This window comes from Luteibacter pinisoli, assembly GCF_006385595.1.
GTDB lineage: Bacteria > Pseudomonadota > Gammaproteobacteria > Xanthomonadales > Rhodanobacteraceae > Luteibacter > Luteibacter pinisoli.
The window spans coordinates 455,399-916,771 of record NZ_CP041046.1 but is presented as its reverse complement, the minus strand read 5'-3'; the positions used below and the strand labels follow the sequence as shown (position 1 = coordinate 916,771).

Here is a 461,373-nt window from a genome sequence, read left to right as displayed (position 1 = left end):
AAGAGGTGAAACCCTTGGCGTGCGAGCGACAGGGCTTCGGAAACGTCCGTCATGCGCCCTCCTTTTCACGCTGCGCGGAAAGCACGCGGCCGTAGATGAAAGCCTGAGGGGAGATTTCGGGCCACGTGAGCGGATCCGCGGCCAGGGCGCGGAGGGCATCGGCGCGTGCATTCTCCGTGCGCTCGATTTCGCGTAACGAACGCCGGTACTCGCGCCGTTCCGCGTGCGACGCGTCGGCGCAAATACTCTTCGCTATGTCAGCGATGACGCCAAGGTTCGTTTCCAGCGCGCTCACTGCGCCCAACAGCTGTCCAACAGGCACGCGGACATAGTCCGACCCGGGTTCATAGGCACCGAGGATCACAGAGGCGACCATGGGCTCGGGGTGAGACACGCGCAGCGCGACTTCGAAGTGACGGTGGCCGGGAGAGTGGCCCGGCGCATCGGCTGCTTCGCCCAAGTCATGGCGCGACCGCAAGGTCACGACCTGGCCATGCTCGAGTCCGTTGCGCAGACGACCGCGGATCACCTGGTTGACCAGATCGCGCGTTGCGGCCGCGTCCGGTGGCGACAATGCGTCGCCGAGTTGGTAGCTCGACCCGGCACGCATCAACGCGTCGCCTTCGCGTCACGCGCGGCAACAAATGACGCGACCCACGCGGCCAGTTCGCTGGTCAGCCACGCGGCAGTTCTCCCGCCAAGGTAGATACGCCGCGGGAACTTCCCCTCGCGTTCCAGCCGGAGAAGGTGGGCGTTGCAATAAGGGATGCTCCAGTCGCGCTTCAATGCCTCGCGTGTGACCGGGTAATCGTGGACGGGAGTGGAAGGTTTCACTGTCGACATATCGGGAACCTTGATGGATGACCGACACGCAGAAGGCGCAGATGTGCCTCGACGTATCGGCCAGGATGGCTGATAGATCGAGGCGGCGAGTTGCTTGGTCTTAGCCGGCGGTGTCGCTACAGCCCTAACGTTTTAGGCTCGCACCGGGGACCTTCAATCGCGCGCCACGCTAAACCGTTTGGGGAAGCAGCGACGTGCATAGGATAAGGGCGACCTCACATTTCGTCAAAAGCGCGTTGCCTTTCAAAGCACCTTCGAATCTGAAACGGGTCTAGGTGGTCCCAGAAGCGGGCTAAGCGCCCGGCGACCGCCAGGCTATGGGGCGCAACGGTGGGCTGGGTGGTCTAGGTGGTCCGTGTTTTGCGGCGAATTCAGGGGCGGACGGCGATGCGCATGCGAAGAAAAGGCCACGCGATTTAGCGAGCCGCAGTGCAATGCCGAATCCTATTACTAACTCAAGAAGTAATTAGACCACCTAGACCACCTAGACCATCACCTGGCGGCCAGAGCTTTCAACGGTCTAGGGTCGTCGTTTGTGGTCCAGGCCACCCCAGACCGAACGGTGAGGAAAACTCATCGTGCGCCTCGATGGCGACGTGAAAATGGTGACGTTTTTCGGGCTTGTAGTCATCGCGACCTCATCAGTAGTTTTCTACTCGCAGACCACACTGCGTACTCGGGGATACCGCCGTGCCGAAACTAAGCGTGCAACTCACCACCACTCTCGTCGCCGAATGGAACTTCACGCACAACGGCGACTTTGAACGCGCTTCCACCATGGCCCTGGCCACGATGCGCGAACAAGCGATCGTCGATGTTGACGACCTGCAGCGTCTGTTGGATCAGGTGCTCGAACCGTTCTCGTGCTCACCTATGGCCGGGGATGTTTCGTTCGCGTTCCTTCAGGCGCCCGCACCGGTGACCGCATGAGCCAGGCGATCTTCTACACGACCAAGGAGGTGGCCGCGATGTGGAAGGTTTCACCGCGCACCTTGGAGAACTGGAGGAACCTCCGTCAGGGACCGGCCTTCGTCAAGTTCGGGTCGCGCGTCCTGTACTCGTCCGAGGCGTTGGAGGAATTCGCCGCCCGCAACGCCATCGGGACGCAAGCCGCACCACCCTGATCCGCCCACCTCAGCCAGCTAACTACCGACCCCTCGCGTGCGCGTGCGCGCGAGGGGTTTTTTCATACCCGGCCGACGTAGAACACGCGGCTCGTGAGGCTCCGCCCAACCGCCATATATGCGGTAGGTCCTTCGAGTGGACGATTCTCGTTTTTCCCTTATCATATAGATGGTTACCGACTTCTACCCACCGTGACATTACGTTGCATAAGGCAACATAAGGCGACATTTCGTTACATGCCGAAGGCCCTGACCCCCAAACAGCAGAAGTTCGTAGCTGCTCTCGTCGCCGGCAAGACTGGTGTAGACGCGGCCATCGCTGCGGGGTACCCGGCGAAGTCGGCCAAGAATGCTGCCTACCAGCTCACACACGACAACCAGGCGGTTTGCGCGGAACTGGCACGCATCGCCGCGGCGCTGAGCCAGAAAGCGGACTACAACGCGCACAAGGCCGTTGCGGAGATCGACGGGAAAATCGTCGCAGCCGAAGGCGCAAAGCAGTTCGGCGCTGTGGCCAAATTCCTCGAATTGAAGATGCGCGCCTTTGGCCTCCTGCGCGACAAGCTGGACGTGAACGTCACCAGCCACATCGACATCGGTTCCGCCCTGGACGACGCACGCAGTCGTGCCCTTCAGCGACCCATGCGCGACCTACCCGTCGTGATCGATGCCGAATCTGTTGGCGCACATGCGCCGCAGCTCAACGGACCCATTGATTTGAAATCAACGGTCCGTCCGCGCGGCGACGACGGCGGCAGCTTTTTCGAGGCCGGCATGTATGACTGACCCGACTTGGCCAGGTCATGGGTCCCCTTTTCAGGAGGGTGGGGGTGCCGGCGTGGGGGTGGGGGCAGCCGCAGCCCGCGCGAGTTCCACCCAGGGGCAGCTAGAGACCGAATCTGAAAAATTTTTCTATAGCCATTTTCCAAAGGCGCCACCCCTCTCACAGGACCCATGACCATGCTGCAATCGATTTTCGGCGAAAAAAGCACCCCCGATGCCCTGCGCGCCAAGCTCGCCCAGCTGGAGTCGGAGGAGTCCGGCCTCGTGACGGCGTATCAGGAGGCGGCCCTCGCGGCGGTGGACGACACCACGAAGCAGCCGGCCGCCGACAAGGCGCACGCGGCCATGGTCGGACATCAGATGAACGTGGAACGCGCGCGTGCCGCGCTGAACGCCAGCACGCGTCGCGAGGAAGCCGCGCGGCGAGAATTGGAGGCCAGCACCGCCGCTGTCGCGTGGACCGGGTGCATTGAAGCGTCGAAGGCCCGGGAACCGGTGGCGGCTGCCTACGCCGCTGCACTGAAGAAGGCCGGCGAGTTGCACGCTCAGCTCCGCGCAGCCACGGCGAAGGTGTTTCAGGCCGTACCGCCCGGCTGGCCGACCCACCGGACCGATGGCTTCGGCATCGACGGCGGCTACATCAACACGCTGACCCTCAGCGAATATGAGCTGCATGGGCTCCCGGGCGGCAGCAATCCGTGGGGCCTGCAACTTTCTTCGTTCGCCGGCCGCTTCCCGGAATTTACGGCCCGCATCATGCAGGCCCGCGACGAGGCTCTGTTCGGCGCCTCGCACGCCACGGAGGACGCGGCATGAGCGAATCCACCGGCATGCCCGTCGGCGTCTCCGTGACGCTCAGCGCGGGCGCGGCAAACGCCCTCGGAGTGGAGCTCGCGCAGCAGAGCGGCACCGAGCACGTTCCCTACACCGAATCCGTGACCTTCGATGGCCGGCAGCCCGTCGACACGCCGAGCACCGGCGAGAATTCGACACAGGAGGCACCAGGTCCAGCAGAGGCGATCGACGCGAATCCGTACCGCACCGCGCAGGCAGCGGAGACCTTTGCAATCAGCGCTGGCGTGGACCCCGTTCTGGCCAAGTTCTACGGCGGCCGTATTCAGAAGGCCCTGTCGCAGCCGGCCATGACGCCCGAAGCGCAGCGCCAGTCGATGATGGAAACGCACCAGGCCATGATCGACCAGTTTGGCGATGAGGCCGATGGTTACATGGAGGTCGCCCGTCGCGAGGTGACCCTTCTGTCCCGCGACCACCCGAACCTGCGGGCCATCCTGGAACGTACCAACCTGGGCAACGACATGCACCTGATCAAGTCGCTGATCGGCCGGGCGGCCGAACGCGAAATGAAAGCCCGCGGGTTTCGCACCTGATGGCCTACGACACCCGCCCCAATGGCGAACGCGCCCGGCAGCTCGCTGAAGTGCCCGCCTCCCTCGTGCCGCTGGGTTACCAGCGCCTGGCCGTGAGCACGGTTGCAGCAAGCGGCCTGACGCCGCCCGCGGGAGCCCGCCTCGCGGCCCTCCAGGCCGAGAGCGCGAACATCCGCTTTCGCGATGCAGGCGGCGCGCCGACTGCAGCCTCGGGCATGCGTCTGCTCTCGAACGGGTCGATCTATGACTACGACAGCAACCTCTCCGCGATCCAGTTCATCGCGGAAGGTGCTGGCGCGTTCCTCAACGTCTCGTACTACGGCTAAGGAGCCGCGAATGACCGTCAACAGCACAGTGTCCACCGCTTCGTACACCGGGAACGGGACAACCTCGGCATTCCCTGTACCGTTCTATTTTCTTCTCGACACGGACCTGAAAGTAACGAAGAAATCCGTACTCACGGGCGCGTCGACGGTCCTGAATCTGAACTCCGATTACACGCTCATGGGCGCTGGCAACCAGGCGGGCGGCTCCCTACAGATGCTGGCGCCCCCGGCGGCGAACGATAAGCTCTTCATCGAGCGAAACATCCCCTTCGTCCAGCAGACGGCGTACCCGCCCAACGACCGGTTCCCGTCCGCCGCCCATGAGAAAGCGCTGGACCGCGACACGATGAGCCTGCAACAGCTGCAATCGCAGCTGGCACGCGCCCTCGTGTCCGACCCACTGGGCACAACCTATGACCTGAAGAACAACACGCTGGTCAACAGCGGTGCTGCCGTGAACGACGGCGACATCCCGACCCTCCAGCAGGTTCGCTCCCTGGTCGTCGGCGGCGCTGCTCCGATCCTCGTGGGGCCGTCCGGATCCAGCACCGTGGGCTTCATCCAGTCCGGCGTGAACGCGGTCGCTCGCACCGTGCAGGACAAAGCGCGTGAAACCTACAGCGTGAAAGACTTCGGCGCCAAGGGCGATGGCGCCACCGACGATGCGGCGGCCATCCAGGCTGCCATCAACGCCGCGATTCCTGCCGGCGCCAGCGTGTATTTCCCGAAAGGCCGATATCTCATCAACTCCACGGTGACTATCGACCTCACGGCCCATTCGTCGGAGGTCGACGGCAAGGGCCTGAACCTTTACGGCGCCGGATCGGGCAACACGGTAATCGTCAACGGCACGAATTACGTGGGGCTCGACGTGGTTGGCACCATGGCAACCGCGGCCCTCTATTCGTACTTCAAGGTCGTGGGTATCGCGATTACGAAGACGGGCGCCGGGACGGGCGACATCGGCATGCGCATCGCCAAGAGCTACGGCGTTTACTTCAACGATGTGGTTTTCCTCACCTGTAGCGTCGGGTTCACCTTCACCGACTGCGTGCTGATGACCCTCGTATCCAGTCACTTCCGCTTCTGCACGCGCGGGTTATTCGCCGCCGGACAGGTCGACCCCAGCGGTTCGACGCCAAACGCCATCACGCTGGTGGGTTGCATCTTCTATGGCCAGGTCGAGTATGCCGCCTGGTTCGAGAAGGGTTGCAACGTGGTCTTCGTTGGCGGATCGGTCGAGACGACAGCCGGCGGTGTCGGGGCCCAGCGCTTCGGCGTGAAAATCAACCTTGCCGGCGTGTACGGCCGCGCGGCATGCGCGTTTTACGGCACCTATTTCGAGCGCAATGGCAACACGGCCGATGTCTGGATGGTGAATGGCGACAACCCGTGTACCTACCTCTTTTCTGGTTGCACGTTCAATCGCCTGACGGCAGCAGAAATCTCCACCAACGCGCTGCTGCTTGAAACCAACGGGAACACGGCGGCTCGCGTGTACCTGACGGTGGAGGGGTGCGCATTCAGCCGCTACGGAACCTATACGCCGAACGCCGCCCGCCCGTACATCGCGACGACCGGCGCCACGCCCATCATCTTTCGCGACATCGGGAACATGTACACGGACAACCTCGAGCGTCCGGTGCAGCCGTCGTGCGACCCCCTGGCGCGTGTGCGCTTCGTTGGCTCAACGGGAGCGATCACGCGGCAGCAGAACGTCATTTCCGTATCTCGCGGCACGACGGGTCAGTACACCATCAACTTCCGCGACAGCAATACGTCCATCGGCGGTGGCCGCACGGTAAACATCACGACCGACATTGGTGGCTTCAATTGGGTTCTCAGTGAAACGGCCACGGCAGTGACCATTCAGTGCACGAACTCCGCGGGCACCAACACCGACCCGGGCTCCGTTTCCGTTGTGGTGTACGAGTAAAGGAAGAACATGATTAAGAACGCAGGGTTCGGCACGCGCTACGCCACTCTGGCGACCTCTTTGGAACAAGAGCTTGCCAGCTACGACGAATGGATCGACGAGGTGCGCAGTCAGCTGCGCGCAATCGGCCCTGGAGACGCCCCTAACGTGCGGGAGGTCCGCCAGCGTGGGGCGGATCTTCTCGCTGATCTCATGCGGGCGCGCGAGGCGATCGCCAAGGTGGCTTCTCATACCTTCGAAAAGCGAGCTCGCGCCAGCAACGTCGTTTACCTGCGGGGTCACGCATGAAGCCGCAATGCGAGCAGGTCGTCGAGCAGATCCTCGGCCGCAAGCCCAACAAGGGTGAGCTGGATTCGATCGAGACGCGCATTTTCTCGTCCATGCTGGAACTGCAGGCGAAGGATCCGGGCCGCTGGCGCCAGCTCTCCCGCGACCAGCGACTCCAGGAAGGGGCCAAGCTGGCACGCCAGAAGACCCTGGATGACATCACCCGCGCCCATGCGAACACGATCCGCGACATGGAAATCAAAGCCGGCCAGCACCGCCTGCTGGAGTCGTTTACGCCAGGCACGGCCAAGGGCCAGGGACAGCTCGCAGCCCTCCGACAACGCGCGATTTTCGATGCAGAGAACCGCGGCGGCGATCTCTCTGTCGAAATCAAGCGCAAGGCCATTTTTCGGGACTTCGCACGCCGTCTCGACGATGTGGGCGGCAAAGGAAAGTTCTGGGGGCTGGCGCAGGATCCGCTTGAACAGCGCGAGCTCGTGAAGGCCATTCGTAACGAGCCCACGGGCAAGCCGCAGGTGGATGCCGCTGGCGGCACCATCCGGCAGGTGCTGGACGAGGCATTGCAGAACATGCAGGACGCAGGCATCCATATCAACCGCCTGGACGACTGGCACACCCCTCAGCCGTGGGCGTGGGAAAAGATCGGCGCGGACCGCGAGCAGTTCGTGCGCGATGCATTGGATGCCATCGATCACGACCGGTATATCAAGCAGGACGGTACACCGATGACCGCCCCGGAGATCGAGCAGCTGGTCCGCAAGTCGGCCGAGACGCTGGGGACGAACGGCGCAAACAAGCGGGCTACCGGGGATGGCGGCGGGTTCGGTCATACCGTAGGGTCGTCGCGGAATGCGCCGCGTCAGCTCTTCTTCAAGGACGCCGATAGCTACACATCGATGATGGACAAGTACGGCTCCGCGAACAACGTCCACTCCATGCTGCTGCACCACCTCAACGGTGTGGCACGCGACATCGCAGCCGCGCGCTCGTTCGGTCGGGACGCGGATACGTTCTTCCCCCAGCTGCTGGAAAAGGCGTTCGCGAACGATGCTGCCGCCGCCGAAGGGACCACGCCCGAAAAGCGGGCCAGGGGTCTCGAAAAGCTCGAGCGGCTGAAGCGCCGGACCCTCAAGGAATGGCAGGCCATGCGCCAGCCCGACCACCCGGGCCCCACGCCCGGCTGGGTGAAGGTGTCCCAAGGCATTCGCGGCGTCGCAGGCTCCACCCTGCTCGGGTCTTCTGTCTTCGCCGCCATCCCCGACCTCCAGATGGCCGTGGGCTACGGCCGACTGTTGGGCCTGTCACGGTCGAAGATCCTTGGAAACGTTGCTACGGGTTTGAACCCCGGAAGCCGCAAAGCAGTGTCGCGACTCGGCATCGTGGTCGACGGCCTTGAGTCCGCCGCCAATCGCTTTGGCGGGGAGGAGTTGGGCCCTACGGGCATCAAATTCCTCAACCACGCGGTGCACGTGCTGTCGGGCCTGCGCATGTGGGATCGAGGGATGGCGCACGGTGTGAGCGCCAGCATCATGGACATGCTGGGCGACCACGTGAGCAAAACCGAATACGCGAGCCTCGACCGCGCAACGGCCGATTACCTCGCGAAGCGGGGAGTGACCGATGACGTGTGGAACACGTGGAAGCTGGCCGAGATCGACAAGGGTGAAAGCGGCAACCATACGATGCTGACTCCGGATGCGATCTACGACATCCCGGACGCCAAGTTGCGCCCGTTGGCCGAGCAGCGTACCGCCGGCATCAACAAGCAGTTCGAGGCTGATGCGGCAGCGCGCGATGAGCGCACCCAGCAGGAAATCGACTGGGTGAAAGGCCGGACGGACAAGTTCGACGCTCTTAAACAGAAGACAAAGGACACGCTCGACGCCATGAAGGCGCGCGCATCGGTGAAGGACGGCCATGCGCAGGGCGTGCTCGACGCACGGGCCGAGCAGGTACGTGCACAGGTCGCGCGCGCCGAGGTCCACACCGATATCGCGCGATACCTTTCCACGGCGGATACGCAGATCCGCGCCCGTGACTTCCTCGAAGCGGTGCAGGAAGGTGCAGATATCGAGCGGAGCGCCATCAAGCAGCGGACGCACCCGGACAACCGATCGGATTCCGTGGTCGAGAACTTCGCGGTGACGCCGGGTGTCGGCGAGAAGATGAACCGTCTCGTCCAGCGATACGGCCGTGGGGTCGCCGACAAGGCCGAAGCTCTCGGCCGTAAACAGGCCGCAGCCGAGGCCCGCATCGATGCGGCGCAGAAGTCCATCGACCTGGCTGCCAAAGAGCGGCAGGGCGCAATCGACGATAAATCCAAGGCGTTTGCACGTCGCCTGGACGACCACCTTACGGCGCTCAAGGAATTCAGCGCGCAGATGCAGCAGAACGCCGGAAAGCGGCGTGAGCTCAACGACGCGTTTCAGGATCGCTATGGCCAGGAGGTGGCCCGCGAGACCCGTAATCTCCGGGCGGAGGCGGCCCAGACCCTCATCGGCACGGCGCTGCACGACGTGCAGGTGGGCGCGCGCGGCGGCGCTGGCGGGAGCGTGGCGGACCAAGTCGGCCTTGGACTCGATCCCAGCAGCCGCGGCACGCTGTTCCACGAGCTTATGTCGTGGATCCTGTTCCTTAAGCAGACCCCGCTGGGCATTTTCAAAACCCACATGTTCGACGTGCCCAACGGCCTGGACGACTGGAAGTCCGCTTGGGCATACCGGGCGAAGTTCATGGCCGGCTCCGCGGCGCTGGGCGCCCTCGGGCTGGAGCTGAAGAACATCGCCAACGGGCAGGATGCTGAAGACTTGGCAACGCGCAAAGGCCTTGGCAAGATCCTCGTGGCGTCGGGCGGCCTGGGCATGTACGGCGATTTCTTCTTCGGCGACAAGGGCGACCACCAGAACGGTGCGCTGGCCAAGCTGCTGGGGCCAGGGGCGACGATGGCGGAGGACGCCATCAGCATCTTCCACAACGGCGTGAGCGCGGCGTCTGGCGCCGCTGGCGTCGACCCAGAGGATGGCGAGCCCACCGTGGCGCCCGATCAGTTTGGCGCGCAGGCCCTGCGCTTCGGTCGCAACTATGCGGCGCCGCTCACGCGCCTCTGGTACCTCAAGGCGGCGTTCAACCACATGGTCTACAACAACCTGATGGACAACCTGTCCCCGGGCTACCGTGACCGCGTGGAGCGCCGCATGGCGGAGCGGAATCAAACCACGTGGTGGGCGCCGACGCAGGACCTGCCGTCCCGCACGCCCGACCTTTACCCGGCGTTCGGCGGCCCGTAAAGGCTGCCAAACCCCACGCGCTCCCCTCGCGTGGGCCGGCCCCGTCAGCCTGTCATGGGTGCTGGCGGGGCCGTTTCTTCACCCACTCATCGACGGCGTGCAGCCGCCTTCTCGTCTGCGTATTGCACGACCGCAGCAAGCTGATCCTCGTGGTAGTAGCCTTGCTTCCAAGTCGGGTCGATAACGCCTTCGTCGATCGCGGCCGTGATATGCGGCAGCGCACGATCGAAGTTTGGTACGTGGATGCGCTGGATCATTTCCGACCAGGCGTCACGCATTGATTCCGGGGCATCCGATAGGGTCATCAGCAGATAGGACAGCCCCTCCGGACCAACGAACCGATCCAGGCAGAGGTCGCTGACGGTGAAGCGTCCGAATTTAAACGCTTCATCTTCGTCGTGCTGGCAGCGATGTTTACCTTTCAGCGGCGACGCAGGGAAGGCGTGAACCAGGCGAAGATCTTTCGCTTCTCGCACGGTTTCCCCTTCGCCCTTACGCGCGAACCGCGAAAGCCATTCGACCCATCCTTCTCCGGCCGAGTTGATCGAGTTGCCGCATGTATCGCACACCCACGGTCCCATAAAAGCCATCCTTACTTCTCCTCGGTCGTTATCCGGGCGGAGTGTAGCGCCCCACCGGTCGCACGGCTTAGGATCTGGATGCCCAGCGGTCACGCGCCGGACGACATGGAGAGCGACGGATGAATGGTTCATTTTTGCCGGACGACGACAAAGACACTGACCGAACGGCGTGGGCCATAAGCCTTGGGCTATTTACGGCGCTCGCTTCCGCCCTTTGCGGAGCCTCTTTCCTACTGGCGCGGCTTATCGACGCCGAAACGGCGGACCTGATCGTTGGGATTCCAGGGTTTTTCGCAGTATTCATCCTTATGCCGGTGCAGGCCTGGGCGAAACAACACCTGCTTACGCGGCGGTGCGTTCGCGGCGGCGGTCACTATCTGGTGCCGATCACACCCGGTTCCGCGCACGCGCAGTGCGGCTCATGTGGGCGGGTCGTTGCAGACGCTTTCGATCCAAGCACCCCGCCGCCTGTTGCCTGAGAGTTGACTCACTGGAAGAGAAAAAGGCCCGCATCACTGCAGGCCTTTGGTTTCACTGGTGCCGACACCCGGATTCGAACTGGGGACCTACCGCTTACAAGGCGGTTGCTCTACCAACTGAGCTATGCCGGCGAAGGCGGGGAGTTTATCAGAAGCAGCCGGTGGGGCGAGCCGTGGCGCCGGGGGCGCGGATGCCACGGCGGACCTCGTTGCTGGCGTCGTCGGGGACGACGACATCCAGCCACCAGACCGGCGTGGTTTCGGTGCGTTCGCTCATGCGGGCCGGGAAACCGGCGGCGATGACTTCGTCGCGGCGCTTGCGGGCGTTGGCCGGGTCGTGGAACAGGCCCAAGGCCACGGAGTTCTGCAGCTCGCCCTGGGCGGTGACCACGAAGTAATCCTTGATCCCTTTTGCCTCCAGCCGCTTGGCCTGGGCGAGGGCTTCGTCGCGCGTGGCCTGCGCGGGGAGGAAGACGCGCCAGCCGTGCGATTCGGTAGTCTGTTCCTGGCGCTGGCGGCTGCGCACCGTGCGTGCGGCCAGCGCGGTGCGCGTGGTGCGCAGGTCCACCTGGTTGGCGAACGGGCCGACGGCGAGGCATCGGTAGCTGCGCTTCGGGCTCGTCGGCACCGTGGCCGGCGGCGCGGGGGTTTCCGCGGCGACCTTTTCTGCCTCGCGCGGCGGTGCGGGCGGCGGCGTGGGCACCGGAGCCGGCGCCGTGGCGGCAGGGGCTACCGGGGTGGTCGGCGCAGGGACGACGGGTGCGGCCGTGGTCGCTGCAACGGGCGCCGCCGTGGCAGCCGCGACCGGCAGCTCGGTCAGCAGCTTCAACTCGGGCACGCCCTTGTCAGCCGTCTCCACCGCATGCGTGCCGCTCTCACCCAGCAGCAGCCAGGCGGCCACCGCGATGTTGAGGGCGATCAACAGTACGAACAGCAAACGCAGCAGCATGGTGGCCTTGGTCTTGTCAGTGGGCCTGCGCGCGTTCCCCTGTAAGAACCGGCAGCGAGGGGATTCTAAAAGATATCCGGGGCGTCGGCGTGCGTCCGGGCCCATACGGCGAGGCCACGAAGGACGGCGTCGGGCACGATGTTCACCTCGTGCTCGAGCAGGGGGGCGAGCAGCTCGGCATCACCCCCACCAAGGGTCACCGAGGGGGTGCCACCCAGCTGCGGAGCGGCGCGTCGAACGAAGCGATCGACCAGGGCGGCACTGGCCTGCCAGCAGCCGGAGGCGAGGCCGTCAGCGGTGTTGTCGGCGAGGTCGCGCACGGCACCCGCATGGGTGGGGCGGACCTGCACGGTGGCGCCAAGCACGGACTGCTGCATCAGCAGCGGGCCCGGGGCAATCCAGCCGCCCAGGTGCTGGCCGTCCGCGGCAAGCGCATCCAGCGTCAGCGCGGTGCCGACGCTGGCCAGCACGCATGGCGCCCTGCCCGCGTCGAAGGCATCGACCAGGGCGAGGAAACGATCGACACCGAGACGCTGCGGCTCGGCGTAAGCGTTGCGTACGCCACAGGCTTCGGCCGGCGTTCGCACCCACTGGGGAGTGCGATCGAAGGCGCTGCCGGCGGCGACGGCCACGGCGGTTTCGCGCGCACCGTCAACGACGGACGCACCCACCACGCGCTCAGGCCGCGGCCACGTCGCCCACAGCGTCGCCAGTTCGTGCGCGATGTCCGCATCCCAGCCGAACGCACCGCGATGGGTAAACGTCGCGCCATCGAGCAGCGCAAATTTCAGGCGTGTGTTGCCGAGGTCGAGCAACAGGATCATGGGCCACTCCTGCGCACGGAGACTTCAGCGCTATCGACGGTGACGGCCTCGCCATCGGCGCGGCGCACACGCAGGGCACCACGCTCGTCCACGCCTTCGCCCGTCGCGACGTATTCGCCGCGCGGATCGATGACGCGCAGCGACTCGCCCACCAGCAGGTCGCTCGCGGCGTATTCCTTCGCGAAGGCTGCAAAGCCCTGGCGCTCGAACGCACGCAGGCCGTCGGCCAGCGCACTGACGACGGCCGCGGCGACATGGTTGCGATCGGGCGGCTGCCCGCCGGTCAGTGCGGCAAGGTCGGTAATCGGCTGGCCGGCGCGCTCGTGCAGGCTATCCGGCAGACGGATGTTGAGGCCCACGCCGATCACCGCGGCGCAGGGGCCCGAGTACTCACCCGAAAGCTCCACCAGGATGCCGGCGAGCTTGGCGTTGCCGGCCATCACGTCGTTCGGCCACTTCAGGCCGGCGGTGCGGATGCCCACCTCGTCGAGCGCCCGCAGGATCATCACGCCCACCGCGAGCGACAGGCCGGACAGCGAGGCGAAGCCCCCGTCGAAGCGCTTGAGCACGGAGAGATAGAGATTCATGCCGGGCGGTGAGAGCCAGGTGCGCCCGCGCCGGCCGCGCCCCGCGGACTGGGCTTCGGCCAGCACGAAGGAGAGGTCGTCCAGCACCGGGTTGCGCCGGGCCAGCTCGCTGGAGGTGGAATCGATGTCCCAGTGGACCTCGAGCATGCCGATATGCGGCACGATCGCGGGCGGACACGCCGCGCGGATGGCCTTGGCCTCCAGCAGCTGGGTCGGCCATGGCAGGCGATAGCCGCCGCCCACCTTGGCTTCCACCGGCACGCCCTTCAGGCGCAGGGCTTCCATCTGTTTCCAGACAGCGGCGCGCGTGACGCCCGCCTGGCGGGCCAGGGAGGCGCCGGACACGGCGTCGCCGCCGGCAAGGGCTTCGAGGAGGTCGCGTGCAAGCATGAGTGCCGTCGGGCCGTCAGTCGGCCTGAGCCGGAAGTGGGGGAAACGGGGACATAGCGCGATTCTAGGACAGGCGGACGAATTTCGCCCGGGTCTGGCCCAAGCCGCCCCGGGCCCGACCAAGCGCACTGGCGCCTCCGGTAATTATCTGCGAGGATCGGTCTTCCCCCCGGTTTGTCCGAGGGTTTTGGGGTTTACCGATGAACGCCAGACCGTACATCCTCGGATGTCTGTGCCTCGTCGGTGCCACCGGCACCGCCGCCGCTTATGACATCGACCCGACCTCTGGCCTGCTCTCCATGAGCGGGGCGGTCTCGTCGTCGTCGTTCGAAGGCAGCGCCGGCCGTTCGCAGGGCAGCGCGCCCCACGACAACAGCAGCACCGGGGGCGACGTCATGTCCACCCGCCCGGGCAGCTCGTCCAGCCACGCCAGTGGCAGCTCAGCCTCGTCCGCCTCGCCCACCGTGGATGCCGACGACGCGAACCGGGACAGCTCCGCCCCCATCCGCGTGCCCGCCCCCAGCTGGCAGTCCCTGCTCCCGGGGTCGATGCTCTGATTTTTCGCGGTTGGCCGTCGTTCCTGGCGCGTTTCCGTGCCGCGGTGCCACCGATCGATGACACCCGCTGGAATCAGGCCGTCGCACGCGTGCCGTTGGCGCGCGCCCTTGACGCCCCGCGGCTGCATTACCTCCGCCAGCTCACCGCCCTGTTCCTGCACACCAAGCGCTTCCACGCGCTCGGTGGCGCGGAGCTCGATGATTTCTGGACGCTGGTCATCGCCATGCAGGCCAGCCTGCCCGCCCTCCCCCGCGGCCCGAAAGCCTTCAAGGGCTGGACGAATGTCCTGGTCTACCCCGGCGAGTTCAACGTGCGGCGCAGCCACCACGATGCGCGCAGTGGCGTGGTCACCGAGCGCGACGACACGCTGATCGGCGAGGCATGGGACCGCGGGCCGATGGTGCTCTCCCTGGCGGACGTGAAGCTGGACATTGAAGCGCCGTGGGATGGCTTCAACGTCGTCATCCACGAGATGGCCCACAAGCTGGACATGCTCGCCGCGCCCGCGAATGGCGTGCCGCCCCTGCTTTCCGGCATGAACCGGCGCGAATGGATCGCCACGATGCAGTCGGCGTTCGATCGCATCGTGAAGCAGGTGGAGCGTGGCCGCGAAACGATGATCGATCCGTACGCGGCCGAAGCGCCCGAGGAATATTTCGCCGTGACCAGCGAGCTGCACTTCTCGCAGCCGGCGTTGTTGCGCCAGGCCGAGCCGAAGGTGGCGCAGCTTCTTGCAGCGTTCTACGGGCCGTCGCCCGCCGCGTGACGGCGGTTAACCCGGCGGGATATTCACACGGAAGCGTGCGCCGCCGAGCTCCTCGGACTGGTCCACGTGCAGCGTGCCCTGGTAGGCCTTGATGATGTCCTGCACGATCGACAGGCCGATGCCGTGGCCCTGCACTTTTTCATCGCCACGCACGCCGCGCTGCAGGATCTTTTCGATCTTGTCGTCGGCGATGCCCGGGCCGTCGTCTTCCACGATCAGCTCCAGGCCGTTACGCCCGCTCTTGCCCTGGCGGGTGGCGCGCGCGGTCAGCAGGACGCGGTGCGAGGCCCACTTGAAGGCGTTCTCGACGAGGTTACCCATCAGCTCGAGCAGGTCACCCTGCTCGCCGGGGAAGGTCACGCCGTCTTCGAGCTCGAACTCGCACAGCACGTTCTTTGCGGCGTAGACCTTCTCCAGGCTCTGCACGAGGTCTTCCGCATGGCCGGCGATCGGCTCCTCGGCGGCAATGGTCCGCCGACCCGAGGTGGCGGCGCGCGAGAGCTGGTAGGCGACGATCTCATCCATCTTGCGCACCTGGTCGAGGATGTCGCCACGCAGGCTGCGCGCGTCACTGTCGGTTTCCAGCTGCGAACGGACCACCGCGAGCGGCGTCTTCAGGCTATGCGCCAGGTCGGCCAGCGTGTCGCGGTAACGCGAGCGTTGTTCGCGCTCGCTGTCGATGAAGGCATTGAGGCGCCGGGTAAGCACCGTCAGCTCGACCGGGTACGGCCCGTCGAGATGGTCGCGCGTGCCGCGTTCGATATGGGCCAGATCACTCGACACGCGACGCAGCGGCAACAGGCTCCAGCGCAGCAGGAACAGCTGCAGCAGCATGAGCATCATGCCGAGCATGGCCAGCCACAGAAACTGCGTGCGCCGGTACGTCGCCACCTGGCGCTCGAACTGGTCTTCGGTCTGCGCCACGGCGAAGGTCAGCGGCACGCTGCGCTTCTCGGTGCTGTCCAGCGTCACGCCATAGCTGAAGACGTAAAGCTTGCCGCTACGCGTTTCCACCGGTTCGAACGCGGTTTCGCCCGGCGAGAGCATGCGCACGAAGTCGAAGTCGCGCCCCATGGCGGAGGTCACCGCCGAGGACGATTCCCAGCGAAAGCCGTCGTTGCCGATGATGATCGCGTACAGCCCCGAATTGGGCCGGGAGAAATCCGGGTTCGGCTGGCTGTCAGGCGTGGTGACCTTGCCGCCACGGGTGATGTCCGTGCCGGTGATATAGGCGATGGCGTAGTTGTGCAGCCGGTCGTGCATGGCTGACAGCTCGGAGGCGTAGTTCGCCTTGTTCTGCGCCAGGCCGGTCAGGCCAAGGAAGGCCGCCAGCGCGAAGCCGGTGGCCAGCGCCGCGCGCGCGGCCAGCGACAAGGGTCGCCGTTTGATCGGTGAAGCGGTTTCCATGCTTCTTGCAGTGCCTCGGCGGCGTGGCATCGCGCCACGCCGCCACGGTGGGCTTAGTCTTCGTCCGCTTCGTTACGCGGGATGGCGAAACGATAGCCGCGGCCACGCACGGTTTCGATCGGCTTCAGCGCACTCTCCGGATCGAGCTTGCGGCGCAGGCGGCCGATGAAGACCTCCAGCACGTTGGAGTCGCGGTCGAAGTCCTGCTGGTAGATGTGCTCGGTGAGGTCGGCCTTGGAGACCAGCTCGCCCGCGTGCAGCATCAGGTATTCCAGCACTTTGTATTCGTAGCTGGTGAGGTCCACCTGGCGGCCTTCGACGGTGACCGTCTGGGCGGTGGTATCCAGCTTGATCGGGCCACAGGCCAGCACCGGCTTGGACCAGCCGCTGGCGCGACGCACCAGCGCATTGATGCGGGCCAGCAGTTCCTCGACGTGGAACGGCTTGACCAGGTAATCGTCGGCGCCGTGCTTCAGGCCCTCGACCTTGTCCTGCCAGCTACCGCGGGCAGTGAGGATCAGGATCGGGTAACGCTGGCCGTGCTCGCGCAGCGCCTTGACCAGGTCCATGCCCGACAGCTTGGGCAGGCCCAGGTCGATGATGGCGAGGTCGAACGGCACTTCGCGGCCAAGGTAGAGGCCTTCTTCGCCATCCTGGGCGGCATCGACGGCGAAACCGTCGCGCTTCAGGCGCGCGGCGAGGGTCTCGCGCAGCGGGGCCTCGTCCTCAACGAGCAGGATTCGCATTAATGTTTCTCCTTCGTGTCCCCGGCGCTGGCGTCCAGGGGCTTGGCGGTTTCGGTTCGAATAGGCACGACTTTTACGTGCCCATCAAGGGTGAGGACTTTGACCCGGTATTCGGTGATGCGCCCGCGCTCAACGAGGCGGGTATCCGCTGACAGCACTTTTCCCCCGGTATCTTTCTGCACCTTGGCAACCGCCTGCTCCAGCGTCAGCGACTGCTGAGCCAGGGCGGCGAAGGGCGTGCCAGCACAGAGGGCGGCAAAAATTAGCGGACGGAACGTGATTTTCATGTCTGGCGCGGTGGCATCCGGTCGGCCCGATCATGCCGAGCCGTGCCCCGCCCGAAGCTGAACGAAACTTAGGCCGCCCGGCGCAGGGGGGCCATGGCCGACGCGATGAGGCCCCAATCCGCTCCCGGCAGGTGGGCTCCTTCCGACAGCTGGCGGCGGAACCCGCGGGCCCCGGGCTCGCCCTGGAACAGGCCCAGGATGTGCCGGGTGATGTGCTTCAGCGCCGTGCCACGAGCCAGCTCGGCCTCGATATAGATACGCATCCGCTCCAGCACATCGGCCCGGTCCACCAGCGGGGCCCCGTACAGCGCCGTTTCCAGCTGGGCCAGCACGAAGGGGTCGTGGTAGGCCGCGCGGCCCAGCATCACGCCATCGACGTGGGCCAGGTGTTCCTGGACAGCCTCGACGGTGGTGATGCCACCGTTGATGACGATGGTGAGGTCGGGGAATTCCTGCTTCAGCCGGTAGACCCGACCGTAGTCCAGCGGCGGGATCTCCCGGTTTTCCTTCGGGCTGAGCCCTTCCAGCCAGGCCTTGCGGGCGTGGACCACGAGGATCTTCACCCCGGCCTGCACCATCACCTGGGTGAAATGCTGGAGGTCGGCGTATTCGTCCTGGTTGTCCACGCCAATGCGGCACTTCACCGTCACCGGCACGTCCACCACCTCGGCCATGGCCCGGACGCACTCGCCCACCAGCTCCGGCTCACGCATCAGGCAGGCGCCGAACTTGCCGGACTGGACCCGATCCGACGGGCAGCCGACATTGAGGTTGATCTCGTCATACCCCGCCCGGGCGCCGAGGATGGCCGCCTGGGCCAGCTCGTCCGGGTCGCTGCCGCCCAGCTGCAAGGCCACGGGGTGCTCCTCGTGGCTATGCTCCAGCAGGCGAATCTGCCCGCCACGCACCAGCGCGGCGCTGGTGACCATCTCGGTATAGAGACGGGCGTGCGGCGACAGCAGGCGGTGGAAGAAGCGGCAGTGCCTGTCCGTCCAGTCCATCATGGGGGCGACGGTGAGGCGGAAGGCGGAGGGGTCGGTGGGTTGCATGGGGGGTATTTTACCAATAACCCCTTGAAGGGGCGCGCTTGCGCCTCATGGCCCTCAGGGCGGACGAATAGAGCTGACGCTTCCAACGCTCCGACCAGCCTTCAAACGTGCGCTGCAGTCAGCGACGCGCTCTCGCCATCACCGTGACAAGAAACGCGGTTGACCATCCCAGCATGATGAGCCCGTTTATTCCCTCGATCGCGGCAACGAGGGCCCACTCCGGGCGGATATCGGCGTCACTGTAGCCAATGGCCGCGTAACTGATCGTGGAGAAATAAACCGCCGAGCGAAGGTTATCAACGGCGTCGATACCCAGGAAGGTGATCGCATAGACCCAAATCTCGGCACCATGAATCGCCATCAGTCCCAGCACCAGGACAACGGAAACCTCGATCCGCGCGACGGGAAGCGGCTGTTCGATGGACCCCGCTTTAAAGCCGACCAGGGAAACGGCCTTGCTTAATCCAAGGAGACCGATGGAATGTAGGAAAGTGGTAAATACAACGAGCCCGGTGGCTAGCAGAAGCTCACTAAACACGATTCCTCCAGCGATCGCGAGGCAGGATCAAACCGTACTCAGTGCAGCTCGCAGATGCCATTCGCTCGTCCTTTGCCAGTGTAAGAAACCAACGGCGTTCCGTCCGGATTAACTGACAAGGAAATAACGACGCCCGATGAAGCATCCCGCGCCTCGAAATAGTTGGCGCTGAAACGCTTCAGCTTGCCTTCGCGGCCGTTGACGAATATGGGTCCCCCCTTATCAGCGTGGACCTCAATTTTTCCGGGGCAAGTCGCATTGACCAGAGGAATGCCGCCAGCAGGAGCCGTGTCGTCCGAGACAGGCTGAGAGCGAGCAACACCGAGCTGAAGAGCCAGAGCCAACGCACTCAAAGCCACCATATGCCTCATCACGAAGCCTCCAAGCTAACTGCGTCTAACTACCCCCGGAATCCCGATAGACCCTTCCGCGTGGGCGAACCGTGAATTCCTACGCAAAGGGCATTTCCCGCGATGAATAAGGACCTTCGTCCTTTGGCGGATGCGCCATCCGTCACGAGAGCAGCTCGATCTCCGAGTCCAGTACGTCGGCTGCCCAGCGGACGCTTCGGTCGTCATTGAAGCAAACCACCATGCCCATGGGTTGGCCGTTCGGCCCCGTAAATCCCTGATCGAGCTCAACGATGTCGCCAATGACGGGCCAGGCTGCACCCTCGCCGGACGCGAAATCGACACGCTCCACGGGTATCTCAGCGATCAGCCGGGCCTTGATGGGCGACCCGCTCACCCCTTCGCTTCGTACATCCACCGCAGCGTGGCTTCCAGGCTAAATGCCGGCAGCTCCCCGATCCGCTGCCGCAGGCGGGCGTTATCGCCGCGGAGCGACTTGATCTCGTTGGCCCGGACGAACGCGGGGTTCACCCGCACTTCGATATCGCGACCGGCGATGCGGCGCATCATGTCGACCACCTCGTGAAGCGAGTGCTCCACGCCGGAGCAGACGTTGTAGGCCTGCCCCGTTCCGGGAGCGGCCAGCAGCCGGGCGTAGACGTCCGCCACGCAACGCACGTCGTAGAAGTCACGCGATACATCGGTATTACCGAGCTCGATGACGCTGGCTCCCTTCCGGAAGTGCGCCACGATCTTCGGGATCAGGAATTTTTCGTCCTGGCCGACGCCGGTGTAATTGAACGGGCGGACGAGGGTGAGCGGCAGGCGCTCGCTCCACAGCGAGGCCATCGCTTCCATCGCCATCTTGCTGACGGCGTAGTCGTTTTGCGGAGCGAAGGGCGCCGTCTCGTCGAGCACGCCGCCGACGTTGCCGTACACATTGGCGCTGCTCGCCAGCAGGACGTTTTCAGGCGGAACCGGAAGCGCCGCCAGCGCCTCGAGCAGGTTCCGGGTTCCGACGATGTTGACCTTGTAGATCTCTTCCGCATCGCCGTGCGCCACGAACGAGATGGCGGCAAGGTGCACGACGAAGTGCGGGGCGATGCGCGAGACGGCGTCCTGCAGCGTCGAGCGATCGAGCAGGTTTACTGGCGCGCCATCCGCACCGTTGCCCAGGTCGTGCACGTCGCAGCCGGCTTCGGTGAGCACGCGAATCACATGCTGCCCGGTGAACCCGAGCGCCCCGGTGACGAGGACGCGCTTGCCGGCGAGGTTAGAAGGAGACGCCACGTGCGTTCCTCGTGAGGTCGGCATCCACCATCATCTGGCAAAGCTGCTCCAGCGTGGTCTGCGGCTTCCAGCCAAGGATGCGTTCCGCCTTGGCCGCATTGCCGATCAGCAGATCGACTTCGGCCGGGCGATGGAACCGCGGATTCACACGCATGACGGTCTTGCCGCTGGCGGTATCGACCGCGATCTCTTCGAGATCCTTGTGGCGGAATTCGACGTCGATACCAGCACCCTTGAAGGCCATCCGCACGAAGTCACGGACGGTCTCCGTGCGGTTCGTGGCGAGGACGAAGGTATCCGCCACCTCGGCCTGCAGCATGCGCCACATGCCTTCGACGTATTCCCGTGCAAAACCCCAGTCGCGCTTCGCATCGAGGTTACCCAGTTCGAGCACGTCGAGCTGGCCGAGCTTGATCTTGGCCACGGCGTCGGTGATCTTGCGCGTCACGAACTCACGGCCGCGCAGCGGGCTTTCGTGATTGAACAGGATGCCGCTGGACGCGAACATGTCGTAGCTTTCGCGATAGTTCACCGTCATCCAGTGCGCGTAGAGCTTGGCGACACCGTAGGGGCTGCGCGGATAGAACGGCGTGTCTTCGGTCTGCGGCATCGCCTGCACCTTGCCGAACATCTCCGAGGTCGATGCCTGGTAGAAGCGGATCGAGGTGTCGATCAGGCGAATGGCTTCCAGGAAGTGCAGCGCGCCCACGCCGGTGATCTGGGCCGTGGTGGCGGGCTGTTCGAAGCTCACACCCACGAAGCTCTGCGCTGCGAGGTTGTAGATCTCCTGGGGGCGAACCCGGGCCACTAGCGCAAAGGTCGCGCCCTGGTCGGTGACGTCGTGCTCCACGAGGCGAAGATTGGGGTGCGTCGCGACGCCCAGCTCTTCCATGCGCCAGAAGTTCACCGAACTGGTGCGGCGGAAGGTGCCGTACACCTCATAGCCCTTTTCCAGAAGCAATTGCGCGAGGTATGCCCCGTCCTGGCCGCTGATACCGGTAACAATGGCTTTCTTCATGGGGCTTCCTGGAGTTCATCGGAACGGACGATAACCGCCGATTCTACGGCAATCCGGAAAACGGCACGGCCGAACGGCGCTTACTTGAACGTCGCCAGCCACTGCAGCACGGCCCGCGACAGTTCCGTCCGTTGATCGGAATAGGCGTGGTCGGTGGGCAGGTGCAGCGTGGTCACCTGGGTATCGCCAGCTTTCTTCAGGCCCTCGGCGAACGCGTTGTCCGCGGGGGCCAGTCCGTCATCGGAGGTAATGACGAACACCGGACGCCCCTTGAGTGCGGCGACCTTCGACGGGAACACCCACCCCGCGCCACGGTCGGACAATTCCTGCGCCAGGCTTTCCGGCGTGCAGCCCGCCAGCGGCGCCATGCCTTCCTTGGCGAGGCCGGCGGCCATTTTCTTCACACCCTCCGCATTCGACCCCTGCCCCTGGACCTGCACCAGGGCGCCCGCCATGTCGGCGCCGGAGATCATGGCGATGCCCTTGATGGCGGGGTCCGCCGAGGCGGCCTGCACGGCCATGAAGCCGCCCATGCTGTGGCCGACGAGGACGATCTTCGACGGATCGAGCCGCAGCCGCTTCGCGTTGTCGGGGTTGCGCAGATAGGCCAGGGCCGAGGCGACATCCTCGATGCCGTGCGAGAACGAGAAGTCCCCTGAAGAACCCCACGACCCGCGGTAATTGAAGTACACGACGTTCCACCCGGCGCGGCGCATGTCCTGCGCCAGGTCGAGGTTGCGCTCGTTACCCGGGAATCCGTGGAGCAGGATCACCGTCGGGTGCGGCTGGGCGCCAGCGGCGACATAGACAAGGGCGTTCATCATCGAGCCATGGCTCGGGATCTGCATCGTCTCCATCGACGCCCTGGCCTCAGCAGCCTGGGCGTGGACAACGGGAAATGCCAGGCACAGCGCTACGCACAGTGCGTAGCGCGCGGTTTTCGCACGAACCTTCATATTGCCCCCTTGGATATCACTGGCCCGCAGGCGGTTCCCAGAGTTCGACCTTATTGCCTTCCGGGTCGATGACCCAGCCAAACTTGCCGTATTCGGAGTCGTCGACCTTGTCGAGCACGTTGCAGCCTTCGTCGCGCAGGGCCTTGACCAGCGCGTGCAGGTCGTCGACCCGGTAATTGATCATGAAGGGGGCGCTGCCCGGCTCGAACTGGGCTTCCTTCTCGGACGAGGAAACGGACCAGACCGTGGTGCCGCCGACCGGCTTGCCGTCGCCGTCGGCCCAGGAAAAGGCCGTACCGCCCCAGGCCTGCACATCGATACCCAGGTGCTTTTTGTACCAGGCCTGCAACGCCGCGGCGTCCCTGGCCTTGAAGAAGATGCCGCCAATTCCGGTGACTCGTTTCATGGAACCTCCGACGCTAGGGGCCCAGAAGGCCTGGGGTGAGAGCACGGTACATCGAGATGCCTACGGTAGCATTGCCGCTCGGCCCTCGACGCCTTGGTCGACGGGCATCCTGGGCATGCTGTTCACGCCTCCCCCGTCGAAGGTCGCAAGGCGTTAGCCGCCGTGTCGCGCAGCGCGCGGCCGATGTCTTCCAGGGTGCGCGAGTGCACGCTCACGCATTGCCAGTAAAGCGGGACGTCCATCGTGCGGCCCTCGTCTACGAAGATGACCTCGCCTGCCGCGCGCGCCGCGCGGACCAGCAGGTCGGGTGCGAGGCACCAGCCGAGCCCGAGGCCCGCGGCTTCCACGAAGCCGGTGGAGGTCGGCAAGTAGTGCACGGGAGGCGCCAGTTGCGCGCGGGTAATGCGCCGGACGTAACGCGCCTGCAGGTCGTCCTTGCGGTTGAACACGATCATCGGCGCACGGGCGAGGGAGGCCGCATCCATGCCCTGCGGGAAATACCGGCGGGCAAAACCGGGCGACGCGATGGCGTGGTAACGCATACGCCCCAGTGGGTACACGTTGCAGCCCTGGAGTGCCTTGCGCTCCGAGGTGATGGCACCCAGCACCGCACCCTCGCGCAGGTGCCCGAGCGTGTGATCCTGGTCGTCCACGCGCACGTCGAAGAAATAGCCGTGCCGCTCGTGAAGCGTCGCCAGCGCCGGGAGCACCCAGGTGTGCAGCGAGTCGTCATTGACCGCGATGCCGATGGGACGGGACTGCGACCGCCGCACCTCCTCGGGAAGGAAATCGGCCATGGCCTCCACTTCCAGGGCCTGCATGGGTCGCAGGCGTAGCAACAGCCGCTGGCCGGCGTCGGTCGGTTTGCACGGGGCCTGGCGCAACACCAGCACCTGGCCGAGCCGGTCCTCCAGCGCCTTGATCCGCTGGGAGACGGCGGAGGGCGTCACCGACAGGCGGCGCGCGGCGGCCTCGAAGCTGCCTTCCTCGATGATGGCGGCAAAGGCGGAAAGCTGCGGGTGGAGGAGGTCCATGGATGGAGATTAGCAATTCTTATGGCCGCCAAGATCATTTAGTTTGTCTAAGCCCGCCCGCCCCGTCACCATGGCGCATCCCTCCGCTGGACCCCTCCAATGATTCTCACCACAGCCGCTGCCGGCTTCGCCGCCAGTGCCGGCCTCATCATGGCCATTGGCGCCCAGAACGCGTTCGTCCTCAGGCAAGGCCTGCAGCAGATGCACGTCGGCGTCGTCGTGGCCATTTGCGCGACGAGCGACCTGGCCCTGATCCTCCTCGGCGTCGGCGGCATGGGCGCGCTGGTCGAGCATGCGCCGTGGCTGCTCCAGGCCTTGCGCGTGGGTGGCGCGGCCTTTCTGGGCGCGTATGCGCTCATGGCAGGCTGGCGTGCGTGGCGGGGCACCAGCGGCCTGTCGGTCGGCGATGGCCGCCAGCACGCCTGGTACAAGGCCGCCCTCGCCTGCCTCGCGTTTACCTTCCTCAATCCGCACGTCTACCTGGACACGATGATCCTGCTCGGCAGCCTATCCACGGCGTATGCCGGTTCCCTGCGCTGGGTGTTCGCGGCCGGCGCCTGCGCGGCCAGCATCACGTGGTTCCTGGCGCTGGGCTACGGCGCGCGGTTGCTGACGCCGGTGTTTCGCAACCCCACCGCGTGGCGCGTCATGGATGCATCGATCGCGCTTTTCATGCTGGCGCTGTGCATCACGCTGCTGGTGCGGCCGTTTTCCTAGGCTCGATAGGTTGGTGCAATAGGATGCGCGAGCACCTTGCTGTAATCAGGCTCTCCTGATGCGTTTTTTGTAGGAAGACCGGCCATGAAACACCTGCGACCCTTTGCCCGCGTTGCCATCGCGCTTGCCGCCTTGGCGGCCCTGCCCGCCGCGGCGAGTTCGCTGCCACCGCTGGACGGTGCCACCGGCTGGCTCAATGGCAAGGCGCTTTCGCCGGCGGACCTGCGCGGCAAGGTCGTGGTGGTCAACTTCTGGACGTACTCGTGCATCAACTCCCTCCGCCAGGTGCCCTACGTGCGCGCGTGGGCGCAGAAGTACAAAGGCCAGGGCCTCGTCGTTATCGGCGTCCATTCCCCGGAATTTGGCTTTGAGCGCGATCCGGCCAACGTGAAGTGGGCCATCCGGGATTACGGCGTGGACTACCCGGTCGCCATCGACAGCCATCACGGCGTATGGAACGCGTTCAACAACGAATACTGGCCTGCGCTGTATTTCTTCGACGCCAAGGGCGTGATGCGCCACGCGGAGTTTGGCGAGGGGAACTACGACAAGTCCGAGCTGCTGATCCGGCAGCTGCTGGCCGAAGCGGGCAACGCGCCCGCTGAAGGCCCGCTGGTCGCAGCGACGGGCACCGGCGCCGAAGCTCCCGCCGACGAACGCGACGAGCGATCACCCGAAACGTACACCGGCTACGCGCGGACCGAAAACTTCGCCTCGCCGGGCGACATCGTGCGCGACCGCACCCACGCTTATGAGATTCCCGGCAACCTGACGCTCAACCAGTGGGCTCTAGCAGGCCACTGGACGGTCGGCCGGGAAAGCGCCGTATCGGACATACCCGGCGGCAAGATCGCTTACCGCTTCCACGCCCGCGACCTGCACTTCGTGCTCGGCCCGTCGCTTTCTGGCACGCCCGTGCACTTCCGCATCACCATCGATGGCAAGCCACCCGGCGCCGCCCATGGCACGGACGTGGACAGCGACGGCCGCGGCGTGATCGACGAGCCGCGCATGTACCAGCTGATCCGCCAGCCCCTGCCGATTGCCGACCACGTCTTTGAAATCGAACTCATCGACGCGGGCGCGCAGGCGTATTCCTTCACCTTCGGCTAGCGGGGCGGGTCGGTGGCGTGGTTCCATGGAGCGTCCCCACGGATCCCACCGCCATGTATATGCCGACGCTCTTCACCGAAACCGATACCGCTACCCTCTTCGACCTGATCCGCGAGCATCCGCTGGGCATGCTGGTGACGCGGTCGAACGGTGGCCTCGACGCGAATCACCTGCCCTTCGTGCTGGATGAAACGCGCGGCGAGGCCGGCGTGATGCTGGCGCATGTCGCGCGCGCCAATCCGGTGTGGCAGGCGGTGGCCGACGGCGACGAGGTACTGGTGGTGTTTCGTGGCGCGAATGGCTACGTCTCGCCCAACTGGTATCCCAGCAAGCAGGAAACGCATCGACATGTTCCCACCTGGAATTACGAGGTGGTGCATGTGCACGGGCGCATCCGCGTTATCGACGGTGAGCGGTTCGTGCGCGGCGCGGTGGCACGACTCACCCGCGAGCATGAGGGGCGCCTGCCGGCGCCGTGGAAGATGAGCGATGCGCCGGCGGACTATCTCGCCGAGGAACTCGCCCACATCGTGGGGATGGAAATCGACATCACCCGGATGGAGGGGAAGCGGAAGCTGAGCCAGAACCGGACGGATGAGGATTTCGCGGGGGCTGTGCGGGGTGTTGAGGGGAGCGGGAATGTTGCACTGGCGGTTGCGATGCGGCGTGCGGCGGGTCCCGAGCGATCCGGGGGCGGGTGATCGCGCACAGGGTGCGCTCTTACAGGGGGCGTTTTGGGGCGGCTTTTTTGGCGGTGTTGAGGGCAGCGGCGGCTTTGACCAGGGCCTTGAACTTCGTGGCGTCTATCTTGGCGCCCTCGCCGATGTCGATGGCGCGGCGGGCATTCCCATCGAGGCTGGCGTTGAAGAGCTTGCCCGGGTCGGGAATCGAAGCGCCTTTCGCGAAGGTCAGTTTGATCTTGTCCTTGTAACTCTCACCCGTGCAGAGGATGCCGTTGTGCTCCCACACGGGCGTGCCACGCCATTTCCAGGTTTCGACCACGTCCGGCACCGCGTCGTGGATGAGCTTGCGCATCCGCGCCAGCACATCGCCCCGCCAGTCGCCAAGATCGGCGATGCGCTGATCGATCTCCTCCGATGCCGCTTTCATCGTGCATCCTCCGGCGCCCGGTCGATGTTTGTTCCAATCCGCCACAGGACGCCCGTCGGGTCGGTGATCACGAAATCCCGGATCGCCCACGGGCGGTCTTCAGGAGGCAACGCGCGAACGCCGTACTTCTCGGCCAGCGCCGACGCCTCGACGCGCTGCCACCATGCGTCCACGTCCGTCACCAGCATGTGCATCATGAAGTTCTCGGCGTGCTCCTTCACGTAGAAGGCCTGGAGCAGGAAGCTGCACTCTCCCGCCTTCAGATAGGCCAGGTCATCCGACGAATAGGCCACCTCAAATCCGAGGTCCGTATAGAACGCCTTGGATAGCGCGAAGTCGCGGGCGGGCACGAAGGCCTTGATCTCAACCGTCTCGAAGTTCATCCAGAACGCATCCCTGGGTCGGCGAAGGAAAGGGCGTCTGCCCAAGCCTAGCCAGCCCGTTCGGCGCTGAACAGGCCCGCCGTCGTCCGCCCTGGCGCCCGGTCGCTGCACGTGAGACCCGCAGGCACTAGAATGCCCGCCCCGCTGGCTGCCGACTTGCTCCCTTCATGCACATCGTTATCAACGAAGAACTCAAGGCCTACATCGACCCGCTGACGCCGGACGAGCATGAGGCCCTGGAACGTAGCCTGCTGGCCGAAGGCTGCCGTGATGCGCTGGTGCTGTGGGGCGATACCCTGGTGGACGGGCACAACCGCTACGGCATCTGCCGCAAGCACGATATTCCGTTCAAGACGGTGCAGCACGAGCGCTTCCAGTCGCTGGACGACGTGCACCTGTGGATGATCGAGCACCACCTCGGCCGGCGCAGCGTTTCGGATTTCCAGCGCGGCGTGCTGGCCCTGCGCAAGCGCGAGATCCTGGCCGCGCGCCGCCAGGCCGACGACCCGGCAAAGGCCGACGGCCCCGACCTGCCGTTTGACGCCACGGGTTCGGAGCCCGCCCGGCCCAAGGCGCCGCGCGCCAACCCCGCGGACGACCGCAAGGAAATCGCCCGCGAGGCCCGGATCAGCGCCAACCAGGTGGGCATGATCGAAAAGATCCGCAAGGAAGCCGCCCCCGAGGTGGTCGCCGCGGTGAAATCCGGCGCCCTGTCGATCAGCGCCGGCGCGGCCGTGGCCTCGCTGCCGGAGGACGAACAGCGCGCGGCCGCGTCGGCCGGCGACCGCGAGCTGAAAGACGCCGCCAAGCGGGTCCGCGAATCCAAGCGCAAGCCGCGCGAGAAGCCCTCGGGCGACGTGATGGCCCTGCGCGACCAGGTGGCGGAGCTGGAAGCGGAGAACCGCAACCTGCGCCGTGAGATCGACGCCCTGCGCGCCCGCCTCGGCGAACCGCCCCTTAGCGCGCCCGAAGAGGCATGATGGGGCTGGCCGGGAACTCCCTCCTGTCGGGGCGTTCCAAGCCCCGTACACCAGACGCTCCCTGAAGCGTTTAATGGCAGGTCCCCCGGAGCGCTCCATGAAGTCCATCCTCGCCCTCACCGCCCTCTCCCTGCTCGCCGGCGCCGCCATGGCGCAGGACGCGGGCAAACAGCCGCTCAACCTGAACCTGCCGCCGAACTACGTGCCGGCGCCGGCGTCCACCACGGCCGCGGCAACGGCCCCGGCGTCGTCGGTGGTGGACACCGGCTCGAAGAATGGCAAGGAAAGCGTGGCGGTCACCCCCGCGCACCCGAAGGATCCGCCCGGCACCTACTACGGCGACACCAGCGGCCGCCTTTCCGGTACGGACGTGGCCGACGACGGCCCCCACTGCGACGACGCCACCTACAACCAGCCGCAGATGCACGGCAGCGTGACCACCGGCGTGGTCAGCGCCAGCCACGGCGGCAGCGGCAGCTACCAGGGCGGCGCGGTGAGCCTCTCCCAGGCCTTTGGCAGCTGTGAGCACCCCACCGGCGGAGTCAGCATCTCGGTCGGCGGCGCCACCGGCCACTTCCACCGCTAAGCACGTCCCAGCGCGACACGCCCGGCAGCGGTAGCATCGGCGGCACCCCCGCCGCGCGAGGCTCCCCCCCATGTCCGTTCCCGCGTCGTCCCTGTCCCAGCGCGGCCAGTTCCGCGCCCTGTACAACGGCCTGAAGAGCCAGAAGCGGCTGGATCGGGTCCCGGTCATCCTCTGCGAGGGTGATTCGTGGTTCTCCAACCCGCTGTACATGAACATGCTCGACTGGATCGTCTCGCCGTCGCCGCACGACAACGAGCTTGGCGTGCCGCTGCTCGGCCAGGGCGGCCTGTTCTTCCGCGCCGAACACAGCGGCGACCAGGCCATTCCGCAGACGGAACACCCCAGCCGCTCCATGTTCACGCGGGACAACGTGGACGACCTCGTCGGCTGGTTCGGACGTTTCAACTTCGATGCGGTGCTACTCAGTGCCGGCGGCAACGATTTCGTGGATACCTGGCTGAAGCAAACCATGGCCGGGAAGGCGAACCTCACGCCGCAGCAGGCGTTCGACGTGATCGTCGCCACCGGCCGCTTCGACGACCTGCGCAAGGCGTATGGCCTGTTCCTCGACACCTTCCTCGCGGCAAAGCCGAACGTGCCGATCCTGGCCCACACCTATGACTACCCGCGGCGCATCGGCGTCGACGCGAAGCTGGGCCTGGGTAACCTGGGCGCGGCGGCGTTGCTGAAGAAATCCATTGGCCCATGGATCGGCCCGGCGATCGAGCCGGTGATTCCGGGCGGGCTTCCCGCGTGGCAGGCCTTCGTGAAGCTGCTGATCGATGGCTTCGTGGAGCGCGTGCTGCAGCCGCTGAAAGCCACGGCGGCGTACCACGGCATGTTCGACTACGTGGACCTGCGCGGGCGGCTCACCAGCGATGACCAGTGGAACGACGAAATGCACCCGAATGAAGCCGGCTTCCACGTGCTGGCGACGGTGTTTCGCGCAAAGCTCATCGGCAAGCTCCCTGCGGCGAAGCGCTAGCGACGGCTGTGGAAGATGACGATGCGGTCGGCCGCTTCGGGGTCGGGCGCGTCGGTATGCAACCAGGCCTGACGAGCGAAGGTGCGGGTGCAGGGGCCAAGTGCGACGACGCGTAGCGGGCGCGTGCGGGCTTCGGCTTCGATCCGCGCGATGACGTCGCGTAGCACCGGCCCGATAAACGGGGTGAACAGGTAGAACACGTTGGCGCGGCTGATATCCGCTTCGCGCGCATCCGCGCAGGTAAAGCTCACCTCGGGCAGGCCCAGGGACACGGCCGCCTCACGCGCGCTCGCCACGTAGGCCGGTTCACGCTCGACGCCCGACACCGCGGCGCCGCTCAACACGTGCACCAGCAGAGGCACGTGTCCCAGCCCCGAGCCCAGGTCGAGCACGTGGTCCGCCGGCGACAGCGCGGCGCGCTGCACGGCGTCCACGATGTGCCGCATCGGCGTCGGCTGGTAGAAGACCATGTCGGCCGGCGGCCGCGGATCGTCGGGCACGGGTTCGGCAAGGGCGAAGACGCCCGCGATCAGTGCATCGAGTGCGTCGTAGTGCGCACCGGTCGGTTCACCGACGTCCAGCCACGGCGAGAGCGCCGCCCTCCCCTCGCCAGCACGGATCGCATCGCGCACCTGGGCGAACAACACGTCATCGGCGGCGGCCATCGCATCGAGCAACACTTCGGCACGCTGGCGCTGCGCAGGGTCGTCCAGCGATACCAGCCACAGGTCCAGCTGGTCGGCCGCATCGGCGCGCCAGCGAAACGCGCCCGGCACGCGCCAGGTCGGATCGTCGTCGAGCAGGGCCAGGAAGGCGGCGGGTCCGTCGGTCATGCGCGGCATGGTACACGCGGCCCTTACGTTGACGTGGTTCTCACGCGCGAGGCGTCTTGCTTGAGCGGCCATGCGCGCCTGTGGAATGCTCGGCGGCCTGGCAACCCTGCCCAAGGAGTCCCTGATGACCATGCCGCGCCGTCTCGCCGCCCTCACCGCCCTGGTCGCCATGCCGGCCTTTGCCACGCCGCCGCTGGCCACGCTGGTGTTCCATGACGGCGGCCGGCCCGTGCTGAGCATCACCGACCCGCAGGGCGCGGCCCTGGTCGATGCAACGCTGGGCCTGCGCACCGCCGGCAGCGACCTCACCCACGACCTGCACCTGATCGGCACGACGCAACGTAACCTGGTCGAGCACTACCAGATGACCACGGGCAAGCGCCTCGTGCGCGACGCCAACCTCGCGGAGACGCGCTACGCCCTGCAGAACAACAAGGGCGAGAAGCTCGACGTCGTCGTGCGCGTGGCCAACGACGGCGTCGCCTTCCGCTACGAGCTGCCCGGCACGACGCAGGCCACGGTGACCGGTGAGGCCACCAGCTACATGCTGCCCACCGATGCGCAGGCCTGGCTGCTGCCCTATGAGCCCAGCTACGAGAAGGAACGCATCCAGACCACGGCCGTCGGCGCGCCGACGGGCGACTACGGCAACCCGTCGCTGTTTCGCAGCGGCGAGCGCTACGTCCTGATCACGGAAGCGAACGCGGATGGCCGCTACGACGGCAGCCGCCTCGCCCACGTGGCAAATTCGCCGCGCTACGGCCTCACGCTGGCCGATGCCCGCGTCGACAGCACCGGCGTCACGCCCTGGCGTACCGTTATCACCGGCGATCTCGCCACGGTCACCGAGTCCACGCTCGTCGACGACCTGGCCGATCCCTCGAAGCTCACCGATACCCATTGGATCCGCCCGGGCCGCGTTGCGTGGTCGTGGATCAGCGACCACGTCAGCCCGAAGAACTTTGAACGGCAGAAGGCCTTCGTCGATTTCGCCGCGGCCAATCGCATGCCTTACGTGCTCGTCGACGAAGGCTGGAGCGACACGTGGGTGCCCGAACTGGTGCGCTACGCCAACGCGAAGCACGTGGACGTGCTGCTGTGGTTCCCGTGGACCAAGCTGGATACACCGGCAAAGCGCAACGAATGGCTCACTCGCGTGAAGGGCTGGGGCGTGAAGGGCGTCAAGATCGACTTCATGGAATCCGACAGCCAGGCGCGCTACCGCTGGTATGACCAGACGCTGGCCGACACGGCACGCCTGCAGCTCATGGTGAACTTCCACGGCGCGACCATTCCGCATGGCCTGGCCCGCACCTGGCCGCACCTGATGTCGATGGAAGGCGTGCGTGGCGCCGAGAACGATCCGCCGGCCGTGGGCAACACCATCCAGCCGTTTACCCGCAACGTCGTGGGCTCGATGGATTACACGCCGGTCGCGCTCGATGTCGGCCGCCAGGAGGCGAGCATCGCCCACGAAGTGGCGCTGCCCATCGTCTTCGAATCCGGCTGGACGCACCTGGCGGATAGCCCGGAGGCGTACCAGCGCCGCCCGAACGCGCTCGCATTCCTCGACCAGATTCCCACCACGTGGGACGAGACGAAGCTGATTGCCGGCATACCCGGCCAGGAGGCGATCTTCGCGCGCCGCAGTGGCGACCGCTGGTTCATCGGTGCCATCTCGGCCGGCCCCGCGCGCCGCCTCAGCGTACCGCTGGCCTCGCTGGGCGTGGGCCCGTGGCGGGCGGACATCATCCGCGATGGCAGCGGACGCGGCGATGTCGCGCGTTCGACGCAGAACGTCACCGCGGATGCGACGCTATCGTTCGATGTGCCGACCAATGGCGGGTTCGCCGCGATGCTGTGTCCGGTCGCGAAGGGCCAGTTCACCTACGGCTGCTATCGCTGACGTCCGCTTAGCCAGCGCCACCACCAGGCGCGCGCCGGCATCACCTGGGCGAGCGGCGCGCGCACGACGACGTGCGTGCCTCCGCCTGGCGTGGACGTGATGAAGGCCTTGCCACCGATCGCGGCGGCCCGCTCATGCATGCCACGCAGGCCCCAATGGCCGGGCCGCCCCCCGGCCTCGAGAACGTCGGGGTCGATGCCGCAACCGTCATCGTAGACACCGAGCACCACCTCGCCGCCATCGCGGTGCAGGCTCACGTCGATACGGCTGGCCCCGGCGTGCGCCACGGCGTTATGCACGGCCTCGCGGGCGATGCCATACAGTTCGTCGCGCGCCAGCGGATCCATCCCCTTCCAGACGGACTGCGCATCGACGGTGATGGGCACCGCATGTTCGCCCGCATAGGCGCGCGCAAGCTCTACAAGGCCGACGTCAAGGTCCAGGATGTCGCCCATGTGGTCGCGCAGGTCGCGCACGCGGTCGCGCGCCTCCACCAGCGATTGCTCCGCCCGGTCCAGCGCGGTCTCCATCGACGTGCGCAACGGGTCGTTTTGCGGCACGCGATTGGCCACGGCCTGGAATCGCATCATCAGGCCCTGGATGCTTTGCAGCAGGGTGTCGTGCAGCTCACGTGCGATGCGTTCGCGCTCGGCGTGCCGCTCGTGCAGGCGCTCGCGCAGCTGCGCCTCGATGCGGCGGATACGCATCAGCACCAGCATCCACACCACGGCGGCGCACAGCACGGCCACCAGGATCGCGAACCAGGTGGTCTGGTAGAACGCCGGCGCGACATCGATGGCCAGCGACGCGCCCTGCTCGTTCCACACGCCATCCTCATTGGCGGCGGAGACGCGGAACAGGTAATGCCCCGGCGGCGGATCGGTGTAGACCGCTTCGCGCTCGGTACCGGCATCCCGCCAGTGGGTATCGATGCCGTCCATGCGGTAACGGAACCTGACGCGCTCGGGCACGCTCAGGCTGGTCGCGGTGTAGACGATGCGCAGGCGCGCCGTCTTCGCCGGGAGCACCATGCGGCCGGTGGCCTGGGTGAAACCCGTGTCGGTCATCACGCCACGAATGATCACCGGCGGTGGCCGTGCATTACGCGGGACGTCAGCCGGGTCGATCGACACCACGCCGCTGGTCGTGGCAAACCACAGGCGGCCATCATCGGCGACCACCGCCGTGGGCAGTGGACGGAATTGCGCGGGCGTGCCGGGCAGGCCATCGAGTGAATCGAACAAGGCCACGGGAACGCGGAACGCAGGCTCACGTCGCGCACGCGCCACGTCGTCGCCGTCGAGGCGCACGACGCCTTGTGACGCGTTGGCCCAGTAGTCGCCCTGCTTGTCGCGAACGATGCCCGAGACACCGTGCAATTCGGTCTGTAAAAGCAAGGTGCGCACGCGGCCACCTTCCACGATGTTGATGCCGTGCTCGCCGCCGACCCACATGGCATCGCCATCGATAAGCAGCGCGGTGACGTTGCCGACGTTGAGCCCGTCGCGCGAGCCGAACACCGTGTCGTGGCCCGCCGCGTCACGCACGATGATCGTGTCGCGCGCAAAGCCCATCCACAGGCGGCTCGCCGCATCGCGCACGAGCACCAGCGGCGAGGGATCGTTGGCGACGGCCGGCAGGCGCTCGCGATGCCATGCGCCCTGGCTGTAGTGGTAGACCCCCGGGCGGTTGATCGAGACCCAGACACCGCCCTGGCCATCGCCCACGAGGGCCTGCACGCCGGTGAAGTCTTCCACGGGCAGCGTGGCAAAGGCCTTCGGCGTGTCGCCTTCCAGCGTCCACACCCCGTTGGGGCCGCCTAGCCACGTGGCCTGCCCATCGCGCGTGGCCGCCGTGATCGCCTGGGGAAACGCGACCGCGGTCTCGCCGGAGGTGTCGACGCGTACGAGCGGGCGGTTCTTCGTACCCACCCAGATGCCGTGCGCGGACGCGGGGACGATGGCGAAATCCGTGGCGCCGGACGGTGTCGGCGCGGGCAGGAGGCGGCTGGCGCGAAACCGGTCCAGGCCGCGGCTGCCACCGACCCAGATATTGCCTTCGCGGTCCTGGATGATCGCGCTGATGTAGTCGGAGGTGAGCCCGTCGCGCTCGACGAAACGCTGCGCGGCCTGGCCATCGGCGTTCACCACCTGGCCGGCGAGTGCATCCGCGTGCGGGACGCGACGCAGGCCTTCGCCCAGCGTCGGCACCCAAAGCGCGCCATCGCGGTCGAACAGCAGGCCCGCGGTCGGCAGGCGCAATGTTGGGCCGGCCGCGGCGGGATCGCGCGTGCCGCGCCATGCCGGCATCACGCCGCGGTCGACATCGGCGACCCAGATCGTGCCGTCAGGGGATTCACCAATACGGTTGATCTTGCCGACGTCTTGCGTGGCGACGACGAAGTGGTCGGCTCCCGGCGGTAGCCACGCCAGCGCCACATCCGAAGCGACCCACAACCGGCCTTCGCGATCCACGGACAGGTTGCGCGCACGCTCGCCCGGCAGGCCCATCGCCGGCCCGACCATCCGCCAGTGGCCGTCGTGCAGTTCCACCAGGCCGTTGAACGTGGCACCCCAGATGCGCCCGTCCGGCGTACCGGCGATCGCGTAGATCGTGGCCGTGGGCAGGCCGGCCGCCGCCCCGTAATGCGTGGCCTTGTCGCCCTCGATGAAGCTGGCGAAGCCGTAGCGGAAGCCGACCCACAAGCCACCTTCCGGTGGCGCGTAGAGCGAGGCGACGGTGGACGCGGGGAAGTCACCGCCCGCGCGCGGCCGGTAGCGCTCGAAATGCACGCCATCGAAGCGGTACAGCCCCGTTTGCGTGCCCAGCCACAGGTAGCCGTCCGCGGTCTGGGCCAGCGCCGTGACCTGCCCGGGCGCGCCTTCGCGCACCGTCCAGGCGGTGTGATAGAACTGCTCGATACTGCGGTCGCGCGTGTCCATGGACCACGCCGCACCGACGAACGCCAGCCAGCCGGCCAGGGCCAGCGCTGCCGCCCGCATCGCGGTGATCACCTGGTTGCCGCGCACGCCCCACCCCATCGTCTCCAGGGAGCCACGATAGCGGTAACGTGGGGGCAAGTCCCTGCGACCTATGGCCGATGCGCCTTGAGGAACGCCAGGGCATCCGCGAGCACGCGGGCCGCGGCGGGCGAGCGGTTCGGATTGGCGAGGACGTGGGCTGCGTGCTGGTAGGCGATGAAGCGACGCTGGCCAGGTGGCGTCCCCAGCCATCGGAAGGCCTCGCGCATCGCCACCACCGAGGTCAGTGTGTCGCTGTCGCCCGGCCCGCCATCCCACGCCCCCATCAGCACCGGGCAACGCACGTGGCCCAGGTTGTCGGCCTGCATGCGCTCGGCGAACAGCCGCGCGATGGCGCGGTAGGCATCCGAATGCACCACGGACGACCAGTACTGGCGCTGGTACGCCGTGCGCTCGCCCGGTGGCACCAGCGGGCCCTGCATGGGCAGCACGGCGCGCAGCTGTTGTTCGTCGAACACCCGGATGCCAGGCGACCACAGGATGAGCGCCGCGATCGCATCCGGGTGCGCGGCAGCCAGGTCGAGCGCCAGCGAGCCGCCCATGGACGTCGCCACGACGATGACGCGCTCGCCCAACGCGAGGCCCACATCGAGCGCCGCTTTGGCGTCGTCGCGCCACTGCTGCGCCGTGGCGCCCGCCATGGCCATCGGCTCGTCCGAGCCGTGGTCGTGGAGGCGGTTGAGATACAGGTGCGCGCCGCAGGCGGCGGCGATCGTGCGATGGGCGGGGTCGCCTTCGGCCTGGCTGGCGGAAAAGCCATGCAGGTAAACCACGGACAGCGGCAGGCGCTCGTGCGCCGCGCCGTCAAGGAACACGATGCGTGCCTGGTTATCGGGCTTCAGCCCCGGCATCGCGCGTTCGCGTTCCTCGATGTCGTGCGCCAGCGCGTCGAGCGGGATCACGCGTGGCTGCTCGCCATCGCGCCCGCCTGGCGCCGTTGCAAGGTGACGTAGTGGCCCACGGAACGGCACAACGCATCCAGCTCCAGCACCGCCGAGCGCATGTCGCCGCCCGCGTCGATCAGCACGCCGAGGTCGTCGCAGACGCGGCTCGCACCGGGCACGCCGAGATTGCCCAGCACGTTGCGCAAGGCATGCAGCGATTCCGATGCGGCGGCGATGTCGCCGGCCAGCATGGCGTCACGCAGCGTATCCACGTGGCCGTCGGAGGCCGTGGCGCAGAGATCGAGGAAGCTGGCGAACTCCGTGGGGCTGGCCAACGCACGCATGTCGTCCAGCGGCGCCGTCCCCGCCAGGCGCGGTTCCATGCCCGGCAGCTCCGGCTGCCATGCCTGTGCCGCGGTCGCCAGCGAGCGTTCCGAGGCGATCGTCTCGATGATGTCGAGCAGGCGCTGGGCGGCGATCGGCTTGGTCAGGTACGCGCGTGCGCCAGACTTGAAGGCGATGCGCACGGCATCCTGGCTGGAATCCGCGCTGAGCATGACGATGGGCGGCACGGCCTGCGTGCGCCGCAGGACTTCAATGCGGCCCAGCACATCCCAGCCGGAACTGCCCGGCATGTGCAGGTCCATGAAGATCAGGTCGAAGCGGCCCTGGTTCATCCTTGCCAGCGCTTCGTCGCCGCTGGCACTGAAGGCGCAATAGTGGCCGGCGCGCTCGAGGATCCGGCCGACGATTTCGCGGTTGGCCGCGTTGTCGTCCACCACCAGGCAGCACTGCGGCGCCACGCGCGCGCGGTGCGCGTCGAGCAGGTCCACCAGCGGCACGTCCGCGAGGCTGCGGGCCCCACGCGCGGCACGCGGCAGCGGGAAGCGCCAGGTAAAGACGGAACCGCCCAGCGGATTGTCGGTGACCTCCAGATGGCCCCCCATCTGCGCCGACACATTGCGCACGATATACAGCCCGAGGCCCACGCCTTCCTGGCGGCGGCTCTCGCCCACGCTCACCTGCTGGAACGGATCGAAAATGCGTTGCTTGTCGTCATCGGCGATGCCGATGCCGGTATCGCTGACGGTGCAGGTGATGATCGGATCGCGGCCACCCACGCCTTCGCTCAACTCCACCCGTACGTCCACCGTGCCACCGGGCGGGGTGAACTTCAGCGCGTTGGAGGCAAGGTTGGAGAGGACCTGTTCGATCCGCCCCGGGTCGCCAGTGAACACACCTTCCACGGACGCATCGCGCGAGAGGCTGAAGGCGATGCGGCGGTCGGCGGCGGCCGGGCGGCAGACCGCGCCCACCGTCGCAAGCACTTCGTCGAAGGCGAACGGCTGCTGGCGCAGGTTGAAGTTGCCGCCCGCAAACGAGGCCACGTCGAGCACGGCGTTGACCCGGTGCAGGAGCGCATTGGCACTGGTGGACAGCAGCGCCACGAGCCGGCGCTGGTCGTCGCTCATCATGTCGGTGTCGATAAGCGAGGCGGCGTGGATCACCGTGCTCAGCGGCGTGCGCATCTCGTGGCTCATCATCGAGATGAAACGGTGCTGGGCTTCGCGCGAGGCGATGGCCTCGGCCGAGACTTCGCGCAGCGCGTCGATCATGCGGTAGAGCGTCATTGGCAGCACCACCGTCAGCGCCAGCGCGTAGAGCGCATAAGCCGGGCGATTCAGCCAGTAGCCGTCGGGCGCGGCCACGAGGAGGATGCCCACGGAGGCGACCACGCTGGCCGCGAAGGCACGCCGGCTATAGCGCATGCCCACGGCCACCGACAGGAACGGCAGCACGGCCGTGACGGTGATCACCAGCATGAAGCCGTGATGCAGGAGCATCGCCACCATGGCGAAGTTCGCCACCTGGCCTACCGCATCGAGCCTGGGTGTCACCTTCAGCCAGCCGGCGCGGACGAACAGCATCCAGAAGGTGCTGCTGACGAACAGGGCCAGGACGAGCGGGAAGACGTGATGGGACTCGCGGGCCATGGCCGTGGGGCCATCCAGCCAGGCGGCTGTCCAGACCACGATGAAGCCGAGCAGGACGGTGCGCACGAGCGACACGTGATGCTCGCGGAAGCTCGCCACGATGCGGTCGATGCGCGGATTGCGCAACCGCTCGGCGACCTCGCTGAGCATCACCGGCCCGGCACGCTTGCCGCTACCGCGATCGATCTTCATGCCAGGCTGACTTCCACCGCTCCCCCAATACCGGCCTAGTCTAGTTTCTACAGCGGGGCTGGCAAGTGACTGGTTGCGTTAACTTTCGCATCCCACCCGGGCCCTTCCGCCAGCCTTCCGGAAGTTTCATTTGTATCTATTCTGCCTGTGTTGGGCTTTCGGAGTTACCCCTTTCCGTCGGACAGGCCGAATTGCCAACCCAGTTTTTGCAGTTTTCGGTTGCGGCGCCGACATTTCCACCCGGGTTAAATAATCTGGGTCGCACTTTCATTGAGATTTGCCACGATCCAATGTGGGCGGAAAGATGAATGAAAGGCGTTATTCCATGGCCCGATTCGAAAGTTTTTTTCGGCTTTTCACGGGGTGGTAACCAGGCGCCCCCGGGGGCCATCCCCGCCACCATGAAATCGCACAAATACCCAGACTTACCTTATTTACTGCTGCATAGCAGCAAGGCGTTCAGACGGCTATACGGCCACGGCTCGGCTACCGAAAGGCGCTGGACAATGCCATGCCCCTGTTGTACATCTGCGGACTAGTTCATTTGGATCGAGGCAAATGGACGTTTTGCGACGGAGCGCGGGGAGGGGCTCTTCATAGCTCCAGTAAACGAAAGCGGCGGGCACGTACCCGCTGCTACGGCCCCGTGTTGCCGTTTCTTTGAGGCATTGACCATTCGGGGAAGGCATGAAGACCCATTTTCTGTTTCGCAGGACTGCCATGGCACTCGCGCTGGGCACCTGTCTAGGCGGCGTCGGTAGCGCATACGCGCAGTCCACCACCGGTAACCTCAACGGCTCAGTCCCGGCCGGCGGCAACCAGACCGTCGTTGTCGACAGCACCAACGGCCTGCACCGCGAAGTCGCCGTTGACGAGCGTGGCCACTACTCCATCACCCAGCTTCCGCTCGGCACCTACAACGTCACGCTGATGCGCGACGGCACCGTGGTCGATACGCGCAAGAACATCCAGCTGCGCGTCGGCGCCAGCACCGATGTCTCGTTCGCCGCCCCGGCCGCCGCGACGGCCGCCGATGCCACCTCCCTGAGCGGCGTGACCGTCACCGGTACCTCGATCCCGCCGATCGACGTCACCTCGGTCGATTCGCGCACCGTCATCACCTCCGAGCAGCTGGCCAAGCTCCCGCTCGGCCGCAGCGCCGAAGCCGTGGCTCGCCTGGCGCCGGGCGTCGTGAACAACGGCGGCGGCTTCACCAGCGACACCGGCCGCTCGCTCGCCAGCTTCGGCGGTGCGGCGTCCAACGAAAATGCGTACTACGTCAACGGCTTCAACACCACCGATCCGCTCAACGCGGCCGGCGGCATCCAGCTGCCGTACGGCGCGATCGACCAGCAGGAAATCTACACCGGCGGCTACAGCGCCAAGTACGGCCGTTCCGACGGCGGCGTGATCAACCAGGTCGGTAAGCGCGGTACGAACGAATGGCACTTCGGCGCACAGATCCTGTGGGAGCCGAACTGGGCACGCGCATCGGGCCCGAACATCCATTACGTGAACACGCCTTCGTCGGCACCGGCCGGTGACCTCTACCAGCCGAAGAGCCAGAACGATAAGTGGGCAACCACCGTCAGCGCCTACGCCGGCGGCCCGCTGATCAAGGACAAGCTGTTCTTCTTCGTGGCGGCCGAGTTCGAGAAGGACGGCCAGCGCAACGTCAATGCCGTCGACAGCAGCACGCCCGCGTCGACCAACACGTTCGAGAACCCGCGCTGGTACACCAAGCTCGACTGGAACATCACGGATAACCACATCCTTGAGTTCACCGACGTCGGCGACAAGCGCTCCGGTAGCGGCACGCGCTACGGCTACAACTACGTCGACATGTCGCGCACCAACACCATCGGCCCGGTGAACAACACCAAGGTCGGCGGCGATTTCTGGAACGCGAAGTACACGGGCTACATCACCGACAACCTGACCATCAGTGCCCAGTACGGCAAGATGTCGGTGAAGAACTATGACCAGGCCGGCAACTACGATCCGGACCTGGCGCGCGTCGACAGCTCGGGCAGCCAGAACCCGGCGCTCAACGGCGGCAGCGCGATCAAGAACACCCAGGTCGCGGACATCAGCTCGCCGGGCCGTGGCAACAAGTCGAACAACCTTCGCTTCGACGTGCAGTACGTCGCCGGCGACCACACGCTGTCGGCCGGTATCGACAACGTCAAGTCGCAGGTGCTCGACTTCGGCACGTTCAGCCCGGGCCCGGGTTACAGCTGGGGCTACGGTTTCCAGAAGGATCCGACCGAAGCGATCGACAACACCCCGGGACGTAACTTCGTGCCGGCGCCGGCGCTGTTCCCGAACGGCGAGACCGGTTACTACGTCAGCAAGAACGTCAACTACAACCTGGTCAACGTGCGTTCCGACCAGAAGGCGCAGTACATCGAGGACAAGTGGCAGATCAGCGATCGCTGGCTCGTGACCGCAGGCCTGCGTAACGACCAGTTCACCGACTACAACCAGTTCAGCCAGCCGTTCATCAAGCAGACGCGTCCGCAGTGGGCCCCGCGCCTGGGTGCGTCGTGGGACGTGAACGGTGACGGCAGCTTCAAGGTGTACGCGAACGCCGGCCGTTACTACCTCGGCCTGCCGCTGAACCCGGCCACGGGTGCCGCCGCCGGTTACACCGCCACGCAGCAGTTCTACACCTACTCGGGCATCGCCGCGGACGGTACACCGACCGGCCTGACCCAGATGAGCGGTGTCGTCTCGGGTAACAACTCGTACGGTATCCCGCCTGACCCGCGCACCGTCGCCGGCAAGAACCTGAAGGCCGAGAACCAGGACGAATACATCCTCGGTTTCGACAAGCTGCTGGGTGACAACTGGTCGTACGGCGCCAAGGCGACCTGGCGCAAGCTCAATACCGTCATCGACGATTTCTGCGACATCGACCTCGTCACCTCGAAGGCCGAGGCCGAAGGCCACACCGTCGGTTCGACCAACAGCTGCTACCTGGTCAACGGTGGCCACGGCAACACCTTCACCCTGCTCGACCCGTCCGGCAACCCGTTCACGGTGGACCTGTCGCGCAAGGAAATGGGCATGCCCGCGACCAAGCGTAAGTACTACAGCCTTGAGCTCTACATGGAGCACCAGTTCGACGGCACGTGGTACGGCAAGTTCGATTACGTGTTCTCGCATTCGTTCGGCAACACGGAAGGCCAGTCGCGTACCGACTCGCGCCAGAACGGCGCCGCCGGCAGCATGGACTGGGACAACAGCTATGTGATGGATTACGCCAACGGCCCGCTCGGCAACGACCATCCGCACGTCTTCAAGGCGTTCGGCTACTGGCAGTTCGCTCCGGAATGGCAGCTCTCGAGCAACTTCCAGATCGCCTCTGGCGCCCCGGAAGTCTGCCTGGGCTACTACGGCCCGGACCAGACCGACCCCGCTCACTACGGTTCCGCGTACCACTGGTGCGATGGCCAGCCGTCGCCCCCGGGTGACAAGGGCCGCCTGCCGTGGACCTACCAGTGGGATCTGGGCCTGACCTACCGTCCGACCTGGGGCGACGGTCGCCTGGCGTTCTCGGCCAACGTGTTCAACGTGACCAACCAGCAGCGCGCCGTGTTCCGTTACCCGACGGAATGGCAGTCGCGTGGCACGCCGCACCCGCTGTATCGCGCGCCGCTGATCACGCAGGACCCGCGTTACGGCCGCCTGTCGGTCTCGTACGACTTCTAAACAGCACCACCGATCCAATCCCTGTGTGACGCTTGCGCCCACCTTTCGTCATCGGCTCCTCCCCTGCCGGTGACGAAAGGACCGGGCGCATTTTTTTATCGCGACGTGGTCACCACCGGCTTGCCGTCTTTCAGCTCGAAGCGGAACGCGTAATCGAGACTGAAGGGTGCCGTGCTGCGGGTTTCGCTGATCACGCCGTTCTTGCCTTCGTGCTCCTGCACGAGGGTCATGGGCGTATACGTCCAGCGCAGGGCGGCCTCGCGCGTCGCCGCGAAGTACGCGGCGTGGCTGGCGTCACCGCCCGCATCGAGGTCGCGCACGTCGGTGACCTTGCCGTCACCGTCCACGATGACCTTGGCATGCACGACCGTCGCTGCACGATTTTCCGCGATGAGAGACGCCGGGTACGCCGGCGGATCGTTGGTGACGGGCTGCGCGCCGAACGAGGTCTGGCCGTCCTGCATCTGGTATTCGCCCGCTTTACCGGCGGGCATGATTTCGTAGCTGACCTTGCCGTCGCGTGGTGGGTCGGCGGGCTTCGGCGGTGCAGTGGGCGGTTCGTGCGCACACGCGGTCAGCAGGAGGGGTAGCAGTCCCGCAAGGAGGCGGCGGGTCACCGGGCTTCGCCCGAGGCGGCGACCACCATCTCGATGTAACCCAGGATATCGGCGACGGACAGATCGAAGACGCCGGCGTCGCCGTTGTCGTAGGCCTGGCGCCAGACCGCGTAGCCGTCCTTCCACTGTTCGCCGGCATCGCCGTCGCCGACGTGCTCGAGCAGGCTCTTTTCCAGCGTGGCGCGAAGCACCGCCGCGTGATGCATGGCCGGCTGCAGGCCACCCGGCACCTTATGGTTGCGCAGCTTTACGCCCAGGATGGAGACGTGAAAGACCTCGCCATCCTCCGGCTCGATATCCATTTTCCGGATGACCACCCGCGAGTCTTCTTCACCGGGGCGGGTACGGTAGGTCCAGGCCTGGCCCGGGGTGTATGCCAGTCGCGTCATGCGTGCCTTCACTTGAGGGGGGGACGAACGCCCGATCTTAGACCACGGCGAGACCGGATGGGGCCACCTGCGGCGAGAGGCCCCGGGATGCCGTATCCTTATAGCCATTCGCCCGCACTCACCCCACGGGGTGCGGCGCCACGCGCCAGGCAGCGCGGCCCATGGGCCGCTTCCCCAGCTGATTCCAAGGCTTGCCGCGCGGGGCGCGGCGGCATCGACCCACTTTGTTCAGAGGCAACGCACACCATGGTGGCACTGGCGACCGAGCACGTCATCGACGTACATCACTGGAACGACTCGCTTTTCAGCTTCCGCACCACCCGTGACCCGGGGTTCCGCTTCGAGAGCGGGCACTTCGTGATGATCGGCCTGGAAGTGGACGGGCGGCCGCTGATGCGCGCCTATTCCATCGCCAGCGCGCACTACGAAGAGCACCTGGAGTTCTTCAGCATCAAGGTGCAGGACGGCCCGCTCACCTCGCGCCTGCAGCACCTGAAGCCGGGCGATCCGGTCATCGTCAGCCGCAAGCCCACCGGCACCCTGGTGCTGAATGACCTGAAGCCGGGCAAGCGCCTGTACCTGCTGGGCACCGGCACGGGCCTGGCGCCGTTCCTGTCGATCATCCGCGACCCGGAAACGTACGAGCGCTTCGACACCATCGTGCTCGCCCACGGCGTGCGCCGCGTGGAAGACCTCGCGTATTCGGATTACATCGAGAACGTGCTGCCGAACCACGAATACCTCGGCGACCTCGTGCGCGAAAAGCTCGTCTACTACCCGACGGTCACCCGTGAAGACTTCCGCAACCGCGGGCGCATCACCGATGCCATCGCCGACGGCGAGATGGCCCGTGCCACCGGCCTGCCGCAGATCAACCCGGCGGAAGACCGCGTGATGCTGTGTGGCAGCCCGTCGATGCTCGAAGACATCTGCGTGCTGCTGGACGGTGAAGGCTTCCAGGCCTCGCCGCGCACCCGTGAGCCGGGTGATTACGTGATCGAGCGCGCCTTCGTCGAAAAGTAAGGCCCGGCCGGGCCCGGCTCATTTACGAATCCGGCCCTGCCCTTCGTTGTCCCAGTAGCCGAAAATGCGCCTTGCAATGAGCTTGTAGAGGCGCTTGCCGGTAGCCCGCCACAGCCGCGAATGCGGGGCGGCCTGGGCGAGGATGCCGCGCTGGCGGGCACTCAGCCGTTCCGCCGCATACGTTCGCTTGTGCTTGAGCAGATGGCGCAGGTCTTCCCGCGCCAGCAGGCGGAACAGCGATCCGCGGCGGCCACGCGTCCACGCAATCTGGAAATCGACCAGCCCGGGGCTGCCATCCTCGCGGACCAGCCAGTTCGGCTCTTTCGCCAGGTCGTTGTGCACGATGCCCCGGCGATGCAGCACGGCCAGCAGGCGCAGGGCATCGCGGTAATACGCCGGATCCAGCGGGCGGCCCAGCTGCATGGGCTGGCCGGCCATGTAGCTGCGCTCCAGCACGCGGCCATTCCAGGCCAGCAGGCGCGGCACGCCATCGATGCCATCCAGACGCTTCAGCGCGCGTGCTTCACGCGCGGCGGCCCGGCGGGCAAACCCGCGCGCCCACCAGCGCGCCGCGGCGATATCACGGCGAATGAGTACGACGCCGTCGCGCTCCACGCGTTCAATGCGGCCGAGCTCGTCGGCCTTGAGCAGGGTGACGGATTCCGTCATCGCGTTCTGCACACGGTTCCTTCAGTTCGTTGACATCCTCTCCGCCACACGATGGCTACGCTAAGATGCGAGCCTCGCAGGGAGAGAATGCCGAAATGCTGGTGCGACACATCCTGTCGCTGGTCATCGCCACCGCCGGGCTCGCCGCCTGTCGCGACGGCGCCGACCGGACGAACGGTGGACATACGGCCCCGCCCGCGCAGGCGAGTGCCGACAAGGATACCCGTTCCGGCGAGGACGGCCTCTACACCATGGAATTGACCCTGCCCGACCTGCCGCCGCGGGCGGATGCCCTGCGCCACGCGATTGATCGCTATGTCGACCGGCAGAAGCGCGCCTTCCTGGATAGCCTGGACGCGCCCGGTGCGCGAGATCGCGCCCGTGAAATCCCGTGGGACCTGAACCTGGATATCGCCGTCTCGGCGCGCACGGACCGCTTCATCAACGTGCAGGTGGATGGCCAGGCCTTCACCGGTGGTGCGCACCCGGCGCCCATCGTGGACAGCTTCACCTTCGACAAGGAAGTGGGCCGCGTGGTCGGTATCCGCGAGATGTTTGCCGACCCGGATGGGGCGGAAACCGTCTTTGCCTCGGAAGCCCGGCGCCAGCTGATCACCCAGCTGGACGACCAGGACGAGCCGCTGGCCTCCGACACGCAGCAGATCGAGGAAGGCACGGCACCCGGCAAGGATCACTACCGTGTCTTCAGCCTGCTTACGGGGCCGGACGACAAGGTGCACGGCCTCACCTTCATCTTCCCGCCGTACCAGGTGGCGGCGTACGTGGCCGGGCCCCAGGCCGTGGACGTGCCCAGCCAGGCCTTTCTCTCCTACCTGAAGCCGGAATACCGCGAGGCCTTCCGCTGATGGACCTCGCCCTTTACCTGCTGGCCGCCGCACTGATCGTCGGCGGCGTGGCGGGTGCCGTGTTGCCCGTGCTCCCCGGTATTCCCATGATCTTCGGCGGCATCTGGCTGGCGGCGGCCGTGGACGAGTACCAGCACCTCGGCTGGGGCTGGCTGGTGGCCATCGGCATCATCGGCGCGGTGGGCGTGGCGCTGGATTTCGTCTCGGCGTCACTCGGCGCCAAAAAGATCGGGGCCACGCCACGGGCATTGTGGGGCGCGGGTGTCGGCACCACCGTCGGCATGTTTTTCGGCATCCCAGGGCTCATCATCGGCCCCTTCGCTGGCGCCGTGGCGGGTGAGCTGAGCTCGGGCAAGAGCATCCTGCGCTCCGCCCACGTGGGCGTCAGCACCTGGGTCGGCATGCTGGTGGGCATGCTGGCCAAGGTGGTCATCTCCTTCCTGATGCTCGGCATGGCCGGCGTGGCGCTGCTGCTCGCCTGACCCATCCGGTGGCACATGGCGGCCCCGCGACGTCCCGGCTAGTCTCCGGGTACTTCACTGGGGAGACACACATGTTCCGACGACTCGCTCTCGCTGCCGCGGTCACCTTTGCCGTGGGCAGCCTGCACGCTGAAGCCGCGCAGCCCGCCTGGATCGCCCGCAGCAACACCGATGCGCAGCTTCTGCTCGACCTCACCGCCCGCTTCAGCCCGGAATCGGCCACCGATATCGGCGTGAAGGGATACGACGAGAAAACGGCCGACCTCGGCCCGGATGTCGACAAGCGCCAGCGCGCCGCCCTGGTGGAACTGCGCGGCAAGCTCGACAAGCGCCTGGCGGAAGAGAAGGATCCCAACGTCCACCAGGACCTGCAGATCCTGCTCAAGCAGATCGACGGCAACATCAAGGGCATCGACCTCAACGACAAATACATGCTGCCGTGGTTCGACGCCGGGCAGATGATCTTCAGCGGCGAGTTCTCCCTGCTGAATGCGGAGAGCACGCCCGAGCAGAACGCCTCGGCGCTGGGCCGCCTGAAGTGCTATGTCGGCATGACCGCCGGCTGCACGCCGCTCGTGGACCAGGCGAAGGCGCGCACCACCGAGAAGCTCGGCGACAAGCAGCTGCTGGGCCCGGTGAAAGCCGATGTCGAACAGAAGCTGGGAAATACGCAGCGCTACGTCGATGGCATCCGCAAGCTCTTTGCCGAAAAGAAGATCAGCGGCAGCGACGAGGCGATGGCCAAGCTCGACAAGCAGCTGAAGGACTACAACGCCTGGGTGACGAAGACGGTGCTGCCGCGTTCGCGTTCCGATTTCCGCCTGCCCGAACCGATGTACGCCTACAACCTGGAGCAGGTGGGCCTGGACATCGCGCCGCGTGATCTCATCGCCCGCGCCGAGCTGGAGTTCATGGAAACCTCCTATGCGCTGCAGCAGCTGGCGCCGGTGGTGGCGAAGGCCGAAGGCCTGCCCGACGGCGACTACCGCGACGTGCTGAAGGCGCTGAAGAAGAAGCAGCTCGCGAAGGACCAGGTGGTCCCGACGTATCACGCCGTGATCGGCAAGATCGAAGACACGATCCGCAAGCAGCGCATCGTCGAACTGCCCAAGCGCGAACTGGCCATGCGTCTCGCCTCCGAAGCCGAGAACGCGCGCACGCCCGCGCCGCACATGGATCCGCCCCCGTTCATCAACAACACCGGGCAGCGCGGCACGTTCGTGCTGACCACGGGCAACCCGCCGGCCAACGGCGACAACTCGCAGATGTACGACGACTTCACCTTTGAAGCCGCCGCATGGACGCTTACCGCGCACGAAGGCCGCCCGGGCCACGAGCTGCAGTTTGCCGCGATGGTGGAACAGGGCGTCTCGCTCACGCGCAGCCTGTTCGCCTTCAACAGCGTGAACGTTGAAGGCTGGGCGCTGTACGCCGAAGCAGAGATGGTGCCGTACGAGCCGCCGGCAGGCCAGTTCATCGCCCTGCAGTTCCGCTTGCTGCGCGCCGCGCGTGCCTTCCTCGACCCGATGCTCAACCTCGGCCTGGTATCGCGCGATCGTGCACACGACATCCTCGTCCACGACGTGGGCCTGTCCGAGCCGATGGCGCGCCAGGAACTGGACCGCTACACGCTGAACTCACCGGGCCAGGCCACGGCCTATTTCTACGGCTACACGCGGATCCTGCAGCTGCGTGCGGAAACCCAGGTGAAGCTCGGCGACAAGTTCGACCGCAAGGCCTTCAATGATTTCCTGATCGCGCAGGGCCTGCTCCCGCCCGACCTGCTGGCCGACGCGGTGCGCACGCGCTTCATTCCGGAACAGCTGAAGAAGAAATAATCGCCGGTCAGTGGCCGGCAGCGTCGGGCAGTACGTAAAGCAGGATCGCGAGGTAATGCAGCACGCTGCCCGCCAGCACGAAGAAATGCCAGATAGCGTGCCCGTAGGGCATGCGCCGGGCGACATAGAAGGGAACGCCGGCGGTGTACGCCACACCGCCGGCGAACAGCAGCACCAGGCCCCCGGTCTGCACGTTCTCGCGTAGCGGCTCGATCGCGACGATGGCGGCCCAGCCCATCAGCACGTACATCACCACCGCGGCCTTGCGGTAACGCTTGAGCAGGCCGAGCTCCGCGGCGCTGCCGAGGATGGCCAGGCCCCAGATGGTGCCGAACAGGCCCCAGCCCCACGCGCCCGGCAACGCGAGCAGCGTAAACGGCGTATAGGTGCCGGCAATCAGCAGGAAGATCGCGATGTGGTCGAGGGTGCGCAAGACGCGCTTGGCCGGGCCACCGGTCACCGAGTGATACAGCGTGGACGCCGTGTAGAGCAGGATCAGCGTGCTGCCGAAAACAGAACTGGCCACCACTGAACGCGTGTCGCCATGCATGGCCGAAAACGCGACAAGCACCACCAGCCCGACAATGCTGAGAACGATGCCCAGCCCGTGGATCACGCTGCTCGCGACCTCTTCGCCGAAACCGTAGCGCGGATGCGCGCTGTCGAGGGTCATGGTTTTTCCGCGCTGCACAAAGTAGCTACCGAGGGTACCCGATGGCGGGCCCCGATGCGAAACATTCGCAATAGCGGGGCTTGCCACCGCGCGACGGGCGGTGTTCCATGCGGGTATGACCCTCGAACTCCTCTTGAACGTCCCCCGCCTGCCCCTGCAGGGCGCCGGCCTGCGCGCCGCCCTGGCCATGGCCTCGCGCATCGATGCCCGGCTGGATGCCATCCATGTGGTGGACATGCCGGCGGCCGCCTTCACGGTGCCGGAGGCGGTGCCGATGCAGCTGGATGCGGTGCGCCAGCGCGCCACCGACGCCCGGGCCGTCGCGAGGGACTGGGCCGACCTGCTCGGCGCCAACGGGCTCAAGGGCAAGTGGCGCGTGGGCAATGGCGATACGGTGACCCTGCTCACCCATGCCTCGGCGGGTTACGACCTGGTGGTGATGGAACGCTCGTCGACCATGCGCGGTGACGCACCGGTCGGCTTCGGCGTGGTCTCGCGCACCGTGTTCGGGGCCAGCCGCGGGGTGCTCGTGGTCCCCGACACCGCGCCGGTGGAGACCCTGGGCGAAAACGTGCTGGTGGCCTGGAGCGGCAGCCGCGAATCGGCGCTGGCGGTGCGCTCGTCGTTGCCGCTGTTGCGCAAGGCCGGCAAGGTCACGGTGGTGGACGGCAGCCGCGACGAGGAACTGGGTACCTGCGCCCTGCCCGATACCGACATCTGCGGCTGGCTGGATACCCATGGGGTGAAGGCCGAAGTGCTCAAGCTCGGTGAGGGAGCGCTGTCGGCGCCCGGCCCGGAACTGCTCAAGGTGGCCCACGAGACCGGCGCGGACCTGATCGTGATGGGCGCCTGGGGCCGCTCGCGTCTTTCCGAACTGGTGCTCGGCGGGACGACGCGCTTCCTCTTCATGCAGTCGGATATCCCGATGCTCGTTGCGCACTGATGAAACTATTGCAAGTTCGTTAACGCCCTGCCTAATCTGGCACCGGACCTGAACACGATCCCCGCCGGTCCCCACCGGCCGTGTTCCCGACCATGCAGCACGCAAGCACACGCAACACCTTCACCCACATTGAAGGAGGTGGCTCATGTCGTTCGCCCGTCCGCAGGCCCTGTCCGGACTTCATCCGGATGCCGTTCGCATTGTCGCCATGAGTGCGGCGATCGCCCTCAATGCCGCCGCGCTTATCGCCGTCATGCGGCCGATGGTGGCTGAGATCGTCACGTTCAGACCGACGCCCCCCAGCATCATCCTGATCGACCACCCCACGCCGCCAAAACCGCTACCGGTGCCGGACATCAAGCTGCAGGCGTTGCCGAAGGTGCCACCCACCACCCCGCCGAAACCACGCGTGGTGGCACCTGAACCACCGGTGGTCGCGGCCGTGCCGTCCGACGAAGGCACGATGCAGGCGGCCCCCATGGTGGAAGCGCCCGCCACCCCGGCACCCGCCGTGGAGGCGGCGCCCGTGGAAACCACGCTGGCCTACGTGGCGGCGCCTGCGCCGAAGTACCCGACGCAAGCGGTCCGCGGGCGCATGTCGGGGACGGTCACGCTGAGGGTCCTCGTCGACGAGAGCGGCAAGCCGCTCGAGGTGGTGATCGAGGGCAGCAGTGGCCACAAGGTGCTGGATGACGCGGCTCGCAACCAGGTGCTGTCGGCCTGGCGCTTCCAGCCGGCGGTGCAGAACGGCCAGCACGTCAAGGCCTGGGCACGCATCCCGGTCACGTTTGACCTGCACAACCTCTGAGCGATGGCACGGTGGGCCTGGGGAACCAGGCCCACCGGCAGGTCGGGCTTAACGGGGGGCGGGCATCACCACCACGTCCGGCTTGCGGCTGGCGCGGGCGATGAGCCAGACCAGGCCGACCACGATGGCCACCGGGATGAGTACCGGCAGCAGCGCCAGGGCGACCACGGGGGCGATGGCCAGCATCAGCACGCCGCCGACGAGGGCGCCGACAAGGCTGGCGATCACATGGAACACGCCGCCAATGATGCCGAACACCAGCTTCAGCAGGGCGCCGACAATGGCGAACGCCAGCCAGAAACCGGCAAACAGGACGATAAGCGAGGTCAGGACGATCATGGGTACGTCTCCGTGCATCAGCCGCCTCCATGGGCGGTACGAACGCTAGGATGCCGGGCCGCGGAAAAGCGTTTAAAGCAGTTGGCGAAAGACCGGGGTTACGCCTGTTTAACAGGTGCCATGATCCACTGGCGCCAGTCGATCTACGGGGCCGCCCGATCCATGGGTAAGCGTTCTTCCATCATCAAAACCTTGCGGGATATCGCGTTCGATTACTCGGACGCGCCCGTGCCGGACCTCGCCGCCATGGGGCGGGAGCTCGGCAGTGCGCTGCACGCACGGCACGACGAAGTCACCCAGGCCCTGGGCGCCCTGCGCGAGCGCCGCCGGGGCTTTGAACGCTGGATGCTCGCCGAGCGCGGCAAGCCGGCTGCCAGCGTGCTGGTGATGGCCTGGCCGCCTGGCTACGCCACGCCGGTGCACGATCACGGCGGTTTGTGGGGCCTCGAAGCCACCATCGCCGGCGCGCTCGAGGTTGAGTCGTTCCTCAAGGACGGCACGGCCGAAACCCTGCGCAGCGTGGGCCGCACCTGGCTTGGCCCGGGCGATGCCACCTGGTTCGAAGGCGTGGACGATCACGCGCACCGCTGCCGCAATTTGTCGCGGCACGACACGGCGCTCACGCTTCACGTGTACGGTGGCGATCTGGCACAGTACCTCGCGTATGAGCAGCCCGGTCCTTCGGGACACTGGATCGCACGACCGAGGCAATCACTTATCGCGGGACGCCTGACGGCCTGACGGTCTCACGGCCCTCCACCCCAGCCATCGGGCGAAGGACCAGTACACATGTTTCAGAAAGTCGCCATCATCGGCGGTGGCGCGGCAGCGGCGACGCTGGTGAGCGAACTGCTTGAACGCAGGACGCCCAGGCCCCTCCATCTCACCTGGTTCGCGGGAAGCGCGCAGCCGGGCCGCGGCGTGGCCTATGGCACGCCCTCCGAACGCCACCTGCTCAACGTCCGCGCGGCGTCCATGGGCATGTTCGTCAGCAAGCCCGGCGGGTTCCTCGAGTACGCGCAGGCGCTGGATCCGACCGTGAAGGGGTCGGATTTCCTGCCGCGTCGCCTGTACGGTGATTTCCTCCAGTCGCGCGTCGACGCGGCCATCAAGAACGCGCCCCAGTTCGGCCACGACATCAACGTCATGCCGTTCGCCGCCGAGTCGCTCGTGCCGTCGCCCGAAGGCGTGGCCGTCGGCTATGGCGACGAAGAAGCCCACGTGGAAGCCGCCGTGCTGGCCATCGGTTCGCTGCCGCCGCGCCCGCTCGCGGGCGTGGCCGATGCCGCGCTCGCCAGTGGCCGCTATGTCACCGACCCGTGGCCGTACCTGGCCGGCGTCGAAAGCGACGACCGCCCGCTGCGTGTCCTCGTCATCGGCCTGGGCCTGACGGCCGTCGATGTGATGCTCGACCTCTCGGCACGCTGGCCGAACGCCCACTTCACCGCCCTCTCCCGCCACGGCCATCTGCCTGAACCGCATCTCGCCGCGGCCTCCGCGCCCGGTGACGACGGCACGGACCTGGTCGAGTCGATGCGCGACGATCCCAATGTCCGCGGCTGGCTGCATCGCCTGCGCGAAGCGGCGGAAAGCGCCGACGACTGGCGCACGGTGGTCGACGGCATGCGTCCGTACACCCAGGGCCTGTGGAACGACCTGCCTGCCAGCGAACGTGCGCGCTTCCTTCGCCACGCACGCTGGGCGTGGGAACGCGCACGCCATCGCATGCCGCCGCAGGTGGCGCGTGCCGTCGGCAAGCTGGAAGCCGCGTGCAAGCTCACCCGCATGCGTGGACGCATGCAATCGGTATCGCTGCGCATGGACGGCGACCTCGATGTCGTGCGCCGCGAAACGGGCAAGGACACGACGGTCAGCGAGACCTACGACATCGTCATCCAGACCGTCGGCCTCAATACCGACACGCTGCGCACCGAGCACACGCTGATGCGCCAGCTGGTCATCGACGACCTGGTGACGCCGGACCGCATGGGCCTGGGCCTCGCCGCCCAGCCGGATGGCCACCTGCTCGACGGCAACGGCAAGCCACGCGGCAACCTGTTCGCCATCGGCAGCCTGCTGCGCGGTGCGCTGTGGGAATCCACGGCGATCCCGGAAATCCGCAAGCAGGCCCAGTCCGTGGCCAACATGCTCACCGCCAAATAGCGGTTACGACCAGCCTTCGAGCACCACCTTGCCGATGGTGGTGCCGCTCTCCAGCGCCTTGTGCGCGCGCTGCAGGTTGGCCGCGTTGATCGGCCCCAGGTTCTCTCGCAAGGTGCTGCGGATCACGCCGGCATCCACCAGGTTCGCCACTTCGTCGAGGATGTGGCCCTGCTCGCCCATGTCATCGGTATGGAACGCCGAGCGGGTGAACATCAGTTCCCAGTGCAGCGAGAGGCTCTTGGTCTTGAGCAGGCGCACGTCGATGACGTCGGCCGGGTCGTCGATCAGGCCGATCTTGCCCATCGGCTTGAGTAGCTTCGGGAAGGTCGCGAAATGCTGCTCGGTCGCGGACAGGCTGAGCACGTAGTCCACGCCTTCCGGCGCCACGGCCAGCACTTCCGCATCGAGCGGTTTCGAATGGTCGACCACGTGGTGCGCGCCCATCGCCTTGACCCATTCACGCGTCTCAGGGCGCGATGCAGTGCCGATGACGGTCAGGCCCGTGAGGCGCCGCGCCAACTGCACGGCCATGGAACCCACGCCACCCGCCGCACCCACCACCAGCAGCGTCGCGGCGCGGCCCTGGGTCCCGTGCGGGATGCCCAGGCGCTCGAACATGAGTTCCCACGCCGTGATCGAGGTGAGCGGCATGGCCGCGGCTTCGGCCATGCCGAGGGTGGACGGCTTGCGGCCGACCAGGCGCTCGTCGACCAGGTGCCGTTCGCTGTTGCCGCCGGGGCGGCTGCGGTCACCGGCGTACCACACGGCGTCACCGGGCTTGAACCGCCGCACCTCGGGGCCCACCGCCACCACCGTACCGGCGACGTCCCAGCCCAGCACATGGGCCGCGCCGTTCGGATCGGCGCGCAGGCGCACCTTCGCATCCACCGGATTCACCGAGATGGCGTCGACCTTCACCAGCAGGTCGCGGCCGGACGCTTCCGGTTCGGGCAATTCCACGTCGATCAGGCTCTGCGGATCGTCGATGGGCAGCGACTTGCGATAGGCGACGGCTTTCATGGGCGGCTCCAGGGGACGGATTCAGTGCGAGGGATTCAGATGCACTCGGCGGCGAGTCGCGCGGGGCGACGACGCTCCAGTGCCACGCTGGCCATCGTAGCAACCAGCCCCGCCACGGTGACAGCCGCGCCGGCCAGGCTCACCACCGGCATGCCATAACCCGCCGCGATCACCGCGCCACCCAGCCACGCACCGCCGGCATTGCCCAGGTTGAACGCGGCGATATTCAGGGTGGAGGCGAGGTTCGGCGCATCGCCAGCCACGTGCACCACGCGGGACTGCAACGGCGCCACCGTGGCGAACGACGCGATACCCCAGACGAAGATGGTGACGATGGCGGCGACGGTGTCATGCATGGTCCAGGCGAAGGCAGCCATCAGCAGCGCCAGCACCACCAGGATGCCCATCAGCGACGGCATCAGCTTCCAGTCGGCCAGGCGGCCGCCAAGCATGTTGCCGATGGTGGTGCCCAGGCCGAACAGCACGAGCACGGCACCCGTCCAGTGGGGGCTCACGTGCGACACCTCCTGCAGGATCGGCGCGATGTAGGTGAACACGGTGAACACGCCACCGAAGCCCAGCACCGTCATGCCCAGGGCGATCAGCACCTGCGGCTCGCGGAGCACCCGCAACTCGGTGGCCATGTGCGGCGCCTTCAGGTTCGGCAGGGCCGGGACGAAGCGCGCCAAGGCCATCGCGGCGACCACGCCCAGCGCGGTGACCGCCCAGAAGGTGGAGCGCCAGCCAGCCCACTGGCCGAGGAACGTGCCGAACGGCACGCCCAGCACGTTGGCCAGCGTCAGGCCCGCAAACATCAGGGCGATGGCACGGGCGCGCTGGTTGGCCGGCACGAGGTGGGCGGCCACCACGGCGCCGATGCCAAAGAACGAGCCATGGCAGAACGCCGCGACCACGCGCGCCACCATCAGCACGTCGTAGCTCCAGGCCACCGCACACAAGGCGTTGCCGAGGATGAACAGGCCCATGAGCAGGAGCAGCGCGCGCTTGCGCTCGAGCTTCGCGGTGAGGGCGGCGAGCAGCGGTGCGCCCACGGCCACGCCCAGCGCATAGCCCGACACCAGCATGCCGGCGGCGGGGATGCCCACGTGCAGGTCGGCCGCGACCTCCGGGAGCAGGCCCATGATCACGAATTCGGTAGTGCCGATGGCGAACGCGGCGATGGCCAGCGCAAGCAAGGGCAGACGGGAGGGGGACGAATCCATAGGATAGGCTTCGAAGAAGGAGGGATGGCGCCATTCTCGGGCCTTACCCTTCCGGCAAAAACGCCCCGGCACGACAAAGACTCTTGCCGCAAACTTGAATATCGGAGCGCCCGCGGCATGATCGCCACGTTTATCGCCATCGCGGCCCTGGCCCTGCACGCCGCGGGTGTCCTGGCCGCCATGCATGCCGTGATGAACACCCGGACGGCCCAGGGCGCCTTTGCGTGGGTGCTCGGCCTGGTGCTGGTGCCCTACGTCACCCTCATTCCCTACCTGTTCCTGGGCGCCAGCCACTTCGGCGGCTACGTGGACCTGCACCGCCAGCGCCAGGCGCGTTTCTTCATGTTGCACGCGGAGGCCGAACCGCCGGCCCGCCCAGGCGTGGCGCCCCACCCGCAGCCGGTGCACGACGAGCGCTACAGCCCCATCGGCCACATGCTGAAGACGGCCATGCACGGGGGCAACAACCTTTCCCTGCACATCAATGGCGACGCCGCGTTCGAGGCGATGTTCGCCGCCATCGAACGCGCGGAGCACTACGTGCTCGTGCAGTTTTTCATCATCCACGACGATGGCCTGGGCCGCCGCCTGCGCGATGCGTTGCTGGCCTGTGCCGCGCGCGACGTGCAGGTGTGCCTGCTGTACGACAGCATCGGCAGCCACGCCCTGCCCGACAGCTATGTCGAGACGCTGCGCGCCGGACGCGTCGATGTGCGCCCGTTCGCCACGCGGCGCTTCCGCAACCGCTTCCAGCTGAACTTCCGTAACCATCGCAAGGTGCTCGTGGTCGACGGCGAGCGCGGTTTTGTCGGCGGCCTCAACGCGGGCGACGAATACCTCGGCCTGAAACCGCCGCTGGCGCCGTGGCGCGACACGCACATGCAGATCGAAGGCCCCGCCGTGGCGGACCTGCAGCGCGTGTTCGCCGAAGACTGGTACTGGGTCACCGGCGAACGGCCACCCTCCATGCCGCCGCCGGAACGCTGCGGGCGGGCCACCACGATGATCGTCGCCACCGGCCCGGCCGATCGCCAGGAAAGCTGCTCACTGTTCTTCACCCAGGCCATCCAGGCCGCAAAAAAGCGCGTGTGGATCACCACGCCGTATTTCGTGCCTGACCAGGCGGTGTTCGGCGCGCTGCGCATGGCCGTGTATCGCGGCGTGGACGTACGCATCCTCATCCCAAGCCGGCCGGACCATCGCACGGTGTTCATGGCCACCACGCTGTACGCGCACGAAGCCACGCTCGCGGGTATTCGCATGTTCCGTTACCAGCCCGGCTTCGTGCACCAGAAGGTGATGCTCATCGACGACGACACCGCGGTCGTCGGCAGCATGAACCTCGACAACCGCAGCTTCCGCCTGAACTTCGAGATCACGGCGCTCAACGTGGACGCACCGTTTGCCGGCGAGGTGGAAGCCATGCTCAAGGACGACTTCGCCCAGGCCGACGAAGTAAACCCCAACGATTACCGCCGCCTGCCCTACCTGCGCCAGGTGGCGCTCCACGTCGCCCGCCTGTTCGACCCCGTGCTGTAACGGCCTTGCCGTAACGCGATTACTGGGTTCCACTGGGCCGAACCACCCCATGGAACCCCACGCCATGCTTCGTACCCTCGCCTTTGTCACCGCGGCCATGGTCGCCGGCACCGCCAGCGCCGCGCCCGCACGGTTCGCCGAACGCACCGTCGACGTGCACGGCAAGACCTATCGCTACCAGGTGTTCATCCCGGCCGATGTGAAAAAGCATCCGGCCGTGGTGCTGTTCCTGCACGGCAGTGGCGAGCGTGGCAGCGACAACCAGAAGCAGATGACGCAGGGTCTGCCGCCGTGGCTGAAGGAACACATGGATTTCCCCGCCGTGGTGGTGATCCCGCAGGCACCGGATGACACGGAGTGGACCGACCCTGCCGACGCCGACTACGCCATGGCATCGCTCGAGAAGAGCGTGAAGGAATTCAACGGCGACCGTAAGCGCCTGTATCTCACCGGCCTGTCGATGGGCGGTTACGGTTCGTGGCAGCTGGCGGCGGACCACCCGGACACCTTCGCCGCGGCCGCCATCATCTGCGGCGGCATCACCACCCTGGGCGACGACGAAGACCGCCAGTTGTTCGTCCACGGCGCGCCGGAAGGCACGGACCCGTTCACGTGGGTGGCGCAGAAGATCGGCAAGACGCCCGTGTGGATCTTCCACGGCGGCGACGACCACACGGTGCCCACCGAACAGTCGCGGAAGATGAACGCGGCGCTGGTGAAGCGCGGTGCCGAAGTGAAGTACAGCGAGTACGCGGGCGTGAACCACGGATCGTGGCAGCGCGCCTACGCCGAGCCCACGCTATGGACCTGGATGTTCGCCCACACCCGCTGAGTCAGTCGCCCGAATGGCGGATGTGGTGGACCAGCTCTTTCAGGTTCCCCGAAAACGCCGCCCAGCCGATGCCGGCGCCAATCACGGCGCCGAGCATCTCGAACAGCACGCGCGTGCCCATCGAATCCGGGTCGTGCACCGCGGCCAGCTTCACCCGCAGCAACTGCGGTGACTGGATCGGCACGAAGTTGAAGTAGAACGAATTCCAGATGTCCTCGCCGCCGGCGAGGAAGAACGCGAGCAGCACCGCCACGGTGAGCTGCATGCCCTGGCTCCAGCCATTGGCCTTGCCGAGCAGGCGCACCAGCAGGTACACCACGATGCCCGCCAGCAGGGCGATGCCGCCGACCTGCAGGGCACCTTCCATGCCGTAACCCATCCAGCTGCGATCGTACGGCATGGTGCGGACTCGTGAGGGATCAGGCGGGCATTATGCCCGCGCGTCAGCGGTTTCGGTGCGCGGGCTGCGGCCGTGGCGCACATACAGGGCAAACGACAGCAACGCGCCACCGAGTGCGGCTGCGCTGGCCAGCAGGAAAATGGCCGGGTAATCGTAAAGTCCCGCGATCCAGCCGCCCACGGGGCCGGTGAGGCCCAGGGCGACATCGAGGAACACCGAATACGCGCCCAGCGCCGCGCCACGGTTGTGGTTGCTCACGCGGCTCACCGCTTCCACGCCCAGGGCCGGGAACACGAGCGCAAAGCCCGCACCGGTCAGCGCCGCGCCCGCGAGTGCCTCGTGCGGCGTGCTGCCGAACCACATCAACAGCAGGCCCAGGCATTCCACGGCCAGCGAGATGATCGCGACGCGGTAGCCGCCGAAACGGTCGATGGCGTTGCCGAACACCAGGCGGATGCCGATGAAGCAGCCACCGAACAACGACAGCAGCAGCGCGGCATCGGTCCAGCCGCGGCTGGCGTAGTACAGCGCCACGAAGGTGGAGAGCGAACCGAAGCCGATGGAACCCAGGGCCAGGCCGATGCCGTAGGCCGACACGCGCGAGAGCACGCTCTTGAACGGCAGTCGCTCGCCATGGCTCGGCGCCACGCGTGCTTTCAGCATCGCCAGCGGCAGGGCGATGGCACCCAACAGGAAGCCCACCACGCCCAGCGCGATTAGGCCGAAGTGCTGCGACAGCGCCACGCCCAGCGGGGCCCCCAGCGCGATGCCGCCGTAGGTGGCGATCCCATTCCAGGAAATGACCCGGGCGGTGTGCTCGCCGCCGATGCCGCCGATGCCCCAGGTGATCGCACCGGTGCTCACCCAGCTTTCGGCAAAGCCCAGGCCGAGGCGGCTCATCAGGATCAGCGCCAGCGACAACGCCGGCATGCCCGGTGCCAGCGCGCCCAGGGCAAGAAACAACCCGGACAGGGCCAGCACGATCAGGCCGGCGATCACCGTGCGCTTCGGGCCCATGGCATCGGCCATGCGTCCCGCGTGGGGCCGGCTCATCAGCGTCGCAAGATATTGCACGCTTACCGCCAGGCCAGCCACCACGGTGGAATAGCCCAGGTCGTTGTGCACGTAGCCCGGCAACACCGCCAGCGGAATGCCGATGCTCAGGTAGCACAGGAAGGAAAAGACAACTGCGGAAAGAATCCGCGCGGTGACGGCGAAGCGCCGCCCGCGATGGGGAACGAGGGGAGGAAGAGACATGGCGTCCTCATTATAGAGGGTGATGCTGCAATGCGGCATCACGCCGCATGAAGGCTTTTTCATCCAGCCCTGCCCTTCCCCCCGTTCGTCGCGCTAGGCCAGCAGCACCGGCTGGCCGGACTGCTGGGATTCGCGCAGGGCCACGGCGATGCGGGTGGCTTCCACCGCATCGTCCATGGTCAGGTCGAACGGCGTGTCATCGAGGATGGCGTCGACGAAATGCCTTGCCTGGGTCACGAAGGCCGGGGCGAAGCGCTCGTAGAACGACGGCAGCACGCTGTTGCGCACGCCGTTGGCATCGGCGATCTCCACCCGGTCCGCACGCGGGTTGCGACCGACGCTGACCTTGCCACCGGTACCGGTGACATCGGTCTGCGTATCGTGGCCGTGGGCCTGCGTGCGCGAGGCGTAGAACATCGCCATCTGCCCACCCTCGAACTCGACGATGGCAATGCCGTTGTCCACGTCCTTGATCGCTTCCAGCGGCGGATACATCGCCACCGTGCCGGTGGCGTAGACCTTCTTCGCCTTCGGACGGCCCAGCAGCCAGCGCGCGAGGTCCACGTCGTGCACGCTGCAGTCGAGGAAGATGCCGCCGCTGGTGGGAGCGAACTTCAGGAACGCGCCGGTCGGGTCGGCCAGGTCCGTCGTCTGCGAATAGACGAGGAACGGGCGGCCGATGCCACCGGCTTCGATGTGCATGAACGCGTTGCGATAGCTTTCGTCAAAACGCCGGACGAAGCCGACCATCGCGCGCTTCGACGCCTTGGCCGCGTGTGCGGCGGCGCGGCGGCAGTCCTCGAGTTCCAGCGACAGCGGCTTCTCGCAAAACACGTGCTTGCCCGCATCGAGCGCCTGCTCGATCTGCGAAGCGTGCAGCGACGTGGGCGTCACCAGCACCACGGCGTCGATGCCCGGATCCGCGAGCATGTCCTCGAAGGTGTCGTGGATGGTCGGGATGGCCAGGGTATCCCGCGCCCAGGCGCGCTCGCTCTCCACGGGGCTGCACACCGCCACCAGTTCCGCGCGGGGCACGGCGCGGGCGAGGTTTTCCGCGTAACGCTGGCCCAGCCGGCCGAGGCCGGCAAGGCCGATACGAAGTTTGCTCATGACGTTGCGGTCCTCAGATGCTCACGGCCACGGCCTGGCCTTCACGCCACGAGCGCGCGGCGGCTTCGGCCAGTTCCAGCGCCTTGATGCCGTCGGCAATCGTGGTGCGCACCGGCGAGCCGGAGGCCAGCGCGTCGAAGAAGTGCGCGATTTCCGCGGCGTACGCCTCGCGATAGCGCTCGAGGAAGAAGTGTTCCGGCAGGTCGTGCGCGATATGCGCGGCGGTGTGTGACACCACCTGGGTCGGCGTGACGTTGCCCGCCTGCAGCATGCCCTTGCTGCCGAGCACCTCGAAGCGCTGGTCGTAGCCGTACGCGGCGCGGCGCGAGGTGTTGATCTGGCACAGCTTGCCGCTCTTCGTGCGGATGGTGACCGCCGTGGTGTCGATATCGCCGGCCCCTTCGATCGCCGGATCGGTCAGGCAGCTGCCGGCGGCATGCACGCTCACGGCTTCGTCGCCGAGGATCCAGCGGAAGATGTCGAAATCGTGGATCAGCATGTCCTTGAACACGCCACCGGAGCTCTTGATGTAATTCACCGGCGGCGCGCCCGGATCACGGCTGGTGACGACCAGCACTTCGGGCGTGCCCACCTCACCGTCATCAAGGCGCTTCTTCAGCGACGAGAAGGTCGGATCGAAACGGCGCTGGAACGCGATCATGCAGACCACGCCGGCCTTCTCCACCGCGGCCCGGCAGGAGCGCGCGCGCTCGACGTCCAGGTCCACCGGCTTTTCGCAGAAGATGGCCTTGCCGGCCGCCGCGGCGCGATGGATCAGGTCGGCATGGGTGTCGGTGCTGGAACCGATCACCACGGCGCCCACGGCGGGATCGTTCAGCGCCTCGTCGACGCTGGCCACGGTGGCGCCGTGCTTCTGCGCCAGCTCCTTCGCCGAGGGTTCGTGCACATCCACCACGTAGCGCAGGCGCGCCTGGGGATGCCGGGCGACATTGCCCGCGTGGATCTTGCCGATGCGACCGGCACCAAAGACCGCGACTTCAATCATCGTATTCTCCTCGGGGAAGCGTTGTTTCTTCGACGGTTAGTTCGAGTTTGTAAGCGAGCGCGACGAACAGGGCCTGGCACAGGCACATGGTGCTGGTAAGGCCACGGAAGGCGAACGCGCTGCCCTCCTTCACCTTCAGCAGCACGTCCGAATGGCGTGACAGCGGGCCCAGGTCGCTTTCGGTAATGGCCAGCACCTTCGCGTGGTGTTGCTGCGCGACGCGCATGGCGTAAAGAGTTTCCTTGCCGAACGGCGGGAAGCTGATGGCGATGAGCGCGTCGGACTTGCCGATGCTGCGCAGCTGCTCGCGGAACATGCCGCCCAGCCCGCTCACCAGGTGCACGCGCTTCTGCGTGTGCTGCAGCGCATAGGCGATGTACGTGGCGATGGCGAACGACCGGCGTACGCCCATCACGTAAATATTTTCGGCCGCGGCCAGGGTATCCACCGCTTTCTGGAAGCGGCTTTCATCGAGCTCCGCGGCCAGCTCGTCCAGGCCCATGCGGCTGGCGTCGATAAAGCGCGAAGCGATCTCTCCCGCCTGCATGCCCCCTTCGCGGTTCTCGATCACCGTGCGGATGCGCTGCTGGTAACTGCGCGACGGCGAGGCTTGGGCCGTGAAGGCATCCCGGAACACTGCCTGCATCTCGCTGAAACCGGAATAGCCGAAGCGCTGGGCGAAGCGGACCACGGCCGACGCATGCACCCCGGCGCCTTCGGCAATCTCACCGACCCGCTGGACCATGATCGAACTGCGATGTTCCTCAAGGTACCGGGCCACCCCCTGCAACTGCCGCGGGAGGGCTTCGAATTCCTCGGCGATGCGCTTCATCAGGGCATCGGCTTCACTGCGCTTGGCCATCGTTGGCTCCAGGGAGTACCGAGGGATTGAAACACGGCATGGAACATATTTTCCATTTATTTCTATGTTGCAATGCAAATTGCAACCGTGGAATTGGCGGTCCATGCTCGGAGCGCTTTCAGGCAAAACAGCGGCCCACGGGCCGTTATCGCTTCGCACCTCACCCATCCCGACCGGCCGCGCCGGTCATTCGTGGAGGCAATATGCGATCCAAACTGTTCCATGCCACGCTGGCCGCCGCCCTCGCCCTTGGCCTCGGGCTGGCCGCCCCCGCCTCCCAGGCGGCCCCCGGCGACCGTTACGTCCTCGTGACCCATGCCGCCGATTCCGATTCCTGGTGGAACACCATCAAGAACTCGATCAAGCAGGCCGGTGAAGACTTCGGCGTCGCCGTCGACTACCGCGGCTCCGGCAACGGCGACCTCGCCGAGATGGCCCGCCAGCTCGAGTCCGCCGCCGCCCGCAACTACAAAGGCGTGGCGTTCGACATCGCCAATTACGACCAGCTGAAAGATCCCGCCGCCAAGGTCTCGGCCAAGGGCATCCCCATCGTCACGATCAACTCGGGCACGCCGGCCGAGAGCACGAAGATCGGCGCCATCATGCATATCGGCCAGGGTGAGTACGACGCGGGCAAGGCCGCGGGTGAACGCGCGAAGGCGGCCGGCATCAAGAGCTTCGTCTGCGTGAACCACTACGCCACCAACAACGCCTCGTTCGAGCGTTGCCAGGGCTATGCGGACGCCATCGGCGTGAAGGACTGGCGCTCGACGTCCATGATCGATACCGGCATGGACCCGACCGTGGTCTCCGGCAAGCTCACCGCCTACCTGCGCGCGCATCCGAAGACCCAGGCCATCCTCGCGCTCGGCCCGAATGCCGCCGAACCGGCCATCAAGGTGGTGGAAGACCTGCACCTGAAGGGCAGCATCAACTTTGGCACGTTCGATCTCTCGCCCGCGATCATCGCCGGTATCAAGTCGGGGACGATCCAGTACGCGATTGACCAGCAGCCTTACCTGCAGGGCTACATGGGCATCGCCGCGCTGGTGATCGCGCATGACAAGAACACCAAGGACCCGGCCACGATCATTGCCGCCCTCAAGGCCAACCCGAAATTCCAGGCCCGCCTCAAGGAATACGACCTCAAGCCCATCTATACCGCCAATGGGGTGAGTTCGGGTCCGGCCTTTGTCACGAAGGAAAACGTCGCCACGGTCGAGAAGTACGCCGGCCAGTACCGCTGACCGACGGGAGAACTCCATGAGCGCCATCAACGAGAGCGTTACACACATGATCCAGAAACCCGCGGACGAACGCGTACGGAAGATTTCACCATGGCGCGTATTGCTCGATCGGCCTGAACTGGGCTCCATCGCCGGCACCGTGCTGGTCTTCGTCTTTTTCGCCTTTACCGCGGGCGATTCGGGCATGTTCGCGCTCGATGGCGTCATCAACTGGGCGAAGGTGGCCGCGTACCTGGGCATCCTGTCCGTGGGCGCGTGCCTGCTGATGATCGCGGGCGAGTTCGATCTTTCCATCGGCTCCATGATCGGATTCGCCGGCGTCGTCGTCGCCATCCCGCCGATGTACCTGGGCTGGCCACTCTGGGCCTCGGTGGTCGCGGCCTTCGCGGTATGCATGGCCCTGGGCTGGCTGAACGGCTACCTGGTGATGCGCACCAGGCTGCCGTCGTTCATCGTCACCCTCGCCTTCATGTTCGTGCTGCGCGGCCTCACCCTCGTGCTTTCCACCACGTTCGCCAACAGCACGATCGTCAGCGGTGTCGGCAGCAAGTTCGAGGAATCCCCGGTCGTCTCCGCCCTGTTCTCCGGCACGACCCTGCATGGCCTGTTCACCTTCCTCGGTGCGCACGGGATCATCGAATCTTTCCCCAACGGTGAACCCGTCGTCGGCGGCATCCCCAAGGTGCTGCTGTGGTGGATCGTGCTGGCGGTGGTCGCCGGTTTCGTCCTCGCCCGCACCCGCTTCGGCAACTGGATCTACACCGTCGGTGGCGACGCCAACGCGGCAAAAAACGTTGGCGTGCCGGTCCGCCGGGTGAAGATCTCGCTGTTCGTCCTCACCGCGTTCTGCGCCTGCCTCTTCGGCGTGCTGCAGGTGGCCGAGTTCGGCTCCGCGGCATCGGATCGCGGCCTGCAGAAGGAGTTCGAAGCCATCATCGCCGTGGTCATCGGCGGCACGCTGCTCACCGGCGGCTTCGGCTCGGTGATCGGTGCCTGTTTCGGCGCCCTCATCTTTGGCGTCGTGCAGATCGGCATTTCTTACACCAACATCGATTCCGACTGGTACCGCGTGTTCCTTGGCGGCATGTTGCTGATCGCCGTGCTGTTTAACCACTACATCCGCAGCCGCGCTGCGAGCACGAAGTGAGGGATCCGTCCATGGCTAGCGATTACATCCTCGAACTGGACAACGTCAGCAAGTTCTTCGGCACGGTGATCGCCCTGCAGGGCGTCACGCTGAGGCTGAAGCGCGGTGAGGTCCACTGCCTTCTCGGCGATAACGGCGCCGGCAAGTCCACCCTGATCAAGACCCTGGCCGGCGTGCACCAGCCCAGCCAGGGCGAATACCGGGTGGAGGGCGAATCCGTCCGTTTCAACTCGCCACGCGAAGCGCTGGATCGTGGCATCGCCACCGTCTACCAGGACCTGGCCCTCGTGCCGCTGATGAGCGTGGCGCGCAACTTCTTCGCCGGCCGCGAGCCCCGCCGTCGCGTGCTGGGCGTGCTCAACGTGCTGGACATGAAGTACGCCAACGACACCGCGCGCGAAAAGCTGGCCGAGATGGGCATCCACGTACGCGACGCCAGCCAGCCGGTCGGCACCATGTCCGGCGGTGAGCGGCAGTGCCTGGCCATCGCCCGCGCCATCCATTTCGGCGCCAAGGTGCTCATTCTCGACGAGCCCACCGCGGCGCTCGGCGTGAAGCAGAGCTGCAACGTGCTGAAGCTGATCCACAAGGCCCGCGAGCGCGGCATCTCCGTCATCTTCATCACGCACAACGTGCACCACGCTTACCCGATCGCGGACAGCTTCACGCTGCTCAACCGCGGCCAGTCCATGGGCACCTTCGCCAAAACCGATATCACGAAGGAAGAAGTGCTGGACATGATGGCTGGCGGCACCGAGATCCAGAGCCTGGTCGATGAACTGGAAGGCCGCGCGGCCTGAAGAACACACATACCTATGCGTAGTCCCCTGCCCCGTTCCACCTCCCGCCCCATCGACGTCGCCTGCCTCGGCCGGCTCGCGGTGGATCTCTATGCGCAGCAGATCGGCGCCCGCCTGGAAGACGTCACCAGCTTCGCCAAGTACCTGGGCGGCTCGTCGGCCAACGTGGCCTTCGGCACCGCGCGCCTCGGCCTGCATTCGGCCATGCTCTCCCGCGTCGGCGACGACCAGATGGGCACCTTCCTGCTGGAAACCCTCGCGCGCGAAGGCGCCGACGTCAGCCAGGTCAAGGTCGATCCGGACCGGCTGACCGCGCTGGCCATCCTCGGCATCAAGGACAGCAGCACCTTCCCGCTGTTGTTCTATCGCGAAAACTGCGCCGACATGGCGCTCGATGCCAGCGATATCGACGAGGCCTTCATCGCCCGCTGCCGTGCTTTGGCGATCACCGGCACGCACCTGTCGCAGCCCGGCGTCCTCGCCGCCAGCCAGCGCGCCCTCGCCCTGGCGCGCCAGCATGAGGTGCGCACCGTCCTCGACATCGACTATCGCCCAGTGCTGTGGGGCCTTACCGGCCGCGGCAACGGCGAGCAGCGCTTCGTCGCCGCGGACCGCGTCACCCGCGACCTGCAGGCGATCCTGCCGTCCTTCGACCTGGTGGTCGGCACGGAAGAAGAGTTCCACATTGCCGGCGGTGACGAGGACCTGCTCACCGCGCTACGCGCTGTGCGTGCCGTGACGGCGGCCACGCTGGTGGTTAAGCGCGGGCCGCTGGGCTGCTCGGTCATCGATGGCCCGATCCCGGCGCATATCGACGATGCCCCCACGTATCGCGGCGCCCGTGTCGAAGTCCTCAACGTCCTCGGCGCCGGCGACGCGTTCCTGTCGGGCTTCCTCGCGGGCTGGCTGAGCGGCGAAACCATCGAACGCGCGTGTGCCTGGGCCAACGCCTGCGGCGCCATCGTGGTCTCCCGCCACGCCTGCGCGCCGGCCATGCCGGGCCGCGCCGAACTCAACGCCTTCCTCTCGCGCGAAGGCGGCATCGCCCGTCCGGACCTCGATGCGGAACTCTCCCACCTCCACCGCACGGCGATCCCGCGCAAGGCGTGGAACGAGCTTTACGTCTTCGCGTTCGACCATCGCACGCCGTTCTTCGAACTGGCCCGCGAAGTGGGCGCCGATGAATCACGGCTGCCGCGGCTGAAGACGCTGCTGGTGGAAGCCGTGGCCGCGACCGAACGCGCCAACGGGCTCGAAGGCCACGTGGGCCTGCTGCTCGACGACCGCTACGGCCAGGACGCGCTGAACGCCGCCACCGGCCGCGGCTGGTGGATCGGCCGGCCGGTCGAGGTGCCTGGCTCCAACCCGCTCGAATTCGAACGTGGCCGCTCCATCGGCAGCCAGCTGGTGAGCTGGCCGCGCGAGCATGTGATCAAGTGCCTGGTGCAGTACGACCCGGATGCCGACCCCATGCACCGCATGGAACAGGAAACCCAGCTCCTGGCCCTGTACGACGCGGCAAAGCTCAGCGGCCACGAACTGCTGCTCGAAGTCATCCCGCCGGGTTGTACCGGCCAGGCGCGCGACGAACGGGTGCTGCGCTCGATGAAGCGCATCTACAACCTGGGCATCCGCCCGGACTGGTGGAAGCTGTGCCCACCGGCAAGCGGCGCGTGGGCCGCCATCGATGCACTGATCGAAGAGCGCGACCCGTACTGCCGTGGCGTGTTGCTGCTGGGTCTGAACGCACCGGCCGCTTCACTGGCCGCGGGGTTCGCCGATGCCGCCAGCAGCCGCAGCTGCCGCGGGTTTGCGGTAGGCCGCACCTTGTTCAGCGAGCCGTCGAAAGCCTGGCTGGCCGGACAGATCGACGACGCCGCGCTGGTTGACCAGGCGCGTGCCGCCTTCGAGGCCATGATCCAGGCCTGGCAGCAAGGCGCGGGGCGGAATACCCACAGCCCGGTGAAGGAAGGCGCAGTCGCATGAGCGAGACGATCCGCCTTACCACGGCCCAGGCGCTGGTTCGCTACCTTGCCGCCGTGTACGCCCGCGATGCCGACTCGGACGACGCCGAGCCGCTGTTCGCGGGGGTGTTCGCCATCTTCGGTCACGGCAACGTGGCCGGGCTGGGCGAAGCACTGCACGAGGTGCAGGACAGCTTCCCCACCTACCGCGCGCACAACGAACAGGCGATGGCGCACGCCGCCATCGCCTATGCCAAGGCGAGCATGCGCCGGCAGATGATGGCGGTGACCACCTCCATCGGTCCCGGCGCCACCAACCTCGTCACCGCCGCGGCGCTGGCGCACGTGAACCGCCTGCCGGTGCTGCTTCTGCCCGGCGACGTGTTTGTCTCCCGCGCACCGGACCCGGTGCTGCAACAGCTGGAGGATTTCAGCGACGGCACGGTGTCGGTCAACGATTGCTTCCGCCCGGTATCACGCTATTTCGACCGCATCATGCGGCCGGAGCAGTTGCTCACCGCGCTCCCCCGCGCCATCCGCGTGCTCACGGATCCCGCCTTGTGCGGCCCGGTGACGCTCGCCCTGCCGCAGGATGTACAGACCGAAGCCTACGACTTCCCCCTGTCGTTCTTCGAACCCCGTGAAATCGTTTTTCGCGCCCCGCAACCGACCGATGACGAACTGATGGTGGCCCTCGACGCCATCGAGGCGTCGGAGCGTCCGGTGATCATCGCCGGCGGTGGCGCACTCTATGCCAAAGCCACGCCGGAGCTGCTCGCCTTTGCCGACAAGCACGGCGTGCCGGTGTGCGAGACCCAGGCCGGCAAGGGCGCCGTGCCGTGGAACCACCCGCTGCAGCTCGGCCCGGCCGGCGTCTGCGGTTCCACCGCGGCCAATGCCCTGCTGCGCGAGGCCGATCTGATCATCGCGGTAGGCACGCGCCTGCAGGACTTCACCACCGGCTCCAATGCGCTGTTCCGCCACGTGCCGATCCTCTCGGTGAACGTCAACAGTTTAGATGCGCTCAAGGCCAACGGCCTGGAAGTGATCGGCGACGCGGCGCAGGTGCTCGACGACCTCAGCTTCGCGCTGGAAGACTGGGCGGCGCCGGAGAGCTGGACCGATCGGGCGCGCGATGCGGCCCTCGCCTGGGTGGATACCGTGGCCCACATCACCGGCCAGCGCAGCGCGCCGCCCGGCCGGCTGCCGTACGACGGCGAAGTCATCGGCGCCGTGCAGCGCTCGTCCACCACCTCCGCCATGAGCGACATCGTCGTGTGCGCCGCGGGTACCCTGCCGGCGGAGCTGGAAAAGCTCTGGCGCACGGAAACGGCGGGCGGTTACCACATGGAATACGGCTACTCGTGCATGGGCTACGAGATCGCCGGCGGCCTCGGCGTGAAGATGGCCCAGCCCGACCGCGAGGTCATCGTGATGGTCGGCGATGGCAGCTACCTCATGATGAACTCGGAGATCGCCACCTCGGTGATGCTCGACGCCAAGCTGATCATCGTGCTGCTGGATAACCGTGGCTACGGCTGCATCAACCGCCTGCAGCAGGCCACCGGTGGCGCGCCGTTCAACAACATGCTCGACGACTGCCTGCAGGGCCGGCACGGCGTACCGCACATCGATTTCGCGGCGCATGCGCGTTCCCTTGGCGCCATCGCCGAACACGTCGCCGATATCGCCGGCCTCGAGGCCGCCATGGAACGCGCCCGCGCCGCGGACCGTACTTATCTGATCAGCATCGACACCGACCACACGCGCACCACCGAAGAAGGCGGCGTATGGTGGGAAGTGGCGGTGCCGGAAGTCTCCACGCGGGAAGCCGTGCGCGATGCGCGCGCAGGCTATGAAACCGCCATCGTGGGCCGCAAGGCCGGGAACCCGCCAGCATGAAGAATGATCCCATCCGCATCGGCATCAACCCGATCTCATGGAGCAACGACGACCTGCCCTCGCTGGGCGGGGAAACCCCGTTGTCCACGGCGCTGAGCGAAGGCAAGGCCATCGGCTACGAGGGCTTTGAGCTCGGCAACAAATTCCCGAAGGAACCCGAGGCGCTGCGCGAGCTGATGGCCGGCTATGGCCTGGACGTGGTCAGTGGCTGGTACTCCGGCCGCGCCGCCGTCCGGCCGGCAAAGGAAGAAAACCTTGCCGTCGGCAAGCATCTGCGCCTGCTCGCCGAACACGGCTGCAAGGTGATGGTCTACGGCGAGGTGGCCAACGCCATCCAGGGTGAGCCGCAGCCGCTGTACAAGCGCCCGCGCTTCCGTACGGCGGACGACTGGAAGCGCTACGGCGAAAACCTCACCGAATTCGCCCGCTTCACGCTCTCCCACGGCGTGCGCCTCGCGTATCACCACCACATGGGCGCGTACGTCGAATCCCCCGACGATGTCGACCAGCTCATGGCCAACACCGGCGAGGAAGTCGGCCTGCTCTTCGACAGCGGACACACCTATTTCGGCGGCGGCGATCCCCTCGCCGTGCTCGACAGGCACATCGCGCGCATCTGCCACGTGCATTGCAAGGACGTGCGCCCCGGCGTGGTCCGCATGGCACGCAACCGCCACTGGACCTTCCTCGAATCCGTGCTCAATGGCGCGTTTACCGTGCCCGGCGACGGCGTGATCGACTTCGCCGGGATCATCGCCCGGCTCAAGGCCCACGACTACCGCGGCTGGCTGGTGGTGGAAGCCGAGCAGGATCCCAGCGTGGCGCCAAGCTACGAGTACGCCGAGAAGGGCTATCGGACGCTGCGCACGCTGCTCGACCGCGCACCGGTGGAGGAGGTCGCATGAGCCTCCTGGTGAAATCCGCGCCGCGCGGCGAAGCCATCGTCACGGTGACGCCCGAATCCGCGCACTGGAAACACGTCGGTTTCGAAGCGCGGCGCCTTGCCGCGGGCGAAACCACCACGATCACGCTTCCGACCGATCGCGAGGGCTGCCTGGTCGTGTTGACCGGCACCGTGGACGTCGCCGTGGCCGGGCAGGCATGGAAACAGCTCGGCGGACGCGCCAGCGTCTTCGACGATCGCTCGCCGCACGCCATCTACGCACCACCCGCATCGACGTTCACCATCACCGCGCACGACGACGCCGAGCTCGCCCTCGCCTCGGCCCCGGCGACAGGCCGGTTTGACGTCCGGCTCATCGCGCCGGAGAGCATGAAGCGCTCGGTGCGCGGCACGGGCGCCAACACGCGCTACGTGTGCGACATCCTCCCCGAGACCGAGCCCGCCGAGTCCCTGCTGGTGGTCGAGGTACTCACGCCGGCCGGCCATTCCTCCAGCTACCCGCCGCACAAGCACGACACCGACAACCTGCCGGACGAAAGCGTGCTGGAGGAAACCTACTACCACCGCATCGACCCACCGCAAGGTTTTGCGTTCCAGCGCGTCTATACCGATGAGCGCGACATCGATGAATCCATGGCCGTGGGCGACCACGACGTGGTGATGGTGCCGCGCGGCTACCACCCGGTGGTGATGCCGCATGGCTACCGCGGCTACTACCTCAATGTCATGGCGGGCCCCCGCCGCGCATGGCACTTCCACAACGACCCCGCCCACGAATGGATGATCGCGCGCTGAGCGCGCGTCACCGGAGAAGCAGCCACCATGTCCGCCCAGCCTGACACCACCACGCTCTACCGCATTGGCCACTACATCGCCGGCAAGGCATATGCCGGCGCCCCTGCAGGCACCGCGCCGGTCTACAACCCCGCCAGTGGCCGCGTCGCCGCCGAGGTGGACCTCGCCTCCGTCGCCGACGTGGACGCCGCCGTGCAGAGCGCCCACCACGCCTTCCGCGCCTGGTCGGAGACGCCGCCGCTCAAGCGCGCACGCGTGATGTTCCGCTTGAAGAACCTGATCGAACGCGACCTGGACCGCCTCGCCCGCATCATCGTGGACGAACACGGCAAGGTGCTTTCCGATGCGGTGGGCGAAATCGTCCGCGGCCTCGAAGTGGTGGAGTATGCGTGCGGCATCCCGGAGCTGCTCAAGGGTGAGTACACCGAGCAGATCGCCAACGGCATCGACGCCTGGACGATGCGTCAGGCCATCGGTGTGTGCGTCGGCATCACGCCATTCAATTTCCCGGCGATGGTGCCGCTGTGGATGTTCCCCATGGCCATCGCCTGCGGTAACACCTTCGTATTAAAGCCTTCCGAGCGCGACCCGTCACTGGCGGTTGAACTTGCGATGCTTCTCAAGGAAGCCGGCTTGCCAGATGGCGTGTTCAACGTGGTCCATGGCGACAAGACCGCCGTGGACGCCCTGCTCGATCATTCGCTGGTGCGCGCCGTCAGCTTTGTCGGATCCACGCCGATTGCCGAGTACATCTATGCCCGCGGCACCGCCAAGGGCAAGCGCGTACAAGCCCTGGGTGGGGCGAAGAACCATATGATCGTGATGCCCGATGCGGACCTGGACAAAACGGCGGATGCACTGATGGGCGCGGGCTATGGCGCGGCGGGTGAGCGTTGCATGGCCATCTCGGTCGCCGTCGTCGTGGGTGAAGCGACGGCCGACACCCTTGTAGCGACGCTGAAGCCGCGCGTTGAATCGCTGCGTGTTGGCCACGGCCTGGACGAATCCGTGGAGATGGGCCCGGTGGTGACGGCGGTGCATCGCGATCGCATCACCGGCTACATCGACGACGGCGAAGCCGCTGGCGCAACGCTTGTCGTGGATGGTCGCGGGTACCAGGTGCCGGGTTGCGAACAAGGCTTCTTCGTCGGTGGCACATTGTTCGATCACGTCACGCCGGCGATGCGAATCTACAAGGAAGAGATCTTCGGACCGGTGCTCTGCGTGGTCCGCGTTCCCGATTTTGCAAGCGCCCTGAAGCTCGTTGACGAGCACGAATACGGCAACGGCACGGCCATCTTCACGCGAGATGGACAGGTCGCGCGCGAGTTTGCGCACCGGGTCCAGGTCGGCATGATCGGCATCAATGTCCCTATTCCTGTACCGATGGCCTTCCACAGCTTTGGTGGATGGAAGAAGAGTCTCATGGGTGATCATCACGCGCATGGCCCGGAGTCCGTGCGGTTCTACACGCGGCAGAAGGCGGTAACCCAGCGTTGGCTGAACCACGATGAAAGCGCTGGCGCAGAATTCGCGATGCCCACGCATTAGTACGACAAAACGTATATGCTTCGCCGGTTGTGGACACGGAAAAGATGGTGCGCCGCAACTGATATAAACAAAAACCAAGTACGAAAAAGCGTAATTTTTTCTGTTTTCAGGGAGAAGGGTTCATGATCACGAATCTGACTAAGTGGTACCTCGCAGGAGTGATCCTGGCGGGTGTCGCGTTCGCCGGCACCGCCCATGCCGACGACGCGACCACCAGCAAGTATCTGTTTGGTGACTGGGGCGGCGAGCGTACGCGCCTTGCAGACAAAGGCATCACGTTCGACTTTGGCTACGGCTTCGAAGCGGCGCATAACTACTCCGGCGGTACGCGTAACATCACGCGGTACACCGACCAGTGGAAGTTCGGCACCGCGTTCGATCTGGAGAAACTGTGGGGCTGGGAAGGTGCGAAGTTCACCATGGTCGTCACCGACCGTAACGGCCGCGACATCGGTGCGGATGCGAACATCGGCAACAACCAGCTGATCCAGGAAGTGTATGGCCGTGGCCAGACCTGGCATCTGACGATCTTCGCCCTCGAGCAGAAGTTCTTCGATGACAAGCTCTCGTGGAAGATCGGCCGCCTGCCGGTGGGCGAGGACATCAACCAGTTCTCGTGCGACTTCCAGAACCTTTCGTTCTGCGGCGCTCAGCCCGGCAACATCGTCGGCGACTACTGGATCAACTGGCCGACCAGCCAGTGGGCCACGGTGCTGAAGCTGAACACCAGCAGCGACACCTTCGTGAAGCTGGCGGCGTATCAGATGAACCCGAAGTACGCGGATGATTCGTACGCGGTGCATCACGGCCTCACGCCCGGTTTTCCCAGCGGTACCACCGGTGCGCTGATTCCGCTTGAGTTTGGCTGGACGCCCAAGATCAACGGCCTGCCCGGCTCGTACCGCGCCGGCGTCTGGTACAACACCTCCAACGGCAACGACCTCTACCTCAACGAGCAGCACCAGCCGCTCGCCGAGTTTGGTGGCACGCCGCTGCAGCACGATTCGCGCCGTGGTGCGTGGATCACGTTCCAGCAGCAGGTCACGGGCGAAGCCGGTGGCAAGGGTACGACGGTGTTCCTCAATGTCACCTCGGCGGATCACGCCACGTCGGCGACGAACAACCAGATCTCGCTCGGCATGGAGTACAAGGGCATCTTCGATCGCCCGAACGACTTCATCGGTGCCGCGTTTGGTGCGTCGTACGCCAATGGCTACGCCGCGAAGAACCAGCGCCTGATCAACCAGCTGAACCCGGACAACGCAGCCATCGTCAACGACGGCTACGAGAAAGTGACGGAAGTGTTCTACAGCTGGTCGCCGATCCCGTCGATCGCCATCCGTCCGAACCTTCAGTACATCAAGGATCCGGGCGGCAGCAACAAGCGTGACGATGCATTCGTGCTGGGCCTGAAGACCAGCGTCGCGTTCTAAGCCATCTTCAGCGCTAAAGAATCTGGCCCGGTTCCCCCCGGGCCTTTTTCTTACCCGTCGTTCTCGGCGCTGGCCGTGAGGTCGAAGCTTTCGTCGCCCTCGTCCACCACCAGCCGCATGACGATGGGCCGGCAACACACCTGGCAATCCTCGATATAGGTCTGGCTGCCGCCGGAAATGTCCACGGCCACTTCGATGGTTTCCCCGCAATAGGGACAGGAGATATCAGTGAATTCGTACATGGCGTTATCCTAGCGCGGTGCGCTCCAAGAGATACCCCCATGATCGACCTGATCGGCTTTGACGGCGATGACACCCTCTGGCACAGCCAGGAGTTCTACGACCGCGCCCAGGATGCCTTCGAGGCCATCCTCGGCAAGTACATCGACCTGGACAGCGGCGGCCTGCGCGACAGCCTCCTGGCCACCGAACGCGGCAATATCGCGCTGTTCGGCTACGGCGCGAAGGGCATGGCCCTGTCCATGATCGAGTCGGCCATCGAGCTGACCGATGGCCGGATCGAGGCCCGTGACATCCACCGCATCGTCCGCCTGGGCAAGGATGTCCTCGCCCACCCCGTGGAACTGCTCCCGGGTATCCGCGAGGCCGTGCACCGCGTGGCGGAAACCCACCGGGTGGTGCTGATCACCAAGGGCGACCTCTTCCACCAGGAATACAAGGTGGCCCGCTGCGGCCTGGCCGACGTCTTCCACCGGATTGAGATCGTCTCGGAGAAGGACCCGGCCGCCTACGAGCGCCTGTTCCGCGAGTTCGACGTCACGCCGGACCGCTTCGCCATGGTCGGCAATTCGCTCAAGTCCGATATCGCCCCGGTGGTGGAACTGGGCGGCTGGGGCGTCTACATGCCGTACCACAGCACCTGGGCCCACGAGGTGGTCACCGGCTTCAACATGACCGACCGGGTCATCGAGGTACGCGGCGCGGAGGCCATTCCGGCGGCCATCGAGCGGATGAACGTGGCGGCCTGAGGCCGCCCAGTCCACGTTTTTTTCGCGCGCCAGCACCCACCCTGTCGCTGAGCCAACGAAAGGAACCCCCCGGGTGCATCGCAGGATCAACCTCGGCTGGCAGGTGGTAAAGACCACCGCGAAGGGCTTCAGCGACGACGAGCTGATGACCCGCGCGGCCGCCCTCGCCTTCTATTCCGCCCTCTCCTTCGCCCCGCTGCTGGTGTTGCTGCTCTGGGTGGTGGCTTCGCTGCGCCCCGAATGGCAGAACCAGCTGGTGGACGGCCTGAACGGCCTGGTCGGCGCCCGGGCGTCGGATGCCGTGAAGCTGGTGATCGAGAACGCCAAGCAGCGCCCCAGCGTGGGCAGCATGGCCGGCCTGATCGGCCTTGGCGTCACCCTGATCGGCGCCTCGGCCGTGTTTGCCCAGCTCCAGGGCGCCCTCAACCGCGTGTGGAGCCTGCAGCCACGCCCCGGCCCCACCAGCCACGCCATCCTCGGCTGGCTGCGCGCCCGCCTGCATGCCCTTGGCCTGCTCCTCTCCCTGGCCTTCCTCCTGGTGATTTCGTTCTCGGCCAGCGCCCTGATCGCCGTGTTTGTCCGCGGCGGCACGACGGGCTGGCAGGCGCTGGAGATGATCATTTCGTTCGGGGTCTTCATCCTGATCTTCGGTGCCATCTACAAGGTGCTGCCGGACGCGATCATCGAGTGGCGCGACGCGGTGATCGGCGCCTCGCTCACCGCCCTGCTCTTCGTGGTGGGCAAATACGCCATCGGCATTTACCTGGCGCGCAGCAATGTCGGCGGCCCGTACGGCCCCGCCGGCGGCGTCGTGGTACTGCTGGTGTGGGTGTATTACTCCGCCCTGATCCTGTTGCTGGGCGCGGAACTGACCGAGGCGGTGGCCGAGGCGCGCGGCACGCCAATTAAACCGCGGCCATACGCCATGTCCACCCGACCGGTAAATCCGGCCATTGTTGACCCCTCCATCACGACCCCGGCGGTATCCCTGAAATCCGTTGATAACGAGGACCCGTCATGAACAAGCCCCTCATCGCCCTGGCCGGCTTCGCCCTCGCCTTCGGCGCTGCGACGCCCGCCATGGCCCGTCATCAGGTGTGCCGCGATGTCCAGGTAAAGGAAATCAATTCCAAGGATGACAACCGCCTGATCGGCACCGGCGTCGGCGCCGTGGCCGGTGGCCTGCTGGGCCACCAGGTGGGCGGCGGCAAGGGCAAGACCCTGGCCACCGTCGGTGGCGCCGTGGCCGGCGGCTACGTCGGCAACCAGGTACAGAAGAACCACCAGGACAAGAACGCCTCGTACCACACGGAGCGCCAGTGTCACTGGGTGGATGACTGACCGTGGATGACTGACCCGGTGTAAGGTCCGGGCCCGACACCCGGTCTGTCAGGAAGGGCGCCCCACGGCGCCCTTCCCCGCTTTCGGAGGTCTACCATGCGCCGCACCGATCCAGACCGTCGCCGCTTCCTCGCCGTGTTTGCCGCTACGGCGGCGGCCTCGGTGTCCCTGCCGTTCATCTTCAAGGCAACGCAGCCCGCCATGGCCGCGGATGCGCCCAAGCCGCCCCAGGGCGGCAACGTCACGCTGGATTGCTTCGCCCCGGACAAGAAGCCGCTGGGCAGCTGCGTCGAGGCGCGCGTGGTGCTGACCGACGAGCAGTGGAAGGCGAAGCTCGATGGGCGTTCGTATTACGTCACCCGCCACGAAGGCACCGAGCCGCCCTACACCGGGCCAGGCTGGGACCGCCACGACAACGGGCTCTACCGCTGCATCGGCTGCGATACCGCCCTGTTCGATTCGGCGACGAAGTTTGATTCCGGCACAGGGTGGCCGAGTTTCTGGCAGCCAATTTCCAAGCGGAACATCGTGCAGACCGACGACCGTAGCCTGATGGAAGACCGCACGGCGGTGAGCTGCGCCCGTTGCGGTTCGCACCTGGGCCATGTGTTCGATGACGGCCCGGATCCGACCGGGCTGCGTTACTGCATGAACGCGGTGGCGATGCACTTCGTGCCCGTGCCGGGCGTGCACATCACCCTTTCCTGACGAAAAAACCCGGCGTATCGCTACGCCGGGTTTTTCTGATTACCGCGCGCCGTCGAGCGGTGCGAGCTTGTATTCCTTCGGCGGCGTTTCACCCTTCAGGTAACGCACGAAGTAATCCCAGCGGCGGCGCGTCATGTACTGCGTGGCGGCGCCGTAGCCGTGGTGGGCATTCGGGATCAGCACCAGGTCGAAATCCTTATTGGCCTTGATCAGCGCATCCACCACCAGCAGCGTTTCGTACGGCGGGACGTTATCGTCCGACGTGCCGTGCGCCATCATCAGGTGGCCCTTCAGGCCGTCCACCCACTTCTGGTTCGCCTGGTCGTCGTAGTTGGACTTGCCGTCCTTGTCCTTGACCAGCAGGCCCTGCCACTTCTCGGCCCAGTCGTCTTCGTAGTTGCGGTTGTCGTGGTTGCCCGACTCCGAGATACCGACCTTGAAGGTATCGGCATAGCGGAACATCGCCGTCGCCGTGGCGTTGCCGCCGCCGGAATGGCCCCAGATGCCGACCTTGTCGCCATCGATCCACGCGTTCTGCTTCACCAGCTGCTTCACGGCCGCGACCTGGTCGGGCAGCGTGTTGTCGCCGATGTTCTGGAAGTACGCATCGTGGAACGCCTTCGAGCGCAGCGGCGTGCCCATGCCATCCACGGCCACCACGACGAAGCCGAGCTCGGCCAGCGCCTGGTTGTCACCGTGCGAGGGCACGAAGCTGCGCGTACGCACCGAACCCACCTGCGGGCCCGGGTAGATGTAGACGACCAGCGGGTACTTCTTCGACGGGTCGAACTTCGACGGCTTGAACATCTGGCCATAGAGGTCCGTCTTGCCGTCGCGCGCCTTCACCGTGAACGCGGTGGGGGCAACCCAGCCCGCGGCCTTCAGGCGCGAGATATCGGCACGGGCGATTTCCTTCACCGTGGCGCCCGTGTCCGAGCGGCGGACGACGGCCACCGGCGGCGTGTCGATCGTGGAGTACGAATCGAAGAAGTACGTGCCGTCCTTCGACATCGACACCGTGTGGTCGGCCTTTTCCGGCGTCAGCAGGGTCAGGCCCTTGCCGTCGAAGCCCACCTTGTAGAACTGCTGGTAGTACGGATCCACGCCCTTCTCACGGCCGACGCCGCGGAACCAGATCGTCTTGGTCTTCGCATCGATATGCAGCACCTGGGTGACGTTCCAGTCGCCCTTGGTGATCTGCTCTTCGAGCTTGCCGGTCTTCAGGCTGTACATGTACAGATGGCCCCAGTTGCTCCGCTCGGAGAACCAGATCACCTGGTCGGTCTCTGGCACGTACTGCCAGTTGGCCATTTCATTGCCGCCCTCGAAATAGGTCTTCGCCTTTTCGTCGAACACGGTGCGCACGTCACCGGATTCCGGGTTGGCCACGCGGAACCATTCCTGCGTGTGGTCGCGTGCCGTGGAAACGAAGGCAATGCTCTTGCCATCGGCCGACCAGCGCACGTCGTCCCACAGGCCCGGGCTGCACGATACGTCGTCGCAGATCGTCGAGCGATGCTGGTCCGGCTGCATCTTGAAGCGCACGGTCTTCTTCGTCGGCACGTCGATGACGACGCGCTCGATCATGGTCACGTCCTTGTCGCCCGGCAGCGGGTACTTCCACGTATCCACCTTCGGATGGCCGACGTTGACGCTGACCAGGGTCATCTCACCGGTCTTGCGCTGGTCCTGCTGGAACGTGGCGAACTTCTTCGAGTCCGGCGACCACACGCCGATCGCTTCGTCGGTGTGCTTCCAGCCGGCGTTGTCGGTGGCGTAACCGTAATCCTTGATGCCGTCGGTGGTCAGCTGGGTCTCAGCGCCCGACGCGACGTCACGCACCCACAGGTTCCAGTCGCGCACGAAGGCTTCGGACTTGCCGTCCGGCGACTTCAGGCCCGGCTCGTCGCCGTAGGGCTTGCCGTTGGGGTCTTTCTTCACGGCGGCGAGTTCGCACTTGCCGAGCGCCTTGTCGCACACGTAGTGCTTGCCGCCGGAGGTGATGTCCAGGCCGTCATCCGGGCGGACCACGAAGTCCGTGGCCGGGATTTTTGCCGGATCCACCTTCTTGCCGGTGGCCTCGGACAGGGCCTTGGCCACCTTGTCGCGGTCGAAGGCGCGCGTGGCCTGGCCGGTGGCGGCGTCGACGGTCAGGAACTGGTCGCCGTCCTTGTCGTGGTCGCGATACCAGAAGTGGCCGTCGTCGATCCACTTCACCCGCTGGACCGAGTGGTCCACCAGCGGCATGGTGTTGTTCGCCAGCATCGAGTCGGCACGGCGATAGTCGTCGACGCTGACGGTCTGGGCGGAAACGGCCCCGGCGAGGCCGAGGAGGACGGCACCGGCCAGCGCCGGGTAATGCTTGGACATGGGTAACCCCTTGGCGGAACGTGTCGGCACCGACGGCGCCGCGAACCGGACGAGGCTAGCCCCCGGCACCGCGCCGGGCGTATGCCAGAGGTCATGGATCAGGCGGGCGGTTGCCCCACGCCCTCCCCATGCACCCGGAACCGGCCGCCCTGGCGCTCCACCATCTTCAGGGCCAGGGCGTCCGGCAGCAGCTTGAACAGCCCCTTGATCAGCCGGTTGACCCGGCCGTTCACGTACACGGCCTTGCCCGCCTCCACGGCATCCATCCCCTCCCGGGCCACCGTCGGGGCGTCCATCCACATGAAGCCCGGCATTTTCGAGACCAGGGGGCGCGAGCCGTTCACGTCGTGGAATTCGGAGAGGGTGAAACCGGGACACAGGGCGGTGACGTGGACCCCGGTACCCTTCGTCTCAAGCGCCAGTGATTGCGAGAACTTGATGAGGTACGCCTTGGAGGCGGCATACAGCGTGTGCCCGGCGGAACCGGGCACGTGGCCGGCCAGCGAGGCCACGTTGATGATGCGGCCGTAGCCACGCGCCTTCATCCCGGGAAGCAGGCGCCACGCGAGCTCGGTGGGGGCCGTCATCAGCACCTGGATGAACGCCGCATGCGCCTCCCACGGCTGCTCGTCGAGATAGCCGGTGAGACCGTAACCCGCGTTGTTCACCAGCACGTCGATGTGCAGGCCCTGCGCGTCGAGTGCGGCGACCAGGGCCTCCGCGGCGTCAGCACGCGCGAGATCGAGCGGCGCGACCACGGCTTCGATGGCATGCCGCTCGCGCAACTCCGCGGCAATCGATTCAAGCCGGTCGGTGCGGCGCGCGGTGAGCACGACATCAAAGCCACGTCGGGCCAGTTCACGCGCGAAGGCTTCGCCGATGCCGGCGGATGCGCCCGTGATGAGTGCGCGGCGATTGGATGCCATGGCTGTGTCCTGTGGGCAGATAGCGTGACGAAAGAGTATGCCTGCCGCGAGCATGAACGCACGCACTTCGTGTTTGCGCGGGCCACGCGACATTCACACCGTGCAGCCACACCCGGAAGCGATGCTGGGCACCCACCAACAAGGAGCCAACGCCCATGACAGCCACGACCGAACACGACATCAAGGTGCTTAATAACCTTATTGAAACGACCATCGACAGTGCCGAAGGCTATGGCGAAGCCGCGAAGGATGCGCACAACACCCGTTATGCCGCATCGTTCCAGCAGCGCGCGGCCGAGCGCCGCCAGGTGACGCAGCGCCTGCAGCAGCAGGTGCGTTCGCTGGGTGGCAACCCGGAAGACGATGGCACCGTGCTGGCCAAGGCGCATCGCATGTTCGTTGAACTGCGTGCGAAGGTCGGCTCGAAGGATGACACCGCGGTGGTCGACGAAGTCGAGCGCGGCGAAGATCACATCAAGGCGAAGTACGAAGACGCCCTGAAGGATACGGACGTGACCGCGGGCACGCGTTCGCTGATCAACGAGGCGTATGTGTCGGTCAAGAGCGGCCATGACCAGATGCGTGACCTGAAGCACGCGCTGCACGGTACGAACTAAGGAAAGCAAAAAGGGCGCGCTCCCGCGGGAGCGCGCCCTTTTTTTGTGCATCGATCACCAGGCGATTATTGGGCGCCCGGCTGCGCGTCGTCTTCAGCCATCAGCTGGTTGATCTGCGCCTTGTGCGACTCATAGAACGCCACGTTCTTCTGGTTCACCTTCGACTGGTCCACGTACTGGGCCATCTGCGGGTTCTTCTTCGCTTCCGAGGCAATCGCCGCGTTGGTCAGCGCAAGGTTGGCCAGCATGAAGTCGCGGGGGGTGAAACCATTCTTCTGGATCAGGGGCCCGATGCGCTTATCGGAATCCGTCACCGTCTTGGCCAGGTCGTCAAGCGAGTGGATCTTCGAGAAATCCGTCTGCGCATCCTTCGGCTTGATGCCCTGGGCCTTCGCTTCCTTCGAGACCGCAACGAGACGGTTGAACACGTCGTCATTGAGGTTGTAGTTCTGGATCGCGGCGCGATCCGCCGGCGGAATCTGCGATGCCGGGTTGCCAGCGGCAGGCGGTGCGGCCTCCTGGGCAAACGTGACGGGAGCGATCGAAGCGGTGGCCAGCAGCGCGGCGAGAATGTAACGGGACTTCACAGGCATCTCCTTGGGTGCGGTCCGTGGCTGGACGGTGAGCCAGCATAAAGGGCCAAATGTTAGCTATGTGTCTGCGTGCTCACGTTTTCTTCAGGAATCCGCGGTGCGTTCCAGCCCAGGGCGTTATAGACGTGGTAACGCCACACGCCCACGTATTCATGCAGGGCAAAATCCGCGAAGAAAAGGTTTTCGGTGCCGGGGAGCCAGTCGTAGCGGGCCGTCACGTAATCCCCGCGCACGGGCTCGACGCGCATGCCGAAGTGGGCGAAGTACAGCACCGCGCGTTTGAGGTGGATGGCGGACGACACCAGCACGACCTTGTCCGCGCCGTAGGTCATCAGCAGCGGGCGGCTGTTCTGCGCATTCTGGAACGTGTTCATGCTGCGCGATTCGAGAATCATGTCCGCACGCGGCACACCGAGCCTGTCCAGGGTGATGGCATACGTATCGGCTTCGGCACGGCCGTTATGCGCCGCGTCACCACCGCTGACTTCGACCTTGCAGTCCGCGCCCGTGGCCTTGCACGCCCGGTACAGTTCGGTGGCGCGAAGGATGCGGCCGTCGGCATACAGGTTGGGTTCGACCACGCCCGCCTCGGGGCGCACGGTACCGGCGCCCAGCAGGATGATCGCGTTGCGCTGCCCCCACCCGGACACCTCCGGCGAGAAACCCGACTGCAGGCTGCCGAGCAGCCAGCCGGCCAGTGGCCCGCAGCCGGCGAAGAACAGCCAGGCCACGGCGAGCACGCACATGCCGATAGCGGCCCGGCGGCGGCGACGCCAGCCCAGCAGGGCCGCGATGAGAACCAGGATGAGCAGCAGGATAAGGATCATGGGGCCGGAGCGTATCAGACCCCCATGAAAACAAAACCTATGCCCCAGCGCCCAAGGCGCGCTCCAGGCAGGTCACCAGGGCATCGCCGACGAAGGGCTTGCCGAGGTAGCAGAATGCGCCGGCCGCCATCACGCTGTTACGCACCGAATCGTCCGGGAACCCGGACACAAAGACGATGGGATAGGTGCGACCCCGATCAAGCAGCCGGCGCTGCAGGGCCGTGCCGTCGATGCCTGGCATGTGCACGTCGGTGACGAGGCAGTCGACGCCCTCGTCGCAACCCGGGCGGAGAAAGTCTTCGGCGGAGGCAAAGCCCCGTGCTTCGTGTCCCAGCGACCGGACAAGGCTCACGGTGGCCTGGCGCACCGCGTCATCATCGTCAACGATCGCCACAATCCTGTTCGCGGCCAAACCTGTGATCCTCGTCACGCGCCCACAGCGGTGTCGGGGTACAGTGCGCCCGCCGTCGGCGGATGGGAATCATACGGAAGTGTGCGGTCCGGGCTGGCGTTCAGGCTTGGGAGCCGAGGGCCTCGGCCTGGCGGACGAGATCCGCGAGGGAACGCACGCCCATCTTGCGCATGACGTTACCGCGATGGATTTTCACCGTGATCTCGGAAAGCCCGAGCAGCGCGCCCACCTGCTTGTTCATCAGGCCGGCCGTCACGTGGTGCATGACTTCCCGCTCGCGCGGGGTCAGCGACGCGTAGGCCGTTCGGACGGAGGACAGCGCGTCGGCATCGCGGCGCCCGGCGGCATCGCGCTCGATCGCGGCGGACACGGCATCGAGCATGTCCTGGTCGCGAAAGGGCTTGGCCAGGAAATCGAGCGCACCGGCCTTCATCGCGCGGACGGACATGGTGATGTCGCCGTGGCCGGTCATGAAGACGATGGGCAGCGGGTTCGCCATCGCCGAGAGCTGCGCCTGGAAATCCAGGCCACTCACCCCCGGCAGGCGGACATCGAGCACCAGGCAGCCCGGTGCCGTGGCGTCCTCGCGAGCAAGGAAATCGGCGGCGCTGCCAAAGGTGGCCACGGAGAGGCCGACCGAGCGGAACAGCGATGCCAGGGCCTCCCGCACGGCCAGGTCATCGTCCACGACACAGACGATCGGCGCCTGGACCACGGCGGGCATCGGACGATTCATGCGCGGGCCTCCTCGGCCACCGTTACCGGCAGCGTGAAATGGAAGGTCGCTCCCCCCTCAGGGCGATTGGTCGCCCAAAGGCGCCCGCCATGAGATTCCACGGTCGAGCGGCAGATGGCAAGCCCCATTCCCATGCCACCGCCCCGGGTGGATACGAACGCATCGAACAGGCTGGCGGCGATGTCGTCCGGGATGCCGGTGCCGGTGTCTTCCACTTCGATGAGCAGGCTCTCGCCGCCGGTGGCCCGGGCGCTCAGGGTCAGCTCGCGACGGCCCGGTACCGTGCCCATGGCGCGGATGGCATTGCCCATCAGGTTCAGCACCACCTGCTGCAGCTGCACCCGGTCGCCTCGCGGCATGGGCGCCGCCCGGTCAATGTCGATGGTGAAGCCGACCCGGTGGCGGGCCATGTCGCCATCCAGCAGCAGCGCGCACTCTTCGACCAGGGCACGCAGGTCAAACCGGACGTGCTGGCGGGGTTCCTTGCTGGCCACGCTGCGCACGCGGTTGACCACGTCGCTGGCCCGCCGCGCGTCGCGTACCAGCCGCTCGATGCCATCGCAGGCTTCGCCCAGGTCCGGTTCGCCACGACGCAGCCAGCGCAACGCCGCTTCGCCATGGGTCACGATGGCCGCCAGCGGCTGGTTCACTTCATGCGCGATGGTGGCGCTCATCTCGCCCAGCGCCGTCACGCGCGCCGCCTGGGCCAGCTCGGACTGCATGGCCATCAGCGCATGCTCGGTGCGCTTGCGTTCGGTGATGTCGACGACGCTGGCCAGCACGCGGTCATAGCGCGAAGGGCCCGCGGGCATGCTCACGGCGAACAGCACGTTGAGGCGCTCGCCTTTCAGGTTGATCAGGTGGGTTTCGCCTTCGGCCGTCCCGGAGCCCTCGAACAGGGTCACCAGCACCTGGCCGAACGTGCGGTCGCTGCCCGGCAGGAAGCGGTCCAGCGGGCCGATCAGGTCATCGCGGTGGCGCGCACCCAGCATGCGCACGGTAGCGGCGTTGACGTCCGTCACCATCGTCAGCGCGCACGCATCGCGCACGAACGACGGGTGCTTCTCGATATACGCGGCGAGGTCCACGACACCCTGCGAACGCAGCACGTGGATGCGCTCGACCACCAGCGTGTAGTCCTCTTCCCAGAAGGCGAAACGCGAGCTTTCGAAGATGGCCCGGTAGCGGCGCTCGCTCTCGGCCAGCGCCGCGTCCGCCGCACGGCGGGCGGTGATGTCGGTGCCGGCTTCGAGGATCTGCTGCGCGCGCCCGGCCGCGTCGCGCAGCAGCGCACAGCGCGCCTCGACGAGGACGATCCGGCCGTCACGATGCTGCTGGATCAGTTCACCTTCCCAGCGGCCCTCGGAAAACAGCTCGGCGTCCATGTCCGCGCGGTTGCCGGCGAAGGCGGTGGCGAGCAGCTCACTGGCGCGACGGCCGATGGCCTCGCCTGCCGTCCAGCCGTACAGCGCTTCGGCGCCCCCGTTCCACTCGACGATGACGTCGTCGGTGTCGCGCACGTAGATCGAATCGTGAGTGAGGTCGAGCAGGCTGGCCTGGCGGATGATCGTGGCCATGCGCTTGCGAGCGCGCATCGCCAGCACGCCGGTGACGATGATCGCCGAGAGGCTCACCAGGCAGCGCAGGAAGGCCGCATCGGGCTCGGGCCAGCCGTGGCCGCGCACGTACGAGGCAATCGTCAGCACGCAGCAACTGGCCACGGCACCCAGGATGGAGGTGCGCCCGCCCGCCGCCGCGACCAGCAGCACCACCACGAGATACACCACCGCCACGGCACCCTGGAGCGGGGTGAAGGTATCCACGACGAATACCGCCACGGCAAGTAACGTACCCGCCACGGACAGCCAGGCGGACGCACCACGACGGGGACCGATAAGGGTCCCGCGGTGTGCGTGGGTCAGGGCGTTCGTTCGGGGCATCGTTGGCTCGCGGCGCATGCTTATACAGATTCGGCCAGAATCGTGTCTAAAACCCGTCATGGCAGTCTTGCACGCCGGTGATGGTTTTTGACCGTTACGGCACGACCGTTACAAGAAAGGTGTCAAACCTCCAAATCATCCTTAGGTATGGGCCCCCAGAGCCCAACGTAGAATTCAGTACACCCCCCTCTCGCGCATAGGCTGCAACGATGGGCGACGTGCCCATGCCCCCGCCCCCTTAGTGGAGCCCGCCATGCGCTACGAATCGAACGCCTACGCCTCGCCCAGCCCTGCCGCCGAGACGGTGCACGCCCTGAATACGTTCGCCCTGACCACCCCCCACGACGAGCCCACGGTAGCGCGTCTGCTGGAGCAGGCGCTAACGGCGGTTGAAACCGACCTCGCCACCACCCGCGCCTGCGTCGCCCGGGTTGCCGCGTTGCTCGAGCATGCCGAAGCGCCGGCCCCCTCCGTCCCGGCCACGATCCGCCGCCGTGTAGGTGCGGGCCTGGCACCGTGGCAGGCACGACGCGTGGCCGCCCACGTGGACGAGAACCTCGGCTTCGCCATCACCATCGACCACCTGTCCACCCTGGCCGGGCTGTCGAGCAGCTACTTCTGCCGCGCGTTCAAGGACACCTTCGGCGAGCCGCCGCATGCCTTCATCATGCGCAAGCGCGTGGAGCGGGCCCAGCAGCTGATGCTGCAGACCCGCGAGCCGCTCAGCCAGATTGCCCTCGCCTGCGGCCTTTCCGATCAGGCGCACCTGTGCAACCTGTTCCGTCGCCTGGTGGGCCAGAGCCCGAGCCACTGGCGCCGTTCGCAATGGCAGGAAGCTTGAGTAAGTACTAACCGAACAGCCTGTGGGCGCGGCCCGTGCCGTGTCTTCCGGCACAAGATCGGGCACGCGTTTGATGGCTACGCTTGTACCTGTGTCGCGCGCGCCTGCGGCGACAGGTCACTCGTAGGGAATGAGCCCCTGGCCAGGGAACCGCTCCTGTTCGAAAGGGTCTAGACAGGGAACGCAGGCAGTTTGCCATCGAGGTCTTGTGTGGATGCCGCCCCTGGCGCCACTACGTCGAGGTTTATCCGTATGTCGTACGCCCCGATCGTCGAGTTCCGCCCTGCCTTGCCGGCTCCTGCGAGCAAGGCGCATGCGTGGCATGTGTTGCGCGAGGCTTCGCGTATCGAGCCGGATGAGGCGGCTCGTATTGCGTGGTATCGGGATGAGCCGATTGCGACGCTGGAGCGTTACACGGCTGAAACACTGGTGGCGATGGGTCGGTATGCGGATGTGTTGGATTTCCTGCGACGTGTTCGCGAGGATCTTGCGCTCGAGCCTTCGCATGGGTTTGGAGCATTCTGAGTTAGTGCTGCGATTGGGCTCGGCTTCGCCTTCGCATTGGGTGGGCTCGCCTTCGGCATCGCGTTAGCGCTCTGACTCTGTCGCAGAGGAGCCCTGGGTGCCCACCCTCGCTGCTCAGACAACGCTCTGCGTTCGAAAAGGAGAGCCGCTACGCGGCTGGTTTACCTAATTGGCCTACGGCCGCGAACCGGTGGCTGGGCGGGGGTTTTCGACACGGCTTCCGGCGATCTCAGCTGGTCGATGCAACGGTTTGATTTAGTACCTCTGCCGGGGTCTGGAAGTCCAGAGTTTGCCGCGGTCGCTGGTTCAGCTCCTTGGCCACGGCGTTGAGCTGAGCCTGGGTGTAATGGCTCAGGTCCTGCCCCTTCGGGAAGTACTGGCGAAGCAAGCCGTTGGTGTTCTCGTTGGATCCGCGCTGCCACGGGCTGTGCGGGTCGCAAAAGTAAACCTGCACGTTGGTTGCCAGCTTGAATCGTTGGTGCTGGGACATCTCCGGGCCGCGATCCCAGGTCAGCGAGCGCCTCAGCTGGGCCGGTAGCCGGCGGATGTGCTTCGCGACGGCGTCGACCACGGTCTCGCTGTCACGCGCGGGAATTTTTATCAGCATTACGAAGCGTGATCGCCGCTCGACGAGCGTGACGATATGCGAGCTGAGCGTGCCAGCGAGCAGGTCACCCTCCCAGTGCCCTGGTACCGCCCGATCGTCCGCGTCGGCGGGGCGCTCGCTGATCCTCAGGGCGTCGGGGGTCAGGCTACGGCCACCCTTGCGGGCCCTTCCGTGGCGTCCCTGGGCCAGCGGATAGCGCACCGATCGGCGCGTACGAAGATGCGCCAGAAGCTGCTTTTTAAGCACTCCCCGTGTCTGGATAAACAGGCTGCGGTAGATGGTCTCGTGGGACACCCGCATACTGTCGTCGTCCGGATAGCGCCGGGCAAGCCACCCACTGATCTGTTGTGGTGCCCAACGATGGGCCAGCTTGCTGGCGACCACACGGCGAAGTGCGCCGCGGCGAGCGAGCAGACACTCTTTGGGGCGCAGGGCATGCGTCCAGGCGCGCTGATCGGCCTCCGCCGCGCGATAGCCGTCACGGCCGCCATTGCGCCCCACCTCGCGACAGATGCTGGACGGCGCCCGCCCCAGCGTCTGGGCGATACGGCGCAGGGAATGGCCCTGGCACAAGCCTCGTGAGATCTCCTCACGCTCAGTCAGCTGAAGGGTCCGAGCGGATCGCTTGCGCGGTGGCGGTGCAAAGCCTCCACGCCGACTCAAAACGTAATAGATGAGGGCGCCGTCCCGCTCCAGCAGCCGGGCGATGGCCTTGGGAGACACCCCGGCTTGCCAATCTGTCCAGATACGCTCGCGATCCGCCGTCGACAAATGACGCCATAGCCGAACTGTTCTGCTCATGATGCCCACCTCCGTCCTGACCAGACTACGGTGTTGCATCGACCAGCTGAGATCGCCGGAAGCCGTGTCGAAAACCCCCGCCCAGCCACCGGTTCGCGGCCGTAGGCCAATAAGAAAATCAGCCGCGTAGCGGCTCTCCCTTTCGAACGCAGAGCGTTGTCTGAGCAGCGAGGGTGGGCGCCGAGGGCTCTCGTGCGACCACGTCCGGGCCCCCCCGCGATGCCGAAGGCGAGCCACCCAAGTGAGATATCCTCCGGATACCTCGCAAGGCAACCGCCCGTGTCCATCGAAGAAGCCCTGCTCCCCGACCGCGACGAACCCCTAAGCGCCGAACGCGCCTACGAGCTCTACTGGGCCGAACTCCTCGGCGACGAGCCGCGGTTCACCTGTGTCGGTACCGGCTGCCACGCCCCGCTCACCTGCGCCTGCCTCAAAAAAGCCGAACAGACCCTTCTCATCCGGCCCTACTACCGCTCACACCGGCTCGAAGACCACGCCGCCACATGCGAAGTCGTCCACGGCCGCGGCGGTGAGCCAAAGGAGCGCGGTCCGGATGTATTCGAAGCCGAACGCCCCGCCGGCCATTTCCACCGTGCACCCGCGCGGACGTCGGCCTCCGGTACGGCTTCGCCTGCCCGGGTACGCGCCGCTGCGACAGGCACCGCGCCCTCCCCGCCCCGGCCCAGCCACTACTACCGTCTCTCGTCGCTGGTGCAGAAGTTCCTGGAGCACCGGCGCGACAAAGACCTCGATGTGGCCACGGTCACCATCGGCGGCGAGACGACCACCTACGACGTGCTGTTTCGCAACGTCTACCGGCAGAAGGTGGCGGACCATGGGCAAACGCGTGCCGTGTGGTGGGGGACGGCGTCGCTGCGGGCGACGAAGGATGGCGGCTATTACCTGCGCTTTACCCGTCCCTTCCGGCATGGCGACGAACTACTGAAGCCAACGATGACGCTGGCCGCCAAAGACATCGATGCCTACCCGGTGCGCAAGCTGCTGCGTGCGCGCCTGGACAAGATCATCGCGGAACACGATGGGTATTGCGTCGTTTTCACGTGGGCGAAACCGTGGATGCCGAAAGATGCGGACAAGCCGTTCGTACGCTTCTACATTGATAATCTCGACCATATCGACGTCCGCGGCCCGGATATCCTCGAAGAGCTGAAGAACACGTCGCGCGTCGCCACCTGACACCCCGTAGAGCGCCATGCCCCGAAAACGCCGTTTCCGCCTGCCCTTTATCCGTCATCCGCGCGACGCGTCGCACGACTATGACGACGCGAGCTACGACGGCGGCGTGTCGGGCGGCGCGTACACACGCCACATCATCGTCTTCGCCGTGGTGGTCATCGTTGTCCTGGCGATCGCGCGCTGGGTGATCTGAGCACGCGCGCTTCGTTGGCACGCAGTGTCGTGGCTTGGGCATCGCCTTCGCCATAGGTGGAGAGCACGAGCTCGCCTGCAAGGGATACCGGCATTGCCGCGTCGTTATCCGAGAAATTCAACGCGACGGTGAAGCTCCCGGTGTCATCGAAACGCTCGTAGACAAGCACGGCATCGTTGCAGTCGAGCACCTTGATCGCGCCGCGACTCAGGGCGGTGTGCTCCCTGCGCAGCGCCAGCAACGCGCGATATAGCGTCAGCAACGAATCGGGTTCGTGCTGCTGCGAGTCGACGTTGATGGTCGCGACGGCATCGCCCAGCGGGAGCCACGGGATGCCCCGGGTAAAGCCTGCGCCCTCGCGCGGGAACCAGCGCATCGGCGTGCGCTGCGGGTCGCGACCCAGGCCCTTGCCGGGCTCGTTGCGCTCGAACGGATCGCGGACATCGGCGAACGGAATGGCGACGTCGTGCATGCCGATCTCGTCGCCGTAGTACATCGTTGGCGTGCCGCGCAGCGTGAGCAGCAGCACGGCGGCCACGCGTGCCTGTGCATCGCCCACGCGCGAGGCGATGCGCGGCTTATCGTGGTTGCCCAGCACCCAGTTTGGCCAGCCGCCCTTCGGCAAGGCGGCCTCGTAGCGTTCGATCAGGCCGCCGATGAAGCGCGCTTCCCATGGGGCGCCAATCAGCAGGAAATTGAAGGGCAGGTTGGCGCCTTCGAGGTTCTGCCCGTAGTACGCGACGATGCGGTCCAGCGGCAGGTAGATTTCGCCGATCAGCACCCGGTCGGGGAATTCGTCCACCACCGAGCGCATCGCCGCCACCACGCCCTGCACTTCGGGAAGGTCGGCGGTGTGGACAGGTAGCTGGCGGTGGGCTTCGGCGTCCACGCCGGGCTGGTAGTCCGGGTTGGGTGGGTTGTCGCGGAACCCGGCGTCCTTCATCACGTGGTAGATCACGTCCACGCGGAAGCCATCCACGCCACGGCGCAGCCAGAAGCGCATCGCGTCGTACATGGCCTCGCGGACCACCGGGTTGCGCCAGTTCAGGTCGGGCTGCTTGTCGAGGAACAGGTGCAGGTAGTACTGCCCCGTCGGTGCGTCGAAGGTCCAGGCGCTGCCACCGAAGTTCGACAGCCAGTTGTTCGGCGGCCCGCCATCGGGCGCCGGGTCGCGCCACAGGTACCAGTCGCGAAACGCGCTGTCGCGCGAGCGCCGGCTTTCGCGGAACCACGGATGCTCGTCGGAGCTGTGGTTCGGCACGAAGTCCAGGATCACTTTCAGGCCCATGCCGTGCGCATCGTGGATCAGGGCATCCATGGCCTCGATGTCGCCGAACAGGGGATCGATGCCGCGATAATCGCTGACGTCGTAGCCGAAATCCGCCATGGGCGAGGGATAGACCGGCGAGATCCACAAGGCATCGACGCCCAGGCTCGCCAGGTAGGAAAGCTTGCCGCGGATACCCTCCAGGTCGCCGATGCCGTCGCCGTTGGCATCGGCGAACGAACGCGGATACACCTGGTACACCACGCCATCGCGCCACCACACACGCTCGCTCACGCTGCCTCCTCGCCTGTCCCTGCCATGTCACTCCCCGAGCCTTACCGCTGGCATGTGTAGGAAACGCCTTCACGCGGGCGCGGGTAGGCTGGCCCCAACCCCTGCACCGGCTGCCGTCATGATCAACGACCTCTGGTACAAGAACGCCGTCATCTACTGCCTTTCCGTCGCCACCTTCCAGGATTCCAACGGCGACGGTGTGGGCGACTTCCAGGGCCTCGGCCGCCGGCTGGATTACCTGCAAGGCCTGGGCGTCACCGCCGTTTGGCTGATGCCCTTCCAGACCTCGCCGGGGCGCGACGGCGGTTATGACATTTCCGATTACTACAATGTCGATCCGCGCTTTGGCACGCTGGGTGACTTCGTGGAGTTCACGCATGCCGCGCACCAGCGTGGCATGCGCGTGCTGATCGACCTGGTGGTCAACCATACCTCGGACCAGCACCCCTGGTTTCGTGATGCCTGTCGCGATCCGGCATCGAAGTATCGCGACTGGTACGTGTGGTCGAAGACGCGGCCGGCCAACGCGGATGAAGGCATGGTGTTCCCTGGCGTCCAGAAGAGCACGTGGTCGTACGAGAAGCGTGCGAAGGCCTGGTACTTCCATCGCTTCTACGATTTCCAGCCGGATCTCGATACCTCGAACCCGTACGTGCAGGCGGAAATCCTGAAGATCATGGGCTTCTGGACCCAGCTGGGCGTGTCCGGCTTCCGCATGGATGCCGTGCCCTTCGTCATTGCCACGAAGGGCGCGGACGTCCCCAAGCCGAAGGAGCAGTTCGACATGCTGCGCTCGTTCCGCGAACTGCTGCAGTGGCGGCGCGGCGACGCGATCATCCTGGCCGAGGCCAATGTGTTGCCGAAGGATGACCTGGAATATTTCGGCGAAGACGGCGACCGCCTGCAGATGATGTTCAACTTCCAGGTGAACCAGAACCTGTTTTACGCACTGGCCTCCGGCGACGTGCGCCCGCTGGCGGCCGCGATGCTGAAAACGAAGCCGCGGCCGGCGACGGGCCAGTGGGCCCTGTTCCTGCGCAACCACGACGAGCTGGACCTGGGCCGCCTGACCCCGAAGCAGCGCGAGCGCGTGTTTGCCGAGTTTGGCCCGGACAAGGACATGCAGCTGTACGACCGCGGCATCCGCCGGCGCCTGGCGCCGATGCTGCGTAATGACCGCCGCCGGCTGGAACTGGCCTATAGCCTGATGCTCACGCTGCCCGGCACGCCGGTACTGCGTTACGGCGATGAGATCGGCATGGGCGATAACCTCGCGCTGCCGGAACGCGAGTGCGCTCGCACGCCCATGCAATGGTCCACGGAACCGCACGGCGGCTTTACCGACGCCAGGCGCCCGGTCACGCCGGTGATCAAGGACGGCCCGTTCGGCTACCCCCACGTCAACGTGGCCCAGCAGCGGCGCGACCCGGGTTCCTTCATGAACTGGATGGAGCGCGTGGTGCGCATGCGCAAGGAGATCCTTGAGGTCCCCTGGGGCGATGTGGAAGTGCTACCGCTGGATGACAACGCGGTGCTGATGGTGCGCTACACGTGGCGCGGCAATGCCGTGGTGTTCCTGCACAACCTCGCGGATGCCCCCGTGGAAGTGGCCTTCGTGCTGCCGTCGCCGCTCACCAACGTATTGTCGGACAACCACAGCAAGCCGGATGAGCACGGCCATCACCAGATCATGCTGGAGCCGTACGGCTACCGATGGTTTCGCGAGGGCGGCCTGGGCTACATCCTGCATCGAAAGGAAGTGGACGGTGTCTGAATCTGCGAAATTCGGTCAGGCGCGAAAATGTCCCGGGACAATATGCAAGCGATTGCACATTTCACGAACCCTCTACCCCTTTAGGGGGTAGTCGTAGATCCTTGCGTGCGCAATGCTTCGATCCTCATCCGATACCGTGAGGGTCGGCCATGTACCGCGCCGAGATGTCCTGCCCCGTCAGCGTTCCGCGCACGCCCACGCTTGTCATCGATCTTGCGCAGCGTTCGGCTGCCCTGGAATCCCCTTCCGAGGGGGCTCACGTGCAGGCGTTACGTGACCGGTCCGCCCTGACCGAAATCGTGCTGGGCCCCGACGACGGCGCCGACGACGATCTCCTGCTCGTCTACCGCACGGTCGGCGTGGCGGGCACGTGCGCCGGTGCCATCCTGTTCCGCCGCGCCCCTGGCGCCTCGGATATCGTGCACCCGCCCGCCGTGCGCAGCCTGGCCCAGGTGCTGTTCGACACCCTGCGCAACGACGAACCGAATGCGCCGCTGATGGCCCACGTGGCGATGGCCCTGCGGGTGATCGTCCCTGCGCCGGTCCGCGACGACCCGGGCATGGTCCGGGGCGGGCTGGCCCACTGGCAGGAGCGCCGGGCTCTGGCCTTCATGGAGCAGCGGCTGGACCAGAGCTTCCCCGTCTCTGACGTGGCCGACGCCTGCGGACTCTCGGTCAACCATTTTTCGCGCGCGTTCCGGCGCAGCCTGGGCAAGCCGCCGCACCGCTGGTTGCTGGACCGTCGCATTGCCCGGGCCCGCGAGCTGCTGCAGACCACCAGCCTGTCGCTGGCCGACATCGCCCTGGCCTGCGGCTTCGCCGAACAAAGCCACTTCACCCGCGTGTTCGCCCGGCTGGTCGGCATGCCGCCCGGGGCATGGCGACGGGCGGCCGAGTAAAAAAACATAAAGGCCGTGGGGTTTTTCCAAACCCACCCGCTTTCAGTCAATTCCCTTCTTGCGCTGGCTGCGTATGATGGCCGCCATATTATCCCTGGCAGGAACCACCCATGAGCGCGGAAACCGCACCCCGATGAGCGGCGAGACCACCACACCCGTCGCTCCCCTGCTCCTGGGCCGGGACCTCATGCTCGCCGGTTCACGCCTGCGCGACGCCGTGGGCCGCCGCGCCCAGCGCGAGTTCGGGATTACCGCGCTGCAGGGCGACATGCTCCTGCTGCTGGCCGCACGCGGCAGCATGTTCTCCACCGAGCTGGCCAGCACCTGTGGCGTCAACGCCAGCACGGTGACGCACGCCGTGGATGCCGGCATCGAGCGCGGGCTGATGAAGCGCACGCGCAATGACAACGACCGCCGGCTGGTCGACATCGGCCTCACCCCGGCCGGCAAGCGCATGGCCGAACGCGTGCGCGCACTGATCGCCGATGTGGCCCGGGCGGCCCTGGAAGGGGTGGGGGCCCCGCACCTGATGGTGCTGGCCGAAAGCCTCGCCCAGGTCAGCAAGAACCTCGACCGCGACTAACCTGCGCGGCGGCCCAGGATCAGGTGCAGGCCGAACAGGGTGAAGATCGCCCCGGCCCCGCCATCGATCCAGCGGCTCGCCCGGACGTAGCCACGGCGCATGGCCGGCAGGGCAAAAATGGCAGCGACGACGCCGAACCACAGCGCGGTCTCGGCCGTGACCATGGCCCACAGGCCCCAGCGCGCGGCTGCGTCGACACCCTCGCCGATGAAAGCCGAGAAGATCGACGCGAAGTAGATGGCGGCCTTGGGGTTGGCCAGGTTGGTCAACAACCCGCGCAGCAGGGCCCGGCCGGGGCTGGAATCACGCACGTCCACCACCGGCGGGGCCGCGTCCGGCTTCGCCTTCCACGATGCCCGGAGCATCTGGATGCCCATCCAGCACAGGTAGGCGCCGCCAGCGATGGCGATGCCCCGCTCCAGCCAGGCCAGGCGGTGCAGCAGCAGCTGCAGGCCCAGCAGCGCCAGGGCGGCCCACACGGCCACGCCCAGGGCGATGCCGACCACGCCCGCGGCCGCCTCGCGGCGTGAGCGGCTGGCCGCCAGCTGGCTGACAAAGAAGAAGTCGGGGCCCGGCGTGACCAGGGCCACGAGCTGGACAATCGCGATGGTGAGGAAGGTATTCATGTCGTGAAGGGTATAGGGGCTGGCCCCTTGCCCCACAAGTCCACCTCACGTAACCTCGCGTTTTTTATAGCGGTCACGGGGCTACCCCCGGCCTTCTAAGGGGTACGTCACCATGCTCGGTCTGCTGGGCCACGTTCTGTTTGGCCTGTTTGGTTTGGCGGTGCTCGTGGGCATCGCGTTCTGTTTCTCCAATAACAAGCGCTCGGTGGACTGGAAGCTGGTCGCCACCGGCATCACCCTGCAGATCATCTTCGCCGCCATCGTGCTGAAGGTGCCGCTGGGCCGGGACGTGTTCGACGCGATCGCCACCGGCTTCGTCCGCCTGCTCGACTTCGTCGAGGTGGGCTCGCGCTTCATCTTTGGCAGCCTGCTCGATACCAGCAAGTTCGGCGTCATCTTCGCCGTGAAGGTGCTGCCCACCATCATTTTCTTTGCCGCCCTCACCGGCGTGCTGTACCACCTCGGCGTGATGCAGCAGATCGTCAAGGGCATGGCCTGGGTGATCACCAAGGTCATGCGCGTGTCGGGTGCGGAAACCACCAGCGTGTGCGCCAGCGTGTTCATCGGCCAGACCGAGGCCCCGCTGACGATCAAGCCGTACATCGAGCGCATGACCCAGGCAGAGCTCATGACCGTCATGATCGGCGGCATGGCGCATATCGCCGGCTCCGTGATGGCGGCCTACGTGGCCATGCTGGGCGGTGACGACCCGGCCTCGCGCATGTTCTACGCCAAGCACCTGCTCACCGCGTCGGTGATGGCCGCCCCGGCCACCATGGTGCTGGCCAAGATCCTCGTCCCCGAGACGCAGGAGCCGCTCACCCGCGGCACCGTCAAGATGGAAGTGGAGAAGACCACCGCCAATGTCATCGACGCGGCCGCCACCGGCGCCGGCGATGGCCTGAAGCTGGCACTGAACGTCGGCGCGATGCTGCTGGCGTTCATCGCCCTGATCGCCCTGGTCAACGGCCCGGTGCAGTGGGTCGGCACGCTCGGCGGTGAGCACAGCATCAATGCCTGGCTGTCGGCCAACGCCGGCCATCCGGTGGTCTTCAGCCTCGAAACCATCTTCGGCTGGGTGCTGGCCCCGGTGGCCTGGCTGATCGGCGTGCCCTGGCATGACGCCACCATCGTCGGCAGCTTCATCGGCGAGAAGGTCGTCATCAACGAGTTCGTCGCCTATGCGGACCTCGCCAAGCACCTGCCCGACCTGATGCCGGAAAGCCGCCTCATCGCCACGTATGCGCTGTGCGGTTTCGCCAACTTCTCGTCCATCGCCATCCAGATCGGCGGCATCGGCGGCCTGGCCCCGAACCGTCGCGCGGACCTCGCCCGCCTTGGCCTGCGCGCCGTGCTGGGTGGCTCCATCGCCACCTTCATGACGGCGACCATCGCCGGCGTGCTGGAGCGCATCTGATCCATGGCCACTACCCGCCTGCTGGTGGTAGGCGGGTATAGCGAGGAAGAGCGCTGGCGCGTGCCGCGCCTGCCTCGCGCCGGCGAGCCGGCGTACGCGGAAACCTTCGAACGCCGGCCGGGTGGAAAAGCCTTCCACCAGGCCACCGCCGCCGCCCATGCGGGCACCGGCACCGGCCTGATCGCCGCGATCGGCGACGACATCATCGACCCGGCCGGATTACCGCCCCTCGTCGATGCGCGCTGGCAGGTGGTGCCCGGCGTGCGGACAGGGCGTACCGGCATCTTTGAAGACACGCGCGGCGAGACCCTGGCCGTGCTCTCCGCCGGCGCGAACGATCACCTGAGCGCGGCCTTCGTCGCGGCGCAGGGCGAGTTGTTCGACGAGGCCTCGGTGCTGCTGGCGTCGGCGGAGACGAATATCGACACCGTGGCGGCCGCGCTGGAATTTGCCGGCGCGAAGCGGCTGCTGCGCATCCTGGATCCGGGCCCGCTACCGGCGGGCCTGTCCGTACGCGAATTCGCCAGCACCGACGTGTTGCTGCTCGGGCTGCACGAGTTTGCCCAGGCCTGCGGGCGCTTCCTGTCCATCGAGATCACCGCGCAGGCGGTGACCGGCATGGATGACACCACGATCAACGCCCTCGCCCGCCGGCTATGCGCTGGGACGGTGGTGGTGTCGCTGGACAAGAGCTGCCTGGTCTCGCACGGCGCCGACCGGCATGACGACCACGCGGATGTGTACCGCGTGCCGGCCTGCGGCCATGGCGACGCGTTCAAGGGCACGCTCGCCGCGCGCCTCACCCTGCCCGGCAGCTTCCGCGATGCGCTCGCCGCCGCGTGTGAGCGCTCGGTCTAGGCCACGCTTCAGGGCTTGATCCTGATTTCGTAAAGGTTCGGCCAGCGCTTGCCGGTGACGAACAGGCGGTCGTGTTTTTCGTCGTAGGCGATGCCGTTGAGCACCGCATCGATGTCGTTGCCCACCGGCTGTTTCGCCGCCAGCGCCGAAAGGTCGAGCCAGTCGATGACGTGGCCGGTTTTCGGATCAATGCGGGCGATGCGGTTGGTCTGCCAGACGTTGGCGTAGATCACGCCCTTCACCCACTCCAGTTCATTCACCTGCTGCACCGGCACGCCGCCGTCGGTGACGGTGATGCTGCCCGTGGGCTTGAACGTCTCCGGATCGAGCACGCGGATCACCGGCGTGCCGTCGCTCATGTACAGGTGCGTGGCGTCCCGCGTCAGCGCCCAGCCTTCGCCGGGGTAGCGCAGCGTGCCCTTCAGTTCGAACGTGTTGCGATCGTAGAGGAAGCCGGTGCCCTGCTGCCAGGTGAGCTGCAGCAGGTACGGGCCGGCGAAGATGATGCCCTCGCCAAAATAACCCTGCGGTACCGGGCGCTGCTGGACGATCTCGCCGGTTTCCAGCCGCACCTTGCGCACGCCGGCGCCGTCGTATTCGCCGGTGGCTTCGTAGAGGTACCCGTCGTCGTAGAACAGGCCCTCGGTGAAGGCTTTCGGGTCGTGCGGGTAGCGGTGCACCACGCTGACGGCGCGCACGGGCGCGGCGTCCTTCGCGCAGGCGTGGAGAGGCACGAGCGCGGCAAGCGCGAGGAGAAGGAGGCCGGACGGTTTCAGCATCGGGTTCTTTCGAATGGCGGAAATAAGAAAGGTGGGCCGGTTCGCACCGGCCCACCTTCGTACCTTAGCCACCTTCCCTGTGGCTGTCTGCGCCTTAGCCGTTCTTCTTCAGCCAGGCATCCACCGCCGGCAGGCGCTGGTCGCGGACCATCATGCGGTACTGGATGGTGGTGACGGTGGTTTCGGCGTCGCGGCGCGAGCCTTCGGCGATGTACTTGGCCGAGAACGCCTTCACCTTGTCGATCGTCGCCTTGTCCATCGACATGCCGGCGATGGCGGGGTAGTAGCGCGACGTCGAGGTCGAGTCGATGAACTTGTCCATCTGCGCCTTGTGGGCCACGGCGAAGTCGAATGCCAGCTCCGGGTGCAGGCGCGAGACGCCGCGGATGAGCGAGGCGCTGTTGGTGGCACCTGGCTCGTCGGTGAGGGCGAGGTCGAGCGCGCGCTGCGCCAGGGCGTTGTCACGCGCGGCCGAGAGCATGCCGTACAGGCGGTCCTTCACCAGCGGGGTCTTCTCCGCCTTGGCCTGCTCGTGCAGCTTGTCCCACGTGGCCGCGTCGGCATTGGTGGCGACGACGCCGAGGATCGTCTTGCGCAGCTCCGGCGGCATGCTGTTCTTCTCGAAACGGCTGCGTGCTTCGGCCACGACCTTGGCATCACCCAGGAAGCCGAGCGTGCTGATCAGCGACGAACGCAGGATGGCGACCGGCGCGTCTTCACCCTGCTTCGCTTCCCAGCCCACCTGGTCGAGCTTGGGCGAGAGGCGGCTGATGGCGTACTTGCGGAACACGGCCTGGCGCTTCGCATCGCCCTGGTAGTACGTATCCAGCGTGGCGAGGTTGCCGGCCACTTCTTCCCACAGCTGCGGCGAAGCGTCGAGCGGCGTGGCCTTGATCAGGTCGAGCACGTCGGACGTCGGCTGCTGGCCCACCATGCCCTGCGCCCAGGTGTCGGCCATGACGCCAAGCTGGTCGATCGGCTCGAGCTTGGTGAACGCGCCCTGCAGCTGCTTGAACTGCGCCGGTGCGTACAGCGTGCGGTAGTAACCGGTCTGGCCGGCGTTCACGATGACCGGGCCGCAGCCGGCGACGGTGAGCGTGCCTTTGCCGTCGAGCAGCGTGGTGGCGGTGGTGCCACCCAGCGTCTTCGCGATGACGGGCACGTGCCATGCCAGCGGTTTCTTGTCCGGGCGGTCGCGGGTGAACTCACCCTGCGACAGCTGCAGCGTCGTCGAGCCGCTGGCGCAGGACACCGCGTCCACCTTCACCTGCGGGATACCCGGTTGCAGCGTGAAGTCGTGGGCGATCTGCGTCACCGGCTTGCCGGCGGCCGCGTCGATTTCCTTCCACAGGTCATCGGAAACGGTGTTGCTGTACGCGTGGGCCTTGATGTACGCCTGCACGCCCTTGCGCCATGCATCCGGGCCCACGTAGGCCTCGAGCATGCGGATGACCGATTCACCCTTCGCGTAAGTGATGGCGTCGAAGGCCTGGCTGGCCTGCTCCACCGTCTCCACGTGCTGCACCACCGGGTGGGTGGTGACGACGCCGTCGCGGCTCATCGCGCCTTCGCGCGTGCCGACGGCATCGAGGTTGGTATGCCATTCCGGGTGCAGGCGCTCGGTGGTGCGCGAGGCGAGCCACGAGGCGAAGCCTTCGTTGAGCCACAGGTCGTCCCACCACTGCATGGTGACCAGGTCGCCGAACCACTGGTGCGCCATTTCATGCGCGGCGGTGTTGAACACTTCTTCCTTGTCGCCCTGCGTGGAGATGCTCGGGTCGAGCAGCAGCGCGTATTCGAAGGTGTAGATGGCGCCCCAGTTTTCCATGGCCGAGAAGAACTGGCTCTGGCCCGGGCTGGCGATGTTGTCGAGCTTCGGCAGCGGGTACGGCACGCCGAAGTAATCGTTGTATTCCTTCAGCACGGCGGAGCCGGAGTCGAGCGTGAACTGCGCCTGCGTGGTGAGGCCCTTCTGCGTGATGACGCCGATCTCGACGCCTTCGCTCTTGGTGGTGATGCGGTCGAACTCGCCGGCACCGAAGAACACCAGGTAGGTCGACATCTTCGGCGACTGGCCGAAGGTCCACTTCACCAGGCCGTTGCCGATGTCCTTCTTCGACGCGGCCGGCATGTTGCTCACCGCCATGTCGGCGGAGGGCACGGTGGCGTCGAGGGTGAAGGTGGCCTTGTAGTTCGGCTCATCCCACGACGGGATGAAGCGGCGGGCGTCGGAGTTTTCGAACTGCGTGTACAGCGCGCGCTTCTTGCCCGAGGCCTTGGTGTCGTAATCGATGGCGAACAGGCCGTTGGCCTGGGTGCCGATCTTGCCGGTGTAATCCATCGACAGGCGGTAGCTGCCCGCGGGCACGGCGTGGTCGAAGGTGAAGGTCGCGGTCTGGTTTTCCGCATCCACGGCCACCTTCGGCGCGGCGAATGCCTTGCCCTTCGCCGGGACAAGCTTGACGTTGGCGAAGGTCATGTCGATCGCGTTCAGCGTGATCGTGGTGGTGGGCTCAAGCACATCGATGCTGATGGCGACCTTGCCATCGAAGGCGAGCTTGTCCGCGTGCGGCACCACCGAGACGTCGTAGTGCGACGGGCGCACGGTACGCGGCAGCTGGGTCGGGGCCTGCGTCGCGTCAGCGGCGGCGGCAACGGTGGAAAGGCCGGCGAGCGCAACGGCGATCGCGCTGACGAGTGTTTTACGCATGGGTAAACCCCTGTGGATGGACCGTCGGATGGTCCGTCCACGGCGGGGATTTAGATAGCGCCGGAAGTCATGTTCGCAAGAAACTGCGGCGAGCCACCCTGAGGCCTACCAGAACCGCCACCAGCGCCGCTTCTCCAGCTTCTTCAGGGCCTTGAGATGGCCCCGCGAGGCGGCCTTTCGGTACCAGGCCCGGGCGATGGCGGCGTTGCGCGGCACCCCGTCGCCCTGGTCGTGCAGGCGGCCGAGCTCGTACTGCGCCTCGGGCAGGCCCTGGCCCGCCGCCAGCCGGAGCAGGCGGAGGATCTCTTCGATATTGCGCGGCACGCCGCGGCCGCCGTCGATCATCCGGGCAAGCGCGTGCTGTGCCAGCGAATGGCCCTTCTCGGCGGCCAGCGCCAGCCAGCGCACGGCATCCGGGTCGTTGCGGGCCACGCCGTCGCCCGTGGCCAGGCGCATGCCCAGCTGGTACTGCGCGGCCGCGTCCTGCGGCCCGGCCGAGGCCTGGCGCGAGGGGATGTCCGGACTGGCCGCCTCGATCTCGAGCTCGGCCAGCCGCTGCTTCGCCTCGCTGTCGCCCTGCTCGGCGGCGCGGCCAAACCAGTAGCGGGCCTGCTCGCGGTCGGCGGCCAGGCCACTGGCTTCGAGGTACATCTTGCCGAGGGTGAACTGGGCGATGCTGTTGCCCAGTTCGGCGGCGCGGCGGTAGTGGTGTGCACCCATGGCGGCATCGGCGGTGACGCCCACGCCGTCGACATACATGTGCGCGATGCTGCACAGCGCATCGGCGTAGCCGCGGCTGGTCGGGTCGCCGCGCTCCACGGCCTTGCTGTAGAACGCGAAGGCCAGCTCGGCGTCGCGCGGCACGCCGCGGCCGAAGTAATGCGAGACACCCAGGTTGACGCAGGCCTGCGCGTGGCCCTGGTCGGCGGCCATGCCCCACCAGTGCAGGGCCTGCTGGCGATCGGCGGCCAGGCCATGGCCGCGGGCGTAGAGGGTGCCCAGCGCGCACTGCGCCTCGGCGTGGCCGGCATCGGCGGCACGCCGGTACCACTCGGCGGCCTCGGTGGGATCGCGCATGACGCCCTGGCCTTCCGCGTACTGCGCGGCCAGGCGGAACTGCCCATCGAGATGGCCCTGCTCGGCCGCGCGGCGCAGCCAGTGGGCGGAACGGGAACGGTCCTGGGTGACGTGGTCGCCATCGAAATACATGACGCCGACGCGGAACTGCGCCTGGGCATCACCTAGCTGGGCGTCTTTCTCCAGACGACCGAATTTTTGCAACGCATCCATCTCCGCGACAAACCGATGGTCGCCGAGCGCGCCGCCCCTGCTGCCTTCCGACATCCCGCTCCCCTGCAAACGCCTGTCGTCGTTGTAGGCGCATCATAAGTGCTTGCAGGGCTTTGTGATATCGGCAATTTCGGATAGATCCGGGCCGGATCAGCCGAGGATGTCGCGGACCCGTTCCAGCAGAGTGTCCACCTCGAAGGGCTTGAGCAGCATTTCCATGCCGGGCTCAAGGAAGCGCGCAGGGTCCACCGCATTTTCCGCATAGCCGGTCATGAACAATACCGGCAGGTCGGGGCGCCAGGCACGCGCCGTCCGGGCCAGCTCGCGGCCATCCATGTCGGGCATGCCGACGTCGGTCAGCAGCAGGTCCAGCGACTGGTCGCCGCGCAGCAGCTGCAAGGCCTCTTCGATGTTGCCGGTCGCCGTACAGTGGTAACCGGCGGTCTCCAGCGCCACGCAGGCCAGCTGGCGCAGGGAGTCCGTGTCCTCGACGATGAGCACATGCTCGCCGTGGCCGCCCTCGACAACGGCGCGGCGCGGCTTCACCGGCTCGATCTCGCCCTCGTCCACCGGCAGCCACAACGATACCTGGGTGCCCTTGCCTATTTCGCTGGTAATGCGCACGCGCCCCCGCGACTGGCGGGCGAAGCCGTAGATCATGGACAGGCCAAGGCCGGTGCCCTTGCCGATCGCCTTGGTGGTGAAGAACGGCTCGAACACCTTCTCCAGCAGCGACGGATCGATGCCGGTGCCCGTATCGGCCACGGTGAGCACCACGAACGAACCCGGCATCAGGTCGCTTTCCGTGCCCACGTTTTCCAGCCGCGTGGAGATCGTGATGGTGCCGACGCCCTCGATGGCGTCGCGCGCATTGATCACGAGGTTCAGCATGGCGTTGTCGAGCTGGTTGCCGTCGACGCTGGCGACCATCCGGCCATAGGCCAGCTCCGCGCGCAGGGTGACCGACTCGCCAAGCGTCCGGCGCAGCATCTCTTCCATCCCGCGCACGCGCTCGTTCACGTCGATGGCTTTCGTATCCAGCGGCTGCTGGCGGGCGAAGGCGAGCAGGCGATGGGTCAGTGCCGCGGCCCGGCGCGCGGAGCCCAGCGCCGCGTCGGCAAAACGCTGCACGCCGGCCTGGTGACCGGACTCCACCGCGCGGTTGATCAGGTCGATGCCGGTGATGATGCTGGTGAGCAGGTTGTTGAAGTCGTGCGCGATGCCGCCGGTGAGCTTGCCCAGCGCATCCATCTTCTGCGCCTGGACCAGCTGCGACTCGGTGCGCTCGCGCACTGCGATTTCAGCGGCGAGCTGCATGGTCGCGGTATCGATCTGTTCCAGATGCTCGCGCTCGCGGCGGCGCTGCTCGGTGACGTCGTCCACGAACACCATGCCCGCGCCGTCGCGGTACGGCGTGACGCGCCATTCGGTTTCACGGATGCCCAGCGTGGAGCGCATGCACAGTACGCTGCGCCAGCGCTGCATGCCGCCCAGTGCGCCGCGCATGGCGACGATGATGTCTTCCTGGCCGGGCTCGAACCAGTCTTCCACCGGCTGGCCGCCGAGGCGGCCATCGAGCAGGCGGCCAAACGCCTCGTTGCTTTCCAGCACGCGCAGCTCGCCGTCGATGACGGCCATGGGCGCGGCGATCGTGGTGAAGATCTCGCGCACCCGGGCTTCCGATTCGCGCAGGGCGCGCTCGGTATCGCGCACGCGCAGCAGCGTGCGGATGGTGGCGAGCAGCACGCCGGGATCCACCGGATGCGGAAGGTAGGCATCCGCGCCGTTGTCCAGGCCGGCGATCAGGTCGGTGGTATCGATCGACGCCGCGGAGACGTGCACCACGGGCAGCAGCTGCGTCTCCGGCGACATGCGCAGTTCGCGCACGATATCGAAGCCGCTCATGTCGGGCAGGTTGACGTCGAGGATAAGCGCATCGATGGCCTGCGTGCGCAGCTCGATCAGGCCTTCCGTACCCGTACCGGCTTCGAGCACGATGTAACCACCCCGCTCCAGCGTGCGCCGCAGCGCATAGCGCGTGGGCGCGTTGTCATCCACCACCAGCAAGGTGTCACGCCGCGTCATCATTACCCTCCGTGGACAAGGCAAGCGGCAGGGTAACGAAGAACTCGGAACCCTGCCCGACCACGCTCTTCAGCCCCACCTCGCCACCAAGCAGGTGGGCGAACTGGCGGCACAGCGACAACCCAAGGCCGGTGCCGCGCATGCGCTTCTGCAAGGGCGAATCGACCTGGGTGAAGTCTTCAAACAGGATGTGCTGCAGTTCCTCGGGGATGCCGATGCCGGTGTCACGCACGGTGAAGCGCACGCGGTCATCACCCTCGAGCGTCGCCGACACGCGGACTTCGCCGCGCGGGGTGAACTTCAGCGCGTTGGAAATAAAGTTGCGCAGGATCTGGGCCACCTTCTTGTCGTCCGTGTAAAGCCGCGGCAGGCCCTCCGGATCTTCGAACACAAGGTCCGCGTCCGTGCCATCGACGATGGGCCGGAACATGCCGCGCAGCGCGGCGAACAGGTCCATCAGCTCGAACCAGGCCGGGGAAATGGTGATGCGCCCGGCCTCGATCTTCGCTAGATCGAGCAGGTCGTCCACCATGTCGGTCAGTTCGCGCGCGGCGCCGCTGATGAAATCCACCTGCTTGCGCTGCTCGCCGTTCAAGGGCCCATCGAGTTCGTCGATGAGCAGGCGCGCGATGCTGCGGATGGAGCCCAGCGGCGTGCGGAACTCGTGGCTCATGTAGCTGAGGAAGCGGCTCTTCAGCTCGGAGGCCTGGCGCAGCTGCTCGGCCTGGTTATCCAGCTCCGCATACAGGGCGAGGACGCCGGTATTGGTTTCTTCCAGCTCCGCGCGCAGCCCGTCGTTTTCCGCCTGTAGCCGTTCAAGCTCGGATGCGTTCATCGGGAAGCCTCCAGGCGAATGGCGAACACGGTGACGTCATCGCGGCCGCGTGAGAAGTCACGGTGCAGCAGCGCCGTGATGACCGCCGGATGGCGGCCGGCCAGTCCGGGGTAGTCGTCGAGATGCCAGCGCGATTGCAGGCCATCGGAGTGCAGGACCAGCAGCCGTCCGGCAGCCTCGGGAAAATCGAAGGCCTGCGCGCGCCGGGCCCGTGCCCCCACGATGCCCGGATGCGAGGCGAGCCCGCGCGAGCTCTCCGGGGCCAGCAGGTAGCCGGCGATGTTGCCGATGCCCGCGTAGCGCAGGCTGCCCCGGGTGGTGTCGAACCGGGCAAGCGCGACGGCGCCGCCACGGGTGCCGGTCATCGCCACGTTGAGCGAGGCCATGAGGTCGACCGGATCGGCCGACGGCCCCGCCTGCCATTCGACGATGCCGGCTTCCGCGGCGACATGCGCCGCCGGGCCGTGGCCGAGGCCATCCACCACCACCACGCTCACCGCGCCATCGTGAAACGCCATGGCCCAGCCGTCACCGCATTCGGGTTCGTCGTGCAGGGCGTGCTGGCTAGCGCCGAAGCGAATATCCGCATCGGCAAAGCCCTTGGGGTACATCCGCGCCAGCACCACCGCGCCACGTTCATCGGCATGGATGTCCATCACCTGGGCCTGGCGGCGTACCGCACCCAGGCCTTCGCCACGCGTGCCGCCGGTGGAAAAGCCATCCGGGAGGCAGTCGGCCAGGTTGAATCCGGGGCCACGGTCGATGGCGATGACTTCCACCCCGTAGGTGCCCTTGCCGGGGACACGCGCAATGTGGATGTCGCCGCGCGTCGCGTGCTTGATCAGGTTCGTCGCCAGTTCGGTGACCACCAGGGCCACGCGGCCCGTGTCGGCTTCATCGAAGCCGCACGCCGAGGCAGCCAGCGTCGCGGCGCGGCGCGCCTGGCCAATCTGCGTGGATTCCTCGACATGGATCACGGTGGTTATGTCCCCCGGGAAGATCACGTCCATTTGCAGATGGACACGCGCGTTCCCGCCCCGGGCGCGCTCTCGACGGAGAACTCGTCCACGAGGCGGCGCGCGCCGGTCAGGCCGAGGCCGAGGCCGTTGCCTGAGGTCCATCCATCGGTCATGGCCAGCTTCATGTCGGCGATGCCGGGGCCTTCGTCGCGAAAGACCAGCCGCAGGCCCTTGCGCGAGCCCTCTTCCAGCATCTCCCAATCCATGTCGCCGCCACCGCCGTAGATCACGGCGTTGCGGGCCAGCTCGCTGGCCGCGGTGATCAGCTTGGTCTGGTCGACCAGGCGCAGGCCCGTTTCCACCGCGAGCTTGCGCACGGCCTGGCGAGCGAGCACCACGTCCTGCTCGATGCGGACCGGCTGCGTCCCGGTGCGGATGGCGGTCATTGCGTCAGCACGCGTTGGCGCAGCAGGGCCATGCCGCGCTCCACGTTGAGGGCCGTGAGTACGCCGGGCAGCGTGAGTCCCAGCTCCACCAGCGTAATCGCCACGGCCGGCTGCATGCCCACGAGCACGGTGGCCGCGTCCATGATTTTCGACAGCCCGGAAATGTTGCCGATCATCCGGCCGATGAAGGAGTCGACGATATCGAGCGCGGAGATGTCGATCAGCACGCCCTTGGCGCCGGTCTTGCTGATCATGGTGGAAAGATCGTCCTGCAGGGTCAGCGCGAGCTGGTCATGCATGTCGACCTGGATGGTGACGAGGAGGAACTCGCCCATGCGCAGGATCGGGATCCGCTCCATGGGCTCAGGCCCCCTTCGATACGTGGAACCCGGAGCGCTTGAGCGCCAGCGAGAGCGCGTCGGCCAGGTTGGCCTTGGTCACGATGCCCTGCAGGTCCAGGCCAAGGTGCACGATGGTCTGGGCAATCTGCGGGCGCACGCCGCTGATGATGGCGTCGGCGCCCATCAGGCGGATGGCGGTCACCGTCTTCAGCAGGTGCTGCGCCACCAGCGTATCCACGGTGGGGACGCCGGTGATATCGATGATGGCGATTTCCGAACCGGTATCGACGATGCGCTGCAGCAGCGATTCCATCACCACCTGGGTGCGCTGCGAATCCAGCGTGCCGATCATCGGCAGGGCGAGCACGCCATCCCACAGCTTCACCACCGGTGTGGAGAGTTCAAGCAGTTCTTCCTGCTGGCGGGCAATCACTTCTTCGCGGGACTTCTGGAAGGTCTTGATCGTGTGCAGGCCCAGGCCGTCGAGCAACTCGGACACGGCCCATACCTGGGTGGCGAGTTCCGCCGCGTTGTCGGTGTACTCGGCCTGCAGCTGGTCGAACAGCGGGCGCTTCAGGGAGAAGATGAAATTCGCGGTGCTCGACGCATCGAAGCCCTGGACGGCACGGCTGCGTGAAAGCTTTTCGAGGAAGCCGCGGGTTTCGTTCCACTCGTTGCCGGCCAGGGTCGCGGCATCGCCGGTGGCCGAGCCTGCGACGAGCAGGCGGAGGAAGTCGCGGGTCTGCGCTTCGAACTCGGCGTGGCTGATCCGCGAATCGCGGGAGGCGCCCGTGGCATCCAGGTTGGCCGACCAGTCGGCCAGCAGCTTCCCTTCGTTCTTGCGGATCGTTTCGATGGTGCGCTGGCTGAATGCCGACATGGGGATCCCCTGTGTAAAAACGCTATGATGCTGTGCGGGCAGACGCAATGGAATAGTGCGCACGTCAGGCGTATTCGTTGACACCGCCTTCACGCCCCGCCCGCTATTTGCCTCGTCGATTCCCTGTCAGTTCCGGTGCCATGACCCACGATCCCCTGGTTGTCCTTCTTGTCGAGGATGACGACGCCATCCGCGAAATCTCCGCCATGATCCTCGAAGGCGCGGGCATCACCGTGCACACCGCGGAGAATGGCGATGCGGCGGAGCACTGGCTGGCCACGGGCACGGCCGACATCCTGTTTACCGACGTCCGCATGCCCGGGACGGTGTCCGGGCAGGAGCTGGCGTCCCGACACACGGACATGCGCGTCCTGGTGACCTCGGGCGAGGCGCGCGAACAGCACCACTGGCTGTCGCCGGGGATGGAATACCTGGCCAAGCCGTACGACCGGAAATCCCTGCTGGCGGCCGTGGCGCGCCTGGCCGGCTGAGCCCTCAGGCCGGGTCGAAGGCCCGGTCGATCACCTTGCTGATCTTGTTACCGACGAAGCCGAATTCGGAGGTACCGTCCATCTCGATGATGGTGCCCGCGCGCGGGCCGTCCGGGATGTCTTCGGCGATCTCGCCGCGGAAATGAATGGTGGCGACGACGTCACCGTCGCGCTCTTCGATATTCACGATGGACTGCTCGCGCGCCGCGAACAGTTGCGCACCTACGCGCGCCAGTTTCTCCAGATCCGCCTTGCCGTCCGTCGCGACGCTGAGTTCCCCGCCCTGGTGATGTTCGAAGCGCACGTCGTCGGTCAGCGCCGCAAGCATGTGTTCGATGTCGAAGCGGTTGTACGCATCGAGGTAGATCTCGATCAGTTGCCGGCGTGCGGGGTCGATCATGGCGGTCTCCATCGGCGCTTACGTCACACCGCCCGATAGTACAGGCGGAAACGGCAGGTGGTAGCTGGATAGCCCGTAAGTCGTGGGCCTGGCGTTCCATGCCCGGTCACCGAGGGTGTCCGGCGGGTGTCCGCGGACACCCGCCGGCGCGCTGCGGCCCGCATCACAGCGTGCTGGCCCGTCCCTTGCAATGGCGTCCACCGGATCCCACGGAGACGCCACGCATGGCACACGTTCCACGGAAGTTCGTTCTCGCCACCTTCCTCGCATTGCCCGCGGCACGGGCCGCCGAGCCACCCGTGCTGCACTACACCGTGACGCCGGTGCTGGCCCACGGCGACCTTACCGCCGTCGCGGTGGAACTGCGTACGCACGTGGATGCGAGCGGCGCGCTTGAGGTCGTCATGCGCGGCCAGCCGTTGCACCTGTCCTCCAGTGGCCGCGTCGACGCCGGCAGCGATGGCAAGCTCACCCTGCGCGCCGCACCCAACGCCGAGGTCACCCTGAGCTACGAGCGCCGCGGCGACGCGACACTCGATTCGTGGGACGTGGAGCCGTACATGGCCGCCGGCTGGATGCAGAGCCCCTGTTCCACGTTGCTGGCCATGCCGGACGATGCCGTGCCGCGGCGCGTCGAGCTCGACTGGAAGCTGCCCGCGCACTGGCGCGGCTTCAGCACCGTGCCCGCGGAACGTGCCGTCACCCGCTCGGACCAGGGCAACTCCGCCTGTTTCATGGGCCGCGACGTAGTCGACGTCACCCGTCGGCTCGGTAACAGGGGGACGCTGCACGCGTACACCACCGATGCAAAGGCCGCCTCTGCCCTGATCGACCTTACCGCCCGTTCGCTCACCGTCGTCGCCAACACCAGTGGGCCCGGGAACACGGCGCATGCCGACTACCCGATGTACATCGCACCCACGGGCCTGCCTGGCGACAATAGTGCCGGATGGAGTTCCGGACATTTCATGGCCGTGGTGATGGCGCGCGATGCCATCCTGCCGCGCATCGTCGGCCCCATCATCAGTGACTACGCCGGCATGCTGGCGCCGAAGCCGGTTGACCCGGCCACCGCGTGGTACACGCAGGGCCTGCGCAGTTACCTGGTGGTGAGCGACCTGCTGTCCACCGGCACGGTGAGCCGTAGCGACCTCGCCAGCTACCTGGACAACCTCAGCGGGCAATACGGCAACTCGCCCTTCCGCCGTGCCAGCAATGCGCAGGTGGTATCCGATTGGGATCGCGCCCGCGATATCCAGTCCGTGCCCTTGCAGCGCGGCCTGTTGTTCGGCTGGCTGCTGGACGCCAACCTGCGCCAGGCCACGGGCGGCAAGGCGTGCATGGCCGACGTGCTGCGCCGGATGGATCCCTCGCCGGCGGATCCGGCCACGGCGCTGGCCGCCGCGGTCAAGGCGGCGGGTGGCGGCGACATCGCGCCGCTGGTCGACAGGTACGTCGTCCGCGGTGAATTGCTGCAGCTGCCGCCCGGCGCACTGGGGCCGTGCATGGCCGTGAGCACGCAGGCGGACATGGCCGGCTGGGAGGTACAGCGGGTGTCCGATACCTGTACCGCGTCGCCATAACCCCTTAAGGTGCAGGCTTCCGTCCCGCCACGAGCTGCCTGATGACCCACCCGCTGGAATCGAACCCCGAGCATCTCAGGCGCAGCCTGTCCAACCGCCACCTGCAGCTGATTGCGATCGGTGGCGCCATCGGCACAGGCCTGTTCATGGGCTCGGGCAAGACGATCAGCCTGGCGGGGCCGTCCATCCTGTTCGTCTACCTCATCATCGGCGTGATGCTGTTCTTCGTGATGCGCGCGATGGGCGAACTGCTGCTCTCCAACCTGCAGTACAAGTCCTTCATCGATTTCTCGACCGACCTGCTCGGGCCGTGGGCGGGTTTCTTCTGCGGGTGGACGTACTGGTTCTGCTGGATCATCACCGCCATCGCGGATGTGATCGCCATCGCCAACTACGCGCAGTTCTGGATGCCCACGCTGGCACCGTGGATACCGGCGGTGCTGTGCGTGCTGTTGCTGCTCGCGCTGAACCTGACGACGGTGCGCCTGTTCGGCGAACTCGAATTCTGGTTCGCCCTGATCAAGATCATCGCCATCTGCGCGCTCATCGTCGTCGGCTTCGGCATGGTGGCGTGGGCGTTCCATTCGCCCGATGGCCACGTGGCCTCGCTGTCCAACCTGTGGAATGACGGCGGCATGTTCCCCATGGGCGTGGGCGGTTTCTTCGCCGGCTTCCAGATCGCGGTGTTCGCCTTCGTCGGCATCGAACTGGTGGGTACCACGGCGGCGGAAACCGCCGACCCGGAGCGCAACCTGCCCAAGGCGATCAACTCGATCCCCGTGCGCATCATCATCTTTTACGTGCTGGCCCTGGTGGTCATCATGTCGGTGACACCGTGGCGCCAGGTGTTGCCGGGGAAGAGCCCGTTCGTGGAGCTGTTCGTGCTGGCGGGCATCCCGGCCGCGGCAAGCCTTATCAACTTCGTGGTGCTCACCTCGGCGACGTCGTCGGCCAACAGCGGCATCTTCTCCACCAGCCGCATGCTTTACGGCCTGGCCGAGGAAGACCACGCGCCGTCCACCTTCAAGCGCCTGTCAAAGGCGGCCGTACCCTCGCGTGGCCTGCTGTTCTCCTGCCTGTGCCTGCTCGGCGGCGCCATGCTGGTCTACGTCGTACCGAACCTGGTCACGGCGTTCACCCTGGTCACGACGCTCTCCGCCATCCTCTTCATGTTCGTGTGGTCGCTGATCCTGTGCTCGTACATCGCCTACCGGAAGAAGCGCCCGGAGCTGCATGCGGTGTCCTCGTACAAGATGCCCGGCGGCGTGCTGATGTGCTGGATGTGCATGGCCTTCTTCGCTTTCGTGCTGGTGCTGCTCACGCTGCAGGCGGATACGCGCCAGGCCCTGATCGCCAGCCCGGTGTGGTTCGCCATCCTCGGCATCGCGTACCTGGTGCGCCGCAAGCGCGCCTGACCGGTCACCCGGCTTCACCAAGGTGAAGGCCCGCCACGGGCCTTCACACGCCGTGGCATAGCCATTGCTGCCTTCCCGGGGAGGGACGCCAACGTAGGCGTCCCGTCGCATCAGACCGGGAACCCAGCGCCCTTGACCTCTCCGTGCCCTGCCGCGTCGCGGCCAAAACTGACCCTGGTGGCCGCCTTGGGCGCCGGCGTCGGCCTGTTCCTTCCCCATCTCGCGCATGCCGCGACGGATGACGGCACCCTGCTGGTCTCCAGTCGCACCGCCCTGCTGGACGACAGCCGGCAGATCCGCGCGTCGGTACTCCGTCACTCGCTCGTCCAGGCCGCCGGGGGCGCCCAGGACGATGGCATGTGGACATCCACCTGGGGCCACTGGGGCGACCACGACGGTAACGCCAGCGCCGCCCGCCTGCGCAACAACGGCGGTGGCGTGCTCGGCGGCGTGGACCGTGCCGTGGGCGAGGTGCACATCGGCGCCATGGCCGGCGCGGGCAACCTCACCGCGCGCGCCGCCGGCGGCGACGTGCAGGCGCAGTCGTCGATCCTCGGCGCCTATGTCGCCACGGAAAGCGGCCACTGGCAGTGGCAAGGGGGTGTCAGCTACACCTGGAGCCAGATGGACAGCCACCGGCGTACGCTGCCGGGCGTGGCCTCGGCCCGTTACAGCGGCGGCATCGCCCAGGGCTGGGCCGATGGCGGGTATCGCATCGCCACGGCGCGCGGGTCGGTGACGCCCTTCGTCAATCTCGCCCGTGCGCAGCTGTTCCAGGACGCCATCAACGAAAACAACGCCGCGTCGGCCTTGCACACGGATGCGACGCACGGCCATGTCGACATCGGCACGCTGGGCATCCGCGGCGCGATGCAATTCCAGGACGGCGTCGTTGGCCACGCGGGCATCGGTTACCAGCGCGCATGGGGTGACGACGTGCGCCCGAGCGACATGCAGCGCCTGGTGAACGGGGGCGATCCGTTCCAGGCCATCGGCGTACCGACACCGCGCAACGCCGCCGTTGCCGACCTCGGCATCGCGTTCGCCACCAGCAAGGGCACGTCGGTGGACGCGAGCTATCGCGGCATGTTCGGCGGCGGTGCGAAAGACCAGGCGCTGCGGGTGAGCGTCACCATCAAGTGGTGACGCGGCGTCGTTAGCTCGACAGCAGGGCGCCTTCGCCCACGGCGGCCGCGATAAAGGCCTCCGGGTCATCCGGCGACACGAGGATCTTGCGGCCACTCGGAGGCTGGATCAGCACGCCATGGTCACGGTGGCGGGAGGCGACCTTGACCATGCCGAGGCGGCGCGAATAGAACAGGCCGTCGAAGGCGAAGAAGCCGCCGTTGCCGAACACGCGGACCAGGCCGTTGAAGGCGTCCGTGTCAGCGTGGATGATCGCCCCGCGCAGTTCCACCGTGGTGCGCCCCACCTGCCGGCGGATCACCAGGCGGCCGCCACCCATCTCGTAACGCAACGGCGACAGCGCATACGAGAGCGCCAGGGCCAGGGTGAGGATGCCCGCCAGCGGCACGCCCAGCGTCGCCGGCGCGTCGCGGCTCATCACGACGGCGATGGCCATGATCACGAGCACCACGGTGGTGATGCCGATCCAGCGCACGGTGTTCGACATGGTCGTGGCGAAGGTCTTCATGCGAGCGGGATCTCAGTGGGTCTCGGGCGGAGGCGCGGGAACGGGAGCGGCAAGCAGCAGTTTGTCACGGTTGACCGAGATGTACGCCGCGGCCACCGGTTCCAGCGCACCGTTCTTCAGGCGCCACGCCGCCACCATCCAGTCATTGTTGACGCGCCAGCCCACGTGGCCGTGGTCGATGAGCGCCAGCAGCGTTTCACCGCGGAACACCAGCGGGAAGGCTTCGGCATCGCTGCTGTAGCCGGTCATGTGCCCGCCCGCGTCGTCGAGCAGGGGGAGTTCGGGCGGCTGGCCGTCCTTGTCGAGCGGGCCGTTGGAGGCGTGCGCTGCCTTGAGCAGCGCGGCGTAGGCCGCTTTGTCGAATGGCGCAAACGCGGTATCCAGCGTGCCCTTCTGCGGGCTGCGATCAAAGCGCGTGGCCGCCGTCATCGCGAGCTTCGCGAAGTCGTCGCAGGCGTCCTTGCCGGGAGCGCACGCGCTCGCCTCGGACTTCAGCACATGGTCGAAGCGCATCAGCAGCATCTCGTCCGGGCCGAAGGCCTTGCCGTTCCACACCGAGGTTTCGAAGGTGGCTTCGTCGGCCGAGCCATCGCCGACGGTATAGGCCACGGTATTGCCGCCGATGCGGGCGAGGCCGTGGTCGGTCATACAATCGGCCCCTGTCCACAGCGTGGGCAGGTCGACGGCCGTGGCCTGCTTGCCCTGGATGCGGAAGGTCGTCTCGGTCCAGCAGTGCGCGGTACCACCCATCGACCACAGCGAGCTGATGTCCGAGCCCGGCAACTTGCGGTAACCCGCGTAGCTTTCGAGGTCTTTCAGGGCATCGCGCAGGGTGGCGTCCGCTTGCCAGGGGAAGGCGGACGGCGTTTCCATCTGCACGGCTTCGGCCACGTGGATATCGACGCCGGTCTTTGCGAAGTCGTCGGGGATTTTTACGCCTGAGGCAGGAAGCTTCGCCAGCGCCGGTCGCAAGGCGTCGAACGGCTTGGGCCAGGTCGTCGCGTCGAGTCCCTTGAGAAAATTGATGCGCGCCGTGTAATACGACACCACGCTCGGCTCGGCCTCTTTCAGCGACCGATACGCCGACAGCGTCGCATCACGCGAAGCGAGCCAGTGCCGCTGGTCGAGCTTCAGCGCATCGGCATCACCGGGATGGTTCTTCAACGCCGTCCTGAACGCGTCGCCGAGCTGGCCATCCAGCGCCGACACGCGGGGCGACGTGCATATCGCCTTCTCCACACCCGTGGCGGCCTTGGTGCAATCAAAGCCCGCACCGTGCGCCCAGGGCGCCAGCATCGCGAGCACCACGCCCATCCCTGCCCTGCTCTTCCGCACGCGCTACTCCTTCTCCGCCGACACTGGCGAACGGGCGCATTGTACGAAGGTGTGCACGTCGCGGCGCAATCTTCACAAACCCTTCGCGGAAACCGCCCGATTTCCTGCGCGATGTAGGAATCGGACTACAGCCAGCCTGTGCGAAACCCGTTAGATTCCAACGTCCGGATGAATCCGCCGCGGGGGCGTCGGTGTCCGGTACACAGGGGATCGCCATGAGCACTGCCTTCCGGCCCGTGCGCCATCGCTATGAGGACGCGCTTAGCCGCCTTTCGTGGCGCGACTTCCAGCGGCGCATCGCCGTGCACTTCGAAGGCGCGGGCTACGTGGTTGAGCAACCCGGCGTGGCTAACGATGCCGACCGCGGCATCGACCTGGTCCTTCGCCGGGGCGACGAAACCGTGGTGGTCACCTGCAAGCACTGGTCGGCGTTCCAGGTGCCCCACGAGGACGTGCATCGCCTGCTCGGGCAAATGCCGGTGGTCGGCGCGACCAGCGGACTGCTGATTACCTCGGGCGAGTTCACCCGCACGGCGATCGACGCCGCCGCCCGCTTCCGCCATGTCCGCCTCGTGGATGGCCGGGCCCTGCGCGCCTTGCTCGGTCCGGTCGAGGAGCTGCGTCCCTTCCGCCTGCCACCGCCGGATTCCCCGATCTGGGCGCCGGTGACGAGTACGCCGCAAGCCGGCCGTCGCGAACCCGCCAGCCGGGCCGCCAGCATCGCCGCCGTGGCCGCGATGCTGGTGCTGGCGGTGGCCATGCTCACCCTCTATACCTGGTACATCCGGGATGCCCACGACATCCGTGCCAGCCAGGGCGACGTCGCCGGCACCGACCGCGTTTACCGGCATGCCGGGGCCGCGCCCGCACCGCCTCCGTTCGCACCGCCACCCCGTCCGGCGGGCACTGGCGCCGAGCCCTGAAGGAACCTACGATCCGCAGGGTCCGTCACCACGGACCACAGGGGAAAAATCATGGATAGCCCGCGTCATGCCGCGCAAGAGCCGGAGCGCCCGGCGTCTGGCCGTGCCCGTTTCGGTCATTTCCGCCGCGCCCGCGCGGAGCGGCCTCACGCCGACCATGGCACCCCGCGCCGGCCCCGCCATCTTTCGGACAAAACGCGACGCTATCTCTGGTTCACCGCGGCCGCCGTCGGCATCTACGTGGCCAGCCTGCTTTACGCCCATCTGGAACAGGCGTCCCACGCGGCGGTCCAGGCAACGCACCAGGGGCGCTGACAATCCCGCCCCGGGAGCGGGTTCGTGCGAAAATGGGGGATGAACACCTTCAACCAGCTCGACCTCTCGCCCGCCCTCCTCGCCGCCATCGAGACTATCGGCTACACCGAGATGACCCCGGTGCAGGCCGAAAGCCTGCCGCCGATCCTCGCCGGCCGCGACGTGATGGCCGAGGCCCGGACGGGCAGCGGCAAGACGGCCGCCTTCGGCCTGGGCCTGCTGCAGCGGCTGGATCCCTCCGAAATCCGCCTGCAGGCGCTGGTGCTCTGCCCTACCCGCGAACTGGCCGACCAGGTGGCCAAGGCCATCCGCCGCCTCGCCACGAACATCCCCAACATCAAGCTGCTGACCCTGTGCGGCGGCATGCCGCTCGGCCCGCAGCTGGCCTCGCTCGAGCACGATCCGCACATCGTCGTCGGTACGCCCGGCCGCGTGCAGGAGCACCTCAAGCGCGGCAGCCTGCACGCCGGTGGCGTGAAAACCTTCGTGCTCGACGAAGCCGACCGCATGCTAGACATGGGTTTCGAGGAAGCGATCGACGACATCGTCAAGCGCATCTCGAAGCATCACCAGACGCTGCTGTTCTCGGCAACGTATCCGGATGAAATCCGCGCTGTCAGCGGCCGCGTGCAGAAGGACCCGGTGATCGTCACCATCGACGAGCCGCACACCGAAACCACGATCGAACAGCGGGTGGTGGAAGTGGAGCCGGGCCTGAAGACCGACCTGCTCGCGCGCATCCTGCACCACGAGAAGCCCGAGTCGACGCTGGTGTTCTGCAACATGCGCAAGGATACCGACGAACTCGCTGCCGCGCTCGACCGCCTGGGCTTCAGCGCCATCGCCCTGCATGGTGACCTCGAACAGCGCGACCGCGACGAAGCCCTCGTGCGCTTCGCCAATCGCAGCTGCAATGTCCTCGTCGCCACCGACGTCGCCGCGCGCGGCCTCGATATCGAAGGCCTGCCGCTGGTGGTCAGCTACGACGTCGCCCACGACCCGGACACGCATACCCACCGCAGCGGCCGCACCGGCCGTGCAGGCGCCACCGGCCTGTCGCTCACCCTGGCCAGCTCGCGCGAACTCAACAAGCTGCGCGCCATCGAAGAGCGCATCGGCAAACCCCTCGCCCGCTACCCCGCCAAGCCGGGTGACGGCCGCAAAGTGCTCAACCTCGCGCCGATGAAGACGCTGGTGATCGACGCCGGCCGCAAGGACAAGCTGCGCCCCGGCGACATCCTTGGCGCCCTGACCGGTGACGCCGGCCTCAACGCCAGCGACATCGGCAAGATCGACGTCTACGCCACCCGCGCGTACGTCGCCATCAAGCGCGACCTTGCCAACAAGGCACTCAACCGTTTGCGCGAAGGCAAGATCAAGGGCCGGAACTTCCGCGTTCGTTCGATCTGACCTTACGTGTCACCTGGCTGGCCTACGCGTTAGCCAGGCGCTCGGCCGCTTCAAGCGACGCCTTGTCCCGGTTGATCGTCGCCACCGCGAGTTCGCGGCCGTTCTTTTTGAAGCGCACCTCGGCGTCCTTGTCCGCGATGGAGCCGACGACTTCGACATCATCCCACTCGGTGGCGTGGCCGACATAGCGAATGCTGGTGTCGTAATGCACGCTCCAGAAGAACGGTGCTTCGTTGTAGATCTCGTCGATGTCCAGCATGGCCGCGGCAGCGACCTGGCCCTGGCGTTCGGCGACGACCCAGTGCTCTACCCGCTGGCGCGAGTCGTCGAGGCCCGGGAAACGGGCGATGTCGCCGGCGGCGTAGATGTCTTCGTTGGACGTGCGCATGGTGGCGTCGACGAGGACGCCGTTGTCGAGGTCGAGGCCTGCCGCTTCGGCCAGGCCGATGCGCGGACGAACGCCGATGCCGAGCACCACCTTCGCTGCCTTGATGCAGCTGCCGTCGTCGAGCGTCACGGCGCCGTCGACATAACCGGTGGCCTTGCGGCCGAGGTGGAAGTTCACGCCGTGCGCTTCGTGCAGCGTGCGGATCATCTGGCCGATGGCGTCGCCGAGCACGCGCTTCAGCGGGACCTCGTCGGGGCCGATGAGATGCACGTCGACGCCACGCTCGCGCAGCGAAGCCGCCACTTCCAGGCCGATGAAACTGCTCCCCACCACCGCGATGGGGCCACCACCCTCCGCGGCATCGATGATCGCCTGCGCGTCCGCCATCGTGCGCACGGTGAACACGTCCGGGCCGTCGAAGCCGGGTCCGTCGGGACGGATGGGTTCGGCACCGGTACACAGCAGCAGCGTGTCGTAATCGAGCCGCTCGCCGGTATCCAGCGTCACCGTGCAGTGTTCGGCGTTGACGTGGTCCACCGCGACACCGAGGCGGAGATCAATGTCGTTGTCCTTGTAGAACGCCTCGTCCTTCAGCGGCATCCACTCGGGCTGCGCCGTGCCGGCGAGGAAATCCTTGGAGGCGTTGGGGCGGTCGTACGGTGCATCCGTGTCGTCGCTCAGCAGGATGATGCTGCCGTCGAAGCCGAGGTCGCGCAGCCGCTGGGCGGCCGCGAAGCCTGCGGCACCACCGCCGATGATGACGATCTTGCGCGAGGGCGTGTCGGTGGGCTCGGCGGGGCCGGGGGCGGCGAGCTTCTCCGTCACGAACACCTTGCCGTCGCGCTCATCCACCTTCCAGCGATCCACCGGTGACAAGGCCGGTGCACGCAGCGCGCGGCCGCTGGCGAGGTCGAAGCAGGCGTGGTGCAACGGGCAGTGGATGGTATCGCCGACGCGCAGGCCTTCCGCCAGGTCACCGCCGTAGTGGCTGCAGGTGCCGGTGATCGCCGCCAGGCCATCGGCCGTCCGTGCCACGATCACCGCGTCATCGCCCACGTGGCCCTTCAGCACGCCGTCGGTGGGGATGGACCCGGCCGGCACGCCCTGCGTGAAGTCGGGACCGGACGGCTTATCGGCGGATTCGGACATGACGAAGCTCCTGGGGGCTCAGGAAAAACACGGCGCCGCCGAGTGTGGCCGCGGCGTGGCGCCGGGAGATTGCAGCTTTCCAGCCTGGATGATGGCCGCGTCCCCGTGTGGGAATCGTTAGCGGCTTCGTGGCCCCGTGTTACAGGACCACACAGGTGTTACGCCCCGCCCGCTTGGCGGCGTACAGGGCGCGGTCGGCGCGGTCGAAGGCCGTGGCAGCGCGTTCGCCCGCACCCATGGTGGTGAGGCCGCCGGACATGGTCACCCGCACCGGCTTCTGGCTGGCGTGGAAGGCCAGGCCTTCCACGGTGGCGCACAGCTCGCGCGCCAGCACCAGCGCCGCGTCAGCAGTGAACCCGGCGAAGACCACGGCGAACTCTTCGCCGCCGTAGCGTGCCACGAAGGCGCGGCCTTCCAGCGTGGTGGCGAGCGCGTGGCCGACGATGCGCAGCACGGCGTCGCCGGCGGCGTGGCCGAAGCTGTCGTTGATCGTCTTGAAGTGGTCGATGTCGAAGGCGCCCAGGCAGGCCACGGCCCGGCCTTCGCGCACCTCGGTTTCCAGCTCGGCCATGTGCCGTTCGTAGGCAAGGCGATTGGGCAGGGTGGTGAGCGGGTCGGTCAGGGCGAGCTCGTGTTCGCGGCGCAGGGAATCCTGCAGCGAGGTGGCCTGGGTTTCCAGCTCCTCCACGCGGTCGCGCATGCGCTCGGCGCGCTCGCGGTACGAGGCCAGCTTGGCGTCCTCGCGCTCGCGATAGACATGGAAGTGCTGGTCGATCATCGCCAGTCGGCGGGTGACCTGTTCGCGCAGCGACGCCACGTCGCTGGCCTCCTGCGTGTGTTCGCTGAGCAGGCGCATTTCTTCGCTCACCTGCTCGCCAAGCAGGCGGCCGGGGTCGCTGCCGGACGTCGTGTCTTCGAGTTCGGCGATCAGGTAGCGGGTCATGTCACCGAGGCGCCCGCTCACCTCGGCCAGCAGGCTCTGCAGCTTGGCCACGTCGGCGCGCAAGGACTTCACCGCTTCGCTGTCGGCCGCTTCAACAGGCTCCGCCGGAGCTTCCGGAGCATCGGGTGCGGGCGCTAGGGCCTCGTCCGGCACGCGGGCGTCCAGCGCCGCCACGGCCTCGGCCAGTCCATCCAGCAGGGGTTCGAGCGCATCGGGGGTGATGGCGTGGCGCAGGCCTTCGTTGAGCTGGTCGAGGAGGCGGTCGGCCTTCTCGCTCTGGCCACGGGCAAGCGCCGCCAGCCTGACCACCAGCCGGCGCAGGCTTTCCTCGATGGCGCGGAAATCGCGCTCGTCACGCTCCATCCGCTCCAGGGCGAGGTTGTATTTACGCTCCCAGATGTCGTGCTGCTCCACGCGGTGCCCCAAGGTTTAACGTGACGATAGATGGTGTGTGGTCAGTACAACAACCGGGCCAGCAACTGCACCTGGTTGCCCTGTTCGCGCGGGCCGAGGCCAAAATCGGAGCGGCCGGCGCGGCTGGCATCCACGTGCAGCCACTCGGCGGTGAGCCGCAGCCAGTCCAGCGGCCGCCAGTTCAGCGCCGCGGTGAGCGCATGACCGCGCTCGCCATCCACCCAGGTGCGGAACGTTTCGTAGCGCAGCGTGGGCCGCCATGCCCCGCGGTTCCAGCCGGCGAGGAGGAAGGCGCTCTGGAACCGGTAGCGGAAGCAACGGATTGGCGGGCAGGCCTCGGTGTCCCCGTCCATGCCCTGGGCGATCCAGGTCACCGGGCCGGACTCCAGCTCGGCTCCGGCCGACCAGAAGCGGGTCCGCCACGCGTAGAGATGATCATCGCCGTGGTACATGCGCGACGCCGTGCGGTCGGCGCGGTTATCGAAATGGAGCACGCGCAGCCGCAAGCCCTGCCGGGATGCCCATTCGCCATCGGCATACCAGCCGGTACGGCCGCCGATGGACTGGAACGGTGCATAGCGCTCGTGGCGGTCTTCGTCATCCGGCTCGGGCAGGCGTCCGCCGTAGCCCATGGTGACGTCGCTGAGCGACCAGCCGCGCACGGCGAGCGCCTGGCCGGCGACGTCGTTGTGCCTGACGAGGCCACCGCCGAACGTGGCCGTGCCGCTTTCCCCGCGCCATTCCTCGCGGATGTCGCCACCGATGCCGCGGAGCTCTTCACCCACCCAGCTGTTGATCGCCGATGGGGTGATCGTCCAGGGACTGGTCCAGCCGATGCCGTCGTTTTCCAGCGAGATGGGCAGGAAGTAGATGCCGCCCTTCACCGCGAGGCGCCATGCCGACAGCGACACCGGCCGGTAGCGCACATAGGCCTCCGGCACCTGCCAGTCATTGCGGTAGGTGCGCTGCAGCTGCACATCGGCGAGCGCGAAAATCGACGGCGTCACCTGCGCCGTCGCGACGATGCCCGCCGCGCCGAAACGGGCGCCGTGGGCGTCGTCGCCGTAGCGGGTGCGCCCGGGGCCGCCGTCCATGAAGCTTTCATCCGAAGGCGCGTCGACCAGCCGGGCGTCCGCGAACGCGTGCACCTTCACGTCCTGCGCGGCGGCGAAGGACGTGGCGAGGCTGGCAAGGAGAAAACCGGCGACCAGGCGCGGCGTCACGCCCCACCCGATTCGCGCGTACTCAGGTGCGCCACGAAAGACGCGAAGTCCGTCGGGCGGCCCACGTGGTAGCCCTGGACGTCATCGCAGCCCACGTCGCCGAGGAAGGCCACGGTCTCCGCATCCTCCGCCCCTTCGGCGGTCACCCGGTAACCCAGGCGATGGCCGAGCTCCACCAGCGAACGCACGATGGTCCGGTCGGTGGGGTCATGGGCGAGGTGCTGGACGAACATCTTGTCGATCTTCAGTTCTTTGACGGGAAGGCGGCGAAGGTAAGCGAACGAGGTCTGGCCGACGCCGAAATCATCGATCGCCATCTCAATACCCATATCGGCTAGCCGGCGCAGGACTTGAAGCGCAGCCTCCGGTTCGCCGATCACCGCGCTCTCGGTCACCTCCAGGGCAATCGCTGACGCGGGCACCCCGTGCGCCTGCAGCAGCTCGGCCACCCGGTCGGGCAGGCCGGGATCGCCGATGTCGCGGGCCGAGAGGTTCAACGACACCCGCACGCCATAGCCGGCGTGGGCCAGCTCCGCCGCATGGGCGATGCCGTGGGCGAGCACCCAGCGGGTGAGCCGGCCGATGTTGCCGGTTTCTTCCGCCACCGCGATGAACTGCTCGGGCGGGACCATGCCGCGGCCCGGACGGTGCCAGCGGACCAGCGCCTCGGCGGCGTGGACGCGGCCGTCGGCCAGGTGCAGCTTGGGCTGGAACCACAATTCCAGCGCGTCCGCGTCGATGGCGGCGCGCAGCTCGCTCATCAGGGCCAGGCGCTCGGGACGGTGCGGGTCGGACTGCGGGTCGTAGACGTCGACGCCACGGGTGGACTTGAGCGCGGCGAACTCGGCGACCTCCGCGCGGCGCAGCAGCGGCGCGGCGCGCTCACCATGCGCCGGCGCCAGGGCGATGCCGACCGCCGCCCCCATGTCCATGCTGACGTCAGCCTCCTGATAGGGGTGGCCCAGCGCGTCGACCATGCGGAAGGCGGCGGCGATCGCCTCGGCACGGTCCGCACCGCTCAGCCACACCGCGAACTGGGTGTCCGTCGCGCGGCCGACGAAGTGCTGGCCGGCGACATGGCACAGCCGCTGGCCGGCGTCGCGCATGAGCCGGTCGGCCAGCGCGTGACCCACGGTTTTCACGATGTCGGGAAGGCGCGTGACGCCGACGATGAGCAAGGCACCATGTTCACCCGGCGAACCGGCAAGGTCGCCGTCGATGGCATCTTCCATCGCGGCGCGATTGGGCAGGCCGGTGACCTCGTCGTGCAGGGCCTGATGGCGGATTCGGTGCTCGCGCTCGCGCACCGCGTCGCCCATGGTGCGGAAGGCGTTGGCCAGCTCGCCGATTTCATCGTTGCGGCGCACGTCGGGGGCGTCGTGATAGTCGCCGCCGGCGATGCGTCGCGCCGATTCCGCCAGCGCCTCGACCGGCCGGGAGACACCGCGGGCGACCAGCCACGCGACCAGGAAACCGGCGACGAGGGCGAGCAGGAGCAGCGCCAGCCACGCGTTCCACACCGGCTGGAACGGCTGCAACGCGTCGTCGAGCGAGTAGCCGAGCACCGCATACACCGCGCCGCCACCGCGCGGCTGGGTGAGGGGCTGGGCCAGGACGAGGTATTCGCGCCCGGCGATCTGGGTGAGCCGCGGTTCGGAGGGCAGCGGGTTGCCACCCTGGAACTGCGCCGTGAGCTCGGAATGGGACGTGCCTCGCGCCATCACCGCGTAACCGCCCTTCACCGGCGTCGCCAGCTCGACGTCACGCGGCAGCGCGGAGAGCTGCTGCATGTGCGCGATCAGCGCATCGTCCACGGGAATGCTGGCGACCACGAGGCCGACCGGCTGCGGCGCATAGATCGGCACCACCACGACCCACGAGGCCTTGCCGCCCGCCACCGCGACGGCTGCGGTGCGCTCGTCGTACGCGCGGGCCAGCAGGTCGGGCCATGCGAAGGGCCGGCCTTCATTGGTACCGGCGGTGTCGACCTGCACGCTGCCATCCAGGTGCAGCAACTGCATGCGCGAGGCGCCGACGCGGCGGCCGTGGTTGCGTAGCACGGAGAGGATCGTGTCACGGTCACTGGCGGCGATGGCGGAACGCAGGCCGTAATCGAGTGACATGATCTGCACGCCACTGGCCACGCTGGCCGAGAGGTCGTTCATCTGGGCGACGAAGGCGTGCGCATTGGCGGCGAGCTGGCGTCCGCCCTCCTTGACCAGTTCGCGGCGCGCGACGGTGTAGCCCAGGATGGCGGTGATGCCCTGGACGACAATGAGCGTGGCGACGAAAAACAGCGCCAGCCGCGTGCGGAAGCCGGGCGTGCGCATGGGCAGCTCAGTACCCGATGTGCTCGCGATCCATCGGCCCGCGCGGATTGGGCAACAGCGCGAGGACAAAGCGAAGCGTGCCCGGCGTGCCTTCCACCAGCGTCACGCCCTGGATCGGCAACGTGATGCCGGGCCGCAGCTGCGGATGCCAGGCATGCGCGGTGTATTGCCCCGCCGCGAGGCCATCGAGGGTTGCCCTGCCCTTCGCGTCGGTCACCGCCATCTCCGGATCCTTCGTCACGTAGAGATACGTCAGCATGTAGTCGTGGATGTTGCAGCCCACGGCCGCGTTGCCGGCATGCTTCATTTCCAGCGGCGCCGAGCTTTCGCCCGGGGCCAGCATGTATTCGAATTTTTCCAGCGCCGAGAACGAGTAGACGTGATGGCGCGTGATGTCGCTGTTGCGAAACACCACGCGATCGCCCACGCGCAGGGCGGTGACATATGGGATGAAGGTCTCGTCTTTCTGGTCGACGTAGCGCGTTTCCGGCACCGTCGTCCGCGATGGCGTGCCCGCGTTCGGCGCCAGCGTCACCACGGCATCCGGGATCGGTTTGCCCGCGGGGTCCACCACCTCGATGGCGACACGGCTGGCGAACACGGGGGAAGCGGCAAGCATGGACAGCGTTGCGACGGCAAACAGGCAGCGCATAGGATTCCCCAGGTGGCGGGGCCCTAGCCTAGCCCAGAAGGAGGCTTAACCGCGAACCGGGCGCAGCATGCGGCAGATCCCCGCGATAGGCCGGTACGGGCCACACGGGTCGCTATGCCAGGGGTCCGGGCGATGATGCGCTGCAACGCTTTCGAACGAGGGCTGGCCTGTGCCACCGGCGCTGGCACAGGCCGCCGCGAGCGCAAGCCCGGCAAGGAATGGTCGGATCGTGCGCCTGGCTGGCATATCGGCGGTCCCCCCGCTGTCGTCAGCATCGACGTTAGGCCTGCCAGCGCGAAGGAACAATAGTCCGAATGGGAGGGAACACCTCCACCATCGCCCGATCCCCCTCCACCTTCACGCGGACGTCGGCCAGCGTGGCCACCGCGTCGCGGTGCGAGACCACCACGAGCATCGCGCCCGGCAGGCTGGCCTTCACGGCCTGCAGCACCGCCAGCTCGGCGGCCGCATCCAGCGCACTGGTGGCTTCGTCGAGCACCGCCAGCACCGGGCGGCGCAGGATCACCTGGGCAAGCATCAGCCGTTGCAGCTCGCCGCCGGACAGGCGGCTGTCGGCGCCGTGCACGGCCAGGTCCAGGCCGTGGGGCGAAGCGTCCACGCGCCGGTCCAGGCCGACGCTGCGCAGGGCTTCATGCAACGTCGCTTCGGTGGCGTCCGGGTCGGCCCAGGCAAGCACCTCGCGCACCGTACGCTGCCACGGGCGCACGCCCTGGCTCACGTAGGCACCGCGGGCCACGCGGGCGCGCCACGCCGGGAAATCCATCGGTACACCGCCATCGCTGGCCACGAACGATTCGGGCGTCGACATGCCGGCCAGCACATCGACGAGGCTACTCTTGCCGATGCCCGATTCGCCGCTGATGAGCACCAGTTCGCCGGGACGCAGGTGCAGCCCTTCCAGCGTGATGCCCTCGCGCGGCGGACGGACGCGGAGGTGTTCAATCCGTACGTCACCCTGGGGTGCGGTCGCGACACGCGGACGAGGGCCCGGGGCGAGCGCGACATAGCGCTGCCACAGGGCCAGGGCGGGCTGCGCGGAACGCAGCTGCTGGAAGCCCTGCCGCGTCGATACGAGATACGGCAGCAGCCGGCCGAGCAGCAAGCCCACGGCGATGAGCGCCGTGCCGTCGACGCCACGCCAGCGGTCGGCGAGAAGGAACATCGCCGCGATACCCAACGCGGCGCCTGCTTCCAGCACGAGGCGGCTGGACGCCACGAGTTCGAGCTGGCGGCGATAGCCCTGGCCCAGCCGCTCGGAGACCTCGCCGTAACTTGCGCGCTCCGCGGCTTCGCGCCCAAACGAACGCACGTGGCGAAGCCGGCGCGGAAAGTCCTCGCTGTGCCAGAACAGGCCCGTCATGTCGGCGACGTAACGACGACTGACCTCGGCCTGCTCACGCCCCGTGACGCGCGAGGTGATGACGATCGCGCACAGCAGGAGGGGAATGGCGAGCATCAGCACCGGCGAAATCCAGAACGCGAAGGCGATGCTGACCAGCGAGGTCAGCAAGGCGACCGCCAGTTGCTGCAGGGCGCTGAAGCCCTGCACGAGGATCTCGCCGTTATAGGTGAGCACGTTGGCGATTTCCGCCGAGCTGGCATCGGCCAGCGCCGCCAGCGGCACGTCGAGCAGGTGGCCATGCACGTCACCGCGCACGCGCACCGCGAAGCGCGCCACCTGCGCGGCGCCGAGTCGCGCGGCCTGCCAGCGCAGCACCGCGAAGGCCACGCCGCTAAGGGCAAACCACGCCGCGTTCGTCGTGATGTCATGGCTTGCCAGGGGTACCGCATGCCCCGGCTGCACCAGGGGCACGAGCAACACCGCCGAGACACTGCCACTCACCGCCGCGCCCACGGACAGCAACGCATAGAGCAACAGCGACGCACGCTCCGCGCGCGGCATCAGCGCCAGCAGGTCACGCCATGCCGATGGCAGGCGCACGCCTAGCCCACCGCTTCCTGCAGGGTCAGCCAGGGTGCCAGCGCATCCAGCGTGGCACGCGGATCGGCCCCGCGTCGCAGCACCCACACGCCTCGGTGCAACGCGTTGTCGATGAAGCGCCGCCAGCCGGGCTGGCGTGCCGCGTAGGGTTGGTCGCTGGCGAGGCGGACGATGGCCTCGTCGCGCGTCAGCGGCTCAAGCAAGGGCCCATCGCTGCGCTGGGGTGACAGCAACACCGTGGCCACGATGTCGAAGGGCTCCGGCGCGGGGCGCATGCCGCTGCCCTCCTTGCGCAGGTCAATTTCGAACTTCTCCACGCCACTGCGCCGGCGGATGCGCGGCGATGCCATGACGCTTCGCCGCGCGGCGGGTTCGAGCCAGGGCAGGCTCTGCTCCGTCACATGCAGGTAGTTCGGCACGCCCGTGGCACGCATGCGCTTCGGATCGACGAAGACGCCGTCTTCGGCCATCACGTCGTAGCCGTCCAGCGCCGCCTGCAACGTGAGCGTGGACTTGCCGGCGCCGGACGGCCCCAGCAGCAGCACGCCGCGGCCTTCACCGCCGATGCAGGCCGCGTGCAGTGACACCAGTTCCTGGCCGCGTGCGGCGAGCAGGTACACCGCGAACTCGATCAGCTCGTAACGCACGTGGTAGGGGTACGCCAGGCGGTCTTCGGACACTGTGACCACGGCGCGTCGCTGCGCCGGCGAGACGATGACGTGGTTCGCCGCATCCACCATGCCCATGACCAGGCCGCCACCCGACGAGGTGCGCACCGGTGGCGGTTCACCCGATGGGCCGCCCACGGCGGGGACGAGGCGCAACTCGACCTGGAAGACCGGGGGCACCGCGCCCAGGCGGTGCGCCGGCAGGTTGTCGTACGCGGCCGCCGCCAGGGCGAGCAGCGCGTCGCTGTTGCTGGCGAAGACGAACGAGGCGCCAAGCACCGGCCAGCTGCGCGCGTACGGCAGGCGCATCCGCTCGCCAAAGGGATCGGCGGCGAACTCGTGTGCAGCGGAAAGGTCGGTCATGGCCATCGTCGCGGTCGCCGGGGTAACCGCCGTAGGTGCCCGGCCCAGGGCGGAAGGTTGTGCCTGCCGGGGTCGCAACCTGCCCCCGGCAGGGGGGCACTCACGGCTAACCCGCATGACGCGAAAGGCGTTCCACCCATGCTGAATATCCTGGTCGGCCACTCCTACTTCCTGCGCTACGACCGCAAGCAGTGGGAGCGCGGCAAGCCGTACCCGCCGCTGGCCACCCTGCAGGTTGCGGCATTGCTGCGGCGCATGGACCACGCCGTGGGCCTGTTCGATGCGATGCTGGCCGAGGGCGTGGAGGATTTCGCGCCCCTGCTGCATGCGCAGCGTCCCGAACTGGTCGTCTTCTACGAAGACAACTTCAACTTCCTGACCAAGATGTGCCTGGGCAACATGCGCGAGGCCGCGTGCCGGATGATCAGCGAAGCGAAGGCCACCGGCGCCCGCGTGCTCGTGGCCGGCTCGGATGCCTCCGACCATCCGGAAGCGTTCCTCGCCGCCGGTGCCGATGCCGTCCTCACCGGCGAAGGCATCGCCGCGCTGATGGAACTGGCCAACCGCCTCGACCGCGATCCACACATGGACGTGGAGGCGTGGACGGATGGCCTGCCGGGCATTGCCACCCGTTCACCGGTGGGCACGCGGGTCACCCGCCTCGGCGTCGTGCCGCCCGATCCGCGCATTGCCGGCCTGCCCGCGTGGGACCTCGTCGACATGCCGCGTTATCGCGCGGTGTGGATGGAGCGCCACGGCTATTTCAGCCTGAACATGGCCGCGTCGCGGGGCTGCCCGTTCCGCTGCAACTGGTGCGCGAAGCCCATCTGGGGCAATCACTACAACCAGCGACCACCGCAGGAAGTCGCGGCCGAGATGAGCTTCCTGAAACAGACCTACGCGCCGGACCACATCTGGATGGCCGACGACATCTTCGGCTTCCACGTGGACTGGGTGAGCGCGCTGGCGAGCGAGCTGCAGGCCAACGGCGGCTCGGTGCCTTTCATGATCCAGACCCGCGCGGACCTTTCCAGCGAGCGCATGGCGACGGCTTTGGCCGCGGCGGGCTGCGTCGAAGCGTGGATCGGCGCGGAGAGCGGCAGCCAGCGCGTGCTGGACCGCATGACCAAGGGCACCAAGGTGCCCGACCTGATCACGGCGCGCGAGCGGCTGGGTGCGCGGGGCATTCGCGTTGGGTTCTTCATCCAGCTCGGCTACCTCGGCGAAGAGCTCGACGATGTACTCGCCACGCGGGCGCTGGTGCAGGCCGCCGCGCCCGACGATATCGGCGTCAGCGTGTCGTATCCGCTGCCGGGCACGAAGTTCTTTGAAGAAGTGCGTGCACAGCTTGGCCAGAAGACGCATTGGGATGAAAGCAACGACCTGGCGATGATGTTCCGCGGCGCCTACGACACGGCGTTCTATCGCGAAGTGCGTGACCTGCTGCATCGCGAAGTCACCGCACCCGGCCACGCGCTGGATGCGGACTGGACGGCGCTGGTGGCGCGCGAACACCAGCACCGCAATGCCGAGCCGACGCAGGCTGCGTGGGCGCGGCTCGCCACCGGGGCATGAGCATGCTGCCGCCCCTGCCGGAACTGAAACGCGGCCTGGCACTCACCACCGAGGCGCTGGCCACGGAACTCGCCCATGGCACCTCCGGCACGACGCAGCCGGCATGGAGTGAACTGGAATGGCGGCTGGCCGGTGCGGCCGCCGTGGCCCATGGCGTATCGCCGCTGCTTGCGGGATTCTCCACGTGGGCACCGCCGGGCTGGCAGGATTTCCTGGCCAGCCAGCGCGAACACGTGGAAATCCGCCAGCAACGCATCGCCGGCCTCCTCGCGCAGATGGACGCCCGTGCGCGGCGCATGGCGCTGCCCCTCGTCGCGCTGAAAGGATCCGCCCTGCACGCGCTGGGGCTCTATATCGCGGGTGAGCGGCCGATGGCCGACATCGACCTGCTGGTGCGCCCGCGTGACCTGCCCGTCGTGCAGGCCTTGCTTGAAGAAATGGGCTACGAGGAATCCTTCCGTCAATGGAAGCACCGCGTGTTCAAGCCCCACGGCGGCATGGCCGTGCGCGGGCTGGGGGAACACCGCGATACGCCGGTGAACATCGAAGTGCACACGCGGATCCACGAACGCCTGCCGATCCGTACAGTCGACATCACCGATAGCGTCTGGCCCGAGGACGCCGCACCCGGCATCCAGCCCTACCCTTCCACGGGCGCGCTGATGGCGCACCTGCTGCTGCATGCGGCGGGTAACATCTGCGGCCGCAGCCTGCGCCTGCTCCATCTGCACGATATCGCCCAGCTCGCCCGGCGCATGCCGCGCGAGGCATGGAACACGCTGTGGGAAGGCACGGAGCCACCGTGGTGGGCATGGCCGCCGCTGCGCCTTGTCGCGCGCTATTTCCCCGGCAGCGTACCACGCGCGGTGCTCGAGCGAACCCGGCGCGACTGTCCGCGCCTGCTGCGGCTCGCCGCACGTCGGCAGACGATCACTCGCGTGTCGTGCTCCAACCTGTGGCTGAACCTGCTGCCGGGTGCCGAGTGGGCACGTACGGCTGGCGACATCAGCCGCCTGCTCGTGAATCGCGTACGCCCCACCACGGAAAGCCGCGAGGAGCGCGCGGATATGCTGCGCACGCAGGTCTGGCTGCAAGGGCAGACATGGGTACGCCGTGGTCACGTCGCACGCCTGGTCACTGGCCTGACCCGGCCGGTCCCACGCATGGATACGCTCTACGTGGTTCGCGCTGCGCTAGGCGAGCTGGCCTAGGCGCCGCCCGGCGCCCGTCATGGCCTCGTACTGGGCCATGAACGCGCGTGCCGTCGCATCGGCGTCCTCGGCAAGTGCGCGGCGCTGGGCTTCCGTCGCGATACGCAGGCGCCGTGCTTCATCGTTGGCCAGCGCGATGATCCCGTTGGCGAGTGCGGCGGCATCGCCCACCGGAACCGCCAGCGTCGCCTCGGGCGCCCATTCCGCGAAATGGCCGACAGCGGTACCCACCGCCGGCACCCCCACCACGGCCGCTTCCAGCAACACCAGCGGGCCGGCTTCGTGGCGCGATGACATCACCAGCAGGTCCGCGGCGGCGAGGAAAGGCCGCAAGGCCGCCTGCGTACGGAAGCCCAGGAAGCGCACGCGGTCGTCGATGCCGAGCTCGCGGGAGATGCCTTCGATGCGCCCGTCCAGCGTATCGACGCCCACGATGTCGACGTCAAACGCGATGCCCTGCTTTGCCACGAGCGCCAGGGCCATCAGCAAGGTGCTTTGGTCCTTGACCCGGTTGAGGCTGGCGACGTGGATCAGGCGCAGCGTGGCGCGCGTGCGGCCGCGCGGCGCCAGTGGCGCCCAGCGATCGAGATCCACGCCTAACGGCACGCGGTCGGCGGGAATGCCAAGGTCACGCAAGGCGTCCATGATCGGCGCGCTGGCTGCCGTGACGCTGGCCGCCGCGCGTAGCACCACGGCTTCGCGCAGACGGCTGCGCCAGCGACGGCGGCCACCGTAGTCGATGTCGTCGAGGGCCACGAGTTCGCCGCCGGCGATGTGCACGGCGTAAGGCACGCGGATCAGCACCGCTGCCAGCGCCGCGACCAGGCTACACGAGCCGGAGAACAGGGCCTGCAACGCATCGAAGGGTGCCACGCGATGTTCGCGGCGAATCGCCAGCACCGCCCGCGCCGTCGTCCGGCCGTCGCCGATGTTGTGGATCTGCGCGCCGCGCAGCGTCCAGCGTGCCGCACGCGCTTCCTGGTGGAAGACGAACACGTGCACATCGTGCGCGCGCGCCAGCCGCTCGATCAGGGCGAGAAACACGGGAATCACCCGCTCCTCGCCGCCACGATCCACGCCACCCGGCAGGATGATCCCAAGCTTCATGCGCGCAGCCTCCGCGCATCGAGCAGCTGCGCGTACACGGAAGCCCAGCGCCGCCCCAGCGCCGGGAACGACAGCCGGGCCTGGAAGTGTTCGCGCACCAGTTCACGCGGCGGCCGGTTGCGCGCGGCCCCGAGCAGGGCCTCGGCGCACGCCGCCACGTCCCCCGCCGGATAGAGGCGGCCAACGGCACCGTTGCCGGTGAGCTCGCGAAAGGACGGAATGTCGGTCACGACCGGCGCGATACCGCAGGCCATCGCTTCCAGCAGGGCGAACCCGCAGCTCTCCGCGTGGCTGCCGCTGACATACACATCGGCGGCGCGCATCAGGGTCTCCACCTCGGCGTGCGGCACGTTGCCCAACAGGTGAACGCGATCGGTGAGCCGGCCGTCACCGTCGATGCGCCGACGCACGGCATCCATCAGGGGCGCAGTCCCGTAAGCGAGGTACAGGCGAGCCTCCGGCACCTTCACCGCCATGCGCGCGAAGCCATCCAGCACGGTCAGCGGATCCTTGTTGTCATTGAGGTGGCCTACCCAAAGCACGGCCGGCGCACCGGTGATCCCCGTCGCCAGGCGTGCCGCGTCGCGGCTTCCGGGCGTGAACCGGCTGCTCGATTCGGGAATCGCCACGACGCGCAGCGTGGGCGGGAACACGCCCGCCGTTTCGAAGCGGTGGGCGAGCGACGTAGCCGTGAAGGCCACCGCATCCACGCTGCGCATCCAGCGCCGCCATGCGCTGCGACGCCACCAGTTCGGCACGCGATCCGCGTGGTCCTGCAGCACGATGGGTAGCGACGGAAGCGCCTGGGCGATGGCAAAGGCCTCTTCGGCGCAGGCCAGGCTGTGGACGTGCAGCACGTCGGGCATCCCGACACGCAGCGCTTCCACCACGCGTCGCGCGCGGGCACGCGGCGCGGCGATGCCGCGGACATCCATGAAGCGGTAATCCACCCCATGGCGCGCGAATCGCGTGGCATGGTGCGCCGCCTGCAACACGCTGACGTCGACGCCGCTGGCGGCGACCGCCTCGGGCAGGTCGGCCAGCGTCGGCCAGTGCGCGAACAACGCTTCGGGCGCCATGCCCTGCGGCGCCGGATGCAGGTTGAGCTGGACGACGCGCATGGCTCGCCCCACCTAGATGCCCGAGACCTGCGGCAGGCGCAGCTTCACCAGGCGGTTGGCCAGGTTGAGTTCCCACGGCTTGTCGTAGCGACGGCGCTGGTAGCGCCACGCGGCCAGCGCGCTGAGGCTGCGCTTGGCCCACGGCGGCGAGCGCATGTCCTGCACGGTTGGAAAGCGGCAGCGCAACACGGTGACAAAATCCTGGATATGCCGGCGCAGGTCATCGGTGAGCCACGGTGCGTCCGCGTGGCAGGCGTAGTCCACCCAGCGTTTCTCGGTCCATTCCTCCGGCGACGACGGGAACACCACCGGTTCGCCATTGAGATCATGCAAGGGCATCGAGGCGCGCTTGCCACGGTCCTTCTCGTGCTTGCTGCTCTCCGGCAACGGCGTGTAGATGTACACGATGATTTCCGACGCCGGGTTGATCTTCTTCAGCTCGCGGATGAACTCGAAGGTGTGCAGCGTTTCTTCCTCGGTGTTTTCCGGCGGAGCCACCATGAAGGACAGCTCGGGAATCACGCCGTGGCGACGGCACAGCTCGGCCACTTCCAGGGTCTGGTCCGGGCGGGTGCCCTTGCGGATCTCCTTCAGCATCGCCCCGCTGGGCGACTCCGCGCCGATGTACGCCATGCGCAGGCGGCTCTTGCGGACCAGCTTCCAGGTGCTTTCCGAGAGATTCAGCAGCGCGTCCGATCGCGCATAGCACCACCACGGCAGCTCCATCTTCGCCATCACCTCGAGCAACGGCACCATGTCCTGCTCGCGGTCGAAGAAGTTGTGGTCGAAGTACTGGATGGAATCCGCGCCCAGGTGGTGCTTGAGGTACGAGAGGTCGCGTTCCAGTCGCGCGGCGGCAGGAAGCTGCGTCGTGCCGCCAAACATCGCGGCCACGCCGCAGAACGTGCAGCGGAAGCGGCAGCCGATCGCCGACTGGTGCGCGGCGGTGCGGCGGCCAAGGAAGGTGCGCGCAAGGTACTGGCGCGGGTCGCCGAGCTTGTCGTAAGGCAGCACGATGCCCGGATCGGTCAGGTGGAACTTGCGATTGGGGTTGTGCACGGCGTGGCCGTCGGCGTCTTTCCACGACATGCCGGCGATGCGTGATACGTCGCGATCCGGGCGCGCTAGTGCGGCAATCAGGTCGGGCATGGTTTCCTCGCCCTGCCCGCGCACGGCGTAATCCACGTACGGCGCGGACAGGGCCGTATCGGTATACAGCGTCGGGAAATAGCCGCCCCAGATGATGGGCAGGTGCGGGTGGTGCTCGCGGACGGCTTTCGACACGGCGATGGACGGTTCCATCTGCGGGCCACCCATGACGCTGATGCCCACCGCGTCCACCGGCTTCGCCGCGATGGCGCGCAGCGTCGCGTCGACGATGTCGCGGTCCACGTTGCCGTCGATGATCGTGCTCTCGCCGCGGCGGTCGAGCGCCGCCGACAGGTTGAGCAGCGCCAGCGGAAAGCGCGCGCCCTGGCGGGAGGTGATCGTGGGGTTGACCAGCAAGGTGTGGGACATGGCGTGCCGTCAGGTGGTGGCGTGGCGCAGGCGCATGACCAGCGCCACGGGTACATCAAGGGCGACCGGATCGAACCGCGCACCCGGGGGAATGTCCGCGCGGTCGAGCCGGGGCTCGGCGACGGCGTCGATGACCAGGCCGGCATGCGCGCAGGCGGCATGCCAGTGGCTGTAGTAGTGGATCGCGTGATGCACGGCGTAACGCTTGCCGTCGGCGCGGAAATCACGCTGCCAGCCGAGCGCCGCACCCACGGGATGGAAGTCGCTCACCACCAGCGTGGCGTGCGGGCGCGTCACCCTGGCGAACTCCTGGATCACGGCGGCGAGGTCGTCGACGTGGCCCACGGCGAGGCCACAGAGCAGCACGTCGGCACTGTCGTCGGGGAGCGGCAACGCCGTGAGGTCGCCCTGGGCAAGCGCAATGTGGGCCGTCGCGGGCGCGTCGTCGAACAACGCCGTCGCCCGGGCCAGCATCGGGCCGGAGAGGTCCACGCCCACCAGCGACGTCGCCCCGCGTGCCAGCGCATGGCGAAGGTAGCGCCCGCTGCCGCAGCCGGCGTCGAGCACGCGCCGGCCTTCGAGCTGCGACGGCATCAGCGCGAGCATGGCGCGCTCCTCGGCGTGCATGAGCGGATTGTGGGCGTGCGCCGGATACGACGCGGCCCACAAGGCATACGCGGGCGCGGGATCGAGGACGGGTGCGGCGTGCATGGTCAATGCACCCGGCGGTGATGACGCTCGAAACCGGGCTCCAGCGCGATCAGCGCCGGGTCGGCAAGGCGCGCATCCACCAGCTTCGGCCGGCCGTCGAGGGTCATTGCCGCGGTGTCGACACCCGCCGCGGCGAACCAGGGCGCGAAATCCGGGTCGGCCACGCAGGGGCGGCCGTCACGCACGACAGCGCGCAGATCCGCACGGCGCACGCCGTCAAGCGCCGCGGGGCCCGCGTGGCCACGATCCGCCACCACGATGAAATTGGCCGGCGCGCCGCTATCCAGCGTGCCGTGGCCCGCCAGGCGCAGGATCCGCGCGGCATCCGACGTCGCCAGCGCGAGCAGGGCCGCGGAGGAAAACTCGTCGCGCTCGCGCACGCCACACAGTTCGTCCAGCAGGTCACGCGCGCCGGAGAGCCGCGAGTCGCTGCCGAGCGCGAGCCGGCCGGCTGCGGCCAGCGGGCGCGGATCCAGCGTGGTGCCCAGCAGGTTGCGATTGCTGGCCGGGCACCAGACCACGGCCGCACCGCGCGCCACCACGCGCGCCATGTCGTCTTCGCTGAGGCCGACGCCGTGCACCAGGACGCTGTTCGGCGCCAGGCAGCCCAGCGTATCGAGGGCATCGAGTTCAGCGCGCGCGACGGCGTCGCTGCCTTCCGCGAGGTGGATGATCCAGGGCTTGTCGGCGGGCGTGGCCGCGAAGCTCTCGCGTACCGGTGGCCCATACGCCGGGCCACCCAGCGCGTAGCTCCAGCCATGCCCGCGCAGCAGCGCCACGGGAAAATCGTCGGCGTCCAGCGTTGCGTCCCAGGGATCATGGTGGGCGACGCAGGTGACACCGGCGAGCAGGTTCTTCAGCGCGCCGTGGCGCAGGCGCACCGCCTTCGGCACGGCCAGGGCCGCTTTCACGTCTGGGTGTTCGAAGTGCGCCTGGAACGCATCGATCCACGCGTAACTGTTCGCGAAGTGCTGGCCACCCGGTAGCGGCGGCACGCAATTCACCTGCAGGTGGTCGTGCGCATTGATCAACCCAGGCAGCACGATATGGCCGCGCAGATCCACTTCCACGGCGCCACGCGGCGGGCGCGCCGCGAAATGGACACCCTGCACCGCGGGTGCATGCCGTTCGAGGCCGCGCGAAGTCAGCGCGAGCGCGCCGCGCAGCACCGCCCCGGTGGCATGCCGCCCGCTCATCGGCGGTGCATCACGATCAGGAAGTGGTCGCCCATGTCACGCAGCAGGGGAAGCTTGCCCAGGCGATCGTCCATGCGGCCGAGCCGATCGTAGAAGCCCGGCCGGCGGCGCACGCGGTCCACCATGTACGGCGGCGGCAGGAACAGGCTGAGCGCGCGGTACTGGCTGAGCGCGAAATGCTCGGCGAACGCCGCATAGAACTCGCGCGGCATGTAGTAATAGGTCCAGATGGTGTGGCGGTTCATGCCAACCGGCGTGACACCTCGCGCGCCACGGACCAGGGCGCGACGGAAGCGGCCACGGGCGGCGTAGTGCGCGACCTCCCACGGGCAGATCCGGCCCATCACCGAAAACACCAGCGTGCCACCGGGACGCACCAGGCGTGCGCACTGCGCGGCCACCTCGCGAAGATCCGGCGCGCAGTTGAGTGGCCCGAAGTTCGAATAGATGCCGTCGAACTCACCTTCGATCCGGTCAAGCTCCTGCACGCCGACGTGCACGGCCTGCATGCGCGACGCCACGCCCGCCGCTTCGGCCCGGTCGCGAGCGCGCTCCACCATCCGTGGCGACCAGTCGCTGGCCGTGACCTGGAAGCGGCTGCGGGCAAACTCCACCGCGTCGATGCCCGTGCCGCAGCCCAGGTCGAGCAGGCGCGAGCCCGCCGGCAGTTCCTCGCGCACGGTGGCCCACAACGTGTGCCGCATGCGCTGGATCAGTTCGTTGTTGCCGCGCGGCCCGTCATAGTCGGCCGCCACGCTGTCGAACGCTTCCTGCGTCTCGCGCAGGCGGATATCAAGCGGCGTCGGCGCTGCCAGGTCGTGCCGTGTACTCATCGTGTTCTCCGCCGTGCCGGTTTCCTGCCCAGTGAGTGCCGACTACGGGCGCGCGGGTTGAACGCCGGCGCGCATCCGCCGCGATCGCGGCCAGCACGCCCAGGAACAGGCCGCCCAGCACACCCAGGCCGGCGACGAGCGGCACCATGGGCGCCACCGGGTTCTCCGAGACATGCACCGGCCACGGCATCGTCGTCTCGAAGGTGTAGTTGGCCTCCAGGCGCGTGCTGATCTCGTTGCGCGCCTGCTGCAGGTCGCGGATGCCCTGGTCGGTGCCGGCGAGCGAGAAGCTGGCCAGCGCGCCCTCGGCATGCGCTGCGCCGGCTTCCTCACGGAGGCGGGCCCGGTCGGCCAGGGCCGACGACAGTTCATTGTCGATTTCCGCAAGGCGCTGGTACGCCGCGCGCAGCGGCGCGGCGCCAATGCCGCGGTGGATCGTGTGCAGGCGGTCCACGGTCGCCAGGGCGAGCTGGCGGGCATCGTTGGGGGAATAGGCGCGCACCGTGATGTGCAGCAGGTTGGCGTACGGCTGCGGGTCCAGCTTCAGGCTTCCCCGGTACAGGCTCGCTTCCGGCCCCTTTAGCGGCAGGCCAAGGCCGCTGAGCACCTCATCCTTGAACGCGTCGGTCTTCAACCGCTCCATCACGCGCAGCAGGGACTCCACCTTCGGATCCTGGCCCGTGGGAGTCGGTCCCACCTGGCCAATCTGGATCCACGCATCCACCTCCCACTGGCGCTTCGCCGTGGCCAGGTAGCCGGCGACCAGGGCCAGCACGATGGCGAACGCGCCAACGAACCACCAGCGTTGGCGGCGCACCAGGCGCCACATGTCGATGAGATAGACCTCGTCATGTTCCATGTCAGTACCGCTATCAGTGAGAGGAAAGTATCAGGCGCCGGCGTGGCAGCCACGCCGCCACGAGTTGCAGCACCAGGCACAGGCCGATGAAACCGAAGTTCATCCAGATGAAGGCCTGCGGTGCGAAGGGCGCCATGAGGCAGACGTAGGCCATGCGCAGGAAGATCAGCAGCGCGAACAGCGACGTGGACGCCGCCATCCGCCGCACGCTCCAGCGCATCAGCGCATAGAGCGCCAGCATGGCCAGCAGCGCGCCGGCGGGGCCCCATGCCATCAGGAACGGCAGGAACTCCGTGCCGACATTCACGTTGGAGGCATCCAGCGGAATGTCCGTGCCCGCGGTGACGATGGAGCCGCGCAAAGGCACGAGCTGGTTGAGCAAGAAGTCGGCGTTGCGATAGTCCTTCGCCACCAGCGAGGCGAAGTTGTAGGGGCCGGCACTGACGTACAGCAACAGCCACTGGATACCCGCGGGCATCGCGTTGTAGAACGCGCCGAACGGCAGCGCCACGGTCGCGACCGAGCCGGAACGCAGCATCCCGAGCACCGAAAACGCGGTGGCGCCGACCACGCCAAGCCCCGTCACGGCTCGCCAGGGCAACGCGCGCGCGGGGTCGCGGCGGAAGATCGTGACCAGGGCCAGGGCAACCACGCCGGCAAAAATCCGGTTGCGATCGACTACCAGGACGGGAAACAGCAGGCCTGCCGCGACCAGTGTGTAACGCAACGGACGGTGGTGGGTGCAGAGCATGCCGATCACCGGCAGGATCCAGCACAGGTCCGAGATACGGCGGATATGCTCGTGCCCGCCTTCCATCGTCGCGTACATGGACGGATCGTGGATGAGCGCCACCGGGAACAGGGCGAGATCGAGCACGCAGAACAGCAGCACACCGGCGGCGAACGCCAGGCCAAGGAAGCCATCGCGGGTGTGCGCGTAGTCGCGCGAACGCAACGCGGTCCACGGCGGCAGGCGGTCATGGCCGAGGAAGTCCGCGGCGATGATCAGCAAGGCGCCCATCACCAGCAACAGTAACCCCGGGAGGTAGCCGTCCGGCAGATGGAAGATGGACGCCGTCACCGCACAGGCCAGCAGCAGCGGCCACGCGATGTACGTCGACGGCATGCGCAGGAGGGCTCTCACGCTTCTTCCGGATGCGGATGCGCGGCGCCCGGCCGTACGGCGGCCCATCCACGCAGCAGCGCATAGCACGCCAGGCGCAGGGCAAGCGTGCCCGGCCTGGCCTGGAGGAAGGCCACCTTGGCGCCGATGTAGTGCACCTGCGCCCGCAGCAGCGTCCGGCAGGGTTCGTCGAACAGGCAAAGCCGGCGGATCGCCACTTCGCGTGACTCTTCCAGGTTCACGATGCGCGTCGCCCGGTGCCGCGTCTTGCTGAGGTTGGCGCCGTGCAGGCGATACGCGCACACGGGCGTGTCGATGAAGCCCAGCGCATCGCGCGCGGCCAGCCGCAGGAACAGGTCCCAGTCGTCGATGCGCAGCCCCTCGGTCCAGCGCGCGACGGTTTCCAGCGCGCTGCGCCGAAGCAGGGCCACCGGGCCACCAACGGCCCAGTGCGTGATCACCGCACGGCGAATGCCCTGGTCACTCGCATACAGCCGCTTGTTCGCACCGTGCAGGTCGGCCATGCCGCTGGCATGCAGGCAGCGCCCTTCCCGGTCGACCACGACGGAATCGCCGATGACGGCGCCCTTGCGTGGATGCCGCATCAGGTACTGCACCTGCGCATCGAGGCCGCCGGGCAGCAGGTAATCGTCGCTCGCGCCGAGCCGGTAGAAGTCACCCCGGGCCCGTGCCGCCAGTTCGTTGAGCGTCGCGGCGATGCCTTTGTTGGCACGCTGCGCAAACTCCACCGGCACCTCGTGCCCATGGCGCTCGATCCATGCAAGGATCCGCTCGCTGGTCTTGTCCGTGGAGCCATCGTCGATGATGACGATTTCCTTGGACGGATACGGATCCTCCAGCACGCTGTCGAGGCAACGCTCCACGAAGTCTTCGTGGTTATACGCGGGGATCAGGATGGAGACGAGCGGCGGCGTACTCATGCGGGCAGCCTCCCCAGGTAGCGCCGGACGACGACAAGGTTGAACACGAGGTAGGCGAGGTAATTCAGGGCGAAGGCGAACATGGCGCCGGGCAGCCCGAAGCGCTCGGTGCACAGGTAAACCAGCGCGAGATAGCTGAGCGCGAAGACGCATTCGGAGACGACAAAGAGCCGGGTCATGGCCTTGGCCAGCATCAGGTAGGAAAGAATAAACGCGGCGATCTTCACCACGTCGCCCGCGAGCTGGGCGGCATACAGGTCGTTCGCCGGCGCGAAGTCGGTGCTGAAAAGCAGTCGGGTCACCCAGCCACGCAGCACATAGACCAGCGCGGCACTCACCGCCACGGCGGGAAGCAGCACGCGTGCGGCCGCCTGCAACTCCGCAGCCAGCGCCGCACGGTCACGCGTCGAGGCGAGCTTCGGCAGGTAGTAGATGTTGATGGCCGTCGTAAAGAACAGCAGGTAGGCATCCGATACCCGTGTCACCGCCTGCCAGTAGCCCACCTGCTCCCAGCCGAACGCGCCGGCCAGGTGGTCGCGCACGGCGATGTTCACCAGCGGTGGCAGTAATGCCGAGGACAGGCTCATCAGCGAAAACGCCGCCAGCCGCCGCGTCATCTCCGGATCAAAGCGCATGCTCAGCATGCCGCGCTGGAAGTAGGGGCTACGCCACCACGCCGGCAGGCCGACCAGCAGCCAGAACAACTGGCCGAGCACCACCGCCAGCAGCGCGCCGTACAAGGCGAACCAGCGCGCGAGGCATAGCGCCAGCACCACGCTCAGCAGCGAGCCCAGCACCTGGACCAGCGCCAGCCGGCGCACGTCCATGAAGCCATTGATCACCGCCAGCACGTAATTCACCAGCGCGATACCGAGCTGGGCGATCGCCAGCACGCGGATGAGCCCGGCGTACGAGACATCCCCGAGCAGCCAGCTGGCCAGCGGGCGGGCGAACAGCAGCGCGGCGCAGGCCATGGTGCATGAGGCGGCCATGGCGTAGCCGAGCGCCGACGCCAGCAGCCGCGACAGGCGCTCGGGATCGTCGCGGTACTCGGCGACGTATTTCACCACGCCGGCGCTGATGCCACCGCCGGCCAACACCGCCAGCAAGGACATCAGGCTCATGAACTGGCCCAGCCGGCCCACGCCCACGGGGCCCGCGAGCCACGCAACGAGCTTGACCAGCACGAGCGCGGCGCCCAGCCGCGCGGCGGTACCGATCGCCGACCAGGCGCCTGCGCGCACGATATTCATGCGGCCTCCGCAAAGGAGCGGCATGCCGCGATCACCCGCTGCACCTGGGCGTCCGTGAGCGTCGGGCTCATCGGCAGGCTGAGTACCTCGGCATGCAGCCGGTCCGTGATTGGCAACGCAAGATCCGCCAGCTCCGGGTACGCGGCCTGCTGGTGCGGCGGCACCGGGTAGTGCACCTGGGTCTGCACGCCGAGGGTGCGCAGGTAGCGCTGCAACGCATCGCGCCACGGGGAGCGGATGACGAAGAGATGCCACACGTGCGCTTCTTCGTTGCGCACGTGTGGCAGGACGATCCCTGGGTGCGCGATACCGTCGCGGTACTGCGCGGCGATGGCACGCCGGCGCGCGGTGTCGGCATCCAGATAGCGCAGCTTCACCCGCAGCATCGCGGCCTGGATCTCGTCGAGGCGCGAATTGATGCCGCGCATCGGATGGTGGTACTTCACTTCCGAGCCGTAGTTGCGCAGCGCCGACACACAGGCGGCCAGCCGCTCATCGTCGGTGACCACGGCGCCGCCGTCGCCTAGCGCGCCGAGGTTCTTGGTGGGGAAGAAGCTGAAGGCTGCCGCGTGGCCAAAGCTGCCTGCGCGCTTGCCGTGGCGAATCGCGCCATGGGCTTGCGCGGCGTCTTCCAGCAGGAGCAGGCCACGCCGCCCGGCGATCTCGGCCAACGCGTCCATGTCGGCCAGCTGGCCGTACAGGTGCACGGGCATGATCACCCGCGTCCGTGGACCGATGGCGGCCTCGACGCGCGCCGGATCGATGTTGAACGTCAGCGGATCCGGCTCGACCGGCACGGGTCGCAGGCCGTTCTCCGTAATGGCAAGGAAGCTGGCGATAAAGGTGTTGGCGGGCACGATCACTTCGTCGCCTTCTACCAGCGCACCCATCTCCCGCCACGCGCGCAACACCAGGCAGAGCGCATCCAGGCCGTTGCCGGTGCCCACCGCATGCCGGGTGCCACACCACGCGGCGAACTCGCGTTCGAACCCGGCCAGCTCCTCGCCCAGGATGTACCAGCCCGAGTCGATCACCCGCGCCGCCGCGGCCTTCAGCTCATCGGCAAGGCGGGCGTTGACGTCGTGCAGGCTGAGGAAGGGAACGTCCATCAGAGCACCCACTCGTAGCGATCGTGCACGACGGCGCGCGCGCCGAAGGATTCCTTCTGCGCCACCAGGCCAGGGTTGAGCACCCTGCCCTCGTCCTCGGTCGAAATGCCGAAGCTGAAATGCGGGCGCTGTGCGTAGACACCGCCGACGAGCTCGGCAAGCAGCAGGCTCAGCGCGCCGCAGGCGCGGCCGGCAGCGGACGCGGCCAGGTACTGGGTGTGCACGGTATGGCCGAAGTCGTACACGACGACACCCGCCAGCAGTTCATCGCCGCGGTGCGCCTCGTGCAGGACGATCTGGCCGGGAAAATGCGAGCGCAGCAGTGTCAGCTCCGCGGTGCTGTGCGTGGGCACGGCGCCGTGCCGCTCCAGCACGCTGGCGAGGAGGGCGTGGAACGGCGCCATATCCGTGCCGACGCGCATGGCCACGCCCGCGGCCCGCGCCCGTGCAATGGCACGGCGCCGCATCGTGTTCATGGCCGGCCGTTCACGCGGGGAGAGCACCGACGACAGGTCGCGACGGACCAGTGACGCGCCAAGGCGATGCAGCGCGTACAGGTCTTCCTCCGCGGCGGCCGCGTGGAACACGTGCGGCACCGGCTTGTAGACGAATCGGCGGATGCCCTCGCCGCGGTAATGTTCGCCAATCCGCTCGAACGCCTCCAGCGTGGCTTCGGCACGGAGGCCGCGCGAGGCCACCAGCCCGCCGTAAGTGAGGCCGGCATGGCTGGCCACGCTATCGCCCTCGCGGTTCGCGGGGAGCACGGCCACCGGCTCGCCGTCGTCTTCCACCATCAGCGACGCATCGACATAACGATGCGAGTGGTAGTCCATGTAGGCACGGCGATGCAGGAAGGTGCCGTTGCGCGACTGCGCAACGACAGCATCCCAGCGCGCTTCGTCGGCGGGCACATAGGCCCTGACGCTAAGCATGCAGCGCCTCCGCCATGCCGAAGCCGTCCACGCCCATGTCGTTGCCGTTGTAGAACATCAGCGTGCGCCCGGCCTGCTCGTGCAGTGCCGGGTAGCTGATGGTGCGGGAATCCCAGCCCCGCTCGGAAAGCGCGAGCCCGAACAGCTCGTCGTGCCGTTCCCAATGGATGCCGTCCGTACTGGTCGCGCAGCCGGGGAAATAACCGCCGCGCGTGTCGCCGCGCGTGAAGTACATGACGTAACCCTGGCCATGCCGGTACACGCGTGGCCGGCCGATGCGGTACTCGTTGCCCTGCGGCATCAGGCAGACGTGGTCCCGCGTCGGCACGCCGTGCAGGTGCTCCGTTTCCGTGTAGCGGATGTGGTAGCGCGGATACGGTTGCCCGCCGATGGTTTCCCAGCCATCGCCCGCGGCATACCAGAGGCGCCACCGGCCGTCCTCGTACATCGCCGAGTGGATGGCCGCGATGCTGCTGCGGCCGGGGCCGCGGTCGAGCACCGGGGTTTCCTGCGTACGGGCAAAGGTGTGCCCGCCGTCGGTCGACAAGGCCAGGCCGGAGAAGGCCAGGAACTTCGCGCGCGCCACGCGCTGGAAGCCCACGTAAAACATGTGCAGCCCGCCGGGGCCCTCGACGATGTCGCCAAGGATCATGCCGTTATCGTCGAAGCACCCGCCACGGCCGACGTCCAGCACCGGCTGCGCGCTTACGCCGAGCACTTCATCGGGACGCTCGGCATCAAGGTCCACGAAACCAATGCGGCCGACGCCGTCGTCATCGCGAAAACTCGCGTACACGCGGATGACGCCGTCGCTCATGCGCCACGGCGTGGGCGTCAGGGCGGAGTGGCGCATCCAGCCGCCCACGCCCTGGCGCAGGGTATCGAAGATGAGGCCACGCTTGGTCCATGCCGTCATGCATGCCCTCCTAGAGCGCCACGTCCAGGCTGCGCTTGCCGGGCAAGGGCTTCGCGGGCGAGCCGACGTAGACCAGGCCGGGCTCGGTATCGCGCACCACGAGCGCGCCGGAACCGATGATGTTGTCGGCCGCGATGCGCACCTTGTCGTTGAAGGTGGTGTTCACGCCGATGAAGCTGGATTCACCGATCTCGCAGTACCCCGACACCACCGCGTGCGAGGCCATGAACACGTGGTCGTGGACCACGGTGCGATGGCCGATGTGGTTGCCGCTCCACAGGATGCAGTTGTTGCCGATGGTCACGAACGGCTGGATCACGTTGTTCTCGAAGATGAAGCTGTTTTCGCCCACGGTGGCGTTGCGCCAGACGAAGGCGCGCGAACTGATGTAGCTGGCGAAGGTGTACCCGCGCGCTTTCAGGTCGCGGTAGAAGCGCGTGCGCAGGCGGTTGAGTCCGCTCGCCGGAATGGCGACAAACACATCCACCGCGTCGGGCGGGTAAAGCGCCTCGATGTCCTCGTAGGCGATCACCGGCGTGCCGTCGATGGCGTCGACGCTGAGCCACGCGCGCTCCACGACGAAAGCCGCGATGTCGCGGCCGGCATCGTGGGTGAAGTATTCGCGGGCGATCTGCGCCAGCTCGCCCGCACCGATCAGGATCAGCGGCCGGGCCATGCCGCCACCGCCACGGCCTCCGGGTACGCCGGCGCACGCGCCTCGCGCAGGAACTGGTCGTAGTCCGCGATGTAGTCGCTCGGGTCGTACAGCTGGTCCGCCAGCACCATCACGACGCAGTCCTCGCTAAAGTGATGCAGCTCGCGCCAGACCATCGGGCCGATCAGCACCCCGCTGGCCGGGTCGTCCAGGGTCACCTCGGCCGGGCCGCTGCCGTCATCCAGCAGGAAGGTCACCGAGCCGCGTACCGCGACGGCGAGCTGGGTGAGCGTGCGGTGCGCATGCTGCCCCCGCCGCACCGACTCGCACGTGGCGAAGATGTAATAGACCCGGCGGATGTCGAAGGGCACGTCGCGCATGCCTTCGAGGGCCACGAGCATGCCGCGGCTGTCGCCGTGGATCTGGAAGGGTATGCGTGCGATGTCCATGGCGTATCCCGGGGTGTCGCGGTGGTCTCGAATGAGTGCAGGCCCTTTCACGAAAGGTTGCCGTTGCCGCGCCGCAACCTTTCAAGCCGGTGGGCGGCACTCATGGCCATGCGTTGCCCGGCTGGCGGGCGCCATGGGGATGAAGCGGGATGGCCTGGAACACCCAAGACGAACGCCCGGTACCCTGGCCGCGCCCCCTGCGGGTGCTGCACTGGCTCACGGTCGTCTTCGTCACCTGCGCCGCCGCGGTTATCCTGCTGCGCGAGGAAGTCTCCGGGCGCAGCCTGCGCATGTGGCTGCTCGAGGGCCACCGCCACCTCGGCCTGCTGGTCCTCCTGCTTTTCATCGTCCGCGTCGTGTTGCGCCTGCGCACCGGCCGGCTGCCGCCCATCGCCATGCCGCGGGTGATGCACCTCGCCGCGGGGGCCACGCATGTCGCGCTTTACCTGCTGTTGCTGGGCATGCCCCTTGTCGGCTGGGCGATGAGCAGTGCGGGCGACCACGACGTGCATTTCTTCGGGCTGACCCTGCCGCGGCTGGTGGCCCCCGACGACGACCTCGCCGATCGCCTGCAGGCCCTGCACATCGACGCCGCATGGGTGTTGCTCGCCCTGGTCTGCCTGCACATCGGCGCCGCCCTGTTCCACCACTTCGGCCGACGTGACGGCCTGTTGCACCGGATGTGGCCGCGCAAGGGCGCCTAGGCAGCCCCGCGCCACCCCTACCCACAAGGAGTTCCGTTCCCATGTTGCCCTTACCGTTCCGACGTCGACCGCGCACACCTGGCCACGCCGGCATGTGGGCCGTGCTCGCTCTGCTGCTGTCGCTGGCCAGCCAGAGCGCCCAGGCCATCCCGGCGTACGCACGGCAGACCGGCTCGGCCTGCGCGGACTGCCACGCAGGGGCTTACGGGCCGGCGCTCACGCCTTATGGCATGCGCTTCAAGCTCAACGGCTACACCGATACCGACGGCCAGGGCACGAAGATCCCGGTGGCCGCGCAGCTGACCGAAACGCATAGCAACCCGAAGACCGGCCCCAGCGACACGAGCCTTACCGAGGGCGACCTGTATCTCGCCGGCCGGGTAAGCGACAACGTCGGCGGCTATATCAAGGTGGAAGCTGACCATACGGGCCACAACACGTACAACACACGCCTGAGCAACGTCGACCTGCGCTACGTGGCGAAGGAGCTGAAGATCGCGGGCAAGGACACCACGATCGGCGTCAGCGTGAACAACAGCCCGGGCTTCCAGGATCCGATCGCGGCGCTGCCGAATGCATCGTTCCTCGCCCCTGGCGGCACCACGGCCACGCTGCTCAACCCGGCCGCGCCCAACTCGCCGACCAACCGCGTCATCGGCGCCACGGTGTACGCGCTGTACGACAAGGTCTGGTATGCGGAAGCGGGAAGCTATCGCTCCCTGGCACCGGGCACGCAGGACGAGCTCGGTTACAACCGCAACGGTGATCCGGGCAAGCTCAGCAATACCGGGTACTTCCGCTTCGCCTACATGAAGGACATGCGCACGCAGTTCTTCTCCGCAGGCGTCGTCGCGCTCACGACCAAACGGCAGCTTCCACGCGCCGCCACGCGCGATGACATCGACGACTTCGGCTACGACCTCACGTACCAGTACCTCGGCAACCGCGAGCACATCGTCCAGGCCAGCTACGTCAATATTTACGAGCGCCGCGATTACGGGCAGCCGTTGCCGAATCCCGCCGTGCCCGGCACGTTCGAATCGGACAACGGCTCGGCGCGTGACCAGGTCACCTCGCTGGCTTACACCTTCAGACAGACCTATGGCCTGCAGCTCTCCCGGCTCAAGAGCACGGGCAGCCAGAGCGCCGCGCGCTACCCGCCTTTCGGCAACCCGGACAGCACGATCAACCTGATCACCGTGTTCTGGGCACCGTTCGGCAAGGACGACAGCTGGATCACCAAGGGCAACCTGAAACTGGGTGCCACGTGGTTCCGCGTCAGCCGCTTCAACGGCCGCAGCTCCAACGTGTTCGGCGCGCCACCCGGTGCCGCCAGTACGGACGCGTCCGACCTGAACGCCTTCTCGCTCTCCGCCAGCATCGCTTTCTAGCCCGACAGGACCACCCCGCGTGACACCCACAAACCTCCCCACCCTGCCCGCGCGCCTCGTCGTCGCGGGCCTCCTCACCGGATGGCTGCTGGCTCCCCTGCCCGCCGTCGCCGGCGATGCCAAGGCAGGCCAGGACGTGTTCAAGTCTGAGTGTGCCGAATGCCACAGCGTGGCCCAGGGTCGCAATAAAAAGGGCCCCAGCCTGTTCGGCATCGTCGGCCGGAAATCCGGCAGCCTGCCCGATTACAACTACTCCGATGCCCTGAAGAACATCGGCTGGACCTGGAGCCCGGATCAGTTACACACGTATCTATCGCAGCCGGCGAAGCAGGCGAATCCCGGCACCAAGATGAAATACGATGGCCTCGACAACGCGAAGGACCTGGACGATCTCCTGTCTTATCTCGGCACACTGCACTGAGGCAGGCGTATTGACGAACTGATGGCGAACCACCTGACCACGGGCAGGCCGGGCACCTCCCGCTTCGACGCGTTGGCGCCGCGGCGACGGCTTGCCGTGGGTGCGGCGTTGCTCGCGCTCGGCATCCCGGCGGCGCACGCCGGCGACTGGGGCGGCAGCGTGGCGGTCAGCTCGCAGCTGGTGGACCGGGGCGTGGCGGTGACCCCGCCCGCGCCGATCGTCCAGGGTGCGGTGAACTGGATGTCCCGCGATGGCTGGTCGCTCGGCGTGTCGGCCAGCTACCAGACCCGCTCGCCCGGGCGGGTGGCCGAAACCCTTACCCAGGTGGCCAAGTCCTGGTCGCTGTCCGACGACTGGCAGGTGCAGGCCGGCCTGCTCGACTACCGGTACCCCGGCAGCCCGAAGGCCACGCGCAACTACGACCGGACCGAACTGGGCGCCAGCGTCATCTGGCGCGATGTCCTGACCATGAGCGTCTCCGCCATCCAGATGGCCCACCGTGGCGGCGGCCCGCGCGGCGCGGCCGATGTCGGCTTCCGCTGGCCGCTGGGCTGGCACGTCTCGGCCACCGGCGGCCTCGGCCTCGCGCAATACCTCTGGCCGGCGTACCGTTACCATGCCTACGCCCGGCCGGACCGCTACAGCTATGGCCATGGCGGCCTGGTCTGGCAGAACGGGCCGTGGCGGGTGGAGCTGATCCACGTGTTCACCAACCGCGAGCGCAACTACGGCGAGCGGGGGGTTTCCCCATGGACCGCGACCGTGGCCCGGACGTTCTGATAGCCGTGGCAACCATTGGCGCCCCCGGACGCACTCACGGCCAAGGTAACCCACGCAGAGCCACGCCATGACCCAGGCCGATACCGACGCCAATGACCGCCTGCTCCTGCAGCGCATGTCCGCGGGCGACCGTGCCGCCCTCGCGGTGATGTACCGCGCCTACCACGGCCGCCTGACCCGCTTCCTGTCGCGGCTGACCCGCCGTGCGGACATCATCGAGGAAGTGGTCAACGACTGCTTCTGGATCGTCTGGCAGAAGGCCGCCAGCTTCCAGGGCGAATCGCGCGTTTCGACGTGGATCATGGGCATTGCCTACCGTTGTGGCCTGAAATCCCTTCGCCAGCACGGCAGTGAGCCGGTGGATGAAGACAGCGTCCCGGAGGATCGTATTCCCTCGCACGATCCCGACGAGGACCGCGAACTGCGCGACTGGCTCGGCCGCGGCATGGAGCGCCTCTCGGCCGACCAGCGCGTGGTGGTCGAACTCGTCTACGGCATCGGCCATTCCCTCGACGACGTGGCGGCGATCATGCAGTGCCCCGTCGGCACGGTGAAGGCCCGGCTCTTCCATGCGCGGGTGAAGCTACGCAACGTACTACCGGGCCTGGCCGGCGAAGCGGCCCCGTCCAAGGAGAAACTGACATGACCCGCCCCACCCCAGCCGGCAGGGACTGCGCCCGTGCCTGGGAAGCCATGCCCTGGATCCTCCAGGGCAAGGCCAGCGCCGAGCAGGACACCTGGCTCGACGGCCACCTGGCCACCTGTGACGACTGCCGCGTGGAATTCGAGCAGCAGCGCAAGCTGATGCGCGCCATGCAGCTCCCGGCCGACGTCGCGCTGGATCCGGAACATGGCATGCAGCGCCTGTTCGCCCGCCTCGATGTGGACGACCCGCAGGCCGAGCCGGCGCCGCGTCCCGCGACCAGCGGCTGGCTGTTGCGCTCGCTCGCCGCCGCCGTGGTGCTGCAGGCCGTTGGCCTCGGCGCCCTGGGCCTGAAACTGTGGTCCGCCGATGCCACGGCGCCGGCCGCGTATCGCACCTTGAGCGATGCCGCGCCGGCCACGCCGCAAGGCGCCATCCATGTCGTGCCGAACAAGGCCATGACCATGGACGCGTGGAATGCCTTGCTGCAGGCCCAGCACCTGCGCGTCGTCGACGGCCCGAACGGGGTCGGTGCGTTCACCGTCGTCTCCGAAGATGCCGCGGTGAACGCGAAGCAGGCCTCCGAGCGGCTGCGCAGCACGTCGGGCATTCGCTTCGCGGAGCCGGTCGCCAGCACGCCATGAAAAAAAGCGTGTTCCTGCTGGCCGTGGCACTGGCCGCGCTTGCGGGCTGTGCCAGCACGCGCCCCTCCGGCGCCGCGCTCACCACGCCACCATCGGCGCATGCCGATACGGGCGCGGCGGCGGGCATGGATAGTTCCCGCGATATCGTGCTCGCCGTCGCCAACCCGCTGGAACCCGCGGCGACGCATGCCGGCTCCAGCCTGATCGGATACGCACCCGCGCCGAACTACGGCGCCGGCCAGCGTGCGCGCTCCCTGCTTTCCGACCTGCGTCACCAGTACGGCTGGAACGAAGTGGGTGGCTGGCCGATCCGCGCGCTCGGTGTGTATTGCATCGTCCTGCGCCCGCCGGCAGGCACCGACCGCGACGCGCTGGTCGCCGCGCTGGCGAAGGACCACCGCGTCGAACTCGCGCAGCCGCTGCAGGATTACTCGGTGTATTCCGAACAGGACGGGCAGCAGTACAACGACCCCTACACGGATCTCCAGCGCGGCTTCGTGGAAACCCACGCCGCCGAAGCGCACAAGCTGGCGCAAGGCGATGGCGTGCAGGTCGCCGTCGTCGACACGGGCGTCGATACCTCGCACCCCGACCTCAAGGGCCATATCGCCGATACGCGCGACGAAGTGGCCGACAACGATCCCGCCTTCGCCACCGATCGCCACGGCACCGAAGTGGCCGGGATCATCGCCGCCGTCGGCAACAACCACCAGGGCCTGGTGGGGATGGCGCCGAAGGCGAAGGTCAGCGTGTACAAGGCCTGCTGGTATCCGGATGCCACCAGCGGGGCGCGCTGCAATTCGTTCACGCTCGCCAAGGCACTCGCGGCGGTGAACGACACCCACGCACGCGTGGTGAACCTGAGCCTCGGCGGCCCGGCCGATCCGCTGCTCGGCAAGCTGCTCGAACAACTGCTCTCGCAAGGCCGCATCGTCATCGCCGCCCTGCCACCCGATGGCAAGCCGGGTGGTTTCCCGGACAGCGCGCCCGGCGTGATCGTCGTGCGCACCACGGCCAGCGGCCCGGCACCACCGGGCGTCGTCAGCGCACCCGGCAACGACATCCTCACCACCCAGCCCGGCGGCGGCTACGACTTCACCTCCGGCTCGTCGATGGCCACTGCACACGTGAGCGGCATCGTGGCCCTGCTGCTGTCGATCGCCCCCAACCTGGACGCCGGCACCGTCCGCGACATCCTCCTTCGCACCAGTGCGCCGGAAAACGGCCTCGTCCAGGTGGATGCCGCCGCGGCGGTCAGTTCGCTGCCGAAAAAAGACCTCGTCAGGCGCTGAACACCCGGGCCGGCCGGATCGCGTAAAATGCCCGCCATGCGCATCGGCCCCTACTCCATCGCGCCCGCCGTGGTGCTCGCGCCCATGGCCGGCGTGACCGACAAGCCCTTCCGCCTCCTCTGCAAGCGCATGGGGGCCGGTCTCGCCGTGTCTGAGATGACGACCGCGGATCCGCGGCTGTGGAATACCCGCAAGTCGCTGCGCCGGATGGACCACGAGGGCGAGCCGGAGCCGGTGAGCGTGCAGATCGCGGGTTACGACCCGGGCATGCTGGCCGACGCCGCCCGCTACAACGCCGATAACGGCGCGCAGATCGTCGACATCAACATGGGTTGCCCGGCCAAGAAGGTGTGCAACGTGTGGGCCGGGTCGGCGCTGCTGCAGGACGAGCCGCTGGTCCGGCGCATCCTCGAGGCGGTGGTGAAGTCGGTGGATATCCCGGTGACGCTGAAAATCCGCACCGGCTGGGACCGCGACAACCGCAACGCCCTCACCATCGCCCGCATCGCGCAGGACGCCGGCATCGCCGCGCTCGCCGTGCACGGCCGCACCCGTGCGGACAAGTACGAAGGCGATGCCGAGTACGCGACCATCGCGGCAGTGAAGGCCAGCGTGTCGATTCCCGTGCTGGCCAACGGCGACATCACCACGCCGGACAAGGCCCGCGAGGTGCTCGCCGCCACCGGCGCCGACGCCATCATGGTCGGTCGCGGTGCGCAGGGCCGGCCGTGGATCTTCCGCGAGATCGCCCACCACCTGGCAACGGGTGGCTACCTGCCCGAGCCCGGCCCGGGCGAGGTGCGCGACATCCTCGTCGGCCACCTCGAACACCTCTACGCCTTCTACGGCGAAGTGATGGGCGTGCGCATCGCCCGCAAGCACCTGGGCTGGTACGCCAAGGATCGCCCGGAAAACACCGCGTTCCGCCACGTGGTGAATCGCGCTGAAGATGCCGCCACCCAGCTGCGCCTCACGCGCGAATACTTCGACGCGCTCGAGGCCGGCGTTTCGCTCGCCGCCTAAACCTTCTCGAGGAAGTTGGCGGATGGCGCGAAGAACAGCGTCCCCGTCGCCGGCGTACTGAAATCGAGCAAGCGGTCGTAGTTGCCCGGCGGGTTGCCGATGAACATGTTCACCAGCATGCGTTCGATGCGCGAGGGTGAGCGCGAATACCCGATGAAGTAGGTGCCGAACTCGCCCTTGCCGACTTCGCCGAAGGGCATGTTGTCGCGGACGATCTTCACCTCCTCGCCATCCTCTTCGATGTTGGTCAGCACGTTGTGGGCATACGGTGCCTTGGCGCTGTCCTCGAACTCGACGTCCGACAGCTTGCGCCGCCCGATGATCGTTTCCTGCCGTTCCACGGTCAGCGCGTTCCACGCGGCCATGTCGTGCAGGTACTTCTGCACGATGACATAGCTGCCACCGACGAAGGCCGCATCCTCATCGCCTACGGTCGTGGCGTCGACGGCCGCCGGGCCGACCGGATTCTCGGTGCCATCGACGAAGCCGAGCAGGTCGCGTTCATCGAAGTATTTAAAGCCGTGCACCTCGTCCGCCGTGCCCACATGGGCGCCGATACGCTCCATGACCTGCGCGGCAAGTTCGAAGCACAGATCCATGTGGGTGGCGCGGATATGGAAGAGCAGGTCGCCGGGCGTCGAAGGCGCGTGGTGCACGCCATGCAGTTCACGGAACGGGTGCAGGCCCGCCGGGCGCGGGCCGGGGAAGAGTCGGTCCCACGCGGCGGAGCCAAAACCCATCACGCACGATAGGCGGCGCTCGGGGTGGCGGAAGCCAATCGCCCGCGCGATCCCGGCGATATCGCCGCACAGGGAACGCACCGCATCCTCAGCCTCGCCACCCGGGTTCATCACCACGACCAGGAACAATGCCGCCTGGGTCAGCCGTGCCGTCACCGGCTGGCTCGTCACTACGCTCATCATGTCCCCCACGCCCATCAGGGCTTCCAGTCGACCATCCACGCTTCGAACCGATCTTACCCGCGCGCAGGGATGGGATAACCGGCAAGCCAGAGCGCGACGTTCTCGGCGTACCGCCGGATGGAGCGTTGCGCCTCGGGAGACGCGGCCAGCGCGTGGCCGGGGGCTTCACTGACGAAGCTGGGCGAGCCCGTGCCCGGATCCCAGTTGTAATCGGCGAAATGGTGGAACGTGGACTGGGCGATGGCCGGGCCGATGCGTGGGGAGGGCTCGAAGGCGACCGCCAGGTTGAAGGCCCGCCCGCTCATGGCGCTGCGACCCGTGGCGATGACGCGTGCGGAGTCGTCATCCGCCGGCTTGCCCACGCCACCTTCGTGCGGGTGCGACGGGAGGTACGCCACGTCCTGCAGCACCGGGTGAAGCGGCAGCAGCGCCGCGATGCGCTGGTAGTCGCCATTGGCACCCGAGTGATAGTTCGGCCAGGAGATATCGGTGGTGATCGTGTCGTCGTTCTGGTGGCGCGACGGATCGGGATCCAGGTGCTTCGTATGGAAGTAGTGCGCGGCCCCCACCCCACCGAGCGTACACACCGAGCTGCCCAGGTCCATGTGATCGCGGGCCACCAGCAAGCCGCCGCCACGTTCACGGAACCGGCCGATGGCTTCGCAATCTTCCGACGTGAGCCCATCGCCGACGTCGACAGCAAACAGCCAAAGCTCGTCGTAGGTGGAGGCATCCAGCTGCGAGAGGACGCTGTCCGGTGCATCCACCGGGTCGCGGTCGCGCGCGGTGACGTCGAACAGCACCTCGCCGTCCTCGCCGCGCATCCCCGCCAGGGTGTCGCGGAGCATGCCGAAACGGCCGATGTGCCAGTCGTCCTCGGCATACGGGATGGTGGACTGCATGAGGATGCGTTTCACGATGGATCCCTCGTTACCAGCTGGCGCGAGCGTATTCTGAGCCATGCAGCCAGGTGGTGAAGCCCACCGGGCACAGCCGTGCTTCCTCGCAGGGCACCAGCGAACCTTCGTCCAGCGTGGCGCCAAAGTACAGCGCCGCCGCGTCGGTCACCACTTCGAAGGGTGCCTCCACGTCTTCCAGGAAGCGTTTCACGATCTCCGACATCCGTTCGCGCTCCGGCCCGGCCATCTCGATGGTCGCGTTCAGCGGCGAGCCTTCCGCCAGCAGCGCCATCGCGTCGGCCACGTCCGTGGACGCCACGGGCTGGATATAGGCCGGGGACAGCCGGAGTGCCTGGTTGGCGACGGCGGCTTCGACGATGGCCAGCAGGAACTCGTAGAACTGCGTCGCATGCAGGATGGTGAACGGGATGCCGGAATCCCGGATCATCGCCTCCGCATGCGCCTTGCCGCGAAAGTACGGGCTATCCGCCAGCCGCTCGGTGCCGACCACGGAGATCGAGACATGGTGGCCAACACCGGCGCGCTTCTCCGCCGCCAGCAGGTTGGCCGTGCCGATCGTGAAGAATTCGTACGACGACTCACCGTACGGTGCGACGGCGTTTGTCGCGTCGACGACGACGTCCGCGCCAGCGAGCGCCGCCTCCAGCCCCGCGCCGCTGATGATGTCCACGCCGGTGCGACGCGAGGCCACCCGGACGTCGTGGCCGTCTTCACGGAGCTTGCGGACGATGCTGCGCCCGACCAGGCCGTTGCCGCCTACCACTACGATGTTCATGGGGCACCTCCGCTGACGCCACGACCTGTCCCTGCAAAGGCTACGGCGGGCATGCGGTGCGCGGTAGGGATGGGCCGGTACACATCACGTTGCCCGGCGCGCAACAGTGCGACACCCGCGCGCTACTCTGGCAGCGCGCGGGGGTGGTCGTCTTGAAGGATCCGCCGGTTCGAAGCTGGCGAGCGCGGTGGAATCAGGCCTTCTTCAGCGCCGCGGCGAGCTTGGTGCGGTCCAGCTCCTTTTCCCAGGCGCAGACCACGATGGCGGCCACGCCGTTGCCGACGAGGTTGGTCATCGCCAGGCCGGTGCCGAGGAAACGATGGATGCCGAGGATGAGCACCATGCCGGCCACCGGCACCACGGGGACGACGCTGAGCGTGGAAGCAAGCATCACCAGCGCGGCGCCGGCCACGCCCGAGGCACCCTTCGAGGTGAGCATGCCGACGATGGCGACGGTGATCTGCTGCTCGAGCGTCAGGTCGATGTTCAGCGCCTGGGCGATGAACAGGATCGACATCGTCAGGTAGATGTTGGTGCCGTCCAGGTTGAACGAGTAACCCGTGGGCACGACAAGGCCAACGGTTTCCTTCGGGCAGCCGGCCACTTCCATCTTGCGCATCAGCGGCGCCAGCACCACTTCCGACGAGCTCGTGCCGAGAACGATCAGCAACTCGTCCTTGATGTACGCACAGAAGCGCAGGATGCTGAAACCGCACAGGCGGCCGACGATGCCAAGGATCAGCACCACGAAAATGATGCAGACGACGTAGAAGCTGCCGATCAGTTCCATCAGCGGCACCAGGGCCACCACGCCGTACTTGCCGATGGTGAAGGCGATGGCACCGAAGGCACCTATCGACGAGACCGCCGTGATGTAGTGGACGATCTTGAAGAACACCTGCGCACCGGCCTCGATCACGTCGTACACCGGCTTGCCACGCTCACCGATGGAAGCGAGCGCGCAACCGAAAAGCACCGAGATGAGCAGGATCGACAGCACGTCGCCGTGGGCGAAGGCGTTGACAAAGGTCGTGGGGATGATCGACAGCAGGAAGTCGATCGACTCGATGTTGTGGCCCTGGGCGACGAACGACGCCACCTCGTTGGCCTTCAGCGTGGTGGGGTCGACGTTGAAGCCGGTGCCAGGGTGGAAGATATGCCCCGCGACCAGGCCAAAGAACAGCGCCACCGTGGAAATCACTTCGAAGTAGAGCAGCGCCTTGCCACCGACCCGGCCCACCTTGCGCATGTCGCGCATGCCGGCGATGCCGGTGACCACGGTGCAGAAGATGATCGGCCCGATCACCATCCGGATCAGTGCGATGAACGCATCGCCGAAGGGCTTCATCGCCACGGCGTAGCGCGGCGACAGGTAACCGAGGATGACGCCCAGGATCACCGCCACCAGCACCTGCACGTAAAGCTGGCGGTAGAACGGCTTGCGCGGCTGCGCTGGCGGGAGGGTGGCGGTGTTGGGCATGGTCACGCTCTTCAGGTGAAGTCGTACAGGCGCGCGGGATTAGCCACGAGCAGGCGATGGCGCAGGTCTTCGTCGGGGCAGAAGCGGAACATCAGGTCCACCAGGCCACCATCGTTCGGCATGTCCTTCGAGATATTCGGATGCGGGAAGTCCGTACCCCACAGCACGCGGTCGGGGGCGGCCTCGATCAGGGCCTGCGCGAACGGGATGGCATCGTCGAACGGGCGCTTGCCCACCGAGACGCGCTCCGCACCGCAGACCTTCACCCATGCGAGCGGGTTGTCGCGCATCAGGCCGAGAAGCAGCTGGAACGGCTCCTGCGCCACACCTTTGGCCGCCTGGACGCGGGCCATGTGATCGATGACGAAGGGAACGCGGATGTGTGCCAGGACGTCCTGCAGTTCGACGATGTCCTGCGCATCCAGGTGCAGCACCACGTGCCAGCCCATCTCGGCCACGCGATCCAGCACGCGCCAGAACACCTTCATGTCCGGACGGCCACCCAGGTGCTGCACGAAGTTGAAGCGGACGGCGCGCACGCCGCCTTCATCCAGCGCGCGAAGGCTGGCTTCGTCGATGCCGTCATCGACGATGGCCACGCCACGGTAACGGCCGTTGCCGCGCGCGATGGCGTCGAGCATGGCGGTGTTGTCGGTGCCGTGGCAGCTGGCCTGGACGATCACGCCACGATCGAAACCGAGGAAGTCGTGCAGGGCGACGAGATGTTCATAGGGTGCATCGGGCGGCGTGTAGCTACGGTCCGGTGCATAGGGGAACCGGTCGGCCGGCCCGAAAACGTGGCAGTGCGCGTCGCACGCGTTCGCGGGCATCGCCTGCAGCGGCTTCGTCGGGTTCGGATCGGGGGGCAGGCAGCTCTTCAGGGGATCAGTCATTCGGTACGTCGTCCACATAGCGCAGGCCGGCTTCCGCCAGGCGCGGGCGCATATCGTAAATATCCAGGCCCAGCTCGCCCGCCGCAAGGCGTTCGCGCTTGGCTTCTTCGTTGAGCACGCGCTTGCGCGATGCGGCGATGGCCGACTCCACGCTGGCGTGCGGCACCACGACCACGCCGTCGTCGTCGGCCACGATGGCATCACCCGCCTTCACGAGCTGGCCGCCGATGACCACCGGCACGTTGACCGAGCCGAGCGTGGCCTTGACCGTGCCGCGCGCATGCACGGCCTTCGCCCACACGGGGAAGCCCATGCGGCGCAGTTCCGCGCTATCGCGGACGCCGGCGTCGATCACGAGGCCGACGACGCCGCGGGCGACCAGCGAGGTGGCGAGCAGGTCGCCGAACATGCCGTCGGTGTTTTCCGTGGTGCAGGCCACCACGAGCACATCGCCCGGGCGGCATTGTTCCACCGCGACGTGGAGCATCCAGTTATCGCCCGGCTGCGCCAGCACGGTCACCGCGGATCCGGCGATCGCACGATCCTGCTGGATCGGCTGGATCGGCGGCAGGAACAGGCCGACGCGGCCCTGGGCCTCATGCACGGTGGCCACGCCCATCGAGGCGAGGGTCTCGGCCTGTTCGGGCGTGATGGAGGGACGATTGCGGACCACGACGCCCATCATGCCAGCGTTCCCTGGGTGACGTGCGGGAAGACGCGCTGGAAAGCCTCGGCGTACTTGATCTTGAAATCGGAATTGCGCGAGGCCTGGGCACCTCGCTGCAGGCCCACGCGGGTGTAGTACTCCCACAGGTGTTCCTGCGCGGCCATGGTTTCGAAGGCGGCCTGCTTCTTCTCCCACACCGAGGAGATGTCCAGGAACAGCTCCGGCTTCCACTCGCACTGTTCCGGCTGGTGCGGCTCGAACAGGAACACCGGCGGCGCGCCGATCACCGGCACGGACGGCTCGTGGCCGTGGGCCTGGGCCACCACGCGTGCTTCCTGGGCCACGTGCGTGGCGAGGGGATGGTCGAAGTTGTACGGATCCTTCAGCGAGTGGCTGAGCACGAAGGACGGGCGCAGCTCGCGATAGATCTTCGCCAGGTGGAACACGACGTCGAGGTCGGCGCGCATCGGGTAATCGCCGATGTCGAGGAATTCCACGCTCGCGCCAAGGATGGCGGCGGCTTCCTGCGCCTCGCGGCGGCGGTCGGTCTTCACCTTCTCCATCGTCATGCCGGGCACGCGCCAGAGCTTGGCGGACTCACCGCGCTCGCCGAACGAGAGGCACACGATATGCACTTTCCAGCCCTGCTCAGCGTGCAGGGCGATGGCGCCGCCCGCACGCCACACGAAGTCGGCGGAGTGGGCGCTGACGATCAACGCGGTCTTGGTCTCGGACATGGGTGGGTCTCCGTGGGAAGGGATCAGGAAGAAACGGGCACGCTGCCGCGCATCAGCAGGCGGGCGGTGCGCAGCAGCGCGGCGCGGACGACGCGGCCGTTCTCGAGGCCGAGTTCCACGCTGAATTCGCCGGTGGGGTGTTCAATCGAAAGCTTGCGTGCGTCGCCCTGCCCCGGCTCGGCGAGGTCGGCGGCGACGGTGCCCGGCATGACGGCCGCCGTGGCGACCGTCACGGCACCAAGCACGCCGATGGACGTGTGGCAGTCGTGCGGGATGAAGGTACGGGTCCCGAGCGCGCCGCCGTGGCGCGGCTTCGACACCAGGGTGATCTTCGGCACGGGCTTGCCGGAGACGTCGCCGAGGTTCATCAGCGGGCCGGCTTTCAGGCGCAGCGCTTCGATGCGCGCCTTGAGTTCGCCGTTCGCGTCGAGGTCGTCCGGGCGCTCGTCACCGCTCACGCCGAGGTCGGCGGCGGCGATCAGCATCACCGGCATGCCGTTGTCGATCAGCGTCACTGCCACGCCATCGATGGTGTCGCGCAGGTTGCCCGTGGGCAGCAGTGAGCCGGACAGCGAGCCCTCGGTGTCGAGGAAGCCGCAGGTGACCGGCGCGGCCGGCCGCGGCACGCCATCGATACGCGCGTCGCCGTCGTAAAGCGGTTTGCGTCCGGGCGTCTGGATGGTGATCTCGGCAATGACGCCGGTGTTGATCGTGCGCACGCGGCGGGTCGTGGTGCCTTCGTCCGCCGTCAGCAGGCCCGCTTCGATCGCGGCCGGCAGGGCAGCGGCAAGCATGTTGCCGCAGTTCGGCGTGGTGTCGACCTTGGCTTCGGCGATGCCCACCTGGCCAAACAGGAAATCCAGGTCAGCCACCCCGTCGGTCGGCACCGAAAGGATGCCGAGCTTGCTGGTGAGCGGCTTCGCGCCGCCGAGGCCGTCGATCTGCCGCTCGTCGGGGGAGCCCATGACCGCCAGCAGCACGGCGTCGCGGGTGTCGATGTCGGAAGGAAGGTCGGATGCGCGGAAGAACGGCCCCTTGGAGGTGCCTCCGCGCATATACCAGCAGGGGATTTCGTGCGACATCGGTTTACATCACGGCGCTAGATCGGTTTGGACGATGGTCCTCACCCCGGCCGGGACGAACAACGCGATATGCCGCTTATCTGCTATGCACGCCTTGCATGGGTCGCTTCAACACATGCAGATGTTGCATCGCAACACTCACCGGTCGGCGTCGAGCCGGCCCTCGGCGATGAGCTCGTCGACGATCTCCAGCGCCTTCTCGGTGATCGGGCTGGTCGGCCGCTGGGTGGGCGTGGCCACCACCAGGCGCGTCGTGATCTGCGGCATGACGATGGGCACCGCCCGCAGGTTCTGCTCGCCACGGCGGGCGAGCAACGCGTTGCGCGAAAGCACGCCGTAGCCGACGCCGCGCTCCACCAGGTCCAGCAGCGAGCGCACCGAATCGATTTCCAGGCGGATATCGAGCGCCACGCCGTAGCGCGCGGCATCGGTTTCGATCAGCTGCCGCACCGAATGCAGCGGCGAGGGAATGATCAGCGGGTACTGGCCCAGCGTGGCCAGCGGCACCGCATCCGGCAGCACGCGCTCGTCGCGGGTGTTGCCGATGAGGTTCAGTTCTTCGGAATGCACGTGGCGGAAGCGCATGTTCGCGTTCACCGCCGGGTTGTACAGCAGCGCGCAATCCAGCCGGCCCAGCTGCAGCCATTCGAGCAGGCTGGCACTGAGTGCTTCGACGACGCTGATCTGCGCCTGCGGGTAGCGCTCGCGGAAGCGCATCACCAGTTCCACCGTGAGCGTGGAGCCCACGCTGGGCGGCAGGCCGATGGCGAGCTTGCCTGCGTAGACGCCGCGACTCTGGCCCAGCGACAGGCGGGCGACTTCCACCTGGCGCAGGATGCCGCGCCCGTGCTCGACCAGCTCACGCCCCGCATCGGTGGGCACCACGCCACGGCCATTGCGTTCGAGCAAGTGGCTGCCCAGCTCGATTTCGAGCTGGCGCACCTGGCGGCTGAGCAGCGACTGCGACACATCGAGCGTGGCGGCCGCACGGGTGAGGCTGCCGAATTCGACGATGCGGATGAAGCTCTGCAGGTGTTTCAGGTCCAAGGTCACGACGCGCGGCAGCCGACGATGGCCCGATTATGTGCCCTGCGAGGTCGCTTGCGCGTCATTGGCTGCCCGGGCCGCCCATGTTCACCATGACCCGCAGGCCGATGACGATGGCATTGGCCGGCACCCGGCGCACGCCCACGGTGTTGCCCAGCACGTCCGGATGGACGATGTACTGCAGGTTGGGCACCAGGCTCACCACCGGGAACAGCTTGTAGCTGTAGTTGAGCTCGGTCATCAGCTCGTCGCGCTTGAAGTGGCCATCGCCCTTGTTCTTCGTGATCAGGTCGTCTTCGTAACCCACGGCCTTGCGGCTGAAGCGGAACCAGGTGGCCTGCAGGCCCAGGGAATCGGTGGGCCGATTGCGCGACAGACCCGTCCACAGGAACCCGGCGGTGGATTGCAGCGTGTAGTTTTCCGCGTTATCCAGCGGGCCGGTGAGCGAGCCGAACACGGCAAGGTTGCGCGTATTGGTGTTCGGATCGGGCTTCCACACCACCTTGTCGGCCAGCACATAGAGGCCGTAGCGGCCACCGTCGTAGCTGCGTGCCGTGCCGCCGAGCAGGGCGCGATGCTGGCCCTTGCTGTTGAGTTCGGGGTCGGTGAACGGCGCGGAGTTGTACCAGCCGCCGATCTTCAGGTGCTCCGGATACGGGTTGGTCGCGAAGCTGGTTTCGTAACCGACTTCCACCGGGATCATCACGCCGGTGGCGTTGTTGAGGCCCCAGTTGAGTCCGTTGTTGTTGCGCCGATCGGGGTTCACTTCGAACGCACCGACCGAGATGTAACGCGCATCCGGCTGGTACTTCACGCGCGCACCCCAGTTCACATAGGGGAAGCCGCTGAAGCCGCCGGAGGTATTCGTGAGCTGGTAGGGGCAATCCGGCGCGCTGACGAAACGGCAGCCGTAGGTCGAACGCGCGAACTGCCACGTGGCGTTCAGGCGTCCGGCCAGCAGGTTGACGTGGCTGTCCTTGAACTGCTGTTCCCAGCTCAGCTGGGCGAGTTCCCATTGGCGCTTCGGATACCAGTAGCCCTGGATCTTCTGCAGCACGCCGATATCGTCGGCTGCCACGCTATGGCCGTAGTAGCGCGCAAAGGTCACGTGGATCTTGCCGCCCTCGATGCCGGCGAGCTTGCCCATGTCGAGGTCGGCGCCGCCGACCGCACCACCGCCGTTGGTGGCACCCAGGCGCTCGCCGCCGCGGACGCTGGCAGCCCAGTCGTTCGCCCACACGAAGCGCAACGAGATGCCCATGTCGCGCAGGTGGTCCACCGGGCCGCCGTCATCGTTCGGTTTGGCGGGCGTGGTCTGCGCGCTGGCGGCCGTGGCGGCCAGCGTGGCAAGGAGGGCGAACGTAAAGCGGCGTAGCGTCATCGATGGGTCCCCGGTGCCGTTGAATCGGCGAAAGCGGGGCGATGCTCGCCGCCCGGGGGCCTTGGGAACAACGCGATGGGCAACCTATCAGGTATGCGCGTTATGCATGTCTTGCGTTACGCCATGCGTTTTGTGCATTGCAGCACGGGCGCCGAGGCGTCGGCCACCTGCCGCAAACCCTCGGGTAGCCCCAGCGTGCCGTAGCGCAGCACGTAGGCTTCGAGGGTGCGAAGAAAGGCATCGTCGAACGACCAGCGCTCGTGATCCGCCCCCTGCGCGGCCTGCTCGACCACCTGGGCGAGCAGCGAGACGCACTCGCCGCGGTAGCCCAGGTCGAGGAAAGCGGCTGCGGCACGCGTGGCCTGGATGCACGGCGCGCGGACGAATCCGAGCGAACCGGGCTCGTCGACGACCAGCCCAGCCTCGCTGCACAACAGCTTCAGTTCCAGCGCCTCGCGCAGACGCGCGTCGAAATCCTCGCCCTTGTAGCGGCAACGATCGCTCCACCACGCCCAGTAATGGATGGTGTCACCGAGCGCGTGCAAGGCCCCGGCGGCCAGCGCGGGACCACCCTGGACCGGCGCATCCGCGATGACGAAGGCCACGCTTTCACCGGCGGCGAGATGGACGTGCGTGGCGACCGAATCGGCGCCAGCCTCGGCGCCCAGTGCCCGCGAGCACGCCATGAACCAGCCGTCGTCGGTGGTGGCTTCGTGCTTGTCGGCATGGACAACACGCCCTGCGCAGACGAGGCGGAACGATGCCGAACCTTCCGTGCAGCTGACGATCCGGATAAAGCGCCCGGCCGGCATCGCTTCCGGCTGGCCCGGGCGGCCTTCGGCCACGCTCATGAAGTCGGCCACGCGCAGTTCGACGCCGTCGGCGTGTCCCACGGTTTCGAGCACGTTGGTGCCCGGGACGTAGGCGGCTACCCAGCTGACGTCACCGTCGAGGTCCAGGCCGAGCAGGGGCGACCCGGCGCTTGAGGCGCGCAGCACCCCTGCCGCCCGGTCAAGGGCCAGCGACGCGAGCGACGCATCGGCGGCCACGCGGCCGACACCACGGGTGTCGCCAATGGCAAGGCCGAGCGGTGCCGGGCCGGCGCCATCAACGGCGGCGAGCCTGGTCAGGTGCAGGGTCATAAGGCGGTTCCTGGCGCCGGGGGAGGGACGCCGAGCGGCGCGAAGGTTGGGGGCGCAGGCGACAAATCGACGTGAAACTTTTGTTGTATCCGCATGGGGCGGTTAAGTCGCGGCGCGGGCCACGGCGTAGAATGGCAAGACATCAGAACTTCTTGCGAACCAGGCCCATGAGCGACGAGCGCGTCCCCGGTATCGACGAGTACGACAGCCCGGCCGGTGGCTGGGGCGCGCTTGGCGCCGTCGCACGCGCATTGAGCGGGCAGATGGCGCTCGCCCGCGAATCCATCGCGCTGCACAAGGTGAACCAGCCGGAAGGGTTCGACTGCCCCGGCTGCGCGTGGCCCGATCCCAAGGAGACGTCGTCGTTCGAGTTCTGCGAGAACGGCGCCAAGGCCGTTTCGTGGGAAGCCACGGCCAAGCGTGTGCGCCCGGAGTTCTTCGCGAAGAACACGGTGACCGACCTGTGGAAGCTGAGCGACTACGCGCTGGAGGGCCTCGGCCGCCTGACGCATCCGATGGCCTACGACCCGGGCACCGACACGTTCCAGCCCGTGGCATGGGACGAAGCGTTCCGCCGTATCGGCGAAGGGCTGCGCGCCCTGCCCGATCCGAACATGGCCGAGTTCTACACCTCGGGCCGCGCGTCGAACGAAGCGGCCTTCCTCTACCAGCTGTTCGTCCGTGAGTACGGCACCAACAACTTCCCCGACTGCTCGAACATGTGCCACGAGGCCACCAGCGTCGGCCTGCCGAAGTCGGTGGGCTCGGGCAAGGGGACGGTGACCCTCGAGGACTTCGACCACTGCGACGCCATTTTCTGCATCGGCCACAACCCGGGCACGAACCACCCGCGCATGCTCTCCACGCTGCGCGAGGCGTCGCTGCGCAACGTGCCCATCGTCGTGATCAACCCCATGCCCGAGCGCGGCCTGGAGCGTTTCACCTCACCGCAGCACCCGGTGGAAATGCTCACCGGCAAATCCGTGCGCATTGCCTCCACCTATTACAAGGTGAAGATCGGCGGCGACGTGGCCGTGCTCAAGGGCATGATGCGTTACCTGGTGGAAGAAGATGCCATCGCGCGACAGGCTGGCCTTCCGCCGGTGCTCGACCACGAGTTCATCGCCGCGAACACGCTTGGCTTCGATGCCCTGGTGCAGGACGTACTGAACACCGACTGGGCCGACATCGAACGCTGCAGCGGCCTGACCCGTAGCGAGATTGAATACGCCGCATCGATCTACGCGAAGGCGAAGGCCGTGATCGTCTGCTATGGCATGGGCATCACCCAGCACCAGCACGGCACCGAGAACGTCCAGCAGATCGCCAACCTGTTGCTGATGCGCGGCAACATCGGCCGCGAAGGCGCGGGCATCTGCCCCCTGCGCGGCCACAGCAACGTGCAGGGCGACCGGACGGTGGGCATCACCGAGAAGCCCAACGCCGAGCTCAACGAAGGCATCCGCCGCACCTACGGCTTCGAGCCGCCGGTGGCGCACGGGCACGATGCGGTGGCCTCGATCATCGCCATTCGCGAGGGCCGTTCGAAAGCGATGATCGCACTGGGTGGCAACCTCGCGGTGGCCATGCCGGATACCGAAGAAACCTTCATGGCGATGCGCAAGCTCGACCTGGCCGTGCACATCGCCACCAAGCTCAATCGCTCGCACCTGCTGCTGGCGAAGGAATCGATCATCCTGCCCTGCCTGGGCCGCACGGAGCTCGATGTGCAGGCGACCGGGCCGCAAGCGGTGACGGTGGAAGATTCCATGTCGATGGTGCACGCGTCGGCCGGCACGCTGAAGCCGGCCTCGGAGCACCTGCGCTCGGAACCGTGGATCGTCGCCGGCATCGCGAAGGCCACCCTGCCCCACACCCGGGTGGACTGGGAGCGCCTCGCCGGCGACTACAACCTGATCCGCGACGACATCGAAAAAGTGTTTCCGATCTTCTACGACTTCAACCAGCGGGTGAACGTGCCGGGCGGTTTCCGCCTCCGCGTCGCCGCCAGCGAGCGCGACTGGGCGACGCCGGAGAAGCGCGCACACTTCCTGCTGGCACGCGGGCTCGACGAGGACGACCGGGTCGAGGAAGGCGGCCTGATGCTGACGACGATTCGCTCGCACGACCAGTACAACACCACGATTTACGGCCTCAACGATCGCTACCGCGGCGTGACCGGCCGCCGCGATGTCGTCTTCCTGCACGCCAGCGACCTCGCTGCGCGGGGGCTGAAGCACGGCGATCGCATCGATATCCTTGCCACCGGCCGCAATATCGCCGATGGCCGGCAGCGCGCCGTGCGCGGCTTCACCGCCGTGGCCTACGACATCGCCGAAGGCTCGGTGGCCATGTATTACCCGGAAGGCAACGCGCTCATCTCGCTGGAGAACCACGACAGCCACTCCGGCACGCCCACGTACAAGTCAGTGCCCGTACGCGTCGTCGCCTCCACCGAACCCGCCCCGAAAACCCGCCGCCCGCACACCGCCCATGCGACCTGAACACACCACACCCCTCGGCAGCGCCTCCCGCCCGGTCACCCGCTACGAGCGTGGCCGCATCACGCAGGATGACGACCGCCTGGCGGAAGAGATCCCGGTGGCCCTTCACTTCAACGGCAAGCCGTTCGCCGTGATGATGGCCTCGCCCGTGGACCTGGAAGATTTCGCCCGCGGCTTCGCGTTGACGGAGAACCGCGTCAGCGACGTCCGCGAGATCACTGCCATCGAGATCCATGAAGGCCTCGAAGGCATTTCCATCGACGTCGTGACGGCGCAGGCGGCCGCCAACGATGCCCCGGTGGTGCCGGAACGGAACATCCCCGGGCGCAGCGGCTGTGGCATCTGCGGCACGCGCGAGCTTGAAGACGTGATCCGTCGCCCACGCCCCGTCGCCGCCGGCACCACCGTCACGCCCGACGCGATTGAGCGCGCGCTGGAAGCCCTGCGCGCCGAGCAGCCGATCAATGCGTTCACCGGCTCGGTGCATGCCGCCGCGTGGGCACGCACCGATGGCTCACTCATGGTGGTGCGCGAAGACGTCGGCCGGCATAACGCGCTGGACAAGCTGATCGGCGCGATGACCCGCCGCGGCATCGACCCGCGCGAAGGCTTCGCCGTGATCACCAGCCGCGCCAGCTACGAGATGGTGACCAAGGCGGCCGTCGCGGGGATCACCGTGCTGGTGGCCATTTCGGCGCCAACGGCCCTGGCCGTCGCACTGGCCACCGATTGCGGCATGACCCTGGCGGGGTTCGCCCGCCCGGGCCGCTTCAACGTCTACAGCCGCCCGGAGCGGATCCGCGACGCCGGCCTTTAACGGCGGCGTTTCAGGCTGTCCTTGATGTCCACATCAAGCACCACCGTGGTGGCCACGGTGTCGTTGCCCGGGATGTCGTAGACCAGGCCCTCTTTGGCCGGTAGCCGGGCTTTCAGCTCCGCGAGGTGCGCCAGGGGCACTTCGAGGCGCCATTCGTGCGCATTGCCATCAAGCACGCAGGCCGGGCTATTGGTGGCGTCGATGGCGTAGCGCATGGTGAAGGCCCGGCCAAAGGCCGTGGAACCCATCAGGGCCACGTTGTCGAGCAGTTCGGCCAGCTCGTCCTCGTCGATGCGGACGCGGATCGTGTCGTTTTCCAGCTGCACTCTCATGCGTTCGCCTCGCGCCAGTCGTCGGGGGTGTTGCAGTTCACCAGCGTCCGCGTATCGACGCCGTCGAGCGAAAGTGTGGCCACGCCTACGCGGGCCTGCAAGGCGGAGACGGAGCAGTCGCGTCCCTCCAGCCCCAGCATCTCGGCCAGGGTCGCGCGCGTGATCGCGTCCAGCGTCAGCCGCATCGGCAACGGGTGGCCCGCCCAGCGTGTGGCGCGCATGCGCTGCTCGTCGCGCAGGCGCGCCAGCGTGGCGACTTCGAGCGCGGGCATGTCCACCGGCACGATGAGCAGTTCGCCATCCATCAGCTGCGCCGCCACGCTGGCGATGCCGCCGATGGGGCCTTTGCCCGGCCACCTGTCGGGGATGCCGCCATCGCGTGCGCCGCTGATCACGATGCGCTCCGCCCCGGCCTCGACCAGGACGTCTCGCGTTCGCTCCAGCAAGGTACGGCCGTCGATGCGAAGCAAGGCCTTGTCTTCGCCCATGCGTGAGGAAAGGCCACCTGCGAGAATGACGCCGATCATGGCGCGGCCGCCGGATCCAGCGGCCACGCATCGACGACGTCGCCAAAGGCGCTATCCGCGGCAAGCCATGCATTCGCCTGGGTAAACGGCACGATCCGGTAGGCCGCCTGGTTACGCTGGACGCACGCCACCTGGCGCCCCTCGGCATCCGGCGCGACCCGGCCCAGCGCGAAATGCTGCAGCCCCGGGCGTGCCTCATAGGCTTCGTCGAGGCGTACGCGCTGGGGCTGTTCGGGCGGCAGGCCTGCCATCGCCCGCAACACAGGTGCGACGAAGAAGCGGTGGCCGACGGCAACGGCGATGGGATTGCCCGGCAGGCCAAGCACGAGGGGGCCATCGTCGAAGCGGGCGGCGAGAATCGGTTTGCCCGGACGGATGGCGACCTTATGGAACAGTTCGCGCGCGCCCATCGCTTCAAGGGCCGATGGCACGAAGTCGAAACGGCCCGCCGAGACGGCACCGGTCGTGAGGATCAGGTCAGCACCGGCGGCCCGCGCATCCGCCACGGCATGGTGAAAGGCATCGCCCGTATCGCGAACACGACGGCGCGGGAGTGCCTCGACACCCCATGACGCCATCATCGCCTCGAGGAACGGGCCATTGGAATCGTGGATGCCACCGTCGGGAAGCGGCCCGCTGGCATGCAGCTCGCTACCGGTGTTGATGATCGCCACGCGCGGCCGGCGCACCACGGTGAGCTCGTCGATGCCGAGGGCGGCGAGGAGCATGATGGCCGCGGCGTCGATGCGGCGGCCGGCACGGAGCGCGACGGCGCCCGCGGCGATGTCGCCGCCTGTGCGGCGAATGTTCTGGCCGCGCTTTTCATCCTGCATCAACTGCACGCTGTCGCCGTTGCGCTCGCAACGTTCGACCGGGACCACGGTATCGAACCCGTCCGGCACGCGCGCGCCGGTGGCGATTTCGCAGGCATCGCTGCCGGGCCATGCGGCGGTGTCGTCACCGGCAGCTTGCATGCCCGCGACGGTGAACCGCGTACCAGCGGGTAGATCGCCCTCGCCGGAGCGGATGGCGAACCCGTCCATCGCGGCGTTATCAAACGACGGCAGGGAAAGCGGACTGGTGATGTCCGCGCCAAGAAGGCGTCCCGCGGACACGGAAAGGCCCACCCGCTCGGTACCGAGCGGGTGGGCTTCACGGACTAACGTGGCTAGGGCTTCGGCATACGTGAGCATGCCCGAAGCGTACAGGGATCACGCGACCGGCGGGCTGTCAGGCCTGCTTGCGGGCTTCCTGCACCGTGGCCGGCCGGTAGGCATGGAACGCCACCGTCGCGGACGCACGGCCCTGGCTCAGGCTGCGCAGGGTGGTGCTGTACCCGTCGAGCTGGGCCAGCGGCACGTCGGCTTCGATCTCCGTGCGCTCCTGCTTGTCGGTCAGGTTCACGATCTGGCCACCGCGACGCTGCAGGTCGCCCAGCACGTCACCCACCGCCACGCCCGGCGCGGACACCGAAACACGCATCACCGGCTCAAGCAGCACGGTACCCGTGGCTTCGAGGGCCGACCGCACCGCGATCTGCGCGGCGCGATGGAACGCGGCTTCGTTCGAATCCACGGCATGCGCCTGGCCATCGAGCACCAGCACCTCCGCACCCACCACCGGGTAGCCACGCGGGCCTTCCAGCAGCGCCTGCTCCGCGCCCTTCTGCACCGACGACTGGAACTGCTTCGGGATGACGCCGCCGGTCGTGCGGTCTTCGTAGCGGTTCGCATCGCCTTCCACGGGCGACACGGACAACACGACCCGCGCGAACTGGCCGCTGCCACCGGTCTGCTTGGCGAGCTTGCCTTCCACCGGGCCCGACGGCCTGGCCGGCGTTTCCTGGTAGGCCACCCGCGGCGAACCCGTGCGCACCTGCACGCCCCATTCGCGGCGCAGGCGTTCCACCATGACTTCGAGGTGGAGTTCGCCCATGCCCCAGACCAGGGTTTCGCCGGTTTCCGGGTCCGTGCTGACACGGAAGGACGGATCCTCCTGTGCCAGGCGCGCCAGCCCGTTGCCGAGCTTCAGCAGGTCGGCCGAGCGCTCCGGTGACAACCGCCACGACAGCACCGCCGGCTGCGCCTGGATGGTTTCCAGCCGCACGTGGTGATGCGTATCGGCCAGCGTTTCGCCGGTGGCGACATCCTTCCAGCCCATGATCGCGACGATATCGCCCGCCTCGGCCGACTCCACCGCCTCGGTGTCGTCAGCGCGCACCACGGCGAGACGGCCGACGCGCTGCGTACGCTCGCTGCCACTGCGCCACACGGCATCGCCGACATGCAGGCGGCCCGAGTACACGCGCACGAAGGCCAGCGGACCATGCGACTGGTTCACCACCTTGAAGACCAGGGCGGCCAGCGGCGCCGCGGCATCAGGTGCAACCTGGATGTCGCCGTGGTCGGTATGGCCAACGACGGACGGACGATCCAGCGGCGACGGCAGGTACGCCACGAACGCGTCAAGCAGCGGCTCGATGCCCACGTTACGGAAGGCCGAGCCGGGCAGCACCGGCTGGCCAAGGCCGGCCAGCGTGCCACGACGCAGCGCCGCCGTGAGCGCCTCGGCGTCCACGGGCTTTTCCGCCAGCCACAGTTCGGCCAGGTCATCGTCCTTGTCCGCGATCGCGGCGATCAGCTCGGCGCGCGCATTCGCATGCGCGGCGCGCTCATCGGCGCTCCACGGGGTGATGACGGGCGTGCCCTTTTCGTCGAACAGCCAGGTGCGCTCCGCCACCAAGTCCACGAGGCCCACGATGTGTTCACCGTCGATGACCGGCTGCGCCACGACCCAGGGGTTGGCACCCAGCTTTTCGCGCATCTGCACCAGCGTCGCGTCGAAATCCGCGCCGGGCCGGTCCATCTTGTTCACGAAGGCCATCAGCGGCACGCCATGGCGGCGCGCCTGGTGCCACACGGTTTCCGATTGCGGCTGCACGCCGGCCACGCCGGAGAACACCACGACCGCGCCGTCGAGCACGCGCAGCGAACGCTCCACCTCGATGGCGAAGTCGATGTGCCCGGGCGTGTCGATCAGCGTGAGGCGATGCGGCAGGCCGCCTTCCGGCGTCCAGTTGGCGCGCACGGCTGCGGCGCCGATCGTGATGCCACGCTCGCGCTCGAGTTCCATATGGTCGGTGGTGGTCGCGCCATCGTGCACCTCACCGGTGCGATGGATCGTGCCGGTCTTGTAGAGAAGGCGCTCGGTGAGCGTGGTTTTGCCTGCGTCGACATGGGCGATGATGCCGAGGTTGCGCCAACGGCCGACGGGAATAGTGGTATCGCGGGTACTCATGGTTGAACAGTTCCATTCGGGACGCCAGGGGCTCGGTCCGTGTGACGAGCGAGGCATGCCCCCGAAGCTTTCCCGTCGCCCCTGGCGTGGGTGGGACGGGTCAGGATCAGGGTTCGCGGCAGTTCTTCATGGCACGGTGCTCCGGTAGTGGGCTTGTAGAAATCGGGGATCGGCGGAAATCGAGGCAAAAAAAAACACCCTCGCGGGTGCTTTTTGACAGGCATTCGAGACCGGGCGCCTTACGGCGTAGGGCCTGACATGGCGCGCGCGCACCCGCGACGCGCCCATGGGGCGATCGTTGGCAGGTGGATCAATGCGTGCTTGCAGGCAAACATGGTCAGGTCTCGTGGATGAGGGGCGGATCGTACGCCTGCCCACGGGGGTGGGCAAGCGGCTGGCACATAACGTAGGGGCGGCCGGGTCGGTTTCAAGGGCCACCCTTTAACCAGGACTACGCCTGCCGCTACGGGCCTTTTCGGCCAGGTAGTCGACTCGTACGGACTTCGTCGCGCCCACATTAAGGATGACGTAGTTTCCCGGGACTGGCGTCCAGCCGTTCGAATGCGGTGCTCGTGGACGACGGTTGCGGCCTCGGCGATCTCCAGGTGCGCGATTCGCCAGCGGTCTGCGGGAAACGCCCTCCAGCACCACGCGGTCTAAAGAGCCATCTCGATCGACCGCATAATCGCGCAGCGCGCCTGCGAACAGAAATGCGACTCCGTCCATTTCGACTTCAAGCGTAACCCGGACAAGATTGACCCCACGCGGTGACAACAGTGTCCCCCACAGCGCACCGCCGTCATTGGCCCGGAGTCGAGCGCGGAGCGTACGTCCGGCGAAGCCGCTTGCGCTTCCCACCATCGTTAGCGCGCAGAAATAGGCGCATATGCGCACGGGATATCGCGCAACGCTGGCGAGCGCTTCGGACGCAAGCAAGCCCTTCGAGTCGCCACTCATCATCGAGATGAACGCAACGGCGTCAGGCGACGGAAGGCCCCATGCATCACACAGGAAGACACAGAGCGAGTAGCCAGCAGCGTTTAGTGCGATGGAAGCGGCAATCGCACTGGCCAACGTCTCTGATACTGGACTATCCGGCGGCGACTGCTTAGCGAAGATCACGCCTCTCTGCAGTGAGAAGACAAACGCCAGCCCCGGCAACAGGAAGACCAGGGCAACGAGCACCGATAAGCTCAAGCCCACGGCTTATTTCTTCTTGAACAGCCGAAATGGGTGGGCGTCGCGTTGGGGTGATACCCGCCCATAGGTCGTCCCATTAACCGTAAACGACTCCCTGCCTTCTTCGTCTGCCCGCAAGCTCTCCGCGATAACGGCATACGTGGCCCCCGGGACGTCGAAGAGCTCCCTTGCAACACGCTCCGAGTAAGCAGCCCTGAATGATCGTACCTTGCTCATGGAACCTCCTTTTCGTCCGCAAAGTATAGGTCGATGCGCTAAGAGAGAAGTCCTCGATCGCTGTAGGCTTTCCACGAGGCGGTGTGTAGGGGCAGTGCTGACATCGGGACAGTGCGCGCCGCCCCGAATAATCTGAATCACGGCAGCGACCCGGCCATCGCGTGTACGCTACCCAGGCACCCTCGCTTCCCCTACGTGGAGTTCCCCGATGCAATACGTAAAGCTGGGCAAGACCGGACTCGAGATCTCGCCCGTGATCCTGGGCTGCATGACCTACGGTGACCCCAAGCGCGGCAACCATGCCTGGACGCTTGATGAGGAGCAGAGCCGGCCGTTCATCCGCAAGGCGCTCGACCTCGGCATCAATACCTTCGACACGGCGAACGCGTATTCCGATGGCACGTCCGAGGAAATCGTCGGTCGCGCGCTGAAAGATTTTACGAGGCGCGACGAAGTGGTCATCGCCACGAAGACGTTCTTCCACTGGCACAAGGGCCCGAACGCCGGCGGCCTTTCGCGCAAGGCCATCTTCCATTCCGTGAATGATTCGCTCGCGCGCCTTGGCACCGACTACATCGACCTGCTGCAGATCCATCGCTTCGACCACGGCGTACCGATCGAGGAGACGCTGGAAGCGCTGCACGACGTGGTGAAAGCCGGTAAGGCACGCTACATCGGCGCGTCGTCGATGCATGCGTGGCAGTTCGCGAAGATGGTCTATACCTCTCGCCTGCATGGCTGGACGGAGTTCGTCAGCATGCAGGACCACTACAACCTCATCCAGCGCGAAGAAGAGCGCGAGATGATTCCGTTCTGCATCGACCAGGGTATCGCGGTGATTCCGTGGAGTCCGCTGGCCCGCGGCCGCCTGACGCGTGACTGGGAAGAGAGCAGCACGCGGCAGGAGAAGGATGTATTCGGCGGCACGCTGTACAACGCGACCGAAGACGCGGACCGGGCGATCGTCGCCGCCGTGAAGAAGGTCGCTGAAGATCGCGGCGTGCCGCGTGCACAGGTGGCGCTGGCATGGGTGGCGCAGCGCGCGGGCATCACGGCACCGATCGTCGGTGCGTCCAAGCCGCACCATCTCGACGATGCCGTCGCCGCACTGCAGCTCAACCTTTCTGACGAAGAGATCAAGGCGCTGGAGCAGGCCTATACCCCGCGCGCGAGCGCTGGTTTCGACTAAGGCCGCCGGCGTTCGATAGCCGCCTCGATGGTATCCGCGGCAACCCGCGCGCCATGCTCTTCGTGGAGCTGGCGCGCGACATCGCCGGTGCGTGACCTGATCGTGCTGCTTTCCAACAGGACCGCGAGCTTCGCTGTCGCGCGATCGGCGCGGTACCGTGTCGCAGGCAGCACGTCGCCCGCACCAAGCCGGCGCACGCGTGCCGCATTGTCCGGCTGATCGAAACCATGTGGCACCACGAGGGATGGCCGCCCGGCACGCAGGGCCTCGTGGGTTGTGCCAATGCCGCCGTGGTGAACAACGGCGGCCGCTCGGGCGAAGAGCGCGCCATGTGAGGCGTAGTCCACGGCCAGGATATCGTCGCCTTGCAACGCAAGGCGTTCGCGCAGCGCGGGGGAGCCCGTGAGAACAACAGCACGCCGCCCCAGTTGGCGCGCCGCGGCGATGCTTTCACGCAGGAAATCCGCGCCGGCGTGCACGGCAGCAGAGCCTAGGGTGAACACGATCGGTGGTGCGCCTGCGTCGAGCCACGAACGCAGCGATGGTTCCAGCGCATCGGCGCCCGGGAGGTAACGGCACTGCCCGGTCAGCACGGTGTTGGCGGGCGCATCAGGCGGCAGGCCTCCCAGCACCGGCGAATAGAGCGCCAGCACGCCGTCGCGGCCATGCTGCCCGCGGTGGAACGGATCGCCGCCCGCGCCGACGGGAGCGAGCCCAAGCTGCCGGCGGAAGTCGCGTACCGGGGCCGTCCACGGCCGGGTCAGCCCCTCGACACTGCGCACCAGCAGCCGGCCACGCCCTGGCGACGCCCTGAGCCACGCGTCCAGTGGCGCGATGCCGGTGGCCGGTGGGTCGAATGGGGAGAGGAACACCGACGGCGACAGCACGGCCGACAGCCATGCCACCGGTAACGTCTCGCCAAGCATCTGCCCTGCAAAGGCCAGCGTGGTCGTCACGACCGCATCGGCGGCCGAGCAGAAGGTTTTCAGCGCGTGGTAGCTCGCCGCCACATCGGCGGCTGCGAGATCCCTCACGACGAACCTGGGCCCGCGCCAGGGATGGAACGCGCGTGCAGCGAATGCCGCCTTGTCCTCCGGCTCCGCGATGCCGCTGGCCATGACGAAATCCAGCCCCGCATCGAGGACGGCATCGCGGTGGATCGCGTGGGCACCCACGGTCACCCGGTGCCCGCGCGCCACCAGCTCCCGGCCCACGGCCAGGAATGGAAACAGGTCGCCCTGCGATCCCACCGTCGCCAATACGATGTGCCGTTCCGTCACGCCCGCCTTCCTCGCATCCCGGTCACCCATCCTCGCGCATTTGACTTTGGCCGTCCGGACGGCTAATTTCGCCGTCGCCCGTGGTCGATATCTCTCTATTCGGATGGAGAGATAAAGCTAAGAGGGAAGCCGGTGAGAGTCCGGCGCTGCCCCGCAGCGGTATGTGGAGACGACATCCGTCACAAGCACTGGGCCATGGGGCCCGGGAAGCGACGGTGAAGGCGGCACCCGCGGGTGCCACATCCACGAGCCCGAAGACCTGCCACCAGCCGATGCCCGCGCGGGGTCATGCCTGCGCAGGCGTCGTCCGACCTGCCGTACCGCCTTGCGCGGGGCGGCGGTTCGCCCGCGGGGGCGAAGGTCGACGGTCAGCCTGCATGACGGCCCAGCCCGCCAGCGCGTGCCTTCGCGTTGGGGCGCGGCCGTCCGCGTGCGCCGCCCTTCCCTCCTCTTTTGTCCAAAGAGGAATCCATCCATGCCACACGTTACCTATCTCGGTTTCCCCCGTATCGGCCGGCGCCGCGAACTCAAGCGCGCGCTCGAAAGCCACTGGAAGGGCGAGACCAGCGCCAGCGACCTTCTCGCCACCGCCGCCTCGCTGCGCCAGCGCCACTGGCAACTCGCCCGCGAGGCCGGCGCCGACAGCGTGCCCGTTAACGACTTCTCCCTGTATGACCACGTGCTCGACGCCGCGGTGGCGGTGGACGCCATCCCGGCGCGCTATCGCGACCTGCACGACAGGGCGCCCCTGGCCGCCTATTTCGCCATGGCCCGCGGCCACCAGGACGGTACGTTCGACCTGCGCGCACTGGAGATGACCAAGTGGTTCGATACGAACTACCACTACCTCGTCCCTGAACTCCACGCCGGCCAGCTGTTCCGCGCGCGCCCCGAAAAGGCGGTGGCGGAATACCGCGAGGCGGTGGCGGCCGGCCACGCGGCGCGGCCGGTGCTGCTCGGCCCGGTGACCTTCCTGCTGTTATCGAAGACGGTGGACGGCAGTCACCCGCTCGGCCTGCTGGACGCGTTGCTGCCCGCGTGGCTAGATCTGGTCGATGCGCTTGCGGCCGAAGGCACGGCATGGATCCAGGTCGACGAACCCGCCCTCGCGCTCGACCTCGATGTCGGCACCCGCGATGCGTTCCGCCGCGTGTACGACGCCCTGGCCGCTCGCTCGTCCGCGAAGATCCTGCTAGCCACCTACTTCGGCGCGCTCGACGGCAACCTGGGCCTTGCGGCTTCGCTCCCCGTCGCCGGACTGCACGTCGACCTCGCCCGCGCATCCGCGCAACTGCATGCGGTCCTCGATGCCCTGCCGGACGGACGCGTGCTGTCGGCGGGTCTTGTCGATGGTCGCAACGTGTGGCTCAGCGATCCGGAAGCGATCCTGCCGCGACTGGAAGCGCTAACGGAACGCGTGCCATCCGATCGCCTGTGGATCGCGCCCTCGTGCTCGCTGCTGCACGTGCCCATCGACGCCTCAGATGAGAAACAGCTCCCCGGCGAGCTCAACCAGTGGTTGTCGTTCGCCCGCCAGAAGATCGGCGAGCTGCGTCTTTATGCGGATGCGGCGGCCGGCAGCGCCGAAGCAGCAAACGCACTCGTTCGCCAGAACGACATCGTCGCCCGGCGCCTCGCTTCGCCAGAGGTCGTGCGCAGCGCCGTCCGCGCTCGCGCCCGTGGTCTCACCCCGCAGTTCAGCCAGCGGCGTTCGGGGTATGCCCACCGCGCCGCCGTGCAGCGCGACCGCTTCGGTTTGCCGCCCCTCCCGACCACCACGATCGGCTCGTTCCCCCAGACCCTAGAACTGCGCACGGCACGCGCCGCCTTCCGCGCCGGAAAGCTCGACGAGATTGCCTATGACACCGTGCTCCGCGACGAAGTGCGCCGCGCGGTGCGCTTCCAGGAAGACGCGGGCATCGACGTCCTGGTCCACGGCGAGCCCGAGCGCAACGACATGGTCGAGTACTTCGGCGAACAGCTCGAAGGCTATGCGTTCACGAAGTATGGCTGGGTACAGAGCTACGGCTCGCGCTGCGTGAAGCCGCCGATCATTTACGGCGACGTGGCCCGCCCAGCCGCCATGACCGTCGCCTGGTCCAGCTATGCGCAGTCACTCACCACGAAGCCCATGAAAGGCATGCTCACCGGCCCGGTGACGATGCTGCAGTGGTCCTTCGTCCGCGACGACCTGCCCCGGGCCGACGTGTGCCGGCAGATCGCGCTGGCCTTGCGCGACGAAGTGCACGACCTGGAACGCGCTGGCATCGGCATCGTCCAGATCGATGAACCCGCCCTGCGCGAAGGCCTGCCGCTACGCCGTGCTGATTGGGACGCTTACCTTGACTGGGCGGTCGAAGCCTTCCGGATCACCGCCGGTGGCACCAGCGATGCCACGCAGGTGCATACCCACATGTGCTACTCGGAGTTCAACGACATCATCGAAGCCGTCGCCGCCATGGACGCCGACGTGATCTCGATCGAGACCAGCCGCTCGCGCATGGAGCTGCTGGAGGCGTTCACCCGCTTCCAGTATCCGAACGGGATTGGCCCAGGCGTCTACGACATCCATTCCCCGCGCGTTCCGGCCCAAGCCGAAATGGCCGACCTGCTGGCAAGGGCGCTCCAGGTGCTCGCGCCCGAGCAACTCTGGGTGAATCCCGACTGTGGCCTGAAAACCCGCGGCTGGAAGGAAGTGGGCGAGGCACTCACCGGCATGGTGGCCGTGGCCCGGGCGGCACGCGAACGACTCGTGCAGCCGGCCTGAACATGCAGAAGGGGCGGCCATCTGGCCGCCCCTTCTGGTGTCACACGACCTTTTACATCGCTACCGCATCAGAACGCGACGCGTACACCGGCCGTCACGCCGTACGCCGAGCGGCCCGAACCCTGTTCGGCATTGAGGCCGCCGTAGAGGTACGTGCTGTGGCTGAGGCGCATGGTGCCGCTTGCGTTCACCTGAACGAAGCCGCGGCCCGCATCCGGCGCGCGCGTGTCGAACGACTGGCCCGCCAGGTGCGCGTGCACGGTCGGATCAAGCAGCTTGCCGCTATCCACGCCGGCCGCCACGCCCACGCGCCAGGTCAGCTCGCTGGCGAGCGGATCATTGGCGTGCGAGCCCGCGGTGACGCCGAGCAACCCGCGGGTGCCCGTCTGCGAGAGCTGGTCCAGGCTGAGCACGGCCGCCGACGTACCGCCTTCCTGCACGGCATCACGCTCCACCTTCTGCCAGACCACGGTGGCGTACGGCTCGATGCGCGTGCCCTGCGTATCGATGGGCAGGCGAGCGGTGAGGCTGGCGGTGGTGTTGTGGCCGTCGGTGCGCGACTCGATCGAACCGGCACCGAGCGGATCGGCACGACGGGTCGACCAGTCGTCCGAACCGTAAGCGACCACGCCATCCACCAGCACGCGACCGAGCTTCTGCTGGGCATAGGCCAGGCCCGCATTGCTGCGGATGGTGCCCTGGCCGCCGCTGGCGATCACGTTGCTCTCGCCGTGCGAAGCGCCCACGCCGAGCACGGTGTCCTCGGTCGCATAGACGTCGACGCCTGCCGTGATGTGGCCGGTGCTGGTGTTGAAGCCGCTGCCCTGGTTATCGGCCACCGAACGCTGGCCATCCTGGGTGACGTTGGCCCACACGTGGTTGGCCACGCCGATGCTGTCGGTGCCGAGGTGGTCCACCGCATCGCGGCTGAGCGAGAGGCCCATGCCACGCGCCGAGGCCGCCTGGTCCGCGTGGACTTCACCGGCCATGGCCTTCACCGCCGACGGGATCTGCGCCGCCGTGAGCGTGCCGATGGCACCCACGACGCCGGAGAGGCCGTCCGCCGTGCCTGCCACTTGCGCGTCCACCGCGCGGTCGAGCGCACCCGCCACGGATACCGCGTTGCCGCGCGCGCCCGCACCGAGCAGATCGCCGTAGGCGGTCGGCACAACGCGCAGGTCGATGCTGCGGCTGCCATTCACGTCGTACAGCGCCAGGAACCGGGTGTTCGCGGCGAGGCCGCTGGCCGGCTGGGTCAGGCTGTCGAAGCGGCCGACGATGCCGCCCTCGGCCGTGACCACACGGTAGTTGTCGCCCAGTGCCGGCGTGTACGTGTTGCTGGCATCACCCGTGATACCGCGCAGCAGCGGCTCCAGCGTGCCATTGGCGATGAACTGGTGGCCGGCGCCGACGACGAGAAGACGCGAGTAGCTGCCGCGGCCGGTGCCGGTGGCGGTGCCGTCGATGTCCGCTTCAAAGGTGCTGCCTTCGCTCATCGTCACGGTGCCGTTGACGGTCAGCGTGCCCGGCGAGTTGCCCGGGGCCAGGCGGCCACTGACGTTGACCGGACCGTTCACGAGGCCGATGCCACGCAGCGTGGCGCCCTGGTCGACCGACACGAACGAGCTGTCGAGCACGCCATTGGTGCGTAGCGTGCCGTCCTGCACGCAGGTGCCGTTGCCGAGCATGGCGTGGCCGGTGAGGCTGAGCGAACCGCCACCGCTCTTGACGAAGCAGCCTGCCGTCGCATCGGTGACGATGTCGCCGGAGAGCACCGTGCTGGTGCCGGTGAGCACGTTGACGCCGGACTGGCCGCCGACCAGCACCTGCTGGCCCGTGCCAAGCGTGGCGTAGGTCTGCAGGGTGCCGCCGCGCAGGATGATGTTGCCTGAGCCCAGCGAGGAGCCGTTGTCGATACGGATCACGCCGCCGTCGATGAACGTACCGCCCGTGAAGTCATTGGCGCCGCTGACGACAAGGGTGCCGCCGCCGAGCTTGGTGAGCGTGCCCGTGCCGGTGATGACGCCCTTCTGCGCAAGCGTCGTGCCGCTGGCTGTGTCGATGGAGCCACCGGCGCTGGTCAGCGTGAGGGTGCGCTCCGTGGTCACGTTGGCCGTGGTCGACAGCGTGCCGCCGTTGAGCGTCACGCCACCTGCCACGTTACCGAGGTTCGCGTCGCTGGCGATGCGCAGCGTGCTGCCGTTGACGAGGGTGCCACCGGTGTACGAGTTGTTGCCGCCCAGGATCAGGAGGCCCTCGTTCACCACGGTGCCGCCGGCATGCGAGAGGGTGCCTTCGAAGTCAGCCGTGCCCGCGCCGTTCTTGATCAGCGGACCCGTGCCGGAAAGCGTGCCGGTGCTGGCCAGCGTGGTGCCGACGGCCGTGTCAAACACGCCGCCACCGTTCAGGGTGAGGGTACGTGCCGTGGCCACGTCAGCGGTCGTGTGCAGCGTGCCGCCGTTGAGCGCCAGGCTGTTCGCGGCGTCGCCGAGGTTGCTGTCGCGGCTGATCTGCAGCGTTCCACCCGCGTTGACCGCGGTGTTACCGGTGTAGGTGTTGGCGCCCCCGAGGACGAGGATGCCGTCATTCACCAGGGTGCCGCCCGTGTGGGAGAGCACGCCTTCCAGATCCGCCGTGCCTTCGCCGTCCTTCACCAGCGTACCGGTGCCCGAGATGGCGCCGGTGCTCGTGGTGGTCGTGTGTGTGTCGGTGCTGATCACGCTGACGCCGGCCAGGGCGATGTTGCGTGCCGTGTCGACGTTGCCGGTGGTGTGGAGAACGCCGTTACCGATCGCAAGGTTGCCGGAAGCATCGCCGAGGTTCTGGTCGCTACCGATCTGCAGCGTGCCGCCATTGATCACGGTGCCGCCGGTGTAGGTGTTGTTACCACCCAGGACCAGCGTACCGTCGTTCACGATGGTGCCGCCGGTGTGCGACAGCGTGCCTTCGAAGTCGGCCGTGCCCGCACCGTCCTTCACGAGCGTGCCATTGCCCGAGACGTCGCCCGTGCTTGTCGTCGTCGTGCCACCGTCGGTGGTCACGGTGCCGATACCGAGCACGAGCAGTTCACGGGCCGTGTCCACGTTACCCGTGGTATGCAGGCTGCCGTCCGCCAGCACTAGCTCGTTGGCCGCATCGCCGAGGTTGTGGTCGTTGGCGATCTGCAGGGTGCCGCCATTGGCCGCCACGGTGCCGCCCGTGTAGGTGTTGTTGCCGCCCAGGACCAGCGTGCCCTCGGTGACGAAGGTGCCGCCCGTGTGCGAGAGCGTGCCCTCGAAGTCCGCCGTACCGGCGCCATCCTTCACCAGCGTACCGGCACCGGAGACGGTGCCCGTGCTCCTGGTAGTCGTGTCGGCGTCCGTGCTGATCACACCGAAGCCGCCCAGCAAGATATCGCGTGCCGTGTCGACGTTGCCCGTGGTGTGGAGAACGGCGTTCGCGATCGAGATGTTGCCTGAGGCATCGCCGAGGTTGTGGTCATTACTGATCTGCAGCGTACCGCCGTTGATTGCGGTGCCACCGGTGAAGGTGTTGTTGCCACCCAGGACCAGCGTACCGTCGTTAACGATGGTGCCGCCGGTGTGCGACAGGGTGCCTTCGAAGTCGGCCGTGCCTTCGCCGTTCTTGACGAGGGTGCCATTACCCGAGACATCGCCGGTGCTCGTGAGGGTCGTACCCCCGTCGGTCGAGAGCGTGCCGTTGCCGGTCAGCGTCAGATCGCGCGCCGTATCGACATCGCCCGTGGTGTGGAGGGTGCCGTCATTCAGCGTGACGTTGCCCGAGGCATCGCCCAGGTTGTGGTCGTTTTCGATCTGCAGCGTGCCGCCGTTGACTGCAGTGCCGCCGGTGTAGGTGTTGTTGCCAGCGAGGACCAGGGTGCCGTCGTTAACGACAGTGCCGCCGGTGTGCGACAGGGTGCCTTCGAAGTCGGCCGTACCTTCACCGTCCTTCACGAGGGCGCCATTGCCCGCCACATTGCCGGTGCTAGCGAGCGTCGTACCTGCGTCGGTGTTGAGCGTACCGTTGCCGGTCAGCGTCAGCTCGCGCGCGGTATCGACATCACCCATGGTGTGGAGGGTGCCGTCGTTCAGAGCGACGTTGCCCGAGGCATCGCCGAGGTTGTGGTCGTTGTCGATCTGCAACGTGCCGCCCGTGTTCACGGTGGTGCCGCCGGTGTAGGTGTTGTTGCCGCCGAGGACCAGCGTGCCGTCGTTCACGACAGTGCCGCCGGTGTGCGACAGCGTGCCTTCGAAATCGGCCGTGCCTTCGCCGTTCTTCACGAGGGCGCCGGTGCCCGCAACATCGCCCGTGCTCGTAAGCGTCGTGTCTGCGCCCGTGTTAAGCGTGCCGTTGCCGGTCAACGTCAGCTCGCGTGCGGTGTCGACGTCACCCGTCGTATGCAGGATGCCGTCATTCAGCGCGACATTGCCCGAGGCATCACCCAGGTTGTGGTCGTTATCGATCTGCAGCGTGCCGCCGGCGTTAACCGACGTGCCGCCGGTGTAGGTGTTGTTGCCGCCCAGCACCAGGGTGCCGTCGTTAACCACAGTGCCACCGGTGTGCGACAGCGTACCTTTGAAGTCGGCCGTGCCTTCGCCGTCTTTCACAAGGGCGCCATCACCGGAGACATCGCCGGTGCTCGTGAGGGTCGTGCCCCTGTCGGTCGAGAGCGTGCCGTTGCCGGTCAGCGTCAGATCGCGCGCCGTATCGACATCGCCCGTGGTGTGGAGGGTGCCGTCATTCAGCGTGACGTTGCCCGAGGCATCGCCGAGGTTGTGGTCGCTGTCGATCTGCAGCGTGCCGCCCGTGTTCACGGTGGTGCCACCGGTGTAGGTGTTGTTCCCACCGAGGACCAGGGTGCCGTCGTTAACCACGGTGCCGCCGGTGTGTGACAGCGTCCCTTCGAAGTCGGCCTTGCCTTCGCCATCCTTCACAAGGGCGCCGGAGCCGTTCACCCCACCCGTGCTCGTGAGGGTCGTGCCCGCATCCACATCGAGCGTGCCATTTCCTGCAAGGACCACATCGCGCGACGTATCGACGTCGCCGGTGGTGTGCAGCGTACCGTCGGACAGCACCACGAAGTTCGAGGCATCGCCCAGGTTGTGGTCGTTGTCGATCTGCAGGGTGCCACCGCCAACCACCGACGCGCCGCCGGTGAAGGTGTTGTCGCCGCCGAGGACAAGCGTACCGTCGGACACGAAAACACCGCCCGCCTGCGAGAGCGTGCCGTCGAACTCGGCGGTTCCGCCGCCCTGCTTCACCAGCATGCCGGTACCCGACACGTCACCCGTGGACGTGAGACTCGTATTCGTGTCGGTATCAAACGTGCTGTTGCCGGTCAGCGTCACGTCGCGGGCGCTGTCCACATCACCCGTGGTATGAAGCGTGCCGCCGTTCACGGTCAGGTCGCCCGAGGCATCGCCGAGGTTGTGGTCGTTGTCGATCTGCAGCGTGCCGCCCGTGTTCACGGTGGTGCCGCCGGTGTAGGTGTTGTCACCGCCGAGGACCAGGGTGCCCGCGTTTACCACGGTGCCGCCCGTGTGCGACAGGGTGCCTTCGAAATCGGCCGTGCCCGCGCCGTTTTTCACCAGCGTGCCGTCACCGGAAACGGTGCCCGTGCTCGTCAGCGCCGTGCCCGCGTTCGTATTGAACGTGCCGGTGCCCGTGACGGTCACGTCGCGCGCGGTGTCCACGTCGCCCGTGGTGTGCAGGGTGCCGTTGTCCAGCGCGAGCCCGCCCGAGGCGGCGCCGAGGTTCTCGTCGCTGCCAATCTGGACAGTCGCGTCCTTCACCGTCGTGCCGCCGGTGTACGTGTTGTTGCCGCCGAGCACCTGGGTGCCGCCGGTGACCTCCACGCCGCCCGTGCCGGAAATCGTGCCGGTGGCGCCGGGGCCCGTCGCGTTGGTGATCACCAGGTCGTTGCCGCCCAGGTTGATGTCGCCCGCGCCGTTGATCGCCTTGACGTCGACGTTGTTGTTCGCGTCGGCGATGTCGAACGTGCCGTTGTTCGTCACGCCCGAGGACGAGGCGATCGTGCCGTCGCCAGCCACGCTCAGGGTCGAGCCCGTGCCGATGCTGGTGCTGCCGGTATAGGTGTTGTCGCCCGAGAAGGTGACGCTACCGCCCGTGTCCGAGTTGACGATGGTGATATTGCCCGGGACGCCGGCACTGTCGTCGGAGATCGTGCCGGTGAAGTTCGAATCCTTGCCGGCCTGGTCGATGACACCACCCTTGTCGGTGACGGTCAGGTTGCTGTCGACGTTGCCCGAGCTATCCGGGGTCAGCGTGCCGCCATCGAACTTGCCGCCGTCGCTGCCCAGGTCAGCCGTGCTGGTGTTCTGGTCGATGGTCGTCGGGCCAGACGGGGTCGTGGGGGTGGTCGGTGCGTTGGAGCCTTCGTTCGGCGCGATGGGACCGAACGGAACATTATTGTCGTACGTGGCGCCGGGCGCCTGGTCCACGAAAAGCACCGGGCTGTTGATGGCGTCATTGAGGTTCACCGACATGAAGCCCAGGCGATACACGCCCGCCGTCGACACCGAATATGTTGCGATCTGCCAGCCCGTCGCGCCGTAGCTGTCCGTCGAATAGTTACCCGTGCCCGGATTGGTCGCGCCCAGCAGCGCATACTGGGAAAGTTCGTTGTTGACCATGGCGAGCACGTTGCTGTCGCCGAGGTTGACCAGGCTGGTCACCGAGACGTCGTTGAAAGGCGTGTAGTCGGTAGAGACGTACTGCCATGCCATCGTGAAGGTGTCACCCGCGTTGAGGGTGAGGTCCTGGTAGATCCACGACGCATTGGTCGGCGTGCCACCCATGGTGGTCGTGATCGCGCTCTGGTTCGCGGCGGACAGGAGGAGTGCCCCAGCGCCCGTACCAAACGATTGGCTAACGTCGTCCTGGTCGCCATTGGCCTGCAGTGACGCCATGTAGTTGCCGTAGGGCGTGACGGTCCAGGAGTGCGTGTTCGTGGGGCCGCCCTGATCCATCGCCTTGAACGATGCCATGCCGGTCACGACGCTAGCACCCGTGCCCTCGGCCGAATAAGCCGTACCTGTTTGGGTACCGACAAGCCCCGTCGTCCAGCCACTCAGGTTGCCGGTTTCGAAGCTGACGTTCGCGATTGCCGGCGAGGTCGTATCCGCGTACGCACTAAAGCTCGTCATCCCAGCCAGCACCAGGCCGGCGTAAAGCGCGGCGCGCAGCGGGGTCACCCGGCGCGCCTGGCGCGAGGCGCCACCACGGGCCGACGAAGCGAACTCAGAGGCCACGACCAGCTGGCCGATGGCGCGATTCCAGACGATGCTAAAGATGCGATTCAAACCCAACCCCCCGTAGATGACGCCGCCGGTATCGGCGAGCGGCGCGCGTGACGCGCTGACGGGGGGCGATAGGCAGGTTCCATGCCACGCCATGTGAAATGGCGTCGCACCGCGGTTCGAGAATTAGGTAGTTTTACGTATTACCGAATTTGTCACTTTTTCGGGTCGAACGGACCGGCGAACGGCGTCACTTTGTGACGTGGTTCTCACAATTACGTTAAAAACTCATATGGATATAAAGACCGGCCGGCGTATCCGGGAGGCCCGCCGGGCCTGAATGTCCATGCAATCGTCACCCCCCGGGGGTACGCTTGGCGCTGCAAACCGTCTCGGGGGCGTGTATCATGGCGCGCCCCCATTTATCTCTTTATCCGTAAAGAAGGATATATCCCTACGATGAGCAGCTTCCTCTTCACCTCCGAGTCGGTCTCCGAAGGCCATCCGGACAAAATCGCCGACCAGATCTCCGACGCCGTCCTGGACGCCATCCTGGCGCAGGATCCCCGTGCGCGCGTGGCCTGCGAAACGCTGGTGAAGACCGGCGTCGCCATCGTCGCGGGCGAGATCACCACGAGCGCCTGGATCGACCTCGAAGCCCTGACCCGCAAGGTCATCCTCGACATCGGCTACGACTCGTCGGACGTCGGCTTCGACGGCGCCACCTGCGGCGTCCTGAACCTGATCGGCAAGCAGTCGCCGGACATCAACCAGGGCGTGGACCGCAAGAAGCCGGAAGAACAGGGCGCTGGCGACCAGGGCCTGATGTTCGGCTACGCCACCAACGAGACGGCTGAGTTCATGCCGGCGGCCATCCACCTGAGCCACCGCCTGGTGGAACAGCAGGCCAAGATCCGCAAGAAGAAGAACTCGCCGCTGCCGTGGCTGCGTCCGGACGCCAAGAGCCAGGTCACCCTGCGCTACAACGAGGCCGGCGAAGCCGTGGCCATCGACGCCGTGGTGCTCTCGACCCAGCACGATCCGGGCGTGAAGCAGAAGGACCTCGTCGAAGGCGTGCGTGAGCTGATCCTCAAGCCCGTCCTGCCGGCGAAGCTGCTGCACAAGGACACCAAGTTCCACATCAACCCGACCGGCAAGTTCGTCATCGGTGGCCCGGTGGGCGATTGCGGCCTGACCGGCCGCAAGATCATCGTCGACACCTACGGCGGCTGGGCCCGTCACGGTGGCGGTGCGTTCTCGGGCAAGGATCCGTCCAAGGTGGACCGTTCGGCGGCCTACGCGGCACGTTACGTGGCCAAGAACATCGTGGCTGCCGGCCTGGCCGACCGTTGCGAAATCCAGGTCAGCTACGCCATTGGCGTGGCGGAGCCGACCTCGATCTCGGTGACGACCTTCGGCACCGGCAAGATCCCCGACGAGAAGATCGAAAAGCTGGTGCGCAAGCACTTCGACCTGCGCCCGTACGGCATCATCAAGATGCTCGACCTGGTGCACCCGATCTACCAGCCGACCGCGTCGTACGGTCACTTCGGCCGCAAGCCGTACGAAGTGAAGGCTGCCGATGGCAGCACCTACACCGCGTTCTCGTGGGAAAAGACCGACCGTGCGGAGCTCCTGCGCGACGCCGCTGGCCTGGGCGCCAAGGCTCGCCGCTAAGCCTCCAACGGCATGCGACACCAAAAACGGGCGCCCTACGGCGCCCGTTTTTTTGCCTCAACGACACAATCAACGCAGGCCAGGAACGTCCGCATTGTCACTCTGCGGCCATTCTCAAAGTATGCAATTACTGAGCCCGTGCAGCGCTATACCATCGCCGCACATCGGCCATAATCGCCTCCCGGTGGGCCTCACCATCGAACGCCCGACCCGGAACAATCATGGCGTTTCCCGAAACGCCGACGATCAACAAACCGTCCGGTGTCGTCGCCACGCTGCGGATAACCTTCCACGACATCGAGCCTGACTTCCTGCCGATCGTGGTCGACCAGCCGTCCGGGGTGAGGTGAAGCGTGCGCTCCCATGGCTTGAACATGATCTGGGGAACCGCCGCGAAGACGGCGACGACCACTGGCAGGCACGCGGCGAACCAGAGCAACACCGACGGCCACGTCAGGTCGGAAAGGCTCCAGGCAATGGCGGCGGCAACGATCACGTGGACGATCCACAGGGACTTCCGCCAGGAGCTCCAATAGAAGCGCCAGACTTCGCCGCGTGTTGATCGGTATCGAAGTGTATGCGTGCCCTCAATGGGCTCCCTATCCAGTGTTGCCATGCTGTCCCCCTCGTACCGCATGCTAGCGAGCGAGCCGGCGCGGACGCCAGTCCCGCCAGCGTGGTGCCTGCCTACCCGCGAAGGTCACGACGGTTTCATGGGCGGGATGCGACACCAAGGCAGAACCTCACGGAGATACCGCCATGGCTCATCGCCTGCCCCGCCTGCTACTTACCGCTGCCCTTGCCACCACCCTGCCCCTCGCCGCGCTGGCGGCCCAGGAGAAGGACTCCAAGGGCGGCACGCCCACGGATGCCGGCTTTTACCAGAACGCCACCGGCGCCAACGTCAGCGAAGTGGAGCTGAGCAAGCTGGCCCTCGCGCAGGGCTCATCGGCGAAAGTGAAGCAATTCGCCCAGCACATGGTCGACGACCACACCAAGGCGAATGACAAGCTGACGAGCCTGGGCAGCGGCGACCGCGGCTATGCCACCACCACCGAGCCGCCGCCGGAAGCACAGAAGGACATCAACGCCCTGAAGATGCTCAACGGGAAGGACTTCGACCGCGAATACGCCAAGGTGATGGTCGCCGACCACGAGAAGGCCGTGGCGATCTTCGAGGTGGAAGTCGAGAAGGGCTCGAACCCGGAGCTGAAGGCCTTTGCCAAAGAAACGCTGCCCACGCTGAAGCAGCATCTGAAAATGGCAAAGGCCCTGCCGACCAAGTAACCCGATCAGGCGTTGCGGTTGCTGCCGGAGAGCACGTCCACCCACACCGCCAGGACGAGGATCACGCCCTTGATGATCATCTGCCAGGAGTTGTCGACGTCCATCAGCTGCATGCCGCTATCGAGGCTGGCCATGACCAGGGCGCCGATCAGCGCACCGTAGACCGTGCCGGAACCGCCGCGCATCGACGTACCGCCGATGAAGCACGCGGAGATCGCGTCCAGCTCGCCGCCCGTACCCGCGGACGGCGAGCCGGAGCCGGTACGGGCCACTGTGATGATGCCGGCGAAGGCGCACATCAGGCCCATGATGGCGAACACCACCAGCTTCACCCGGCCCACGTTGACGCCGGACAGGCGCGTGGCCTCCATGTTGCCGCCCACGGCATAGATGTGGCGGCCAAACACCGTCTGCGTCGAGACGTAGGTGAATACCGCGAGCAGCGCCAGCAGGATCATCACCGGGATGGGAATGCCGTTGGCGTCGTTCAGCATGCGGATGAAGCCGAAGATCACCGCGCCGATGATCACCAGGCGGGCCACGTCGATCCACATGGCCGCCTGCTGCAGGCCGAGCTTCGCGCGGCGCATGCGGCGACGGGCGGTAAGCCCGATCATCACCAGGAAGATGATGCCGCCGACCCACTGCGACAGCGCCACCGGCACGAAGCCCTGGCCCAGCTGCACCAGGTCGTCCGGCGCCGGGGCGATGGTGGAACTACCGGTGATGTAGAGGACGATGCCGCGGAAGGCGAGCATGCCGCCCAGGCCGACGATGAACGACGGTACGCGCATCTTGGTGACGACAAAGCCGTTGAACGCGCCGATCAGCATGCCCAGCACCAGCACCGCGCCGATCGATGGCCAGGTACCCCACCCGAGGTTCACGGTGAGGATGGCTGCGACGCCACCGAGCAGGCCTAGCTGGGAGCCGATCGACAGGTCGATCTCGCCGGCGATGATGATGAACACCATGCCGCAGGCAAGCATGCCGGTAATCGCCATCTGCCGGAACAGGTTGGAGAGGTTGTTCGGCGTGATGAAGGCCTGGTCCGTCTTCAGGTGGAAGAACACCCAGATCACGGCCACGGCGATGAGCAGCGCCAGGATCTTGTAGCGGACGAAGAGTTGCTGGACTTTCTGGGACTGCATGGAAAGGCTTCCCTGGTGACGCGTGGAATGGTGGAGTGGATCAGGCCGCGTGCGCGGGACCTTCGGCGGCATGGGAAATCGCCGCGGCCAGCACCTGCTCGGAGGTAAGGCCGACATTCTTGAAATCGCCGCGCAGCTTGCCTTCGCCGACGACGAGCACACGGTCGCTCACGCCCAGCACCTCGGGCATTTCGGACGAGACCATGATGATGGCCACGCCCTTCGCGGCCAGCTCGAACATCAGCGTGTAGATGTCGTACTTGGAACCCACGTCGACGCCGCGGGTGGGCTCGTCGAGGATCAGCACCTTCGGCTGCGGGAGCAGCATCTTGGTGAGCACAGCCTTCTGCTGGTTACCGCCGGAGAGGCCCTGGATGGCCAGCTCGGGGCTGGCCGTCTTCACGCGAAGGCGCTTGATCTCGGCATCCACCACCTGCATTTCGGCCTGGCGGTCGATCTGGCCGGCATGGGCGAAGTGCGAGAGGGTCGCCAGGGTGATGTTGTCGCCAACCCCCAGCAACGGCACGATGCCCTGGCGCTTGCGGTCTTCCGGCACCAGCGACAGGCCCGCCTTGATTGCCTGCTCGGGGTTCTTCACCTTGATCGGCTTGCCTTCGAGGATCAGCTCCGCCTCGGAGCGGCCCGGGTAGGCGCCGAAAATGGCTGAGACGAGTTCGGTGCGGCCGGCGCCGACCAGCCCGGCGATGCCAACAATTTCGCCGCGGCGCACCTGGAACGAAATATCGTCCACGCGCTTGCGGTTCGGGTTAGCGACGTCCCAGCAGGTGACGTGCTTCGCTTCGAAGATGACCTCGCCGATCTCATGGTCCATCTTCGGAAACAGGTTCTCGATCTCACGGCCGACCATCGCCGTGATGATGGAATGGGTGGTCATCTCGCTCATCGGCTTGGTGACGATGTGCTTGCCATCGCGGATGACGGTGACGGTGTCGCACACGCGGGCCACTTCATCCAGCTTGTGCGAGATGTAGACGCAGGCCACGCCGTCGCGCTTCAGGTCTTCGATGATTGACAGCAAGGTGTCGGTTTCCGACGACGTGAGCGACGAGGACGGCTCGTCGAGGATCAGCAGGCGGGCGTTCTTCACCAGCGCCTTGGCGATCTCGAACAGCTGCTGGTAACCGCCGCCGTAGTTCATCACCGGCGCGGCGACGTTCACGTCCTTCAGCTTCAGCCGTGCCAGCAACGCATCGGCCTGGGCATACATGGCGTCGTAATCCATGACACCGCCGAACTTACGGATCTCGTTGCCAAGGAAGATGTTCTCGGCCACGGAGAGCTGCGGCACCAGCATCAGCTCCTGGTGGATGATGACGACGCCGGCGTTCTCGCTGTCGCGCACCGAATGCGCTTTGAGCGGCTTGCCGTCGAACAGGATCTCGCCTTCCCACGTACCGTAGGGGTACACGCCGGAGAGCACCTTCATGAGGGTGGACTTGCCGGCGCCGTTCTCGCCGCACAGGCCCACGCACTCACCTGGCCGCACGGCCAGGTTGATGCCATTGAGCGCGCGCACGCCAGAAAACTCCTTGACGATGTTGCGCATCTCGAACAGGTATTCGCTCACCTTGTACCTTTCCTCTGCCTGACGACGCCGTGATGGGGCCCGCCATGCGGGCCCCGTTGCGGTGTTACGGGCCTACCTGGGCCTGGGTGTAGAAGCCGTCCTTCACGACCAGGTCGACATTCGCCTTGGTCAACAGCGTCGGGGTGAGCAGGATGGTGTTGATGTCACCCTTGCCGTTGTTCAGCTTCGAGGTGAATGACGGCGTCTCGCCCTTGGCGAACTGCACGGCCAGGTTCGCGGCATCGGTGGCGATGGTCTTGATCGGCTTGTACACCGTCATCGTCTGGGTGCCGGCCTTGATCCGCTTGATCGCCGCCAGGTCGGCATCCTGGCCGGACACGGCCACCTTGCCGGCCAGCTTCTGCCCGTTGAGCGCGGCGATCGCACCACCGGCGGTGCCGTCGTTGGAGGCGACGATGCCCTGGATGTTGTTCTTGTTGGCGGTCAGCGCGTTCTCGATGATCGACTGCGCGTTCGAGGCGAGCCACTCGTTGGTCCACTGCTGGCCGACGATCTTGATGTCGCCCTTGTCGACCAGGGGCTTCAGCACCTTCATCTGGCCTTCGCGAAGAATCTTCGCGTTGTTGTCCGTCGGCGCGCCGCCAAGCAGGAAGTAGTTGCCCTTCGGTGCGGCGTCGACCACGCCCTGCGCCTGCATCTGGCCCACTTTGTCGTTATCGAACGAGATGTACGCGTCGACGTCGGCGTTGAGGATCAGGCGATCGTAAGAGATGACCTTGATGCCGGCCTTCTTCGCTTCGGCCACCACCGTGGTCAGGGTCTTCGCGTTGAACGGCACGATGACGATGACATCGACCTTGCGCGCGATCAGGTTTTCGATCTGCTGGATCTGCTTTTGCTCGTTGGCGTCGGCGGACTGCACCGACACGGTGCCGCCCTTGGCTTCCACGGCCGCCTTGAAGTAATCGCGGTCACGGGTCCAGCGCTCGACGCGCAGGTCATCGATGGAGAAGCCGATCACGGGCTTGTCCTTGCTTGCGTGCGCCTGCGGTGCGAACACGCCAGCGGCGACCATCGATACGGCCAGCAACGTGTGTAGGGCCCTCTGCTTCATGCTGATCTCCATCGTTATGGATTCACCCGCTCAGGACGGGCGGAAATCGTCGCCAGGGACGGCGTCGGTATACAGCGGCTTCAGTTGCTCATAAGAGCGCCGAAACAAAGGGTGGCGCGTTTCACGGAAATAAGCATGACGCGCTGCATCGGGTTCACGCACCGCGGTGACCGCGGGCATGGGGCAAACCACGTCCAGCGAGGCGCCGGGCTCCACCGCCAGGCGGGCCAGCCGGGCCGCGCCCAGCGCGGGGCCCACTTCGCCGCCGGCACGGAGCACCAGTCGTTTGCCGAGAATGTCTGCCAGCATCTGGGTCCAGTACGCGCTGCGCGAGCCGCCACCGATCACTGTGATCTCGTCGGCGATGAGGCCCGTACCCTCGACGGCGAGCAGGCCATCAAGGAGACCGAGACCGACGCCTTCCAGCGTGGCATTGGCCAGGTCGGTGCGGGTGGTGTCGGGGCCCAGGTTCGTGAACGAGCCACGGGCGTGCGCATCGTTATGGGGCGTGCGTTCGCCGGTGAGGTACGGCAGGAACACCGGGCCATCCGGCTTCAGGCCCTCACCTTCAGCATCCGCCAGCAGGGCGGCCACGTCGGCATAGCCGGTAAGCCGTGCCGTGAAGTCCAGGCAGCTGGCCGCGTTGAGCATGACCGACATGAGGTGCCAGGTGGCCGGCAGTGCATGGCAGAAACTGTGCACCGCCGTCTCGGGGCTGGCCCGGAAGCCGTCGGACACGGCGAAATAGACGCCCGACGTGCCCAGCGACAGCATGGCCTGGCCGTGGCGCACGATGCCCACGCCCACGGCCCCCGCGGCGTTGTCGCCGCCACCGGCGGCCACCGGCACGGTCGCCATGCCCCAACGCTCGGCGAGGTCCTTGCGCAGGCGGCCCGCGGGCTGGCTGCCCTCGAACACCTCGGGCATGTGCGAACGGTCCAGGCCCGTGGCGGCGAGCATGTCGTCGCTCCACTGGCGCTGGCGCACGTCCAGCCACAAGGTGCCGGCCGCATCGGACGCGTCGGTCATGTAGTCGCCGGTGAGCTTCAGGCGCAGGTAATCCTTGGGCAGCAGCACGTTCGCCACGCGGGCAAAGATGTCCGGTTCGTGCTCGCGTACCCAGGCGAGCTTGGGCGCGGTGAAGCCCGGCATGGCGAGATTGCCGGTGATCTCGCGAAAGCGCGGTACTTTTTCCAGTGCCGCGCATTCGAGGTCGGAGCGGCCATCGTTCCAGAGGATGGCCGGCCGGAGCACGGCGTCGTCCTTGTCGAGCAGCGTGGCGCCATGCATCTGGCCGGAGAGCCCGATGGCGGCAACGCGGCTTGCATCGACACCCCGCAGCACCTCGCCCACCGCCGCTTCCGTCGCCGCCCACCACGCCGCCGGGTCCTGCTCGGACCAGCGCGGCCGCGGATGGGACACGGTGAGCGGACTCGACGCGCTGGCGCGCACGGCGCCGGCGTCGTCGATCACGACGGCCTTGACCGAGGACGTGCCAAGGTCGATACCGAGGTACAAGCGTACCGATGCGTCCATGTCGGGGGTCATATCACCCATAGATATAACGGTTGACGATGTTTTCGAGCAACTCCTGGTGGCCCGATGCGTGCTTCGGGTGCAGGTCGCGCGACAGCGCTTCGTCAGCGAGCGATGCCAGCGTGAAGCCACCGCTGAGAATCTTCGTGCCTAGATCGGCATCCCAGCCGGCATAACGCTTCGCCTTCAGCTCGGCAAGCGTGTCTTTCTCCACCATCTTCACCGCACGCTCCAGGCCCAGCGCCAGGGTGTCGATGGCACCGATGTGGCCGTGGAAAAGGTCTTCCGCGGCGTGGCTCTGGCGACGCACCTTGGTGTCGAAGTTGAAACCGCCCGTGGTGAAACCGCCGGCCTTGAGGATCTCGTAAGTGACCAGGGTCATTTCTTCGACGCTGTTGGGGAACTGGTCGGTGTCCCAGCCGTTTTGCGGATCACCGCGGTTGGCGTCGATGGATCCGAACAGGCCCAGGGCGATCGACGTGGCCACTTCATGCTGGAACGAATGACCGGCCAGCGTGGCGTGGTTCGCTTCAAGGTTGGTCTTCACCTCGTTCTCAAGGCCAAACTCCTTGAGGAAGCCGTACACCGTGGCGGTGTCGTAGTCGTACTGGTGCTTCGTGGGTTCCTGCGGCTTGGGCTCGATGAGGATGGCGCCCTTGAAGCCGAGCTTGTGCTTGTGCTCCACCACCATCTGGAAGAAACGGCCCAGCTGCGCGCGCTCGCGCTTCAGGTCGGTGTTGAGCAGCGTGTCGTAGCCTTCGCGGCCACCCCACAGCACGTAATTGGCGCCACCCAGGCGATGGGTAGCCTCCATCGCATGACGCACCTGGGTGGCGGCATAGGCAAACACTTCCGGCTGCGGATTGGTCGCCGCGCCGGCCGCGTAGCGCGGGTTGCTGAAGACGTTGGCCGTGCCCCAGAGCAGCTTCACCCCGGTATCGGCCTGCTTCTTTTCGAGCACGTCGACCATGGCGGCGAAGTTGTTGCGGTACTCCGCCAGGCTGTTGCCTTCCGGCGCCACGTCGGTGTCGTGGAAGGTGTAGAACGGCGTGCCGAGGCGGGTGAAGAAATCGAATGCCGCATCGGCTTTTTCCCGGGCCTTCTGCATCGGGTCGCCCGACTGCTGCCAGGGACGCTCGAAGGTGCCAGCGCCAAAGACATCCGAACCGGGCCATACGAAGGTATGCCAGTAGCAGACCGCGAGGCGCAGGTGCTCGGCCATGGTCTTGCCGAGTAGCTTGCGGCTGGCGTCGTAGTGGTGGAACGCCAGGGGGTTATCGGAACCCGGGCCTTCGAAGGCGATGTTCGGGATGCTGGAGAAGTACGACATAACGATTCCTTGACGAACGTGGGGACGCATCCCATTGAAGATGGCTACCTCGGCGTTCCGGCGCAATTGCGATTTCCCGCGATGCCTCCAGCCTTTTTCCTGCCGCGATGCGTCATGGCCTCCCGGCGCATTCCCTGCTAGTTTTCAGGGCCATGGCACCGCATCGCATCGCACTGCTGTTCAACGCCAACAAGGTCTATGACCGCCAGGTCATCGCAGGCATTGGGCACTACCTCAATAGCACCCGCGTCGAGTGGGACCTCTTCCTTGAGGAGGATTTCCGCAGCCGCATGCGTGACATCCACCAGTTCAAGGGAGACGGTGTCATCGCCGACTTCGACGACCCCGAGGCCGCCGAAGCCCTGCGCGAGTTGCATATCCCGGTGGTCGCCGTGGGTGGCTCGTACCACGACCCGGCGCAGTACCCGGTGGGCGTGCCGTACATCGCCACCGACAACGACCGCCTCGTGCGGCTGGCGTACGACCACCTGATCGAACAGGGGCTGTCGCGTTTTGCGTTCTATGGCATCCCCGCCACGGCGGGCAGCCGCTGGGCGCAGGAGCGCGAGCACGCGTTCCGGGCCATCGTCTCGGCCGAGAACGTGGAAGGCATCGTTTACGAGGGATCGCCGACCACCGCGGGTGGCTGGGGTGAAGCCGTCGAACACCTGGTGTCGTGGCTGTCCGACCTGCCCAAGCCCATCGGCATCATCGCCGTGACCGACGCACGGGCGCGGCAGTTGCTGCAGGCCTGCGTCATCGGCGGCGTCGCGGTGCCCGAACAGGTGGCCATCGTCGGCATCGACAATGACCCCATGGCCCAGCTGCTCAATCGCATCCCGCTGACCTCGGTGATCCAGGGGGCGGAGGAAATGGGCCGCACCGCCGCGCATGTGCTGCACCAGATGCTGCGTGGCATGGATTGCTCGACCACGCGGGTGATCGTGCCGCCGGTGGGCATCAACGTGCAGGTGTCCAGCCGTTACCAGCCGATGCGCAGCCCGCACGTGATGCGCGCCAGCCACTACATTCGCCAGTACGGCTGCCTGGGCATCAAGACCGAACAGGTGGCCGATTACGTCGGCGTATCGCGCACGGTGCTCGAAGAACACTTCAAGCGCGAGCTGAAACAGACCGTCCACCAGGCCATCCTCAAGCACAAGCTCGATACGGCCTGCGAACTCATCATCAACGGCGATACCACGCTCGCGGACATTGCCATCCGCTGTGGCTTCACGTCGCTGCAATACATGTATGCGGTATTCCGTCGCGAGTACGACTGCACGCCGCGCCAATACCTCGAACTCCACCGAAAAGCGGCCGCGTCCTGAACGCGGCCGGCACGGACTGCTCTCCCTGATGTCTATCTCCGAACCTACCGCCTGGGGCCATTTGCCCGACGGACGCCCGCTCCATCGCTGGACCCTGCGCAACGCCCGCGGCATGCGCGTCGATATCAGTGACCTCGGTGCCACCCTGCTCTCCTGGCAGGCACCCGACCGCCGGGGCCACCTTGGCGAAATCCTGCTCGGCCATGCGGACGCGGACCACTACCTCGCCGCCACCGCCTTCATGGGCGGGATCGTCGGCCGCTGGGCCAACCGTATCCGCGGCGGCCGCTTCCAGCTCGATGGCATCGAGTACAAGGTGGACCGCAACGATGGCGACAACCACCTGCACGGCGGCCACGATGGTTTCCACGCGCGGCGCTGGGATGTCGAGGTGGACGGCGACGCGCTATGCCTGCAGCTCGCCTCGCCCGAGGGCGATGGCGGCTTCCCCGGCGATGTCCGGGTGACGCTGCGGATCACCCTGGACGACGACGGCGCGCTGGACCTCCGTTACGAGGCCACCACCAACGCGCCGACGCCGCTGAACCTTACCTCGCACCCGTACTTCAACCTCAACGACCGCCGCCCGGATATCCGCGACCACCTGATTCGCATCGACGCGGCGGAATTCCTGGCCACCGACGCGGGGGCCATCCCCACGGAGCGGCAGCCCGTGTCCGGTACCGCCTTCGATTTCCGCACGGCGGCGCCGATCGGCTCGCGCCTGCACTGGCCGGACGCCCAGCTGCGCCTGGCCGGCGGCTTCGACCACTGCTACATCCCGGCCCCGGCCCCAGGCGGCGCTTCGCGGGTGGTGGCCGTCGTCACCGAGCCCTCCAGCGGGCGCCGTCTCACCGTGGAGACAGACCGCGAGGGCCTTCAGTTCTATAGCGGGCAGAAGCTGGCCGGCCAGGTGAGCCGCGACGGCAAGCGCTACCAGGCCTTCGCGGGCTTCGCCCTGGAGGCGGAGGCCTTCCCGGACCAGGTGAACATGGCGGACGCCGAGGCCGCGATCCTGCGCCCCGGCGCCACCTACCGCCAGGCCACCCGTTACCGCCTGGACACGTTGTAACGGGGCGGGAGCACCGGAGCAGGTAGAATAGGGAGATGTCCCTAATCCAGATCCTCGGCCTCGACTACAGCGTCGGCGGCCCCCTCCTGCTTGAACATGTCGATCTCTCGCTCGACCTGGGCGAGCGCGTCTGTATCGTCGGCCGCAACGGCGCCGGCAAGTCCACCCTGATGAAGCTCATCGCGGGTGAGCTGAAGCCCGACGACGGTGAAATCCGCCTGCAGGGCGGCACGCGCGTGGCGCGGCTTACCCAGGAAGTGCCGCAGGACACCGCCGGCACGGTGTTCGACGTGGTGGCCGATGGCCTCGGCGAGCTGGGCCACCTGCTGGCCCGCTACCACCACCTGCTCGAAGAGGGCGACATGGACGCGCTGGGCGACGTGCAGTCGCAGATCGAAGCGCATAACGCGTGGGATCTCGACGCCCGCGTGGAAAACATCATCGAGCGCCTGGAACTGCCGGGGCACACCGATTTCGCCGACCTCTCGGGCGGCATGAAGCGCCGCGTGCTGCTGGGCCAGGCCCTCGTCCGCGACCCGAACCTGCTGCTGCTCGACGAGCCCACCAACCATCTCGACATCGAGGCGATCGCCTGGCTCGAAGGCTTCCTCAAGGGCTTCGCCGGCGCCATCGTCTTCATCACCCATGACCGTAGCTTCCTGCGTTCGCTGGCCACCCGCATCGTCGAGATCGACCGCGGCCAGGTGACCAGCTGGCCGGGCGACTACGACAACTACCTGCGCCGCCGCGAAGAGCGCCTGCACGCGCAGGCGCAGGCAAATGCGCATTTCGACCGCAAGCTCGCCCAGGAAGAAGTGTGGATCCGCCAGGGCATCAAGGCGCGCCGCACCCGTAACGAAGGCCGCGTGCGTGCGCTGAAGGCCATGCGTTTCGAGCGCGCCGAGCGCCGCGAGCAGACCGGCAACGCCAAGATGACGATGGCCAACGCGCAGGCGTCGGGCCGCAAGGTGGTCGAGGCCAAGCACGTCACGCAGGCCTACGACGGCCGCACGCTGATCGCCGATTTCTCCGGCACCATCATGCGCGGCGACCGCGTGGGCATCATGGGCCCGAACGGCGCCGGCAAGTCCACGCTGCTGAAAATCCTGCTCGGCCAGCTGGCTCCGCAGGAAGGCACGGTGGTCGAAGGCACGGGCCTGGAAATCGCCTATTTCGACCAGCACCGCATGGCGCTGGACGACAGCATGAACGCGCTGGACAACGTGGCCGAAGGCCGCGAATACATCGAGCTCAACGGCCAGCGCAAGCACATCATCGGCTACCTGCAGGACTTCCTGTTCTCGCCGGAACGTGCGCGCGCACCGATCACCCGCCTTTCCGGCGGTGAGCGCAATCGTCTTCTTCTGGCCAAGCTGTTCGCGCAGCCGTCCAACCTGCTGGTGATGGACGAACCGACCAACGACCTCGACGTGGAAACGCTGGAGCTGCTCGAAGAGCTGCTCGGCGAATACACCGGTACGTTGCTGCTCGTCTCGCATGATCGCGACTTCATCGACAACGTGGTCACCAGCACGCTGGTGCTCGAAGGCGATGGCGTGGTCGGCGATTACATCGGCGGTTACAGCGACTGGTTGCGCCAGAAGCCGATCATCGCCGCGGCGAAGGCCGCCGCGGCCGCCACGGCCAAGCCGGCACCTGTCGCCGCGCCGGCACCGGTGGCTGCACCCGTGGCCGCGAAGAAGAAGCTCTCGTTCAAGGAACAGCGCGAGCTGGACCTGCTGCCGGCGAAGCTCGAAGAGCTGGAAACCGAAATCGCACGGCGCACGGAAGCCATGAACGATCCGAAGTACTACCAGCAGGACGCGGCGACGATCACGCGGGCGAACGACGAGCTGGCGAAGATCCAGGCCGAGCTCGACACGGCCTTCGCCCGCTGGGAAGAGCTGGAGGGCTAACCCTCCTTAGAGGCGGAACACCTCGACCACGCGGGCGAGGTCGGCCGCCTGGTCTTCCAGGCTCTTGGCCGCGGCTGCGGCTTCTTCCACCAGCGCCGAGTTCTGCTGGGTCGAATCATCCATGCGCGACACCGCATGGTTGATCCGGCCAATCTGCTCGGACTGGTCGGTGGAGGCGCGGCTGATGTCGCCCATGAGCGACGCCACATCGCGGATGCGGCCAATCACGGCCTGCATGTTGTGGCCTGCTTCCGTCACCAGGCCGTGGCCGGTATCCACCTGCGCCACCGATTCGCTGATCAGTGCGCCGATTTCCTTCGCGGCCGTGGCACTGCGCTGCGCCAGGTTGCGCACTTCCGCCGCCACCACGGCAAAGCCCCTGCCCTGCTCGCCCGCGCGCGCCGCTTCCACCGCCGCGTTCAAAGCCAGGATGTTGGTCTGGAAGGCGATGCCGTTGATGATGCCGATGACATCGGCCATCCGCTGCGCCGACGCCTGGATGCCATTCATGGAGGCCACGGCCTCTGCCATGGCGCCGGCTTCCTGTTGCACGGCGACGCTGGCGCCTTCGGCCAGGGCGCTCGCACGGGTGGCGTTGCCCGCGTTATCGCGCACGGTGCGCGTCAGCAAGTCCAGGCTGGCCGCGGTCATCTGCAACTCGGCGGCCTGGCGTTCGGTGCGCATCGACAGGTCGGTGTTACCGGCCGCGATCTCCGAGGTACTGCTGGTCATGCTCGCCGTGGCACGGCGCACCGAGCGGGCGATACCGCCCAGGCCATCGCCGATGCCGTCGATGGCGTTCATCAGCTGGCCGATCTCATCGGCGCGCGTGGAGGCAAGCCGCGTGGTGAGGTCGCCCTCGGCGAGACGGCTGGCCGCATCCACCGCCGACTTGAGCGGTCGGGTGATACGCACGCGGATAGCGACGAACAGCAGCAGGCACAGCACGCCGATGATCACCAGGCTGCTGATGATCGCCACGTTGCGCAGGTGGCGCACGGGCGCATACAGCTCATCGGTATCGACGGTGCCAGCCACCATCCAGTGCCAGGCGGGGTCGGTGGCATAGACGGCGAGGCGCTCGGTCTCGCGCCCGGCCACGGCGACGCGATAGCGCGCCTCGCCCTTGCCTGTCGAAAGCATCGACGCGTACACCGGCTGGCCATCCACGCCCACGGCCTTCAGCGCGGCGCTATCGGCCTTCGCGGCAGGGTCCGCCAGCGCCGGGTCGACGATGTACGAGCCGTAGCGCTTGCCGGCGCTGGCGTCGATCACGGAGTAATGCCCGCTCTGTCCAATACGGATGGAAGCGATCTGCGCGCGCAGCGCGTCCATCTCCTGGGTGATCTCCACGCCGACGAACCACACGCCGATGACGTTGCCGCCCGCGTCGCGGATCGGCTCATAGCGCGTGATGTATGGCTTGTCGAACAACACCGCCGGGCCGCCATAGCCCTTGCCGGCCAGCAGCTGGGGGAAGGCCGGGTGGGCGTGGTCGATGGACGTGCCCACGGCGCGGGAGCCGTCCTGCTTCTTCAGCGAGGTGGTGACGCGGATGAAATCCTGCCCGTCGCGCACGAACAGCGTGGCGACGACGTGGGCACGGGCGGAGAACTCGTCGACCACCGTGAAGTCGCCATTGACCGGCTTGCCTTCCAGGGTCATCACGGGGACGGTGCGGTCGCCCATCTTCACTCGCTTCATCGGGTCCATACCCAGCGCGGTCGCTGGGAAGTAGCTCTCAAAAACGGCAAGGAAACGGTCGGATTCGGCCAAAAGTGCGCCACTGAACGTATTCACCATCGCAATGATGGCGCCGTTTCCCCGGCTGAGGTCGTCGCGCGAGCGTGTCTCCAGCTCCCTTGAGACGAGAGTGGTAACCAGCACCGTCAGCAGGGCAATACCCAGGGAAACGATGGCCACGACCAGCAGCGTAAGGCGTGCGCCCACGCTCAGGCCGCGCCAGCGCGCGCGTTGAGGGGTGTCTTTCATGGTGAAACCTGAGGAGGAAAGCGGGTTGGACGGCGAATGACGCCAGTCATGCCAAGCCGTTTTCGGCAGGGTCCGGGGGAGCTTTAGCCGAGTTTTTTTGCGGCGCAGCGTGACACCTTGCAACTTCGGCGTCTTAATTCGCCCCACGGGGAGTTAGATCGATCCAAGTCAGGAAAGGTTGCGGGCGAAAAGCCCCTGAACCTGAATGACGGAAACCGGGGCGGGGAGGGTTTGGAAGCAGATGCTTCCCCCCAGGGGAAAACTTTGTAGAGCGACATAACCATAGCTGCCGGGCTGGGGAACGGGATCGGCTGCCTGAAATTTGGATCGATCCAAGCACAGGATGAGGAGGGGCACGTGCACGAATAGATCGGGCATCTGCAGCAGTGATGTACGGGGGACACCGCGCCGACTCCAAACATGGCGCACACCACTGAGGGAATTCAAAAGTGACTTATCTGCCACACATGCTTAAGCGCAAGCCGCTCTGCGCCGCGCTCGCCACCGCTACCCTGTCGATCGCCGGTTTCATCGGCGTACCCGCGACCGCGTTCGCGCAGACAGCAGCGCCTGCCGCCACCACCGCAGCCGCGCCTGCGCAAACCGATGACACGGTAGCCGCGAAGAAAACCAATAAAGACCAGAAGGCAGGTAAGGACCAGAACGCCACGAACCTGGATACGGTGGTCGTCACCACCTATGCCCAGTCGATCGAGCAGAACGTCCAGGACAAGCGCGAAGCCAACTCCATCGTCGAAGTGATCAACGCGCAGAACATCGCGCAGTTCCCGGCGAAGAACATCGCGGACGCGCTGGCCCACGTGCCGGGCGTCGTCATCAGCCGTGAATCCGGCGAAGGCAAGACCGTCAGCATCCGCGGCCTCGCTCCCGAACTGACCTACACCGAACTGAACGGCAACTACGTCGCCTCGGCCGATACCTCGGCCGGCCTGACGCGTTCGTTCAACTACACGCTGTTCCCGGCCAACATGTTCTCGGACATCAAGCTCTACAAGAGCCTTGAAGCCCGCCTGGACGAAGGCGGCATCGGCGGTAACGTCGACCTGCGCACGCGCCGCCCGCTGGAAATGGCTGCCAACGAAGGCTTTGTCTCGGGCACCGCCGCCAGCTCCGACACCAGCGCGAAGACCGAGCCACAGGGTTCGGCCCTGTGGTCGTGGAAGAACAAGGACGAGACCTTCGGCGTCCTCGTCGCCGGTTCGTACCAGAAGCGCCAGGCGACCACGTACGAAGCCGATGCCTCGAGCTGGCACTGGTGGTCGGATAACTGCAAGGACCACACCACCTGCACGCAGTCGCCGGTGGACATCCACGGCAACCCGTACGATGCCGCGGTCAACAACAACATCGATCTTTGGGGCAACGGCGTCGTCGACCAGGCCGGCAATGTCTCCAACGGTTTCTGGATGCCGCAGCAGTTCGCCACGAGCCGCAACGACCTGACCCTGAAGACCAAGGGTGCCCAGGCCACGATGCAGTTCAAGCCCAGCGACCACTTCCTGCTGACGGGTAACTACTTCCGCTTCGAGCGCCAGCAGACCCAGATCACCAATACGCTGGAAATCCCCGAGTGGGGCCTGCCGAACAACTCCAACTTCGCGGACCAGAACGGCCGCCTGCTGGCACCGAACGGCCTGACCTTCGACCCGTCGCACACCATCGTTACCGGCGCGAACTACAAGCTCCCGGCTGCGGGCGTGGGCTGTAACTCGGCCGTCAACCCGGTGACCGGCGCGGCCCGCCAGGCCGTCGACGTCTGCTCCACGGAAATTCCGTGGCTCAACGGCAACTACTCGGTCGAAAAGGCCACCTCGCAGACCCTCAACCTGGAAGGCGAATGGGACAACGGCGGTTCGCTCAGCGGTTCGTTCAACCTCGGCCGCACCTGGGCCAAGGGCGGCCCGTCGGTCGAACTGGGCATGGCTGCCAAGCCGCGTAACTTCGTGAACGGCCAGTGGGTGAACGGCAGCGATGGCGCGTCGTGGACCACCTCCGGTACCGACGTGGCCGGCAAGCCGGGCATCAGTGCCGAGCAGGGCGTGCTGCAGAACATGATCAACGGCGCGGGCCAGGTCGACCTGGGTTCCACCGGTTCGAACATGGTCAACACCTCGAACTCGCAGAACTTCGCGCAGGCCGACTTCACCTGGTCGCTGGATTCCACCTGGCTGCAGTCGATCCAGTTTGGCGGCAAGTACACCGACGCCAATGCCGAACAGCAGAGCAACGAAGTGCGCTGGTACTGCAAGGGCACCCAGCTGCAGTTCCAGACCTGCGATCCAAACGCGGGCCAGCTGCCGGCCGGCTTCCTTGAGCCGAACTACCTCAACGGCGTGAACCACGCGTACGGCGACGACATCTTCCCGGCGATCAACTTCCCGGCGTACTACAACTACCTGAACTCGACCTACGACCGCACGCTTTACAACAAGCCGCAGAACAAGTCGTCGATCGGTGAGAAGGTGGCTGCGGCCTACGTGCAGGCGAACTTCGACACCGGCACCATCCGCGGTAACGTCGGCCTGCGCTTCGTCACCACGAAGCAGGACCTCACAGTCGCCAACCAGGTCACCACGAACAACGCGGTGTACTACCACGATCCGCAGGGCAACATCCTGATCTGCCCGGCGTCGGGCGTGAACGCGGGCGGCGGTGCGTGCGCCCCGGGTGACTTCCAGTACCTGCCGCGCGAAGTGTCGGTCATCGAGAACTACACCAACTCGACGACGCAGAAGCGTTACAACAAGTTCCTGCCGAGCTTCAACATCGCGTGGACGATCTGGGATGACTTCATCCTCCGTGCCGCCGGCTCGCAGGCGCTGGCCCGTGCCAACTACACGGACCTCGCCCAGCTCGGCCAGCTGACCAACAACACGCAGGAGTACTACAACGACCGCAAGCAGTTCGGTGCTCCCCTGCCGGGCTGGTACGGTTCCGGTGCCAATGCCGACCTGAAGCCGTTCACGGCCACCCAGTTCGACCTGGCCGGCGAGTGGTACTACGGCCCGCATTCGGTCGTCGGCGTGGATCTGTTCCAGAAGAAGGTGAAGAACTTCGTCGTCCCGGTCACCGTCAACAACATCAACGTTGACGTCGGTGGCACGCAGACGAACTTCCTGCAGTACAGCACCAACGCGAACGGTCGTTCGGGTACGTCGAAGGGTGTGGAAATCTACAACCAGCACACCTGGGATTCGGGCTTCGGCTACATCCTGAACTACACGCTCAACAAGACCAACGAAACGGCGGTCTCCCTGGGCGATACGCAGGTGGGCAAGGCCGAGCTGATCGGCAGCGCGAAGTACGCGGCGAACGCCTCGCTGTTCTATGAAAAGAATGGCCTGCTGCTGCGTGCGAGCGACAACTGGACCGGCCGCACCATGACCGGCCTGGCGTCGGGCCTGCCGGTGTACGCGCAGCCGTACCACCAGATCGACCTGAACGGCGACTATGAATTCAACAAGCACTTCATGGTCACGGCGTCGATCATCAACTTCAACAAGGCCACGCCGCACACCTATCTCGGTGGCGACACCCGTGCACGACTGGTCCAGCTGCTGTACCCGGGCCGCCAGTACTACCTGGGTGTGACCTACAAGTTCGGTGGTGAATCGGACAAGTAAGAAAATCGACGGGGCCAGGCACATCGCCTGGCCCCGTCTTCGTTTCAACGGATGCATCCCCACTCCGTCGAAGGACAACATCATGAATTCTTCCAAGGCACGCGCCTCCCGCCGTGCTCTCGTCGTCGCTGTGTCGCTCGCCCTGCTGGGCACCGTCGGCGCCACCCCTCCGAAACGTTCGCCCGTTGACGAAGCCAACCCGCTCGTCGGCACCGCCTCGCTCGATCGCCAGGAGCTGATCGGCAACGCGCCGCCCCCGGGCGAGCCGCTCTACACCGGCATGACCACGCCCGGCGCCAGCCTGCCGGAAAGCGCGACCGAAGCCGCACCGGTGAACATCAATGCCGACCTCAGCTTTGCCACCGGCGTCCCCGTGGCCTATGACTACCGCCGTCCGGCGATGGTCGGCTTCAGTGGCGGCGGTTCCACGTATGGCGCACGCGGTGCGCCGCTGGTGATGCCGGTGGTCGGCGACTGGACCGTCCCGCCCGATTACGCCACCTCGTACTACGACAAGGCCACCGAGAAAGCCTCGCCCGGCTACTACGCGGTGGACCTGGCCACGTTCCATACCAAGGTGGAGCTCACTGCCACGCAGTGGACCAGCCTGATGCGCTTCACCTTCCCGGAAAGCCACCGCTCCAACGTGGTGCTGAACCTGCGCCGCGACGGTGGTGACGTGGAAGTGGTCGACGACCACACGATCCGTGGCGCGGCCACGACCGGCCGCCGCGACCGCGATACCGATGGCCCGTTCTTCGTCGCCGAGTTCTCGCGCCCCTTCACCAAGTTCGGCACCTTCCACGCCGAAGTGACCGAGAAGGGCGAAGGCCTGGGCCGCGAAGACGTCCAGACCGGCCGCAACAAGGTGTCGGGCAATTACGCCGGCGCTTATGTCACCTTCGATACCAAGGCCGGCGACCAGGTGGTGGTGCGCATCGCGCATGGCCACAGCGCGCAGGAGGCCGAGCAGCGACTCAAGGCGCAGGACAGCGACACCGATTTCGACCGTGTGCACGCGAAGGCCCGCGCCATCTGGGGCGAGCTGTTCGACCGCGTACAGGTGACCGGCGGCACGCCGAAGCAGCGCATGCTGTTCTACTCCACGCTGTACCACTCCTTTGCCAGCCCGCGCATGATCGCCCGCAAGGGTGAGCACTACACGAACTCGGCGGGCCAGGACCAGGTGGCCGATTACGACCACTACGGCCCCGTGCCGTACTGGGACACCGGCCGCAACCAGATCACGCTGCTGATGCTGCTCCAGCCCAAGGTGGTGCAGGACATCATGCGCTCCGAGCTGGACCGCGCCGTCGAGCGTGGCTACATGAACACCTCGTTCCATGGTGACCATGCGGTGTTCCTCTACGATGGCGCGCAGCAGCGCGGCATCCCCTTCGACTATGCCGCCGCGTACGACGCCCTGCGCAAGAACGCGACCGACCCGAAGGGCCCGCGCGGTTACCTTGCCGAGTACGACAAGAACGGCTGGATCTCAGACATCGTGCCGGAAGGCAACCCGAGCCCGCCGTACGCCGGCGGCAAGGCCGGCGTGGCCACCACGCTGGAATACGCCTGGGATGACCACGCCCTCGCCGACGTGGCCCGCCGCCTTGGCAAGACCGACGACGCCGCGATGTTCGAACGCCGTGCCGCGAACTACAAAAACGTCTTCGATCCGTCCGTGGGCTTCTTCCGTGGCCGCACGGAAGACGGCAAGTGGATTTCGCCGTTCGACCCGGCCGAGCCGTACTACAACTTCATGATGAAGGAAGGCTCGGGCTGGTCCACGCTGTGGTTGGTGCCGCATGACGTGCAGGGCCTGATGAACCTGCTCGGTGGCCGTGATGCGTTCAATGCCAAGCTCGATACGTTCTTCACCACGCCGTATGCGCCGAAGGGCATCTGCCGCGACTGCACCGGCGTGATCGGCCAGTACGTACAGGGCAACCAGCCGGACCAGCAGGCCGCGTACCTGTATGCATGGAGCGGCCAGCCCTGGAAGACCCAGGCGCTGACCCGTCGCATCCTCGCCGACATGTACGGCAGCGACTCCACGGGCTATGGCTACCCGGGCATGGACGACCAGGGCTCGACCTCGTCGTGGTACGCACTGAGCGCCATGGGCTTCTACCCGGTGGATCCGTCCACGCCGGATTACATCATCGGCAGCCCGATCTTCGACCACGTCCGCCTGCGCCTGGGCAACGGCAAGGTCTTCGAGATCGTCGCGAAGAACAACTCGGAAAAGAACCTCTACATCCAGTCCGCCACGCTCAACGGCAAGCCGTGGACCAAGCCGTGGTTCAGCCATAACGACATCGTCAATGGCGCCACGCTGGAACTCACGATGGGCCCGCAGCCCAGCAAGACCTGGGGCACCGCCCCGAGTGATGCGCCCCCTTCCATGTCCAAGGCTCCTTGATGATGAATTTCAGCATTCCCCTCCGCCGTGCGGGCCTCGCGCTCGCACTGGCCACCGCGTTCTCCCCCATGGCCATGGCCGCTGCCGACAAGGGCGACACCTGGAGCGGCAAGACCGCCGCGCTGTCCACCCCGTGGACGGCCAAGGTCTCGCCGAAGAACGCCCTGCCCGAGTATCCGCGCCCGCAGCTGGCCCGCCCGTCGCTGGAACATCCGACGTGGATGAGCCTCAACGGCCTCTGGGAGTTCGCGGCGGCCGATGCGCAGGCCACGCCGACCTTCGGCCAGACGCTCAAGGACAAGATCCTCGTGCCCTACCCTGCGGAATCCGTGCTCTCCGGCGTGCAGAAGCACTCGGACTTCATGGTCTACCGGCGCATGGTCGACGTGCCCGCGGCCTTCACCGCCAACGGCCAGCACGTGCAGCTGAACTTCGGCGCGGTGGCGCAGGACGCCACGGTCTACGTCAACGGCAAGGAAGTGGCACGCCACACCGGCGGCTACACCTCGTTCACCGCGGACATCACCGCGGCGCTGAAGGCGAAGGGCCCGCAGGAGATCGTTGTGGCCGTGCACGCACCGGTGGACGGTGAAGACGTGATGGTGGGCAAGCAGCGCCTGAAGCCGGAAGGCATCTTCTACACCGCCGCCTCGGGCATCTGGCAGTCCGTGTGGCTGGAGCCGGTGCCCGCGACAAGCCTGGCCCAGCTCACCTTCACGCCGGCCGCCAGCCTCGATGCCTTCACGGTCACCTCGAAGCTGCAGGGCGCGGGCGACAACGCCACACTGCACGTCACCGCCTATGCGGATGGCAAGCCGGTGGGCGAAGCCACGGGCCCGGCCGGCAAGCCGCTGCAGCTGGCCATCGCGCATCCGCACCTGTGGAGCCCGCAGGATCCGTTCCTGTACACCTTCAAGGCCACGCTGGCGCAGGGTGACAAGCACGACGACGTCACCAGCTACGCCGGCCTGCGCACCATCGGCATCAAGAAGGTGGGCGGCCTCAACCGCATCGTGCTCAACGGCAAGACCACCTTCCTGCTCGCCACGCTGGACCAGGGCTACTGGCCGGACGGCCTGCACACGGCACCGACCGATGCAGCGCTGAAGTTCGACATCCAGAAGACCAAGGACCTGGGCTTCAACACCATCCGCAAGCACATCAAGGTGGAACCGGCGCGCTGGTACTACTGGGCCGACCACATCGGCCTGATGGTGTGGCAGGACATGCCGTCGCTGCCCAACGGCCACAATGAAAAGCTCACCGACGCGGCGAAGGCCGGTTTCCGCAAGGACGTCACGGCCATCGTGGAACAGCTCAAGGGCGAAACCTCGATCATCGGCTGGATCCCGTTCAACGAGGGCTGGGGCCAGTGGAGCATCCCGGCGGCCGGTGAACTGGCCACCCAGATCAAGCAGCTCGATCCGTCGCGCCTGGTCAACGCGCGCAGCGGTGCGAACTGCTGCGACACCAAGGGCGATCCGCACGCGGGTGACCTGATCGATGTGCACGACTACCAGGGCCCGGGCCTGCCCGCGCCGGATGCCACCCGCGCCTCGATGGACGGCGAGCACGGCGGCCTCACCCTGGGCGTGGACGGCCATATCTGGCCGAACACGGCGATCAATCCGTATGGCTCGGTGAAGGACAACGCCGCGCTGAACGATGGCTACGTCGCCAACACCGCGGTGCTGCGCGACAAGGGTCCGGGCATCGGCGTGTCGGGCAGCGTCTATACGCAGATCACGGACGTCGAAGGCGAACACAACGGCCTGTACACCTACGACCGCAAGATCGAAAAGGTAGACGAAGCCCGCGTGCGCAAGATCAACGAAGAGACGATTCGCGCCGGTAGCACCCCCTGAGGAACGGCGGGTGGGAAGCGGTGATCGCTTCCCACCCTGCCCCGGCCTCAGCCGGTGTTCTGCAGGCCCTGCGAGACACCGTTGACGCACGCGACCAGCGCATTGAGCAGCGCATCGTCCTTGCCCCCCGTGGCACGCCAGCGCTTGAGCAGGTCCACCTGGAGCAGGCTCATCGGGTCCACGTACGGGTTACGCAGGCGGATCGAATTCGCCAGCCGCGGTTCGCGCTGCAACAGCTCGTTCGCGTCCTTGAGTTTCAGCACCCAGCGCACCGTCCGCTCGAACTCCTCGCGGATCTTCGGGAAGAAGCGCTTATGCAGCGGCCCGGCCAGCGTGGAAAACGCTTCGGCAATATCGATGTCCGCCTTCGCCAGCACCATCTCGACATCGTCGAGCATCGTGGTGAAGAACGCCCACTCGCGCGCCATGCGCTGCAGCGTTTCCTCGCCGCATTCCTTCGCCACCGTTTCCAGCGCGCTGCCCAGGCCGTACCAGCCGGTGAGCACCGCGCGGCACTGCGTCCACGAGAACACCCACGGGATGGCGCGCAGGTCTTCCACGCCCTTCATGCTGCGCCGGCGTGCCGGGCGCGAACCGAGGGTCATCCGCTCGATCACATCGATGGGCGTGGCGCCGCGGAAGTAATCGACGAAACCATCCATGTCGACGAAGGCGCGGTAGGCCCTGCGGCTCTCGTCGGAGAGCCGGACCATCACGTCCTTCCAGCCGGACTCGCGCACTTCGGTGACGCGCGGACGCAGCGACGCGCGCATCACCGCGCCCAGGGTCTGCTCGAGGTTACGCACCGCCAGCGCGCGGATGCCGTACTTGCGGTGGATCACTTCGCCCTGCTCGGTGACACGCAGCACGCCCGCCACCGAACCCCGCGGGGAGGCCATCAGCGCCGGGGTGATCCGTGACCCGCCGCGGCTGGCCGAACCGCCACGGCCGTGGAAGAAGGCGACGCGGATACCGGCCTTCGAGGCGACTTCCAGAAGCTCGACCTGCGCACGCTGCAGGCTCCACTTGGAGGCCACGGTGCCACCGTCCTTGCCGCTATCGGAATAGCCCAGCATCACCCACTGGCGATCGCCACGCGCCTTCAGGTGTGCCCGGTACACCGGGTCGTCGAGCAGCGCCTGCAAGGTGGCGGGACCGCCCTTCAGGTCGTCGATGGTCTCGAACAGCGGCGCGACATCCAGCGGTACGCGGCCGTCTTCGAGCAGGCCGCCCCGGCGGGCCAGCGCCAGCACGGCGAGCACGTCGGCAGCGGTCTCGGCCATGCTGATGATGTAAAGGCCCGTGGCTTCGTGCCCGTAACGCTTGCGCGAATCGGCCAGCGTCGCGAACACCGCGCGGAGCATGCCGGCGGCGTCATGGTCCTCCCCGGCGACGAAGCTGCGTTCGCCCGCCGCGTAAGGTCGCAGCGTTATCACCCGTGCGTCGGCATCGCGATCCGCCCAGCCGCAGTCGTCCAGCAGCGCGGCCAGCGCTTCATCGTGCACGCGCGCGTCCTGGCGCACATCCAGCCGCGCCAGGTGGAATCCGAAGGTGCGTGCCCGCCACAGCAGGCGGCCGACGGCATACGCACCCGCGTGGCGCCCGCCGTGATTCACCAGGCTTTTCTCGATCAGCGCGATGTCGTCGATGAATTCATTGGCCGAGCGATAACCGTCATCGCCTTCGTGCTGGGTGGCTTCCAGGCGGGCGGCCACAAAGGTGAGGAACGCGCGATACGGCATGTCGGCATGCCGCGGACGGATGCGCGCGGCCGCATCGGGCAGGCGTTCGCGATAGTCCTCGAGTCGGCGGGAAAGCTTGTCGTCCAGCGACACGCGGTCGATCGTCTGGCTGAGCAGGCGACCCAGCTCGTTGACACCTTCCACGTAGCGCTCCAGCACCAGCGTGCGCTGCGCGGCGAGCGTGGCCGCAATGGTGTCGGCGTTGACGTTCGGATTGCCGTCCATGTCGCCGCCCACCCACGTGGCGAAACGCAGCAGGCGCGGAATCACCACGCCGTCGCCGTAGTGTTCGGCGAGCGCCTGTTCGAGCGCTTCGTACAACGCCGGCAGCACGCGGTAGATCGGGCGGGAGACATAGAAGCCGACGTGGTCGAACTCGTCGGAAACGCTCGGCCGCACGGGCGAGGCTTCCGCCGTCTGCCAGCCGGCCGAGAGGGCCATCAGGATGCGCGCATCGTCGTCACGCAATTCCTGCGGCGTCCGGGTGGGGTCGAACTCGTCGACCAGCGCGCGAACGATCTCCTGCTCCTTCTCGAGCAGCGAACGGCGCACCGCCTCGGTGGGATGCGCGGTAAACACCGGCTCCACGTCGAGCTTGCCCAGCAAGGTGGTCAGCTCCTCGCGGGTGACGCCATCAGCCTTGAGCTGGCCGAGCACCGCGGCCAGCGATTCCGGCTGCGCGCCCTTGCCCTCGCGCTGGTAGTCGCGCCGGCGGCGGATACGGTGGACCCGCTCGGCCGTGTTCACGGCCTGGAAGTAGGTGGCGAAGGCACGGGCCAGTGCCTCGGCGTCGGCGGCGCCCAGGCCGGTGAGGGTGCTGGCCAGGGCATCCACGGCCGCGCCGCTGCGGCGGCGGTGGATGGCGGCGGTGCGGACAGCCTCTACCCGCTCGAAGAAGGGCTGCCTGCCCTGTTCAGCCAGCATCTGGCCTACCAGGGCGCCCAGGCGGCGTACATCCTCGCGCAGGGGGCCGTCGTGGGGCAGGAATTCGGGGTCGCGTACGGCTTCCATCAGGCTCTCTGCTGGTATCGGAACCCCGAGAGTACATAAAAAAATGTGTTTATCTGCTCATCCGGATTCCGCGATACAATGGCAGACCGTTTCGCCCGCCGAGGGGCGCTGCGACCGTAGGGGTTCCCCCGATGGCCAGGCTCGGCGCGGCTTTCTGTACAACGGCGCCCCCGTGACCATCCGGAGCTACGCCACCATGAACGCTGTCACCAAAGACACCGCCACCCAGGATTTCAAAGTCCGTGACCTCTCCCAGGCCGCTCTCGGCCGCCGCCGCATTCGCATGGCGGAAGAGGAAATGCCGGGCCTGATGCAGATCCGCGCCCGCTACGCCGTCGACAAGCCGCTGAAGGGCGTGCGCCTGTCCGGCTCGCTGCATGTCACCAAGGAAACCGCCGTGCTGGCGGAAACCCTCCGCGAGCTGGGCGCCTCGGTGCGCTGGGCCTCGTGCAACATCTTCTCCACCCAGGACGACGTGGCCGCCGCCCTCGCCGACGGTGGCCTGCCGGTGTTCGCCTGGAAGGGTGAATCGCTGGAGGAATACTGGGACTGCACGCTCGACATGCTGACCCACCCGGGCGAACTCGGCCCGCAGCTCATCGTGGACGACGGTGGCGACGCCACGCTGTTCATCCACAAGGGCGTGGAACTCGAAGACGGTTCCGACTGGGTCAACACCCCGAGCGGCAACCACGAAGAGCAGGTCATCAAGGACCTGGTCAAGAAGACCGCCGCGGCGCGTCCGGGTTGGTTCAAGAAGATCGCCGCCGAGTGGAAGGGCGTCTCCGAAGAGACCACCACCGGCGTGCATCGCCTGTACCAGCTCGCCGAAGCCGGCAAGCTGCTGGTGCCCGCGATCAACGTCAATGACTCGGTGACCAAGTCGAAGTTCGACAACCTCTACGGCTGCCGCGAATCGCTGGCCGATGGCATCAAGCGCGCCACCGACCTGATGGTCGCCGGCAAGATCGCCGTCGTCTGCGGCTACGGTGACGTGGGCAAGGGCTGCGCGCATTCGCTGAAGGGCTTCGGCGCCCGCGTGATCGTGACCGAGATCGACCCGATCAACGCCCTGCAGGCCGCGATGGAAGGCTTCCAGGTCACCACGATCGAAGAGACCCTCGGCCTCGGCGATATCTACGTGACCACCACGGGCAACAAGGACATCATCACGCTGGAACACATGGCGAAGATGAAGAACAACGCCCTGGTCTGCAACATCGGCCACTTCGACAACGAGATCCAGATGGATCGCCTGAACGGCGCGAAGGACGTCACCCGCGAGAACATCAAGCCGCAGGTGGACCGCTACACCTTCAACGCTACCGGCAACAGCATCTACATGCTGGCCGAAGGCCGCCTGGTGAACCTCGGCTGCGCCCACGGCCACCCGAGCTTCGTCATGTCGAACAGCTTCTCGAACCAGACCCTCGCCCAGCTCGACCTGTGGGCGAACAAGGATAAGTACGAGAACACCGTGTACCGCCTGCCGAAGAAGCTGGACGAAGAAGTGGCGCGCCTGCACCTGGAACAGATCGGCGTGAAGCTCACCGTGCTGACCAAGGACCAGGCCGACTACATCGGCGTGCCGGTGGAAGGCCCGTACAAGCCGGACCACTACCGCTACTGATCCATCGCACCATAGCGACACACGAAAAGGGCGCCCTTACCGGCGCCCTTTTTTTCGTCGCGAACGAGCGGTTACTTCTGGGCCGTCGTAAGCGGCGACTGGTCGATATCGATGGACTTGCCGGCTTCGCCGCACAGATGCGCGTTGAGCGGCGCGCCCAGCACCTGGTTGCCGAAGCGCAGTTCGACGCGCGCCGGATCCAGGCAACGGCTCTGATCGAACACCTCGCCCGACACCCAGCGCAGCGACAGCCGCGCACTCGCGCCCGGCTCGATACGCACGGGGACGATCGCCGGGCCCGGATGCATGCCGACCGGCGCCTTGCGTGCCACCGGCAGCACGGCCCCCTTCGCATCCTTCATCGTGACGGCGGGCAAGCCGGCGACGATGCACGCCTTGCCGCTCTTGTTGGTCAGCACCAGGTAGGTGCCCCCGTGCGACATCCCGTTGAAGTCGCCGTCGCTGGCATCGGCCACCAGGGCGATCATGTCGGCGGAACAGGGCGGAACGGCGGGGGTGAAGGCCGGCATCGAAGGGCTCCAGGCGGATGGGCGGATGGAAGGCCATCTTGCCTCAGTCCGGTGAACGGGCGATTAGCCATCTTTCCATCTGGATGCAAAGATATATACTCGGAGCCATCGTGTCCGGGTGCCTTCCCATGCCAGCCATCAGCTTCGAGTTCTTTCCGCCCAAAACCGACGAACAGCGCGACCAGCTGGACAAGGCGGTTGAGAAACTGAAGGGCCACGCGCCGGACTATGTCTCGGTGACCTTCGGCGCGGGCGGCTCCACGCTGAGCTACACCGGCGATACCGTGCGCCGCCTGCGCGCCGACCATGGCCTCTCCGTGGCCCCGCACCTGTCGTGCATGGGCGGGACGAAGGCCGAGATCCGCGCCCTGCTGGATGAGTACAAAGAGCGCGGCTGCCGCCGCATCGTCGCCCTGCGCGGCGACCTGCCCTCGGGCATGGCCACCCCGGGTGACTTCCGCTACGCCGCGGAGCTGGTCGCCTTCATCCGCGAGCACAGCGGCGACCACTTCCATATCGAAGTGGCGGCCTACCCGGAGACCCACCCCCAGGCCGAAAACGCCCTGGTGGACCTGCGCCACTTCAAGGCCAAGTGCGATGCCGGCGCGAACGGCGCGATCACCCAGTATTTCTTCAACTCCGATGCGTATTTCCGCTTCGTCGACGACGTGACCCGCCTGGGCGTCACCGTTCCGATCGTCCCCGGCATCATGCCCATCGCCAATTTCAGCCAGCTGCGCCGGTTTTCCGAGCAGTGCGGCGCGGAGATCCCGCGCTGGATCGTCCAGCGCATGCGTGCCCACGGCGACGACGCGGCCGCCGTGCGTGAACTGGGTGCGGAGGTGGTGGCCGAGCTCTGCCGCCGCCTGCTCGACGGCGGCGCCCCCGGCCTGCACTTCTATACGATCAACCGCGCCCGGGCGACCACGGCCGTGCTCGAGCGCCTGGCGTGAAGGCGTGATGGCAAACGTGCGCGCCGTCACCATGCGCTAAGCCGCCGTCGCGGATGATGGCGGCCCGAGCCACCACCATGCGACTTCCGTGATCCGCGCCGCCCTCCTGCTCCTGACGCTCTTCCTGCTGTCCGTCGCCTTCCCTGCTGCCGCGCAGACCCAGGTCCACCGCTGCGTGGGCAAGGACGGCGGCCCGGTCTTCACCGACCAGCCCTGCGGCAACCTGGGCGCCCGCTCCATCGCGCCACCGGCGGCCGCCTCCAGCACCGAGGCGCCCGCGGGCACCTCGCCCTCCACGGGCCTGCTCTGCGCCAAGGACATGGCCACCCTGCGGGTAGCCGTCGCCTCCGCCTTCAACCAGCGCGACGCCAACCGGATTGGCGGGCTCACCCTGTGGAGCGGGTACGGCAGCGGGGGCGCGGTGGAGAACATCCGCAACCTGGAAGCCGTGGTGAAGCAGACCCTGCTCTCCCTGGAGGGTGACGAGGCGGACGGCATCACCGCGGTCACCCGGGTGCCCGGGGGCGGCGAGGCCTCGCACCAGGTCCACTTCGGGGTGGTCCGCGACGCGGGCTGCCTCTGGCTGCGCCCGCCGGCCTGAGCCGCCATGGCGCGGCGCGCCATGTGAACGCCGGAGGTACCCGTTATCATGGGCGGTCCCCTCCGGAGCGCTCCCCATGTCGCAGAACTACCCCGAATGGATCTGGCAGAACGGGCAGATCAAGCCCTGGCGCGATGCTACCGCGCACGTCATGTCCCACGCCCTTCACTACGGCTCGTCCGTGTTCGAAGGCATCCGCAGCTATGAGACGCCCGATGGCGCGGCGATCTTCCGCCTCACCGACCACCTGAAGCGTCTGTTCCTGTCGGCGAAGATCTACGACATGGAACTGCCGTACACCATGGACGAGCTGGCTGCCGCCTGCCGTGACGTGGTGAAGAAGAACGGCCTCACCGCCGCCTACCTGCGCCCGGTGGCTTACCGCGGCCTCGGCGGCTTTGGCCTCTCGGCCGAAACCCCGATCGACGTGGCCGTGGCCAGCTGGCCGATGGGTCCGTACCTCGGGCCCGAGGCGCTGCAAAACGGTATCGACGCGTGCGTGTCGAGCTGGCAGCGCTTTGCTCCCAACACGATCCCGGCGGGCGCGAAGGCCGGCGGCAATTACCTTTCCGGCCAGCTGATCGCGCGTGAAGCGCGTCGCCTCGGCTTCGGCGAAGGCATTGCCCTGGCCTCCACCGGCCTGCTCAGCGAAGGCGCAGGCGAGAACCTGTTCCTGGTGTTCGACGGTGCGCTGCACACGACGCCGGCCAGCGCCTCGATCCTCACCGGCATCACCCGCCACACGCTGATGACGCTGGCCCGCGAGGAAGGCATCGAAGTGGTCGAGCGCGACATGCCGCGCGAGTACCTCTACCTCGCCGACGAGATCCTGATGTGCGGCACCGCCGCCGAGGTCACTCCGATCCGCGCGGTGGACGGCAAGAAGATCGGCAGCGGCAAGGGTGGCCCGATCACCCGTCGCCTGCAGGAGCTGTACTTCGGCCTGTTCAACGGCAAGACCGCCGACCGCTGGGGCTGGCTCGAGCCGGTCTAACGAAAGGCCTATTGATTCCCTCCCCCTGCGTCGCGCTAGCATCCGCGCGCCAGGGGGCGCATTCCAGGCCTTGACTGGCTAACGGACCAGGGGATCACAACATGAAGTTATCGACCCTCGCCGCGGCGGCCATCGCCGTGGCTTGTCTTGTCTCGGGCTGCGCCAGCGTCAACAAGGCCAGCAGTGCCGCCAGCTCGCAGGCGAAGACGTTCACGCCTGTCACCGACAAGGCGGTTGTCTACATCTACCGCAATGAAATCCTCGGCAGCGCCATCAAGATGCCGGTGGACATCGACGGCATGCTGGTGGGCGAAACCGGCCCGAAGTCGTTCCTGCGCCTGGGCGTGACGCCGGGCAAGCACGTCATCTCGTCGCTTTCGGAAAAGAACGCCGACCTCAACATCGACCTCCAGGCCGGCCAGACGTACTACGTGTGGCAGGAAGTGAAGATGGGCATGATGTCGGCGCGCAGCCAGCTGCACCTGATGACCGCGGCACAGGGCCAGAAGGGCGTGCTTGAATGCGACCTGCTGGAAACCACCGCCCCCGCGATGCGTCTCGCCTCACCGTAACGCACCCCCGTAGGAGCCCACCCTGTGGGCGACATCTTTCGCGACGGCGCTGCAGGCCCTGCGGCTCTGTGGCTATGTAGTTCTGTGGCGAAAGATGTCGCGCACAGGGTGCGCTCCTACATCCCTAGCGTGCGGGCAGCGTTACCCGGTAGACGAGGATCCGGTTGTCATTGTCGATCGGTGAATCGCAGGCCTGCCCTTCCATCACGCAATGCCTGGCGATGAAGTCGTTGTCGTTGCCGACGAGCAGGAACCAGTCGTCGGGGTGCGCGTCATCCAGCGCCGGTAGCAGATCCATGGCTTCCCACTTCTCCGACAACTGCGCCAGCCCGTCGTGGCCGGACTCAAGCGAGAGGCCCACGCGCTTGAGATCGTCGGGATCTAGCAGGTTCACCAGCGGCTTCCACGCTGCCGCATGGATGTCGCTGCGCAGTGCACCGCCCTGCCCGAGCACCGAGGCCGTCGCGGTTTCGTAGCGGGTCCCGGCAAGGTTCGTCGCGCCATCGGTATCGACGATAACGATGCTCTTGAAGACGATGGGCTTACCGCCCTCCGCGCCCCAGCCATTGCCGTCACGCGTGAGCATGAGGAAGCGGTGGTTATCCAGCACACGGATCTCGCTTTGCGCCGCCGTGCGGTTCGGTGCGCCACCAGCCCCACGATCGTCGTACACAGGCAACTGCACCACGTAGTGGCCCATCGGCCGTGGCGGCGTCGCATGGCGTGACACGTCGTACACCAGCACGCGGGCCAGCGATCGGCCCGACGCGTCGCTGCCCGTCGAATCCTGCAACAAGGCGCTCTGCAACATCACGAACAGACGCGTGCCATCCGGCGACAGCGCCATGCCTTCCACGCCCTGGTTATTGCGCCGACCCGTCGCTGGCGGCGTCAGTGAGGTGAAGTTCGGCTTGCCGTCCTTGTCGACGGGACGCACCGCCTTCGGCGGCACGAGGACGCCGGTGAGCGCGCCCTTCGCGTTGAAGCGATAGACGTTCGCGGCGTACTCGTCACCGACATAGAAGCCGCCACCCGGGATGAATTGCAGCGATTCCGCATCGAGGGAGATCTTCCCTGCGCCAATACCGCTACCCGGGGCGGGAAGTACCAGGCGCCGCTGAGTGAGCGTACCTGTCCCCGGCTCGGCACCGGTGAACGGCTTACCCGTGAAGTCCTTCAGCGCGATGCCGCCATCGGGCACAAGAGTGACCTTGCCGGCGATGCGTGAGCCGTGCGCAGGCATCGTCATCGAGAAACGCAGGCGGTTTACCCGCCCGGCGTAATCGAAGAAGACGTTGTGCTCGGGATCATTCCGTCCGCGGTCCGGCAGTGTCCACAGCACGCCGGTATAGGTATCGCCATGGCGCTTCCACGAGCCCGGCTCCATCGCGAGCGACGAGAACGAGCCCAGCGTATCGCCGAGGAAGTCGATGGTGCCTGCCGGCAGCACGCCGGCGGCCACCAGGCCCTGGTCCACGTACGTTGTATCGCCCACCACGACGCTGCGTGGCAGCGGCGTGGTGGTGACATCCGGCTGGCGCACTTCGAGGGACTGCGCGGCAGCGCCCCCGACGAGGCACGTGGCGATGAATCCCGCGAGCCGCCCGCGCATCAGAAGCGGACGTCCAGGTTGGCGAAGTACTGGCGCGGTGCCGACGCGTGGAACACGTAGATGGTGCCGGTCGGGTCGCTCGGCGCGAACACGCTGGAATCGAAGTTGCTGGCGTAGCGCTTGTCGCCGAGGTTGGTCACGTTCACCGACAGGCGGATGTCCTTTGCAAACCACGCCGGGCCGAAGTCGTAGCCGCCGGACACATCCCACACCGTGAACCCGCCGAAGCCGCGGTCGTTGGTGTAGGTGTAATAGCGCTTGCCCGTGTACTTGCCGCGCAGCGACGCAAACCAGGGGCCCTGGTTCCAGTCGATCTGCGTGGCGAACATCTTGGTCGGCGTATCGGTCTGGATCTTGCCCTTCGTGTGCTGCACCACGCCCGCCTGGGTGTAATCGCTGGCATAGGTGGAGCGGTTGTACGAGGCCGAGTTGAACCAGCGCAGGCTTTCGATCGGCGACCACACCAGCGTCAGCTCCACGCCGTGGCTATCCACGCCGCCGACGTTGTAGAAGCGGTTGCCGCAGGTCGGGCCCACCGGACTGCGCGAGTCGCAGGGGTTGTACTGCAGCAGGCGATTGTCGAAGCGCACCGTGTATGCCGCGGCCGAGGCAGCGATCGAACCGGCTTCGATGCGATAGCCCGCTTCGAGGCTGCGCGACTTCTCCGGCTTCAGCGAACCCTGCGAATCCCACGTCGCCTGGCTGACGGCCTGCGGGCCAAGCTTGAAGCCGCCCTGGAACATCGCGATGTTCTTGGCGAAGCTGGCGAACACTTCCTGCGTGTCGTCCAGCTTGTAACGCACGCCCGCCTGCGGCAGCAGCGCCTTGCTCGCGCTGAGCTTGCCGGTGGCGAACTGGTTGTTCGAACTGGCCGGAATCGGCTTCACGGCATCGCCCGGAAGCGCGCTGGCATCCGAGGTCACGTGCGGGCTCTTCACACCCACGTCAACGGTGAGGCGGTCGTCCATGAACGACATCGTATCCTGCAGGAAGGCCTGGCGCGTGTTCCACACGGTGCGCTGGTCGAACACGCCCAGGTCCGGCGTGGCATCGATCGGGGCGCTGAGGTCGCGCGGGCCGGTGACGTAGCTGCTGTAGCGCGACGCCGACGAGATGTTGTGCTCGTACCAGACCCCGCCTTCGATGTGCTGGTTCGCGATATCCCAGCCAGCCGAAAGCAGCGCGCCGCTGCGGTTGATCGTGTAGAGCGTGTTGCGGAAGATGATCGGCAGCTGCTGCGGCGTCCCCGGGTAGGAATACGTGCCGCTGTTCCAGTTGTGGCCTTCGCCCGCGTCCTCATGGTGATACGCCATCGCGTGGATCGTCACCGTGTCGCTGGGGAAGAAGTCGCCCGCGAGGTAGTACAGATCATCGTTGCGCAGGATCTGGCCGGCGGTGAACGCACCATCGGCATCGGTATCCGGGCCGCTGCGATCGCACAGCTTTGCATTCAGCGTACCGGCGTTGCAGTACGCCTTGCCGATGGCCTTGTTCCAGTCCGGCGCCGAGCCGCCCCAATCCCAGCCGAGGCCACGCGCCATCTCGCTCTTGGAGAGATAGAAATAGTCGGCCTGGGTCGTGCGCGAGGTATCGGCAAAGCCGGTGATGCGCGCCCAGTCGCCATTCCATACGGCCTTGCCGTTGAACTGCTTGGTGGTCGATTTGTTATAGGCGGACTGGTTGTTCCACAGGTCCGACTCGGTACGCGCACCGGAGAGGTACATCGAGAAACCGTGGTACTCACCCGTGTCGAAGCGGGCGAAGGTACGGCGGTTCTGGTCGCTGCCGAAGGTCTGCACCACGCGGCCGCCCATCGTCTTCAGCGGATCGCTCGACGTGTAGGCGATGGTGCCGCCGAGGTTGCTGGTGGAGGGCGTGCCAAGGTTACCGATGCCTTCGGAGAGCTCGGCGCCCGCAAAGTTCTCCGAGATCAGCGCACGGTTGATCGAAAGGCCGTTGTAGTTGTTGTACGCGCCGTCGCCGAGCGGCATGCCGTCCAGCGTGTAGCCCAGGCGCGTGCCACTGAAGCCGCGCAGGCTCAGCGTCATCGACTGCTCGTTCGAACCCAGTGCATCCACCGACTGCGCGTTCACGCCGGGCAAGGTGTTCAACACTTTCTGCAGGCTGGTACCCGGCGGCAGGGACTTCTGGTCCTGCGGGCGCGAACGCTGCACCTGGCGCGATTCGCCGGTGCCGATGACCGAGACCGCATCGAGGTCCTGGGCCTTTTCGCGCTTGCTGGCCGTGGTCGTATCGGTAGCGGTGGGCGCGGTATCCGTCGCATGGGCGAACGGAACGAGGGCCAGGGCAAGCGCCATGGCCAGTGCGGTCTTCTTGATCAAGGGTGCATCCCTTCAACGTCGTAAGAACGCGCGATGGTGGGATGCCGCGATGAAATCTTGATGACAGCTGAGACGACAGCCGTGCGACAGTGGGCTTAGCGGAAGTCGATCGTCGAGATGGCGCCGGCCATGTCGGGGCGCGGGCGCAGCGAGACATCCCAGCCGTACAGATCGCACAGGCGGCGCACGATGGCCAGGCCAAGGCCTGCACCGCCGCCCGTGGCGCTTTCGCCGCGGATGCCGCGCTGGAACAGCTTCTCGGCGTCTTCCGGCTTGATACCGGGGCCGGTGTCGATCACATCGATGCGGCCTTCGAGCACACGCACGGTGACCTTGCCTTCCATCGTGTACTTGATCGCATTGCCGATCAGGTTGGTCAGCGCCACCGACAGGACCGACGCCGGCGCGTTGACCGCGACCGAGCCATCGGACACCAGCTCGATATCGATGGGCTTGCCACCCATCTGCGGACGCTGGCTCTCGATCACGTCGCTGGCCACCTTGGCTACGTCGGTGACTTCGCCACGCGTGGGGCCGCGACGCTCCGCGCGAGAAAGCAGCAACAGCGCTTCAATCAGCTCCGTGGCCTGGCGCGACGCACGCTCGATACGCTTCAGGCGCTCACGCAGCTTGTCGGTGAGGTCGGGCGAACCCTGCAGCAATTCCGTGGTGCTGGCGATGACCGCCAGCGGTGTGCGCAGCTCATGGCTTACATCGGAATTGAATTCGCGGTCGCGCTCCACCACGGCGGTGAGTCGCGTGGCGTACTCATCGAGGGCCACCGCAAGCTCGCCCACTTCGTCATCGGCGAAATGCGGCGCCAGCGCTTCGGCCTTGCCGACGCGACGGAAATCGCGCAGGCGACGGGCCAGGTCGGTGACCGGGCGCAGCACGCGCGACGACAGCCACACGCCGAGCACGAGCGACAGCAACGCGAACAGGAACACCGCCGCGATGACGCTGGTCAACAGCTGGCGCTTGCCCAGTTCGTCGCGCGAGACGTCGAACTCAAGGAAGTTGATGATGCCGCCCTGCCGACGCACGGCCACCTTGTAGTGGCGCGGCTTGCCGTCCGCGCCCACGTCGAAGATGTCGTGGACGCCGGTGTCCAGGTTCTGCCAGGGCAGCGGCGCCTTGTAAATCGTGCGGTCGCTGAAGGTCGCTCCCTTGAGGATCTCAAAGGAGACGGGCTGGTTATTGCGAACCTTCTGGTTCAGCGAATCGACTTCGTCCTGGAGGGCCGAGTTGATCAGCTGTTCTTCAACGCGCGTACGGATGTTGATCGCCGCGGATGCGAAGAGCGCACTCAGGCCAAATCCGAACAGCGTAAAGGTGACAATAAGGCGGAAACGGAGCTTACGTCTGGACCGCATCCGGGTCGACCATGCGGTATCCGATGCCGTGACGCGTGTGGATCAGCGGCTTCTCGAAAGGTTTATCAATGGCGGCGCGCAGGCCATGGATATGCACGCGCAGCGAGTCCGAATCGGGCAGTTCTTCGCCCCACACGCGCTGCTCGAGGTCCTGGCGCGTCACGACGGACGGGCTGGCTTCCATCAGCGCCTGCAACAGCTTCAGGCCGATCGGGTTGAGCTGGATCGACTTGCCCTCGCGGGTCACCGTGAGGGTATCCAGGTTGTACGTCAGGCCGCCGACCTTGAGGACGCGGCTCTGCGGACCCTTGCCTCGCCGCGCCAGGACTTCCAGCCGGGCGGCCAGCTCCTGCAGGGCGAACGGCTTGGTCATGTAATCGTCCGCGCCGGACTCGAAGCCGGTGAGCTTGTGCTCCAGCGAGTCGCGGGCGGTGAGCATGAGCACCGGGGTCTGCTTATGGGCTTCGTGGCGCAGTTTCTTCGCCACGTCGAGCCCGTCCATACCCGGGAGGGTAAGGTCGAGCACGATGACGTCGAAATCGTGCACCACGGCCAGGTGCAGGCCGGTGACGCCGTCGCCGGCAAAATCGACGACATGGCCCCGGTCTTCGAGGTAGTCCCCGATGTTGGTGGCGATGTCGGTGTTGTCTTCGATGACCAGGACGCGCATGCGGCACTCCGTTGGGCTGTCGCAAGTGTATTGCGACACCAAGCTTAACGGGGATTCTGTGAACCTTACAGCAGTAAAAGAAAGGCCCGGACGGAAACCCGCCCGGGCCGAAAGAACTACTGCCCCGATACCGTCACTCCGCCTCGCGGAATCACAGTGGGTTCTTTATAGGGGGTAGCCGTTTAAATCGCTGTTAACCCCTTGGGGGACCTGGGCTTGCGGGGCTTCGGGGCGACCGGGCGGGCGGCGTGGCGGGCCTCGCAATGGGCGATGATGGCCCCGGCCACGTCCACGCCGGTGCTGCCTTCGATGCCTTCCAGGCCCGGCGAGGCGTTCACTTCCAGCAGGAGCGGGCCGCGCGACGAGCGCAGCAGGTCCACGCCGGCCACCTCCAGGCCCAGGGCCGAGGCGGCCTCGATGGCCACCCGGCGCTCCTCGTCCGACAGCTCCACGGCCGCGGCGCTGCCGCCCCGGTGGAGGTTGGCCCGGAACTCACCGGGGGCGGACGAGCGCTGCATGGAGGCGACCACTTCGTTGCCGACCACGAAGCAACGCAGGTCGCTGCCGTTGGCCTCGCGGATGAACTCCTGGACCAGGAAGTTGGCGTAGAGGCCACGGAAGGCCTCGATGACGCTCTGCGAGGCCGAGCGCTTCTCGGCCAGCACCACGCCGGCGCCCTGGGTCCCTTCGTTCAGCTTGATGATGTGCGGGGGGTCGCCCAGCATGGCCAGCAAGTCGGAGGTGTCATCCGGGTTGTCGCCAAAAGCCGTCACCGGCATGTCGATACCGCGGGTGGCCAGCAGCTGCAGGCAGCGCAGCTTGTCGCGTGCGCGCAGCACGGCGTCCGAGGGGTTCGGCGTGTACACGCCCATCAGTTCCAGCTGGCGCAGTACGGCGGTGCCGTAGAACGTGCTGGAGGCGCCGATGCGCGGGATCACGCAATCGATCGGCCCGAGCGGCTTGCCCTTGAAGTGGATGGCGAACGATTGCGGCGCGATGCTCATGTAGCAGCGCAGCGGATCAAGCACTTTCACGGTGTGCTTGCGCTTGCGCGCCGCCTCGACGAGGCGTTGCGTGGAATACAGCCGCGCGTTGCGCGACAGGATGGCGATCTTCATGTGGATTCCGGCACGACGCGGCGTGGCGTCTGCGAATAGGAAAGCGAGGGGTCGACGCGGAAACGCCCAAGCAGCGCCGTGCGACCAAGCAAAAGGGGAAACAGCATGTGCCGGCGGTCGGTCAGGTTCACCTCGGCGGTGAAGCGGTTGCCGGCCAGTTCAATCTCGGCTTCGATAAACCAGCGTGTCGTCGTATGGCCGCCTGAATCCGTCACGGCACGACGCCCCACCGCCTTCGCTTCACACGGTGCGGAGACGCCACCGCGGCGCGTCGTACGCACCTGGAAGCGCAACCACGTGCCATCGGCGCGCTCGTCCACTTCCAGCCACTCGACGTGCAGCGACGACGAGCGCGCGCCCGTATCGAGTTTGGCTTTAAGGACGGGGACGCCGAGCGACGGAAGAGCGAGCCGTTCGCGCCAGCCTAGGGTGATGACATCAGTCATGGTCTGGTGCGTTGGGGTCGGGGGGTGGGGACTACAAGGATAAGCATGCCGAACGGCTGGCCGGGAATGCAACTGGGACGACGTGACGGCAGCCGCCCTGCCCGTCACGCCGATGAAACCGCCGTGATGGCGGCCCGCTGCCGTACGTCATATCAGCCGGTAAAAAAGCGCCGGCGGGTCACCATCAGGTAGATGCCGCAGGCCACGCCGACCAGGGCTACCGCCCCGACATAGTGGGCCGGGCCGAGGCCCCCGGCGTCCCGGGCGAGGAAACCCACGACCAGCGGGGTGGCCGCGCCGCAGAAAGCGTAGGCCACGTTATAGGACAACGAAATGCCGCTGAAGCGGATGGCCGGCGGGAAGGCCGAGACCAGGATGGCGGGAATCACCCCGGTGACACCGGCGGAAAGACCGGCCAGGGTATACAGCGGCATCAGGTGAGTCGCGCCGCTGCGCAGGTCCAGGTAAAGCAGGTACGTGGTGACCGCCAGGGCCACCGAACCGATCAGCAGCGCGGGGCCCCGGCCGATCCGGTCCACCAGCACGCCGCCGAAGAAACAGCCGAAGCACAGCGCCAGCGCCGCCAGGCTGCCGGCGGTGAATGCCCGCGCCTGGTCCACGTGGAAAGCCGTCTGCATCAGCGTCGGCGTCATCAGGATGACCACGACGATGGCCGCGGTGAGCAGCCAGGTGATCAGCATGGACAGCACGGTGGCCGGCAGGTGGTCACGCAGCACCACCAGGGCCGGCATCTCGGTACTCAGTTCCTTGCGCTCGCGCATGCGGGCGAACACCGGGGTCTCGCTCAACCACCGACGCAGGTACACGGCGAAAAAGCCGAACACGCCGCCGAGGATGAACGCGATGCGCCAGCCGTACGCATGCATGGCCGCATCGCCCAGGCGGCTGCTGAGCCCGGCCGCGACCAGCGAGCCGATCAGGATGCCGGCGGTGAGGCCGGAGGTGAGGCTGGCGCAGGCCATGCCCACGCGGTTCGATGGCACATGCTCGGCCACGAACACCCAGGCGCCCGGGATCTCGCCACCAATCGCCAGGCCCTGCACCAGGCGCAGCAGGGTGAGCAGGATGGGGGCCAGGATGCCGACGCTCGCATACGTCGGCAGCAGGCCGATCAGCAAGGTGGGAATCGCCATCATGAAGACGCTAAGCGTGAACATGCGCTTGCGCCCGACACGATCGCCAAAATGCGCCATCACGATGCCGCCCAGCGGGCGTGCAAGGTAGGCCACGGCGAAGATGCCGAAGGCCTGCAACTGGGCCACGAAATCCGACGTATCCGGCGGGAAGAACAGATGGCCAAGGATCTTCGCGAAGTACGCAAAGATCACGAAGTCATAAAACTCCAGGGCCCCGCCCAGCGCGGAAAGGACCAGGGTCTTGGCATCCTGCCGGCCCAGCGGCCGGGCATCGAGGGTGTCGGATGGGATGACGGTGCTCATCCGGAAAGGATACGGCACCGTCCTCCGATGCGTCAGCTATCGAGCAGGTCGGCGACCGAGTTCAGGATCTCCGCCGGGCGGAAGGGATACAGCTCCACTTCCTCGCGCGTGGCGATGCCGCTGAGTACCAGCACGGTGTGCAGGCCGGCTTCGATACCCGCGACCACGTCGGTATCCATGCGGTCGCCGATCATGCCGGTGTTGTGCGAGTGGGCGCCCAGCTTGTTCATGGCCGAGCGGAACATCATCGGGTTGGGCTTGCCCACCACGTACGGCTCGCGGCCGGTGCACTTGGTGATCAGCGCCGCCACCGCGCCGGTGGCCGGAAGCGGGCCCTCCGCGCTGGGGCTGGTGGCGTCCGGGTTGGTGCAGATGAAGCGTGCACCGTTGCCGATGAGCCGAATGGCCCGGGTGATCGCCGCGAACGAATACGTGCGGGTCTCGCCCAGCACCACGTAGTCCGGCGCCGTGTCGGTCATGATGAACCCGGCCTCGTGCATGGCCGTGGTGAGGCCGGCCTCGCCCATGACGAAGGCCGAGCCGCCCGGCGACTGGTCCTTGAGGAAGGCGGCCGTGGCCAGGGCCGAGGTCCACAGCTGTTCTTCCGGCACGTCCAGGCCCGAGCGGCGCAGGCGCGCGCTCAGGTCGCGAGGGGTGAAGATCGAGTTGTTGGTCAGCACCAGGAACGGCTTGCCCTGCTCCCGCCACTGGCGGATGAGTTCAGGGGCACCCGGCAGGGCCTTGTTTTCATGGACGAGCACGCCGTCCATGTCAGTCAGCCAGCAGGCAATGTCAGAGCGGTCGACCACGGGAACTCCTTGGGGATAGAAGAGGCCTCAGGCCTGAAAGCATAGCGCCATCGACCCTGGATCACCTTGGCCGTATCCGTTCTTGCACACGAAATCGCTACAGGTGTGCTAAACGTGTCCACCGCGGATCTCGGGGGGATCCGTTGCACGGCAGGGGTGTCATGGCAGATCTCGCGTCCCGTCAATCCGTACGCCTGATTCGCACGGCGGGCATCGTCGTGGGCGTGGCGCTGGGCGCCGTCCTGGCCACCGTGCTGATCCATGACCACACCCGGCGCACCGAGTCCGCGCGCAGCCAGGGCCATGCCCTGGCCAGCGGCGCACAACACCTTTTGATTGCGCAATTGCATGGGCTGCAGCGCGCCATGCAAGGCGTGGCGGTGGACACCCAGGACATCCAGCGCGCCGCCCCAGGCCAATCCTCGGAGCTGGTGGCGCGAAAACTGGCGGGCGTCGTGGCACGCCGATCCGGCCTGAGCGACCTCATGCTGGTCGATCCGGACGGCCACGCCCTCACCCAGGGCACCCCCGATCCGCACCTCCGCGAATGGGCGACCACCCGCCCGAGCGACCCGACACCGATGGCGCTGGGCCCCCTGGGCAAAGGTCCGGATGGCCGCTGGGCCATGCCGGTCGCCCTGCCCCTCGCCTCCGGCGGCTGGGTGTTTGCCCGGCTCGACCAGTCCCAGTTCCAGGAAGTGGTCGACCACGTGGATGCCGGCCCCCACGGGGCGACGGCGATCATCGACCGCTTCACCCTCATCGTCGCCCGCGCCGGCTCGGCCGCCGATGTGATCGGCCAGCCGGCGTCCGTGCTCTTCGAGCCACACCGCGAAGGCGGCGACATCGGCCTGAGCAAGCTCGACGACACCGAACGCCTCGTCGCCTCGAACGAGCCGGTGACGTACCCGCTGGGCGTGGGCGTGGGGATCGCCGTTCGCGACTACATGGGCCCCTGGTACAACTTCCTCGGCGTGAGCGTCGCCGTGTGGGTGCTGTACTGGCTGGGCTTTGTCTTCCTCTACCGCCGCGTGACCAGCGCGGACACCGCGCAACGCCACCATGTGGCCGAACTGACCGAGACCACCGAGCGCTGGCGCCAGGCGCAGAAACTCGGCCACACGGGCACGTGGCGCGCCGACGCACGGCGCAATCGCGTGGTATGGGATACGCAGGTGGAAGCCATGCTGGGCGTCGCCGCCAGCGAGGGCATCGACGACGCCACGTTCTTCCGCCACATCCACCCGGAGGACGTCGAACGCACCAAGGCGGACTTCATCTACGCCTGGAAAAGCGGCGAAACCCTCAACCTCGACTTCCGCTGGCTGCGCCCCGATGGCACGCAGCGCTGGATATCCACCACCGGCGCCATCATCGAACCCGATGGCGAGAAGGCGATGACCGGCACGGCGGTGGACGCCACCGACCGCATCGAAACCCAGCGTCAGCTGGCCGAGGCCGAACAGCGCTTCCGCCTGATGTTCGAACGCACGCCCCTGCCCGCCTGGGTGTTCGACACCGAGAGCCTGGATTTCCTCGAGGTGAACGCGGCCGCGGTGCGCAACTACGGTTACTCCCACGCGGAATTCCTGCGCATGGCGGTGATCGACATCCGCCCCGAGTCGGAAATCGCACCGCTGCAGCAGGCCCTCGCCACCCACGACACCGCGACGATGATGGGCCGCACCTGGGTGCACCGGCGCAAGGACGGCAGCCTGATCGACGTGCGCATCCACACCACCGTGCTGGAATTCAATGGCCACCACGCACGCCTGGTACTGGCCGAAGACGTCACCGAGCGCACCCGCGCCGAACGCGACCTGGCGTGGCGTGCCACGCACGACATGCTCACCGGCCTCGCCAACACCGAAGCGCTATCGGATTTCCTCGACCGCCGCTTCGGCACGCGCCGCTGGTACGAAGTGATCTACGTGCACCTGCGTGGCCTCGACCTGATCGCCGACACCTACGGCCTCGAAGCGGGACGCACGGTGTTGCAGCAGGTGGGCCGGCGCTTTGCGACCCTGGGTACGGATTTCGGCATGGCCGCGCACCGCCCGAGCGAACGCTTCCTGCTGGCCGTGATGCACCCGGACAAGCGCGAGCGCGCGGCGGCCGCGTTGACGGCGGCGGTGTCCGAGCCCGTGCTGCTCGACGGCACCTGGCATGCGCTGGATCCGGAGATCGGTATCGCCACGCACCCGGCCGACGGTGGCAGCGCCGAGCAGATCATCGCCGCCGCCGCGATGGCGGCGCATTTCCACGGCGAGAACCAGGGCCTCATGCGCCCCTTCGAGCCCTCGATGGCCGAGCGCTCGATCGAACGCCTGCGCATGGCGTCACGCATCCGCCAGGGCATCGAGCAGAACGAGTTCATGCTGCACTTCCAGCCGATCCTTGATGCCAGCACCGGGCAGGTGGAAAAGCTCGAGGCCCTGCTGCGCTGGCCGGCCGCGGATGGCACCTTCGTCCCGCCGGAGGAGTTCATTCCACTCAGCGAACAGACCGGCCTCATCGTCGAGATCGGCCGCTGGGTGCTCGATGAAGCCGCGCGCTGCCACGTGGCACTGGCCCGCGCCGGCCACGGTCATCTTTCCATCGCCGTCAACGTCTCGGCGGTGCAGTTCCAGCGCACGGACGTCGCCGCCGACGTGCATGCCGTCATCGAGCGCTTCGCCCTGCCACGCGGCGCGCTGGCCATCGAACTGACCGAAAGCAGCCTGATGGCCAACCGCCGCTCGGCCATGTCGGCGATGCGTCGGCTCAGCGCGCAGGGCACGCACGTGTCCCTCGACGACTTCGGAACGGGTTTCTCCAGCATGGCGTACCTGCGCGACCTGCCGATCGATGCGTTGAAGATTGATCGGGTGTTCGTCAGCGATGTCTACGCCAACGAGCGCTCGGCCTCGATCTGCCGAGCCATCATCACGCTGGCGCATACGCTGGGGATGGGGGTGGTGGCCGAGGGCGTGGAGAACCCGGCCCAGCAGGCGTGGCTCATGGCCGCCGGCTGCGACTTCGTGCAAGGCTTCCAGCTGGCCAGGCCCATGGCGTTCGACGCATTGCTGGCGTACCTGCACCCGGCCGAACCGGCATCGACGCCCGTGCGGCCGGCCTGATCAGGCTTTGAGCGAGCCGCCCGTCGTGACGGCAACCACCCGGTTTCGGCCCGATCGCTTGGCGCCATACAGCGCGGTGTCCGCATCCCGACGAAGCTGCTTGAGGTCGTAGCCCGAGGTCCCCGAGAACGCGACGCCCGCGCTGGTCGAACAGGAGACGACCTTGCCATCGATCTGCACCGGCGAGGCGGCAAGCGACGCGCGCATCGCGTCGGCAATCGCGGTGCCCTGGGCGAGATCACAGCCGGGCAGCAACACACCGAACTCCTCGCCGCCCAGCCTTCCGAAGACATCTTCCGGGCGCAGATGTTGCTGGCAAAGGCCGACCACATGACGCAGGACGGCATCGCCGATCGAATGGCCGTAGGTGTCATTCACGGCCTTGAAGTGGTCCAGGTCTAGCATGACGAGACAAACGGGCGCCTGGCGGTGCGACATGTCGTTGAGCACCGCTTCCAGTTCGTCCATGAAGTGCTGGTGGTTGTAGATGCCTGTCAGTCCATCGTGGTGTGACAGTTCCCGGAATCGCAGCTGCGAGCGCTTGACGCGAAACAGCCAGAACACCACCGAGCCCAGCACGGCGGCGAGCAAGGCGATGTACAGCCGGCTGGTTTCCACCGCCTTGAGGGTGATGGCCTGTTCCAGTTCCAGCAGGTCGTTCTGGCGCGACAGCTTCTCCGCCTCCAGTTTCTGCACGAGGGTGCGCTGCTCTACCGCCTCATAGGCAAGGGCGCGTGCACTGACGTCGTTGAGGTAACCACGCTCCTGCTCGGCGTACTTCTGGTAGTACGACAACGCGGGGGCCATGTTGCCCGCTCGCTTCTCCACTTCGTAAAGCACCTTGTAGGCGTCGCGCTGGTATTCGTCGGTGTCCGCATGCTCGTACATGCCGACTGCCGCAAGGGCCGCCTGCCGTGCGTCGTCGTCGCGCCCCAGCTGTTGGTAGGCGGTCGCGCGCTGGACGGTCATCGAGACATTGGCCGGGAAATAATGCGTCTCCCTGACCGAAGCCGCCACCTGATCAAGGATCGCCAGTGCTTTCTGCGGCTCGTGCGCCTCGACCAGCAGCTCGGACTGGGTGAGCCAGATGGCGTTGGCGAGCACGGGCTGGCCGGCGGTGGTGCAGGCCTCGATGCCGCGGCTGAAGTCGGGATCGGTCGGCTTCAGCGTGTGCGTGCTGTACCGCGCTGCGAGAGAGAGCGTGATCGGACGACAGGTCGTTTCGCCGGGCGGGACGTCGTCCGCCATCATGCGCGCATAGCGCAGCGCGATTTCCGGATGGCCGGCGAAGTTCAGCGTCTGCGAGAGGTTCGCCAGCAAGCTGTAGCGGGCCATCGGGTCGCGCACCTCGCCCAGCAGCACGACGGCGCGCTTGGCCAGGTGGAATGCATCTTCGTAGCGCCGGGTCGCCGCCAGCGTGGAGAGCAAAAGGCCGGTGGACTTCGCCGCCAGCGTGCTATCACCAGAGCGGTCGATGATGTCCCGATACCCGGCTTCGGCCTTGGCGTACTGCCCGGTGAACTGGTCTTCCCACGCGTCCAGGTAACGCAGGCGCCATTGCTGCGCCACCGTCAGCGAGGACTTCTCGGCATGGATCTGCGCCAGCATGGCGGCGAACCGGGTGTGGTCCGTGAGGCGGACGTCTTCGGCGCGCGTGAGGTAAGCGTCCACGGACTCGATCGTCGACGACGTCCGGCCGGCCATCAACAGCAGGCACGCGAAGGCCACGCATGCGAACCATGACACTTTCACGCCCCGACGAGCCCGTCGCCCAACAGGTCGGTCATCACACGGTTACGGCCGGCGCCCTTGGCGCGATACAGCGCGGCATCGGCTTCGCGACGCAGGCTCTGCAGGCCGTAGCCGGAAATCATGGTGCAGGCGACGCCAATGCTCGCGGAATACTTCACGACGTGCCCATCGATGGTCACCGGCGTGGCTTCGATCGCCGCACGGATGCAGTTGGCAATGACCAGGCCCTGCTCAGGATGGCATTCGTGTAGCAGGATGCCGAACTCCTCCCCGCCCAGGCGGCCGAACAGGTCGGCACGGCGCAGCTGCTGGCAGCACGTGGCCGTCGCGCGCTTGAGCACGACGTCGCCGATGGCGTGGCCGTAGGTGTCGTTCACCTGCTTGAAATGGTCGAGGTCCAGCAGGACGAGGCAAGCCGGCGCGTTGCGGCGTTCAAGATCGTGTAACGACCGCTCGAGCTCGGTCATGAAGTGCTGGTGGTTCAGGACGCCGGTCAGCCCGTCATGGTGCGACAGGTGCATGAAGCGAAGCTGCGAGCGCTTGATCCGGTAGAGCCAGAAGGTGACTGAGCCGAGTAGCGCCAGCAACAGCGCGATGTACAGCCGGCCATTTTCGACCGCCCTGGCGGTGAGGTCCTTTTCGAGCTTCAGGACGCTGTTCTGTTGCGTAAGCTTGTCCGCTTCGAGGCCCTGCAAGAGGGCACGCTGCTCGACGGCCGCGTAGGCCAACGCGCGTGCGCTGAGATCGTCGAGATTGCCGCGTTCCTGGTCGGCGAACTTCTGGTAATAGATCAGGGCAACAGCGTCTTTCTTTTCGCGCTTTGCCACTTCGTAGAGCACGTGGTACGCATCGATCAGGAAGTTGTCCAGATCGCCCGGCTTGAACAGATCGACGGCGGCCTGGGCGGCTTTACGCGCGTCGTCGTAGCGCCCAACGGCGAGGTAGGCATTACCGCGCTGGCTGTAGAGCGCGGCCCGCCCCGCAAAGTAGCCTTCGCGTTCAACGGACGGCGCGATGCGATCCAGAAGAGCCAACCCGGCCTCCGGATCTCCTTCTTCGATAAGGCGCGTGCTCTTGGTCAACCACATCATGTTCGCCATGACCGGCGACCCGTAAGCCGTGCAGGCCTCGATCCCACGCGCGAGCTCCTGGCTGTCCGATGCGAGGGTCTTCTGGGTGTAGCGCGCGGCCATTTCGACGGCCATGGAGATGCAAGGCGATTCGCCGGGCAACAGATCCGTACGAATCATCTGCGCGTACTGGATGGCGATTTCGGGGTGTCCCGCGAAATTCGTGGCCTGCGAGAGATTGGAGAGGAGCGAATGGCGGGCCACCGTATCCTTCAGCCCCGGCAGGGCGGCTACGCCACGTTTTGCCAGGGTGAACATCTCCTCGTAGCGATGGTTGGTGCTCAGGTTCTGCAGCAACATGCCCATCGCCCGTGCGCTTAGGCCGGGATGCCCCGAATGGTCGATGACATCACGCAGGCCCTTCTCGGCCTCGGCGTAGTGGCCCAGGAACTGTGCCTGGGCAGCATCCAGGTAGCGGAGCCGCCAACGCTGCACCGGTGTCATCGGTGGATTGTCGGCATGCAGCTGCGTAAGCATCGCAGCGTATCGAGCGGAGTCCGTCATGCGGACGGCTTCGGCCTGATCAAGGAACGTCGTGACGTCCTTGATCGTCGCCTCAGCCCAAACCTGCCCTGCCGAGCACGCGAGGATGACCCCTACGAGCCAGGTTCTTGCGTGTCGGCCGAGCATGGCGACCATGAGGGTTCCCTCAGTGGACCTGGGAGGACGCCGGCAGGCTCTGCTGCTCACCGTCCTGTTCACCCTCTTCCTCGGTTTCGCCCGGGGAGGGGACCTTGAACGGCTGCGGCTCGTCGCGGAACGGCAGGTTGCCGGAGTTCGGCTGGCCCATGAACCGGGCGCCGAATTCCTCGCAAAGCACGGCACTGTCCTGCTGCACGGCGGCCGAAGCGAGTACGTCAGACGCGCCGGCTTCCTTCAGGCGACGGGCGAGTTCATCCGGCGGCAGGCGACGCAGCGACGCGTCACGGCCGACGGCTTCGAGCAGATCGATCGAATCGGACATCTTATTTTCCCCTGGAACGCGGATGGCCCCTGCCCCTTGCGTTCTGTCGATTATGTCACGGTTGCGTGACGGTCTATCTGTTCTTCATCGAGGGCCTTCACACGGGCCCAGACCTCGGGCACCGGCCGCATTTCCCGGGCCGGGGGCAGGATGATCGTGTCCGCCACCGTCACCTCGATGGCCGGCAGGTCGCGGAGCGCCACCCGGTCGATCCGCGGGGCATCGATCGGCAAGGTGGCGCAGCGGTAAACGATGACCTCGTGGTCCAGGGGGTAGTCCCGCTGGAGTCGGTCGACAAGGACCTGCCTGTACGCGGCGCCCGTGGGACTCAAACGGGCCAGCGTGGTATCACCCACCAGCCCCACCTGCCACAGGATCACGTAGCCGGCGTTGTCGAGCTGCCGGTCGTAAAGCATGAACTGGCTGGCCTCGAAGTGCTGGCAGCCGAACCGGCCCGGGTCGATGCCGACGTCGGCATACAGGCAGTCTTCGGACGAGACGCCCGCCTCCATATGTGCTGCGAAGCCCTCCGCCCGGGCCGTCTCGATGGCCATATGAGGCGTCCACGCGAAGATGCCGGGGTGGCCATAGAACACGACGCACACCCGCTTCCCTGCCCGGACCTCGGCCATGATCACCTCAAGCCACTCCCGGTAAGTCTGCATCCGCGACTTACCCTCGGCGTAGTAACCCTGCAGGCTGCGCATATCCGGGTTCATGCGCTTGAGCCACTCTTCCACCAGGTTGTCCGACAGGGCGGCAAACACCACATCCGCCTGCTCGATCGAGCTGCGCGAGATGGGCGTCAGGTGCGAGCCGAGGGTCATACCCATGCCCACGACGGACAGGCTGCCACGCTGCGTCTTTTCTGAGGTCGAAGTCGTCATGTGCGGATCGTAGGGCAAAAACGGCCACGACACAGGTGCCTAAACGGCTGTTTGATAGGCGCAGCCGATGGACCCGATCTAATCAATCAATTTCTGCAATGTTCATGTCACACCTATGATCCACCTATTGCGTTAGTCACGAGACGTCGGCGCCCGCCGTCGTTTACGCAGCCAACCACCAGGAGAGACGCAATGTCGGACGAAGCGAAATGCCCGTTCAACCACGCCGCCGGCGGCGGTACGACGAACCAGGACTGGTGGCCCGACCGGCTGCGAGTCGATCTGCTCAACCAGCACTCCTCGCGCTCTAACCCGCTCGACACCCACTTTAATTACGCCGAGGCTTTCAAGAAGCTCGACTACGCCGCGCTGAAGAAAGACCTCGAAGCCCTGATGACGGATTCGCAGGACTGGTGGCCGGCCGACTTCGGCCACTACGGCGGCCTCTTTATCCGCATGGCCTGGCACAGCGCCGGCACCTACCGCATCGGCGATGGCCGTGGCGGCGGTGGTCGCGGCCAGCAACGCTTCGCCCCGCTCAATAGCTGGCCGGATAACGTCAGCCTCGACAAGGCCCGCCGCCTGCTCTGGCCGATCAAGCAGAAGTACGGCAACAGCATCTCCTGGGCCGACCTGCTCATCCTCACCGGCAACGTCGCCCTGGAAAGCATGGGCTTCAAGACCTTCGGCTTCGCCGGCGGCCGCGAGGACACCTGGGAACCCGACCAGGACGTGTACTGGGGCAAGGAAACCGAATGGCTGGGCGGCGACCACCGCTACGGCAAGGTCACCCCCAAGGACGACGGCGTGCTCGTCGCCGACCCGCACCTGCATGGCACCGAGGAAGACCGCACCGAAGGCGGCCGTCATCTCGAGAACCCGCTGGGCGCCGTGCAGATGGGCCTGATCTACGTGAACCCGGAAGGCCCCGAAGGCAACCCGGACCCGATCGCCGCGGCGCACGACATCCGCGAAACCTTCGCGCGCATGGCCATGAATGACGAAGAGACCGTGGCGCTCATCGCCGGCGGCCATTCCTTCGGCAAGACCCATGGCGCCGGTGACGCGAAGAACGTCCTCGCCGAGCCGGAAGCCGGCTACCTGGAGCAGCAGGGTTTCGGCTGGCGCAATGAACTGCGCAGCGGCGTGGGCGCGGATGCGATCACCAGCGGCCTGGAAGTCACCTGGACGCAGACGCCGACGCGCTGGAGCAACCTCTTCTTCGAAAACCTGTTCGGCCACGAGTGGGAGCTGACCAAGAGCCCCGCCGGCGCGAACCAGTGGGTAGCGAAGGACGCCGAGGCCAACGTCCCGCACGCGTTCGACAAGGACAAGAAGCAGCGTCCGACGATGCTGACCACCGACCTGTCGCTGCGCATGGACCCGGCTTACGAAAAGATCTCCCGCCGCTTCCTCGAGCACCCGGAGCAGTTCGCCGACGCCTTCGCCCGCGCGTGGTTCAAGCTGACCCATCGCGACATGGGCCCGCGTGCACGCTACCTCGGCCCGGAAGTGCCCTCGGAAGAACTGATCTGGCAGGACCCGATCCCGAAGGCCAACCATGCACCGGTATCCGATGCCGACGTGAAGGTCCTCAAGGAGAAGGTGCTGGCTTCGGGCCTGTCCGTGGCCGAACTGGTCAGTACGGCATGGGGCTCGGCCTCGTCGTTCCGCGGCGGTGACAAGCGCGGCGGCGCCAACGGCGCACGTATCCGTTTGGCACCGCAGAAGGACTGGGGCGCGAACAACCCGGCCCAGCTGCAGAAGGTGCTCGGCAAGCTCGAGAGCATCCGCAGCGAGTTTGGCAACGGCGGCAAGTCGGTCTCGCTGGCGGACCTGATCGTGCTTGCCGGTGGCGCCGCCATCGAAAAGGCGGCGAAGGATGCCGGCCATGACGTCACCGTGCCGTTCTCACCCGGCCGCACCGACGCGACCCAGGAACAGACCGACGTCGAGTCGTTCGAGGCCATGGAGCCGAAGTCCGATGGCTTCCGCAACTACCTGAAGGGTCACTACCGCGTACCGTCCGAGCACCTGCTCATCGACCAGGCCCAGCGACTCACGCTGACTGCCCCGGAAATGACGGCTCTGGTCGGCGGCCTGCGCGTTCTTGGCGCCAACACGGATGGAAGTAACACTGGCGTCCTCACCGACCGCCCCGGCAAGCTCACCAACGACTTCTTCCGCCACCTGCTCGACATGCGTTACGAGTGGAAGCCGTCGTCGCCGCAACGCCATACGTTCGAGGGTGTGGAGCGCGCCGGCGGCAAGGCCCGCTGGAAGGCCAGCCGGGTGGATCTGGTATTCGGCTCCAACTCGGTGCTGCGCGCCCTGTCTGAGGTGTATGCCCAGGACGACGCGGAGAAGACCTTCGTCAACCACTTCGTCGCGGCCTGGGCCAAGGTGATGAACCTCGACCGCTACGACCTGGCACAGCGATAACCTGCGGTTCCTAGGAAGCCACCCGGCGTTTCGTCGGGTGGCTTTTTCACACCCTAGGGCCTGTTTGGACGCATAATCGGCAAGCATTCGAGGAAGTGTGGGCCAGGGCCCATAACCGCAGGATAATCCGAGGCATAACGTGGCACGCTTGGGGAAGACCGAGCCACTCAACAACAGGGGAGCAGACGTGAACGGACGCACGGCTTACACGGCTACATGGACACAGCAGCTCGCTATCGCGGGCGCGTACGCGGCTTGCTATGAACTGGCGCGCTACGCGTCGTTCCCCCACTGGATTCTCACCGGCGGCCTCCGCCTGGCCTTCCTGCTGCTGATGCCGCCGCGCTTCTGGCCGGCGCTGCTGCTGGGCGAAACCCTGCCCTCGATCGAAAACGCCGCGCTCAACGAGCCGACCTTCGGGATGGCCTGGGCCGTCGTGGCCGCCGTACCCATGGCCCTGCTGTGGATCCCGCTCGTCCGCTTCATGCGCCGCCGCTGGCCGCTGCATGGCACCGACGGCAACCTGCGCATCGGCATGCTGCTTTCGGCGACCCTGGCCTGCGCGGTGGTCAACGCCGTGGCGACCACGGGTGAACTGCAGATCGCCCTGTTCACCAACCCGGGCACCTGGCCGGAGATTTCCGCGCCCATGTATTTCTGGGCGTACCTGCTCGGCGGCTACCTTGGCGCGCTGACGCTGACGCCGACGATCCTTGCCCTGCACGAACGCTTCAAGGCGCAGGGCAGCCTGTTTACCTTTGCCGCCGTGTGGCGCAGCCCGCTGTTCCGCGACCTCATGGCGTGGACCGTGCCTTCCCTCGGCGGCCTCGCCTGGGTGGCGCTTGCCACCGACCAGGAAACCCTTCTCCAGATGGCCCGCCTGTCACTTGTCCTGCCGGTGCTCGCCCTGGCATGGCGGCATGGCTGGCACGGCACCGCCGTGGGCGGCATGCTCGCCAGCATCGCGCTGGCCGTGACCGGCACGGAGTTCATCGACCCGGCAGTCATTCGCTGCCAGGCGGTGTTGGCCCTGATGATCTCGGGCAGCTTGCTGGTGGGCGTGAAGCAAGCCCACCTCGCCCGCCAGGCATCACCGGCCGCTCGCGCAAGCCGGTGAGCCCAAGGCACTGCCCGTACCCATGACGCCCCTGGCGTTACGGGTTCTTGACGCTGCACTCCGCAGGGTTCTTGCACTTCACCGGCACCAGCAGTGCCTTGAGGTCGATCGTCGCCGCGTGACCCACGCGAGCAGAGGACGCGGTGACGGCCATGGCCGAACCCGAAGCCAGGACAACAGCGAACGAAGCGAAAGCAACGGCCGAACGAATGACGGTACGCATGGGTAGAACTCCGCAGTGGTGGTTGGAGTTCGTAGCGTAGCGCCCGGGTTGGGCGGAAAGTACGCAGAAGAGCTGACGCGGAGTGGGCGTATTCGGCATGCAGGACGCCAGGAGCCTGCTTCCATTCAGCCCGTGTCGATCCCTGAGTCGATCCATGGATATACTTCGGCATCGTGTATATCCAAGGAGGAAGCCATGCGAGTTTCGAAGTGGGGCAACAGCCTGGGCATCCGCCTCCCGGCTGCCGTCGTCGAAGCGCTGGATCTGAAGGACGGCGACGACGTCGTGCTTTATCCGAAAGGCGACCGTGCCTTCGCCGTCGAGCGCCGTGCGCGCGATGAAGAAGTGCTGCAGCGCTTGCGAGCACTCGGCGACCGTCTGCCCGCGGACTTCCGCTTTGAGCGTGAGGAAGCGAACGCACGCTGATGGAAGAGCGCGCCCTTCTCGACAGCGGTGTGATTCTTCAGCTTCTTTCGTCCGACCGTGCGAAACGCGATCGCGTAGAAGCGCTGCTCGCCCGTCGACCGTTCGTCAGCGTGCAAACGCTTAATGAAGTCGCCAACATCTGCCGGAACAGAGCCCGCATGTCGTGGGAAGACATCGATGCATTCCTCGCAGGTGTCCGACACTTCTGCCCGATCGCCGGACTAACCGAGCACATGCACGACACAGCAAGACGACTGGCCGGCCGCTATCAACTATCGATCTACGATGCGACGATCATCGCTACCGCGATAGACGCTGGTGCAACACTGGTCTGGTCTGAAGACATGCACCACGGGCTGGTCGTCGAGCACAGCGTCAGTGTGATTAATCCGTTTCGCGATTGATGCGCTGATGAACAAAAGGAGTGCCAGCTGCGGCACCCGGTACCGGCACCGCAGTCGCCGTTGATGACGTCTTCAATGCCCTGTTGCCCTGAATCAGGCTCGCGTTCACATAAAGCACCAACGGATTGCTGCGCACCTCATGAGCCGTCGCGCCATCCGGGCTGAACTCTTCCTCTTCGATGTATCGCTGCACGTAGGAAACCGTGTAGCTACCCCCGTCGACAGCGTAGTTGGCCGGCAGATCGACCCGCGAGCTTTTCGTCTCGCCAGGCTCAAGGACCAGGTAAGCCCTGCGTTCGCCAACGGCAGGACGAGATGCGCGCCCTTCGTATGCGACTGCCGCCCCATCGCTCGCCGTCACCACCATGACATCATTCATCAGCTTGTCGCTATCCGTGAATAATGCGCTGTCGGCCATCAGGATGAGGAGGGGGCGATTGGACTGGTTGGTCACCGAAACCACGACAACCCCCGTCTCCCTGTCGCCGCGGTCAGTGGACGCTCGAACGGTGACCCCTAGCGGCTCAGTGGCCGCCAGAACGACGGCGGGGAGGATCGCCAGCATGGCGACAGCGATGCATCGGAACCCCTTGGACATCAGCACATCTCCTTTGTGAATGACATCATGCTACCGAAGCGATGAATTCGGTAAGCAAAAAGGGGCGCAACGGTGTCGTTGCGCCCCTTTTCTGTTCTCCACACATGTCAGTGCTTGCTACGCGATCAAAAGCCTCCGCGCATGCGCGATACAGCCGCCTGCGCGTTGTAGCGACGCGAGGCGTCCGCCATCTCAACGCTGACGATCGTCTTTCCGATCGGCGCCAGCGCGATGCCGGCGAGCTTCAGGTGCTGGATGCCGAACGGAATGCCGATGATGGTGACGAAGCAAGCGATGGCCGACGTCACATGACCGATCGCGAGCCACAGGCCGGCGAACAAAAACCAGATGACGTTGCCGATAAAGCCTAGCCCACTCGTGCCGATGTCGTGGCGTCCGGAATACTCCGCGCGGTTGATCGCTTCCTTGCCAAACGGGAAGAAGGCGAACTGCCCGATGACAAAGCAGGCACGTGCCCAGGGGATGCCCACGATCGTGATCATGGCCAGCAGGCCGGCAAGCCACCAGCCCACGCCCATCACGAAACCACCCAGGACAAACCACAGCAGATTGAATAGCGTTCTCATGGCGTACTCCCTGTTAACCCGGGTGAGAAATTACTGAGGCCGAGCGGGTGGAACCAGTGCTGGAAGGCCTATGGAGAGGGTGGGCAGCTTCCTTATGTAAGACCTCTTACATAAGCGCCGTCCTTATTAAAGAAGTCTTACATAAGGTGTCGAACCTTGGCACGAGAAGCCCGGGCTGACGGCGATTCGAGCGCGGGCGACCGGTCACGTGCTACGGGATTGCCTCGCACGCACCTTGCCGCTTTCGGTTTCGTCAGCCACGCCGTAACCCTACAGACATTGCGGATTCGATTTGCTACGGTCATCTCGTTGCTCGCGCCTCCGCCCTCAGCGCACCGCGAGCAACCACCGCCACGGCGGTGAAAGTCGCAGGCCAGAGGTGTTACAGCACCGCCTGGCCTGCTAACCACAACCAACTGTTCTGGAGTCGATAGTGGCTATCCCTGATCATACGGTAGTCGTCCGCCCGCCGAATCCCCCCGGCGACACCTCATCGGTTAACGGGCCGCCTGCATAAGCCGCAGGCACGGTTGAAGAACCGCGGCCGCCGCCGTCTTTGAGGCAATTCTTGATCGAATGAGGCAGGCGCCCCACCTGGCACGCCTCACGGACGGTCGTCGCCGCAAACCACTTCGTCAATCAAGCCACCCGGTGCCCGGATAGGGCCGCCGGTGAACCCGCGATCCTATGGTCCGTGGCATGGCAGGTCGTGTTGACTGTCGTGCCACGTTAGAGCGCGGTTGGCTTTAAAGGGATTTAGGCATGAGAAATTTCATGAACACTGCGGATCAATCGTCAGAAGCGGCATGCGTTGACCCTTCGATCCACGATCTTCTCAATGAGGCGACCGAGTGGCTTCAGTACTCACGAGGCGTCACCGCCACGCTCTCGGACCTCGTCCATGAGGCGGATGTCGTTGACTGCAAGCAGATGTCGATGTCTTTGGATGCTGTCGCTGCGATGACGCAGGCGGCACTACATCTCGTCAATGAGGCGCACGTGCGGTGGCACGTAGCGCAATCGCCTTAGTAGATGTTCTCAACCGGCGTGGTCGTCCAACCATTGCGCGATGCGCGAGACCACATCGTCTTCGATCCCGTAATAGCCGTGCGGAGTCAGCGAGCCACATGCAGTGCTGGACCTGGCTATGCCACCCTCCACATCGATGATTGTGACGTCATGGCTGGACGACATGGCCTGGGCAATCTTGTGGGCGGCGCTGGGCGGGGCCACATTGCAACGATCGTCGCGATTGGCGACGACCAAGGCAGGCACGCGCACGCCACGCGGGTCTGCGTCAAAAACGGTTTCGCCGCTGCCACCCAAGACCGATACGGACTCGGTTAGCACCACTCCAGCAATGCTGTCGGGCTCTGCGTGAGAGGCCCCGTTCATCGCGGCGATCGAGCCCTGGCTCGTTCCCAGGAGAAACACCGGACGGTTGATTCGCCGATGCGCGAAGGTTACGAGATCGCGAACCAACTGAGCGTATTCGGGGGTACTCCGGCGGCCTCGCAGGTTGGCGTGGTCTACCGTGTCGGGAATCAGCACCGCATAGCCTCGCGCGTTCCACAGCGATCGCGTCCGCACGACGAAATTGTGCCCATGTCGAATGTCGCCGTCGTCTTCAAGACCGACATTTCCCTCGCCCCCGGGGAGCATCACAATCGTCCCGCGCACGTGGGCCGGCGTCGCATAAAGTACGCGTTGCGTCTGCCCGTCGGAAAGCGGGATCTCAACGACTCCCTCCTTCGACCCTCCCAAGCTGTGCGCACCGTTGCTTCCTCGAGGGCCCCCTGTCAGCGCCAATGCGAGCGGCGTCTGCACAGCGAGTGCCAGGACCGCCAGGGCCACGCAGGAACTCTTCCAACCCATCGGACCGCTCCAAGAGCGAAAAAAGATGATTGTGTCGACTGCAATAAGACGTGATGTAGTAGACCTAATCGCGCGGTATCGCTTCGCCTAGAGTGCGAGATGGAGTTTGCCGATGCGCGCGATTTCCTCGAGGCTTACGCCCGCTTCTGCCGCGAAGCCTTGTCATTCACCCAACGCCTCATTGACCTCACCGATGACCTTCTCCGCACCTGGCACAGAAAAGCGTTCGGCCGCCGTCATGAAGTTGGATGCCTCAGATCCATACTTCGACCACGTCGATGTGCTTCGGTGTTGGCATCACCGAGAGCCCCGTGATCGTTGGCGACGCCTGCTGGCGAGCATGGCCATGGGGCTGACCTGACTTTTCGTTGTAAGCAGATCAAGGACGTCTGTCGCATCGAGTGCCTTCACTACGCTTAAGAACGTCGACAGGGACGATCCCTCCCCGGCTTCGAGTGCGCGGACGGCACGCGGCGACACACCCGCCTTGTCGGCAATCGTCGTCTGCTTGAGGCCTTTGCTTAAGCGCATCTGCCTGAGCGCGCTCCCGATGCGATCGGAAAGCTCTTCAACTGTGCTGTAAGTCGTCAAGTTCATAGGAGCAGGTTTCCGCCCTCAAGAGGGCTATGTCGCCTTAAGAGGTAATTATCTGCCTCTTGACGCCGAATGTAGAGCTAAAAGGCTGATTTCAGCCCCTCAATACGCACAAGGAACTGCCGCTCCCAGGACGCTGCTCGGAACAATGGCGCTGACGGGACTAATGCAGGAGGGGATGAGATCGGTCCTTGCTGGACTCGAAGGTCGCGGCCGGCGGCGCGACGGGATGGCACGAACCTGGAGCGGGTGAAGGGAATCGAACCCTCGTCAGTAGCTTGGGAAGCTACAGCTCTACCATTGAGCTACACCCGCATCGACGGCGAATGTTAATACGTCCGGCCCCCAGGGGGCAAAGGTGGCGGCTGGCTGAACAGGCCGGATTCGCCCCACGCGGGGTGTCGGGGGCCGGCGCATAATCGGGGCGGGGAATTCTTACGAGGCCGCCGCCATGCGCTTTGCCACGCTATCCATCGCCATCCTGCTTGTCCTGGGCGCCGGCTCGGCGCTGGCGCAGTCGCGCACGGTCTCGACGGCCAACATGCCCAAGCCCGGGGTGAGCTACATCTCAGGCCCGGGGGCCCCGGAGCGGCGGGAGACGGTGAGCACGGGCACCCTGCCGACGCCGGCCCGCCTCTACGTGGGCGGCCAGGTCGTCACGGGGAGCTATTCGTCCAGCCAGTCGGGCGGCAGCTATGGCGATGGCGGCTACGCGGACAACAGCTATTACGGCGGCGGCTACTACACCGGCGGCTACCCGGGCGGTGGCCGCCCCGGCAATGGTCATGACCACGGCCATAACGGGGGCCATGACGGCGACCACGACCACGGCCGCCCGGACCGACCCAACCCCGGCAATACCGTCACCGTCGGCGGCAGCTCGAATAACACGAACCGGGACAACACCCGCTTCGGCGTCGCCCCGGTGAAAACCAACGACGGCCGCCACGACCACGGTGGCTACGGGAATGGCTACGGTAACGGCTACGGACCCCGCCCCAGCATCAACGAGCCCCCGCCGCGCCCCTACCTCCCTGCGCCAGGCCAGAACAACAGCTCCAACGGCCGCTCGGTCGGCTCCGGCCCGGGGCCGATCATCGCCCCCGGCGCCAGCACGCCCACGCGTGGCCGTGGGCTCTAGGCGGCGCCTGCGGCTACAATCGGTGGATGCACATCACCCTTAACGGCGAAGCGCGCGACTGCGCGCCCGGTAGCTCGATTTCGTCACTGCTCGAGGCGGCTGGCTATGCCGGCAAGCGCGTGGCCGTGGAAGTGAACCTCGACATCGTGCCGCGTAGCGCCCACGCCACCCACCTGCTCGCCGAGGGCGACAAGGTGGAAATCGTCCACGCCATCGGCGGCGGCTGACGCCCCGCCCACCGACGGAAGACCCGCATGAACCTTTTTTCCCCCGCCGGCGACGACCTGCTGACCGTGGCCGGGCGCACGTTTCACTCGCGCCTTTTGACCGGCACCGGCAAGTACAAGGACTTCGACGAGACCCGCCGCGCCACCGAGGCCGCCGGCGCGCAGATCGTCACCCTGGCCATCCGCCGCGTGAACATCGGCCAGGACGCCAGCCAGCCCAACCTGCTGGATGCCCTGCCGCCGGATCGCTTCACCCTGCTGCCGAACACCGCGGGCTGCTACACCGCCGACGACACCGTGCGCACCTGCCGCCTGGCGCGTGAACTGCTGGACGGCCACAACCTGGTGAAGCTGGAAGTGCTCGGCGACGAGCGCACGCTTTACCCCGACGTGGTGCAGACCCTGGTCGCTGCCGAGAAGCTCGTGGCCGATGGCTTCGACGTCATGGTCTACACCTCCGACGATCCGATCCTGGCCCGCCGCCTCGAGGAGATCGGCTGCGCCGCGATCATGCCGCTGGCCGCGCCGATCGGTTCGGGCCTGGGCATCCAGAACCGCTACAACCTGCTCGAGATCGTCGAGAACGCGAAGGTGCCGGTCATCGTCGATGCCGGCGTCGGCACGGCGTCCGATGCGGCCATTGCGATGGAGCTGGGCTGCGACGGCGTGCTGATGAACACCGCCATCGCCGGCGCGAAAGACCCGGTGCTGATGGCCCATGCCATGAAGCTGGCGGTGGAAGCCGGCCGTGCGGCCTTCCGCGCGGGCCGCATCCCGCGCAAGCGCTTTGCCTCGGCATCGAGCCCCGTGGACGGACTGGTAGGTTGAGCATGGAACACGACGACACCCCGGGCGAGACCCCGTACCTGCGCCGCATCCGCAGCTTCGTGCTGCGCGAGGGCCGCATGACGATGGCCCAGCAGCGCGCGTTCGATGACCACTGGGCGCGTTTTGGCCTGGACTACACCGCCACGCCGCGCGACCTGCCCGCCACGTTTGGCCGCGAAGCGCCGCGCGTGCTGGAAATCGGCTTCGGCAACGGCGAGGCCCTGGCCTGGGCCTCCGAGCACGACCTGGCCCGCGATTACATCGGCGTGGAAGTGCACAGCCCCGGCGTGGGCCGCCTCATGAACGCGCTGGCCGCGCGCGACGCCACCAACGTGCGCCTGTACAAGCACGATGCGGTGGAAGTGCTCGAGAACGAGATCGCTCCCGGCAGCCTCTCCGAAGTGCGCATCTGGTTCCCGGACCCGTGGCACAAGAAGAAGCACAACAAGCGCCGTCTCGTGCAGCCGGCCTTCGCGGCGCTGCTCGCCTCGCGCATGGCGCCGGGTGGCCTGCTCCACCTGGCCACCGACTGGGAAGCCTACGCCGAGCACATGCGCGAAGTGATGGAAGCCGCGCCCGGCTGGCGTAATCGCGTGGGCCCGGGTGCCGTCGCCGAGCGGCCGGAATGGCGCATCGAAACTCATTTCGAACGCCGCGGCATGCGTCTTGGCCATGGCGTCTGGGATTTCCTCTACGAATGGCACGGTTAGACAAGCCGTAGATCCTGAAACGGGCATAGTCAGGGTTCGTGCATCCACGGAGCCCCGCATGTCCATCTCGACACTGGCCGACCTTTTCGCCGAAACGCTCGAACAAGCCGGCGTCCGCCGCATTTATGGCCTGGTAGGCGATAGCCTCAACGCCATCACGGACTCCCTGCGCGAGCGCCAGCGCATCGAATGGGTGCATGTGCGCCACGAAGAGGTGGCCGCGTTCGCGGCGGGTGGCGAAGCCCAGCTCACCGGTGAGCTGGCGGTGTGCGCCGGCAGCTGCGGCCCCGGCAACCTGCACCTGATCAACGGCCTGTTTGATTGCCATCGCACGCGCACGCCGGTGCTGGCCATCGCCGCGCATATCCCCAGCCCGGAAATCGGCAGCGGCTACTTCCAGGAAACCCATCCCACGGAGCTGTTCCGCGAGTGCAGCGTGTACTGCGAAATGGTCTCGGATCCGGCGCAGATGCCCCACGTGCTCGATTCGGCCATTCGTGCCGCGGTGGGCCAGCGGGGCGTGGCCGTGGTGGTGATCCCGGGCGATGTCGCCATGCGCAAGTCGCCGGTGAAGAAGCCGACCCCCAGGGCGGGCCTGCTACCGCCGGCCCCGAAGGTGATCCCCGCCGAGCGCGAACTCGACGAACTGGCCGCCCTGCTCAACGCGGGCAAGCGCGTCACCCTGCTCTGCGGCCGCGGCACCGCCGGCGCGCATGCCGAGCTGATCGCACTGGCCGACGCTCTGAAGTCGCCGATCGTGCATGCGCTCGGCGGCAAGGAGTTCGTCGAGTACGACAACCCGTTCGACGTCGGCATGACCGGCCTGATCGGCTTCAGCTCCGGCTACCACGCCATGGAAGACTGCGACACGCTGCTGATGCTCGGCACCGATTTCCCCTATCGCCAGTTCTACCCGGAGGACGCGCGGATCGCCCAGGTGGATATCCGCCCCGCCAACATCGGCCGGCGCTGCCAGGTGGACCTGGGCGTGGTGGGTGACGTGGGCGAGACCCTTCGTGCCCTGCTGCCCCGGATCGAGCCCAAGCGCCTGCGCGGCCACCTCGACCGCTGCCTCGAACACTACGCCCGCGCCCGCAAGGACCTCGACGAGCTCTCCGAGATCCGCGGCGACCTGATCCATCCGCAGCAGGTGACCCGGCTGGTCAGCGAGCTGGCCGAGGACGATGCCGTGTTCACCTGCGACGTGGGCACGCCGACCATCTGGGCGGCCCGCTACCTGCAGATGAACGGCAAGCGCCGCCTGCTCGGGTCCTTCGTGCACGGCTCCATGGCCAATGCCATGCCGCAGGCCATCGGTGCGCAGTCCGCCTTCCCCGCGCGACAGGTGATCTCGCTCTCGGGCGATGGCGGCTTCACCATGCTGATGGGCGACGTGATCACCCTGGCCCAGCAGAAGCTGCCGGTGAAGGTCATCGTGCTCAACAACGGCACGCTGGGCTTCGTCGAGCTGGAAATGAAGGCCGCGGGCCTGATCGAGACCGGCGTGGAGCTGAAGAACCCGGACTTCGCCGCCATGGCCAACGCCATCGGCATCCATGGCCGCCGGGTAACCCGCGCCTCGGACCTGCCCTCGGCCATCGCTGAGGTGCTCTCCCACGATGGGCCCGCCCTGCTGGACGTGGTGAGCAACCGGCTGGAGCTCTCCATGCCGCCGAAGATCACCGCCGAACAGGTGAAGGGTTTCAGCCTGTATGCGCTGAAGGCGGTGATGAGTGGCCGCGGTGACAGCATCCTCGACCTGGCCGTCTCCAACCTGAGCCGCTGATCCACACCGAGGGGTGCGCTTCTTCAGCCGGGAGCCACCCCCAGCGCGTATACTTCTGCGCCATCGACAGCAGCCTGGCGAGACGATGCCACCGCATGCCCCCATCGACCGGAACGGGACTGCCGGCTAGTGGCTCTAACACTCACGCCTGAAATGATCCTCGTGCTGGGCCTGGTGGGCTTCACCATGCTCATGCTCGTGCTGGAGTGGATCCGCGCCGACATGGTGGCGCTGCTGGTGGTGGTCACCATCGGCCTCACCGGGCTGATCCCCGGCGAGCAGGTGTTCAACGGCTTTGCCGGTAACGCCGTCATCGCGATCATCGCCATCATGATCATGGGCGCCGGCCTGGACCGCGCCGGCGTACTCAACCTCACCGCCTCCTTCGTGATGCGCATGGCGCGCGGCATGGAATCGCGCCTGGGCGTGGTGGTGAACAGCGTCACCAGCCTGTTCAGCGCCGTGATCCCCAGCCAGGCCCTTGCGGCGCTGATGATCCCGGTGACCTCGCGCCTCTCCGCGCGCACCGGCGTGCCGATGTCGCGGCTGCTGCTGCCCATGGCCTTCTGCATCCTGACGGCCACCAACACCACGCTGATCGCCAACTCGCCGCTGATCGTCCTTAACGACCTGATCGCCAGCGCCAACAGCAACCTGCCCCCGGGCGCCCACACCATCCCGAAGTTCGGCCTGTTCAGCGTCACCCCGGTGGGCCTGATCCTGGCGCTGCTCGGCATCGCGTTCTTCTGGCTGTTCTCGAAGAAGCTGCTGCCCGAGCGCGAAGACGAGCGGCTGAAGGTGACCCCCGGCCGTACCGAGAGCTACTTCGCCGACACCTATGGCATCGCCGGTGAAATCGCCGAGCTGACCGTCACGGCGGAAAGCCCGCTGGTGGGCATGAGTATCGGTGAAGTGGAACAGCTGCACGGCGCGCCGCTGATCCTGGCCATCAAGAACGGCAACGAAAGCCGCGTGGCCCCGCCGTCGGACCAGATGATCTGGGTGGGCACCGTGCTTGGCGTGCTGGCTCCGAAGGACGCGATCAACGCCTTCGCCAACAACCAGCTGTGCCGCGTGTCCATGCGCATGCGCCAGCTCGGCGAGCAGTTCAACACCACGCGGGCGGGTATTTCCGAGGCCGTGGTGCCGCCAAGCTCGCGCTTCATCAAGCAGACCGTGGGCGACCTGCGCCTGCGCAAGCGCTTCGGCATTTCGGTGCTGGCCGTGAATCGTGGCGACGAGGTGTTTCGCGAGGACGTCCGCGGCGTGACCCTGCGCGCCGGTGACACGCTGGTGCTGCACAGCAAGTGGCGCGACCTGATGCTGGCCGAGGAAGACCGCGACATCGTCGTGGTGACCGACATCCCCAAGGAAGAACAGCGCCCCGGCAAGATCTGGCAGGCCGTCGGTTTCTTCGTGCTGGCCAAGTGCCTGGCCCTGTTCACCCACCTGGACCTGTCGGTGGCGATGATGACCGGCGCGGTGGGCATGCTGCTCACCGGCGTGCTGAACATGGACGAGGCCTATAAGGCCATTAACTGGAAGACGATCTTCGTCACCGCCTGCCTGATTCCGCTGGGCTGGTCCATGGACTCCACCGGCACGGCCAGCTGGATCGCCCAGGAAGTGCTGGCGGTGCTCGGCCACGCACCGCAGTGGACGCTGCAGCTCTCCATCGCCGTGCTCACCCTGCTGTTCTCGCAGGTGATGTCCAACGTGGGCGCCACGGTGATGATGGTGCCCATCGCCATCAGCGTGGCGGTGACCACCGGCGGCAACCCGTCGGCCTATGCGCTGATCGTGGCCGTCTCGTCGTCGAATACCTTCCTGCTCTCGTCAGGCCACCCGGCGCTGATGATGGTGGCGGGCCCGGGCGGCTACCGCGCCGCGGACTTCCTCCGCGTGGGCATCCCGCTGACGATCCTGATGCTGGTGGTGACCCTGGTGGCTATTAACCTGATGTACCGCTGAGCCCGACCGACAACCCGAAAAATCTCAGGCGAGGTGGACCGTGCCGTCGGTGACGGTGACCGGCACCGCCCGGAGGCGGTCGCCCTTGCACGGGCCGGTCTGGCAGTTGCCATCGCCCGCGGTGAAGGTCGCGCCGTGGGCCGCGCAGATGATCAGCCCGTTGCGGACGAGGAACTTCCCCGGGGCGTAGTCCAGCCGCCGGCCCGCATGGGGGCAGACGTTATAGAACGCGCTGACGGCGTCGCCCTGGCGGTACACCAACAGGGACTCGGGCTCGCCGCCGACATAGGCTTCTACCTCGATGGCGTTGCCATCGGGAATGTCGTCGAGCTGGCACAGGGGGGTGGTGTCGGCGCTAGTGGTCATGGCACTTGTCTATGGGGTGGGGATGCCCCAAGGTAAAGAGGCTCGCATGCATGTCATTGTGCCATACGGATTTTTAACCAATGCGCTTCGTCTTTCCGCCCCTTCGCCGCTCGCGTAACCCAGTGGCCCGCGCCCTGTCCCTCGTGGCCGGCCTGGCCGTGCTTGGCGTGCTGCTCGTGTTTGGTGTGGTGGTGATTGGCGTGCTGATCGCCGGCGGTGTCGTGTTCCTTGCCGTGCGCCAGTGGCAGCTCGCCGCCGCCCGTCGCAACGGCACCGTCTCGCCGCAGCCGGCCGCGGCCCGCCCCAAGGATCCCGACGTGCTCGAGGGCGAGTTCGTGGTGATCCAGCAGGGCCGCCCCGTCCACCACTAAGCAGCGCAAGGTCCGGATAGCCGGGCCACGGCGGCCTCCGTACGCTGGTCTCCTATGAAGGAGGCCACCATGAACCGTCCCGCCCTCGCCATGACCACCCCGACCGACGATGCCCTGGAACGCGTACGCCTTGCCCTGGAAAAGGACGAGGCCCCCGCGGACCTGGCCAGCCTGGCCGCCATTGCCGGCCTGAGCCCCACCCACCTGCAACGCGCCTTCCGCCGCCGCTTTGGCGTCAGCCCCGCGGAATACGCCCGTGAGCGCCGTTTTGGCCAGCTCCGCGAGGCCCTGCGCAAGGGTGCGGCGGTGACGGATGCTGTCTACGACGCCGGTTTCGGCTCCGGCAGCCGCGTTTACGAAGAAAGCGACCGCCGGCTGGGCATGACCCCTGCCAGCTATCGCGCCGGCGGTGCCGGTGCCTCCATCCGCTACACCACCACCGCCACCCCGCTGGGGCAGCTGCTCGTGGCCACGACGTCGCGGGGTATCTGCTCCGTCACCCTGGGCGCCGATGACGCCGAACTCGAAGCCCGGCTGGCCGGGGAGTTCCCGCTCGCCGAGCGCGAGCGCGTGGATGCCGGCCGCGAGGAATGGCTGGACGCCGTGATCGACCGTGTCGCACACGACCTCGGCTGGAGCGATCGCGATGCGCCGGCGATGCCACCGTTCGACGTAGCGGCCACGGCCTTCCAGTGGCGCGTGTGGGATGCCCTGATCCGCATTCCCCGCGGCGAGACGCTGAGCTACGGCGAGCTGGCCGCCAAGCTCGGCGTACCGAAGGCGGCGCGCGCGATCGGCCGTGCCTGCGGCAGCAACAAGCTGGCCCTGCTGGTGCCGTGCCATCGGATCATCCGCGAAGACGGCAGCCTTGGCGGCTGGCGGTGGGGCCTGGAGATCAAGCGCCAGCTGCTGGCGACCGAGCGCGGGATGAGCGCCGCTCAAGGCTGACCCGCGACGATTTCGCTACCGCCTTTCACACACTGGCGATATCGTTCCGCTTTACCCTGGCTCGCCCTCCCCATGCCCGACGCTTCGCCCTCTTCCACGCCCACCGCCGCCGTTACCGACGCGCGGTGGATGGTGCCGCTGTCGCTGTTCGCGCTGTATGTCATCTGGGGCTCGACCTACCTGGGCATCCGCTATGCGCTGGTGAGCTATCCGCCGTTCCTGCTGGCGGCGCTGCGCTTCGCCATCGCCGGCGTCCTGCTGTTTGCCGTGCTGCGCGTCCGCGGCGCCACCCTGCCCACCGCACGCCAGTGGCGCAACGCGGCCATCGTCGGCACCTTGCTGCTGGCCGGTGGCAATGGCCTGGTCTGCTTCGCCGAGCAGTCGGTGAGTTCGGGCATCGCCGCCGTGGCGGTGGCCAGCATGCCGCTGTTCGCGGCGGTATTTGGTGGCCTCTACGGCGAGTGGCCTTCGCGCGGCGAGACCGCCGGGCTGGTGCTCGGCTTCATCGGCGTCATCGTGCTGAACCTGGGTGCGGGCCTGTCCGGTTCGCCGCTCGGGGCGATCGCCCTGATCGTCGCCGCGTCGTGCTGGGCCTTTGGCTCGGTGTGGTCCAAGCGCCAGGACATGCCCAAGGGCCCGATGAACACCGCCGCGCAGATGCTCTGCGCCAGCGTCGCGCTCGGCATCATCGCGCTGCTGCATGGCGAGCGTTTCCCGGCGCATCCTGAAACATCGGCCACGGCCGCCCTGGCCTACCTCGTGGTGTTCGGCTCGCTGATCGCCTTCAGCGCGTACCTCTATGTGCTGAAGACCGTGCGGCCCGCGCTGGCCACCAGCTATGCCTACGTGAACCCGCCGGTGGCGGTGCTGTTTGGCGTGGCGCTGGCCGGTGAGCACGTCGGGCCGTTTGACCTGGCCGGCATGGCGATCATCCTGGTCGGCGTGGGCATCATCACCATGATGCGGGGACGCAAGGCCTGATCCCTGGCCCGATGTGACCTCGCTCACATTTTGAGGTCAGGCCCGCTTTTTTCAGAATTTTCCAATGTTCGCGGCCGGGGGCCGCACCCTAGGCTTTCCAGCCGTCATCGCTGGAGAGCCCATGGACGGCCGTCCCCACGTCCCCCGTTCGCAACGCCTTCGCCTCTGTGCCGCACGCCTCGTCACCCTGCTTTGCATCGGCACCGCCGCGCTGGCGTCTTGCCAGCCCTTCCGCGCCGACAACACGGCGGTGATGGCGCCGTCCACCGACTTCGCCGACTACGACGCCTGCGTGGATCGCGGCGGGCGCTGGCTTATCCACGCCCACCGCTGCAAAGAACCGCCAGCACCACCCTGATCGGCTCAGAGCTCGCGCAATGCCGTGGTCACCGGCACCGTCGCCGCACGCAGGGCCGGGAACAGCCCGCCGATGAAGCCGATGGCGAGCGCCCATTTCAGGCCCGTCCACAGCAGCGCCGGCCCCACCTGGAACTGGAACACCACCTGGCTGAAGTTCGCCCCAAGGGTGGACGCCGTGTAGTTGTGGAAGATCAGCCAGACGATGCCTGCACCGAGGATGCCGCCGAGCAAGGCCAGCAACATGGTCTCCAGCAGCACCGACACCACCACCGGCACGCCACGGAAACCAATGGCGCGCAGCGTGGCGATTTCACGGGCGCGCGCCTGGATCGCGGCGAACATGGTGTTCAACGCGCCGAACACGGCACCGATCGCCATGATGATGCCGACGGTGATGCCGACGATGCGCAGGGTCTTGGTCAGTGCTTCGGACTGTTTGCCGAAGTACGCCTCGGTGGTGCTCACATCCACCTTCAGGCGAGGGTCCGCGGCGAGGCTGGCCTTGAACTGGTCGTACGCCCTGGGCGAATCCAGCAACACCGTCACCGACTGCACGCTGCTGCCGCGGCGGTACGCCGAGGCGACGCTCTGCGTGTCGCCCCACAGTTCGGACTCCAGCGCATCGTGCGAGGCAAACACGCCCACCACCGTCCAGGTCTGCCCGGCCAGGCGGATGCTCTTGCCGACGTCGAGCCCTTCGAACTGGCCCTTCGCGCCCTTGCCGACGATGACTTCGCGCAGGCCAGGCTTGAAGGCGCGGCCTTCGATGATCTTCACGTTATCGCGCAGCGCCCACACATCGTTGCTGACGCCACGGATGGGCACGTTGGAATCGCTGTTCGGGTCGCCCTTGCGCGGCAGGTTGGCCACCACCACCAGTTCGCCCGAGGCAATCGGCCGCCCCTCGGCGCCCTTCTTCACACCCGGCGCCTGCATCACCACGTTGGCGCTGTCGCGGTCGAGGATGGAGTTGAGCTCGGCCTGTGAACCGCCGCGCAGGACGATGGCGGTGTGATCGTTGCCGGAGGCACGCAGGGTTTCCGCGAAGCCTTCGCTCATGGCGAGCATCGCCACCAGCACGCCGACGACGCCCGCGATGCCGACCACGACGACGGACGAGGAGCCCAGCCGTTGCGTCACCGTGGACAAGCCCACGCGCGTCACCTGCCAGGTCTGCCGGCCACGCCGCGTCACGGTCATCCACACCGCCAGCAGCACGGCGAGTACGACGATGCCTTGCCACGGCAGGGCGGACCATGCCACCAGGAAGGCGATGATGATGGCAAGCAACAACACGCCGCGCAGGAACTTCTTCAAAGTCTTCATGGCAGTTCCTTAGCGCCCGGCGAGGGCATCGACGATGTTCAGGCGCATGGCGCGGATGGCGGGCAGCGCACCGACGATGGCGCCGATCACCAGCATGAGCACAAGCCCGAGGATCCACGTTTGCGAGCCGACCGGCGGCAGGTTCAGCATGCCGCCACTGCCCTTGGCCACGATGGGCACGATGATCCCGGCAAGGCCCAGCCCCAGCGCCCCGCCGATGAGCAGCAGGAGAACGCTTTCAGCCAGCACCATGTACAGCACGCTATGGCTGGAGAAACCGATCGTCTTCAGCACAGCCAGTTCGCTGGTGCGCTCACGCACGGCCTGCGCCATGGTGTTGCCCGTGAGCAGGATGAGGGTGAAGAACACGGCGCCCATGATCGCGCTGACGATGAGGCCGATATCACCAATCTGCTTGGCGAACGAGGCGTTGAAGGCCTGTTCGGTCTGCGTCTTGGTTTCGTGGTCGGAATTGGCCGAGAGGGCATCCACCGCCTTCGCCACGCGCTCGGCATCGGCGGGGGAATTCAGCCGCACGAAGTACCAGCCCACCGTGGTGCCGATGCTCTGGAACGCATTGGCATCTTCGAAATATTTATGGTGGAAGAAGAACTGCTGGTCGGTGCCATTTGCGGCACCCGGCGCCGCGGTATAGATACCGACGATGTCGAAGGGCCAGGTCTTGTCGCCATTGCGCTGCGGGAAGATCGTCGACTGCAGCGGGATCTTGTCGCCGACTTTCCAGCCAAAGCGCTTGGCCAGCGCTTCACCGACGATGGCGCCGGTGCGGGTGTTTTCATACACCTTGCGCTGGTCGGCCGGCAGCTGGATCTCGTGGTAGATATCCATGTAGTTGTCGCTGACGGCGAAGCTCAGGACGAAGTTCTTCGGGTCCTGGTAGATACCGCCGAACCAGTTGGAGTAACCGACATCCTTCACCCCGGGAATCGCCTTCATCTGCGCCTGAAGGCTGACCGGCAACGACTGGATGATGGAGTAGCGCGAGGTGGTGATCAGGCGGTCCACGCCGATGACGCTGCCGCCGGAATCGAAGGCCGAGCGCGTGGCATCGAGCATGCCGAACAGCAGGAAGGCGGCGAGGATGGATATCAGCGTGAAGAAGGTGCGCGCCTTCCGGCGGAACAACGCGGCCCATATCAGATGAAAGTATTTCATCGCGCCGCCCCTTACGCCGTGGCCTGCTCGACGAGGGTGCCCTTGTCGAGATGCAGGGTGTGGTTGGCGTAGTCGGCCGCCTTCGGGTCATGCGTCACCATGACGATGGTCTTGCCGTGCTCGCGGTTGAGTTCACGCAGCAGGCCCAGGATGTCTTCGGCCGACTGGCGGTCGAGATCGCCGGTGGGCTCATCGCAGACCAGCAGCGTGGGGTCGGAGACGATGGCGCGGGCGATGGCCACGCGCTGCTGCTGGCCGCCCGAGAGTTCGGCCGGCTTGTGCGTGGCGCGGTCCGACAATCCCACCAGCTGCAGGGCGATGGATGCGTTCTGCTTGCGCTGCGCCGACGAGAGTTTCGTGAGCAGCAGCGGCAGTTCGACGTTGCGCTGCGCGGTCAGCATCGGCATGAGGTTGTAGAACTGGAACACGAAGCCGACGTGCGCGGCGCGCCAGCGCGCCAGTGCACCAGCGCCGAGCGTATCGATGCGCTCACCGGCCACCGTGATGCTGCCGCCGGTGGGCGTATCCAGTCCGCCGATGAGGTTCAGCAGCGTGGTCTTGCCCGAACCCGACGGTCCCATCAACGCGAGGAAGTCGCCTTCTTCGATTTTCAGGTCCACGCCGTGCAACACCTCGACCTTCTGCCGGCCGCGCTCGTAAACCTTGGACAGATCCTGGATGTCGATCAGGGTAGCCATGCGATATCTCCTAAGGCGGTCAGGGCTTGGACGGCGCGACGCGGACGGCGGTGCCATCGGCGACGGTGTCGGGGGGTGAGGTAATGACGGTGTCGCCGGCGGTGAGGCCGGCCGTCACCAGGCGCAGGTCGTTGTTGGCCGCTTTGGCCGCGGTGATGTCGTGGCGGTGGGCCTTCTCGTCGGCCACCACGAACGCCACCTCGTGGCCGTCGCGCGAAACGATGGCATTGGCCGGCACCATGACGCCCTTCGGCACCTCGGCATGGCCCTCGGCGCGATGCTCGAGGAAGGACACGCGCACGCCCATGTCCGGGACGATGCGTCCGTCCTTGCTTTCCAGGGCGACGCGCACTTTCACCGTCGCCTTGCCGCGATCCGCGGCGGGAACGATCGCGATGACGTGGGCAGGAATACGCCAGTCCGGGTACGCGTCGAGCACGGCCTCGGCCGCCATCGCCGGTTGCACGCGGCCGATATAGGCCTCGTTGACGTCCACGTCGATTTCCAGCGAATCCATGTCGACGATGGTGCCCACGCCGGTACGCGTGAAGCCGCCACCCGCGGAGAGCGGCGAAACGATCTCGCCCACCTGCGCGGCCTTGTCGGTGATCACGCCATCGAACGGCGCGCGCACCACGGTGTAATCGAGGTTGACCTGGGCGACGCCCACCTGCGAATCCGCAGCCTGGGCCTGCCGGCGTGCCGTGTTGAGCTGGGCGCGGTAGGTATTGGCCTGGGTGCGGGTCTGTTCGGCGATCTGCTTGGAGACCAGGCCGCGGCCGACCAGCGCCTCCTGGCGGGTGGCATCGCGCAGGGCCTGGTCGAGCTGGGCTTCGTTCTGCGCCACGCTGGCATGGGCCGCGGCGGCGCTGGCCTGGGCGGACTGCAGGCCGGCGCGCAGCGCGCTGTCTTCCAGCCGCGCCAGCACCTGGCCCTTGGCCACGCGGTCACCTTCCTCGATGAGCACTTCGGTGAGCGCGCCGGTGATCTGCGCGGAGACGGTGGCCTGGCGGCGGGCGGTGATGTAGCCGGTGGCCTGGAGCACCGCGCCGGCCTCGCTGGCGGACGCCGGGGCCACGGCGGTGGCGGTCTGCACTTCCACCGGGCGATGGCCCAGGAAGACCCAGGCACCGACGCCGATGGCGAGCAGCAGGACGACCACGCCGGCAATGGCGGCAATGCGCCCCCACGGGGGCCCGCCCCCGGGGGCTTCCTTGTGCGCCTTGTCGATCTTCAGCTGCCGGAGCAGCTCCGTGTTCGAATTCATGTCCCCTCGCATCCCCCTGGCGGTCTACGTACAAGATCATGCGAACCTGGCGGACCGTGCGCCATTCGACGGCATCAGTCATCTGCCGTGACAGGTGTCACCTGCTAGGCTTGGCCCATGCCTACCGAACCCCTCACCGTCATCCCCGCGCCGGCCCTGCCGAGCGTCCCCGTCGCCGGCCAGCCTGGCCGTTTCCCTGTCCGCCGGATCTTCTGCATCGGCCGGAACTACGCCGATCATGCCAAGGAAATGGGCGCCAGCGTAGACAAGGCGAACCCCATGTTTTTCACCAAGCCGGCCGACGCCATCGTCACCGACGGCGCGGACGTGCCCTACCCCTCCGCCACCAGCGACCTGCACCACGAAGTGGAAATGGTCGTGGCCCTGGGCGCCGGTGGCAGCCACCTTTCCGTGGAACAGGCCCGCGCACTGGTCTGGGGCTACGGCGTCGGCCTGGACCTTACCCGCCGCGACCTGCAGGCGCAGGCCAAGGCCAAGGGCGCGCCCTGGGACGTGGCCAAGGGCTTTGACCATTCGGCGCCGATCTCCGCACTGGTCCCGGCGTCCGAGGTCACACCGACGGCATCGACCCGCATCACGCTGGAAGTGAACGGCCAGGTGCGCCAGCAGGCCACCCTGGGCGACATGGTGCTCGACGTGGGCGAGATCCTCGCCGCGCTGTCCACCCTGTTCGAGCTCAAGGCCGGCGACCTCGTGTACACCGGCACGCCCGCCGGTGTATCAGCGTTGCAACGCGGCGATACGTTCAAGGCCACGCTCGAAGGCATCGCCGAGTTTGGTGGACGCATTTCGTGAATTCGCGCGATCCTTACATGGGGATCGCTAGTTTCAGCTGTTCGACACGACGCAACGAGGAGAGTTACCGATGAGCTTCGGCGAAGAATTCAAGAAATTCGCACTACGCGGCAATGTCGTCGACCTGGCGGTCGGTGTCGTGATCGGCGCGGCGTTCGGCAAGATCGTCACATCGCTGGTCGACAACATCATCATGCCGCCCATCGGCATGCTGATCGGCGGCATCGATTTCTCGCAGTGGAAATGGGTGCTGAAACCCGGTGACGCGGCGACGAAGACGGCTGAAGTGGCCATCCAGTACGGCATCTTCATCAACGTGCTGATCCAGTTCGTGATCATCGCGCTGGCGATCTTCATCGTGGTCAAGGCCATCAACAAGCTGACCCGCCACCAGGACGCCCCCGCCGCCACGCCGGCCGACGTCGTCCTGCTCCAGGAAATCCGCGACCTGCTCAAGCAGCAGAACCGCACGCCGTAAGGGCATAGCTTCCAGGCAAAAAAAAGGGCCGCCGATGGGGAAACAACTCGGCGGCCTATCTGGGGAGACGGGCGCCCGGGAGATGAGCCTCACGGCTCGGGCGCCTTATTGTTGGTATGTGAATGCGTTGCTAAGCGTTATCCGCGGGATCAGAAGTCGTACGTGATACCGAAGCGGACGTAACGCGGCGTGCTGTAGTACGTGACGCGACCGTAGTTGGTGTTCGGCGCGGTCGTGGTGCCGTAGTTGACGTAGTCGGCCGTGGCCTTCGATTCGTTCAGTACGTTGTAGACCATCACATTGAACGCAAGTTTCTGGTCAGCCCACATCGGACGGTATTCGGCCGACAGCGAGACGATGTGCTGCCACGGCTGGCGTCCCGCGGCACCCGGAGGCGACGGCAGGCCACCGCAGTAGTGGTAGTAGCTGCCATAACCGATCGGGTTGGTCTGGTCCGCACCGTAGTAGCCCAGGCAGGTCTTCGGCGTGCCCGACATCAGCAGGATGTTGCCCGAGAGCATCCACTCCGGCGCGACCTGCCATGAACCGTAGGCCTTCAGCTGGTGCTTGCGGTCGTTCGAGAGCAGGCCGTTGGAATATTCCATGAGCTTGCCGTAGTCCCAGTCCACCGTCGCGGAGACGTCGGTCTGGCCGATATCCGAACGGACCTGGCCTTCGGTATTGCCGTAGCTCTTCGAGTACAGGTAGTCGATCTTGCCGGTCCACGTGCCGTCGAACGGATGCTCGAGGTAGGTCTCCAGGGCGTAGTAGCTACGCTTGGCCTGCGGCATGCCGAAGTCCGCTGCGGACATGTCGACGCTGACGTAGCCGCCGTTGCCGTCCGGAATGCGGTACGTGTTGGAACGGCCCGGGTTGGACAGGTAGCAGCCGTTCATGTCGGCTTCGGAGACGTCGTAGCCGAGCGATGCCGCCTTGGCCTGGATCGAGTCGAGGTCGCAGATGTCGTCGAGGATGTTACGCAGCTTGCGCACCTGGCCCTTCATGCCCCACACCCAGTCGCTGTTGATCTGCTGGTCGAAGCCGAGCTGGTATTCGTCCTGGTACTCGGACTTGATGCCGCTGGAAGCCACCGTCTTCGGGTCCGGCGACTGGCCGTACTCGTTGTTGGCCGACACGCCACCGCCCGTGGCCGAGGCCAGCTGGGTGAGACCCGTCGGGTAGCCGTTCGAATCGATACCGGTGTAGGTGTAGTAGGTGTTGGTGTACAGCGAACCGGCTGCCGCGCGCAGCGCCACCGAAGCGGGCATGGCGAGGTAGTAACGGCCGGCGTTGGCGTAAATCTTCAGCGACGAATCGCCGTTCACGTCCCACGCGGCACCGAGGCGCGGAGCCCACTGCGGCTTGGTCATACGCAGGAAGGCGTCGCCGTTCGGGTTGTAGTTGGTGAACTGGTCGTTGCGCAGGCCCACCTTCACCAGCCAGCGGTCGTTCACCTGCCAGCTGTCTTCCAGGTACTGGGCGCGCTGCTTCACGCGCACCGACGCGGCGGTGCTGTACAGGTACTTCGACACGTAATAACCCGTCTCGCCACCGGCGCCGGTGTTTGGTGCCGCCACGAACGGTGCGTCGCTGATCGCGACGTCCGGCGTGCCGAAGCCGTATTCCCAGGCCACCGCGTTCTCACCGTCATCGACGTCGTGCGAATCGAGGTTGTCGATACCGCCGGTGATGGTGTGGTCACCCACCTTCCAGGAGAGGTCCAGGCGTAGGTTGCGCGTGGTGGCCTCGTGGTCCGGATTGGCGATGGTCAGGGCCGACTGCGCGTTGTTGATCTGCGCGCCACCGGTGACGGCCGGGTTCTGCAGTTCCGGATCGAGGATGTACGTGAGCGACGGGTCGTAGCCCGGGGTCTCGCTGTAGTACGTCATCTTCTGCTTGCCGTACATGGCAGTCAGCGTCAGGTCGTCGGTGATGTAGCTGGTGTACTTGGCGATATAGACGCGGGCGTCGTTCTTGGTCGACGTATCCTGGCTGTTGAGCGAACCCGTCTGGCCGGTGTCGTAATCGTAGTTGTAGAAGTTGCCCTTGTACTGGGTCTTGCTGCTGGCGCCGGTCAGTTCAACGATGTTGGTGTCGTTGATGTTCCAGTCGATCTTCGCGTACCACTTCGGATCGTGGTACTCGTACTGGTTGTTGTACGAGGTGGACACGGCGGTGACCGAGTTGGAATCCTGCTTCTCCTGCTCAACGGCAGCGAAGAAGAACAGCTTGTCCTTGATCAGCGGGCCGCCGACGTACGCGCTTTCGGTCGCCGTCCAGCTGTTGTTCTGCGAGTAGCGACGGTAGATGTTGCCCGCCTGGGTACCGCTGACGTAGTACGAGTTCGGGCTGGTGCCGCGGGCGAACGCCGGCTCCCACAGCAGCTGCGCACCGAAGTGCCACTCGTTGGTGCCGCGCTTGCCGCTCTGGCTGATGACGCCGCCGTCGGAACGGCCATACGCTGCGCCGTAGCCGCCGCTCAGGATTTCCTGCTGGTCGATCGCGCCGTACGGCAGGGTGATGCCGCCGAAGCCGCTGAGCGGATCGGTGGTGTTGAAGCCGTTGAGGTAGTACGCGTTCTCGGTGACCGACGAACCGCCGATGGAGACCAGCGAGTTGCTGTTGGTGGTACCGGTGAAGCCGCTGTAACCCGGGACGACGCCCGGCGCGAGCAAGGCGATCGCTTCGGCGCTGCGTGCGAGCGGCAGCTTCGCAAGCTGTTGCGCCGTGATCACGGTGCGCGAATCCACGGAGGAGACGTCGACCGGCGGAAGCGTGTTGGCCGAGACCGTCACCGAACCGAGGCTGGTGGCCTGGGCGGCGCTGGTGGCACCGGCAAACGATACTTCGGTACCCGAACCCACGCGGAGGTTCACGTCGTTGCGTGCATCGACGGCCTTGCCGCCCTGCATCAGGCTGACGGTGTACGTACCCAGCGGCAGCGAACCGATGGTGTAACGGCCGTCGGCACCGACCGTTACTTCACGATTGACACCCGTGGTGCTGCGGGCCACGACGGTCTCGCCATCGGCAACCGGCGCCTGGCCGAAGATGCTACCGGTGGTGGACTGGGCCAGCGCGGCGCCGGCTCCCAGGGCCAGGGCGAGCGCTAGACTGATCCGGCTGAGCCGGACCATGGGCGAAGAATGCTTGGACACTGCGGGACTCCCCAAAAAATGAAGTAGAAGGCCTTCTACCGACGCAACGCCTGGCGTGCGCCATCCCCACCGCACCGGGAGAAGGCTCGCGTGCGCCGCATCAAAGGCGGTCGCCGCAAAAGCAATGTAGTGTTAAATCCCTGTAGCGACGTGGGCCGAAACTCGGCCATCGCTCGGCATTTCCTTGGACGGATGGATGTCCATACGCGACGCCTGGCGCCATGCGCGCGGCGACACGCCATACGCTTCGCGAAAGCTTCTGCCGAAGTGCGTCATATCACCAAAACCCCACGCCTGCGCAATGTGCGCAATGCTGCGATATCGCAAGGACGCATCCGCAAGTTCTCGCCGGCAGCGCGCAAGACGTTCCGAACGCACCCAGCGCATCAGCGTCATCTCTTCGTCGGCAAACAACTCGAACAGATAGCTTGTGGAAAGGCCTACGCCCTTGCCGATCATCTCGGCGCAGAGGCCCGGATCATCCAGGTGCTCGCGGACGTAACGGCGCACCTGCTCCTTGTGATGCTGGCGAAGTTGCGAAGGCGGAGGCGCAAGATCTCCCATCGTGGAGGTCGCGGCCGCAAGCATGTGCGGTATCGCCTCCACGAGCTGGTCCGCCACGGCTTCGGTCATGTCGCTCGCGCTGTCGAACAGCTCGCGATACAGGCTGCGCAGGAAACCCACGGCAGCCATCCCGCCGTGCAGGCTGACGGCCGCGACCTGCTCCAGGCGAGGCACCGCGTCGCGCAACACGGACAGCGGCAGGTAGGTGGCCTGCATCAGCGCGCGACCGGTTTCCACCCGGAACGGCCGGGACAGGTCGATGAGGCAGAAGTCACCTGGCACCAGGGCGGTGCGCCGGCCGTGCTGTTCCACCCGGCTCTCGCCTTCCAGCTGCAGCGTGAGCAGGGCGGCGTGGCGGTGCTCGCGGGACAGGTGGTCGCTGCTGAACACGTGCGGCGTGTGGCTGAACGTGGCGAAGCGCAGGCGGTTGCCGGCGTAGCCGTCCAGCAACACGGCCTGGCCTTGCTGGCGGGCCGCTCCCTGGCCGAACTCATCCCAGAAGCGCTGCGCCGCGAACATGTGCCCGCGGGGGGCGATGTCGGGCTGCGCGATGCGCAGGGCGGTCTGCGGGTAGGGCACGGGTGTCTCCTCGCTATCAGGGGCCGAAGAACAGGTCGACGACGTCGTCATCGTCATCGTCGTCACCGGGGGGCTGGCCGTGCGGTGCCCCCGGCGGCGGGGGCGGGCCGTGCTCAGGCATGGAAAAACCCTTCGAAGCCATGCAGTCAGCCATCATCTCCTGCGGCACCGGGTCATCCGCCTCGCCGCCGTATTCCACCCAGCAATCGTCCAGGGCCGCTTCCACCTTCGGGTCGTGCGGCGGATGGCGCGGTGCGTCGCGGTCCTGCGCATACGCGGCAGCGGCCGCCGTCATGGCGAACGCGAGCAGCGTGGTGGTCCAGCGAGGGAAGACGAGCATCGGTCGAGGGCCTGCATGGCAGTGGTTTTGCCGCAGGCTACCGGCGCCAGGTCACTCGCCGTTGTCGCCATGTGTCCGATGTGTGTCGCCGCCGTGGCAGCCCGGACACGCGCCGGGGGCCGGTTTCTGCTATCAAACGCAGCATGGCCATGGACCTCAACGCCCTTATCCTGGTGGTCGACGACGACCCCGAACTCCGTAACCTGATTGCCGGCTTCCTGGGCGGGCATGGCTATCGCGTGCAGGTGGCCGAGAATTCGGCCCAGATGGACCTCGCCATCGCGCGCGAGCGCCCGGACCTGGTGGTGCTCGACGTGATGATGCCCGGGGAAGACGGCCTCTCCGCCGCCCGCCGGCTCGCCGCCGACAAGGGGCCGCCGGTGATCATCCTCAGTGCCCTGGGCGACGATACCGACCGGATCATCGGCCTGGAGGTGGGCGCGGACGACTACCTGGCCAAGCCGTGCAACCCGCGGGAACTGCTCGCGCGCGTGCGCGCCCTGTTGCGCCGGACCACCAGCGTCGATGCGGCCACCCCGGATGACAGCCGCCCGTACCTGTTTGCCGGCTGGCGCCTCGATGTCACCCGGCGCGACCTGCGCGACCCCACGGGCATCTTCATCAATCTCTCCGACGGGGAATTCGCCTTGCTGCGCGCCTTCGTCGACCACCCGCAACGCATTCTCACCCGCGACCAGCTGCTCGACCTCGTCCATGGCGGCCGCACCGAGGTGTACGACCGCGCCATCGATACGCAGATCAGCCGCCTGCGCCGCAAACTCAACGACCGCGCCGCGATGGAAATGATCCGCACCGTCCGCAACGAGGGATACATGCTTGTCCCCAAGGTGGCCCACGCATGATGCGCATTCCGCGGATGTCGATCTTCGCGCGCAGTTTCCTGATGATGTCGTGCGCGCTGCTGGTGGCCGAAGCCATCGGCTTCCTGGTGTTCAGCGTGAAGCCGCCCCGCCCGACGGCCAGCGCCGGCCTCTTCGATATCGTCGCCGCCCTGCGTCCGGACCTGCAGGCGTTCGGCCATCCGTTCGATGGCGGACGCGGCCCCGGTGAGATGGGCCCCCCGGGGGGCTTCGGGCCGCCGCACGGCACGGACATTGAAGTCGCCGTCGCCAGCGCGCCCCCGGTGGCCAGCGACGGTTACGACGAAGGCATGTCGTCGCATGTCGCCGAGCGCCTGGCTGGCATGCTCGCCACCGACCGCACCAACCTGCGTGTCTTCGCGACCACCGCCGGCTTCGGCCCGATCGCCGGGCCCATGCGCGCGACGATCGGCCCGGGTTCGGTCATCGCCCTGCGCCAGGACGACGGGACGTGGCGCGTGGCCTCGGTGCCACCGATGCCGTTTACCGACACGGTGAGCGCGCGCCTGCTGTGGATGCTCGGCCTCGGCCTGCTCGTGATGCTGCCGCTGGCCGGCCTGTTCGCCAGCGCGCTGTCGTCACCGATCCGCCGCTTCGCGGAAGCCGCGCATCGCCTGGGCGGCGACAGCGGCGCGCCACCGGTGCCGCGCGAGGGGCCGACGGAAATGCGCCAGGCCGTGGATGCGTTCAACGCCATGCAGGCGCGCATGAACCGGATGATGCAGGAGCGCACGCATATGATCGCGGCCATCGCGCATGACCTGCGCACGCCGCTCACACGCCTGTCGTTCCGCCTGGATGGCTTGCCGGCGCCCCTGGGCGAGAAGGTGGACGCTGACATCCAGGAAATGCGCACGATGATTGCCGCGGCGCTGGATTTCATCCGCGACCGCTCGTCGGGCGCGCATCGCCAGCCGCTGGATTTCCGCCTGCTGGTGGAAAGCGTGGCCGATGACCTGGTGGACGTGGGCCACGACGTGGCCCTGCAGGCCGGCCAGCCCATCACCGTGGATGGCGATCCGCTGGCCCTGCGCCGCGTCGTGATGAACCTGGTCGAGAACGGCCTGAAGTACGGCGACCGCGTGCGCATGCGCCTGCGTTTCCAGGGCGAGGCCTGCATCCTCGAGGTCGACGACGACGGCCCGGGCATCCCCGAGATGATGCAGCGCCAGGTGTTCGAGCCGTTCTTCCGCCTCGAGGCCTCGCGCAATCGCGATACCGGCGGGATCGGCCTGGGCCTGGCCAGCGTCCGCGCCATCGTCTCCGAACACGGCGGCCAGGTGGAGCTGCGCAACCGCCGCGAAGGTGGCCTGCGCGCCTCGGTGACCCTGCCCGCCCGCCTGCATGCATGACTTCCGACCTACGCGCCCACACCGGGTGCGGGGTCCATAATCGGGGTTTACGTCCCCGGGGGTCATCGATGCGTCCTGCTCTTCGTTTCCACGCGCTGGCCGCGTGCATTGCACTTGCCTGCTCCGCCCACGCGGCCGACAAGGCCACCACCATTCCGGCGAAGGCTGTTGCCGCGGCCACCGAGCTGCGCGACAAGGCCATGGCCGACAACACCGGCTACGAGTTCGTGTCCGCGCTGACCACCGAAGTGGGCCCGCGCCTGGCCGGCAGCGAGGCCGACAAGCGTGGCGTCGAGTGGACCGTGGCGAAGTTCAAGGCCATGGGCTTCGACAAGGTCTACACCGAGAAGGTGAGCTATCCGCTGTGGGAGCGCCACAGCGAACACGCCGCCATCGTCGCGCCGTTCCCGCAGCCGCTGGCGCTGACGGCGCTGGGCTACTCGGCCGGCACGCCGGCGGGCGGCCTCACCGCCGAGGTCGTGGCGTTCGACACGCTGGAAGCGTTCAAGGCCGCGGATCCGGCCACGGTGAAGGGCAAGATCGTCTACGTCAGCACGCACATGACGCAGCAGAAGGACGGCCACGACTACGGCATGGGCTCGGCCACGCGCACGCGCGGGCCGGTGCTCGCTGCCCAGATGGGCGCCGCCGCCTACCTGCTGCGCTCGGCGGGTACGGATCCGCACAGCCGCACGCCGCATACGGGCGTCACCGGTTTCACCGACCCGAAGGACGCCATCCCCGCGGCCGCCCTTTCGCTGCCCGATGCCGACCAGCTCGAGCGCGTGCTGAAGGAAGGCAAGCCGGTGACACTGAAGCTCGACCTCGACGTCGGCTTCAAGGGCACCTACGAAGGCATGAACGTGATCGGTGAAGTCACCGGCCGCAAGAAGCCGAAGGAAGTCGTCGCGATCGGCGGCCACCTGGATTCCTGGGACCTTGGCACCGGTGCCATCGATGACGGCGCGGGCGTCGCCATCGCAGCCGCCGCGGCAAAACTCATCAAGGACATGCCGCAGCGTCCGGACCGCACCATCCGCGTCATCGCGTTTGCCAATGAAGAGATGGGCCTGTGGGGCGGTCGCGCGTACGCCGAGGCGCACGCGAAGGACGTGTCGAACTTCCAGCTGGGCACCGAGTCGGACTTCGGCGCAGGCCGCATCTGGCGCATGACCGCTTCGGTGAAGCCCGAGGCACGCGGCGCCATCGAGCAGATCGCCAAGGTGATCGAACCGATCGGCGTGGCCTACGACCCGAACAAGCCCGGCGGCGGTGGTTCGGATCTCTCGCAGATGCACGCGAAGGGCATGGCGGCGCTGTCGCTGACCCAGGACGGCACCGACTACTTCGACTACCACCACAACGCCAACGACACGCTGGACAAGATCGATCCGAAGGCGCTGGCACAGAACGTGGCGGTGTATGCGGCCTTCGCGTACATGGCGGCACAGGCGGATGGCAACTTCGGCTCGGCCGCGGGCGCGTTCGCCAAAGACGGTGCGCACGACTAAGCCGGTCGGTTGCGGGAGCGCACGGTGTGCGCTCCCGCAACGCGTCAGTGATGCGGCAGCGGCTCGGCCTCGATCTGCTTCGGCGCCACGCGCTCCTGCAAGCGACTCATGTAGAGATAGATCACCGGCGTGAGGTACAGCGTCAGGATCTGCGACACCACCAGGCCACCCACGACGGCCAGGCCGAGCGGACGACGCGTCTCCGCACCGGCGCCAATCCCCAGCGCAATCGGCAGCGTGCCCGCGAAGGCCGCCATCGTCGTCATCATGATCGGACGGAAACGCACGCGGCTGGCTTCGTAGATCGCATCGAACGGCGTGACGCCGGTTTCGCGCTGACGCTCCAGGGCGAAGTCGATCATCATGATCGCGTTCTTCTTCACGATACCCACCAGCATCACGATGCCGACGAAGGCGAACAGGTCGAGCGATGCGTTGAAGAGCACCAGCGTGAGCAACGCACCCACCGCCGCCGCGGGCAGGCCGGACAGGATCGTCAGCGGGTGGATGAAGCTCTCGTAGAGGATGCCGAGCACCAGGTAGATCACGAACACGGCGAGCAGCAACAGCAGGCCCATGCCCTTGATCGAATCCTGGAAGGCCTGAGCCGTGCCCTGCACGCTGCCACTCAGCGTGGCGGGCAACTTCAGCTCCGTGGTCGCGCGGTCGATACTGCCTACCGCATCGCTCAGCGAGACACCGGGCGCCAGGTTGAACGACACCGTCACCGCCGGCAGCTGGCCCTGGTGGTTCACCGTCAGCACCTGCGGCTTGCGCTCGAAGTGCGCCACCGTGCTGAGCGGAATCAGCTTGCCGCTATCGGACGTGACGTACAACTTGGACAGCACGGCAGGGTCGTCCTGCATCTGCCGCTCCACCTGCAGGATCACCCAGTACTGCGTGGCCGAGCCGTAGATGGTGGAGATCTGGTTCTCGCCGAAGGCCGTGCCGAGCGCCGTCTGCACCTGGTCCATGGTCAGGCCCATCGGTGCGAGCTTGTCGCGGTTCACCTGCACGATCATCGACGGGCTGTTGAGGTCCAGGTCGGTGGTGACGTCCTGGAAGCCCGGCAGCTTCTGGAACGCGCTGACCAGCTTGCCGGACCACGCATACAGCGCCTGCAGGTCGGTGGACTGCACCGTGTACTGGTACTGCGCCTTCGACTGGCGGCCGCCCACCTGGATGGCGGGCGGGTTCTGGATGTACGTGCGGATACCCGGCACCTGGGCGAACTTGTGCCGCAGCTGCTGGATGATCTCGTCCGGCGTGGTATGGCCGCGCTCGGACGGCGGACGCAGGGTGAGCAGGATGGAGCCGGAGTTGATCGTAGCGCGCGCACCACCGGCGCCGACGCTCGACATGTAGCCGCCGATGTTCGGATCCTTGCCCGCGATCTCCGCCAGCGCTTCCTGGCGCGCGGACATGGCCGCGAATGAGATATCGGTCGGGCCTTCGGTCGTCACACGCAGCTGGCCGCTGTCACCGGCGGGGATGAAATCCTTCGGGGTGATGGCGAAAAGCACGCCGGTGGCGGCGAGGCTCAGCGCAAACACGCCCAGCACCACGCGCGGGTGGCGCATGCACCAGCCCAAGGTGCTGGTGTAGCCGGCCGTCAGTGCGCTGAAGCCCTTGTCGAACCACACCACGATGCGGCTGCGCTTGTCGTGCGCGTGCGCCTTGACGAAGCGGCTGCACAGCATGGGCGTCAGCGTGATCGAGACGAAGCCGGAGATCAGGATGGAGACGCTGATGACCACGGCGAACTCGTGGAACAGGCGGCCGACGATGCCACCCATGAACATCACGGGGATGAACACGGCGACGAGCGAGAGCGTCATGGAGAAGATGGTGAAGCCGATCTCGTTGGCGCCCTTCACCGCCGCCTCGAAGGGCCGTTCGCCCAGCTCGATGTGGCGCATGATGTTTTCGAGCATCACGATGGCATCGTCGACGACGAAGCCCACCGCCAGCGTCAGCGCCAGCAACGACAGGTTATCGAGGCTGTAGCCCAGCGCGAACATCGCGCCAAACGTGCCCAGCACCGAAATCGGCAGGGCCACGGCGGGAATCAGCGTGGCCGAGGCGTTGCCCAGGAACAGGTAGATCACCAGCACCACGAGGATGCCCGCGAGCACCAGGGTGAACTGCACGTCGTGCACGGAATCGCGGATGGAGACCGAGCGGTCGTACATCACGTCGAGCTTGACCGACGGCGGCAGCGTGGCCTCGAAGCCCGGCAGCAGGGTGAGGATGCGGTCGACGGTTTCCACCGTATTCGCGCCCGGCTGGCGCTGGATGGCCAGGGTGATCGCGCGCTTGCCGTTGAACCAGCTGGCCTTCTGGTCGTCCTGCACGCTATCGCGCGGCTTGGCGATATCGGAAAGACGAATTGGTGCGCCGTTGCGATAGGCGACAACCACCTGGTTGTAATCGGCCGCACGCATGAGCTGGCCGTCCGAACGGATGGACAGCAGCTGGCGGCTGCCATTGAGCGCACCGGTGGCCTTGTTGACGTTGGCCGCGGCGACGGCGCTGGCCATCTGGTCCACGCCAATGCCCGTGGCGGCGAGCCGGTCCGGGTTCACCGCGATGCGCACGGCGTACTTCTGCGAGCCGTAGACGTTGACCTGCGCGACACCTTCGACCATCGACAGGCGCTGGGCGAGCTCGGTTTCCGCGTAGTCGTCCACGGTGGACAACGGCAGCGTGGACGACTGCATGGTGAGGAACAGGATGGGCGCGTCCGCCGGGTTCACCTTGCGGTAGGTGGGCGGCGTCGGCATGTCCTGCGGCAGCTGGCGCTGCGCGGCGGAGATGGCGGCCTGCACGTCCTGCGCGGCGCCATCGATGCTGCGGTCCAGGGCAAAGGTGACGGTGATCGTCGTCGAGCCGAGCGAGCTGGACGAGGTCAGCGAATCGATGCCCGCGATGGTCGAGAGCTGCGCTTCCAGCGGCGTGGCCACCGAAGACGCCATGGTCTCCGGCGACGCGCCCGGCAGGCTCGCGCTGATGTTGATGGTGGGGAAGTCGACGTTCGGCAGCTCGTTGACCGGGAGCTTGGGATACGCCGCGATGCCGAAGATCACCAGCGCCGCCATCAGCAGCGTGGTCATCACCGGGCGGCGGATACACAGTTCAGGCAGGTTCACGCCGCGCGCCTCCTCAGCCCTTGTCGATGCGCACTTTGGCGCCTTCGACGAGCAGCATCTGACCTTCGGTGACCACGCGCTCGCCCGCGCTCAACCCCTTGTCGACCACGACGCGCGACGCCGTGGTCGCGCCGGTGGTGATGCTGCGCTGCTCGACGGTGTTGTCCGGCTTCACGACGAAGACGAACGTGCCGCTGGTGGAGCTCTGCAGGGCGATGACCGGGATGCTCACCGCATCCACCAGGCGCGTCGTCGGCAGCGTGACTTCGGCGAACTGGCCCGCGGTGAGGCGGCCGTCGGCGTTGGCAAAGCGGCCCTTCAGCACGATGGTGCCGGTCGTGGCGTCCACGGCGTTATCGACGAATTCCAGCTCGCCCTGGAGCGGGCCGCCGGTGTCGCCGGGGATCTTCGCTTCGACCGGCAGCGCGCCGCGACGCTGGCTGGCGCGCACGGCGGAGAGGCTGTCTTCGGGAATCGAGAACGCCACGCGGATCGGATCGACCTCGTTGAGCACGACGATGTCGGTGGTGTCCGCCGTGAGCGTTGCGCCCGGATACGCCAGCGGTGCGCCGGTGATGCCGTCGAACGGCGCGCTGATCGTGGTGAAGTCGAGCTGCACCTGCGCGGCACGTGCCGCGGCCTGATCGCTGACCAGCGCCGCGCGCGCGACGCCGAGGTTGGCCTTGTACAGGTCGAAGTCCGCACGGCTCACGAAACCCTTGCCGAGCATGTTCTGATAGCGCGCGAGATCGGCCTCGGCCTTCGTCAGCTGCGCCTGGTCGCTGGCGACCTTGCCCTGCGCTTCGTCCAGCGCGGCCTTGAGCGGGCGCGGATCAACGCGCGCCAGCAGGTCGCCTTTCTTCACATGCGCGCCGGGCGTGAACGCCAGCGATTCCAGCTGGCCGTTCACTCGCGAGCGGATGTTGACCGTGGAATACGCTTCGGCGCGGCCGATGACCTTGAGCGACAGGTCGATCTCGCCCTTGGTCGCGACGGCGGTGGTCACGGGCGTGCCGGCAGCGGCGGGTGCGCCTTTGCCAGGCTTCTGTGCGTCCTTGCCGTCCGCGCCGTGGCGCCAGACGCCAGCCACGATGGCGGCGAGCACAATCAGTCCGAGAATGAGGAGGAATTTCTTCCCTGGGGATCGTTGCATGGGGGCTCCGGCCGATACCGCTTCGGTTCGGTCGCCGCGCCGGGGAAAGCGCGGTCAGGGTTTAGTACAGACATCCTTCTGCTAAACGTACGGCCGCGCTCTGCGTTGACAGGCGTTCAGCTTTCTTCGGACGGTCCGTCCAGCGCCTGCAGATTCCCCTTAATACGCTCCAGCACGGCGAGCATTTTTTCGAGGTCGGCGGCGTCGATGCCGAGCGTGGCATCGCGGCGCAGGCCACGGGAGATATCTTCCATGTCGTCGATGACGCCGCGAGCCTGCTCGGTATCGTGCAGGCGCCATGCGCGGCGGTCTTTCGGGTCGGGGCGGCGTTCGACGAAACCGGCCGCCTGGAGGCGGTCGATGACGCGGCCCACGGCGATCGGTTCCATGTCCAGCTGCTCGGCCAGCTCGTTCTGGCGCATGCCCGGGCGACGGTGCAGCCACTTCAGGGCACGCCATTGGGCACGGGTCAGCCCGAACGTCACGGCCCGCCGGTCGAAATGCTTGCGGAAAAGCAGGGTGACGTCGTTGAGCAGGTAGCCGAACGAGATATCTTCAGGTTTGATCGGGTCGGCCATGGCTTGGGTACGGGTCGGCATTTCTTACGGCGGTGGCGACATCGTAGCCACCTGTGACCACCCGTCACAAGCGAGGATGCAGCATGAACCCGGAAGTGATCGAGGCGGACATCACATCCCTGCCCGTGGACGCCATCGTCAACGCGGCCAACACCTCCCTGCTGGGCGGCGGCGGCGTGGACGGCGCCATCCATCGGGCCGCCGGCCCGGCCCTGCTGGCGGCCTGCCGGGCGCTGCCGGAGGTGAGCCCGGGGGTGCGCTGCCCCACCGGTGAAGCACGAATAACCTCAGGTTTCGCCCTGCCCGCCCGCTGGGTCATCCACACCGTTGGGCCCATCTGGCACGGCGGCACGGCGGGTGAACCGGCCCTGCTGGCCGCCTGCTACCGGCACACCCTGGCGCTCGCGGCGGAGCACGGCGTCGATAGCATCGCGTTTCCCGCCATCAGCGCGGGCGTGTACGGCTACCCGGCGGGGCTGGCCGCCCGCGTCGCCGTGACAGCCCTGCGCGAGGCCTCATGGGTACCCAACCGCGTCGTGCTGTGCGCCTTCAGCGCCGCGATGGCGGCGCACTACCGCGACGCGCTGGCAGGCTAGCGCGGGTAAAGCGGAGGCAACCCGCCGCCGGTGCCGCACGGGCCCTCGACGGGGCGCCAGTCAAAACCGTTCTTGAAGGCTGCGCGCAGGTCTGCCGCGTCCGCCGTGCCGTTGCTGAAGCGCGCCCGCTGCAGGGCGTCGATAGCGTCAGGCTGGCGACCCGGCCGCAGCGCGGCGGACAGCTCGCCAAGATTACGCAGGCCGGGTCGCGCCTGGCGTGCCCAGGCAAGCAGGGCGTGCTCGGCGCGGACGAGGTCGCCACGCTCGAGGGCCTGGCTGAAGTGCTCGCGCGCGGGCCCCTGGCGTGTGGCCTCGGCCGGCATCGGCGGAGGCACGGTCGCGGCGCCGCCCCGGCGGCGCCTTGCCCAGAGGATCCAGGCGCCCACCGTCAGCAGCCAGAGCGCCGCGACCGCCGCGGCGATCAGGCGCCACGGCGTGCCCGCCTGGAGCGTCACGGTGGTGGCCACCGGAGGCGCTGTCGTTGTGGCAGGCGCGACGGCGACGCTGGCGCTCGTGGCGGGCACCGCGGCCTGCACGCCACTGCCGGGCCCAACGGTGATATCGCGTGCGGGAATCGTCGCGGTCTCCGCCTTGTCCGTGGTGACGTTCCACCAGTGCAGCGTGGTTTCCGGAATGTGCAGCGTGCCGGTGCGCGTAGGCACCACGGCAAAGCCCTGCTCGCGACGGCCCGTGATCCATGGGCCGTTCGTGCTGCTGCCGGTGACGGCCTTGTCCGGATAGACGTCCGCGCCATCGAGCTTTGGCAGCGACAGCGCCGGTAGCGCTTCGAACGGCAAGCCCGTGGCATCCAGGCGCATGCCAAGGGTGATCGGCTGGCCGACACGGGCCTTGCCGTCGGCAGGGAACCCCGTAAGCGAGAGCGTGAGCGACCGCGCCGGCAGCCATGCGCCGTCCGGGGCCGACGAAGGCCGTGCCTTCACCTCGACATGTTCTGGCTGCGCCACGGCGTTCACGGGCTGGCCTGCGCCGAAGAACGAGTTGACGTCCGTCGGATCCACCGCCGTGCCCTGGAAGGCTGGCGGCTTGATCTGCAGCGTGCCCGGGTGCTGAGGGATGATCGCGTAGTGGCGTTCCACCACGTTGAAGCGGCGTCCGCCGCGCACGCTCTGGTAGTTCGCGTCGGAGCCGAGGCGACGGATTTCCGCGCCCTCGGCCGACGGATCACCGAGCTGGCCATCGGCGAGGTTCACCGCGAAATACAAACGCAGTGTGTAATCGAACTGCTGGCCGACGTAGCCCTGGGCTGGATCCACCTTGCCATCGAGCACGATGGGCTGGTTAGCGGCATCGGCCGACGCGCTTGATGTGGCTTCGACGGTAAGGGGCAAGGGCTGGGTGGCCTGGTTGCCGATGGACAACGCCGGGACGGTGAGTTGCCCTTCGTGTTTCGGGCGAAGGGCCACGCCGAGGATGGTGTGTGCCTCGCGTTTGCCGTTGACGATGCTCAGCGTGTGGTTCGTCGACGTACCCAGCACGATGAAATCCGTGCCCAGCGGTGACAGGTCGGGATTGCCCAGGTCGTCATCGCCGACCTCGATGTTCAGCGTCACGGTCTCGCCGTTGCCCACGCGTGAGCGGTCGAGCGATGCGACCGGCGCGGTGGCCTGCGCGTGCGCATGCGTCGCCGTCATCAACAGGGCAAGGGCCATCCATGCGTGGCGCATCGTCATTCCTCCGGCTCCGCGCCATGGCGGCGCTGGTATTCAAGCATGAACTTCCGGCGCAGCAGGCCGCCCGGATCATCCGGCACGCGCAGCAACTGGCGGCGCACATCGGGCGGCAGCTTCGACGATGCCTCGGATTCGGACAGCTGGCCGAGGTCGTGCTGGTCGCTCTTCTCGCCCTTGCCTTGCGCGGCGAGCGCGGCGTCCATCTTCTGTTTCAGGGCTTGCTGGGCCTGCTCGGCCTGGGCGCGCTCGGCCGCCGACTTGGCATTCGGATCGCCCTGCGGCGCCTGCGCCTTGCCAGCGTCCTTGCCCTGGTCCTTGCCTTCGCCTTCGCCGGCCTGGCCAGGGGCGCCCTGCTGGTTTTTCTGGTCGTCACCACCGGACGACTGGCCGCCCTGCTGGCCCTTGGAGGGATCGTCCTGCTGGCCTTGCTGGCCCTGCTGCTGATCCTTGCCCTGGTCACCCGGCTTCTGGTTCGGCTTGCCGTCTTTCTGGCCTTTCGGCCCCTGGTCGTCTTTCTTCTGCTTCTGCTGCTTCAGGAAGTCTTCCACGGCCTTGCGGTTGGCAATGGCGTCCGCGTTGTTCGGATCGGCCTTGATGGCGCGGTCGTACGCGGCCACGGCGTCTTCGTAACGCTGCTGCTTCGCCAGCGCGTTGCCGAGGTTGTACTGGCCGTCCGACCCCTGCGCGTTCTGCAGCGCAGCTTCCGCTGCCGGGTAGTCGCCGGCGCGGTAGGCCGCGGCGCCGCGCAACGCCGCACTCTGCGCGAGCGCCTGGGCTTTCTTTGCATCGCCCTGCGCGAGCGCGTCAGCCGCCTGTTGGTCGCGCGTGCGGAACACATCGCGCACGCTCGCCGCGTGCGAGGGCGCCACGGGCAGCAACGCAAGCGCCAGCACCAGCAGCCAGCCGCGACGGAAGCCCAACGCCACCAGGGGCAGCAGGGGCAGCAGCAGCCACGGGCCGCGATCTTCCCACTGGGCCGTACTGGCGCCCGCCTCTTCTTTCGCGGCACTCGCCGCGTGCAGCGCCGTCATCATGGCGTTGATGTCGGAGCGATCGTCAGCGGCGGGAGCGTAGGCGCCACCACCGGCGGCCGCCAGCGCGCGCAGTGAGCCATCATCGCGCGGCGCCATGATGATGTTGCCCTGGTCGTCCTTCAGGAACTGGCCATCGTCCGTGGTGATCGGACCACCGCGCGGCGTACCGATGCCGAGCACCGAGACACGGTCACCCGCGGCCACGGCGCGGTGTGCCGCCGCCTGGGCATCGCTATCCGCACGATCGGTCACCACCACGATGGAACCACCGCGTACATCCGCGTGGCGAATCAGCTCCACCGCCTGGTCGATGGCCTTGCCGGGATCGTCACCGCCCACGGGCATCGTGTCGGGCGCCAGCGCCGAGAGCAGGTCATCCACGCTGTGCGCGTCGGTGGTCAGCGGCGCGACCGTGAAGGTCTCGCCGGTGTACGCCACGAGCGCGTTCATGCCGTCGCCGTTCGCCGCGTACAGCTCGCGCACCTTGTAGCGTGCGCGGCTGAGGCGGTCGGGCACGACGTCGCGCGCTAGCATGTGGGGAGACATCGAAACGACGACGACCTGCGCGGCGCGCTCGCTGAACAGCGGCGCGGACGCATGGTTCCACGCCGGCCCAGCGAGCGCGAGGATGGCCAGTGATGCGGCAGCGGCGACGGCCCACGCAGGCAGGCGGGAGGCGCGCGGCGTGCCGTCGAGCAGGTACGGCAACAAGGCCGGATCCGCCAGGCGCGAGAGCACGCGCACTTCCGGCGAGCGGCGCAGCATGGCCCACGCCAGCGGCGGCACCAGCAGCAGGAGCCACAGCCAGTTCGGCTGCATGAAGTGGAAATGCGTCATCAGCGTATTCATGCCGCACCTCGCGGTGGCAGCAGCCGCGGCAACAGGCCGATGGCAAGCAGCACGAGTCCGGCGACGAGCGGCCAGCGGAAGCGTTCGTCGCGCGGGCGCAGGGTGGCGCCCTGCTGCGGCACGGGCTCGAGTTCGTCGATCTGCCGGTACGCCTGCGCCAGTTCGTCGGTGTCGGTGGCACGGAAAAAGCGGCCGCCCGTCTGGTTGGCAATGTCGGTGAGCATGCCCACGTCGAGATCGGCGGAGGGATTTTCGATGCGCGAACCGAAGAAGTCCGGCACGCGCATCGCCGTGGCACCGATGCCGATGGTGTAAACACGGACGCCCGCCGCCTTCGCCGCACGTGCGGCCTCACGCGGTGCGATGGATCCGGCGTTGTTCACGCCATCGGTGAGCAGCACCAGCACACGCGCCTGCTGCGGCAGATCGGCCAGGCGCTTCACCGCCACGGCGATCGCGTCGCCGATCGCGGTTTCACGGCCCGGCAAACCGACGACGGCGTCGTGCAGCTGGGCACGCACGGCATCCAGGTCGTACGTGAGCGGCGTGACCAGGTAGGCCTGCGAACCGAACAGCACGAGGCCCAGCTCATCGCCGGCACGACGGTCGATGAAGTCGCCGGCGATGGCCTCGACGGCGGCAAAGCGGGTGACCTGGCGCCCGGCCAGCTGCATGTCGTCCAGCGACATGCTTCCCGACAAATCCACGGCGAGCATGGTGGCGCGGCCACTGCGCTTCTGCGGCTCGGGCGGCCCGAGATGCTGCGGGCGTGCGGCAGCGGTCACCAGGCACACCCACGCCAGCACCATCAGCGCCGAGGCGGCAAACGAGGCACGGTTTGCCGAGGCGGGCACCAGGGAAATACCCGGCTGCGGCAGGTTCAGTGCCTGCGCCGGGCGCAGGGGGCGAAGCACGCGGCGCAGGATCCACGGCAGCGGCAGCGCGAGGAAAAGCCAGGGCCAGGCGAATTCAGGAAACGACATGCGCCCTCCGCCTGCCGTGCCCGGCGCGCGGCGAAAGCGCGTCGCGTACCCACTGGTCGACATCGGTGGCTACCGCGTCGATATCGAGCGCGGCGTCCGGCCGATACATCACCTGGTCCAGCACCGCGAGCCGGGAAACGTCCCGTTTCGGCGCCATGGAAGCCAGCGCGTCCCGCCACGCACCGGCCGCCAGCGTCACGCTGCGCGGATCGCGCGAGCGCGCGACGCGACGGAGCAGCTGGTGGACGGTGCCGGCGAACGCTGCGTTGTCGCCATCACTCGCATGCCGCGCACGCGCCGTGTGCAGTTCGACGAGCACGCTCTCGATATAGCGACGATGCCGGGCGCGCCGGCGCCACGACCACACGCCGACGACCAGCGCCGCCACGAGCAGCGCGGCCAGCACCCACCAGCCGGGCGCCAGCGGCCACCACGAAACGTGGGGCACGTGGACGTCGCGGAGCGCGGGACCGTTGTCCGGCATCACCGCCCCCTCGATGAACCGAGCAGGTCGACGATGGCGTCGAGCGGCTCGGCGGTGGTGTCCACGATGCGCTGGCGCAGACCCAGCCGGCTTGCCAGCGACGCGAGGCGCTGGTGGCCGTCACCGAGCGCGCGGGCGAACTCGGCGCGCTGGCGCTCGCCGTGCAAGGCGATGTCGTAGTGCACGCCCTTGTGCGCAAAGGGATAGCGGCCGGCGGGCGGCTCGGCCAGTTCCAGCGGGTCGGCCACGGTGACGATCCGTACCTCGGCCTTCGCGACGAGGCTCAACATGCGCCCGTAGGCAGCGTCGTCCACGGCGAATCCATCACTCACCAGCAACACACGCGATGCCCCGTGCATGAGCCGACCCGCGCGTTGCAGTGCGGCGGACAGGCTTTCGTCTTCACCGGGCGGCATGGCATCCCACGCGGCAAGCGCACCGCAGACCGCCAGCGCGCCGCGCGGGCCGGCCTTCATGCGTAGCAGGTGGTGCTGCGCACCGAACGCGAGCACGCCAACGCGGTCACCGCCACGAATGGCGTACCAGGCGGCCGTGGCCGCGACACGCGCGGCCTGCACGGATTTGAAGCGCGTGCGCGTACCGAAACGCATGCTTGCATTGGTATCGAGCAGGATCAGCAGGCGGCCTTCGCGTTCTTCCTGGAAGAGCTTGGTGTGGGCCACGCCGCTGCGTGCGGTGAGCCGCCAGTCCATGCGGCGTACATCGTCGCCGGCCTGGTAGACACGCGATTCGGCGTAATCCATGCCACGCCCGTGCAACCGCCCGGGCCGCTGGCCACTGCGCGGCGCATGGGAGACAACCTCCGGTGCGCGCGCACGCATGACGCCCGAGCGCAGGGCAATCAGTTCCGGCAACGCGACTTGTACGCGGGGATCCGCGACGACAGGCATGGCGCTCACGGCAGCGGCACGAGGTCCAGCAGGCGGTCGATCACCGTATCCACCCGGACGCCTTCCGCCTCGGCTTCGTAGCTGGGCAGGACGCGGTGGCGCAGCACCTCGTGCGCGATGGCGTGGACATCTTCGGGCAGTGCGTAGTCGCGGCCGGCCAGCCACGCGTGGGCGCGGGCGCAGCGGTCGAGCGCGATGCTCGCGCGCGGGCTGGCGCCCCAGGCGATCCAGCGCGCCAGCTCGGCGCCGTAACGCCCTGCCTCGCGGGTGGCGACGACCAGTTGCGTGATGTACAGCTCCAGCGGCGCGGCCATGTGCACGGCCATCACCGCGTCGCGCGCGGCGAACACGTCGGCCGGGTTCAGCACGTGCGCCGGCGGCGCCGCGGCGTGCATGGCTTCGCGCGCCTGTTCACGGGCCAGGCGAAGGATCGCCAGTTCGGCATCCGCGTCGGGGTAACCGATGGTGACGTGCATGAGGAAGCGATCGAGCTGGGCCTCGGGCAGCGCAAACGTGCCCTCCTGCTCGATCGGGTTCTGCGTGGCCATGACCATGAACAGCTCGGGCAACGGCCAGGTGCGGCGGCCGATGGTGATCTGGCGTTCCGCCATCGCTTCCAGCAGGGCCGACTGGACCTTGGCCGGCGCGCGGTTGATTTCATCCGCCAGCACGATGTTGTGGAACAGCGGGCCGCGCTCGAACTCGAAGGTGCCGGTCTGCGGCCGGAAGATGTCCGTGCCGGTCAGGTCGGCCGGGAGGAGGTCCGGGGTGAACTGGATCCGGTGGAAATCGGCCTCCACCCGGGTCGCAAGCGCCTTGATTGCCGTGGTCTTGGCCAAGCCGGGCGCACCTTCGACAAGCAGGTGCCCGTCCGCCAGCAGGGCGATCAGCAGGCATTCCACAAGGTGGGGCTGGCCGATGATGCTGCGCGAAAGCTCCCCGCGCAGGTGGACGAACGCCTCTTGCAGGGGCGTCGTGGCGACGATAGGGCTATCGGACATGGCGGTGGCTCGTAAAAAACTGGCGACAGGCCGATGAGACCACAGCGGGGCCGAGAAGTTTAGGGCCGGAAGTCGGGGCCCCGGTCCGGGCTGGGAATTCGGGACAAAAAAAGGGCGGCCTTGCGGCCGCCCTCGGGTACTGCCGGAACTGTCGCTTACTGCAGTGTGTTGCTCAGGATGCGCGGCGTCACGAAGATCAGCAGTTCGGCCTTGTCATTCTGACGCGAGGTATTGCGGAAGAGGACACCGATACCCGGGATGTCGCCGAGGCCCGGCACCTTCTTGGTGGTGTTGGCCTTGGTGATCTCGTAGATACCGCCCAGGACCACGGTCTGGCCGTTGTCGACCAGCACCGAGGTGTTGATCTCGCGGGTGTCGATCGACGGGACGAAGCCACCACCCGGCGACGGCGTGTTGCCGGCGAGAGCGTCCTTCTTCACGTTGATCTTCAGGTACACGCGGCTGTCGGCGGTGATCGTCGGGGTCACGCGCAGCTCAAGCACGGCATCCTTGAACTGAACCGTGGCGTTGGACGCGCCACCACCCGAGCTCGAGGCCTGGTAGGTGACGTAGCCGATCTCGGTACCCTGCTTGATCACGGCTTCCTGCTGGTTCGCCGTGATGACGCGGGGGCTGGAGATGACTTCGCTGCGGCCTTCGGTCTGCGCGGCCGAGAGTTCCAGGTCAACCAGGTAGTTCGAGCCGAGGATCGCCAGGCCCAGGCTGCCAGCCGGGTTGGCCACCGGCAGGTTGACGTTGTAGCCACCCGGGTAGGTGATCGTGTTCTGGGTGCCAACCGGGGTGTGGTTAGCGTTCCACACCTGGGTCGCCAGGCCGGCGGTGCCCTGGTTCGGCGCCGTGCCGCTGGTCAGGTCCGGCGTCGTGCCGATGACCTGGCCGCTCGCGTTGGTCTGGGTGGCCTGCACGCCCCAGCGGACGCCGAGGTCGCGGGTGAAGGTGTCGGTGGCGACCACGATGCGCGACTCGATCAGCACCTGCTGCACCGGGCGGTCCAGCGTACCAATCAGCTCACGCAGGTCACGGATCTTGTCCGGCGTGTCGTTGATCAGCAGGGTGTTGGTACGGTCGTCGAAGGAGACGCTGCCGCGGGTGGACAGGAAGCCGCGCGAGCCGCCGCTGCTGCTGCCACCGCCGGCCCCCTGCATGGCGCCGGAGGTCAGGAGCTTGGCGATGTCTTCGGCCTTGCCATAGCTGATGGGAATGTAGTCAGCCACCAGTTCAGCGTTGTCCTCGGCCTTCTGGCGGGCATCGGCGAGGCTCTGCTCGTACGTGGCCAGCTCCGCCTGCGGGGCGATCCAGATGACGTTGCCGCTGCGGCGCTTGTCCAGCCCCTTCGCACGCAGGATGACGTCGAGCGCCTGGTCCCACGGGGTGTTGACGAGGCGCAGGGTCACGCTGCCGCCGACGCTGTCGGAGGCCACCAGGTTGAGCTTGGCTTCGTCAGCAATGAGCTGCAGGGCCGAGCGGACCGGGATGTCCTGGAAGTTGAAGGTGAGGCGCGAACCGGAGTAGGTCGGCTCCTGGCCCTTCGCCGCCTTGCCAGCCGCCGTCGGCGACGGCTTCTTCGGCGCCACTTCGACAACGTACTCGGTGCCGTTCTGGTAGGCCGAGACGTCGGTATCACCCTTGGTCACGATCACCATGCGGGTGCCACCGGGCACGGACGAGGACTGCACCGACTGCACGGGCGTCGCGAAGTCGAGCACGTCCAGGCGCTGGGCGAGCTTGGAGGGCAGCGTGGCGCCGGTGAGGCTGACGATGACCTTGCCGTTCTCGCGACGCATTTCCGGCGTGGTGTTTTCGCTGCCGAGGGTAAGGACCACACGGCCCTCGCCATTCGGGCCACGGCGGAAATCGATGTTGGACAGCGGCGTACCCGCGCTGGACGGGAGCGCCTTGGTCGGATCGGACACGATCGCCGTGGTGGTCGTGGCGCCGGTCGGGCCGTTATTCACGGTCACGATCAGGTTGTCGCCGTCCACCCGGGTCTTGTAGGCCGAATCGCGGAACAGCTCGACGGTGACGCGGGTGCGGCCGCCGGCCGACACCACCGAGACGCCGGACGTGGAGCCCTTGCCGACGTCGAGGTGGCGCGTGGAGAACGCGTTGGTGGTATCCGGCAGGTCGATGGCGATGCGCGGCGGATTCGAGGTCGTGAAGACCTTCGGCTCCGGCGCGTGGCCCGAGAAGGCGAGCGTCAGCTCGACGCGGCCACCAGGCTGTGCGTCGTACGTGACGTTCTTGAGCGCCGTCTCGGCCGCCGCGGTGCCGGCGAACCCGCAGGCCGCGACCAGCGCGACCGCTAAGGTCCAGCGCCGCGTGCGATGGCGCGCGCAACCCGGCAGATGAGTGGAATTGGTCGTCATGTGCTTCATCCCCGAGTTCTTATTTGTCGCCGACCGCGATGCTTGCCGGACGCTCCATCCAGCCGCCGGTGCCGTTCGACACCAGTTCGACCAGATCGATGCGGTCTTCCCCCACGGCCGTGATGCGGCCGTACGACTGCCCCATGTACTCATTGCGATGGACCCTGTGGATCACCCCGCCTGGATCCTTGACGAGCGCTTCCAGGCTGGATCCTGCACCTACCGTACCAACCATCTTCAGCGTATCCAGGGCGAACATTTCCAGCGGTTCCTTCGGACGGTTCTCGTCCGGGCGCGGGCCGCTGCCCGACGCGTTCTCCATTTCAGCCGTGCTCGGGCTGAACGGATCGCGGGCGGTCTGGTCCTGGTACGCAAAGGTTTCGAACGTGCGGATCACCGGCAACGGCGGGATCGGCTCGCCCTTCTTGTGCTTTTCAGCGTCGACCCAGTCACGCAGGTCGGACTGGCCGCGCGTGCAACCGGCCAGCGCCACGAGGGCCAGGCCGGCCGCCGCGAGGCGGAGATGGATGTGCCGGGAACGGATCACTTGGCACCCCCTTCCGTCGTGCTCTTCTGCTGGGCCGCGGCCTCGTCATCTTCGAGGTAACGGTAGGTCTTTACCGTGCCCTGGAGCACGAGCTGGCCCGATGTTCCCTTGCTGCCATCCTTCGGCTTCAGGGAGACATCGTGAAGCGTCAGGATCACCACGCGCGGCAGCGAGGCCACGCCGCTGATGAAGGTGCCGAACTGGTGGTACGTGCCCACCATGCGCAGCGTGATCGGCTTCTCGGCGTAGAAATCCTTCGGCGTTTCCGGGCCCGGCTGGAACAGGTCCGATTCCAGCCCGGCGGCCAGGGCCGTCTGCGAGATATCGACCAGCAGCTCGGGCATTTCGGTCCGGCTCGGCAGCTGGCGCAGCAGCTGGCGGAGCATGTCCTGCATTTCGGCAAGCTGCTGTTCCAGCGCCTCGAGGTTCGCCGACTTGGCCTGCTTCTGGGAGAACTCGCCCTTGAGCGATTCCTCCTTCGACTCGGCGTTGGCCAGGTCGTCCTGCTGGCCGCTGATTTCAACGTACCAGCCGATAGCAACCACGACGACGAAGACCAGGCCGGTGAAGAACATCTTTACCGACTTCGGCCAGCCACCGACGTTGTTGCGATCAAGGTTGCGCAGATCGTCAAGGAAGCTCATGGCTTGGCTCCTGCCGGGACGGTGGCGGCGGTGGCCGGCGTCGCTGCGGTCGGAGCGGCGGCGGGCGCTGCCGGGGCGGGAGCACCGGTGACGGCCTTGGCGGCATTGGCGAGCGGTGCCGGGACGGCAGGTGCGGCCGCCGACGGCGGGGTCATGACGGTGGCCGAGGACGCCGGCGCATCGGCGCTGGGCGTATTCAGCTTCACGTCGAGCCCGAACGAGTACGGCATGCGCGAATCATCGTGCGTGTTTTCCGTCTTGCGCAGGTCGGCATGGCCCATCCAGGGCGATGCCTCGATGTTGCGCATGTACTCGGCGACGCTGGAGTTGGACTGCGCCACGCCGTCGAGCGACATGGAGTCACCCGACTGCTTCATGGAGCCCAGGCGCGCGCTGGCCGGGATGGTCTTCACCAGTTCGTCGAACAGGTGGACCATCTGCGAACGGTTGGCCTGCAGCTGCTCGATGATCTGCTTGCGCTGGAGCAGGCCCGCACGGACCTTTTCCAGGTCCTTGATCTTGGCGATGCGGTCGTCCAGCTGCTTGATTTCACCCTGGAGGTACGTGTTGCGGTCGTTCTGGTTATCGACGCGGGCGCCCATCCAGTACGACCAGCCCAACAGCACCACCATGGCCGCCGCGAAGGCGACACCCAGCTGCATGTAGAACTCGCGTTCCCGCTGCTTGCGGCGCTCGGCACGCCAGGGAAGTAGGTTGATCCGTGCCATCAGTCGAAGCTCCGCATGGCCAGGCCGACGGCGATCATCAGCGCCGGGGCATCCTGGGCGAGGGTCTGGGCCTGGACCTTGCTGGACAGGGACATGCGAGCCAGCGGATTGGCGACCACGCAGGGCACGCCCAACTGCTGCTCGAGGATCTCGGTGATGCCGTCGATCGAAGCGCAGCCACCGGCCAGGACGACCTGGTCGACGCGGCTGTACTCGCTGCCGGCGAAGAAGAACTGGAGCAGGCGGCTGACCTGCTGGACCAGCGACTCCTTGAACGGCTCGAGGGCCTCCATCTCGTACGACTCGGGCAGGCCGCCCTTGCGCTTGGCGCGGCCCGCTTCCTCGTAGGAGAGACCGTAGCGGCGCATGATTTCGTCGGTGAGCTGCTTGCCGCCGAAGACCTGCTCGCGGGAGTAGATGGTGCGCTGGTTCTTCAGCACGGCCAGGGTGGTCATGGTGGCGCCGATGTCCACCACGGCCACGAGGGCGTCGCGGGAGACGGCCAGCTGGTCGGCCACCATGGCGAAGGCGTTCTCCATGGCGAACGCCTCGACGTCGATCACCCGGGCGGTCAGGCCGCCGAGGTCTAGCGCGGCGATGCGCATGTCCACGTTCTCGGTGCGCGACGCCGCCAGGAGGATGTTGTTCATCTCCGGGTTGTCCCGCACCGGACCCACGATCTCGAAATCGAGGCTAACTTCCTCGATCGGGTAGGGAATGTACTGGTTGGCTTCGACCTGGATCTGGCCCTCGAGGTCATCCTCGGAGAGATCGGCCGACATGGGAATGATCCGGGTAATAACCGCCGAGCCGGCAACGGCCGCCGCAGCATGCTTTACCTTGGCCCCTGAGCGCGCCAGGGCACGACGGATTGCCTCGCCGACGGCCTCGACCTCGACGATGTTCTTTTCGACGACGGCGTTGGGCGGCAACGGCTCAACGGCATAATGCTCGACGCGATAGCGCCCGCCTGCCTCACTGAGCTGCAACAGCTTTACCGCGGTCGAGCTGATGTCGACACCGATCAACGGCGCCGCCTTCGGTGTAAAGAGCCCCACGATGTCCCCCTTCCCCGCGCCTTGTCGGATTTGGTCTTCGGCGCGAAGGCATTAGATCTAAAACTTAACGGCAAAGCAACGGCCCGTCCAAGCCCTTATCGGCACTAATTCACAAATCCTGACGATAGGTTAGCGTTCCCCCTTCATACCGGGTCGAGCCTGGCCGGTCCGTCCCGGGGGGTGGCGAGGCTCTATACTCCGCCACGACCTAGACGGCGGTGATCCCTCCCCTTCATGCGAATCTTCAAGCGTCTGCTGCGTATCGCGCTGTACCTCTTCCTGGCCGGCATCCTGTTCGTAGGGGGCGCCATTGGCGTGGCCTACTGGCTGCTGGCCCCGCGCCTGCCCTCCGTGGCGGTGCTGCGCGACTACCATATGCAGGTTCCCCTACGCGTCCTCAGCTCGGATGGCCGCCTGATCGCGTCCTTCGGCGAGACCCGACGCATCCCCGTGCGCATCGCCGACGTCCCGGCGCGCCTGAAGAACGCCGTGCTGTCGGCCGAAGATGCCGATTTCTATAGCCATCCCGGTATCGACTGGCACGGTATCGCCCGCGCCGGCATCCATGTGATCGTGTCCGGCGGCGACAAGGGCTCGGGCGGCTCGACCATCACCCAGCAGGTGGCGCGCAACTTCTTCCTCAGCCCCGAGAAGCTGTATTCGCGCAAACTGACAGAAATGTTTATCGCGCTGCGCATGGAGAACGAGCTCACCAAGGACCAGATCCTCGAGCTGTATCTCAACAAGATGTTCCTGGGCCATCGCGCGTACGGCGTGGCCGCCGCGGCGTCGTATTACTACGGCAAGACGCTCGACCAGCTGACGGTGGCGCAGTGCGCCACGCTCGCGTCGACCTTCCAGCTGCCCTCCCTGGTGAACCCGCTCAACAGCCCGAAGCGCATGATCGGCCGTCGTGACTGGGTGCTGGGCCAGATGCTCTCGAACCGCTTCATCACCCAGGCCGAATACGAAGAAGCGATCAAGGAACCGAACGACGCGTTCCCGCACGAGCAGCAGATCGAGGTGGACGCGCCGTACCTTGCCGAAATGGTGCGCCAGCAGACGCTGGAGAAGCTGGGCAACGATGCGCTGACGGAAGGCTACGTGGTGCACACCACCGTGCCGAGCGAGAGCCAGGCCGCCGCCAACGATGCACTGCGCGGCCGCCTGTCCGCGTACGACCGCCGCCACGGCTACCGTGGCCCGGAAGGCCATGAGGAACTGCCCGGCGGCGCCGGCCCCGAAGACTTCGATCGCGTTCTCGCGGGCTACACGCCCGTCGCGGGCATGATGCCAGCCATCGTGACGGCAACCGGCGCCAAGGAGGCTACGGTGTACCTCAATGCGAAGGAGTCGGCGACGATCAGCCTGGAGTCCATTACGTGGGCCCGGCCGTACGTCAACGAAGGCCGTGCGGGCGCGGCGCCCACGCGCGTCGACGCCGTCCTCAAACGCGGCGACGTGGTCCGGCTGATCCGCAGCGAGAAGGACGATATCTCCGAGGACGCCAAGGCGACCGACACCGCCGCGACGACGACCGAAGCCAAGCCCGAGTCCAACAAGGGCCCGTGGCGCCTGACGCAGATCCCCGCCGTGCAGGCCGCGCTGGTGTCGATCGACCCGGAAGACGGCGCCGTCCGCGCCCTGGTCGGCGGCTTCAGCTTCGCCCGCTCGAAGTTCAATCGCGCGGTGATGGCGGCACGCCAGCCGGGTTCCAGCTTCAAGCCGTACCTGTATTCGGCCGCGTTCGAGCGCGGCTTCACGCCTGCGTCCATCGTCAACGATGCGCCGGTGGCCTTCCCGGACCCGAGCCGCCCGGATGGCGTCTGGACGCCCGCGAACGACGACAACAAGTTCAGCGGCCCGATGCGCTTGCGCGAGGCCCTGGTGCAGTCGAAGAACCTGGTGTCCGTGCGCCTGCTCGATGCGATCGGCGTGCGTTACACCCGCGACTACGCGACACGCTTTGGATTCACGCCGGATGCGCTGCCGCAGAACCTGTCGCTCGCCCTGGGTACCGCCTCGGTATCGCCGATGAGCATGGCGCGTGGCTACGCCGTGTTCGCCAACGGTGGTTACCTGGTGACGCCGTACTTCATCTCGCGGATTGACGATCGCGACGGTAATCCGGTGTACGTGGCCAATCCGGAACGGGCCTGCGCCGATTGCCAGGAACGCCTGCTCAACCCGACGCCGCCCGGCCCGCCGACCCAGCCGAGCACCGCGCTGATTCCGGCCAAGCCCGCGGCAGCGAGCAGCGCCGGCGGCGTCGGCACCGGCGATGCCGTGCTGCCGGCGGATGCGCACGACAACGCCTCGCAGGCTCCCAAGCTCGCACCGCATGTCATCGACGTACGCAACGACTACCTGGTGACGTCGCTGATGCAGGACGTGGTCAAGCGCGGCACGGGCTCCGCAGCCAAGGCCCTCGGCCGCGACGACATCGCAGGCAAGACCGGTTCGACCAACGACCATCGCGACGCATGGTTCGTCGGCTTCAACGGTGACGTCTCTACCGCGGTATGGGTGGGCTTCGACGACTTCAGCTCGCTCGGCCGTGGCGAGTTCGGTGCGAAGGCCGCGCTGCCGATCTGGATGGACTACATGGGCGCGGTGCTGGCCAACAAGCCGTCGCATACGCTGGCCATGCCGCCGGGCATCGCCACCGTGCAGATCGACCCGGGCTCAGGCTTGCCGTCGCCCGGTGGCATGAACGAGATCATGAAGGTGGAAGACGTCGACCGTCTCCGCGAACAGGCACAGCAAAAGCAGCAGGAGGAACAGCAGGACCACGCCTACGACATCTTCTGACGCACGGTGCCCCACACGCCGTACGTTCATTGGCAACCTTTCACACCATAGGGGGTGAGTCATGGCACGAGGCGAACATCACAAGATCCACGCGCAGGACAGGACGCAGCGCAATCGCGTCCTGGTCGCCCAGGAAGCGGCACGCCTGATGAGCGAACACGGCATTCGCGATTTCCATCACGCGAAGCTCAAAGCCGCCGAGCGGCTCGGCATCATCGATACGCAGGCCCTGCCCCGCAACAACGAGATTGAAGACGCGCTGCGCACCCACCAGCGCCTCTTCCACGGCGACAGCCAGCCGCAGGCGCTGCGCGCACGCCGCGAGGCCGCGGTGGAAGCCATGCGTTTCCTTCGTCACTTTGATTCACGGCTGGTGGGCGCGGTGCTGGAAGGCACGGCCGACGAACACTCCGCCGTGTGCCTCCACATCTACAGCGACGACCCGGAAGCGCCGGGCCTGTTCCTCACCGAGCAAGGCATCCCGCTGGAAACGCAGACACGCCGCCTGCGCTGGTCCGGCAACGAACAGAGCGAGCACACCGTGCTGTTGTTTGGCGCCGATGGCATCCCGTTCGACATCACGGTGCTTCCGCTGGATGCGCTGCGCCAGGCACCGCTGGATCGCGTGGACGAACGGCCGATGCGTCGCGCCACGCGGGCGATGGTGCAGGAACTGCTCGCCGAGGAAGACATCTCCGCCTTCAACGGCTAGGAAGCACATCGCCAATGACCGGTGCCGCCCGTTACAAGCGGCATCGGTTCATTCGCGTTGCGAATGCGTGTTTTCAGCGGCGTTCGCCGCCTTGGGCGTGATGCCTATAGGGGTCGGAGACGGGCAGGCCCCTGGGTCCGCCAGACGCGGACCTTCGGACCGGGCCGTAGGAAGCGCTCGCGCGACAATCGCGGCCTTGTGCGGCCCTCCGCTTATGTCGGCCCCAGGGGCCTGCCCGTCTCCGAGTCCACGCGCCCCGTTGCGTGTGACAAAAGCAGAATACCCGGCTTTTGTAGGAGCGCGCTCGCGCGCGACCGCGTGCCGGGAGACGGGCCCTCTCGCGAGCACGCCTGCCGCGAAGACGCCCACGCCCCCCTCCCCTTTCCCGGCACCCAGCACCTCGTAGCGCCAGCTGGTCGCGCGCGGTTGCTTTACGCGGTGTGATCTCCCGCGAGTTACGACAACAGTTGGCGCGCGGGTGGGCAGGCCCCCGGGGCCGACATAAGCGGAGGGCCGCCTTGAGCCGAGATGATCGCGATGAGGTTGCCTACGGCCCGGTCCGAAGGTCCGCGTCTGGCGGCCCCGGGGGCCTGTCCACCCGCAGTTTCCTCAACGAAACAGGAAGGAGGCGGCGAAGGCCGCTGAAAACATGCATTCGCGGAGCGAATGAACCGACGCTGGCGGCGGACGCGACAAGCCAAAAAAAAGCCCGCTTTCGCGGGCTTTTTTCTTAGCGCTTGTCGCCGGGGACGTAATCGCGGACGTCGGCGCCGGTGTAGATCTGGCGCGGGCGGCCGATGCGCGATCCCGGGGTCTCGTGCTGCTCGATCCAGTGCGAGATCCAGCCGGAGGTGCGCGCGATGGCGAACATCACGGTGAACATCTCGGTCGGGATGCCCAGGGCCTTGTAGATGATGCCCGAGTAGAAGTCGACGTTCGGGTAGAGCTTGCGCTCGACGAAGTAGTCGTCCTTCAGTGCAGCCTCTTCCAGCTTCATGGCCACTTCGAGCAGCGGGTCGTTCACGCCGAGCTCGTTGAGCACGTTGTGGCAGGCCTCGCGGATGATCTTGGCGCGCGGGTCGAAGTTCTTGTACACGCGGTGGCCAAAGCCCATGAGACGGAACGAATCGTTCTTGTCCTTCGCGCGCTTGACCGCGTTCTCGACCTTATCGGCGGTGCCGATCTCTTCAAGCTGCAGCAGCACGGCTTCGTTCGCGCCACCGTGGGCCGGGCCCCAGAGCGCGGTGATGCCGGCGGCCACCGACGCATACGGGTTGGCACCGGTGGAGCCCACCAGGCGAACCGTCGACGTGGAGGCGTTCTGCTCGTGGTCGGCGTGCAGGATGAACAGCAGGTCGAGCGCCTTCGCGACGACCGGGTTCACGTGGTACGCCTCGCTCGGCACTTCGAACATGGTGTGCAGGAAGCGCGTCACGTACTCGAGGTTGTTGCGCGGGTAGCGGTTCGGCCAGCCGATGGAGTGGCGATAGATGGCCGAAGCGATGGTCGGCATCTTCGCGATGAGGCGGATGGCGGCCAGATGGCGGTGCTCCGGGTTCTCGACGTTGAGATCGTCGTGGTAGAACGCCGAGAGGGACGCCACCGAGGCGGCCAGCATGGCCATCGGATGGGCGTTGTGGTGGAAGCCCTTCAGGAAGTCCTTCAGGTTCTCATGCATCATCGAGTGATGCGTGATGTCGTTCGAGAACTTCTCGAACTGCGGCTTGGACGGCAACTCGCCGTTAAGCAGCAGGTAGGAGGTTTCGAGGAAGGTGGACTTCTCGGCCAGCTGCTCGATCGGGTAGCCGCGATACAGCAGGACGCCCTTGTCGCCGTCGATGTAGGTGATGGCGCTCTTCGTGCTGGCGGTGCTGCCGTAGCCCGGGTCGTACGTGAAGTAACCGGTGTCCTTGTACAGCGTGCCGATGTCGACGCACTCGGCGCCGAGCGTGCCGCCGATGACCGGCAGTTCGCTCACGGGCTTGTTGGATTCATCGACCAATTTGACGGTTTTGGCGTCGGACACGGCGAGCTCCTCTTTCACTCTGTTCGGACACGTCGATCCGCGTAGGGAACGACGCTGGGGATGTGGATGAAACGACGGCCTGGGGAAGCCACCGTACCGGCCGCACACGGCGACCGAAGTTCCCCATTATCGCACATCGCCCAGTCAAACGTCCGTTCGACGAAGGTGGAAAACGCGCACGCAAAAAGACACGGGGCAAGCCATGGGCTCGCCCCGTGTCCTTTCTATCCTCGCTAAACGCCACCCCGCAGGCGGCGCGCGGACCGCTTCGGCTTACTTCTTGCCGTAGCGCTGGCGGAACTTGTCGACGCGGCCGCCCACGTCGAGGGTCTTCTGCTTACCCGTGTAGAACGGGTGCGAATGGCTGGAGATATCCAGCTTGATGACCGGGTATTCGTTACCGTCTTCCCACTTCACGGTGTCCTTGGAGGACATGGTCGAACGCGTCAGGAACGCGAAATCCGACGACAGGTCCTGGAAAACCACCGGCTGGTACTTCGGATGGATGTTCTCTTTCATGTTCGTGACTTCTTGAATGGCGGGGTGAAAAGAGCGGCATTGTAGCGAGGGGCTGGTCAATCTGCAACCAGCCCCCGGGCCTTACAGGGCGCCCAGCGCCTGGGCGATCAGCTCGCCGAAACGGGCCTGGTCCACGTCCAGGACAATCCGGGCATTGGGGCGCCCGCCCAGGCGGCCGTGCCAGTCGACGACGGTGGCACCGCGGGTGAGCCGGCCATCCAGCTCGATCGCCACGTGGCGGGTTTCGGCACGGGTCACCATGGCCGGATCCAGCGCCACGGCCATGGCCAGGGCGTCCGCCGCGATGAAGCCGGTGCGCTCGTGCTCCGCATTGAAGCGGCGAGCCGTGCCGAACACGTCGTGGAAGAAGGCGGCGCGCTTGTCGCCACGGGCCACCCAGCCTTCGTAGACATCGTCAGGGAAGGCATGGCGCACGGTCGCCTCCCAATCCACCAGGTCGAACATCTCGAACGCTTCGAACACCACATGGGCGGCTTCGGGATCGAAGCCGATGTTGAACTCCGCCGGGATCTTGCCGGTGTTGCCGTGGCCAGTGACCGCACCGCCCATGATGACCAGGCGCTTCACGCGCTGCGGCATCGCCGGGTCAAGGCGTACCGCGAGGGCGAGATTGGTCAGCGGCCCGAGGGCCACCAGGGTGAGCTCACCGGGACGCTCTTTGGTCAGGCGGATCAGCGCGAGCGCCGCGTGTTCGGTCTCAGCCGCGTGCTTCGGCTCAGGAAACCCCACGTCGCCAAAACCATCTTCGCCGTGCACGAACGCCGCATCTTCCTCCGGCGCGCGAACCAGCGGTGACGGGCACCCGGCGAAGACCGGCGTCGTCGCACCGACCAGGTCCACCAGCGTGCGCGCATTGCGCACGGTGTGCTTCAACCCGACGTTGCCCGCGGCGACGGTGAGCGCCGCCACGTCGGTGTGCGCATGCGCCATCAGGATGGCGAGGGCGTCATCCACGCCCGGGTCGGTGTCAATCAGCAGCGGCAGTCGTGTCATCTTGCGGTTGCGTCCATGGATGGCCGGACAGCATAGCGCTGCCGCGCGGGTTCAGACAGCCTTGGCCTCGGACGGCGCCGCAGCGCCGAAGTCGAAGCCGAGTTCGCCGATCACGCGCTCCACGGCAGCGCACAGCATGTCGAGCGCGGGCGTCCGGGCGGTGACGCGGGGCCGCAGATCCAGCGTGCAGGTGAGGCCCATCTGCAGCAGGTCGGCGTGCGCCACGTGCAACGTATCGGCCTGGGCCTGGGTGAACAGCCCCGCGACGCGCAGCTCGTCGATCAACACGCTGTTGGCGGTGCTGTCCAGGATGCCGGGATGGGCCGCCGCGTGCGCCAGCACCATGCCCTGCAGGACGAATTCGATGTCGATCAAGCCGCCCTTGCCCTGCTTGAGGTCAACCTGCGTCGCGTCGGAACGGTCGCGCTCCGCCCGCCACCGCGCGCGCATGGCGCCCACCTCCGCGACCACGCGGGCCGTGTCGCGCACCGCACCCAGGATCTCGCGACGCACGGCGTCGAGCATCGAGCCCACGGCGGCGTCACCGGCCACGAAACGGGCACGCTGCAACGCCTGGTGCTCCCACGTCCACGCGCGATCGCGCTGGTACGCCTCGAATGCATCCACGCTGGCGACGAGCAGGCCTTTCGAGCCATCGGGGCGTAACCGCGTATCGACGTCATAAAGCTTGCCGGCGTGCGTCTGCGCGCCCAGCCAGTGCATCACGCGCTGGGCCAGGCGCTGGTACCAGCGCGTACCGTCCACGGGCCGCGCGCCATCGCTCATCGCATTCGCACGGCGGCCGTCGTAGACAAACACGAGGTCAAGGTCGGAGGCGAAGCCAAGTTCCTCGCCGCCGAGGCTACCGTAGCCCAGCACGGCAAAGCCGATACCGTCGCCCGGCAGGCGTCCGTGTTGCGCGGCCATCTCACGGACGGCGAGCGCGAGCACCGCGCCAATCACCGCCTCGGCCAGCCCGGCGAGACGACGCGCGGTCGCCGTTGCATCGGCGCGGCCATCGCTGAAGGCGAGGCCCAGGCGGAACGCGATACTGGAGCGGAATTCGTTGATGCGCTCGAGTTCGCGCTCGGCATCGCGCTCGTCAAGCGTGCCCAGCGTACGCACGATCTCCGCGGAAATATCCGCGCGCTTCAGCGGCAACTGATCGATGCGCGGATCCAGCACGTCGTCCAGCAGCAGGGGCTGGGCAATCACGCGCTCGGCGAGGAAGGCGCTCTCGGCAAATACGTTGGCCACGCGCCGCCGCGCACTGGGCTGCTCGTCGAGCAACGCCAGGTAGGACGAACGCCGCGCCACCGCCTGCACCAGCCGCACCATGCGCAGCAGGCTGGGTGAGGGTGACGCACTGGCGCGCGCGGCGGCAATGAGCTGCGGCATGAGACGCTCGAGCCGCTCCGCGGAGCGCGCCGACATCGAGCGGACGGATCCGGCACGCGGAAGCTTGCCCAACGCATCGGCGGCCTCGATACCCGGCACGAAGCCCGACGCCTCCATCATGGCCGCCGTGAGCGTTTCATCGCGTGCGGCTTGCCACAGCTCCGACTCGGCCACCGGCGCCGTGGCGGTCTGGCCGGCCTGCGGCACGAGCACCGCGGCAAACTCGGCCGAGACTTCCGTGCGGTGCCGCGCGAGGTCCACTGACAGGGCATCCCACGAGGCGTAGCCGAGCCCCAGCGCGAGGCGCTCGCGGGACAGCGCGTCATCGGGGATATCGTGCGTCTGTGCATCGCGCAGCATCTGCACGCGGTTTTCCAGCCGGCGCAGGAACACATACGCCTCACGCAGGAGCCTCGCGCGGGCCTTGGGAATGTAGCCACGCGACTCGCAGGCACGCAGCGCCGGCAGCAGGCCGCGCACGCGCAGCGCCGGGTCGCGGCCGCCGCGGATCATCTGGGTGAGCTGCACCACGAACTCGATCTCGCGGATGCCACCCGGCCCCAGCTTGAGGTTGCCGGCGAGGTCCTTGCGCGCGACTTCCGCGTCGATCAGCGCCTTCATCTCGCGCAGGCCCGCAAACGCGGTGTAGTCGAGATAGCGGCGGTAGACGAAGGGGCGCAGCATGTCCTGCAGCTCGCGACCGGCCGTGCGGTCGCCCGCTACCGGCCGCGCCTTGATCCACGCGTAGCGCTCCCAGTCGCGGCCTTCGCGCTGGTAGTACTGCTCCATCGCGGTGAACGGCAGCGCGAGGCGGCCGGCGTTACCAAACGGCCTCAGGCGCAGGTCCACGCGTGCGCAGATGCCATCGACCGTGGGCTCGGCCAGCAGGCGAACCAGCTGTCGCGCCTCGCGCACGAAGTACTCGCCGTTGTCGAGCGGGCGCGCGCCATCGGTATCGCCACCGGAGGCATAGGCGAGCACCAGGTCGATGTCGGAGGAAAAGTTGAGTTCGTTACCGCCGAGCTTGCCGAAGCCCAGCACCACCATGCGTTGTTCCTTACCCGCAGGGTCGCGCGGCACGCCGTGCCGCGCACGCAGCGCGTTCTCGGACCAGCGCAGGGCGAGGGCCAGCAGCGTCTCGTAGAGCGCGCTGGTGGAGGCCAGCGTCTCGTCGATGTCGTCCAGGCCGTTGACGTCGCGGAACACGAGGCGCACGGCCTCGGCGTGCCGGAAGCGGCGCAGTACGGCCATGCACCGATCTTCATCCGCCGGCAGCTCCAGCGTGGCCCCACGGGTGGAGGCATCGGCGTTGACGCGCAGCCGCTCCAGTCCGGCCGGCGCCAGCAGCTCGGGCTGCCGACGGAACACGTCGTAGGCGAAGTCCGACGCAAGCAGGGTGCGGCGAACGCGCTCCGCGACGCCTGCGTCGTCATGCAGCGGAATGCGTGCCGCGCGGCAGGCAGCCATCACGTCGTCATAACGCTGATCGATCAGCGCGCGGAGGTCGGCGCTTTCGCGCGGGGCGGCGGCATTTTCATTCATGAGGCGGTCATTGTGCCTGACTGGGTCGCGAGCGCGCTGCCGCGCCGTTTGCGGGTTTTTTCGGCATAACCCTACGAAAAATCGTGTGCCGACAGGGGTTTCCGCGTGACAACCGGTTCATGTCTGATTCGTTACAGTTCCCATCCCCTCGCGACAGGGGCGTGACACGAGGGCTTTTATGAAAGGTATTTCAACGGGTTGGCGCGACACCCTGGGCAGGGTCACTCTTCCGGTGTGCCTCGCCCTGGCGTTCGTCCTCTACACCGGCTTCCTCGACGGCAACCCCGGCGTGTCCACGGCCGCCTGGGCGGACAGGCCCTGGCACCTCTTCGCCAACGCCTTCCCCGGGCTGCTCTGCGCCACCCTGCTGACGGTGCTGACGCGGCGGGTCGTGCTCTCGTTTGCGCTCGCCTTCCTGGGCCAGGGCATCGTGTTGGGGGTAAGCGCCATCAAGATGAAAAACCTCGGTTCGCCGCTATTGCCGGCCGACTTCCGGATGGTGGGCCAGCTGAAGAACGGCGGCTTCCACCTCCTCGGTGGCTATCTGCCGACGAATCCCCTGCCCTACCTCGCCATTGCCGCCACCATCGCCCTGGTGGTGCTGCTGGCCCGTTACGAGCCGCCGCTGATGGCGCGGCGCACGCATGGCCGCCGGCTGCTCAGCGGTATCGCCCTGGTCGCCCTGGTCGGCACGCTGTTCGCAGGCCTGCCTGCGTGGTCGCATATGTACGACAAGGACCGCCTGGGCATGCAGCCGTGGTCCGCCGCCGCCAATGCGGGCTACAACGGCGTCGTCACCACGCTGATGCAGTTCCGCCTGCAGGACGCCGGCAAGAAGACCAAGGCCGACCCCGCCGAGGCCTCACGCTTTATCGCGGCCAGCGACGCGACGCTGCGCCAGCACATGGCCGACACCGCGGCGAACACGCGGCAGACGCCGGACATCGTGGTGGTGCAGAGCGAGTCGTTCTTCGACCCTGCCGTGATCAAGGGCCTGGAACACGACAATTTCGCGCCCAACCTGCACCGCCTTGCCGAGCACGCCAGCTTCGGCCAGCTGCATGTCCCGACCTTTGGCGGCGGCACGATCCGCACCGAGTTCGAGGTGCTGACCGGCCTGTCGCTGCGCTATTTCCCTTCCATGCAGTTCCCTTACCTGCAGATGCAGGCCGGCGTCATGCCGGGCATGGTGCGCACGCTGCGTTCGCATGGTTACGAGACCATCGCCGTGCACGGCAACGACCCGGGCTTCTGGAACCGCACGAGCGCCTTCCGCACGCTTGGCTTCGACCGGTTCGTTTCGCAGAAGGATTTCCCGGCGAACGCCGCGCCGAACGGCGAGCACATGCCGGACAGCGCCATGACGGACGAGATCATGGCGCAGCTGAAGAATGACGGCCCGCCGCGGTTCGTCTTCGCCATCAGCATGGAAGCGCATGGTCCGTACGATAAATCAGCGATTGCCGATACCGCCGAACGCGATGCCATCCCGGTGCCCGAGGGCATCAGCGATGACGCGAAACTGCAGCTGCGTAACTACATCTTTCACATGCGCCGCGCTGACGCGGAACTGGGCAGGCTGGCCGACATGCTCAAGCAGCGCGAGCGGCCGACGCTGCTGCTGTTCTACGGCGATCACCTGCCGGCGCTGACCGAAACGTATGCGAAGGCCGGCTTTACCTCGGGCAGCGACATGCTCGCCCAGACGGTGCCCTACATCCTTATCGATGCCCACGAGGACGGTCCGGCACCGCGCAATGGTGACCTCGCTGCGTGGATGCTCCCTGGCCGCCTGATGGAACAGGCGGGCGTGCATGACGATGCGTACTTCGCGCTGACCCAGGTCGTTGCCCCGGCGATGGCGTCGCTTACCCGCGCCCCGGATGCACCGGCGGCGCCGGAAGATGCCGCCCTGAAGTACACCGATATCTCGATGAGCAACGTCGCCATGCTGCGCATGAAGCGCAAGCTGGATCCGCTGGTCGCGCAGTTCGCCACGCCGGACGCCACGGTGCTGGCCCGCCAGCCCGGCCAGGCCGAAGAGGAAGCCGCGGCAGGCGCCGGGCAGTAACCGCCACGACAAAACCGAGGCAAAAAAAAAGGCCCTGCTTGCGCAGGGCCTTTTTCATACAGCGAGCCGGAAGGCGGGACTTAGAAGTCCATGCCACCCATGCCGCCCATGCCACCCGGGGCACCGTGGCCAGCGCCGTCGTCCTTCTTCGGCACTTCGGTCACGGCGGCTTCGGTGGTGATGATCGAACCGGCGACCGAAGCAGCGAACTGCAGGGCCGAACGGGTGACCTTGGTCGGGTCCAGGATGCCGAAGGCAATCATGTCGCCGAACTCACCGGTGGCAGCGTTGTAACCGAAGTTACCGTTGCCTTCCTTCACCTTGTTCAGGATGACCGACGCTTCTTCACCGGCGTTGGTGACGATGGCGCGCAGCGGGGCTTCCAGCGTGCGACGGGTGATCGCGATGCCGAGGTCCTGGTCCGTGTTCTTGCCCTTCAGGCCTTCGAGGGCCTTCAGTGCACGGATGAGGGCCACGCCGCCGCCCGGGACCACGCCTTCTTCGACGGCCGCACGGGTCGCGTGCAGGGCGTCTTCAACGCGGGCCTTCTTTTCCTTCATCTCGACTTCGGTGGCGGCGCCAACCTTGATGACGGCCACGCCGCCAGCCAGCTTGGCCACGCGCTCCTGCAGCTTCTCGCGGTCGTAGTCCGAAGAGGTCTCTTCGATCTGCGCCTTGATCTGGCCGATGCGCGCCTGGATCTTCTCGCCTTCACCCGCACCGTCGATGATGGTGGTGTTTTCCTTCGTGATGACGACGCGCTTGGCGCGGCCGAGATCAGCGATGGTGGCCTTGTCGAGCTGCAGGCCCACTTCTTCGGAGATCACGACGCCGTTGGTCAGCGTGGCGATGTCTTCGAGGATGGCCTTGCGACGGTCGCCGAAGCCCGGTGCCTTGACGGCAGCGACCTTGACGATACCGCGGATGGTGTTGACGACGAGGGTGGCGAGGGCTTCGCCTTCCACTTCTTCAGCCACGATCAGCAGCGGCTTGCCAGCCTTCGCGACGGCTTCGAGCGCCGGGAGCAGCTCGCGGACGTTCGAGATCTTCTTGTCGTGGATGAGGATGAACGGGTCGTCCAGTTCAACCTGCTGCGACTGCTGGTTGTTGATGAAGTACGGCGACAGGTAGCCGCGGTCGAACTGCATGCCTTCGACGACGTCGAGCTCGTTCTCGAGACCCGAACCTTCTTCCACCGTGATCACGCCTTCCTTGCCGACCTTCTTCATCGCGGTGGCGATGATTTCGCCGATGTCCGAATCGGAGTTGGCGGAGATGGTGCCGACCTGGGCAATGGCCTTGTCGTCAGCGGTGGGCTTGGAGAGGCTCTTCAGCTCGCCAACGGCGGCGATGACGGCCTGGTCGATACCGCGCTTGAGGTCCATCGGGTTGATGCCCGCGGCCACGGCCTTGAGGCCTTCCTGGATGAACGCCTGGGCGAGGACGGTCGCCGTCGTGGTGCCGTCGCCGGCCACGTCGGAGGTCTTCGAGGCGGCTTCCTTCACGATCTGGGCGCCGATGTTCTCGTACTTGTCGGCCAGTTCGATTTCCTTGGCGACCGAGACACCGTCCTTCGTGACGGTCGGGGTGCCGAAGCTCTTCTCGAGCACGACGTTACGGCCCTTCGGGCCCAGGGTGACCTTGACCGCGTTGGCGAGGGTGTTGACACCCTTCAGCATACGGGCGCGGACGTCTTCGCCGAAGCGGACTTCTTTAGCTGCCATGGGGTAAATCCTTGGAATTTAAAAGGGAAAAAAGAGGAGAGCGGGTCAGGCGAGCGGGGCTCAGCCTTCGATAACCGCCACAATGTCGTCTTCCTTCAGGAAGACCAGCTCTTCGCCGTCGATCTTGATTTCCTGGCCGGCGTACTTGCCGAACAGGACGGTGTCACCTTCCTTCACCGACATCGGACGGACCTTGCCGTCTTCCTGGATGCGGCCATTGCCGGCGGCGATGACCTTGCCGCGGGTGGGCTTCTCGGTGGCGCTATCCGGAATGACGATACCGCCGGCGGAGACACGCTCCTCTTCCAGACGCTTGACGATGACGCGATCGTGCAACGGGCGCAGCTTGCTCATGACTTCTCCAAGCATGTGATTGTAATGAAACGGAAAATGGCCACCCCGTTAGCACTTGGCCCGGGTGAGTGCCAGAATTCTAGCCAAAGCACGCCCTGGATCGGAAGAGCTGTGGATGGCGCAGACATGGCGTCGCTACGAAACCGTTCAAGGTCTGGCGGTACAAAAAGTCGCAATCAGCCGCTTCGCAACGCGCGTGCAAGCTAATCGGCACTCACCCGGTCATAATCATCGACGCCCTTGCGGTTCGTCGCCGCACCGATCCATGGAGTCACCATGCCGTCGTTTGCCCGCCTGATGCGGAACCTGGCTGCCCTTGCCAGCCTGAGCCTGTTCGCCCTGCCCGCCCTGGCGCAGGACGACGACAACCTGCTGCCGGTCACCGAGGCGTTCCACCTCACCTCCGACGCCAGCCAGCCGGGCGTGGTGAAGCTGCACTGGCGCATCGCGCCGGACTATTACCTCTACCGCGGCCGGATGAAGATCAAGGCGGCGGACGCCAACGCCGTGACCCTGGGCACGCCGGCCCTGCCGGACGGCATCAAGAAACACGATGAATACCTCGGCGACGTGGAGATCTACCACGGCGACGTGGAGGCGACGGTGCCTTACACGCTGGCCGACGCCGCCAGCAAGACGCTGGCCCTGGACGTGCAGTACCAGGGCTGCCACGAGGTTGAGCCGAAGATCTGCTACCCGCCCAACACCGAGCACCTGAAGCTCACGATCGGCGGCCCGTCGACCATTCCCGCGGGCGGCGCCCCTGCCGCGCCCGCTGCAAAGAGCAATGGCGCCGCCCTGCTCGGCGCGCCCGCCGCGACGCCGGGTACCGACGCCCAGGCACTCCCCGCCGGCCAGGCCTTCCGCTTCGAAGCGCTGGCGAAGGACGGCAAGAGCCTGCTCCTGCGCTGGACGATGCCGAAGGACTATTACCTTTACCGCGACAAGACCGAGATCAAGGTCACCTCGCCGGCCGGGGTGACCGCCGGTGAGCCGGACTGGCCCAGCGGCATCGCCCACCACGATGAGCACTTCGGCGACACCATCGTCTATTTCGACCAGGTGGAAGTGCCCGTACCGCTCAACGGCGCGGACCCCACCAAAAAAGTCGAACTGGACGTGGCCTACCAGGGTTGCCTGGAAAACGGCATCTGCTATCCGGTGATGAACCGCCACCTGACCGCGGACCTGGCCTCTGGCGCGGTCACGGTGGGCAACGCCGACGCCCCTGCGCCCACGGCCGCGCCTGCCGAGGTCGCCCCGACCCCGCCGCCGGCCGACCTGATGCCGGGTGGTGCCGAGAAAGTCGGCTTCATCGCCGCGATCGGCCTGGCCCTGCTGGGCGGCCTCATCCTCAACCTGATGCCCTGCGTCCTGCCGGTGCTGTCGCTGAAGGCGATTACCGTGCTGGAAAGCGGTGAGAGCCCGGGCGCGGCCCGCAAGCACGCGCTCTGGTACACCGCGGGCGTCATGCTGGCCTTCATCGCGCTGGGCCTGGTCGTGGTCGGCATCCGTGCCGCCGGGCATGGCCTGCAGTGGGGCGCGCAGTTCCAGCAGCCGGTGATCGTCGGCGCCCTCGTTTACGTGATGCTGGGCATCGGCCTGTCGATGTCGGGCGTGTTCGAGGTCGGCGGCTCGCTGGGCAACGTGGGTAGCGGCCTGGCCGCGCGCTCGGGCCCCAGCGGTGACTTCTTCACCGGTGTACTGGCCGTGGTCGTGGCCAGCCCATGCACCGCCCCGTTCATGGGTTCGGCCATCGCGTTCGCCTTCGCGGCGCCGCTGTACGTGGCCTTCCTCATCTTCGTGGCCCTGGGCCTCGGCCTTGCGCTGCCGTTCCTGCTGATGGGCTTTATCCCGGCCGTCGCACGCCTGCTGCCGCGCCCCGGCCGTTGGATGGAAACGCTGAAGCAGGCGCTCGCCTTCCCGATGTACCTGACCGCCGTATGGCTGCTCTGGGTGCTGGCCAAGCAGCGCGGTGCCGACGCCGCGGCGCTGGTGCTTGGCGGCGGCGTGCTGCTGGCCATGGCGCTGTGGTGGTACGGACGCAGCCGCGGTGCGCGGCTGTCGTGGGTGTTCTCCACGGTGCTGGCCGTGGGTGCGGCCGCCGCCCTGTGGATGGTGCATGGCCTGCCGGCGCCTTCGACCACCCAGGTAGCCACCGACGGCTCGGTGCCGTATTCGCCGGCGAAGCTCGCCGAACTCCGTGCCGCGGGGACGCCGGTGCTGGTCGACATGACTGCGGACTGGTGCATCACCTGCAAGGCCAACGAGCGGGCGGTGCTGGATACCGACGCCTTCCGCGACCTGCTCAAGCGCACGGGCACCGTCTACATGAAGGGCGACTGGACCGACGTGAACACGACGATCGCCGCCTTCCTCGAGCAGTACCACTCCGTGGGCGTGCCCCTGTACGTGGTGTATCCGAAGGGCGGCGGCGAGGGCAGGAAGCTCTCCACCGTGCTCACCCAGGACACCGTACGCCAGGCGCTTGAGACTGCCGCGGGGTCATGAACCGCGGCCCGACGTTCTGGATCGTGCTGCTGGCGGTGGCTGCCGCCGCCGGCGGCCTGTGGCTGGAACACCGGCGCCAGCACCCCACCGAGGTCGATGGCGTGACCATTGCCGGCGTGGGCGACATGGCGCCGGCCGGCACCTGGCTCAGCACCGACGGCAAGCCTCGACGCGTCGCGGACTGGCGCGGCAAGAAAGTCCTGATCAATTTCTGGGCCACCTGGTGCGGGCCGTGCCAGCATGAGATGCCCCTGCTAAGCGCAGCGGCGAAAGCCCACGCGAACCAGGGCGTTACCATCCTGGGCGTGGCCGAGGACACCGCCCCGGCCGTGCGCGCCTACCTCGCCAGCCATCCCGTGGCGTATCCGGTGGTCATCGGCGCCAGCGATGCGGCGGGCGGCTCGCTCTCGTTCGGCAATACGAACCGGGTGATGCCCTACAGCGTCCTGGTGGGCCAGGACGGGCGTATCCTGCGCCGCAAGATCGGTACGTTCAGCGAGCAGGAGCTCGCCGAATGGCTGGCGCCCTGACCCTTTAGGACACACCCCATGGACAGCATGCCTTCCCACGAGGAAGCCATCGACGCGACCCGCATCTGGCTGGAACGTGCCGTCATCGGCCTGAATCTGTGCCCGTTCGCCAAGGCCGTGCACAAGAAGGGCCAGGTGCGCTTCGTGGTGAGCGACGCCACCCAGCCCCTCCAGCTCCACGAAGACCTGGTGCGCGAACTCGAGCTCCTGCGCGACACCGACCCCGAGCAGATCGATACCACGCTTCTCATCCACCCGGGCCTGCTGGGCGATTTCCTGGATTTCAACGAGTTCCTGGAAGTGGCCGATGACACCCTGGTGGACCTGGAACTGGAGGGTGAGATCCAGGTGGCCAGCTTTCATCCGGACTTCCAGTTCGAAGGGACCGCACCGGACGACATCACCAACTACACCAACCGCTCGCCCTTCCCGACCCTGCACCTCCTGCGCGAGGCGAGCATCGACCGGGCGGTGGCCGCCTTCCCGGATGCCTCGAAAATCTTCGAGGCCAACATGGAGACGCTCGACAAGCTGGGCATCGACGGCTGGAAGCAACTCTTCCCCTGACCATACGGCAGCGTGTGGAATGTTGTGAACTGCGGCGAACTGCGGCGAACTTCAGCGAACTGGACATGCTGGCAGGACAGGCGCACACTTCGCGGCGTTCCGGGGCTTCCGGACCACAGGCACAGGTGAATAGTGGCCAGGATCCTCGTCCTGCACGGACCCAACCTCAATCTTCTCGGCGTACGTGAGCCGTCGGTCTACGGGCGCGAAACCCTGGCCGACATCAACACCTCGCTCCAGGCCCGCGCCCAGGCGGCAGGGCATGAGCTGAGCTGGTTCCAGTCCAACGCCGAGCATGAGCTCATCGCGCGGATCCACCAGGCCCGCGACGAGGGCGTGGCATGGATCCTGTTCAACCCGGCCGCCTTTACGCACACCTCCATTGCCCTGCGCGACGCGCTGGCCGGCGTGGCGATCCCGTTCATCGAGATCCACCTGTCCAACCCGCACGCGCGGGAGCCGTTCCGGCACCACTCTTATATGTCCGACCTGGCCAGCGGCGTTATCTGCGGCTTCGGTGGCGATAGCTACCGCCTTGCCCTGGAAGCGACCCTGCTCCGCCTCGCCGTCCCCGCGGCCTGAATTCACCACCAAAAGGTTTGTCCCATGGACCTGCGCAAGATCAAGAAGCTCATCGACCTGCTCGAGGAATCGAACCTCGCCGAGCTGGAAATCAAGGAAGGCGAGGAAGTGGTACGCCTCTCCCGGGTGCCGAAGGGCACCGCGGCGCCGCAGCCGGTCTATGCCGCGCCGGCCGCCCCGGTCGCTGCTCCCGTTGCCGCCCCGGCCGCCGCCGCTGCCGCACCCGTCGTTGAGTCGGGCCTGCCGGCTGGCCACGTGGTGAAGGCGCCGATGGTCGGTACGTTCTATGCCGCCTCCACCCCGGGCGCCCCGGCATTCGCCGCGGTGGGCCAGCAGGTGAAGGCCGGCGAGACGCTCGGCATCATCGAAGCGATGAAGATGTTCAACCAGATCGAGGCCGACGTGTCGGGCACGGTCGTGGCGGTCCTGGTCGAGAATGGCCAGCCGGTGGAATTCGACGAACCGATGTTCGTCATCGCCTGAGGCAGTCGCCATGCTCGAGAAGGTCGTCATCGCCAACCGCGGCGAAATTGCGCTGCGCGTGCTGCGCGCATGCAATGCGCTCGGCATCAAGACGGTCGCGGTGCACTCCACCGTGGACCGCAACCTGAAGCACGTCGGCCTGGCCGACGAATCGGTGTGCATCGGCCCGGGTCCCTCGGCCGAGAGCTACCTCAACATTCCGGCGATCATTGCCGCGGCGGAAATCACCGACGCCGGCGCGATCCATCCGGGGTACGGCTTCCTGTCGGAAAACGCCAACTTCGCCGAACAGGTGGAGAAGTCGGGCTTCGTCTTCATCGGCCCGACCGCCGACGTCATCCGCCTCATGGGTGACAAGGTCGAAGCCATCCGCGCCATGAAGGCCGCCGGCGTGCCGTGCGTGCCCGGCTCGGGCGGCCCGCTGGGCGACGATGTGGACGAGAACATCCGCATTGCCCGCGAGATCGGCTACCCGGTGATCATCAAGGCCGCCGGTGGCGGCGGTGGTCGCGGCATGCGTGTCGTGCGCACCGAAGCCCACCTGGCCAACTCCATCGTCATGACCAAGCAGGAAGCCAAGGCGGCTTTCAGCAACGATCAGGTCTACATGGAGAAGTTCCTGGAAAACCCGCGCCACGTGGAAATCCAGGTGCTGGCCGACGGCCAGGGCAACGCCATCCACCTGGGTGAACGCGACTGCTCCATGCAGCGCCGCCACCAGAAGGTGGTCGAAGAGGCACCGGCACCGGGCATCACGCCCGAGCTGCGCGCCCAGATCGGCAAGGTGTGCGTGGATGCGTGCGTGCGCATCGGCTACCGCGGTGCAGGCACGTTCGAGTTCCTGTTCGAGGACGGCCGCTTCTACTTCATCGAGATGAACACCCGTATCCAGGTGGAGCATCCGGTGACGGAGATGATCACGGGCATCGACCTGGTCCGCGAGCAGCTGATGATCGCCAGCGGCCACAAGCTCTCGATCCGCCAGGAAGACATCGTGTTCACCGGCCACGCGATCGAGTGCCGCGTGAATGCGGAAGATCCGGACACCTTCATGCCGAGCCCCGGCACGGTGAAGCGTTTCGAAGCACCGGGTGGCCCGGGCGTGCGCGTGGACACCCACCTGTACGACGGTTACCGCATCCCGCCGAACTATGACTCGATGATCGGCAAGATCATCGTGCATGGCCCGGACCGTGCCACCGCCATTGCGCGCATGCGCATGGCACTGAACGAAACCGTGATCGAAGGGGTGAAGTGCAACATCCCCCTGCAACAGCGGATCATGGCGGACGTGGGCTTCCAGCAGGGTGGACAGAACATCCACTACCTGGAAAAGCGCATGGCGGAGCAGAAAGAGAAAGAAGCACCGCACGCCTGAGCATGAAAAAAATCCCGCCGGTTGGCGGGATTTTTTTCAGGCGCGCTTGCGGCGTCCGCTGATGCGTACCCAGTCTTCGAGCTGGCGTACTTCCAGGTCCTCGAACCACTCGGCGTAACGCACCAGCAGCTCCTCGTGCTGGCCGAACAGGATGCCGGAGAGCGCGAACGGCGCACCCGGCTTGATGGCCGCGGCGAACGTGGGCGCCAGCTCACCGAGCGGGCCCGCCAGGATATTGGCCACGAGCACATCGGCCAGCGCCACCGGCGCTTCGCCCGGCAGATAGACGTCCAACGCATCGGAGACGCCATTGCGCTCGGCATTGTCATGCGATGCCAGCAGCGCCTGCGGATCGTTGTCGATGCCGACCGCGCGGGCGGCACCGCACTTCAGTGCCGCGATGGCCAGGATGCCCGAGCCGCAACCGTAATCGAGCACGAACTGCCCGGCCAGCTGCTGGCCGTCCAGCCACTCAAGGCACATGGCCGTGGTCGGATGCGTGCCGGTACCGAAGGCCAGGCCCGGGTCCAGCCGCACCACGACGATGCCGCCGTCTTCCGGCGGATCAATGTTCCACGGATACACCCACAGGCGACGGCCGAACGGCATCGGCTTGAACTGATCCATCCACGCGCGCTCCCAGTCCTGGTCTTCCACTTCGCGCCAGCTGATCTGGGACGGCTCGATGAACGGCAGGTCGTCGGCGATGGCGGCGGTGAGGCCGCGACGATCCGCATCGATGTCGAACAGCGCGTTCAGGACGATCTGGTTCCACAGGGGAAGCTCGCCCACGCCGGGCTCGAAGATCGCCTCTTCGTCCGGGGTCTCCGCGTCGGCATCCTGCAGCGTGATGGACAGCGCACCCAGGTCCTCGAGCGCGGTTTCGACGCGCGGCTGCTCGGCGGCGCGGATGGTCAGGGAGAGTTCGAGCCAGGGCATCGTCGGGCCAAAAGGCAGGGTGGGGTCGACGATTCTACCGGGCCCGCACGTTATGATCGAACGATGTATACCCAGTGCCCCGAGTGCCTCACCGTCTATAAAGTGGAAGCCGAGCTGCTGGTGCCCGCCTGCGGCTGCCTGCGCTGCAGCCACTGCGGCAGCATCTTCAATGCACTGGGCACGCTGGCCGCCCAGCTCCCGCCCGAGCCGTTCACCCGCCTGGCCGACCACGCGCTCGACCGTGACCCGCCCGTGGCGGATGTCGCCGTGTTCCGGCCCCGCCCACCCGCCGCCGAACCGGAACAGCCGGTGACGATGGAGCCGGGCGACGCCGTGGCGGGGCCCGACGGTGACGCATCCGCCGTGGGCGAGGATTTTTCGACACTCACGTTCACGCCGAAATTTGCCCGCACGAAGCGGGCGCGCTCCTGGCGCACGGCGGCGTGGGTAAGCGTGTGCCTGTTGCTGGTCCTCGGCCTGGGCGCGCAGCTGGCCTGGGCCAAACGCGATTCACTGATCACCGACCCGACCGTGGGCCCGCTGCTGGCCTCGGGCTGCAACGTGCTGGGTTGTCGCCTGCCGCTGGTCGCGGCGCCGACGCAGTTGCGCCTGCTTGCGCGCGATGTCGAGCAGCATCCGTCCGTACCTGATGGCCTGCTTATCACCGCCAGCGTGCACAACGATGCGGGGTTTGCACAGCCCTACCCGGTGGTCACCATCGTGCTTTCCGATGCGAACGGCCAGCGCCTGGCCATGCGCCGCTTCCAGCCGGAGGACTACATGGGTGACGTGGGCTCCCGCCTGCGCGGACTGCCGGCCGGCGCGACCACGGCCATGGTGTTCGAAGTGCAAGACCCGGGCCAGCACGCGGTGGCCTTCGCCTTCAGCTTCGAGTGACCATGCGAAAAAATTTCTTTTTGCAAGCCTGCACTTCACCCCTTCAGGCGAGTACACTCAATCCCCTTCGCGACTTCCGGTTAGCCTTGCGCGGCGCCCGTGTCGCACCCGCGATATGAGAACAACCACCCGGGGCCTGGCCTCGGTGTGCAAGAGGGACATGCCTTGAACGCTGTGAGACTTACTGCCGCCGAGGCCGCCAACGAAACCTCCATGCAGAGTGCTCTCAGCGAATGCGTCAGCCGTACCGTGCGCCGCTACCTTGCGGACATCGGTGACACCGAAGGCGGTGAAGGCCTGCACGCGCTCGTGATCCGCGAGGTCGAAGGCCCCCTCCTGCGTGAAGTGCTGGCGTTCCACGACGGCAACCAGAGCCGCGCCGCGGCCGCCCTGGGCATCAACCGCGCCACCCTGCGCAAGAAGCTCGCCGCCCACGGCATCTCCTGATCGATCCGGCCGCCCGGCCTCAGGGCGGCTATAATGGCGCGCTTTCCCCTCCCGGAAAGTGCCCATGCCCTCCCCCGACCTCGTCCCCGTCCGCCGCGCGCTTGTCAGCGTCTCCGATAAGACCGGGCTGACCGACCTCGCCCGCCGCCTCGCCGCGGCCAACGTCGAGATCCTCTCCACCGGCGGTTCCGCCAGGGCGCTTCGTGAGGCCGGCATTGCCGTGCGCGACGTGGGCGACCTCACCGGTTTCCCGGAAATCATGGATGGCCGCGTGAAGACCCTGCACCCGAAGGTGCATGGCGGCCTGCTGGGCCGCCGGGGCACGGACGACGCGGTGATGGCCGAGCACGGCATCGTGCCCATCGACCTGCTCGTGCTCAACCTGTACCCGTTCGAGCGCACCGTAGCCAACCCTGAATGCACGCTGGAGGACGCGATCGAAAACATCGATATCGGCGGCCCGGCGATGCTTCGCGCCGCCGCGAAAAACTGGAATGATGTCGGCGTGCTGACCGACCCGGCGCAGTACGAAAATGCGCTTGCCGAGATTGAAGGCAAGGGTGGCCTCACGCGCGCGTCGCGCTTCGCACTCTCGGTGGCCGCGTTCAACCGCGTGTCCAACTATGACGCCGCGATCAGTGATTACCTCTCCGGCGTCAGCCTCGATGAGACGCACACCGCCGTCGCCGGCCGCGCTGAATTCCCCGCGCAGTCCAACGGCCGTTTCGTGAAGCTCATGGACCTGCGCTACGGCGAGAACCCGCACCAGGCCGGTGCGTTCTACCGTGACCTCTACCCCGCCGCGGGCACGCTGGCGACGTTCCGCCAGCTGCAGGGCAAGGAACTGTCGTTCAACAACATCGCCGATGCCGACGCGGCGTGGGAATGCGTGCGCCAGTTCGATGCGCCGGCCTGCGTCATCGTGAAGCACGCCAACCCGTGTGGCGTCGCCGTCGCTGCGGATCCGCTGGCCGCGTACGAATTGGCCCACGCCACGGACCCGACGTCCGCGTTCGGCGGCATCATCGCCTTCAACCGTCCGCTCGATGCCGAGACCGCGAAGATCATCCTGAAGCGCCAGTTCGTGGAAGTGCTGATTGCGCCCGTGGTCGAAGCCGGCGCCGTGGAAGAGGCCACGAAGAAAGCCAATGTGCGCGTGCTTGAGATCCCGCCGGGCGATGGCCGCAATTCACACGACATCAAGCGCGTCGGCTCGGGTCTGCTGATCCAGACGGCGGATCACTACCAGGTGAGCCGCGACGAGCTGAAGGTGGTGAGCAAGCGGCAGCCCACGCCCGCCGAACTCGACGACCTGCTGTTCGCCTGGCGTGTCGCGAAGATGGTGAAGTCCAACGCCATCGTCTACGCGAAGGACCAGCGCACGATCGGCGTCGGTGCCGGCCAGATGAGCCGCGTGGTCAGCGCGAAAATCGCCGGCCTGAAGGCCGAGGAAGCCGGCCTCGTCGTGCCGGGCAGCGTCATGGCGTCCGATGCGTTCTTCCCGTTCCGCGACGGCATCGATGCCGCGGCCGCCGCGGGTATCTCCGCCGTCATCCAGCCGGGTGGCTCCATGCGCGACAGCGAAGTGATCGCTGCCGCCGATGAAGCCGGCATGGCGATGGTCTTTACCGGTATTCGCCACTTCCGGCACTAACCGGCACGCCGCGGGTGTTGGCGTGGCGCAGCGCATAGCGCCGCGCCAGCACCGCGCAGGTCATCAGCTGGATCTGGTGGAAGAGCATGATCGGCAGCACGATCAGCCCCAGCGGATGCCCGGCGAACAGCACCTTCGCCATCGGCACGCCCGAGGCCAGGCTCTTCTTCGAGCCACAGAACACGATGGTGATCTCGTCATCGGTATCGAAGCCCAGCGCGCGTGCACCGTAACGCGTGGCGAGCAGGGCCAGCGCCAGCAGCACGGCATTCACCAGCACCAGGCCGCCCAGCACCGGCAACGGCAGCTGGTGCCACAGGCCCTGCAACACCGCCGCGCTGAAGGCGGTGTACACCACCAGCAAGATGGAACCGCGGTCGACGAAGGTCAGCAGCGTGGCGTGCTTGCGCACCCAGCCACCGATCCAGCGCTGCGCCACCTGGCCGGCGACGAACGGCACGAACAGCTGCAGCACGATGGCGCCCACCGAGTGCCACGACAACGCGCCCTGCCCGGATCCCGCGATCATCAGGCCCACCAGCAGCGGCGTGACGAAGATACCCAGCAGGCTCGACGCCGACGCCGAAACAATCGCCGCCGGCACGTTGCCGCGCGCGATCGAGGTGAAGGCAATGGACGACTGCACGGTGGACGGCAACGTGCACAGGAACAGGATGCCCAGGTAAAGATCCGGCGACACCAGCGGCGACAGCACGGGCTTCAGCAGCAAGCCAAGCACGGGGAAGAGCACGAAGGTGCTGGCCAGCACCGTGAGGTGCAGGCGCCAGTTCGTCATGCCCGCTACCACGGCCTCGCGCGACAGCTTGGCGCCGTGCAGGAAGAACAGCAGCGCGATCGCGATGTCCGTGAGGACGTTGAACGCCTGCGCGGTCACGCCACGGCACGGCAGGAAGCTGGCCAGCAGCACGGTCGCGATCAGCGAAAGGGTGAATCCATCGGGCAGGAAACGGCGCATGGCGGGGCACGGGGTCGTGGGGAGGGTGCTATTGCACCGCCCGGGCGTTGATAAGGCAATTCGTTTTATCTGATCCGGTGATAACCTCTGCGCATGAATGTCTCGATGCGCCAGCTCAGGGCCTTCCTCGCGGTGGCGGGGCACCGCCATTTCCGCCGTGCGGCCGAGGCGCTGCACCTCACCCAGCCCGCGGTCAGCCGGCTGATCGCCGACCTCGAAGCCGAACTCGACGTGCGCCTGTTTGATCGCAGCACGCGGGAAGTGGTGCCCACGGAGGCCGGCCGTTACCTCGAACAGGCCCTGGCCCGCGTGCTGGACGAACTGGACAGCGTCCTCGGCCATGCCCGTGCCCAGGCCGATCCCCTGCGCGGCCGTGTCCGTATCGCTGCCGTCCCTACCTTGTCAGCCGGCCTGGTCCCGCTGGGCATTGCCCGCTGCACGGCCGGAAACACCGGCCTGGAGATCATCCTGCGCGACCAGAGCCAGGCTCAGGTCCTGGACGCCGTCCGCGGCGGCGAGGTGGACTTCGGGCTCACCGTCGAGCCGGCCACCCATGAAGAGTTCGAGGCCGAAACCATCCTGCACGACCCGTTCCAGCTGGTCTGCCCGGCCGATCATCCGCTCGCCGCACGCAAGGCCGTGCCATGGAAAGCCCTGGCGGACCAGCCACTCGTGCTGCTCGACCATGCCTCGGGTAGCCGCCGCCTGATCGACGCGGCACTGGCCGCCCAGGGTGTCATCGCCCGTGTCGCCATCGAAGTGGGACACCCGCATACCGCGTTCCGCATGGTCGAGGCCGGGCTCGGCATCAGCGTCACGCCCGCGCTGTCGCTGGATGCGCTCCGCCCCGGCCTGGTGGCCCGCAAGCTCACGCCCGAAGTGCACCGCAACGTCACCCTGCTGCGTCGGCGGGCGCGCTCCCTGTCACCACCGGCACAGACCGTCTGGGATACCTTCCGCGACATCGCACTCACGCTGGCTTGAACGTCGGGCAGCGAACCTTGCCGCTTCACCGCAAGAGACGCGCGCATGAGCTATCAGCTGTATTACTGGACGGGTATCCAGGGCCGCGGGGAGTTCGTCCGCCTGGCGCTGGAAGAGGCGAAGGCCGCCTATGTGGATGTCGCGCGCCAGGAAGGCGATGAGGTGATGAACACCTGGCTCAACGGCGAACACGAAGGCGCCCTGCCCTACGCCCCGCCCTTCCTGACATCCGGCCGGCTGGTGATCGCCCAGGTGGCCAACATCCTGCAGTATCTTGCGCCACGCCACGGCCTGATCCCGGAGAGCGAGGCGAAGCGGCTCTATGCGCACCAGCTGCAGCTGACCATCGCGGACCTGGTCGCGGAATCCCACGACGTGCACCACCCGGTGGGCGCGGGCCTGTATTACGAAGACCAGAAAGACGAGGCGAAACGGCGCGCGAAAGAATTCCGCGAGTCGCGCATTCCCAAGTTCCTGCACTTCTTCGAGAACGTGGTGGAGCGCAACGGCGGCAAGCACGCGCTGCGCGAATTCACCTACGCCGACCTGTCGCTGTTCCAGGTGATGTCCGGCCTGGGGTACGCGTTTCCGAAGGCCATGGCGCGGCAGAAACTACCGCTGCTGCGCGACCTGGCGAAACGCGTGGCCGACCGGCCGAACATCGCGGCCTACCTGGCCTCCGAACGCCGCCTCCCGCATAGCGAAGACGGCATTTTCCGCCACTACAGCGAACTGGACGCCTGAGCCCTCAGTTCGAATCCACCGGCTTCGGCGCCGCGCCCCACTCGTACACCTTGTAGTACACGGGGCTGACGTTCTGCGTGCCCGAGTCGCGCACCAGCTTGCCTTCGTTGTTCGCCATCACCTGGTACGGCACGCCATTCTTCGGGGTGACCCGGATCATCGTGAGGCGGCCAGCGGTGCGATATTCCTCAACGGTGTCCGTGCCCTCCGTGTGGACCGTGACTTCGGGCGCCGGGTTGCCGCGGCCGTCGACCGCGGAGCCGTCGTCATGCATGGCCGGCAGGTTGGCGGCGGACACCTTGCTGCCCTGGGCATCGGAAGTGGCCGGCGTGGACTGGTTTTCCTGGGCCTGGTCGTACGGCACCGGCTTCTCGATCGGCTTCTGGCCGGAGCGGTCCGGCTCACCCGCTTTCACGCCCGGGTCGTTGAGGGCAGGCGGCGGCAGGTCCTTCAGCTTCGGATCCTGGGCGGTCTGCGCCGCGGCCGGCAAGGCCAGGGCGAGGACCAGTGCGGCGGCAAGGGCGTGCATGCGGTTCATGGGGAGTCTCCGTGCGGGGCTAGGAGCATAGCAAGCCGGGGCACTCACGCCACGTGAACAGGCGCCCTTCCGCGCCCCGTGAGAGAATCCCCGGATGCCTACGCTCACGCTCATCGACGGGTCCTCGTACCTGTACCGCGCGTTCCACGCGCTGCCGCCCCTGACCAACGCGCACGGCGAACCCACCGGCGCGCTGTTCGGCATCGTCAACATGCTGCGCACCACGATGAAGGCCGGTTCCGACTACGTCGCCTTCGTCTGCGACGCCCCGGGCCGCACCTTCCGCGACGACCTGTACCCCGAGTACAAGGCCAACCGCCCGTCCATGCCGGACGACCTGCGCGCGCAGGTCGAGCCCATGATGAAGATCGTCGGCGCCCTGGGCTTCCCGATCCTCTGCGTGCCCGGCGTGGAAGCCGACGACGTCATCGGCACCCTGGCCCGACAGGCCAGCGCCGCGGGCATCCATACGGTGATTTCCACGGGCGACAAGGATTTCGCGCAGCTGGTGGGCACGGACATCATCCTGATCAACACGATGACCAACACCACGCTGGACATCGAAGGCGTCATCGGCAAGTTCGGCGTGCGCCCCGAGCAGATCGTGGATTACCTCACCCTGGTCGGCGACTCCATCGACAACGTGCCGGGCGTGGAGAAGTGCGGCCCGAAGACGGCCGCGAAGTGGCTGGCCGAATACCCCGACCTCGATGCGCTGATCGCCAACGCCGCGAAGATCGGCGGCAAGATCGGCGAGAACCTGCGCGCGGCCATCCCGCGCCTGCCGCTGTCGCGCGAGCTCGTCACCATCCGTGTCGACGTGCCGCTTGACCAGGCACCGACCGACCTGGCGATGCGTCCGCGCGATGTCGAGGCGCTGCGCGAGCTGTACGCGCGTTACGACTTCAAGGCCGCACTGAAAGAACTCGAAGCCGGTGGCGATTCGTTCGCCGCGGCAGCCGCCTCCGCCACGGCGGCGCCTGCGCCCGCGCCGGCACCGGTGGTCGCCACCGATGTCTTCAGTGGGCCGGGCGAGTACGAGCTGGTGACCACGGAAGACCGCCTGGCCGCGTGGCTGGAAAAGCTCGAGACCGCGCCGCTCATCGCCTTCGATACCGAAACCACCAGCATCGACGCGATGCGCGCCGAGGTGGTTGGCGTCTCCCTCGCCGTCGAGCCCGGCAAGGCCTGCTACATCCCGGTGGGCCACGATTACCCGGGCGCACCCGCGCAGCTGTCGCGCGAGCACGTGCTCGGCGCGCTGAAGCCGATCCTCGAAGATCCGACGCGCCCGAAAGTGGGCCAGCACGGCAAGTACGACATCAACGTGCTCTCGCACTACGGCATCGAGGTGCGCGGCCTCGCGCACGACACCATGCTGGAGTCGTACATCCTCAATGCCACCGCCACGCGCCACGACATGGATTCGCTGGCGCAACGCTACCTCGGCTACACGACGGTGAAGTACGAGGAAGTCTGCGGCAAGGGCGCGAAGCAGATTTCCTTCTCCCAGGTGGATCTCGATACCGCCGGCAAGTACGCGGCCGAGGATGCGGACATCACCCTGCGCCTGCACCACGCGCTGTGGCCGCGCCTGGAAGCCGAGCCTTCGCTGCGTTCGGTGTATCTCGACATCGAGATCCCGGTGGTTCCGGTGCTGGCCCGGATGGAACGCACGGGCGTGCTCATCGACGCCAACGAGCTGCGCATGCAGAGCCAGCAGCTCGGCAAGCGCATGGTCGAGCTCCAGCAGAAGGCGTATGCCGCGGCGGGCCACGAATTCAACCTGGATTCGCCCAAGCAGCTGCAGGCCGTGCTGTTCGACGAACTCGGCCTGCCGGCCAAGGTGAAGACCCCGACGGGGCAGCCCTCGACCAACGAAGAAGCGCTCGAAGCGCTGGCCGACTCGCACGAGCTTCCGCGCCTGATCCTCGATTACCGCGGCCTGGCCAAGCTGCGCTCCACCTACACCGACAAGCTGGCCGGCATCGTGAACCCGCGCACCGGGCGTGTGCACACCAGCTACCACCAGGGTGCCGTGGCCACGGGCCGCATCAGCTCGTCCGACCCGAACCTGCAGAACATCCCGGTGCGCACCGAGGAAGGCCGGCGCATTCGCCAGGCCTTCGTGGCACCGCCGGGCTGGCGCATCGTCGCGGCCGACTACTCACAGATCGAGCTGCGCATCATGGCCCACCTGTCCGGTGACGAGGGCCTGGTACGGGCCTTCACCGAAGGCGGCGACGTGCACCGCGCGACGGCCGCCGAAGTGTTTGGCGTGGCGCCCGATGACGTCACCACCAACCAGCGCCGCGCGGCAAAGGCCATCAACTTCGGCCTGATGTACGGCATGAGCGCCTTCGGCCTGGCCCGCCAGCTGGGCGTGGACCGCGGGGAAGCTTCCGATTACATGGCGCGCTACTTCTCGCGCTTCGCCGGCGTCCGGGCCTTCATGGACGCCACGCGTGAACAGGCGCACCAGCGCGGCTACGTGGAGACGCTGTTTGGTCGCCGCCTGTATCTGGAGAACCTGACATCGCGCAACCAGGCCCTGCGTGCGGGCGCCGAGCGCGCGGCGATCAACGCCCCGATGCAGGGCACGGCCGCCGACATCATCAAGCGCGCCATGATCAGCGTCGCCGCCTGGATCGCCCCACGTGACGACGTGCGCCTGCTCATGCAGGTACACGATGAACTTGTCCTCGAAGTACGCGAAGACGCCGTGGACGCCGTGAAGGCCGGCATCGAGGCGCATATGAGCGGCGCCGCCACCCTCAGCGTGCCGCTGCAGGTGTCGGTTGGCGTGGGCGCGAACTGGGACGAGGCTCACTGAGTCGCGATTTGGCCGTCTAAATCGTAAACATTTCGTTGGAACCTGCTTTTCAGGCCGCTTCAAGCCATTGATTTCTATGGCCATGAACGCGGCCTGACTTTTTTTTGCGTTTCGTTGCAACTTCCGGCGTTATCGGACGTCTATATCTGTGGACGCACGCAACGGCGTCCTCATCGGTGGGCCCCACCTCCCTGGGGCCACCTCGCGGATGGCAGGTCTTCCCCTGGGCCAGCCATCCCACCCCGCCCCGGCAGCTCCCCTGGCTGCCGGGGTTTTTTTTATCCCGAATCAGGGGTCCAGCCGCACCCAGCGTTTATCCACCTTCGCGCACACGTGCTCGCCACCGCCCGGGCACGCGCTGAGCCGGCCCGCCGCCTGCGCCGCATTGATCTGGCGAACCCAGCGCGTCTCTCCCAGGCTGCGTTGCGCCTCCCAAATCGCGTATCCCGCCGTGCCGACGACGGCGATGGAACCGATCGTCGACGCGATGAAGGCCTTCCACGCGAACGCCGACTGCAACCGCCCGCCCGACACCATCCGCGATTCCAGCCGGGCGGCAGCGTCCTCCAGGCGGATTTCCGAGGCGCGGACCACTTCGCCGAAGCGCTGGATGGCACTCGCCGTTCCGCCATCGAGCGCTTCGTTAGCGGCCGCTCGAAGCTCCGCTGAGATCCTCGCCGAGGCTGACAGCGCTTGTTGTGCCTGGTGACCCATCGCCTGGCTCGCCTGCAGGGTCTGCTTCGCGACCGCATCCAGGCGTTTCTCAATCCGGCCCGTCACCGCCGCGAGCTTCACCGCAAGCGACTTCACATCATCTTCGTCCATGGACTCCTCCTCTCCTTACATCGACATCGACATCGCCATCGAAGGCGCTTCTTGCTGTTGGGGTTGCTGCTGTTGTGTAAGCGCCTGCTCGGCAAGCGCTTGCTGCTGGATATGCTCCAGGCCGGCCTGAAGGAAATCCTGACCTTCGTAGGTCTGGAGATAGTCGTTGCCGACCTCGTCGAAGGCATCGTCGTTGCCGGCGGTTGCGGAAGCGACGAGCCGATCGAAGGGATCATCTTGTTCGGCCGGCGGGCGTTCCGCCTCGGTCAACGGAATTTGCCACCACTCGACGGAAGGTCGTTCGTGCGTCTGTTCCCGATTCAACTCACTCCCAGGTACGGGATCGCGGATCGTACGAATATCGTTCGGTGCGTGCGACGGTAGGTAGTTGAGCTTACCGTCGACGCCTTTAGGCTCGCGTTCGCCAAGACTGCGCTCGGTCCTTTGCATGCCCGCGTGATTGAGCGCAGCCCACGTGAAGTCAACGCAGTTATTGCGCATGTCCTTGTACGTCATATCGAATCCGTACGCGGCCGGGTCATGCCCGAACTCGTTCAACTTGTCGTACTGCTCCTTGGATATCTCCATCGTCCGGGCATAGAACGGATCGACGTACTGATCGACGTCATCGTCAAGGTGCTTACCGGGGCCATTTATATTTCCATGAATGGCGGGCCCGAAACCGTGACTTTCCTTATCGAACCCGTCGCTCGTCTTATAGAAAACGTGCCCTGGAACTGACCTGTCCATCTTTGATGTATCCGTTTCACCCGGACCGAGGTCACCTCTTAGCGGAGTTCCCGGTGCTGCGGCATAAATGGTCACCGCATATCGCTTTTCACTCATTGAACGTCCTTATTTCCCATGTGGAAAGTCGCGCTGCACTGTCAGCCAGCTCGGTATCGAATGCAGCAACTCGGTGTCTGCCACTGTCTCAACGTCGACTCGGTACTCTCCGTATTCTTCGAACCGGAAATGCACCGAATCCATTTCCTCAACGTCGTCCCTTCCGGCGACCGCCTTGACATACGCAATGTCAGACCGCCGCTCGCTCATCGATGGTCGCGATGTAAACGTGCCGGACCTGATGTCGTAGTCGAAGTCCCTATCGCTCACGCGTACGGCAACCGCCTGTCCATCAACGATGTGCCAGACGCGCACGCGCAAATAGAGGCGTTGCCGAGGTGGATAGGTGCGCAGATCGACAAGGCGTGGATCCCGATCGGGATTCCACAAGAAGACGCCAACGATGTAGACGTAGTCGAGGTTTGCATTCTCCGGCGTCACGGTGACCGGGATGCTCACTGACTGGCCGACTCGGCTGACATCGAAGGGCACGGTTGCTAGCGGAACGGTCGGTTTACCCGAGCAACCTCCGATGCAGAAAAGGACCGCTAGCAGCGCCGACAGTCGCACCTGTGGACACGTCGTCGCGACACCCAAGGCCATCATGGCCAACACCTTCACCCGCATTCCGTTCTCCGTGGTCGAAGCGCGGAGCATGCGGGTCCTTGCGGGCGATGTAAACATCCAAGTTATTGAGTTATCTCACAATTGAGACGCTTCTCATGAGAATTTGCCCCATTCCGCAGGCTGTTGCGGCGTGACTTGACACCGGTGTCAGTCCGTTACACCCTGATGACGAATCCGGTGCGGGGGCACCTGGATGGGGTGATTCACCCTTGGGGTTAAAGCGGTGGGGACATCGGGGATGCTTTTTCTCGCGGGCGATATTGGCGGCACGAACGGCCACGTTGCGCTTGTGCGCGCGGCCGACGATCGGCCGGGCCACATTGAAACGCTGGCTTACCGCGTCTATCAGTGCGCGGCCTTCCCGTCGCTTGCCGATTTGCTCAGGACCTTCATCGACGACGAGGTGCGTGTCCCGGTATCGCACTGCGTGCTCGCATGCGCTGGACAGGTGATGGGCGACGAAGTCGCCAACGACAATCTCGCCTGGCCGATCCTGCCCGACACGCTGCGCACCACGCTTGGCCTGACCGACGTCGCGGTCCTCAATGATTTCGAAGCCCTGGCTTACGCCATCGAGGGGCCGCTCGCGGCGAGTGGCCGGCACCTGTGTGGCCCGCCAGTGCGCGGATCCGGGCCGTCACTGGTCGTTGGCCCCGGCACGGGGTTGGGCGCGGCCGTGTATGTGCCGCACGCCGCCGGCGGCATCGTGCTGACGACGGAAGCCGGGCAGATGGACTTTGCGCCCCACTCCGTTCGCGAACGCGAGGTGCTCGCGTGGCTGGCGCCGGACGGCGGCTACGTCCCCGTCGAACACATCGTCTCCGGCCCAGGCCTGCTGACGGCTTATGAGGCGCTATGCGCGCTGGATGGCGTCGCGCCGGCACTGACGACGCCGAAGGCCGTGACGGCAGCCGCCGCTGCGCAAAGCGACCGCCAGGCGGTGGACGCCGTCGCGCTGTTCTGCGAGGCGCTGGGCAGTTTCACCGGCAACCTGGCCATGACCTACCTGCCCACCGGCGGCGTCTTCCTCGCCGGGGGCTTCCTCTCCTCGATCTTCGACATGATCAGGCAGAGCGCCTTCGAAGAACGCTTTCTGCACGGTCGCAGCGTCCGCGGCATGCTGGCCGAGGTGCCGGTGTGGGTCACCGAGCATGGCTGCCACGGCGTGCAGGGTGCGGCGCGCTGGTACCTGTATCACCGCACGAGGGCCAGCACAGCCACGCCCGAAGGTGCTGCCGCATGACGCCGCGCACGCCCCGCAGGCTGGCCCGCACGCTGCTCGTGGCAGCCATCGCCGCTGCCGTGGGCTCCGGGGCGGTCGGCGCGGTCGCGGCGGACGCGGCACCGGCGGCATGGTCGTTGTTGCCTGCACCGGTCGTGGCAAAGCCCACGGGCGTCGGTGTGCTCGACATCGCAACGGGCGCCACCGTGGCCCTACGCGGCACGCCGTCTCCGGCGCTGAAGGCCGTCGTCGACAACTTCATGCAACGCGTCGACCGTGTGCGCGGGCTCCCATTGCACATGGCCGCCAGCGGCACCGGCGAGGCGGCGATCATCTTTGATATCCGCCCCGACGCGGCTGAGGGCGACGAAGGCTACGCCATCACGATCAACCAGGGTGGCATCGTCGTCACCGCGCGTACCGTCAGTGGCGCCTTCAACGGCAGCGTGACGGTGTGGCAACTGCTCACACCGGCCGGCTGGACGCGCGGCGCCGTGGCCCACGTGCCTTACGGCACCATCGAAGACCATCCGCGATTCGCATGGCGCGCCCTGCTGCTGGACTCGAGCCGGCATTACCAGAGCGCCGACGAAATCAAGCAAGTCATCGACTGGATGTCGCTCGACAAGCTCAACGTCCTGGTCTGGCACATCACCGACGACCAGGGCTGGCGGCTGCCGATCCCGAAATACCCGGACCTGACCACCACAGGCGCCTGCCGCGAGGCCGTCGGCAACGACAGCGAGGTCTCGGGCGGGCGTGACAAGCCTTACTGCAAGGTCTATACGACTGCGGAAATTGCCGACATCGTCCGCTACGCGGCCGAACGCAACGTGGACATCGTCCCGGAGATCGACCTTCCCGGGCACTCGCAGGCCGCCATCGCCGCCTACCCATGGCTGGGCGTGACGGGCAAGCGCCCACCGGTTTGGACGGATTGGGGCGTGAGCCCCTGGCTGCTCAACCCGAACGCCAGGAGCCTCCACTTCGTCACCGACGTGATGGACGAGGTGATGCACCTGTTCCCGTCGCACTACGTTTCCATCGGCGGCGACGAAGCAGACAAGCAGCAGTGGAACGCCTCGCCCGAGGTCAACGCGCAGATGAAGGCGCTGAAGCTCGCCAACATGGACGAGCTGCAGGCCTGGTTCATGCAGCAGGTCGCCACCTATCTGGTCGACCACAAGCGCACGCCCGTTGGCTGGGATGACGAAGTGGCGGCTGGTGTGACGCTGCCCCGCGCGCAGGTAGTGATGTCATGGCACGGCGACCACAACGAACGCGTCGCCCTTGCCGCCCTGCGCCAGGGCCATGACGTGGTCATGACGCCGCAGGAAACCTTGTACTTCGACCACCTGCAGTCCACGCATGCAGACGAATGGGCGGGCCCGCCGCCCGCCGTGACGCTGCGCGACGCCTATGACACGAAGGTCATCCCCCCGGGGGCGACCGCGGCCGAAGCGAAGCACATCATCGGCGTGCAGGCTGGCCTGTGGGCCGAACAACTGCTGACCTTCGCCAACCACCAGCACGCCACCTTCCCGCGCACGGCCGCCCTGGCCGAGCTGGGCTGGTCGGCGCCGGCGACGCACAACTGGAACGGGTTCCTGGCACGCCTCCCTGCCGAGCTGGCGCGCTATCGCGCCGTGGGCATCGCCCCGGCGGATACCGCCTTCGCGCCGTCGTTCGACGTATCGCGGGCGGCAAGCGGCACCTTCCGTGTCGCGCTGGCCAACCAGGTTCAAAGCGGTGGGATGCGCTACACCACCGACGGCAGCGTACCCGGCGCCCAGTCCACGCTGTACACCCAGCCCTTCACGCAACCGGCCGGGATGACCGTGCGGGTTGCCACCTTCGCCGCCGACGGCACCCTGCTGGCCGCCGTGCGATCGCAGGTGCTTGACGACGCCACGCTGCTCAGCCGCGATAGCGCCGCGCTGCAAAGCTGTTCGGGTGAGCCACCCTCGCGGCTGCAGGGTGCGAAGCCGGCGCAGGGTGCCAGCCCCGTGTATGCGGTTGAGATCGGGAACGCCTGCTGGAAGTGGCCGAACGCGAACGCCCAGGGCGCCACGCACGTCACCGTGACGGCGGAACGGCTGCCCTGGCGCTACGGCGACGAGTCACGCGGTGCGATCGTGCGCGATCGCCACGGCGAGGCCGAAGCCCTCGAGATTCACGCGAATGATTGCAAGGGACCGCGGCTTGCCACGGTTCCGCTGGGCCCTGCCACGCCGTCAGGCGGGCAAGTCCGTCGCGAGGCCAGCCTCGCCGCGCCGGTGCCCGCGAATGCACACGCACTCTGCGTCTTTGTCACGGGCGACCCACGCGAGGGGCAGTGGGCGCTGGGGCAGATCGCTTTTCAAAAGTAGGGCGCCGCGCAGGGCGCGCGAATGGCTCCCGGGTTCCGACAGGCAACAGTCACGAGGTCACGGCTCATGTCCACAGCACTTCGCAAGCATCCCTTGTCGTTCGCCATCACGGTGACCCTGCTGGCTGTCGTTTCGGCACCGGTCGGCGCGTCGACCTTCTTTGACGTGCAGCAGGACGGCCAACCGGCCGCCCAGGCCACGACCACGCAAGCCACGCCGCCCGCGGCACCGGCGCAGAAGGACGATGGCCAGACCACCGACGGAACCACGAAGAAGAACGCCGTCGACCTCTCCGGCGTCACGGTGACCGGTGTACGCGCTTCGCAGATGAAAGCCATCGACGTGAAGCGCGACGCCGACAAGATCCAGGACAGCATCACGGCCGAGAACATCGGCGCCCTGCCCGACACGACGATCACCGACTCGCTCCAGCGCATCACCGGCGTGCAGATCAACCGCGACGCGGGCGTGGGTACCTCGGTGGACGTGCGTGGTTTGCCCCAGGTGGGCACCATGTTGAACGGCGAAGTGTTTATCACCGCCGACCAGATCGACTCGCAGCAGCCGGACTTCAGCATGCTGCCGTCCACGCTGTTCCACGGCGCGGACGTCGTCAAATCGGCCACCGCCGACGAAACGGACGCGGGCATCAGCGGCGCGATCGACCTGCATACCTACCGGCCCTGGGACCTTCCCTCCGGCTTCACGTACAGCTATTCGGCCAATGGCGAGCGCGGCTCGACGACCAAGCACACCGGCCCCGAGGCCAACGGCCTGTTCTCGTACAACGACAACGGACGCTGGGGCTTCCTGCTTTCCGGTGACTATTCCGATACCCGGCGCATGAACTCCACCGAGGGCCTGGACCAGTACGGCGTGGTGCTCAACGGCGAGAACGCCGCCAGCGCCGGCGGGTACAACGGCTTCCTGACGCCATGGAATGGCGCACCGATCCCCTCGCAGATCGTCCAGAACGCGGACGGCAGCGTGGACGTGAACGGCGACGGCAAGTCGAATGGCGTGTTCATGGGCAGCCAGAACTTCGGCATCAACCAGATCATCACCGAGCGCAAGCGCAAGTCGGGCAATGCCTCGTTCCAGTTCGACATCGGCAACGGCTTCAGCCTGACCAGCGATTACTTCTATTCGCAGCAGCACGAGTTCGACCGGAACGTCGGCGTCCAGTTCAACTCGACCAACTGGCAGGGCGCCACCTACGTGCCGCTGCAGTCGCAGGACACGGGCAAGCCGGCACTGGGCTCCTACGGCACGCCCGAACCGGGCTGGGAAGGCTCGAACATCTACACCACGCAGGTGTATCAGAAGTGGCCGGGCGACGTGGAATCGTACTCGCAGATGATCCGCAAGTTCTCCCAGGCCAAAAACCTCAACCTGCAGCTGGACTACGACGACGGCGGCCCGTTTACCGCGTCGGTGCGCGGCATCCACGACACGGCATCGCAGTCGCTGCAGGAAACCGACGTCAATATTTCCGACTCGGACGGCGCGCTGTGGCCCAACGTGCTGGCCGATGGCGTACCCGATGACGCGGTGCCACCCGGCACCTTCGTCTACCCGGCGGAGCTGGGCGGTAACCGCGTCTTCAACCCCACGGGCATCCCGCAGAACACGATTCCCATCACGGCCGACTTCCGTGGCCGCTACCTGAAGATCGGCACGCCGGCCGAGCTGGCGGCCGCCTTTGCGGATCCCAACGCCTGGACATTCAAGACGCTGGAATCCTCCGGCAACTACGACCGTAAGGTCGCCCTCAACGCCCTGCGCTTCGATGGCAAGTTCGATTTCAACGACGGGTTCAAGCTGAAGTTCGGCGTCCGCAACAGCATCCGCACGGCGGACAACAAGGGCTACACGTTTGAAACCCCGGTCTACGCGGGCATGGGCGCCTCCGATCCGGGTGGCTGCCTGGTGCGCTATGTGGGCGCCGACGTGGTGCTGAACAGCGGCTCCTGTACGGCCGGCAATGAGCAGGGCTACTTCCGCGCGGGCCCCCTGTCGGCCATCTCGATGCCGAACACCGCAGCGCCGCTGGCGGATAACTTCAAGGCCTATAACAACCTGCTCGGTTCCGGCATCAACTTCTGGGCGATCGACCCCAATGCGATGAAGAACCCGGAGGACTACTGGAAGTCGCTGTACCCCGATACGGTCTCCGTGGGCGAACCCGGTACCACGTGGGGCGTGCGGTTGAAGGAACTAACGGGTTACCTGCAGGGTGACTTCAACGGCACGATCGGCGACATGCCTTACAGCGGCAACGTCGGCGTACGCCTGATCCGCAGCCACCTCGACGTCACCCAGCACCTCAGCGGCGACCCGGGTGCCTACGGTGACGAGCCGGAGGACGTGGGCACCGAGGTCACCAAGCGGCGCTACCAGGACATCCTGCCATCGGCGAACTTCGCCCTGGACGTGACCGACACCGTGAAGGTGCGCCTCGCGTATTCGAAGAACATGATGCCGCTGGACCTGAGTACCTGGGCGGGGGGCCTGCAGCTGAACTACTCGCTCTCCGAGACGCCCGATGGCCCGATCTTCCGTGTCTCCAACGGCACGTCGTCGGGTAACCCGAACCTGGATCCGTGGCGCTCGACCAACTTCGGCGCGTCGGCCGAGTGGTACATCAACCCGTCGAGCATGGTCAGCCTCGCGCTGTTCCGCATCAACGTGGATAGCTTCATCAAGAACGGCAGCGTCACCAACTGCACCCTGCCCGACGAAGACGGCGTGGTCCGCGACCATTGCATCGTGATCACCCAGCCGGTGCAGGGCACGGGCAACAGCATCAAGGGTGCGGAATTCGACTACCGCCAGGGCTTCACCTTCCTGCCGGGCATCCTGTCGAAGACCGGCATGGAGGTGAATGCCACCTACGCACCGAGTAATTCCGGTGAGAAGGACCTGGCGGGCAAGAAAATCCCGTTCCAGGACAACTCCACGAAGTCCGGCAACTTCATCCTCTGGTACCAGGATGACCGCTTCCAGGCCCGCGTGGCGTACAACTACCGTTCGCGTCGCGCGGTGATGGACAGCGTCGGCGGCATCACCGGCCTGGAAATGTACGAGGCGCCGCAGAAGTACATCGATGCCTCCATCTCTTACAAGTTCGCCAAGCAGCTGGAAGTGTTCCTCAACGGCACCAACCTGACCAACGAGTACCAGAAGTACTACCTGGTGTTTCCGAACCAGCCCGGGCACTCGACCTTCTCCGAGCGCATGTTTATGTTCGGTATTCGTGGCCAGTGGTAGGGGAACCCATGCGCGAACGTAACTTCCATCGATCCATCGGGGTGTTCTCCGGCACCGCCATCAACATGACCCAGATGTGCGGCATCGGGCCGTTCATCACCATCCCGTTGATGGTGGCGGCGATGGGTGGCCCGCAGGCCATCGTCGGGTGGATCGTGGGCGCCCTGCTGGCGATGGCCGATGGGCTGGTCTGGGCCGAGCTCGGTGCGGCGATGCCGGGTTCCGGCGGTACGTACGTGTACCTGCGCGAAGCGTTCCAGAAGCGTACCGGCAAGCTGATGCCGTTCCTGTTCATCTGGACGATGCTGCTTGCCATTCCCCTGCTGATGTCCACCGGCATCATCGGCATGGTGGAGTACCTGCAGTTCTTCTTCCCGGCGATGGGCTGGTGGACGACGCACCTGGTTGGCATCGTGGCGACGGGGTTGGTCACCTGGCTGCTTTACCGCCGCATCGAGTCGGTGCGCCTGATCACGGTGGCCCTGTGGGTAATCATGCTGATCTCGATCATCGGCGTGGCCGCCGCAGGCTTCTCGCACTTTGACGCCCACCTCGCGTTCGATTTCCCGCCGGATGCCTTCGGGCCACGTTTCTTCGCTGGCCTGGGCGCGGGCCTCATCATCGGCGTGTACGACTACCTGGGCTACAACACCACGGCGTACATCGGCGACGAGCTGCGCGATCCGGGGCATACCATGCCCCGCTCCATCATCATCTCGATCATGGCGATGATGGTGATCTACCTGCTGCTCAACATCAGCGTCCTGGGCGTGGCGCCCTGGCAGGAGATCGCCCGCTCCAAGTCCATCGCCTCCCTGGTGGTCGAGCGCAGCTGGGGCCACACGGCGGCCGCCGTGATGACCACGCTCATCATCATCACGGCGCTGGCGTCCGTGTTCACCGGCCTGCTCGGCGGCTCGCGCGTGCCGTTCGAGGCGGCGCGGGACAAGGTGTTCCTCTCGGCGTTCGGCCGCCTGCACGCGAAGGATGGCTTCCCGCATGTCGCCCTGCTCACCATGGGCGTCGTCACCGCCATCGGTACGTTCTTCGACCTGACCGAAGTCATCAACATGCTGCTGACGGCGACCATCCTGGTGCAGTCGCTTGCCCAGGTCGTCGCGCTGATCGTGCTGCGCCGGCGCGAGCCCGACCTCAACCGGCCGTACCGGCAATGGCTGTACCCGGTGCCATGCATCATCGCGCTGGCCGGCTGGGTCTACGTGTACGTCTCCGCGTCCACCTTGTCGCTGCTGCTGTCGGGCGCGTGGATCCTCGCGGGCCTGGTGGTGTTCATGCTCTGGGCGCGGGTGAACGCGGCGTGGCCTTTCGCCCCCCTTGAATCACACCCTTCCGCTGTCCGGGAATCGTAACGCCATGCCCATCACAACCCGGTCCGCCCTGGTGGCGGCTATCGCGGTGAGCCTCGCCACCAGCCCGGTGGCGATGGCCGCCACCACCTACACCGATACGCGCGTGGCGGCCGATGCCGCGACGGTGACGCCCATCGCCCGCTGGCAGATCCAGGACAGTACAAAGGCCCAGGAGCCCGGTGCCGCGATCTCCGCGACCGGCTTTGCCACGAAGGAGTGGTTCCCCGCCACTGGCCGCGCCACCGTCATGGCCGGCCTGCTTGAGAATGGTGTGCTCGAGAAAGGTGTGTTCAAGGGCGATGTGTTCTATAGCGACAACCTGCGTGCCGTGCAGGTCCCCGATGCCAGCGGCAACCTCTTCGTGACGCCGTGGTGGTATCGCGCCGGCTTCTCGCTGGCGAAGGCGCCGGCGTCGCGGCACACGCTGCTGCGCACGCACGGCATCATCGCCAGTGCCGATGTCTGGGTGAACGGCCAGCAGGTGGCCGACCACGCCGACATCGCCGGTGCGTACCCGGTGAGGGACATCGACGTGACCCGCCAGGTCCACGCCGGCGCCAACGCCGTGGCGTTGAAGGTCCATCCCGGCGATCCGCGGATGAGCCTGTCCATCGGCTGGGTCGACTGGAACCCCACGCCGCCGGACAACAACATGGGCCCCTGGCGCGGCGTCGACATCATCCAGACCGGGCCGGTGGCGCTGAGTGCACCGCACGTGCTCACCACCCTTTCCGACGATCTCAAGCAGGCGACGCTGGCCGTCAAGGTCACCGCGACGAACCTGGATACGGTGGCGCGCGACGCGACGCTCGCGGGCACCGTGGCCGGCAAGCCGCTGCAGGCGACGGTGCATCTCGCCCCCGGTGAGGCCAAGGTGGTGTCGTTCGCGTCGGGCGCCGCCGGGGCCGCCACGCTGGATAACCCCAGGGTGTGGTGGCCCATCGCCATGGGCGACCACCCGCTCTACGACATGGCCGTGACCGCCACCGTCGATGGCGCGCTCTCCGACCGTGCCGCCACCTCGTTTGGCGTACGCCGGGTCGAGTCGAAGCTGACCCCGCAGGGCTATCGCCAGTTCATCGTCAACGGCAAACCCTTGCTCATTCGTGGCGGCGGCTGGGCGCCGGACATGTTCCTGCGTGACGACCCCGCGCGGATGGAGGCCGAGTTCAGCTACGTGGTGAACCTGGGCCTCAATACCATCCGCAGCGAAGGCAAGCTGGAGAACGACCGCTTCTACGACCTCGCCGACCGCAACGGCATCCTCGTGCTGGCCGGCTGGGAGTGTTGCGACAAGTGGGAAGCCGCGGCCAAAACCGGCGGCCAGCCGTGGAACGATGCGGACATGCGCGTGGCGCAGGCATCGATGGCCAGCGAGGCACGCCTGCTGCGCAACCATCCCTCGGTGATCGGTTTCTTCATCGGCAGCGACCATGCGCCGCCGCCGGCGCTGTCGAAGATGTACACCGACACCCTGCGCGCCGAGGACTGGTCACTTCCGATCATCTCAGCCGCCGTCCCCGAAGGAACGCCCGAGACGGGCCCGTCCGGCATGAAGATGGCAGGCCCCTACGACTGGATCCCGCCGTCGTACTGGTACGCGGACAAGCTGGGCGGGGCGTTCGGTTTTGACTCGGAAGTCAGCGCGGGCGCGGTGATCCCCCGCCTTGAGGATGTCCAGCGCATGCTGTCGCCGCAGGAGCAGGAAGCGCTGTGGAAGTACCCCGAGGCGCGGCAGTTCCACGCCTCGGCGGACTGGTCGACCTTCGCCGTGCTCACGCCGTTCGATACGGCGCTGGCCCGGCGCTACGGCGCACCCACCGGGCTTGCCGACTACGTGGCCAAGGCCCAGCTGGACAACTACGACAACGTGCGCGCCCAGTTCGAAGCCTTCAACGCCCACATGAGCTCGACGAACCCGTCCACCGGCGTCATCTACTGGATGCTCAACAACGCGTGGCCGTCGCTGCACTGGCACCTCTACGACTACTACCTGAATCCGGCCGGCGCGTACTACGGGGCGATGAAGGCAAACGAGCCGCTGCACATCCAGTACGCCTACGATTCGCACGCCATCATGGTGGTGAACCACACACTGCAGGACCAGCACGCGCTCCAGGCCACGGTGAAGGTCCGCAACCTCGATGGCAGCGTGCGCTTCCAGAAGCAGGTGCCGGGCATCGACCTGGCCGGCAACCACACGCAGTCGGTACTCGACCTGCCCGCGATCGCGAATCTTTCCACGGTGTATTTCATCGAGCTGGAACTCGCGACGGCCGACGGGAAGACGGCCAGCCGCAACGTGTACTGGCTCTCCACGGGCCCGGACAAGCTCGATTGGGCCAAGTCGAACTGGTATCTCACGCCGCTGACGCAGTACGGCGACTTCACGGCACTGGCTTCCCTGCCGAAGGCGACCCGCGAGGTCCACGTCGCCACCGCGCGCGATGGCGACGACGAAGTCACGACGGTCACGCTCTCGGTGCCCTCGTCCTCCCCTGCCGCCGCCGTGCAGGAACACCTCTCGATCCACCGAGGGGCAAAGGGTGAGCTTGCGCTGCCTGTGCGGTGGTCTGACAATGACGTCACGCTCTGGCCCGGTGAATCCATCGTGCTGACCGCACGCTATCCGGCACGCGGTGGCGCCGGCACCGTGGTGCATGTCGAGGGCTGGAACGCTCCGGCGGCGCAGTTCACGGCGGGTGGTACCCAGGGAACGAAGCATTGAAGAGGTCGTCATGTCGCGCGTGACCATTAACGATGTGGCTCGTGCTTCCGATACGTCGAAGAAAACTGTCTCCCGCGTGCTCAACCAGGAGCCGGGCGTGCGCAAGGAAGTGCGCGAGCGGGTGATGGCGGCCGTCGCCGAACTCAACTACCGGCCACTCGCCTCGGCGCGCAGCCTCGCGTCCAATCGTTCCTTCATGATCGGGCTGCTCTACGACAACCTGTCGCCCAGCTACGTCATGGAAGTGCAGGCTGGCGTCCAGGAAGCCTGCGAGGCGCACCAGTACAGCATGATGGTGCAGCCGCTGGACTCCACCGCACCGGATTTCATGGAGCGCGTCGAGGGCATCCTGTGGCGGCATCGCCCGGACGGCCTGATCCTCACGCCACCGATCACCGACCACCCGGCCCTGCTCGCGCACCTGCGCGCAGCCGGGCTGCCGTTCGCGTCCATCGCACCGCGCAAGCCCAAGGGCATCGCAGGCGTGATCCTGCGCGAACGCGAGGCCGCCGCGGCGATGGTCGCCCACCTCGTTGCACTGGGGCACCGGCGCATCGCCCACATCATCGGAGACCCGAAGCATGGCGCGGGCGTGTGGCGCCTTGCCGGCTTCCGCGACGGCCTCAAGCGCGCCGGGCTGGAAGAGCGCGCCGATTACATGGTCCAGGGCCGGTTTTCGTTCGAATCCGGGGTGCATGCCGCCCGCCAGTTGCTGGGGCTGAAGGAGCGGCCCACGGCCATCTTCGCCGCGGATGACGACATGGCGGTGGGTGCCATCTGGGCCGCGGCGGAGGCCGGCGTCTCGGTGCCGGGCGATGTCTCCATCTGCGGCTTCGACGACACGACCATCGCCACGCAGGTATGGCCTATGCTGACCACCGTGCACCAGCCGGTCCGCGACATGGGCAAGCGCGCCACCGAGGAGCTCCTGCTGGGGCTCCAGGGCAAGGGCGAGCCGCGTATGGTCGAGGTCGAATACCAGATGCGCCTGCGCGCATCGACGGCGCCCGCGCGCTGATTCGTGGCCCCATCACCGTCCCAAGGAAGCCCTGCATGACCGCGACGCCCGATGCCCTCCCGAACCAGCGCCGGTTCCACTTCATCTCCGGGCTGCCGCGCGCGGGCACCACGCTGCTCGCCGCCATCCTGAACCAGAATCCGCGCTTCCGTGCCGGCATGACCAGCCCGGTCGCGGACATCATGGGCGTGGTGGTGGCCGAGGCCAGCAGCCGCAACGACTTCGCGTTCGATGTCTCGGACGAGCAGCGCATGGCCCTGCTGCGCGGCCTGGTGGAAAACTTCTACTCCGTCGATACCCGCCCCGAGGCGATCTTCGATATGAGCCGTCTGTGGTGCAGCCGCATGGGCCTTCTCAACACGCTCTTCCCTGGCGTGAAAGTGGTCGCCTGCGTGCGCCAGCTGGCCTGGGTGCTCGACAGCATGGAGCGGCTGGTGCTCAAGCAGCCGGTGAGTGTCAGCAAGGTGTTTCGCTATGACACCAATACCACGGTGTATTCGCGCGTGGAGGCACTGACCGATCCGCGCGGCATGGTCGGCTTTGCCTACCAGGCGGTGAAGGAAGCCTTCTACGGCGAGCACGCCCGTGACCACCTGATGCTGCTCACCTACGAAAGCCTCGTGCGCGACCCCGAGGCGGCGCTGCGTGCGGTCTACGCGTTCCTCGGCGAACCCTGGTTCGATCACGACTTCGACCACATCGAATACAGCGCCGACGAGTTCGACGCGCGCGTCGGCATGCCCGGCCTGCATTCGGTACGCGCCCGCGTCGAGGCCGTCGAGCGCACGCCGGTCCTGCCGCGCGAGGTCTTCGGGCGGTTTGCCAACGAGGCGTTCTGGGCCGATCCGAAGAACAATATCCACGGGGTCACCATCGTCTGACGACCCTCGCGGCGCTTACGTTCCGCTCACATTCGTCAACGCATGCTCCTGCCACCGATCCGTACAGGGGTATACACATGCGCGCAGGTCTCATCGTTGTTGGCATCATCCTGATTGGCCTGGGTATCTGGGTGGTCATGGGCAACGGCAGTTACCAGAAGACCGATACGGTGGCCTCGCTGGGGCCCGCCAAGATCGAAGCGACGCACGACAAGGCGATTCCGCAGTGGGCTGGCATCGCCGGCATCGTGATCGGCGGCATCGTCGCCGTCGCCGGTATCGCCCGCAAGCGCTAAGCCGCTTGCCCAGGGCCTCCCGGCCGGGTCCGGGAGGCCCTCCTCCGGTACAATGGGCGGATGGACGTATCCCATCTTCTCGACGGCCTGAACGACGCACAGCGCGAGGCCGTCAGTGCCCCGCCCGGGCACTACCTGGTGCTTGCCGGCGCCGGTTCCGGCAAAACCCGCGTACTCACCCATCGCATCGGCTGGCTCACCCAGGTCGAGGGCGTTCCGCCGTGGGCGATCCTCTCGGTCACCTTTACCAACAAGGCCGCGGGCGAGATGCGCTCGCGCCTGGACGGGCTCATCCCCGGAGGGACGCAGGGCCTCACCGTCGGTACCTTCCACGGGATCGCCCACCGGCTGCTGCGCCGGCACTGGCGCGAGGCGGGCCTGGTCGAGGGATTCCAGATCCTCGACTCGGACGACCAGCAGCGCCTGATCAAGCGCGTGATCGCCGGCATGGGCCTGGATGAAGCGCGCTTCCCGCCGCGCCAGGCCGCCTGGCAGATCAACCAGTGGAAGGACGAGGGCAAGCGCCCGGACAGCATCGAGCACCGCGACCACCCGGTGACCAAGACCTGGGTCGAGGTCTACAAGGCGTATGAGCAGCAGTGCCAGCGTGCCGGCCTCGTCGACTTCGCCGAGCTGTTGTTGCGCGCGCACGAGCTGTGGCTGAAAGATCCCCAGGTGCTCAAGCACTACCAGGACCGCTGGCGCTACCTGCTGATCGACGAATTCCAGGACACCAACACGCTGCAGTACGCATGGATCCGCGTGCTCGCCGGCAGCACCGGCCAGGTGTTCGTGGTGGGCGATGACGACCAGGCGATCTACGGCTGGCGCGGTGCCAAGGTGGAGAACGTGCAGCAGTTCCTGCGCGATTTCCCCGGCGCGAAAACCATCCGCCTCGAACAGAACTACCGCTCGACGTCGACGATCCTCAATGCCGCGAACGCGGTGATCTCGCGCAACGGCGGCCGCCTCGGCAAGCAGCTGTGGACCGACGGCGACGAAGGCGACCGCATCGCGCTGTATGCCGCGTACAACGAACAGGACGAAGCGCGCTTCGTCATCGAGCGCATCCGCGAACACATCGCCGAGCATGGCAATGCGCGGGACTGCGCCATCCTGTACCGCTCCAACGCGCAGTCGCGCAACTTCGAAGAACAGCTGATCCAGCGCGACCTGCCCTACCGCGTGTACGGCGGCCTGCGATTCTTCGAACGCGCCGAAATCAAGGATGCGCTGGCCTACCTTCGCCTGGCCTCGAACCGCCACGACGACGCGGCGTTCGAGCGCGCGGTGAACACGCCGCCACGTGGCATCGGCGACCGCACGCTGGATGAACTGCGCCGTCGGGCCCGCGTCGATGGCAGTTCGATGTGGGAATCCGCGCTAAACGAAGTAGCCGTCGGCTCGCTGGCAGGCCGGGCGAAGAACGCGGTGCGCGCCTTTCTCTCCCTGATCGACGAGATGCACCGGACCTTCCGCGGTGGTGATGCCGAAGGCGACGACGCACCGTCGGGGCTGGACCTGGCCGAACAGATCGAGCACGCGATCCTGCATACCGGCCTGCGCGACTTCTACGAGAACGACAAGCGCGGCAACGGCGAAGCCCGGGTGGAGAACCTGGACGAGCTGGTCAACGTCGCCAGCCGCTTCGAAATGACCCCGGAAGATACCGACGCCGGCCTCAACGAGCTCTCTGCCTTCCTTTCGCACGCAGCGCTGGAAGCCGGTGAGGGCCAGGGCGAGGCGTGGGACGATTGCGTACAGCTGATGACGCTGCACTCGGCGAAGGGCCTGGAGTTCCCCGTCGTGTTCCTCGTCGGCATGGAAGAAGGGCTGTTCCCGAGCCAGCGCTCCACCGAGGAAGAGAACCGTCTCGAAGAAGAGCGTCGCCTCGCGTATGTCGGAATCACCCGCGCGCGGGTGAAGCTGTTCGTCTCGCACGCCGAATCGCGGCGGATGCACGGCACCGAGATGCTGGCCCGGCCCTCGCGCTTCCTGGGCGAGATCCCGCCCGAGCTGATCGACGAACTGCGGCCGCGGGTCCAGGTATCGCGCCCGGCCTACGCGGACCGGTACGCCGGTGGCGGCTCGCTCGAGGAGGCCCTGCCGGTGAAGCTCGGCCAGCGGGTCACCCACCCCAAGTTCGGCGAGGGCACGATCGTCAGCGCCGAGGGCGCGGGCGCCCATATGCGGGTGCAGGTCAATTTCGTCGACGAAGGCTCCAAATGGCTGGTTTACGCCTACGCCAACCTGACGCCGCTCGGCTAAACTAGCGGCCTCTGACCGCGTTGCAAGGGGTTCCAACGCTGGCCGGGCCCTGCCCTCCCACCGGGAGACGCAGGCCCCCGATGGCCATGGACGGTTCCTCGCGCGCGGCGCATGCCGCCAAGGAACCGCACCGCATGATCGTCGGAATCGACCTGGGGACGACCCACAGCCTGATCGCGCTCTGGAAGGACGGCGGCCCCCGCCTCGTCCCAAACGCGCTCGGCAGCGTGCTCACGCCCTCCTGCGTGGGCATCGACGACGACGGCCACGTGCTGGTCGGCGAAGCGGCCCGCGAGCGCCTGCAGACCCACCCCGGCAAGACCGCGGCGCTGTTCAAGCGCTACATGGGCAGCGCGCGGCTCGTCCGCATGGGCGATCGCGAATTCCGGCCGGAGGAATTGTCCGCGCTCGTCCTGCGCGCGCTGAAGGAAGATGCCGAGGCGTTCCTCGGGGAGCCGATCACCGAGGCGGTCATCACCGTGCCGGCGTACTTCTCCGATGCCCAGCGCAAGGCCACCCGCGTCGCCGGCGAACTCGCCGGGCTGAAGGTGGAGCGCCTGCTCAACGAGCCGACCGCCGCCGCGCTGGCGTACGGCATGCACGAGGGCCAGCGCGAAACCCAGTTCCTGGTGTTCGACCTCGGCGGTGGCACCTTCGACGTCTCGATCCTGGAAATGTTCGACGGCGTGATGGAAGTGCGCGCCAGCGCCGGTGACAACATGCTGGGCGGGGAAGATTTCGCCGTCCTGATCGCCGAGCAGGCCTTCGCACGCGGCATCCCGGAGGGCGCCCGCGACGACGCCGCCTTCATGCAGCGCCTCACCGCGCGCGCCGAATCGGCGAAGCGCGAGCTTGGCGCGCACGGCAAGGCCTCGTTCGAGATCAGCTGGCAGGGCCACCAGGCCACCGTTGAACTGGACGCCGAGGCCTTCGAGAAACTCGCCGAGCCCCTGCTGAACCGCCTGTGGCGGCCCATCGAACGCGCGCTGCGCGATGCACGCATCCGCGCCGCCGACCTCGACAACGTCGTGCTCGCCGGCGGTGCCACGCGCATGCCCATGATCCGCGCGCTGGCGACGCGCATGTTCGGCCGTTTCCCTGCGGTCGGGCTCAACCCTGACGAAGTGGTGGCGCTTGGCGCAGCGGTACAGGCCGGCCTGAAGATGAAGGACAAGGCGCTGGACGAAACGGTGATGACCGACGTCTGCCCCTATACCCTGGGTACCGAAGTGACGCGCACCCTGGAAAAGGGCGTGCTGGCCGAGGGGTTCTACGCGCCGATCATCGAGCGCAATACGGTTGTGCCGGTCAGCCGCGTGCAGCGCCTGTTCCCCGTGCATGAGCAGCAACGCCATATCCTCGTCGGTGTGTACCAGGGCGAGTCGCGCATGTGCCGCGACAATATCCGGCTGGGTGAAGTGCGGGTACCGATCGATCCGGGCCCGGCACACGCGCAGGGTGTCGATGTCCGCTTCACCTACGACGTCAACGGCCTTCTCGAAGTGGAAGTCAGCGTGGTCGGCACGGGCGAGATGAAGCGACTGGTCATCGAAAGCGGCCAGGCGCACATGTCGCCCGAAGAGATGGCGCAGCGGCTTGAGGCGCTGTCCGCCCTCAAGATCCATCCGCGCGACACGCTGGAAAACCGCACGTTGATGGCGCGGGCGGAGCGCCTGTACGAGCAGCTGCTCGGCGCGGCCCGCGACCACGTGGGGCAGATGATCCTGCATTTTGAACAGGTGCTCGCGACGCAGGACGCACGGCTGATCACCCGCGATGCCGCGCAGTTCCGCGAGGCGCTGAAGGCGATTGAATCGGACAGCTACTTCGCGCCCGACCACGCTGACTGACCCCTGCCATGCAGACCCCATGGTTCATTGAACTGCTGGCACTGCAAGCCGATGCCGATGAGCGCGCGGTCAAGCGCGCGTACGCGGCGCGCCTGAAGCAGGTGGATCCCGGCGCGGATCCGGCCGGCTTCGCGCGCCTGCGCGAGGCGTATGAGTTCGCGCGCGCGTGGGTAGGCCAGCAGCAACCCGGTGACACCGCGCCACCGGAAGTGCAGGCATCCATGCCTGCCGCCGCGCCCGTCCAGCGCGTGGTGAATGAAGACCCGCACGCCGCGGCCACACGCCTGGCCGAGCGCTTCATCCGTCGCGTGCGCTATGGCGAGCAGGCGGACTTCGCCAGCGAGCTGGAAGCGTGCGCGGCGGAGCTACGCCGCCAGCACATCGATGCACCGTTCCTGTTCGAGCGCATCCTCCTCGATGCGATGATGCATGCGCGCATGCGCCGGCGCGCCTACGTCTTCGATACCCTGCGCGCGCATTTCGGCTGGCACGAGGTCATGCACCTCGCCTCCCTCGGCCCGGCCGGCGCGTGGATCGACGCAGTCGAACAGCAGCGGCAGGCCTTCGAAACGCTGCCCCCGCTCGCCCAGAAAGACCTGCGCTCGTGGCTGGCGCGCCATGGCGAAAGCAGCACGCCAATCCCGGACGATGTCGCGCTCGCGTGGCCGCACGTCAGCGAGGCCCTCGCCCGTTTTCCACGCTACCTCGGCCTGTACCTGACCGAAGCCCGGGTCACGGAATGGCAGCGCCGCTGCGCCGAAGCGCAGTCCGCAGCGGCGGCTCACGTGGAGGCCGAAGCTCGCCGCATGAAGGCCTATAAGGCGTCGCGGCAGCGGCGCAGCGTATCGGTGAACTGGTTCTCCCGGTTTGGCCTCGGCTTCCTCGTGCTGTGGGTGTTCCATGCCCTGGTGTCGTTGCCGGGCGTCACCGCTCCTGCCCCCTCCGCCGCTGCCCCAGTCGCCGCTGTACCGGCCACCACGCCCCGTTCGCACGTCGCGCCGCATGTCCCGGGCCGCAACGAGGCCGAACGCAGCCGCGCGTTTTTTTGCATGGCAACGATCGACCAGATCGATGCGCCGGGCACGCAGGCCACGCCCCAACAGGCGGCGGACGCACGCGACTGCCATGTCTTCCTCGACGCGCTGGCGCGCGAGGGTGTGCACTGACCATGGCCGGCATCCCCTGGCACCTCGAAGCCCTTGGCCTGCCCGCGCATGCGGACGGCGTGGCCGTGCGCCGCAGCTACGCGGCACGCCTTCGCCAGATCGACGTCGCCGCGCATCCGGAGGCTTTCCAGCAACTCCGCCGCGCGTACGAAGCGGCGCGCACGTGGTGTGACGAGCACCCTGCCACGGATGAAGACCCCATCGTCGCTGCCGAGCCGGCCGATGTGCCTGTTGCTCCGCTCGCTGCACCCCCCGCCGACACCGCCGCCGAGGACGCCCTGCGCCGGTTGACCGACGCCGTCGCAAGCGCGGGCGTCGACGCGATTCCCGCCTTGTTCGACACTGCCCTCGCGTCGCTACGCAACGGCTACGTCGATGCGCCCGGCCAGTTCGAAGACCTGCTGGTCGATGCCCTGCGCAACGGTGTGATCGCCGAGCGGCCGTCGCTGTTCGATGTGGCCGACGCGGCGTTCCACTGGCATGAAGTGGGACGCCTGCGAACAGCGGACCCGCGCCAGCTGTGGATCGACCGTGTGCTGGCCCAGCGCGAGACGTGGCGTTCGTACGACGCCGGCTGGCGCGAGACGTGGCTGGAGGTGCTGGCGCGCGCATCGCGTGGGCTGGATCCATGGGTCGTGCGCCGCTGGCCCGACATCGGACGCCTTGGCGAAACGCTGCCCGACTGGATCATGCTTTACCTGACACCGGTACAGCTGCACGCCTGGGCCGAGGCGTTCCATGCGCTGCCGAAAGATACGCGCGACGAATTCACCGCGCGGGCTGCGCCGGTGCTGGTGGCGCGGCCCGGTAGCAAGCGCATCACGCGATGGCGCCCGCGGATCCGTGCCGCGCTGTTCCTGCTATGGGCCGTCTGCACGGTCGTGTCGATCGTGATGCACGCGGGTGACCCGCGCTCCGGCGGCGGCCCGTCCGAGCCCTTGCCGCGATTCAACCAGCGGGCCGACACACCGCGCGAGTGCATGGCACTTTACGCGCGCTTCGAGGCGCCCGACCCGTTCAAGGACATCCCGGCGGACGAGGTGGTCCAGCTCAAGCGCCGCGCGCAGCGGTGCGCCCTCGATGGCCACTGGCAGGCGCCACCGCCACCCTGAGCCCCGCGGCGCTCAGGGCGACAGACGCGGCACGCCGTGCTGGTCGCGCACTTCCACCGCCGTGACGCGGGTGTCGATGCGACGGCTGCGCATCTCAGGCAGCGTCTCGGTGATGTCCCCACGGGCCAGCGCGAAGGCATTGCGATAGCAGCGCTGCGCGAGCTCCGGATGGTCTTCGCCGAGGTACACGTCGCCCAGCGCTTCCCAGGCGGCCGTGCTCGGCTCGATGGCGAGCGCGCGCTCCAGGTACGGCTTGGCCTTGCCCCACAGCCGGATGCGCACGCACATGCGGCCCACGGCGGTAAGCAAGGCCGCATCGTTGGGATGCGTGTCGATCCATGCCTCGGCACGACGCAGGCGCTGCTCGAGATCTTCGGCGCCCATCGAGCCGTAGGTGCTGACCAGCGCCGGCGACCATTCGCGACGCAAGGCCGATTCGATTTCGTCCATCGCCGCCATGGCCTGGCCGAAACGCATGGCCTGGCGCGCGTAGGCATCGATGGCGGCCGGCAGGCGGCGCTGGCCCTTCGGCAACTGCGACCACAGCGCGGTCAGCGCCGCGCCATCGGGCGTGGCCAGGATCGTCGCGCTGACCACGCGTGCTTCGAGGTCGTTGAAGGCCACGGCGCCGAGTTCACCGCTCTTGCGCAGCGGTTCCAGCGAGCGCATGGCGTTGCGCGGTTCACCACTGGCCAGCGAGGCCTCGGCAAATTCCACCCAGCCGGCAGGCGTCAACGCACCGCTGTTCGCCTCAGGCGCCAGCAGCGCGGCGGCTTCCGTCGCGCGATCCGTGCGGCGCATCAGCCGGGCACGAAGGACGCGCGCGGCGCGCGGGGTTTCCTGCGAGGCAAGGTCCAGCGTCTCCACCGCCCGGCGGGATTCGCCGTGCCGTTCGGCCGCTTCGGCGGCGGCAAGCAAGGCGGGCCCACGGACCGAGGGGTAACGCGCGGCGCGGTTGAGGTCGCGCTCGGCCTCGCCGTGGCGGCCCTCGATTAGCGCGACCAGGCCATCTGCCAGGCGCTGCCGGCTCAGGTGGCGATGGCGACGGCTCATCGCGCCAAACGGCCAGCGGATCAACGCCACCAGGAAGGCGATGGCCGCCCAGGCCACGAGCAAGAGCACCACGGCGGTCACCACCGTCATTTGCACGGTGGTGCCGCGCAGGTGGATCAGCACGTAGCCCGGATCATCGGCGACCCAGTGCCACGCAAACGCCGCGAGGACCGCGACGAGGATGAGCCCAACGATCCAGCGCCAGAGCTTCATGGCGTGGCCTTCGCAGCGGAGGAGGATGCTGCCGGCGCTGCCGCCGGGGCCGCCGCCTTCAACGCATGCACCGAGCGCAGGTTACGCAGTTCATCCAGCGCCGCGCCAAGCGTCGGCTCACTGCCCTTCGCCTGGCTGGCCAGCAAGGTGGCGATGCGCTGGCGGGCCGTCTGCACGGACGGCGCCTGTGTATTGAAGTGGGCGACGAGCGTGGCGTCGACACGCTTGAGTGCGGCGGCGCGGCCACGGTCGTCGTAGGCGAGCACGGCGGCTTCGGCATGCGCCACGTCCAGCGCCGCGAGCTCGCGGGCGAGGCGATCGTCGGCCAGGCCGAGCGGCGTGCCTTCGTCATGGCTGATGCGCACGATGCTGCCCAGCGCGTTGGTGGTGCGCTGCCAGAACGTGCGCTCCTCGTCGGCGCCAGCCTGCGTGTCGATGTCCTTCAACGGCAGCGTCGGCAACTGCGCACGCAGATCCGCCAGTACGCTGAGATCGTTCGCACGCGCCTTCGGCTGCACGGCGGCGAGCGCCTCGCGTTCGGCATTGAGGTTCTGCCGCACGGGCGCGAACGCGCTGTCGTTCACCGACGCCAGCGTCTTGTCGGCGAGGTCGTACGCATTGAGCGCACCGGACGCGTCGCCAAACAGCGCGAAGCGCTCCTTGGCCATGCGCAGCAGCGATTCCGCTTCGTCGAGCAACAGCGCGTCGTGGCCGCTGAGGCTGCGCTCGGAGAGGTTCGCCACGGCGTCTTCAAGATTCTTCGTGCGCTCGGTCATGCCGAGCACCTCTTCGCGCGCCGCACGGTTCACGCCATCCGCATCACTGAGGCGGCGGCGCAGGTTGGCGTTGTCGTCGCGCAGGCCATCCACGGCACCCTGCAGCGTATCCACCTGGCCCTTCAGCCCGTTGGCCGCACCCAGGTCCTGGCGCATGCTCCATACCGTCCACGCCGTGTAGCCCGCGGCCCCCGCGGCAGCCAGCGAGAGCAGGATGGCGAAGGCCAGGGCCCCTCCGCCCCGACGCGGCGGTGGGTCGCGCCGGACGGGCTTGGGCGAGGCGGCAGCGGCCGGTGCCGGCGAGGCCGGGGCGGTATCGGTCGAAGGAATCTCGGTCGTCATGCGGGCATGCTAGCAGGCCATACGCCAACGCACGGATGACAAAGTTCAACCGCGGGTGAACGACACCTCGGCCGCCGTGGCCAGCAGGTCCGCCGGCAGGGCGGAACGGGCCACGACCACGCGCTCGAAGCCCATGCCGAGGGCCACCACCCGCAGGCGTTCGCTGCTCACCACGGCCACCGCCTGGACCAGCCGGCGCCAGGCCGGCGCGATCAGGGCCCGGTGCAGGTGGTCGAGCGCTTCCGCGCTGGACAGCAGCACGGCGGAGCGCCGGGTGAGCTTGAGCAGCGGGTCGATGTGGCGGCGGTCTATCCGCGGGGCCACCCGGTGGTACACATGGACCTCGTCGAGCACCGCACCGCGCGCCAGCAAGGCCTCGCGCAGGAGGCCGCGGCCGCCCGGCGCGCCGATCAGCGCGACGCGCAGGCCGTTCACGTCGGCGAGCTCGGGCAGCGCCAGCACGCCTTCGCTGTCCTGAGATATTTCGGGAAACAGGACATTGGCGACATTGGCCGTGCGCAAGGCGCGCGCGGTGCCACGGCCGGTGGCAATCACGGCGGCGCGGGTGGCCAGCGGCAACACGTCGGCGGCGAAACGCACGGCGGCCGGGCTGGTGAAAATCAGTACGTCACCCTCCAGCGCGCGGCGCAGCGAGGCGTCCACGGCGCTGGCGTCTTCGGTAGCACGAAGCGAGAGACCCGGCACGCTGAGCGGTATGCCGCCCAGCTTGCGGACGCGGCGTGCCAGCGGGCCGGCGGTGCCGGCAGGGCGAGTGATAACGACGGTAACGTTGCGTAGCGGTTGCGAACGACTCACTGGGCTTCCTGCGGAGGCATCGACGCGGTAGACGCTCGAGCATAGGAACCTGCGGCGTCCGCGACCAATGCCGAAGGTTGGGGTGTTGCCGTACGGATGCGAACGGACACGTCCGTTCCGTAGACTTCCGCACTTATGACCACGCCTGACCCCACATTCGCCAGTCTCGAGGGTTTCATCCTCGACAGCATCCCGCTCGCTCGTGCCATGGGCATCCACATTCCCGGCTGCGACGGTGAGCGCCTGGTGATGACGGCCCCGCTGCAGCCCAACATCAATGACAAGGGCTGTGCCTTTGGCGGCAGCCTGGCCAGCCTGATGACCCTGGCCTGCTGGGCGCTGGTCGAGGCCAACCTGCGCAGCCGCGGCGATGACTGCGACCTGTTCGTCGCCGATTCGTCCATCCGCTACCTCGACCCGGTATGGGACGACCTGCGTGCGGAATCCACCCTGGCCGAGGGCGGAAGCTGGAAAACCTTCTTCCGGACCCTGAAAGCGCGTGGCCGTGCCCGCGCGGACCTGGCCTGCATCGTGCCGGGCACGGGCGACAAGCCGGCGGCCACGCTGTCGGCGCGCTTCGTGGCCAAACGCCGGGCATAATGCGCTCCGACGCCACGTTGGAAACTGCCATGCGCCGTTTTGCCCCGCTCGCCCTTGCGATCGCCTGTGCCACCGCCCTGACCGGCTGCGCCACCGACATTCGCAACGATTCGCTCCAGCGCACGCTCAACCAGTACGCCTCGGCCATCCGCTGGGGCGACTACGACGTGGCCCAGTCCTTCGTGGACAAGGATTACGCCAAGGACCACCCGACCACCCTGGTCGAGCGCAGCCGGCTGGGCCAGCTCCGGGTCACCGGGTATGACGAAGGCGGCGGCCCCCGCCCGGACGGCGATGACGACGTGGTGCAGACCGTCCAGATCAACGTCGTGAACATCAATACCCAGGCCGAACGCGGCTTTGTCGACCACCAGCGCTGGCATTACGACAAAGAGAAGAACCACTGGCTCCTGATGACCGGCCTGCCTGACTTCTCGCCGCACTGATCCTTATATAATCGCGGGTTAACCCACGCGACGAGCAAGGCCGATGAACGACGTACTCCATAAATTGCCCGAGTTCGCGAGCAACCACCTCGCCCTGGTCGGCCTGTTCGTGGCGATCCTGCTGGCCCTGGCCGGCACCGAGGTCGCTACCCTTTTCCGCAAGTGGAAGGGCCTGACCCCGGCCGGGCTCACCCAGCTGATCAACCGCGACAGCCCGCTGATGATCGACCTGTCGGCCAGCGCGGATTTCGAGAAGGCCCATGTCCCTGGCGCGCGCAACGTGGCCATGAGCCAGTTCGACCCGGAACACAAGGACCTGGCGAAGGCGAAAGACCTGCCGGTGGTGCTGATCGACAAGGACGGCCGCACGCTGTCCAAGCCGGCCAGCCGGCTGATCAAGGCCGGCTTCACCAAGGTGTTCGTGCTCGACGGTGGCACCTACGCCTGGCAGAACGCCCAGCTGCCGACGGCCAAGGGCAAGAAGTAAGCCCTTACAGGCCGTGGATGCCTGCGCGGCCACGCAAGATGGCCGCCAGGACATCCGGCGCCACGTCGAACGAGTCGTAGAACAACCGGTCTTCCGGCAGCTTCGCGTCGAAGAACAGGTCGCGGCCCGCGGCGACCATGCCCGGCGGCCCACTCATATACAGGTCAAACCCCGACAGGTCGGGGTGGTCGGCCAGCAGGGCCTCATGCACCAGGCCCTCGCGCAGCCCGGCCTCGCGTGCCGCATCGGGGTCCGACAACACCGGCGTGAAGGTGATGGTCGGGACCTTCGCCGCCCAGCCCCGGGCCAGGTCGGCCAGGTACAGGTCCTCGGTGGTGCGCACGCCCCAGTACAGATGCATCGGCCGCCGGCTGCCCAGGGCGATGAAATGCTCGACCACGGCCTTCACCGGCGCGAAGCCCGTGCCGCCGGCCATGAACAGCATGGGCCGCTCGGAATCCTCGCGTGGCACGAACGTGCCCAGCGGCGCTTCAATCGTCAGGCGGTCGCCTACCTTCAGTGAGTCGTACACCCACGAGGTGAAGCCGCCACCCGGCACGTGGCGCACGTGCAGTTCCACCAGGCCGTCCGGCCGCGGGCCGCTGGCGATGGAGAACGGGCGGTGTTTGCCGTCGGCAAGCACGACATCAAGGTACTGACCGGGCAGCCAGCGCAGCGGCTCGCCATCCACGGGCCGCAGCCACAGGCCGACGACATCCGGCGCCAGCATCCGCCGCTCGGCCACTTCGGTCTCGACCCGGCGGTGGGGGATGTCCTCCACCGAGGCAATCTCGCGGGCCTGGATGGCGATGTCGCCACAAGGCACGGCCTGGCAGAGCAGGATGCCGTGGTGGGCCCGCGCCGAGGCCGAAAGGCCAACGGGCGGGTTATACGGATACCGGCAGTCACCTTCGACCAGCGTGGCCTGGCAGCTGCCGCAGACACCGCCGCGGCACGAGTACGGGAGAGCGATCCCCGCGCGCTGGGCGGCTTCGAGGACGGTTTCGTCGGCGGCGGCGTCAAAGCGCTTGCCGGAGGCGATCAGGGTTACGGTAGGCACCGGCGCATTGTAGGACAATGGGCGCTTTCCCACGGGATGACGCCGATCATGGCCATCTGGAAGCAGCCGCTCGACCTGGACCGCATCAACGGCTGGAGTCGCAACACAATGATGGAAACGCTGGACATCCGCTTCACGGCGTTCGGCGACGACTGGCTGCGCGGCACCATGCCGGTCGACCATCGCACCCAGCAGCCCTTTGGCCTGCTGCACGGCGGCGCCTCCGTGGTGCTGGCGGAGACCCTCGGCAGCTCCGCCGCCCTGCTCACGCTGAACGTGGAAAAAGAAATTGCGGTCGGCCTCGATATCAACGCCAACCATATCCGTGGCGTGCGCGGTGGCGTGGTGACGGGTACGGCGAAAGCCGTCCACCTGGGCCGCACCACGCAGGTCTGGGAAATCCGCATCGAAGAAGAAAGCGGCAAGCTCGTCTGCCTCTCGCGCCTGACCATGGCCGTGATCCCGTCGCCGGGCGGTGCCCCGGGTAACCTGCGCACGTGAGCGACGCCGCACCGTACGCCGCGCTGTCGCCGGACGTCGTCCTCGCCGCGGTCGACGCCGCCGGCTCATGGAGCGACGGCCGCCTGCTCACGCTGAACAGCTACGAGAACCGTGTGTTCCAGGTGGGCCTGGAAGAGGGTGGCTTCGTCGTGGCGAAGTTTTATCGCCCTGGCCGCTGGAGCGATGCCGCCATTGGCGAGGAACACGCGTTCGCGCTGGAACTGGCGGCGGCGGAAATCCCCCTGGTGGCGCCGCTGGTGTTCCATGGGCGGACGATGCTGCGCCACGAAGGATTCCGTTACTCGCTCTATCCGCGCCGCGGCGGCCGCGCGCCGTCGCTCGAAACCGCCGACCAGCTGGAATGGCTGGGCCGCCTGCTGGCACGCATGCATTCGGTCGGCACCCGCGAGCCGTTCCATCACCGCACCACGCTCGATCGCGCCACGATGATCGATGGCCCGGCGCGCGCCGCGCTCGGCTCGGACCTGTTGCCCGCCCACCTGTTCGACGCCTACCGCGCGGCGGTGATGCGCGTGGACGACGCCGTCTCCCAGCGTTTTGAAGCGGTGGGCCCGGTGCGACGCCTGCGGCTGCACGGCGATTGCCACCCGGGCAACGTGCTGTGGACGGATGCGGGCCCGCATTTCGTCGACCTGGACGACGCCCGCATGGGCCCCGCGGTGCAGGACCTGTGGATGCTGGCCTCCGACGACGCCATGTTTGACGCCCTGCTCGAAGGCTACGGCCAGTTCCGCGACTTCGACCCCACCGAACTCGCGCTGGTGCCGGCGCTGCGAGCCATGCGCCAGGTGCACTACGCCGGCTGGATCGCCGAGCGCTGGCACGATCCGGCGTTCCCCGCCGCATTCCCGTTCGCCGCCGAGGCCCGCTGGTGGGAGCAGCACATCGCCGACCTGCACGAGGCCGCCGACGCTCTCTGAACGGCCATTCGGCCAGGGATGATCGCGGGCGGCCATAATGCGCCGTCCGTTACCAGGGAGTTCGCATGCATTCGTTCTTCACCCGCGTCATCGCCGTGTTCGAGATCGCCGGCGGCCTGTATGGCCTGGTGCGCCAGGTCGACCACCTGCTCGGTTCGCGCATGAGCGGCCTGGACGCGGTGGCCACCGTGCTTGGCGTACTGCTGTTCGGGTTTATCCTCGTGGCCGGCATCCTGCTGGCCAGCAACGACGGCCGTGGCACCCAGATGTCGATCTGGGCGCAGTTCCTGCAGGCCCCGCTCCTCGCCACGTCGTTCTTCAGCTACGCCCTCTCCGCGGGCGCCTTCGCCAACCTCTCCATGACCATCCAGCGCTCGCCGCGCCTCGGTTTTGACTGGGCGATCGCCGAGCACGGCTGGCTGTTTACCCTCGGCGGGCCCTCCGCCGCGCATGTCGGCATCAACCTGCTGGCGGTGGTTTCCTGGCTGATCCTGCGCTTCGGGCGCTAAGGGCCGGTATCATTCACCGATGAATACCAGCGCACTGCCCCAGATCCAGCTCAAGTCCGACCGCGTCCCCGGCCATCCGTGGGTGTGGTCCGCCCAGATCGTCAAGCCCGCCGAGCGCATCCCGCCCGGCAGCGTGGTCGACGTGATGGACGCGAAGGGCCGCTTCGTCGGCCGCGGCTTCTGGAACGGGCACGCCCGCGTCGCCCTGCGCCTGCTGACCACCTCGCCCGACGAGGCCGTCGACGATGCGTGGATCGCCGCGCGCCTGGCCCGGGCCGTGGCGCTGCGTCGCGACCTGCTGCGCCTGGACGACGTGAGTGACGCCTGGCGCGTGGTCCACAGCGAAGGCGACGGGCTCTCCGGCCTCGTCGTCGACCGTTACGCCAACCACCTGGTCGTCGAGTACTTCGCCGCCGGCATGTGGCGTTTCCGCGACACCATCCACGCCGAGCTGCTCAAGCACTTCCCGGGCGCCTCGCTGTACTGGTTCGCCGAACAGCACGTGCAGCGCCAGGAATCCTTCGACGTGCGCTCGAACGACGCGCCGTCGGCGGTGGACGTGCATGAGCACGGCCTCGCCTTCCATGCCGCACCGGGCCTGGGCCACAAGACCGGCTTCTTCGCCGACCAGCGTGACAACCGCCTGCGTTTTGCCGGCCTGGCCCGCGGCCGCCGCGTGCTCGACCTGTGCTGCAACGCGGGCGGCTTCGCCGTGCACGCGATGAAAGCCGGCGCGCTCGAAGCCACCGGCGTAGACGCCGATGCCGCCATCCTTGAGGTGGCGCGCGAAAACGCGCGACTCAACGGCGTGGAAGCACGCTTCGAGCAGGGCGACGTCTTCGAATGGCTGCGCGCGGCCATCGCCCGCGGCGAGACCTGGGACGCGGTGGTGCTCGACCCGCCCAAGCTCACCCGCGACCGCAACCAGGTCGTGAACGCGCTGAAGAAATACTTCGCCATGAACCGCACCGCGCTCGACGTGGTCGCGCCCGGCGGCATCCTGCTCACCTGCTCCTGCACGGGCCTGGTGGGCGAGGACGATTTCCTGGAAATGATCCGCCGTGTCGCACTCAACGCCGGCCGCGACATCCAGGTGCTTCACGTCGACGGTGCCGGCGCGGACCATCCGGTGGCCAGCAACGTGCCGGAGAACCGCTACCTCAAGGCCGTGTACTGCCGGGTAGGCTGACGAGGCGTTCACCGTGCCTTGATCGCGGGCCGGCACACACTGCCGGCCATGTCCAGGAACCCGCCCGCCGACGCCCTTGTCGTTGTCGCCGATGAACGGGCCCACGCGAAAGCGGCGGGTCTGGTTTACGTCTGCGACACCGACCAGGGCATCACCCGCTGCAAGCGGGGCAAGCAGTTCACCTACACCGGCGTGGACGGCAAACGGATCACTGATGAGGACGTGCTGGCACGGATTCGCGCGCTGGCCATCCCGCCCGCGTACGAGCGCGTGTGGATCTGCCCGAACCCTCGCGGGCACCTGCAGGCCACCGGCCGCGACGCGCGCGCCCGCAAGCAGTATCGCTACCACGCGAAGTGGCGCAGCGAGCGCGACCGCGGCAAGTTCACCCGGATTCTCGAGTTCGGCGCCGCCCTGCCCGCGTTGCGCCGGCGGCTGCGCAAAGACCTCGCGCTGCCGGGGCTTCCGCGTGAAAAGGTGCTCGCGCTCGTCGTCAGCCTGCTTGAGGAAACCATGATCCGCGTCGGCAACGACAGCTACGCGCGCGAGAACAACTCGTTCGGGCTCACCACGCTACGTTCGCGCCACGTGGCCATGCGACGGGGACGCATCGAGTTCCACTTCCGCGGCAAGAGTGGCCAGTCGCACGACATCATCCTCGACGACCGCCGCCTGGTGAAGGCCGTCCGCCGCGTGCAGGAATTGCCGGGCCAGCGGCTGTTCCAGTATGTGGACGACGACGGCCAGCGGCAGCCGGTGGATTCCGGGATGGTCAACGATTACCTGCGCGAGGTGACCGGCGGCGAGTTCACCGCGAAGGACTTCCGCACCTGGGGCGGCACGGTGCAGGCGGCGGCCGTCCTCGCTGCCACGGCGCTACCGGAAGAAGGCGGTGAGCGGGCCGTGAAGGCGGCCCTCGCACAGGCGGTGAAGGACGTCGCCGCCGTACTGGGCAACACACCGGCCGTCTGCCGCGCGTCGTATATCCACCCGGAGATTTTTACCGGCTGGACCGACGGCGACCTGCAACGGCGGATACCCGAAACCTCGCGACGCTACCCGCGAAAATTGGAAACGCTGACCCTCGCCTTCCTGCGGCGACGTTTGCGTGCGGGTAGCCGCTCCCCATGAGGCATATGGACGGCTATAGTGCGCACACGGGGTTCGCGTTCAAGTTTGCAGGGGTTGTTGTGACGATGTGGCGGTGGAGTGTGATACCCGTGGCGCTGGCCCTTGGCCTGGCCGGCATGCCGTTGCACGCGCAAGGGGCGCCGACCGCACCGCCGTTGGCCCCCGTCGATGCGACGGCCCACCGTGGCGTGATCGACGATACCTGGATCATCGCGCCGAAACGGCTGGCCGATGCGACCCTCGATGCGGTGAAGAACTATGCCGACGAAGGCGACATCGCCGCGGGCGTGTCCCTGCGCTACGGCATCGACCACGCCGAGTGGGTGATCGCAGACGTCTTCATCTACCCGGCGGGCCAGGGCGACGAGGCGAAGATGCTGGCGCGGGCGGTGCAGGATTTCCGCGAGTCGGTGGCCTACGCCGAGCGCCAGGAGATCTACCGCAACGTGTGGTGGGGGGACGAGGCGCCGTATACGGCAAAGCTCGCGGGCGGCCGCCGGCAGGAGGGCCGCTTCCTGCCCATCGTGTTCGACGCGCAGCGCGACATGCTCACCTCGCGGACGTACCTCTTCTACCGCAAGATGTACTACGTAAAAGTACGCCTGAGCACCACCGTGGAAGCCGTGGATTCGCTGGCGGAAAATGCGGACCGTTTCATCACCAGCCTGCTCGACGGGATCGACATCGTCAGTGCCGGCAGCTGTGGGCGAAAAATGGATGTAGCGACGCTCGCGGCGGGCCAGTCACCGCCTTCCGATATGCCCGAAGGCGTCAGTTCGGATGGCTACCGCGTGCTGCTCAAGTCGACGAAATCGGGCATGCCGGCCTATGGCGCCGATACGACGAAGACCATGTCGCTTGCCGCGAAACGCCAGGTCGCGGGCGGCTGCACCACGTTGCCGTACAACCCGCCGCTGGAAGACGACAACCGCACGGTGTTGCACCTGCAGTTCGGGCCGGACGACTGGGGCGCGTCCGCGCAGCCGTCGAACTAGAGCGGCCGGGACGCGTCCCACGCCCCGACCGCTGCCGTTCCAGGCACCGGCGGCACACCCCTATCCGTGGATGACCTGAGCCGGGCTGCGACGACCCGCGCATGATGCGGTGTCGGCCCGCCGCTTGCCTATGGAAGGATTCTGAAAAACGCGACGCATCAACGTGGCGCGAAGTCACCCAGCGTGAGCGTCACCTTGTGCCCGTTCGCCAGCGCGAGGGAGACGTGGTCACCTTCCTTCGCACGCGCAAACCGGTCACGCAGTCCCCAGTTACCCAGCGTCGCCGCGGGCACGCCATCCACGGCGAGGATCGCATCACCCGCGCGAATGCCGGCCTTCCACGCCGGGCTTCCCGCGATGACCGCTGCGACGGTGAACCGGTCCAGCGATCCTGGTTTGCGGGCCGCGCGCAGGCCTGAGTCCGTCGCCTGGACGATGGATACCGGGTTGCGCGGGGCGAGGGACATCGTGCCGCGCCGGTAATCCATGTGGACGAGGAAGTGGGAAAGCACGTCCTGCCCAATGTTGCCTGCTTCGGAGACGTTGGCGGTGGCCGCCGCGTCGGGCGCGGTGAGTTGGGCGACGTGCCCGCGAACCGTCACCGGCCCCATGTCGAGCTGCTGGATGCGTGAGACACGCGACACGAATGCACCACCCACGCCACCGCCGTCCGTAATCGCATAGCCTTTGCGGTAACGGTCGGCGAGTCCGCTGCGTTCCGCCCACTGCGGGAATACCAGCAGGTAGCCGCTGTTGCCGGTATCGATACCGAACACGCCGGGCTTGCCATCCAGCGCACCATCGATGAGCGGCATGTCGAAGGTAAAACGCAGCGGCACGTTTTCGCCGGCACCCGGTGCGACGGGCGCGAGGTCGAACGGGGCGAGGCGGAGTTCTGCGTGGTCATAGTCCAATGTCGTCGCGAACCGCTCGAACACTTCCAGTCCGAGGATGCCTGCGATGGGCTCGCGCTCGCCACGGTCGGAGAAGCCAAAGCCGAAGGGCATGACCAGGAAGGTCTGGTGGTGGATGTCCGCCTCGCCCAGTGAGAGCGTGTCCACGCGGGCGTACGCGACCGACATCGATCCCGGCCCCGAGCCGGTGCTGACGCCTTTGCCCTGCCCCTGCACGCCAAGCGCCCTGGCCGCGGTTTCGGTGAGGATGGCGTGGCCTCCGGTATCCAGGATAAAGGGCATCGGCTTCGAGCCGTTGATCGACGCCTGCACGAGCAGAGCGCCACCCTCCAGCGTCATGGGCGTGCTGGCCTGCGTCGCCCCGCCCCGGAGGGAAACGTCGCCGGGCAACGCGGGTGGGCGGGCAACCGCCCTGGCGATGGCCTGCGGGGACGACGCGACGTAGCGGGTGACGCTTACCGTTTCGCGGCTGTCCTCGGTGCCGCTGTCGGTCCGGGCGATGCTTTCCATGCGGTACGGCAGGGCGCGTCCCCCGGTATCGCGGTAGTCGGTGTAGTCACGGGTTATCGTCAGGAACGACGAACGCCAGCTCGCCCGCGCCAGGTGGCCGGTGGTCTGGTCGAACCAGAGCGTGACCGCGCGGCCGCCGGGCGGTGTGGCGACGGTACGCCTGAGGTCCATGCCACGCTCCCGGGTGACAGCGGATGGCCCCAGGCTGGCGCCGTCGTCGTCCATCCAGCCGAAGCGGGACAGCCAGGCCTCCGTGGCCGCCACGGCCTTCGCCTCCTCGGAATCCATCGGATGGACGCCCCCGGAGACATCCTGGTGCCAGCGCCCCGCGCCGTCCGCGCCATCGGCGTAGGACCGCACCGGGTGGGTGACGTCTACCCGCCACGCGCCCGACGATGGGTCGACGGCTTCATGCCAGGTGCTCTGGAGGCCCTCACTTGCGAGCGTGCCCTGCGCTTCGAACGCGGGAAGCCGGGGGGTTTCGGCAGCGGTGGCGGCGGCGACAAGGCCCAGCGAGGCCAGGAACCACAGGATCCGAGACATGGGCGACGCCTGTTCCGTGGATGTCCGCCCGATTCTAGGGCGGGCCGTCGAGAAGACCATCGGCCGGATGGGTGGGGGCTCTGGCAAGGACCTACGAAATATCTCAAACTCTGCCCGCGGGACCTTCAGGGGAGGCAGGTCCCAGCCGGCGCCACGTGCCTGAGGGGGTGCGCGGGCCGCCAACCACGCTTCCATGTCGCCTGCTTCCGGCTGCGCCTCGCGCCGGCACGGTCGCATGCGCTCATTTTCAGAGGGAACCGCAATGAATCGTTTATGGAAGCACGGCATGGTTGTCGCGTGCGTGGCCAGCATCACCGCGTGTGCCTCGATCACCGGTGGGCGCTACCAGAAGGTTGACGTGCACAGCCAGACCTCGTCCGGCGTGCCGATCACCGGCGCCGCATGCGCGTTGACCAATGACTACGGTACGGTGAACGTGCAGACGCCGGGCACGGCGAAGGTGCATCGTTCGTCGACCCCGCTCTCGGTCAACTGCACCAAGAATGGCTCGACCATTGCGCAGCAGGTCTACCCGGCCTCCATCCGCGGCATGGTCTGGGGCAACATCCTGTTCGGCGGCCTGATCGGCATCGTCATCGACTTCTCGAACGGCGCCGCGCATCACTACTCGAAGCAGCTGCAGGTGCTGGGCACGGACGCCGGCGGTGTCGCCTCGGCCGCCACGCTGCCGGGCTCGCCTGTCGCAGCCGCGCAGGCCGTGGACACGAAGCCGGCGGCCGACGCCCAGCCCGACGCGAACGCACCGCAGCCGCACGAAGCGCAGATCGCCACGGCGATGGAGCCGGGCGGCCCGGCCAGCCTGGATCCGCGCGTCGGCCAGTCGATGTTCAACGCCGCCCAGAATGTCGCGGCGATCCAGCAGTGCGATCGCTTCATCAAGGTGCTGGAAGTCGACGGCCAGCACGCCGTCTTCTTCACCCAGTGCGATGGCCGCCCGCAGAAGCTGCACATCGAATGCAACGGCGCCGAGTGCGTCCCGCTGCTGCCGCCGCAGAGCTAAGGCAACAAAGGGATGGCGGGCCTCAGGGCTCGCCATCCAGCCGTTTGCTAGCGGATTCGATGGCCGCGCTCGTTATCCCGCGACGGCGACGTCACGCTCACGGTTCCACGCGCGCCAGCCCATGGCGGCCAGAACGACAAAGCCTGCATACAGCACGGCCGTGACCGGCAGTGCTTTGTAGACATACTCGCCGACATAGATCACGTCGACGGCGATCCACAGCCACCACGCGGCGGCATGGCGACGCGCCTGCCACCACTGGGCGACGAGGCTGAAGGCCGTGAGTGCCGCATCAAGCCAGGGTAGCGACGCATCCGTCCAGCGGTGCATGGCGTAGCCGAGGGCGAGCGCGGCGGCCGTGCCGACGGCGAGATGCAGCGTGGCGCTACGCGTATCGAGCGAGGCCACGCGCACGTGGCCGCTTTCATCGAGGTTGCGCGTCCAGCGCTGCCAGCCATAGACGATCAACAGCGCGAAGATCACCTGCAGCAAGGTATCCGAATAAAGCTTCGCATCGACGAAGACCCACGCGTACGCGATGACCGATACCAGCCCGACGGGCCAGCACCACGGGCTGCGCCGGGCGGTGAGCCAGACACCCGCCGCGCTGACCAGCGCGGCGGCCAGTTCAAACAGCGAGAGCTCAAAGTTCATAGGTCATCGACAGGCGAGCCAGCCGCGGCATGCCGGGGAACAGGTAGCTATCGCCGCCTGAGGATCCGGTATCGCGCCAGTAGAAGTGATTGAACACGTTATCCACGCTCAGGCGCCATGTCATGGCGTGGCCACCCAGCGAGGTCGCGTAGCGCAGGCCCGCATCGAAGACATGGTACGCCGGTACGCGCGTGCTGCCATCGGGCGTGGCGACGTTGCTGCTGGCGTAGCGCCAGCCACCGAGCACCGCCAGGGCCGGTGCAAACGGCAAGGTGTAGTCCGCGTACACGGCCGTGCGATAGCGCGGCACGTTGACCACCTGGTGGTCTTCATACGAGGCCGTACCGGTGTTCTCCGCACGGGCGCGAATGACATTCGCGCTCGCCGTCAGGCGCAGGTTGTCCGTAACACGGCCGGCGAGGTTGAGCTCGACGCCCGTGTGCACCTCTTCGCCGTGCTGCACGAACGTGAAGCCTTCGACCGTGCCATCAGGCTGGGCGAACTGGTACGACTGGCGAATGCGGTATACCGCCGCCTGCAGGTCCAGTGCGTCGCTGAGCGCGTACTTCACACCCGCTTCGGCCTGGCGCGAATGAAGCGGTGCCAGCGTGGTGCCGCCGTTGGATGTCCAGTACGGTGCTTCGCGCCCGAGCGAGAGACCCTCGCCGTAGCTGACGTAGGTGGTCAGCGAGGTGACCGGCTGCCAGAGCACCGCTGCCTGGGGCAGCGCCTTGGTGAGGCGCGTGTCACGCTCCAGCGCACCCGTGTCGTCGTAGGCGCGCTCGTTGAGCTTCACCAGGCGGGTGCCGGCAAGCACCTGCCACGTATCGGAGAGATGGATGCGATCGATCGCGAACAGCGTGCGCTGCCAGCTGGTGAGTCGCCGCGTGGACGGGCCCGGCTGGTTCGGCGAACCGGGGAAGACCGGCACGACCGGATCGTCGATGTTCGCAGTGCCAACGTAGTCATACACGTAGGCACGCTGGTCCACCGTGCGGCGGAACGCGGTCGCGCCGACGTTCAGTTCATGGTCGATCGCCCCCGTGGCGAACGTACCGGTGAGGGATGCGCGCACCTCGTCGTTCTGTCGCGTGTCGTCCGGGCTGCGGTAGTCGTAGACATCGTAGTCGCCGTTCGGCGCGAAGAAGTAGCCGGGCGTGGTGCCGCTTGCGCAGGATGCGGCGTAGAAGCATCCATAGGCAAAGGCGACGTTATCGTCGATCACCGTGTGGCTGTGCCCCGCCGACAGCTGCGCGTTCCATTGCTCGCTGAAGCGATAGTTGAAGCGCAGCGAGGTGTTGCTCGAATGGATGCCAACGGGACGCTGCCAGGGCTGGTAGCCGAGCAGGCGCGTACGGCTGGGATGCGCCGGAATCGCGGTGCCGCCGAGCAGCTGATAGCCGGAGGCCGAGTTACCGCCACTGGTCTGGTAATCGGTATCGAGAAGGAGCGTGGCCTTGTCGGTGATCTTCCAGTCGGCCCCGATGGAGACAAAGCTACGCCGTGCGTCCGTATGCTCCACCACGCCGTGCGTGCGCTCGTTGGCAGCATTCACGCGCAGGCCGAAGCCCGGTGTGAACCAGGCACCCAGGTCCAGGGCTTCGTACGTCGAGCCGTGGGAATCAGTGCCGACGGTCACGTTGTGGACATCGGCGGGACGCTTGCTGACGTAGTTCACGAGGCCGCCGGGCTCAACCACCCCCGCCTCCAGGCCACCGAGACCCTTCAGCACTTCGACGCGTTCCTTGCCTTCGAGCGCCAGCAACTGCTCGGCCGACATGATCATGCCGTTGAAGCGGAAGCCGGTGGCGAGGTCCAGGGGGAAACCACGAATGGACACATCCTGGTAGTAACCCGCGGGTGCGTAGTTATCGTTGATCGCCGCGTCCCCACGGACCAGTTCGCTGAGCGAACGCGGCTGGCGGTCGTCGATCTGGGCGCGGGTGATTACCGTGATCGCCGCCGGGGTGTCGTGCAGCGGAGCGCTACCGAAACTGCCAAACGTGTCGAGCTGTGAATCCGCGGCGCGGTAGCCGTCGGTGGTGGTGGCATGCACGTCGATGGAGGGGAGCGTGCGCGCCTGCGGCGGCGTGTCATCGGTGGCATGCGCGGCGGCAGCCACGCTAAGGAGCACGGCAAGGGCGATCGGGGTACGGGTCAGGGTCATCGTCGTCTTCATAGGGCACGGACGAAGCGACGGCGGCCACGCGCAGCCTCCCGGGCTGCCATCGTGGCTCTGCAAGCTCCCTACGCCGGTACTAACCGGGTCAGGTTCCAAGGGACTCTCTCAGCCTGGCAACGCCAGGCACCCCCGCTTCAAGACCCCTATTGAACCACGAATCCGCCGGGCGCGTGCTGGATGGCCTCGAGCAGGCGCTGTCCCGGCCGCGTGCCGAACCATGCGGCATGGCCATGGAGGAAGGTGTGCCACGCCACGTCGGCATGGTCGCGGCGCCGGGTGATGCCCTCGAAGTACTCCACCTCCGACAGGGCGAAATCGAGATGGACGAGCGGCAACACGCTGGCGAGCGCGCTGAGGTCATCCGGCGAAAGCGGGCGTACGGCGTGGTATCCGGCCACGAGCGCCTGCGCGAGGTCGACACGGCCGATGTCGCCCCTGGCGATCTCAAGCCACGCGATGGCATTCCGCTCGATGGCCGTGGCCAGGTCGAACAGCGCGAACGTCGACGCACTCAGGCCTACGTCGAGGACGTCGGTGATGGTGGCGTCGTCGGCGTCGTGGCTCCAGCAGAGGTTGGAAACGTGCCAGTCGCCGTGCGTCCAGCAGGACGGCTGGCGGGCAATGGCAGCATGCGCAGGGGCACGCCACGGCGCCAGCGTCGCACGCAGTTCACCCCGCCAGTCGCGCTCGCCAAGATACGCCGCGAGTGCCGGGCGTTCCGCAAGCTGGCCTTCGAGGGTAGCGATAGGATCGGCGGCGCTGAGTACCTCGGCGCGCGCCACCAGGATATGCGTCTCGCGCTGGGGCGCGGCATAACCCGTGGCCGCGAGATGCAAGCGCGCAAGCATTGCACCCGCGGCCTGGGCATGCAGCACGCCACCCACGGGAGACCACGAAAACGCCTCTCGGTAGATGTCATTGCCTCGCGCCGTGTCGTGCACTTCGTAGACCCACTCGCCGTGCGCGATAGCCGTCTGGCCATCCACATCGGGATGCTGCGCGGGTAGTGGCAGGCCCCTTTCACGAAGGTGTTCGGCGAAACGGTGTTCTTCGCCCAGGGTCTGCACGGAGCGGACGCTGGCATGGTGGCGCTTGACGAAGACCGAACCGTGCGCAGAGTCCACGATCGCAGCCGCGGACAGCGGCCGCGGCGACCGCCAGGTGATGCCGCGCACGGCGCCGACCATCGGCACGCGTGCGAGGACGGCCAGCACTTCGTCGTCGGTCAGGGGTGGCCAGTCAGGTGGCAACGCATCGCCCGCAAGGCCATGCGAAAGATGGGCATCGTCAGTCATCCCGGCAGTTTAGTCGCCGGTGAGGGCCTCGACGATGCCGTCCTCCACCCAGCTGCGCAGCAGCGCGCCCGCCTGGCGGGCAGCCGTATCGGGCTCGTGCAGGCGGGTCAGTGCCTCGCACATCTCACCGAACGAGGCGCCGGCCAGGGCAAGGTCCAGGCAGGCGCACTCGGGTGCCAGCATGCTGGTGAAGCGTGGCGAGCCGTCGCGGCGCCACACGCGCACGCCCGCGTCCACATCGAAAATTTCTGCGGCCGGCGGCATCGACTCGCTGGCCAGCGCCCGCCAGATGGCGGCCGCGTTGCTCCGCGTCCAGCGGAAGCGGAGCGTCGGCACGAAACGGATTTCGGTGGCTTCCCAGTCGGCCGATACCAGGCCATCCAGCCCGATGGTCCGGGGATCCGGCCCCGACAGCGCGCGACGCAGGTGCCAGTCCAGCCACGCCAGCTCGGCAATCTCCTGGTCCGCCGGGTAGTGGGTGTCCAGCCAGGCGATGTAGCTCTCGCCGTAGGAGTCCAGGGTCCAGGACACTGGCGGCGTGGCTGCCACGTAGGACTCGGCCAGTTCGGCGAAGACGCCGTCCCCGAGCCACAGGCGCGTCTTGGCGTAGGTATCGCGCAACGAGGCGACCAGCTGCGCCCGATACTGGTTGGTGTAGACCGCCATGCCTCGCCCATCAAGGCCTTCGACGGCCGGGCCGCCCCGGAGGGTGCTCGCGAAACGGGTCTGCAGGTCGCGAAGGTTCATGGGCTGACGGTAGCACCGGGGGCGTCTAGAAAACGCGTTGGTCGGCACGCCTTGTCCAACCAAATGCTATTTCGGCAAATCTTCGTGATTGCCCTGTATTCCATCCCGTCACTGCCGCTATATCATCTACCTTGAAAGCGTCAGTCGTAACGGGCCTGTCCCGCAGCGACCGCTTAAACCGGACGGCCGCGACGGCGGCATTGAGGGACGGCACGTGGGAACGTCACAAAGGGATCCGTTGGCATGGGGCCGCTATCTGGCGGTCGCGGGCGCTTATGCCGCTTGCTACGAGCTCACCCGTAACATTTCGTTCTCCCACTGGATGCTGCCCGCCGGCCTGCGCCTGGCCTGCCTTTTGTTGGTCCCGCGCCGCTTCTGGCCGGCCCTGGCGGTCGGCGAAGCCCTGCCCATCGCCGAGATGGCTGCCCTGCACGCGTCGCTCTTCGGCGGGCTCTGGGCGTGCGCGGCGTCGCTGCCGCCGATCCTCCTGTGCATGCCCGCCATGGCGTGGCTGCGCCGCCGGTACGAGCTGGTGGGCGCGGACGGCCAGGTGAACATGGGGCTGATCCTCGCCGCCACCCTGGTCTGCGCGGCCATCACCACCGGCGCGAACGCCCTGACACTTTCGACGGTGAGCATGGCCGATGGCTCGGCTGCCCCGGCGCCGACGCTGCCCATCCTGCTGGCCTGGGTACTGGGTTGCTACCTGGGCGCCCTGACGCTGACGCCGCTGATCCTCGCCATTCGCGAGCGCGTGGCGGCACAGCCCGGCGGCGTGCCCACCTGGAACGCCCTGCGGCATAGCCCGCTGATGCGCGATGCCCTGCTGTTCGCGGTGCCCTGCCTGGCCCTGTTGCTGCTGGTGGCGGGCGGTGCCGAGGGTGACGAGACCCTGCTTACCTGCATCCGGGTCGGCATGGCCGTTCCCGTCATCGCCCTTACCCTGCGCCATGGCTGGCACGGCGCGGCCGCGGGCGGCATGCTGGCGAGCGTGGCCCAGGCCAGTACGTCGTTCCAGCTCCAGGATCCGGCCATGATCCGCTCCCAGGCGATCCTCGCCTTCGTCGCCTCCACGGCCCTGATCTTCGGCGTTCGCGTCGCACAGCGCATTGCGGCGGCCCAGCGGGCGGCACGCAACGGCATCCCCGTGCCGGCCCCCGCGCCCTCGCCTTCCATTCGTCGCTGACGGCGCCCTGGAACGCCGCCGGGCCACTGGCCCGGCGACGCATGACCTGACGGCCTTACGGACCGCGCGAGGAGCACTCCACCGGGTTCTTGCATTCCACCGGCACCGCCATCACGCGCATGGTGCCGTTGGTCTGCGGTGCCACCAGCACCTGCACGGCGCCGTCGTTGTAGACGGTTTCCGTGGTGGTGCTTGCCGGCGCGGCGAGCGGCTCGTCTTCCGTCGCCACGTTGGTGGCATCGACACCCACCGGGGTACCCAGCAGGCTGGTCGGTGTGCGGGCAATCGCAGCGCGCACCGTGCCGCTGCCATCATTCACCTGGATGTACTTGATGCTGCCACGCTGGAACACGTAGACGTGGTAGTTCGGGCTGGCGCTGACGTCGGTGGCATTCGGCCACGCCTGGCCAAGGCCGGTCTGCGCGGTCTGCGCGTGGGCCGCACCGATACCGAGTGACAGCATGGACAACGAGATCGCGAGCGTGCGGAGCGAGAAAGACATGGCAAAATCCCCATTTTTGAGTGACACCGGCCCGACGCACCGCGCGACGGCTACCGGCAGATCGACAGTTGGGGGCGCACACGGGCGACGCCCCAGGGCCGATGCCCTGACTTTCCCCCAACCACCTGAGCATAGCCGCCCCGTATGCCGATTCCGCGCACCGATGGGGGCGCGGCGATTCAGAAACCCCGGCCCCAGGGCCGGGGTTTGCCGTTCAGGGGCAGGCCGACGACCGCGGGGCGTCGTGAAGACGTAGCGCCCAGCGCGCCAGCAACGCCGCCACGCCAATATCGACCAGCACCTCACTCGGCCACACGTCGCCGTAGAAGAACCCGTCAAGGCTGGCGACCATGCCATACAGGCCGATGGTGTTGACGCACTCGCCCACCGCGATAAGCCCACAACTCACGCGTCCGATACGCGAGAGCCCCCGGTCGGTGACCAGCCACCCGGAAATCAGCGTCCCGACCACGCAGGCAAGCAGATCGATCATCAGGAGCCCGGCCATCATTTGCCACCGCCTGCGATGCGCTCGATCACTCGCTCAGCCACGCCCTCGCCATGTTTTTCCAACAGGCGCTGGACGATGATCGTCACCTTGAGGCCAAAACAACCGACCAGGAACGACACGCCGGCCTGCACTTCCGGCAGCGCATCAGGCAGGAACTGCCGCTGGAACGCCGGGGCAAGGAATACGGCGATCAGCGTGCCGCACACCACCTGTACCACCGCCCGGCGGCGTGAGCCGGTATCGCTCATGGCAACCGGCAACACCGCGCCGCCCACGGCCGCCAGGAGCAGCCAGAAACGCGTAAGGAGGATGGAGTCCATGGGCGCCTCCTCATGGCTTGCCGGCAAGGGGCAGCTCGCCCGACCACGCGTGGCCGTGGTGCGTGAACGCCACGCTGGCGCCCGACGCGGTGATCGCCACCCGCAGCTCGCCGGGATAGAGCTGGTCGCAAAAATGGCCGCCATTGGCTACCGGCTGGAAGCGGAAACGCGCGCCGGCTGCGTCTTCCTGCAGCAACTCGGCGTCGATGCGGCAATTGCGAGGCTCGCCGAATCGCAATGCCACGCGATCCCCGATGCGTTCAAGCGAAGCCCGCACCATGGCACTGCCACCGCTCACTACGCCCCGCCATGTCTCGCCGGCAGGCACGGCAGCGTGTGCATCGGCCATGGCCAACGCAAGCAGCGAAGCGAGGGCCGCGAACGTCAACGTCAACTTTCCTTGTGACATGAAACACTCCTTGGTGGATGGAACGTCCCGACGGGTTTGCCGTCGATGGTGAAACGAGGAAACCAGTCGTCCAGTGCCTCGCATCGGATCCTGAAGTGATGCGCGGGCTCGCGCCTCAGCCAACGCATGAAGCTCGGTCCAGGCGCGACATGCCACGCCCCGCGCTTGTCTTTGCGCATGCTCCCGGTGAACTCGACGCTGAACGTCGCCACCCGTGCACCGCGATAGGTCGCGCTTGCCAGCGTGCGCACCCGCTCGAGCAGCAAGCTTACGGGCAGCTCGCGCTTACTCACCGATCCAGCCCGGCTTGCGAGGAAAGCCGACGTGGTAACAGATCCACTGCAGCACCACCTGGTGCTCACCAATCTGCAACACATTGAAACTCTTCTCGGTCGCCATGATGTGGCCTCGCGGCGATTCGTTGAGGCAACGGTTGAGCAACGCGCGCGACTCCTCGACCTGGGCCTCTGACGCGATCTGGTTAGGATTGTTGCTACCGATGACAACCCGTTTCACGAAACGCACGTCGGTTATGTCGAACATGGGATCCTCGTCTGGGATCGTGGCGCACGGGGCGCCACGATCATTACCTCCGCCGTTTTACGCCTCCGCAGGCGCTGTCAGCTTGCCCGTCTTCGGCACGACGGCCGTCTGCAGGATGTCCATGACGCGGGCGAGGCCTTCGGGCATCCCCCCGTCACGCGCCTGCACGTTGACGTGGTACTTCGCGGAGTTATCCGACGTACGCGTATTCTCCTTGTGCGCGGTGACCGAGCCGCTCACCGACACCTTCGCGCCGAAGCCACCCCACGACGCACCGAACGACGCGGAGGTGTCGCGCGAGCTTTTGTCGGTGCTGGATGCCTTTACTTCCATATCGAATGTGATGTCGACCGTCTCGACCGCAAGCGTCGGCACTTTCACGATAGAGAGCAGCGGTACACTCATCTCGACGGCTTCGTCCATCCATTTACCCTCGGCGTCCTGCACCGGACGCGAGAACTTGAACTCGGAGGTTCGCGTCTTGCCCGTGGCATTGCCGGTCTCGTCCTGTTCGAAACCCACCTTGCTGATGAACTCCGCAGTGGCCTGGGCCAGCCGCACCTGGGCATCACAGGCGGCCATCAGCGGGGCGCCGACCAGGTCGCCCATCGGCAGGCCACGGAACTGTTCTGCAATAGACATAACGTTTCTCCTTTTACGTATCGACATTGACCCGCCGCGCCTCATGCGCCACGGGGTTCGACCGGGTGTGGGGGAGGGTTAGTCGCCCGGCCTGAACGTCTGGAAGACCCCTTGGGTCATCGCGAGATGATTACTAAGGCGCGCCACCCCATCCGGGGGCTCCACGCCTTCGACGCGTAACGTCACATGCACTTTGCCGGGGCCGCCATCCCCGCGCCGCGCCAGGGTATCGAGGGCAACGGAACGCTTTCGTCCTTTCGCACGGAAGGCCCAGCGGCTTCGCGTCGTCGGCGGTTCACCGTCACCGTCCGTGTCGGCGCTATCGACGAAGGCGCCCAGTTCCGCGTCAAAGCAGATTTCCACGTCCTTGATGCGTAGCGATGTGGTCGGCACCAGGGGTAGCAGCGGCGCGCGATAGAGATCTTCGTCGCCATCCTGCGAACCGGATTGCATCGAGGGCATGCGGATCACCACGCTCTTCGGGCGGTTGTTTTCGTCGAAATATTCGCCAAGGTGAGCCACCTGGGATTGCTCAATACGGGCCTGGGCGTCGACCACGGCGCCGGCCATGGCTTCGATCAGACTTTCGAGGGGCGCTACCGACAATCCTGTTCTCCTCATCCTGTGTGCCGCGCTGTGTGACTACTATGGCGGGATGCGCCGTGGGTGGACATCGGCGATGGGCTGAGATGCATCTCGCCGTTCTTCCGATATCTCGGGGGAGCGCTCAGTGATCGATCGACACCATGCCTTCGCGCAGGGCGTAGCGCGTGAGGTCGGCGATGCCATCCACGCCCAGCTTCGACTGGATGTGTTCGCGATGCGTGCCCACCGTCTTCATGCTGATGTGCAGGCGCTCGGCGATCTGCCGCGTGGACAGGCCCTCGGCATAGAGCTGGGCGACCTCCTTCTCGCGCGGCGTGAGCACGGAGTGCGGCTCGTCACCACGACGAAACGACTCCACCAGCACGTAGGCCAGTTCGGGGCTGACGTGGTAGCGCGACGACAGCACGCTGTCGATGCCGTCCATCAGGTTAGCGAACTTGCAACGCTTCAGGACGTAGCCATGCGCGCCAGCGTCGAAAACTGCGCGAACGCAAGGTCGGTCGCCCGTTTCGGACAGGCAGAGCATGCGCGTGTGTGGGCAGCGCGAGGCGACGCGACGCGCGGCTTCAACGCCATTCAAGCCCGGCATGGACTCATTGAAGACGAGGAGATCCGGCTTGCGGTCCACGCACAGGCGCAGGCAATCACGCCCGTCGCCGGTACTGCCCACGACTTCGAAGCGTTCCTGCGCCCCCAACAGGGCAGCGAGCCCTTCTCGCATCAGTTCCTGTTCGTCCGCCAGGACGATCCGGACCGGGCGTGTCGCACCGTGTGACAGAATGCGGTCCGCACGGTGGCCGCCTACATGGTTCCCTTGCATCTACCTACTCCTGGTTTGGGCAGGTGCGTACCGTCGGCGAGAGAACATTCTCACGTCCTTCCGGGAACCTTACGGACTGACAAACCATCATTACTTCAAGGGGTTGCCTTTAGCGGCATCGCCCGCCGGCGGCATGCAGCAGTCCTTCCCGTCTTCTCCCTTTCTCATTGGCAACTGGGTCATCCACCCAGGTCGTCGTGAGATCGTGCGGCACGGGCAGGCGAGATTGCTGGAACCCCGGCATATGGATGTGCTCTGCGCGCTGGCCGCACGACAACGCGAAGTGGTCAGCGTCGGCGAACTCCTGGATGCATGCTGGGGAGGCGGGTTCTATGGCGACAACCCCGTGCATAAGGCCGTCGCGGTGTTACGGCGTTCGCTCGAAGACGATGCGAGGACGCCGCGCTATATCGCCACGGTGCGCAAGCGCGGTTACCTGATGATCGCGCGGGTCCGGCCCATGCGCGGTGTCGAGGAGCGACTCGAGGCGGCGATCCGGCGCTGGGGCAGCTCGCCGGCTTTCCAGCGACGCATGCGCGTTCTGGGCCCGGACGACGACCACGGCTGGCAAACACTGACGGCGGTGCTGTTGCGCGTGGCGTCCACGCTGGTCACCGACGGCGCGTTGCCCAGCGCCCTGGACACCGTCGACGAAGCACGCGGATGGCTCAGCTCGCAGGTAGCCGCGACGCCGGTGGATGGTCAGTCGACGAAGAAGGCCTTGTCTTCCGCGTCGGCGTAGCCGGCCAGGGCCGCGAGCACCACCCGACGCGTGTGCACGAGGCGCTCCTCCACCCATGCTTCAAGCACCGGGTCGTCGGGCAAGGCGAACTGCGCGATGCGCGCGGGGGTCAGCTTGCGGCCGTAGGAGAATCGCCATTTCTCTTCGTGCAGGCAGGCCGCCGCAATCACCAGGGTGGCTTCGCTCACCGTCTTGCGGGGCAGCAGCACCAGGCAGTCATCGTTCACAGCGCACGGCTCGAACTGCACGAAGGCCTCGCCGATGGAGCCAGTCTGCGCCACCGTGACAAACGGCGGCTGCATCACCTGGCCGAACTCCAGCCAGCCGTAGCAGCCGTTGTAGGCCTCCGTGGGCGAGATCACCAGCGTTTCGCCGTCGGCGATGCCATCGCGGCTGTGCAGCTCCTTCATGCCGTACACGATGTCGAAGGCGTCGCCGATGGTGCCGGGCCGCGCGCCATCCGACAGCGCCTTCGCGTTGTCTTTCTTCGCCTGGGAGATCAGCTGCCGGTAGTCCGCCATGCGGATGCCGCCCTGGCGCACCTGGTCGCGCTGCGCGGTGACTTCGCGCGAGTAGCGGGTGTAGAACGACGCCAACCGACGCAGGTGGACATCGACCGCCTGCTGCACTTCGTCGCGGCTGGGCGGTGCGGAATCGACATAGGCGCCCGCCGCCCACTCGCGTTCGCCGGACACACGGCCCAGGCCCGAGAACCCGGGAATCGCGCGCTTGTTGACGATCGCATCCACCGCCATGGCGATGTCATTGGGCTCGGTTGCTCGCTCGACACGGATGCCTTTGCGCAACGTCAGGCCATCGTGGTGGAGGCGCACGAACACTGTGGCGACGTTTGGGTCGTGCTTCACGCCCTTCTCAAGCACGACGACCGAGGTGGTCGCCGAGGCGTAGGGCTGGAACAGCTCATCCGGCAGCTGGCACACCGCCAGCAAGCGATGATGCTTCAGGATCTTCTGCCGCCACGCGCCCTTGCTCTTCTTCACGATGAGGCTGGTCGGCAGGACGACAGCCACCTTGCCGCGCTGCTTGAGTGCCTCGAGCGCGCGATCGACGAAGTCTTCCGACGGCGTGTCTGACGACTTGTGCGGGAACGGCGGGTTCATGAGGACGACATCCACCTCGCCCTCCGGGAAGTCCGGCGCGGTGAAACAGTCTTCCTGGTGAATCTGCGTGGCACCGTCGCCGCGCAGGATCATGTTGGCCACGCACAGTGCTGCCGTCACCGGCTCGGTCTCGAAGCCATACAGCTGCTTGCGCGCCACCTTGATCATTTCCGCGCGACTCAGGTCGTGGACGCGAAGGAGCCGGTCCATCGCCGCGACGAGGAAGCCGCCGGTACCGCAGGCCGGATCGAGCACGTGGTCGCGCGGCCCGACTTCGCAGACGTCGGCCATGAACTGCGCGATATGCCGCGGCGTGAAGTACTGGCCGATGGTATTGCCACCGGTGTAGCGGAAGAAGGTTTCGTAGAGCTGGCCGAGGTAGTCGTGTTCGGCGGTGAGCACGCTGACGTTGAGCTTTTCCAGGATGCGCGCGATCTCGACCGCGCGCGTGGCCAGCTTGGCGTTCGCCTCTTCCACGTGCAGGCTGCGCCCCAGCGCCGGCTTGCCTGCTTTCTCGAACGCGCGCAGGCATTCGGCGTTGATGTCCGCGAGGATGTGGTCCTCGTCGCGGCGGATGCGGCCCTTCGAACTGGCCAGGGCTAGCATGATGGCGGCGACCACGGCGGGCCGGAACTCGTCCTTGATCTTCGCTTCGCGGAGCAGGCGGTTGATCTCTTCCGCCCGGCGGGCCAGCACTTCCGGCGGCGGGATGGTCGGACGCAGTTCGGGGCGGCCGTGCGGCGAGGCGACGCGTTCCAGGTCGGTGCGGTTGGGAATCCACGACACCGGCTTGCCGCCGTACGTGACGATGGACCATTCGCCATCGGCATAACGCGAGACGCGCAGTTCAAAGCTGTCGTCGGAGGTGCCGGCCAGGCCGATGGCCAGCGGTGCGTAGCCTTTCTGCTTGAAGCGCTCGGCGTAGTGCTGCGCTTCGCGCAGGGCCTTGCCGTGTTCGCTGCTGAGCTTCTTTGCCTCGACGACGGCGAGGACTTTCTCCGTGACCTTGTCGACCAGCAGGGCCTCGGGGTAGCCGCTGCCACTGCCCGTCTTGCTGGCCTGTTTCAGGGCCTTTTCGATGAGCGGGAAGGCGCCGTACTCGTTCTGCAGCAGCACGTCGCCAACGGGAGGCTTCTTCGGGGACCAGCCCTGGGCGCTGAGCAGCTCATCGAGCAACTTCTCGCTGCGCCTTTCGGAGATACCCTTGGTCTTGCTCATCACTACTCCGCTGCCGTCCGCTGGTGCGGCAGAAAACAAATACGGTAGGGCGCGGACGTCTCAGCCGGCGAGATTACCCGCGCGGACCTCCGAACCCAGGGAATGGGAAGCGACACCATGGCCGAGGAACCGCTGGCCGAGGTGTCGCAGCAACGGCTTCTCCAGCCAATGATAGCTGAGGAGGCCCACACCCACGCCGATGACGGCCATGAAGGCCGCCAGCGCGGTGGCCGGCACGGTGCCGACCCAGCCCAGTCGGACGAAGATCCCGGCCAGGGCGTCGTACACGATCATGTGCCAGAGGTAGAGCGAGAACGACGCATCCCCGAGGTACTGGAGCGTGCGGGGCATAACCCATTCCCGACGCACTTCCAGCACAACGATGGCGTAGATCAACACGGCGGCGGGGACACCCCAGCCGAGGACACGCAGGCTCGGGAAGGCCGGATTTTCCCAAAGCAGATAACTGGCCGCCGCCATCCAGGCCACGGCCCCCGGCAGCATCGCGCCGTGCAGGCGGCGCACACCCCGTTCGACGAGCATGGCCACGGCCACGCCGAAGGAAAACTCCAGCAGGATGGGGGCGAACAGGTAGTCGAAGGGCTCGCGCCAGGGCGACCCCAGCCCGATGCCTACGGCGACGGCGACGAGGCCGAACCACGCAGCCGGCCCCCACCCTGCGCGACGGCCGAGGATCAGCAGGCTGACAGCGGCCACGGCGTAAAAATACACCTCGTACGCCAGGCTCCAGGCCACGTTGACCACGTAGTTGGGGATGCCATCGACCAGCGTGAGGAGCTCGAACAGCGACTTCTGGCGAGGGAGTGCCGTGGGTGGCGCCCATGCGAGCACTCCGCACCCGGCGATAAAGGCGACCCAGTAGAGCGGGTAGATACGGATGAACCGCTTCATCGCGAAGGCGAACACCGCGCTGCCCCGGCCGGAGACCTCCATGGCGCCGATCGACCGCTGCATCACGTGATAGATGATGAAACCCGATATCACGAAAAACACGTCGACCCCGGACGGGCCCACGGCAGAGAAGTACGGCTTGGCCCAGTGCGAACGCATGGGCACGAGACTCCAGAACAGGTGGCTCGACAGCACCATGAGCGCCGCGATGGCCCGCATGCCCTGGATGTTTCGGTAGCTCATGGGTCGTGGGTGCCAGGCAGCGGTTCCGCGGTTGCCTGGCCACATGGCACGCAAAGAAAAAGGGCCCTGATTGCTCAGGGCCCTTTTCTGTTTGGCTGGGAGACTAGGATTCGAACCTAGATAAACGGAGTCAGAGTCCGTTGTCCTACCGTTAGACGATCTCCCAATAAACCGGGCTTCGACGCGCTCTGACCTGGGATGCGGCGAAGGTGAAGCTCTGATTCTCCGAAGAGAATTAGCGCTTCGAGAACTGCGTAGCGCGACGGGCCTTGTGGAGACCGACCTTCTTACGCTCGACTTCGCGAGCATCGCGGGTCATGAAACCAGCCTTGCGCAGCGGCGACTTGAGCTGGTCGTCGTATTCGACGAGAGCGCGAGCGATGCCGAGGCGGATGGCGCCGGCCTGGCCGGTGATACCGCCACCAGCGACCGTGACCATGATATCAAACTTCTCGACGTTGTCAGTCAGCTCAAGCGGCTGACGGACGATCATGCGCGAGGTTTCGCGGCCGAAGAAGATGTCGAGCGGCTTGCCGTTCACCACGATGCCACCGGTGCCCTTACGAAGGAACACGCGGGCGGACGAGGTCTTGCGGCGGCCGGTACCGTAATTCTGCTGGGTAGCCATGGCGATTCCTTAGAGTTCCAGCACTTGCGGCTGCTGGGCAGTGTGCGGGTGCTCGGCACCGCCGTACACCTTGAGCTTGCGGTACATGGCGCGACCCAGCGGGTTCTTCGGCAGCATGCCCTTGACGGCGATCTCGATCACGCGCTCCGGGTGCGAAGCCAGCAGGTCCTTGAGACTCGTGGTCTTCAGGTTGCCGACGTAGCCGGTGAAGCGGTGGTACATCTTGTCGTCCAGCTTCGCACCGGTGACAGCCACCTTCTCGGCGTTGATCACGACGATGTAATCGCCGGTATCGACGTGCGGGGTGAACTCGGGCTTATGCTTGCCGCGGAGACGGCGCGCGACCTCGGTCGACAGGCGACCCAGGGTCTTGTTCGTGGCGTCAATCACGAACCAATCGCGCTTGACGCTCTCCGGCTTGGCGCTGAACGTTTTCATTTCGAAAATACCTGGTTTGCCGCCCATGAGAGAGCGGAACACGGAATCGGTGAAAGCAAAGACGCGAGAGAATAACTGACTTATCCTGCGTCGCGCAAGCTCACCATGCAGGTGAGCTTCGGGCCGACAATCATAGCACGATGACGCGGCCTTTACACAAGCTCTGCCGTCACCGAAGTTCGCCTGCCGCGACAAGCAGCCGCAGCGCGTTCACCCCGGCGGGGCAGCGGCGCATTGTACCTTGTACCCGTCCCCACGTTCAAAGGAGCCGCCCGTGTCCGTTCGTACCCTCACCCCGCTCGACCGCCTGCTGGCGGGCCTGGAGCGCGCCATGGAGGCCGTTGGCGGCTCCCAGGAGGCGCACCGCCCCTCGCCGGGCGATGCCGTGCCCGACGCCGGGATGGACGACGCCGAGCGCCGCCACGCCGCCGGGCTGATGCGGATCAACCATGTGGGTGAGGTCTGTGCCCAGGCCCTGTACATGGGCCAGGCCGCCCTGGCCCGGACGGACGAAACCCGCGAGCACCTGCTGCATGCCGCCCAGGAAGAGACGGACCACCTGGCCTGGTGCGCCGAGCGCCTGAAGCAGCTGGACAGCCGGCCCAGCCTGCTCAATCCGGTCTGGTACGCGGGCAGCTACGCCATTGGCGTGGCCGCGGCCGCCGTGGGCGACCCGATCAGCCTGGGCTTCGTGGTGGAAACCGAGCGCCAGGTCGAGGCCCACCTCGCCGAGCACCTGGAGCGCCTGCCGGGGCAGGACGACCGCTCGCGGGCCATCCTGCGCCAGATGCAGGCCGATGAGGTACGCCACGCCGAGGCCGCGCAGGCCCGCGGCGGTGTCGACCTGCCCTTCCCCATCCCGCGGCTGATGCATGCCGCATCGGCCGTGATGAAGGCCGTCGCCTACCGGATCTGAACCCCGGATCCGAGCCAACAAAAAAGCCCCGCTTTCGCGGGGCTTTTTTCGTTACACCAAGCTCATTACATCAGGTTCCGGCCGTGGAACAGTTCCTCTATTTCACGACGCAGCAGCGACTCGATGCGCTGGCGCTCCTTGAACGAGAGGTCGTCGGCCTGGGCCTCGAACAGGTAGGTGTCGAGGTCGAAGTCCTTGATGTGCATCTTCGTGTGGAAGATGTTTTCCTGGTACACGTTGACGTCGAACATCTCGTACTTCTGGCGGATGTGCTTCGCCAGGTAATCCTGCACCGAGTTGATCTTGTGGTCGATGAAGTGCTTCTTGCCCTTCACGTCACGCGTGAAACCGCGCACGCGGTAGTCCGCGATGACGATATCCGACTCGAAGCTGTCGATCAGGTAGTTCAGGGCCTTCAGCGGGGAAATGACGCCGCAGGTGGCCACGTCGATATCCGCGCGGAACGTGGCGATGCCGTTGTGCGGATGCGTTTCCGGGTAGGTATGGACGGTGATGTGGCTCTTGTCCATGTGCGCCACGACGGCGCCGGAAATCGTATCGCGGCCCAGCTTTTCGACCACCGGCTCCTCGGAAATGAGGATGGTGACCGACGCGCCCTGCGGATCGTAATCCTGGCGGGCGATGTTCAGGATGTTCGCGCCGATGATCTCGGCCACGTCCGTCAGGATCTGGGTCAGGCGGTCCGCGTCGTACTGTTCATCGATGTACTCGATGTAGTTCTGACGCTGCTGCTCCGAGACGGCATAGCAGATATCGTAAATATTGAAGCTCAGCGCCTTGGTGAGGTTGTTGAAACCCTGAAGGCGAAGGCGGGGAAGCGGTTTGACCACAGCGACTCTCCGAGGCCGAGCGACGGCCAGCAGCAGACACGGGTTAGCAGCAAGGGTCCCCGCAACAGAAAGAATGTAGGTACGGCCAGCTGACCGGACGGTCAGTCTGCCCTCCATTTATGAACCGCTTGAGACAAGGGGGTCGCCACGGAGGGGGTAAAATTATGGGGCAAAGTGGCGAGAATTTGAACAACTTGGATCCAATCGTTATTTCTGATGGATTTTGGTCGCCCTTTGTCTGCAATAATCCCGCCGGGGACATGGCAAGTCGGCGACGCATGACGGAAAACCGTCAGCTGGCCACCGATTTGGGGGTGCCATGCCATTGAAGTCCAATGGAATCTGCTGTGGCTCAACTCAAATATCTGCTGCAACAGGCGTTCGAACGGTCGCAGGCTCCTCTGAGCTTCGCGCCGGACCCGACCGCCATGGGCCGTTTCCTGGATGCGTGCCATCGGCGCCGCTACCCCGGGAAGACCGCCATCATCCGTCCCGGCGACCCAGCCAATACCCTCTATTACGTGGTGGAAGGCTCGCTTGCCGTCTGCACCGAAGACGAGGAAGGCCGCGAGCTGATCCTTGCCTACATCAACCGTGGCCAGTTCATCGGTGAGATGGGGCTGTTCGTGGAGCAGGCCCAGCGCGAATCGCTCGTGCGGACCCGGACGGCGGTCGAAATGGCCGAAATCAGCTACGAGCGCCTCTTCCAGCTGCTGGAAGGGCCGCTGGCGGCCGAGTGCCCCAAGCTGCTCTTCGCCATTGGCTCGCAACTGACCCACCGCCTCCTGCGCACCTCGCGCCAGGTCAGCCGCATGGCGTTCATGGACGTGACGAACCGCGTCTCGCGCACCCTGCTCGACCTGTGCACCGAGCCGGACGCCATGACCCACCCGGACGGCACCCAGATCCGCATTTCCCGCCAGGAAGTGAGCCGGATCGTGGGCTGCTCCCGCGAAATGGTCGGCCGCGTGCTCAAGCAGCTTGAAGAAGAGCGGATGATCGACGTCGCCGGCAAGACCATCGTGGTCCGCGGCACGCGTTAAGGCTTCCCCTCGTAAACCATGTAGACATCCGCCCGTTCGTAATGCGAGCCCGGGCGGATCGTTTCCTGGCGGACGAAACCCGCCCGCTCGTACATCCCCAGCGCCCGCCCGAGGCGGCTGTTCGATTCCAGGAAAAGCTGCTTGCCACCGCGCTGGCGCCACGCGTCGATCGACGCATCCAGCAGCCGCCGACCGGCCCCCAGGCCGCGGAAATTCTCGTCCACGCCCATCTTGGACAGCTCGTAGACCCCGTCGCCCTCGTGCAGCAGGGCGCAGGTACCCACCACCTCGCCCGCATACAGGGCGAAGAAAATGGCACCGCCCGGCTGAATCACGATGTTTTCGGGGTCGGCGAACAGCGTGCGGTCCACGTCCTCCACCCGGAAATAGCGCTCCAGCCACTGCTGGTTGAGCCGGCGGAAATGGTCCGCGTAGGCGCGATCCCACGGGACGACCTCGACGCTCTCGCGCGACAGCGCCGCGCGCTGGTCCATCACGGCGGCGACCAGCGGCCGCTCGGCCAGGGCCTGTTCGCAGCCGTCGATGGCATCCAGCAGGTCCAGCATGCGCGGGCCGAGCGATTCCGCCATGCCCCGGCGCAGCGCCAGCCAGACCGGGCCCAGGGCGCCCAGGGCGCGCTCACCGGCATCGGTCAGGGTCAGCACGCTGCGACGGCCGTCGCCCGGGTCGCGCTGGCGCACCACCATGCCGGCGTCGACCAGGCGGTCGGCCAGCTGGCTCACCGCCGAATGGGTCTGGCCAATCGCCGCGGCCACCTCGGTGACCGTCGTCGGGCCCACGTCGCGCAGGAAACGCAGGACGGGGAACCAGCGAGATTCGATGCCCGCGCCACTGGCGCGGTAAACCTCGTCCACCGCCTGGTAGAAGTAATCGCTCAGCGCCTTGAGGCGGCTGCCGATGGCCAGCTCGCGCAGGGAGGACAGGTACATCGGGGAATTCCGTGGGGAGATGCAGAAAAAAAGAGGCTAGCGGTGCCGGGTCACCGCACGCAAGCCATGCTCAGTACCAGCCCAGCACCTCGAGCTTGTCGCCCAGTGCCTTGCGCATCTTCTTCAGGGTACGGGCGCCGGGGTTCACCAGCTTCGCCGAGTCGGCGGCCTTGAGCATCGCCAGGTCCGAGAGGGAATCGCCGTAGGCCATGGCCCAGGGACGCGCGATGCCCGCGCGCTCCACCGACTTCACCTTCATGGCATCGACGTTGTGGCGCACGAAGTGCACGCCAAACAGGCCGCCGCGCACCTGGGAGGCAATCAGTTCCACGCCCTGCAGGTTCACTTCGTCCAGCATGGCCTGCACCAGGGTGCCGTCATTGCCCGTGACGATGACCACGCGGTCGCCCGCCTCCCTGTGCCTGCGCAGCGTGGCGACGCCGTCGCGCATGAAAACACCCGGCCGGCGCGCATAGGTGCGCGCAAACTCGGTCAGCAGGCGCTTGTAGTTCTTCTCGGTGCGGCCAAACGTCACCACGCGCAGGAACACCCGGCCGAAGATCCGGCTGCCCGCCGCCGTGCGGACCATGAACGGTACGAACGGCAACCAGGGCAGCGCCAGCAACAGGCGCCAGCGCCCGGCGCCGGAGAGGCGCTCGCGGAAATACAGCTCAAGCGTCTGCTGGCGCACGATCACGCCATCGAAATCAAACAACACAACGCGCCGCGCGTCGACGGTGGTGTCCGGCACCACCGCTTCAATCCCCTGTGTCATGCGCGGCTCAGTGCTTGTGCGAGACAGTCGGGGCGTGCACCCCGAACAGCTTCTGCAACTCGGAGCCCGGATCGGCCGCACGCATGAAGGCTTCGCCCACCAGGAAGGTGTGGATACCGGCTTCGCGCAGCTTGCGGACGTCTTCCGGCGTGTGGATGCCCGACTCCGCGACGATGGCGGTTTCCGGACCCACGCGATCCTTCAGCTTCAGCGACGTGCCGAGCGAGGTTTCGAACGTGCGCAGGTTACGGTTGTTCACGCCGATCAGCGGTGCGGGCAGGCCAAGCGCAATCTCGAGTTCTTCCTCGTTGTGCACTTCGACCAGCACGTCCATGTCGAGCTCGGCGGCAAGCAGCGACAGCTCGGTAAGCGCGCCTTCGTCGTAGATGACGTCGTCACCGCTCTTGTCACCGAACGCCGCAACGATCAGGAGGATGCAGTCCGCGCCGATCACCCGGGCCTCGTAGACCTGGTATTCGTCGACGATGAAATCCTTGCGCAGGATCGGCAGGTCGCATGCGTCGCGGGCCTGGCGCAGGTAATCCTCGTGGCCCTGGAAAAAATCAGCGTCGGTCAGCACGGACAGGCAGGTGGCCCCGCCCTTCTCGTAGCTGCGCGCGATCTGTGCCGGATCGAAGTCGGCGCGGATCAGGCCCTTGCTGGGGCTGGCCTTCTTCACCTCGGCAATCACGGCGGGCTTGCCATCGTGCAGGCGTGCGTCGATGGCCGCGACGAAACCGCGCGTATCCGGAAGGCCGGCGATCATCGCGGCCATGTCGTCGATCGAACGCTTGCGCTTTCGCTCGTCGATCTCTTCCGCCTTGCGGTTGAGAATGCGGTGGAGGATGTCAGGCATCGCTGTCGCTTCCTAGGGTAAGGCCGGGGATGGGGATACCCCGACCATATCAGGCACCGAGCCGCTGCGTCGCGGCCACGAAGGCGTCCATTTTTGCACGAGCCGCGCCGCTTGCGATGGTCGCGCGCGCCAGGTCGATGCCGGCCTGGATGCTGGGGGCCACGTCGGCCGCATAGAGGGCGGCACCGGCGTTCAGGCAGACGATGTCATGCGGCACGCCGGGCACGCCGGAAATGGCGTCCACCAGCATGAGCCTTGATTCTTCGGCATTTTCCACCCGCAGGTTGCGGCTGGAGGCCATGGAAAGGCCGAAATCCTCCGGCTCGATCTCGTATTCGGTGACCTTGCCGTTGCGCAGCTCGCCCACCAGCGTCGCCGCACCGAGGGAGATCTCGTCCATGCCGTCGCGGCCCCACACCACCAGGGCGTGGTTCGCGCCAAGGGCCTGCAGGACGCGCACCTGGATACCCACCAGGTCCGGATGGAACACGCCCATCAGGATATTCGGGGCGCCCGCGGGGTTGGTCAGCGGGCCGAGGATGTTGAAGATGGTGCGCACGCCCATCTCGCGGCGCACGGGCGCCACCACCTTCATCGCCGGATGGTGGTTCGGCGCGAACATGAAGCCGATGTCGGTCTCTTCCATGCACACGGCCACCTGGGCCGGCAGCAGTTCGATGCGGGCGCCAAGCGCTTCCAGCACATCCGCACTGCCCGACTTGGACGACACGCTACGGCCACCGTGCTTCGCCACGCGCGCGCCTGCGGCCGCTGCCACGAACATCGATGCGGTGGAGATATTGAACGACGACGCGCCGTCACCACCGGTGCCGACGATGTCGATGAAATGCGGGTGCGGATTCACCTCCACCTTGGCGGAGAGATCGCGCATGACGCGCGCCGCGCCGGTGATTTCGCCCACCGTCTCTTTTTTCACGCGCAGGCCGGTGAGGATCGCGGCCGTCATGAGCGGGCTGACATCCCCGCGCATGATCTGGTGCATCAGCTCGATCATCTCGTCATGGAAGATCTCGCGGTGTTCGATGGTGCGCTGGAGCGCCTCGGAAGCGGTAATCGGCATGGAGCGTCCCGGGCGGGTAATCAGGCGGCGAGCGGCAGGGGCATGCCGAGGAAGTTACGCAGCAGGTCGTGGCCGTGCTGGGTAAGGATGGACTCGGGGTGGAACTGCACGCCCTCGATATCCAGCGTGCGGTGGCGCAGGCCCATGATCTCGTCGATCGAGCCGTCCTCGCGCTCCGTCCAGGCGGTGACTTCCAGGCAGTCCGGCACCGAGTCCTTCTCGACCACCAGCGAGTGGTAGCGCGTGGCCTCGAAGGGATTGGGCAGGCCGGCGAAGACGCCCTTGCCCAGGTGCTTCACCGGGGAGGTCTTGCCATGCATGATCTCGCGGGCGCGGATCACCTTCCCGCCGAACACCTGGCCGATGGCCTGGTGTCCAAGGCATACGCCGAAGATCGGCAGCTCGCCGGCCAGCTCCTTCAGGATGTCGATGGACACGCCCGAGTCGTCCGGCGTGCCCGGCCCCGGGGAAATCATGATCCGCGAGGGCTTGAGCGCCCGGATATCGGCCACGGTCAGCGCATCGTTCCGGACTACCTTGACCTCCTGCCCCAGCTCGCCGAGGTACTGGACGAGGTTGAAGGTGAATGAGTCATAGTTGTCGATCATGAGGAGCATGGCGGGGCCTGCCGGTTCAGAACGGGGGGTCGGGGCCCATTATTCTAGCCGGATCGGGCCGCGGGAGGCCGCGCCACCGCTCACACTGACTTCGCAGCCACGCCCACAGGATGCCTCGCATGCGAAACCTCGACTTCAGTTCCTGGCAGGGCCTGCTTTCCACCTTCTTCGGGCTGGCGGTGATCACGCTGATTGGCGTGGGCATCCGGCTTCTGGCACAGCAGACGGTGCAGCAGCGACGGGAACGGGCAAACCGGCAGATCAACGAGCGGCTGCGCACCCTCATTGCCGCCTATAAGACGCTCGGTGGCTCGTTCACTGGGAACCTGGCGGTGGACCCGACCCATCTGCGGCAACTTCGCGAGCGGGGCGTGGATGATCCCGCCGCCGCGCTCGTGCTGGCCGCCGCCACGGGAAGCGACCGCGCACGCCGCGTGCGCGACGCCGTCGAGGCGGCCCTGTCCGACATCGTCCTGCTCGGCACGGAGCGGCAGGTGGAACTCGCCGCGCAGGCGGCCAGTGAACTGGTCGCCGGGCGGCCCGTGCACACCGATGAGCTGGTGGTCTCGCTGCGCAACTTCATCCGCGAGGTGCTGGATCTCGACCCCATTCCTGCAAGCGTGCCCATCCCGAAGCAAGGGCCCGCCCGTACCGCCGGCCAGGGCGGCAAGGGGGGCGGCGGCGGTGACGGAGGTGGCGGGAAAGGTGGCGGCGGCGGGGGCGGTGGAGGTGGCGGCGGCATGGGTGGCGGCATGGCCGCCGGTGCCGGCGCAGGGATCGGCATCGGCCATGGCATCTCGTCCACCGACGATGACGATCCCTCCGCGCACCGCTAACCCACGGCAGGAGCGCGCTTTCGCGCGACCTTAGCCGATCTTCGCCAGCAGCTCGGCCGTCGAGGTGGTTTCACCAAGGCGCGGGAAGATCCGCGTGATGCTGTTGTGGTGCGCGTCGGCATTCAGGTCGGCCATCGCATCCGTCACCAGCACGACGTTGTAGCCCAGCTCGCTGGCGTAACGCGCGGTGGATTCCACGCCGATGCTCGTGGCGATGCCGAGGATCACGATCTGCTCCACGTTCAGGCCGCGCAGGTGTCGGTCGAGATCCGTGGTCTGGAACGCGCCCCAGCGCTTCTTCGTCACGACATGGTCGGTCGGTACCTGTTCGAGTTCCGGCACGAAGGATTTGAAAGCCGGATCCTGCGGGACCTGCGGCACGCCGCTATCGGTGCGCCCGGGCGCGCCGGCATCGACGTTGACGAGAACGACGGGGCGCTTCGTTTCGCGGAAGGCGCGTGCGATCGCGGCGGCCTTCTCGACCACCGGAGCCGCCGGCGAAGCGACGGGAAGATTCACGATGCCCTGCTGCAGGTCGATAACGATCAGCGCAGCATTCACGTCGAGTTGGGTCAGTGCCATGGGGATGCTCCTTCAGGAGTGGGGTTTGGAAACGTCATCCACACGCGGGAGCGTGCGGTCGAAAAGCGTGGCGATGAACAACAGTGCCGAGACACCGACCATCGTGCCGGCAAGCAGGTGCAAGCCCGCGTCGGTCGGCTTGTGGCCATAACAGGCGCCGATGACCGCGGTGGCCGCCATCGCACCGATGTACGAGAAGGTGCGTTGCAGGCCCGAGGCGGTGCCGATCTGCCCGGGCGGTGCCTGTATGTACACGGCGGCCTGGGTCGTCACCGAGACCAGGCCTTGCGGAATGCCGAAGACGGCGACGGCCGCGGCCATCAGCCACAACGGCGACGCGGCATCGATGCACCACAGCGCGATACCGCCGACGACGGAACACGCGAACGCGAGCAGGAAAGGGCCGCGCAATCCCTTCGTGCGGGCGCCGGCAACGGAGCCGACACCGGCAAGAATCGACAGCGGCAAGGTCGCCATGCCCGCCTGCGCGGGCGAATAGCCGCCCGCACCCTCCACCCATTGGGCAAAGCCATAGAAAATGCAGTAGACGACGGTGAACGCCACCATCGCGCGCAGGTAGGTGAGGCTCAGCGGCGTGTGCTTCGCCAGCATGCGCAGGTCGATGAACGGGTCCGGGCGCCGCAGTGAATGCCATGCCAGCAAGGCGGCGCATGCGGCAGCGATGGGCAGGGCCAGCCATCGCGGATGGTCGATGTCGAGAAGGAACACCATCACGGCAAGCAGTGCGCCCGAAAAAAGGCTGATGCCCACCACGTCGAGTTCCTTCCACAACGACCGGCGCACCTTGCGCGGCGGATCCTTCGGAATCCACGCGAGCACCAGCAGCAGGGTGACAAGCGCCAGCGGCACGTTCACCGTGAAGATCGCATGCCAGCCAAACGCGCCGGTGAGCACGCCACCCAGCACCGGACCCACGGCCGCCGTGGCGACACCCATCAGCGACAACAGGCCCATGGCCGTGCGCGGCGGCGGGCTGCCCGTCGCGTCGGCGCGTTCCCGGAAGAGCCGCATGGCCGAGGGGTACGCGCCGGAGGTGCCGATGCCGAGCAGCATGCGCACCACCACCAGCCATCCCAGCGATGGCGCGACGCGCCCGCCCACGCCAGCGATCATCACGAGCACCAGGGAGGCGAGATACACGCGACGCGCGCCCACCAGATCGGCGATCCGGCCCAGCGTCGGCTGCGCCACCGCGCACACCAGATACAGCGCGGCAATAAGCCAGCCCGTCTGCGCGACGCTGGCATGGAACTCCGCCGCGATCGGCACCAGGGCGGTGGCGATCATGGTGGAGTTAATGGGGTTGAGGCAGGAACCCAGCGCCAGCGGCAGAAGGAAGCGCACGCCGAACGGGTTGGCAGCGGCGACGCTGCCCGTGGCCGTGGTCACGCCGGATCCTGCGTACTCGTCTCCGCCAGGTTGCGGATAACCCGGGCGGCCACCGCGAGATCATCGCGATCATGCGGCGACATCCGCGAAATGGCCTCCGACAGCCACGCATGCTTCGCTGCCTTCACCCGGCGCCGCGCCTCGATGCCTTCGGCCGTCAGCGCGTAAAGGAACTGCCGCCCGTCCGTCGGGTGCGCCTCGCGCGCCACCAGGCCATCCTGCTCCATGGTCGCCAGGGTGACGCCCATGGATTGCGGCTTTACGGCTTCGGCGCGGGCCAGGTCGGCGGTGGACGTGGGTCCAGAGGCCTCGAGGCGCGCCAGCACGGCCGCCTGCGACCAGGTCAGGCCAAGATTGTTGGATTCGGCGCGCACACGGCGCACCAGCAGGCCGCACGCGGTGAGCAGGTCACTGGCGGCGATATCGACGGGCGACGGCTGGGACTTGGGCATCCCTTGAAGCTAAGGCCGGCTCGTGACGATTGCAAGGTAAACTTGCAAGTTAAGCTTCGAAAGTTCTTGCTGTCGCAGCGACCCGGGCCTGCACTGCGGTGAAAGCGATGGCCGGAGGATCGCTCCCCCGGCCATTCATTCACATCATAACCGCCGTTACTTCGTAGCCAACCGCCGACTACCCTGGAAGCGGTTCGCAGGCACCGTAGCCGTTGCCGTGAGCGCCAGCGGCGTGCCGAAGGCGTCGGCGACCGTCGCTGGAGTAAAGCCGCTGCCGGTGCCCTGCCATTCCACGACGCCCGTGTTGCCCTTGCGCCACAGGATGTCGGCGATGCCGTCGGCGTCGTAGTCGGCGATACCGGCCAGCGTCACGCCCGCCGGGATGGCCTGGCTGTGCTGGCCCGTGACCACGAAACCCTGCATCGTCCACCAGGTGAGCTGGGTGCCGGTGCTGTCGGTCCAGATGAGGTCGGTGGTGCCGTTGCCGTCCACGTCGCCGACGCCTTGCAGCACGGCACCGGCCGGGTGAGCCGGCAGCGCGTGCTCAACGAAGCCGTCGCGGCGGTCGGCCAGCCACACGGCCGTGCCGGTGGAGTTGCTGCGCGTCCACACGATGTCGGTGTAGCCGTCGCCATCCACATCGGCAAGCACCGGATGACCGCCCGCGATGCCCTGCTTCGGCCACGACTGGCCAGTGACGATGATGTCGTTCTGCGTCACCGGGTCCAGGTCCAGCGCCCACCACACGATCTGCGAGGTGGCCGTGTCGAACCACACCAGCTTCTGCACGCCGCTATCGTCATGCACGCCCACGCCGAGCAAGGTCCACGTTGCCGGGATGTCACGGTTCACCACGAAGGTGTAGTAGCCACCGGTGCCCGTGGACACCCACACGTTGAGCTTGTGGTTCGCATCCATCAACAGGAGCTCGCCGGACTTCAGCGAGAGCGCATCCAGCCCCGGCACCACATCGCCGTAGCCCACCACGGTGAGCGACGGATCGATCGCCTGTGCCTGGTCATACAGGCTCACCGCGCCCTTCATGGCCACGGAGTGCAGCATGCCGTTATCCACATAGGCAAAGTCGCTGTAACCATCATTGCTGAAGAAGTTGTTCAACGAGAGGAAATCCGCCGAGGCGGCGTAGTTGCGCTTCGCTGGCGCGCTCCATGCCTTGACGGCGTCGGCGAGGTTGCTGGCATTGATGGACCCCAGGCCCGTGGCCATGCTGTAGCCCACGTTGGTCTTCCACGCCGGCACCAGCGTATGCGTCGTGGTGTCGCCGCCTTCCACGATGCCCACGATGTTGTTGAGCTTGGTGCCGCTGTCGCAGTTCACCGAACCCGCCGCGCACGGCTGGACGATGTCGCCCTCGGTCACGTTGTTGAAAACGCAGCTCGGCGAGATGGTGTTGCCGTTGCTGGCGTTGCATGCGGTAAGCACCGCCGTGTTCGGCGAACCGACGGTGCCAAACTGCCGTGCCGCGATGCCGTAGAACGCCGGCAAGGGGTTACCCACGCGTTCGCCGTTCACCTGGTTGAGCAGCGCCTGCACGCCGGCCATGGCCGGTGCGGCAAACGAGGTGCCGCCGGCGGAGTTGGCGAACACCGAGTCCGGGTTACGGAAATCGCAGGCCGTGCCACCGTTCTCGGCATCGGACATGCAGAACACCAGCGCATGGCCGTAGATACCGTTGGCCGAGAACAGCGATATATCCGGGATGGTGCGCGAGGTATGGTTGATGGAACCGCTGATGCCGATCTGCGCCTCGGGCTGGCCAAACAGCGTGCTCGGACCACCGCCCGCGCCACCGACCTGGAGGAAGTCCATGCCGCGTCCCTGGTCGTCATTGCACGCGGTGATGCCGTCCTTGTAACCGAGCAACGTATACAGGTGGCTGCTCGCGCAGCTGTTGTTCCAGGTCATCTCCGGGATATACGTCACCGCCGACTGGTACTTCGGCAGGTTGGTGGCCGTCCAGTAGGTGGATTCCTTGCCGCGGTCGTTGAAGTCCGTACCGCCGATGGCCACGGCCGACGGCGAGGACGCGAGGCCGTTCACCGCCGCACCGTTCTGCGACCAGAACAACGCGCCCTGGTCACACTGCGTCGAACCACCGTCACCCGAGGACACGTACACCGTGACGCCCTGCGCCGTGGCGGACGACCAGAGGACGTCGGCCACGTAAGCGTCTGACGCATCGGCGCTTTCGCAGGCACCGTAGCTCAGGCTCCAGATCGGCGGCGGAAGGCCCGTCGTGGTATCCAGCAGGCGCGCTGCGGCCATGAAGGGCCCGAAGGTCGCGCCGGAATCCGCACACGAGGCGAGCACGATGTCGGCATCGGGCGCGGCGGCACCGGCCCACTCGGCGTCAAGGGCAGCCTCGCCCTCATCGCCATTCAGGCCCGGATCGGCGCAGGGCGCCCCTTCGGCGCCACTTGGGTGGAGGATGGAGAACGTGCCGCGCGCGTTGTTCGGCAGGAACGCGGCGCGGAAGTGCGCCACGTCGTCAGGCTGGACGTTCGTGCGCTCCAGCACCACGACGCTCTGCCCCGCGCCACGCACAGGCGTATCGCGCTGCCACAAGGGCGTCACGTTGTACACGGTGTTGAAGTCGGCCGGCACCATGTCGTACGTGGTGTTGGGATCGGTCGTGCCCGGGGGCACCGTGAAGTCCGGGTTGTCGGCCGCGGCCGTGCTCCACTTGCCGTGCTTGCTGTCGAAGCGCGCCTTGGCGATGGCCGTATGCTGCGCCTTCGGGAAGAAGTTATGCAGCGACACGCCCTGCACGATGGGTGCCAGCGCAGCCGGCACGCGCGCATCGGTGGTATTGGCGAAGTGTTGCTCGCCATCGGCCTGGTAGGCATGGATGTCCGTCGCGAAGGCCTTGGCGACGGCGGAGGCGCTGCCGGACAGCGAGACGCGCATGCGATCCTGCGAGACGCCGTTCACGGTAAGGCCCTGGCCCTGCAACCACTGGCGCAGCGCCTGGATGTCCTGGGTGGACGGCCCGAAGCGCTCGCCGATCTGCTTCCCGGTCAGCCACTGGTGGAAGTCGGGAGAGGTGGGATTGGTCTGTCGCGCCAGCAAGGCACGGAAGGCTTTCTCGTGGTCGTCATCGCGCTTGAGCACCAGCGTGATGTTGTCCACCACCTGGGTGGCGGGCACGGCGCCTGTGTCCTTGGCGGCCAGGGCCTGGCGAGGGCGTGAGCCGACCAGCGTGGAGGTGCTGGCGCCGCTGATGGCGGTCGTGAGACGAGGGGTCGCGGGGCCGGCCATGGATTTCATGGATGGTCCGGCATCGGCCGCGGCGATGGGCAACGACAGGGCGCAACCTGCCGTCAGGCTCGCGAACGCGAGCCATGCTGAAAACCTGCAAGACATGCAATGGACTCCCAATGGGCCAAGTGAAGAATCTCCACCGAGCTCCCTGCTCCCCATCCCGGCGTCCCCTGGAAGCGTGCCTGGCGTCAGAGTGATCAGCCCTAACAACGTACGCCCGCGCGGAAATGACAGGTTTGATCCAGTTCACATTTGGCCGTCCAAATCATTCAGGATGATTCGTCACGCAAATTACTGCGAACGGCGCCACGCCCCGGGCGGCATGCCGACGAGCCGCGTGAACACGCGCGTGAAGTGGCTTTGTTCAGCAAAGCCGCATGCCAGCGCGATGTCACTGAGCGTCAGCGCGGCATCGGCGAGCATGGCCTTCGCGCGTTGCACGCGCCGTTGCAGCACCCACTGGCGCGGCGACGTGCCTTCCGTGACGCGGAACGCCCGCGTGAAGTGACCAGCGGACATACCGATATGCGTCGCCACGTCCGTGGACGTGAACGTGGCATCGAGCCTCTCGTCCATCCAGGCCACGGCGCGTTCGTATTGCCACCGGGTAAGGCCACCCGGCACCCGCCCCACGGGGCCAGCCACCGTGCCTGGCGCATGCGCGGCACGCAGGGCGAGGGCCACTTCTGCGAAAACGGTGCTGGCAAACTCACGCTGTTCAGCAAGACACCCCAGCAGGGCGCACAGCTGGTCGACCGTACTGCGCGGCGTGTGCCTTGGCAGTTCAGGTACCTGACGCAACAGCACGCCCCATTCGGCCCGGTCCGCGCCGTAGGCCACGAGCATCGGCGCCTTCGCGACCGCACCGGGGAATTCGAGCACATCGAGCGCGCGGCGCGCGCGAAGGGTCGCCAGCGTCTGGCGGAGCACGTTGTCAGATCGGCATGCCGCCGAGGCGCTTGTCGGATCCACGAAGAATCCGACACCCGGATCATGGCTTGCGACGTGTTGCGCGGATGATTGCATTTCTCTTACCTGCCCGTGTCGTCCGGGCGTTTCCGCGTGGATCACCATGGTCGCTGCCGCCCACCGGAGGCACAAGACGAAAAGCGGTGCATCCAGGGAAACGCACCTGTCCACGATCGGGACATCGGGGCCCGGACTCGGCGCATACTTGGGGAATATCCCTTTTCCAAGGACCACCCCATGCCCTCCCTCGGCGCCGTTACCTTCCTCGTCCACGACTACGACGAGGCCATCACCTTTTTCACCAGGGCGCTGCGCTTTGATCTCCTCGAAGACAGCCCGCAAGGCGAGGGCAAGCGCTGGGTCACCGTCGCACCGCGCGGTTCGCACGGCACGCGCCTGTTGCTGGCCCGGGCCGCGGATGATGCGCAGGCCGCACAGGTGGGCCACCAGGGCGGTGGCCGCGTTTTCCTGTTCCTGGAGACCGACGACTTCGCCGCCGACCATGCCCATATGCTCGCGCATGGCGTGCACTTCCGCGAGGAACCGCGGCATGAGCCGTATGGCAGCGTCGCGGTGTTCGATGACCTGTATGGCAATGGCTGGGACCTGATCCAGCCCAAGCGCTGAGGAGAACGCCATGACTGCTCGTATTCGCGTGGCCGTGCTCGACGACTACCAGGACGTGGCCAGGCAAAGCGCCGATTGGGCGCCGCTGGATGCCGCCGCGGACGTGGCGATCTTCCACGACCACGTGGCCGACGAGGCCGCCCTCGCACGTCGCCTCTCACCCTTCGACGTCGTCTGTGTGATGCGCGAACGGACGCCCATCACGGCGACGTTATTGTCCGCCCTGCCCCGCCTGCGCCTCATCGCGTCCACCGGCCGCGCCAACGCGTCAATCGATCTCGATGCGGCCGCATCGCATGGGGTCGAAGTGGTCCACACAAACTACGCGTCGACGCCCACGATCGAGTTCACGTGGGCAGCGATCCTGGGGCTCGCACGCAACCTCGCCAACGAAACCGCTTCCGTGCGCGCTGGCGGCTGGCAGCAGGGCATGGGCGTCGAGCTTTCAGGCAAGACGCTGGCGCTGCTCGGCCTGGGCCGCATCGGTTCGGCGGTGGCGCGGATCGGCCAGACCTTTGGCATGAAGGTCATCGCGTGGAGCCAGAACCTGACGGCCGAACAGGCCGGCGCCGTGGGCGTGGAACGCGTGGAGAAAAACGAGCTGTTCGCCCGTGCGGACTTCCTCAGCGTCCATACGCGGCTCAGCGAGCGCACGCACGGCATCGTCGGCGCAGCCGAGCTGGCGCTGATGAAGCCCTCGGCCCGGCTGGTGAATACCTCGCGCGGCCCGATCGTGGACGAGGCCGCGCTCATCAGGGCGCTGACGGACGGCAAGCTCGCCGGCGCCGCCATCGATGTGTACGAGCCGGAGCCCCTCGCGCCGGATCATCCGTTCCGGCGCCTGCCCAACGTCCTCGCCACGCCGCATATCGGCTACGTCAGCGAGGAGATGTACCGCACGTTCTACGGCGATACCGTGGCCAACGTGCTGGCCTGGATCGGCAAGGTCAGTCCATGACTACGGTCTTGTTCTCTTTCGGCTTGACGGTCATGAGCTCGAGCGGCTTGCCATCCGGCGTGCGGATCTTCCAGCTCGCCTGAAGGTCCGCCAGGTCGTTCAGGCGCGGGCAGATGCCATTAGCCCGCGCCTCCAGGTCCTTGGAGCGCTTGTCCATCTCCTTGTTGAGGCTCTTGTCCAGCGCATTGGCGCGCGCGGTGAGGGCCTCGACCTTGGTTGTGTCGCCGGAAAGCGCGGCGGTCACCGCGCTGGAGGTCACCGATCCGACCAGCTCACCCACCGAATCGGACACCGAGCCGGCGACGGTTTCGGTCATGCGGTCCGACGACCAGTGGCCGCTGCCGACGCCTTCGTCGATTTCCTTGATGGCCTGGGCCTGCTTGCGCTTCAGCTTCGCCAGGATCGCGTCGCGCTGGCCAGGCTCGGCGAAGGTCATCGTCACCGTGGTCATCGCATCGAAGCCCATCTGCACGCCTTCGCGCGAGATGGCGGCCACTTCCGGCACCAGCCGGCGCACTTCGTCTTCGTACCGGCGCAAGGCCTGGGCATCGCCGGCCGACACCGCCACGTCGCGGCCGTCCACCTTGAGCGCGCCGTCGTGCAGGAAGATCTTCGCGGGCGAGCCGTCCGTCCGGTGGAAGCTCAAGCCGGCAGAGGTGACGTCCACGTCGTAAGGCGTGGAGTAATCATGCTTGCAGGTGTCCGTGCTGAAGTTGAGGCCTGTCGCGGAGGCACCACCGGCGCTTAGCGCCAGGGCGGCGGCAAGGGCGGTGATGGCAATGGCGTGGCGCATGATCCTTCTCCCCAGGGGTATCGCCGGCTCAGATGCCGCCGGCACACACATGGTTTAAGCCCCTTCCCCGGTAAACGCATGGGCGTTTGGTCACCCCCTGACTTCCGGCAGGGTCAGGAGGCCAGGCCACGCTCGCGGGCGTACTCGGAAAGCCGGCTGTCATGGTCGATACCCAGCTTGCGCATGGCGTCGCGCTTTTGCCGGCTGACCGTTTTCACGCTACGGCTGAGCCGGTCGGCAATCTGGGTGATGGACATGCCACTGACGTACAGCCGCACGACTTCGATTTCGCGTGCGGAGAGGCGTACATCGGCGAGGGGATCCTGCATGCAGGTCTGGGTCAATTGCATGCGGATCGTCTCGCTGACGAAGGTTCGCCCTGCCACGGCGTGGCGCACGGCCACGGCCACTTCGCGCAAGGGCGCACGCTTGTCACACAGGCACGCCGCACCGCGCGTGCGCATCGTCTGCAGCACGGCCGTGTTGTTCACCATGGTGAGGATCACAATGGGCAGGCGCGGATAACGACGGCGGATCGTATCGAGAAGCAGCAGGCCGTCACCGTGGCGGCCTCCGGGCATGGAAAAATCGGTGACGACAACGTCGCATGGCCGCGACGCAAGCAAGTCCAGCAACTGGTCGCCATTGGCCGCCTCGCCGATCACCTCCAGGCCATTGGCCTCGAGCGCCGCACGCGTACCCATCAACACGACCGGATGGTCATCCGCAATGATCGTTCGCAACTGCATGGGTTCGGCTGCCCTCCGTGAGCCCGGTGCGTGAAGAGCGAGGAGAGTAGCGCAACATCACGAAACGCACGAAAAAAGTGCCGCGAATGCATGTTGGTGGCTTCACGACCTCCGAATAGTCTCAATCATTGCCGCGCTTTTTCAAACTTGTCTGATTCCATGGCCTCGTTATGCCCGCCATGCTCAAGAAAGCCATGCAGCGGAGACCGGGATATGCGTGAGGCGGATCACATCGACTACCACATCGCCGACCTCGGCGAAGCGTGGGGCATTTTTCGCGACGGCACACAGATCGGCGTTCGCGAACACGCGGCCGATGCCATCGCGTTCGCGAACTTCTTTGCTGACAGGGAAACGTTACTCAACCGCTTGCCGGTGCGGGTGACCGCCGACGTGCACCTGCATCGCGAACTGCGCGCGTTGCGCCTCGCGGCGTGACGTCGCGTTAGCGACCCGTCGCACCGCCGAGGTTGGTCATGTCCAGATGCAACAGGCGCAGGCGCGCGATGTGCCGGCCGATCAGGGCGCGATCCGTGGAGGATGCCTCCAGGCGCAGGAATACATCGAGCAGGCGTCGCTCCATCTGCTCAAGCGTGCGGATATACGTGACGTCGGGATCGCTGGAGAGTTTGACCGATGCCTCCATCATGGTGCGGCGTACGCCACCCAACGGCCCACTGGCCGTGGCAGGTCGTCCGCCGGTGGCCTGGACGGCGCCCTGCAGATCGCCTGCGATGGAGGTAAGGGAATCGGCCGATTCGGTCAGGATGGCCCGGAGACCAGGCTCCCGGACCCCGCGGGCGGCCTGCTGATACAGGTCGCGGTCCGCAATGACTCGGCGGATAAGGCCATTCACAACACGGATCGAACTGCGTTCCATGGGACGAGACGTTAGCGCTGCCCTACTTAGCCGGCCCTAAACGGCAGGATCCCCGGTTAACCGGCGGTCATCCGCCGGTTTCCAGAAGGAGTAGCGGATGGCCGGCGGCGTCATGCAGGCCGGACTGCAGCTCACCGAGCTGGCGCACCTGGGGGCACAGGGCCTGGACCCGCGGCTTCAGGGCCGCCGTCACCTTGGCCGCGACGCGCTCCTGGGCGCCGCTGGACACGGAGGCCACGCGATCACGCAGGGCTGCCGCGCCTTGCAGGTCGCCGTTCATGGCCAGCTGCATGGCTTCGCCACCGACGTCCTGGGTCAGCAGCGGCATGATGTCCGAGACGATTTCCTGGGCGTATTCGCGCATGGCGTCTTCCTGCCAGTCGCGGGTGCTCTGGCTGGCGGCGATGCGCCGCTTGATGTCGGCGACGCGCGTGCCGAGCACGCGGTCCAGCTCGCCGCTGGCCGCCGCACCGGGTGCCGCCGTGGCCGCTTCCTGGCGCACGGCGCGGGCCGCGATGTCGACGCCGTCGCTGGCGATGCCCTTCACCTTCGGCAGCAGCGCCCGGACGTTGCCCTCGAACAAGGCCACGCGGTCCTGCTCGTCAGGGCGCAGGGCCACGGCACGGCCGTCGGTGGTGAGGGTGCCGTCGTGCATGCGCACGTTGCGCGGCGCGACGTCGGCACGGTCGAAGGAGAGGCTGTCCGGCCGGACCGTCAGGTCGTAGGTGCTGGCGAGCTGGCAGGTGGTGCCCAGGTCCTGGGCTGCCGCGCCGCCGGCAAAGCAGGCGGCGACGGCAAGGGCGAACAAACGGGCAGTCATCGGCGCTCCGGGGCGAAAGCCCTTCGATAGCGCCGAACGGGCGAATGCCCGCTGAACCGTCACAGGGCGGGCGCTGAAAACTGCTGGCGCACGCCCAGGGTGCCCAGCACCCAGGACAGCCACGCCAGCACGGGAACGGACACCGCCTTCATCAGCACGCCGATGAAGAGGATGTTCCGATGCTTCGTGCCCGCCATGAGCAGGTCGGGCGGTAGCCCGGCCTGGCCGAGGACGACGCCAAGCTGCTGCCACTGGCCGAAGGCCATCCACGCGGTCCAGGCGGCCCACGCGGCGAGGACCAGCGCGATGACGCGCATGGCCTTGCGGGCTCCTTCGCGCCAGCGCAGCGCGGCCAGCGCGACGGCCATGGTGGCGAACGCGGCCAGCGCATAGCCCACGGACCATGCCAGGGCGATGCGCGGGTTCATCTCGGCGGCCACCGGGTCCGACATGGCCAGCACGGCCTGGCCGATGACCACGGCGGCGTAGCCATTGATGACGAAGCCCACGGCCGCCAGCAGCATCACCATCCAGACGACGATGCGCCATACCGCGAACGGACGGCCCCGGGGCGGGGCCTTCTTGACGTCAAACACCCTCAGGCACCCTTGCCCTTCAGCGCGGCGATGTCAGCCAGCACCTGGCCGGAGTTCTTCTCCGGATCGACGTCCTTGTAGACCTTGACGATCTTGCCGCTCGGGTCGATCAGGAAGGTTTCGCGGCGGGCGTACTTGTGGCCGGCCATGTCGCTGAGCACGCCGTACTGGGTGGCCACCGAGCTGTCGGCATCCGACAGGAGCGGGAACGGCACGTGGTACTTCTCGGCGAACTCCTGGTGCGACTTGACGTCGTCCAGGCTCACGCCCAGCACTTCGGCGCCGGCCTTGTGCAGCTTGGCCGTGTCATCGCGGTAGGTGCAGACCTCTGTGGTGCAGCCGGCCGTGAAATCTTTCGGATAGAAGTAAAGCACCAGCCACTGGCCCTTATGGGTATCCAGGGTGTGCCACTTGCCGTTCTGGTCCTGCAGCTTGAAATCGGGCGCCTTGTCGCCGGCCACGGGCGAGGCGGCCCAGGCGGCCACGGAAACAAGGGAGAGTGCGATGAGGCTAACGAAACGACGCATGGGGACAACCTCGGTGGGTGGGATCGCGTGAGTGTACTCGCGGCAGGCCAGAGGTTGCCTCGCACGCAAAGAAAAAGGGGCGCCGCGAGGCGCCCCCTTGGTCTTGCCGGGTGATCGGCTTACTTGAGCTTTTCGATTTCGAACTTGCTCAGGTCCACGCCGAGGTTGAAGCCGCGGCCGGTGCCGGTGACGGCCAGGGAGACTTCGCCCTTGGTCATCGCCGCGCTTTCGGCGCTCTTCACCACGCCGGCATTGGCGCCGCCGCTGGCGTACTCGCCATAGATCTCGTGGATGCCCTTGACGTTGGTGAACTCGCCCTTGCCGCCTTCGATGCTGAACTTGCCGGCCGTGAGGCCGCCACCGCGGACGTGGATGATCACGTCGGCGCTCTGGCCATTGTCGCAACGCACGTGGCCACGGCCGTCCGCCTTCTTGTAGATCGCCGCCCAGCCCGTGGTGCTGAAGGTCATGTGGCACTTGGTCGCCGCTTCCGACTCGGCATGAGCCGGCTGGGCTGCAAACGCGCCTGCCGAAGCCAGGACCAGGGCAGCCAGACCAGTAATGCGCTTAATCATGAAAGTATCTCCTAACGATTTGGGTTGGCAGGGAACTACGGTGGGAGGATTCTCACCTCACGAATGTGAAGAAACCCGGAGGCCTCTTAACGGTGTTCAGGAATGCAACGGTTTCGTGGAGCCCCCGTGAATCCACTCGCCGCCCACACCGGCCCGGCCTACCATCGAACCCAATCTCACGAACTGCGGAGCCCTGCCATGCCCAAGCACATCCTCGTCGGCTATGACGGCTCGGAAACCGCCCGCCGGGCCTATCTCTTTGCCCTGGAACTGGGCGCCTGCGCCGGGGCGAAGGTCTCGGTGGTCTCGGTCTACCAGATGGAAAACGGCGCCGACACGGCGGCCCTGATGATGGCCGACACCACCCGCGAGCGCCTGGCGGCGGTCCGCGAGGAGCTGGCCGGGCTCAAGGCCAGCCCGGGGGTGGACCTGGACGTCCAGCTGGTTCACGGCAGCCCCGGGGATGCCCTGCTCACCTACGTGGCCCAGAACGGGGCCGACCATATCGTCATCGGCCATACCGAGCGGGGGGCCCTTGCCCGCTGGCTGGTCGGCTCCACCTCCACGGACGTGCTGGCCAAGGCCCGGGTCCCGGTGACGGTGGTGCGCTAAACCCTGGCGGGCCGACATAGCCACGAAAGCGTGGCTTTGTCACAATTCGGTCAGACGCCTCTTAAGAGGGCGAACCCGTTAAGTGATCGAGGGACGCACGAAGTGAGCTACGCCGCCACCCTGCCATGGACGCTCGAAACATTGGACCTGTCGCGCATCGACGTCGCGAAAGTCCGGGAAAACGAAGATCTCTTCTTCCTGCTGTGCAGCTCGTCCTTCGTCGAAAGCGGCTCGGATCTCTACACGCACAACCTCGTCGACCATTTTGCCGGCGACGACGAGCTCCAGGGCTGGTTGCGCGACCACTGGGAACACGAAGAGATGCAGCACGGCCGGGCGCTGGCCGCCTACGTGCGCCACGTGTGGCCCGAGTTCGACTGGGAGACGGGGTTCAAGAACTTCTTCGCCCATTACGGCTCGGTGTGCACGTCCGAGGAACTCGAGACCAACCGTGGCCTGGAACTGGCGGCGCGCTGCGTCGTCGAAACCGGCACGGCCAGCCTGTACCGCGCGCTCAACGACGTCACCGACGAACCCGTGCTGCGCGAGCTGACGAACCACATCAAGAGCGATGAAGTGCGTCATTACAAGCACTTCTACCAGGCCTTCCGCATTTACCGCGAGCGCGATCGCATCAGTCGTTTCAGCACGCTGCGCGTGCTGATCAAGCGCCTGAACGAGATCAAGAACGAAGACAGCGATATCGCCCTGCGCCACGTGTTCAACACGCGCTATCCGGAGAAGGCCCATGACGATGCGGAGTTCCGCCGCGTCATCGGCCGTGCCGAAGGGCTGCTAAAGCGGCACATCCCCGCGGAGATGACGGTGAAGATGCTGCTCCGCCCGCTGGACCTGCCGCCAAAGGTCAACAGCTTCCTCGAGAAGCCGCTGACCCGAATGACGGAAAAACTCTTCCTGCACTGATTACTTTTTCTTCTTCGGCATGTCCTGCCACTTCGCCGGATCGAAGCCGCCGGTCTCGAAGATCAGCGTGGTTTCGCCGCGTGACACGGTGACCACGTCGATGGTCAGGCGCTTCACGTGGGCCAGGTCCTTCAGGAACTGCGCGTCATTGCGGAACAGCAGCGCCGGCTCGCCGGTCGGCGGGCGGAACGCCTTGATCACCTTCGGCTTGCCGTCGAAGGTGGCCTTCAGCGAGCAATCGCCCTTGCAGACGAAGCCTTTCCCGGCCACGGCGTAGAGGAACACGCTCTGGCCCCAGTCGGTGTGCCGGCGCAGGATCAGGCGCACCTGCTCCTCGCCCGTGGGAGGCGACGACTGCAAGGTGGCCGTGCTCTGCGTGCCGCCCTGCATGGGCGAGACCTGGTAGAGCCACAGCGCCGCGAGGCGGTTCGTTTCCGTGGTTTCCTTGTAGTTCTTCTCCAGCGGGTCGAGCGTCTTCTTCACCTCGGCCGCCGCCGGTGAATCGGGGTACTTGTCGATGATCTCGTGGCCGATCTGCACGGCCGGGCCGTCGTTGTGCAGTTTCAGTAGCTGCTGGTAGATCTCCAGCTTCTTCGCCGCCTCGGCGTTGGTATCGCTGGCCGCGGCTTGCGGCGAGGCAGCCTGCTGGTCGGGCTGCTGCGAACAGGCGGTAGCCAGTGCGGAAAGGGCGATAAGGGCAGCGATACGACGCATCATCTTGCGATTCCCGACTTCAAAGGCCGTAGCTTCGCGCGCAACGCGTACCAGTGGCAAGGCGCGCCGCGCGGAGGCGTAAACTTGGTGGACGCCCCAAGGACGCCCCATGCCGTCGACCTCCCCCGAGACCTCCCTTTTCCGCTACCCGGCGTTCCTGCAGTTCTGGTTCGCCAAGAACGCCTCCAGCTTCGGCTTCCAGATGATGTCGGTGGCCGTGGGCTGGCAGATCTATTCGATCACCGGCCGTGCGTTCGACCTTGGCCTGATCGGCCTGGTCCAGTTCATCCCCTCGGTGGTGCTCGCCCTGCCCGCCGGCCACGTGGCCGACCAGTTCGACCGCCGCCGCATCGTGCGGATCTGCCAGGTCATCGAGTGGATCGCCATCACCCTGCTGGCCGCCTTCAGCGTGAGCGGGCACATCAACGAAGCCGGCATCCTCGCCCTGGTCTTCGTGGTGGGTATCGCCAAGGCGTTTGAGTTCCCGGCCATGCAATCCATGCTGCCGGCGCTGGTACCCCTGTCGATCCTGCCGCGGGCCACGGCGGCCAGCGCCGCGGCAGGCCAGGCGGCGATGATTGCCGGCCCCGCCCTCGGCGGCCTGCTCTACGTCGCGGGCCCGGCCACGGTCTATGGCGTCTCCGCCCTGCTCTACCTCGGCGCGCTTATTTTCATGTCGCGCCTGCGCTACGACCATGCACCGCCGCGCCGCGAGCCGGCCACCCTCAAATCCCTGTTCGCGGGCGTGCACTTCATCCGCAGCCGACCGGCGGTGCTGGGCGTGATCTCGCTGGATCTCTTCGCGGTGCTGCTCGGCGGGGCCACGGCGTTGCTACCCATCTTCGCCAAGGACATCCAGCACACCGGCCCCTGGGGCCTGGGCCTGCTCCGCGCCGCCCCCGCCGTCGGCGCCCTGCTGATGTCGATCTGGCTGTCGTCGCACAGCCTGAAGCGCCGGGTGGGGCCGATCATGTTTACCGCCGTGGCGGGCTTCGGCGTCGCCACCCTGGTCTTTGCCGTCTCCACCTCGCTCTGGCTGTCCATGGGCGCCCTGTTCGCCCTGGGTGCCTTCGACATGGTGAGCATGGTGATCCGCGGCGCCCTGGTGCAGCTGGAGACGCCGGACGACATGCGCGGCCGGGTCAGCGCGGTGAATGCCATCTTCATCAATACCTCCAACCAGCTCGGCGAATTCGAATCCGGCCTCCTCGCCGCGGCCCTCGGGGCGGTCAACGCCACCCTGATCGGCGGCGTCGGCACCCTCGTCGTGGTGGGCCTGTGGATGTGGTGGTTCCCCTCCCTGCGCCGCCGCCAGGCCCTGGTGGAGCATCCCGACCCGGTGGAAGGCGCCAGCAGCACGATCTGACAGGGCACGGGAAACGTGGTATGACATGGACGTCTATACCGCCAAGGGGATGTGAAACCATGAAGCACGTGCTCGCCGCCGCCCTGCTCGCCGCCGTAGCCCCCGCGTGGGCTGCGCACGAAGGCCCCGCCAGTCTTGATGCCGCCCTTGCCCAGGGCAAGCGCGAACACAAGCCGGTCCTCGTCGATTTCCAGGCCGTGTGGTGTTACTCGTGCTACTTCATGGCCAGCCATGTGCTCAATGGCAAGGAATGGGACGACCTCTCGAAGAAAGTCGTTTTCTACGAGGCTGACGCGGACAAGCCGGCCGACCAGGCCTACATGAAGAAGTGGACGGTGCACTTCCTGCCAACGTACGTTGCCATCGGCCCCGATGGGGAAGAGCTGGGCCGCATCCTTGCCGAACGACCGCGCGACACCTTCTATCCCGAGATCAACGGCATCCTGTCCGGCGACGCGAAACTGTCGAAGCTGAAGGCGGACGCCGCGAAGGGATCCATGGCGGCCGTGGCCGATGTGCTTGATACCTACAACGCGCGTTATGCCGGCACGGAAGGCATGGCGTGGTTCGATACGCTGCCGCCGATGGTGCGAAACGTGTCGGACAAGGACAAGCGCGTCGCCTTTGCGAAGCAGCGCCTGTTGCTGCTGCAGGCGAAAGACAAGAAGGACGACGCGGGTATTCGTGACGCATCGACGAAGCTGCTGGCTGGCGATATCGGCTGCGATCGTCCCTACGTTCTCGACGACCTGCTCGGCGCCAGCGAGTCACTCGCCGCGGATGCACGCAAGACGCTGCTTGCACCGCAGAAGGCAAGCTACGACCAGTTCGTCACGACGCAGGTGTTCACCGATTCACCCGCCTGCGCGGACCAGCGCAGTTCGGTGCTCTCCGGTGCCGACCTCGACGCGGCCATCGGTGACACGGCCGGCGAACAGGCGATCCTGCGCAAGGGCGTGGAGTCGAGCCGTAGCAGGCTGCATGGCGACCTGAAAAGCGACCGCAACGCCGCGGACAACCTGCGCGTCTACCTCGTGCGTGCGAAGGCAGGCGACGAACTCGATACGCTGGAGAAGCAGCTGATCGCGGCCTATCCGGACGATTACGTCTACAACTACCGGTACGGCCGTCGCCTCGTCGAAAGCGGCAAGGCGGCTGAAGGCCTGCCTTATCTCGAAACGGCGGCGAAGAAGGCCTACGGCGCGAACCGTTTCTCGGTCGCCACGTATCGGGTGAAGGCACTGCGTGCACTGCACCGTGACGACGACGCGAAGAAGCTGGTCGCGCAGACCGTCGCTGCCGACGGCAAGGCGTTCCCGGAGCAGACGAAGAAGCTTCAGGACACCCTGAAATCCTGAGTACGTCTCGTCAGGTCTGCGAGGTGCCGTAAGCCACGGAGTCCAGATGCTCGACACGGGCGATCGTGTCGAGCGTCACCGTCGCCGACCAGGCGGGCCGGTCGTTATCGATGAGTTTCACCGCGCCGTTCACGCCCTCCACGCCAGCGGCATCGACGAAGTTCTGCACCGTCGGCACCACCGACACGATGCCAGTGATGGTCGAGCCATCCTGCAGGTGCAGGCGCACTTTCGCGTTATCGCGCAACTGCCCGATCAACGCCTGGAGGCGGGCGATCGAGCCCTGGTCGGTGTGGACAGTATCGGCTTCGCGGCTCATGGGTGGGGCTCCCGGTGATGATCTGACCCCGAAGCTACTCTCGCCGTGTCGATGGAATGTCGACGGTGTGCACTGCTACGCTGCCAGCGTCCCACGCCTGAGCGACGCCATGATTGTTGTCCACCATCTGAATAACTCCCGCTCCCAGCGCGTGCTCTGGCTCCTGGAAGAGCTGGGCCTGCCCTACGAGATCAAGCGCTACGAGCGCGATCCGAAGACGATGCTGGCCCCGAAGGCGCTGCGTGACATCCATCCGCTGGGCAAATCGCCGGTGGTGGTGGATGGCGATCTCGTGCTCGCCGAGTCCGGCGCCATCGTCGAATACCTTATCGAGCGCTATGGCAACGGCCGCCTGAAGCCCGCACCGGGCACGGCCGACAGCCTGCGCTACACCTACTTCCTGCACTACGCCGAAGGCTCGGCCATGCCGCCCTTGCTACTCAAGCTGGTGTTCGTGCGCATGGAGACGGCCCCGGTGCCGTTCTTCGCCAAGCCGGTGGCGCGCATGCTGGCGCGCGGGGCGCAGAAGGCCTTCGTCGATCCCCAGCTGAAAACTCACCTGGACTTCCTGGAAGGCGAAATCGGCAAGACCGGCTGGTTCGCCGGCGCCCAATTCAGCGCCGCCGACATCCAGATGAGCTTCCCGATCGAGGCGGCTTCCAGCCGAGGCGGCCTCGACACCTCGCGGCCGCACCTGTGGCAGTGGCTGCAGACGATCCACGCCCGGCCGGCCTACCAGGCGGCGCTGGCGCGCGGTGGTGAGTACGCCTTCGCATCCCCGCGATAACGCTGAATCGCCGCTCAACCGGACGGCGGCTGTTTACATGGCAATCACGGTGGGGATCGCACAGTCGTTCTCCATCGCCATGCCTGCAGAGGAAGCTTTCCGATGAATAGAAACCGCGAATTCGCGCGTCAGGTCGAGAGCGCCGTTAACGGTGTATCGGGGCGCGTCCGCCACTATGGTGACGAAGCCTACGACCAGGGCCGCGATCTCCTGGACCGCACCCGCCGCGTCACGAGCAAGTTCGCCAAGCGCAACGCCAACGGGCAGAAGGTGCGCTACATGGCCGAAGACTTCGCTGATGAAGCCACCTACCAGTATCGCCGCCTGCGCAAGCAGGTGCGCCGCAACCCGGGCCTCACCATCGGGATTGCTGCCGCGGCCATCGGCACGTTCCTGCTGATTCGCCACGCACTGCGCGACGACGATTGAAAGACGTCGATTGAAACCTGTCGCTAGGGACGGGGGAAGACCGGGAGCGATCCCGGTCTTTTTTTATACCTGTCGATCCATCACGGCACCGGCGGATCATTCACCGGATGCTGCTCCACGATTTTCTCCACGCGCCAGCGCGTGCGTGAGGCGTCGGCCGGCGGGTTCTTCACCTCGAACTCGGTGATCTTCACCAGGTACTCGTTGCCCTGCTTCCAGTCGAAGTTATCGACAGGCGCGTAGTTAAGCTGCCAGGGCTGGTTCGGCTGCTCGCGGTACTGCAGGCACTCGGTTTTCATGGCGCCGGCGCTGCAGGGCACTTTCTCGGCGGCGATGTAAACGAGGCGCTCGCGCGAGCCGTGGTGGTCGCCGGTGGTCGCACAGGCGGCGAGTGCAACGACGGTGGTGCAAAGAAGGGCTAAGCGCATGACGCATGTTCCATGACGGGCATGCCACAGGAATACCAGCTTCGGCCGCCACCCGCCATCGACAGGGCGTGACGGTTCAGGGGCAAAACGATGGCAAAGAAAAAGGGGCGCCGAAGCGCCCCTTTCTCACACCCTGCCGGAGAACGGTCAGACCGTCATCGGGTTGGGCTTGTCCATGTCGAGCTTGTATTCCTTGATGGCGCGGCTGACGTCCTTCGCGTTGACCTTGCCGTCCTTCGCGAGGGCGGCCAGGGCTGCGTGGGCGATCCAGTAACGGTCCACTTCGAAATGGCTGCGCAGGTTGGCGCGGGTATCGCTGCGGCCGTAGCCGTCGGTACCCAGCACCGTGTAGCGCATGCCGTCCGGCATGAACGCGCGCACCTGGTCGGCGAACTCACGCACGTAGTCGGTCGCGGCAATCGCCGGGCCCTGGCGATCGCTGAGCAGGCCGGTGATGTACGGCACGCGCTGGGTCGATTCCGGGTGCAGGCGGTTCCAGCGCTCGGCATCGAAGCCTTCGCGACGGACTTCCGTGAAGCTCGGCACCGACCAGATATCGGCGCTGACGCCGAAGTCCTTCTCGAGCAGTTCAGCCGCCGCGATCACTTCGCGCAGGATCGTGCCCGAACCCAGCAGCTGCACGCGCGGCTCGTTCTTCTTCGCCTTGCCCGCGTCCTTGAACAGGTACATGCCCTTGATGATGCCTTCCTCGCTGCCCTTGGGCATGTCGGGGTGGGCGTAGTTCTCGTTCATCACGGTGATGTAGTAGTAGACGTCTTCCTGCTCCTGCATCATCCGGCGCGTACCGTCCTGGAGGACGACGGCCAGCTCGTAGGAGAAGGTCGGGTCGTACGAGACGACGTTCGGGATCGCGCCGGAGAGCAGGTGCGAATGGCCGTCTTCGTGCTGCAGGCCTTCGCCGTTGAGCGTCGTGCGGCCCGAGGTACCGCCGATGAGGAAGCCACGCGCGCGCATGTCGCCAGCGGCCCAGCAGAGGTCGCCGATGCGCTGGAAGCCGAACATCGAGTAGTAGATGAAGAACGGCAGCATCGCCACGTTGCTGATGCTGTAGCTGGTGGCCGCCGCCAGCCAGGCGCTCATGCCACCGGCTTCGCTGATGCCTTCCTGCAGCACCTGGCCCTTCTGGTCTTCACGGTAGTAAAGCAGCTGGTCGGCATCCTGCGGACGGTACTTCTGGCCGAACGGCGCGTAGATACCGATCTGGCGGAACATGCCTTCCATGCCGAAGGTGCGCGCTTCGTCGGCGACGATCGGCACCAGGCGCGGGCCCAGTTCCTTGTCGCGCAGCATGAGGTTCATGCCGCGGACCAGCGCCATGGTCGTCGAGATCTCGCGATCGCCCGTGCCCTTGGTGATCTGCTCGAAGGCGTCCAGCGACGGCGCGGTGAAAGCCTTGTCGGCCTTGCGGCGACGCTGCGGCAGCGAACCACCCAGCGCACGGCGGCGCTCGAGCATGTACTCCACTTCCGGCGAATCCTTGCCCGGGTGGTAGTACGGCACTTCCTCGAGCTTGTCGTCGGTCACCGGGATATTGAAGCGATCGCGGAAAGCGCGGATCGAATCGGTGTCCATCTTCTTCTGGTTGTGCGCCGGGTTCTGCGATTCACCCGCGGCGCCCATGCCGTAGCCCTTCACCGTCTTGGCGAGGACAACGGTCGGCATGCCCTTGGTGTTCACGGCAGCGTGGTATGCGGCGTACACCTTGTGCGGATCGTGGCCACCGCGGTTCAGGCGCCAGATGTCGTCGTCGGACATGTTGGCGACGAGCGCGGCCGTCTCCGGGTACTTGCCGAAGAACTTTTCACGCGTGTAGGCGCCACCGAAGGCCTTGCAGGCCTGGTACTCGCCGTCGACGGTTTCCATCATCAGCTGGCGCAGCTTGCCCGAGGTGTCGCGGGCGAGGAGCGGATCCCAGTAGCTGCCCCAGACCACCTTGATGGCGTTCCAGCCGGCGCCACGGAACACGCCTTCCAGCTCCTGGATGATCTTGCCGTTGCCGCGCACCGGGCCGTCGAGGCGCTGCAGGTTGCAGTTGATGACGAAGATGAGGTTGTCCAGGCCTTCGCGGCCGGCCAGCGAGATGGCGCCGAGCGATTCCGGCTCGTCCGACTCGCCGTCGCCCATGAAGCACCAGATCTTCCGGTCGGTCTTCGGGATGAGGCCGCGGTGCTCCAGGTACTTCCAGAACTGCGCCTGGTAGATCGCCTGGATCGGGCCCAGGCCCATCGAGACGGTCGGCACCTGCCAGTAATCCGGCATGAGGTACGGGTGCGGGTAGGACGACAGGCCCTTGCCCTTGCCGGCCACTTCCATGCGGAAGAGGTCCATCTGGTCTTCGCTGAGGCGGCCTTCCAGGAACGAACGGGCGTAGACGCCCGGTGCCGAATGGCCCTGGTGGAACACCAGGTCGCCCGGGTGGTCCGCGCTGGGGGCGCGCCAGAAGTGGTTGAAGCCGACGTCGTACAGGGTGGCCGACGAGGCGAAGCTCGAAATATGGCCGCCGAGGTCGCCGGGCTTGCGGTTGGCGCGGACCACGGTGGCCAGCGCGTTCCAGCGGATCAGCGAGCGGATACGCCATTCCATCGCCGCGTCGCCGGGGCTGCGCGCTTCCATGTGCGGCGGAATGGTGTTCACGTACTCGGTGGTCGGGTCGAACGGCAGGTAGCCACCGGCGCGACGCGTGGAATCGACCATGCGCTCGAGCAGGTAATGGGCGCGCTCCGTGCCATCGTGGTTGATGACCGCGTTAAGCGATTCGACCCATTCCCGGGTTTCGGTGGGGTCGAGGTCCTGGTTCAGCACATCGTCGATCTGGTCCATGGAAGCTCCGGCAGCGCTTTTGGCGCGCTCATGGGGGACTGAAAGACCCGCTGGGGTGCGGGAAAACCTGTTGATAATAACGCATCGTTCCGGCATACGCGGCCGTACGGCGCATCTGAATCGATTCAAATACCCCGGGAACCCACCCTGTGGGCTCCCGGATCAATGAGTTACACGCGGGTGCGAGGGGCTCCCGCGCGGATCTGGGCTTCCACGCAGGCCACCGAGGTCATGTTCACCACCCGGCGGACCGTGGCCTGCGGGGTGAGGATGTGCGCCGGCTTGGCCACGCCCATGAGGATCGGGCCGATGACCACGCCGTCGCAGAGCACCCGCACCATGTTGTAGGCGGTGTTGGCCGCGTCCAGGTTCGGGAACACGAAGACGTTGGCCTTACCCTCCAGCTGCGAGTTCGGGAAAATCCGCTCGCGCAGTTCGGGGGTGAGGGCCACGTCGGCCTGCATCTCGCCTTCCACTTCCAGGCGCGGCACGCGCTCGCGGATCAGCTTCAGCGCCTCGCGCATCTTCCGCGAGTTGCGCGTTTCCCGGCTGCCGAAGTTGGAATTCGACAGCAGGGCGATCTTGGGCTGGATACCGAACAGCTTCAGGCGGATCGAGGCCTGCATCGTCGCTTCGGCGATTTGCTCGGCGGTCGGGTCTTCCTGCACGTAGGTGTCGAGGAAGAAGAAGGTGCCCTTCTCCGTCGCCACGGCGGCCATGGCGGATGCCTCGCACACGCTCTCGTCGAGGCCGATGATGTCGCGGATGTAATCCAGCTTGCTCTGGTAGGTACCGACCAGGCCGCAGATCATCGCGTCGGCTTCGCCGCGCTCCACCATCAGCGCAGCAATGACGGTCGGGCGCGAACGCACCACCGCCTTCGCCGATGCCGGGGTGACGCCGCGACGTTCCATCAGTGAGTGATAGAGCTTCCAGTAGTCTTCGAAGCGCGGATCGGAGTGGATGTTGCACATCTCGAAATCGACACCGGGCTTCAGGCGCAGGCCCGCCCGCGCAATGCGCTTTTCGATGACGTCGGGGCGGCCGACCAGGATGGGCCGGGCCAGGCCTTCGTCCACCACCGTCTGCACGGCGCGCAGCACGGTTTCTTCTTCGCCTTCGGCGTACACCACGCGCTTCGGATCGGCCTTGGCGCGATCGAACACGGGCTTCATCAGCAGGCCCGTGCGGAACACGAAGCTGGTGAGTTTCTCGACGTAGGCCGGGAAATCCTCGATGGGACGCTCGGCCACGCCCGAATCCATCGCCGCCTTGGCGATGGCCGGCGGCAGCTGCATCAGCAGGCGCGGATCGAACGGCTGCGGAATCAGGTACTCAGGGCCAAAGCTCGGCGGCTTGCCGCCGTACGCGCGCGCGCTCACGTCGGAGGCTTCGCGGCGTGCCAGTTCGGCGATGGCTTTCACGCAGGCCACCTTCATCTGCTCGTTGATCACCGACGCGCCGACATCCAGCGCGCCGCGGAACAGGTACGGGAAGCACAGTGCGTTGTTCACCTGGTTCGGGTAATCCGAACGGCCAGTGGCCATGATGCAGTCCGGCCGGACGGCCTTGGCGTCCTCGGGCAGGATTTCCGGGTTCGGGTTGGCCAGCGCGAAGATGATGGGACGGTCGGCCATCGTGGCGACCATTTCCGGCTTCAGGATCCCGCCAGCGGAGAGGCCGAGGAAGATGTCGGCGCCTTCGACGATCTCGGCAAGCGTGCGCTTGGGCGTGTTGCGCGCGTAGCGCTGCTTGTCCGGATCAAGGTCAGTGCGCTCGTTGTGCAGCACGCCGTCGCGGTCGAAGGCCAGGATGTTTTCCGGCTTCAGGCCGAGCGTCACCAGCATGTCGACGCAGGAGATGCCCGCCGCGCCCATGCCCGTGGTGGCGAGCTTCACGTCCTCGATCTTCTTGCCGGTGACCAGCAGCGCGTTGATGACCGCGGCACCGACGATGATCGCGGTGCCATGCTGGTCATCGTGGAACACCGGGATCTTCATGCGCTCGCGCAGCTTGCGCTCCACGACGAAGCATTCCGGCGCCTTGATGTCTTCGAGGTTGATGCCACCGAAGGTGGGCTCGAGGCTGGCAATGATGTCGACCAGCTTGTCCGGGTCGGTCTCGTTGATTTCGATGTCGAACACATCGATGCCGGCGAACTTCTGGAACAGCACGCCCTTGCCTTCCATCACCGGCTTGCTGGCCAGCGCGCCGATGTTGCCCAGGCCCAGCACCGCGGTGCCATTGGTGATGACGGCGACGAGGTTGGAACGCGCGGTGAGCTCGGCGGCTTCGCGCGGGTCCGCGACGATGGCATCGCACGCCGCGGCCACGCCCGGCGAATACGCCAGGGAGAGGTCGCGCTGGGTGAGCAGCGACGTCGTCGGCGTGACCTTGATCTTGCCCGGGCGGGGAAGACGGTGGTACTCGAGGGCGGCTTGCCGCAGTTCCTCTGAAATGGCCATGGGATCCTGGGGGACTGTAGGTAGCTGGGGGCGCGGCCCGGGCCGCGCGGCAAGCCCCGATGTTACCACCGCGTCCGTGCTGGCCATGGGACGCGGTGTGTTGCTTTGCGACAAGCAGTGATACGCAACGCCTACACATGACGGCGATGCATACCTGCATTGCAACGCCATGCGCCTGCGTACGCTGGCCTGCCTGCCATGCCACGAGGCCGCGATGCGCCACCCTGCCCTTTCCCTCCTGCTCTTCCTCTGCTGGCCGTGCGCCGCCAGCGCAAACCCCGACGCCAACACGGTACAGGCCGCACGCGAGGCCTTGTTCGCGCTGCCGCCCGACGGCCGCGCCAGTACACCGGTGCGCTTGCCGACCGGCCCCGAGTCGTCATCCACGTTCACGATGACCGACTCGCGAACCCTGCCGGCTGAGCTGATGCGACGGTATCCGGCGATGCGCAGCTTTCGTGGCCGAGACGGCCAGGGGCGGCAAGCCCGACTGGATTACGCCGGCGCGACGGCCCGGCTCCACGTCCGTGCTGCCGACGGCGACTGGCAGGAAATGCGGGCGCTGCCCGCTGCCTTGCCAGCGTCAGCGTGGCGGGCGAACGGAGCGCGCCGGGCAGCCGCGAACCCTGCGCTCCGTCGTGTCGCGCGCTCCACCAGCCAGGGCAACGTGCACTACGAGTTCCGCCTCGCGCTCGCCCTGGGCAGTCGATTCGTCGCCGCCCATGGCGGTACGCGTGACGCCGCACTTGGCGCGGCTGTCCACCTGGCCAACCGCGCCAACGAGGTGCTTGAAACGGACCTGGGCGTGCATGTGACGCTGGCCGCGAGAAACGACCTGCTGATCATCACCGACGGCGAGGGCGACCCCCTGCGCCACGGCGAGCCACGCACGGCAGCAGCCGAGCTCATCGCCCGGCGCCTCCCCGCTTCCTCGTATGACCTCGGCCAGGCCCTGATTGGCCTGGACGGCGGAGAGTCCGACACGGGTACGGTGTGCAGCGATGCCATGGATGCGGACTACCTGGCGACGCACAAAGCCGCCGCCTGGAGCGGCGCGCCCGATCCGGAAACGGCCCTGGGCCACCTGCTGCTGGTGCTGGGCAACCAGCTGGGTGCGCCATTCCGGGCCAGGCGGTGCGTGAACTGCCTGGCGTTCGACGGCGAAAGCATCGTCCGCGTGCGCACCTGGCTGGCCTCGCGTGGCGGGCGGTGCGCGAAGAAGCGGCTGGTGGACGTCATGGCGCCGTGGATCGACCCGGAGACGATGGCGGAATCGCGCGTGGTGCCGGCACGCACGCCGTTCTGGCTGGACGCCATCGTCGCGTCCGGGGAGCCCGGTCGGGAGCTCACCTACGCCTGGGACGACATCGGCCACCCTGCGTTTTTTCAGCCCCGCCGGCCCGAACGGCACCTCCGCCAGGCCTTTGCCCACGCCCTGCCGACCGACTCGCGCTGGCTTGATGTCCGCCTGACGGTACGCGACAACGGTGGCGCCACGGCGACGGTCGCCAGCGCGGACGCGCGCGTGCAGGTCGTCGATACGGGGCGGCCCTTTGCGATCGAGCCGGTCGGGGACGCCGTGGCCGGTGCGCCGCTGGGGCTGCGCTGGGATCCCGCCGGGACGACGCTTCCCCCGATCCGGTGTCATTTCCTGGACGTGGCGCTGTCGCGCGATGGCGGTGCGTCGTGGGCGGCTGTCGCGAAGGACGTGGAGAACAGCGGCAGCGCCGCGGTCACGCTCCCCGCCGGCAGCGCCACCGATTCAGCCCGGCTGCGCCTGTCGTGCGACTCACAACCGTTCTACGCCGAGTCACCGGGCGTGTTCCGCATCCACTGAGGGGATCACAAGCCGAGGGAGATTTCCTCGGCTTCCACGCCGGCCATGTGGATATGGTTGACGAAGAGGGAGAACGCCAGCTTCCCGGCCAGTCCGTGCACGTGCTGCATCCACGGTGGCAGGTAGCGCGGCGCCGCGATGTCGCCGCTCTCGAAATGCGCCTCGAGGGACATCACGTCATGCAGCGCCAGCTTGCCCGAGAACAGGTTGCGCAACAGGTCCAGGCGGCGCTGGCGCAGCGCCCAGCGGAAAAAGGTGTGCACCGCGAGCAGGCCGGTGAGGTAGACGTTGTCTTTCGCGAAGGCCGAGCCGCCGGTGAGCGGCACGCCACGGAACACCCGCTGGGCGGAGTGGAAGCTGTCCGGCACGCTCTGCCCGCAGACGCGGAAATAGCGGAACACCTCGACGAAATCGGCGCCGTTCATGGCCATGTCGATGGCCAGGATGCGCAGGCTGATGCGCTTCAGCCGCGAAATGTCGATGGCGCCCGACATCAGCTCGGCGAACACGGCCAGGCCTTCCTGGGTCGCGGTGACGCGTGGCGAGGTACGCGCCAGCGAGGCCAGCACCGGTTGCTCGCGGCCGTTCAATGCCGTGAGCGAGTGGACGAAGGCCTCGTGCGCCAGCAGCTGGTGGCGGTCGTACTCGGTGAAGCGGGCGCCGCCGCGCAGGCGGATGCGGGTTGCACCGGCCGCCGCCTTGGCGGTGAGTTCGGGGTCCACTTCCACCGCGATGGTGCCCGGGGCGAAGAACGCGTCCAGGCTCGCGCTCATGTCGCGGCGCAGTTCGTCGGCGGTGATATTGCCGGCGGCGTCCTCGGTGTCCAGGTCCGCGCCGAGCTCGTCGGCCAGGTTCACGAAATAGGCCGCGGCATCCAGGTTGCTGCGATTGCTGCCGGGAATCGCATCGCCCGGGCGGCCATAGAGCAGCACCGAGGCCTCGGTGACCCCATCGGTGCCGGCCGCCTCGAGCATGCGCGTGGCCACTCGCCAGGATTCAGCGGTCCGCCGCAGGTAGTCCGCGATCGGGTGGTCTTCGCTGGCCTGGGCCTCGATGGCCTCCAGCTCCGCCCGCGTCTCGGAGAGATCGGGCGGGTGGTAGAGGATCTCCGGCACGGAGACCCGGCCGGCGCTGAATTCCTCGATCAGCCGCTCTTCCACCGAGGCCGGCCACGACACCGTGGGCAGGATGCGGATATTGCGTACCGCGGCCAGCAGGCGCTGGTCCAGGGCGGCGTAATGGCGCATCTCGGGTGAGAGCGGTGCGGTATCGGCCTTGGCGTGCATGGGCGGGAGTATATGCCCCGATATCAGCGCGAGCTGATGTATTTCTCGCGACGGATGTGCTGCACCGGGAGCCCGTGCTCCTTCAGCGCCGCGAAGGAGGCATCCACCATGTTCGGATTGCCGCACAGGTAGGCGATATCGCCTTCGGCCTTCGGCTCGAGTTCGGCCAGCATCGCCTGGACATAGCCCACGCGATCGTGAGGGCGGGGATTCGGGCGGGGGCCGCGGCTGAAGCAGGGATGGAAATCAAACCCCTCGTGCTTGCGCGCGAAGGCCTCGAACTCCTCGCCATAGAGCAGCTCGCCCTCGTTGCGGGCGCCATAAAGGAGCACGAAACGGCAGCCGCGCGAGGCCATCAGGGCCTCGATCTGCGGCAGCATGGCCCGGTACGGGGTGACCCCGGTGCCGGTGGCGATCAGGATGTAGCGCTGGTTCTGGTCCCCGTCCATCAGGCAGAAACGGCCGTACGGGCCGCTGGCATCGATCAGGCCGCCGTGGTCCAGGCCACCCAGCAGCTTGGTCGCCGCGCCGCCTTCCACGTAGGAAACCGCGATTTCGATCCGCTCGACCGGGCTGGTGCCGTCGCCCACGGTACCCACCGAGTAGCTGCGCTTGGTGGCCTTGCCGTCTTCGTATTGGAAATGCACCTGGAGGAACTGGCCGGGCACGAAGGCCAGGGGCTGGCCGTCCGCGCGCTCGAAGGCCATGTGCCGCACCGCGGGGGCCAGCATGAAGCTATCGGCGAGGCGGAGCTGGAATTGTTCAGCCATGGAAAGTCTCTGTTGACGCCCGGGAACAGGGTGGCCGGGCAAAGCCCGGTATAATAGGCGGCTTGTCATCCCGGCGCAGCCCATGACCACCCCTGCCTTACACGTTAAAGATCTGCGGAAAACCTACGGCAACGGCGTCGAGGCCCTGAAAGGGGTCTCGCTCACCGTCCAGCCGGGGGATTTCTTCGCCCTGCTCGGCCCGAACGGTGCCGGCAAGTCCACCCTGATCGGCATCCTGTCGTCCCTGGTCAACGCCTCCTCCGGCGATGCCGAGGTCTTCGGCGTGTCGATCCACAAGCGGCGCAGCGACGCCATGCGGCTGATTGGCCTGGTCCCCCAGGAAATCAACTTCAACCAGTTCGAGAAGCCTTTCGACATCTGCGTGAACCAGGCCGGCTTCTACGGCATTGGCCGCGCCGAGGCCTCCGAGCGGGCGGAGAAGTACCTGAAGGAGCTGCGCCTTTGGGACAAGGCGCACCACCAGGCGCGCATGCTCTCCGGCGGCATGAAGCGCCGCCTCATGATCGCCCGCGCGATGATGAACGAGCCGAAGCTGCTGATCCTCGACGAGCCCACCGCAGGCGTGGATATCGAGATCCGCCGCTCGATGTGGCAGTTCGTCAGCGGCATCAATGCCGCCGGCACCACCGTGATCCTCACCACGCATTACCTTGAGGAAGCGGAGCAGCTCTGCCGCAACATCGCCATCATCGACCAGGGCCGCATCGTGAAGAACACCACGATGAAGAGCCTGCTGTCGACCCTGGACGTGGAAACCTTCGTGCTGGACGTGAACCGCACCACGGGCGACCTGCCCGCCCTGCCCGGCGTCACCCTGCGCGTGGTCGACGATCACACGCTGGAAGCCGAGATGTCCCGCGCGCACGACCTGAACTCGCTGTTCGCCGCCCTGTCGGCCCACGGCATCACGGTGACGTCCATGCGTAACAAGGCCAATCGCCTCGAGGAACTGTTCGTCCGCCTGGTCGAGCACGGCCGGGAGAACCAGGCATGAGCACGCAACTCGTCGCCCTCGGCACCATCGTCCGCCGCGAGATCGTCCGCATCCTGCGCATCTGGACGCAGACGCTGATCCCGCCGGCCATCACGATGACGCTGTACTTCGTCATCTTCGGCAAGCTCATCGGCAGCCGCATCGGCACCATGCATGGCTTCACCTACATGCAGTACATCGTGCCGGGCCTGGTGATGATGAGCATCATCACCAACAGCTACGGCAATATCTCCTCCTCGTTCTTCGGCGCGAAGTTCGGCCGCTTCGTGGAAGAGATGCTGGTGTCGCCCATGCCCAACTGGGTGATCCTGCTCGGCTACGTCACCGGCGCCGTCACCCGCGGCATCATCGTCGGCGCGCTGGTGCTGACCATCGCCCTGTTCTTCACCGACCTGCACGTGGCCCATCCGGTCACCACGTTCTTCTCCGTGCTGCTCGGCGCCACGGTGTTTTCGCTGGCCGGCTTCGTCAATGCGGTGTTCGCCAAGAAGTTCGACGACATCGCACTGGTGCCGACCTTCGTCCTCACCCCGCTCACCTACCTGGGCGGCGTGTTTTACTCAGTGGACCTGCTCAGCGAGCCGTGGCACAGCATCTCGCTGGTCAACCCGATCCTGTACATGGTGAACGCGTTCCGCTTCGGCGTGCTCGGGGTCAGCGACGTGCCCATCGTGACGGCTTTCATCGTCATGGGCGTGTTCGTGGTGGGCCTGTCGGCGGTGGCACTGCGCCTGCTCAGCCGCGGCGTCGGCCTGCGTTCGTAAGCGCATGCGCGTTAACAAGTACATCGCGGAATCCGGCCTGTGCTCCCGCCGCGAGGCGGACGAGCTGCTCCAGGCCGGCCGCGTCACCATCAACGACGAGCCCGTCGGCATGGGCGCCAAGGCGCTGGACGGCGACGTCGTGAAGGTGGATGGCGAGGTGGTCGTGGCACGCACGGTAGCGCCGGAGTCGGCGAAGAACCGCGGCGTCTACATCGCGCTGTACAAGCCGGTGGGCATCACCTGCACGACCGACACGACCGTGGACGGCAATATCGTCGACTTCGTGGACCACCCGCAGCGCATCTTCCCGATCGGCCGGCTGGACAAGGATTCCGAAGGCCTGATCCTGCTCACCAGCAACGGCGACATCGTCAACGAGATCCTGCGCGCCGAGAACCACCACGAGAAGGAATACCTCGTGGCGGTGAACAAGGCCGTGACGGATGAATTCCTCGCTGGCATGGCGCGCGGCGTGCGCATCCACAACCAGATGACCAAACCGTGCAAGGTGCGCAAGATCGCCAAGTTCGGCTTCGGCATCACGCTCACCCAGGGGCTGAACCGGCAGATCCGCCTCATGGCGGCAGCCTTCGGCTACCGCGTCACGCAGCTGCGCCGCGTGCGCATCATCAACGTGAAGCTCGGCCACCTGAAGGTGGGCCAGTGGCGCAACCTGACCGAGGCCGAGCTGAAGGGCCTGCTGCCCGAACGCACGCGCTGGTAAGGCCGCGCGAAAGTGTAGGCATATGCCTACGCGATGCCGGGCACGATCGGTAGCAGCCATGGGTGCCGCGCCGACATAGGCGTTTGCTTTCCTGTTCCATCATGGGAACGGCCCGTATCGAGCCGTTCCCCATGAACAGGAGATGCTACGACATGAAGTCATTTCGCTGGTTCGCGCTGGCCGCGTGCGCCTTGCCAATCGCCGCGCAGGCCCACCGTCCACTCACACTTCACGATGACATCCACCGCGCGCTGATCCGTGCGATGGCCCAGGTTGACCGCTACGACAGCTCGTCCGACGGCCAACCCGGAGGCCGCACGCGCCGCCTCCTGGGGCAGCTTCTCGCGCGACCCGGCGAGCTGTACAGCCCGCTCGTCAAAAGCCCCACGTTTACGAACGAAGTGTGGTGGCCAGGCTTCGTCGACACCTTCACTCCCCAGCTTCAGGAGCAGGACGTGCTCGGCGGCCTGCAGCGGCAACTCGGCCTGACCAAGGCACGTCCCGGTATCGACATCGCCGTTACGCCCGGCGATGTCGCGGCCTTCCGTGGCCGCGAGGTCGCGGCCAGCGCGCGCAAGGCAGGCATCGACATCGATATCTTCAACAAGGTGCTCGACATGCATTCACCGCGTGTCGTTGAAGCCGCCCACGATGCGGTGGCCCTGCAGATGCTTCGCGATGACATGGCCCGCGTGCCCCGGGAGCAGTGGACCGCCTATGGCATCGATGCCGAAAGCTACCAGCGCTACATGAAGGCTGGCCACGCCCATGAGTTACGCCAGGGCGATACCCTCTATCTTTCATCGCTCGTGGCCACTGCCGTCAAAACGCGCGGGATCGCCCTTGACGCCAGCGGTGAGCCGCAACTGCCTGCCGCGTTTCGCGTGGCAAGGGCCGCCGCGGCGTTCAAGGACCGGGTGGGGTATTACAGCGGGCGCCCGTTCTGCACCGGCAACGCGGTGCATCCGGATCGGCCGCGCGACCCTTCCGCGCTCGATCATAACCAGCCGCTTTGCTTCATCGACGCTACCGATCGCGATGTGTTGCGGTGGTTCCACCATGAGGCGCGCCTGGAACACCGCGGCCTGCGTATCCATGAGAACACCCACCATTCGGTTGAACGCCTGACGCGCATCCTGGGCATCCTCATGCCCTTGATGGATCTTGCGGCATTCGTCGAAGTGGCCGAGGCCACCGCGACCCGGGAACTGGCCGAGTCATCCGCCCTGCCCAGCGCCGAGGTGGAGGCCGACGCCGCCGAGTCACGCGCCGGCGCGCTGCTGTGTGGAATCCGTGCACGATGAAACCTTTCATGACGTTTGCCCACGCCACGCTGGCCCTGGCCCTGGCCCTTGGCTCCGTCGCGATGCCCACGCGTGCATTGCCGGTTGTGCTTTCACCCGCAGGGGGCCACACGGTCGCCTTGCTTGCGCACGACGCGCATGTTCACACGGAGGCCTTTCGCAAGGCGGTGCTCCTGTCTGACCGCGTCGTGCCCTTCAAGGATGCGCCCGTGGCGATCCGCAACAGCAGCAAGTTCATGACCGCCGTGCGGCGAAAGGTCTTCAGCTCTACCGTTTCCACGTTCGACTACACGCCGAACAGTGGCGGCGCCGCACCGCTTCGCATCCACGCCCGAAGCGGTAAATCGCTGGACGCGACGCTGGGCGACATCGTGCGCCACCAGACACGCGACAAATCCGGTGGCTCGACGTCGGAAGCCGGTGCGCGGGTCAGTGATAACGAGGTGGCGGCCGATGCCGAGGACGCGCGGTTCTACCCGACGACGTCGGACATTCGCGCCACCAACCTGCAGAAGAAGGACATCTGGGTCGTCGAACCATCGCCCGAGGCGGGCCCCGCCAATGTGTCGAAGATCATCCATGGCACCGATGCCGAACTGAAGACGCTGCGCCAGCTGGAACATGAGTTCGAAAGAAATCCGGCGCTGAAGCAGGCGGGTGGCAAGCTCGTCGGCTATGTCAGCCAGGAGGTCTGCCACTCGTGTCGCGCGGCCCTGGACGCGTTCAGCGAAAAATACAACGTCGATATCACGGTCCACTACCTGCAGACCACCGGCCTGCCGAGCAGTCCTGTGCTCGCCGACACCATGAGCGAGGACAGCGATATCGCGAGCAAGGCAGGCTCGGTGATCTTGCGGGACGTCAGGGAAAAGACGGCGATGGAGCTGCTGACGCTCCCTGAACTGGCCGCCCCGGAGGCCCGGGCTTTGGCGGCCACAGGCGGGGTGGCGTGGCCCGACAAAACGATCCTCGAGCGCCTGGCAGCCGCCGAAGCCGGTGACCTGGGCTTGCCCGCGGCGTGCCAGGGCGAGTGAGGCCAGTTCATCCATGAGCATCCTTCGAACGGCCCTGGTCCTGGCGGCGTGCCTCACGGTGGAGCCGGTGGCCGCAGGTTCCGTGCTTGGCCGCCTGCGGACGGCATACGCCGCGCAAGTGCAGGGGACAGCGGCGCCCACCAGCGAAGATTACGTGGCGCAACTCCTGGCGGATCCCACCTCACCCTACAGCGCGACGATCGCCACGCCGCGGTTCACGAACGAGGTGTACTGGGCGGACGTGATCGGCGACGAGGGTGGCTCGGAATCGGACGTGCTCGCCCGTCTCCAGGCGGAACTGGGGCTGGCCCGGGCCCGACCCGGCATCGACATCACGCCAGCGCCGGGTTTCCGCGATCCGTTCGTGTCGGCGCATGCGACCAAGGCGGGCCTCGACGCGGACATCTTCTGGCGCATGCTTGATATCCATGGCCATGCGAACGCCGTGCGCTTCGCCTCCTCCACGCTGGGGCTTCAGTTGCTGCGCGAGCAGGCACTGGCCACCGTGCCTGCCAGCCGCGCGGCCCTTGGCGTCGACGTGGGGGTGTTCCAGCGGGTGATGCGTGCGCGTCACGCGGATGAGATCAGCGACTACGACCTGCGCTACCTGGATACGCTGGTGCAACACCGCCTGCTGCATCCGCTACGCGAGACGGGCCTGCCCACCGCGTGGCGCATCGCGCGCATCGCCGCGGCGTTTCGCGATGCCCAAGGGTACGTCGGCGGGCCGCCCTGCCGATCCGATGCGACGCCGGACCCGCGATTCGCTGGCACGCTTGCGCCGGGTGACGAGCGCACGCCTTGCCTGGTGGCAGCCCACGACCGCGCCGTGCATCGCTGGTATGTCGATGTGTTGCGGCAACCACCCCCTGCCATGCAGCCGCACGGCGGCACGCTGGCACGCATCGGTGCCCTGGTGGCCGCGGTGCTGCCGCTGGTCGACATGTTCGCCATCGCCGAGGTCGTCGAAGCCGCCGTCGCCGACGATCTGGTATCGGCCGAAGCCGCGTCGCGGGCCGAGGCCGAGGCCGCATCGGAGCGTGCGGCACGCCTCACATGCGGGATGCCGACGTGAACACCACCCATCGCGTGCTTCTCACCGCCGTGCTGTTCGCCGGGGCATTCGCCCCGGCGTGGGCAGGCAGCCTGGCCATCACCCGTCTCCACCTCGACCAGGGCAATGTCGTCGCGCTACTGGAGGCGAGCAGCCAGCGCCACGTCGAGGTCATGCGCTCGATCGTCCAGGCCAGCTACCCCGGCGAGCACGACGCCCGCCGGTGGGAAATCATCGAAAACCACGCACGGCGCGTGCCCATCGCGCGCGTATCCTACGAATACCCAGTGGGTGGCGGCACGGGTATCCGCACGTACCATGCCGTCGGTGGCGAACCGCTGACACGTGTCGCCGCGCAGGCCTTCGGCGGTCGCACGCCGCCCGCCACGCCCTCCTCCGCGGGGTCCTCGCCTTTATCACCGACCTGGTCGGAAGACGACGACTCACCCCCGCTCGAACGCGTCAGCGATGACGAGCTGGTCGCCGCCGAGGCCGCTGACGCCTCGCATTACATCGCGATGGATGACACTGACATTCGCGCGCCCTTCCGGCCCAGCGAGCGCACGGTGATGAAACCCTACTGGCACCAGGGCAGCTACCATGCGCTCGATCCGGAGCAAAAGGCGATGCGTGCCCTCGAGGACGACATACTCGATGGCAAGCTGCCGCGCGGAGGCAAGGTGCATGCCTGGCTCAGTTCGGTCGTCTGCGCGACCTGCCGGCGTCCCCTCGAGCGCATGGCGGAGGCCTACGACCTCGAGGTGACGTTCACGGAGATGGTGCCGTTCGTACCCACGCACATCACCCAGGCGGAGATCACGGCGGGGCGGGGTCGCATGAAGGCGTTTCGCCTGGTGCATGCCGAAAGCGGCATGCCGCTGGGCGCGTTCGATGCGCTCGATGTGGCGCGCGACGCACAGGTTCGCCAGGCGCTGAGTCCCGTCGCCATCGAGCCACCTCTCCGCGGCGGCTCATCGCCGATGCGCACGTTCCGCCTGGGACCGCCGCGGCCGCGGCGCGTCACCGAGGGCTCGTCGGCCTCGGGCGCACCGCCGCAGCAACCCGTCGACGAGGCGGGTGGCTGTTGATGGTGGCCAGGGCGTGGTCAGGTACCGCGTGGCTTCGCGCGGTGCGTCGCCGTGGCGGTCCATGGATCGTCCGGCCAGGGGTGCTTCGGGTAGCGCCCCTTCAGCTCTTTCTTCACTTCGGGGTAGGTGCGGTTCCAGAAGCCTGAGAGGTCCTGGGTGACCTGGATAGGTCGCCCCGCGGGTGACAGCAGGTGGAGCATCACCGGTACGCGGCCATCGCCCACGCGCGGCGTGTCGGCCAGGCCGAACAACTCCTGGAGTTTCACCGCGAGCACGGGCGGCGCGCCAGGGTCGTCGTCGCGAGCACCATATTCGAGGCGGCGCGCCATGCCGCTCGGCACCACCATCTCTTCGGGCGCATGCGCATCGAGGGCGCGGCGCTGGTCGTAGTCGAGCATGGCCGCGATGGCGTCGGAGAGCTCGGCGGGCTGGATGGCTTCGAGCCGCCGCTTGCCGGCTAGGAAGGGCCCCAGCCACGCCTCGAGGGTACGCGACAACGCCTCGTCGCCGACATCGGGCAAACCGAGTTCGGGCCGCCATGTGCGCAAGGCGCCAATGCGCGTACGCAAGCGTCGGGCGTTTTCCGTCCACGGCAGGCCACCGATGCCGCGCGAGCGGATGGCGGCGAGCAAGGCGGGCATCGCGTCGTCGCCACTCACTGGAACGGGCTTGCGGGACACCACGAGCGCATCGAAGCGACGCTCTTCGAAGGCTTCGGCGATCTGGCGGGCATCATCCCAGCGCAGCACCCGCCAATGGGTGAAGCGTTCGGCATGTTCGCGCTCGAGCACGTCCGGGTCGAGGGGGGCCGCTGCGTAGATAAGGCTATCGCGCGCGTCGAGGCGCAGGTCGATGATGACGAGCCAGGGCTCGCCCAGCAGCGCACTGTTCTCGTGCAGACGCGCTCCGCGCCCATTCGCGAGCTGGTAGCGCGATGGTTGCGCGTCGTCGCGCTTCGCCACGCGGTCGGGAAACGCATGCGCCAGCAGGTCGCCCACGGCATGCGCGTTGGGCACGCCGCTGGGGGGCGTCCTGGCCTCGATCCGGCGACGCCACCCCGCCGCAGCCTTGTCGATCGCGGCGAGCGCGCCGGCATCCGCCGCGCCGATGCGGGCGCCACGTGTTCCACCGTCGCGCCACAAGTGCAACGCATGCACGCGCTGGCGGAAATCGTCGTTGCGTGAAGCCTCGCCGCGCAGGGGCGATCGAGCCTCGGTCAATGCCAGCAGGTCGGCGACGAGGGCACGCTGGTCGCTGCGTGCACGCATGGCCGCGGCACCCAGGCGCGGCGTGGCGCCAAGGGCCAGCATCTCGCGGCCGAGCGTCGTGATGGCGGAGGCATCGTCCAGCGCCCCCAGCCGGCGCAGCAGGTCGCGCGCCTGGCTCATCGCACCCGCAGGCGGCGCATCAAGCCATGGCAACGATTCACTGCCCCAGCCCGCGAGTTCCAGGGCCAGGCCTGAGAGTTCCGCCTGTTCGATCTCGGCCGTGCGCGACGGCTCCAGGCGACGACTCTGCGCCCACAGCCGGTACGCACGGCCCTCGGCGACACGGCCGGCACGCCCGGCGCGCTGGTCGGCGGAAGCCTGCGAGATGACGACGGTGTCCAGCCGCGAGAAACCCGACGCGGGATCGAAGCGTGGCTCGCGTGCCTGGCCGCTATCGACGACGGCGCGGATGCCCGGCAGCGTGACACTGGATTCGGCGACGTTGGTGGCCAGCACCACGCGGCGCGAGCCCGGGTCCGCGGGCGTCAACGCGAGCTGCTGCTCAGCCAGCGAAAGCTCGCCGTGGAGTGCGACGACCTCGGTGGCGCCATCCATGCGCTCAAGCATGCCGCGCACGCGCTCGATCTCGCGGCGGCCCGGCAGGAACGCCAGCACATCGCCTTCATTTTCCCGCAAGGCGAGCTGGACCGTGCGGGCAAGGTGCTGTTCGACGGTTTCCTGCGCCCGCGCGGGCGGATGCACGATGTGGACGGGGAAGCTGCGCCCCGGGCTCGTCAGCCGCGGCGCATCGAGCCATTGCGCGATGCGCTCGCCATCCAGCGTCGCCGACATGACGACCAGGCGCAGTTCGGGCCGCAGGCTGGCCTGGACATCGAGCGCCAGCGCGGCGCCAAGGTCACCTGCCAGATGACGCTCGTGGAATTCATCGAACACGATGGCACCCACGCCCTCCAGGGAGGGATCGTCCTGGATCATGCGGCCAAGGATGCCTTCCGTCACCACTTCGATGCGCGTGCGTGGCCCCACCCGTGATTCAAAGCGGATGCGGTAACCCACGGTGCCGCCCACCTCCTCGCCAAGCTGCCGCGACATGAAGCCGGCCGCCGCGCGCGCCGCGATGCGGCGAGGTTCCAGCATCACGATGCGCTGGCCTGCCAGCCAAGGCGCATCGAGCAACGCCAGCGGTACCTGGGTGGTCTTGCCCGCGCCCGGCGGTGCCTCGAGGACCAGTCGCGGTCGCTCGGCAAGCGACGCGACGATGTCCGGTAACAACGATGTAATGGGGAAGGCAGGAGTCATGCACCGCGTATGGTACGCAAGGATCCGGTACCGCGGGTGTGCGACGCACTCACTCGCATGACTCCGGCGACGGTACCGCGGGTGGCCGCCCACGTTCCACGGTGTGCCGCGTGGTGCCGCTTCGGTTAAGGCCCCGTGGCCGGTCGACGTGCTCGCGCACCGCGAACATGTAGTCACGCCGGGCCCGGTCGAACTGCCGGTAGGCGGCCGAGCCCGGCGCCAGCGCCGTCACGAATACTTCAAGCCTGTGGTTATCCGCCAGCCGCTGCAGCGCCGCCCGGCATGACACGCACATGGGCTGGCTCACGAAGCCCGTGAGCCGTCCGCCCGCTGCAATGTCGCACCTGCGGATGAACCGGTCCACTGTCTCGGCGATGCCCATCTCGGCATCGAAATCGCGCGCATGCGGGTTGCCGGGTCGGTGTTCCCTGTCGGGGCTGGGCGTCACGTCGGTGTCCGCACCAGGGTCACGCTCGGCGTGGATCACGACGGCATGGCGGTCGCGAAAGGTGGCCACGGGCGTGACGACCGGCACATCCAGGCCCAGCGGCGGGTCACCCCGGCCCGACGAGCCGACGAATACGAACGAGCGACCGCTGCCGCCCGCCGTCGCCGGTTCGGTATAGGTGAACTCAGCGAAGGTCCCCGTCCGGAAGCGCCGTGCAAACACATTGAACGCGTGGTCACTGACCGAGAGGCCGGCAGCGTGGAACCGGAACCAGGCGCCGGCAGGTTGCGCATGGTGGGCGAAGGCCGCTTCGATGCGCGGCAAGATGGCCCCGGACGGATCGTCCTCCACCATGAATTGCGCAACGCGGTTCGCCAGGGCGTGCATGGGCCACGCCAGGCTTGCTACGCATACGGCTGCCATGAGCCATCGCACCCGCGCATTCATGGCGACACCATGCCGCCAAGGGCGTCCAGTGCACGGTCCTGCAACCGGTCCGCGTCTTCCAGGTCATAAGCCGGTTCGCCGCCGTCGGGTAGGGCATCGCGGCCGCGCCGGTCGGCCAGCCACTCCACGACCTCGGTGCGCATCGCCGCCGTGAGCATGGAAGCGTCGAACAGGCCCAGCCACAGCGGGTTCAAGGTCGACATTTCCCACGTCATACGGTCGGCAAGCGTGGGCGGCGCGCCATCGGGCGAGCGGCCCGCGAACGATGCCAACAGGTCATCGACAAACCATTCGAGGACGGCGCGGTCCGTCGCGTCGACGAAGCACAAGGTGTGCGGGTCGTGGAAAACCAGGCGTTTGCCCAGCCCCCGCGTATCGCACGGGTCGTGGCCCGTGGCGTATCCCCTGCCGTCGCGAAGCGCAGCCGCGGCACGCGCCATGCGGAAATGCACCGGCAGTTGCCGGAAGCCATACATGGTCGTGCCGCCGGCGTGCCAGTGCGACAGCTCACCCTGAAGCAGCGTCCGCAGGTAGTAAAGATCGTAGTCGGACGGCGGCGTGTCGGCCGTCGCTCCGAGGAATCGCCTGCGCACGGCGGACTGGATACCATGCCACTGGGGCATGCCAGCGAGCCCGAGCCGCCAGTATGTCTCGCTCTTCTCCTTTACAAGTTGCAGGGCCACCAGGTACGCGCCTGCCACCGCGTAGTCTTTCGTGTCGACCAGGCGCGCCACTACACGGTAAGCGTCATAGTCGATACCCGCCTTCCTGAGGTTCGCCCCGGCGCGAGTGTCGTCGTCGATGGCGTCGCTCCGCACGGGTACCTGCAAGCCGGGGTGGGCCTTGGTAAGGCCAAGATCCCACGCCAGCATGCGCGTCATATCCATCGGCGTGACGTGGGTGCCGAGATGCGCCGTAGCCGCATGCAGCGCCGCCGTTTCAAAAAACGCCTCGTACACGGGAAAGGCGCGCCCGGTGAGATCCGAATACGGGTTGAGCGGCTCGGCAAGCATTTCGGCCACGTAATCGTCGTCCCTGCGCAGCGTCCTCCATGCCACGCCAACGACCGATCGTTCGCGCATCCACGCGGCCCATAGATCGCCGGCAGGCGGGGGGCCATAGCGAACGACGGAAACCGCCGGCGCGGCCACGGCGTCCATGGATAGCGTAGCCATGGGCGCCGCGCATGCCACAAGCAAGCGTGCCATGCGCCGGTTCATGGACCTTCCTCCGCCAGGTTTTTTTCAGTGCGAACAGGCTGCTGGCTCGAGAAGGGCTCCAGCGAACGGAAGCGTCGCCGGTACTCATCGGCAACCCGCCGCGCATCCTCCGCGTTGGTGATGACCCGCGGGGTGATCAGCACGATGGTCTCGGTACGCTGATTGTTGTCCCACTGGTTGCCGAACAGACGCCCAAGCAACGGCACCCGCGATAGCCAGGGCACACCACTGCGCCCGTGCGCGCCCATCTCGCGGATGAGACCGCCAAGCAATACGGTCTGGCCACTTTGCACGGCCACTTCCGTATCGAGCGTGCGTTTTTCGATCGACGCATTGCCCGACGCGCCCGCCACCTCCCCCACCTTGCTTACTTCCTGCTTCACATCGAGGTATACGAGGCCACCCGGGTTGACGCGCGGGCGCACGCGGAGCACCACGCCCGTCTTCTTGTAGGTGACTTGCCCCACTTCGCTGTTGCCGCCGGCCTGCGTGTTGACGAACGTCTGCGTGACGGGAATCTCGTCGCCAACGCGGATCTCCGCCTTTCGATTGTTCACGACGACGAGCGACGGCGCGGACAGCGTGCGCGCATGGGTATCTTCTTCCATCGCGCGCACCAGCGCCTGCAGATCCTTATTGACGAACGAGTAGAAGAACGTATCAGCGCCGCCCCTCTTCGGCGGATGGCGGCCCATGCCCCACCCCTGCTTGTTACCGGGCTGCGTGGGGGTACCACTACCGCTGCTGCCGGCCAGCCCTTCGAGGTACCACTGCACGCCGAACCGGAAGTTGTCCTGCAAGGCCACCTCGAGGATGCGTGTCTCGATCTGCACCTGCAGCGGAATGGCATCCAGGCGATCGATGGCGGCGCGGATGGCACCCCATTCCGATGGGCGCGCGTGCACCATCACCTGGTTGTTGGCCTCCACGGCGGCGATGCGTATGCCAGGGGAAGCGCCACCCGCACCCACGGTGTCCGGTGGCTCGTAGAACCCGGCATCATTCGCGTCCGAACCGTGCCCGGCCGAAACGTCGTCGCCATTCCCTTCTTCCCCATCGCTGAGGGTCGTGGCACCAAGCCCGGGCGCGACAGCCCAGTCAACGTCCCGCGCGCCACCCATGTAGCCCCCGTAGATCTGGCCCAGGTGGCGGGCGACATCGCCCGCCGGCAGGTTACGCACATCGTGCACGTAGAGCCGGGGTTCATTACCCCCGCCGCGATCCATCCGCTCGATCCATTCCCCCACGCGGGTGAGCAACGCCGGCTGCGTCGCGATGACCACGATGGCATTGCTTCGCTCGACGGGCAGCAACCGTACGGGCCCGGGGCCGGAGGCCTTGCCATCGGTGCCAAAAACCGACTCGAGCCCGGGCAGAAGCTCCTTCGTCGTGGCGTTCGCGAGGGGGAACACACCCACCGACATACCCGCCACCCAGTCGACATCGAAGGTTTCGATGCTGGCAGCGTAGTTGTCCAGTTCACCGGGTGTGCCCGCCATCACCAGCAGGTTGCGCGTGGTGTCGACGAGCAGCAACGCATCGGACGCCATGAACGGACCGAGCAGCTTCTCCATCTCCTTCGCCGCGACGAACCGAAGGGGAAACAGGCGTGCGGCATGGCCATCGCGCGGCGCGGCCGCGGCGAGCCGTGGCACGAGCTGGCCCGCCACCGCATCGCGCCGCGGCACGATGTCGTACCGTCCCTGGCGGTAGATGAGCGCATTGCCCGTCCAGGCGAGCAGTGTCTCGAGAATGGGTAGGGCGTCGTCGCGCGATACCGGCCTGGCGGTGGAGAACGATACCGTGCCACCCACACCGGGCATCACGCTGTAGTTCACGTCGAGCACATCGGCCAGGATCGCGCGGACGACGGCCTCGATGGGCTGGTCCTCGAAGTTGAAGGTGAGTGCGCCCGCGCCTTGCGCAACGGTGCGTGGCAGCACCGATGACGGTGGATGTACGAAGCGGCCCGTGCCGACCAGCGCGGCAGGTGCCACGGCGGGCGAGACGTCGACCGGCGTGGCGGGCGGGAGCGGAAGGGGATCGGGGACGGGGCGCGAGAGATCGTCAAGCGTCTCGCGTTCCAGGTTGCCGGCCAGGCGTGACGGGCTTTGCGCGCACGCGGTGGCCAGCAGGGCCGCGAGCGCGGCCATGGCGAGGGGTGCTGCTTTCATCGTGGGTTCCTCTATCCGTGAGGGTGCGCCGGTGGCGCGGGTTATTGAGTGTCCTGCTGCCTCTGTTGTTGCTGCTGTTGCTCCAGACGCCGCCGTTGCACGGCCTGCTTCAATGCCTCGATGCGGGCGCGCTGCAGGTCGGCATCATCCTGCCGCGGCGGCGCGTTGCGCGTGCTGCCCGATGCGGGCGGATGAGGCAACGCGGGGCCGGTCATGCCGCCGCCCTGCTGCTGGACGACGTGGACGCCATCATCCGCGGAGGCCTGCGCGGGACGGGGTGGCTGGCCTGGCGGCGACGGCGTGCCGGGCGTTCCCGGCTTCGCGTTGGCGAGCGGATCAGGCGCGGCCACCTTCAACGTGAGTTCGCGACGCTGCCCGCCGTTGTCGAATACCGCCGTACGTGGCGTCAGCGAGGCCAGCGTCCAGTGGCCGTCCTGCATGGCCGCGCCTTCCTTCACGCGCACGGTGGCGCCCTTGTCGCGGTCGCGCAGCAAGGCCATGCGCAGGCCGGGCGTCATGATGATGCCGGTGAGCTCGAGGTCGCCGATATTGCTGGCGTTGTCGTCACCGTCCGCGGTAGCGACGGGTTTGCGATCCGCCATGAACAGCGGCCGCTGCCATACCTCGGCATAGTTGGCCAGCGGTGATGGCGTCGGCATGGCCGCCGCGCGCATCGGCGGCAGCGGCTCGGGCGGCGCCGGTTCGTCCCAGTGCACACCGCGGCCCACGCCCATGGCGAAGGCCGCCGTGGTGCAGGCCAGTGCAATGGCGAGCCCGGCGAGGATCGGGGTGAGGCGGCGCTGGCCGGCGGCGTTCATGTGGCCGCCTTTGCCGCGCGCGCGGCATGGATATAACCCGACACGGTGAACTGCACTTCCAGCGGCGCGTTGCCGCCGTTACGCGCCGCTACCGGGTTGCGGTAGATGCTGAAATCTTCAATGAAGAGGTAAGGCGCCTCTTCCTCGATATCGTGAAGCACCGCGGCCATGGGCTGTACCTGGCAACGCAGGCTGATGTTCACGGTGACCTTGCGATACGGCTCGCCGGCTTTCTCCTGGGCGGGCACGGGCATTTTCTGCACCACGTCGCAGGCACCGTCTTCCTTGTGCGCGGCGGCGACATCGACGATGCGCTGCATGAGGCCGGCCGCTGCCGCATTGGTATCGTCGCCGGCGAGGAACGCGTCGCTGCGTGTCTGTCCCTGCTCCAGCGTGGCGAGACGCTTCTCAAGCTGCGGGCGCTCGGCAATGGCGGCGGCGTAACGGCGCTGCGTATCGCGCAGGTCGTCCATCTCCTCGGCCATGGCGAGCTGCGGCGCCACGAACCACCAGTGCACCAGCAGGAAGTAGCCCGCGACGATCACGATCAGCAGCAGGAGGAGCGCGGCGATGCGCGATTCGGCGGGTTTCATCCGGGAGAGCGCCATCATGGTGCAGCTCCCTTCGCCGCCGATGCCGCGGCGGCGGGCACGGCCGGTTTGACGACGGCCGGCTTGGGCGTGGTGGCCTTGGCCTGCATGTAGAAGCGCTCCTTGCCTGATGTCGGGTCGGCCTGGATCGTGCCCTGGAAGCTCGGCTCGGCGATGGTCTTCGCACCCTTCAGCGCATCGATGAGGCGAGCCGCCTGCGGGCTCTGGCCCTGGAATCCGATCTGCCCGGTCGCATTCAACGTAAAGCGCTCCAGCCAGGTGTCGTCCGGCAGGCGCGCGGTCAGTTCCTGCAGCACGGGAAGCACGGCGGACGATTCCGTCTTGCGCCGGGCCAGGAAACCCGACGCCCCGGCGCTCTCCATCAACCGCTGGCGAAACGCGCCGGTGCGCTTCGCGTCGGTCTGCATGGATTCCACCTCGGTGCGCATGGCATCGAGGGCGGCCGCGCGGTTGTGCAGCCAGGTGCCCATGGCGGCTACGGCGAGGACGACGATGCTGACGATCAGCACGGTATTGAGCCGGCGCTGGCGATCGGTGCGGCGCGGCACGCGCTTCGGCGGCAGCAGATCCACGCCGGCGAGGCCAGCACCCTGCGCGACGTCTACCCGGTCGGGCGTGATGCCGAGCGAGGCCAGTTCATCCAGGAGCGGGTCGAGGGTGATGCGCGGCGTCGCGGCGAGTTCCGCGGCGAAGCGGCCTTCGCCCACGGTTTCACCGAGATCGCGCACGCCGTAGTGCACTTCATCCGCACGGAACGGCGTCTGCCTGTCGATATCGAAGCCGGCGACCTGGCGCAGGTTGTCACGCGCGGCCACCGGCAACACGAGGCGTCGGCGCAGGACGTTGGCGGCGGGCAACACCAGGGCGACGCGGCGATCGGCCGGGTCGGCCTCGTCGAGCGCGCGGGCGAACTGGCCGGTGCGGTGTTCGATGGCGGCGATGTCGCCGGCGCTGGCCAGGGCGAGGGTCTCGCCGGCGCGGCGAAGCACCCAGGCATCGCCGCTACGCTCCACGATGTACCAGCGCTGGCCGCCCGCGAACGCGTAGCGCAGGCGCGGCGGCACCAGGCTGGCCAGTTCCCCACCCCACCAGCGCATGAAGCCCGGCAAGGCACTGCCGCGCCAGGCACGGCGCAGCCGGTCAAGCTGTAGCTGGGAAGCGTCCTGCAGGGCGGTCATTCAGTGTCTCCTTCGCGCCAACGCAAGATCGCGTAGGGCTGGCTGCCGGATCTTATCCCACGCAGTCTGATCGTTGATGTCAGGGAACTCCTCGTTCCGTCGTCAAGGATCGCCTCGGCATGGATCGTATGGGTGACGCCGTTACCGCCGGCGACAGCGGCCCCGCCGGCCTGCGCGCGCGCGGCTAGGATGGCATCGGCGCCGCCCGCGCCCAGCCCCGGGATCGCGGCCAGGGCGAGCGGTTGGGCATGCTCGGTGTTTGGCCGTTCGCGGCCGGACCAGATGGTGATGGCCGGCGCGATGACCGTCCAAAGCTTCGCGTCCATGCCCAGGACCATCCGCGCCTCTTCGACAGTGGCGAACGGGCCGTTGCGCGGGCCGTAGTCGAGGCCCGCGGCCTCGTATTGCGGGCGCTTGGCGCCATTGGGGAGGGCGGCATCGCCGGGGCGCCGCCAGTCCTGCACGGCTGCCGACAGTTTCGTGGCGCGGTCGTCGTCAACGCCGGCCGCCTTGAAGAGTCCGCTGAGCACGTCCGCGGAGGCGGCGTTGAGGTCCACCTTGCCGTCTTCGTCGACGATGGTGATGTTCACCACCGCGTTGTCGAAGGCGAACGTATACATCCGGCCGTCGGCGATCCAGCGACCCTGCGGATCCGGCGTCTGCAGGCCCGCGATGGCGCGCATCAGGCCGGCCTCCGCCGCGTAATGCGCGCGCGTTTGTGCAAACTGGTAGCGCGCCTGCAGGCCTTCGGTGCGCGCGAGCGCGGCGAAGCCACCCAGCATGATGGCCAGTAGCGTACAGCCCCACAGCACGATCAGGAGTGCGACGCCGCGTTGTGTCTTCCTGGACGTCATTGCACCACCGGCCCGCGCGACGTGCGTACCCGGGTGAACCCGTTGCGCGAGGCGGACGGGTCGATCCGCAACGGCGCCACCAGGGTCGGGAACACCATCGTGCCATCCACATCCAGCGCGAGGCGCACCAGCGACGGCGTACGCCGGCCGTCAGCCCACGCCTCCTGCCAGTCGGTCGCCTTGTTCTGTTCGTCCATGCCGCGGTAACTGAAGGCGCCCTTGCGGATGCCGCGCATCAGCACCTGCGGTTCGCCCAGCGCTTTCGGATCACTGCCATCCGGCGGCAGCAGGAACAGGCTGACTTCAAGCCGGTAACCGTCGCGCCCGTCGGCCACCAGCGCCACCGTCTGCATCTGCGGACCAAGGCGCGACAGGTAACCCGGCATCGGCGCGACGAAGGTCAGCTTGCTGGCGGCGCCCTGGAACACGATCGGGTCGCCGTCGTCGGTTTCGCCAAAGGGCATGGCGAGGGCCTGCGCCAGCTCGCTGCGCAGGTAGGACTGGGCGGAACGGATCTCGTCCATGCGTTCGATCGCACGGTCGCCGCTGCGCACGATGCGCCCGGCGGTACTGATGCCCGAGTAGACGCCGAGCAGCACGATGGACAACAACGCCAGCGCCGCCAGCACTTCCATCAGGCTGAAACCGCGGACGCGCCTCACGGCGGATTCCCCTGTGCGCCGACCAGGCGCAACGTGGAAAAGTGCGCGCGACGCTCGTGGCCGTCATCGCCCCACAGCACATCGAGGTCCAGCCGCACCATGCGGCTGCTGGCACCCGGGTTATCCGGCGAGGGATCACCCACCTCGAAGGGCGCCACGTTGAGCCGCCAGCGGTATGTGTCGTCGAAGCGGCCCTCGCTGCTGCCTTCCTGCACCGGATCGACGATGAACGCGCCATCGAGCAGGCTGCGTGCGCGCAAGGCGGCCTGCGTGCGTTCGTTGGCGCGCGCGGTGAGGCTCATGGAACTGCCGGCCACCTGCATCAGCGCAGCGAACGCGATGGCGAGGATGGCGATGGCCGCGATCACCTCGAGCAGGCTGAACCCCCGTGCGCGTCGCGGTTGTAAACGATGTGCATGCATCAGGGCGTCTGCACCACGCTGACGGCGCCGGTGAGCCAACCGACGTTGACGTGCCATTCCCGCTGGCCGCGCTTCAGGGTGATCCTGCCGCCCGTCGAGCTGCCATCGGGAAAGAAGCGGATGCGCCCCGTCGTGGCGTTGGCCTGGTCTTCGCGTGCACTGGTGATGGCGACGCTCATATCGCGCGGCAGCCGCACGGCCTGCTTGCCGGCGGGGCGGTAGGTGGCGTGGGCCACGTCCACCTCCAGCGCCTGGTTTTCCCCTTTCACGATGGCCTGGGTGCGCGTGTAGCGCAGCGCCGCCGCGAGTTCACCGCTGGCCGCATTCACCCGCGCGCTGGCCAGCCCCTGGGTGACAGGGATGGACACCGCTACGGCGGCCAGGCCGATCAGGATGATCACGGCCAGCATCTCGAACAGCGTGAAGCCGCGCACGCGCATGGCCGTGACCTTTCCGCTTCGCCTTACTGCCAGTTGCCGACGTCGGCCGAGTAGCCGTCGCCGCCGGCCTTGCCGTCCTGGCCGTAGAACACCAGGTCGTACTGGCCGTGTTCACCGGGGAAACGGTAGCCGAAGGCGTGGCCCCACGGATCCTTCAGGTCGGACGGTTTCGCGTACGGGCCCTGCCAGTTCTGCGCATCGGCGGGCTTGCTCACGAGGGCGTCGAGCGAGGCCGGCGGCGCGCCGTTGTCGAGCGAGTAGTTGTCGATCTTCTGCGTCAGCGTGGTGAGCTGCGCCTTGCCTGCGCCGTACTTGCCCTTGTCGACGTTCTTGCCAACCTGGGTAACGACGATGGCGCCGATGATGCCGATCAGCACGATCACCGCGAGCATTTCCAGCAGCGTGAAGCCGCGGGCGTGGCTGTGTCGGAGGGTACGGGTCGAGCGCATGGCGAAACTCCTGAAAACGAATCGGTCAGTTGATGTTGCTGGTGAGGCTGAGCAGCGGCAGCAGGATCGCGGCCATGATGAAAGCGACGAGCACGGTCATGACAATGGTGAGCGTCGGCACGAGCGCCGCCAGCAGGCGGTCGATGGCGCGCTTGGCTTCGATGTCGAAGGTGTCGGCCACCTTGAGCAACATCCCGTCGAGCGCACCGGCCTCTTCGCCCACCTGGATCATCTGCAAGGCCAGGCGGGGAAAGCGCTCCGTCTGTGACAACGCACTGCCCAGCCCGGTTCCGCCCTTCACCCGATCCGCCGCCTGTTCCAGCGCGAGATCCAGGGCCCGGTTACCGGTGACCTGGCGCGCGATGGACAGGGCGCCGAGCAGCGGCACGCCGTTTTTCAGCAAGGTGCCCAGCGTACGGGCGATGCGCGCGGTTTCCACCTTCAACAGCAGCGGCCCGGCCACGCGCATGGTCAGCAGCCGCGCATGGAAGCGCAGCCGCGCATCCGGGTCGCGCAGGCGCAGGCGCAGGAACGCCGCGAGCACGACGAGGCCCAGGCCAATGGCCCACCACCAGTCGCCGATCACCGTGCCGATCGCCAGCACGACTTTGGTAATGAGGGGAATGGGAACCTGCATGTCGGCGAAGATCGGCACGAACTGCGGCACCACGTACGCCAGCAGGAGGACGAGCGAACCGAGCACGCCGACCATGAGGAACGCGGGATAGATCAACGCGTTGATGATGCTGCCGCGCAGGGCCTGCGAGCGTTCGAGGTAATCGGCAAGGCGGCGCAGGGTTTCGTCGAGCGAGCCGCCCGCCTCGCCGGCGCGCACCAGGCTGATGTAGAGGCGCGGAAAAGCGCCGTTCTCTTCATCCAGTGCCGTGGACAACGTGGTGCCGCCGCGCACGCGGTCGCGGATGCGTTCCACCATGTTCTTCGCCCGCTCGCCTTCGGGCAGGTCGAGCAGGATGCCCAGGGCGCGGTCCAGCGGCTGGCCCGCGCTGAGCAGCGTGGCGAGCTGGTGGGTGAACTGGGCGAGCTGGTCACCCGTGAAGGGACCCTTGCGAAACAGCGCGGAGAGACCGCTTCCTGACGCTTCGCCATCGGCGGGCGCAGCCTCGAGCGGCACGTGGCCCTGGTCCTGCAGGCGCGCCACCACATCCTCGACCGAGGGTGCTTCCATGCGTCCCGCCAGCAATTCACCGGCGGCGCTGATGGCACGGTAGCGGAACTGGCTCATGCTCAGGATTCCTGCGTGACGCGCAGGACCTCTTCGATGGTGGTGACACCGGCGACGGCCTTGGCCAGGCCATCCTCATACATGTTGCGCATGCCCTCGGCGCGGGCCTGGCGCTCGATCTCGCCCGCGTCCGCGCGCTGCATCACCAGCCGGCGGATGGGATCGCTCATGACCAGGAACTCGATGATCGCGCGGCGGCCACGGTATCCCGTGGGGTTGGCGGCACTCGTTCCCGGCTTCCACAGGCGGATCGGGCGTTCATCGGTGTATTTGTGCAGCTGGAACTGTTCGATGACTTCGGGCATCGCTTCATAGGGAATCGCCGTTTCCGGATCCAGGCGGCGCACGAGGCGCTGGGCGAGGATGCCGTTGACCGTGGAGCCCAGCAGGTAGTCTTCCACGCCCATGTCGAGCAGGCGCGTGACACCGCCGGCGGCGCTGTTCGTATGCAGCGTCGACAGCACCAGATGGCCGGTGAGCGCGGACTGGATGGCGATGCGGCAGGTTTCCAGGTCGCGCATTTCGCCGATCATGATCACGTCCGGATCCTGGCGCACGATGGAGCGCAGCGCACCCGCGAAGTCGAGGCCGATCTGCGGCTTCACCTGGATCTGGTTGATGCCCTCGATCTGGTATTCCACAGGATCTTCGACCGTGATGATCTTCACGTCCGGCGTATTGATCTGCGACAGCGCCGTGTACAGCGTGGTGGTCTTGCCCGAACCGGTGGGGCCGGTGACCAGCAGGATGCCGTGCGGCCGGTCGAGCACTTCGACAAAGCGGTCGCGGAAGCTGTCGGTAAAGCCCAGCGACGCGAAGTCGAAGACCACCGATTCGCGATCGAGGATACGCATCACCACCGACTCGCCGAAGCTGGTGGGCACGGTGGACACGCGAAGGTCGAGTTCCTTGCCCTGGACGCGCAGCTGGATGCGGCCATCCTGCGGGAGGCGGCGCTCGGCGATATTCAGGCGAGCCATGATCTTGACGCGCGAGATCACCGCGGCGGTAGAGCTCGACGGCGGCGCCTCGACTTCATGCAACACGCCATCGATGCGGTAACGCACCTTCAGCCGGTTTTCGAACGGCTCGATGTGGACGTCCGACGCTCGCTGTTCCACGGCACGCTGGAGGATCAGGTTGACCAGGCGGATGACCGGCGCCTCGGACGCGAGGTCGCGCAGGTGCTCCACGTCGTCTTCCACGGCCGCGCTGCCATCGAGGCTTTCGACGATGCTGCCCATCGCTGAACGACCCTGGCCGTAGTAGCGCTCGATCAGGTCGTCGATTTCCGAACGCAGGCCCACGCGCAACTGAACGTCGCGGCCGGTGGCCAGGCGAACGGCCTGCAAGGGATACGGGTCGGCCGGGTCGGCCATGAGCAAGGCCAGCCCATCGTCGCCCTCGCGGACGGGAACGACGTGGTACTGCTTGAGAAACCGCGTAGACAGGTCGACATCGGCCGGCGGCATGTCGGGAGCGTCCTTGGCGGCGAGCAGGGACAACCCGAGCAGGGCCGCCCACGCATCCGCCAGGTCCCGCTCCGACACCAGGCCCAGGCGGGCCATCAGCGACGTGAGGGTGCCTTCCGGGGTCTCGTCGTGCAGGCGGCGAGCCCGCGCGAGGTCGGTGTCCTTCAGGCGCCCGTGCGCCACGAGGTGCGCGCAGACCTGGGCTTCACCCGGTTCGCCGGTCAGCATGTCCTTATGCTCAGTTGTCGCAGACATGCTTTTTCACGCTCCGGTCGTGTCGGTATCGATGCCCCCGTTCCTGGGGCCTTGGGCCGCTATTGGTAGCACATACCATGCGTCGACGGCGACCGCGTGACGCGCATCCTGCGACGCGCTGCAACAAAGGAAAGGCCGGCGTCACCGCCGGCCTTGAAAGGATATGGCGGCCCCGTGTAGGCGGCCGCCGTGCCGATTACCAGCCGATGCCTACACCAACACCGCCCGAAGTCTCACCGCCGCTGACGGCAGCCCCGAAGGTCAGGGCGGCATGCGACGAGAGGGCGCGTGAGTAACCCACCGACAGCGCGCCCTGGCCCTTGTAACCGCCCGCACCCACGCCGAGGCGGTTATCGCCGCTGACGCCCTGGGCGCTGAAGGCCATCTGCGACATCGCCGCACCCATCGCACCCACCTTGTTCAGGCGGTCGTTGAGATTGTCGAAGCGATGGTCGACCTGGCGCTTGTAGTCGTCGAAGGCACCGCCGCTGATCACATCGCCGAACTTCTGGTCGGTGTAGGCCTTGGCGGAGTTGAGGGTCGTGGCGTCACCCTGGTCAGCGTACGACTTGGCCGTGGTCAGGGCCTGGTCCACCTGGCCGACGTTGGCCGCGTCGGTCGGCGCGGTGCCGGCGGCGACATTGGTCACCCGGCGCTCCGCACCGACGGAACCCACGGAGACGGTGTTCGGCTCGGTAGCCACCGAGTTCGCACCGAGGGCGACGCTGTTGGTCGCGGCGGCCGTGACGGTGGCCCCCGTGCCGACGGCCGTGCTGTCAGCGGCACCGATGGTGGCGTTGTTGCCGATGGCCAGGTCGGTCGGGTCCTTGGCGTAGCTGCCGGTGCCGATGGCGGTCCCGTTGCCGGTGCCTTCGACAATGGCCTGTGCCGCGGGTGCCGCCGCTGGCGTCACCGCCGCGGGGGCGGCAGCGACGGAGGCCGGCGCCACGTAGGCGGTCGTGCCCGTACGCGGGGTGGTCACCCCCGTTTCCAGGTTGCCGACGCGACTGCCGAGGGCGCTGAGGGCGCCATCCAGCGCACCTACCGCATCGCCCACGGTGCTGTACGAGCCGCCCTGTACGCGGAACACCGGGCCGATGAAGCCGTTGGCGCCCATGGTTGCACCGCCGCCCAGTGCCAGCGCCACCGCGTTACCCGCGGCATTGCTGGTGCCGGCGAAGGCGCTGGCCACCGCGCTGTTCAGCTGGGTGAGGTTGACGGCATCGGTGGCCTGCGTGCCCGCCGCGACGTTGGTGATCTGGCGGTTGCTGCCCGCCGAGCCCACCGAGACGGTATTGGCGCGCGTCGCTACCGAGCCACTGCCCAGCGCCACGGAGTTCTTCGCCGTGGCGCGTGCGCTGTCACCCAGGGCGGTGGCACCGGCGCCGGCCGCGTTCGCGGAGGCACCGAGGGCCGTACCCGATTCCTTGCTGGCGGTCGCGAACGAGCCGATCGCCGTGGACAGGTCGCCGGATGCCGTGCTTCCGGCACCCACGGCCGTCGCGTAGGCGCCGGCGGCGCTGGCGTTGTCGGAGCCGTCGTTCGCACCGTTCGCCGAGACGTAGTGCGCCGCGCTGCTCACGCTGTCAGCCAGCGTGTCCAGCTGGCCCTTGTTGACCGCATCGGTGGCCTGCGTTGCTGCCGCCACATTGGTCACCTGGCGTTCCGAGCCGACCGCACCGACCGAGACCGTGTTATCGCGAGAAGCGACGGACCCGGCGCCAAGCGCGACGCTGTTGGCACCGCTGGCTTCCGCGGTGGCACCGAGTGCGGTGCTCGCCGCGCCCGTGGCCGTCGAGGCGCTGCCCATCGCCGTGGCGTTGCCGCCGTTGGCGAAGGCGCCGCTACCGTACGCACTGTCACCGGTACCACCGGCGAAGGCGCCTGAACCCGCGGCGGTCGCGAACTGGCCGGCCGCGGTGGCATCGTCGCTGCCATCACCCGTACCCGTCGCCTTGAAGAAATGGCTGGCGTCACTGACGCTACCGGCCACCGTGTCGAGCTGCGACTTGTTCACCGCATCGGTGCCCTGCGTACCGGCAGCGACGTTGGTGATCTGACGCTCCGCACCCACATCGCCCACCGACACCGTGTTGTCACGATCGGCGTAAGCATTGGCACCCAGCGCCACGCTGTTGTTGCCGATCGCCTGGGCACCCGCGCCGAGGGCCGTGCCGCTGTCGCCCAGCACCCAGCTGTTGGTGCCGATCGCGACCGCATTGGCGGCCTCAATGCCAAACAGCGAGAAGCCGGTTTCGGCGTACTGGCCGATCGCGACGCTACCCGTGCCGGCAGCACTCGCTCCGCCACCGATAGCTACCGCTCCATCGCTGTATGCGGCCGAACCGTAACCCACCGACGTAGCCAATGCACCCGGCGCGTACGCCTGCGCGCCCAGTGCCGTGGAGCCCTGACCCGAGGCTTCCGACAGGAAGCCCGCCGCCAGCGACTGCTCGCCCTGGGCAAACGCTGCCGTGCCCAGCGCGGTAGCGAACTGCCCTTCCGCCTGAGCGCTTGCGCCGACCGCCGTAGCCGCCAGGCCCGACGCCGTCGCCGGACCCACGGCTTCGCCCGTGGCGCTGTAGGTGATCAGCGGATCGCCATTCTCATCCACCGCTTGGCCACCGATCGCCGTGGTGCCGTTAGCCGTGGCCTGTGCGCCACCGCCGTAAGCCGAGGCGTTCTTGCCCTGCGCCGTTGAGCCGTAACCGCTCGCGATCGCCGAATCGCCCTGCGCGTTGGCGGCGGCGCCGAGCGCCGATGCACCGACGCCGTGGGCGCTCGCACCGTTGCCCACCGCCGTGGCGTAATCACTATCAGCCACGCTGCTCGCACCGACGCTGGTGGCACCATTGCCATCGGCAATCGCGCTGTAGCCATTGGCGGTGCTGTCATCACCGAACGCGGCGCTGGAGGCGCCGGTCGCCGTCGAGCGTGCGCCCGAGGCTTCGCTGTTCGCGCCGACCGCCGAACTGTTTTCGCCCGTCGCCACCGCCAGGCCACCCACGGCCGTGGCGTTGTTCGCACCGGCAAAGCTGCCGCTGCCGATCGCCGAGGAGAAGTCGCCGATGGAGGCGGCCAGCGCACCGACCGCCGTGGACTGCGTGCCCAGTGCAATGGATTCCGCACCCAGTGCGCTCGAGCCCAGGTCGAGTGCCGAGGCGGATTCACCCAGCGCCGTGCTGCTCGCACCGCTGGCTTCACTCTGCGTGCCCACCGCCGTCGACAGATCGCCGGTGGCGTTCGCCACCGCGCCGAACGCCGATGCCTGTGCGCCGCTGGCATTGGCGCCGACGCCCACTGCCGAGGCGGCAAAGCCGTTGGCATTCGCGCTCGCACCCACCGCCGTACCGCCGACATCCGCGCTGGTCGCACCGGTATCCACCGGCACGCCACCGTTGGTGATCAGCGGGTTGCCGTCTGCATCCACCGCGACGCCGCCGACCGCGACGCTGCCCGGCCCGTTAGCCTGCGAACCGGCACCGTAAGCGGCGCTGTTCTGGCCCGTGGCCGTGGCACCGTAACCGGAGGCCGTGCTGTTCACACCCGTCGCGAACGAGCCACTGCCGTAGGCACTCGCGCCATTCGCACCGGCGAAGGCACCCGAGCCGGACGCCGTCGCAAAATCACCGATGGCCGTGGCATCGTCCGTGCCGTCATTGGCGCCGTTGGCCTTGAAGTAACGCGTGGCTTCGGTCAGGTTGCCCGATACCGCATCGAGCTGCGACTTGTTCACCGCATCGGTGCCTTCCGTGCCGGCAGCGACGTTGGTGATCTGGCGTTCGGCGCCGACGTCACCCACCGACACCGTGTTGTCACGATCGGCGTAAGAATTGGCACCGAGTGCCACGCTGTTGTTGCCGATCGCCCAGGCACCGGCGCCGAGCGCGGTACCGCTGTCGCCGAGCACCCAGCTGTTCGTACCGACCGCGACCGCATTGGCGGCCTCAATGCCAAACAGTGAGAAGCCGGTTTCGGCGTACTGGCCGATCGCGACGCTACCCGTGCCTGCGGCACTCGCTCCGCCACCGATGGCCACGGCACCGTCGCTGTATGCGGCCGAGCCGTAACCCACCGACGTAGCCAATGCACCCGGTGCGTACGCCTGCGCGCCCAGCGCCGTCGCACCCTGCCCCGACGCTTCCGACAGGAAACCCGCCGCCAGCGACTGCTCGCCCTGCGCGAAAGCTGCCGTACCCAGCGCGGTGGCAAACTGCCCTTCCGCCTGGGCGCTTGCGCCGACCGCCGTAGCCGCCAGGCCCGACGCGGTTGCCGGACCGACTGCTTCACCCGTGGCGCTGTAGGTGATCAGCGGATCGCCGTTCTCATCCACCGCCTGGCCACCGATCGCGGTGGTGCCGTTGGCCGTGGCCTGTGCGCCGCCGCCGTACGCGGCCGCGTTCTTGCCTTGCGCCGTCGAGCCGTAACCGCTCGCGATGGCCGAATCACCCTGCGCGTTGGCGGCTGCGCCGAGCGCCGATGCACCGACGCCGTGGGCGCTCGCACCGTTGCCCACCGCCGTGGCGTAATCACTATCAGCCACGCTGCTTGCACCGACGCTGGTGGCACCGCTGCCATCAGCAATCGCGCTGTAGCCGTTCGCTGTGCTGTCGTCACCGAACGCGGCACTGGAGGCACCGGTCGCCGTCGAGCGTGCGCCCGAGGCTTCACTGTTCGCGCCGACGGCCGAACTGTTTTCGCCGGTTGCCGTGGCCAGGCCGCCTACAGCGGTGGCGTTGTTGGCGCCCGCATAACTGCCGCTGCCGATGGCAGAAGCAAAGTCGCCATTGGTCGTCGATACCGCACCGACGGCGGTGGACTGGGTGCCCACGGCAATCGCTTCGGCACCCAGCGCGCTCGCGCCCAGATCCTGTGCGGATGCCGATTCGCCCAGCGCCGTGCTGCTTTCTGCCGCGGCATACGTGTTCCAGCCAATGGCCGTCGCATAGTCCGCCGTGGCCCACGCGCCCGCACCCAGGGCGGTCGTCGCATAGCCCGTGGCCTGCGCGGTGAAGAACCCAAACGCGCTACCACCGACGGCCACGCTTTCGTCCCCGGCTGCCGTGGCGCTCTCACCCACGGCCACGCTGCTCACGCCACTCGCGGCGCTTTGCGTACCCACGGCCGTGGAATAATCGCCCGTGGCGTTCGCCACCGCGCCGAAGGCCGACGACTGCGCACCGCTTGCGTAAGCGCCTACGCCAACCGCCGACCCGGCAAAGCCGCTGGCACTCGCACTCGCGCCGACCGCCGTACCGCCGACATCCGCGCTGGTCGCACCGGTATCCACCGGCACGCCACCATTGGTGATCAGCGGGTTGCCGTCTGCGTCCACCGCGACACCACCGACCGCGACGCTGCCCGGCCCGTTAGCCTGCGAACCGGCACCGTAAGCGGCGCTGTTCTGGCCCGTGGCCGTCGCACCGTAACCGGAGGCCGTGCTGTTCACACCCGTCGCGAACGAGCCACTGCCGTAGGCACTCGCGCCATTCGCACCGGCGAAGGCACCCGAGCCGGACGCCGTCGCAAAATCACCGATGGCCGTGGCATCGTCCGTGCCGTCATTGGCGCCGTTGGCCTTGAAGTAGCGCGTGGCCGAGTTCACGGCATCCTTCACCTGCGCGACGTTCGCCGCGTCGGTATCTTCCATACCCGCCGCCACGTTGGTGATCTGGCGCTCGGCGCCGACATCACCCACCGACACCGTGTTGTCGCGATCCGCCACCGAACCCGCACCCAGCGCGACGCTGGCGACGCCGAGCGCGGCGCTCTGCGTGCCGATAGCCGTCGAATAGTCACCCAGGGCATTGGCCACCGCACCGACCGCCACCGACTGCGCGCCGCTGGCGTAGGCACCCACGCCGAACGACGACGCGGCGAAACCCGCCGCCTGTGCGCTCGCGCCGACCGCCGTGCCACCCACATCGGCACTGGTCGCGCCGGTGTCGACCGGCACGCCGCCGTTGTTGATCAGCGGATTGCCGTCCGCATCCACGGCCACGCCGCCGACGGCGACGCTACCCGGGCCGTTAGCCTGCGACCCCGCGCCATACGCCGCGCTGTTCTGTCCCGTCGCGACGGCGCCGTAACCAGTTGCCGTGGCATTGCCACCATTGGCGAAGGCACCGCTGCCGAAGGCGCTGTCGCCTGCGCCGCCCGCGAACGCGCCGGAGCCGGCAGCCGTCGCGTACTTGCCAGTGGCCGTGGCGTCATCGCTGCCATCGGCGAGGCCGTCCGCCTTGAAATAATGCTGGGCATCCGTCGTGGCGGCATCCACCGCATCGACGTGACCCGATACCGTGTCGACCCGGCCGTTGACCGTATCAACGCGTCCGTTCACCGTGGTGACGCGGTCGCCGACCTTGTCCAGCTGGCGCTTGTTCACCGCATCCGTCGCCTGCGTGCCGTCGGCGACATTGACGACCTGCCGCTCGCTGCCGCTGCGGCCGACGGAGACCGTGTTCGCGCGATTCGCTACCGAGTCCGAACCCAGTGCCACCGCGTTGTTGGCGATGGCGCGTGCACCGCGACCGATCGCCGTGCTGCCCGTGTTGGCGGCGTTGGCACCCTGGCCCACCGCCACCGAATCCGTGGCCGTGGCGCGCGTGCCCTGGCCAAGCGCCGTGGCGAAGTCGCCGCTGGACTGCGCGTCCTGGCCTACGGCGGTGCTGTAATCACCCTTTGAATTCGCCGCGGCACCGAGTGCCACGCTGTAATCACCCGCCGCCTTTGCCAGCGCACCGCAGGCGAAGGCCTGGTTACCCTTGGCGACCGGTGCGAGTCCCGATGAGAACCCGCTGCAAATGTTCCCGGCTTCGGCCGAGGGGCTGGCCAGCGCGAGCATCGCGCCTGCGGCCAGCGGCAGTGCTGCCATGGCGGCACGGAGGCGTCGGGAGGCCCCGCCCTTGCCGTTCGCACGTGCGTGTTCGGATGCAACGACCAGGATGCCGAGCGACTTGTTCCATACCTTGCTGTAGATCGTATTCACGTAACTTCCTCCCGTGGATGCCGCCGTTTGTGGCGGGCGACGGGGCGCGCCATGCGCTGCCTCCGGTGCCTGCCACCGAATGGAACCCGGGCCGCGCTGGGCGGCCCGGGTGTGATGCACTTACTGGGTGTAAACCGCCTGGACAGTGACGCCGCTATAGGCCTTCACGCCGGTGACCTGCAGGTACCAGGTGCCCTGTGCGGGGGTGGCCTTGGTGAACACCTCGGCATTGCCCGTGCGGTTGGCGACGGGGGTGAATGCCGTGGCGCCCGGGGCCTGCGTCGCGATCGACACATCGCCTGAACCACCCGCGGTGCGGAACGTGAGCGACTTCGCACCGGCCGGCACCGAGAGCGAATACACCTTCGTGCTACCCGCCGCGCCGGACTGGTTCGACAGGCCCACGTTGTTGCCGAGGCTGATCGCGTCAGGAATGGCAACGTGCCACGCGGTGTACTGCTTCTGCGTCTCCGCATCGCTCAGGCACGCATTGAGGCTGGTGGCCTGGCCTGCGGTGATGAGCCCGGAACCGGCCAGCGTGCTGGCGTAACCGCGCACGCCGGTGCGATATGCCGCCAGCGTCGCTGCATCACCGGCAATGATCTTCGCGTTGGAGATCACGTTGGCACCGATGATCACGCCACCCGGAACCAGGGTGGGGATGCCGGTGTTGCAGGTAAGCAGCAGCTGCCCGGTGGTGTTGAGGCCCCAGCCTTCATCCTTGAACAACGCCGGTGTCAGGTCGACGTCGATCTGGCCCATCAGGTCCTGGTTGATCGCGTATTCCATGATCGCGTTCGGGGTGAGGCGCGTGTCGTAATGCGAGAACGACGAGCCCTGCGCCAGCACGGTCGGCGCGTAGAGCTGGACATTGCCCTGCGCATCCGCACCCGCCAGGCCCGTGCCCTTGCCGACGGCGCCGGTGAGGCCGGTGAGGTTGGCCTTGAGCTTGTTGCCATCGACCTGGCTGAGCGCAATGGTCGGGATGGTGATCGTCGTGGTCGGCGTGCCTCCCGGGGTGATGGCACCGGCCTGGTTGTTGGCGATCAGCACCGCCTTCGCACCGGCCGCCTGGGCCGCCGCCACCTTGTCGGTGAAGGCGCAGGTGCCGCGATCGATCAGCGCGGTCTTGCCGCTGAGCGCCGCCGCGTTGGTGAAGGGTGTGCACGCATCCGCCGGCGCCGCCTGTACGACGCTGCCGTTGAAGTTCGCGGCAGTGGCCAGCGGCCCGAACGCGGCCTGGGCGAACTGGTAGTCGCCCGCCGCACCGGCCGGTGCCGTCACGCGGAAGATATCGGGCAGGCCCAGGGCCAGCGGAGCCTCCGCCTTGACGGTGGGGCCGGTGAAGACGAGGTTGCCGTCGTCCAGCGCCGCCGTGACGCGCTGCGCGGGCGTCAGGTCGTACCACTTCTTCATCTGCGTGTCGTTGAACACGAAGGTGGAGTAAATGTCCGGGCGGGCCACGCCGTCATCGCCCACGTACGGCGAGCCGGTGGTCAGGCTGTTGAAGCCCGAGAAGCCCAGGCCGTGGGCCATTTCATGCAGCACGACGTTGAGGAAGTTGATCGAGCCCGCCGGCGTCTTGCCGTCCAGGCCGTAGTACCACTTCGAACCTTCCAGGCAGCCGGTGGAACCCAGTGCCCCGTTGAACTGGCTCTGGATATCCGCTTCGCCCGGCGCACCGTCTTCCTTGGTCAGCGCATCGAACAGCGCGGAGTGGTACCAGGTGTTGCGCAGCGCGCCCGGAGGCAGCGTGCTGGTGTTGTCGAAGTAGAAGATGTACGTGGTGCCGGACGAGCCGAGCACGCCGGACGTCGCATCGCAGGAGAGCTTCTCGAACGTGGCGTTGTTGACGATGGTGACGTCGCTCTGCAGCACGGCACCCCACACGTCGGCGGCGAACTGGAAAACATTCAGTGCCTGTTTGCCGACCGTGGTGCCCGGGTTGCCGCCCACCGGCACCGCCGGTGTCGGGTCATCGAGGCCCTTGCCGGTACCGACGTCCTGGTTGACGATCTTGATCTCGGCTGCGCTGGCGCCCATGGCGCAGAACAGGCCGGCCGCCGCGATCGCGGTGAAGAGAAGAGTGCGGCGGATCATTTCACCACCTCCGGCGCCTTCGGCGCAGGCTGTACGCCATGGTCATCGTGGTGGACGCTGAGGCTGCCATCTGGTTGCCGTTCGGCGACGACGCTGCTCATCAGTTCCGCCGGTACCCGTACCGCCTTGGCGCGGACGCCGTTGGAGAGCGAGACGGTGCGGAACGTGGACTGCGCCTCGGCGGCCGTGCGTGGCTGGCCGGCGGCCAGCTTCGACGCGCCGATGTTCTGCGTGCCAAACGCTTTCGACAGCGCCGCACGCTCCTCGGCCGTTGGCTCGCGCAAACGGCCCGTTGCCGGGTCGATGGCCACCTGCACGCCTTGCACCACCACGGCCTGTGGGGCAGCGGTCTTCGGTGCGTCAGCGGCCTGCGCGGCTGTCGCGAGGGTGAAGACGCCCGTCAGCACCAGGCCCATGGCCTGTGCCAGTGTTCGTGAATACATTGCCCTTACCTCCCTTGAACGGCGCCGGGGACCCCTCCCCGAACGCCACGCCAGCGAAGACCCCCTCGCCGGCGCCATACGGAAAGCCCGCCCCCTGGCAGGGCTTTCCTTCCCGCCGGCACGGGGCCGGCGGGGCGTGCGCTTACGGCTCGACGAAGCGCGCGAGGACGCTGACGTTGGCGTACGACGCAGGGCTGGTGACGGTGACGTACCAGGTCCCTGCCGCCGGACGCGCCACCGTGACGGTCTCGTTGTTCGTGCCCTTCTTCGCCGACACGGTCTCCGTGCCCGCGGTACCGTTCTTCACGGCGATCGAGACATCGCCGGTGCCGCCCGTGGTGGTGAACACCAGCGTGCGCGCGCCCGTCGGCACGACGATGGAGAACACCTTGGCCGAGCCATCACCGGACGCCTTGAAGGCGGTGCCGTTGGTGAGCGCGGTGACGTCGGGCTCGCCCGGGTTGCCGTTGTCGTTGCCCAGCGCCTTGTTCACCGCCGCATAGGCATCGACGATGCCCGCGCCGATCACCTTGTCCGGCGTGGAGGGGAACGCGTGCGCCGTCGAGGTGAGCAGCGTGCGGATCTGGGCCGGCGTCGGCGTGGGCAGGTTGGCGCCCTTCGTCGCGGCAAGCATCAGCGCGACCGTGCCGGTGACATGCGGGGTGGCCTGCGAGGTGCCGGCCATGCCGCCGTAATCGGCCGTGGTCGGCTCGTGCAGGCCGTCATTGATGGCGGACCAGGAGAAGCCGGCGGAGACGATGGTGCCCGAGGAGGCATCGTTGGCATATACGCCGCCGCCCGGTGCGGAGAGCGCAACCACGCTGCCGTAGTTCGAGTAGAACGCGCGCTTGCCGGTGATGCCGTTGGACGCGACGGCGATGGCACCCGGGCAGCTCGACGGCGAGTAGTTCGCGGCATCGTCATCGGAGTTGCCGGCGGCCACCACCACCGTGGTGCCGCGCGAGATGGCGCTGGTGATGGCGTCGGCCGTCACCTGGTCATCGCTGCACTTGCCCGAACCACCCAGGCTCATGTTGATCACCTGGGCGACGTGCGTGTTGTCCGGCACGCCGTCGACATGGCCGCCGGAGGCCCACACGATCGCATCGGCAATGTCCGAGCTGTAGCCACCGCAGTGGCCCAGCACGCGAACCGGCAGGACTTTTGCCTTGTAGGCGATGCCCGCCATGCCGGTGGTGTTGTTGGTCAGCTCGGCGACGTTGCCGGACACATGCGTGCCGTGCCAGCTGGAGTCTTCCGCCGGATTGTCCGCGTCGACGCAGCCGCCGTTGGTCGCGAGGTATTTGTCGTCGCCCGTGGTCCAGTCGCCGAGGTCCCAGCCACCGGACACGCGGCCGTCGGTTGCACGGCCGGACACGAAAGCGTCGCTGATGAAGTCGTAGCCCGCATCGGCGAGCGACAGGTCGATGTCCGGGTGATTGGTGATGCCGGTATCGAGCACGGCCACCGTGATGCCCGTGCCATCGGAAAGATTCCACGCGTTGGCAACGTTGCTGCCGCCCTTGTTGGCGTAGCTGCTCGCGTCGGAGCCGATCTTCTCCGCGGTGCCGTCCGGCGCGCGGAAATGCCACTGGTAGCGGGCGTAATACTGGTCATTGGGGACGATGGGGCTGACAGCGGCCGCGGGAATATCGCGCACCTTCTGTTTCATCGTGTCGACCTGGACGTGCGCCACGGCAGGGTCGCTGGCGATCTGCCTAACCAGCGCATCCGCCTCGCTGGGGGTCAGCTTGCGCGACGTGCGGACGAGGTCGGCACCGATGCCGAGCTTGCGGACGTAAGCGGCCGTCGGCGCGGCGGTCTTGCCTGCACGCAATGAACTGGTGAGGGCGGCGGCGCGTGACAGCGCGGCGCTCACCGTTTGCGTCGCCGCGGCATGGTCCGTTCGCTGCGTGGTGCCATCGCGATAGGTCACGATGAAGCGGTCGACGCTGGTCGGCGCGCGCACCGTGCTGACGTTGTACGTGGCGTGGGGCGCGCTGGCCCCTGCGGCGAAGATCACTGGCGCCGTGGCCAGGACGAGCGAGGCGACGAACGACCTCGCGAAAAGACGATTTCCCATCTGCACTACCCCTAAGCCCGTGGTATTGCCTTGGACGGCCGATTGCGGGCCGCCTTCCTTTTGACGCCCCTGGTGGACGTCCCCTGCAAAAAAAGAAGCTCAGAAACTTCTCAAACGCTGTGTACGACGGCTTTTTGACGCTTTTTCCCCAGCCGTCGCAGGAACCTAACAGTATGAAAATGCGACCGTCAATGATTTGACGCAGTATTTCGCGTCGTCCGTATGGCCTATCCCCGAAACCCCGGCAAAACCCGCTGGCGAGGGCCGTATATGATTTAATTCATGGCTTTGCCGCGCGATAACGCATGCCCCCGCGCGTTTTCACATCCCTCAGATTGCGAAAAAAATCATGGACTTGATCGATATCGGCGCGAACCTGACGCACGATTCCTTCCACGCCGACCTGGCTGACGTGCTCGCACGGGCAAGCGCCCACGGCGTGGGCCGCATGGTCATCACGGGAGCTTCACGCGAAGGAAGTGAGCACGCCCTGAGCCTGGCGCGTGCCAGCGGGGGGCGGCTTTTTGCGACCGCGGGGGTCCACCCCCACCACGCCGTCGACTACGACGACGCCACCGATGCGCTGCTGCGCCGGCTGGCCACGGAGCCGGAAGTGCGCGCGGTGGGCGAAACCGGCCTGGACTACAATCGCAACTACTCGCCCCGCGAGACACAGCGCGAGGTGTTCGAACGCCAGCTCGCCATCGCGGCGGAGTTCGGCATGCCGCTGTTCCTGCACCAGCGCGACGCGCACCACGACTTCCTTGCGCTGCTGAAGCGCTACCGCGACAAGGTGCCCGCCGCGGTGGTCCACTGCTTCACCGACACCGGCGACGCCCTGCGCGATTACCTTGACCTGGATTGCCACATCGGCATCACCGGCTGGATCTGTGACGAACGCCGGGGCGCGCACCTGCGCGAGCTGGTGAAGCTGATCCCGGCGGACCGGCTCATGCTGGAAACCGATTCACCCTACCTGCTGCCACGCACCCTGCGGCCGATGCCGAAGGACCGGCGCAATGAGCCGATGTACCTCGCCCACATTCGTGACGAGGTAGCGAAGGATCGCGGGGAAACGCGCGAGGCGGTGACCGAAGCGTCGACGCGCACGGCCGAACGCTTCTTCCGCCTGCCCGAGCTTGCTTCAGCCGGCGTGTAAGCCGGTAAGCGAGGCCTCGGCGAGATCGACCTCGCGCACCAGCGTGCGCAGCGTCTCGTCATTGATGCTGTGGTCGCGGCGCAGCTCGTAGAGCTTGCGCCGCTCGGCGCGCAGGGCCGCCAGCCGCATGACGCGCTCCGTACCCGCTTCGGCACGCGCCTTGTCCGGCACGTCGCCCTCGTCGCCCGCGGCCTCCAGGCGCTGCTGGTAATCGGCCATGACCCGCGCGGCCACGCGTGACGCCAGCGCCACTGCGTCTGCATCGCCGCTCTCCTCCACCTTGTTCTGTTCTTCGGCAATACCGTGCAGCGCGGCCTCGGCCGCCAGCGCGCGTGCCTTGCGCTCTTCGCGAACCCGCGGATCCTCGCCGGGCAACTTCAGCCCCTTCACCGAGAGCGGCAAACCGACGACGCCGAACAACAGCGTGCACAGGATGACGCCCGAGGCGAGGAAGATCATCAGGTCCCGCACGGGGAACGCGACGCCCGGTGCCTTCAGGAAGGGCAGCGAGAGCACACCGGCCATGGTGATCGCTCCGCGCACCCCTGCCAGCGCCGTCGTCCACATCAGCCGCGTGCCCACCTTGGGCCGCTTTTCGCCGCGGTGCAGGGCACGCATCAGCACGAAGCGGAACGACACCCACACCCAGATGAAACGCAGGATCACCAGCACCAGGGTGATGGCCACGACGTAAGCGCCGAGGTACCACAGCTCACCGCCGCCGGCTTGCTGCAGGTCCGTCTTCGCGCCATCGACGATTCCCGGCAGCTGCATGCCCAGCAGCAGGAAGATCAGGCCGTTGAAGACGAACTCCACCATCGACCACACCGCACTGTTCTGCATGCGCGTGGCCACGTAGCTGCCTTTGAGCACATCGGTGTAGTTCATCATCATGCCCGCCGCCACCGCCGCGAGGATGCCGCTGACACCGAAGTGTTCCGCGAGCAGGTAGGCAGCGAACGGCAACAGCAGAAGCAACGCGACCTGGCTGGCGGAATCGACCTCGCCACTCCAGCGCAGCAGCCGCCGGCGAAAGAGGCCGAACGTGTAGGCCACCAGTGCGCCCGCCGCGACACCACCCAGCGCGGTTACGGCGAAGTCGCCTGCCGCCTTCCACACGGAAAAATGGCCGGTGATTTCCGCCGCGACGGCAAACTGCAGCGCCACCAGTCCCGATGCATCGTTGAGCAGGGCCTCACCGGAGAGGACGTGCATCAGCCGCGACGGCATGCGCGTACCGCCGGTCACTGACGACGTGGCCACCGCATCGGTGGGCGACAGCACTGCCGCCAGCGCGAACGCCACGGCCAGCGGCACGGTGGGAATCATCCAGTGCACGAAGTAGCCGACACCGACGATGGTGAAGAACACCAGGCCAATGGCCAGCGCGAGGATCGGCCCGCGCAGCAGGAACAGTTCGCGCTTGGGAATGCGCCAGCCGTCGGCGAACAGCAGCGGCGGAATAAACAGCAGGAAGAACAGCTCGGGGTCGAATTCGACATGCAGCCCGAAAGGCCGTGCCAGCAGCGCACCCAGGGCGATCTGCACCACCGGCAAGGGCAGGCGAAAGGGCAGGATGCGCACGACCGCGCCCGACAAGGCGACGACCAGCAGGAGGACGAGGATGGTGATGACAAGTTCCATCACCTCACGCTACCGACCCGGGGCCCGGAAGGGCAAGCCGAAAGCCCCATGAAAGCGTAATTTCCTGCGATTCGGACGTAAGTACCTGCTTAGGACTTATTCCTATTGTTTACAAGTATTTCACGGGTTTACGTTGTTTTCACGCACCGGACTCTGGTGCTGTCGATAGCTGCCTCCAGGGGATGTACGCGAGGCAGCACGGCTTACACGGCAGAACCTTTCTTGTCGTCTATTTGGGGAATCCGACATGCCAGCTCCGTTCCGGTTTGTACTCCCTTCCAAAGGCTCGCGTTTGCGCCTGCCTTGACCGCGTGATGCCGTTTGCCCGCCAGAAGGCAGGCGGCACCGCGTAATCGTGCTCATCGACCAACCCACCGCAGCCGCGGTGACCATCCGCGTGCCGCGCGGGTGTGGGGTTGTTCGTCCCGCCATTCGTCAGAAGCGTCTTTCAGGAGGGTAGGTTCATGCAGTTCGTCTCGCGCACCGCGGCCCCGCCGCGCCGCAAACTCACACTGGCCGTTGCCTTTGCCGTCGCGGCCGCCGCCAGCGGCGGCGCGCTCGCCCAGAGCAACGCCACCGGCTCCATCTTCGGCTCCGCCACGCCCGGCGACGTCGTCCATATCGAGAACACCGACACCGGCCTGCGCCGCGATATCACGGTGGACAGCAGCGGCCGTTACCGCGCCAACTCGCTGCCCATCGGCTTGTACGACGTGACGCTGATGCACAACGGCACGGCGGTCGACACGCACAAGAAGGTGCAGACCCAGATCAGCCAGAGCACGGACGTGTCGTTTGCCGCGACCGCCACCGCCGGCAACGCCACGGAACTGGGCAGCGTGCAGGTCACCGCCAACAGCCTGCCGAGCATCGACGTCAGCTCGGTCGACTCGCGCACGGTGCTCAGCGCCGACCAGCTCTCCAAGCTGCCGATCGCCCGCACCTCCATCAGCTCCATCGCCCTCCTGGCCCCGGGTACCACCTCGGCGGCCCGCGGCTACGGCAACGCGCTGTCCTTCGGTGGCTCGTCCGCATCGGAGAACGCGTATTACATCAACGGCTTCCAGGTCACCAACCCGCTTACCGGCGTCAGCTCCCGCCAGCTGCCCTATGACGCGATCGACCAGGAGCAGGTGCTCATCGGTGGTTACGGCGCCGAGTACGGCCGCTCCACCGGCGGCGTGATCAACGTCGTGACCAAGCGCGGCTCCAACGACTGGAAGGGCGACGTCCAGGTGCTGTATTCGCCGGACTCGCTCGCCCAGGCCCCGCGCAACATCTACTACCGCGACGGAACGAAGTACCAGCGCGGCAACCCGTACACCTGGCGCGACCAGAACAACCTGCAGTACTCCGGCTCGCTCGGCGGCGCCCTGATCAAGGACAAGCTGTTCATCTTTGCCGCCGCGGACTGGATCCGCCAGACCGGTAACTACACCGCCGCCAACGGCGCCAACGACGACGAGCGCGATACCTCGAAGACCAAGCGCTGGTTGACCAAGATCGACTGGAACATCACCGATAACAACATCCTGGAACTGACGGGCATCGGTGACACGGAAACGGTCGACTCCTCGATCTTCGGTTACAACTACACCACCGGCCGCGGCGATTACCTCGGCCACCAGTACACCAAGAACTACAACGGCACCCAGACCAACGGCACGCCCGGCGGCGATACCTACATCGCGCATTACACCGGCTACGTCACCGACGACCTGACCATCAATGCCATGTACGGCCGCGCCCACTCCGACCACTCGCAGGTGGTGGACCAGGCCGGTGGCCTCAACTGCACGTCGATCACCGACAACCGCACGGCGTTCAAGGCGAATCCGCAGGGCGGTTGCGTCGTGGGCTCGACCACCCAGCTGACCCCCGGCTCCAAGGACAGCACGAAGGGCTGGAGCGCCAACATCGAATACCGCCTGGGTGACCATGACCTGCGCGCGGGTGTCGATAACTACGTGCTCCGCGCCACCTGGGGTGCCGTGCCCGTGGGCGGTACCGGCTACATCTACAACGACATCGGCGACGGCTCGTCGATCCAGAACCGCCTGAGCAACCTGGGCCTCGACCCGGCGCTGTACAACCCGGCTGACTTCGCCAACGGCTACTACGTCGAGTCCACCGCCCTGTCCACCGGCACCTCCGCGCGCACCAACCAACGCTCGCAGTTCGCAGAAGACAACTGGCAGATCAGCGACCGCTGGCATTCGTACATCGGCCTGCGTAACGAGCAGTTCTCCAACTACAACGGCGTGGGCGAAGCCTATGCCCGCTCGCGCCACCAGCTCGATCCGCGCCTGGGTGTGTCGTGGGACGTCTACGGCGACAGCTCGCTGAAGATCTACGCCAATGCCGGCCGCTACCACCTCGGCCTGCCCACCTCGGTGGCTGTGCGCGGTGCCGGTCCGTCCACGTATCCGTCGCAGTACTTCGGCTTCACCGGGATCGACCCGGCCACGGGCGCGCCCACCGGCCTGATCAGCGGCCCGTACTCGGGCACGTACTACCTGAACGGCGCCAACGGCATCCCGCCGGATGCGAAGACCGTCTCGGCACAGCAGCTGCACTCGTACTACCAGGACGAGTACATCCTCGGTTTCGACAAGCAGTTGGAAAACAACTGGGTGGTCGGTGCCAAGGGCATGTATCGCAAGCTGCGCAGCCTCATCGACGACATGTGCGATCCGTCGTCGCTGCAGGCATGGGGCGACCGCAACGGGCTGAGCGACGAGGTGAAGGCCGGTATCGGCCGAAGCACCGGTTGCTGGCTGTTCAACCCGGGCCGCGCCAACACGTTCACGCTCTCGCCCGCCGACGGCCAGTACCTGAGCGTGCCGCTCACCGCCTCCGACCTCGGGTTCCCGAAGCCGAAGCGTTCGTACTACATGCTCGACCTGTACGCCGAACACCAGTTCAGCGACAAGTGGTACGGCAAGATCGACTACACCTACTCGCGCAGCTACGGTAACTCGGAAGGCCAGCTGGACTCGAACATCGTCCAGGCCGACGTGTCCACCACCGAAAGCTGGGATTTCCCGGCGATCATGGAGAACACCAATGGCGACCTGCCGAACGACCGCAAGCACCAGCTTCGCGTCTACGGCACGTATGTCCTGAACGACGAGTGGCAGTTCTCGACCGTCACCCGCATCACCTCCGGTGCGCCGGTCAGCTGCCTGGGTACCCGCCCGGCCTCCGTGGGTGGCGATCCGTACGGCTACGGCAACAACTACTTCTGGTGCAACGGTGAGCCCGCGCCGCGTGGCTCGTATGGCCGCACGCCTTGGACGAAGACGGTTGACGTAAGCGCCGCGTGGAAGCCGCTCTTCGCCGACCACAAGCTCACCTTCTCGGTGGACGTGTTCAACCTGCTCGGCCAGCAGCAGGTCACCCAGTACTACGAGTACGGCGAACTGCCCAATGGCTCGCCCAACCCGCAGTACAAGCGCGCTCGCTCCTTCCAGGATCCGCGCTACGTCCGCCTCGGCGCACGGTACGACTTCACGCTTTGATGCAGCACGCATAACAACAACAGGTGCAGTTCCCCGGATCTCGGCCGCTCCCTTGGAAGGGAGCGGCCATTTTTTTGCCTGGTTCGGGGGCTTGAAAGCCCGCAACAACGCAGCACAAAAAGCCGCTTTCGATGAAACATGTTTCATCTGCGGGCTAACAAATCCCGCAAGAAATCCCTGCTGCAAAACCGCAAAGGGCGACGCTCGGCCAAAGTCGCTTCGCAAGGCACCCTACCCGCCCTTGCGAATGCCGCCGGCGCAATAGCCTCAATTCCCCGCGTTCATGAACCGCGCATTGAGTGGCGATCACTGCCGCGCGTAGTTTCAGCCCGCTTGTTGCGGATTTGTTAACGCAACTCGCGGCACACACACCACCGGGCGCCCTCGCCAAGGCACGCGAACCGGTTTGCATCACTTGTCATTTTCCGGGGAGATTTAATGAACACGGGTCACACGAACAGGCAACCAGGCCGGCGCACCCTTGCGCTCGCGGTCGCGATCGGGCTTGGCTTCGCCAGCACGGCATCGCTCGCACAGAGCACCGCAGGCAGCATCTTCGGTACCGCCCAGCCGGGCAGCACCATCACCGCGACGAATACCGGCAGCGGCGTCAGCCGTTCGGCCACCGTCGGCAGCGATGGCAAGTTCAACATCGTCTCGTTGCTGCCGGGCAGCTACAAGGTCACCACCAACGGCAACGGCGCCAGCACGACGCGTGACGTCCAGGTGGTCGCCGGCCAGGGCTTCAACGTGAACCTCTCCGCCGCCCCGGCCGCGGCCGGCGGTGCGGAAGACCTGTCGGCGGTGTCGGTCACCGCCAACGCGCTGCCCGCCATCGACGTGGCATCGGCGCAGACCAGCACCGTGATGACCGCCGACCAGATCAAGCAGCTGCCGCTCGCGCGTAACCAGACCGCCGTCGCCCTGCTCGCCCCGGGCGCCACCAAGGGCGATAGCGCCTTCGGCAACCTGGCATCGTTCAGCGGTGCGTCGGTGGCCGAGAACAGCTATTACGTCAACGGCTTCAACGTCACCAACTTCTTCCAGAGCCTCACCTATTCGCAGGTGCCCTTCGAAGCCATCGATTCGGAAGACATCCAGGACGGTGGTTACGACGCCCAGTACGGCAACTCCACCGGCGGCGTGATCTCGGTCAACACCAAGCGCGGTACCAATACCTGGCAGGGCGGCATCGACTACACCTGGAACCCGTACCAGCTGCAGGCCCAGCAGCCCAACGTGTACCTGAAGAACGGCGCGCTGTTGCAGAACAACCGCCACAACAGCAACTACCTCATCGGCAACAACGGCACCGGCAACGCTACCGACTTCGGCCAGCGCTGGAACGCCTGGCTGGGTGGCCCGCTGATCAAGGACAAGCTGTTCATGTTTGCCCTCGTGGGCGGCACGCGCACGGCCGACGAGCACTACGGTGACACCACCGGTGGCGGCAACTTCAACAAGACCACCATCAAGGATCCGCGTTACCTGGTGAAGCTGGACTGGAATATCAACGAGAGCAACATCCTCGAATACACCGGATTCAGCGATACCTCGACCCAGCAGCAGAGCATCTACGGGTACGACTACGACGACAACGGCCAGCCGCACCGTGATGACTACCTGGGCCAGGTGTACGACAAGACGGGTGGCATGACCAACATCCTGAAGTACACCAACTACATCACCGACGACCTCACCCTGACCGCGCAGTACGGCAAGAGCACGAACAAGCGCGTCAGCACGGCGACCGCGGCCAACGGCATCGTCGAGTCGTACGATGGCAACATCTTCGACGCCACCAACTCGCCGGGCTGCCCGTCGATCACCGACTCGCGCACGCCGGTAAGCAACGGCGCCGCGGGCTACCCCCACTGCTCGTTCACCAGCGGCTCGCTCGATACGCCCAATGGTGAAGACAAGCGCGAAGCCGGCCGCATCGACCTCGAGTACCACCTGGGTGACCACGAGATCAAGGGTGGCTGGGCACGCGACCACTTCAAGACCGACACCGGCACCGCCTACGAGGGTGGCGCGCTGTACACGTACAGCTCGATTCCCGCGGAGATCCTCGGCCATGACCCGGGCCTGGATCCGGCCGACAGCGTGGTGCGCCAGACGGTGTTCGCCACCGGCGCGAAGGTGGGCATCACCCAGCGTTCCTACTACCTGCAGGACAACTGGCACGTCACCGACAACTTCATGGCGCGCATCGGCGTGCGCAACGACGGCTTCGAGAACACCAACAGCCTCGGTCAGACCTATGTGAAGCAGGTGCACAGCTGGCAGCCGCGCCTGGGCTTCTCGTGGGACGTGCACGGCGATTCCACCCTGAAGATCTACGGCAGCGCCGGCGACTACTCGCTGCCGCTGGACGGCAACGTCGCCCTGCGCGGCGCGTCGGCCTCGCTGTACCAGATCAAGTACTTCAGCTACACGGGCGTGGACCCGGTCACCGGCGCGCCGCTCGGCCTCGGTGCCCTGCCCCCTGCGTACGCGGCGGCATTCCCGGCACGTACCGGCACCACGTACGCGAACGGCGAGGCGGGTGTGGTCCCGAATCCTACCGCCGTGGCCACGCAGGACCTCAAGCCGTTCAAGCAGCGTGAGTTCATCCTCGGTGCGCAGCAGCAGGTGGAAGACTGGACGCTCGGCGTGAAGGCGATCTACCGTCGCATCCTCACCGGCATCGACGATTCCTGCGACTTCCGCCCGATCGCCAAGGCCGCCAACGCGCAGTACGGGCTGAACCTGGATACGACCAGCCTGACGCCGGAAGCGGCGAACGTGCCGGGCTGCTACATCTTCAACCCGGGCAGCGCCGTGACGCTGACGACGCCGGTGGATGCAACGGGCAAGATGTACAACATCCACCTCACCGGCGATGACGTCGGTGAGCCGAAGTACAAGCGCGCCTACGAGGCCCTGCAGCTGACGGCCGAGCGCAACTTCGATAACACCTGGTACCTGAAGACGTCGTACGTGTGGTCGCACCTGCGCGGCAACTCGGAAGGCGGCGTGGATTCGAGCAACGGCCAGGCTGACACCGGCACGACCGAACTGTTCGATTACCCGGAAATCATGGCCGGCACCAACGGCTACCTGCCGAACGATCGCAAGCACACGTTCAAGATCTACGGCGCATGGCAGCTCAACGACGAATGGCTGGTGGGCGCCAATGGCGTGTTCCAGACGGGCCGTCCGGAAAACTGCTACGGCCTGAACCCGATCGATGCGGTGGTCAACGGCGGTTACGGTTCGGGTGCCTACCTGTACTGCGACGGCATGATCGTCAAGCGTGGTTCGGTCGGTCGTACCCCGTCCTACTGGAACATCGACCTGAACGCCTCGTACAAGCCCATGTGGGCGAAGGGCGTGACCTTGTCGGCCAGCGTGTTCAACGTGTTCAACAAGCAGCACACGACCACGATCAACGAAGTGGGCGAAGACCCGAACGGCGCATCGCTGGTGAACAGCACCTACAAGGTGCCGACCGGCTTCCAGACGCCGCGTTACGTGCAGGTCTCGGCCGAGTACGACTTCTCGCTGTAACGGTTCATCACAAGAAGACAGGGCGCGCGGGCACTCCCTCCCGCGCCGCCTTGCAAGTCTCCCCAGATCGCCGCCTGCTCCCACGGGCGGCTTTTTTTCGGTCCGTCACACGCTTGCCGGCTTGCTCAGCCGTGGCGCGAGCACGAACACCGCAATCCCGACCAGGATCAGCGCAACACCCAACCACAACGCCGGCGGAAACCGCTCGCCGAACACAAGCCACGACGTAGCGATGCCCGACACCGGCACGAGCAACGAAAGGGGTGCCACCGAGGACGCCGGGTAGGTCTTCATCAGGTGGTTCCACACGGCGTAGCCGAAGATGGTGGTGATGTAGGCCTGGAACAGCACGGAGCCCATCGCCGGCCAGGTGAGCGTGGCGGGGAGTGCCATGAACACCCCGGGGCCTTTCGCCAATAGCGTGAGCACCACCAGCGCGGGGACGGAGAAGGCGCTGGTCCACACGACGAAGGCAAGCATGTCCGGCGGTCGGAAGCGTTTGACCAGCAGGTTGCACAGGCTCCAGTTCACCGCGGCCAGCAGGATGAGCAAGGTGCCCGCGAGGGTCGATGTGCCGGGTGCGACGTGGATCACCGCGGCCAGGCCGGCGGTGCCCAGCAGCATGCCGATCACCTGCGGCGCGCGTATCGGCTCGCGGAACACCATGGCGCTGAGGATGACGGTGATGAACGCCGTGAACTGCAGCACGATGGACGACAACCCCGGCGACATGCCGTTGGCCATGGCCAGGTTCACCACGCCCCACAGGCCCGCGCCGAACAGGATGCCGTAAGCGGCCATCGCGGCCAGCGGCACGCCTTGCGGGCGGCGGATGAAGAACACCAGCGGCACCGCCGTGAAGACGAAGCGCAGGGTGGTGAGGACGAAGGGATCGAGTGCCCTCAGGCCTACCTCGATCACCGAGAAGTTACTCCCCCAGATGAGCGTCACCAGGATGCCCAGGAGGATATGTGGGGGCCGCATCGTATGTCCTTTGCGTTTGCGACCCCGGAGCTTAAGCGGTATCTGGAGCGCGGGCGAGCGCGCCCCGGCATCGCTACCGCGTCTGCTTGCGGGAGATGGCGTAGTAGGCCAGGTTGCCGATGCCGGTGCAGGCCACGAGGATGGCGACCACCCCTGGGTTGAGGTCCTGCCAGCCGGCCGCCTGGATGATGCCGAAGCCGCCGGCGAGCAGGGTGAGGACGATGCCCCAGCGCAGGGCAGACTGGCGCCGCTGGTTGAGCTCTTCCTCAATCCACTGCACCTGCAGCTCGCCGGTGACGCCCGCCTGGAGCATCTTGCTGCGTACGCGCGACTCGAGGATCCACTTGATGCTCAGGGCGATGGCGGCGAACAGGGAAATGGGGACGAGGGTGCCTGGGATATCCATGGGAGCGCTCCTTTGGCGCGTTGGTCTTGGCATCATGGATACGGGCAGGCCATGAGTGGTTGCACTGCAACCGTTCGCCGCCCGGGCGTATCCCTTGCCAGCATGGACGATACCGCGACATGACAGAGGACCGGGCCCTCGTGGAAGCCGTGCTGGCCGATGCGCCGGGGGCGTTCGCGCGCCTGGTGCGCACCTACCAGGGCCTGTGCTGGCACATCGTGCAACGGATGGTCCGCCAGCCCGATGACACGGCCGAGCTGTGCCAGGAGGTTTTTCTCAAGGTGCACCGCACGCTCCACCAGTTCCGCCACGAGAGCCCCCTTCGCGCCTGGATCGGCCGCGTGGCCTACCACGTGGCCCTGCGCCACCTGGAGCGCAAGCGCATCGACATCATCGACCTGGGCGACGATGACGCTGGCATGCCCTTCCTGGAGAACCTGGGCGATGGCGTGGACCTGGAGCAGCGGATCGGCCAGGACCAGGCCGATGCCCTGCTGCATGCCGCCATCGACCTGCTACCCGCCGTGCAACGCACGGTACTTACCCTCTACCATCTGGATGAGCTGTCGATCGCCGAGATCGCCCAGGTCACCGGCATGGCGACGGGCACGATCAAGAGCCACCTGTTCCGGGCCCGCCTGCGCCTGCGCGGCGAACTGGAGCCGAGCATGGGAGTCACCACGCCATGAAAGACATCGATTTCCGCCATGACCCCGCCGCCGAGCAGGAATGGCAGGCCCAGGAACGCCGCGAAGGGCCTTACGCCAACGTGGCCCGGGTCGCCGCGCACCCGATGGAGCCCGGGCTGCCGGCCGATTTCGCCGAGCGCGTCGCCGGCGTGGCCCAGGCCAGGGCGCGCGCCCTGCGCCAGCCCGCCCGGCTTGAGGCGTGGCTGGTCGGCCTGATGGTGGCGGTGATGCTGGGCGTCGGCGTGGCTGTCGGGGCCACCGATATCTCGCTGGGGCAGCTGGCGGCCCAGCCGTGGCTGCTGGGCCTGGGTGCCTGCCTGGCGCTGAGCCAGGGGCTCGACTGGGCGGCACGCCGCTCGCGCCGCGCCCGCTAGCCCTTAGTCGTTTTCGTTTTCGAAGCGCAGGTGCTTCACGCTGCGGCCGTGGCGGCGCACCAGCTTCAGCGCTTCCACGCCCACCTTGATGTGCTTCTCCACGAAGTTGGCCGTGACCGAGGCGTCGCTGAGTTCGGTCTTCACGCCTTCGGGGATCATCGGCTGGTCGGAGACCAGCAGCAGCGCGCCGCACGGGATGTGGTTGGCGAAGCCGGCGGCGAAGATCGTGGCCGTTTCCATGTCGATGGCCATGCTGCGGGTGCGGCGCAGGTGTTCCTTGAAGGCCTCGTCATGCTCCCAGACCCGGCGGTTGGTCGTATAGACCGTACCCGTCCAGTAGTCGTGGCCCAGGTCGCGGACCATGGTCGACACTGCGCGCTGCAGCTGGAAGGCCGGCAGGGCGGGCACTTCGGGCGGCAGGTAATCGCTGGAGGTGCCTTCACCGCGGATGGCCGCAATCGGCAGGATCAGGTCGCCGATGTTGTTCTTCCGCTTGAGGCCACCGCACTTGCCCAGGAACAGGGCGGCCTTGGGCGCGATGGCACTGAGCAGGTCCATCACCGTGGCGGCGTTGGGGCTGCCCATGCCGAAGTTGATCAGGGTGATGCCATCGGCCGTGGCGTTGGGCATGGGCCGGTCGCGGCCACGCACTTCGACGCCGTTTTCCTCGGCGAAGCGGTCCACGTAGTGGCCGAAGTTGGTGAGCAGGATGTGCTCGCCGAAGCCGTCCAGTGGCGTGCCCGTGTAGCGCGGCAGCCAGTTGGAGACGATATCGTTCTTGGTTTTCATGGGGAACCCGGTGCGAAAGCGCCGGCAAGTGACGGGGCCTTCACGGCCTGGCCGGCGCGGTTACCGACGACGCCACGTCGGCAAGATGCCAAATTCATTCGGGCAAGTGTAGCATCCGGCGCTGCGGGGTGGGCAGGGCGCAATGGGCGCCCGGGACGTCGCGGGGCCCGGGCCGGGCCCGAACGGAAGAGGGGTACAACCGATGCGGATCGGCGTGGCAATTGATGCGGCCGTTGACGTGCCGCAGGCGTTCGTGGAAAGCAACGGCATCGCCGTCATGCCCATCACCGTCTCGGTGGACGGGCAGAAGTTCAAGGACGACCGCGACCCCTCGGAGATCCAGCGCTTCCGTGACCAGAAGCTCGGCAGCCGCAGCCACTCGGCGGAAACCGAACCCAGCAGCGTGGAGGACGTGCAGAACCTGTTCCTCGACCGCATGGTCCGTGACTACGACTGCGTCGTCTGCCTGACCATCATGGCCACGCGCAGCCCCATCCACGACAACGTGATCAAGGCCAGCTTCGCGATCCTGAAGAACTACCGGCCGATCCGCGAGGCCGCGGGCATTCCCGGCCCGTTTCTCATGCGCGTGGTGGATACGCGCAACATCTTCGCCGGCTCCGCGCCGGCGGTGGCCGAAGCCGTGCGCATGATCCAGGCGGGCAAATCGCCGGCCGAAGTGCGCGAGCGCGCGGCACACATCGCCGACTGTTCGTACGGCTACATGCTGCCGCGCGACCTCAACTACCTGCGTTCGCGCGCCCGCAGCAAGGGGGACCGCAGCGTCAGCTTCCTCAGCTCCATGCTCGGTACCGCCCTGGATATCAAGCCGATCCTGCGCGCGCACCGCGGCGAGACCGGCCCGGTCGGCAAGGTGCGCGGCTTCGAGCACGGCGCCCAGGTGCTGTTTGAATACGCTTCCAAGCGCGTGCAGGCCGGCTTGCTCGTCCCTTCGCTCACGCTGAGCTACGGCGGCGACCTGGACGACATGCGCAACCTGCCCGGCTACCACTCCCTCGTCCGCATCTGCGGCGACGCCGGCGTGGAAATGCTGGAAACGCCGATGAGCATCACCGGCATGGTCAATGTCGGCGAAGGCGCGATGACGCTGGGCTTTGCGTCCGAAGAGCACGTGGCGGAATTCTGATCGTGCGCGCCGGCTGCCTTGCGCTGCTTCTGCTCGCGCTGCCGGCCGCCGGCGTGCGAGCGGAAACCGTGTACAAGTGCGTGGCCAATGGCCAGACGATCTACCAGCAGACGCCATGCACAAAGCAGCAAGCCCAGCAGGTGATCCAGCTGGTGGACTCGGCGCCGGCCGACGGGCGCGTGGCACCCATGCCCACGCCGCCGCCACGCGACAACGGCGCGGCGGACGACGCCCCGCCGCCTCCACCACCCCGGCCACTGCCTGAGCTGTTCCTCTGCGTCCGCGCCACCGATGGCAAGAGCTACACCAGCAGCAACGGCCACCCGGATCCATACGTCGCGCCGTTCGGCGTGCTTGGCGTGGCGAACAACCCGCTTGCCGCCACCTACGGCAGCCAGAACGCCGCGGTGTCGTCGTTCCCCGAACTCAACCGCGGCAAGGGCAACGCGGGCGCGGTGGCCACCAGCAACTACGTATGGGTGCAGGACCAGTGCCGCCCCATGTCGGCCGCCGAAACGTGCCAGGCCCTGCGCGACCAGAACGACAGCAACCAGAAGGCCATCCGCAACGCCTTCAAGAGCGAACGCGCGCCCCTGGATGCGAAGGATGCGATGCTGCGCTCGCAGCTACAGGGCTGCGGCTGATCAGAAGCCGTACTGGAGAAACCCGCCGTCCACGCCGATGACCTGGCCCGTGACGTAACTGGATGCTGGCAGGCACAGGAAGGCGACGGCGCCGGCGACTTCTTCGGGCTCGCCGATGCGGCCCATGGGCGTGTGGTCGAGCACTTCATCCAGGTACTCGGCATCGGCCAGCGCGGGTTCGCTGCGCTGCGTGCGGATGTACCACGGGGCCACCGCGTTGACGCGGATGCCGTCTTCGCCCCACTCACAGGCGAGGTTGCGGGTCATCTGGTGGATGGCGGCCTTGGTCATGCCATAGGGCGAGCCGGTGCGCACATGGCGGATGCCGGAGACCGAGCCGATGTTCACGATGGCCGCATGCGTGTGTTCCACCAGGTGCGGATGGGCCAGGCGGCACATCTCGTAGGCCGAGAACACATTCAGTTCGAACAGGCTGCGGTACTCGTCCGCCGTGTAGGCCAGCGTGGACTTCACCATATTGCCGCCGACGTTGTTGACCAGGATCGACAGCTCGATTTCCAGGTCGTTGATCCAGTCGAACACGGCGAGGCGGTCTTCGTGGTCCGTGAGGTCGGCGGTCATCGCCAGCACCTCGACCTCGGGGCATTCCTCGGCGAGTTCCTGCGCGGCTTCCTCGAGTGCGGCTTCATCGCGCGCCACCATCAGGATGTCGGCGCCCAGCACCGCGAGTTCGCGTGCGCAGGCGTAACCGATGCCCTTGCTGGCGCCGGTAACCAGGGCCGTTCGGCCATCGAGCCGCCAGGCGGCCCCTCGTGGGTGCGTCTGATAGTCGTCCATGGCGCTGATCGTACCGTATGCTCGGGGGCATGGATGCCACGACCCCGCTGCTCTCCATCGACCGCGCCACCGTGCTGCGTGACGGCCGCGCCCTGCTCGACAGGCTCTCGCTGGACATCGCCCAGGGCCAGCACACGGCCATCCTCGGCCCCAATGGCTCGGGCAAGTCCACCCTCGTCAAGCTCGTGGAGCGGCGCCTGTATCCGCTGGTGCATGACGACGGGTCGGCCGTGGTCCGTATCTTCGGACGCGACCGATGGAACGTGGCCGAGCTGCGCTCGCTGCTGGGCGTTGTCTCGTCGGACCTGCGCCGCGAGTTCGAGGCGACACACGAGACGGCGCTGGACACCGTGCTCTCGGGGTTCTTTGCCTCGATGACGCTGGGCCGGGACCACGTGGTGACCGATGAGATGCGGACCCGCGCGCTGGACGCCCTGGCACGCGTGGGTGCCACGCCGCTGGTGGACCGGGATGTCTCCACCCTCTCGACCGGCGAGGCGCGCCGCGTCCTGATTGCCCGGGCCCTCGTCCATCGCCCGCGTGCCCTGCTGCTTGACGAACCGTGCGCCGGACTGGACCCGGGCACGCGCCGGCGCTTCCTCGACCTGCTCCGCCAGCTCGCCCGCGAAGGCACCACCCTCGTCCTGGTGACCCATCATGTCGAGGAGATCGTCCCGGAGATCGGCCACGTGGTGATGCTCAGCGAGGGCCGCCTTTACGCGGAGGGCCCGAAGGAACGCATGCTGGCCGAGGCGAGGCTGTCGGCACTGTTCGACTGGCCGATGGACGTGGCGCGAGTCGACGGTTTCTACGACGCGCGATTGCGCTGAAGGCGCCGTGGCGGGAGACTCGCGCCTATCCCGCCCGGAGTGACCCCATGAAGCGTTTTGCCCTGCCGCTGGCCCTCCTGGCCACCTGTGCCGCCTGCTCCAAGCCACCGCAGCCGGCGCAGCAGCCGCCGGCACCGCAGGCCCGCGTCTCCACCCCGTGGGACGAGATGGAGGCGCAGAAGAAGAAAGCGCAGGACGTGCAGAAGGTGGTCGACAAGCAGGCCGAAGACCAGCGCAAGGCGGTGGAGGCCCAGAGCCAATAGGCCTTCAGCGCGTAACGCCCGCCGGTTTTAGCGCGGCGAGCAGAAGCAGTAGGCGTACACGTGCGGCTTGCCGGCCTCGGCGGCGCGGAACAGCGCGAACTCCGGCGCCAGCTTCGGCAACTCGGCCACCCACGACGGCAACTTCATGCCAAACGACATCGCCACGCGGGCTTCGCCGCTATCGCCGACGCTGGTGAGGAAGCGCTCGAACGCACCCATCGGCTTCTCGGCGTAGCGCACGTTGTAATCCTTGCCCAGGCCCGCCTGCTCCGCGGCATCGCGGATCGCGTCCTGCAAGCTGCCGAGACGGTCGACGAGGCCGCGCTGCATGGCCTGTTCACCCGTCCACACGCGGCCCTGCGCGATGCTGTCGATGGCGGCGAAATCCTTGCCGCGCGCACGCGCCACGCCGCCGACGAAATCGCGGTAGCCCTTGTCGATGATGCTCTGGATCAGCACGCCGACCTTCGGGTCGAGCGGGCGGGTCATGTCGAATGCGCCGGCGAGCGGACTGGTGCCCACGCCGTCGCTCTTCACGCCAAACTTCGCCAGCGTGTCCGGCACGGTGAAAAACATGCCGAAGATGCCGATCGAACCGGTGATGGTGTTCGGCTCGGCGTAGATCCGGTTCGCATTCATCGAGATCCAGTAGCCGCCACTGGCCGCCACATCACCCATGGAAACGACGACCGGAATGCCGGCCTCGCGGGTGAGCTCGACTTCGCGGCGGATCTGCTCGGCGGCGTACACCTCGCCACCCGGCGAGTTCACGCGCAGCACAAGCGCGCGCGTGCGGCGATCCTGGCGCACCGCACGGACCAGCGCGGCGGTGGAGTCGCCACCGATGCTGCCCTGGGCCTGCTTGCCGCCGGTGATTTCGCCTTCCGCCACGACCACGGCGACGCCGGGCGAGGTCTGCAGCATGTCGACGGTGGAGAGGCCACGGTCGGCGAGATAGGTGTCGAGTTCGACGTGTCGGAAGCCCGTGTCCTTCGGGCCGGCGGGGACGCCATCCTTGCGCAGCATGTGGACGATGTCCTGGTCCGTGGCGATGCCATCCACCAGTTTCTCTTCCAGCGCGAGGTCGGCGAGGCTGCCCTTCGCATCGCGCACGCGCTCGGGCAGGCCGTCGACGTCGGCACGCAGTTCGCCTGCATCGATGTGGCGCATCTTCGCCACTTCGCTCACCCAGGTATTCCACAGGCCACCCAGCCAATAGGCATCGGCCTCCTTCGATTCCGGCGACGCGTGGTCGAGGATGAAAGGCTCCGCGGCACTCTTGAACTGGCCGACGCGGAACAGGTGCACCTGCACGCCGAGCTTGTCGAGCAGATCCTTGTAGAACAGGCGGTAGTTGGCCAGGCCCGTGGCGATCACGCCGCCCTGCGGGTCGATGTACACCTTGTCCGCATGCGCGGCCAGGTAGTACTGGCCCTGCTCCATGTTGGCGCCCCACGCCAGCACCGGCTTGCCGGCGGCGCGGAAGCGATCCAGCGCGGCACCCACTTCGCGCAGCGCCGCGAAACCGCCGGCCTGCAGCTTGTCGGTGCGCAGCAGGATGCGGCTGATGCGGTCGTCCTTCGCGGCGGTGTCGATGGCACGGACCAGGTCACGCACCTGCACCTGCTTGACGCCGTCGCCGGACATCCGCGACACGGCGCGCGAGAGCGGGTCGGCGCTGTACTGCTCGACCAGCGCGCCATCGGGCGCCAGCACCAGCACCGTCTTCGTATCGATCTGGTCGGCGTGGTGGCCGACGAAGGCCAGCAGCAGGAAGATGCCGATGAAGCCGAAGAAGATCACGTTGAGGATGATCAGCCGCGTCACGTTCAGGCCGCGACCGAGCCCGCGCATGAACCGGCCAAAGCCGTTGCGACGGGGCGGAGGCACCGGCGGCACGGGCGAGGGACGTCCGGGCAGGGGCGGCGGCGTGCTGTTCAGCGGATCCGACATGTGAGGTTTCCTTCCGAGTTACGCGCAGCGTAGCGCGTTCCCCCGGCCGGTATCACGTGTGGAATGGCAGGGGCGTACTGCCCACGTCCGCCGGCCAGTCGGCCCGCCCGCTGGTCCGCCAGAAGCGGGCGAAAAGGAGCACGGCGGCCACGCTGAGGCCGGCCACCAGGCCCATCCACATGCCCCGCGCACCAAGGCCCCGCGAGAAGGCCAGGTACCAGCCCACCGGCATGCCGACGAGCCAGTAGGCGACCATGGTCAGGCCCATCGGCACGCGGGTGTCCTTCAGGCCACGCAGCGCGCCGTTCGAGGCCACCTGGATGCCGTCGGCGAACTGGAACACCCCAGCGAGCAGCATCAGCTGGGCGGCGGTGGCCACCACGGCCGCATCACTTGTGTACAGGCGCGCGATCGGCGCCGGCAGCAGGATCATGATCCCGGACGAGAACAGCTGGGTGACCAGCACCAGGGCCAGCCCGGACAGCCCCGCGTAGCGCACACCCTGGGCATCGCGGCGGCCGGCGGCGTTACCCACGCGCACGGTAATCGCCATCGACACGCCCAGCGGCACCATGAAGGCGACCTGGGCCACGTTGAGCGCCACGTGGTGCGCGGCGGAGACCGTCTCACCCAGGCGGCCGATCAGCAGCGCCACGGCAACGAACAGGCCGGCCTCCATCAGCAGCGTGACCGCCATGGGCAGGCCCACGTGCAGCAGCTGGCGGATCTGCGCCCAGTCCGGTTGCGCCATGCGGGTGCGCAGGTTGAGGTCACGGTAGTTGCGGTGCAGGAGCACGTAGGTGGCGAAGCCGATCAGTTCCAGCCACAGCACCGTGGCCGTGGCGATGCCGCTGCCAAGCGCGCCCAGCGGCGGGAAACCCAGCTTGCCGTACATCAGCACGTAGCCCAGCGGCGCCAGCACCACGGTGCCGGCCAGGCTGAAGTACAGCGACGGCTTGGGCATCGACAGCCCGTCCGACAGGCCGCGCAGGGCGAAATACACCGTGAGCGCCGGCGCGGCAAAGGCGATGGCGTGCAGGAAGCGGGTCACGTCCGCACGCATGGATTCCACCACGTGGAACAGGCTCATCAGCGGCGAGGCATGCCACACGGCAATGCCGAGGACGACACCCAGCACCAGCGCGATGTACAGCGCCTGGTGGAACACCGGGCCCACCTCGCCACGGCGGTTGGCGCCATCGAGCTGGGCCACCGTCGGTGGCACGGCCATCATGGTGCCGATGCCGGCCACGATCGCCAGCACCCAGATGTTGACGCCCGTGACCACGGACGCCTGCGTGTGCGCGCCCTGGTGGCCGGCCAGCACCGCATCGACCACATTGGGGCCAACGGAGGAAAGCTGGGCAGCGATGATCGGCAGGGCCAGGCGGGTGGTGGCGCCGATCTCGCGGCGTGCGCGGGCACGGTCGAGGGGCATGGCAGGGGTGCTTCAAGCAGGTGGGCCGCCCATTGTAACCGGCCCCATGCCATCATCTGCGCCGGGGAAAGGGATAGATACGGGGATACGAAGCGGATGAACGAACTCACGCCGTCGCCCGCGCTGATGTGCGCGAACTGCGAAACCGTGCTCCAGGGCGAGTTCTGCCACGGATGCGGCCAGTCGATCCACAGCGTGCTGCGGCCGGTGTCGCACATGCTCGAAGACGCAGGCGACATCTTTTTCCATATGGACGAGCGCATCGTCCATACCGTGCCACCCCTGTATACGAAGCCGGGCTTCCTCACGCTGGAGTACTTCTCGGGCCGCCGGGTGCGCTATATCGCCCCGTTCCGGCTGATGTTCGTCTTCAGCCTGCTCTCGTTCTTCTTCATGCACCTCGCGATCAACAACGTGAAGTTCGGTGCGACGGAGGGCGGCGACAAGGACACCATGGCCCAGTTTGCCGCCGCGGCGACGGCCGACGACGTGCACGAGCTCTACCGCACCGAGGTGCGCTCGCTCCTGTCCACCGAGAACGACCCCAACGTTCCGGCCGTGGTCAAGGCGGCGATGGGCCCCGTGCAGGGCATGCTGCGCGACGCCGCCAACCGGCGCCTGGCCGAGCTGAAGGCGCCTCCGATCGCGGCACCCGGCTCCGGCGACGAAGACGACGTCAAGCTCAGGCACGGCAAGGTGCTGGTCTTCGGCTCCGACGCAAAGGAAATGCGATTCGATGTCCACTGGCTGCCAGCGGCGGTGAATGCGCGGCTTAACGACGGCCTGGAGCGCCTGAGGCTCAACATCGCACAGGCCAGCAACCCCGGCCCCCAGCAGAAAGAAGCCATCCACCGGATGTTCGAGGGCTTCTTCGGCGTGCTCCCGCAGACCATGTTCGTCATGGTCCCGGTCTTCGCCCTGGTGCTGAAGGGGTTCTATGTCTTCCGCCGCCGCCTGTACGTGGAACACCTGATCGTGGCCCTGCACAGCCACGCCTTCCTGTTCCTGTCGCTCATGCTGCTGACCCTGCTCGGCTTCGCCCGCAACGCGATCGCCCCCCACCTGGGCCTGGCCGGCACCGCCATCACCCTGGTCGAAGTCGCCATGTGGATCTGGATGCCGCTGTACCTCCTGATCATGCAGAAGCGCGTCTACCGACAGGGATGGGGCATGACTATCCTTAAGTATTGGTTGATAGGCAGCGTCTATTTCTGGCTGCTGATGATCGCCCTGTTCGTGGCCACCATCATCGGTGTTTCCCACTAAGATTTTTTCCTACCCGGCAAGCGGTTGTACACAGGCCGCGAGGTCGCTTCGCTTTTGTCAAGGTTTTGCGACCGTCCGATGAACGTCCCGGGTAAGGCAATTTTAACTCGTTGATTTATCGCTATATTTCAGCTTGGTTAAAATGTGTTCAAGATAAGGCGGAGGGCCTGAAAAGGCGCCCGGAGGCCCTCCATCCGAAGCTCATCCACAGACTTATCCACAGCACTTGTGGATAACATGGAAAGCCCCCAGAGGACGGGCACTTAGCCTCCATTCCTCCCACCGGATACGTCATGTCGATCCAAGCCCTCGCCGTACTGGTCAATCATTGACCAGCGAAATTGGCAGACCTCGTTAAACTAGGCCTCGCATGACAGCCGTCCTCCGCGTCGCCCTTCCGGTTCCCCTGCTGACCCTGTTCGACTACCTGCCGCCCCTGGCGGGCGTGGCCGAGGCGGGCTCACGGGTGCGCGTGCCGTTCGGGCGAGGGGAAATGGTCGGCATCGTGATCGACCCGGCGGCCGAAGCGGCCGTGGGCGTGAAACGGCTGAAGCGGGCCAGCGAGGTGCTGGACGATGCGCCCCTGCTCGATGCCGAGCTGCTGGCGACCCTCAGCTGGGCGGCCGAGTACTGGGCCGGCGCCCCCGGCGAGGCCTTCGCCAACGCCCTGCCCCTCGCCCTGCGCGACCCGAAGCCCCTGCCGCCCACCGGCCGCGAGGTATGGGCGCTGACCGAGCAGGGCCGTGGCGCGCGCGAGGCGCGCAGCCGCAAGGGCGGTTCAGCCGCCCTGCTCGATGCGCTTTATGACGGCCCACGGGCCGCCGACGATCTCGGCTTCACCCTGCCCGACTGGCGGGCCGCCGCGCGTCGCCTGATCGACGCCGGTCTGGTGGAGAAGCTGGAGCTCAAGGGCGCCTCGCTTCCGGCCACGCCCGCCCCCGGGCCGGCGCTGAGCGAGGAGCAGGCCGCGGCCGTCGCCGCCATGGCCGAAGGCTTCGGCGGGTTCCAGCCCTACCTGCTGGATGGCGTGACCGGCAGCGGCAAGACCGAGGTGTACCTCGCGCTCATTGAGAAAGCGCTGGCCGAGGGCAAACAGACCCTGCTGCTGGTACCTGAGATCGGCCTTGCCCCGCAGACGGTGCGCCGCCTGCGCGAGCGCCTGGGCGTCACCATCGAGGTCCTGCACTCCAACCTGGCCGAGGGCGACCGCGCCCGGGCCTGGCTGCGCGCCCGCGAGGGCAGCGCCAGGGTGGTGATCGGCACGCGTTCGGCCGTGTTCACGCCGCTGCCTGCCGCGGGGCTGATCATCGTCGACGAAGAGCACGACGCCTCGTACAAGCAACAGGAAGGCTTCCGCTACCACGCCCGCGACCTGGCTCTGGTCCGCGCCCGTGCCCATGGCGTGCCGGTGGTGCTCGGCTCGGCCACGCCGTCGCTGGAGAGCCTGGCCAACGTGGATGCCGGCCGCTACCAGCGGCTGGTGTTGCGCGGCCGCCCGGGCGCGGCGCAGTCCACCCGGGTGCAGATCGTGGACATGCGCGCCCAGCGCCTGGACCATGGCATGTCGCCCACGCTGATGAACGCGGTGGCCGCCTGCGTCGGCCGGGGCGAACAGGCGCTGGTGTTCCGCAACCGCCGTGGCTATGCCCCGGTGCTGCTGTGCTACGACTGCGGCTGGCACGCCGACTGCCCGCGCTGCGAGCGGCCGATGACCCTGCACGCCGGGCGCCGCCGACTGATCTGCCACCACTGCGACAACACCATCCCGCAACCGACAGCCTGCCCCGCCTGCGGCTCGGCCAACATCAGCCCGCAGGGCCAGGGCACCGAGCGCCTGGAAGAAGCGCTGGCCGAACGCTTCCCCGACGTGCCCGTGGTCCGCATCGACCGCGAGACCACCCGCCGCCGCGAAGCCTTCGGCGAGATCCTCGACGGCCTGCGCGAGGACAAGCCGGCCATCCTCGTTGGCACCCAGATGCTGGCCAAGGGCCACGACCTGCCGAACCTCACCCTCGTCGCCATCGTCGGCGTGGACGAGGGCCTGCACAGCATCGATTTCCGGGCCAGCGAGCGCCTGGCCCAGCTGGTGGTGCAGGTCGCCGGCCGCGCCGGGCGCGCCGCGCGCCCCGGCAGCGTGCTGCTGCAGACGCATCACCCCGACCACCCGATGCTGCACGCGCTGCTTCGCGGCGGGTACGCGGCCGTGGCGAAGGAACTACTGGCCGAGCGCCGCCTGCTGGACCTGCCACCGTTCTCGCACCAGCTGCTCCTGCGCGCCGATGCCCACGGCCGCGCCGAGGTGGATGCCTTCCTGCAGGAGGCGAACATGGCCATTGGCAACCCCGGCGAGCTGCGCATTGCCGGCCCGATGCCCGCGCCGATGCCGCTACGCGCCGGGCGGCACCGTGGCCAGCTCCTCGTCGAGGCCAGCTCGCGCGCGCGCCTCCACGCGTTCCTGCGGCCGTGGCAGCACGCCCTGCTGGCCCTGCCATCGGCCCGGAAGGTGCGCTGGTCCCTTGATGTGGACCCCATCGACCTATATTGAACATGACGACCGATACCATCGGATGCCTATTCCCGCCGCCCCCTTGGCGCGACAATCTTTTTCCCCACAGGTAACGGAAGCTGCAAACGTGACCAGCCAACTCGAACAACTGCGCAAGCTGACCAAGGTCGTCGCCGATACCGGCGACATGTCGGCCATGAAGACCTACAAGCCGGAGGACGCGACCACCAACCCGTCCCTGCTGCTGAAGGCCGCCAGCATCCCCGAATACGCCAGCTACATCGACGAGGCGGTCCAGTTTGCCAAGAGCGAAAGCAACGACCGCGCGCAGCAGCTGGTCGACGCCAGCGACCGCCTGGCCGTGCTGGTCGGCCGCGAGATCCTGAAGATCGTCCCGGGTTACGTCTC

General features: G+C 66.9%; 412 protein-coding genes, 3 tRNA genes, 1 pseudogene and 3 riboswitches (2 of these 419 only partly in view). Of the genes and pseudogenes, 179 read left to right on the top strand and 237 right to left on the bottom strand.

The window, feature by feature from the left end; translation table 11 throughout:
• The 3 genes in view from FIV34_RS04140 to FIV34_RS04130 are tightly spaced (each overlapping or abutting the next) and all read right to left on the bottom strand, a layout consistent with a single transcriptional unit that may run on beyond the window.
• A protein-coding gene (locus FIV34_RS04140) for a bifunctional DNA primase/polymerase (RefSeq protein ID WP_139979955.1) crosses the window boundary here: on the bottom strand, positions 1–53 show its beginning. 2,104 nt of this gene lie to the left of the window's left edge; 53 of the gene's 2,157 nt are visible here — the first part of the coding sequence; its start codon is at positions 51–53; the stop codon falls past the left edge of the window.
• A complete protein-coding gene (locus FIV34_RS04135) occupies positions 50–610 on the bottom strand; it encodes a hypothetical protein (RefSeq protein WP_139979953.1) in 561 nt (186 codons plus the stop codon). Before FIV34_RS04135 ends, FIV34_RS04140 begins: the two co-directional genes overlap by 4 nt.
• A complete protein-coding gene (locus tag FIV34_RS04130; protein WP_139979951.1) occupies positions 610–843 on the bottom strand; it encodes a helix-turn-helix transcriptional regulator in 234 nt (77 codons plus the stop codon). Before FIV34_RS04130 ends, FIV34_RS04135 begins: the two co-directional genes overlap by 1 nt.
• A 705-nt stretch (positions 844–1,548) precedes the next feature.
• Between FIV34_RS04130 and FIV34_RS04125 the strand changes: the two genes are divergently transcribed.
• From FIV34_RS04125 to FIV34_RS04095, 8 genes are all read left to right on the top strand, one after another.
• Positions 1,549–1,773 (top strand): hypothetical protein, encoded by a 225-nt coding sequence (locus FIV34_RS04125; RefSeq protein ID WP_139979949.1) that lies wholly within the window; start codon positions 1,549–1,551, stop codon positions 1,771–1,773.
• Positions 1,770–1,967 (top strand): helix-turn-helix domain-containing protein, encoded by a 198-nt coding sequence (locus FIV34_RS04120; RefSeq protein WP_139979947.1) that lies wholly within the window; start codon positions 1,770–1,772, stop codon positions 1,965–1,967. The genes FIV34_RS04125 and FIV34_RS04120 overlap by 4 nt, the downstream gene beginning before the upstream one ends.
• Positions 1,968–2,204: 237 nt before the next feature.
• A complete protein-coding gene (locus FIV34_RS04115; protein ID WP_139979945.1) occupies positions 2,205–2,753 on the top strand; it encodes a terminase small subunit in 549 nt (182 codons plus the stop codon).
• Between the two features lie 174 nt (positions 2,754–2,927).
• Positions 2,928–3,566 (top strand): hypothetical protein, encoded by a 639-nt coding sequence (locus FIV34_RS04110; RefSeq protein WP_139979943.1) that lies wholly within the window; start codon positions 2,928–2,930, stop codon positions 3,564–3,566.
• On the top strand, positions 3,563–4,138 hold the full coding sequence (locus FIV34_RS04105) for a hypothetical protein (protein WP_139979941.1): 576 nt from the start codon (positions 3,563–3,565) through the stop codon (positions 4,136–4,138). Before FIV34_RS04110 ends, FIV34_RS04105 begins: the two co-directional genes overlap by 4 nt.
• A complete protein-coding gene (locus FIV34_RS20900) occupies positions 4,138–4,464 on the top strand; it encodes a hypothetical protein (RefSeq protein ID WP_170207511.1) in 327 nt (108 codons plus the stop codon). The genes FIV34_RS04105 and FIV34_RS20900 overlap by 1 nt, the downstream gene beginning before the upstream one ends.
• Positions 4,427–6,400 (top strand): glycosyl hydrolase family 28-related protein, encoded by a 1,974-nt coding sequence (locus FIV34_RS04100; protein WP_170207510.1) that lies wholly within the window; start codon positions 4,427–4,429, stop codon positions 6,398–6,400. Before FIV34_RS20900 ends, FIV34_RS04100 begins: the two co-directional genes overlap by 38 nt.
• A gap of 9 nt (positions 6,401–6,409) precedes the next feature.
• On the top strand, positions 6,410–6,688 hold the full coding sequence (locus FIV34_RS04095) for a hypothetical protein (RefSeq protein ID WP_139979937.1): 279 nt from the start codon (positions 6,410–6,412) through the stop codon (positions 6,686–6,688).
• On the opposite strand, the gene FIV34_RS04090 is transcribed toward FIV34_RS04095, so the two are convergent.
• Positions 6,679–6,900, bottom strand: a complete 222-nt coding sequence (locus FIV34_RS04090) for a hypothetical protein (protein WP_139979935.1) — start codon at positions 6,898–6,900, stop codon at positions 6,679–6,681. The two genes, FIV34_RS04095 and FIV34_RS04090, sit on opposite strands and share 10 nt — an antisense overlap.
• Positions 6,901–6,918: 18 nt before the next feature.
• On the opposite strand from FIV34_RS04090, the gene FIV34_RS04085 reads away from it, so the two are divergent.
• Entirely contained in the window at positions 6,919–9,975 is a 3,057-nt protein-coding gene (locus FIV34_RS04085; protein ID WP_139979933.1) for a hypothetical protein, read from the top strand.
• An 86-nt stretch (positions 9,976–10,061) separates the two neighbouring features.
• Here the strand turns inward: FIV34_RS04085 and FIV34_RS04080 are convergent, their stop codons facing one another.
• The 5 genes from FIV34_RS04080 to FIV34_RS04060 form a co-directional block, all read right to left on the bottom strand.
• A complete protein-coding gene (locus FIV34_RS04080; RefSeq protein ID WP_139979931.1) occupies positions 10,062–10,565 on the bottom strand; it encodes a hypothetical protein in 504 nt (167 codons plus the stop codon).
• Positions 10,566–11,091: 526 nt separating this feature from the next.
• A tRNA-Thr gene (locus tag FIV34_RS04075) sits at positions 11,092–11,167 on the bottom strand.
• 16 nt (positions 11,168–11,183) lie between these two features.
• A complete protein-coding gene (locus tag FIV34_RS04070) occupies positions 11,184–11,984 on the bottom strand; it encodes an SPOR domain-containing protein (protein WP_139979928.1) in 801 nt (266 codons plus the stop codon).
• Positions 11,985–12,049: 65 nt separating this feature from the next.
• Complete coding sequence (locus FIV34_RS04065; RefSeq protein ID WP_139979926.1) at positions 12,050–12,808, bottom strand: type III pantothenate kinase; 759 nt, start codon at positions 12,806–12,808, stop codon at positions 12,050–12,052.
• Positions 12,805–13,785 (bottom strand): biotin--[acetyl-CoA-carboxylase] ligase, encoded by a 981-nt coding sequence (locus FIV34_RS04060; RefSeq protein ID WP_139979924.1) that lies wholly within the window; start codon positions 13,783–13,785, stop codon positions 12,805–12,807. Before FIV34_RS04060 ends, FIV34_RS04065 begins: the two co-directional genes overlap by 4 nt.
• A gap of 200 nt (positions 13,786–13,985) precedes the next feature.
• On the opposite strand from FIV34_RS04060, the gene FIV34_RS04055 reads away from it, so the two are divergent.
• A complete protein-coding gene (locus tag FIV34_RS04055) occupies positions 13,986–14,342 on the top strand; it encodes a hypothetical protein (protein WP_139979922.1) in 357 nt (118 codons plus the stop codon).
• Between the two features lie 44 nt (positions 14,343–14,386).
• Positions 14,387–15,109: a M90 family metallopeptidase gene (locus FIV34_RS04050; RefSeq protein ID WP_246058744.1), complete on the top strand. Its 723-nt coding sequence runs from the start codon at positions 14,387–14,389 to the stop codon at positions 15,107–15,109.
• Positions 15,110–15,115: 6 nt separating this feature from the next.
• On the opposite strand, the gene FIV34_RS04045 is transcribed toward FIV34_RS04050, so the two are convergent.
• From FIV34_RS04045 to FIV34_RS03990, 12 genes are all read right to left on the bottom strand, one after another.
• On the bottom strand, positions 15,116–16,516 hold the full coding sequence (locus tag FIV34_RS04045) for an ATP-binding protein (RefSeq protein WP_246058743.1): 1,401 nt from the start codon (positions 16,514–16,516) through the stop codon (positions 15,116–15,118).
• Positions 16,517–16,569: 53 nt separating this feature from the next.
• Positions 16,570–17,262: a response regulator transcription factor gene (locus FIV34_RS04040; RefSeq protein ID WP_036115892.1), complete on the bottom strand. Its 693-nt coding sequence runs from the start codon at positions 17,260–17,262 to the stop codon at positions 16,570–16,572.
• A complete protein-coding gene (locus FIV34_RS04035) occupies positions 17,262–17,549 on the bottom strand; it encodes a PepSY domain-containing protein (RefSeq protein ID WP_139979916.1) in 288 nt (95 codons plus the stop codon). The genes FIV34_RS04040 and FIV34_RS04035 overlap by 1 nt, the downstream gene beginning before the upstream one ends.
• A 68-nt stretch (positions 17,550–17,617) precedes the next feature.
• The gene (gene dusA, locus FIV34_RS04030) at positions 17,618–18,598 is read right to left on the bottom strand and encodes a tRNA dihydrouridine(20/20a) synthase DusA (RefSeq protein ID WP_139979914.1); all 981 of its coding nucleotides are present in this window, start codon (positions 18,596–18,598) and stop codon (positions 17,618–17,620) included.
• A 118-nt stretch (positions 18,599–18,716) separates the two neighbouring features.
• Positions 18,717–19,136, bottom strand: a complete 420-nt coding sequence (locus FIV34_RS04025; RefSeq protein WP_139979912.1) for an ion channel — start codon at positions 19,134–19,136, stop codon at positions 18,717–18,719.
• Positions 19,137–19,174: 38 nt separating this feature from the next.
• The gene (locus tag FIV34_RS04020; RefSeq protein ID WP_211352708.1) at positions 19,175–19,507 is read right to left on the bottom strand and encodes a hypothetical protein; all 333 of its coding nucleotides are present in this window, start codon (positions 19,505–19,507) and stop codon (positions 19,175–19,177) included.
• 142 nt (positions 19,508–19,649) lie between these two features.
• The gene (locus FIV34_RS04015) at positions 19,650–19,883 is read right to left on the bottom strand and encodes a hypothetical protein (protein WP_139979910.1); all 234 of its coding nucleotides are present in this window, start codon (positions 19,881–19,883) and stop codon (positions 19,650–19,652) included.
• A complete protein-coding gene (locus FIV34_RS04010) occupies positions 19,880–20,776 on the bottom strand; it encodes an NAD-dependent epimerase/dehydratase family protein (protein ID WP_139979908.1) in 897 nt (298 codons plus the stop codon). The genes FIV34_RS04015 and FIV34_RS04010 overlap by 4 nt, the downstream gene beginning before the upstream one ends.
• Positions 20,760–21,794, bottom strand: a complete 1,035-nt coding sequence (gene gmd, locus FIV34_RS04005; RefSeq protein ID WP_139979906.1) for a GDP-mannose 4,6-dehydratase — start codon at positions 21,792–21,794, stop codon at positions 20,760–20,762. The genes FIV34_RS04010 and gmd overlap by 17 nt, the downstream gene beginning before the upstream one ends.
• A gap of 80 nt (positions 21,795–21,874) precedes the next feature.
• Positions 21,875–22,750 (bottom strand): alpha/beta hydrolase family protein, encoded by an 876-nt coding sequence (locus FIV34_RS04000; RefSeq protein WP_139979904.1) that lies wholly within the window; start codon positions 22,748–22,750, stop codon positions 21,875–21,877.
• A gap of 16 nt (positions 22,751–22,766) precedes the next feature.
• Entirely contained in the window at positions 22,767–23,156 is a 390-nt protein-coding gene (locus tag FIV34_RS03995; RefSeq protein WP_139979902.1) for a VOC family protein, read from the bottom strand.
• Positions 23,157–23,278: 122 nt separating this feature from the next.
• On the bottom strand, positions 23,279–24,190 hold the full coding sequence (locus tag FIV34_RS03990; protein WP_139979900.1) for a LysR family transcriptional regulator ArgP: 912 nt from the start codon (positions 24,188–24,190) through the stop codon (positions 23,279–23,281).
• 99 nt (positions 24,191–24,289) lie between these two features.
• On the opposite strand from FIV34_RS03990, the gene FIV34_RS03985 reads away from it, so the two are divergent.
• The 3 genes from FIV34_RS03985 to FIV34_RS03975 all read left to right on the top strand — a co-directional run bounded on the left by FIV34_RS03985 (position 24,290) and on the right by FIV34_RS03975 (position 26,721).
• The gene (locus FIV34_RS03985) at positions 24,290–24,907 is read left to right on the top strand and encodes a LysE/ArgO family amino acid transporter (protein ID WP_139979898.1); all 618 of its coding nucleotides are present in this window, start codon (positions 24,290–24,292) and stop codon (positions 24,905–24,907) included.
• Between the two features lie 84 nt (positions 24,908–24,991).
• A complete protein-coding gene (locus tag FIV34_RS03980) occupies positions 24,992–26,020 on the top strand; it encodes a redoxin domain-containing protein (RefSeq protein ID WP_139979896.1) in 1,029 nt (342 codons plus the stop codon).
• A gap of 53 nt (positions 26,021–26,073) precedes the next feature.
• Positions 26,074–26,721 (top strand): FMN-binding negative transcriptional regulator, encoded by a 648-nt coding sequence (locus FIV34_RS03975; protein WP_139979893.1) that lies wholly within the window; start codon positions 26,074–26,076, stop codon positions 26,719–26,721.
• 19 nt (positions 26,722–26,740) lie between these two features.
• Here the strand turns inward: FIV34_RS03975 and FIV34_RS03970 are convergent, their stop codons facing one another.
• Both FIV34_RS03970 and FIV34_RS03965 read right to left on the bottom strand, forming a co-directional pair.
• Positions 26,741–27,130, bottom strand: a complete 390-nt coding sequence (locus FIV34_RS03970) for a DUF1801 domain-containing protein (RefSeq protein WP_139979891.1) — start codon at positions 27,128–27,130, stop codon at positions 26,741–26,743.
• Positions 27,127–27,513, bottom strand: coding sequence for a VOC family protein (locus tag FIV34_RS03965; RefSeq protein WP_139979889.1), 387 nt, complete (start codon positions 27,511–27,513; stop codon positions 27,127–27,129). Before FIV34_RS03965 ends, FIV34_RS03970 begins: the two co-directional genes overlap by 4 nt.
• 167 nt (positions 27,514–27,680) lie before the next feature.
• Here FIV34_RS03965 and FIV34_RS03960 point away from each other — a divergent pair, with 167 nt between their 5' ends.
• The 3 genes from FIV34_RS03960 (at position 27,681) to FIV34_RS03950 (ending at position 30,064) form a co-directional block, all read left to right on the top strand.
• Complete coding sequence (locus tag FIV34_RS03960) at positions 27,681–28,493, top strand: plasmid replication/partition related protein (RefSeq protein ID WP_139979886.1); 813 nt, start codon at positions 27,681–27,683, stop codon at positions 28,491–28,493.
• A gap of 97 nt (positions 28,494–28,590) precedes the next feature.
• Positions 28,591–29,079 carry a hypothetical protein gene (locus FIV34_RS03955; protein ID WP_139979884.1) on the top strand — a complete coding sequence of 163 codons (489 nt, stop codon included), beginning with the start codon at positions 28,591–28,593 and terminating at the stop codon, positions 29,077–29,079.
• Positions 29,080–29,149: 70 nt separating this feature from the next.
• Entirely contained in the window at positions 29,150–30,064 is a 915-nt protein-coding gene (locus FIV34_RS03950) for a hypothetical protein (RefSeq protein WP_139979882.1), read from the top strand.
• Here FIV34_RS03950 and FIV34_RS03945 read toward each other — a convergent pair.
• Positions 30,061–30,897, bottom strand: coding sequence for a methyltransferase domain-containing protein (locus FIV34_RS03945; RefSeq protein WP_139979880.1), 837 nt, complete (start codon positions 30,895–30,897; stop codon positions 30,061–30,063). The two genes, FIV34_RS03950 and FIV34_RS03945, sit on opposite strands and share 4 nt — an antisense overlap.
• Before the next feature lie 124 nt (positions 30,898–31,021).
• Between FIV34_RS03945 and FIV34_RS03940 the strand changes: the two genes are divergently transcribed.
• A complete protein-coding gene (locus FIV34_RS03940) occupies positions 31,022–32,803 on the top strand; it encodes a glycoside hydrolase family 97 protein (protein ID WP_211352706.1) in 1,782 nt (593 codons plus the stop codon).
• Here the strand turns inward: FIV34_RS03940 and FIV34_RS03935 are convergent.
• Genes FIV34_RS03935 through FIV34_RS03925 form a run of 3 tightly spaced genes read right to left on the bottom strand, consistent with a single transcriptional unit; the run spans position 32,794 to position 38,914 of the window.
• Complete coding sequence (locus FIV34_RS03935) at positions 32,794–35,883, bottom strand: sensor histidine kinase (RefSeq protein WP_170207509.1); 3,090 nt, start codon at positions 35,881–35,883, stop codon at positions 32,794–32,796. The genes FIV34_RS03940 and FIV34_RS03935 overlap by 10 nt on opposite strands.
• An 11-nt stretch (positions 35,884–35,894) precedes the next feature.
• Entirely contained in the window at positions 35,895–36,746 is an 852-nt protein-coding gene (locus FIV34_RS03930; protein WP_139979875.1) for an alpha/beta hydrolase, read from the bottom strand.
• Entirely contained in the window at positions 36,743–38,914 is a 2,172-nt protein-coding gene (locus FIV34_RS03925) for a hybrid sensor histidine kinase/response regulator (RefSeq protein ID WP_139979873.1), read from the bottom strand. The genes FIV34_RS03930 and FIV34_RS03925 overlap by 4 nt, the downstream gene beginning before the upstream one ends.
• Positions 38,915–39,634: 720 nt before the next feature.
• Here FIV34_RS03925 and FIV34_RS03920 point away from each other — a divergent pair.
• Entirely contained in the window at positions 39,635–42,628 is a 2,994-nt protein-coding gene (locus FIV34_RS03920; RefSeq protein ID WP_246058742.1) for a TonB-dependent receptor, read from the top strand.
• A 95-nt stretch (positions 42,629–42,723) separates the two neighbouring features.
• On the opposite strand, the gene FIV34_RS03915 is transcribed toward FIV34_RS03920, so the two are convergent.
• Positions 42,724–43,245: an energy transducer TonB gene (locus tag FIV34_RS03915; protein WP_139979869.1), complete on the bottom strand. Its 522-nt coding sequence runs from the start codon at positions 43,243–43,245 to the stop codon at positions 42,724–42,726.
• Positions 43,242–43,634, bottom strand: coding sequence for a hypothetical protein (locus FIV34_RS03910; RefSeq protein ID WP_139979867.1), 393 nt, complete (start codon positions 43,632–43,634; stop codon positions 43,242–43,244). The genes FIV34_RS03915 and FIV34_RS03910 overlap by 4 nt, the downstream gene beginning before the upstream one ends.
• Positions 43,635–43,880: 246 nt before the next feature.
• Between FIV34_RS03910 and FIV34_RS03905 the strand changes: the two genes are divergently transcribed.
• The gene (locus tag FIV34_RS03905; RefSeq protein WP_139979865.1) at positions 43,881–44,657 is read left to right on the top strand and encodes a ferredoxin--NADP reductase; all 777 of its coding nucleotides are present in this window, start codon (positions 43,881–43,883) and stop codon (positions 44,655–44,657) included.
• Positions 44,658–44,675: 18 nt separating this feature from the next.
• Here FIV34_RS03905 and FIV34_RS03900 read toward each other — a convergent pair whose 3' ends face one another.
• On the bottom strand, positions 44,676–45,326 hold the full coding sequence (locus FIV34_RS03900; protein WP_139985671.1) for an RIO1 family regulatory kinase/ATPase domain-containing protein: 651 nt from the start codon (positions 45,324–45,326) through the stop codon (positions 44,676–44,678).
• A 95-nt stretch (positions 45,327–45,421) separates the two neighbouring features.
• Between FIV34_RS03900 and FIV34_RS03895 the strand changes: the two genes are divergently transcribed.
• The 3 genes from FIV34_RS03895 to FIV34_RS03885 all read left to right on the top strand — a co-directional run bounded on the left by FIV34_RS03895 (position 45,422) and on the right by FIV34_RS03885 (position 48,512).
• Positions 45,422–46,192, top strand: coding sequence for a DUF3298 and DUF4163 domain-containing protein (locus FIV34_RS03895; RefSeq protein WP_170207508.1), 771 nt, complete (start codon positions 45,422–45,424; stop codon positions 46,190–46,192).
• Positions 46,192–46,674 (top strand): DUF456 domain-containing protein, encoded by a 483-nt coding sequence (locus tag FIV34_RS03890; protein WP_139979861.1) that lies wholly within the window; start codon positions 46,192–46,194, stop codon positions 46,672–46,674. The genes FIV34_RS03895 and FIV34_RS03890 overlap by 1 nt, the downstream gene beginning before the upstream one ends.
• A 71-nt stretch (positions 46,675–46,745) precedes the next feature.
• A complete protein-coding gene (locus FIV34_RS03885) occupies positions 46,746–48,512 on the top strand; it encodes a DUF885 domain-containing protein (protein ID WP_139979859.1) in 1,767 nt (588 codons plus the stop codon).
• A gap of 7 nt (positions 48,513–48,519) precedes the next feature.
• On the opposite strand, the gene trhA is transcribed toward FIV34_RS03885, so the two are convergent.
• Complete coding sequence (gene trhA / locus FIV34_RS03880; RefSeq protein ID WP_139979857.1) at positions 48,520–49,185, bottom strand: PAQR family membrane homeostasis protein TrhA; 666 nt, start codon at positions 49,183–49,185, stop codon at positions 48,520–48,522.
• Between the two features lie 115 nt (positions 49,186–49,300).
• On the opposite strand from trhA, the gene FIV34_RS03875 reads away from it, so the two are divergent.
• Positions 49,301–50,128 carry a universal stress protein gene (locus tag FIV34_RS03875; protein ID WP_139979855.1) on the top strand — a complete coding sequence of 276 codons (828 nt, stop codon included), beginning with the start codon at positions 49,301–49,303 and terminating at the stop codon, positions 50,126–50,128.
• Between the two features lie 145 nt (positions 50,129–50,273).
• Positions 50,274–50,936, top strand: coding sequence for an energy transducer TonB (locus FIV34_RS03870; protein WP_139979853.1), 663 nt, complete (start codon positions 50,274–50,276; stop codon positions 50,934–50,936).
• 48 nt (positions 50,937–50,984) lie between these two features.
• Here FIV34_RS03870 and FIV34_RS03865 read toward each other — a convergent pair whose 3' ends face one another.
• Entirely contained in the window at positions 50,985–51,275 is a 291-nt protein-coding gene (locus FIV34_RS03865) for a hypothetical protein (protein WP_139979851.1), read from the bottom strand.
• A 162-nt stretch (positions 51,276–51,437) separates the two neighbouring features.
• Between FIV34_RS03865 and FIV34_RS03860 the strand changes: the two genes are divergently transcribed.
• Both FIV34_RS03860 and FIV34_RS03855 read left to right on the top strand, forming a co-directional pair.
• A complete protein-coding gene (locus tag FIV34_RS03860) occupies positions 51,438–52,016 on the top strand; it encodes a cysteine dioxygenase (protein ID WP_139979848.1) in 579 nt (192 codons plus the stop codon).
• A gap of 48 nt (positions 52,017–52,064) precedes the next feature.
• The gene (locus FIV34_RS03855; protein ID WP_139979845.1) at positions 52,065–53,438 is read left to right on the top strand and encodes an FAD/NAD(P)-binding protein; all 1,374 of its coding nucleotides are present in this window, start codon (positions 52,065–52,067) and stop codon (positions 53,436–53,438) included.
• A gap of 3 nt (positions 53,439–53,441) precedes the next feature.
• Here the strand turns inward: FIV34_RS03855 and FIV34_RS03850 are convergent, their stop codons facing one another.
• Both FIV34_RS03850 and FIV34_RS03845 read right to left on the bottom strand, forming a co-directional pair.
• Positions 53,442–54,458: a zinc-binding alcohol dehydrogenase family protein gene (locus FIV34_RS03850; protein ID WP_139979843.1), complete on the bottom strand. Its 1,017-nt coding sequence runs from the start codon at positions 54,456–54,458 to the stop codon at positions 53,442–53,444.
• Positions 54,459–54,493: 35 nt separating this feature from the next.
• On the bottom strand, positions 54,494–55,681 hold the full coding sequence (locus FIV34_RS03845) for an MFS transporter (protein WP_139979841.1): 1,188 nt from the start codon (positions 55,679–55,681) through the stop codon (positions 54,494–54,496).
• A 117-nt stretch (positions 55,682–55,798) separates the two neighbouring features.
• On the opposite strand from FIV34_RS03845, the gene cls reads away from it, so the two are divergent.
• Together cls and FIV34_RS03835 are read left to right on the top strand one after the other, a co-directional pair.
• A complete protein-coding gene (gene cls / locus FIV34_RS03840) occupies positions 55,799–57,220 on the top strand; it encodes a cardiolipin synthase (protein WP_139979839.1) in 1,422 nt (473 codons plus the stop codon).
• Positions 57,221–57,284: 64 nt separating this feature from the next.
• The gene (locus tag FIV34_RS03835; RefSeq protein WP_246058741.1) at positions 57,285–58,052 is read left to right on the top strand and encodes a carboxylesterase family protein; all 768 of its coding nucleotides are present in this window, start codon (positions 57,285–57,287) and stop codon (positions 58,050–58,052) included.
• A 1-nt stretch (position 58,053) separates the two neighbouring features.
• Here the strand turns inward: FIV34_RS03835 and FIV34_RS03830 are convergent, their stop codons facing one another.
• From FIV34_RS03830 to FIV34_RS03810, 5 genes are all read right to left on the bottom strand, one after another.
• A complete protein-coding gene (locus tag FIV34_RS03830; protein ID WP_139979835.1) occupies positions 58,054–58,452 on the bottom strand; it encodes a hypothetical protein in 399 nt (132 codons plus the stop codon).
• 30 nt (positions 58,453–58,482) lie between these two features.
• The gene (locus FIV34_RS03825) at positions 58,483–59,709 is read right to left on the bottom strand and encodes an MFS transporter (RefSeq protein WP_139979833.1); all 1,227 of its coding nucleotides are present in this window, start codon (positions 59,707–59,709) and stop codon (positions 58,483–58,485) included.
• A gap of 93 nt (positions 59,710–59,802) precedes the next feature.
• Positions 59,803–60,819 carry a Gfo/Idh/MocA family oxidoreductase gene (locus FIV34_RS03820; protein WP_139979831.1) on the bottom strand — a complete coding sequence of 339 codons (1,017 nt, stop codon included), beginning with the start codon at positions 60,817–60,819 and terminating at the stop codon, positions 59,803–59,805.
• A gap of 13 nt (positions 60,820–60,832) precedes the next feature.
• Positions 60,833–61,825 carry an inositol 2-dehydrogenase gene (gene iolG / locus FIV34_RS03815; RefSeq protein WP_139979829.1) on the bottom strand — a complete coding sequence of 331 codons (993 nt, stop codon included), beginning with the start codon at positions 61,823–61,825 and terminating at the stop codon, positions 60,833–60,835.
• Positions 61,818–62,687 carry a MurR/RpiR family transcriptional regulator gene (locus FIV34_RS03810; protein ID WP_211352705.1) on the bottom strand — a complete coding sequence of 290 codons (870 nt, stop codon included), beginning with the start codon at positions 62,685–62,687 and terminating at the stop codon, positions 61,818–61,820. Before FIV34_RS03810 ends, iolG begins: the two co-directional genes overlap by 8 nt.
• Before the next feature lie 203 nt (positions 62,688–62,890).
• On the opposite strand from FIV34_RS03810, the gene FIV34_RS03805 reads away from it, so the two are divergent.
• The 9 genes from FIV34_RS03805 (at position 62,891) to FIV34_RS03765 (ending at position 74,430) form a co-directional block, all read left to right on the top strand.
• Complete coding sequence (locus tag FIV34_RS03805) at positions 62,891–63,934, top strand: sugar ABC transporter substrate-binding protein (protein WP_139979827.1); 1,044 nt, start codon at positions 62,891–62,893, stop codon at positions 63,932–63,934.
• 16 nt (positions 63,935–63,950) lie between these two features.
• Positions 63,951–65,081, top strand: a complete 1,131-nt coding sequence (locus tag FIV34_RS03800) for an ABC transporter permease (RefSeq protein ID WP_139979825.1) — start codon at positions 63,951–63,953, stop codon at positions 65,079–65,081.
• 11 nt (positions 65,082–65,092) lie between these two features.
• Positions 65,093–65,881: an ATP-binding cassette domain-containing protein gene (locus FIV34_RS03795; RefSeq protein WP_139979823.1), complete on the top strand. Its 789-nt coding sequence runs from the start codon at positions 65,093–65,095 to the stop codon at positions 65,879–65,881.
• 15 nt (positions 65,882–65,896) lie between these two features.
• Positions 65,897–67,867, top strand: a complete 1,971-nt coding sequence (locus FIV34_RS03790) for a bifunctional 5-dehydro-2-deoxygluconokinase/5-dehydro-2-deoxyphosphogluconate aldolase (protein WP_139979821.1) — start codon at positions 65,897–65,899, stop codon at positions 67,865–67,867.
• Positions 67,864–69,747 (top strand): 3D-(3,5/4)-trihydroxycyclohexane-1,2-dione acylhydrolase (decyclizing), encoded by a 1,884-nt coding sequence (gene iolD, locus FIV34_RS03785; RefSeq protein WP_139979819.1) that lies wholly within the window; start codon positions 67,864–67,866, stop codon positions 69,745–69,747. The genes FIV34_RS03790 and iolD overlap by 4 nt, the downstream gene beginning before the upstream one ends.
• Positions 69,744–70,652 carry a myo-inosose-2 dehydratase gene (gene iolE, locus FIV34_RS03780; RefSeq protein WP_139979817.1) on the top strand — a complete coding sequence of 303 codons (909 nt, stop codon included), beginning with the start codon at positions 69,744–69,746 and terminating at the stop codon, positions 70,650–70,652. The genes iolD and iolE overlap by 4 nt, the downstream gene beginning before the upstream one ends.
• Positions 70,649–71,446, top strand: a complete 798-nt coding sequence (gene iolB, locus FIV34_RS03775; protein ID WP_139979815.1) for a 5-deoxy-glucuronate isomerase — start codon at positions 70,649–70,651, stop codon at positions 71,444–71,446. Before iolE ends, iolB begins: the two co-directional genes overlap by 4 nt.
• Positions 71,447–71,473: 27 nt before the next feature.
• Positions 71,474–72,997, top strand: a complete 1,524-nt coding sequence (locus FIV34_RS03770; protein ID WP_139979813.1) for a CoA-acylating methylmalonate-semialdehyde dehydrogenase — start codon at positions 71,474–71,476, stop codon at positions 72,995–72,997.
• Positions 72,998–73,119: 122 nt separating this feature from the next.
• A complete protein-coding gene (locus tag FIV34_RS03765; protein WP_211352704.1) occupies positions 73,120–74,430 on the top strand; it encodes a carbohydrate porin in 1,311 nt (436 codons plus the stop codon).
• A 50-nt stretch (positions 74,431–74,480) separates the two neighbouring features.
• Here FIV34_RS03765 and FIV34_RS03760 read toward each other — a convergent pair whose 3' ends face one another.
• A complete protein-coding gene (locus FIV34_RS03760) occupies positions 74,481–74,672 on the bottom strand; it encodes a CPXCG motif-containing cysteine-rich protein (RefSeq protein WP_139979810.1) in 192 nt (63 codons plus the stop codon).
• 39 nt (positions 74,673–74,711) lie between these two features.
• Between FIV34_RS03760 and FIV34_RS03755 the strand changes: the two genes are divergently transcribed.
• The 4 genes from FIV34_RS03755 to msrB all read left to right on the top strand — a co-directional run bounded on the left by FIV34_RS03755 (position 74,712) and on the right by msrB (position 77,468).
• Positions 74,712–75,419: an HAD family hydrolase gene (locus FIV34_RS03755; RefSeq protein WP_139979808.1), complete on the top strand. Its 708-nt coding sequence runs from the start codon at positions 74,712–74,714 to the stop codon at positions 75,417–75,419.
• A gap of 73 nt (positions 75,420–75,492) precedes the next feature.
• A complete protein-coding gene (locus FIV34_RS03750) occupies positions 75,493–76,440 on the top strand; it encodes a YihY/virulence factor BrkB family protein (RefSeq protein ID WP_139979806.1) in 948 nt (315 codons plus the stop codon).
• Entirely contained in the window at positions 76,437–76,760 is a 324-nt protein-coding gene (locus tag FIV34_RS03745; RefSeq protein WP_139979804.1) for a glycine zipper 2TM domain-containing protein, read from the top strand. Before FIV34_RS03750 ends, FIV34_RS03745 begins: the two co-directional genes overlap by 4 nt.
• 96 nt (positions 76,761–76,856) lie before the next feature.
• Entirely contained in the window at positions 76,857–77,468 is a 612-nt protein-coding gene (msrB, locus tag FIV34_RS03740) for a peptide-methionine (R)-S-oxide reductase MsrB (protein WP_170207507.1), read from the top strand.
• 39 nt (positions 77,469–77,507) lie between these two features.
• Here msrB and FIV34_RS03735 read toward each other — a convergent pair whose 3' ends face one another.
• Together FIV34_RS03735 and FIV34_RS03730 are read right to left on the bottom strand one after the other, a co-directional pair.
• Complete coding sequence (locus FIV34_RS03735) at positions 77,508–79,838, bottom strand: S9 family peptidase (RefSeq protein ID WP_139979802.1); 2,331 nt, start codon at positions 79,836–79,838, stop codon at positions 77,508–77,510.
• Positions 79,839–79,936: 98 nt separating this feature from the next.
• A complete protein-coding gene (locus FIV34_RS03730; RefSeq protein WP_139979800.1) occupies positions 79,937–80,764 on the bottom strand; it encodes an SDR family NAD(P)-dependent oxidoreductase in 828 nt (275 codons plus the stop codon).
• Positions 80,765–80,919: 155 nt separating this feature from the next.
• Between FIV34_RS03730 and FIV34_RS03725 the strand changes: the two genes are divergently transcribed.
• On the top strand, positions 80,920–81,381 hold the full coding sequence (locus FIV34_RS03725) for a PA2169 family four-helix-bundle protein (RefSeq protein WP_139979798.1): 462 nt from the start codon (positions 80,920–80,922) through the stop codon (positions 81,379–81,381).
• Between the two features lie 65 nt (positions 81,382–81,446).
• Here FIV34_RS03725 and FIV34_RS03720 read toward each other — a convergent pair whose 3' ends face one another.
• From FIV34_RS03720 to FIV34_RS03700, 5 genes are all read right to left on the bottom strand, one after another.
• Positions 81,447–81,968, bottom strand: coding sequence for a hypothetical protein (locus FIV34_RS03720; protein WP_139979796.1), 522 nt, complete (start codon positions 81,966–81,968; stop codon positions 81,447–81,449).
• A gap of 59 nt (positions 81,969–82,027) precedes the next feature.
• Positions 82,028–82,801 carry a YdcF family protein gene (locus FIV34_RS03715; RefSeq protein WP_139979794.1) on the bottom strand — a complete coding sequence of 258 codons (774 nt, stop codon included), beginning with the start codon at positions 82,799–82,801 and terminating at the stop codon, positions 82,028–82,030.
• A 37-nt stretch (positions 82,802–82,838) separates the two neighbouring features.
• Positions 82,839–83,213: a response regulator transcription factor gene (locus tag FIV34_RS03710; RefSeq protein ID WP_139979792.1), complete on the bottom strand. Its 375-nt coding sequence runs from the start codon at positions 83,211–83,213 to the stop codon at positions 82,839–82,841.
• A 100-nt stretch (positions 83,214–83,313) separates the two neighbouring features.
• Entirely contained in the window at positions 83,314–83,949 is a 636-nt protein-coding gene (locus tag FIV34_RS03705; RefSeq protein WP_139979790.1) for a response regulator transcription factor, read from the bottom strand.
• Entirely contained in the window at positions 83,946–85,889 is a 1,944-nt protein-coding gene (locus FIV34_RS03700) for a PAS domain-containing sensor histidine kinase (protein WP_170207506.1), read from the bottom strand. The genes FIV34_RS03705 and FIV34_RS03700 overlap by 4 nt, the downstream gene beginning before the upstream one ends.
• A 253-nt stretch (positions 85,890–86,142) precedes the next feature.
• Here FIV34_RS03700 and FIV34_RS03695 point away from each other — a divergent pair, with 253 nt between their 5' ends.
• Both FIV34_RS03695 and FIV34_RS03685 read left to right on the top strand, forming a co-directional pair.
• Positions 86,143–86,730: a helix-turn-helix domain-containing protein gene (locus FIV34_RS03695; protein ID WP_139979786.1), complete on the top strand. Its 588-nt coding sequence runs from the start codon at positions 86,143–86,145 to the stop codon at positions 86,728–86,730.
• A gap of 252 nt (positions 86,731–86,982) precedes the next feature.
• Complete coding sequence (locus tag FIV34_RS03685) at positions 86,983–87,255, top strand: hypothetical protein (protein ID WP_139979784.1); 273 nt, start codon at positions 86,983–86,985, stop codon at positions 87,253–87,255.
• A 229-nt stretch (positions 87,256–87,484) separates the two neighbouring features.
• Here the strand turns inward: FIV34_RS03685 and FIV34_RS03680 are convergent, their stop codons facing one another.
• Entirely contained in the window at positions 87,485–88,663 is a 1,179-nt protein-coding gene (locus tag FIV34_RS03680; protein WP_139979782.1) for an IS30 family transposase, read from the bottom strand.
• A 279-nt stretch (positions 88,664–88,942) separates the two neighbouring features.
• On the opposite strand from FIV34_RS03680, the gene FIV34_RS03675 reads away from it, so the two are divergent.
• Both FIV34_RS03675 and FIV34_RS20895 read left to right on the top strand, forming a co-directional pair.
• On the top strand, positions 88,943–89,860 hold the full coding sequence (locus FIV34_RS03675) for a hypothetical protein (RefSeq protein ID WP_139979780.1): 918 nt from the start codon (positions 88,943–88,945) through the stop codon (positions 89,858–89,860).
• 16 nt (positions 89,861–89,876) lie between these two features.
• Positions 89,877–90,053, top strand: coding sequence for a hypothetical protein (locus tag FIV34_RS20895; protein WP_170207505.1), 177 nt, complete (start codon positions 89,877–89,879; stop codon positions 90,051–90,053).
• Here FIV34_RS20895 and FIV34_RS03670 read toward each other — a convergent pair.
• Entirely contained in the window at positions 90,016–91,614 is a 1,599-nt protein-coding gene (locus tag FIV34_RS03670) for an alpha-amylase family glycosyl hydrolase (protein ID WP_139979778.1), read from the bottom strand. The two genes, FIV34_RS20895 and FIV34_RS03670, sit on opposite strands and share 38 nt — an antisense overlap.
• Positions 91,615–91,732: 118 nt before the next feature.
• Between FIV34_RS03670 and FIV34_RS03665 the strand changes: the two genes are divergently transcribed.
• The 3 genes from FIV34_RS03665 (at position 91,733) to FIV34_RS03655 (ending at position 94,870) form a co-directional block, all read left to right on the top strand.
• Positions 91,733–93,388, top strand: a complete 1,656-nt coding sequence (locus tag FIV34_RS03665; RefSeq protein WP_139979776.1) for an alpha-amylase family protein — start codon at positions 91,733–91,735, stop codon at positions 93,386–93,388.
• Positions 93,389–93,648: 260 nt separating this feature from the next.
• Positions 93,649–94,287, top strand: a complete 639-nt coding sequence (locus FIV34_RS03660; RefSeq protein ID WP_170207504.1) for a helix-turn-helix domain-containing protein — start codon at positions 93,649–93,651, stop codon at positions 94,285–94,287.
• Positions 94,288–94,420: 133 nt separating this feature from the next.
• Complete coding sequence (locus FIV34_RS03655; protein ID WP_170207503.1) at positions 94,421–94,870, top strand: MarR family winged helix-turn-helix transcriptional regulator; 450 nt, start codon at positions 94,421–94,423, stop codon at positions 94,868–94,870.
• On the opposite strand, the gene FIV34_RS03650 is transcribed toward FIV34_RS03655, so the two are convergent.
• Positions 94,867–95,496, bottom strand: a complete 630-nt coding sequence (locus FIV34_RS03650) for a homoserine/threonine efflux transporter (RefSeq protein ID WP_139979771.1) — start codon at positions 95,494–95,496, stop codon at positions 94,867–94,869. The two genes, FIV34_RS03655 and FIV34_RS03650, sit on opposite strands and share 4 nt — an antisense overlap.
• Before the next feature lie 112 nt (positions 95,497–95,608).
• On the opposite strand from FIV34_RS03650, the gene FIV34_RS03645 reads away from it, so the two are divergent.
• A complete protein-coding gene (locus FIV34_RS03645; protein ID WP_139979770.1) occupies positions 95,609–96,913 on the top strand; it encodes a NupC/NupG family nucleoside CNT transporter in 1,305 nt (434 codons plus the stop codon).
• Positions 96,914–96,916: 3 nt separating this feature from the next.
• Complete coding sequence (locus tag FIV34_RS03640; protein ID WP_139979769.1) at positions 96,917–97,771, top strand: PfkB family carbohydrate kinase; 855 nt, start codon at positions 96,917–96,919, stop codon at positions 97,769–97,771.
• A gap of 8 nt (positions 97,772–97,779) precedes the next feature.
• Here FIV34_RS03640 and FIV34_RS03635 read toward each other — a convergent pair whose 3' ends face one another.
• From FIV34_RS03635 to FIV34_RS03595, 9 genes are all read right to left on the bottom strand, one after another.
• Positions 97,780–98,550 (bottom strand): glutaminyl-peptide cyclotransferase, encoded by a 771-nt coding sequence (locus FIV34_RS03635; RefSeq protein ID WP_139979768.1) that lies wholly within the window; start codon positions 98,548–98,550, stop codon positions 97,780–97,782.
• Between the two features lie 94 nt (positions 98,551–98,644).
• A complete protein-coding gene (locus FIV34_RS03630; protein WP_139979767.1) occupies positions 98,645–101,260 on the bottom strand; it encodes a M1 family metallopeptidase in 2,616 nt (871 codons plus the stop codon).
• A 105-nt stretch (positions 101,261–101,365) separates the two neighbouring features.
• Complete coding sequence (locus FIV34_RS03625) at positions 101,366–102,604, bottom strand: tetratricopeptide repeat protein (RefSeq protein WP_139979766.1); 1,239 nt, start codon at positions 102,602–102,604, stop codon at positions 101,366–101,368.
• 96 nt (positions 102,605–102,700) lie between these two features.
• A complete protein-coding gene (locus FIV34_RS03620) occupies positions 102,701–104,635 on the bottom strand; it encodes a response regulator (RefSeq protein WP_139985662.1) in 1,935 nt (644 codons plus the stop codon).
• Complete coding sequence (locus FIV34_RS03615) at positions 104,622–105,470, bottom strand: sensor histidine kinase (protein ID WP_139979765.1); 849 nt, start codon at positions 105,468–105,470, stop codon at positions 104,622–104,624. The genes FIV34_RS03620 and FIV34_RS03615 overlap by 14 nt, the downstream gene beginning before the upstream one ends.
• Positions 105,467–106,480: an ATP-binding protein gene (locus tag FIV34_RS03610; protein WP_211352703.1), complete on the bottom strand. Its 1,014-nt coding sequence runs from the start codon at positions 106,478–106,480 to the stop codon at positions 105,467–105,469. The genes FIV34_RS03615 and FIV34_RS03610 overlap by 4 nt, the downstream gene beginning before the upstream one ends.
• Positions 106,471–106,866, bottom strand: a complete 396-nt coding sequence (locus tag FIV34_RS03605) for an anti-sigma regulatory factor (RefSeq protein WP_425462916.1) — start codon at positions 106,864–106,866, stop codon at positions 106,471–106,473. Before FIV34_RS03605 ends, FIV34_RS03610 begins: the two co-directional genes overlap by 10 nt.
• Positions 106,867–106,871: 5 nt before the next feature.
• A complete protein-coding gene (locus tag FIV34_RS03600; protein ID WP_139979762.1) occupies positions 106,872–107,234 on the bottom strand; it encodes an STAS domain-containing protein in 363 nt (120 codons plus the stop codon).
• 4 nt (positions 107,235–107,238) lie between these two features.
• A complete protein-coding gene (locus FIV34_RS03595) occupies positions 107,239–108,096 on the bottom strand; it encodes an STAS domain-containing protein (protein ID WP_139979760.1) in 858 nt (285 codons plus the stop codon).
• Positions 108,097–108,236: 140 nt separating this feature from the next.
• On the opposite strand from FIV34_RS03595, the gene FIV34_RS03590 reads away from it, so the two are divergent.
• Entirely contained in the window at positions 108,237–108,587 is a 351-nt protein-coding gene (locus FIV34_RS03590) for a response regulator (protein WP_139979758.1), read from the top strand.
• Positions 108,588–108,591: 4 nt separating this feature from the next.
• Here FIV34_RS03590 and FIV34_RS03585 read toward each other — a convergent pair whose 3' ends face one another.
• A complete protein-coding gene (locus tag FIV34_RS03585) occupies positions 108,592–108,987 on the bottom strand; it encodes a nuclear transport factor 2 family protein (protein WP_139979756.1) in 396 nt (131 codons plus the stop codon).
• A 224-nt stretch (positions 108,988–109,211) separates the two neighbouring features.
• Between FIV34_RS03585 and FIV34_RS03580 the strand changes: the two genes are divergently transcribed.
• From FIV34_RS03580 to FIV34_RS03570, 3 genes are all read left to right on the top strand, one after another.
• Positions 109,212–110,570 carry a hypothetical protein gene (locus tag FIV34_RS03580; RefSeq protein ID WP_139979753.1) on the top strand — a complete coding sequence of 453 codons (1,359 nt, stop codon included), beginning with the start codon at positions 109,212–109,214 and terminating at the stop codon, positions 110,568–110,570.
• Positions 110,571–110,611: 41 nt separating this feature from the next.
• Positions 110,612–111,985 (top strand): D-serine/D-alanine/glycine transporter, encoded by a 1,374-nt coding sequence (cycA, locus tag FIV34_RS03575; protein ID WP_139979751.1) that lies wholly within the window; start codon positions 110,612–110,614, stop codon positions 111,983–111,985.
• Positions 111,986–112,117: 132 nt separating this feature from the next.
• Entirely contained in the window at positions 112,118–113,131 is a 1,014-nt protein-coding gene (locus FIV34_RS03570; protein WP_139979749.1) for an autotransporter outer membrane beta-barrel domain-containing protein, read from the top strand.
• Between the two features lie 10 nt (positions 113,132–113,141).
• Here FIV34_RS03570 and FIV34_RS03565 read toward each other — a convergent pair whose 3' ends face one another.
• Both FIV34_RS03565 and FIV34_RS03560 read right to left on the bottom strand, forming a co-directional pair.
• Entirely contained in the window at positions 113,142–113,639 is a 498-nt protein-coding gene (locus FIV34_RS03565) for a PH domain-containing protein (RefSeq protein ID WP_139979747.1), read from the bottom strand.
• A gap of 12 nt (positions 113,640–113,651) precedes the next feature.
• Entirely contained in the window at positions 113,652–114,974 is a 1,323-nt protein-coding gene (locus FIV34_RS03560; protein ID WP_170207502.1) for a lysozyme inhibitor LprI family protein, read from the bottom strand.
• A 215-nt stretch (positions 114,975–115,189) separates the two neighbouring features.
• Here FIV34_RS03560 and FIV34_RS03555 point away from each other — a divergent pair, with 215 nt between their 5' ends.
• From FIV34_RS03555 to dbpA, 3 genes are read left to right on the top strand one after another with little or no spacing between them, the layout of a single operon-like run.
• Positions 115,190–115,897, top strand: coding sequence for a restriction endonuclease (locus FIV34_RS03555; RefSeq protein ID WP_139979745.1), 708 nt, complete (start codon positions 115,190–115,192; stop codon positions 115,895–115,897).
• Positions 115,898–115,948: 51 nt separating this feature from the next.
• Positions 115,949–116,212 (top strand): hypothetical protein, encoded by a 264-nt coding sequence (locus tag FIV34_RS03550; RefSeq protein WP_139979743.1) that lies wholly within the window; start codon positions 115,949–115,951, stop codon positions 116,210–116,212.
• Positions 116,213–116,251: 39 nt separating this feature from the next.
• Positions 116,252–117,622, top strand: a complete 1,371-nt coding sequence (gene dbpA, locus FIV34_RS03545; RefSeq protein ID WP_139979741.1) for an ATP-dependent RNA helicase DbpA — start codon at positions 116,252–116,254, stop codon at positions 117,620–117,622.
• A 22-nt stretch (positions 117,623–117,644) separates the two neighbouring features.
• Here dbpA and FIV34_RS03540 read toward each other — a convergent pair whose 3' ends face one another.
• From FIV34_RS03540 to FIV34_RS03505, 7 genes are all read right to left on the bottom strand, one after another.
• On the bottom strand, positions 117,645–119,159 hold the full coding sequence (locus FIV34_RS03540) for an FAD-dependent oxidoreductase (protein ID WP_139979739.1): 1,515 nt from the start codon (positions 119,157–119,159) through the stop codon (positions 117,645–117,647).
• 139 nt (positions 119,160–119,298) lie between these two features.
• On the bottom strand, positions 119,299–120,516 hold the full coding sequence (locus FIV34_RS03535) for a GGDEF domain-containing protein (protein ID WP_170207501.1): 1,218 nt from the start codon (positions 120,514–120,516) through the stop codon (positions 119,299–119,301).
• A 41-nt stretch (positions 120,517–120,557) separates the two neighbouring features.
• A complete protein-coding gene (locus FIV34_RS03525; protein WP_139979733.1) occupies positions 120,558–121,739 on the bottom strand; it encodes a hypothetical protein in 1,182 nt (393 codons plus the stop codon).
• Positions 121,736–124,069, bottom strand: a complete 2,334-nt coding sequence (locus FIV34_RS03520; protein WP_139979731.1) for a putative bifunctional diguanylate cyclase/phosphodiesterase — start codon at positions 124,067–124,069, stop codon at positions 121,736–121,738. The genes FIV34_RS03525 and FIV34_RS03520 overlap by 4 nt, the downstream gene beginning before the upstream one ends.
• Before the next feature lie 7 nt (positions 124,070–124,076).
• Positions 124,077–124,721 carry a carboxypeptidase regulatory-like domain-containing protein gene (locus FIV34_RS03515; RefSeq protein WP_139979729.1) on the bottom strand — a complete coding sequence of 215 codons (645 nt, stop codon included), beginning with the start codon at positions 124,719–124,721 and terminating at the stop codon, positions 124,077–124,079.
• Positions 124,722–125,001: 280 nt separating this feature from the next.
• Positions 125,002–126,684, bottom strand: coding sequence for an ATP-binding cassette domain-containing protein (locus tag FIV34_RS03510; RefSeq protein ID WP_246058740.1), 1,683 nt, complete (start codon positions 126,682–126,684; stop codon positions 125,002–125,004).
• Positions 126,685–126,686: 2 nt separating this feature from the next.
• Positions 126,687–127,715 (bottom strand): serine kinase, encoded by a 1,029-nt coding sequence (locus FIV34_RS03505; RefSeq protein WP_246058739.1) that lies wholly within the window; start codon positions 127,713–127,715, stop codon positions 126,687–126,689.
• Positions 127,716–127,853: 138 nt separating this feature from the next.
• Here FIV34_RS03505 and FIV34_RS03500 point away from each other — a divergent pair, with 138 nt between their 5' ends.
• Together FIV34_RS03500 and FIV34_RS03495 are read left to right on the top strand one after the other, a co-directional pair.
• Positions 127,854–129,290, top strand: a complete 1,437-nt coding sequence (locus FIV34_RS03500; RefSeq protein WP_139979725.1) for a B12-binding domain-containing radical SAM protein — start codon at positions 127,854–127,856, stop codon at positions 129,288–129,290.
• A 2-nt stretch (positions 129,291–129,292) separates the two neighbouring features.
• Positions 129,293–130,501, top strand: a complete 1,209-nt coding sequence (locus FIV34_RS03495) for a nucleotidyltransferase family protein (protein WP_139979723.1) — start codon at positions 129,293–129,295, stop codon at positions 130,499–130,501.
• Here the strand turns inward: FIV34_RS03495 and FIV34_RS03490 are convergent.
• The 15 genes from FIV34_RS03490 to FIV34_RS03420 are packed head-to-tail and all read right to left on the bottom strand — an operon-like array spanning position 130,484 to position 145,224.
• Positions 130,484–131,608 carry a glycosyltransferase family 4 protein gene (locus FIV34_RS03490; protein ID WP_139979721.1) on the bottom strand — a complete coding sequence of 375 codons (1,125 nt, stop codon included), beginning with the start codon at positions 131,606–131,608 and terminating at the stop codon, positions 130,484–130,486. The two genes, FIV34_RS03495 and FIV34_RS03490, sit on opposite strands and share 18 nt — an antisense overlap.
• Entirely contained in the window at positions 131,605–132,729 is a 1,125-nt protein-coding gene (locus FIV34_RS03485; RefSeq protein ID WP_139979719.1) for a glycosyltransferase family 4 protein, read from the bottom strand. Before FIV34_RS03485 ends, FIV34_RS03490 begins: the two co-directional genes overlap by 4 nt.
• Before the next feature lie 12 nt (positions 132,730–132,741).
• Positions 132,742–134,247, bottom strand: coding sequence for a B12-binding domain-containing radical SAM protein (locus FIV34_RS03480; protein ID WP_139979717.1), 1,506 nt, complete (start codon positions 134,245–134,247; stop codon positions 132,742–132,744).
• A gap of 9 nt (positions 134,248–134,256) precedes the next feature.
• Complete coding sequence (locus FIV34_RS03475) at positions 134,257–134,958, bottom strand: class I SAM-dependent methyltransferase (protein WP_139979715.1); 702 nt, start codon at positions 134,956–134,958, stop codon at positions 134,257–134,259.
• 2 nt (positions 134,959–134,960) lie between these two features.
• On the bottom strand, positions 134,961–136,154 hold the full coding sequence (locus FIV34_RS03470) for an amidohydrolase family protein (RefSeq protein ID WP_139979713.1): 1,194 nt from the start codon (positions 136,152–136,154) through the stop codon (positions 134,961–134,963).
• On the bottom strand, positions 136,151–136,987 hold the full coding sequence (locus FIV34_RS03465) for a class I SAM-dependent methyltransferase (protein WP_139979711.1): 837 nt from the start codon (positions 136,985–136,987) through the stop codon (positions 136,151–136,153). Before FIV34_RS03465 ends, FIV34_RS03470 begins: the two co-directional genes overlap by 4 nt.
• Positions 136,947–137,846, bottom strand: a complete 900-nt coding sequence (locus FIV34_RS03460; RefSeq protein WP_139979709.1) for a Wzz/FepE/Etk N-terminal domain-containing protein — start codon at positions 137,844–137,846, stop codon at positions 136,947–136,949. The genes FIV34_RS03465 and FIV34_RS03460 overlap by 41 nt, the downstream gene beginning before the upstream one ends.
• Before the next feature lie 13 nt (positions 137,847–137,859).
• Positions 137,860–138,990, bottom strand: coding sequence for a hypothetical protein (locus FIV34_RS03455; RefSeq protein ID WP_139979707.1), 1,131 nt, complete (start codon positions 138,988–138,990; stop codon positions 137,860–137,862).
• Complete coding sequence (locus FIV34_RS03450; protein WP_139979705.1) at positions 138,987–139,910, bottom strand: glycosyltransferase; 924 nt, start codon at positions 139,908–139,910, stop codon at positions 138,987–138,989. The genes FIV34_RS03455 and FIV34_RS03450 overlap by 4 nt, the downstream gene beginning before the upstream one ends.
• Positions 139,907–141,163: an O-antigen translocase gene (locus FIV34_RS03445; RefSeq protein ID WP_139979703.1), complete on the bottom strand. Its 1,257-nt coding sequence runs from the start codon at positions 141,161–141,163 to the stop codon at positions 139,907–139,909. Before FIV34_RS03445 ends, FIV34_RS03450 begins: the two co-directional genes overlap by 4 nt.
• Positions 141,160–142,272, bottom strand: a complete 1,113-nt coding sequence (locus FIV34_RS03440) for a DegT/DnrJ/EryC1/StrS family aminotransferase (RefSeq protein WP_139979701.1) — start codon at positions 142,270–142,272, stop codon at positions 141,160–141,162. Before FIV34_RS03440 ends, FIV34_RS03445 begins: the two co-directional genes overlap by 4 nt.
• A complete protein-coding gene (locus FIV34_RS03435; protein WP_139979698.1) occupies positions 142,272–143,204 on the bottom strand; it encodes a GNAT family N-acetyltransferase in 933 nt (310 codons plus the stop codon). The genes FIV34_RS03440 and FIV34_RS03435 overlap by 1 nt, the downstream gene beginning before the upstream one ends.
• On the bottom strand, positions 143,197–144,120 hold the full coding sequence (locus tag FIV34_RS03430; RefSeq protein WP_139979696.1) for a glycoside hydrolase family protein: 924 nt from the start codon (positions 144,118–144,120) through the stop codon (positions 143,197–143,199). Before FIV34_RS03430 ends, FIV34_RS03435 begins: the two co-directional genes overlap by 8 nt.
• Positions 144,121–144,130: 10 nt before the next feature.
• A complete protein-coding gene (locus FIV34_RS03425; RefSeq protein ID WP_139979694.1) occupies positions 144,131–144,796 on the bottom strand; it encodes an acetyltransferase in 666 nt (221 codons plus the stop codon).
• A complete protein-coding gene (locus FIV34_RS03420) occupies positions 144,781–145,224 on the bottom strand; it encodes a sugar 3,4-ketoisomerase (protein ID WP_139979692.1) in 444 nt (147 codons plus the stop codon). Before FIV34_RS03420 ends, FIV34_RS03425 begins: the two co-directional genes overlap by 16 nt.
• A 149-nt stretch (positions 145,225–145,373) precedes the next feature.
• Between FIV34_RS03420 and FIV34_RS03415 the strand changes: the two genes are divergently transcribed.
• The 8 genes from FIV34_RS03415 (at position 145,374) to dusB (ending at position 152,122) form a co-directional block, all read left to right on the top strand.
• Complete coding sequence (locus tag FIV34_RS03415) at positions 145,374–145,928, top strand: cytochrome b (RefSeq protein WP_139979689.1); 555 nt, start codon at positions 145,374–145,376, stop codon at positions 145,926–145,928.
• Positions 145,929–145,969: 41 nt separating this feature from the next.
• On the top strand, positions 145,970–147,319 hold the full coding sequence (locus tag FIV34_RS03410) for a cytochrome C (RefSeq protein ID WP_139979687.1): 1,350 nt from the start codon (positions 145,970–145,972) through the stop codon (positions 147,317–147,319).
• A 19-nt stretch (positions 147,320–147,338) separates the two neighbouring features.
• Complete coding sequence (locus FIV34_RS03405; protein ID WP_425462907.1) at positions 147,339–147,740, top strand: c-type cytochrome; 402 nt, start codon at positions 147,339–147,341, stop codon at positions 147,738–147,740.
• Positions 147,741–147,761: 21 nt separating this feature from the next.
• Complete coding sequence (locus tag FIV34_RS03400; RefSeq protein ID WP_139979685.1) at positions 147,762–148,520, top strand: TorF family putative porin; 759 nt, start codon at positions 147,762–147,764, stop codon at positions 148,518–148,520.
• Positions 148,521–148,587: 67 nt separating this feature from the next.
• Positions 148,588–149,166, top strand: coding sequence for an RNA polymerase sigma factor (locus tag FIV34_RS03395; RefSeq protein ID WP_139979683.1), 579 nt, complete (start codon positions 148,588–148,590; stop codon positions 149,164–149,166).
• Positions 149,163–149,807: an anti-sigma factor family protein gene (locus FIV34_RS03390; RefSeq protein WP_139979681.1), complete on the top strand. Its 645-nt coding sequence runs from the start codon at positions 149,163–149,165 to the stop codon at positions 149,805–149,807. Before FIV34_RS03395 ends, FIV34_RS03390 begins: the two co-directional genes overlap by 4 nt.
• Positions 149,804–151,099: a S8 family serine peptidase gene (locus FIV34_RS03385; RefSeq protein WP_139979679.1), complete on the top strand. Its 1,296-nt coding sequence runs from the start codon at positions 149,804–149,806 to the stop codon at positions 151,097–151,099. Before FIV34_RS03390 ends, FIV34_RS03385 begins: the two co-directional genes overlap by 4 nt.
• A 36-nt stretch (positions 151,100–151,135) precedes the next feature.
• Positions 151,136–152,122, top strand: coding sequence for a tRNA dihydrouridine synthase DusB (gene dusB, locus FIV34_RS03380; RefSeq protein WP_139985649.1), 987 nt, complete (start codon positions 151,136–151,138; stop codon positions 152,120–152,122).
• Here the strand turns inward: dusB and FIV34_RS03375 are convergent.
• The 11 genes from FIV34_RS03375 to FIV34_RS03325 all read right to left on the bottom strand — a co-directional run bounded on the left by FIV34_RS03375 (position 152,119) and on the right by FIV34_RS03325 (position 163,169).
• Entirely contained in the window at positions 152,119–153,084 is a 966-nt protein-coding gene (locus tag FIV34_RS03375; RefSeq protein WP_246058738.1) for a Dyp-type peroxidase, read from the bottom strand. The two genes, dusB and FIV34_RS03375, sit on opposite strands and share 4 nt — an antisense overlap.
• A gap of 14 nt (positions 153,085–153,098) precedes the next feature.
• Positions 153,099–153,962 (bottom strand): hypothetical protein, encoded by an 864-nt coding sequence (locus FIV34_RS03370; protein ID WP_246058737.1) that lies wholly within the window; start codon positions 153,960–153,962, stop codon positions 153,099–153,101.
• A gap of 13 nt (positions 153,963–153,975) precedes the next feature.
• Complete coding sequence (locus FIV34_RS03365) at positions 153,976–154,740, bottom strand: SDR family oxidoreductase (RefSeq protein ID WP_139979675.1); 765 nt, start codon at positions 154,738–154,740, stop codon at positions 153,976–153,978.
• Positions 154,741–154,933: 193 nt separating this feature from the next.
• Complete coding sequence (locus FIV34_RS03360) at positions 154,934–156,220, bottom strand: dicarboxylate/amino acid:cation symporter (protein WP_139979672.1); 1,287 nt, start codon at positions 156,218–156,220, stop codon at positions 154,934–154,936.
• Positions 156,221–156,231: 11 nt separating this feature from the next.
• Positions 156,232–157,113 carry an amidohydrolase family protein gene (locus FIV34_RS03355; RefSeq protein WP_211352702.1) on the bottom strand — a complete coding sequence of 294 codons (882 nt, stop codon included), beginning with the start codon at positions 157,111–157,113 and terminating at the stop codon, positions 156,232–156,234.
• The gene (locus tag FIV34_RS03350) at positions 157,106–157,795 is read right to left on the bottom strand and encodes a 4-carboxy-4-hydroxy-2-oxoadipate aldolase/oxaloacetate decarboxylase (RefSeq protein WP_211352764.1); all 690 of its coding nucleotides are present in this window, start codon (positions 157,793–157,795) and stop codon (positions 157,106–157,108) included. Before FIV34_RS03350 ends, FIV34_RS03355 begins: the two co-directional genes overlap by 8 nt.
• A complete protein-coding gene (locus FIV34_RS03345; protein ID WP_139979668.1) occupies positions 157,795–158,517 on the bottom strand; it encodes a PIG-L deacetylase family protein in 723 nt (240 codons plus the stop codon). The genes FIV34_RS03350 and FIV34_RS03345 overlap by 1 nt, the downstream gene beginning before the upstream one ends.
• A gap of 23 nt (positions 158,518–158,540) precedes the next feature.
• Complete coding sequence (locus tag FIV34_RS03340; protein ID WP_139979666.1) at positions 158,541–159,599, bottom strand: 4-oxalomesaconate tautomerase; 1,059 nt, start codon at positions 159,597–159,599, stop codon at positions 158,541–158,543.
• A 138-nt stretch (positions 159,600–159,737) separates the two neighbouring features.
• On the bottom strand, positions 159,738–160,652 hold the full coding sequence (locus FIV34_RS03335; RefSeq protein ID WP_211352701.1) for a LysR substrate-binding domain-containing protein: 915 nt from the start codon (positions 160,650–160,652) through the stop codon (positions 159,738–159,740).
• Positions 160,653–160,707: 55 nt separating this feature from the next.
• Positions 160,708–162,027, bottom strand: a complete 1,320-nt coding sequence (locus FIV34_RS03330) for a carbohydrate porin (RefSeq protein WP_139979664.1) — start codon at positions 162,025–162,027, stop codon at positions 160,708–160,710.
• A gap of 116 nt (positions 162,028–162,143) precedes the next feature.
• Positions 162,144–163,169, bottom strand: coding sequence for a glycoside hydrolase family 15 protein (locus tag FIV34_RS03325; RefSeq protein WP_139979662.1), 1,026 nt, complete (start codon positions 163,167–163,169; stop codon positions 162,144–162,146).
• A gap of 167 nt (positions 163,170–163,336) precedes the next feature.
• Between FIV34_RS03325 and FIV34_RS03320 the strand changes: the two genes are divergently transcribed.
• Complete coding sequence (locus FIV34_RS03320; protein WP_139979660.1) at positions 163,337–165,673, top strand: FdhF/YdeP family oxidoreductase; 2,337 nt, start codon at positions 163,337–163,339, stop codon at positions 165,671–165,673.
• Positions 165,663–166,490, top strand: coding sequence for a formate dehydrogenase accessory sulfurtransferase FdhD (gene fdhD, locus FIV34_RS03315; protein WP_139979658.1), 828 nt, complete (start codon positions 165,663–165,665; stop codon positions 166,488–166,490). The genes FIV34_RS03320 and fdhD overlap by 11 nt, the downstream gene beginning before the upstream one ends.
• On the opposite strand, the gene FIV34_RS03310 is transcribed toward fdhD, so the two are convergent.
• The 6 genes from FIV34_RS03310 to FIV34_RS03285 form a co-directional block, all read right to left on the bottom strand.
• The gene (locus FIV34_RS03310) at positions 166,487–166,822 is read right to left on the bottom strand and encodes a DUF7009 family protein (protein ID WP_139979656.1); all 336 of its coding nucleotides are present in this window, start codon (positions 166,820–166,822) and stop codon (positions 166,487–166,489) included. The genes fdhD and FIV34_RS03310 overlap by 4 nt on opposite strands.
• Complete coding sequence (mobA, locus tag FIV34_RS03305) at positions 166,819–167,349, bottom strand: molybdenum cofactor guanylyltransferase (RefSeq protein ID WP_139979654.1); 531 nt, start codon at positions 167,347–167,349, stop codon at positions 166,819–166,821. Before mobA ends, FIV34_RS03310 begins: the two co-directional genes overlap by 4 nt.
• On the bottom strand, positions 167,346–168,542 hold the full coding sequence (locus FIV34_RS03300) for a molybdopterin molybdotransferase MoeA (protein ID WP_139979652.1): 1,197 nt from the start codon (positions 168,540–168,542) through the stop codon (positions 167,346–167,348). The genes mobA and FIV34_RS03300 overlap by 4 nt, the downstream gene beginning before the upstream one ends.
• Positions 168,543–168,579: 37 nt before the next feature.
• Complete coding sequence (gene fusA, locus FIV34_RS03295) at positions 168,580–170,646, bottom strand: elongation factor G (protein WP_139979650.1); 2,067 nt, start codon at positions 170,644–170,646, stop codon at positions 168,580–168,582.
• A 441-nt stretch (positions 170,647–171,087) separates the two neighbouring features.
• Positions 171,088–171,843, bottom strand: a complete 756-nt coding sequence (locus FIV34_RS03290) for a hypothetical protein (RefSeq protein WP_139979648.1) — start codon at positions 171,841–171,843, stop codon at positions 171,088–171,090.
• Between the two features lie 9 nt (positions 171,844–171,852).
• Positions 171,853–172,062, bottom strand: coding sequence for a hypothetical protein (locus FIV34_RS03285; protein WP_139979646.1), 210 nt, complete (start codon positions 172,060–172,062; stop codon positions 171,853–171,855).
• Between the two features lie 208 nt (positions 172,063–172,270).
• Between FIV34_RS03285 and FIV34_RS03280 the strand changes: the two genes are divergently transcribed.
• Entirely contained in the window at positions 172,271–173,251 is a 981-nt protein-coding gene (locus FIV34_RS03280; protein ID WP_139979644.1) for an aldo/keto reductase, read from the top strand.
• Here FIV34_RS03280 and FIV34_RS03275 read toward each other — a convergent pair.
• A complete protein-coding gene (locus tag FIV34_RS03275) occupies positions 173,248–174,531 on the bottom strand; it encodes a glycosyltransferase (protein WP_170207500.1) in 1,284 nt (427 codons plus the stop codon). The genes FIV34_RS03280 and FIV34_RS03275 overlap by 4 nt on opposite strands.
• A 65-nt stretch (positions 174,532–174,596) precedes the next feature.
• Positions 174,597–174,812: riboswitch (cobalamin riboswitch) on the top strand.
• Positions 174,813–175,006: 194 nt separating this feature from the next.
• Here FIV34_RS03275 and metE point away from each other — a divergent pair.
• A complete protein-coding gene (metE, locus tag FIV34_RS03270; RefSeq protein ID WP_139979639.1) occupies positions 175,007–177,298 on the top strand; it encodes a 5-methyltetrahydropteroyltriglutamate--homocysteine S-methyltransferase in 2,292 nt (763 codons plus the stop codon).
• 68 nt (positions 177,299–177,366) lie between these two features.
• On the opposite strand, the gene FIV34_RS03265 is transcribed toward metE, so the two are convergent.
• A complete protein-coding gene (locus FIV34_RS03265) occupies positions 177,367–184,620 on the bottom strand; it encodes an autotransporter-associated beta strand repeat-containing protein (RefSeq protein ID WP_170207499.1) in 7,254 nt (2,417 codons plus the stop codon).
• Positions 184,621–185,016: 396 nt separating this feature from the next.
• Here FIV34_RS03265 and metK point away from each other — a divergent pair, with 396 nt between their 5' ends.
• Positions 185,017–186,234: a methionine adenosyltransferase gene (gene metK / locus FIV34_RS03260; RefSeq protein WP_139979635.1), complete on the top strand. Its 1,218-nt coding sequence runs from the start codon at positions 185,017–185,019 to the stop codon at positions 186,232–186,234.
• A 127-nt stretch (positions 186,235–186,361) separates the two neighbouring features.
• Here metK and FIV34_RS03255 read toward each other — a convergent pair whose 3' ends face one another.
• Entirely contained in the window at positions 186,362–186,730 is a 369-nt protein-coding gene (locus FIV34_RS03255) for a YcxB family protein (RefSeq protein WP_139979633.1), read from the bottom strand.
• 263 nt (positions 186,731–186,993) lie between these two features.
• On the opposite strand from FIV34_RS03255, the gene FIV34_RS03250 reads away from it, so the two are divergent.
• Complete coding sequence (locus tag FIV34_RS03250) at positions 186,994–187,521, top strand: DUF4142 domain-containing protein (protein WP_139979631.1); 528 nt, start codon at positions 186,994–186,996, stop codon at positions 187,519–187,521.
• A 5-nt stretch (positions 187,522–187,526) separates the two neighbouring features.
• Here FIV34_RS03250 and FIV34_RS03245 read toward each other — a convergent pair whose 3' ends face one another.
• The 5 genes from FIV34_RS03245 to xylA form a co-directional block, all read right to left on the bottom strand.
• Complete coding sequence (locus FIV34_RS03245) at positions 187,527–188,672, bottom strand: sugar ABC transporter permease (protein WP_139979628.1); 1,146 nt, start codon at positions 188,670–188,672, stop codon at positions 187,527–187,529.
• A 40-nt stretch (positions 188,673–188,712) separates the two neighbouring features.
• Positions 188,713–190,260, bottom strand: coding sequence for a xylose ABC transporter ATP-binding protein (locus FIV34_RS03240; RefSeq protein ID WP_139979626.1), 1,548 nt, complete (start codon positions 190,258–190,260; stop codon positions 188,713–188,715).
• A gap of 64 nt (positions 190,261–190,324) precedes the next feature.
• Positions 190,325–191,335 carry a D-xylose ABC transporter substrate-binding protein gene (xylF, locus tag FIV34_RS03235; protein ID WP_246058736.1) on the bottom strand — a complete coding sequence of 337 codons (1,011 nt, stop codon included), beginning with the start codon at positions 191,333–191,335 and terminating at the stop codon, positions 190,325–190,327.
• A 30-nt stretch (positions 191,336–191,365) separates the two neighbouring features.
• Positions 191,366–192,871 (bottom strand): xylulokinase, encoded by a 1,506-nt coding sequence (gene xylB, locus FIV34_RS03230; protein WP_342777379.1) that lies wholly within the window; start codon positions 192,869–192,871, stop codon positions 191,366–191,368.
• Between the two features lie 13 nt (positions 192,872–192,884).
• Positions 192,885–194,201 (bottom strand): xylose isomerase, encoded by a 1,317-nt coding sequence (xylA, locus tag FIV34_RS03225; protein ID WP_139979621.1) that lies wholly within the window; start codon positions 194,199–194,201, stop codon positions 192,885–192,887.
• 152 nt (positions 194,202–194,353) lie between these two features.
• Between xylA and FIV34_RS03220 the strand changes: the two genes are divergently transcribed.
• From FIV34_RS03220 to FIV34_RS03210, 3 genes are read left to right on the top strand one after another with little or no spacing between them, the layout of a single operon-like run.
• Entirely contained in the window at positions 194,354–195,532 is a 1,179-nt protein-coding gene (locus tag FIV34_RS03220; RefSeq protein ID WP_139979619.1) for a XylR family transcriptional regulator, read from the top strand.
• 28 nt (positions 195,533–195,560) lie between these two features.
• Positions 195,561–196,604 (top strand): aldose epimerase family protein, encoded by a 1,044-nt coding sequence (locus FIV34_RS03215; RefSeq protein ID WP_139979617.1) that lies wholly within the window; start codon positions 195,561–195,563, stop codon positions 196,602–196,604.
• Positions 196,605–196,639: 35 nt separating this feature from the next.
• Positions 196,640–198,520, top strand: a complete 1,881-nt coding sequence (locus FIV34_RS03210) for an ATP-binding cassette domain-containing protein (protein WP_139979615.1) — start codon at positions 196,640–196,642, stop codon at positions 198,518–198,520.
• A 6-nt stretch (positions 198,521–198,526) separates the two neighbouring features.
• On the opposite strand, the gene FIV34_RS03205 is transcribed toward FIV34_RS03210, so the two are convergent.
• Positions 198,527–200,512, bottom strand: a complete 1,986-nt coding sequence (locus FIV34_RS03205) for a methyl-accepting chemotaxis protein (protein ID WP_139979612.1) — start codon at positions 200,510–200,512, stop codon at positions 198,527–198,529.
• A gap of 449 nt (positions 200,513–200,961) precedes the next feature.
• Between FIV34_RS03205 and FIV34_RS03200 the strand changes: the two genes are divergently transcribed.
• The 3 genes from FIV34_RS03200 (at position 200,962) to FIV34_RS03190 (ending at position 208,446) form a co-directional block, all read left to right on the top strand.
• The gene (locus FIV34_RS03200; RefSeq protein ID WP_139979610.1) at positions 200,962–204,156 is read left to right on the top strand and encodes a TonB-dependent receptor; all 3,195 of its coding nucleotides are present in this window, start codon (positions 200,962–200,964) and stop codon (positions 204,154–204,156) included.
• Between the two features lie 82 nt (positions 204,157–204,238).
• The gene (locus FIV34_RS03195; protein WP_139979608.1) at positions 204,239–206,581 is read left to right on the top strand and encodes a GH92 family glycosyl hydrolase; all 2,343 of its coding nucleotides are present in this window, start codon (positions 204,239–204,241) and stop codon (positions 206,579–206,581) included.
• The gene (locus tag FIV34_RS03190; protein WP_139979606.1) at positions 206,581–208,446 is read left to right on the top strand and encodes a glycoside hydrolase family 2 protein; all 1,866 of its coding nucleotides are present in this window, start codon (positions 206,581–206,583) and stop codon (positions 208,444–208,446) included. The genes FIV34_RS03195 and FIV34_RS03190 overlap by 1 nt, the downstream gene beginning before the upstream one ends.
• Positions 208,447–208,493: 47 nt before the next feature.
• Here the strand turns inward: FIV34_RS03190 and ppc are convergent, their stop codons facing one another.
• Complete coding sequence (ppc, locus tag FIV34_RS03185; protein ID WP_139979604.1) at positions 208,494–211,199, bottom strand: phosphoenolpyruvate carboxylase; 2,706 nt, start codon at positions 211,197–211,199, stop codon at positions 208,494–208,496.
• Positions 211,200–211,293: 94 nt separating this feature from the next.
• A riboswitch (S-adenosyl-L-homocysteine riboswitch) is annotated at positions 211,294–211,376 on the top strand.
• Positions 211,377–211,395: 19 nt separating this feature from the next.
• Between ppc and ahcY the strand changes: the two genes are divergently transcribed.
• A complete protein-coding gene (gene ahcY, locus FIV34_RS03180; RefSeq protein ID WP_139979602.1) occupies positions 211,396–212,829 on the top strand; it encodes an adenosylhomocysteinase in 1,434 nt (477 codons plus the stop codon).
• 71 nt (positions 212,830–212,900) lie between these two features.
• Here ahcY and FIV34_RS03175 read toward each other — a convergent pair whose 3' ends face one another.
• On the bottom strand, positions 212,901–213,359 hold the full coding sequence (locus tag FIV34_RS03175) for a DUF4232 domain-containing protein (RefSeq protein WP_139979600.1): 459 nt from the start codon (positions 213,357–213,359) through the stop codon (positions 212,901–212,903).
• A gap of 128 nt (positions 213,360–213,487) precedes the next feature.
• Here FIV34_RS03175 and metF point away from each other — a divergent pair, with 128 nt between their 5' ends.
• From metF to FIV34_RS03155, 4 genes are all read left to right on the top strand, one after another.
• Positions 213,488–214,312, top strand: coding sequence for a methylenetetrahydrofolate reductase [NAD(P)H] (metF, locus tag FIV34_RS03170; protein ID WP_139979598.1), 825 nt, complete (start codon positions 213,488–213,490; stop codon positions 214,310–214,312).
• 88 nt (positions 214,313–214,400) lie between these two features.
• Positions 214,401–214,913, top strand: a complete 513-nt coding sequence (locus FIV34_RS03165; protein ID WP_246058735.1) for a DUF4124 domain-containing protein — start codon at positions 214,401–214,403, stop codon at positions 214,911–214,913.
• 76 nt (positions 214,914–214,989) lie between these two features.
• Positions 214,990–215,907, top strand: a complete 918-nt coding sequence (locus tag FIV34_RS03160; RefSeq protein WP_139979596.1) for a branched-chain amino acid transaminase — start codon at positions 214,990–214,992, stop codon at positions 215,905–215,907.
• A 101-nt stretch (positions 215,908–216,008) separates the two neighbouring features.
• Positions 216,009–216,479 (top strand): DUF2846 domain-containing protein, encoded by a 471-nt coding sequence (locus FIV34_RS03155; RefSeq protein ID WP_139979594.1) that lies wholly within the window; start codon positions 216,009–216,011, stop codon positions 216,477–216,479.
• A gap of 124 nt (positions 216,480–216,603) precedes the next feature.
• On the opposite strand, the gene FIV34_RS03150 is transcribed toward FIV34_RS03155, so the two are convergent.
• From FIV34_RS03150 to FIV34_RS03115, 8 genes are all read right to left on the bottom strand, one after another.
• Entirely contained in the window at positions 216,604–218,091 is a 1,488-nt protein-coding gene (locus FIV34_RS03150) for an esterase-like activity of phytase family protein (protein ID WP_139979592.1), read from the bottom strand.
• Positions 218,091–220,409, bottom strand: a complete 2,319-nt coding sequence (locus FIV34_RS03145) for a TonB-dependent receptor (RefSeq protein ID WP_170207682.1) — start codon at positions 220,407–220,409, stop codon at positions 218,091–218,093. Before FIV34_RS03145 ends, FIV34_RS03150 begins: the two co-directional genes overlap by 1 nt.
• 119 nt (positions 220,410–220,528) lie before the next feature.
• Entirely contained in the window at positions 220,529–221,806 is a 1,278-nt protein-coding gene (locus tag FIV34_RS03140) for a sensor histidine kinase (RefSeq protein ID WP_139979590.1), read from the bottom strand.
• Positions 221,790–222,476: a response regulator transcription factor gene (locus FIV34_RS03135; RefSeq protein ID WP_072322110.1), complete on the bottom strand. Its 687-nt coding sequence runs from the start codon at positions 222,474–222,476 to the stop codon at positions 221,790–221,792. The genes FIV34_RS03140 and FIV34_RS03135 overlap by 17 nt, the downstream gene beginning before the upstream one ends.
• A gap of 182 nt (positions 222,477–222,658) precedes the next feature.
• Positions 222,659–223,594, bottom strand: coding sequence for a 30S ribosomal protein S6--L-glutamate ligase (rimK, locus tag FIV34_RS03130; RefSeq protein ID WP_139979588.1), 936 nt, complete (start codon positions 223,592–223,594; stop codon positions 222,659–222,661).
• Entirely contained in the window at positions 223,591–224,040 is a 450-nt protein-coding gene (locus tag FIV34_RS03125; protein ID WP_139979585.1) for an ATP-dependent zinc protease family protein, read from the bottom strand. The genes rimK and FIV34_RS03125 overlap by 4 nt, the downstream gene beginning before the upstream one ends.
• Positions 224,041–224,192: 152 nt before the next feature.
• Positions 224,193–225,500: an MFS transporter gene (locus tag FIV34_RS03120; RefSeq protein ID WP_139979583.1), complete on the bottom strand. Its 1,308-nt coding sequence runs from the start codon at positions 225,498–225,500 to the stop codon at positions 224,193–224,195.
• A gap of 32 nt (positions 225,501–225,532) precedes the next feature.
• The gene (locus FIV34_RS03115; RefSeq protein WP_139979581.1) at positions 225,533–226,309 is read right to left on the bottom strand and encodes an HAD-IIA family hydrolase; all 777 of its coding nucleotides are present in this window, start codon (positions 226,307–226,309) and stop codon (positions 225,533–225,535) included.
• A gap of 161 nt (positions 226,310–226,470) precedes the next feature.
• On the opposite strand from FIV34_RS03115, the gene FIV34_RS03110 reads away from it, so the two are divergent.
• Positions 226,471–229,428 (top strand): bifunctional diguanylate cyclase/phosphodiesterase, encoded by a 2,958-nt coding sequence (locus FIV34_RS03110; RefSeq protein WP_139979578.1) that lies wholly within the window; start codon positions 226,471–226,473, stop codon positions 229,426–229,428.
• Here the strand turns inward: FIV34_RS03110 and FIV34_RS03105 are convergent, their stop codons facing one another.
• The 4 genes from FIV34_RS03105 to FIV34_RS03090 are packed head-to-tail and all read right to left on the bottom strand — an operon-like array spanning position 229,429 to position 234,161.
• On the bottom strand, positions 229,429–231,156 hold the full coding sequence (locus tag FIV34_RS03105; protein ID WP_139979576.1) for a tetratricopeptide repeat-containing diguanylate cyclase: 1,728 nt from the start codon (positions 231,154–231,156) through the stop codon (positions 229,429–229,431). It abuts the gene before it with no gap.
• 20 nt (positions 231,157–231,176) lie between these two features.
• A complete protein-coding gene (locus tag FIV34_RS03100) occupies positions 231,177–232,949 on the bottom strand; it encodes a diguanylate cyclase (RefSeq protein ID WP_139979574.1) in 1,773 nt (590 codons plus the stop codon).
• A gap of 10 nt (positions 232,950–232,959) precedes the next feature.
• Positions 232,960–233,274: a hypothetical protein gene (locus tag FIV34_RS03095; protein WP_139979571.1), complete on the bottom strand. Its 315-nt coding sequence runs from the start codon at positions 233,272–233,274 to the stop codon at positions 232,960–232,962.
• 50 nt (positions 233,275–233,324) lie between these two features.
• Entirely contained in the window at positions 233,325–234,161 is an 837-nt protein-coding gene (locus FIV34_RS03090) for an SAM-dependent methyltransferase (protein ID WP_211352700.1), read from the bottom strand.
• Between the two features lie 192 nt (positions 234,162–234,353).
• On the opposite strand from FIV34_RS03090, the gene katG reads away from it, so the two are divergent.
• Entirely contained in the window at positions 234,354–236,603 is a 2,250-nt protein-coding gene (gene katG / locus FIV34_RS03085; protein ID WP_139979569.1) for a catalase/peroxidase HPI, read from the top strand.
• 187 nt (positions 236,604–236,790) lie between these two features.
• Positions 236,791–237,720 (top strand): MASE1 domain-containing protein, encoded by a 930-nt coding sequence (locus FIV34_RS03080; RefSeq protein ID WP_139979567.1) that lies wholly within the window; start codon positions 236,791–236,793, stop codon positions 237,718–237,720.
• 37 nt (positions 237,721–237,757) lie between these two features.
• Here the strand turns inward: FIV34_RS03080 and FIV34_RS03075 are convergent, their stop codons facing one another.
• Positions 237,758–237,943, bottom strand: coding sequence for a hypothetical protein (locus FIV34_RS03075; RefSeq protein WP_139979565.1), 186 nt, complete (start codon positions 237,941–237,943; stop codon positions 237,758–237,760).
• Between the two features lie 195 nt (positions 237,944–238,138).
• Here FIV34_RS03075 and FIV34_RS03070 point away from each other — a divergent pair, with 195 nt between their 5' ends.
• Positions 238,139–238,369, top strand: a complete 231-nt coding sequence (locus tag FIV34_RS03070) for an AbrB/MazE/SpoVT family DNA-binding domain-containing protein (RefSeq protein ID WP_139979563.1) — start codon at positions 238,139–238,141, stop codon at positions 238,367–238,369.
• On the top strand, positions 238,369–238,773 hold the full coding sequence (locus FIV34_RS03065; protein ID WP_139979561.1) for a PIN domain-containing protein: 405 nt from the start codon (positions 238,369–238,371) through the stop codon (positions 238,771–238,773). Before FIV34_RS03070 ends, FIV34_RS03065 begins: the two co-directional genes overlap by 1 nt.
• On the opposite strand, the gene FIV34_RS03060 is transcribed toward FIV34_RS03065, so the two are convergent.
• The gene (locus FIV34_RS03060; RefSeq protein WP_139979559.1) at positions 238,754–239,371 is read right to left on the bottom strand and encodes a hypothetical protein; all 618 of its coding nucleotides are present in this window, start codon (positions 239,369–239,371) and stop codon (positions 238,754–238,756) included. The genes FIV34_RS03065 and FIV34_RS03060 overlap by 20 nt on opposite strands.
• Positions 239,372–239,496: 125 nt before the next feature.
• Positions 239,497–239,958 carry a YccF domain-containing protein gene (locus FIV34_RS03055; RefSeq protein ID WP_139979557.1) on the bottom strand — a complete coding sequence of 154 codons (462 nt, stop codon included), beginning with the start codon at positions 239,956–239,958 and terminating at the stop codon, positions 239,497–239,499.
• 762 nt (positions 239,959–240,720) lie between these two features.
• Between FIV34_RS03055 and FIV34_RS03050 the strand changes: the two genes are divergently transcribed.
• Positions 240,721–240,987, top strand: a complete 267-nt coding sequence (locus tag FIV34_RS03050; RefSeq protein WP_139979555.1) for a hypothetical protein — start codon at positions 240,721–240,723, stop codon at positions 240,985–240,987.
• A gap of 9 nt (positions 240,988–240,996) precedes the next feature.
• Here the strand turns inward: FIV34_RS03050 and FIV34_RS03045 are convergent, their stop codons facing one another.
• The 3 genes from FIV34_RS03045 to FIV34_RS03035 form a co-directional block, all read right to left on the bottom strand.
• Positions 240,997–241,785 carry an alpha/beta hydrolase gene (locus FIV34_RS03045; protein WP_211352699.1) on the bottom strand — a complete coding sequence of 263 codons (789 nt, stop codon included), beginning with the start codon at positions 241,783–241,785 and terminating at the stop codon, positions 240,997–240,999.
• A 345-nt stretch (positions 241,786–242,130) separates the two neighbouring features.
• Positions 242,131–242,364, bottom strand: coding sequence for a helix-turn-helix domain-containing protein (locus FIV34_RS21460; RefSeq protein WP_425462915.1), 234 nt, complete (start codon positions 242,362–242,364; stop codon positions 242,131–242,133).
• Positions 242,365–242,668: 304 nt separating this feature from the next.
• Positions 242,669–242,742 (bottom strand) — tRNA-Gly (locus FIV34_RS03035).
• 136 nt (positions 242,743–242,878) lie between these two features.
• On the opposite strand from FIV34_RS03035, the gene FIV34_RS03030 reads away from it, so the two are divergent.
• The 6 genes from FIV34_RS03030 (at position 242,879) to FIV34_RS03005 (ending at position 249,090) form a co-directional block, all read left to right on the top strand.
• A complete protein-coding gene (locus tag FIV34_RS03030; protein ID WP_139979551.1) occupies positions 242,879–243,568 on the top strand; it encodes a hypothetical protein in 690 nt (229 codons plus the stop codon).
• 26 nt (positions 243,569–243,594) lie between these two features.
• Positions 243,595–243,795, top strand: coding sequence for a sulfur carrier protein ThiS (gene thiS, locus FIV34_RS21095; RefSeq protein ID WP_139979549.1), 201 nt, complete (start codon positions 243,595–243,597; stop codon positions 243,793–243,795).
• 27 nt (positions 243,796–243,822) lie between these two features.
• Complete coding sequence (locus FIV34_RS03020; protein ID WP_139979547.1) at positions 243,823–244,623, top strand: thiazole synthase; 801 nt, start codon at positions 243,823–243,825, stop codon at positions 244,621–244,623.
• Between the two features lie 2 nt (positions 244,624–244,625).
• Complete coding sequence (trmB, locus tag FIV34_RS03015) at positions 244,626–245,333, top strand: tRNA (guanosine(46)-N7)-methyltransferase TrmB (RefSeq protein ID WP_139979545.1); 708 nt, start codon at positions 244,626–244,628, stop codon at positions 245,331–245,333.
• Positions 245,334–245,406: 73 nt separating this feature from the next.
• Positions 245,407–247,119 (top strand): ubiquinone-dependent pyruvate dehydrogenase, encoded by a 1,713-nt coding sequence (gene poxB, locus FIV34_RS03010; protein ID WP_211352760.1) that lies wholly within the window; start codon positions 245,407–245,409, stop codon positions 247,117–247,119.
• A gap of 153 nt (positions 247,120–247,272) precedes the next feature.
• The gene (locus FIV34_RS03005) at positions 247,273–249,090 is read left to right on the top strand and encodes an SLC13 family permease (RefSeq protein ID WP_139985633.1); all 1,818 of its coding nucleotides are present in this window, start codon (positions 247,273–247,275) and stop codon (positions 249,088–249,090) included.
• A gap of 24 nt (positions 249,091–249,114) precedes the next feature.
• Here the strand turns inward: FIV34_RS03005 and FIV34_RS03000 are convergent, their stop codons facing one another.
• Positions 249,115–249,456 carry a Rieske (2Fe-2S) protein gene (locus tag FIV34_RS03000; protein WP_139979541.1) on the bottom strand — a complete coding sequence of 114 codons (342 nt, stop codon included), beginning with the start codon at positions 249,454–249,456 and terminating at the stop codon, positions 249,115–249,117.
• Between the two features lie 80 nt (positions 249,457–249,536).
• On the opposite strand from FIV34_RS03000, the gene FIV34_RS02995 reads away from it, so the two are divergent.
• From FIV34_RS02995 to FIV34_RS02980, 4 genes are all read left to right on the top strand, one after another.
• Positions 249,537–249,827, top strand: coding sequence for a hypothetical protein (locus FIV34_RS02995; protein ID WP_139979539.1), 291 nt, complete (start codon positions 249,537–249,539; stop codon positions 249,825–249,827).
• Between the two features lie 69 nt (positions 249,828–249,896).
• Positions 249,897–250,775: a methylated-DNA--[protein]-cysteine S-methyltransferase gene (locus tag FIV34_RS02990; protein ID WP_246058734.1), complete on the top strand. Its 879-nt coding sequence runs from the start codon at positions 249,897–249,899 to the stop codon at positions 250,773–250,775.
• Between the two features lie 72 nt (positions 250,776–250,847).
• On the top strand, positions 250,848–251,756 hold the full coding sequence (gene yedA / locus FIV34_RS02985) for a drug/metabolite exporter YedA (protein ID WP_139979537.1): 909 nt from the start codon (positions 250,848–250,850) through the stop codon (positions 251,754–251,756).
• A 121-nt stretch (positions 251,757–251,877) separates the two neighbouring features.
• On the top strand, positions 251,878–252,114 hold the full coding sequence (locus FIV34_RS02980) for a hypothetical protein (RefSeq protein WP_139979535.1): 237 nt from the start codon (positions 251,878–251,880) through the stop codon (positions 252,112–252,114).
• Between the two features lie 5 nt (positions 252,115–252,119).
• Here FIV34_RS02980 and FIV34_RS02975 read toward each other — a convergent pair whose 3' ends face one another.
• From FIV34_RS02975 to FIV34_RS02960, 4 genes are read right to left on the bottom strand one after another with little or no spacing between them, the layout of a single operon-like run.
• On the bottom strand, positions 252,120–253,442 hold the full coding sequence (locus tag FIV34_RS02975; RefSeq protein WP_211352698.1) for an ABC transporter permease: 1,323 nt from the start codon (positions 253,440–253,442) through the stop codon (positions 252,120–252,122).
• A 9-nt stretch (positions 253,443–253,451) separates the two neighbouring features.
• Positions 253,452–254,618, bottom strand: coding sequence for an ABC transporter permease (locus tag FIV34_RS02970; protein WP_139979532.1), 1,167 nt, complete (start codon positions 254,616–254,618; stop codon positions 253,452–253,454).
• 11 nt (positions 254,619–254,629) lie between these two features.
• Positions 254,630–255,316: an ABC transporter ATP-binding protein gene (locus FIV34_RS02965; protein ID WP_139979530.1), complete on the bottom strand. Its 687-nt coding sequence runs from the start codon at positions 255,314–255,316 to the stop codon at positions 254,630–254,632.
• 19 nt (positions 255,317–255,335) lie between these two features.
• The gene (locus tag FIV34_RS02960; RefSeq protein WP_139979528.1) at positions 255,336–256,583 is read right to left on the bottom strand and encodes an efflux RND transporter periplasmic adaptor subunit; all 1,248 of its coding nucleotides are present in this window, start codon (positions 256,581–256,583) and stop codon (positions 255,336–255,338) included.
• A gap of 117 nt (positions 256,584–256,700) precedes the next feature.
• On the opposite strand from FIV34_RS02960, the gene FIV34_RS02955 reads away from it, so the two are divergent.
• Positions 256,701–257,399, top strand: coding sequence for a fumarylacetoacetate hydrolase family protein (locus FIV34_RS02955; RefSeq protein ID WP_139979526.1), 699 nt, complete (start codon positions 256,701–256,703; stop codon positions 257,397–257,399).
• A 70-nt stretch (positions 257,400–257,469) separates the two neighbouring features.
• Positions 257,470–257,877: a large-conductance mechanosensitive channel protein MscL gene (gene mscL / locus FIV34_RS02950; RefSeq protein ID WP_139979524.1), complete on the top strand. Its 408-nt coding sequence runs from the start codon at positions 257,470–257,472 to the stop codon at positions 257,875–257,877.
• A gap of 149 nt (positions 257,878–258,026) precedes the next feature.
• On the opposite strand, the gene FIV34_RS02945 is transcribed toward mscL, so the two are convergent.
• The 3 genes from FIV34_RS02945 to FIV34_RS02935 form a co-directional block, all read right to left on the bottom strand.
• The gene (locus FIV34_RS02945) at positions 258,027–261,035 is read right to left on the bottom strand and encodes a TonB-dependent receptor domain-containing protein (RefSeq protein WP_342777378.1); all 3,009 of its coding nucleotides are present in this window, start codon (positions 261,033–261,035) and stop codon (positions 258,027–258,029) included.
• 132 nt (positions 261,036–261,167) lie between these two features.
• Entirely contained in the window at positions 261,168–262,178 is a 1,011-nt protein-coding gene (locus tag FIV34_RS02940) for a helix-turn-helix domain-containing protein (RefSeq protein WP_170207498.1), read from the bottom strand.
• A gap of 16 nt (positions 262,179–262,194) precedes the next feature.
• Complete coding sequence (locus FIV34_RS02935; protein ID WP_139979520.1) at positions 262,195–262,518, bottom strand: hypothetical protein; 324 nt, start codon at positions 262,516–262,518, stop codon at positions 262,195–262,197.
• Between the two features lie 149 nt (positions 262,519–262,667).
• On the opposite strand from FIV34_RS02935, the gene FIV34_RS02930 reads away from it, so the two are divergent.
• The 3 genes from FIV34_RS02930 to FIV34_RS02920 all read left to right on the top strand — a co-directional run bounded on the left by FIV34_RS02930 (position 262,668) and on the right by FIV34_RS02920 (position 266,262).
• On the top strand, positions 262,668–263,381 hold the full coding sequence (locus FIV34_RS02930; RefSeq protein WP_139979518.1) for a response regulator: 714 nt from the start codon (positions 262,668–262,670) through the stop codon (positions 263,379–263,381).
• Positions 263,378–264,751 (top strand): ATP-binding protein, encoded by a 1,374-nt coding sequence (locus FIV34_RS21455; RefSeq protein ID WP_139979516.1) that lies wholly within the window; start codon positions 263,378–263,380, stop codon positions 264,749–264,751. The genes FIV34_RS02930 and FIV34_RS21455 overlap by 4 nt, the downstream gene beginning before the upstream one ends.
• Positions 264,752–264,819: 68 nt before the next feature.
• The gene (locus FIV34_RS02920; protein WP_139979514.1) at positions 264,820–266,262 is read left to right on the top strand and encodes a M20/M25/M40 family metallo-hydrolase; all 1,443 of its coding nucleotides are present in this window, start codon (positions 264,820–264,822) and stop codon (positions 266,260–266,262) included.
• A gap of 44 nt (positions 266,263–266,306) precedes the next feature.
• Here FIV34_RS02920 and FIV34_RS02915 read toward each other — a convergent pair whose 3' ends face one another.
• The 3 genes from FIV34_RS02915 to FIV34_RS02905 all read right to left on the bottom strand — a co-directional run bounded on the left by FIV34_RS02915 (position 266,307) and on the right by FIV34_RS02905 (position 271,163).
• Positions 266,307–269,411, bottom strand: a complete 3,105-nt coding sequence (locus FIV34_RS02915; protein ID WP_139979511.1) for an efflux RND transporter permease subunit — start codon at positions 269,409–269,411, stop codon at positions 266,307–266,309.
• A gap of 13 nt (positions 269,412–269,424) precedes the next feature.
• Entirely contained in the window at positions 269,425–270,564 is a 1,140-nt protein-coding gene (locus FIV34_RS02910) for an efflux RND transporter periplasmic adaptor subunit (RefSeq protein WP_139979509.1), read from the bottom strand.
• Positions 270,565–270,680: 116 nt separating this feature from the next.
• A complete protein-coding gene (locus FIV34_RS02905; RefSeq protein WP_246058733.1) occupies positions 270,681–271,163 on the bottom strand; it encodes a MarR family winged helix-turn-helix transcriptional regulator in 483 nt (160 codons plus the stop codon).
• Between the two features lie 62 nt (positions 271,164–271,225).
• On the opposite strand from FIV34_RS02905, the gene FIV34_RS02900 reads away from it, so the two are divergent.
• Entirely contained in the window at positions 271,226–271,738 is a 513-nt protein-coding gene (locus FIV34_RS02900) for an O-acetyl-ADP-ribose deacetylase (RefSeq protein WP_139979507.1), read from the top strand.
• On the opposite strand, the gene FIV34_RS02895 is transcribed toward FIV34_RS02900, so the two are convergent.
• The 11 genes from FIV34_RS02895 to FIV34_RS02845 form a co-directional block, all read right to left on the bottom strand.
• A complete protein-coding gene (locus FIV34_RS02895) occupies positions 271,735–273,423 on the bottom strand; it encodes a BatD family protein (protein WP_170207497.1) in 1,689 nt (562 codons plus the stop codon). The two genes, FIV34_RS02900 and FIV34_RS02895, sit on opposite strands and share 4 nt — an antisense overlap.
• Before the next feature lie 2 nt (positions 273,424–273,425).
• Positions 273,426–275,312, bottom strand: a complete 1,887-nt coding sequence (locus tag FIV34_RS02890) for a tetratricopeptide repeat protein (protein ID WP_139979503.1) — start codon at positions 275,310–275,312, stop codon at positions 273,426–273,428.
• Positions 275,309–276,295, bottom strand: a complete 987-nt coding sequence (locus tag FIV34_RS02885) for a VWA domain-containing protein (protein WP_139979501.1) — start codon at positions 276,293–276,295, stop codon at positions 275,309–275,311. Before FIV34_RS02885 ends, FIV34_RS02890 begins: the two co-directional genes overlap by 4 nt.
• Positions 276,282–276,779, bottom strand: a complete 498-nt coding sequence (locus FIV34_RS02880; RefSeq protein ID WP_139979499.1) for a DUF4381 domain-containing protein — start codon at positions 276,777–276,779, stop codon at positions 276,282–276,284. Before FIV34_RS02880 ends, FIV34_RS02885 begins: the two co-directional genes overlap by 14 nt.
• Complete coding sequence (locus FIV34_RS02875) at positions 276,779–277,690, bottom strand: DUF58 domain-containing protein (protein WP_139985621.1); 912 nt, start codon at positions 277,688–277,690, stop codon at positions 276,779–276,781. Before FIV34_RS02875 ends, FIV34_RS02880 begins: the two co-directional genes overlap by 1 nt.
• A gap of 5 nt (positions 277,691–277,695) precedes the next feature.
• The gene (locus FIV34_RS02870) at positions 277,696–278,691 is read right to left on the bottom strand and encodes an AAA family ATPase (protein ID WP_139979497.1); all 996 of its coding nucleotides are present in this window, start codon (positions 278,689–278,691) and stop codon (positions 277,696–277,698) included.
• A gap of 155 nt (positions 278,692–278,846) precedes the next feature.
• Entirely contained in the window at positions 278,847–281,078 is a 2,232-nt protein-coding gene (locus tag FIV34_RS02865) for a type IV pilus secretin PilQ (protein WP_139979495.1), read from the bottom strand.
• A gap of 19 nt (positions 281,079–281,097) precedes the next feature.
• Positions 281,098–281,625 carry a pilus assembly protein PilP gene (locus FIV34_RS02860; RefSeq protein ID WP_139979493.1) on the bottom strand — a complete coding sequence of 176 codons (528 nt, stop codon included), beginning with the start codon at positions 281,623–281,625 and terminating at the stop codon, positions 281,098–281,100.
• Complete coding sequence (locus FIV34_RS02855; protein ID WP_139979492.1) at positions 281,622–282,269, bottom strand: type IV pilus inner membrane component PilO; 648 nt, start codon at positions 282,267–282,269, stop codon at positions 281,622–281,624. The genes FIV34_RS02860 and FIV34_RS02855 overlap by 4 nt, the downstream gene beginning before the upstream one ends.
• Positions 282,266–282,997 (bottom strand): PilN domain-containing protein, encoded by a 732-nt coding sequence (locus tag FIV34_RS02850; protein WP_139979490.1) that lies wholly within the window; start codon positions 282,995–282,997, stop codon positions 282,266–282,268. The genes FIV34_RS02855 and FIV34_RS02850 overlap by 4 nt, the downstream gene beginning before the upstream one ends.
• Positions 282,997–284,055 (bottom strand): pilus assembly protein PilM, encoded by a 1,059-nt coding sequence (locus tag FIV34_RS02845; RefSeq protein ID WP_139979488.1) that lies wholly within the window; start codon positions 284,053–284,055, stop codon positions 282,997–282,999. Before FIV34_RS02845 ends, FIV34_RS02850 begins: the two co-directional genes overlap by 1 nt.
• Positions 284,056–284,289: 234 nt before the next feature.
• Here FIV34_RS02845 and FIV34_RS02840 point away from each other — a divergent pair, with 234 nt between their 5' ends.
• Both FIV34_RS02840 and FIV34_RS02835 read left to right on the top strand, forming a co-directional pair.
• Positions 284,290–286,866 (top strand): penicillin-binding protein 1A, encoded by a 2,577-nt coding sequence (locus FIV34_RS02840; RefSeq protein WP_139979486.1) that lies wholly within the window; start codon positions 284,290–284,292, stop codon positions 286,864–286,866.
• Positions 286,867–286,927: 61 nt separating this feature from the next.
• Entirely contained in the window at positions 286,928–287,578 is a 651-nt protein-coding gene (locus FIV34_RS02835) for a hypothetical protein (RefSeq protein ID WP_139979484.1), read from the top strand.
• Between the two features lie 730 nt (positions 287,579–288,308).
• Here the strand turns inward: FIV34_RS02835 and FIV34_RS02830 are convergent.
• The 4 genes from FIV34_RS02830 to glnE form a co-directional block, all read right to left on the bottom strand.
• Positions 288,309–289,604: a citrate synthase gene (locus FIV34_RS02830; RefSeq protein WP_139979482.1), complete on the bottom strand. Its 1,296-nt coding sequence runs from the start codon at positions 289,602–289,604 to the stop codon at positions 288,309–288,311.
• A 273-nt stretch (positions 289,605–289,877) separates the two neighbouring features.
• Positions 289,878–290,123 carry a type B 50S ribosomal protein L31 gene (locus FIV34_RS02825; protein WP_036137903.1) on the bottom strand — a complete coding sequence of 82 codons (246 nt, stop codon included), beginning with the start codon at positions 290,121–290,123 and terminating at the stop codon, positions 289,878–289,880.
• 81 nt (positions 290,124–290,204) lie between these two features.
• Positions 290,205–291,137, bottom strand: coding sequence for a nucleoside hydrolase (locus FIV34_RS02820; protein WP_139979480.1), 933 nt, complete (start codon positions 291,135–291,137; stop codon positions 290,205–290,207).
• 51 nt (positions 291,138–291,188) lie between these two features.
• Positions 291,189–294,077, bottom strand: a complete 2,889-nt coding sequence (gene glnE, locus FIV34_RS02815) for a bifunctional [glutamate--ammonia ligase]-adenylyl-L-tyrosine phosphorylase/[glutamate--ammonia-ligase] adenylyltransferase (RefSeq protein WP_139979477.1) — start codon at positions 294,075–294,077, stop codon at positions 291,189–291,191.
• 178 nt (positions 294,078–294,255) lie between these two features.
• Here glnE and FIV34_RS02810 point away from each other — a divergent pair, with 178 nt between their 5' ends.
• Positions 294,256–296,148, top strand: coding sequence for an LTA synthase family protein (locus FIV34_RS02810; protein WP_139979475.1), 1,893 nt, complete (start codon positions 294,256–294,258; stop codon positions 296,146–296,148).
• An 80-nt stretch (positions 296,149–296,228) separates the two neighbouring features.
• Here FIV34_RS02810 and groL read toward each other — a convergent pair whose 3' ends face one another.
• Both groL and groES read right to left on the bottom strand, forming a co-directional pair.
• Positions 296,229–297,872 (bottom strand): chaperonin GroEL, encoded by a 1,644-nt coding sequence (gene groL, locus FIV34_RS02805; protein WP_139979473.1) that lies wholly within the window; start codon positions 297,870–297,872, stop codon positions 296,229–296,231.
• 60 nt (positions 297,873–297,932) lie between these two features.
• Positions 297,933–298,226, bottom strand: coding sequence for a co-chaperone GroES (groES, locus tag FIV34_RS02800; RefSeq protein ID WP_139979471.1), 294 nt, complete (start codon positions 298,224–298,226; stop codon positions 297,933–297,935).
• A 276-nt stretch (positions 298,227–298,502) separates the two neighbouring features.
• On the opposite strand from groES, the gene FIV34_RS02795 reads away from it, so the two are divergent.
• The 6 genes from FIV34_RS02795 (at position 298,503) to accC (ending at position 304,277) form a co-directional block, all read left to right on the top strand.
• Positions 298,503–300,737 carry a protein-disulfide reductase DsbD family protein gene (locus tag FIV34_RS02795; protein ID WP_139979469.1) on the top strand — a complete coding sequence of 745 codons (2,235 nt, stop codon included), beginning with the start codon at positions 298,503–298,505 and terminating at the stop codon, positions 300,735–300,737.
• Positions 300,734–301,267: a TlpA family protein disulfide reductase gene (locus FIV34_RS02790; protein WP_139979467.1), complete on the top strand. Its 534-nt coding sequence runs from the start codon at positions 300,734–300,736 to the stop codon at positions 301,265–301,267. The genes FIV34_RS02795 and FIV34_RS02790 overlap by 4 nt, the downstream gene beginning before the upstream one ends.
• 18 nt (positions 301,268–301,285) lie before the next feature.
• Positions 301,286–301,834: a DUF1415 domain-containing protein gene (locus tag FIV34_RS02785; protein WP_139979465.1), complete on the top strand. Its 549-nt coding sequence runs from the start codon at positions 301,286–301,288 to the stop codon at positions 301,832–301,834.
• Between the two features lie 132 nt (positions 301,835–301,966).
• On the top strand, positions 301,967–302,416 hold the full coding sequence (gene aroQ, locus FIV34_RS02780; RefSeq protein ID WP_139979463.1) for a type II 3-dehydroquinate dehydratase: 450 nt from the start codon (positions 301,967–301,969) through the stop codon (positions 302,414–302,416).
• A 24-nt stretch (positions 302,417–302,440) separates the two neighbouring features.
• Positions 302,441–302,899 carry an acetyl-CoA carboxylase biotin carboxyl carrier protein gene (gene accB, locus FIV34_RS02775; protein WP_139979461.1) on the top strand — a complete coding sequence of 153 codons (459 nt, stop codon included), beginning with the start codon at positions 302,441–302,443 and terminating at the stop codon, positions 302,897–302,899.
• A 10-nt stretch (positions 302,900–302,909) separates the two neighbouring features.
• Entirely contained in the window at positions 302,910–304,277 is a 1,368-nt protein-coding gene (gene accC / locus FIV34_RS02770) for an acetyl-CoA carboxylase biotin carboxylase subunit (RefSeq protein ID WP_139979459.1), read from the top strand.
• A gap of 36 nt (positions 304,278–304,313) precedes the next feature.
• On the opposite strand, the gene prmA is transcribed toward accC, so the two are convergent.
• Positions 304,314–305,216: a 50S ribosomal protein L11 methyltransferase gene (prmA, locus tag FIV34_RS02765; protein ID WP_139979457.1), complete on the bottom strand. Its 903-nt coding sequence runs from the start codon at positions 305,214–305,216 to the stop codon at positions 304,314–304,316.
• A gap of 63 nt (positions 305,217–305,279) precedes the next feature.
• Here prmA and FIV34_RS02760 point away from each other — a divergent pair, with 63 nt between their 5' ends.
• From FIV34_RS02760 to purH, 3 genes are all read left to right on the top strand, one after another.
• Positions 305,280–306,113: a zinc-ribbon and DUF3426 domain-containing protein gene (locus FIV34_RS02760; RefSeq protein ID WP_139979455.1), complete on the top strand. Its 834-nt coding sequence runs from the start codon at positions 305,280–305,282 to the stop codon at positions 306,111–306,113.
• Between the two features lie 213 nt (positions 306,114–306,326).
• Positions 306,327–306,560 carry a helix-turn-helix domain-containing protein gene (locus FIV34_RS02755; protein WP_139979453.1) on the top strand — a complete coding sequence of 78 codons (234 nt, stop codon included), beginning with the start codon at positions 306,327–306,329 and terminating at the stop codon, positions 306,558–306,560.
• 64 nt (positions 306,561–306,624) lie between these two features.
• Positions 306,625–308,214: a bifunctional phosphoribosylaminoimidazolecarboxamide formyltransferase/IMP cyclohydrolase gene (gene purH / locus FIV34_RS02750; protein WP_139979451.1), complete on the top strand. Its 1,590-nt coding sequence runs from the start codon at positions 306,625–306,627 to the stop codon at positions 308,212–308,214.
• On the opposite strand, the gene FIV34_RS02745 is transcribed toward purH, so the two are convergent.
• A complete protein-coding gene (locus FIV34_RS02745; RefSeq protein ID WP_139979448.1) occupies positions 308,186–309,190 on the bottom strand; it encodes a bile acid:sodium symporter family protein in 1,005 nt (334 codons plus the stop codon). The genes purH and FIV34_RS02745 overlap by 29 nt on opposite strands.
• A 105-nt stretch (positions 309,191–309,295) precedes the next feature.
• Here FIV34_RS02745 and FIV34_RS02740 point away from each other — a divergent pair, with 105 nt between their 5' ends.
• Positions 309,296–310,174, top strand: a complete 879-nt coding sequence (locus FIV34_RS02740; protein WP_246058732.1) for a LysR family transcriptional regulator — start codon at positions 309,296–309,298, stop codon at positions 310,172–310,174.
• A gap of 45 nt (positions 310,175–310,219) precedes the next feature.
• Entirely contained in the window at positions 310,220–310,918 is a 699-nt protein-coding gene (locus tag FIV34_RS02735) for a glutathione S-transferase (protein WP_139979444.1), read from the top strand.
• 4 nt (positions 310,919–310,922) lie between these two features.
• Here the strand turns inward: FIV34_RS02735 and FIV34_RS02730 are convergent, their stop codons facing one another.
• Positions 310,923–311,456, bottom strand: coding sequence for a DUF2782 domain-containing protein (locus FIV34_RS02730; protein WP_139979442.1), 534 nt, complete (start codon positions 311,454–311,456; stop codon positions 310,923–310,925).
• Positions 311,457–311,550: 94 nt separating this feature from the next.
• Between FIV34_RS02730 and polA the strand changes: the two genes are divergently transcribed.
• Entirely contained in the window at positions 311,551–314,289 is a 2,739-nt protein-coding gene (gene polA, locus FIV34_RS02725; RefSeq protein WP_139979440.1) for a DNA polymerase I, read from the top strand.
• Positions 314,290–314,577: 288 nt separating this feature from the next.
• Here the strand turns inward: polA and FIV34_RS02720 are convergent, their stop codons facing one another.
• Genes FIV34_RS02720 through FIV34_RS02710 form a run of 3 tightly spaced genes read right to left on the bottom strand, consistent with a single transcriptional unit; the run spans position 314,578 to position 316,617 of the window.
• The gene (locus tag FIV34_RS02720) at positions 314,578–315,114 is read right to left on the bottom strand and encodes a hypothetical protein (RefSeq protein ID WP_139979438.1); all 537 of its coding nucleotides are present in this window, start codon (positions 315,112–315,114) and stop codon (positions 314,578–314,580) included.
• A gap of 15 nt (positions 315,115–315,129) precedes the next feature.
• Positions 315,130–315,960 (bottom strand): hypothetical protein, encoded by an 831-nt coding sequence (locus FIV34_RS02715; protein WP_139979436.1) that lies wholly within the window; start codon positions 315,958–315,960, stop codon positions 315,130–315,132.
• 9 nt (positions 315,961–315,969) lie between these two features.
• Positions 315,970–316,617, bottom strand: coding sequence for a hypothetical protein (locus tag FIV34_RS02710; RefSeq protein ID WP_139979434.1), 648 nt, complete (start codon positions 316,615–316,617; stop codon positions 315,970–315,972).
• Positions 316,618–316,825: 208 nt separating this feature from the next.
• Here FIV34_RS02710 and FIV34_RS02705 point away from each other — a divergent pair, with 208 nt between their 5' ends.
• The 12 genes from FIV34_RS02705 to FIV34_RS02650 all read left to right on the top strand — a co-directional run bounded on the left by FIV34_RS02705 (position 316,826) and on the right by FIV34_RS02650 (position 336,137).
• Positions 316,826–317,830, top strand: coding sequence for a glucokinase (locus FIV34_RS02705; protein WP_139979432.1), 1,005 nt, complete (start codon positions 316,826–316,828; stop codon positions 317,828–317,830).
• Positions 317,827–320,178, top strand: a complete 2,352-nt coding sequence (locus FIV34_RS02700) for a beta-N-acetylhexosaminidase (RefSeq protein ID WP_139979430.1) — start codon at positions 317,827–317,829, stop codon at positions 320,176–320,178. The genes FIV34_RS02705 and FIV34_RS02700 overlap by 4 nt, the downstream gene beginning before the upstream one ends.
• 66 nt (positions 320,179–320,244) lie before the next feature.
• Positions 320,245–323,448 carry a TonB-dependent receptor gene (locus FIV34_RS02695; RefSeq protein WP_139979428.1) on the top strand — a complete coding sequence of 1,068 codons (3,204 nt, stop codon included), beginning with the start codon at positions 320,245–320,247 and terminating at the stop codon, positions 323,446–323,448.
• An 8-nt stretch (positions 323,449–323,456) separates the two neighbouring features.
• Entirely contained in the window at positions 323,457–324,818 is a 1,362-nt protein-coding gene (locus tag FIV34_RS02690) for an APC family permease (protein ID WP_139979426.1), read from the top strand.
• A gap of 4 nt (positions 324,819–324,822) precedes the next feature.
• Positions 324,823–327,546, top strand: a complete 2,724-nt coding sequence (locus FIV34_RS02685; protein ID WP_139979424.1) for a glycoside hydrolase family 2 protein — start codon at positions 324,823–324,825, stop codon at positions 327,544–327,546.
• A 10-nt stretch (positions 327,547–327,556) separates the two neighbouring features.
• Positions 327,557–328,564, top strand: a complete 1,008-nt coding sequence (locus tag FIV34_RS02680; RefSeq protein WP_139979422.1) for a LacI family DNA-binding transcriptional regulator — start codon at positions 327,557–327,559, stop codon at positions 328,562–328,564.
• A gap of 35 nt (positions 328,565–328,599) precedes the next feature.
• The gene (locus FIV34_RS02675) at positions 328,600–329,445 is read left to right on the top strand and encodes a sulfotransferase family protein (RefSeq protein ID WP_139979420.1); all 846 of its coding nucleotides are present in this window, start codon (positions 328,600–328,602) and stop codon (positions 329,443–329,445) included.
• A 77-nt stretch (positions 329,446–329,522) separates the two neighbouring features.
• Positions 329,523–329,741: a hypothetical protein gene (locus FIV34_RS02670; protein WP_139979418.1), complete on the top strand. Its 219-nt coding sequence runs from the start codon at positions 329,523–329,525 to the stop codon at positions 329,739–329,741.
• Between the two features lie 60 nt (positions 329,742–329,801).
• Positions 329,802–332,009: a DNA helicase II gene (uvrD, locus tag FIV34_RS02665; RefSeq protein WP_139979416.1), complete on the top strand. Its 2,208-nt coding sequence runs from the start codon at positions 329,802–329,804 to the stop codon at positions 332,007–332,009.
• A gap of 134 nt (positions 332,010–332,143) precedes the next feature.
• Positions 332,144–333,859: a molecular chaperone HscC gene (locus FIV34_RS02660; RefSeq protein ID WP_139979414.1), complete on the top strand. Its 1,716-nt coding sequence runs from the start codon at positions 332,144–332,146 to the stop codon at positions 333,857–333,859.
• An 8-nt stretch (positions 333,860–333,867) separates the two neighbouring features.
• Positions 333,868–335,025, top strand: coding sequence for a hypothetical protein (locus FIV34_RS02655; RefSeq protein WP_139979412.1), 1,158 nt, complete (start codon positions 333,868–333,870; stop codon positions 335,023–335,025).
• Positions 335,026–335,027: 2 nt separating this feature from the next.
• The gene (locus FIV34_RS02650; protein ID WP_139979410.1) at positions 335,028–336,137 is read left to right on the top strand and encodes a hypothetical protein; all 1,110 of its coding nucleotides are present in this window, start codon (positions 335,028–335,030) and stop codon (positions 336,135–336,137) included.
• A gap of 12 nt (positions 336,138–336,149) precedes the next feature.
• Here the strand turns inward: FIV34_RS02650 and FIV34_RS02645 are convergent, their stop codons facing one another.
• From FIV34_RS02645 to FIV34_RS02635, 3 genes are read right to left on the bottom strand one after another with little or no spacing between them, the layout of a single operon-like run.
• Positions 336,150–337,403 (bottom strand): heme biosynthesis protein HemY, encoded by a 1,254-nt coding sequence (locus FIV34_RS02645; protein WP_139979408.1) that lies wholly within the window; start codon positions 337,401–337,403, stop codon positions 336,150–336,152.
• The gene (locus FIV34_RS02640; protein WP_139979406.1) at positions 337,400–338,521 is read right to left on the bottom strand and encodes a uroporphyrinogen-III C-methyltransferase; all 1,122 of its coding nucleotides are present in this window, start codon (positions 338,519–338,521) and stop codon (positions 337,400–337,402) included. The genes FIV34_RS02645 and FIV34_RS02640 overlap by 4 nt, the downstream gene beginning before the upstream one ends.
• 45 nt (positions 338,522–338,566) lie before the next feature.
• Positions 338,567–339,337 (bottom strand): uroporphyrinogen-III synthase, encoded by a 771-nt coding sequence (locus tag FIV34_RS02635; protein ID WP_139979404.1) that lies wholly within the window; start codon positions 339,335–339,337, stop codon positions 338,567–338,569.
• Between the two features lie 135 nt (positions 339,338–339,472).
• On the opposite strand from FIV34_RS02635, the gene FIV34_RS02630 reads away from it, so the two are divergent.
• From FIV34_RS02630 to FIV34_RS02620, 3 genes are read left to right on the top strand one after another with little or no spacing between them, the layout of a single operon-like run.
• Entirely contained in the window at positions 339,473–339,937 is a 465-nt protein-coding gene (locus FIV34_RS02630; RefSeq protein ID WP_139979402.1) for a YiiD C-terminal domain-containing protein, read from the top strand.
• Between the two features lie 29 nt (positions 339,938–339,966).
• Positions 339,967–340,383, top strand: coding sequence for a hypothetical protein (locus FIV34_RS02625; protein ID WP_139979400.1), 417 nt, complete (start codon positions 339,967–339,969; stop codon positions 340,381–340,383).
• A gap of 43 nt (positions 340,384–340,426) precedes the next feature.
• Positions 340,427–340,870: a rhodanese-like domain-containing protein gene (locus tag FIV34_RS02620; protein ID WP_139979398.1), complete on the top strand. Its 444-nt coding sequence runs from the start codon at positions 340,427–340,429 to the stop codon at positions 340,868–340,870.
• Between the two features lie 4 nt (positions 340,871–340,874).
• Here FIV34_RS02620 and FIV34_RS02615 read toward each other — a convergent pair whose 3' ends face one another.
• A complete protein-coding gene (locus tag FIV34_RS02615; RefSeq protein ID WP_139979396.1) occupies positions 340,875–341,930 on the bottom strand; it encodes a 2Fe-2S iron-sulfur cluster-binding protein in 1,056 nt (351 codons plus the stop codon).
• A gap of 48 nt (positions 341,931–341,978) precedes the next feature.
• Here FIV34_RS02615 and FIV34_RS02610 point away from each other — a divergent pair, with 48 nt between their 5' ends.
• The 6 genes from FIV34_RS02610 (at position 341,979) to FIV34_RS02585 (ending at position 347,196) form a co-directional block, all read left to right on the top strand.
• Positions 341,979–342,431 carry a hotdog fold thioesterase gene (locus tag FIV34_RS02610; protein WP_139979394.1) on the top strand — a complete coding sequence of 151 codons (453 nt, stop codon included), beginning with the start codon at positions 341,979–341,981 and terminating at the stop codon, positions 342,429–342,431.
• Positions 342,428–343,372 carry a serine/threonine protein kinase gene (locus tag FIV34_RS02605; RefSeq protein WP_139979392.1) on the top strand — a complete coding sequence of 315 codons (945 nt, stop codon included), beginning with the start codon at positions 342,428–342,430 and terminating at the stop codon, positions 343,370–343,372. The genes FIV34_RS02610 and FIV34_RS02605 overlap by 4 nt, the downstream gene beginning before the upstream one ends.
• A gap of 65 nt (positions 343,373–343,437) precedes the next feature.
• Positions 343,438–343,881, top strand: a complete 444-nt coding sequence (locus FIV34_RS02600; protein WP_139979390.1) for a hypothetical protein — start codon at positions 343,438–343,440, stop codon at positions 343,879–343,881.
• A 19-nt stretch (positions 343,882–343,900) separates the two neighbouring features.
• The gene (locus tag FIV34_RS02595) at positions 343,901–345,070 is read left to right on the top strand and encodes a class I SAM-dependent rRNA methyltransferase (RefSeq protein WP_139979388.1); all 1,170 of its coding nucleotides are present in this window, start codon (positions 343,901–343,903) and stop codon (positions 345,068–345,070) included.
• A 48-nt stretch (positions 345,071–345,118) separates the two neighbouring features.
• Positions 345,119–346,201: a DNA topoisomerase IB gene (locus FIV34_RS02590; RefSeq protein ID WP_139979385.1), complete on the top strand. Its 1,083-nt coding sequence runs from the start codon at positions 345,119–345,121 to the stop codon at positions 346,199–346,201.
• An 89-nt stretch (positions 346,202–346,290) separates the two neighbouring features.
• A complete protein-coding gene (locus FIV34_RS02585; protein ID WP_139979383.1) occupies positions 346,291–347,196 on the top strand; it encodes a hypothetical protein in 906 nt (301 codons plus the stop codon).
• A 158-nt stretch (positions 347,197–347,354) separates the two neighbouring features.
• Here FIV34_RS02585 and FIV34_RS02580 read toward each other — a convergent pair whose 3' ends face one another.
• The gene (locus FIV34_RS02580) at positions 347,355–349,163 is read right to left on the bottom strand and encodes an aspartyl protease family protein (protein WP_170207496.1); all 1,809 of its coding nucleotides are present in this window, start codon (positions 349,161–349,163) and stop codon (positions 347,355–347,357) included.
• Positions 349,164–349,425: 262 nt separating this feature from the next.
• Between FIV34_RS02580 and FIV34_RS02575 the strand changes: the two genes are divergently transcribed.
• Positions 349,426–350,184 carry a hypothetical protein gene (locus FIV34_RS02575; RefSeq protein WP_139979379.1) on the top strand — a complete coding sequence of 253 codons (759 nt, stop codon included), beginning with the start codon at positions 349,426–349,428 and terminating at the stop codon, positions 350,182–350,184.
• A gap of 72 nt (positions 350,185–350,256) precedes the next feature.
• Here FIV34_RS02575 and pnuC read toward each other — a convergent pair whose 3' ends face one another.
• The 4 genes from pnuC to FIV34_RS02555 all read right to left on the bottom strand — a co-directional run bounded on the left by pnuC (position 350,257) and on the right by FIV34_RS02555 (position 355,062).
• On the bottom strand, positions 350,257–350,838 hold the full coding sequence (gene pnuC / locus FIV34_RS02570) for a nicotinamide riboside transporter PnuC (RefSeq protein ID WP_139979377.1): 582 nt from the start codon (positions 350,836–350,838) through the stop codon (positions 350,257–350,259).
• Complete coding sequence (locus FIV34_RS02565; protein ID WP_139979375.1) at positions 350,828–353,005, bottom strand: TonB-dependent siderophore receptor; 2,178 nt, start codon at positions 353,003–353,005, stop codon at positions 350,828–350,830. The genes pnuC and FIV34_RS02565 overlap by 11 nt, the downstream gene beginning before the upstream one ends.
• A 60-nt stretch (positions 353,006–353,065) precedes the next feature.
• A riboswitch (TPP riboswitch) is annotated at positions 353,066–353,161 on the bottom strand.
• Positions 353,162–353,163: 2 nt separating this feature from the next.
• Positions 353,164–354,315, bottom strand: coding sequence for a phosphotransferase enzyme family protein (locus FIV34_RS02560; protein WP_139979373.1), 1,152 nt, complete (start codon positions 354,313–354,315; stop codon positions 353,164–353,166).
• A gap of 9 nt (positions 354,316–354,324) precedes the next feature.
• A complete protein-coding gene (locus tag FIV34_RS02555) occupies positions 354,325–355,062 on the bottom strand; it encodes an HvfC/BufC N-terminal domain-containing protein (RefSeq protein WP_139979370.1) in 738 nt (245 codons plus the stop codon).
• A gap of 214 nt (positions 355,063–355,276) precedes the next feature.
• Between FIV34_RS02555 and FIV34_RS02550 the strand changes: the two genes are divergently transcribed.
• On the top strand, positions 355,277–356,248 hold the full coding sequence (locus tag FIV34_RS02550) for an MASE1 domain-containing protein (protein ID WP_170207495.1): 972 nt from the start codon (positions 355,277–355,279) through the stop codon (positions 356,246–356,248).
• Positions 356,249–356,303: 55 nt separating this feature from the next.
• Here FIV34_RS02550 and FIV34_RS02545 read toward each other — a convergent pair whose 3' ends face one another.
• The 9 genes from FIV34_RS02545 to FIV34_RS02505 all read right to left on the bottom strand — a co-directional run bounded on the left by FIV34_RS02545 (position 356,304) and on the right by FIV34_RS02505 (position 360,601).
• Positions 356,304–356,750, bottom strand: a complete 447-nt coding sequence (locus FIV34_RS02545) for a hypothetical protein (protein WP_139979366.1) — start codon at positions 356,748–356,750, stop codon at positions 356,304–356,306.
• A gap of 214 nt (positions 356,751–356,964) precedes the next feature.
• A complete protein-coding gene (locus FIV34_RS02540) occupies positions 356,965–357,261 on the bottom strand; it encodes a hypothetical protein (protein ID WP_139979364.1) in 297 nt (98 codons plus the stop codon).
• Positions 357,258–357,581 (bottom strand): hypothetical protein, encoded by a 324-nt coding sequence (locus FIV34_RS02535; RefSeq protein ID WP_139979362.1) that lies wholly within the window; start codon positions 357,579–357,581, stop codon positions 357,258–357,260. The genes FIV34_RS02540 and FIV34_RS02535 overlap by 4 nt, the downstream gene beginning before the upstream one ends.
• Before the next feature lie 10 nt (positions 357,582–357,591).
• Entirely contained in the window at positions 357,592–357,990 is a 399-nt protein-coding gene (locus FIV34_RS02530) for a hypothetical protein (RefSeq protein WP_139979360.1), read from the bottom strand.
• Complete coding sequence (locus FIV34_RS02525) at positions 357,972–358,283, bottom strand: hypothetical protein (protein ID WP_139979358.1); 312 nt, start codon at positions 358,281–358,283, stop codon at positions 357,972–357,974. Before FIV34_RS02525 ends, FIV34_RS02530 begins: the two co-directional genes overlap by 19 nt.
• On the bottom strand, positions 358,276–358,533 hold the full coding sequence (locus tag FIV34_RS02520) for a hypothetical protein (protein WP_139979356.1): 258 nt from the start codon (positions 358,531–358,533) through the stop codon (positions 358,276–358,278). Before FIV34_RS02520 ends, FIV34_RS02525 begins: the two co-directional genes overlap by 8 nt.
• A 57-nt stretch (positions 358,534–358,590) precedes the next feature.
• Positions 358,591–359,175 carry a DUF2589 domain-containing protein gene (locus tag FIV34_RS02515; protein WP_425462906.1) on the bottom strand — a complete coding sequence of 195 codons (585 nt, stop codon included), beginning with the start codon at positions 359,173–359,175 and terminating at the stop codon, positions 358,591–358,593.
• Positions 359,176–359,253: 78 nt separating this feature from the next.
• On the bottom strand, positions 359,254–359,796 hold the full coding sequence (locus FIV34_RS02510) for a DUF2589 domain-containing protein (RefSeq protein WP_139979352.1): 543 nt from the start codon (positions 359,794–359,796) through the stop codon (positions 359,254–359,256).
• Positions 359,797–359,902: 106 nt separating this feature from the next.
• On the bottom strand, positions 359,903–360,601 hold the full coding sequence (locus FIV34_RS02505) for a LuxR C-terminal-related transcriptional regulator (RefSeq protein ID WP_139979349.1): 699 nt from the start codon (positions 360,599–360,601) through the stop codon (positions 359,903–359,905).
• A 244-nt stretch (positions 360,602–360,845) separates the two neighbouring features.
• Here FIV34_RS02505 and FIV34_RS02500 point away from each other — a divergent pair, with 244 nt between their 5' ends.
• On the top strand, positions 360,846–361,343 hold the full coding sequence (locus FIV34_RS02500) for a winged helix-turn-helix domain-containing protein (RefSeq protein WP_246058730.1): 498 nt from the start codon (positions 360,846–360,848) through the stop codon (positions 361,341–361,343).
• Here the strand turns inward: FIV34_RS02500 and FIV34_RS02495 are convergent.
• From FIV34_RS02495 to rplM, 5 genes are all read right to left on the bottom strand, one after another.
• Positions 361,304–363,682, bottom strand: a complete 2,379-nt coding sequence (locus FIV34_RS02495; RefSeq protein ID WP_139979344.1) for an HsdM family class I SAM-dependent methyltransferase — start codon at positions 363,680–363,682, stop codon at positions 361,304–361,306. The two genes, FIV34_RS02500 and FIV34_RS02495, sit on opposite strands and share 40 nt — an antisense overlap.
• Positions 363,683–363,742: 60 nt before the next feature.
• Positions 363,743–364,837 (bottom strand): acyltransferase family protein, encoded by a 1,095-nt coding sequence (locus FIV34_RS02490; RefSeq protein ID WP_170207494.1) that lies wholly within the window; start codon positions 364,835–364,837, stop codon positions 363,743–363,745.
• A 92-nt stretch (positions 364,838–364,929) separates the two neighbouring features.
• A tRNA-Gln gene (locus FIV34_RS02485) sits at positions 364,930–365,003 on the bottom strand.
• Between the two features lie 69 nt (positions 365,004–365,072).
• Positions 365,073–365,465, bottom strand: a complete 393-nt coding sequence (rpsI, locus tag FIV34_RS02480) for a 30S ribosomal protein S9 (protein ID WP_139979341.1) — start codon at positions 365,463–365,465, stop codon at positions 365,073–365,075.
• Between the two features lie 9 nt (positions 365,466–365,474).
• Complete coding sequence (gene rplM / locus FIV34_RS02475; protein ID WP_139979339.1) at positions 365,475–365,903, bottom strand: 50S ribosomal protein L13; 429 nt, start codon at positions 365,901–365,903, stop codon at positions 365,475–365,477.
• Between the two features lie 331 nt (positions 365,904–366,234).
• On the opposite strand from rplM, the gene coq7 reads away from it, so the two are divergent.
• Positions 366,235–366,819, top strand: coding sequence for a 2-polyprenyl-3-methyl-6-methoxy-1,4-benzoquinone monooxygenase (coq7, locus tag FIV34_RS02470; protein ID WP_246058855.1), 585 nt, complete (start codon positions 366,235–366,237; stop codon positions 366,817–366,819).
• Positions 366,820–366,884: 65 nt separating this feature from the next.
• Here the strand turns inward: coq7 and speD are convergent, their stop codons facing one another.
• Entirely contained in the window at positions 366,885–367,670 is a 786-nt protein-coding gene (speD, locus tag FIV34_RS02465) for an adenosylmethionine decarboxylase (RefSeq protein WP_036109987.1), read from the bottom strand.
• Between the two features lie 347 nt (positions 367,671–368,017).
• On the opposite strand from speD, the gene crp reads away from it, so the two are divergent.
• On the top strand, positions 368,018–368,713 hold the full coding sequence (gene crp / locus FIV34_RS02460; protein WP_139979334.1) for a cAMP-activated global transcriptional regulator CRP: 696 nt from the start codon (positions 368,018–368,020) through the stop codon (positions 368,711–368,713).
• On the opposite strand, the gene FIV34_RS02455 is transcribed toward crp, so the two are convergent.
• The 5 genes from FIV34_RS02455 to FIV34_RS02435 form a co-directional block, all read right to left on the bottom strand.
• Entirely contained in the window at positions 368,710–369,663 is a 954-nt protein-coding gene (locus tag FIV34_RS02455) for a bifunctional helix-turn-helix transcriptional regulator/GNAT family N-acetyltransferase (RefSeq protein ID WP_139979332.1), read from the bottom strand. The two genes, crp and FIV34_RS02455, sit on opposite strands and share 4 nt — an antisense overlap.
• Before the next feature lie 70 nt (positions 369,664–369,733).
• Positions 369,734–370,438: an HAD family hydrolase gene (locus FIV34_RS02450; RefSeq protein WP_139979329.1), complete on the bottom strand. Its 705-nt coding sequence runs from the start codon at positions 370,436–370,438 to the stop codon at positions 369,734–369,736.
• Between the two features lie 7 nt (positions 370,439–370,445).
• Positions 370,446–371,294, bottom strand: a complete 849-nt coding sequence (gene trpC / locus FIV34_RS02445) for an indole-3-glycerol phosphate synthase TrpC (protein ID WP_139979327.1) — start codon at positions 371,292–371,294, stop codon at positions 370,446–370,448.
• Positions 371,295–371,343: 49 nt separating this feature from the next.
• Entirely contained in the window at positions 371,344–372,375 is a 1,032-nt protein-coding gene (gene trpD, locus FIV34_RS02440) for an anthranilate phosphoribosyltransferase (RefSeq protein ID WP_139979325.1), read from the bottom strand.
• Between the two features lie 20 nt (positions 372,376–372,395).
• Positions 372,396–372,992, bottom strand: a complete 597-nt coding sequence (locus FIV34_RS02435; RefSeq protein WP_139979323.1) for an anthranilate synthase component II — start codon at positions 372,990–372,992, stop codon at positions 372,396–372,398.
• A gap of 119 nt (positions 372,993–373,111) precedes the next feature.
• Between FIV34_RS02435 and FIV34_RS21090 the strand changes: the two genes are divergently transcribed.
• Positions 373,112–373,828 (top strand): hypothetical protein, encoded by a 717-nt coding sequence (locus FIV34_RS21090; protein ID WP_211352696.1) that lies wholly within the window; start codon positions 373,112–373,114, stop codon positions 373,826–373,828.
• 30 nt (positions 373,829–373,858) lie between these two features.
• On the opposite strand, the gene FIV34_RS02425 is transcribed toward FIV34_RS21090, so the two are convergent.
• The 5 genes from FIV34_RS02425 to FIV34_RS02405 form a co-directional block, all read right to left on the bottom strand.
• Complete coding sequence (locus FIV34_RS02425; RefSeq protein ID WP_139979321.1) at positions 373,859–374,410, bottom strand: isochorismatase family protein; 552 nt, start codon at positions 374,408–374,410, stop codon at positions 373,859–373,861.
• Positions 374,411–374,422: 12 nt separating this feature from the next.
• Complete coding sequence (locus tag FIV34_RS02420) at positions 374,423–375,820, bottom strand: MFS transporter (protein WP_139979319.1); 1,398 nt, start codon at positions 375,818–375,820, stop codon at positions 374,423–374,425.
• Entirely contained in the window at positions 375,817–376,272 is a 456-nt protein-coding gene (locus tag FIV34_RS02415) for a MarR family winged helix-turn-helix transcriptional regulator (protein ID WP_139979317.1), read from the bottom strand. The genes FIV34_RS02420 and FIV34_RS02415 overlap by 4 nt, the downstream gene beginning before the upstream one ends.
• A gap of 156 nt (positions 376,273–376,428) precedes the next feature.
• Positions 376,429–379,560, bottom strand: coding sequence for a protease pro-enzyme activation domain-containing protein (locus tag FIV34_RS02410; RefSeq protein ID WP_139979315.1), 3,132 nt, complete (start codon positions 379,558–379,560; stop codon positions 376,429–376,431).
• Between the two features lie 285 nt (positions 379,561–379,845).
• Complete coding sequence (locus tag FIV34_RS02405; protein ID WP_211352695.1) at positions 379,846–380,526, bottom strand: helix-turn-helix transcriptional regulator; 681 nt, start codon at positions 380,524–380,526, stop codon at positions 379,846–379,848.
• Between the two features lie 234 nt (positions 380,527–380,760).
• On the opposite strand from FIV34_RS02405, the gene FIV34_RS02400 reads away from it, so the two are divergent.
• On the top strand, positions 380,761–381,150 hold the full coding sequence (locus FIV34_RS02400) for a VOC family protein (RefSeq protein WP_139979311.1): 390 nt from the start codon (positions 380,761–380,763) through the stop codon (positions 381,148–381,150).
• Positions 381,151–381,160: 10 nt separating this feature from the next.
• A complete protein-coding gene (locus tag FIV34_RS02395; protein WP_139979309.1) occupies positions 381,161–382,108 on the top strand; it encodes a D-2-hydroxyacid dehydrogenase family protein in 948 nt (315 codons plus the stop codon).
• Here the strand turns inward: FIV34_RS02395 and FIV34_RS02390 are convergent.
• Complete coding sequence (locus FIV34_RS02390) at positions 382,098–382,901, bottom strand: DUF2884 family protein (protein WP_170207493.1); 804 nt, start codon at positions 382,899–382,901, stop codon at positions 382,098–382,100. The genes FIV34_RS02395 and FIV34_RS02390 overlap by 11 nt on opposite strands.
• A 113-nt stretch (positions 382,902–383,014) precedes the next feature.
• On the bottom strand, positions 383,015–383,650 hold the full coding sequence (locus tag FIV34_RS02385; RefSeq protein WP_139979304.1) for a response regulator: 636 nt from the start codon (positions 383,648–383,650) through the stop codon (positions 383,015–383,017).
• Between the two features lie 213 nt (positions 383,651–383,863).
• On the opposite strand from FIV34_RS02385, the gene FIV34_RS02380 reads away from it, so the two are divergent.
• On the top strand, positions 383,864–384,088 hold the full coding sequence (locus FIV34_RS02380; RefSeq protein WP_139979302.1) for a hypothetical protein: 225 nt from the start codon (positions 383,864–383,866) through the stop codon (positions 384,086–384,088).
• Positions 384,089–384,095: 7 nt separating this feature from the next.
• Here the strand turns inward: FIV34_RS02380 and FIV34_RS02375 are convergent, their stop codons facing one another.
• From FIV34_RS02375 to FIV34_RS02355, 5 genes are all read right to left on the bottom strand, one after another.
• Entirely contained in the window at positions 384,096–384,530 is a 435-nt protein-coding gene (locus FIV34_RS02375) for a PA2169 family four-helix-bundle protein (RefSeq protein ID WP_139979300.1), read from the bottom strand.
• Positions 384,531–384,597: 67 nt separating this feature from the next.
• Positions 384,598–385,350, bottom strand: a complete 753-nt coding sequence (locus FIV34_RS02370; RefSeq protein ID WP_139979298.1) for a DUF2884 family protein — start codon at positions 385,348–385,350, stop codon at positions 384,598–384,600.
• Between the two features lie 59 nt (positions 385,351–385,409).
• The gene (locus FIV34_RS02365) at positions 385,410–385,946 is read right to left on the bottom strand and encodes a hypothetical protein (protein WP_139979296.1); all 537 of its coding nucleotides are present in this window, start codon (positions 385,944–385,946) and stop codon (positions 385,410–385,412) included.
• Positions 385,947–385,948: 2 nt separating this feature from the next.
• The gene (locus FIV34_RS02360; RefSeq protein ID WP_139979294.1) at positions 385,949–386,473 is read right to left on the bottom strand and encodes a peroxiredoxin; all 525 of its coding nucleotides are present in this window, start codon (positions 386,471–386,473) and stop codon (positions 385,949–385,951) included.
• Positions 386,474–386,592: 119 nt separating this feature from the next.
• On the bottom strand, positions 386,593–387,048 hold the full coding sequence (locus FIV34_RS02355; RefSeq protein ID WP_139979292.1) for a hypothetical protein: 456 nt from the start codon (positions 387,046–387,048) through the stop codon (positions 386,593–386,595).
• A gap of 198 nt (positions 387,049–387,246) precedes the next feature.
• Between FIV34_RS02355 and FIV34_RS02350 the strand changes: the two genes are divergently transcribed.
• Together FIV34_RS02350 and FIV34_RS02345 are read left to right on the top strand one after the other, a co-directional pair.
• Positions 387,247–387,660 carry a universal stress protein gene (locus tag FIV34_RS02350; protein ID WP_139979290.1) on the top strand — a complete coding sequence of 138 codons (414 nt, stop codon included), beginning with the start codon at positions 387,247–387,249 and terminating at the stop codon, positions 387,658–387,660.
• 102 nt (positions 387,661–387,762) lie between these two features.
• Entirely contained in the window at positions 387,763–388,584 is an 822-nt protein-coding gene (locus FIV34_RS02345) for a ferritin-like domain-containing protein (protein WP_139979287.1), read from the top strand.
• Here FIV34_RS02345 and FIV34_RS02340 read toward each other — a convergent pair whose 3' ends face one another.
• Positions 388,585–389,301, bottom strand: a complete 717-nt coding sequence (locus tag FIV34_RS02340) for a hypothetical protein (RefSeq protein ID WP_139979285.1) — start codon at positions 389,299–389,301, stop codon at positions 388,585–388,587.
• 106 nt (positions 389,302–389,407) lie between these two features.
• Between FIV34_RS02340 and FIV34_RS02335 the strand changes: the two genes are divergently transcribed.
• The gene (locus FIV34_RS02335; protein WP_139979283.1) at positions 389,408–390,664 is read left to right on the top strand and encodes an MFS transporter; all 1,257 of its coding nucleotides are present in this window, start codon (positions 389,408–389,410) and stop codon (positions 390,662–390,664) included.
• Between the two features lie 59 nt (positions 390,665–390,723).
• Positions 390,724–392,022, top strand: coding sequence for a thioredoxin family protein (locus FIV34_RS02330; protein ID WP_170207492.1), 1,299 nt, complete (start codon positions 390,724–390,726; stop codon positions 392,020–392,022).
• 10 nt (positions 392,023–392,032) lie between these two features.
• Here FIV34_RS02330 and FIV34_RS02325 read toward each other — a convergent pair whose 3' ends face one another.
• Positions 392,033–392,341, bottom strand: a complete 309-nt coding sequence (locus FIV34_RS02325; protein ID WP_139979280.1) for a DUF3247 family protein — start codon at positions 392,339–392,341, stop codon at positions 392,033–392,035.
• Between the two features lie 109 nt (positions 392,342–392,450).
• On the opposite strand from FIV34_RS02325, the gene FIV34_RS02320 reads away from it, so the two are divergent.
• Together FIV34_RS02320 and FIV34_RS02315 are read left to right on the top strand one after the other, a co-directional pair.
• On the top strand, positions 392,451–393,128 hold the full coding sequence (locus FIV34_RS02320; RefSeq protein ID WP_139979278.1) for a glutathione S-transferase: 678 nt from the start codon (positions 392,451–392,453) through the stop codon (positions 393,126–393,128).
• A gap of 102 nt (positions 393,129–393,230) precedes the next feature.
• Positions 393,231–393,557 (top strand): hypothetical protein, encoded by a 327-nt coding sequence (locus FIV34_RS02315; RefSeq protein ID WP_139979276.1) that lies wholly within the window; start codon positions 393,231–393,233, stop codon positions 393,555–393,557.
• Positions 393,558–393,637: 80 nt separating this feature from the next.
• On the opposite strand, the gene FIV34_RS02310 is transcribed toward FIV34_RS02315, so the two are convergent.
• From FIV34_RS02310 to FIV34_RS02300, 3 genes are all read right to left on the bottom strand, one after another.
• Positions 393,638–393,985 carry a DUF4377 domain-containing protein gene (locus FIV34_RS02310; RefSeq protein ID WP_139979273.1) on the bottom strand — a complete coding sequence of 116 codons (348 nt, stop codon included), beginning with the start codon at positions 393,983–393,985 and terminating at the stop codon, positions 393,638–393,640.
• Positions 393,986–394,132: 147 nt separating this feature from the next.
• Positions 394,133–396,826: a pyruvate dehydrogenase (acetyl-transferring), homodimeric type gene (gene aceE / locus FIV34_RS02305; RefSeq protein WP_139979271.1), complete on the bottom strand. Its 2,694-nt coding sequence runs from the start codon at positions 396,824–396,826 to the stop codon at positions 394,133–394,135.
• 170 nt (positions 396,827–396,996) lie between these two features.
• Positions 396,997–399,291: an NADP-dependent malic enzyme gene (locus FIV34_RS02300; RefSeq protein ID WP_139979269.1), complete on the bottom strand. Its 2,295-nt coding sequence runs from the start codon at positions 399,289–399,291 to the stop codon at positions 396,997–396,999.
• 169 nt (positions 399,292–399,460) lie between these two features.
• Here FIV34_RS02300 and FIV34_RS02295 point away from each other — a divergent pair, with 169 nt between their 5' ends.
• Entirely contained in the window at positions 399,461–401,128 is a 1,668-nt protein-coding gene (locus FIV34_RS02295) for a zinc metalloprotease (protein WP_139979267.1), read from the top strand.
• Between the two features lie 5 nt (positions 401,129–401,133).
• Here FIV34_RS02295 and FIV34_RS02290 read toward each other — a convergent pair whose 3' ends face one another.
• Entirely contained in the window at positions 401,134–402,414 is a 1,281-nt protein-coding gene (locus FIV34_RS02290) for a peptidase MATCAP family protein (protein ID WP_139979265.1), read from the bottom strand.
• A gap of 23 nt (positions 402,415–402,437) precedes the next feature.
• Positions 402,438–403,184: an FAD-binding oxidoreductase gene (locus FIV34_RS02285; protein WP_139979263.1), complete on the bottom strand. Its 747-nt coding sequence runs from the start codon at positions 403,182–403,184 to the stop codon at positions 402,438–402,440.
• An 82-nt stretch (positions 403,185–403,266) separates the two neighbouring features.
• Between FIV34_RS02285 and FIV34_RS02280 the strand changes: the two genes are divergently transcribed.
• From FIV34_RS02280 to FIV34_RS02250, 7 genes are all read left to right on the top strand, one after another.
• The gene (locus FIV34_RS02280; RefSeq protein WP_139979261.1) at positions 403,267–404,199 is read left to right on the top strand and encodes an ABC transporter ATP-binding protein; all 933 of its coding nucleotides are present in this window, start codon (positions 403,267–403,269) and stop codon (positions 404,197–404,199) included.
• On the top strand, positions 404,196–404,963 hold the full coding sequence (locus tag FIV34_RS02275) for an ABC transporter permease (protein ID WP_139979259.1): 768 nt from the start codon (positions 404,196–404,198) through the stop codon (positions 404,961–404,963). Before FIV34_RS02280 ends, FIV34_RS02275 begins: the two co-directional genes overlap by 4 nt.
• Before the next feature lie 4 nt (positions 404,964–404,967).
• Positions 404,968–405,687, top strand: coding sequence for a pseudouridine synthase (locus FIV34_RS02270; protein WP_139979257.1), 720 nt, complete (start codon positions 404,968–404,970; stop codon positions 405,685–405,687).
• Between the two features lie 101 nt (positions 405,688–405,788).
• Positions 405,789–406,991: a hypothetical protein gene (locus tag FIV34_RS02265; protein ID WP_139979256.1), complete on the top strand. Its 1,203-nt coding sequence runs from the start codon at positions 405,789–405,791 to the stop codon at positions 406,989–406,991.
• Positions 406,988–408,025 carry a hypothetical protein gene (locus FIV34_RS02260; protein WP_211352694.1) on the top strand — a complete coding sequence of 346 codons (1,038 nt, stop codon included), beginning with the start codon at positions 406,988–406,990 and terminating at the stop codon, positions 408,023–408,025. The genes FIV34_RS02265 and FIV34_RS02260 overlap by 4 nt, the downstream gene beginning before the upstream one ends.
• 13 nt (positions 408,026–408,038) lie before the next feature.
• Positions 408,039–409,100 carry a hypothetical protein gene (locus FIV34_RS02255; protein WP_139979252.1) on the top strand — a complete coding sequence of 354 codons (1,062 nt, stop codon included), beginning with the start codon at positions 408,039–408,041 and terminating at the stop codon, positions 409,098–409,100.
• On the top strand, positions 409,097–410,167 hold the full coding sequence (locus tag FIV34_RS02250; RefSeq protein ID WP_139979249.1) for a hypothetical protein: 1,071 nt from the start codon (positions 409,097–409,099) through the stop codon (positions 410,165–410,167). The genes FIV34_RS02255 and FIV34_RS02250 overlap by 4 nt, the downstream gene beginning before the upstream one ends.
• Positions 410,168–410,184: 17 nt before the next feature.
• Here the strand turns inward: FIV34_RS02250 and hrpB are convergent, their stop codons facing one another.
• The 18 genes and pseudogenes from hrpB to FIV34_RS02160 all read right to left on the bottom strand — a co-directional run bounded on the left by hrpB (position 410,185) and on the right by FIV34_RS02160 (position 437,002).
• Positions 410,185–412,695 (bottom strand): ATP-dependent helicase HrpB, encoded by a 2,511-nt coding sequence (gene hrpB / locus FIV34_RS02245; RefSeq protein ID WP_139979247.1) that lies wholly within the window; start codon positions 412,693–412,695, stop codon positions 410,185–410,187.
• Between the two features lie 49 nt (positions 412,696–412,744).
• Positions 412,745–413,530 (bottom strand): hypothetical protein, encoded by a 786-nt coding sequence (locus FIV34_RS02240; RefSeq protein ID WP_139979245.1) that lies wholly within the window; start codon positions 413,528–413,530, stop codon positions 412,745–412,747.
• Between the two features lie 56 nt (positions 413,531–413,586).
• A complete protein-coding gene (locus FIV34_RS02235; protein WP_139979243.1) occupies positions 413,587–414,798 on the bottom strand; it encodes a hypothetical protein in 1,212 nt (403 codons plus the stop codon).
• A gap of 8 nt (positions 414,799–414,806) precedes the next feature.
• Complete coding sequence (gene gspD, locus FIV34_RS02230) at positions 414,807–416,984, bottom strand: type II secretion system secretin GspD (RefSeq protein ID WP_139979241.1); 2,178 nt, start codon at positions 416,982–416,984, stop codon at positions 414,807–414,809.
• Positions 416,985–417,025: 41 nt separating this feature from the next.
• Positions 417,026–417,802, bottom strand: coding sequence for a general secretion pathway protein GspN (locus FIV34_RS02225; protein ID WP_139979239.1), 777 nt, complete (start codon positions 417,800–417,802; stop codon positions 417,026–417,028).
• On the bottom strand, positions 417,799–418,413 hold the full coding sequence (gspM, locus tag FIV34_RS02220; protein WP_342777374.1) for a type II secretion system protein GspM: 615 nt from the start codon (positions 418,411–418,413) through the stop codon (positions 417,799–417,801). Before gspM ends, FIV34_RS02225 begins: the two co-directional genes overlap by 4 nt.
• Positions 418,410–419,591, bottom strand: a complete 1,182-nt coding sequence (locus tag FIV34_RS02215) for a PilN domain-containing protein (RefSeq protein ID WP_139979237.1) — start codon at positions 419,589–419,591, stop codon at positions 418,410–418,412. Before FIV34_RS02215 ends, gspM begins: the two co-directional genes overlap by 4 nt.
• On the bottom strand, positions 419,588–420,445 hold the full coding sequence (locus tag FIV34_RS02210; protein ID WP_139979235.1) for a type II secretion system minor pseudopilin: 858 nt from the start codon (positions 420,443–420,445) through the stop codon (positions 419,588–419,590). The genes FIV34_RS02215 and FIV34_RS02210 overlap by 4 nt, the downstream gene beginning before the upstream one ends.
• Entirely contained in the window at positions 420,442–421,107 is a 666-nt protein-coding gene (locus FIV34_RS02205; protein ID WP_139979233.1) for a prepilin-type N-terminal cleavage/methylation domain-containing protein, read from the bottom strand. The genes FIV34_RS02210 and FIV34_RS02205 overlap by 4 nt, the downstream gene beginning before the upstream one ends.
• A complete protein-coding gene (locus FIV34_RS02200) occupies positions 421,104–421,529 on the bottom strand; it encodes a prepilin-type N-terminal cleavage/methylation domain-containing protein (protein WP_139979230.1) in 426 nt (141 codons plus the stop codon). The genes FIV34_RS02205 and FIV34_RS02200 overlap by 4 nt, the downstream gene beginning before the upstream one ends.
• On the bottom strand, positions 421,529–421,969 hold the full coding sequence (locus FIV34_RS02195; protein ID WP_139979228.1) for a GspH/FimT family pseudopilin: 441 nt from the start codon (positions 421,967–421,969) through the stop codon (positions 421,529–421,531). The genes FIV34_RS02200 and FIV34_RS02195 overlap by 1 nt, the downstream gene beginning before the upstream one ends.
• 23 nt (positions 421,970–421,992) lie before the next feature.
• The gene (gspG, locus tag FIV34_RS02190) at positions 421,993–422,361 is read right to left on the bottom strand and encodes a type II secretion system major pseudopilin GspG (RefSeq protein WP_425462927.1); all 369 of its coding nucleotides are present in this window, start codon (positions 422,359–422,361) and stop codon (positions 421,993–421,995) included.
• An 82-nt stretch (positions 422,362–422,443) separates the two neighbouring features.
• Positions 422,444–423,661, bottom strand: coding sequence for a type II secretion system inner membrane protein GspF (gene gspF / locus FIV34_RS02185; RefSeq protein ID WP_139979224.1), 1,218 nt, complete (start codon positions 423,659–423,661; stop codon positions 422,444–422,446).
• Positions 423,662–423,663: 2 nt separating this feature from the next.
• Positions 423,664–425,361: a type II secretion system ATPase GspE gene (gspE, locus tag FIV34_RS02180; RefSeq protein WP_211352756.1), complete on the bottom strand. Its 1,698-nt coding sequence runs from the start codon at positions 425,359–425,361 to the stop codon at positions 423,664–423,666.
• A gap of 223 nt (positions 425,362–425,584) precedes the next feature.
• A pseudogene (locus tag FIV34_RS02175) lies at positions 425,585–432,313 on the bottom strand (ESPR-type extended signal peptide-containing protein); the annotation flags it as partial.
• A gap of 183 nt (positions 432,314–432,496) precedes the next feature.
• A complete protein-coding gene (locus FIV34_RS02170) occupies positions 432,497–434,476 on the bottom strand; it encodes a PA domain-containing protein (RefSeq protein ID WP_139979218.1) in 1,980 nt (659 codons plus the stop codon).
• On the bottom strand, positions 434,473–434,919 hold the full coding sequence (locus tag FIV34_RS02165) for a post-PEP-CTERM-1 domain-containing protein (RefSeq protein ID WP_139979216.1): 447 nt from the start codon (positions 434,917–434,919) through the stop codon (positions 434,473–434,475). The genes FIV34_RS02170 and FIV34_RS02165 overlap by 4 nt, the downstream gene beginning before the upstream one ends.
• A 142-nt stretch (positions 434,920–435,061) precedes the next feature.
• Positions 435,062–437,002, bottom strand: a complete 1,941-nt coding sequence (locus tag FIV34_RS02160; RefSeq protein WP_139979214.1) for a S8 family serine peptidase — start codon at positions 437,000–437,002, stop codon at positions 435,062–435,064.
• Between the two features lie 349 nt (positions 437,003–437,351).
• Here FIV34_RS02160 and FIV34_RS02155 point away from each other — a divergent pair, with 349 nt between their 5' ends.
• On the top strand, positions 437,352–438,161 hold the full coding sequence (locus FIV34_RS02155; RefSeq protein WP_139979212.1) for a TatD family hydrolase: 810 nt from the start codon (positions 437,352–437,354) through the stop codon (positions 438,159–438,161).
• Here the strand turns inward: FIV34_RS02155 and FIV34_RS02150 are convergent.
• Positions 438,147–439,805 (bottom strand): Na+/H+ antiporter, encoded by a 1,659-nt coding sequence (locus FIV34_RS02150; protein WP_139979210.1) that lies wholly within the window; start codon positions 439,803–439,805, stop codon positions 438,147–438,149. The genes FIV34_RS02155 and FIV34_RS02150 overlap by 15 nt on opposite strands.
• Before the next feature lie 464 nt (positions 439,806–440,269).
• Here FIV34_RS02150 and FIV34_RS02145 point away from each other — a divergent pair, with 464 nt between their 5' ends.
• Complete coding sequence (locus FIV34_RS02145; protein WP_139979208.1) at positions 440,270–443,326, top strand: TonB-dependent receptor; 3,057 nt, start codon at positions 440,270–440,272, stop codon at positions 443,324–443,326.
• 438 nt (positions 443,327–443,764) lie between these two features.
• On the top strand, positions 443,765–446,878 hold the full coding sequence (locus FIV34_RS02140; protein ID WP_139979206.1) for a TonB-dependent receptor: 3,114 nt from the start codon (positions 443,765–443,767) through the stop codon (positions 446,876–446,878).
• A 105-nt stretch (positions 446,879–446,983) separates the two neighbouring features.
• Here the strand turns inward: FIV34_RS02140 and FIV34_RS02135 are convergent, their stop codons facing one another.
• On the bottom strand, positions 446,984–447,862 hold the full coding sequence (locus FIV34_RS02135) for an EamA family transporter (protein WP_139979204.1): 879 nt from the start codon (positions 447,860–447,862) through the stop codon (positions 446,984–446,986).
• Positions 447,863–447,935: 73 nt separating this feature from the next.
• Complete coding sequence (locus FIV34_RS02130) at positions 447,936–448,268, bottom strand: DUF6249 domain-containing protein (RefSeq protein WP_139979202.1); 333 nt, start codon at positions 448,266–448,268, stop codon at positions 447,936–447,938.
• A gap of 119 nt (positions 448,269–448,387) precedes the next feature.
• On the opposite strand from FIV34_RS02130, the gene FIV34_RS02125 reads away from it, so the two are divergent.
• Together FIV34_RS02125 and FIV34_RS02120 are read left to right on the top strand one after the other, a co-directional pair.
• The gene (locus tag FIV34_RS02125) at positions 448,388–448,957 is read left to right on the top strand and encodes an RNA polymerase sigma factor (protein ID WP_139979200.1); all 570 of its coding nucleotides are present in this window, start codon (positions 448,388–448,390) and stop codon (positions 448,955–448,957) included.
• Complete coding sequence (locus FIV34_RS02120; protein ID WP_139979198.1) at positions 448,954–449,331, top strand: hypothetical protein; 378 nt, start codon at positions 448,954–448,956, stop codon at positions 449,329–449,331. Before FIV34_RS02125 ends, FIV34_RS02120 begins: the two co-directional genes overlap by 4 nt.
• A 3-nt stretch (positions 449,332–449,334) precedes the next feature.
• Here the strand turns inward: FIV34_RS02120 and FIV34_RS02115 are convergent, their stop codons facing one another.
• Complete coding sequence (locus FIV34_RS02115) at positions 449,335–450,120, bottom strand: AMP nucleosidase (RefSeq protein WP_139979196.1); 786 nt, start codon at positions 450,118–450,120, stop codon at positions 449,335–449,337.
• Positions 450,121–450,322: 202 nt separating this feature from the next.
• Here FIV34_RS02115 and FIV34_RS02110 point away from each other — a divergent pair, with 202 nt between their 5' ends.
• Together FIV34_RS02110 and FIV34_RS02105 are read left to right on the top strand one after the other, a co-directional pair.
• Positions 450,323–451,267, top strand: a complete 945-nt coding sequence (locus FIV34_RS02110) for a DegV family protein (protein ID WP_211352693.1) — start codon at positions 450,323–450,325, stop codon at positions 451,265–451,267.
• A gap of 2 nt (positions 451,268–451,269) precedes the next feature.
• Positions 451,270–451,911 carry a DUF4124 domain-containing protein gene (locus FIV34_RS02105; RefSeq protein ID WP_246058729.1) on the top strand — a complete coding sequence of 214 codons (642 nt, stop codon included), beginning with the start codon at positions 451,270–451,272 and terminating at the stop codon, positions 451,909–451,911.
• On the opposite strand, the gene FIV34_RS02100 is transcribed toward FIV34_RS02105, so the two are convergent.
• The gene (locus FIV34_RS02100) at positions 451,912–452,709 is read right to left on the bottom strand and encodes an SDR family oxidoreductase (RefSeq protein WP_139979193.1); all 798 of its coding nucleotides are present in this window, start codon (positions 452,707–452,709) and stop codon (positions 451,912–451,914) included.
• A gap of 29 nt (positions 452,710–452,738) precedes the next feature.
• On the opposite strand from FIV34_RS02100, the gene FIV34_RS02095 reads away from it, so the two are divergent.
• Together FIV34_RS02095 and FIV34_RS02090 are read left to right on the top strand one after the other, a co-directional pair.
• Entirely contained in the window at positions 452,739–453,539 is an 801-nt protein-coding gene (locus FIV34_RS02095; RefSeq protein WP_246058728.1) for an ABC transporter ATP-binding protein, read from the top strand.
• A gap of 47 nt (positions 453,540–453,586) precedes the next feature.
• The gene (locus FIV34_RS02090) at positions 453,587–453,802 is read left to right on the top strand and encodes a hypothetical protein (RefSeq protein WP_139979191.1); all 216 of its coding nucleotides are present in this window, start codon (positions 453,587–453,589) and stop codon (positions 453,800–453,802) included.
• Between the two features lie 27 nt (positions 453,803–453,829).
• Here the strand turns inward: FIV34_RS02090 and sppA are convergent, their stop codons facing one another.
• Positions 453,830–455,755, bottom strand: a complete 1,926-nt coding sequence (sppA, locus tag FIV34_RS02085) for a signal peptide peptidase SppA (protein ID WP_139979189.1) — start codon at positions 455,753–455,755, stop codon at positions 453,830–453,832.
• Positions 455,756–455,807: 52 nt separating this feature from the next.
• The gene (locus FIV34_RS02080; protein WP_139979187.1) at positions 455,808–457,193 is read right to left on the bottom strand and encodes an MATE family efflux transporter; all 1,386 of its coding nucleotides are present in this window, start codon (positions 457,191–457,193) and stop codon (positions 455,808–455,810) included.
• Positions 457,194–457,289: 96 nt separating this feature from the next.
• Here FIV34_RS02080 and FIV34_RS02075 point away from each other — a divergent pair, with 96 nt between their 5' ends.
• The 3 genes from FIV34_RS02075 to tal all read left to right on the top strand — a co-directional run.
• Positions 457,290–458,459, top strand: a complete 1,170-nt coding sequence (locus tag FIV34_RS02075; RefSeq protein WP_139979185.1) for a DUF3667 domain-containing protein — start codon at positions 457,290–457,292, stop codon at positions 458,457–458,459.
• Positions 458,460–458,829: 370 nt separating this feature from the next.
• Positions 458,830–461,004: a primosomal protein N' gene (locus tag FIV34_RS02070; RefSeq protein ID WP_139979182.1), complete on the top strand. Its 2,175-nt coding sequence runs from the start codon at positions 458,830–458,832 to the stop codon at positions 461,002–461,004.
• Positions 461,005–461,092: 88 nt separating this feature from the next.
• Positions 461,093–461,373 carry the start of a transaldolase gene (tal, locus tag FIV34_RS02065; protein WP_139979180.1) on the top strand. Its footprint extends 676 nt past the window's final position, so the window shows 281 of its 957 coding nt (coding positions 1–281); it begins with the start codon at positions 461,093–461,095; the stop codon falls past the right edge of the window.

Bases quoted from the DNA above. Each gene is read 5' to 3' on its own strand.
- FIV34_RS02530 (WP_139979360.1), bottom strand. From the start codon at position 357,990: ATGTCACAAGGAAAGTTGACGTTGACGTTCGCGGCCCTCGCTTCGCTG.
- FIV34_RS03150 (WP_139979592.1), bottom strand. From the start codon at position 218,091: ATGCGCGGGCGGCTCGCGGGATTCATCGCCACGTGCCTCGTCGGGGGC.
- FIV34_RS02390 (WP_170207493.1), bottom strand. From the start codon at position 382,901: ATGCGCCACGCCATTGCCATCACCGCCCTTGCCGCCGCCCTGGCGCTA.
- FIV34_RS02545 (WP_139979366.1), bottom strand. From the start codon at position 356,750: ATGTCTTTCTCGCTCCGCACGCTCGCGATCTCGTTGTCCATGCTGTCA.
- gspF (WP_139979224.1), bottom strand. From the start codon at position 423,661: ATGAGCCAGTTCCGCTACCGTGCCATCAGCGCCGCCGGTGAATTGCTG.
- FIV34_RS04065 (WP_139979926.1), bottom strand. From the start codon at position 12,808: ATGATCCTGTTGCTCGACCTCGGCAACACACGCCTGAAATTTGCGCTG.
- FIV34_RS02135 (WP_139979204.1), bottom strand. From the start codon at position 447,862: ATGCGGCCCCCACATATCCTCCTGGGCATCCTGGTGACGCTCATCTGG.
- FIV34_RS02855 (WP_139979492.1), bottom strand. From the start codon at position 282,269: ATGAGCTTCCTTGACGATCTGCGCAACCTTGATCGCAACAACGTCGGT.
- FIV34_RS03715 (WP_139979794.1), bottom strand. From the start codon at position 82,801: ATGATCCTTATCCTGCTGCTCATCCTGGTTCTCATCGCGGCCCTGCTG.
- FIV34_RS03760 (WP_139979810.1), bottom strand. From the start codon at position 74,672: ATGTACGAATTCACTGATATCTCCTGTCCCTATTGCGGGGAAACCATC.
- FIV34_RS03475 (WP_139979715.1), bottom strand. From the start codon at position 134,958: ATGCACGCCGCACCCGTCCTCGATCCCGCGCCCGCGTATGCCTTGTGG.
- FIV34_RS03790 (WP_139979821.1), top strand. From the start codon at position 65,897: ATGCGTAGTCCCCTGCCCCGTTCCACCTCCCGCCCCATCGACGTCGCC.
- FIV34_RS02625 (WP_139979400.1), top strand. From the start codon at position 339,967: ATGCGCCGTTTTGCCCCGCTCGCCCTTGCGATCGCCTGTGCCACCGCC.
- FIV34_RS02620 (WP_139979398.1), top strand. From the start codon at position 340,427: ATGAACGACGTACTCCATAAATTGCCCGAGTTCGCGAGCAACCACCTC.
- FIV34_RS02760 (WP_139979455.1), top strand. From the start codon at position 305,280: ATGTATACCCAGTGCCCCGAGTGCCTCACCGTCTATAAAGTGGAAGCC.
- FIV34_RS03995 (WP_139979902.1), bottom strand. From the start codon at position 23,156: ATGAAACGAGTCACCGGAATTGGCGGCATCTTCTTCAAGGCCAGGGAC.
- FIV34_RS03665 (WP_139979776.1), top strand. From the start codon at position 91,733: ATGATCAACGACCTCTGGTACAAGAACGCCGTCATCTACTGCCTTTCC.
- FIV34_RS02510 (WP_139979352.1), bottom strand. From the start codon at position 359,796: ATGAGGAGAACAGGATTGTCGGTAGCGCCCCTCGAAAGTCTGATCGAA.
- yedA (WP_139979537.1), top strand. From the start codon at position 250,848: ATGCCCGACGCTTCGCCCTCTTCCACGCCCACCGCCGCCGTTACCGAC.
- FIV34_RS02990 (WP_246058734.1), top strand. From the start codon at position 249,897: ATGAACCGTCCCGCCCTCGCCATGACCACCCCGACCGACGATGCCCTG.
- FIV34_RS02340 (WP_139979285.1), bottom strand. From the start codon at position 389,301: ATGATGCGTCGTATCGCTGCCCTTATCGCCCTTTCCGCACTGGCTACC.
- FIV34_RS02265 (WP_139979256.1), top strand. From the start codon at position 405,789: ATGGGAACGGCCCGTATCGAGCCGTTCCCCATGAACAGGAGATGCTAC.
- FIV34_RS02495 (WP_139979344.1), bottom strand. From the start codon at position 363,682: ATGAGCAAGACCAAGGGTATCTCCGAAAGGCGCAGCGAGAAGTTGCTC.
- FIV34_RS03300 (WP_139979652.1), bottom strand. From the start codon at position 168,542: ATGCTCACGTATGCCGAAGCCCTAGCCACGTTAGTCCGTGAAGCCCAC.
- FIV34_RS04070 (WP_139979928.1), bottom strand. From the start codon at position 11,984: ATGCTGCTGCGTTTGCTGTTCGTACTGTTGATCGCCCTCAACATCGCG.
- FIV34_RS02515 (WP_425462906.1), bottom strand. From the start codon at position 359,175: ATGTCTATTGCAGAACAGTTCCGTGGCCTGCCGATGGGCGACCTGGTC.
- FIV34_RS03890 (WP_139979861.1), top strand. From the start codon at position 46,192: ATGGACCTCGCCCTTTACCTGCTGGCCGCCGCACTGATCGTCGGCGGC.
- FIV34_RS03060 (WP_139979559.1), bottom strand. From the start codon at position 239,371: ATGTCCAAGGGGTTCCGATGCATCGCTGTCGCCATGCTGGCGATCCTC.
- FIV34_RS02955 (WP_139979526.1), top strand. From the start codon at position 256,701: ATGCCTACCGAACCCCTCACCGTCATCCCCGCGCCGGCCCTGCCGAGC.
- FIV34_RS04085 (WP_139979933.1), top strand. From the start codon at position 6,919: ATGGAAATCAAAGCCGGCCAGCACCGCCTGCTGGAGTCGTTTACGCCA.
- FIV34_RS02505 (WP_139979349.1), bottom strand. From the start codon at position 360,601: ATGCAAGGGAACCATGTAGGCGGCCACCGTGCGGACCGCATTCTGTCA.
- FIV34_RS03795 (WP_139979823.1), top strand. From the start codon at position 65,093: ATGGCTAGCGATTACATCCTCGAACTGGACAACGTCAGCAAGTTCTTC.
- FIV34_RS03490 (WP_139979721.1), bottom strand. From the start codon at position 131,608: ATGAAGCTTGGGATCATCCTGCCGGGTGGCGTGGATCGTGGCGGCGAG.
- FIV34_RS02320 (WP_139979278.1), top strand. From the start codon at position 392,451: ATGATTGTTGTCCACCATCTGAATAACTCCCGCTCCCAGCGCGTGCTC.
- FIV34_RS03465 (WP_139979711.1), bottom strand. From the start codon at position 136,987: ATGAGTACACGGCACGACCTGGCAGCGCCGACGCCGCTTGATATCCGC.
- FIV34_RS02850 (WP_139979490.1), bottom strand. From the start codon at position 282,997: ATGGCACGGATCAACCTACTTCCCTGGCGTGCCGAGCGCCGCAAGCAG.
- FIV34_RS03090 (WP_211352700.1), bottom strand. From the start codon at position 234,161: ATGACGACTTCGACCTCAGAAAAGACGCAGCGTGGCAGCCTGTCCGTC.
- FIV34_RS03940 (WP_211352706.1), top strand. From the start codon at position 31,022: ATGACCATGCCGCGCCGTCTCGCCGCCCTCACCGCCCTGGTCGCCATG.
- FIV34_RS02080 (WP_139979187.1), bottom strand. From the start codon at position 457,193: ATGCCCCTCGACCGTGCCCGCGCACGCCGCGAGATCGGCGCCACCACC.
- FIV34_RS03310 (WP_139979656.1), bottom strand. From the start codon at position 166,822: ATGAGAGTGCAGCTGGAAAACGACACGATCCGCGTCCGCATCGACGAG.
- FIV34_RS02790 (WP_139979467.1), top strand. From the start codon at position 300,734: ATGAACCGCGGCCCGACGTTCTGGATCGTGCTGCTGGCGGTGGCTGCC.
- FIV34_RS03390 (WP_139979681.1), top strand. From the start codon at position 149,163: ATGACCCGCCCCACCCCAGCCGGCAGGGACTGCGCCCGTGCCTGGGAA.
- FIV34_RS02840 (WP_139979486.1), top strand. From the start codon at position 284,290: ATGCGAATCTTCAAGCGTCTGCTGCGTATCGCGCTGTACCTCTTCCTG.
- FIV34_RS03065 (WP_139979561.1), top strand. From the start codon at position 238,369: ATGGAAGAGCGCGCCCTTCTCGACAGCGGTGTGATTCTTCAGCTTCTT.
- FIV34_RS03050 (WP_139979555.1), top strand. From the start codon at position 240,721: ATGAGAAATTTCATGAACACTGCGGATCAATCGTCAGAAGCGGCATGC.
- FIV34_RS03980 (WP_139979896.1), top strand. From the start codon at position 24,992: ATGAAACACCTGCGACCCTTTGCCCGCGTTGCCATCGCGCTTGCCGCC.
- FIV34_RS03970 (WP_139979891.1), bottom strand. From the start codon at position 27,130: ATGAAAGCGGCATCGGAGGAGATCGATCAGCGCATCGCCGATCTTGGC.
- FIV34_RS03990 (WP_139979900.1), bottom strand. From the start codon at position 24,190: ATGGACCTCCTCCACCCGCAGCTTTCCGCCTTTGCCGCCATCATCGAG.
- FIV34_RS02195 (WP_139979228.1), bottom strand. From the start codon at position 421,969: ATGCGCGTGCGCGGCTTCACGCTGTTCGAGATGCTGGCCGTGATCATC.
- FIV34_RS03725 (WP_139979798.1), top strand. From the start codon at position 80,920: ATGACAGCCACGACCGAACACGACATCAAGGTGCTTAATAACCTTATT.
- FIV34_RS03770 (WP_139979813.1), top strand. From the start codon at position 71,474: ATGTCCGCCCAGCCTGACACCACCACGCTCTACCGCATTGGCCACTAC.
- FIV34_RS02210 (WP_139979235.1), bottom strand. From the start codon at position 420,445: ATGACGTCCAGGAAGACACAACGCGGCGTCGCACTCCTGATCGTGCTG.
- FIV34_RS03005 (WP_139985633.1), top strand. From the start codon at position 247,273: ATGATCCTCGTGCTGGGCCTGGTGGGCTTCACCATGCTCATGCTCGTG.
- FIV34_RS03580 (WP_139979753.1), top strand. From the start codon at position 109,212: ATGGCACACGTTCCACGGAAGTTCGTTCTCGCCACCTTCCTCGCATTG.
- FIV34_RS03365 (WP_139979675.1), bottom strand. From the start codon at position 154,740: ATGAACATCGTAGTGGTAGGCGGCAACGGCCTGGTCGGGCGCAGCATC.
- FIV34_RS02540 (WP_139979364.1), bottom strand. From the start codon at position 357,261: ATGATGGCCGGGCTCCTGATGATCGATCTGCTTGCCTGCGTGGTCGGG.
- metE (WP_139979639.1), top strand. From the start codon at position 175,007: ATGCCACACGTTACCTATCTCGGTTTCCCCCGTATCGGCCGGCGCCGC.
- FIV34_RS03875 (WP_139979855.1), top strand. From the start codon at position 49,301: ATGACCCTCGAACTCCTCTTGAACGTCCCCCGCCTGCCCCTGCAGGGC.
- FIV34_RS02630 (WP_139979402.1), top strand. From the start codon at position 339,473: ATGACCACGCCTGACCCCACATTCGCCAGTCTCGAGGGTTTCATCCTC.
- FIV34_RS03885 (WP_139979859.1), top strand. From the start codon at position 46,746: ATGTTCCGACGACTCGCTCTCGCTGCCGCGGTCACCTTTGCCGTGGGC.
- FIV34_RS02110 (WP_211352693.1), top strand. From the start codon at position 450,323: ATGCGGATCGGCGTGGCAATTGATGCGGCCGTTGACGTGCCGCAGGCG.
- FIV34_RS04060 (WP_139979924.1), bottom strand. From the start codon at position 13,785: ATGCTTGCACGCGACCTCCTCGAAGCCCTTGCCGGCGGCGACGCCGTG.
- FIV34_RS03730 (WP_139979800.1), bottom strand. From the start codon at position 80,764: ATGGCATCCAATCGCCGCGCACTCATCACGGGCGCATCCGCCGGCATC.
- FIV34_RS02755 (WP_139979453.1), top strand. From the start codon at position 306,327: ATGCAGAGTGCTCTCAGCGAATGCGTCAGCCGTACCGTGCGCCGCTAC.
- katG (WP_139979569.1), top strand. From the start codon at position 234,354: ATGTCGGACGAAGCGAAATGCCCGTTCAACCACGCCGCCGGCGGCGGT.
- FIV34_RS03705 (WP_139979790.1), bottom strand. From the start codon at position 83,949: ATGAATCGTCCGATGCCCGCCGTGGTCCAGGCGCCGATCGTCTGTGTC.
- uvrD (WP_139979416.1), top strand. From the start codon at position 329,802: ATGGACGTATCCCATCTTCTCGACGGCCTGAACGACGCACAGCGCGAG.
- FIV34_RS04035 (WP_139979916.1), bottom strand. From the start codon at position 17,549: ATGAAAATCACGTTCCGTCCGCTAATTTTTGCCGCCCTCTGTGCTGGC.
- FIV34_RS03100 (WP_139979574.1), bottom strand. From the start codon at position 232,949: ATGGTCGCCATGCTCGGCCGACACGCAAGAACCTGGCTCGTAGGGGTC.
- FIV34_RS03870 (WP_139979853.1), top strand. From the start codon at position 50,274: ATGTCGTTCGCCCGTCCGCAGGCCCTGTCCGGACTTCATCCGGATGCC.
- FIV34_RS04105 (WP_139979941.1), top strand. From the start codon at position 3,563: ATGAGCGAATCCACCGGCATGCCCGTCGGCGTCTCCGTGACGCTCAGC.
- FIV34_RS02240 (WP_139979245.1), bottom strand. From the start codon at position 413,530: ATGCACGCCCTGGCGAACCGCGTTGCGCAATTCATGGTGGAGGACGAT.
- FIV34_RS02535 (WP_139979362.1), bottom strand. From the start codon at position 357,581: ATGGACTCCATCCTCCTTACGCGTTTCTGGCTGCTCCTGGCGGCCGTG.
- FIV34_RS02170 (WP_139979218.1), bottom strand. From the start codon at position 434,476: ATGATCCGCCGCACTCTTCTCTTCACCGCGATCGCGGCGGCCGGCCTG.
- FIV34_RS03520 (WP_139979731.1), bottom strand. From the start codon at position 124,069: ATGCGCACGCCCGGCTTCCGCACGCGGCTGGCGCTGTTTTTCGTCGCC.
- xylA (WP_139979621.1), bottom strand. From the start codon at position 194,201: ATGTCGTACTTCTCCAGCATCCCGAACATCGCCTTCGAAGGCCCGGGT.
- FIV34_RS04000 (WP_139979904.1), bottom strand. From the start codon at position 22,750: ATGAAGGTTCGTGCGAAAACCGCGCGCTACGCACTGTGCGTAGCGCTG.
- FIV34_RS02890 (WP_139979503.1), bottom strand. From the start codon at position 275,312: ATGAATACGCTGATGACGCATTTCCACTTCATGCAGCCGAACTGGCTG.
- FIV34_RS04120 (WP_139979947.1), top strand. From the start codon at position 1,770: ATGAGCCAGGCGATCTTCTACACGACCAAGGAGGTGGCCGCGATGTGG.
- FIV34_RS04045 (WP_246058743.1), bottom strand. From the start codon at position 16,516: ATGGAAACCGCTTCACCGATCAAACGGCGACCCTTGTCGCTGGCCGCG.
- FIV34_RS03540 (WP_139979739.1), bottom strand. From the start codon at position 119,159: ATGTCCGAATCCGCCGATAAGCCGTCCGGTCCCGACTTCACGCAGGGC.
- pnuC (WP_139979377.1), bottom strand. From the start codon at position 350,838: ATGAACTTTGAGCTCTCGCTGTTTGAACTGGCCGCCGCGCTGGTCAGC.
- FIV34_RS02235 (WP_139979243.1), bottom strand. From the start codon at position 414,798: ATGGCACGCTTGCTTGTGGCATGCGCGGCGCCCATGGCTACGCTATCC.
- FIV34_RS03625 (WP_139979766.1), bottom strand. From the start codon at position 102,604: ATGTCGGAAGGCAGCAGGGGCGGCGCGCTCGGCGACCATCGGTTTGTC.
- iolG (WP_139979829.1), bottom strand. From the start codon at position 61,825: ATGATTGAAGTCGCGGTCTTTGGTGCCGGTCGCATCGGCAAGATCCAC.
- glnE (WP_139979477.1), bottom strand. From the start codon at position 294,077: ATGAATGAAAATGCCGCCGCCCCGCGCGAAAGCGCCGACCTCCGCGCG.
- FIV34_RS02160 (WP_139979214.1), bottom strand. From the start codon at position 437,002: ATGGGAAATCGTCTTTTCGCGAGGTCGTTCGTCGCCTCGCTCGTCCTG.
- cls (WP_139979839.1), top strand. From the start codon at position 55,799: ATGATCGCCACGTTTATCGCCATCGCGGCCCTGGCCCTGCACGCCGCG.
- FIV34_RS02910 (WP_139979509.1), bottom strand. From the start codon at position 270,564: ATGCAACGATCCCCAGGGAAGAAATTCCTCCTCATTCTCGGACTGATT.
- dusA (WP_139979914.1), bottom strand. From the start codon at position 18,598: ATGCAACCCACCGACCCCTCCGCCTTCCGCCTCACCGTCGCCCCCATG.
- FIV34_RS02140 (WP_139979206.1), top strand. From the start codon at position 443,765: ATGAACACGGGTCACACGAACAGGCAACCAGGCCGGCGCACCCTTGCG.
- FIV34_RS02500 (WP_246058730.1), top strand. From the start codon at position 360,846: ATGGATGTGCTCTGCGCGCTGGCCGCACGACAACGCGAAGTGGTCAGC.
- FIV34_RS03190 (WP_139979606.1), top strand. From the start codon at position 206,581: ATGATGAATTTCAGCATTCCCCTCCGCCGTGCGGGCCTCGCGCTCGCA.
- FIV34_RS02120 (WP_139979198.1), top strand. From the start codon at position 448,954: ATGAAAGACATCGATTTCCGCCATGACCCCGCCGCCGAGCAGGAATGG.
- FIV34_RS03695 (WP_139979786.1), top strand. From the start codon at position 86,143: ATGCGCTACGAATCGAACGCCTACGCCTCGCCCAGCCCTGCCGCCGAG.
- FIV34_RS02590 (WP_139979385.1), top strand. From the start codon at position 345,119: ATGTCCAGGAACCCGCCCGCCGACGCCCTTGTCGTTGTCGCCGATGAA.
- FIV34_RS03350 (WP_211352764.1), bottom strand. From the start codon at position 157,795: ATGGGCGTCGTGGTCCGCAATCGTCCCTCCATCACGCCCGAACAGGCC.
- gspD (WP_139979241.1), bottom strand. From the start codon at position 416,984: ATGAAAGCAGCACCCCTCGCCATGGCCGCGCTCGCGGCCCTGCTGGCC.
- FIV34_RS03905 (WP_139979865.1), top strand. From the start codon at position 43,881: ATGGTGGCACTGGCGACCGAGCACGTCATCGACGTACATCACTGGAAC.
- FIV34_RS02200 (WP_139979230.1), bottom strand. From the start codon at position 421,529: ATGCATGCACATCGTTTACAACCGCGACGCGCACGGGGGTTCAGCCTG.
- FIV34_RS03655 (WP_170207503.1), top strand. From the start codon at position 94,421: ATGAGCGGCGAGACCACCACACCCGTCGCTCCCCTGCTCCTGGGCCGG.
- FIV34_RS03830 (WP_139979835.1), bottom strand. From the start codon at position 58,452: ATGCCGTACGATCGCAGCTGGATGGGTTACGGCATGGAAGGTGCCCTG.
- FIV34_RS03515 (WP_139979729.1), bottom strand. From the start codon at position 124,721: ATGCGCTGCCTGTTTGCCGTCGCAACGCTGTCCATGCTTGCCGCTTCC.
- FIV34_RS02395 (WP_139979309.1), top strand. From the start codon at position 381,161: ATGACTGCTCGTATTCGCGTGGCCGTGCTCGACGACTACCAGGACGTG.
- FIV34_RS02325 (WP_139979280.1), bottom strand. From the start codon at position 392,341: ATGAGCCGCGAAGCCGATACTGTCCACACCGACCAGGGCTCGATCGCC.
- FIV34_RS03585 (WP_139979756.1), bottom strand. From the start codon at position 108,987: ATGATCGACCCCGCACGCCGGCAACTGATCGAGATCTACCTCGATGCG.
- FIV34_RS03420 (WP_139979692.1), bottom strand. From the start codon at position 145,224: ATGGACATCGCACGCATACCCTTCCAGATCCACGGCGACAGCCGCGGC.
- FIV34_RS02125 (WP_139979200.1), top strand. From the start codon at position 448,388: ATGACAGAGGACCGGGCCCTCGTGGAAGCCGTGCTGGCCGATGCGCCG.
- iolB (WP_139979815.1), top strand. From the start codon at position 70,649: ATGAGCCTCCTGGTGAAATCCGCGCCGCGCGGCGAAGCCATCGTCACG.
- FIV34_RS02575 (WP_139979379.1), top strand. From the start codon at position 349,426: ATGAATCGTTTATGGAAGCACGGCATGGTTGTCGCGTGCGTGGCCAGC.
- rimK (WP_139979588.1), bottom strand. From the start codon at position 223,594: ATGAAGATCGCCATCCTGTCGCGCAACGCGCGGCTGTATTCCACGCAA.
- FIV34_RS02270 (WP_139979257.1), top strand. From the start codon at position 404,968: ATGCGCGTTAACAAGTACATCGCGGAATCCGGCCTGTGCTCCCGCCGC.
- FIV34_RS03095 (WP_139979571.1), bottom strand. From the start codon at position 233,274: ATGTCCGATTCGATCGATCTGCTCGAAGCCGTCGGCCGTGACGCGTCG.
- FIV34_RS03735 (WP_139979802.1), bottom strand. From the start codon at position 79,838: ATGTCCAAGCATTACCCGGCGCTGGCCGGTGCCGTCCTCCTCGGCCTC.
- FIV34_RS02880 (WP_139979499.1), bottom strand. From the start codon at position 276,779: ATGCCGGACAACGGTCCCGCGCTCCGCGACGTCCACGTGCCCCACGTT.
- mscL (WP_139979524.1), top strand. From the start codon at position 257,470: ATGAGCTTCGGCGAAGAATTCAAGAAATTCGCACTACGCGGCAATGTC.
- FIV34_RS02255 (WP_139979252.1), top strand. From the start codon at position 408,039: ATGAGCATCCTTCGAACGGCCCTGGTCCTGGCGGCGTGCCTCACGGTG.
- FIV34_RS02075 (WP_139979185.1), top strand. From the start codon at position 457,290: ATGAACGAACTCACGCCGTCGCCCGCGCTGATGTGCGCGAACTGCGAA.
- FIV34_RS02145 (WP_139979208.1), top strand. From the start codon at position 440,270: ATGCAGTTCGTCTCGCGCACCGCGGCCCCGCCGCGCCGCAAACTCACA.
- FIV34_RS02580 (WP_170207496.1), bottom strand. From the start codon at position 349,163: ATGTCTCGGATCCTGTGGTTCCTGGCCTCGCTGGGCCTTGTCGCCGCC.
- FIV34_RS02935 (WP_139979520.1), bottom strand. From the start codon at position 262,518: ATGCTCGTCTTCCCTCGCTGGACCACCACGCTGCTCGCGTTCGCCATG.
- FIV34_RS02675 (WP_139979420.1), top strand. From the start codon at position 328,600: ATGACCGCGACGCCCGATGCCCTCCCGAACCAGCGCCGGTTCCACTTC.
- aceE (WP_139979271.1), bottom strand. From the start codon at position 396,826: ATGGACCAGATCGACGATGTGCTGAACCAGGACCTCGACCCCACCGAA.
- FIV34_RS03975 (WP_139979893.1), top strand. From the start codon at position 26,074: ATGTATATGCCGACGCTCTTCACCGAAACCGATACCGCTACCCTCTTC.
- FIV34_RS03160 (WP_139979596.1), top strand. From the start codon at position 214,990: ATGTCGCAGAACTACCCCGAATGGATCTGGCAGAACGGGCAGATCAAG.
- FIV34_RS03610 (WP_211352703.1), bottom strand. From the start codon at position 106,480: ATGGACGTGATCTTCCCGGGGGACATAACCACCGTGATCCATGTCGAG.
- FIV34_RS03120 (WP_139979583.1), bottom strand. From the start codon at position 225,500: ATGAGCACCGTCATCCCATCCGACACCCTCGATGCCCGGCCGCTGGGC.
- FIV34_RS02835 (WP_139979484.1), top strand. From the start codon at position 286,928: ATGGCACGAGGCGAACATCACAAGATCCACGCGCAGGACAGGACGCAG.
- FIV34_RS02415 (WP_139979317.1), bottom strand. From the start codon at position 376,272: ATGCCCAAGTCCCAGCCGTCGCCCGTCGATATCGCCGCCAGTGACCTG.
- FIV34_RS03340 (WP_139979666.1), bottom strand. From the start codon at position 159,599: ATGTCGCACGAAATCCCCTGCTGGTATATGCGCGGAGGCACCTCCAAG.
- FIV34_RS02215 (WP_139979237.1), bottom strand. From the start codon at position 419,591: ATGACCGCCCTGCAGGACGCTTCCCAGCTACAGCTTGACCGGCTGCGC.
- FIV34_RS02730 (WP_139979442.1), bottom strand. From the start codon at position 311,456: ATGAACCGCATGCACGCCCTTGCCGCCGCACTGGTCCTCGCCCTGGCC.
- FIV34_RS02895 (WP_170207497.1), bottom strand. From the start codon at position 273,423: ATGCGCCACGCATGGATGGCCCTTGCCCTGTTGATGACGGCGACGCAT.
- FIV34_RS03125 (WP_139979585.1), bottom strand. From the start codon at position 224,040: ATGACTGATGTCATCACCCTAGGCTGGCGCGAACGGCTCGCTCTTCCG.
- mobA (WP_139979654.1), bottom strand. From the start codon at position 167,349: ATGATCGGCGTCATTCTCGCAGGTGGCCTTTCCTCACGCATGGGCGAA.
- ppc (WP_139979604.1), bottom strand. From the start codon at position 211,199: ATGGAAGCCGTACGCGACCCCGAATTCCTGCCCCACGACGGCCCCCTG.
- FIV34_RS02905 (WP_246058733.1), bottom strand. From the start codon at position 271,163: ATGCCGACCCGTACCCAAGCCATGGCCGACCCGATCAAACCTGAAGAT.
- FIV34_RS02930 (WP_139979518.1), top strand. From the start codon at position 262,668: ATGGACCTCAACGCCCTTATCCTGGTGGTCGACGACGACCCCGAACTC.
- FIV34_RS21460 (WP_425462915.1), bottom strand. From the start codon at position 242,364: ATGCGCTTAAGCAAAGGCCTCAAGCAGACGACGATTGCCGACAAGGCG.
- FIV34_RS02700 (WP_139979430.1), top strand. From the start codon at position 317,827: ATGACGCCGCGCACGCCCCGCAGGCTGGCCCGCACGCTGCTCGTGGCA.
- FIV34_RS02900 (WP_139979507.1), top strand. From the start codon at position 271,226: ATGAACCCGGAAGTGATCGAGGCGGACATCACATCCCTGCCCGTGGAC.
- FIV34_RS02680 (WP_139979422.1), top strand. From the start codon at position 327,557: ATGTCGCGCGTGACCATTAACGATGTGGCTCGTGCTTCCGATACGTCG.
- FIV34_RS03865 (WP_139979851.1), bottom strand. From the start codon at position 51,275: ATGATCGTCCTGACCTCGCTTATCGTCCTGTTTGCCGGTTTCTGGCTG.
- FIV34_RS20895 (WP_170207505.1), top strand. From the start codon at position 89,877: ATGCCCCGAAAACGCCGTTTCCGCCTGCCCTTTATCCGTCATCCGCGC.
- FIV34_RS03220 (WP_139979619.1), top strand. From the start codon at position 194,354: ATGGCACCGCATCGCATCGCACTGCTGTTCAACGCCAACAAGGTCTAT.
- gspE (WP_211352756.1), bottom strand. From the start codon at position 425,361: ATGCTGACCGGCGAACCGGGTGAAGCCCAGGTCTGCGCGCACCTCGTG.
- FIV34_RS03850 (WP_139979843.1), bottom strand. From the start codon at position 54,458: ATGAAAGCCGTCGCCTATCGCAAGTCGCTGCCCATCGACGATCCGCAG.
- FIV34_RS04115 (WP_139979945.1), top strand. From the start codon at position 2,205: ATGCCGAAGGCCCTGACCCCCAAACAGCAGAAGTTCGTAGCTGCTCTC.
- FIV34_RS02380 (WP_139979302.1), top strand. From the start codon at position 383,864: ATGCGTGAGGCGGATCACATCGACTACCACATCGCCGACCTCGGCGAA.
- FIV34_RS02595 (WP_139979388.1), top strand. From the start codon at position 343,901: ATGAATACCAGCGCACTGCCCCAGATCCAGCTCAAGTCCGACCGCGTC.
- FIV34_RS02740 (WP_246058732.1), top strand. From the start codon at position 309,296: ATGCGCCAGCTCAGGGCCTTCCTCGCGGTGGCGGGGCACCGCCATTTC.
- FIV34_RS02450 (WP_139979329.1), bottom strand. From the start codon at position 370,438: ATGACACAGGGGATTGAAGCGGTGGTGCCGGACACCACCGTCGACGCG.
- FIV34_RS03400 (WP_139979685.1), top strand. From the start codon at position 147,762: ATGGCGAACCACCTGACCACGGGCAGGCCGGGCACCTCCCGCTTCGAC.
- prmA (WP_139979457.1), bottom strand. From the start codon at position 305,216: ATGCCCTGGCTCGAACTCTCCCTGACCATCCGCGCCGCCGAGCAGCCG.
- FIV34_RS03470 (WP_139979713.1), bottom strand. From the start codon at position 136,154: ATGAGCGGGCGGCATGCCACCGGGGCGGTGCTGCGCGGCGCGCTCGCG.
- FIV34_RS03145 (WP_170207682.1), bottom strand. From the start codon at position 220,409: ATGGCGCTTGCCCTGGCCCTCGTTCCGTTCGCCCATGCGACGGATACC.
- FIV34_RS04095 (WP_139979937.1), top strand. From the start codon at position 6,410: ATGATTAAGAACGCAGGGTTCGGCACGCGCTACGCCACTCTGGCGACC.
- FIV34_RS02980 (WP_139979535.1), top strand. From the start codon at position 251,878: ATGGACGGCCGTCCCCACGTCCCCCGTTCGCAACGCCTTCGCCTCTGT.
- FIV34_RS02100 (WP_139979193.1), bottom strand. From the start codon at position 452,709: ATGGACGACTATCAGACGCACCCACGAGGGGCCGCCTGGCGGCTCGAT.
- FIV34_RS02960 (WP_139979528.1), bottom strand. From the start codon at position 256,583: ATGAATTCGAACACGGAGCTGCTCCGGCAGCTGAAGATCGACAAGGCG.
- FIV34_RS03155 (WP_139979594.1), top strand. From the start codon at position 216,009: ATGAAGTTATCGACCCTCGCCGCGGCGGCCATCGCCGTGGCTTGTCTT.
- FIV34_RS03985 (WP_139979898.1), top strand. From the start codon at position 24,290: ATGATTCTCACCACAGCCGCTGCCGGCTTCGCCGCCAGTGCCGGCCTC.
- FIV34_RS03820 (WP_139979831.1), bottom strand. From the start codon at position 60,819: ATGAGCAAACTTCGTATCGGCCTTGCCGGCCTCGGCCGGCTGGGCCAG.
- FIV34_RS03645 (WP_139979770.1), top strand. From the start codon at position 95,609: ATGCTCGGTCTGCTGGGCCACGTTCTGTTTGGCCTGTTTGGTTTGGCG.
- FIV34_RS04040 (WP_036115892.1), bottom strand. From the start codon at position 17,262: ATGCGAATCCTGCTCGTTGAGGACGAGGCCCCGCTGCGCGAGACCCTC.
- FIV34_RS03845 (WP_139979841.1), bottom strand. From the start codon at position 55,681: ATGGATTCGTCCCCCTCCCGTCTGCCCTTGCTTGCGCTGGCCATCGCC.
- FIV34_RS03070 (WP_139979563.1), top strand. From the start codon at position 238,139: ATGCGAGTTTCGAAGTGGGGCAACAGCCTGGGCATCCGCCTCCCGGCT.
- FIV34_RS02885 (WP_139979501.1), bottom strand. From the start codon at position 276,295: ATGTCGTTTCCTGAATTCGCCTGGCCCTGGCTTTTCCTCGCGCTGCCG.
- FIV34_RS03055 (WP_139979557.1), bottom strand. From the start codon at position 239,958: ATGAGAACGCTATTCAATCTGCTGTGGTTTGTCCTGGGTGGTTTCGTG.
- FIV34_RS03410 (WP_139979687.1), top strand. From the start codon at position 145,970: ATGTTGCCCTTACCGTTCCGACGTCGACCGCGCACACCTGGCCACGCC.
- FIV34_RS02920 (WP_139979514.1), top strand. From the start codon at position 264,820: ATGCGTCCTGCTCTTCGTTTCCACGCGCTGGCCGCGTGCATTGCACTT.
- FIV34_RS03700 (WP_170207506.1), bottom strand. From the start codon at position 85,889: ATGCCCCGAACGAACGCCCTGACCCACGCACACCGCGGGACCCTTATC.
- FIV34_RS03505 (WP_246058739.1), bottom strand. From the start codon at position 127,715: ATGACCGACCTTTCCGCTGCACACGAGTTCGCCGCCGATCCCTTTGGC.
- FIV34_RS02385 (WP_139979304.1), bottom strand. From the start codon at position 383,650: ATGCAGTTGCGAACGATCATTGCGGATGACCATCCGGTCGTGTTGATG.
- FIV34_RS02965 (WP_139979530.1), bottom strand. From the start codon at position 255,316: ATGGCTACCCTGATCGACATCCAGGATCTGTCCAAGGTTTACGAGCGC.
- FIV34_RS03440 (WP_139979701.1), bottom strand. From the start codon at position 142,272: ATGGACGTTCCCTTCCTCAGCCTGCACGACGTCAACGCCCGCCTTGCC.
- FIV34_RS02070 (WP_139979182.1), top strand. From the start codon at position 458,830: ATGACAGCCGTCCTCCGCGTCGCCCTTCCGGTTCCCCTGCTGACCCTG.
- FIV34_RS03600 (WP_139979762.1), bottom strand. From the start codon at position 107,234: ATGGAGCGGATCCCGATCCTGCGCATGGGCGAGTTCCTCCTCGTCACC.
- FIV34_RS03140 (WP_139979590.1), bottom strand. From the start codon at position 221,806: ATGCGGTCCAGACGTAAGCTCCGTTTCCGCCTTATTGTCACCTTTACG.
- FIV34_RS03555 (WP_139979745.1), top strand. From the start codon at position 115,190: ATGAGCACTGCCTTCCGGCCCGTGCGCCATCGCTATGAGGACGCGCTT.
- FIV34_RS02690 (WP_139979426.1), top strand. From the start codon at position 323,457: ATGCGCGAACGTAACTTCCATCGATCCATCGGGGTGTTCTCCGGCACC.
- FIV34_RS02435 (WP_139979323.1), bottom strand. From the start codon at position 372,992: ATGCTCCTCATGATCGACAACTATGACTCATTCACCTTCAACCTCGTC.
- groL (WP_139979473.1), bottom strand. From the start codon at position 297,872: ATGGCAGCTAAAGAAGTCCGCTTCGGCGAAGACGTCCGCGCCCGTATG.
- FIV34_RS03595 (WP_139979760.1), bottom strand. From the start codon at position 108,096: ATGTCGGCATTCAGCCAGCGCACCATCGAAACGATCCGCAAGAACGAA.
- FIV34_RS03895 (WP_170207508.1), top strand. From the start codon at position 45,422: ATGCTGGTGCGACACATCCTGTCGCTGGTCATCGCCACCGCCGGGCTC.
- FIV34_RS02705 (WP_139979432.1), top strand. From the start codon at position 316,826: ATGCTTTTTCTCGCGGGCGATATTGGCGGCACGAACGGCCACGTTGCG.
- FIV34_RS03920 (WP_246058742.1), top strand. From the start codon at position 39,635: ATGGCACTCGCGCTGGGCACCTGTCTAGGCGGCGTCGGTAGCGCATAC.
- FIV34_RS03460 (WP_139979709.1), bottom strand. From the start codon at position 137,846: ATGGAACATGACGAGGTCTATCTCATCGACATGTGGCGCCTGGTGCGC.
- FIV34_RS03210 (WP_139979615.1), top strand. From the start codon at position 196,640: ATGTCCCTAATCCAGATCCTCGGCCTCGACTACAGCGTCGGCGGCCCC.
- FIV34_RS02640 (WP_139979406.1), bottom strand. From the start codon at position 338,521: ATGACGACCGAGATTCCTTCGACCGATACCGCCCCGGCCTCGCCGGCA.
- iolD (WP_139979819.1), top strand. From the start codon at position 67,864: ATGAGCGAGACGATCCGCCTTACCACGGCCCAGGCGCTGGTTCGCTAC.
- FIV34_RS02335 (WP_139979283.1), top strand. From the start codon at position 389,408: ATGCCGTCGACCTCCCCCGAGACCTCCCTTTTCCGCTACCCGGCGTTC.
- FIV34_RS03615 (WP_139979765.1), bottom strand. From the start codon at position 105,470: ATGAACGCATCCGAGCTTGAACGGCTACAGGCGGAAAACGACGGGCTG.
- FIV34_RS02330 (WP_170207492.1), top strand. From the start codon at position 390,724: ATGAAGCACGTGCTCGCCGCCGCCCTGCTCGCCGCCGTAGCCCCCGCG.
- FIV34_RS03480 (WP_139979717.1), bottom strand. From the start codon at position 134,247: ATGTCCCACACCTTGCTGGTCAACCCCACGATCACCTCCCGCCAGGGC.
- FIV34_RS02865 (WP_139979495.1), bottom strand. From the start codon at position 281,078: ATGACGACCAATTCCACTCATCTGCCGGGTTGCGCGCGCCATCGCACG.
- FIV34_RS03205 (WP_139979612.1), bottom strand. From the start codon at position 200,512: ATGAAAGACACCCCTCAACGCGCGCGCTGGCGCGGCCTGAGCGTGGGC.
- FIV34_RS03745 (WP_139979804.1), top strand. From the start codon at position 76,437: ATGAACAAGCCCCTCATCGCCCTGGCCGGCTTCGCCCTCGCCTTCGGC.
- xylB (WP_342777379.1), bottom strand. From the start codon at position 192,871: ATGGACGCATCGGTACGCTTGTACCTCGGTATCGACCTTGGCACGTCC.
- FIV34_RS03805 (WP_139979827.1), top strand. From the start codon at position 62,891: ATGCGATCCAAACTGTTCCATGCCACGCTGGCCGCCGCCCTCGCCCTT.
- FIV34_RS03385 (WP_139979679.1), top strand. From the start codon at position 149,804: ATGAAAAAAAGCGTGTTCCTGCTGGCCGTGGCACTGGCCGCGCTTGCG.
- FIV34_RS04110 (WP_139979943.1), top strand. From the start codon at position 2,928: ATGCTGCAATCGATTTTCGGCGAAAAAAGCACCCCCGATGCCCTGCGC.
- FIV34_RS03765 (WP_211352704.1), top strand. From the start codon at position 73,120: ATGATCACGAATCTGACTAAGTGGTACCTCGCAGGAGTGATCCTGGCG.
- FIV34_RS02150 (WP_139979210.1), bottom strand. From the start codon at position 439,805: ATGGAACTTGTCATCACCATCCTCGTCCTCCTGCTGGTCGTCGCCTTG.
- FIV34_RS03215 (WP_139979617.1), top strand. From the start codon at position 195,561: ATGTCTATCTCCGAACCTACCGCCTGGGGCCATTTGCCCGACGGACGC.
- FIV34_RS02370 (WP_139979298.1), bottom strand. From the start codon at position 385,350: ATGACTGCCCGTTTGTTCGCCCTTGCCGTCGCCGCCTGCTTTGCCGGC.
- FIV34_RS02425 (WP_139979321.1), bottom strand. From the start codon at position 374,410: ATGGCACTGACCCAACTCGACGTGAATGCTGCGCTGATCGTTATCGAC.
- FIV34_RS02795 (WP_139979469.1), top strand. From the start codon at position 298,503: ATGCCGTCGTTTGCCCGCCTGATGCGGAACCTGGCTGCCCTTGCCAGC.
- FIV34_RS02095 (WP_246058728.1), top strand. From the start codon at position 452,739: ATGGATGCCACGACCCCGCTGCTCTCCATCGACCGCGCCACCGTGCTG.
- FIV34_RS02115 (WP_139979196.1), bottom strand. From the start codon at position 450,120: ATGAAAACCAAGAACGATATCGTCTCCAACTGGCTGCCGCGCTACACG.
- cycA (WP_139979751.1), top strand. From the start codon at position 110,612: ATGACCCACCCGCTGGAATCGAACCCCGAGCATCTCAGGCGCAGCCTG.
- FIV34_RS03330 (WP_139979664.1), bottom strand. From the start codon at position 162,027: ATGACGCTACGCCGCTTTACGTTCGCCCTCCTTGCCACGCTGGCCGCC.
- FIV34_RS03000 (WP_139979541.1), bottom strand. From the start codon at position 249,456: ATGACCACTAGCGCCGACACCACCCCCCTGTGCCAGCTCGACGACATT.
- FIV34_RS03355 (WP_211352702.1), bottom strand. From the start codon at position 157,113: ATGACTGATCCCCTGAAGAGCTGCCTGCCCCCCGATCCGAACCCGACG.
- FIV34_RS04135 (WP_139979953.1), bottom strand. From the start codon at position 610: ATGCGTGCCGGGTCGAGCTACCAACTCGGCGACGCATTGTCGCCACCG.
- FIV34_RS02610 (WP_139979394.1), top strand. From the start codon at position 341,979: ATGGCCATCTGGAAGCAGCCGCTCGACCTGGACCGCATCAACGGCTGG.
- FIV34_RS02970 (WP_139979532.1), bottom strand. From the start codon at position 254,618: ATGAAATACTTTCATCTGATATGGGCCGCGTTGTTCCGCCGGAAGGCG.
- FIV34_RS03435 (WP_139979698.1), bottom strand. From the start codon at position 143,204: ATGCTTAGCGTCAGGGCCTATGTGCCCGCCGACGAAGCGCGCTGGGAT.
- FIV34_RS02695 (WP_139979428.1), top strand. From the start codon at position 320,245: ATGTCCACAGCACTTCGCAAGCATCCCTTGTCGTTCGCCATCACGGTG.
- gspM (WP_342777374.1), bottom strand. From the start codon at position 418,413: ATGATGGCGCTCTCCCGGATGAAACCCGCCGAATCGCGCATCGCCGCG.
- FIV34_RS03910 (WP_139979867.1), bottom strand. From the start codon at position 43,634: ATGACGCGACTGGCATACACCCCGGGCCAGGCCTGGACCTACCGTACC.
- trhA (WP_139979857.1), bottom strand. From the start codon at position 49,185: ATGACCCTCGACAGCGCGCATCCGCGCTACGGTTTCGGCGAAGAGGTC.
- FIV34_RS03630 (WP_139979767.1), bottom strand. From the start codon at position 101,260: ATGCGTAAAACACTCGTCAGCGCGATCGCCGTTGCGCTCGCCGGCCTT.
- FIV34_RS02295 (WP_139979267.1), top strand. From the start codon at position 399,461: ATGCGCCTGCGTACGCTGGCCTGCCTGCCATGCCACGAGGCCGCGATG.
- FIV34_RS03245 (WP_139979628.1), bottom strand. From the start codon at position 188,672: ATGCAGTCCCAGAAAGTCCAGCAACTCTTCGTCCGCTACAAGATCCTG.
- FIV34_RS03110 (WP_139979578.1), top strand. From the start codon at position 226,471: ATGGCAGATCTCGCGTCCCGTCAATCCGTACGCCTGATTCGCACGGCG.
- xylF (WP_246058736.1), bottom strand. From the start codon at position 191,335: ATGAAGCAGAGGGCCCTACACACGTTGCTGGCCGTATCGATGGTCGCC.
- FIV34_RS21090 (WP_211352696.1), top strand. From the start codon at position 373,112: ATGCGAAACCTCGACTTCAGTTCCTGGCAGGGCCTGCTTTCCACCTTC.
- FIV34_RS03020 (WP_139979547.1), top strand. From the start codon at position 243,823: ATGAACCTTTTTTCCCCCGCCGGCGACGACCTGCTGACCGTGGCCGGG.
- rplM (WP_139979339.1), bottom strand. From the start codon at position 365,903: ATGAAAACGTTCAGCGCCAAGCCGGAGAGCGTCAAGCGCGATTGGTTC.
- FIV34_RS03395 (WP_139979683.1), top strand. From the start codon at position 148,588: ATGACCCAGGCCGATACCGACGCCAATGACCGCCTGCTCCTGCAGCGC.
- FIV34_RS02280 (WP_139979261.1), top strand. From the start codon at position 403,267: ATGACCACCCCTGCCTTACACGTTAAAGATCTGCGGAAAACCTACGGC.
- FIV34_RS02410 (WP_139979315.1), bottom strand. From the start codon at position 379,560: ATGAAATCCATGGCCGGCCCCGCGACCCCTCGTCTCACGACCGCCATC.
- FIV34_RS02275 (WP_139979259.1), top strand. From the start codon at position 404,196: ATGAGCACGCAACTCGTCGCCCTCGGCACCATCGTCCGCCGCGAGATC.
- FIV34_RS03415 (WP_139979689.1), top strand. From the start codon at position 145,374: ATGGCCTGGAACACCCAAGACGAACGCCCGGTACCCTGGCCGCGCCCC.
- FIV34_RS03135 (WP_072322110.1), bottom strand. From the start codon at position 222,476: ATGCGCGTCCTGGTCATCGAAGACAACACCGACATCGCCACCAACATC.
- FIV34_RS03360 (WP_139979672.1), bottom strand. From the start codon at position 156,220: ATGCCCAACACCGCCACCCTCCCGCCAGCGCAGCCGCGCAAGCCGTTC.
- FIV34_RS03550 (WP_139979743.1), top strand. From the start codon at position 115,949: ATGGATAGCCCGCGTCATGCCGCGCAAGAGCCGGAGCGCCCGGCGTCT.
- FIV34_RS03425 (WP_139979694.1), bottom strand. From the start codon at position 144,796: ATGGCCCGGCCGCTGATCCTGATCGGTGCGGGCGAGCTGGCGCAGATC.
- FIV34_RS03495 (WP_139979723.1), top strand. From the start codon at position 129,293: ATGCTGCCGCCCCTGCCGGAACTGAAACGCGGCCTGGCACTCACCACC.
- FIV34_RS03345 (WP_139979668.1), bottom strand. From the start codon at position 158,517: ATGTCCGAGACCAAGACCGCGTTGATCGTCAGCGCCCACTCCGCCGAC.
- FIV34_RS03835 (WP_246058741.1), top strand. From the start codon at position 57,285: ATGCTTCGTACCCTCGCCTTTGTCACCGCGGCCATGGTCGCCGGCACC.
- FIV34_RS02130 (WP_139979202.1), bottom strand. From the start codon at position 448,268: ATGGATATCCCAGGCACCCTCGTCCCCATTTCCCTGTTCGCCGCCATC.
- FIV34_RS02995 (WP_139979539.1), top strand. From the start codon at position 249,537: ATGCGCTTCGTCTTTCCGCCCCTTCGCCGCTCGCGTAACCCAGTGGCC.
- FIV34_RS02315 (WP_139979276.1), top strand. From the start codon at position 393,231: ATGAATAGAAACCGCGAATTCGCGCGTCAGGTCGAGAGCGCCGTTAAC.
- accC (WP_139979459.1), top strand. From the start codon at position 302,910: ATGCTCGAGAAGGTCGTCATCGCCAACCGCGGCGAAATTGCGCTGCGC.
- FIV34_RS03250 (WP_139979631.1), top strand. From the start codon at position 186,994: ATGGCTCATCGCCTGCCCCGCCTGCTACTTACCGCTGCCCTTGCCACC.
- FIV34_RS03565 (WP_139979747.1), bottom strand. From the start codon at position 113,639: ATGAAGACCTTCGCCACGACCATGTCGAACACCGTGCGCTGGATCGGC.
- FIV34_RS03635 (WP_139979768.1), bottom strand. From the start codon at position 98,550: ATGCTGAAACCGTCCGGCCTCCTTCTCCTCGCGCTTGCCGCGCTCGTG.
- FIV34_RS03280 (WP_139979644.1), top strand. From the start codon at position 172,271: ATGCAATACGTAAAGCTGGGCAAGACCGGACTCGAGATCTCGCCCGTG.
- sppA (WP_139979189.1), bottom strand. From the start codon at position 455,755: ATGTCGGATCCGCTGAACAGCACGCCGCCGCCCCTGCCCGGACGTCCC.
- FIV34_RS02710 (WP_139979434.1), bottom strand. From the start codon at position 316,617: ATGCTCCGCGCTTCGACCACGGAGAACGGAATGCGGGTGAAGGTGTTG.
- FIV34_RS02165 (WP_139979216.1), bottom strand. From the start codon at position 434,919: ATGTATTCACGAACACTGGCACAGGCCATGGGCCTGGTGCTGACGGGC.
- FIV34_RS02090 (WP_139979191.1), top strand. From the start codon at position 453,587: ATGAAGCGTTTTGCCCTGCCGCTGGCCCTCCTGGCCACCTGTGCCGCC.
- iolE (WP_139979817.1), top strand. From the start codon at position 69,744: ATGAAGAATGATCCCATCCGCATCGGCATCAACCCGATCTCATGGAGC.
- FIV34_RS03650 (WP_139979771.1), bottom strand. From the start codon at position 95,496: ATGAATACCTTCCTCACCATCGCGATTGTCCAGCTCGTGGCCCTGGTC.
- FIV34_RS03430 (WP_139979696.1), bottom strand. From the start codon at position 144,120: ATGACGGCATGGACCAAGCGTGGCCTCATCTTCGATACCCTGCGCCAG.
- FIV34_RS02565 (WP_139979375.1), bottom strand. From the start codon at position 353,005: ATGACCCTGACCCGTACCCCGATCGCCCTTGCCGTGCTCCTTAGCGTG.
- gmd (WP_139979906.1), bottom strand. From the start codon at position 21,794: ATGAAGAAAGCCATTGTTACCGGTATCAGCGGCCAGGACGGGGCATAC.
- FIV34_RS02810 (WP_139979475.1), top strand. From the start codon at position 294,256: ATGAAAGGTATTTCAACGGGTTGGCGCGACACCCTGGGCAGGGTCACT.
- FIV34_RS03030 (WP_139979551.1), top strand. From the start codon at position 242,879: ATGCGCTTTGCCACGCTATCCATCGCCATCCTGCTTGTCCTGGGCGCC.
- FIV34_RS03590 (WP_139979758.1), top strand. From the start codon at position 108,237: ATGACCCACGATCCCCTGGTTGTCCTTCTTGTCGAGGATGACGACGCC.
- thiS (WP_139979549.1), top strand. From the start codon at position 243,595: ATGCACATCACCCTTAACGGCGAAGCGCGCGACTGCGCGCCCGGTAGC.
- FIV34_RS02685 (WP_139979424.1), top strand. From the start codon at position 324,823: ATGCCCATCACAACCCGGTCCGCCCTGGTGGCGGCTATCGCGGTGAGC.
- FIV34_RS02825 (WP_036137903.1), bottom strand. From the start codon at position 290,123: ATGAAAGAGAACATCCATCCGAAGTACCAGCCGGTGGTTTTCCAGGAC.
- FIV34_RS02975 (WP_211352698.1), bottom strand. From the start codon at position 253,442: ATGAAGACTTTGAAGAAGTTCCTGCGCGGCGTGTTGTTGCTTGCCATC.
- FIV34_RS02555 (WP_139979370.1), bottom strand. From the start codon at position 355,062: ATGAACCTTCGCGACCTGCAGACCCGTTTCGCGAGCACCCTCCGGGGC.
- fdhD (WP_139979658.1), top strand. From the start codon at position 165,663: ATGCGACCTGAACACACCACACCCCTCGGCAGCGCCTCCCGCCCGGTC.
- FIV34_RS02560 (WP_139979373.1), bottom strand. From the start codon at position 354,315: ATGACTGACGATGCCCATCTTTCGCATGGCCTTGCGGGCGATGCGTTG.
- FIV34_RS02350 (WP_139979290.1), top strand. From the start codon at position 387,247: ATGCCCAAGCACATCCTCGTCGGCTATGACGGCTCGGAAACCGCCCGC.
- FIV34_RS02820 (WP_139979480.1), bottom strand. From the start codon at position 291,137: ATGACACGACTGCCGCTGCTGATTGACACCGACCCGGGCGTGGATGAC.
- FIV34_RS03620 (WP_139985662.1), bottom strand. From the start codon at position 104,635: ATGACGCGGCGTGACACCTTGCTGGTGGTGGATGACAACGCGCCCACG.
- accB (WP_139979461.1), top strand. From the start codon at position 302,441: ATGGACCTGCGCAAGATCAAGAAGCTCATCGACCTGCTCGAGGAATCG.
- FIV34_RS04020 (WP_211352708.1), bottom strand. From the start codon at position 19,507: ATGAGGCATATGGTGGCTTTGAGTGCGTTGGCTCTGGCTCTTCAGCTC.
- trmB (WP_139979545.1), top strand. From the start codon at position 244,626: ATGGAACACGACGACACCCCGGGCGAGACCCCGTACCTGCGCCGCATC.
- FIV34_RS02670 (WP_139979418.1), top strand. From the start codon at position 329,523: ATGCGCGCAGGTCTCATCGTTGTTGGCATCATCCTGATTGGCCTGGGT.
- FIV34_RS02455 (WP_139979332.1), bottom strand. From the start codon at position 369,663: ATGTACCTGTCCTCCCTGCGCGAGCTGGCCATCGGCAGCCGCCTCAAG.
- FIV34_RS02360 (WP_139979294.1), bottom strand. From the start codon at position 386,473: ATGCGTCGTTTCGTTAGCCTCATCGCACTCTCCCTTGTTTCCGTGGCC.
- coq7 (WP_246058855.1), top strand. From the start codon at position 366,235: ATGGAGGCCGTTGGCGGCTCCCAGGAGGCGCACCGCCCCTCGCCGGGC.
- FIV34_RS03640 (WP_139979769.1), top strand. From the start codon at position 96,917: ATGGCCACTACCCGCCTGCTGGTGGTAGGCGGGTATAGCGAGGAAGAG.
- FIV34_RS03825 (WP_139979833.1), bottom strand. From the start codon at position 59,709: ATGTCTCTTCCTCCCCTCGTTCCCCATCGCGGGCGGCGCTTCGCCGTC.
- FIV34_RS02745 (WP_139979448.1), bottom strand. From the start codon at position 309,190: ATGCGCCGTTTCCTGCCCGATGGATTCACCCTTTCGCTGATCGCGACC.
- FIV34_RS03685 (WP_139979784.1), top strand. From the start codon at position 86,983: ATGTCGTACGCCCCGATCGTCGAGTTCCGCCCTGCCTTGCCGGCTCCT.
- FIV34_RS20900 (WP_170207511.1), top strand. From the start codon at position 4,138: ATGGCCTACGACACCCGCCCCAATGGCGAACGCGCCCGGCAGCTCGCT.
- dusB (WP_139985649.1), top strand. From the start codon at position 151,136: ATGCGCATCGGCCCCTACTCCATCGCGCCCGCCGTGGTGCTCGCGCCC.
- FIV34_RS02490 (WP_170207494.1), bottom strand. From the start codon at position 364,837: ATGAGCTACCGAAACATCCAGGGCATGCGGGCCATCGCGGCGCTCATG.
- FIV34_RS02225 (WP_139979239.1), bottom strand. From the start codon at position 417,802: ATGAACGCCGCCGGCCAGCGCCGCCTCACCCCGATCCTCGCCGGGCTC.
- FIV34_RS03485 (WP_139979719.1), bottom strand. From the start codon at position 132,729: ATGCGCGTCGTCCAGCTCAACCTGCATCCGGCGCCGCAGGGCATGGCG.
- FIV34_RS03075 (WP_139979565.1), bottom strand. From the start codon at position 237,943: ATGCGTACCGTCATTCGTTCGGCCGTTGCTTTCGCTTCGTTCGCTGTT.
- FIV34_RS02875 (WP_139985621.1), bottom strand. From the start codon at position 277,690: ATGCCTGTCGTCGCGGATCCCCGCGTACAAGTCGCGTTGCCGGAACTG.
- FIV34_RS02520 (WP_139979356.1), bottom strand. From the start codon at position 358,533: ATGTTCGACATAACCGACGTGCGTTTCGTGAAACGGGTTGTCATCGGT.
- ahcY (WP_139979602.1), top strand. From the start codon at position 211,396: ATGAACGCTGTCACCAAAGACACCGCCACCCAGGATTTCAAAGTCCGT.
- FIV34_RS03900 (WP_139985671.1), bottom strand. From the start codon at position 45,326: ATGACGGAATCCGTCACCCTGCTCAAGGCCGACGAGCTCGGCCGCATT.
- FIV34_RS03445 (WP_139979703.1), bottom strand. From the start codon at position 141,163: ATGAATATCGTGCGCGCAGGCGCCTGGTCGGCGATCGGTACCGCCGCG.
- FIV34_RS02155 (WP_139979212.1), top strand. From the start codon at position 437,352: ATGGACTTGATCGATATCGGCGCGAACCTGACGCACGATTCCTTCCAC.
- FIV34_RS02650 (WP_139979410.1), top strand. From the start codon at position 335,028: ATGGCCGGCATCCCCTGGCACCTCGAAGCCCTTGGCCTGCCCGCGCAT.
- FIV34_RS03325 (WP_139979662.1), bottom strand. From the start codon at position 163,169: ATGACCCTGCACCTGACCAGGCTCGCCGCCGTTGATGGCGCCGGCCCG.
- FIV34_RS02285 (WP_139979263.1), bottom strand. From the start codon at position 403,184: ATGGCTGAACAATTCCAGCTCCGCCTCGCCGATAGCTTCATGCTGGCC.
- FIV34_RS04080 (WP_139979931.1), bottom strand. From the start codon at position 10,565: ATGGCTTTTATGGGACCGTGGGTGTGCGATACATGCGGCAACTCGATC.
- FIV34_RS03810 (WP_211352705.1), bottom strand. From the start codon at position 62,687: ATGGCCAAGCGCAGTGAAGCCGATGCCCTGATGAAGCGCATCGCCGAG.
- FIV34_RS03860 (WP_139979848.1), top strand. From the start codon at position 51,438: ATGGGTAAGCGTTCTTCCATCATCAAAACCTTGCGGGATATCGCGTTC.
- metF (WP_139979598.1), top strand. From the start codon at position 213,488: ATGCCAGCCATCAGCTTCGAGTTCTTTCCGCCCAAAACCGACGAACAG.
- FIV34_RS02400 (WP_139979311.1), top strand. From the start codon at position 380,761: ATGCCCTCCCTCGGCGCCGTTACCTTCCTCGTCCACGACTACGACGAG.
- FIV34_RS02290 (WP_139979265.1), bottom strand. From the start codon at position 402,414: ATGCACGCCAAGGCCGATACCGCACCGCTCTCACCCGAGATGCGCCAT.
- FIV34_RS02600 (WP_139979390.1), top strand. From the start codon at position 343,438: ATGCATTCGTTCTTCACCCGCGTCATCGCCGTGTTCGAGATCGCCGGC.
- hrpB (WP_139979247.1), bottom strand. From the start codon at position 412,695: ATGACTCCTGCCTTCCCCATTACATCGTTGTTACCGGACATCGTCGCG.
- FIV34_RS02355 (WP_139979292.1), bottom strand. From the start codon at position 387,048: ATGATTAAGCGCATTACTGGTCTGGCTGCCCTGGTCCTGGCTTCGGCA.
- FIV34_RS02655 (WP_139979412.1), top strand. From the start codon at position 333,868: ATGCAGACCCCATGGTTCATTGAACTGCTGGCACTGCAAGCCGATGCC.
- FIV34_RS03950 (WP_139979882.1), top strand. From the start codon at position 29,150: ATGTCCGTTCCCGCGTCGTCCCTGTCCCAGCGCGGCCAGTTCCGCGCC.
- FIV34_RS03285 (WP_139979646.1), bottom strand. From the start codon at position 172,062: ATGAGCAAGGTACGATCATTCAGGGCTGCTTACTCGGAGCGTGTTGCA.
- FIV34_RS02715 (WP_139979436.1), bottom strand. From the start codon at position 315,960: ATGAGTGAAAAGCGATATGCGGTGACCATTTATGCCGCAGCACCGGGA.
- FIV34_RS03195 (WP_139979608.1), top strand. From the start codon at position 204,239: ATGAATTCTTCCAAGGCACGCGCCTCCCGCCGTGCTCTCGTCGTCGCT.
- FIV34_RS03320 (WP_139979660.1), top strand. From the start codon at position 163,337: ATGAGCGACGAGCGCGTCCCCGGTATCGACGAGTACGACAGCCCGGCC.
- FIV34_RS03965 (WP_139979889.1), bottom strand. From the start codon at position 27,513: ATGAACTTCGAGACGGTTGAGATCAAGGCCTTCGTGCCCGCCCGCGAC.
- polA (WP_139979440.1), top strand. From the start codon at position 311,551: ATGCCTACGCTCACGCTCATCGACGGGTCCTCGTACCTGTACCGCGCG.
- fusA (WP_139979650.1), bottom strand. From the start codon at position 170,646: ATGAGTACCCGCGATACCACTATTCCCGTCGGCCGTTGGCGCAACCTC.
- purH (WP_139979451.1), top strand. From the start codon at position 306,625: ATGCCCTCCCCCGACCTCGTCCCCGTCCGCCGCGCGCTTGTCAGCGTC.
- trpD (WP_139979325.1), bottom strand. From the start codon at position 372,375: ATGCCGATTACCGCTTCCGAGGCGCTCCAGCGCACCATCGAACACCGC.
- groES (WP_139979471.1), bottom strand. From the start codon at position 298,226: ATGAGCAAGCTGCGCCCGTTGCACGATCGCGTCATCGTCAAGCGTCTG.
- rpsI (WP_139979341.1), bottom strand. From the start codon at position 365,465: ATGGCTACCCAGCAGAATTACGGTACCGGCCGCCGCAAGACCTCGTCC.
- FIV34_RS03755 (WP_139979808.1), top strand. From the start codon at position 74,712: ATGATCGACCTGATCGGCTTTGACGGCGATGACACCCTCTGGCACAGC.
- msrB (WP_170207507.1), top strand. From the start codon at position 76,857: ATGCGCCGCACCGATCCAGACCGTCGCCGCTTCCTCGCCGTGTTTGCC.
- FIV34_RS02735 (WP_139979444.1), top strand. From the start codon at position 310,220: ATGAGCTATCAGCTGTATTACTGGACGGGTATCCAGGGCCGCGGGGAG.
- metK (WP_139979635.1), top strand. From the start codon at position 185,017: ATGAGCAGCTTCCTCTTCACCTCCGAGTCGGTCTCCGAAGGCCATCCG.
- FIV34_RS03955 (WP_139979884.1), top strand. From the start codon at position 28,591: ATGAAGTCCATCCTCGCCCTCACCGCCCTCTCCCTGCTCGCCGGCGCC.
- FIV34_RS02645 (WP_139979408.1), bottom strand. From the start codon at position 337,403: ATGAAGCTCTGGCGCTGGATCGTTGGGCTCATCCTCGTCGCGGTCCTC.
- FIV34_RS03855 (WP_139979845.1), top strand. From the start codon at position 52,065: ATGTTTCAGAAAGTCGCCATCATCGGCGGTGGCGCGGCAGCGGCGACG.
- FIV34_RS02785 (WP_139979465.1), top strand. From the start codon at position 301,286: ATGGACAGCATGCCTTCCCACGAGGAAGCCATCGACGCGACCCGCATC.
- FIV34_RS03500 (WP_139979725.1), top strand. From the start codon at position 127,854: ATGCTGAATATCCTGGTCGGCCACTCCTACTTCCTGCGCTACGACCGC.
- FIV34_RS03680 (WP_139979782.1), bottom strand. From the start codon at position 88,663: ATGAGCAGAACAGTTCGGCTATGGCGTCATTTGTCGACGGCGGATCGC.
- FIV34_RS04090 (WP_139979935.1), bottom strand. From the start codon at position 6,900: ATGGGCGCGGGTGATGTCATCCAGGGTCTTCTGGCGTGCCAGCTTGGC.
- FIV34_RS02310 (WP_139979273.1), bottom strand. From the start codon at position 393,985: ATGCGCTTAGCCCTTCTTTGCACCACCGTCGTTGCACTCGCCGCCTGT.
- FIV34_RS02660 (WP_139979414.1), top strand. From the start codon at position 332,144: ATGATCGTCGGAATCGACCTGGGGACGACCCACAGCCTGATCGCGCTC.
- trpC (WP_139979327.1), bottom strand. From the start codon at position 371,294: ATGCCTGACATCCTCCACCGCATTCTCAACCGCAAGGCGGAAGAGATC.
- FIV34_RS04130 (WP_139979951.1), bottom strand. From the start codon at position 843: ATGTCGACAGTGAAACCTTCCACTCCCGTCCACGATTACCCGGTCACA.
- FIV34_RS03925 (WP_139979873.1), bottom strand. From the start codon at position 38,914: ATGAAGATCGATCGCGGTAGCGGCAAGCGTGCCGGGCCGGTGATGCTC.
- FIV34_RS21455 (WP_139979516.1), top strand. From the start codon at position 263,378: ATGATGCGCATTCCGCGGATGTCGATCTTCGCGCGCAGTTTCCTGATG.
- FIV34_RS02260 (WP_211352694.1), top strand. From the start codon at position 406,988: ATGAAACCTTTCATGACGTTTGCCCACGCCACGCTGGCCCTGGCCCTG.
- FIV34_RS02720 (WP_139979438.1), bottom strand. From the start codon at position 315,114: ATGGACGAAGATGATGTGAAGTCGCTTGCGGTGAAGCTCGCGGCGGTG.
- FIV34_RS03800 (WP_139979825.1), top strand. From the start codon at position 63,951: ATGAGCGCCATCAACGAGAGCGTTACACACATGATCCAGAAACCCGCG.
- gspG (WP_425462927.1), bottom strand. From the start codon at position 422,361: ATGCTCGCGGTGATCGTGCTGATCGGCATCATCGGCGCCATCGTCGTT.
- FIV34_RS02300 (WP_139979269.1), bottom strand. From the start codon at position 399,291: ATGGCCATTTCAGAGGAACTGCGGCAAGCCGCCCTCGAGTACCACCGT.
- FIV34_RS03945 (WP_139979880.1), bottom strand. From the start codon at position 30,897: ATGACCGACGGACCCGCCGCCTTCCTGGCCCTGCTCGACGACGATCCG.
- FIV34_RS02375 (WP_139979300.1), bottom strand. From the start codon at position 384,530: ATGGAACGCAGTTCGATCCGTGTTGTGAATGGCCTTATCCGCCGAGTC.
- FIV34_RS04055 (WP_139979922.1), top strand. From the start codon at position 13,986: ATGAACGCCAGACCGTACATCCTCGGATGTCTGTGCCTCGTCGGTGCC.
- FIV34_RS03960 (WP_139979886.1), top strand. From the start codon at position 27,681: ATGCACATCGTTATCAACGAAGAACTCAAGGCCTACATCGACCCGCTG.
- FIV34_RS03450 (WP_139979705.1), bottom strand. From the start codon at position 139,910: ATGAGTACGCCGCCGCTCGTCTCCATCCTGATCCCCGCGTATAACCAC.
- dbpA (WP_139979741.1), top strand. From the start codon at position 116,252: ATGAACACCTTCAACCAGCTCGACCTCTCGCCCGCCCTCCTCGCCGCC.
- FIV34_RS03175 (WP_139979600.1), bottom strand. From the start codon at position 213,359: ATGCCGGCCTTCACCCCCGCCGTTCCGCCCTGTTCCGCCGACATGATC.
- FIV34_RS02870 (WP_139979497.1), bottom strand. From the start codon at position 278,691: ATGTCCGATAGCCCTATCGTCGCCACGACGCCCCTGCAAGAGGCGTTC.